The sequence below is a fragment of the Woeseia sp. D3-10 genome, from assembly GCF_055809415.1.
Map to the genome: position 1 here is coordinate 403,701 of NZ_JBVVTW010000007.1, position 461,373 is coordinate 865,073.

The following is a 461,373-nucleotide window of genomic DNA, read 5'->3' on the forward strand; positions in this document are numbered from 1 at the left end:
ACCCGCCTTCGTGTTTGCCCGCAGAACCCCGCTACTCGCTCCCAACTCCCATGTAAATCCGACAGCAGACAGGAAACTATTTGCAGCCGTCAGGCCCGCCAGAGTCAGACCATCAAAGACCGCGTAATAGGCTGCGAATGCGCATACATTAATTACTGCAACCATTATCGCAGTGATAATGATCGATTCTATAAAGCTGGCGCCGGCATTGCGAATGACAATATAGCTATAAAAGATGGGAAAGGTCAGGTATACGAAAAATCCGGCAGAATCTTTAAGGGCATAATCCAACCGGGCGCCCAAAATTAAAGAGCGCAGCGACCAAATCAGAAAAATAGCAATAAATACGCCAACCGCAAGGTAGACAGGTGAATACGGCAGACTGACACGCTCGATTCGATAAAGCACAACCCTGACCGTCAAGAGCAGAAACAGAGTAAGTATTACGTACTTTATGATATGAAACTGAATTGGCAGAAACGCGATTGACATTGTCAACGCAAGAAGCGAGACATCGTGCCGTTCGGTATTATGTGCAGCATTCTTGATCTGGGACAAAAGTCGAAAATCCTTACTCAGTATCAGTTGACGACTTACCGTCCAACAATGTAAACAAGGGATGCCACCATCGTTCCAGCAATGACTGGCTCAGGGGCGCCGCACCGGCTTTGGATTGCCATACGAAACACTCGGTCACAAACATGGCAAACAACCAGTCGCTGAGTTGAATATCCACCAATTCGGAGTTCGTCTTGCGAATTGCCGCGATTATCCGGTCAGCCAACTGACCGCAGGTGATCGAGTTCCATATGTCCAATCGCCCCGCCAAATACTCTTGATGCGCCAGGAAATACACATCAAAGAAGGCCGGCAGATCCGCGCAATCTTCAAGGTCAACAAGCACCCAGTCGTCCCCAGCTACAAGTATGTTGTAGCCACTAAGATCACCATGGGCTGGCGTAAATGGTATTGCTGCGGTCAGACGCGATAGTGGGCTTCGGAGCCGTTCAAGGTACTTGTTAAACGGTGCCGGCAGGGCCAATCGTTCTGCAAAATCAATAACCTGGCGCCACCGCATTGAATCAGCAGCCTGACCACACTGACCAAGAATTCGTTCAAACTGGCCGGCTAGCGCGTTCGAAATGCGAAGCCTTTCGGAACTGGACATTTGCGCAAACACAACTCCGGAAAAATAGGCTTCTCGGAGCCTATGCTTTCCGTAATCAACCTCAAGCGTCGGCAGCGGCAGAAAATCGGCCAGCTGTTGCCGGCGCGCTATCCAGTCTTTGCTCAGGTTCACCTGCTCACCAACATGTGTCACGGTCGAATTTTGGAAGTCGAACAAAATAAGCTTCTGCGACTTAGAACAAATGGCTATCGTGTTCATAGCACGTTCTTTACTATCGCCGATGTCCATCTGAACTCGCGAAACCCAGTGCGCAATAGGCGGAACTCCAGCCAGAAAAACGGAACGTAGCGCAGCAAATACTTTGTTTTCCGTCGACCTGTTGACCGATTTCGTGCTCAAAAGGCTGGCGGGTATGTTGTGTACAGATTTGTGCTTGGCAATGTTTGGCTCCGTCATTAACCAAAGCCCAGGCTTTAGGGTCTCGTTACATTCGGACAACAGTGAAACCAGTCGCTGTTTACGTTCCTTGATCGATTTGAATTTTGCGAAAAAGTCCATGGTTCAGAAAGTAACTCCAGTGAAGCAGCTACCGATGATTGTCAGACTGCACATCGAAAATCCTATTCAATGCGAAGCAGACGGGCTGCCTTAAACCGAACAGCCCAAGCCCAGAATCCCATTTTCTCACTTACTTGCATCAATGAGTTCTTTTTTATGCTGCTGTTGGCCGCAATCCAAATTTCTCTGCCTTTACGCACCTCACCAATTAATTCCACATGCGCATATCGTGCCTTTAGCGCCGCTATAAAATTGATCCGGGAATATTCTTCATGATGGAGTTCAGGATTTCTATTCAGATGATCAAAACTCTTCACAGCATCGCACTCCGGGCCAACCCACTCTACAAACATGACTTCACGACAGTGTTTGGCCAAGGATTCGATAATTCGATCGAGGCTACCGAACTCTTCTGTACAAGAATAAAGCCAATGGATTAACGCAAATACGAACATTACGTCTGCCGTTGACTGCACGTCTTGTACTTTGTTTTCTTCGATATCCGGTCCGTGGGCCTTCAGATGGCGAAGCCCTTCTTTGACCAAAGCCAAATACTCCGGGTCGTGATCAACAAATGTGGTATTTGAATAACCATCAAGATAGGCCTGAAAGCCCATTACGCCAGATGAACAGCCTAAATCGATTATTGACTTCGAATCATCAACCATCGCAGTTAGAAATGGGCGAATCATCGAGTATTTTTTCTTATGTTCGTATTTATGTAATTTTATTCGTCCTGGCGGCGCAAGACCGAACTTCTGGTAGCCATCAAAGAAAACAAACTCTCCGACTCGACGCGATGTGGGTTCTTCTGATTGACTTCCAGTTTTTCGCTCCGGGTCGATATACAGCTTGCTCATATTTTTACTCCCTACCACCAGAGTCTATCCAGCTACCTCTGGTCTTATTGAACGTACGCATAACTGCTGCGCGCTTCATAACACCTTTCGGTCTTTTCCCCATGAAAGCCGTAGCGGTCCCGGCACAACTCCCAACCGATGATAAACAGACAGCGACATCATAGCGTTCCAGACGATAGTAGAAAACATAGTGGCTATCGCTGCCCCGGTAATTCCGTAGGATGGAATCAAAAGTGCATTCAGTATGACATTTACAACTGCTGCCACAACAATGGCGCGTAGCGTATCACCCTCATATCCACTCATGCTCAAAAATGTACCTACCGAGCCTACACTGGCATTGGCCAATTGACCGCATCCCAAGATCAGCAGCGGTACATACCCACGACGAAACTCATCCGCAAATACCGCCGCTAACAGCTTGTCGCCGAAAACGGCCAAAACGGCCATGACAACCAAGCCAGTCAATAGCACGGCGGCGCAGCTAATAGTCATCAACCGTTGCAATTGTTTCACATCCCCGGTTGCCGAAAACCTGGCAATATTCGGGCTAATGACAGAATTCACGGCCGTAAATCCAAATGACACCAGCATGGATCCCTGAACAACAATCTGATAAATCCCGACATCCTCTGCCGAGGAAAAAAAGCCCAACATGACCAGGTCGGTCTTCTGAACGATAATATTCGCTGCGCCCAGCATAGTGAAAGGCAACAAGCTGCGTACCCACCCCGGCATTTCGGACCCGACTCGACTGGCGTCTTTCGCTTCGGCCGGCCAAAAGCGCTTGAGGAGAATCAACAAGGCCAGGATAGCCACCGCAGTGGATATCAAATTTGCGATCATGACTGTGGATGGCTCAATCTGCAGCGTAAAGATCATCGCAATAATCAGAAAGGCCGCCAAAAGACCTGGCTTGAGGGCGGCGACTGGCCACATTGCATGAACTACATTCCGAAGCCCACGCAACATGCCACTAATCAACTCCATCACGATCATCAATGGAAGTAGCGCCAGTGCGATCATAAAAGTCGTTGGTTCTATAGCAGGCGCGTTTGACGAGACTCCGAAAAACACAATCCCGAGGGCCAAACTTGCTACGATTCCTACCGACACATACTGAATAGCGCGTCGCTTTAAATCACGCATCGCAGCCCAGCGTTGCGTAGCGTGACTGTTGGCAAGTTCGCGAGTTAGCAGTTGCGGTAAGCCGAGTTGTCCAGGAACAGCCAGCAAACTGACAAGCCCAAGTGCAAATGCGTAATAGCCAAAATCGGTTGCGCCCAACAACTTTGCCAGCAAAATTGCGGTAAGCAAGCCAATAAGTTTATGGACGGCACCGAGCAGTCCAGAGCCTAGCGCGCCCCGAATTAGTTGGGCTTTCAACGATTCCGCAAGCAATTTGGCAATCCTTAGATGCGGCGAATACGATCAAAATGAAGACTAGACCTGGCGCCACACAGCACCACGGCAGTTTGCCTCATGAGAAACAATCCACATGCCTGAACATCAGCCCACGCTCATCCTTTGCTGATACAACGGGAAGTTCATCACCAGCAATGGGCCATAGAATGCCCAGATCTTTGTCACGCCAATGTATGCACCTTTCTGAATCCGGTGCATAGAAGTCTGTGCACTTGTATTGCACCTCAGCCGATTCCGAAACAACCAGGAACCCGTGTGCAAATCCCGGCGGAATCCACAGCATATGCATATTCGTTGAAGACAAATACTTGCCCACCCACAATCCGAAGGTAGCCGAGCTGCGCCGTAAGTCTACCGCCACATCAAATACTTCGCCGCTTGTAACCCTTACAAGTTTTCCCTGCGGGGACTCGACCTGAAAATGCAGCCCACGCAAAGTATTTCGTACTGAGCGGCTGTGATTATCCTGCACAAAGTCTACGTCGATACCGCCGGCTGCAAACTTGCGACGTTCCCATGATTCGACAAAAAACCCACGCGAATCTTCGTGAACTGTTGGTTTAACGAGGACCACATCCTCTATATCTGTGCGAACAAATTCCATAGACATCAGAAAACTGGATCGTCCAGAATATTGAGCAAGTACTGACCGTAACTTGACTTCGATAATGGCTCAGCCAGCTCCCTTAGTTGCTGCGCATTAATATAGCCCTGCCTAAATGCTGTTTCCTCTGGCGAACTGACCTTCAGTCCTTGCCGCTTCTCGATCGTTTCAATGAATGAAGCCGCCTCCAAAAGCGATTCATGAGTTCCTGTATCAAGCCACGCCATGCCACGCCCCATGAGTTCGACTCGTAGACTATTATTCTTCAAATAGATCATATTCAGATCGGTAATTTCGAGTTCGCCACGTTGCGACGGCCTTATTGTTTTCGCTATATCAACAACACCGGCATCATAAAAATACAAGCCCGTTACTGCATACCGAGAATTAGGCTTGTTTGGCTTTTCTTCCAAGCTAACGGCATTTCCATGTTCATCAAAAGCCACGACGCCATAGCGCTCCGGATCCGTTACAGGATAGGCAAATACGGTTGCGCCATCTCCACGTAAACTTGCCGCCTGAACCAGCGACTGCAAATTCTCTCCGTAAAATATATTGTCGCCGAGTACCAATGCGCTCGGGTGTCCGTCAATAAACTTTTCACCAATAAGGAACGCTTCTGCAAGGCCATTAGGATTCTCTTGCACCGCATAATCAAGATGTATTCCCCACTGCCGTCCATTCCCCAACAAGCCTTGAAACATTGGCGTATGTTCCGGCGTCGATATGATTAAGACTTCGCGAATACCGGCCAACATCAGTGTGCACAATGGGTAGTAAATCATCGGCTTGTCATACACAGGCAGTAACTGCTTGGAAACGGCTTGTGTAACAGGATATAACCGAGTCCCACTCCCCCCAGCCAGTATGATACCTTTCCGATCCATTAGAGCCGCCCTGATTGCTGCTGGAGAATTTCTGAGATCGTTCTTTGAACACCTTGCCGCCAATCAGGCAAGTGCAAATCAAACGTCGCTTTTAGTGCGCCCGTATTCAGACGGGAATTCGCAGGCCTGCGGGCCGGCACTGGATACTCCAAGCTGGTCACTGGGAGTATCGATGTGGTTTTGACGACTTCTTCTGATTCAACACGGGCAACGTTGTCAATCACAAACTTTGCATACTCATACCAATTCGTATAGCCGCCTGCCACGAGATGGTAGACACCTTCCTTTCCGTCCCCTCGCAACAGAGCGTTGATCACATAGCCCGTGACATCGGCAACCAGGTCGGCTCCGGTAGGCGAACCGATCTGGTCCGCTACAACACGCAAAACTTCAGTTGTACGACACAAACTCATCATTTTGCGTAAAAAGTTATTGCCGCGTGCCGAGTAAATCCAGCTCGTTCGGAATATCAAACATCGGCAACCACTTTCTACAACAGCCTTGTCTCCCGCCAGCTTGGATTTACCATAGACATTAATCGGGTCGCCATCGTCAGTCTCTATCCAAGGCCTATCGCCAGCCCCACTGTAGACGTAATCACTTGAAAAGTGGACCAATAACGAGCCGTGGTCTAATGCGAGGCGCGCAAGGTGCTGAGGAGCAACTGCGTTGACCGTCATTGCCGTTTCTGACAGAGATTCAGCCATATCGACATTAGTAAATGCCGCCGCGTTCACAATGACGTCTGGGCGCAGCGCATCTACTAGTCGCTTAACCTCCGCGTGATCTTCAAGGTTTCCAGATCCTGCCAGTGTCACCTGCCTGCCAAGTGGTACGAGATCACCTAATGGCGCGAGCGATCTTTGCAACTCCCAACCGAGCTGACCATTGCAACCAAACAGCAGAATCTTCACTGATTTTCATTCCGCATCTGGTAATTCGTCCTAATCCAATTCTTGTAATCGCCGGATTGCACCCGATTTACCCACATTGAATTGTCGATATACCATTGGATCGTCTTTTTGATTCCTGATTCAAACTTCGCGGACGGACGCCACCCAAGCTCGTGGGCGATGCGGCTGTCATCTATTGCATAACGGCGGTCATGGCCCGGCCTATCTTCTACAAACTCAATCAATCGATCATGAGGCCCTAACTTACTCGGTCGCAACTGATCAAGATTGGTACAGATTAGTCGGACAACATCCAGGTTGCTCATTTCGCTTCGACCACCAATATTGTAAGTCCGAGCTGGTCGCCCATACATGAAAACATGGCGCAGCGCGTACGCATGGTCGTCGACATACAACCAATCGCGAATGTTATCGCCTGTCCCGTACACCGGTAACGCTTTACCCGCAAGCGCATTGAGAATCACCAGTGGAATCAGCTTCTCGGGAAACTGGTAAGGGCCATAGTTGTTGGAGCAATTGGTTAGCAAAACTGGCAGTCGATAAGTACGCCCCCACGAGCGCACCAAATGGTCACTTGCTGCCTTGCTGGCCGCATATGGCGAGCTCGGCGCATACGGATGATCTTCTGTAAACGGAGAGTCGTCTGGACCAAGGTCTCCATACACTTCATCCGTTGAAACGTGCAGGAATTTAAATCGCTGCTGACGGCTTGATGGCTGCTTTCGCCAATACTCACGGGCCACTTCAAGTAATGTGCAGGTGCCTACGACATTGGTGCTTACGAATTCTGCGGGGCCTTGAATTGAGCGATCGACGTGCGATTCAGCTGCAAGGTGAATCACGCCATCGGGCTGATATTCGTCAAAAATACGTGCAATATCCGCACGATTACAAATGTCCGCTTGCTCGAAATAATGTCGTGGATTGTCGATGACCGACAGTAACGAGTCCATATTGCCTGCATACGTCAACTTATCAACATTAATAACGATATCATTCGTCTCGTTCACAAGTTGACGTATCAACGTGGATCCAATAAACCCTGCACCGCCTGTAACCAAAATCTTCATCAGCTACTGACTCCTAATGTCCACGCTGCTGCGACGAAACGCGCGCCTCATTTTTGACTACACGCCACTAATTAAACCTTGGGATGAAACAACGCTTTTTCCGGGATAGTTACCATCATGCAACCGATTCCGGCTGGGCAGCAGAGCAACCGTCGCTTTGCATCATTGATCGACGTCGTATGCCATACCGTATCAATGTAGCGAACAAAGAACACACGGTGCCAAAAATGAAAGCCAGCAACACAATCAATAGTTTTTTTGGCCTAATCGCTTGCTTTGGCGGTTGCGCACTATCGATCACCTTGTACGAAAATTCGTCCGCGCCGTTCGCCAACATTGCCTTCTGCAGTTCCGTTTCGATAAGGCTTCCGATTGCGTCACGCAATGATACAACATTGGCTGCCTCCATCTGCTCCTGCAAATAGACTATATTTCTTTGAGCATCCCGCAAGGCCTGGTCCCTAGTATATGAATTCAACCGAATAACAAGGTCGGTAGCCCACTCTGCGGCAACAGCCGGGTCCGTCCATTCAATACTCAGTGTTACCAAGCCCGTTTGACCATCCCGGGACAATCCATGTACTTCCTCCCTAAACAATTTGACGCCATCCTCTAAATCAGGGGCGTCCTCGGATTCATCGATAATCCAGGTACCACGTTCCGCATCCCAATTCTCCGCAAACAACACAGGCAACAGCGCATTGTCTGAAATAAATCCCCGAATAAAATCCCTCGAGCTGAGTACTGCAAATGCCTCAACGTCGTCGGATTTACCCAGATTAATTCCAGCGAGGCCCGCAAGACCACCTAAACTGCCTAGTCGGGCGGATATGCCCTGAGGAGCATTGTCGGTGACCGGCGACAATAATGTTTCTGCCCGATACCACTCGGCTGCCGTAATGGCATATAACACTGCCAGCAAAACGAAAATAAAATCAATCGCCACAATGAACCATTTGCCGCGCCAAATTAGTCGCCAAAGTTCAACAATATCAATTTCACTACCTCTACCTCCATCAGGCGAAACAACTAAAACCGGCCGTACGCCAGATTGGTCGCCAGGCGTTCGTACCTGTTTCGTATTTTCTTCCTGCTCAATTTTCATTTCTATTCGCCACGACTGAAATGTATTGACTCTTGGCCAACCCTATCTAACACGCATTCTTGGCCAAAATTACGATCGGCATTGAACGCAATCGCCTTCTTCTCTCATGACTGTATCAAGAGTTGGTCGAGTCAACTGATCAATTGCCAATGGCTTAGTATCACATCAAGCCGATTGACCCAAACGAAATAGTTTTCGCGAGCACGCTTCACCGTCAAATTGATCTGTTGTTCGTAAACCCTGAGCCAATGAACTGCCCGAACGCTTCGCTGGTCGTTCTTGCAACGATTAGACATTGCCCTCTCGATTTGCACTGCGAGACATCAAGGAGATCAACGCTCGTCGCCACCGACTGTGGAGTCGCGGCCAAATATACCGGTCGGGCAGCCTATCCTGAGTCTACCTAAATTCGCGCCGATCGTAGTTTATTGGCCACTCGCACGAGTGGCTGAAAAGCCAACTGGTACGTGCACCCTTCCCGCATACATGCCGACTCTATCTATCAAAAGTCCTAATTGCCGCTACCGCGATCGCTGACTGATAGAATATTTGGGACACATTTGTCCAGAATGTCAGCGGCCGGATTCTATCGGTTTCGACAGGAATTACTATAGTATCACCGGGCCGAATCTCCGTGCCAACATCACGCCTGAACCATTTCGATCGATTCGCGGACACGACTGCACCACTCGCCCTGACTACGTATATCAATTTTTTGTCGGCCTTCCGCGTCAGACCGCCACTAAACGAAATATAATCATCGCGAGTCAGACCTTCCTTGTATAGGTGCGATGTCGGATACTGTGCCTCTCCAATTACCGTCACTTCCTGTGATACTCCTGGCACGAGCAGCCTGTCTCCATCTCTTAATTCAACATCGATATCCGCCCTGGCCCCACGCTCGGTAAGTCTTGTCCGATTGAGGTCGATTACGAGCCGGCCAACTGCTTCAGTATCGCGCAGTTGCTTTAGTAGAGTCTGTCCCACCTGAAGAGCTTCAGTACCAGTGCTGTCTAAGGATTCAAGTGACATGCTTGCGATATCACTTTCGATCCGGCGGGCAAGCATATCCATTTGATCTTGCTCTCGCGTTCTCAAATCGTCGCGTAGAAAAATTGTGCCTTCTGCAAAAGCCTGCTCGGTCAACCCTCCCGCACGCTCGAGGACTTCACGCAGAGTTTCACCGCGAGAAATCTGATACTCACCAGGAAACTGAATTTCACCTTCAAGCGTAACGGACCAGTCAGAATCCCAGTTGGGAACCCTGTTGATCCTTAGATTGTCATATGGTGCCAGTAGTAAATTGGCACTGGACTCACCATTAAGCACTGCCCTGAGATCTACGTCGATAACTTCTTTCGCTCGACGTATGCCATCTTGCACGGCGAATCGAGTCAGCTCCGCTTCATCAAGATAGGCGCCTTCCGACAGGTTACCGCCAGCCCGGATCAGATCGCCAATCCTCATTTCCTCTTCCAACGGATACGCGCCAGGTGCACGAACAGAACCAGTCACTCGCACCTCTCGGTATGGCGTATTCGCATCCGCACGTATTCGTAATTCTTCAAGAATCGGCGCGATGGTGCGCTGCCGGCCAAACTCCAAGTCAAAGACATGCACTATGTCGCGCGGCTGCAGTAATAAATTGCTGCCGGATTGAGGGGCCGAGAGAGCAGCTGACAGATCAGCGGACAGTATTCGAATTCGTCGATCCGGCATATGCTCGCGTCGAATCAGTACATAGTTGGAATCTGCATTTAACTCAAGGTCTGATAACGTAGGCAGCAAATCCGTAAGTCGCATACCTGCATGCCATTCTCGCGGGCCGGGCCGCCGCACATGGCCATCCAGATTTACTGCTTGCGTCAAATCCGGAAGCACTTTTGGCACCATCAGCAAATCACCGGCTCGTATTCCGGCAGATCGACCTTCTAGGCTATCAAGATCGACACTTAGTACTGTACGCGTTTTATCGCTACCAATACGTTCGACAGTGCTGCTTCGCGGAAAAGAGTCCGGCATCAGGCCGCCGGCCAATTCCAGCGCTTTGGAAAAGGTGATTGTTTCCTTCGCTTCGTAAATCGCTGGCCGACGCACGGCCCCCCCTACCGTGAAGGTCACTCCCACAGGCGGCACGAAGATTACATCTCCTTGCTGTAGTCGTGCGTCATTCGACGTATCACCACTTAATAACAGATCGTATAAGTCGAAGTTCGCAACGGTTTCTCCTCGACGCTTTAGCTGGATCTTTCGCAGCGAACCCACCTTACTTATTCCGCCGCTGCGATAGAGCGAGCTACTGATAGTTGCCATGCTACTGACAATATACGAACCGGGGCGATTGACATCGCCCATCACGAATACTCGAATTTTGCGCAACGCGCCCATTGCGACGCTTGCTTGCGTACCGATCATGGCCTGCTGAATAAGCCGATCTAAACTAGCCCGTACCTCAGAAAAACGAAGACCAGCGACATTCATCGGGCCAATCTCTGGAATATTTATCATTCCGTCGCGGCTTACTTCCAGATCATAGTTGCTGTTAATGTTGCCAAACAGCTGCAACCGAACGTTGTCGCCGGGGCCAAGCACGTAGTCCGGGGGCACCGGACCGGACTGGTCTGGCTCGAAACTCCCATCTGCCGTTTCGAAGACACCATAACCGAACGGTTCCAGCGCGGCCGAGCCAACCGACTCCACCCCAAGAATACTTGCTTGAATAACGAATGGAGCCAATTCCTGCTCGGCAGCGAGGCGTTCTACAATTTTCTCTACTGTCAGCCCCAGAAGGGCGATATCGCCGAGCCCGGGCAACGTCAAAATTCCGGAATCATCTAGTTCATAGAAATGACTGCCAACAATGCGACTAAGTGCTGGGTCGTCGTCGATATCTTTGAGCTTATTCGTCGTAAGATCGTTTTTCGGTGTGAACGTAACTACCAGGCTACCTCCAGCCTCTGCACGGGGCATTGTGAACAACTCTTTGCGCACCCCGCTTGTCTGCAATTGCTTTTCAGTATTCGATGCACTCTGCTGGCTCCTGTCGCTATCGGTCTGAATCGACACGTTCGGTTGCTGAGACTGGAACTCACGCAATGCATCGAGTGCCTGCTGCCGTTGGGTTGGCGGCAATTGGTTGATCATTCGCATCTGTTCTGCCGATAGCTGCTTGCCTTGCGCCAATGTCGGCCCTGACCAACCAACAACCAGCAGAGCTGCTATAAACATAGTGGCAGCCAAGCTGGCCATAGTATTACCACTTACTATTCTTATTCGAGTCATTCTGTTGTCCACTGTACAAATCCACTCACATCTGTCGACGAACGGTCGCTGACCTTATCGTCAAGTTGGCTTAGTCCGAGTCCAAAGCGAAATCTGCCAAAGTGCGTCAGTCGATCATGGCTCATCTGAATATCAGTTAGTTCCTGAGGCGTGGCGGACAAAGTATGCCGGTCATTCGGTGCACCGACGCGGTTGATATCTATGTAACGAAAAGTGAAGCTCCAAAGATGACCGGCAGATTGTACCAATGTTGATCCAAGTGAGTAGGCCAAACCGTCACCATCCATGCCATGCCCTAGAGAACGGCCATTGTATCGAAATCCGGTCCGGTATATGCCGTGCTCATAGCCGCAGTTTGCTTGGATCTGGCTAAAGCCAAGCCCGCCGTCACGACAACTGGATTCAGAAACTTCGACATGAGTTCTATGTTGCAAGCTGTTCAATCTACCCCAATGCTCTATGCCAGCTTGTCGCAACCACGATCCGATTTCCGGACCTCCAGCACGCGTGTCCTCACCTATCATTTGTACGTAGACGGCAACAGGCACCTTACGTGGCAACGTCCATCGCAGATCGAAGCCTGCCAACTGATTGCCCGGTTCATCTTCATCATCGACATTGACGCCGCTATTGTCCCGGCCCAACAACAAATCTACAAAAGTGGAACCTGAACAAGGGCGCCCATCTCCACACCACTGCGCTGCACGCGACAGCCCGATTTCTAGTCCGCTCGAAGGTCGAAACGCTACACGCATTCCGAACAGAGACGTATCATTGATTGTTCGCTCATCATCCAATTGCCCCATGAAGGCACTAAATGTCCAGGGACCAACCCAGCTCAACCATCGCGACTTGAATGGCTTCGACGCATTTCGTTGCAGACCCACAGCAGGAACTGGCCGCGCATTACTGGAAGCGATTAGGCCGCCATCGCGCCCGGGCCCCCACCAACGCTCTGGCCATCCGGCAGAGATCATCCAATTGCCGAAAACCACGCCAGCGTAGGATCCGTCGGGCCGAAACTGCTCACCGTCAACCGGGCTCGAAACACCGGTCACGCGCAGATCGAACGAGAGCCGGTTTCCAGTCCAACGTATACCGGCCCCGACCTCACCATTTTCTCTGGGTTGATCCTCGAATGAGCGAATTTCGCGAGGCTTGCTCGCTGCGCCTAATGATAGGCGATATCCTACCTGCCCAGCCTCCGTTTCAACGCGTATCCATTCACGAACTCTTTGATAAGCTTCAATGTTACCCATAGTCAAAGTGCCTGGATCGGTCCGATCCAAAGCATCGACAATGTCGGCAACTGATACCGGCCATGTATTGAGTGGCACATCAGTGACACTGGTATCATTCAAGAGCTGCAGGTCATACCGCAACCGCAAGTCTCCTGGTGCGGCAAACGGCCCGGCCGCTGCTGCCCCACTTACGATGCTCACGAACAGCATTAATGTCGAGAAGAGCCGAACTTGATGCTGCACTGCTTTTCTCACTTTAATACGCGCTGCGCCACTGTAAGTATGCCCGCGCCTCGTCGCGGCTCTCGACGCCCGTACGACTGACTTGCTCGAATCCGACACCGATATCAAGTGCACCGTGAGAAAGTATGTGTACATAGCTCAAGTCCAGACTCAGAATATCCTCCGGTTCAGATGTAACGGTATTTCGAATATCAATTGCCGCTCCTCGATTCAATTCACCGAATCGTGCAAGAAGTCGCCACTGAGTATTCTCGGCATCAGCTAGCACAAGACCGGTGGCGATCAGTCGTGCGTCATTATCCGCCCCGTGACCGATCGCGCGGCCGCGATAACGGTAACCTGTTTGATAGATCGAGTGGTTATACGCGCAGTTGAAGATGCCACCCGATTCATAAAAGTTGCAACTGGTAATTGCCACTTCACCGAACCATCGATACGACCAATGCTCCCCCCACATACCGCTGCCATCAACGCCCAGTTGTCCAAGGTAGCGACTGGGGAAACCACCAGCTTCATCTTCTCCAATGAACTGGCCGTAGAAGGCCACGGGTAGTTCAGCAATAAGCGTCGACCAGCGAAAGTCAAGACCCGCCATTTGGTTGCCGGGTTCATTCTCGTCGTCAATACCTGCGTCACCAATATTGTCTCGTCCCGATAGCAGATCAAGGAAAGTGCCAGCATCACACGATCGACCGTCACCACACCACTGGGCTGCACGTGACAAACCGATCTCGAGAGAGCGCAACGGCCGAAAAGCCACTCGCATACCGAAGAACAGGGCATTAGGCACGTATCGATCACTTTCAAGTTGCCCCATCATCACGCTCAGATCCCACGGGCCAATCCATCTCAGCCAAGGCGATTGAAAGGCGTCCGTAAAATTTCGATCCACACTTATGGCCGGAATCGGGCGCGCATTGTTGGAAAGAATCAGGCTGCCGTCCCAACCCGGCCCCCACCAACGATCAAGCGTGTTGGCCGATATCAGGTAGTTGCCAATAGCAACGCCGAGGAAAGTGCCATCCATTCGCGTTTCGCCGCTACCGTAAGTTTGATCGACCGCCTGACCTTTGAGGGTTGCACTGAACCGGTCTCCAATCCATGAAACCCCAGCGCCAGCCTCCAGAAACTCACGCGGTGTATTTTCGAATGAACGAATCCGCTTCGGTTTATCTACCGCCCCGACTTCTGCCGAAAATTGCAATTCATGCGTGCGGGTTTCCCACGCCGCCCGCGAGCGAATTCTTGCCAGCGAAGCCGCCAAATCACTCGCCTCGAGCACGGCGGAGTCAGCCGCACTAATATCCGCCAGGATCGGACCCCAAGCCAATGGCCAACTAGTAACGGGCCCTGTAATGACCCCCCGATCAGCAAGTACCTGAATATCGTGCCGCAACAAGCTGTCGCCGGCCTGCATAACGGGGCCCGCTACGCCATTTCGCACACTGAACAGCACGATAGCTAACAGGCCGATCGCAATTTTAATGTTACTTTTCAATATATTACGACTTATCATGGTGCAGGACGACTATTCGTGCAATGCAGTACGAAAGAACGGTCGAAACCGACCATGGGGGCAGTGCGACATCGTAGTTGGCTACCCTGATGACCGCAAGACGATAGATGCAGCCGATCGCGTCTTACAATCCTATCGGCCCTACTCTTGCTCTTCAATGCGCGCTAGAAGTCGTGCTGTCGATTGATTTGTACCGCGATAGGGTTCGGAACCATTAACGGTGTCCGCCAAATTGCTTGCCAATCGCTTGCCAAGCTCAACACCGTATTGATCGAAAGAATTAATTCCCCAAACAACACTTTCAACGAAAACTTTGTGCTCGTATAGCGCAACTAGTTGCCCCAGTACTTCGGGGGTCAGTCTCGGGAACAATAAAGTGTTACTTGGGTGGTTGCCGGCATGCTCTTTGTGCCGCGCGATCCAAGTTGCTGCGCGGGCACGGCTGCCGGATACAATGAGCTCCTGTTTGATCGTTGATGCATCAACTCCATCCATCAGTGCTTCGCTCTGGGCTAGGCAATTGGCTATAGCGAGGTTCTGCTGACTCTGGTCGCCGCCCGAAGAAAATGTCGGCAAAAGGAAATCAACTGGAATGAGATGTGTGCCTTGATGCAACATCTGGTAGAACGAGTGTTGCGCGTTTGAACCGGACTCACCCCAGACAACCTGTCCGGTCGATACCTTTACCGGCTTACCATCCAGGCGAACGCTCTTGCCGTTACTCTCCATCTGCAGCTGCTGCAAATAAGCAGGAAAGCGATCTAGGCGATTGTCATAGGGCAATACTGCGTGCGACTCAGCCCCGTAGAAATTGTTGTACCAGACGGCAATCATTGCCATCTGTATGGGCATGTTCTCCTCAGGGGGCGCCTGACGAAAATGTAGATCCATGCGGCGGCCACCGGCAAGCAGCGCCCGGAAATTCTCCATACCAATAACCAACGCCAGCGACAGCCCCACTGCCGACCACAGCGAATAACGGCCGCCCACCCAGTCCCAGAAGCCGAAACGGAAATCTGGATTTATACCGAATGCGTCCATCGCTCCGTGATTGGTCGAGGCCGCTGCAAAGTGCGCTGATACCGCCTGCTCACCCAAGGTCGATTGAATCCATGCTCGCGCGGCATTGGCGTTGGTCATGGTTTCGAGCGTCGTAAATGTCTTCGAGCAAACGATGAACAGGGTGCGAGACGGGTCTAGCTCCTGCTTCAAATCGCTAAGCTGAGTGCCATCGACATTCGACACGCTGTGAAAGCGCATGCCGTCCTGCCAGTATTCACGCAATGCGCGTGAAGCCATTACCGGTCCCAGGTCGGAACCGCCGATACCGATATTGACGATATCGGTTAACCGTTCACCTGTGTCACCTCGGTGCCGCCCCCCAAGTACCGACTCAACAAACGCTTCCATTTCCGTCAACACGCGCCATACGTCGCGCACACCTGGAACTTCGAGTGCCACCTGGTCAGACATCTTGGATCGGAGCGCGACGTGCAGAACGGCACGTTCTTCCGTAACGTTCAGCTGTTCGCCATTAAACATCGATTCAATGGCTGTCGGTACACCCGCCTCTTTCGCCAGCGAGAACAGCAATTTCTGCGTGGTTGCCGTCAACAGGTTCTTTGAAAAATCCAAATATAGATCGCCGTCTTCTAGCGAGAATTTCTCAGCCCTGTTTCTATCGCAGGTAAATAATTGACGTATATCCGCGTGCCTCATCGAGGACTTATAGTGATCCTTTAGAAGTTGCCAAGCCGGTAAATCCAGCGGATAACGAGAGCTCAATATAGGTTGTGACACGTTATTTCATATCCACGTTGTAGTAATCCAGATACCACGCCACAAACCGACGTACACCTTCTGAAACCGGAGTTGCTGGTTTGTAGCCGACGTCTGTAGCAAGATCTGTCGCGTCCGCGTAGGTGTCAGGAACGTCGCCCGGCTGCAATGGAAGTAAATTCTTTTCTGCCTTGCGCCCGAGACAATCTTCGATGACTTCGATGTAGTGCATCAGTTCAACGGGCTGCTGATTACCAATATTATAGATTCGGTACGGTGCACTACTCGTCCCTGGATCCGGATCGGCTGCATTCCATTCTTCATTCGGCCCGGCGGTATGATCCATCGTTCGAACAACACCTTCGACAATATCATCGACGTAAGTGAAATCGCGGCGATGTTTGCCGTAGTTAAATACATCGATTGGCTCACCTGCAATTATCGCCCGAGTAAACAAGAACAAAGCCATGTCAGGCCGGCCGTATGGCCCGTAAACTGTAAAGAATCGCAGTCCAGTTGTCGGCAATCGGTACAAATTTGAGTACGTATGAGCCATCAACTCATTTGCTTTCTTCGTAGCGCCGTATAACGCCAGAGGATGGTCGACATTCTGGTGAATAGAAAATGGCATAGCCGTATTGGCGCCGTAGACTGAACTCGAAGAAGCATAAACCAGGTGTTGGACATCGTTGTGCCGACATCCTTCCAGAATGTGCAGCGTACCCACGATGTTACTCTCGATATACGAATGTGGATTCTCGATCGAATAACGTACGCCCGCCTGAGCTGCAAGGTGTACTACTTTGTCAAAGCGCTCATCACGAAACAATTCTTCAATGCCATCACGGTCGGCCAACTCCATTCGGACCATACGGAAGTTGTCGTGCTTATCCAGCATCCCGGCTCGCGACTCCTTCAATGACACATCGTAGTAGTTATTAAAATTATCCAGCCCGATGACTGTGTCACCTCGTTCCAACAACGTCTTCGATGTATGGAAGCCGATAAACCCGGCCGCGCCGGTCACAAGTATCTTCATGGTATTGCTCCGCGCGCCGAATTAGAGTCGGTCATCGCTTTCGGTCGCCGACAGTAAATACTTCACGTCGTAAATTACCGACGTTTCTTTACCAAATGCACGTACACCTGCCGCGCCCATTTCTTTAAACTGATTGTGTGCAACTGCGACAACGACAACATCGTATGCGCCGTGCCTAGGATGTTCTGTCATTTTCACGCCGTATTCAGCGTGTGCTTCACTTGAGTCTATCCAGGGATCGTGTACGTCAACCGCAGCACCATAGGATGAAAGCTCGCGCACAATATCTATTGCCTTGGTGTTTCTTACATCCGGGCAGTTTTCCTTGAACGCCAGCCCAAGCACTAGAATTCGGCTATCCAGTGGCTGTATACCCTTGGCGATCATGTTCTTTATGATTCGCGACGATACGTACAGTGCCATATTGTCATTGATACGACGCCCGGCCAAAATCATTTGCGGGTGGTAGCCAAGTTGTTGCGCCTTATAGGTGAGGTAATACGGATCAACACCTATACAGTGCCCACCTACTAAACCAGGTCGGAACGGCAGGAAGTTCCATTTCGTACCGGCTGCCAGCAATACTTCCTCGGTATCGATTTCCATCCGCTCAAAAATCATGGCCAACTCATTGACTAACGCAATATTCACATCACGTTGAGTGTTCTCGATTACCTTTGCAGCTTCGGCGACACGAATACTCGATGCCTTATAAGTACCGGCGGTGATAATCGATGCATAGACACTATCAATATAATCAGCTACCGCGGGAGTTGAGCCGGAAGTTACCTTCAAAATTGAGGGTAGGCGATGTTGCTTGTCACCAGGATTAATTCGTTCCGGGCTGTAACCTGCGAAGAAATCTTTATTGAGTTTCAATCCTGAATCACGTTCGAGGATAGGTACGCAAAACTCTTCTGTTGCGCCCGGAAACACGGTGGATTCGTAAACCACAATATCGTCAGGTGCCAAGACCTTACCTAATGTTTCGCTGGCAAGACGCAATGGCAACAGGAGTGGTCGATTGTCGTTGCTGACCGGTGTCGGCACAGTGACAATGTAGAAATTGCAGCTTTTCAGTGCTTCGATGTCGTCTGAGAAACTGAGGTGCGTAGCCGTCGCCAACTCATCTGAGTCAACTTCAAGCGTCGAATCTTTGCCCGATTTCAGCTCGGCAATGCGACCCGCTTTGACGTCAAAACCCAGAGTCGGGTACTTCCGTCCAAACTCAACCGCAAGCGGCAGGCCTACGTAACCAAGGCCGATGACGCCTATGCGGATCTTACTGATATCGAATGACATTTAGGGTGTCCGGAACGTGTTATTGGGCCGCCTTAAATAGCACGCCATGGCGTCAGGAACATGGATGCCGCGCACATTCCGGGACTTCCAGCGCTACTAGTGGCTACTTTCTGAAAAAAGGCTGCCCGCCGAAGCGGGCAGCCTGGTCTGTCTACAGATAAATCAGCGCCAGCATGCCAGCGGTGCTCATCGATATTGTGTACGGCAAAGCCTTGTAGACCATCCGGCCGTATGACAATCGAATTAGCGGTGCCAAAGCCGAGGTCAGCAGGAACAGGAACGCTGCCTGACCGTTCGGTGTTGCCACACTGGGGATATTGGTGCCGGTGTTAATCGCAATCGCCAGCGCGTCAAACTGCTCGCGACTGATAGCGCCGCTTTCATAGATGCCCGCCAACTCCGTGATGTACACGGTAGCCACGAAGACATTGTCGCTGATCATCGACAGCACACCGTTTGCGGCAAAGAACAACGCTTCCTGAGTCTTTCCTTCGTAAGTCATGACCCAGTTAATGATCGGCGAAAACAGCCCCTGATGATCGATAACCGCGACTATTGCAAAGAACACGACCAGCAGTGCAGTGAACGGCAGCGCTTCTTCAAACGCATGACCGATCCGATGCTCTTCTGTCACACCATTAAAGGCTGTCGCCAGAACGATAACCATCAGACCAACGATACCGGGTTCCGCCAGATGCAAGCCAAGCGCAATACACAGCAATAGCGCGACGACAGCCTGTACACCAATGGCCATTTTCTCTTCACGGGTGCGCTTCGCGCTCATTTCTTTGTCGTAGTCGCTCAGCACCTCGCGTACTCGGTCCGACAGCTTGGTTCCGTAGCCGAACGCTCCGGTCAGTTCCAGCAGGACGCACGTAGTCAGGCCAACGGCCAGAACCGGCATTGAGATATGCGCCATCATCAGGAAGAACGGCACGAATTCCCAGCCCATGATCTCACCGATCAGCAAATTCTGCGGTTCACCCACCAAGGTGGATACACCGCCCAGTGCTGTACCAACTGCACCGTGCATCATCAGGTCCCGCAGGAACGCCCGGAATTGTTCGAGATCAGCCCGGTGCAGGTCCCCAACATCGCTGTCGGTGCCCGCATCGTGACTGGTATCAAACGACTTGCCGGATGCCACCTTGTGGTAGACGCCGTAAAACCCGGCAGCCACGGTAATTATCACGGCCGTAACCGTCAACGCATCGAGAAACGCCGACAGCAATGCCGCCATGAACGAAAACATCAAGGACAGCAGAACTTTGGAGCGAACGCCCAACAATATCTTGGTGAACACGAACAACAGCATGTCACGCAAGAAGTAGATGCCGGCGACCATGAACATCAGCAACATGATTACCGTGAAGTTGAGTTCCGCTTCATGGAACACCATTTCTGGCGTCGCCAGACCGATTACTATGGCCTCAATCGCCAACAATCCGCCGGGCTGCAATGGGTAACACTTCAACGCCATGGCAAGCGTGAAAATAAACTGCAGGACGATAATCCAACCGGCAATGAACGGTCCGACCGTCAGTACCAGAATCGGGTTCAGGATCAAGAAGCCGATAATTGTCAGCTTGTACCAAACCGGTGATTGCCCAAGAAAATTCTTGCGGAACGCCTCCGCCATCGTATGTGTCATAGCCCTTCCAGGTATTTTGTCTTAAATGTTGCGGGCCTGAGCCCCCGATATGAAGCACTGCGCTGCCACCCCCCTGGTGGCGATTCGCGCCCGAGGATTCTAGCGGCTTTAGCGTTGCTTTGTCAGCGTCTGCGCGGACGGCCTAGTGAACTTTCGGCTCCAGTGAGCTCCACAGGCACTTTCCAGACTCCTTCATCCGCTCCAGCATAGCCTCGTGCTCGGCTATCTCGTCGATACTTGCGCACGTAACTACCAACTTGAGGCCCTCGTCTCGCTGAAATGAGCCAACGTCCGCTACAGAAGCGGTGTCATCCTCGTCTTCCTCTTCCTGGAACAACGCGGTTTGACCACCGGTCATGGCCAGGTACACCCGAGCCAGCAAATCAGCGTCAATCAATGCGCCGTGAACGTCGCGTCCCGACGCGTCCACTTCGTACCGTTTACATAGCGCGTCGAGACTGTTGCGTTGCCCCGGATGCATTTCCCTTGCCAGGGTCAGCGTGTCAAGTACGGTCGCATGCTGCTGGATAGCCGGTTGAGCGTGCCGCATCAGACGCAACTCGTGGTCGAGAAAACCGACGTCAAACGGTGCGTTGTGAATAACGAGCTCGCTACCGCGGATAAACTCGAGGAATTCGTCAACTACGTCGGTAAACCGCGGTTTGTCGGCCAGAAACGCCCGGCTGATGCCGTGGACGCGTTCCGCACCCTCGTCAATGTCCCGGTCAGGATTGAGAAAGCGGTGAAAATCCCGGCCGGTCAGTCGCCGGTTGACCATTTCCATGCACCCGATTTCGATAATCCTGTGGCCCTCAGCTGGCGTCAAGCCGGTTGTTTCGGTATCGAGAACAATCTGTCGCTTACTCATAGTTACCGGGGCTCCATAGTGACAGCCCGGCTCACTGGCCGAGCTCATCGATACCGCGATTCGCCAGTGCGTCCGCCGCTTCGTTGCCCTCGTTCCCCGCATGGCCTTTGACCCATTTCCAGGTCACGTCATGCTGCAACACGGCGGCATCCAGCGCCTGCCACAAATCCTGATTCTTAACCGGCTTTTTGCTTGCCGTTTTCCAGCCGCGTTTCTTCCAGTTCGGCATCCATTCGCGAATGCCGTCCATAACGTATTTCGAATCGGTGTGCAGCAATACCTGTCGTTTGCCGCGCAATGCGTTCAACGCCTCAATAGCAGCGGTCAGCTCCATGCGGTTGTTGGTGGTCTCTCGTTCACCACCATGCAAGGTCTTCCTGCGCCCGCCGCTGATCAGCAAAACACCCCAGCCACCAGGCCCAGGGTTCCCACGGCAAGCGCCATCGGTGTATATCTCAATTCGTTCGTCGGTCAATGTCTTTGGCTACTGTTAGCGCCGTAACGGCTCAGGTATCCCGGTCCGGCAGGTTACGTGTTGTCGGTTTTACCAGCCCGCCCACCACTTTCGGCTTGGCGCGCCATGGCATCCGCACGGTAGTCAGCGGTACTACCCGTTTCTGCGCGGAGAGCATATAGCACGCTGCCAGCTCCGGCCACCAGCGGCGCCCTCTCTGCTCCCAGAGCTGGGAGTCCAGCGTGCGGTTTCCCGGCAAGGGCCAGCGGAAAAAGTAACGGGTAACGCCGTGGATATGCAGGTCCAGCAATTTCAGCCAGTCACACAGTTGCCGGTCCGCAATCAGCGTGTCGATGGCCGGTGGCATGCCGGCGCTGGGAATGAGTCTCCGTAATCCCCATAGCCCGCCCGGTTTGAAGCCGAGAATGATCAAATGACCGTCAGCACGCAGCACCCGGTGTACCTCACGCAGTATGGCGTGAGGCCGACCACTGTATTCGAGGGTATGCGGCAAAATCACGGCGTCGACGGATTCGGTGCTGAGCGGCAAGCGGTGCAGCCGCCCAACAGCGCTGGGATCGGTTACCGCCAGGACGCTCGCGGGGTCTGAAACCACCATGGAACGCTGGGTTCGCGCGTAGCGCAGAAAGCCTGATCGCTCCCCCCACTGGCCGAGCTGCAGGCATTGCTCGCCAAAAACGCTGTCGAGCGCCCGCTCCATCAGCCGGGTTTCCTGCGCAAGCAGCGCCTGACCCAACGGCGTAGCCAACCAGCCGGCGATCTTGCGCTGTCGTTCAGGTGGGCATTCAGTCACAGGTTTTGCCTCCAACGGTAGAACTAAGGCCTGCCCTACGCGATGTGAATTACGTACTTGCATAGCGTAGCCCGGTCAGTAGGATAGCGCGATGCCTGACATAATGACGACGCTTAAACGCCATTGGCGAACCCTGGTTCTGGCCTGCCTCGCAGGTCCGATGGCGTTTGCGACCGACCTGACTATCGATGCCGATGAACTCGACCGCGAACGCCAGGTACCAGAGTTGCAGCTGGAGCTCGAAGGCTACCAGACAGCCGATGTAACGCCCGCTGCCGTTTGGAATGACCTGCTGGAGCATTTGCGGCAAAACTTCAGCATCCCGCCCGTCATGAATTCGCGGGTTGAGGCTGAACTCAACTGGTTCGTACGCCATCCCGAATACCTGGATCGCGTCTTCACCCGTGCGCAGCGCTATTTGCCGTACATTAGCCGCGAAATAGACAAGCGCGGCCTGCCTGCAGAACTTGCCTTGCTCCCGATCGTCGAAAGCGCCTACGACCCGTTTGCCTATTCGCACGGTCGCGCGTCCGGCCTGTGGCAGATAGTGCCCGGCACAGGTCGTCATTTCGGGATTCGCCAGAACTGGTGGTACGACGGTCGCCGCGATGTTGTCGACTCAACGGACGGCGCGCTGAAATACCTCGACCACCTGCATGGCCTCATGGATGGCGATTGGCTGCTCGCAGTGGCATCGTACAACACCGGCGAAGGCAACCTGCTGAAAGCCATCAAGCGCAATCGCGCGAAAGGCAAGCCTACCGATTTCTGGAATCTGAACGTGTCGCGGGAAACCAGCAGTTACGTGCCAAAACTCATGGCGCTGGTCGAGATCGTGCGCGACCCAGGCGCGTATGGGCTCACGCTACCGACGGTCGTCACAGATCAGCAGTTTGTGCCGGTCGACATTGGCGGACAACTTGATCTCGCGCTTGCGGCAGAGCTCGGCGGAATCGACCTCGATACGCTCTATTCCTGGAATGCCGGTTTCAATCGCTGGGCGACAGACCCGGCCGGTCCGCACCGGCTCCTGCTGCCAGTCGATGCCGCCGAGACATTTACCAACTCTCTGGCCGCCCTACCTGACGATGAACGTCTGCGCTGGCAACGTCATAAGATTGGCAATGGCGAAACACTCTCTGAGATTGCGGAGAAGTACCACACAACACTGGCATCAATTCGCGAAGCTAACAGTATTCGCGGCAATACCATTCGTGCCGGCCAGTACTTAATGATCCCGGTCGCCAGCAAGCCGCTTGGCACCTACAACCTCAGTGCCAGTGAACGCCGTGCTGCCAAACAGGAAAAGCCGCGCGCCGGAAATCGTGTCGAACACTTTGTGGCCTCAGGCGAAAGTTTCTGGTCGATCAGCCGCAAGTACGGCGTAGGGATGCGCAACCTTGCAAGCTGGAACGGCATGGCCCCGCGCGACACGTTGTCTATAGGTCAGAAGCTGGTCGTCTGGACGGACAAAGCCGCCGCGAGCGCGAACGTCGCCACCAGCAGCGTCTCCACCACGCGCAAACTGAACTACACTGTACGCAATGGCGATTCTCTCTATCTTATCGCCAACCGGTTCCGCATCACGGTTGCGGACCTGTTGCGCTGGAACAAGATCGACAAGAACAAGATTCTGCGTCCGGGCCAGCGACTGACGATGTACGTGGACGTCAGGTCACAGTCCAGTTAAAGAACGGCGGCACACCGGTCGTCTGACACGCATTGTGGCCGTCGCGCTGCGGCACTAGAATCACGACTTACTATTGCACTATCGGGGAATCAGTATGGGGTTCATGGCAGGTAAACGCGCTCTGATTGTAGGGCTCGCCAGCAAACGATCTATCGCCTGGGGTATTGCACAGGCATTTGCGCGCGAAGGCGCAGAACTGGCATTCACGTACCAGAACGAGAAGCTGAAGCCTCGCGTCGAAGACATGGCCAATGAACTCGGCTCGTCACTTGTCTATCCATTGGACGTGGCCCACGATTCAGAAATCGACGCGCTGATGGAAGCCATCAAGAAAGAGTGGGACGGCATCGAAGTGCTGGTTCACTCGGTTGGCTTTGCGCCCCGCGAGCAACTCGCCGGCACCTATATAGAGAGCGTGACCCGCGAAGGCTTCCAGATCGCTCATGACATCTCAAGCTACAGTCTGGCCGGCCTGGCCAAGGCTGCTCTGCCGCTGATGCAAAACCGCAATTCGGCCATTTTGACACTGTCTTACCTTGGCGCCGTTCGTGCCGTACCGAACTACAATGTCATGGGCCTTGCCAAAGCGAGTCTCGAAGCGAATGTCAGGTTCCTTGCAGCCGATCTTGGCCCGCGTGGCATACGCGTGAACGGCATTTCAGCAGGCCCAATCAAGACTCTGGCTGCCGCGGGTATCGCTGGTTTCCGGAAAATGCTGACGCATGTGGAACAGGTCTCGCCCATTCGCCGTAACGTAACGCCGGAAGATGTCGGCAATGCAGCCGCATTTCTTTGCTCTGATCTGGCGGCAGGCGTCGCCGGTGAAATCATGTACGTCGATGGCGGCTACAGCACAATCGGAATGCACCTCGACGAAGAGTAAGGCCACAGTCGCACGCTAGCGAATACGCAACAACTTTCGATACAGCACTTCGTATCGATCGGCCATCGCCACCGGGCTGAAGGCGTCCGCTTGATTCAGGTTTGCTACCCGCATCGACTCATACAGACTGTCGTCCTGCAATATTGTCAGGACGGCAGTCAGTAATTCCTCGGGCCGTTCCGGCTCTATCAACAAGCCATTGACCTTGTCGACCACAATGTCAGGAATGCCGCCGACTCGGCTTGCGACCAACGGCAGGCCGAAGCTCATGGCATCGAGCAGCGTGGAGCCCAAGCCCTCGTGCAACGAGGGGAACACGAACAGGTCAAACACCGACAGCCAGTCGTCAACATTGTCGACGAAGCCGGCGAACTCGAGGTTATTCAGTCCGGCAGCGGCTGCTTGAAACTTCGCCTCATCACGACCGTCGCCCACTAGTACGAAATGCAGTTCCGGGTGCTGCTGCTGCGCGAGCCGAGCCGCTTCGATGATCGTCCCCTGCCCTTTGTGGGAATGGTCCAAAGCCCCGACATGGCCGACCACGGTCTTGCCGGAAAACCGCGCTTTCAGAGAATCAGGCACGTGATGATTGCGGGTCAGGTTAGCGTGGGCATCTGCAACAACCGTGCACCGTTCTCCAGGGTAGTACATTTCAATTTGCTCGCAGATCGCTCGCGATACACCGACCAGAGCACTGGCTCGCCGATATACCCTGTCACGCAGCGGTGACGGCTTGAACGGGTTATCAACGCGTCTCGTCAATAGCCAGGGAATGCGAGGAAAGCGAGCAGCGAGCCAACAGGCATAGATCCCCCGAGCCTCGTGCGCGTGCAGCAGGTCACTGCCGCGCGCGGCCCAGGCGGCTGCCAGTGGCTGCGAGGCCGATTCAACTACGTCCAATCCGGGGACAGCAGCGCAACGGGCGGCAAGTTTTCCGCCGCGCCGGGCAACCAGCCGTTGGGAATAACCGCGTGCCGCGAACTCTTCAATGAGCAGCTGTGTTTGCCGCTCGCCACCGCGATAGTCGGCTGCAAGATTTACGTGGCAAAGCAACGAGTTCGTCGACAATGAGTTCGTCACTCGGGGTATTCGCCTGCTGTCATGCCACGACGATCAGTTATTCGCATCCAAAGCCAACTTGGTTTCCTCGCCGCTCATCCGCGCGACGATGACGGCACAACAGGAATCGCCGAAAATATTCAGGCTGGTTCGCATCATGTCGAGAATGCGATCGAATACAAGCAGTACGCCTACCGCTTCGAGCGGCAAACCGACAGCGCCAAGTATGATGGCAATGGCAACCAACGACGCGGACGGCACACCCGCGACACCGACGGACGTGAGCAACGCGATAATTACGATAGAAAACTGCACCGAGATAGTCAGGTCCAAGCCATAAGCCTGGGCCAGGAACATCGCGGCGGCACACTCGTACAGCGCAGTCCCGTTCATGTTGACAGTCGCGCCCAACGGCAGGACGAAGCTAGAAATTTTATTTGAGACGCCAGCGTTGTCTTCAACGCAGTTCATTGTGACAGGCAAGGTTGCCGACGATGACGCCGTAGAGAACGCCGTCAGCATTGCCGGCGCCATAGCAGGGAACATCCTGTAAGGCGAAACATTGCCGAGGTAGCGCAGGAATAGTGGCAATACAACGAGCGCGTGAACTGCCAGGGCAGCGACCACGGTCAGCGCAAATATCGCCAATGGGCCAACGCCTGAGAATCCGGCTTCCGCGACTACCTTGCCGACCAGACCGAAGACACCAATCGGCGCAAACTTCATTATCCACTCAGTCATGAGCATCATAATGTTGAACACGCCATCCCAGAACCTGTACATCGGTTCTGAGAGCGAATTGTCCATCTGCGTCATGAAATAGCCGAATAACAACGCGAAGAATATGATGCCGAGCATCTGACCTTGCGCGGCGGCCTGCACAACGTTCGGTGGCACCATATCCTTAAAAATTTGTGCTACGTCACCGGGACCGCGACTTTCAGCAGCGAGTGCAATCTGACCGCTATCTGCATCCAAGCCCAGCATATCGCCGACAGGCTGCCCGTCGATGTACCCAGGGCCGATCAGATTTACGAGTAGCAGCCCGACCAAGATAGCCGCGATTGTCGTCGCCAAATAGAACAGCAACGTCTTGCCACCTAGCGATCCCAGATTGCCGCCCGAACCTATGCCGGCGACACCGACCGTAATCGAAGAGAAAATCAGCGGCACGATGATCATCTTCAACGCATTGAGGAAGATGGTGCCTATGTAGTCGAGAACTGCGATGGCGCTAACGCCGAAGAACCCCGGGTTCTCAACACCGTGTGCCATCAGGTAATTGATCGTACCGCCGGCAATTCCGGCCAACACGATGGCAATCAGTATCTGCCAATGCAGTTCAAGCTTGGTCATACATTCTCCCCTGGTTGTCTGCATACGCTGTGCAGCCGAGCTTCGATGTCGACCCAAGTCAACGCAACATGCTGATCAGTTATTGACCAGCATGTTACACCACATACGTAACGCAGGAACTATTGCTAGAACATGCTTTGCTGGGCCAACGCCTCCAGATTACGTTCTACGTCAGCATTGCGCTCGAGCTCAAACACCACCGCCGTGTAGTCAGCTTGTCCTGCCTGTCCGGAGAGCGCTCGCTTGCCTTCGTCGCGCTGTGCCACCGGCATAGCTTCCGGTCGGCCCGGCGCAGTCCGCATCACGCTGAATACCGCCTCGTCCCCCGACGTGGTTTGAACAGTGCCAATACGCTGTTGCCCTGCTGGTGGCTTTTTCACTGCGAAGACCGCATCGCGGATGTTTGCATCCGTTTCAGAATCATCCCGGCGTATCACCGTCGTAGCTACGGCACTCGCCGCAACCGCTTCAGCTGCCGCGGTAAATGGTTGGCCATCACGCAGTGCCGCCTGCAGAGCTGACGCCTTTTCCGCCAGGATTGTGCGGGCGCGTTCGTTTCTGATGCTGGCGACAATCTGCTCGCGCACTTCGACCAATTGCTTGCGCTCTGCTTCATGATATTCGCTGACCTGAACCACTACCGAACGGTTCGCATCCAGCTCCACAATGTCGCTGACCTGTCGTTCGTTCAACACGCCATCGTCAAAAATCGTATCAATCGCTGCCTGGTTGTTGCCAAACGGCGCACCGCCGTTGCGGGTGTAACCCACGGCCTGCTGAACCTCGAGACCGACGGTACTGGCCAACGATTCAATACTATCGGCGTCAAACAGCGCATCTGCGATGTCACGCGATGCATCCCGCCACATCGCATCGACACGTCGCAGCCGCAACTCCTGCTCAAGTTCAGCGCGCACCTGTTCGAACGGCAACGGACCACCTGCCTGAATATCGTCGAGACGAACAACATGGAAACCAAAATCGCTTTGGACAGGCTCCGAGACTTCGCCTTCGCGCATCGCGAATACGGTATCAGCCAGCTCTTCCTGATACTGGGAATGCGGCAGCAAACCCAGATCACCACCACGCTCTGCTGTGCCGGAATCTGCGGAATATTGCCGCGCGAGATCGGCAAACGGTTCGCCTGCGCGAACCCGTGCGGCAATCGCCGTGGCTTGTTCCTTTGCAGCCGCCTCATCATCTCCAGACAAGATCAAAATGTGGCTGGCCTGCCGCTGCTCATCCTGCAGATAGCGATTACTTGCAGCTGCATACTCATCACGCAAGTCCTGCTCGCTAATATCGAGTGTCTGTTGCAACTCGTCACGGCGGAGCTCGATGTACTTTAGGTCGACCGTTTCTGACGACATGAAGTCGCCGGGTCGTTCATCATAGTAAGCCTGCACATCGCCATCGCTAATCTCAATGCTTTCGGCAATCGTATCAACATCAAAAGTAGCAATCGCCACTTCGCGTTGCTCACGGACAAGGTTCAGGTAACGACGGTATTCCGCCGGCGTTACGAATGCTGTTGCTGCGACACCTCGTTGCAACTGACCCTGCCGCAAACCAATGCGTTGACTCGCCTCGAACTGAACCGGCTCGAGGCCGCGTTCGGCAAGCCACGCGTAGTAGTTGTCTTTGGAAAACCGGCCGTCAACCCGAAATTCTGGCGCACTCTGGATAAACGTCGTAATTGTGTCGTCGCTGATGCGGAAACCGCTGTCACTCAGATACTGATCAACGACTTCATCCCAAATAAGGTTGTTCAACACGTTCTGTTTCAGAATTGAACGCAGCTGTTCGGGGAGCTGCCCGCCGAACTCGCCATAACTTGCCAGTTGTTGACGGTAGGCATCATCGAACTCGAACATAGAAATTTCTTCGCCATTGACCTTGGCTGCATAGCCCGCGCCAATGAAGTTGTAATTTATGCCGAAGAAAACGAATGGCACACATAGCAATGCAAGAATCGCGATGGCGAAGCCGCCGGTAAAACGGTCTCTGATATTTTGCAGCATAGTTTAAGGGTTCAGTTTGAGTAGGGATGGCCGGGCCCTGCAGAAGCGCTCCGGTAGAAGTCGGTCAATCGTGCCCACAAGCCAGTAAAATCAGGGCTCGGATGATACTTTACCGGTCCGATCAGGCCAAGCTTTACACGGAAATGCACCGCGAACGAGCATAAAAAAAAGGCCGTCCCTTGCGGGACGGCCTTTTCTTTCGTTGGCGGAGTGGACGGGACTCGAACCCGCGACCCCCGGCGTGACAGGCCGGTATTCTAACCAACTGAACTACCACTCCATAACTTGGTGGGTGCTGACGGGATCGAACCGCCGACCCTCGCCTTGTAAGGGCGATGCTCTACCAGCTGAGCTAAGCACCCGATAATCGCAGCGTCACTGCGATTTTAACTTCGTTGCTTTCAATCAGAAACGACACACCGTGCATGTGTTCTAACCGTCCGGCCCCGAAGCGCGCGCTAGTTTACGGCATCCTTCAGGGCTTTGCCAGCCTTGAAACCAGGAACTTTACTCGCCTTAATTTGGATCGTTTCGCCAGTACGTGGATTACGTCCCTGACGTGCTGCACGCGACTTAACAGCGAAGGTTCCGAATCCAACGAGGGATACGGTACCGCCATCCGCCAGTGTCTGGGTAACGCTATCGAGCACTGCGTCAACCGCTTTGGTTGCCTCGGACCGCGACAAATCCGCGCCACTGGCAACCGCCTCAATAAGTTCTCCCTTGTTCATGCATTCACCTTTGAAATTGATGTATGGAATTTATAATGCGGATCTTGAGGTTGGTAATTCCGCACCCCTGACTGTCATTCAAAAAAGCACACCAAGCGATGAATGACAATCTTTCCCTCTTTGCCGGCCAAGCTCACACAGAACTCAAATCCGACACACCAGACGCAGAACATTTGCTGGCGTAAACACGCGTAGCTTATACCAAGCGGCAAAAAGAGCGTCAACAAGTCATATCAACGACGATGTTGAAATCAATGCGGTCGAACGACGTCCTTGCTATCTGATTCGGCGTCGCTTTTTGACGACGATGTTTTCTTTTCGTTAGCCTTTGACTCAGGCACTGGCATGTGTTGCAGCGCATGCTCAAGCACCTGATCAATCCATTTCACCGGAACTATGCTCAGTTTCTCTTTGATGTTCTTCGGTATTTCGGCCAAATCCTTCTCGTTCTCATGAGGGATCAAGACCGTACTGATACCACCACGATGCGCGGCAAGCAGCTTCTCTTTCAGGCCACCAATCGGCAAGACTTCGCCTCGAAGGGTGATTTCGCCCGTCATAGCCACATCACTCTTGACTGCAATACCGGTCAGAGCTGAGACCAGCGCGGTGCACATACCAACGCCAGCGCTAGGTCCGTCCTTCGGAGTTGCGCCTTCTGGTACATGAACATGCACGTCATTTTTCTGGTGAAATTCACTATCCAGTCCTAGGACACCAGCGCGACTTCGAACTACTGTCATCGCCGCCTGAATTGACTCAGTCATCACGTCGCCAAGCTGGCCTGTATGATTCAACTTGCCCTTACCGGGAACAACGGCGGCTTCTATTGTCAACAATTCGCCACCAACCTCTGTCCAGGCCAGGCCGGTAACCTGCCCTACCTGATCGTTGTCTTCGGCCTTTCCGTAACGATAACGACGAACACCAAGGTACTTGTCGATGCCTTTCGGCAGAACGCGCACAGCCGACTTGCGTGGCTTTAGCAGCAGAGACTTAACGACCTTCCGGCAAATCTTGGAAATTTCACGCTCCAGATTTCGAACGCCGGATTCGCGCGTGTAATGCTGCACAATTTCGCGAACCGCTGACTCTGAAATGCTGAGCTCGTTTTCTTCAAGCCCGTTCTCGCGCATTTGCTTCGGCACCAGATAACGCTGCGCGATATTGAGCTTCTCGTCTTCGGTGTAACCCGGGATGCGAATTACTTCCATTCGATCGAGCAGCGGCGCAGGTATATTCAGACTGTTCGCCGTACATACAAACATGACATCGGACAAATCGAAGTCTACTTCGAGATAATGATCGTTGAACGTGGAGTTCTGTTCCGGATCGAGAACTTCCAGCAACGCGGAAGACGGATCGCCACGAAAATCCATTGCCATCTTGTCGATCTCGTCGAGCAGGAACAGCGGATTGCGAACACCGGTCTTGGACAGGTTCTGCACAATCTTGCCCGGCATTGAACCAATATAAGTCCGGCGGTGACCACGAATTTCCGCCTCATCGCGCACGCCGCCAAGAGACATTCGCACGAACTTGCGATTAGTCGCACGAGCAATACTTTGTCCGAGCGACGTTTTGCCTACACCCGGTGGGCCCACGAGACAAAGGATAGGTCCTTTAAGGCGCTTCACTCGCAGTTGAACCGCAAGGTATTCAAGAATTCTTTCTTTTACTTTCTCAAGACCGTAGTGATCTTCCTCGAGCACTTCTTCCGCCCGAGTCAGGTCACGCAATACTTTACTGCGTTTTTTCCACGGCGCTTTCACAAGCCAGTCAATATAATTTCGAACGACCGTTGCTTCCGCAGACATTGGCGACATCAACTTCAGCTTGTTCAACTCAGAAGTTGCTTTCTCCCTGGCTTCCTTCGGCATGCCGGCATTTTCGATCTTGCTCTCAAGGTCAGCGAGTTCATTTGGAACGTCGTCCATTTCCCCAAGTTCTTTCTGAATGGCCTTCATCTGCTCATTCAGGTAGTACTCGCGCTGACTTTTCTCCATTTGCTGCTTAACGCGGCCACGAATACGCTTTTCGATCTGCAAGACATCAATCTCGCCTTCGATAATGCCGAGGATTTGCTCAAGACGAACTTTGATATCGCAAATCTCGAGAATCCGTTGTTTCTCAGAAAGCTTCAACGCCATGTGCGCAGCAACTGTGTCAGCTAACCGACCCGGCTCATCAATCCCGCTCAACGAGGTCAGAATTTCAGGCGGCACCTTCTTATTGAGTTTTACGTATTGCTCGAACTGGGCAATGATCGAACGCACCAAGACATCTATTTCTCGCGCATCGTGGTCGCTGTCTTCCGGCAATGCTTCAATATTCGCCGCAAAGTGATCCGTCACTTCAACGTCCATGATTCTTGCGCGGTCACCACCTTCGACCAGCACTTTGACGGTGCCATCGGGCAGCTTCAGCAACTGAAGGATGCTGGCCAAGGTCCCAATGTCGTAGAGGTCGCCTGGCTTGGGATCGTCTTTGTCTGCCTTGCGCTGCGCGATGAGCAGAATCTTCTTGCCGGCATTCATGGCGCGGTCCAGCGCTACGATCGACTTGTCCCGTCCCACGAACAGCGGGATCACCATGTGCGGATAAACCACCACATCGCGCAATGGCAGCACCGGAATTCGCCCCGTTGTCTCTTGTTCAATCAAGGAGTTGTCACTATCTTCCGGTTTGATTTCGTCGGTCACAAAGACTGCCCTCGTTAGTTATTGCCAAGCTGCCGCTGTCTGCAAGTCAGACTATAGTACGGCACGGCCTGCGCTGCCTGCTGACGTAGGGACATAAGTCCGAATCCGGCAATATCAACAGGGTTAAAGTTCAGAATAGGTATCGGCACGCCGAGCGCCGGCTTGAGAGCCGGATTCGGGCAACTGCTTGCCTCACGCTCGACCAGCAATCCGGCAGAGAAAACTCCGGCACAGCTTGCCGATCGAAACTAGCGATCAGAACCGGTCGGTCGCGGCTGTTGCTCTATATTCACCGTCGACGGCTCGTCAGACTCGTAAATAATGTACGGCTTTGTCTCGCCCGCCACGACCGCTTCGTCCAGGACAACCTTCTTGGCCGACGTGGATGACGGCAAATCGTACATCGTATCCAACAGCACGCTCTCGAGAATAGTTCTCAGGCCGCGTGCCCCGGTTTTGCGTTTCATGGCTCGTTTTGCAACAGCCCGCAACGCGTCATCCCGGAACTCAAGTTCCACGCCTTCCATATCGAATAATTTCTTGTACTGTTTGGTAAGAGCATTGCGCGGTTCCAGCAGAATGCTGATCAATGCTTCCTCATCCAGTTCTTCCAGCGTTGCAACGACCGGCAGGCGACCGACGAATTCGGGAATCAACCCGAAACGAATCAGATCCTCTGGCTCAACCTCGTGCAACAGCTCGCCGATACTTGGCTCGTCTTCGCTGGTCTTGACCTCAGCAACGAAGCCAATGCCACTCTTCGACGAACGGTTCAGAATAATTTTTTCGAGCCCGGCGAAGGCGCCGCCACATATGAACAATATATTGCTGGTATCAACCTGCAGGAATTCCTGCTGGGGATGCTTGCGACCACCCTGCGGGGGTACGGACGCAATCGTGCCTTCGATGAGTTTCAGCAGTGCTTGCTGAACGCCCTCACCCGATACATCACGGGTAATGGAGGGGTTATCGGACTTGCGTGACACCTTGTCTATTTCGTCGATGTAGACGATGCCGGTTTGCGCCTTCTCAACATCATAGTCGCACTTTTGCAGCAACTTCTGAATGATGTTTTCGACGTCTTCACCGACATAGCCGGCTTCGGTCAACGTAGTTGCATCCGCGATCGTAAACGGCACGTTCAACAAGCGTGCAAGCGTCTCGGCCAGAAGCGTCTTGCCACAGCCGGTGGGTCCGATCAGGAGAATATTGCTCTTCGCGAGTTCGACGTCGTCCTTACCACGCTCTCCCGCCCGGTCTTCAAGGCGCTTGTAGTGGTTGTAGACAGCCACGGACAGCACTTTCTTGGCGCGCTGTTGCCCGATGACATACTCGTCAAGCACTTCCTTGATTTCATGTGGTTTTGGCAGGCTGTCGCGATTGCTGTCAGTGGCATCTTCGAGCTCCTCGCGAATGATGTCATTGCACAGCTCGACGCACTCGTCGCAGATAAATACAGAAGGCCCGGCGATGAGCTTGCGGACTTCGTGCTGGCTTTTGCCGCAAAAAGAACAGTAGAGGAGCTTGCCATCCTCGTTCTTGCCGCGGGTCTCGTCACTCATTATTAGCTTGCCTCTGTATCCAAAAATCAGTCTGTTACGACTGTTGTGTATATAACACGCGCTTCCTGAGCGTGCAAAGCGCCATGTCTCATTCGCTTAAGTAGAGCTGCAAGCGACTGAGATTCCTAATCTTTTCCTGCCACGGGTGTGCCGATTTCGGTGCGCGACGCAAGCACTGTATCAATGATGCCGTATTGCTTCGCGACCTCACCGCTCATGAAGTGGTCACGATCAGTGTCTTTTTCAATCTGATCAACGGACTTGCCGGTATGGCGAGCCATGATCTCATTAAGTCGGCGCTTCAGCTCCAGCACTTCTTTCGCATGAATGTCGATATCGGTGGCTTGACCGGAAAAACCGGCACTCGGCTGGTGAACCATGATGCGTGAGTGAGGCAATGCAAAACGCTTCTTGTTAGTTCCACCCGCAAGCAGTAACGCGCCCATGCTGGCCGCTTGCCCGACGCAGATTGTGCTGACATCACAGTTGATGAACTGCATCGTGTCGTAAATCGACAAGCCTGCCGTCACTGAGCCACCCGGAGAGTTGATATAAAGATGAATATCCTTGTCCGGGTTTTCCGACTCGAGGTACAGCAACTGCGCGACGACCAGATTGGCCATGTAGTCTTCTACCGGGCCAACGATGAACACCAGACGCTCTTTAAGGAGCCGGGAGTAAATGTCGTAGGCACGTTCGCCACGCGCCGTTTGTTCGACAACCATTGGCACAAGATTCAATGCTGTAGCGCTCATTAAGTAAGTCCTGTTCAGAAGTCCAGTGTTTTGACTGGCTTAGTCATTCATGTATTTCGAGAATGTGACTTTCTTTTCTTTCTCGGTTCCGCCCTTGACCAGCTGCTCTACGGCCTGCTCTTCAAGCACCAATGGCTCAAGTTGCTGCATGAGTTGGGGGTTGCTCAGGTAATTTGCAACCATCTCACTGGGATTCTCGTAGCTGGCGCAAATTTCTTCGATCCGTGACCGAACCCTGCTCGCGTCCACCGAGAGCTTCTGGTCCTGCAGATACTGACGCAGCAACAATCCGAGCCGTACACGGCGTTCCGCCGCAACCGTGAAATTCTCACGTGGTGCCAGAGAATGATCCTCAACGCCCATTCGGCGCATCGCCTCGTGCTGCATCGAATGAGCCTCCTGATCAACCAGCGCTTTCGGCACGTCAATCGGGTTTGCTTCAAGAAGTGCGTCCATAACCTGTTCTTTGACGTCATTGCGAACCTTGTCATCCGCTTCACGGCGCATGTTCTGCATTACGTCTTGCTTCAGGCGCTCCAGACCGCCCTCTTCGACGCCGTACATTTCCGCGAGACTGTCATCGAGAGGCGGTAATTCCTGCTCCTGCACCCGATGAACCTTGAGGGCAAAGTCCACTTTCTTGCCTTGCAATTCCTCGGCTTGATAGTCCTTCGGAAACTTAACCTGAATCGTCTTCTCGTCGCCCGCTTTGACGCCGGTCAAGCCTTTTTCGAAATCCGGCAGCATCTGACCCTTGCCGAGTTCCACAGGCACCTCGTCGCCTTTGCCGCCAGCAATCGATTCACCGTCGATGGTGCCATCGAAATCGACGATAACCCGATCGCCTTCGGCAGCCGCTCGCTCTACGGTTGCCCAGGTCGCCCGCTGTTTGCGCAGGTTCTCGAGCATTTCGTCACAATCCGCATCCCCGATATCTACGACCGGGCGTTCAATTTTAATCTTATCGAGACCCGTCAGAGTGACCTCCGGCAAGACTTCGAACGTTGCCACGTAAGCAAAGTTTTCGCCGTCGCCGCTCGATACGGGCTCGATCTGTGGCCCCCCGGCTGGCGACAGGTTTTCCTGCTGCACCGCGTCGCTGTAGCTCTTCTGCATCAGATCTGACAGGACTTCCTGGCGAACCTGCGCACCGTAGTTCTTGCGAACCACTTTCGCGGGAATTTTGCCGGGACGGAAACCTTTGATCTTCGCGGTACGAGCAACGCGCTGAAGTCGCGAATCGACCTCTTTTTCAATGCGCTCGGCAGGCAACTCAACGCGCATGCGCCGTTCCAGTGTTCCCGTCGATTCCACAGTGACTATCATCTTGCTTACCTTTTCTGTCAGCGTGCCGCCCCAGCGGGGCCACACAGGCTCGTCAACGAAAACCATCTCCAATACGCGCCTCAGCGGCCTTCGACCCGAAGCGCATTGAGATAGTTTCTACTTAATTTTCAATGAATTAATTACTTTCCAGAGGGTGTTGGTGCGAAAGGAGAGACTCGAACTCTCACGGGTTACCCCACTGGATCCTAAATCCAGCGCGTCTACCAATTCCGCCACTTTCGCTTTTCTGGCCCGTGGCGCTCACGCCTCACATCCAGCCGGCGAGTATAACGGATGATCCGTTGCTCGTGGGCACCAATCGAGCGGTTAATTAAGGCCTGACCCGGCTCTGCTTATGACTTGTATGACTCTCTGGCTGAGTGCGGGCCCATTGTAATGAGCCTGCTCGCGCAATCAAGAATCACTGGCAGGACTTGTCGGATTGGTGGGCCCTCGGGGGCTCGAACCCCGGACCAAGAGATTAAGAGTCTCCTGCTCTACCAACTGAGCTAAAGGCCCAATCCGTTGACAACTATGTCGCTCGCGCGCCGAATTGCGCGGTTTCCTTGCATCGCGGTCCGGAAAACTCGGCTTGCGCCCGTGGTTTTCACGATCGCGTCGCCCTCTGCCGCCCTGCGACAGCTGAGCTGTGCAATCGGTTTGGCGAAATGGGGTGGACGATGGGACTCGAACCCACGACGACCGGGATCACAACCCGGGGCTCTACCAACTGAGCTACGCCCACCACTGTTTCACGACTGACGCTGACCCGCCGCGGCAGCCTGTGCCCGTAATAATACTGGCGCGCCCGGCAGGACTCGAACCTGCAACCCTCGGCTTAGAAGGCCGATGCTCTATCCGGTTGAGCTACGGGCGCGGAGTTCCTCGGACGTACCAGCGGACGAATGGTCGGGGCAGAGAGATTCGAACTCCCGACCCTCTGCTCCCAAAGCAGATGCGCTACCAGGCTGCGCCATGCCCCGACATTCTCCGTTCCGACAGGGCCGGCCACTGTGGCCTGTCCCGACGGGGGGCAGATAATACGACCGCCTCCCGAGGAGGTCAATCAACGCGGGCAAGCAATTGCACGCGCGTCGCTTCTTAAGGCGGCCTCGCTTTGGTATCGTCGCGAACCTGCACTACTAACGGAAGCCGCGTCATGAAATCCAGCCTGCTCATTCTGCTAATGGCCGTATCCCTGTTTGCGCAGGCGGACAACACGGTACCCGCGCACCCACAGGTAATGCTCGAAACCACTGAAGGCAACATTTTGCTTGAACTCGACGGACGTCGTGCGCCGCTGACCGTTACCCAGGTCTTGAAGCTGGTTGAGGACGGTTACTACGACGGAACCATATTTCATCGCGTAATTCCTGACTTCATGATTCAGGGCGGTGGCTACAACCGGGACCTGAAAGCGCGCGAACCAGAGGGCGGAATTCCGAATGAATCAGGCAATGGTTTGCCACACCTGCGCGGTACGGTAGCAATGGCGCGCGAAGAAGCACCGCATACGGCCGTTGCGCAGTTCTTTATTAACGTCGCCGACAACAAGAGTCTGAACCCGCAGTCCAATCGCTGGGGCTACGCCGTGTTTGGCTACGTTATTGACGGCATGGACGTCGTCGACAAAATCTCGGAAATGCCTACGTCTCCGGCAGGCCCCTTCGAACAGGACGTTCCGGTGTCCCCGGTCATCATTACCAAAGCCTATCGACCCTAGCCGCAACCGGGACGCTGCCTGTGACTACCTTGTTTGTATCCGATCTTCATATCGATGCTGCCAGACCGGCAATCTCCGCTCAGTTCCAGCGATTTCTTGAAGGCGAAGCGCGCACAGCGGACGCCCTTTACATCCTCGGCGATTTATTTGAATCGTGGGTTGGCGATGACGATCCGAATCCGCACTACGCGCAAACCAAACTGCAATTGCGCGCATTGGTCGATGATGGCATTCCTGTGTACTTCATGCACGGCAACCGGGATTTCATGATCGGTGAGCGGTTCGCTGACGAAACTGGTTTGATCCTGCTCACTGATCCACTGGTAAAGACAATACACGGCAAAAACGTACTGCTAAGCCACGGTGATGCCTATTGCACCGACGACCACCAATACCAGGCAGTGCGCCGAATGACCCGCGATCCGGCATGGCAGGCAATGATGCTGGAAAAATCACTCACCGAGCGCCTCGCGTTTGCCGCGCAAGCTCGCGTCGACAGCAGTATGCATAGCGGTGGTCTGGATGAAAAAATCTCCGACGTGAACCCGCAGGCCATCAAGGAAGTCATGCAGCAACACAAGATTCAGCTCATGTTGCACGGCCATACTCACCGTCCCGCCCTGCACGCAATACACCTAGACGAACAAGCCGCCACACGAATAGTGCTCGGAGATTGGTACGAACAAGGCAGTGTTGTTCGCTGGGATGCAGACGGCCCTGTGCTCAGTGCAATTCCTAGAAACGACTAATCTTCAGTCGCCGGCACACCACTGTGAAAGCGGAACAACGTATCCGGCTCAATGACAATCTGACTCTCCACTGCACGCAGCTCGTCAATCCTGGACAATAATTCGGCTTCCGCGACGTCGCATTCTTCGCGAGCGAAGCCGATGTACTGTTCGAAATGCCGCGCCTCGGAAGCCAGTAACCCGCGGTAAAAGCGCGCAATATCTTCCGGCAAACGCGGTATCAGCGCGGCAAACCGTTCGCACGATCGTGCCTCGATAAAAGCCCCGACGATCAGTGTATCCAGCAGACGAGCGGGTTCCTCACGGCGTACGCATTCATGCAACCTGCTTGCGTAACGTGATGCTGACAGGCGTGCGTACACAATTTTTCTGGCAGCCAGCAGTTGCCGCACTTGTTCGAAATGCCGCAACTCTTCTCGTGCCAGTCGTGACATACGCCAGACCAGCTGATCGCGTTCCGGGTAGCGGTACACAATGCCGAGCGCGCTCGAAGCGGCTTTTAGTTCGCAATTGGCGTGGTCCAGTAACAGTTCGGGCAGTCGCTCACTCGCCTCGTCCAGCCAGGCCTCCGGAGTTGCTACTTGCAGAAAGCGGCTGATTTGATCCGGCACCAATGTATCTACAGCCATTCGGCAACCTCCGCCGCACTTTGTAAACGATCGCCCGGCTTTTTGGCGAGCATCATATTGAGGACTGACTGGAACTCAGCCAGCCGCGGTGGCAACAAAGGGATAGGCGCTTCGCTGTGCTTGAAAATAATGCCCATTGCATTGCCTGCGCGAAACGGTTTTTGACCGGTCAACATTTCGTAGAAAATCACGCCAAGGCTGTAAATGTCGCTGCGGTGATCAACCGCATTGCCACGCCCTTGTTCGGGGCTCATGTAATAAGGCGTGCCAAATATTTCACCGCTGTCAGTTATTTCCTGTTGCAGGCGCATGTGCTTGGCAAGCCCGAAGTCAATCAACGCAAGACTGCCGTCTGAGCGCAACATGATGTTACCCGGCTTCAGGTCCCGGTGAAGAATACCGACTTTGTGTATCTGCTCGAGAGCGCTGGCAATTTGGCGGGCGTAGTCGACAGCTTCGGGGATCGTGACGCCTTCTTCGATCCTCGCCTTGAGGTCGCCGCCAGAAACGTACTCCATCGCTATATGCGCATGATCATCACTCACACCAAGGTCGAAAATGCGCACGATGTTTGGATGCTGAATATCAGCTATCAGTTCGTACTCCTGCAAGAAGCGGTCGAACGCGCCAAGGCCCTCTTCACCGTCTGGATCATGGCGCAATACTTTCAGAACAACATCCTGTTGCGAGCTCTCTTTTCTGGCCAGATAAACGCCGGAATGAGCGCCAGATGCCAAACGACGTTGCAGCTGATAGCCTTTGATCAAAGGATTGATGCCGGTGCGCAGGTCACCGACAAACAGCGCCGAAGTCGACGACGATCGCTGGCGCGAACGCAGCAAATCGCTAATGGCGACTATGAAAGCATCGTGCCGGAGATTGCTTCGTTCAATGACAGCGTCGGCACCAGCTGCCAACGCAGCGGTTCGGCCGCCGGAACCAGTTTTGGTCAGGTAAAGCACTGGCGGGAAATTCCGAATCGCCTTGAACTGTCGAAGCAAATCAACACCATCGCAATCACCTTGTTGATCACCAACGATAACAAGGTCGTTACCGGCCCCGGAAAAAGTGGCCGGCAAGTGGCCGCTGGCAACCGGATCAAACTCGGAGATGATCGCTGCGGGCAAGTGTGTGCTGACGTGATGCATCAACAGCGTCCGAAACTCTGCGTGACAGTCGATGATCATGATTCGAGTGTTCATGCCGGCCGATTATCCACAAATATGATCCGTCGCAGACAGTCCTCCACTGTTCGGCCACTTGCGTCGCAAGGCACGCCCGACCAAGCGGAAAACGGTTGGCTTACATCCCGACAGCGGAGTCGGTAGTACCAGACGTCGAGACAGCGTCGCCCGACTCGAGACCCGCACTGTCGGCGCCAACCATCAGTGCCGCGGCGGCATGGGACTTTGCGGTATCGCTGCGTTGCGCTTCCAAAGCCCTGAGGTATTCCGGGCTAACGTCACCAGTTACGTACTCTCCGGAGAAACACGAGGTATCGAACTCAGTGATCTCCGAGTTGTCGTGACGTACAGAACGAATTAGTCCATCCAGGTTCTGGTATATCAATCGATCTGCGCCGATGAGATCACAGATTTCCTGATCGCTGCGACCGTTCGCGATCAGCTCGCTTGCCGCAGGCATATCAATGCCATAGACATTCGGATAGCGCACTGGTGGCGCGGCGGATGCAAAATACACTCGTCGCGCACCGGCATCTCGCGCCATACGAATTATTTGTCCCGACGTTGTGCCGCGGACGATTGAATCATCGACCAGCAAAACGTTCTTGCCGCGGAATTCCAGGTCGATCGCGTTCAGCTTCCGTCGCACAGACTGAGTCCGCTCAGCTTGCCCCGGCATAATGAAGGTCCGGCCCACGTAGCGGTTCTTGATAAAACCTTCGCGGTACTTTGCTCCCAGGTGATGGGCGACCTGCACGGCGGCGGTGCGGCTCGTATCGGGTATAGGTATTACTACATCAATGTCGTGATCCGGCCATTCACGGACGATCTGACCTGCAAGCTGCTCGCCCATGCGTAAACGGGCCTTGTACACTGAAAGTTCGTCAATAATGGAATCTGGCCGGGCAAAATACACAAACTCGAAAATGCACGGTGTGTGATGCACCTCACCAGCGTACTCGCGACTGTGCAGAATCCCGCCTTCTTCAATATAGACCGCCTCGCCCGGGCGCACATCGCGCACTCGTTCGAACGACAAAATATCGAAGGCCACACTTTCTGAGGCGACCATGTACTCGGTGCCACTGTCGGTTTCGCGCTTGCCTATGACCAGTGGTCGAATGCCATTCGGATCGCGAAACGCCACGATACCGTGACCGATGATCATAGCCACGACCGCATAGCCGCCCGAGCAACGCTCGTGCACAGCGGCGACAGCGTCGAATATCTGATCTGGCGAGGCACGCCCGGTGGTTCGCCCTTGCAACTCGTGAGCAAACACGTTCAGCAAGACTTCGGAATCCGAGCCGGTATTGAGATGCCGCCGATCTTCCCGGGTTAACAAGTCGGCAAGTTCTTTGTAGTTCGTCAAGTTGCCATTGTGAGCAAGGCAGATGCCATACGGCGAATTGACGTAAAACGGCTGCGCTTCCGCTGTCTGTGCACCACCCGCCGTCGGGTAACGTACGTGCCCCATGCCGACGTTGCCGGTCAAGTGCAACATGTGCCGCTGGTGAAAGACATCCCTGACCAGACCATTGCTCTTGCGTACCCGCAAGCCATCGGGCCCCGAGGTTGCAATACCAGCAGCGTCCTGACCCCGATGCTGCAAGACTGTCAGTGCATCATAGATACTTTGATTAACCGGCCGAGCAGCGACCATTCCTACAATTCCGCACATAGCCGTTACTCAGGCCTCTCTCTGGTCAGTGTTTGTGACATTTCAATGGGCAACGACTCCGGCAAGCCGGGTGGTTGTTGTAGTAACTCCATGCCTTTCGGCGCCATCACCCGCAGCCAGTCCGAAACCTGGCTTGCATAGGGAATAAATCGCGATTCGTGCCACCAGTTATCCTGATCGAAACTGGCGTATTGCCCACCAATTACGAACACAGCGACCAGCACTACGCCCCGGCAGAAGCCAAAACCCATGCCCAGCATCCGGTCCATGCCGCTCAGTACGGATAGTCGCACGAGCTTTGCGACACCCCAACCAACCAGGCCACCGATCACCAATACAACAATGAAAATAAGTGCTCGTCCGAACCAGAGTTGCATCGCACTGGAACTCAGCCAGTCTGCGCTTAGGGTCCCCGCGTGTGGGCCGATATTGAATGCTGCCCACACAGCGACCAGCAGTGACGCAACGGATATGGCTTCCTTGACGAATCCACGCGTAAATCCAACGAGGATCGAAATGACAACGGCGACGGCGATAACTATGTCGGCTACAGGCATCAGGTATGAGCGCTTTGGGCGTGGAGTGACGCGGTCAGGGGCGAACTGGCGACGATTCTAGCAGAACGGTCCCAGCGTGGGACGTTCGATTTCCGCGCATCACGGATGGGGCACGACCTGACCTTTCTGGCCTTCACCTGCCAGCCGTTTGGCAACTGCTTCTGCGCTCTCGCGGTCTTTTTGCGGGCCAATCCGTACCCGGTGCAACTGCGTACCCGAGCTGCTGAGCTGACTTAAAAAAGCGGCGTACCCCTGGCTGCGCAGCGATGCTGCCAGCCGCTCTGCATTGGCCTTATTAGAAAAACTGCCCAGTTGCACAGCCCACATTCCGGTACTGGATTGAACTGCAGGCGCCGGCGTACTGGGGCGCGTCTCGACAACAGGCTCCGGACGTTCTTCCGACTCTGGCTCTGGTTCGGCGACGACGGCGGCTGCCGGCTCCTGGCGTGGCGGCGGCTCAGCCGCTGGTTGCGAATCGGTAACCGGCGATGGCTCGGTAGTCGGCGGCGCCGCAACAACGACTTCCGGCGTGTTGGAGACTGCGCCGGGTACCGGCTCACTGCGATCACGCTCCAGCACGATAGTCTGGCGCTTGCGCTCCTGACCGCTTGTGCCATTTTGACCTGGCAGCAGAACAGTTTCACTAACGACCTCAGCATCGTCGACCGGACCGTCCAGAAACACAGGGACTACCAGCACGATAAAAACCACCAGAACGATGGCGCCGATTACGCGTTCTTTCAGTGCTCGATCCATTAATTCGTCAACATTTCTCTGTTTGCGTTGGTCGCGAGTATAGCCCAGCGTCAAGCAGTGGGCACGAGCGCCGCGGTCGCCGGCCCCACGGTAAAGAATGAACCGGTCACTACCACCAGGTCGTTGTCACCCGCGATGTGTTCGGCAATGCCAAGTCCCTCAGCAACAGTCGTGGCAATTCGACACGGCTTGTTAACGAATTCGGCGATTCGGGCCGCCAGCATTGGCGCTGGCAATGCCCGCGGGTTCTCTGGCGTCACGGCAATCCAGGCATCGGCCAACGCCGCAACCGGCTGCACAATGCCCGCCAGATCTTTATCGGCAAGTACCCCCATTACAAATATTAGGCGCCGATCAGGGTAGTCATCGCGCAATGTTGCTGCCAGTACTTCCGCTGCAGCTGGGTTGTGAGCAACATCAAGCAGCCAATGGCGGCTACTGTCGATACGTTGCATACGCCCTTGCAACCGCAAGCGGCCAAACGCCCGATCAATCGTTGCGGTATCACTGGCGCCTTCCATAAGAGTAAAGAGTGTCAGTGCACCAGCCGCATTATCGATCTGGAACCGGCCATGCAGTCCGGGCTTGCGCAGTCCCATGAATTTGAACTCTGCGCCGAAATAATTCCAGTAGCCCCCCTCCACTGTCACTTCGTAGTCACGACCGGCAACGTGCAGCCGGGCGGCCATTTCTGCAGCGATGCGAGTAATTGCCGTCGGCGGTTGCAGCGCGGCATACACAACCGGAATACCACTACGCATTACGCCTGCCTTTTCACGAGCAATTGATTCTGTATCCGGCCCCAGCCAATCACAATGATCAAGAGATATATTGGTGATGACGGCAGCGTCTGGATCCAGTGCGTTCACGGCATCAAGGCGCCCGCCGAGGCCGATCTCCAATACCCAGACTTCAGCGCGGCGCGCCGCAAACGCGACGAAAGCCGCCAACGTACCGAACTCGAAATACGTCAATGGAGTGCCGTCACGCACCGCTTCAACGCGACGCAAGCTGGCCACTATTTCAGCGTCGTCAAGCTCCTGACCCTGAACCCGCATCCGTTCGTTATAGCGCGAAACGTGCGGTGAGGTATAACACGCGACGGAATCACGACGCTCAAGGTAGAGAGCTTCAAGCATCGCAACCGTCGAGCCTTTGCCGTTGGTGCCGGCAACGTGCAGAACACGCTTAGGCCGAGGCAATTGGAGGCGCTGCAATACCGTTTGGACGCGTTCCAGCCCCAGCTCAATCTCGTGGGCTGACAATGTCTCCAGCCAGCGTAACCATACGGCCAGAGAGTCGGTGTCGGGAGCAGAGTTTTGTGTATTCGGCATGCCGCGATTTCAACTGGGGATACGGGTCGGCGCGAACGACCGCCTGACGGCAAACAGGTAATTCAGGTGACGGGGCTCGGTCGGTTCTGCAATTTAGCGAGCAGATCAGCGATCTCAACGCGCATGACGCGACGATCCATGATCATATCGAGCGCACCATGATCGAGAAGGAATTCACTGCGCTGGAACCCCTCGGGTAACGTTTGCCGTACCGTTTGCTCTATCACCCGCGCACCGGCGAAGCCAATTAACGCTTTAGGCTCCGCAATATTTATATCACCAAGCATCGCCAGGCTCGCTGACACACCACCGGTCGTTGGGTCCGTCAAGACGGAAATAAACGGAACGCCCTTTTCCCCTAACATCGTCAATGCGGCGGAAGTCTTGGCCATTTGCAGCAAAGAAAACAGCGCTTCCTGCATACGCGCACCGCCACTGGCCGAGAAGCAGATTAACGGTGCATTGCTGTCCATCGCGACCCTTGCTGCACGACTAAACCGCTCACCAACAACCGAGCCCATGGAGCCGCCCATGAAACTGAACTCGAAGGCGCAAGCAACAACAGGTTGACTAAAAAGGGTGCCGCTTGCTGCGATCAGCGCATCCTTTTCGCCAGTCTTCTTCTGAGCCTGACTGATACGATCCCGGTATTTCTTGCTGTCCCGAAACTTCAACGGATCCATTGGTTCGAGATTGCTGCCGATTTCCTTCAGCGAGTCCGGGTCCAGAAAGTACTCCAGCCGATCGCGCGCACCAATACGCATGTGATACTCGCACTTCGGACAGACCATGAGGTTGCGCTCAAGCTCGGTACGGTACAACTGTGCGTCACACTGCGGACATTTGATCCAGATACCCTGCGGCACCGAGCGTGTTCGCTTCTCGGTGCTGATCCGGGACGGCATTAATTTTTCAAACCAGCTCATGGCATCGCATCATAAACGAATTGAACGTCAAGGGAGAATTCCGTTTGCAGAATCTCTGACAATAAAGAAAGTGACGTAGCTCAACAAGCTAATCTGCGCCAGGAAACAAATCAGGCGTGGACGGCACCGGCAGTCTGAATTCGGCCGGGTATTCAACGCTGACCAGACTCAAGCCGTGTGCTGGAGCGGCTACCCCACCACGGGTTCTGTCCTTGCTTTCCAGTACATCTGCCGCCCAGGTGGGTTCACGCTCGCCCATGCCAATCTCAACCAGTAAACCACTGATATTGCGAACCATATGCTGCAAAAAGGCATTGGCCGCGATGTCGATCATGAGCCAGTCAGAATGCCTCTTAATCTGCAGACTGGTGACTTCACGGACGGCGGTCCGTGCCTGACAGCCGGCGGCGCGAAAAGCCGAAAAGTCATGCTCCCCGATCAAGTGCGAGGCTGCAGCAGACATTCGCGCGACATCAAGTGGCCGGTATACCCACCAGGCGCGGTGTCGGAACAACGAAGAGCGAACCAAGCGATTCAATATGAGGTAACGGTACTGGCGCCGCGTCGCCGAGTAGCGAGCATGGAAATCATCTTTGACGGATTGAACCCAAACGACATTCACATCGTCCGGCAAACTACTGTTAGCACCCAATAGCCAGCCGCGATTGTCGCGCTCAGCGGATGTATCAAAATGGACAACCTGCCCGGTCGCGTGCACGCCAGTATCCGTCCGGCCGGCGCAAATTGTCTCAATCGACTCATTCGCCACCTTGGTCAGTGCTTTTTCGAGTAACTCCTGGACGCCCAGACCGGTACGTTGGCGCTGCCAACCGTTGTAGGCTGTGCCGTCGTACTCAATGCCCATCGCAATACGCAAGATCAATAATCCCAGAGCCTGTTCATGCCAAAGCAGTGCAGACCTTGCGGTCCACACTGCCCAAAAAAAAACGCCAGGCATGCGTAGGCAAGACCTGGCGTCGTTGTATCGACCGTGTATTTAGCCGGGCAATGAGTCCAGCAATTGTTGCGCCTGCTGACGTTGTGATTCGTCACCTTCCTCCAGCACTTCATCAAGAATGTTGCGTGCACCGCTGGGGTCACCCATGTCGACATAGGCTCTTGCCAGATCAAGCTTGGTGCCGACCTCCGTCATGGTGCGCGCTTCTTGCAGCTCATCCGACACATCGTCCGGCCCCAGTGCCTGGGTAGGATCATCACCACCAAGACCCAGATCAAAATCAATATCCGCATCGAAGTCGCCACCGCCTATACGCGGTTGCTCGACCGTGGAGTCATCGCGGAGCTGCTCGACGGTGTCGCCTGCTTCGCTCAACTTCAGTGCAGCGGTCAGGTCGTCAAGATCCAGGTCCATGTCGGTGCTGCCTGCCAACCCCGGTGACTCGGCCGTTGCGTCCAGTGAGGAATCATCAAATGAATCGGACGGCAGAGCCTCTGTCTTGGCGAAGTCGAAGTCGGGTTCGTCATTGGAGCCAAGCCCCGGAGCCAGCAACGTTGCTTCGTCGTCATCCAGTTGCGCAGCAATATTGGTAGACGTTTCAATAGCGAAGTCATCCGGCAGCACCTGAGTTTCACCGGTGGCATCGAGCAAACTGTTTTCGACCGTTACATCAATATCCGAACCGGTCTCTTCACCGATATCGAGCATCGGATTACTGCCTGTCTCGGCGAGTTCGTCAGCGGCCAGCCGGCTTCCGGTCTCATCGTCGTCGTCACCGAAATCATCCGTAAGTCCGTCGAGATCCAGTCCGAGATCGTCGAGGTCAATTTCCGCAGTAGCATCGCCAGTCTGGCTACCAAAATCGAGGTCATCAAGATCATCGAGACCGGCAAGTGAAGGCAGACGTGACGTACCATCGGTTTCGCTCACTGCGGCTTGTTCAACAGTAGGGGATTCAAGCGTTGGCGATTCTACGGTTGCATCATCGTCACGCTCGGGCATGGCTTGCGTAATAGACGCGCCAGTATCGACTTCATCATCAAAACTAAAGTCCAGTGCACTGTCATCATCGTCAGATGAGCCAAACAGCCCGTCGTTATCACTGTCACCATCGTCGCCCAGGTCAATAACGTCACTGAACGCGCCGTCAGGGCCAGCGCCCGCAAAGTCTATGTCGAGCGCCGCATCGTCATCGCCGCTGGACTCGAAATCCAGATCGACTTCACGTGTAGCGCCCGCAGCGCTGGCGTTCGAAAACATGTCGTGATCAGGGGCAATCTGCTGCCCCATGATGACGATCTTGTCCCATACGCCACGATCTCCGTCGTCGCCCAGTGCCGCATCCAAACGGGACGAAGCGTCAACGAAGCCATCACGGTTGCCCCAGACGAAATAGATTTCGCCTAATTTCGCCAACAAGTCGGTACGGTTCGGCTCGATAGCCAACGCACCGTTAACCAGATCTGCGGCCTGGTCGTACAGACCGTAGGCCATGTGAAAATCGGCTTCCGCAACCGGATCAGACTGATCAAGATTAATGGCTGTTTCACTGGAGAACGTATCTTCAAGTGACACCGGCGCAATTGGATCAACAGCGGCGTGCAAACCGGTCGACTCAATGGTGTCGCCGGTCGGTTCGCCGGCAATCGTATCGCCGCCTTGCTGCTCAACGACGACTATCGAACTGTCATCGTCACGAGCCATAGCACGCAGCCGTTCCGTGGACGCCAGCGATTCGCTGTCAACTTCATCTTCAGCGTCCAGTGCATCCCAGACGCCCGTGGAATCACCGTCGTCGCCACCGCCACTCGCGCGGCGTGCGAACCAGATCAGAATGCCGAGGACAATCAGCAGTGCAACCCCGATCATTCCCCAGATGCCGGTCAAAGCGCCGATAATCTTATCGACCAGGCTCGGCTCCTGGCGGCTCGTCGTGCTGACTCGCGGTGCGGGTGCTGCCGGTTGCTCGGCCGCCGCGGGTTCATTTTCTACAGACGGTTCGTCTGCAGCAGGTTCATCTGTCGCGGTATCATCGACGAAGATTTCCGCGGCCGGCTCTTCAGTCGGCAGTTCCGGGTCTGCTGTTGGCTCAGCAACATCGCTTGCACCGCTTGCGGCAGCTCGTTCTGCTCGCAGGCGCGTCAATTCCGAGCGCAGTTCGGCAAGCTCGTTGTCGCGAACGTTGAGCAGCGACTCCTGCTGGCTGATCCGCCCTTCTAAGTCACGTATTCTTTGCTGGGCTGCCGCATTCATGCCGCCGGTCGCCGTGTCGCTGCCACTGGACGCGCCCTGGTACGGCTGCTGTTCACCGTCCGGTGGAACCAATGTCAGAGTGGTTTGCGGCGCGGCACTCGCCCCGTCGCCGTCCCACGCCTGATTCTGGCGCTGCACTTCACTGAGTGCATTGCCGCGGCTGATACGGAAAATTTCGTCGTTGCTCGGAATACGCAGCCGGGCATTTGCACGCAAGGCATTTATGTTGCCGGCGAACGCCTCAGGGTTCGCCTGATAAATCGCCAGCATCGTCTGGTTCATACTCAGGCGGTTGTCCGTTCGTACCTGCTCGGCGATTCGCCACAAGGTATCGCCACGACGTACCTGGTAGTCCTCACCCGCCGTGGTCGCGAAGTTGTTATCCCCACCGGATACGGTCGATGGAGCGGCCGACTGCCGGGGTGCCGGTGCGGCCGGTCGATCGATGCGACCGCGATCAGCCTGAGGCGCCTGACGCGGTGCCGAAACGGCCTCGGTGCTCGCGGACGTTGGCGCCGGTGCAAACGTCGGTGGATCAAGCAGTACCGTGTATTCACGAAGCAGCCGGCCCTGCGACCACTCGGCTTCAACAAGGAAGGTCACGAAGGGCTCGGTTACCGGATCAGCGGACGTGACCCGAACAATGTGGCCCGACGCATTCTGCTGCACGGTGAAGACCAGCCGCGACAAATACAACGGTCGATCGATACCGTAACGTTCAAAAGCCTCCGCAGAGGCCAGACTAATTTTGAGATTCTGGAGCTCTTCCGGCGTCGCTGACAGCAGCTGTATCTCTGCGCGAAGCGGTTCGTTGAGCGCTGAATTTAATCGTATGTCACCGAGGCCGAGGGCCCAGACCTCGCTCGTCAATAAACAGACAAGCAAGATCCATGAACGATTAAGTCGTCGTGACATAATAAATTTCTCCGGCTCCCAGAATATTTGCCCGATGTGCACGCTCGGGAGCCTCGTTTTTTGGTTTTCGGACGCTCACCCCAATTCGCTGGTGAACTATAGCTTATAAATACTTTTTCGCCAATATTTCAGCTATTTGGACACTATTTAGAGCCGCGCCCTTACGAATATTGTCAGCCACCACCCACAGATTAATACCGCGCGGATGACTGATGTCTTCACGCACCCGGCCTACGTATACCGGATCATTGCCCGAACTGTCTGTGACGGCGGTCGGATATGCCCCCAATTCACAGCCATCTCGCAATTCAACACCCGGCGCATTTCGCATCAATTCGCAGACTTCCTCGGCGCTGATTTTCTTTTCCGTTTCCAGATGGATGGCTTCTGAATGCCCGAAAAACACCGGGATTCGTACTGCGGTCGGATTCACAGCAATGCTTTCATCACCAAGAATCTTGCGAGTCTCCCAGACCATTTTCATCTCTTCCCGGGTGTAGCGGTTGTCCTGAAACTCGTCAATATGCGGAACAGCGTTGAAAGCAATCTGCTTTGCAGCCCCCTTGAGTTCCAGCGGGCGCCCGTTCAACAACTGGGTTGCCTGCCGTGCCAGCTCTTCCACAGCGCTACGCCCTGCACCGGACACCGCCTGGTAGGTCGCGACGTTGATGCGGGTAATTCGGGCCGCATCGTGAATCGGCTTTAGCGCCACAAGCATCTGAATAGTCGAACAATTGGGGTTCGCGATGATGCCGCGCGCCTTGTAGTCGGCGATTTTCGCCTCGTTAACCTCAGGAATCACCAGCGGAATATCGTCGTCACGCCGAAAATGCGAGGTATTGTCGACCACGATACAACCGGCGGCGGCCGCTCGCGGTGCGTGTTCGGCAGAAACAGACCCGCCAGCTGAGAACAACGCGATTTTTACTTTCGAGAAGTCGAACTCTGCCAGGTCTTCGACTATCAACTTGCGGTTGCCGAATGACACTTCCTTGCCAACGGAGCGTGCGCTGGCCAGCGCATGAACTTTGCGGGCGGGGAACTTGCGCTGCGACAACACCTGCAACATTGCCTCGCCGACAGCACCTGTGGCACCAACAACGGCGATTTCGAATGGCTCTGACATGATTCCTGATACTTCCTTGTGATGGGTTGGTTTACTGCGAGTTGCCGCTCAGCACCGCACTGACTCTCAGCGAATGCTCGCGGGAATAATCGGTGTACCGGCCACTACATCGGCGTTCTGTGCGCGGTGTCGGAGGTAGTGATCCATAAGTACCAAAGCAACCATCGCTTCAGCGATGGGCGTTGCCCGCAATCCGACACAGGGGTCGTGGCGACCCTTGGTCACTATCTCTGATGCCTGCCCTTTCTTGTCAATTGTCTGGCCCGCAACCGAAATACTGGACGTTGGTTTCAATGCAATGCTTGCAAGTATGTCCTGACCGGACGATATGCCACCAAGGGTACCGCCCGCGTCATTCTTTTTGAACCCGTCCGGAGAAATTTCATCGCGATGCTGACTGCCTTTTTGACTCACCGCCGCGAAGCCTGCGCCCAGCTCCACGCCTTTCACAGCATTGATACTCATCAGGCCATGGGCGAGATCGGCCTCAAGTTTGTCGAAGACCGGTTCACCGAGTCCGACCGGAACACCCTGGGCAAGGATGCTGATTTTGGCGCCAATGGAATCACCCGCTAAGCGCAGCTCATCCATATAGGCTTCAAGCTCCGCAAGCTTGCCTGCTTCGGCACAGAAAAACGGGTTCTCGTCGACAAAGTCGAGGTTCTCGGCCGACAGCCGTATCGGCCCCAGTTGCGCGAGATAGCCCTGAATCTTTACGCCCAGGCGTTCCGCCAGATATTTACGCGCAATCGCTCCGGCCGCGACCCGCATGGTGGTTTCGCGGGCCGACGAACGGCCACCGCCGCGGTAATCGCGAATGCCGTACTTCTGATGATACGTGTAGTCCGCATGACCTGGCCGAAACTTGTCCTTGATATCGCCGTAGTCGTGGGAGCGCTGATCCGTATTTTCGATCAGGAGACCGATTGGAGTACCGGTGGTCAGGCCCTCAAACACGCCGGACAGTATTTTGACTTTGTCCGGTTCCCGACGTTGCGTTGTATGCCGGGACTTGCCCGGGCGACGCCGCTCAAGGTCCGCCTGAATGTCGTCCTCCGTTAACGCCATGCCCGGCGGACAACCGTCAACCACGCAGCCCAGCGCCAAGCCGTGACTTTCACCAAAGGTGGTCACCGTAAACATGTGTCCAAATGTATTTCCGGGCATCTCTATTTCACCTCAGCGGCTCGCCTGAATTCTTCGCCGTGCCTGTCCAGGTCTTCCCGGGTCAACAGGAAAACGCCCTGACCGCCGAACGCGAATTCGAGCCAGACAAACGGCACTTGTGGAAAACGGTTTTCCAACGCTTCCTGACTGTTGCCGACCTCAACGACCAGCACGCCGTCAGGCGCGAGAAAGCGGCACGCATCATGCAGTATCACCGTCACTGAATCCAGACCGTCGGCACCGGCGCTCAGCCCCAAAGCAGGCTCGTGCGTGAATTCCGGTGCAAGTGAAACCATATCTTCTTCATCGACATAGGGCGGATTGCTCACAATCAGCTCGTACTGCCCGTCCAGCTCATCGAAAAACGACGAGCGGATCAGACGCACCCGCTCAGTGAGCTCGTGCCGCTCGACATTAATTGCGGCAACGGCCAGCGCCTCGGCCGAAATATCCACCGCATCAACTTGCGCATCCGGGAATTCATGAGCCATGGCTATCGCTATACAGCCACTGCCAGTTCCGAGGTCCACCGCCCGGCGAACCCGCTGCGGGTCCAGCCACGGCGTAAAGCGTTCATGAATCAGTTCCGCCAGTGGTGAGCGCGGCACGAGCACCCGCTCATCGACGTAAAATTCGTGCCCTGCAAACCAGGCACTGCGCAACAGATACGCCAATGGCACCCGTTCGGCGACCCGACGCTTGGCAAGCGACAACACCTCGCGACACTCACTTTCGCTGAGCAGTCGCTGGTAACCCGACTCGGCTGCTGCGAAATCAAGCTGCAATAACGAGAACACCAGCCACGCGGCTTCGTCGGCAGAATTGTCCGTACCGTGCCCGTAAGTCAGATTTGCCGCCGCAAACTGTTCCGTGACAACAGCAATTATGGCAGACACCGTCAATGGCGCCTGAGCGTTATTCGTCGGTATATTCGGCATATCTTGCAGCACGTCCGGCAGGCAGGGCCCTGTTATTGGCGATGCAATCTACCATGCACGCGGCGTAAATGCGCTGGCATAGCCGTTCATACCCGCACTTGCTCGGGGTTCTGAAAGTCGCTGCGGGATCAATTAAACTCCGCCTCTCCTTCTTGTCTGGCTGTTCGTACCAATGTCACATTTGCGCTACATCATTGCTGGCTCATTTATCGTTCTGGGCCTTGCCGGCGGCGCTTATTTCCTGAGCAAGGCTGTCCAACCGCAAACCCTGCAGGACGCGACGGTTCTCCCGGACTCGCGCGCATTGCCGCCTTTCGAGCTGATCGACGACAACGGCCAACTGTTTAACAATCAGCGACTCGCCGGCAACTGGACATTGCTGTTCTTCGGATTCACCCATTGCCCGGATATTTGCCCTGCCACCCTGCAACAGCTATCCATTGCCCGGCAGCGATTGGCCGAAAAGGGCGTCGAACCGCTACCGGAAATTGTGCTGATCAGCGTCGACCCTGAACGGGATACTACGGCGGCATTGTCTGCTTACGTACAAATTTTCGGTGACCACGTTACGGGTGTCAGCGGCGAAATTGATCAGCTACAAGAACTGACGACGAATCTCGGGATACACTTCAAAAAAGCTGACGCGAATGAAGCAAACTACTCGGTGGACCACTCGACCGCCGTCTTGCTGACGAACCCGGATGCCAAGCTGTCCGCCCTGTTCTCCGCGCCACACACGGTAGATGCTTTCGTCAACGACCTTGCCATCCTGGTTGCCCGATAGTGGCTCTGAATCGTTTGTGCATCGGTTTGTGTTGCGCGCTTCTAACCGCTTGCAGTCCCGTGCCGAACGAACTGCTCGTCTCCGACGCGTACAGCTTCGTGCCAACCGGTAACAGCAGAATGGCCGTTGCCTACTTCACGCTGCACAACAATACCAATCAGGATGTACACATTGAGAGCGTGCACAGCACGCTGTTCGAGAACGCAGCCATTCACGAAACCGTGTTGCAAGACGGGCGGGCGCGAATGCGTGCTTTACCGACCGTCAGTATCCGTGCAGGGGAAAAGCTCGCACTCGGACCTGGCGCTGTTCATCTCATGCTGATGCAGCCCCGTCAAACCATCGGCGCCGGTACTGTTGACACGTTGACGTTTAACTTTAAGACGCATGATGCCGTTGAGGCACGCGTGGAGTTTTTTGCCAGAAACGCGCCACCACCTATGCACGAGGAATCACATTGAGCAACAAGACAGGGCGATTGTTTGTCTACCTGCAACGACTGCTGCCGCGTTCCGGTATCACTGCCATGGTTTACCGACTGTCCCGCGTTCGGCATACGGGTATCAAGAATCTGCTAATCCGCAATTTTATTCGTGCGTTCAACGTTGATACTGCGGAAGTCGAAACCCCGGTACCTGACGGCTATGCCACGTTCAATGATTTCTTCATCCGACAACTTAAAAGCGACGCGCGACCAGTGGTCGAAGACGCCAACGTCTTGACCTCCCCGGTTGACGGAACGATTAGCGAGGCTGGCAAGATTTCGCACGGTCGACTATTTCAAGCGAAAGGTCACTACTACTCATTGCGGGACCTGCTTGCCACAGACCTTGGAGACGCGAGCCACTATAACGACGGCAAGTTTGCAACAATCTATCTGGCGCCTCACGACTACCATCGGGTGCACGCGCCGTTCGCCGGCCACCTGACCGCGGCACGCTACGTGCCCGGCGACCTGTTCAGCGTCAATCAGGCAACGGTGACGCATCTGCCCGGTTTGTTTGCACGCAATGAGCGATTGATTTGTCATTTTGATTCGGAGATTGGCCCGTTCGCCGTCATTTTTGTTGGCGCAATGAACGTCGGCTCCATCAGTACCCCGTGGAGTGGCGAAATCCGACCGCGTCGCAAAGGCATGGTCGAGCAACTCGACCTTGACAGCAGCCCGCTCGCCAGGCGAGTAGAAAAAGGTGACTTGCTCGGCTGGTTCAACATGGGCTCAACGGTGATTCTGCTGCTGCCGCGTGCCGTGAAGCTCGACGGCTCCCTGCAGGCGGGCAAAGCGATGCGAATGGGGGAAGAACTCGCCACGATCAGTGCAATCGCTCCGTGAGCAACGACGCACCCGCGTCGCCGGACTGGCGGCCAACAGCCTCGCTCGAAGCAGCACGGTGCCGGGCAAAGATGCTGAGTTCAGCGCGAGCATTTTTTAGCGAACACGGCGTTCTTGAAGTGGAAACTCCTGCCCTTTCGGCCGCTGCCGTTACCGACCCGCAAATAGAAAGCATCCGCGCACTGGTTAGCGCGCACGGTGATCAGTCGTATTTCCTGCACACATCGCCTGAGTTCGCTATGAAACGACTGCTGGCCGCCGGCTGGCCGGATATCTATCAGATCAGCAAAGTTTTTCGCGACGGCGAAGTCGGCCCGAGACACCAACCCGAATTCACTATGGTGGAATGGTATCGGCGTGACCTGACTTTTCAGGCAATGATGGAACATACGGTCGCCTTCATTGCCCGGGTATTGGACAAACATGCCGGTATCGGCGAAGCCGCATTTTTGTCGTACACCGATGCATTTCAGGAATATACCGGGATCGATCCTATCAATGGTTCGCTGGACGAACTGCGACTGGCGGCCGATGCCGACAATCAACTCCGGCAGGCACTTGGTGACGACCGCGACGCGTGGCTCGATCTGGTTCTGACGCAACGCGTGGCCCCGCGCTTTGATCGCAAAGCACTGACTGTTCTGCATCACTACCCGGCATCGCAAAGCGCTTTAGCGAGGCTTTGTCCTCTCGATGCGAGTACCGCCGACCGCTTCGAAATATTTTTCGGTGAACTGGAGTTGGCTAACGGTTACTACGAACTTAGCGACGCGCTCGAGCAAGAGTCTCGCTGCGCCGCCGATCAAACCGCGCGCGCAGTTGCTGGCAAGCCGATAAGGCCGCTGGACGAGGACTTTCTGGCTGCGTTACGCTCCGGACTACCCGCCTGTTGTGGCGTTGCAATTGGCTTTGACAGACTGGTCATGGTCAACATCGGCGCGACCGAGTTGCGTCAGGTGCAATCCATTACGGCCGTGAAGTGCGACTATGACTGACACAAACTACGAGCTGCTCTCGAAGCAGCTAAATGCACTGACCGCCGACGAACCGGACGCACTCGCAAACACGGCGAACTTCGTCGCCCTGCTTTGGCAATCGTTGCACGGTATCAACTGGCTGGGCACTTACATCGTGCGTGGCACGGACCTGGTGCTGGGTCCGTTTCAAGGCAACCCTGCCTGCGTGCGGATACCGATAGGCAAAGGTGTTTGTGGCACGGCCGTCGCCGAACGACGCGCGCTGCGCATCGAGAACGTAGACGAATTCCCTGGTCACATTGCTTGCGACTCGGCATCGCGCTCGGAACTGGTTGTTCCGCTGTTGATCAACGATACCGTGGTCGGAGTTCTCGACATCGACAGCCCGCACTTGTCCCGGTTTACGGCCGAAGACCAGGCGGGCGTCGAACGCTTGTGCCGGGATTACTGCGCACTATTGGAGAGCCGCGCTCAATCGACGTTTATTTGACGCGCGAGACGTAGTCGCCGGAGCGGGTGTCGACCCGTATGACTTCACCCTGCTCGACAAACAAAGGAACCCGTACAACTGCACCGGTAGACAGCTTTGCCGGCTTCACTCCGCCACTCGCAGTATCGCCGCGCACGCCCGGGTCGGTTTCAACAATCTCCAGCTCAACAAAATTGGGCGGCAAGACGATGAGCGGCACGTTATTCCATAAGGTGATCTGACACATATCCTGCTCTTTGAGCCACATCTTCGCATCCGCGACGGCTTTATCATCGGCCGCGTGTTGTTCGAACGTATCCGGCACCATGAAGTGCCAAAATTCACCGTCATTGTAGAGATACTGCATTTCGGTATCGACGACATCAGCGGCCTCAACGCTGTCTCCGGACTTGAAAGTCTTGTCGACTGTCTTACCGGTTTTTAGATTCTTGATGCGGACTCGATTGAACGCCTGACCTTTGCCCGGTTTGACGAATTCGTTCTCGACAATGATGCAAGGATCATTGTCCAGTATGAATCGCAGTCCCGATCGAAATTCGCTGGTGCTATAGCTTGCCATGTGTTTATTTCACCGGCCCCTTGCGGGTCGGCGCCTGATACGCCAAAAAACGAGGCCGCGATCACAGTGTCGCGGCCGGCAGTATGATACCTGTTCCGTCTGAGTGGCGAAACCAAGCGCATCAGGACCAAAATGCTTACCCGCCAGCCCCCAATAAGTGACTGTTTCACATAGCAGATCGTGATCCACGTCGCAGAATATGATGCCCATCACGGAATCTGACAGGCTACCGGGGCTACTCTGCCTCCCGGAGCGATTGATGCGACCCCTATTTTAATTAATCTGGCCGGGCAAGGTTCGCTTGTCGCCGGCAGGACTGAATTTTGAACCAGAATAACGGCATTTCCGTTGCTGTACTGACGCGCAACCAAGAAGACGTTGAATGCGTCAATGTCACGCTGCGCAGTTCGGGCCATGCGGCCCACTGCGAATGGGCGGCCGATCCGAGCCAACTCGACAAGATACTGAGCCGCAACAAGACCGAACTCATCATCTTGTTTAAGGACAGCTACCCGGATGAGGTTCGTCAGGTTGTCCGTCAGAAGGACAGCTACCACCCCGAGTTGCCGGTCATTGCCGTACAGGCGGACCCGGACGAAAGCGCCATTCAGGCCACGATGAAGGACGGCGCGCGCGATCTGGTCTCAACGAATCACCGGACCCGCTGGCTGGCGATTATGGAACGCGAGTTGCGCGCTTTGCGGCTGGAGAGAGCGCTGAACTCGACCGTGAATGCAGCCAATGAGTACAAACGTCAGCTTCACCATTATATGGAGCGCTCTGAAAGTGCGATCGCTTATGCTCAGGACGGCATCATCACCAGCGTCAACAGTGCCTGGGTAGAACTGTTCGAAGGTGCGAATGAGGACGATGTGGCAGGACTGCCATTGATGGATAGCTTCGAGGCCGAGAGCCACGCGGCAATCAAAGGCGCCCTCGTCGCGACGATGAAAGGCAAATGGCCTGCCGATGATCAGCTCGAAGCCAAAGCACACACTGTCAATGGCGAATCGAGCAAGGTTGCCTTGTGCTTTCAGTTAGTCGAATTCGAAGACGGCCCCCACGTACAGATTGAAATTGCACAACGTGCTGCCGAAGTCGAAGAGCCTACCAAACTGGTCCACGATGCACTGCAACGCGACCCAACAACACTATTCTACCATCGCCAGCAGTTTCTGGAACGCATGCAGAAACGCAGTGCAAATAAGCCGTCTTCCGGTATGTACGTGCTCGCGTGCATACAGCCTGACCACTTTTCAACTGTTCAAAACGACGTCGGCATCATTGCCTCGGAAGACATCCTCGCGCAGCTCGCCGAGCAAATCCGCCTGCGACTGCATCCGCGCGATTTCGCCGGGCGATTTGAAGGCACTACGCTGATGGTATTGCTGGAGCGCGGCAGTGAACAGGATGCTCAGGCCTGGGGCCAACAGCTTATCGACTACATACGTGAGTTCCCATTTGATATCGCGAATCAGAATGTTCATCTCACGTGCACAGTAGGCATATGTGCCATCAGCGGAATCTTTAACACCCTGGAAGAACAGATTGCGGCGGTAGTCGCGGCGAAAAGCGCTGGCCGGAGCTCGGGTGGCAACACGGTTCGACTGAGTGACACGGATAATGAGGATACTCGCCTGCGACGTTTCGATGCGATTTGGGTGAAACATATTCGATCGGCTCTCATGGAAAATCGCTTCAGAATTGCGCACTTGCCTATCGCAGGTTTGCGCAGTGAAGCGGGTCCGATGTTCGATATGCTCGTGCGCATGCTGGATGAACAAGGCAACTCGGTTTTGCCATCCGAATTCCTGCCTGCCGCAGAAAGAAACAACCTGATGAAGACTATCGATCGCTGGATCATTACAGCGTCTATGGATTTCTGCCTGGAAGAGAAGGCCGACCGGGTTTTTGTCCGACTGTCGCGGCAATCACTAAAGGATCCGTCGCTGGCCGAATGGGTCACCCAGGAATTGAAGAAACGAGACTTGCCGGCGAAACGCGTATGTCTGCAAATTTCTGAACGCGATGCCGCGCGGCATATCAAGCTTGCACAAAACCTGGCTCGCGACATCCAGGCTGCTGGCATAGGTTTCGCACTGGCACACTATGGTGTTGAGGAAAACAGACTGCAGATTCTCGATGTCCTCAAGCCCGACTTTATAAAAATCAACGGCGAACTGATGCATTCATTGACCAGCGATACTGAAATGCAGGAAAACGTTCGTCGGCTCGCGGCAGCTGCCGAAGAGCGAAATATTCTCACCATTGCGGAACGCGTAGAGAACGCCAATGCCATGGCGGTATTGTTCCAGCTCGGCGTACATTTCATGCAGGGCCACTACGTGCACGAGCCCGAGGTCGTTCTCGCCGAAGCCCCGCGGGTCGAAACCAGAAGCTATGACGCGCTGGTCAACGGCTAGCCCCTGCCACTCGCACCGGGTAGAGATAGAATGGCTGCCGGCCTGAAAATGTGAACTGGCTCACAGTTGCTACCCCGTGGCGACTCGCTCATTACCTGGCAAATTCCAAACTTTGACCGGGTCGATATTCCAAGAATAAATACTTGGCTAGACTGCGGATCAATAAGCCACAGTGTTTGAGCGATTCGTGCGTTGCCAAACGTGCGAAACAGAGAACCCAGCAAGTACGGAGCCACGCCGTGAAAAAAGCGCAAAGCCGAACCAGCAAGTCCGCTGCCAAGGCGAAACGATTTCCTGCCCGATCGGCAGTTGTATCCACCTTCACGGCCAGCAGTATATGTGTACTGTTATCCAGTCCGGGCATGGCGGTAGAGCTGGGAGAGATTCAACTGGAATCGGCGCTCGGTCAGCCCTTGCGAGCAAGCATCGCCTACGCGCTGGCGCCCAACGAACGCATCAACGAACAATGCATCTATTTGCGCTCCGGCGTACCAATGGCCGGCGTCCCCGAAATTTCCCGTGCGACCATCGCCTTGAATGGTCAACGCATCCTGCTAAGCGGTACTACCGCATTGCGCGAACCGATGATGAGCCTGCAACTTGCCATCGACTGCCCGTACACCGCCCGCCTGAGTCGGGAGTACGTACTACTGCTGAATCCGCCGGGCACTGTCGAACAGGCCACGATAAGTGCGCAGCCGATCACCGCGCCTGCAGCACGTGCTGCCGCGACGCCCGCAACCCGCCCGGCGACAGCCGCTCGCCGCAACCTGGCAGCCCCGATAAATACCCGCAATACAGCACCCGCTATTGTGGCTGGCGATTCGTACAACGTAATGCCCGGTGACACGTTGTCGGGCATCGTTGCGCGCATCGAAAATCGTAAACTTCGCCTGTGGGATTCTGTGGATGCCATTCATGCCGCCAATCCCGAGGCATTTCTTGACAACAACATTGATCGCCTGATTGCAGGCAGTACGCTGATCATCCCTACGTCAGTTGTAGACACTGCTGTAGCCGCGGCGGCTCCCGCCGTGCAAGTCGCAGCTACACAGCCGGCAACAACACGAGCTTATCGCGGCGTCGTTGAGGGAGCCGCGACGGCAACTCCAGCAACTGTCGCCCCGCAAACTACTGAGAGCGCGAGCACCCCAGCGCCAGTCTCGCAAGCCCTGGCCGAGCCGACATCGAACGCTGTCGTAGCAGCGCCAACGGCAAATTTGGGCGTTGCCACGACCGGAACGCAGGCCGACACCGCGCCGACAATAGCCAGTACGCAGGCAACCACCGCGCCCACGGTGAGCATACCGGATACCCGGATCGTTCAACGTCAACCCGTACCGGCATCGGTAGTAATCACACCCGCCGACGATTCCGCACGTTCCTGGCTGGTTTGGCTGGGCGTCGCGGGCGTCGGTATGTTCCTGGGACTGCTGCTCTTCGGTCGTCGCTTGCGTGAACGTTTCGGCCACAAACCGGACATGGAAGAAACGCAGATCAACGAATCCCTGCTGAACAGGCGGAGTGCTGATCGTGGCGAAGAAACTGTCAACGACGAGCTTGGCCTTACCGACGCTACGCCCAGATCCGCCGACTACCATCTGGATGCCGACCTGAGCGACGGCAAGGGTTTCGACAGCAATGACGATATTGACGTTGCACTGGATTACAACTTTGCCACTTCCGGTGACTACAGCAATGAGCTTGACCTGACGGTTGGCGAGAGCGACAGCAACAGCGATGAACTGCCCACCGATATCATGGAGAAGCAAAACAGTTCGACCGATCCGATGGAGTTCTCAGGCACTGGCTACGATATGTCGATGGTTGTCGATGTCTCGAAACAGAAGTTTGAATCCTCTGCAACCACGCGGGACTTACAGGCCATACAGGTCGAATCAGTTAGTGCATCTCAGATAAAAGCCGGCCCTCTCGACCTGACGACAGAGTTCGATCATCGAATTCTGGAACAGGATTACGAGGACGAGATGACCGCGACGCAAATACTCAACAATGAGATCGAACAGGCCGCGCGTGAGCTCCAGGCGCGCCTGAGCGAATTCAAGGAAGACCCGAATTCCGTATCCATGGCTGAAGACCTGGAGGGGACGGCGGAAATTACGGCCGAGATGCCTGCTCGTCGGACGGCTGACAATGACAGCCCGACCACCGCCGACAATCTCAGCGCCGACAATCTCAGCGCCGACGACTCGATGACCGCAGTGATGCCGAACAGGGATGGTGACGATTTCGACCTGGAAATCGACATGGATATGGATACGGCCGTACACAATCGAAAGAGCAATGCTGGCTGAGCCAGCGCGTTCGATTTACTCGACCGACAATCTCTCCACTTTGCGCCAGCCTTGCGGGAGCATACTGCCTCGCAAGGCTCGTTCGCCGTAGTAGTCATCCACATCGTTCCACTTGAGCGTCATCGTTCGTGTGGCTGTGTGCACCTGCAGATTGCCCTCTTCCGGAATAACCGCAACGGAAACCAGTTGCTCGTCACCCGACTGGTACTTCTTGGTCGGGATATTCAACAGCTTGTTACCTTTGCCTTTGGCGAGCTCCGGCAAGTCGTCCATCTCAAAAATCAGTAAGCGACCAATTGAACTGACAGCGGCAATCAGGCATTCCGCACCCGCAGGCACTGGAGCCGGAACAACTGCACGTCCTCCGGTTGGCACGCGCAATATTGCTTTACCGGCCTTGTTTCGCGACACGAGGTCTTCCAGTTTCGCTATGAAGCCGTAACCGGCGTCGCTGGCCAACACCCACTTGTCACTGGGCTCGCCAATCAATGTTCCACAGAAACCCGCACCGTCTGGCGGATTGAATCGCCCGGACAACGGTTCACCCTGCCCTCGCGCTGACGGCAATGTATGCGCATTGACGCTGTAGACGCGGCCACTACTGTCGATGAACATCGCCAGTTGATTGCTGCGTCCACGCGCAGCGGCAAGAAACTCATCGCCCGATTTGTAGTTCAGCGCGAATGGGTCTACCTCATGCCCTTTCGCCGCGCGTGCCCAACCTCGTTGTGACAACACTATCGTTACCGGTTCGCTGGCGACCAGCTGGGTTTCGTCCAGCGCTTTCGCTGTATCGCGTTCGACGATAACGGTACGTCGCGCATCACCGTAGGCTTCAGCATCTTCCAGCAATTCGTTCTTGATCAGGGTCTTGAGGCGCGCCGCACTGTTCAGAATCATCTCGATTTTCTTGCGTTCGGCGCTGAGCTCGTCCTGCTCGCCACGGATCTTCATTTCCTCAAGTTTTGCCAGATTGCGCAGTCGCAGATTAAGGATCGCTTCGGCCTGTATTTCAGAAAGACCAAAGCGCTCCATCAGCACGGGCTTCGGTTTGTCTTCCTGACGTATGATCGCGATGACTTCATCGATATTGAGGTAAGCCGCCAGCAAACCATCAAGTATGTGCAGACGATCTTCAACGATCTGCAAACGGTGATTCAGGCGGCGTGTGACAGTGTCACGACGGAATGTCAGCCATTCCGTCAGCAAGCCGTGCAAGTTGAAAGCGCGTGGTCGGCCATCAAGCGCAACTATGTTCATATTGGCGCGAACAGTACGTTCGAGAGAGGTCGTTGCGAACAAATGAGACATCAATTCTTCAACGTCGACCTTTCTGGACTTTGGCGTAATGACCAGGCGAATAGGATCTTCGTGATCCGATTCGTCACGCAGGTCTTCAACCAACGGCAGCTTTTTGTTGCGCATCTGCGCCGCAATTTGTTCCAGCACCTTCGATCCGGCGATCTGGTAGGGCAATGCCGTAATGACGATATCGCCATTCTCGACTTTGTAAGTGGCGCGCAGACGCAAGGTACCGTTGCCAGTTTCATAAATAGCGCGAATGTCGTCGCGCGGCGAAACCAGTTCACCGCCCGTCGGAAAATCCGGGCCCTTGATGTGCTTCATCAGGTCGGCGATCGTCGCCTTCGGGTTATCGATCAAGTGCACACAAGCACTGACCACTTCGCGCAGATTGTGCGGCGGTACGTCCGTCGACAGCCCTACGGCAATGCCGGTCGTGCCGTTGAGCAACAAATTAGGTAGTCGGGCAGGCAGGACCACAGGCTCATCCATCGTGCCGTCAAAATTAGGAACCCAGTCAACCGTGCCGTGAGCAAGTTCAGCCAACAGACTCTTTGCGTAAGGTTTCAGTCTCGACTCGGTATAACGCATGGCAGCAAACGACTTCGGGTCGTCCGTTGAGCCCCAGTTGCCTTGACCGTCAATAATGGAATACCGGTACGAAAACTCCTGCGCCATTAGCACCATTGCTTCGTAGCAGGCAGAGTCGCCGTGCGGATGGAACTTACCGATCACGTCGCCGACCGTGCGCGCCGATTTTTTCGGCTTTGAGCCAGCGGACAAACCCAGCTCACTCATCGCATAGATGATGCGCCTTTGTACCGGCTTCAGTCCGTCGCCGATCTGCGGCAGCGCACGATCCAGGATGACGTACATCGAGTAGTTGAGGTACGCCTTTTCGGTGTAGTCCTTCAGCGCCTGCTTTTCGACACCTTCAAGATTCAGTTGATTCTGCATGCCGGTTTTCCTCAGACCTCCGCCAGGTTGCCTTTCGTCTCAAGCCAGGTACGGCGATCTGCCGAGCGCTTTTTAGCCAGCAACATATCCATTAGCTGGTCTGTATTGTCTTTCGCATCAATCGTCAGTTGCACCAGTCTGCGCGTATCGCGGTGCATGGTCGTTTCCCGCAGTTGTCCCGGGCTCATCTCACCGAGGCCCTTGAAGCGGGTGACGCTTAGTTTGCCACGGCGTCCTTCAGCTTCGATGCGATCGAGTATGCCCTGACGCTCCGGCTCATCCAGTGCGTAGAAAACGTCTTTGCCAATGTCGATGCGGTACAACGGTGGCATTGCTACGTACACGTGCCCCGCCGTAACGAGTTCGCGAAAGTGGCGGAGGAACAGTGCACAGAGCAAGGTCGCAATGTGTAAACCATCAGAGTCAGCATCGGCCAGAATGCACACCTTGTGATAGCGCAGGCCGGAGATATCGGGAGTTGCAGGGTCAACGCCCAACGCAACGCTGATGTCGTGTACTTCCTGCGAACCAAGTATTTCAGCTGCGTCGACTTCCCAGGTATTCAGGATTTTGCCGCGTAACGGCATGATTGCCTGAGTATTGCGGTCACGTGCCTGCTTGGCCGAACCGCCGGCGGAATCGCCCTCCACCAGAAACAATTCACAAAGCTCCGGCTCCTGCGACGTGCAATCAGCCAACTTGCCGGGCAGTGCAGGTCCTGAAACGATTTTCTTGCGTACGACTTTCTTCGCCGCTTTCAGCCGCTTTTGCGCTTTGCTGATTGCCTGTTGGGCTATCAGATCGCCGCTTTCGGGGTGTTGATTCAACCACAATGAAAAGCTGTCTTTGATGATCCCGGCAACAAATGCGGCAGACTCACGTGACGACAAGCGTTCTTTGGTTTGCCCGGAAAACTGTGGGTCTTCAAGCTTCGTGCTGAGCACGAAGGACAAACCGTCCCATACGTCTTCCGGCGCCAAACTGACACCACGCGGCAACAAACCGCGAAACTCGCAGAAAGCGCGCAGTGCATTGGTCAAGCCAGTGCGAAGACCCGCGACATGGGTACCGCCCTGCGCTGTTGGAATCAGGTTTACGTAGCTTTCCGAGACCGGCTGACCGTCTCCGGTCAACCAGACGAGGGCCCAGTCCACGGCCTCGTGTTTGCCGGTCATGCTGCCGGAGAACGGCTCAGTCGGCAGGAACTCGCTGCTGTCTATTGCCTCCAGCAAATACTCTTCCAACCCACCGGAGTAGCACCATTCCAGTTTTTCTTCCGGCTTCTCGACGCTCAAGCGGACCATCAGCCCGGGGCAAAGTACAGCCTTGGCTTTCAACGCATGCTTGAGCTTGCTTACGGAAATCTTGGGGGAATCGAAATATTTCGGATCCGGCCAGAATCGCAACGTCGTACCGGTGTTCGCCTTGCCGACCGTTCCGACAACGTCCAGTTTGCCGCGCTTCTTGCCGTCCGCGAAGCTCAAGTTGTATTCCTTGCCGCCCCGTCGAATCCAGACTTCGAGGTTCTTCGACAATGCGTTGACGACGGAGACACCGACGCCGTGCAGCCCGCCAGAGTACTGGTAGTTGTCCTTGTTGAACTTGCCGCCGGCATGCAGTCGGGTAAGGATCAGCTCGACGCCCGGTATTTTCTCTTTGGGGTGAATATCCACCGGCATACCACGACCGTCGTCACTCACCTCCAGCGAGCCGTCCTCATGGAGAGTTACTTCTATTTTTTTGCAATGCCCTGCAAGCGCCTCGTCGACGCTGTTGTCTATGACTTCGTGGGCCAGGTGGTTGGGCCGCGAAGTATCGGTGTACATACCGGGCCGCCGACGTACTGGTTCGAGGCCGCTAAGGACCTCGATGTCCGCCGCATCGTATCGTTTACTCATTAGATCTGGAACGCCGCAAGGAAAAATCCGGGGACAGTTTACTGATTTATGGGAGGCTTGTCTGAGTGAATTGCGGCTGAAAAAACAACTTCAAAAGTCACTATCAGACAAATAGTTGCGGGCGTAGCGAAAATTCTCTCGTTTACCCGGCCACTCAATCCAGGTCGTTCAGCAATGACTGCCGAACGTTGGCGGGCACCGGCCGCAATTCGACCTGGTAGTTCTTGTGGTCTATACCGGCTGCCAGCTCCTTACCTGCTTTCAGGCCAGCAACATCGGCCGCCGACAACTCGAAACGCATGAAATGCACGGCCGAGGTTTTCTCGTCCGTTGAGCGCGGCAAGTCTTCGTTGGCAATTGGGCGGATCAGATCACCTTCGCCAACCTGCATCCAGACCCGATCCTCGATTCCGATCAATTGCTTTAACATTGCCCGGCGCTCATCCACGTCGGGGAACTCGATCATGAAGGTCGCTTTCCAGTTGCTGCCGTCCGGTATCAAAGGATTGTAGGCCGCCAGCTCTTCGTTGATTCCAGCCGCCTCAAATATTCGTTCGATCCGTAGCATCTCCTGCACTTGATATTGAACCGTGATGCGGTCTTCGAAATACAAGGTCGCATTGGTGCCAAGTTCCAGTCGCCGGTTGCGCTTGTGAGCCAGCACTTCGTTACGGAATTCGGGACGGACCTCGGCGTATTTTTCGAGTCCATACAGTTGGTCTTTACTTAGTTTGCGCATGAATCAGATTCCGTAGGCCTGGCGCAGCAACGCGAGCGGATGCTCGGCACCGTTGTCATCCAGGCTCTGTGCAATTTGGTCGGCCGCCATCGGGCAATCACTCGCAAAATGTTGCGGGGCTGCCTTCTTGACTTTATTGACGACTGGCCGGGCGATTTTTTTGGATATTTCGTGAAACTCTTTTTTAACTGCGTACGTGCCATCGTGGCCAGAACAGCGCTCTATAGCCTGCACCTGTGTATCCGGCGCCATGGCAAGTATGTCGCGAGTCTTGAGGCCAATGTTCTGTACCCGCAAATGGCAGGCAACCTGATAAGCAACCGTGCCCAGAGAGTTCTTGAATTCGGTGTTCAACTTGCCGTGCTTGTGGCGCAACATCAAGTATTCAAAAGGATCGTACATGGCATTGCGCACTTTGCTGACGGCAGCGTCATCCGGGAACATGAGCGGTAGTTCCTGTTTGAACATGAGCGTGCACGACGGAATCGGCGTAACAATATCCCAGCCTCGCTCGACCCACTCGGCCAGTACGGGAATGTTTTTGTCTTTCGCGCTGGCGACTGCCTGCAAATCACCCAGCTCCAGTTTGGGCATGCCGCAACAGACTTCCTGCTCGGCCAGGGCTACCGCTATACCGTTGTGTTCGAAAACCGCGACCAGGTCTTCGGCAAGTGCCGGCATATTCCGGTTGCCATAACAGGTTGTGAACAGCACCACCTTGCCGGTTGTCTCTCCGGCAACAACCGCTGAGTTCCCATTCTCATCACGATGTGATTTCAGACGTTTGCGGGCTGTACGGGAATGATAGGCCGGCAACGGCGCGGCATGATGCACGCCGAGCGTCTTTTCCAGCAATTTGCGCGCAGTCTTGTTGCGTGTACTGGCATTTACCGTCTGCACAACGACCGGAATTCCGGCAAAGCGCCCTACCTTGTCAGTGGAACTAAGAATGCGATCGCGTTTACTCGCACCCTGCTCGCGAAAACGCGTGGCCTTGGCGCGCAACATCAAGTGCGGGAAATCAACGTTCCATTCATGCGGCGGCACATACGGGCACTTGCTCATGTAGCACATGTCGCAGAGGTAGCAGTTATCAACAACGTCCCAATACACTTCCTTCGGTACGCCATCGACTTCCATGCTGTCAGACGCATCGATAGCGTCGAAGAGCGTCGGGAATGCGTTGCAAAGATTGAAACAGCGTCGGCATCCGTGACAGATATCGAAAACCCGTTCGAGCTCGGTATCCAGTGCCTTATGGTCGTAGAATTCGTCCGTTTGCCATGCAAGCGGATGCCGCGTCGGGGCTTCGAGACTGCCCTCGCGCCTGTCGCCGTTGTTGCTCATGAGAAGATTCCAGAACGGGCGGCCGCAAAAACCGGACTGCCCGGCTTTGCCGGGCAGTCACGGCCGGTTCATCAGTCGTCCAATGCGTCCAGCGCTTTCTGGAAGCGATTGGCGTGCGAGCGCTCTGCTTTTGCAAGCGTCTCGAACCAGTCTGCGATTTCGTCGAAATCTTCGTCACGAGCTGCTTTCGCCATGCCCGGGTACATGTCGGTGTATTCGTGCGTTTCACCGGCAATGGCCGATTTGAGGTTGTCGGCTGTTGCACCGATCGGCAGGCCCGTAGCCGGGTCGCCTACTTCCTCAAGGTATTCCAGGTGGCCGTGCGCGTGGCCGGTTTCACCTTCTGCCGTTGAACGGAATACGGCCGCAACATCGTTGTAGCCTTCGACGTCCGCTTTTGCCGCAAAATACAAATAACGGCGATTAGCCTGTGACTCGCCGGCAAACGCTTCTTTCAGGTTGCCCTCGGTTTTGCTGCCCTTCAAAGACATGATCGTTCCTCTCCAACGTACTCGTACCAAAACAATTTAGACTAAGTCTAATCGGAAACTCACTTTATGCGCGGTCACTGGTCTTGTCAACGCAGCCTGCGACCTCGTTGACGGTGCGCGCGCGCAAGGGTAGCGTACAGCCGAATCCGCACATCGCCCGACAGGAACTCCATGAGCGCCAAGAAAGAAATCGACCTCGAAAAGTCACTGGTACAGCTGGAAACGCTGGTTAAAGAGCTGGAAAGCGGCGACCTGCCGCTGGAAAAAGCCATGCAGAAATTCGAGCAGGGAGTGAAATTGACACGCAATTGTCAGTCAGCGCTCAAGGACGCGGAACAGCGGGTTGAGATACTAATGAAAAGCGCTGGCGGAGAGTCGGTTCTGCAGGACTTCGACAACGACGACTAACGGCGCGCCGAGAGCTCAGGAGGTTTCGGCACTTCCATCGCCCTGCAAACGGGTGATCAGGGAGCGCAAGAAGACCTTGTTGAAGCGCAACTGGCAGGATGATGACACCTGCTCCATCAGTGTTGAGCTTACCCGCAGTATCGTTACGGCGCCGGTGGCACGAATCGACGCAGTTCGCTTGGCGCCACGGACATAGCTCGTTTCGCCGAAACAATCGCCAGCTTCGAGCTCTCCCAGTTTCTTACCGTTGGCTTCGACTGACGCCTGCCCCGCCACGATGATATAGAAACGATCGTCCATCTCTCCTTCGCGGACGATATCTTCTTCATCCTTGTACTCGTGCCAATCACTAGCGCGCAGCACTTCCCAGATTTCAGCATGGGAAAACTCGTGGAAGAATGTCAACGCACGTAGCAGATCGAAGTGTTCTTGATTGTCCAGGCTGTCGTACTTGGCGCGTAGATCCTGATAAACACGGGTCAGATCGGCGGCTAATGCATTGCCACTCGCGCAACGTTTAGATGCCTCTTTATGCATCGTCATTGCCACGACATTTTCCAACTCTTCGGGCAGATCCTTGCGATAAGTGTGGATCGGCGGCGGCGTCGCATAGACAATCTGGTGCAGCAATTTCGACAAGTTGTCAGCGCGGAACGGGCGGAACCCGGTCAACAGTTCATAGAGAACAGCGCCGAGCGAATAGATATCAGAACGGGATGTCAGTTCTTCAGACTGCACTTGCTCCGGCGACATATAGCTGGGGGAGCCGGCAATGCCTTCAATGCGTGACACTTCCGAGTCGTTACAGATCGCGATTCCGAAATCGATGATGCGAACGTCATTGTCAATCGTCAACATGATGTTGCTTGGCTTGATATCACGATGGATAACGCCGCGTCCGTGCGCATAGTGCAAAGCTTTTGCGCATTTGTAGACTGTTTCAACAACGTCATCGACGCGCAGCAGGTTGTCTGGTCGGCAATAAGCCGCGAGCGTGCGTGCACCTTGAATGTGTTCGGTGACTACGTAGTATTTGCCGTCTTCTTCACCGGCATCATAGATCGGCAGAATGTTCGGGTGCTGCAACATGCCAACCATGTGGGCTTCGTTGAAGAACATCTTGCGTGAAACGCGCGCTCGATCGGCGTCTGCGTCTTCCTCGATGTTGTATACCTTGATCGCAACATCGCGGCGGTAATAAGGATCGTGCGAAAGGTAGACTACCCCAGTACTACCCTGCCCCACCTTGTTGATGATGACGTACTTGCCAATCTTCGCCGGCACATTGCTCGGGCGCTTTAGCGGGGTGACTTTGCCAGTCATAGAGGTCCGTCTTCGTCATGACATAAGCCAACCACTGAATACAAGCACTAGTGCGGCATACAGGGCAGCTGCGAGGTCATCAAGCATAATTCCGAGCCCACCATGTAGTCTGTGATCCAGGTCCCGAATCGGCCAGGGCTTCCAGATATCGAACAGCCGGAACAGGCCAAAAGCCGCCAGCCACCAAGCAATCTGGGCTGGTACGACCAGCAGCGTCAGGTAGATACCCGCGATCTCGTCCCAGACGATTCCAGGATGGTCGTGCACGCCTATCCGGCGCGCCGACTCGCCACATAACCAGATACCGATAAGCGTTATGAGAACGCCTGCTGCCACGCGCAAGGTCATTGGCAGCGGCAGAAACAACAATGCCACCAGAATCCCTGCCACCGTACCGGCAGTTCCTGGCGCCTTCGGCGCCAGACCTGAACCGAAACCGAATGCCAAAAAATGCACGGGATCCGTCATGACGGTGCGGGCCAGGGATTGCTGTTCAGTCATGTTCGGGTAAATCCTGATTGGCGAAATGCCGGTAGCCAGCACTGGAAAATTCAACAGCGCAACCAGCATCAGTCAGGCGTAAGCCCGGGGCATCGTCCGCTGATCCAATTCGGGTAACCGCTACACCGACCTTCGCAGCAACACGCCGGAATTCGGCATCGGCCGCCGGCGGGACGGTCAGACACAACTCGTAATCATCACCGCCTTCCAGCGCGAGTCGTCTTGCGGACTTATCGCCCGCGAATGCGAGCAGCGCCGAAGATACAGGCAACTGGTTGCGCTCTATCGTTGCGCCAACCCCGGATGCAACGAGAACACGTTGCAGGTCGGCGTACAAGCCGTCCGAGATATCAATACCTGCGCTGGCGATACCGTTGACCGCGCGCCCCAGTTGCACGCGGGCACTGGGTCGACGAAAACGTGCTGTCAGTTCATTTTCCGCCGCTGCTTGCTGAATCAGCGCCAACCCTGCCGCGGCGTCACCCAAAGTCCCGCTGACATAAATGCCATCGCCAGGCTGACATCCGCTGCGCAACAGTCCTGCTTTGTTCGCGAGCAAACCGAGCAGCTGGACGCTAATCACAGCCTGCTCGCCACGAGTTGTATCGCCACCGACCAGAGCCACGTCGTACTCATCGGCCGCAGCAAACAAACCGTTTGCAAACGCTTCCAGCCACGCGGCTTCCGAAGCCGGCAGCGTAAGTGCCAGTGTCATCCAGGCCGGTGTCGCGCCCATCGCTGCCAGGTCGGAGAGATTCACCGCGACCGCACGGTAGCCGATGTCAGCAGGATCGAGGTCAGTGGGAAAGTGAACGCCGGCAACACTGGTGTCGACAACCGCCACCAGTTGCTGGCCAGGCGGCACATCCAGCAGTGCACCGTCATCGCCAATGCCGAGCGCAACGCCTGCACCTGACTCGCGACGAAAGTACCGGTCTATCAGCTCGAACTCATCGATCGCCATGACGGCTACCCTGTTGGGGGGTCAGGATTTACGGGCTTCAGCGACGCGCAAATCCGGTGCTGCCCGATCGAGCAGCGCATTGATGAATTTATGGCCATCGACGGCGCCAAAGCGTTTGCTGAGATTGACGGATTCATTGATGACCACCCGGTACGGAATATCAATTCGCGAGGTCAGTTCGAAAATACCCAATAACAGTATCGCCCGCTCGACTGGGTCCAGTTGCACAACCGGGCGATCTGAATACCCCGAAATCGTTTCCTCGTACGCCACTTGTTGTTCACAAATAGTCAACACGGCTTCATCGAAATACTCGGCTTCAACCCGCGCATATTCCGGTCGCTCATGAAACTGGCGCAACAACTCGTTGCGGTCATGGCCACTGATTTGCATTTGGTAAAGGGCCTGCACAACCAGCTCGCGCGCGCGTCCCCGGCGACCTGGCGCCTTGCTCATGTTGCTATACCCATAAAGATTCGATTGCCGCGCAAATCAAGACAGCTTGCGCAATAAACTAACCATTTCGATGACGGCCAGTGTTGCTTCTTCGCCTTTGTTGCCGGCTTTGGTCCCGGCACGCTCGATAGCTTGCTCAATGCTGTCCACGGTCAAGACACCGAAACCAATCGGCATGGCGTGATTCTGACCAGCCCGCGCGATTCCGCTAATGCATTCTCCGGAGACATAGTCGAAGTGCGGCGTGCCGCCACGAATAACAGCACCCAGCGCAATGATCGCATCGCAACGCCGCGCTTTGGCCACCGCTTCAACGGCCAACGGCATTTCGAAGGCTCCGGGCACACGCACGATGTCGATATCCGTATCGGAAGCACCGTGCCTTCGCAAACAGGACAATGCACCTTTGATCAGGGATTCGACGATGAAGTCATTAAAGCGTGCAGCGACGATCGTAAAACGCATGTCGCGCGCCAACAAATCGCCTTCAGTTGATTTTATTTTGTCCATAATCGCTGTTCCGGGCCGTGCCGTGTTGGCCTGAGCCAATACGGCGACCAGCCACAATCCTTCTATTTTTCTACGTACTCAGTGATCTCGAGGTCGAAACCTGAAATCGCCTGCATTTGTTTTGGCGCTGACAGAACACGCATGCGGTTCACGCCCAGGTCGCGCAGAATCTGCGCGCCCACACCATAGGTGCGCAGCACGGCTTCACCTGTGCGCTTCCTGCGCAACTCATCATCCGGCTTGGCCAGTTCGCTGACCGTTTCCATCAATTCGCGAGATGATTCCTGCTCGCGCAACACGATGACCACGCCGGCGGGTTCCTTTGCGATACGTTCGATAGCGTCGTTGACCGGCCAGCCGAGACGCGGATTGACCACTCCCAGCACATCGCCCAGCGTGTCCTGTATCTGCACACGCACAAGCGGATCGCTGCTCTGACTCAGGTCGCCTTTGACCAATGCCAGGTGCACGGTGCGATTTACGCGGTCATCGTAACAGTACAATTTGAAATCACCGTGTGCCGTGGTCACGTTTTGCTCGGCAATCCGGTCAATGAACTGCTCTTTTTCAAGTCGGTAACGGATTAGGTCGGCAATGGTGCCAATTTTCACGTTGTGCTGACGCGCAAATGTCTCGAGATCCGGACGTCGCGCCATGCTGCCGTCTTCGTTCAGAATTTCCACTATGGCGGCCGCCGGCGCCAGCCCCGCAAGTCGAGCCAGATCGCAGCCGGCTTCGGTATGCCCGGCACGGGTCAACACGCCGCCGGGCTGCGCCATGACAGGAAAGATATGGCCAGGCTGACGCAAGTCTTCCGCTTTCGCCCCGGCGGCAACTGCGGCCCGTACGGTGCGAGCGCGATCGTGCGCGGAGATGCCGGTGGTAATACCTTCCGCCGCTTCAATAGAGATCGTGAAGTTGGTTGCGTGATGCAGGTCAGTGTCGTCCACCATCAATGGCAGACGTAATTGCTTGCAGCGCTCACGGGTCAACGTGAGGCAAATGAGGCCGCGACCGTAGCGCGCCATGTAGTTGATGTCTTCCGGCCGCACTTTTTCGGCAGCCATCAGGAGGTCGCCTTCGTTCTCGCGGTTTTCGTCATCCACCATGATGACCATCTTGCCGTCGCGAATATCAGCAATGATCTCGTCAATTGGTGAAAACGATATGCCGGCCGCTGCCGGGTGCGGAGTTGTGTTGTCAGCCATAGCCATGTGCCTTCAAAAACTCTTCGGAAATGTTGCCGTCAGTGCCCAGTAGACGCTCGAGATAACGCGCCATCATGTCCACTTCGATGTTTACCGTCGAACCGACGCGATAATCACCAATAATGGTCTCATCTATGGTGTGTGGAATGATAGTTACCGTGAACAATTCACCGCTGACGGAGTTGACCGTCAGGCTGACGCCATCAACGGCTACCGAGCCTTTTTGCGCAATATAGCGTCCAAGCTCCGGGGGTACCGCCACCTCGAAGCGCACGGCCCGCGCGTCGTTCGTGCGCGAATGAATCCTGCCAATACCGTCCACGTGCCCGCTGACCATGTGGCCGCCCAGTCGCTCGCCCAGGGCCAGTGCTGGCTCCAGGTTAACCCGGCTGCCACGCTGCAGCGCTGACAAGGTGGTCACCTTCAGCGTTTCATTCGATACGTCGGCCGCAAAGCCGTCAGAATCCAGCGTGACCGCCGTGAGGCAAACACCGTTGACCGCGATGCTGTCGCCGAGCGCGTACTCCTGCCACGGCAGGCCGGGCGCATTGACCCGCAGGCGCAGGTCGCCGCCACGTGGCTGCAGATCCGCAATCTGGCCAATGGCCTTGATGATGCCGGTAAACATTCAGTCAGCTTCCAGTGTGTGTCATTGGCCGGGCTGCCGGTACAGCCGTAATGCGTAAATCGGTACCGACTACCCGCCGATCAGTAACCCGGAGGGGCAAACGGTCCAGTAGTTTCGTCCAGTTTGGCGTTGCAACCAGACCTTTGGTTTGGCTCCCCATGATATGGGCCGCCTGATAGATAACAAGTTCATCCACCAGATTGGCCATCAACAAGCTGCCAGCCAGGGTTGGACCGGCCTCGACCAGCAAGTCGTTCACTTGCCGTTCCGCCAGCTCCTCCATCACCGCCTGCAATGACGGTTTTTGGTCGATTGCGACGACTTTCACAATTTCCGCATTCGTTGCAGCGAAGCGTTCGCTGTCGCTATCGTCAATGCAAAACACGAGAGTCGCCGTGTCGTCTTGCAGCATCCGGGCCCGGTGATCGCTGGTCAGGCGGCTATCAAGCAGCGCGCGCAATGGCTGCCGCCCGCCGGGGAATTGATCTCGCACATTGAGCAGCGGGTCGTCTGCCTTAACGGTTCCGCCCCCCGTCAATACGGCACCCGACAATGCGCGCAGTCGTTGCACATCATGACGCGCCGCCGCACCGGTGATCCACTGACTTTCCCCATTCGACATGGCCGTCGCGCCATCCAGGCTGGACGCCATTTTCAAACGCACGAAGGGGCGCAGGCGTTCAATGCGCGACAAAAAGCCGCGGTTCAAAGCACTTGCCGCGTCCTGCATCAAACCCACGTCTACCGTCACACCCGCGGCACGCAATTTCGCAAAACCCTGGCCGGCAACCGCCGAAAAAGGATCTTGCAAGGTCGCTACTACCCGGCTTACGCCGGCTGCAATCAACGCGTCAGTACACGGCCCGGTGCGCCCGGTGTGTGCGCACGGCTCCAGCGTCACGTACGCAGTAGCACCGCGCGCCCGACCGGCTGCGGCCAGCAACGCTGCCGCTTCAGCGTGCGGTCCACCGGCTACCTCATGCCAGCCTTCACCGACGATCTCGTCGCCAACCGCCAGTACACAACCAACCATGGGATTGGGGCGGGCTGTATATTCGCCACGCCGCGCGAGCTGCAAGGCACGCGCCATGCAACGGTAATCCTGTTGTGTGAAATCAGCCATGACAATGGTCGCTATGGATCAGCGCCTTTTCGGAGTTTCCGGCAGCTCCGGCAACAATGACATTTGCTCGCGGGCCGCGGTTGCGTCTGAAATCTCCTGCAAGCGTCGAATTTCTTCCTGGAATTCTGTCACGTCCTGAAAACTCCGGTAGACAGACGCAAACCGAACGTAAGCAACTTCATCCAGCTCGCGCAGTTCTTCCATGACGAGTTCGCCCACCAGCCGTGACGGCACCTCCCGTTCACCCATGGTCCGCAAACGATGCACGAGGCGGCCCACAGCCTGTTCGAAGTTATCAGAAGGTACCGGCCGCTTTTCCAGCGCACGGTGCATACTGCTGCGCATTTTCTCTTCGTCGAATGGCTCGCGACGACCGTCGGATTTCGCCAGCCGTGGCATGACAAGTTCCGCACTCTCAAACGTAGTGAAACGCTCGTTACAATCGAGGCACTGGCGCCGTCGCCGAATCTGACGACCGTCCGCAGCCAGTCGCGAATCTATCACCTTGGTCTCTTCGTGGCTGCAGAACGGACAGTACATGGCGCCTCAAGTGGAAGTGCTGATTCAGCCGTAAACCGGGAAACGCTTGCAAAGTTCGAGCACCTGCCCGCGCACACGATCGATCGTCGCGTCATTGCCAATATCGTCCAGCACATCGGCAATCCAGTTGCTGAGCTCGCGGGTTTCATCAGCGCCGAAGCCACGCGTGGTGATTGCCGGCGTACCCAGCCGCAAGCCGCTGGTAACAAACGGCGAGCGCGGGTCATTCGGAACGGTGTTCTTGTTGACAGTGATATTGGCGCGACCCAGCGCGGCATCCGCGTCTTTACCAGTGATGTCCTGCTTGATCAGACTGACCAGCATCAGGTGGTTGTCAGTACCGCCCGAAATGATCTCGTAGCCGCGCTCGGTCAGCGTTGCTGCCATGGTCCGTGCGTTATCGATAACCTGTTGCTGGTAGGTCTTAAAGTCGTCACCCATTGCTTCCAGCAACGCGACAGCTTTGCCGGCAATCACGTGCATCAACGGGCCACCCTGCGTGCCCGGAAAAACCAGCGAGTTGAATTTCTTGGTGATCTCGTCATTGCGCTTCGCGAGAATCAGGCCACCGCGTGGACCGCGCAGCGTCTTGTGGGTCGTTGTAGTTACAACATCGGCTAGCGGCACCGGATTCGGGTACAGACCCGCCGCAACCAGACCGGCGACGTGTGCCATATCGACCATCAGCCAGGCACCAACGCTATCCGCGATATCGCGAAAGCGCTGCCAGTCCATCACGCGCGAATAGGCGGAAAAGCCGGCGATGATCATCTTCGGCTTGTGTTCTTTGGCAAGTGCCTCGACCTGATCGTAATCCACCAGGCCTGTTTCAGCGACAACGCCGTATTGCACTGCATTGAACAATTTACCGGAATAATTAACCGGCGAGCCATGTGTCAGGTGACCACCGTCGGACAAGCTCATGCCCAGTATCGTGTCACCGGCGTTGAGCAGCGCCAGGCAAACCGCCGCGTTCGCTTGCGAGCCGGAATGCGGCTGCACGTTCGCGTAGTCAGCGCCGAACAGGGTCTTCGCCCGGTCGATCGCCAGCTGCTCCGCAACATCAACGTATTCACAACCACCGTAATAGCGCTTGCCAGGGTAACCTTCCGCGTATTTATTCGTCAGCACCGAGCCTTGCGCTTCCATCACCCTCGGGCTGGTGTAATTTTCCGAGGCTATCAGTTCAATGTGCTCTTCCTGTCGGCGAGCTTCAGCAACGATGGCGGCGTACAGATCAGCATCAAATTCCTCGATTGAGGCGGTCTCAACGAACATACAACGGATCTCCAGTAGAGCGAGCGGCAGAAACAATCACCGCGAGCCCGGCTATAGCGGCTGGGCCGACGGAAAAGAGCCGCAATTGTACACAATCCTTGCCCCCCGCCGGGCGCTGTTATGCTATTCCGTCTCGACCATCGCCTTGACCACCGCCGTCCAGGCTCGGCCCAGATTGCTGCGGTTATAGCCACCGCCGCCGGTGGCCAGCAAGCGGCCACTGGCATAACGATCAGCAATGCCACACAGGTCCGCTGTTGCTCGCCGATGCACGGCTTCGGTAAACCGAAGGTGAGTGATCGGGTCACCATCCAGCCCATCAGCACCGGCTTGCAAGATAATGAATTCCGGCTGAGTCTCGTGCAGCAGTGCTACGACCCGTTCCCAGGCCGTCAGAAATTCTTCGTCGCCAGCATTCATTGGCAGTGGGATATTGAGTTTGCGGCCGTCTGCCTCGCCTTTACCCGTTTCACAGGCCGCGCCGGTGCCGGGGTACAGGAAGCGGCCATCCTCATGGGTATCGGCAAATATTAGCTCCGGGTCGTCCTCGAAGCCGTAGTAAACGCCATCACCATGATGCGCATCGATATCCACGTAGGCAATACGATGGATGCCGTGGTCTCGCCGCAGGTACTCGATCGCTACGCCGCAATCATTGAAAACACAGAAACCGGCCGCCCCCAATCGTGACGCATGATGCAAGCCGGCTATAGGCACGAAAGCCCGGTTCGTTTCGCCAGCCATGATCGCGTCAGTCGCGGCGAGCGTCGTGCCAACGACGGTGAGTGCTGCTTCGTAAATCCCGGGCACCGCCGGCGTGTCACCGTGATCCAGATAGCCACTTCCCTGTTCGGACATCCGCTCGACCTGCCGAATGTATGCGTCGCTGTGAAACAACGCCAGTAGCTCAGGATTTGCCGACTCAGGCGTCGCGAAATGGACGCGACTGCCAAGTTGAGCTGCCGCCAACGCCCTGTGAAAGACATCATGGCGATCTGTACCGAATGGGTGATCGCTGCCAAATCCGTACGCGGCGAGCGACTGGCCTTTGTACACGTACACGGGCTTAGTACTCACGTGGCAGGCACTCATTCATGTCGGGTGTTTTCTATTGCTGCCGCTTACCGGATAATGCGGCAACTTTGTTTTCTGAAGAAATGGCATGGCGCAGTATATATACACAATGAACCGGGTGGCCAAAGTTGTGCCACCGAAACGTTTTATCATTCGTGATATCTCTCTCAGCTTTTACCCGGGAGCCAAGATCGGCGTACTCGGCCTGAACGGCTCCGGCAAATCCACCTTGCTGCGCATCATGGCGGGTATCGACAAAGAGTTTGAAGGCGAAGCCCGGCCGCAGCCCGGCATCAACATCGGCTACCTGCCGCAGGAACCGGAGCTCGACCCGTCAAAAGACGTGCGCGGCAACGTCGAAGAAGGAGTTGGGGAAGCAAAAGCGCTGCTCGACCGCTTTAACGAGATCAGCATGAAGTTTGCCGAACCGATGGGCGACGACGAGATGAACTCGCTGCTTGAAGAACAGGGCAAGCTGCAGGACCAGATTGAAGCGGCCGGCGGCTGGGAACTGGATCGAAAACTCGACGTCGCGGCCGATGCATTGCGTCTGCCACCGTGGGACGCCGACGTCACCACGTTGTCCGGCGGCGAGCGCCGTCGCGTCGCGCTGTGCCGCTTGCTGCTGTCCGAGCCAGACATGCTGTTGCTGGACGAGCCAACCAACCACCTGGACGCAGAATCGGTTGCCTGGCTTGAGCGCTTCCTCGAAGAATACCCCGGCACTGTCATTGCCGTGACCCATGATCGATACTTCCTGGACAATGTCGCCGGCTGGATACTTGAACTCGATCGGGGACATGGCATTCCCTGGGAAGGCAACTACTCATCCTGGCTGGAACAAAAAGAACAGCGACTCGCCAATGAAGAAGCTGGCGAAAAAGCCCGCCGCAAGGCCATGCAGTCCGAACTTGAATGGGTCCGCTCCAACCCTAAAGGCCGACAGGCCAAATCGAAAGCGCGTATGCGCCAGTTTGCCGAGTTGTCCTCCAGCAACTATCAACAACGCAATGAGACCAACGAAATCTACATTCCGCCGGGGCCGCGACTGGGTGACGTCGTCATAGACGCCGACAACGTACGCAAGGCGTTTGGTGAGAAACTGCTGATGGACGGTCTGAGTTTTTCACTGCCTGCGGGCGGTATTGCGGGCATTATCGGCCCGAACGGTGCCGGCAAGACAACGCTGTTTCGCATGATTGCCGGCACGCAGGAAGTGGATTCCGGCTCCATCCGCATTGGCGACAGCGTCACCGTCGCCAGCGTCGACCAGTCTCGTGACAGCCTCGACGACAACAAGACTGTCTGGGAAGAAATTTCCGAAGGTCAGGACATCATCCAGGTTGGCAAATACGAAACGCCGTCGCGAGCGTACGTCGGCCGATTCAATTTTCGAGGCGGCGATCAGCAAAAGAAGATTGGCTTGCTATCCGGCGGTGAACGCAATCGAGTACACCTCGCCAAGATGCTGAAGGCTGGCGGCAACCTGTTGTTGCTCGATGAACCGACCAATGATCTGGATGTAGAAACCTTGCGAGCGCTGGAAGAAGCCTTATTGGAATTCCCCGGCTCGGCAATCGTTATTTCGCATGATCGCTGGTTCCTTGATCGTATTGCCACGCACATACTCGCGTTCGAAGGTGACAGTCAGGTAACGTGGTACACAGGCAACTACACAGAGTACGAAGAAGATCGCAAGAAACGTCTCGGCTCTGACGCGGCACAACCGCACCGAATCAAATACCGTCGACTCGATACCTGATTAATCGGCGGCAGGAGACGCCATGAATGCCCTGCTCGCAACAACCGCTGTATCCACCTTGTTGGCGCTGTTGTTCTTTGGGCGAACGGTACGTTGCACGCGCCATGGTCGCTTCCTGCGCGCGGGCAGCTCCTGCGTAAGCTGCCTGCTTTCTGCGTCCATAGCTGCAGCGGCAATCTTGCTGACCTTCAGCTATTACAGCTATGAACGACTGACGGCCGAACAGATTATTTCGAGTATTGAGTTTCGGGCGACCGGGCCGGATACCTATCAGGCCCGGCTGTTGATACGAGGCGAGCAAGACCGCCTGTTTGAACTTCGGGGGGACGAATGGCAGATCGACGCGCGACTGATTAACTGGAAGCCGCCCGTTACCATTTTCGGCCTGGATCCGATTTATCGCCTCGAACGCCTCAGCGGTCGTTACACGGAAATTGACCGTGAGCGCAATGATCGCCGAACCGTGCATCAACTGTCAGACGAGAATCCGGCCGACTTGTGGCAACTCGCAAGGCGTTACCCCTTGCTACTCCCCGGTGTTGATGCCTACTACGGCACTGCCACTTACGTGCCGATGGCCGACGGCGCCCGCTATGACATCAGCCTGAGCCGGGATGCCTTGATCGCTCGCCCTGCCAATGCCGCGGCAGAACGATCGCTCGGTCGCTGGAGCGCACCGAAACAAACAGGCACTTGAGCGGATTATGTCCAAATGCTTGTCAGTAGAAGGCTGAACTGCCGCTATACTGAAGCCACTGCCGCGGCCCAGCCGGCGGCGCAAGCAGAATAAAAGCAATGAGCATAACCCTTGCGCGTGATCGTGGACTGCTACAGCAGTCCAGCGAACAGTTCGGACTTGAATGCCCCTACTGCAACGTGTACTCGCACATGTCGCCACAGTCTGTGCCCAACGTCGCCACCTTGCTGATCGAAAAGCCCAAACACGTGGGCCTCGTTTACCGCTGTGATGCCTGCAATGCACCGGTATTTCTCCGCTTCGCGGTGAAAGAGTACAACGACGACGATGTCGAATTGTTTCAGAACTTCGTCGAACTTGAGCGCCCGAAAGAGCGCTTTCCGTTTTCGTATTTGCCCAAACAAACAGAGGTCCTGTTTCGCGAAGCACTGTCTTGCTATACACACAACAACTTTAATGCGTTCGCCTCGATGTGCCGACGCGCCGGTGCCAGCGCATTCGAGACAATGGGCAAGGACGGCAAACTGCGGGCATTCGACGAAGTGATGGAAGCACAACGTATCGCCGAGATCGACGACGATTCGTTCGCCCCGATAAAGAAAACACTGTTCGCCGCCAGTTCGGAAGAAGAACTGCCGTTGTTAAACCGCGCTCAGGCCGGGGTATTGCTGGAAGTCATGAAAGACATGTTCTACCAGTGCTTCGTCAGACGCGGAAAACTCACACGCGCGATCAAAGTACGTCGGTTCTTTGTTCAGGAAAGTAACGGCGGTACTCTGGGGCCCACCTGATCCGGCGAACGACGCGACAATCGTCGTTATCCGAGCGTGCGCCTTGCCGTACGGAACATTCGCAACCACGGTCCGTCTTCGCCCCACTCTGCCGGGTGCCACGAATGCTGCACCGTACGAGCAACGCGTTCCGGGTGCGGCATCATGATCGTGACGCGCCCATCGGAATTGGAAAACCCGCAAACACCGCCCTCCGACCCATTGGGATTGGATGGATAGCGCTCAGCCGGAACGCCGTAGTTATCGACGTAACGCAGTGCTATATGCGGTCGTGCCGCGTGTTGCTGTGCCTGATCGGCAAACACCGCCCGACCTTCACCGTGGGACGTCACTATCGGCAGACGACTGCCTCGCATGTCCTGCAAGAACAATGACGAAGACTCACCGACCTCAACAAGATTCAGCCGCGCCTCGAACTGCTCGGAACGATTACCGAGGAAGAGAGGCCAATGTGCACTACCGGGGATGAGCTCGCGCAAATGCGACAGCATTTGACAGCCGTTGCAAACACCCAGTGCAAACGAATCTGTTCGCGCAAAAAATTCCGCAAACTGCTCGCGCAACACGGGCTGGTAAAGAATTGAACGTGCCCAGCCGCCACCTGCGCCGAGCACATCGCCGAACGAGAAGCCACCGCAAGCGACAGCCCCGTGGTAGTTGGCCAGGTTATCGCGGCCTTCCAGCAGGTCGCTCATGTGAACGTCAACGGCAACGAAACCCGCACGCAGAAACGCTGCGGCCATCTCGCCCTGACTATTGACGCCCTGTTCACGCAAGACAGCCACGCGCGGCTTGTTACCGCCGACAAATGGCGCTGCTACGTCGTCATTCGGGTCAAACGTCAGCTTCACGTTCAAGCCGGGATCGTCGCGGTCCAGCAAGCGATCGTATTCTTCGCGTGCGGTGTCCGGATTGTCGCGCAGCGCCTGCATGCGAAAACTGGTTTCAGACCAGGTCCGGTGCAGTTCAACCCGGTCTATGCGCAGCACGACTTCGTCATCAGCATAAATGGTCAGTTGCTGATCAGCCTCTACGCAACCAACGTCGACCCACGCAACACCGTGCCGTTCCAGTATCGCCATGACCTCGGCCAGCTTGCTGTCGGCGATTTGCAGGACAGCACCGAGCTCTTCGCTAAACAGTTGTCGCAAACGGTCCTGCTCAGAGCCGGGCAAATTCAGTGCAGCACCAAGGTGACCTGCGAACATCATTTCGCAGACTGCCGCTAACAGACCACCGTCTGAACGATCGTGGTAGGCCAGTATCAGGTCTTCCTCATTCAGCTGCTGTACTGCGGCGAAAAAGTTCTTAAGCAAAGACGGATGATCAAGATCGGGCGTTGCACCGCCGTGTCGGGTAAATACTTGTGCCAGACAGGAGCCGCCGAGGCGGTTCGCACCGTCGCCAAGGTCGAGCAGTAACAGACGACTTGGCTCATCGATGTCACGAAGTTGAGGTGTCAGCTGGCGCCGGATGTCGCCCACAGGCGCAAACGCGGTCACAATCAGTGAGACCGGCGCTACGACTTCGTGACTGCCATTTTCATCGTCCCACGCCGCCCGCATGGACAAGGAGTCCTTGCCGACCGGAATGGCTATGCCCAGCTCACGGCACAGTTCGTGACCGACGGCTTTTACGGTATCGAAAAGCCTTGCGTCCTCGCCCGGGTGTCCGGCAGCCGCCATCCAGTTTGCCGACAAGCGGATGTCTGAAATTTTGCCGATCGACGCTGCTGCAATGTTACAAACTGCTTCGCCGACGGCCATGCGCCCGGACGCCGGCGCGTTGAGTGAAGCCAGCGGAGTACGCTCACCCATGGCCATCGCCTCACCGGTCGTACTGTTAAAGCCGCTTGCCGTTATCGCAACATCGCTGACAGGAACCTGCCAAGGCCCAATCAGCTGGTCTCGTGCGCTAAGCCCTCCAACGGTTCTGTCCCCGATATGAATCAGGAACGACTTGTCAGCAACCGCAGGGAAGCGCAGCACACGGTCAATTGCGTCACGCAGCTCGATACCGTCGATATCCAGCGGGGCATCGAGCTCTGGCAGGTGTACAACGTCGCGCGTCATCTGCGGCGCTTTGCCAAGTAACATTTCCATGGGCATGTCGACTACGCTTTCGTCGAACTCGCTGTCGATAACCAGCAACCGCCCGTCGTCCGTCAGCTCGCCTATGTCTGCCATCAGGCAGCGTTCGCGCTCACACAATGCCGCAAATTCGCTCATGCGTTGTTCAGCGACAATCAGCACGTAGCGTTCTTGCGCCTCGTTGCACCAGATTGCCATCGGCGACAAGCCGGGCTCAGCATTTGGAATCTTGCGCAAGTCTATCCGCGCGCCGTGTTTGCTGTGATCGACAGCCTCCGGTACCGCGTTCGACAAACCGCCCGCGCCAACATCGTGAATCAGCAGTAACGGATTGTTGCTGCCCATCGACCAGCAGCGATCAATTACTTCCTGGGCTCGCCGTTGCATTTCCGGATTGCCGCGCTGGACTGAGGCGTAATCCAGGTCTTCCGAACTGGTACCGCTGGCGACACTCGATGCCGCACCACCGCCCAGACCAATCAGCATCGCCGGCCCGCCAATGACGACAACCCTCGCGCCGACCGGAACATCAATCTTCACCGCATGTTCGGCACGAACATTACCCAGCCCGCCGGCGATCATGATGGGTTTGTGGTAGCCATGCCGTTCGTACTCGGACATGCCCGGCATACGGGTTTCGTAGGTGCGGAAGTAACCCGCCAGATTCGGACGACCAAATTCGTTATTGAAGGCCGCACCACCAATCGGTCCTTCGAGCATGATCTGCAGGGGCGTCGCCATGCGCTCCGGGTGCGCGACGTCATCTTCCCACGGTTGTGAGTAACCGGGAATTCGCAAATGGGATACGCTGAATCCTGTCAGCCCGGCTTTGGGTTTGGCACCCAGACCGGTCGCACCTTCATCACGAATTTCGCCACCCGAACCCGTCGCGGCGCCCGGAAACGGTGAGATAGCTGTCGGGTGGTTGTGCGTTTCGACTTTCATGAGTACGTGAATGTCTTCGTCACAAAGAACGTACTCGCGGCTCGCGGGATCCGCCAGTAATCGCTGGCCGCGCCAGCCCTCTATGACGGCTGCATTGTCTGAATAGGCGGACAGAACGCCGGCAGGCGTACGTTCGGTCGTGCTGCGAATCATGTCGAACAGCTGTTCGCTACGTTCAGCACCGTCGATTACCCAGCTCGCCCGAAAAATCTTGTGCCTGCAATGCTCCGAGTTTGCCTGCGCAAACATCATCAGCTCGGCGTCGCTCGGTTCGCGATTGAGGCGCGTGTAGTTTTCATACAGGTAATCGATCTCGTCGTCGGACAGCGCAAGGCCCAGGTCAGTGTTTGCTGTCACCAACGCGGCGCGACCGTCGCTGGCTATTGGCACAGTGCCTCTGCGCCCCGGTTGACCAGCAACAAACAAAGCCGCCGCGTCATCCGCGGACAACAACAGGCCCTCGGTCATGCGATCGAGCAAAGCGATTCCCGCCTGCCGCACAGAATCAGCGGATAGCGGCGAGTTCGATTGCAGTGCGTAAGTCACACCGCGTTCTATGCGCTCGATGGCATCCATGCCGCAAGCTGTCGCAATGTCGGTTGCCTTGCTCGACCACGGCGATATCGTGCCCGCGCGCGGCGCAACGATCAGTGACTGTGCGTTGGCTGGCAACTCACCCAGCGGTTCGTCCGCCAGTAGCAATGCCTCCAGCCTGGATCTTTCGTTTGTGTCGAGCTCGCGGTGCAGGTTGACGAAGTAGCAGTAGCGAGAGGCCAGCGCCGTGACCGCAGGTACTCGCTCACGAACGGCTGCCAACGCTTTACGCAGACGGAAGTCGGACAGCGCTCTCTGGCCAGGCAACTGGAGCAGGCACTTGCCGCTCTCTGCCGCTGTATCAAACGGTATTGTTGCCAAACTGACTGGACTCTTGAAGTAGCGCGAAAGGAAGGTTGGCGATGATACCGGAGCGACCCGTATCGAACCAGTGACAGGAACTTACGGCTGTACCTAGCGCTTGTCGCCGCCTGGCGTGTAAACCGGCAACGGAAATTGCGCGACGTTGCTGCCCTCAAGTTTCGACACCTTGCTGGTGCCCTGTTTGTCCACCTCGTCAATGCGAATGATCGAGTGCATTGGCAAATAGGTTGATTTCACGCCGGCAAATTCCGACTTGATCTTTTCCTGACCCGGATCAACGACGACGGAGCTGCGCTCGTCGAAGGTCAGCTCAGAGACTTCCACAAAGCCGAATAACGCACCGTGCGCCACGCTGCGGGCGTAGATCTCAAAGACCTGCCCCTGATTCATGAACACTATCTTGAAAATTCTCTTTTTAGACATTGACTTAGGCCACACCCGGTAAATCTAGAGGACACACTTCCGGCGCTAGTGTACGCATATTCTAGCCGCTTGCCTGCCCACTTTCCCCGTCGCAAGCCAGGTCCGCCCCGACAACAGGGCTCCGTCCGCCGCCGGTTCCGCTCCGTTTTGTGTGAACTGCTCGGCAGCGCACATCGCCAGCTGTCGGCAGAATGTGCCGATATCGAGCACTGTGGCCGAATAACGCCTTTCGGACCTCACAACTGGGATCAACGCGAACGATGCCGTTACAACTCAAAATCACCAGTGAACACCAACGCCTGATGGCCGGCGACGCCGTACGACAGTTTAACGAAACTGGCGGGACGATAGGCCGTGGCCTGCAAAGCGACTGGATACTGCCGGATAACGATCGCTTCGTATCCAGCCGCCACGCTGCCATCGACTACCAGAACGGTGCCTATTACGTAGCAGATATCAGCACAAACGGGTTGTTCGTCAACGACTCCGATGAACCACTCGGTAAAGGCAATCCACGCCGCCTGTTCAACGGCGATCGTCTGCGTATGGGCGAGTTCGAGATGCTGGTTAGCATTGACGAAGGCGAGAGTCTCGTACTCGCGATGGAACCTGACCAACAGGTTGTTGCCGAGCACATAGACCAACTCGTACCCGAAGAGCCTATGCGTACGGGCATTCAACTGCTCGACGAAGAAGAAATTACCGGCGACGACGCATTCAAGTCGGCGCTCTTTGGCACCACACGCATGGAACGGGAACGTCCACGCGTAACTGCGTCACCAGCAAAACCTGCTGCAAGGAAAAAACCCGCCGCTGAAAAGGCAGTCGCAGATGACGATTTGTTCGCAGCATTCTTGCAAGGCGCCGGAATCGATAAAGACGATATACATGCTTCAATGGACCCGCGGGATATCATGCGCAACGCTGGTCAGGTCTTGCGCGAGTTTGTAAGTGGTACTTCGGAGTTGCTGGATAGTCGCGCGAACCTTAAGAGCATGTTCCGCCTCGACCAGACAACTGTGCTACCGCGGCACAACAATCCGTTGAAACTGGCCGAGAACTGCAACGACTCCGTGAAGCAATTGCTGGTCGGCAAAGAAGGCGAGTACCTTGGCCCGATCGACAGCGTTAAGGAAGTCTGCCGCGATCTGAAGTTCCACCAGGATGCCGTTATTGAGGCGATGGTGACTTCGTTCAAAGAATTTTCGGATCGCTTTGACCCGGACGAACTACAGGACAATTTTGATCGCACTCTTGGTCGCAAACCGCTGCTCGGCACGTTCGGCAAACCGAAGTATTGGCAGCTCTATTGCGAGCTCTACCCCATCATCACCAAGAGTGGCAGCGGGCCATTCCCGCAACACATCGCCGAAGAGTTTGTACGTTCGTATGAAAAGCACATCGGCGAGTACAAGCGCGTTGATCGCAAGGACGGCAAGGCCGCCTGATCGCGACCTCCAAGCAACGATAGCAGCGCACGAAGTCGTCGTGCACCGCTAACGGCGGCGCTAACCCGCAGGTCAGTCTGAGTGGCGATTCATCCGATTATCAATAAGGTCCTGCACAACCCCAGGATCCGCGAGCGTGGACGTGTCTCCGAGGTTGCCAAACTCGTCCTCTGCCACCTTGCGCAGAATGCGGCGCATGATTTTTCCAGAACGGGTCTTGGGCAGCGACGGCGCCCACTGTATAAGGTCGGGCGCTGCAATCGGTCCGATTTCCTTGCGTACCCATTTCACCAGCTCTGATCTCAGGTCATCACTGGAGGCGACGCCGTCCATTAGAGTGACGTAGGCGTATATACCCTGACCTTTGATGTCGTGTGGATAGCCGACGACTGCCGCCTCAGCAACCTTAGGGTGAGAAACGAGAGCGCTTTCAACTTCCGCAGTACCCATACGATGCCCTGACACATTCAGAACATCATCCACTCGTCCTGTGATCCAGTAGTCTCCGTCTGCATCGCGGCGCGCGCCGTCTCCGGTGAAATAGCGGCCAGGGAACGTCGAGAAGTAGGTATCGACAAACCGCTGATGATCGCCATACACGGTGCGCATCTGACCCGGCCAGGAATCATTGATGACGAGGTTACCCGCTGCGGCGCCTTCGAGTTCGGTACCTTCACTATCGACGATGGCCGGTTGAATGCCGAACAACGGTCGGGTCGCCGAACCAGGTTTTAGCGCCGTGGCACCCGGCAACGGACTGATCAGGATGCCGCCTGTCTCTGTCTGCCACCAGGTATCAACGATCGGGCAGCGCTCGTCGCCAACGACGTGGTAGTACCACTCCCAGGCTTCCGGGTTTATGGGCTCACCCACTGAGCCGAGCAAGCGCAGCGATGCCCGCGTAGTTTTCTTAACCGGCGCGTCGCCTTCACGCATCAATGCACGAATCGCCGTGGGCGCGGTATAACAAATGTTGACCTGGTGTTTGTCGCACACTTCCCAAAAGCGCGACGCACTGGGGTAATTCGGTACGCCTTCAAACATCAGCGTGATTGCCCCGTTGGCCAGCGGTCCGTAGACGATGTAACTATGTCCCGTGACCCAGCCAACGTCCGCCGTACACCAGTACACATCGCCAGGTTTGTAGTCGAACACGTACTTGTGAGTAAGTGCTACGTAGACCAGATAACCACCGGTGGTGTGCAGCACGCCTTTCGGCTTGCCCGTTGAGCCTGACGTATAAAGAATAAACAACGGGTCTTCAGCCGACATTTCCTCGCAGGGGCAGTCATCGTCGACTTCTGATTCCAGTTCGTGCAACCAATTGTCGCGATCGGCATCCCACTCGACATCCGCACCGGTATTACGAACAACCAGCACTTTCTCAAGGGTCGTAACGCTCTCGTGCGCTGCAGCAGCGTCAACGCTTGCTTTCAACGGTATTTTCTTGGCACCTCGCAGACCCTCGTCCGCGGTAATCACGATGTTCGATTCGCAATCGTGTATTCGGCCTGCCAATGCCTCCGGCGAAAAGCCACCGAATACAACCGAATGCACAGCGCCTATCCGGGCGCAGGCCAGCATTGCGACTGCCGCTTCCGGAATCATCGGCATATACAGCGTTATACGGTCGCCCTTCTTCGCGCCGAGTTTTTTCAGGGCATTGGCGAACCGGCAAACCCGTTTGTGCAACTCGCCGTAAGTGATTTTCAGGTCGCGTTGTGGATCGTCGCCTTCCCAAATTATGGCTACGTCGTCAGCTTTCGTTGCGAGATGACGATCGACACAGTTGTAACAAGCGTTCAATGTGCCATCTTCGTACCAGCGAATGTGCACGTCGTCGCGTGCGAACGAGACGTCCTTGACCTTGCTGAAAGGCTTTATCCAGTCAACGATTGTGGCTTGTTTTTTCCAGAAGCCTTCGTTGTCCGTAACGGAATCCCGATACATTGCCTCATACCCTGCCTTGTCCAGCAACGTACTGGCGGCAACTTCAGCTTTGACATCGTAAATCGTACTCATCTCTAGTTCCGTTTATGTTCGTTTCACAAAGAGTATCAGTCGAGCTTGCTCGCGACCCGCAGCAGACGCTCGGCCTGAAGCAAGTGCGGCCTGTCCAGCATCTCGCCGTCAAGACCCAGCACGCCGGCATCCGGGGACGCGGCAAACAATGCCACGATGCGCTTCGCTCGCTCGATGTCTTCACGGCTCGGCGTAAACGCTGAATTGATCGTGGTCACTTGCGCGGGATGAATCGCCAACATGCTGCTGAAGCCGTCACGGCGAGCGGCGGCGGCATAAGCGGCAAGCGCGGACTCATCACGAAAATTGGTAAACACGGTATCGACTGCGTCGATGCCTGCGGCTGCAGCCGCAAACAGGCACAAACTCCGCGCCAGCTCGTACGGTGCCAACCAATGCCCGTTTTCGTCACGATTCCGAGTTGCACCGAGCGCTGCACTGAGATCCTCGGCACCCCAACTCATAGCGGCGAGTCTATCGCTGGTCCCTGCGTATTCATGCAAACGAAACAACGCCTCCGGCCGTTCGGTGACCAGCGGCATTATTCTCGTCTGCCCCATCGGTATGCCGTGCTCTGCTTCGAAGCCGTTGAGCAATTCATCCAATCGAGCTATGTCTGACGCACCGTTCGCTTTCGGCAACACGATGCCGCACGGCGCTGCAGGGAATGCCGCGCGTAAGTCGAGCAACGCATCTTCGGTATCCAGCGGGTTGATTCGCAGCCACAATTCCGGCACCGCACCTTCGGCAAGAAACTCACCAACCAATCGACGCGCGGCAGGACGCTCGGCAATCGCGACAGAATCTTCAAGATCGACGATCAACGCATCAGCGCTGCTGTCACGTGCCTTAGCGAGCTTGCGCTCGCTGTCGCCCGGCACAAAAAGGTAGCTGCGGTTCACTACGGCTTCCGCAACATCAGCGCAGAACGTTTGCAGACTCCAACCAGCTCATCCTGCTGATTGAAAGCGCGATGCTCGAACACGACAATGCCATTGTTCGGGCGTGATTTGCTTTCCCGCAATTCAAGCACTTCGGTTTGAATATGGATGGTGTCGCCATGAAACAGCGGCTTCGGAAATTTGACGTCATCCCAGCCAAGATTCGCGACCGTCGTACCCAGCGTCGTGTCATTGACGGAGATGCCCACCATGAATGACAGGGTCAAACAGCTATTGACCAGCGGCCGACCGAACTCCGTGGCCTTGCAGAATTCTGCATCGATGTGCAGTGGCTGCGGATTATGCGTCAGCGCGCTGAACCAGACGTTGTCTGCTTCAGTAATCGTTCGGCGGATCGGGTGCTCGAAAACCCGACCAACCTCAAACTCTTCAAAATACAATCCCGGCATAGTATCGACCCCGGTAACCTGTTGTTAATTCAGGGCCCTGCATGATAGTAGCCTTTACCCGCGTTGCAAACGGCAGCAGCTGGCACGGCGGCCCAGTTCATCGCCTGGCTCAAAAAATCGACAGCGCCAGCTGGCCTGAATTCAGGCGTTTTGCAGCTGGATTCGCGTCGCAAGCCGGTCGGCATGACGGCCACTTCTGCCTCTTGTCGGCCTTTATCGTCCCGGTTCCACAGCGTCCCGCTCGTACTTTGCGCGCGACTGTGCAGTGCGTATTACGCTCGCTGACAATGGTTGTCGGGCGCGGTAAAAGGGGTACTACCCGCCTCATTCGTCGACGGCCGCGGCCGGTTCACGGTGTTCGGTCAGACGAACCGCATGACAGGACGAGCAAGGTCTGCGTTTACTGACAGTACCCGCGCAATGACCTTTGCCTGCGCTCGCCCCTCACTTACAACATTTCCTGAATGGCGAAGTAGCGCTGCGATATTGGTAACATAGACGCAGCCTTCGATTGCCCGCCTGCATTGGTGGTGCAAAAAAGCGCGAGGCGCGTTTCAATTCCCGTCAGGAAAAACTTATGAGCAGCGCACAGGAAGAATACAACGACAACGATCTTCGACGAATACTCGATGACACCGACACGATTGCCATGCTCGGTGCCAGCCCGCGCGGCAATCGCGACAGCCATCGCGTCATGCGCTATCTGCAACAAAAGGGCTACCGGGTCATTCCGGTAAACCCGACGCTGGAATCTGATCAAACCATCCTTGGTGAGCGCGTCTATGCAGCCCTTGCCGATATTCCCGACGAATTCCAGATGGTTGATGTTTTTCGCCGATCTGACGCGGTAGCCGAAATCGTCGACGAGATACTGGCATTGTCAAAGCCGCCGGCGTTCCTATGGTTGCAACTGGGTGTCAGCGACGTATACGCCGCGAGGAAGGCAGAGGATGCGGGTATAGAAGTGATCATGGACCGGTGTTTGAAAATTGAGCACGGTCGGTTGTTCGGCTGAGCAAGCCCGGCCGAACAACACCGTCCTGACCACTCAGCAACTCAGGCGGGTGTCGGACTCCATTCACGCGGTCGGCGATAAGACCGGCGTCGATAACGATCAAGACCCAGATCGTCAGAACGAATAGCTGGCCGTTTGCCAACAACAATATCCGACAGCAACTTTGCTGAACCGCAGGCCATCGTCCAGCCCAGCGTGCCATGACCGGTGTTCAGGTATACGCCGGGAACAGCCGTCGCGCCGATAACGGGAGTTGAATCGGGCGTCATTGGCCGCAGTCCGGTCCAGAACTCGCCCTGCGAAAAATCGCCGCAGCCGGGAAACAAGTCGTCCAGCACCATTTCCAGTGTTTCCCGCCGGCGCGGGTTCAATTGCATGCCGTAGCCTGCAAGCTCCGCCATACCGCCTACGCGCACACGGTTATTAAAACGGGTCACAGCAACCTTGTAAGTCTCATCCAGCACCGTTGAGACCGGCGCGGCATCAGCGTCCAGCAGCGGCACCGTCAGTGAATAGCCTTTGACCGGATAAACCGGAAGATCAAGTCCAACGCTTTTCGCAATGCTTCGCGACTGACTGCCCAATGCGATGACGTAACGGTCTGCATCGAGCTGCTCTTCCTGACCATCGATACTGACCCGCACACCTTTCACCTGACCGTCGTCGATCTGTAACCGGTCTATGTCGACACCGAACTTGAAATCGACTCCAGCAGCCCGGGCCTGCTCGGCAAGTTGAGTCGTGAAGCTATGGCAATCGCCGGTCTCGTCATTGGGCAAGCGCAAGCCACCGGCCAGCTTCTGCCCTGCCCGGCTCAACGCCGGTTCAGCAACCCCGAGCTTGTCGCCCTCCAGCAATTCGTACGCAATGCCACAGGCTTCCAGCACATCGATATCACGCACGGCCGCTTCGAACTGCGCTTCGCTGCGGAACAATTGTGTGAGCCCGCGACTACGCTGTTCGTAGTCCAGCCCCAGTGTCTCCCGCAGCTCGATCAGGCAATCGCGACTGAAGGCCGACACACGCAACATACGTTCCTTGTTCACTGCGTAGCGATCCGCATTGCAGTTCAACAGCATTTGCAACATCCACTGCAGCTGGAACAACGACCCGTCCGGGCGTATGGACAACGGCGCGTGCCGCTGCATGAGCCATTTCACTGCTTTCAGCGGAATACAGGGCGCCGCCCACGGCGTCGAATAGCCCGGCGATACCTGGCCCGCGTTAGCGAAGCTGGCACCCATGCCAGCCGCCGGTTTGCGATCAAGCACGGTCACTCGTGCGCCTTGTTCCGCTAAGTACCACGCGGTGGTCGTGCCGATAACACCGCTGCCAAGTACGATTACATGCATGTCGGGCAATCCACTACTATACTGTTGAAAACAGGCAGTTTATTCACTTCATAGCAGTGTTTTTCGTCTATTTGTGATAGCTTCCCAGTGAATTCTTTCGTCCAACCCCTGATTCTCGACTGCGAGTAGTGAAATGCGCGAACTGGACAGAACCGACCGCCGTATCCTCGATGTCCTCCAGCACGATGGCCGCATCACAATGACGGAGCTGGCTGACCGGATTGGCCTGTCGGCAACCCCTTGCACGGAGCGTGTACGGCGTCTGGAGCGTGACGGCGTCATTACCGGCTACTACGCTCGCGTTGACCCGCGCGCGCTCGGCAAACCGATGCTGGTGTTCGTAGAGTTCAAACTGGCTGCCAAGTCCGCGAATACATTTGACACAGTCGGCCGGAAGCTGGCCAACGTGCCGGAGGTCATGGAATGCCACCTGGTGTCGGGGGAGTTCGATTACCTGATCAAGGCCCGTATCACCGAAATGACCGACTACCGCCGCTTGTTGGGCGCTATCCTGAACGAACTACCTGCCGCCGCGGAGTCGCGCAGTTACGTCGTCATGGAAGAAGTGAAAGAGAGTTTGTACTTATCGCCGTTTGCTTGAACCAATAGCAATGCCTTAGTCGGTCGTGCCGCTTTGAACGCACCAAAGCTAAGCCGCTGCTACTATTCGATCAACAGATTTGTAGTCAGCAAGTTGCCATGGCAGGTAACGTAAAGAAGGCATGTGCAGGAAATGTCAACGTGCGCGACCGTACAGTTCACATGGAAGCAACCGCTGTCACCAACCCTGAAATTTGCAGGCTCGAACTGAATCAGCTTCACAGGAATTAAAGAACATGGATATCGACCGTTTTGTTGCAGACTGCATCGCCGCAAATGATGACGACGACGCTCAATCTGCGGTCAATGAAGTACTCGCCAAAGCGGTCTCTACTCCCCGTGACGTCCTTGCTGCGCTCGGCGAACCAACCGAGGCCGGACTGAATGTGCTGCTACGTTCCCCAACGTTGACGATATTCGCTGCCACATGGACTCCGCAAATGAATCTCATGCCGCACAATCACCTGATGTGGGCAAACATCGGTATCTACACTGGACGGGAAGACAACATTTTCTGGAAGCGAACTACTGACGGAATCAAGGCATGCGGCGCCGATGCCCTGTTCGCAAAAGACACCGCCATGCTGGCGCCCGACGCGATGCATTCGGTTACCAATCCACTGCAGCGCTTCACGGGCGGCATTCACATCTACGGTGGTGATTTCTTTGACACGAAACGAAGCCAGTGGAACCCGGAAACGCTGGAAGAAGAACCTTCCGATGGAGCCGTAATTCGTGAATTGTTTCAGCGTGAAAATACAAGGCTGAGGGTGGACCAGAAACCCCAGGAGAACGACTGAGTTCACGCCAAGTAATTCCAGTTTATCGTCGTAGAATAGTCCCCGAGCACCTACCCAAGAACCGCCGCTATCACCTGAGTCTTCAAACACAGGCTGACTCTGTTGTGAGGCTGCACAATTGCCGATTCACCGCGGCCGGCCACGGGTTACTCTCAATCGTCGCAGGCCCGCCAGCACGCTCAGTGCACAACGACTGTGAGGAACACCACGGTCGTCCCGGACCACACCCAGCATGCTGGGTGCGTTCCGGAGTACATCAAAGGCGCCGGCAGGACGACTTGGCGACACAGCGCTGAGCCAATGCGTTGCAGCAATCAGAACCGTTTGTGATACGAACCACGCCTCTGTCTGGACCAATTTGCCAATAAGCCTCGCAACCGAGGTTCTCAAACCGTGACAGGCCGAACCGCTATCTATACAGCAGCGCCGTCAGAACCAGAACCGCAAGCCCGCAACCAACGACGTAACCGACGTCTCCTCACCGGCAGCGCGCAGGATGTCAGCCGTGTTGCCGTAACTCTGCTTCCATTTCAGTCCCACGTAAGGCGCGAACTCACGACGCACCTCGTAACGCAACCGCAAACCGAGTTCGCTGCTGTTTACGCCGCTGGCAATTCCGGCTTCCGGTGCGTCACTCAGCGCGGCATCCACAGCAAGGCTGGGTTGCAGAACCCAGCGTTGGGTCAGTAACAGTTCGTATTCCGCTTCAAAGCGCAAGGAAATGTCACCGTCCTCACTGACAAACGTGGCTGCGTCAATTTCGAACTCGTACGGTGCAACGCCTTGAATACCCGCCACAAGGAAACTGCGACCATCGTTGGGTTTGAAATCGTGCCGTACGCCAAGTTGCCATTCCCAGTAAGGCGCGAACAAACGACTGAACAGCAGCTGCAATTCGGCGTGCTCCGGGGAACTGCCGGACACGCCTTCTCCTTCTGTTTTCCAGCGCAAACGATTGAAGTCATACCCGTACCAGCCCTGCGCTTCCCAGGCATAACTATCGTCGCCATCGGCAAAGCCGCTTTCCAGGCGGTCGCCTACTACCTTCCAGTACGGGCCTGGCGTATGCATCGGCGGGCCCCAGTGGTCGGGCGTTCCGGCGGTACGGTCAGCATGGGCGGCAGACGCCAGTAATAGTACGGTTACTGGCAACCATTGTCGGTTCTTCATCTTTATCACCTCAACTCACCCGTACAACACGAAACATGCCCATCTCCATGTGGTAGAGGAGATGACAGTGAAACGCCCAACGACCCTTCGCGTCGGCATTAATCAACATCGAAACCCGCGAAGCGGGCATCACGTTGATTGTGTGTTTGCGCGGAATCTCGCGGCCGTGACCGTTCTCAATTTCCAGCCACATGCCGTGCAGGTGTATGGGATGGTTCATCATCGTGTCGTTCACGAGTGTCAGCCGCAATCGTTCGCCGTAGTTGAACTCAATCGGTCCATCCACTTCGTGAAACTGCACACCGTCAAATGACCACATGTACCGTTCCATGTGTCCGGTAAGGTGCAGCTCCAGCTCACGATCCACCGGCCGGTCGTCGTAGTCATGGGCCAGACGCTTTAGATCGGTGTAGACGAGTACCCGGTGCTCGATGTCCGTTAATCCGGTGCCGCGCTCGCCGAGACGATTTCTTTGCACCGCGGCAACGCCCGCATTGCCAGCGCCGTGCTGATCTGGACCGTGTCGCGCTATGACGGGACCAGCGGCGCCGCCCATGTCATGACCATCATGTCCCATGCTGCTGTGATCCATGCCTGCCATACGGGCATCGCCCTGGGGCATGCTTCCGTGGTTCATCGCAACGTGATCCATCGTGCTGTGGTCCACGCCTGTCATACCGGCATCATCCTTGGGCATGTTTCCGTGGTTCATCGCACCGTGATCCATCGTGCTGTAATCCATGCCCGCCATACCGGCCTCACCCTTGGACATGCTTTCGTGGTTCATCGCACCGTGATCCATCGTGCTGTGATCCGGGCCATTTTTTTTGCTGTCGTCGCCGGTCGGTTCACCCATATCCATGTCGCCGTGATCCATGCCCATGTCAATCATTGACAGTTTCGGCGGTTTTCTCAGTGCTGGTATAGCCGCGCGAAGCCCTTGTCGGGGTGCCAGTGTGCCGGCAGCGAAACCGCTGCGGTCTATGGACTCGGCCATCACTGTGAATGCACGGTTTTCCGTTGGCGTGACAATCACGTCGTAGGTTTCCGCCGTGGATATTTGAAATTCGTCAGTTTCGACCGGCTGAATATTCTGCCCGTCGGCGGCTACGACCTGCATAGCCAAACCCGGGATACGAATATTGAATATGGACATTGCCGAACCGTTGATAAAACGCAGCCGTACTCGTTCACCCGGCCTAAACACGCCGGTCCAGTTACCGGCGGGGTGCAGGCCGTTCATCAAAAAGGTATAGGCGGTTGCGCCCACATCGGCGATATCAGACTGCATCATTCGCATTCGGTCCCACGCCAGTTTGGTCCGCAACGCATCCCGTCGAGTCCCGCTCGCCGGGTTGAGCACGTCTCCTAATGTCCGCTGTTGATAGTTGTAGTAGTCACCCATCTTTTTCAGGCGACCCATAACACGGTGCGGATCATCGAACGTCCAGTCCGAAAGCATCACGACATAGTCGCGGTCATACTGAACGGGGTCCGGATCCTGCGGATGAATCACCAGAGGGCCGTACACACCAACCTGCTCCTGCAATCCGGAGTGGCTGTGATACCAGTAACTGCCGTTCTGCCGCACCGGGAAACGGTACTGAAACGTCGTGTCCGGCTTGATGCCCTGAAAAGTAACACCGGGCACACCATCCATTTCGAACGGCAGAATGATGCCGTGCCAGTGTATGGACGTGTCATCGCGCAGCGCATTGCTGACGTTAAGCACAACGTCCTGTCCCTCGTACCATTCCAGCAACGGGCCGGGAATGCTGTTGTTGATGGTCATGGCATTGCCGGTACCGCCGGCAATCTCCATGCGCTGCGCGGCGATGCGCAGGTCGAAAACCAGCGGCTCGCTGCCGGGGCCGTCCTGCTGATGCAGAACATTCATATTGCGCGCCCAGACGGGGACCAGGGCGTCAAGCAAAGCTGTGCTGCCGGTGGCTGCCGCATAGCGGAGGAACCGGCGTCGCGTTGCGCCGATTGGTTTTGGGTCAATCATTGAAGTACTTCCTGCTGCTTGCGGGCCCGACATCAAGCCAGAGCGCCGGCAAATAGGTGCATACGCCCTGTCAGATCAAACAGAGCAACCGAGCGGCAACCCGAAGGTGCCGGATCAGCAAGAAGCGATTGGAGGTCGGAAGAGCGGTCCGGAGTACGGCGCTGGCGGCGCGCGTTTTACGAAGGGGTGAACGGTCACCTCAAGTCCGGCCGGCAGGGTCAGATTGGCCGCAATGCTGGGCGCCGTGGGAGTCACGGACGTGGCACATAAGGCAACGCATGATTCACAGCACGGGCTGTCATCCAGCGCTGGCGCATTTTGTTCGTGATCCATAGCGCCCATGTCATGCATGCTGTGATCCATGTTTCCCATCTGGGACGCAGACCACCCGTCCTCAACGGAAAAACATAAGCCTGCAACATCAGCGAGCCCTGCCGCAGGCACGCTGAGCAGAATCAACAACAGGACAACAGCGGCTGAAGGCTTCATAAAAACAGGGTAAGGAAAACTGCTGCAAGACACAACTGACTGGGACCAGTGCATAGACTGAACGTTCCGAATGTCGCGCGAGAGAACGAGATTCAGCAATCATGTAATCGGCCGCGCTTCTGTATTTACAAGAGACCTTATGAACATCCCGGGGTCTGGGCGATCATGAACGAGAGACTAACTGGCGGACCGGAGCTCACCGGTCCGCCAGTCATCAGAACACGCGGCGGATTCCTGCCGTAACATGCTCGTTGTCTGCCAATGGTGTTGCTATGTTTATACAGGTATGCAGCCTGCGTAAATGGCAACCTCAAGCACCCTATTTGGCGAACAATTCAGACTCGACATCCTTAAAAGCTTTGAACTCGAGAGCATTTCCCGACGGGTCGCAAAAAAACATGGTGCCCTGCTCCCCTGGCTCTCCCTCGAATCGAACATAGGGTTCGATAATGAATTCCTGTTTGGCGTCGCGCAATTTCTTCGCCAGCTCATGCCATTCAGGGAAGGGAAGGACTACGCCGCAATGCGGTACCGGTACGCCCTGACCGTCGACCGGATTCTTGATATTGCCCACGCTGCCGTCTTTACCCAACGATGTATTCAGGTGCACCACAAACTGATGGCCGTACATATTGAAGTCGATCCACGTCTCATCACTCCTGCCTTCCGGCAGTCCCATGTATACGCCGTAAAAATCCCGAGCTTCGGAAATGTCGCGGACCTGGATCGCTATATGAAAAGGGCTCAAAACAGCGTTCAATAAACCTTGATTGCGGCTAGCGCTCACAGACTACTCCTATTGTTCTTATTGCTTCCAAAAATGCCGCATCCTACCGAAAACTTTGCTGCCGCGGTAACTAAATACCTTGTTCACTGCAAACTGTTCGACACCCATGCAGCGTATGCTGCGGTCGGAGCTTCTCCCCCAGATCGAATAACAACAACCTGCCGTCGTTCTGCGAACCAGCCCCGGACTGGCGGAGCAGAATCAGCGATGGGGCGACATCCGGTGATGGACTCGCGGCCACGGTATAGGTAACCCGGGAGCGACACTCGACTGTTTGCGACCGTCGCCCCGCCCAATACTGCTAGGACCAGCCAATCTCGTTTTGCTAAGCTGACGATCTTTGTATTTCTGCCTAAGGAATTCGATGCCCGATTCTCGATCTGCCCCATCCGAAAAAGTCATGTCTGCCCTGCGTGAATTTATGCAGCTCGAGTCGGCAAGTGGTCTTCTGCTACTCGCTGCGGCGGTATTGGCCATGCTCATTGCCAACTCCCCCTTAGCAGCAACTTACGATTCCTTACTCAGCACCACGGTCGCCGTTCAGGTCGGCGCGCTGATCATCAACAAACCTCTCTTGCTCTGGATCAATGACGGCCTGATGGCCGTGTTCTTTTTCTTGATCGGCCTGGAGATCAAACGCGAAGTAGTGGAAGGCGAACTGTCGTCGGTGTCGCAGGTAGTGCTGCCCGCAATGGGTGCATTGGGTGGGATGCTGGTGCCAGCGGGCATTTACGTTGCTCTCAACTACAGCGACCCGGTAGCGCTCGGAGGGTGGGCCATACCGATGGCGACCGACATTGCATTCGCCCTCGCACTGCTGGGCACTTTCGGCAGTCGAGTCCCAACCGCACTCAAGGTATTCCTGCTGACGCTGGCCATCTTTGACGATCTTGCGGCGATTGTAGTCATTGCGCTGTTCTATTCCGGCGACTTATCCTTGTTCGCGTTGATCACCGGCGCAATCGCACTAACTGCCGCACTGGCAATGAACCGGCTCGGCGTCACACGTGTATCGGCCTACGTGCTGATTGGTGTCGTCTTGTGGGTGGCTGTGCTCAAGTCCGGCGTACACGCGACACTTGCCGGCGTACTGGTTGCACTCTGCGTACCGATGCGCGACAACTCGGGCGGCTCGCCACTGCGAGAACTGGAACACGATCTCCACGGGCCGGTTGCCTTCGCGATTCTGCCGATATTCGCGTTCGCCAATGCTGGCCTCTCACTGTCTGGCCTGTCGATCGACACCGTCCTTCACCCCGTAACTCTGGGCATAATTGCGGGACTGGTCCTGGGCAAGCCGCTGGGCATCATGTTTTTTGTCAGCCTGGCTGTCGCGTTACGAATAGTGCGCCTGCCGACTAACGTGAATTGGTGGCAGCTGCTTGGCATATCGTTTGCCTGTGGCATTGGTTTCACAATGAGCTTGTTTATTGCGGGACTGGCCTTCGAACACGGTGGTGGCCAGTACTATGGCGGCGACCGGTTGGGCATACTGCTGGGCTCGATCATTGCTGCCGGTGCTTGTTACATTCTGCTGCACCTCAGTTTGCCGGCAGCAAAGCTTAAATCGGAATGCCCGGATTGATAACTCAATGAACCGGGTAGCGGAATCTGCAACGAGGCGTTCGAATATCGTGGACTACAAACCAGAAAATGCTGATCAGTTTTTGCGCGGCAAACGCGTTGCAATTTCAGGCGCTGGTCGCGGCTTGGGCCGCGCGCTAGCCATCGTTACCGCAGATCACGGGGCGGATACCGTGCTCCTTGGCCGGGATAAGTTGGCCCTCGATGAGGTCGCAGCTACGATCAGTGCAAGAACCGAACGAAACCCTCTCGCCGTGGCGTGTGATCTGGCGAGTCCAGCGAGCGTTCACACCGCTAGCGAAGAAGTGCTCAATGGTAATGCGATTGTCGATGTGTTGATAAACAACGGAGCGCCGTGGTCGACTGGCAACCTGGTCGATCTGTCCGACGATGACATTGTCGCTACTGTGGCAGCCGCCGTAACCGGGACCATTCTGCTGACAAAAAAGTTGCTGCCCGCACTCCGACAATCAGCGGCCGCCGATATCATTACCATCGTTTCGACATCGGCAATTTTCGGCAATTACCACAGCGGTGGTTCGGCGCCTTTTTTTGCCGCCAAACACGGCCAGTCCGGATTCAGCGACAAACTGCGTCATGAGTTGCGAAACGACGAAATTCGCGTTTCGGCAATCTATCCCCCTGACTTCGATGACGCGGACCCGGCCGACCCCAGCTGGGCGGGCATACCCTGCCAAAGTACGATGATTTCGAACCGCGAGATTGTGTCAATCGTGCTGTTTATTTTGGCGTCTTCAAGAGCATGCAGTTTTCCCGCCGTTTTTGTCGCTGGAATGGCGTCGAACTGAGAACCTCACCCGGTCTTACACTGAGAGTAAGTGACCGCTCGTCTCAATCAAATTTACGCATTCCTGAAGATGGCGGAGAGGGTGGGATTCGAACCCACGGTACGGTACAACCGTACACCTGATTTCGAGTCAGGCACATTCGACCACTCTGCCACCTCTCCCGGTCTTCGCGGCTCTCGCATGGCGTTCACATCTGGCGGGCGACGCGTTGCTGGCGGCCGACCGTGCGAGGCGCGTATTCTAACCGTATGTGCGCGGCACTGCGACCCTCCCATTGACCCGCATTCGCAGACTATCGCTAGCTGATTAGCCCCGCTAAATCAAGGGTAGACGGCACTGCATTTTCGGTCCTGCTAGGGTAGCCTAGGCGGTCTGTTCCACCGCCAGACGGGGCTCAATCCCACCGGTGTCACTGCGCCACAGACGCCGCTCACGAAGGAATTCGTGAGCGCGTTTCCGGTCATATTACTAATCGAAACGGAGCGTCGTACTGTGGAATACAAGGAGTGGATTTGCGCCTGATTTCCTATGTACTTGTCGCGTTGCTGGTTGGGACCTGCTCATCCCCTCCGCCCCTGCTTGACCAGGTATTGCACCTGGGCGAGCTGCGCGTCGTGACTCGTAATGCGCCAACCACCTATTACATCGGCCAGGAAGGTCCGGCCGGTCCCGAATTTGATCTCGTGCAGGACTTCGCCGACGAGCTTGGTGTCGAGTTGCGGATCGACACCGTCGACAGTGTTGCCGAGGTCATGCCTTACCTGCTCGCCGGCAAAGCGCATATGGCGGCCGCCGGCTTGTCCGTAACTGACTCGCGACGGCGGTTCCTCGATTTCGGACACCCTTACAATACCGTCGACGTGCACCTGGTCTATCGTCTCGGCACAGTCAGGCCGCGCGAGATTCAGGACATAATCGGCCGCAAAGTCGAGGTCGTTGCTAACAGCAGTCACTCCGACTTGATGGCCTCGCTGGAAACGGTCTACCCGGATATAGACTGGGCTGAGAATGCCGATCTCGAAGTGCGTGACCTGCTGGAGAAAGTGGCTCTGGGAGAAATCGACCTGACCATCGCCGACAGCACCGCCTTTAATATTCAACGCCACTTCTACCCCGACTTGCGGGTTGCACTGGATCTTGAACTCGATGACCCGCTGGCGTGGGCGTACCGCAAGGACGACGGACACAGCCTCCTGAAACGCGCAGATGAATTTCTGATCGGCGCAGAACGCAGCGGCCGGCTCGCCCAGGTCAACGACCGTTATTACGGGCACGCCGAAAAATTCGACTACGTCGGCACTCGTGCCTTCATACGGCATTTCGAGAGCCGCCTGCCCCGCTACCGTCCTCTGTTCGAACAAGCGGCCGCTGAAACCGGTACCGACTGGCGCCTGTTGGCGGCCATTGGCTATCAGGAGTCGCACTGGCGCGCAAAGGCCGTCTCGCCCACCGGCGTGCGCGGCATCATGATGCTGACCCTGGCCACCGCGGATTACCTCGACATCGATGACCGGCTCGACCCAGAAAGCAGCATCGTCGGCGGCGCCCGTTATTTCGTGCGGCAATCAGAGCGCCTGCCGGACGAGATCGGCGAACCGGACAGAACCTGGCTCGCACTGGCTTCGTACAATGTCGGCTTTAATCACGTGAAAGACGCGCGACAGCTCGTGGAATGGCAAGGGGGCGACCCGAACACCTGGGTGGATGTCAGCAAGACCCTGCCATTGCTAGCGCGGAAGAAATGGTATTCGCTCGTTGACTACGGCTATGCGCGCGGTTGGGAGCCGGTGTTGTACGTGAACAATATTCGCCGCTACTACAACATCATTCGCTGGCTCACCGAAACTGAAGGCAACGAGGAATCACTGGATAACGATACCAACACCTTCGAAGTAGCGCAGAGCGGTGACAGTCCTGAATCAACGTCGGCTGACGAAGAAGCTCTGCAGTAAAGCCCGCGATTCATCGGCAAACAAACCGCCAGTCACTTCGATGCGGTGGTTAAGAGCCCGTTCGGAGCTGAGGTCCAGAACACTGCCCGCCGCCCCGGCTTTCTCATCGTAAGCGCCGAACAACAAACGGGAGACTCGCGCGTTAAGCATTGCACCCAAGCACATGACGCACGGCTCCAGCGTCACGACAAGATCACATCCGGTTAGCCGGTAATTGCCAATCGCGTTCGCCGCCTCGCGCAACGCCATGACTTCCGCGTGTGCCGTCGGGTCGTGATCAGCAATAGGGCGATTGTAGCCACGGCCAATGATCTCGCCTCGACGAACGACAACGGCACCGACCGGCACTTCGTTTTGCTCGGCAGCGAGTGCGGCGAGGCGCAATGCTTCCTGCATGTGCGCGACATCGCTGTCGGGCCAGCGCACCACTACACGCCCTCGATCATCAGCAGGGACTGTCGACTCTTAACTTTCATTCTAAAAACCACCGCATGTTTGTTGCTTTCATAATAGATACTGCGTGCGGAATCCTCACCGAGGAACACAAATTGCCGCCTTCGCAAAGGAGAAAGGCAGAACGAACGCGCTGCTCAAGAGTGCAAAAAAATCACCCTGCCACATGCCCTAACCATTCGATTAACTCGTGAGAGCCCGCTGTGAACAAGTAGATCAGAAGGACCCAGTTTATTGATAAATAGACGAAGGACTTCAGCCAGCTGCCAGCCGGGGCTTCGCCGCCGATTCGGCCGCGCTCCAGGGCGGTCAAGCGCGTAGCCGAGTCGTCACCATCAAAACCAAGGCGGCAGTCACTTCCTGCCATTGCCGTTCGAGACGACAACTCAGACAGTCGCCGAATTACGGCCGCCACCTGAGCTGCCCCGCCTGTCGAACGCGCCGCTACTTCATCACATGCCTGCTCTGCATCAGCGCGGCTGTCGCTGCTTATCCGTTGCCGCAATGGCGCCGGCCAGAAGAGAGTCAGCCAACGTAATGCGAAAGCCCGCAGATTATCCAATCTATCCGCGTGAGCGCGCTCATGGCTTAGAACTATCGCCAATTCTTCCGGCTGCAATTGCCTGACCAAGCCTCGGGTTAACAGTACTTTCGGTTTCCACAAACCGACACAACAGGCCATCAAGTCCTGGCTATCCAGAGTCTGATAGCCGTCTTCATTTCGACTGGTCATAGCCCGCAATACTCGATACTGACGATGCGCGCGACGCAACGTCCACAGTAAAGCCAGCAATAACAACAAGACAAGCAAACTACTAATGGCCGCCAATCCAAGGATAATGATTGAGTCATGCGCATAGACCGGCGCATGGGCACCGCATTGATCACCGTGGCAGTGCGCGGTGATGAACAGGCCGGAAAGTGCGGGCTGAGTCAGCAGCACAACTGACAGTATTGCGGCCGCAGGGGCCGAACCCGCGTATAACAAACGCACAAATGATCGCAACGACGCACCAAACCCGGAAATCCGGGACGAAACTATCGGGTAGAGGAGCGCGCTCAGTAAGCTCGCGCCGACTGAAATGGCCAGCCACCACCCCAGTACTTCGAATGACATTTCACTCATCGCTGACCTCGCAGCCACCCTCACCGCTACGTTCGAAATCTATTGACCTGGACAACTTCCCAACCTGCTCCGGCGCTTCAGCCGATACGTAATCGAGAAACCCGGAAATCATGGGGGCCAAATCCCCGCGCGCGACCTGGTTCGCCATATCACGTAACAAGCCGCTGATTAATTGCGATTTCGTCATGGTGGCGCGGTATCGGTAGGCCCTGCCCTGCTTGCTACGCTCAACCAATTGCTTGCGGTAGAGTCTTTCCAGCGTGCTTTGCACCGTGGACAAGGATATGTCGCCATCAGGCATGCGGCTCTTTATCGCCTGAGCCGTGGCATCGCCCCGGTCCCAAAGTACCCTCGAGCACCAATAGCTCACGCTCACCCAAATCGGGCAGTTGCTGATTTCGGTCTGATTCAACTCCGAACAGTAGTCTAGGAAGCTTGGGCACCATCCGGTAACGATAGCCTATCTGTATTGGCCTGCGCACCCTCTGGCGACACCGGCCGAAAACCGAGGCCTTATCGGTTTTCGCAGTAACTGATAAAACCGATGCTCACAGAATCTCATCAGCCATCGCGAGCCAAAATGCCGACGCACCTTACCTGCACGCCTTCTCGTAATCAGCCAGTCAGTTACTCCATCCCGGTTCTCATGTGCTGCATCCTGACAGCCGCCGGCAATCTTGCTTTAGCCAATGAACATGAGGCTATCGACGAAGTGATAGTTGAAGGACGACAGACGGTACTGCTGGGCGAGGCGCGCTCCGCATCCGAGGGTATTGTTGGTCAAATCGATCTGGCTTTGCGCCCGCTTCTGCGCCCCGGTGACGTACTTGAAGCAATTCCGGGAATGATCGTCACTCAGCACAGCGGCTCGGGTAAGTCTAACCAGATGTTCCTTCGCGGGTTCAATCTCGATCACGGCACCGACTTTGCGACCGTTGTGGATGGAATGCCAGTCAATATGCGCACCCACGCGCACGGTCAGGGTTACACGGACATAAATTTTCTGATCCCTGAAACTATTGAGACTCTGCGTTTCGTAAAGGGTCCGTATCATGCAGAACTGGGCGACTTCTCCTCTGCCGGTGGCACCCAGATCAGTACGTTTGCCAAGATGCCGGACAATCGTCTGAAATTTGGCGTTGGCGAGAACGGCTTTCGTCGCCTGCTGGCCATGGGCAACGTCGAATCTGCGGGGTTCAATCTGGCTGGCGCGCTGGAAGCGCAAGCGTACGACGGGCCGTGGTCAGACATTAACGAAGGAGTGCACAAGGTCAATGGCCTGCTGAAAATTGGTCAGGCGGATGATTCCGGCAACTGGGGAATCACGGCCATGTACTACGACAATGACTGGAATTCCGCTGACCAGATTCCGGCGCGTGCTGTATCCCAGGGTTTAATTGACGAGCTGGGATCACTCGATCAAACACTGGGCGGTGAATCGCGTCGTGCCAGCCTGTCGGGGCAGTTCAATCGGGTAAACGAAACCAGTGGTCTGAGTTTGAATGCTTATGTGATCGACTACCGCATGCAACTGTGGTCAGACTTCACCTATCAATTGGACGACCCGCTGCAGGGGGATCAGTTCGAGCAATTCGATGATCGAACGATCTGGGGCGGTTCAGGCACATATGATTGGCTATCTGGTAGGCATCAAGAGCTTTCGCCATAGAGTCGGCGCAGAGCTCCGCTATGACGACATCGGCACTGTCGGCCTCTACCGCACTCTGCAGCGCAACCGCCATGCCACCACGCGCGAAGATAGCGTCAAGGAAGCCAGCATCGGCCTGTTTTATGAGCTGGAATGGCAATTCAGCGAAGACTGGCGAACCGTTCTCGGGTTGCGCGGGGACTATTATCATTTCGATGTGAATGCGGACAATCCGGTAAATGCCGGCACAGAGTCCGACAACACCATCAGCCCGAAGGTGAGTTTGATTTATTCAGTCTCGGGTGTGACCGAGGCGTATCTGAGTATTGGGCAGGGTTTCCACTCCAATGACGCACGCGGCACGACTATCAGTATCGACCCTGTAAGCGGCGATTCCGTCAGACCGGTAGATCCCCTCGTAAAATCAACCGGAGCCGAAGTTGGATTGAAAACGGTTTGGCTGGAAAGCTGGAACAGCTCACTGGCACTATGGCACCTCGAACTGGATTCCGAACTGCTCTTTGTTGGTGATGCCGGTACTACCGAAGCTAGCCGCCCCAGCAACCGCTGGGGCCTGGAGTTCAATAATTACTGGAACATTAACCAAACATGGACGTTGGAGGCCGATCTCGCCTGGACAGACGCAGAGTTTGCAGACAGCGCTCCGGACGGCGACAAGATTCCCGGCGCCATTCCATTCGTGGCGACAGCCGCATTGACGGCCGACTTCCCGAGCGGATGGTTTGGCTCAATGCGGGTGCGCCACTTTCACCCTACCCGCTCATAGAGGACAACAGTGAAAAGTCCGACGGCTCGACGATAGCGAGCCTTGCACTGGGCTGGCAAAGTGATTCCTGGAGTGTCCAACTGGATGTTCTGAACATCTTTGATTCAGACGATCACGACATCGATTACTTCTACCCCTCGAGACTGTCAGGCGAACCGCCTGCAGGCATTGAGGACAATCACTACAAAATCTTTGAACCCCGGCAAGTGCGGGCGTACCTCGTCGTCAATTTCTAGAACGCCGCCGTCCGTATTGAAACTCTGGCGGCGCGGTAGCCTACCGGGCTGCCCCGCCCGGCATTCCGGCCAATGGCAGCCACCTAAAGCTGATAGCTGGCTCTGCAGCCGGTTGAGCTAGAAATTCGAACAGCACTATCGGCGAAAACATCCGGAACAAAAAAAAGCCGGAAAGCAGTTCCCAAACCTGTCGAAATCGAGCAACAGTCAGCGACTACTCGATGACACTTATATCCAGCCATACGTGATCAGCAGCCAATTGAACTTTTGTTTTCCATATTCAAATGGATGATATTTGCTGCGTTGTGACGGTGAAACACTGGAAAATAGTCTAACGGTTTGCAACTTTACGTCCCCAAGGAGGGCAGCATGTCCAATAAGCACGGCGAATTCATCTGGTACGAATTGTTAACCGACAACAGCGATGCCGCACTGGCCTTTTACAGTTCGATACTCGGCTGGCAATCCATTGATAGCGGTCATCCCGAAATGGACTACCGCATTCTCCTCGCCCGGGATAACGACAGCGGAGAATCACACGAAATTGCCGGCATGATGCAACTGACCCCGGGCATGCGCCAGGAAGGCGCCAGACCGGTATGGCTGGGTTATATCGGTGTCGATGATGTCGACCGCGCCGTCACCAATACAGTCGCCGCCGGCGGCGCGGTGCAAATGCCGGCCACCGACATTCCCGATGTCGGCCGTATTGCCATGGTCACCGACCCACAAGGCGTCCCGTTCTATGTAATGCGGGCTTCCAGCGACAAGACGAGTCTGGCTTTCGCCGCGGACAAACCCCGCGTTGGTCACTGCGCCTGGAATGAACTGCTCAGCTCCGATCCGCAGGCCGCAAAAGCCTTTTATTTCAAGGAATTTGGCTGGACTAAAGACGGCGAGATGGACATGGGACCGATGGGAACTTACGAATTCATCCGCCACAACGGCCTCATTGGTGCCGTGATGCCAAAGCCGGAGCCCATGCCGGTACCGCTGTGGAATTTTTACTTCCGATGTGCCGACATTGACCGCGCCTGCCAGGCCGTCACTGACAACGGCGGACAAGTGCTGTACGGACCCGACGAGATCCCCGGCGGCGACTACACCATCAAGGGTATCGATCCGCAGGGAGCACTGTTCGCACTGGTCGGCGCGCGAAAAACGTAACTAAATCACTCCCACTCGATTGTGGCGGGAGGTTTGCCGGAAATGTCGTAGGTCACGCGGGATATGCCATCAACTTCGTTGATGATGCGAAGGCTGACCAGTTCAAGAAACTCGTACGGCAAGCGGGCCCAGCGTGCCGTCATGAAATCGATCGTTTCAACGGCTCGGAGAGCAACGACGTAGTCATAGCGGCGACCGTCGCCCATGACACCCACCGATTTGACCGGCAGGAACACGGCGAACGCCTGGCTGGTCTTGTCATAGAGGCCATGCTTTCTGAGTTCGTCGATGAAGATGTCGTCCGCGAGCTGCAGCGTTTCAACGTACTCGCGTTTTACTTCGCCGAGGATACGCACGCCGAGACCGGGCCCCGGAAACGGGTGCCGATACACCATTGCCGGCGGCAAGCCCAACTGAACGCCGATCTTGCGAACTTCGTCTTTGAACAACTCGCGCAGCGGCTCCACGAGCTTCATGCGCATGTGCTCAGGCAAACCGCCTACGTTGTGGTGCGACTTGATGACGTGCGCTTTGCCAGTAGAAGCGCCTGCTGATTCGATAACATCAGGATAGATCGTGCCCTGCGCGAGCCAGTCGATACCCTCCAGCCGCGTTGCTTCCTCATCGAATACATCGATGAACAAGCCGCCTATGACTTTGCGCTTCTGCTCAGGGTCGCTGACGCCTTCCAATGCGTTGAAGAAGCGATCTGCCGCATTGACGCGAATGACATTCACGCCCAAATGCTGCGCGAAGGTTTCCATGACCTGGTCACCTTCGCGGTAACGCAACAGACCGTGGTCAACGAAGACACAAGTCAATTGATCGCCGATGGCCTCGTGCAATAACGCAGCAACCACCGACGAATCGACGCCGCCTGACAGACCAAGCAATACCTTGCCGCTGCCTACCTGCTCACGGACGCGAGCTATCGCATCGGCTACGATGTTGCCGGGCGTCCAGTCACCTGCACAACCGCAAATCTCGCGAACGAAGCGTTCCAGCATTCGATCACCTTGCAAGGTATGCGTAACTTCAGGATGAAACTGCACGCCGTAGTAGCGACGCTCCGGATCTTCCATCGCTGCAAGGGGAGAGTTCTTGCTGGTACCGGTTGCCACGAACCCTGCTGGCAGTGACTCGACGCGATCACCGTGACTCATCCAGACTTTAAGCAAGGCCGGTTCGTTGTCACCAGCGTCAGTCAGACCGTGCAACAACTCGGAATCCCGCGGAGCAATCTCAGCGTACCCAAACTCGCGGTGCGCAGAGGCTTCCACTTTCCCACCCAGCGCCTTGACCATTGCTTGCATGCCGTAGCAAATACCAAGGACAGGCACACCGAGATCGAATACAGCCTGTGCCACACTCGGCGGACTGTCCAGATTCACTGACTCGGGACTGCCCGACAAAATAATGCCCGCCGGTGCAAACCCGGTGATCTTCGATTCATCCACATCCCAGGGATAGATTTCGGAGTAGACACCGCACTCCCGCACGCGCCGCGCGATGAGCTGCGTGTACTGGCTGCCGAAATCGAGGATAAGAATGCGGTGCGCGTGTATGTCAGCCGATGCTGACGTCGCTGTGGATCCGGAAGTCATCGTACTCAGGTATTAGCGCGGTAGTTTGGCGCTTCTTTGGTGATCGAGACGTCGTGCACATGGCTCTCCCGCATGCCCGCCCCGGTGATACGCACGAACTTGGGCCGTGAACGCATTTGTTCGATATCGTGGCTGCCGGTATAGCCCATCGCCGCACGCAGCCCCCCCATTAATTGATGCACGATAGCAATGACGCTGCCTTTGTAGGCGACACGGCCTTCAACGCCTTCGGGTACCAGCTTCTCCAGCTCTTCGGTCGCATCCTGGAAATAACGGTCTTTAGAACCGTGCGCCTGACTCATCGCGCCGACAGAGCCCATGCCACGATACGACTTGTAGGAACGGCCCTGATACAACTCGACTTCGCCCGGCGATTCCTCGGTGCCGGCGAACAGACTGCCGATCATGATGGAGTGCGCGCCGGCAACAATCGCTTTGGCGATGTCCCCGGAGTACCGAATACCGCCATCCGAAATCAACGGAATACCGCTCTTCTTCAAAGCGCCTGCCACTTCGGCAATCGCTGATATCTGCGGAACACCGACGCCCGCGACGACACGTGTCGTGCAGATAGAACCAGGGCCTATGCCCACTTTAACCGCATCGGCACCTGCCTCGGTCAGCGCTAACGCCGCCTCGGCGGTAACGATATTGCCCGCGATGATCTGCAGTTCCGGATACGCCTGTTTGATGCGACGTACACGTTCGATTACGCCCTTTGAATGGCCGTGCGAAGTATCAACCACGATCACGTCGACACCCGCTTTCACCAGGCCGGCAACACGTTCGTCGGTTTCAGCACCGGTACCAACCGCGGCGCCGACGCGCAAGGCACCGTGCGAATCTTTGCAGGCACGCGGGAAGTCGGAAGCTTTCTGGAAATCTTTGGCGGTGATCATGCCGCGCAGCTCATACCGGTCGTTGACGACCAGCACTTTTTCAATTCGGTGGCGATGCAGGAGACTCAGCACTTCCTCAGAACCCGCGTCTTCGCCAACCGTTACGAGCTTTTCTTTCGGAGTCATCACGGTCGACACCGGCGCATCGAGCTGCGTTTCGAAGCGCAGGTCGCGGTGTGTGACGATGCCGAGGGTTTCCCGGTTCTCAACAACCGGCACACCGGAAATGCCCAGTGAACGGGTGAGCTCGATGACTTCTCGAATGGTCATGTTCGGCGGTACCGTAATCGGGTCCCGCACTATGCCGCTTTCGAATTTCTTGACCTGCAGCACCTGCCGCGCCTGTTCGTCCGGCGTCATGTTCTTGTGAATAATGCCCAGACCGCCTTCCTGCGCCAGGGCAATTGCCAGTCTGGATTCCGTCACGGTGTCCATAGCCGCCGACAGCAACGGAATATTCAGGCGAATTTCCCGGGTAAGCTGTGTGGTCATGTCGACCTCGCGAGGCAGCACGTCCGAAAAGGCCGGCTGCAGTAGGACATCGTCGAATGTCAGGGCTTCGCTGGCAATGCGCATAGAATTCCGGGTTGGCTGATGAAGGTTAGCCGGCGATTCTACGCGGCAGGCATATGACGGTAAACGCCAATCTCGAATTAATTTCCCGTAACGCCGCTGACCGCTGGCAGCAGAACTCGTTCTATACTGCCGCCATGAACGATTTGTTTGCAGCCTCAGGCGACTCGCCTGCCATCTCCGTTTCCGACCTGAACCGCCAGGCAAAAACCCTGCTGGAACGGGGCCTTGCCCGTGTTTGCGTGGAAGGCGAGCTATCCAATCTGGCACGCCCGGCGTCCGGACACCTGTATTTCACGCTGAAAGACTCGGGCGCACAGATTCGTTGCGCCTTTTTTCGCCAGCGCCAGCGTGGCCCCACCATCGGCTTCAGAGACGGCGATCAGATGCTCGCCTTCGGCCGGGTCAGCCTCTACGAGCCGCGCGGCGACTATCAGTTGATCGTTGATCGACTGGAAGCTGCCGGCGAAGGCGAATTGCGCCGACGATTTGAGCTTCTGAAGAAACGCCTGGCCGACGAAGGCCTGTTCGACGACTCGCTGAAACGCCCGCTGCCCGCGCTGCCGCGCCGAATCGGTGTTATCACCTCCCCGTCCGGTGCTGCTGTTCGCGACGTACTGAGCGTTCTCAAACGGCGTTTTCCGGCCGTTCCGGTAGTGGTCTACCCGGCCGCCGTGCAGGGCGATGGCGCACCGTTCGAGCTGATCGCAGCGTTGAACTCGGCGATCAAGCGTGCCGAATGCGACTTGCTGATTATCGGCCGCGGCGGTGGTTCGCTCGAGGATTTGTGGGCCTTCAACAACGAAGAACTTGCGCGCGCCATCCGCGCCTGCCCGATTCCCGTTATCAGCGCCGTTGGCCACGAAGTCGATTTTACGATCGCTGATTACGTCGCAGACCTGCGTGCACCGACCCCATCCGGTGCTGCTGAGCTTGCTGTGCCGGATCAGGCAGAATGGCTGCGCGGACTACAATCGACAGCGCAGCACCTCAGCAAGCTCATACAGCGCCGTCTCGACGACAAAGCGCAGTCCGTTGACTGGCTGGCGCGCCGACTGGCGCAGAGCAGTCCGGCAGCAACGGTCACGCGGCAAACTGAACGTCTGCAAAATGCCCGCCAACGGCTCATGCTCGCTGTTCGCCACAATCTCACTGTGCACGAACGTCGCATTGAACAATGGCAATCCCGTTTGTTGCGCTTTGACCCGAGCACCCGATTGGACAAAAACGCCTGGCAACTGCAGGCGTTACGCGAACGTCTTGAGCGCGCCGCCGTAGGGCGACTGAAAGACCTGCAACAATCGCTCGCCATTACGGCGCGAGCGCTGGATTCCGTGAGCCCGCTGGCCACTCTCGAACGCGGCTACGCCATCGTTACGGATAGTCAGAATGGAGCCGTTTTGCACGACGCCGATGAAGTTGAAATCGGCTCTTCAGTCCGCGCGAAACTTGCCAAGGGTGACTTGCTGGCGACAGTAACCGGACGTGTCACTGCCGCCAAGAGTAAAAAATGATGAGGCACCTGCTCGTATTGCTGTGCTTGCCCCTCTGTGTTTTCGCGCAGCCGATCCACGCGCCGCACCCTGGCGGTATCGCCATAGTAGCGCTGGGTAACAGTGCCAATGCGCCTGACGCAAGGTTCGATGGCAAACCTGTGCTGGTTACGCGTTCTGGTGATGAATGGCTTGCCATCGTAGGCATACCGCTGGATCAGGCGGCAGGAAAAGCGGATGTCGTTATTGCTGAACGTCGCGTGTCGTTCGACGTTGTGCCGCACGCCTATCGCGAGCAGCACCTTACTGTCGCCCCGAAATTCGTCAATCCAGACCCGTCAGCACAAGAACGCATCGCCGAAGAACAACGAAAAGTTGCCGCTGCGATGAATCACTACCGGCGCAGCCCGGTCCCGTTTCAGTCGTTGCAGGCCCCCATACCCGGCGCGCGCAGTGACAGTTTCGGGTCACGCCGGTTCTTCAACAAAGAACCACGCTCACCCCACCGTGGTATGGATATCGCTGGCAACACCGGTACAGAGATCAAAGCCCCGTTAGCCGGCACTGTGCTGCTAACGGGCGATTTCTATTTCACCGGCAACGCCGTGTTTGTTGATCACGGCCAGGGTTTGATCACCCTGTACGCGCATCTGGACAGTATTGATGTGCAGATGGGGGATCAGGTGAATACCGGCACGCGGCTGGGACGAGTCGGTGCAACCGGCCGGGTAACCGGCGCGCACCTGCATTTCGCGACCTATCTGAATGGCACGGCAGTGGACCCGGCACTACTGCTGGAGCCCCCTCGGTAGCAAACTAGTTGTCGTAGCCGAGCGGGCGCTGGGTACGCGTGTAACTGCCGTCGTCCTGACGATCGAAAACGCTGCATTGCTTCATTTCACCGCCGTAAATGTGCAATGAAATTGCCGATGTCTGGTCACAGGGATTGCCGATGCTGTGATATTCGTAGGGCGGAATCAGGCAGCCCGCGCTGCCTACGCCGGCCTCGTACGAGTTACGTGCTTCGAAATGGAAATTACCGTTCTCACGTGACACCAGTTCGTACTGCTGCACGTCGATGCTGCCGCCCCATACACCCTCAACACACCACATGCCGGAATGGTCATGAATAGGCGTGTTCTGCCCCGGCCCCCAGGTCATGACGACAATGGAGTAGCCCTTTTCTTCATTCTTGTGCAACAGACGTCGCGCATAGTGGCCATCAACCGGCGCAGTGAACTCAGTCGGCAAGTCTATTTGCGAGGAACGAATCAGTTTGCAAAGATCGGCCTTGATGGCCTCAACTGTCGCAGCGACACTGTCTTCGGCAACGGCTTCTTCAACAAGTCTTATTAATTCCGCTGTGCCCTGAGTGCTCATACTCGCCTACTCCACTGTGTGTGATGCCAGCATCATAACGCGGATAGCCGAAACCATACACCGTAGTCTTTTGGCGGCATCAGGTATCGAAGAAACTGCACATGACCGGGCGGAATGCGTCCATCTCAACGAGGAAAGAATCGTGCCCTTTCAGGCAGTCCAGCGACTCGAATTTCACGTCCGGAACCACGTTTTGCAGCCCTGCTGCCAGCTCGCGTTGCTGCTGCAGCGGGAACAGGATATCGGTAGTCACGCCCACCACCATCGCCCGCGTGAGTTGCAAACGTTCAAAGCCGGCCCGAAGCGAGCCGCCGTGCTCGGCCAGATCAAACAGGTCTGATGCGCGGGAAAGGTACAGATAGCAATTCGGATCGAACTGGCCGGTGAACTTGTTCGCTTGTGCCTCGAGGTACGACTCCACGGCGAAATCTCCGTGGAACGGACTGTCCGGATCACCTTCTCCGGTGATACGTTCGCGGCCGAAGCGCTGCTCCCATTCCGCGGCTGAACGGTAGGTAATCATGCCCAGCTTGCGGGCAAGTCGTTGCCCCAGCAACGGCGGATCGGAACGGTCGTAGTCGCCATCAAGCCACTTCGGATCTTTGACGATCATTTCGCGCTGCAACGAGCGTACCGCGATGGAAAACGGCAAAGCACGTGCCGCCGATGAAATCGATACAAAGCCGTCACTGATGCCCGGATGCCGAACACAGAACGCAAGTGCACTCATGCCACCCATGGAACAACCGATCACCGTGTGCAGACGTTGCAGACCCAGTTGACGTACAACTTCAAAACCGCCTTCAGCGACATCCTCTAGAGTGAGTATCGGAAAATTAAGTCCGTAGCGTTGCCCGGTTAGCGGGTCGATCGACGCAGGTCCGGTCGAACCGAAACAACTGCCGAGTGAATTGATGCAGATGACAAAGTAGCGGTCGGTATCGAGCGGCAAGCCGGAACCGATCATGTCCTCCCACCAACCGCTGGCACGATTCTCTTGCGACGAAGCGGCATGCGCCGAGGGCGACAAACCAGTGAACAACAGCAACGCATTGTCTTTCGCCGCGTTCAGCTCACCCCAGGTTTCGTACGCGACCACAGGTTCGCGCAAGCTGCCGCCGCGGTGCATGCGAAAATCGCCTGATACTTTTGCGATCCTGCTGGTCATTAGAATGCCCCGTCTGACGACACAACGATGCTAACGTTTTACGTGCTTCATCAACCGCTTGCGACGGTGATCCTGGCGCGGTGTTAACTTGTTGCGGCGACCTGCAAAAGGATTGTCGCTGGTCTTGAACGCCATTCTTACCGGCGTACCTTTGAGTTTGAACACTTTCCGGAAAAAGTTGATCAGGTAGCGCCGGTACGCTTCGGGCAATTTTTCTGTTTGGTTGCCATGAATAACTATTACCGGCGGATTGCGTCCACCCTGATGCGCGTAACGTAAACGGATACGCCGACCTCTGATCATTGGCGGTGGATGCGCTGTTATCGCATCAGCCAATGCCTTGTTCAAATCGACAGTGGACATGTCCCGCGTCGCCGCCCGATACGCCCGTTCCACCGCCGGCAACAAGTCACCAACGCCGGTGCCGTGCAAGGCGGAGATCGTCATGCGCTCCGCAAAATCGAGAAATGGCAAACGTCGCTCCAGTGCTTCGCGCACATGTCGACGTTGATCGCTGTCCAGCCCGTCCCATTTATTGGTTACCACAACGAGTGCGCGACCGCGCTCTGTGCACAGGCCCATCAAGCTCACGTCCTGTTCAGTCACGCCTTCTTGCGCGTCGATGACGGCAAGCACCACCTGCGCCTGCTCCATCGCCTGTAATGCTTTGACTATACTAAACTTTTCAACAGCCTCATGAACCCGTGACTTGCGCCGCACACCCGCGGTATCGATCAAGACATAGGGCCTGCCGTTGCGCTCGAACGGTATCGCGACGCTGTCGCGCGTCGTACCCGGCTGGTCGAAAACAACGACTCGTTCTTCGCCCAATAGGCGATTGACCAGCGTGGACTTGCCAACGTTGGGCCGACCAATAATGGCAATACGCATCGCCTTGTCATCGTCGTCATGGTCTTTGTCATTGTCGGCAGCTGCCGTGCCAACGAACGGCGCCAGCACTTCGTCCATCAACGCGCCGACACGATCACCGTGTGCTGCTGAAATCGATACCGGCTCACCGATACCCAGCGCGTGGAATTCGCTGCCTACAATATCCGGGTCCAGGCCTTCTGCCTTGTTGGCAACCAACCAGGTCTGTTTCGCGTGTTGGCGTGCAAGCGACGCTACGTATTCGTCAGCAGCCGTGCGCCCACTTCGACCGTCCACCATGACAATGGCAACGTCCGCTTCTTTAAGCGCAGTGATGGTTTGCTCGGCCATGAGCTCGCTGATGCCTTCCTCGCCGCCAGCGACACCGCCCGTGTCAATAATCAGGTAAGGAACAGGGCCTTGCTTGCCGAAACCGTACTGACGGTCGCGCGTCAAACCCGGGAAATCCGCAACCAGTGCATCGCGGGAGCGGGTCAGCCGATTAAATAACGTCGATTTCCCGACGTTGGGTCGACCAATGAGTGCTATTACAGGAAGCATGGTAATGACCGCCAGTCACGGCTCAGTTTGTCCCACCGCTTACCGCTTTGGTATCGCGGTCAGGCACGGCGAAGGCGGCCAGAACACCTGACTCGCTCTGTACGTAAAGCTTGCCACCAATTACAGCGGGTGCGCCGGATATCATGCCTTTGCCAACCCGCTTGCGCGCGACCGGCGTGCCATCCAGATTGCTGAAAAAATGCACGTAGCCATCGAAGTCACCGACGACCACGGTCGTATCAAACGGCACCGGTAAGGTCGGCTCGCGCCGCAATAAGGCATCGTTTCGCCAAACTTCACTGCCGTTGCGACGTCCGAGAGCAACAACCTCACCGGAATCGATCGCCGCGTAGAGGTTGTTCCAGTCGGCGCTGACTCCGGTGTAGGTCGAAATTTCCCGGGCCCACAAGACCTGACCGGACTCGGCGGCCAGTGATGCCAACCGGCCATTGTAGCCGCTCGCATAAATGTCCTGGCCGACCGCGGTAATGTTGCCATCGATATCGGCCAGGCGTTCAAGGTCGGACCGACCGCTCGGCGGTGACAACACCGCTTCCCATTCACCGTTGCCGGTGAGCAGATTCGATGCCACCAGCCGACCGTTGTCAAAGCCTGCAATAACCGTATTGCCAACAATCACGGGCGCTGCCGATCCCCGCAATGTCAGCGGCGGCAGGCTTTGTTCCATTGACCAGCGCTCGGCACCGTCAAAGGTGGACAGCACGCGCAACGTGCCGTCGATGGTGTAGACCGCAACAGAATCATCCTTAATAACCGGTGTCGCCAGAACTTCGCCATTGAGTTTGATTCTCCAACGCTCGCTGCCATCGCTCGCGGACAGGCAGATCAGCTCCCCGCCACTACTGCCGATCACCACCAGGTTGTTGCCTACGGCCGGCCCTGCCGACAGGCGCAACTTGGTTTCAATCCGCCAGATTCGCTTGCCCGATTCAGGATCAAACGCCGTGACATTGCCGTCATAACTCGCGGCGTAAATACGGCTGCCGTCGCCGGCGGGTTGCAGTGCGAGGCGCAACGCCTCGGAATCACCGCCCACCTTGGCATCCCACAGCTTGCGAACTTTCAGTGTTTCGTCGAAGTCGAGTAATTCAGCCGGTTGCAGTTCTTCGTCTTTGTCACCGCCGAAAATACTGCAGGCCGACAACAGAACGCTGACGGCAAGCAATGCGCTGATTCTTACCAACTTGCTCACTCCTGGACCTCGGCCTGGGAATCGGCATCGGTTTGTTCCGGCGTCACAGCCGTCGCCGGCAAACTAATGACATCCGCGTCATCACCGCCCGGCAGGTCACCCAGTTTCATGCGAACCAGCGCAACATCCACAGTCTGTTGGCCACGTTCATCAGCGAGCACCGCGTTGTAAGACTCAGCTGCTTTGTCAAAATCGCCCAGTGCGAAATGGGCATCACCAATGACTTCGTTGTAGCGCGCGGCAAATGCGCTGTCTTTAGGTACCTTGAGAAATTCGAGAACTTCGTCCGGCTTCTCCTGGTAAAGCAGGATGCGCGCGAGACGCAAGCGGGCAACGAGCTGCATGGGCTCATCGCCTCGGCCCATTGCGAGCGGTCGCAATACGTCCGCCGCGTCAGCGTCGCGCCCTCTGTCCATGTACAAGCGCGCCATCGCGAGTCGCGCCTGATCGGCATAGACAGTGTCTTGGTATTCGTCGAACAACGTATCGGCAATGGTGCGTGCCGGATCGGTTCGCTCGGCGGCAACTTCTTCGAGCAGCGCTTCGTACTGCGACGAGGCTTTGAGTGCGGTTTCCATTTCGTGACTTCCGCGCATCTTGATGCCCGCAATAATGGCAATACCCAGCGCGACGCCACCAATGACCATCCAGCGATTCTCGGCCCACCAGGCGCGCAGTTCGTCTAATTGTTCTTTTTCAGTTAGATCGTTCACAAATTCTGCCTTTCTGTTATCGGCCCGCTCTGCGGGACCCGTCGAAATTGGTCGTCAGCCTAATCGCTGCGCCAGAATGCCTGCCAATTGCGTCTGCGGAACCTTCGTTTGGTCCTCATCGCTGCGCAAAGGTTTCAACCCTGCTTCCCCGGCACCGACTTCGTCATCACCAAGGATTACCGCGTACGCCGCACCGCTCTTGTCCGCCCGCTTGAGTTGCGACTTGAAACTGCCGCCACCCATGTTGAGCTCAATACCGCACGCCGGCAGGGCATCACGCAAACCCTCAACCAGCTGAAAACCGGCTGTCGCCGCCTGTTCGCCAACCGTCACTACGTAAACGTCGGGCGCGGCTTCAGGGACCTCGCCACCGCACGCAGCGTACAACGCCACCAGGCGCTCAATGCCCATCGCCCAGCCAATCGCTGGCGTCGGCTTGCCACCCAGTTTTTCCACCAAACCGTCGTAACGGCCACCAGAGCAAACTGCGCCCTGCGAACCCAACGCGTCGGTAACCCACTCAAAAACCGTGCGATTGTAGTAATCCAGCCCACGAACCAGGCGCGGGTTTACCGTGAACTCAACACCAGCCGCCGCAATCAATGCCTTCAAGGTTGCGAAATGCTGCGCCGATTCATCGTCCAGGTAATCGACCATTACCGGCGCGCCAGCGACGATTTCCTGCATCTCCGGGTTCTTGCTGTCCAGTATTCGCAACGGATTCTGCTCAAGCCGGCGGATACTATCCTCATCCAGCCTGTTTTTCACGGCTGAAAAGTAGCTGACCAGCTCTTCGCGGTACAAAGCGCGTGACTCGGGATTGCCCAGCGAGTTGATTTCGAGGCGAATCTGCGAAATGCCCAACCGCTGCCACATTCGCGCGCACATGATGATCAATTCGGCGTCCACATCAGGCCCGGCGTAGCCCAACGCTTCAACGTCCATCTGGTGGAACTGCCGGTAGCGCCCTTTCTGCGGCTTTTCATAACGGAACATCGGTCCCGTCATCCACAATTTTTGCCGCTGGTTATGCAGCAGGCTGTTGGTAATGCCAGCGCGCACCATCCCGGCCGTGCCCTCGGGCCGCAATGTAAGGCTTTCACCATTGCGGTCCTCAAAGGTGTACATCTCTTTCTCGACGATATCGGTCACTTCGCCGATAGAGCGTTTGAACAGCTCGGTGAACTCGACGATGGGCAATCGAATCTCACGATAGCCATAAGATTCAACCAACTCGCGGACGATCGTCTCCAGATGCCGCCACAGAATGGCATCCTCTGGAAGTACATCATTCATGCCGCGAATAGCTTTGGTCTTCACTGTGTAATTCCGTAGTTCAGGAGTGTCGCAGACAACAGGTGCCGGCCGTGTGTAGTTAACGATTAATCGACATCCGTGCTGTGTCGCCGCGCCTGTCTGCTGCCGCAATCGTGTACGGCTCGCCGTTCACGCGAATACTGACATTGTCACTGTTGCCCAGCAGAACCCGGACCGGTGCGCTACCGCGCAAATTCACCGTGCGCCCTGATTTGCCGAGGTCGAAGAACAAGCGCTCGCCGTCACTGTCAGTCACTTCAGTCCAGCAATCACCACTAAACTGAAGCTGCAATGCCAGCTCGTCGCTGGCCAATACCGAGGGTGCAGCACGCGCGGCATTTTCCGCGACCGGCACGGCTACCGCAAGCGCCTCGTTCTGCTCTTCTTCAGCTGCCGCCGATTCCATCGGCGCAGGCGCAGACTCGTCGACGGGCTCTGTTGTTGCTGCTACCGTTTCTGCTAGTTCTGCTGATTCCGCCGGAGCCGTTGGTTCGCGTGTTGGCAACGACACGCTGGAACGACCTTGTGAACTCGCCGGTGCGAGCGTCGGTGACGGCGCACTTGCGGGGCGGTTTTGCCACCAGTAATAGCCTCCACCCATAATCAGTAACACCGGAATCAACAGCAACCACGGCAGCAAGTTCAGCTCGCGCTGTTGTTTGCGTGGCCGACCAACAATGGGCGGCGCGCCGGTCGCCTTGTTGAGCAAATAATAATCCGCGATTACATCATTGACCGGTACGCCTACAATATTGGCGTACTTGCGCAAATGGCCTTTAGCGAATACTGGCGCGCCAAGCATCTCAAAGCGATTTTCCTCCAGCGCCTGCACTTTCGATTCATCGATGTGCAGCTCGCGGGCAATATCCGGCAGTGGTATTTTTTTCAAACGGCGGGCTTCCGCCAAACGTTCGCCGGCAACCGGCCCTGTTACGGACTCGTCAGTCGAAGGTTGTTGTTCTTCGCTCATGATTGCCGTAATCGCCTAGCGGCTGGCCAAGACACGCTGCGCCTGCGGTGTGTTCGGAAACTCGCGCAACAGGCGTGTTTCGAACTCACTGCGGGCGCGCTCGTCACCGATGGTGCGTTCGATCTCTACACCCAGCCACAAAATATTCGGCGTTGCCGGATTGGTCGACAGGAAGCGCTGCAAGAAGGCACGGGATGCAAGGTCCTCACCTTGCGCTCGCTTCAGCAAAGTCATCTGTAACAAGGCTTCGCCATAGCCCGGCTTGAATTCCAGAGCATTGCGAAAATACGTTTCTGCCAGCTCATAGTCTGGCTTTTGTGCCATGCAGACTCCGCCGTTCGTCAGCATGACTTCAGGACGGTCGTTGATAGCGGCGCGTTTCAAACGCTGAAACTGTTCGTGCGCATCGTCGTAGCGCTTTTGCTGACAAAGAAACACGGCATAGGAATTACGCACATCGACATCGTCCGGCGCCAGGCGAACCGCACGATCAAAGTGCTGCTCTGCGAGCCGCGGGTTCTCAAGACCGACGTAAGTCAAAGCCAGCGTCGACTGCGCGACAGCCAGCCTGGGGTCGAGCTCAATGGCTCGCAACAAGCGATCGCGAGCGAGCTCGTAGGTACCGTTGCGGTAATAGCGTGCGCCGAGTTGATAGTACTGCGCTGCCGCTTCTGCTGAAGACTTAGGCTCAGCACGCGGTCTGCCCGTCGTGGTGGACACGCAGGCATTCAAAAGCATTACCAGCGCGAGAAGAACTCCAATCCGTATTGTCATGCAGTAGCCACCCTGATGTTTTTGTCGCCAAGCCGAACCCGGATTCGATCTTTGACCTTACCGGCGAGCTGGCCGCAGGCGGCATCGATATCGTCACCGCGAGTCTTGCGGGTAGTTGCCACGATGCCATGTTTTCGCAAACGATTCTGGAAAGCTTCAATGGCGTCCCGTCCCGACCGGCGAAACTCGCTGCCCTCGAACGGATTGAACGGAATCAAATTGACCTTGGCAGGTTTGCCGCGCAACAACGCCGCTAATTCTTCCGCATGCTGCACGCTGTCGTTGACGTCGCGCAGCATGACGTATTCGAAGGTAATAAAACGCCGCGAGTGCTTGTCCGCGTACCGCCAGCAGGCGTCCAGCAACTCGGCAATTGGGTGTACGCGATTGATCGGCACCAGTTTGTCGCGCAGCTCGTCATTCGGCGCGTGCAGCGAAACCGCCAATGCAACGTTGCAGTCATCCCCCAGTCGCTCGATATGCGGCACGATACCCGAGGTACTCAGAGTAACGCGGCGCCGAGACAAACCGTAAGCATTGTCTGACACCAGCAACTCAATGGCGGGCAGCACATTGCGATAATTCGCCAGCGGCTCGCCCATGCCCATGAAGACGACGTTGCTGACCGCCGGATCGCCATTGGGGCGTGGTGGCAACACACTGTTCGCGTGGCTGACCTGGCCGAGAATTTCTGCCGTCGTCAGATTGCGATTAAAGCCCTGCGCACCGGTTGCGCAAAACGCGCAATCCAGGGCACACCCAACCTGCGACGATATACACAATGTGCCGCGCGTCGGTTCAGGAATGAAAACTGTTTCGACGGCCTGCCCCGCTCCGGAGACAAACAGCCATTTGACGGTGCCATCGGACGACGCCTGCTCACTCATCACCGTCGGGCCTTCGATGACCGCGGTCAACTCAAGTCGCTCACGCAACTTTTTCGACAAGTCAGTCATGTCGGCAAAATTGCGCGCACCGCGCTGATACATCCACTGCATCAACTGGCGCGCGCGAAACGGCTTCTCGCCCATATCCGCGATGAACGCCTCAAGACTGCTTAGCGGCAGTCCGAGCAAATTGATTTTTTGCGGGTTGGCGTTCATCGCGAAACAGGCAAAACGCCCTAGCGGGTCCTCGGGCAGATTCCGTCGGAACCAAAGAAAAACCGAATCTCTGCTGCAGCGGTTTCGACAGCGTCCGAACCGTGCACAATATTCTCTTCAATACTGTCAGCGAAGTCGGAACGAATCGTTCCGTCGTCAGCATCAGCCGGATTGGTTGCACCCATGAGGTCGCGATTCACGTTGACGGCCAACTCACCTTCCAGGGCTTGCACCATTACCGGACCCGAAGTCATGTAACTGACGAGATCATTGAAGAACGGGCGTGCCTTGTGCACAGCGTAGAACTCGCCGGCTTGTTCTTTACTCAGATGCATCATCTTGGCGGCGACAATTTGCAGTCCAGCCTTCTCGAAACGTGAGTAAATTTCGCCGATCAGGTTTTTCTGAACACCATCGGGTTTGATAATCGAGAGCGTTTGCTCAACGGACATACTGAGATTCCTTACATGGCTGGGTAATTAGGGACGAATACGCGTGCCGCGCAAAAGCACGGCGAGCCGGTCTGGCTGCCGAGCGTAAGCCTTGAATTTTACTTGGATTAATGGTGGCAGGCAACGCGCCTTAGACGCTGAAGCTCTCACCGCAGCCACATTCGCCAGTGACATTGGGGTTTCGGAAGCGAAATGCCTCGTTGAGGCCGTCTTTGACGAAGTCGATTTCGGTACCGTCGATAAGCGCCAGGCTCTTGGGATCCACGACCAGCTTGACGCCCCGGTCCTCGAATACCTCGTCACCGTCGTCCGCTGCGTCGGCATAATTCACGATATAAGCGAATCCGTTACAGCCGGTCTTTTTCACGCCAACGCGCAAGCCAAAGCCCGTTCCGCGCTGATTGAGGTAATTTTTGACCCGCTCTGCAGCGGGTTGAGTCAGTGATAGTGCCATATGCCTTCTGTCAGTTTGCCTGTTCCGGCGGGCTCAGGAGCTTGTCCCGTAGCGCCGCAATTGCGTCTTCAAGTAGCAGAATTCGCCCGGTCTTTTCAAGCGGAATCCCCAACCGGGCAATTGCCTGGCTGGCCGAGTATTGTCGCAGATCATCGACCGTTCGGCCTTCGAATTCCTCACAAAACGCCTCAGTCGCCGCCAACAGGTGCGGGCAGGCGAAGGCCCGGAAGCGCAATACGCTCAGCTGACCACCACTTACTTCTGCACTGAGTTCGATATGCATGCCACCGCGGGAAAATTCAATGCGCGGGCCAGAAACAACGCCTGCATGGGCCAGGTGGCCGAATAGTGCCCGCACTGGCGCGCTGTAGTCGTTCGCGTCTGCCATCACAGCCGGCACCTCGCTGGGAGCAAGGCTCGCAGACGTTCGACCGCCTGCCGATAGGTCGTGCAGGCAAAATCAATGTCTGATTGTCGGGTTTCACGCCCGAAACTGAAGCGAACTGCGCTTTCGGCGAATTCGACCGATCGGCCAAGAGCGCGCAGCACGTAAGACGGTTCCGTACTTTGCGAGTTGCACGCCGAGCCACTGGCGACACACAACGGCTCGAGCAGCAGCCGCAAACTCTCGCCCTCCACGCCATCGGCGCTGATGTTCAGTATCCCCGGGTAATGACTGTGCGTATTGCCGTTCAGGTGCAGCCCCGACACGCTCTGCAGTTCAGACTGCATCCGTTCGTAGAGCGTTTGCACGTGACGCAAATCATCGTCCTGACGTTCCGCCGCCAGTTCAGCGGCAACCCCGCAGCCGACAATGAGCTGAATAGGCAAAGTTCCTGGTCGCAAGCGCCGTTGCTGACCGCCGCCGAACAGCAACGGCTGGACTCCACAACCACTGCGCGGCGCGACGTACAGCGCACCAATACCCGGCGGCCCGTGAAATTTGTGTGCCGTCATCGACAGTAAATCGATTGGCAGTTCCTTAAGGTCCAGCGGCAGCTTGCCAACCGATTGCGCCGCATCGCAATGAAACAGCACGTCGCGCTCGCGGCACAGCCGGCCAATTGCAGCAATATCCTGAACGACGCCGGTCTCATTGTTGACGTGCATCACCGAAACCAATTGCGTGTCTTCGCGGAACGCATTGGCAAGCTCAGCGAGATCCAGCATTCCGTCGGGACCGGGGGTCAGCCAGGTTACGTCAAACGCGTCTTTCTCCAGCGCCCGAAATGCATCGACTACGGCCTTGTGCTCCGTCCGCACAGTGATGAGATGCCGACCCCGGTGAGCGCGAAAGCGAGCGCCGCCAATGATTGCCAGGTTGTCCGACTCCGTAGCACCCGAGGTCCAGATAAGATCGCGCGGAGCAATATTCAGGAGACCGGCGACCGCCGCCCGGGCCTCGCGCTCACGAGTGGCCGCAGCCCTGCCGGCTATATGCAGCGACGACGGATTGGCAAACGCCAGTGGGTCGCGAAGGCAGTCACTCATGGCCGTTACAACCTCAGGCGCCACCGGCGTGGTCGCCGCGTGATCGAGGTAAACAGGCTCACCAATCACGATTTCCGGCCCGTCCTGCGCGGATCCAAAGACGCAAAAATACCTCGCAAGATATTGATTTCGTTACGGTCTGGTTCAGCACGTATGAACAGCCGTCGCAGCCGCCGCATCAGGTGGCGCGGATTGGCAGGGTCCATAAAACCGCTGTCGGTCAGTACCTGCTGCAGATGGCTGTAGAAATGCTCGAGGTCCTCACCGGAGGCGAGCGGCGCCTCAGGTTCATAGACGGGCGGCGGTCCATCCAACGTTGCCATGCGCAGCTCGTAAGTGAGAATTTGCACGGCCATCGCCAGGTTTAGCGAACTGAAGCCGGGGTCGGTTGGGATCGTCAACAACGCGTGGCAACGGTCGAGGTCTTCGTTGGTCAATCCGGATTTTTCCGGGCCAAAAACAGCAGCCACCTTCGCCGTCTGCCCTTCTTTCAACAGCCGCGCCGCACACTCGCGGGGCGTGAAGCTCGGCCAGTTAATCGTGCGCGAACGCGCGCTGGCCCCTGCAACGTAGACGCAATCGACCAGCGCATCGTCAAGATTTTCAACAACCCGCACTGACTCCAGAATGTCGTTCGCCCCGGACGCACGTGCGGTCGCGTCTTCGTGCGGGAAATGCCGTGGACGGACCAGCATGAGGTCCGACAAACCCATATTCTTCATGGCCCTGGCGCAAGCCCCAATGTTCCCCGGATGCGTTGTTCCAACCAAGATTATGCGCACGTCCATTGCTGATGCCTCTTCAAGTCCCTGACCGCAGGACAATTCCTGATATGGCCCGAGGCCGGTGTCTGTTATTCTATCGCGCCTCTGCCGGCGACTCGCCGGCAATGCAACGCTCTTTTTTAATCTGACGGAATCTTACGATGCACGCATTGCTTAATGTCGCCATTATGGCGGCACGTCGCGGCGGCGATACCCTGATACGCAGCCTCAACAAGCTCGACAAAATAAAGGTCGAACAAAAAGGCCGCAACGATTTCGTCAGTGAAGCCGATCGCACCGCTGAGCGGGCCGTGATCGAAACTATCCAAAAACACTACCCTGATCACGCCATACTCGCCGAAGAAAGCGGCCAACATGGCGAGTCCGAGTACGTGTGGGTTATCGATCCGCTCGACGGAACGACGAACTTCCTGCACGGCTTTCCTGTGTTTTGTGTCTCAATCGCGGTCCTGCACAACGGTCGCCCCGAGCATGCCGCGGTGTACGACCCCTTGCGCCAGGAGCTGTTCACCGCCTCTCGAGGCGCCGGCGCGCAACTAGACGGTCGGCGTATCCGGGTCAGCAAGCAAAGCAACATGGAGCGCGCATTGCTCGGCACCGGCTTTCCGTACCGCGATTCCAACCTGGCGGTTGAGCCATACCTGAAGATGCTACAAAAATCGCTGGAAACTACCTCAGGGGTCAGGCGCGCCGGCTCTGCCGCTCTCGACCTGTGTTACGTCGCCGCCGGGCGCCTGGACGGCTTCTGGGAAACTGGATTGAAGTCCTGGGACATCGCCGCCGGGGCTTTGCTCATTCGCGAAGCAGGCGGCATCATTTCCGGCCTCGATGGCAGCGAAGACTTTCTGGATACGGGCCATGTCCTGGCGGCCACACCGAAAATCTACAGCGGTATGGCGCGCCTGTTCAGCAACGACATCAAAGTGATGTTCGCCGCTGACTGACCCAATTCACCAATCGACGTGCGCCTAAGGCAAATCGTCGATCAGTTCGCCGCCGTCGTCCTGCGGTGGCATCAGATCCACCGCCGTTACGTTCAGCATCAACGCTGTAGCGCTTGCCATGTAAATTGACGAGTAGGTGCCGACAACGATACCGACGATCAGAGCCAGCGAGAACGGGCCTACCGATTCGCCGCCAAGAAAGAACAGCGCTGCCAGAACGACCAGGGTCGTGAGCCCGGTAATTACCGTTCGCGCCAGAGTTTCGTTGACCGAGATATTCATCACATCTTCAGACTCCGTGCCTCGCAGCCGGAAGAAGTTTTCCCGAATCCGATCAAAGACCACGACCGTGTCGTTCAGCGAATAGCCGACAACCGCCAGCACGGCCGCTACAACGGTGAGATCAAATGGCCAATGGAAAAACGAAAAGAAACCCAGAGTCACTATTATATCGTGGGCCAGCGCCGCGACGGCGCCGGCGGCGAACTTCCACTGAAAGCGGAACATGATGTACGCAAAAATCATCAACAAAGTGAAGATCATCGCGAGACCGCCCTGCTCCGTCAGCTCCTGACCAACCTGCGGCCCGACAAAATCAACTCGGCGCAAGTCGACATTGGGTTCATCGCTGGACAGCACGCTGCGCAAGGTTTCACGAATCTCGTTCGGGTTTTCGTTTTCCTGCGGTGGCAGACGAATCATCACATCCGTTGTTGCGCCGAACGTCTGCACCTGCGCCTCATCAAAACCGGAGTCCGTAATCAATGAGCGTATGCGATCGAGATCCGCGTCTTGCGGATAGCCGACCTCCAGCAAAACACCACCGGTAAAGTCGATGCCGAAATCCAGTCCGCGGGTCGCAAGGGACACGAGTGAAGCAAGAACGAGCAACACGGAGAACCCAACCGCAACTTTCCGCCGAGTTTCACTCAGGAAATCGATCTTCGTGTTTTCTTTTATAAGTCTCATGAGAATCCTAGACCGGCAGGCTGGTCAGTTTGCGACCGCCGAATACCAAATTGACAATCGCGCGCGTGCCAATGATCGCTGTGAACATCGAGGTAATGATGCCGAGCGACAACGTAATAGCAAAGCCTTTGATTGGCCCGGTACCAAGAGCAAACAGAACGATGGCCGCGATCAACGTGGTGACGTTGGCGTCCGCAATAGACGACAGCGCTTTTTCATAGCCGGCGTTAATTGCATTCTGCGGCGCCGAACCTGCCGATAACTCTTCACGTATTCGTTCGAAAATGAGCACGTTTGCGTCGACCGCCATACCCACTGTCAACACGATACCCGCGATGCCGGGCAACGTTAACGAAGCTTGCAGCAAGGACAGCAGGGAAACGATAAATACGAGGTTTGCCAGCAATGCAACGTTGGCGATCAGGCCAAAGCCGCGGTAGTAAATCGCCATGAAGATGACCACGGCAAGAAAACCAATTTTCACGGCGTTGAAACCGCGCTCGATGTTGTCGCGTCCAAGGCTTGGGCCAATGGTCCGCTCTTCTACTTTGTAAACCGGCGCTGCCAGCGCTCCGGCACGCAACAACAACGACAGGTCCCGCGCTTCACCCGGGGTCAGGCCGGTAATCTGGAAACGATCCTTGAAGATGCCTTGAATGGTCGCCGTGTTAATGATTTCTTCACTGCGTTCGGTACGGTAGACCGTCTCGCCATCACGTTCTTCCGCAATGCGTCGCGATTCGATGAATACCGTGGACATCGGCTTCTTCAGGTTCGCCTGCGTTGTCGCCAGCATTTTTTCGCCACCGGATGCATCGAGACCAATGAACACTGCCGGACTGCCTTCGCTGAAGCCCGCTTCGGCGTCGATAATCTGATCACCGGAAGCAATCACTTCACGTTTCAGAACCTGCGATGACTCGCCCGTGCGCCCGGCGTAACGGCGTGAGCCCGGGCTGTCGCCTGACGTATCGACCAGTCGGAATTCCAGCGTCGCAGTTGCCGTCAATATGTCATCAAGGCGGTTCGGATCCTGTACACCAGGAAGCTGCACAACAATGCGGTCGACACCCTGTCGCTGCACGAGGGGTTCCGATACTCCGAGTTGATTGACGCGGTTTCGCAGCGTCGTGATGTTCTGCTCGATGGCAAAGTCCTGACGCTCGCGAACCTGCTGATCGCTCATGCGCACGCGGAATGTGCGCGCGTCCGAGCCGTCCATCACCAGCAATTCCGGATCGGACTCACGAATCAAATCGCGGGCCCGCTCTGCATCGTCTTCATCCGTCAAACGAACAGTAATGGTCTCACCGCTCAGGTCCACGCGGTTACGCATCTCAGCATCGCGCAACAGGTCGCTCAATGATTCCCGATAGGACTCAAGTCGCGTGGTCAATGCCGCTTCCATGTCGACTTCCAACAGGAAGTGGACACCACCGCGCAGATCAAGACCGAGACTCATCGGCTGCAAACCGAACTCGCGCAGCCACGCCGGCAGTTTCGGCGCCAATGTCAGAGCAACACTGGCTTCGCGTTGCAGCCGTTCGCCAAGTATGACACTGGCTTTCTGCTGTTCTTCAACAGAGTGAAAACGCAGTACGGCGCGGCCGTCTTCTACGTACGACGCCTCCGGACCCAACTGATCGGATTCGAGGATCCGTACAATTTCGGGCAGACGCGATTCGTTGTAGCCACTGCCATCATTATTGGCAAGCTGCACCGCAGGCGCACTGCCGTAGAGGTTCGGCAGAGCCAATACGGACCCCAGCATCAGGATGCCGAGCAGCAGTAGGTTGAGCCAGACTGGGTATCGATTCATTACTTGCTCACTGGCTGGCAATTACGCCGCATCGATCGTGCCCTTCGGCACAATCGCTGACACCGTCGATTTTTGAACCTTGATTTCCACGTCATCCGCAATTTTCAACGTCGCGTAGTGGTCACTAACGCCGGTTACGAGGCCAAGTATGCCGCCAGCCGTCATTACTTCGTCGCCAGTCTTCAGCGCACCGATGAGCGCTGCGTGCGCTTTCTGGCGTTTTTGCTGTGGTCGGATAAGGAGAAAATAGAATGCGCCGAAAATAATCAACATCGGCAGCAGGAAACTAAACGCATCGCCTTGTTGCGCACCTTGCGCGTAGGCATTTGATATAAAAAATTCCATGATAATTCAGTACCTTCAGAGAACCTTCAGGCGGTCCGGGGTCAAAATTGCGCGCCATTATGGCATACGACGCGAGATGTTGGGCCGAAGCTCGCAGATTCAAGCTATAGCTGGCTTGCAGCCAGCCTGCGCGCTCAACCCGGTGACTTCTGGTAAATCGATTTCAAGCGGGCGACGACGGCCGGGAGCTCACCAGCGGCAATCGCCGCTCGCAGGTCGGTCATCAGCCGCTGGTAGTAGTGCAGATTGTGGATCGTGCAAAGGCGCGGACCGAGCATTTCTCCGCACTTTTCCAGGTGGCGCAGGTACGCGCGACTGTAGTTTTGACAGGTATAGCAATCGCAGGCCGGGTCCAGTGGGCCAGTGTCGCTCGTATGCCGCGCATTGCGGATGCGAATAACGCCTTCCGACGTGAACAGGTGGCCATTGCGCGCATGGCGAGTCGGCATCACGCAATCGAACATGTCCACGCCGCGACTGACTGCCTCGGCAATATCGAGCGGCGTGCCAACGCCCATCAGGTAGCGAGGCCGGTCATCCGGCAATGTCGGACAAAGCGCGTCCATGACGGCAAGCCGTTCCTCCTCCGGCTCGCCCACCGCCAGTCCGCCGATTGCGTAGCCATCAAAGCCGATTTCTTGCAGGCCGTGCAGCGACTCCTGCCGCAAATCGTCATAAATCCCACCTTGCACGATGCCAAACAACGCCTCACCACGCTCCGGGTTCACCTCGCGTAGCTCGTCGAATCTCTGGCGACTGCGTCTTGCCCAGTCCAGCGACAGGCGCATAGAGGTTGCCGCCTCGCGCTCAGTCGCCGGATAGGGTGTGCACTCGTCGAAAATCATGGTCACGTCGGCATTCAGGGCATGCTGAACGTCCATGGAACGTTCCGGAGTCAGGAACACTTCGTCGCCATTGACCGGCGAGCGGAAACTGACGCCTTCAGCCGATAATTTGCGCATGGCCGCCAATGAAAAAACCTGAAAGCCTCCTGAGTCCGTCAGGATAGGTCGATCCCAATGGATAAATTCGTGCAGGCCGCCGTGCGCACGGACGATGTCTGCGCCTGGTCGCAACATAAGGTGAAAGGTATTGCCGAGCAAAATATCAGCGCCGCTTTCGCGGACTTCTTCCGGCGTCACGCTTTTGACGCTGCCGTAAGTGCCGACCGGCATGAAAGCCGGCGTGCGTACAGCGCCGCGGCGAAATTCCAGCACGCCGGTGCGTGCATCCCCACAACGCGCATCAATCCGCAACTTCACTGGTCTTCTCCCCGCCCGGCTAGCAGCATGGCGTCACCGTAGCTGAAGAAGCGATAACGCTGTTCGATCGCGTGTTGGTACGCATTGAGTACTCGACGGGTGCCCGCGAATGCCGCCACCAGCATCAGCAACGACGACTGTGGCAAGTGGAAATTCGTCAGCATGGCATCGACAACCTGCCACCGGTAACCGGGGCGAATAAAAAGGTCCGTCTCGCCTGAACACGGTTGCAACTGCCCATCACGCGCCGCGAACTCCAGTGCACGGACTGACGTTGTACCGACTGCGATTACCCGGCCTTGCCGCGCACGGGCTTCCTGTACCGCACGCACCACCGGTTCACTAAGCTCTACGCGCTCGCTGTGCAGGCGGTTTTCTGCCACCTGTTCCGCTCGCAGATTCTGAAAAGTACCCGCGCCGACGTGCAAAGTAACGTAGGTTTGCTGCACACCTTTGGCAGCTGTTTCAGCGAGCATGGCCTGATCGAAATGCAATCCAGCCGTCGGTGCTGCAACCGCACCGGGCTCACGTGCATAGACGGTCTGGTAGCGTTCGGTATCGCTCGCCTCCGCGCTGCGTTCGAGGTAAGGCGGCAGCGGCATTTCGCCGAACGCATCAAGGTACGGTGCCACCGGTCGATCGAATCGCAACTGGAAAAGCGCGCCTTCCCGGCCAAGCACATCAGCCCGAGCATTGTCAGCGAACTCCAGTCGGCCACCGGCTTTCGGCGCCTTGCTGGCTCGAACGTGTGCCAAAACGTCTATTTCAGTCAGTTGGCGCTCAACCAGTATCTCAACACGGCCACCGCTGTCCTTATTGCCCACAAGGCGAGCTTTGATGACCCGTGTGTCATTGAACACCAGCAAGTCGTTCTCGCGCAGCAGCGTCGGCAACTCCGCGAACCGGCGATCAGCCAGGCTGTTCGACTGAGGGTCTACGAGCAACAAACGACTGGCGCGCCGCTCGGCCTCGGGGTACCGGGCGATCAGCGCGTCAGGTAGTTCGTAATGGAAGTCGGCCAGCTGCATGGGCGCGCATGTTAGCAGAGGCACACCGGCTGTATGAACGTATCTTCCGCGGCACCGCAGTTCAGGCCTGCCAGCTTATTTCCGTTCTTCCGGGTCCAATAAAACGTTGGCCCATGACCCCGGTTTGGCATTCCCGCTTTGCCGGTTGTCCGGAATATCCACGGTCAGGGTCTGTTTGCGTTTGTCCCGCATGATTTCAATGTTCAGCGTCTCGCCGGGCTGGTAGGAATCCAGTATGCGTACTACGTGTCCTATTGAGGTCGGCTCGCGACCGTCAATTGCGCGAATCACGTCGCCATCGCGCAGTTGCAGCGCCTTGTCACTTGGCGCACGAATCACCAGCAAGCCTTTGTCCGCGCCGAAATAACGCCCTAGATCAGCGCTCAACGGGACAACTTCCATGTCGCTCCAGCCACCGTCGCCGCGCCAGAACGCGAATTCCCGCAAATCAATGGCCGATGGTGGCCGCGGAGCTGCCGGAGCACGCGGAGCATTGCCGGCTGCTGGCATTTGAAAGGCAAACATCTGTTCGGTTGGTGGCTGAGGCTTGACCTCAACGTTGGCGAGTTTGTCGCCGCGCTTGTACTGAACATCCAGAACATCCCCCTCTTCGATTCCCTTCATGAAGTCGAGGAGCTTCTCGTTCGCCCGCTCATTGTTGGATGCCTGGAGAGATTCACCGTTGATAGAGGTAATAACGTCGCCTGCACGAATGCCTGCTGCAAACGCGGCGCCACCCGGAGATACCGCGCGTACCGCAACGCCGTCAACCGGGCCATCTTTTCCCGCCGAATCAATCGAAATCCCCAGCACAGGACGATTGCCGAAACTGAATTCCCAGGCATGAGCACCGAACGGAGGAAGCTGACGGGTACTGAGTTCGGCAATGTGACGCGCTGCTTCTTCAAGTCGCGCTTCTGCCGCTCGCATTTCTGCTTCCAGACTGCGCGCCTCCTTTACCGATTCTGCTTCACGTTGTTCGACCTCAGTTCTGCGTTCTCGCTCTTGCTCTGCAGTTGTTTGTGCGATGGCCGCGCTGTGCAGCGCCGTCGCCAGTACCAGCAACGCAAATGCATGTGTGTATTTCATGTGTCGCTCCTGATTCGCCGGCCCCAAAGCCCGCGATAAAAATCAGTGGTTTGTTAAATAGAACTGCGGCGCGCCTGCGCAAACCGCAACTGCAATAATGAATCCATCAAACGGACCCGCTCCCGCCAATAGGTTTCTATCTGCGCCGGACTGTGGCTTGCATCGGGCTCGCTCAGCACCTGATCGATCGCAGCGATCCGCTCTTCCAGCTCGCCGATCGTGGCGGCGGTGCCCACACGCATGATGCTCGGCTTATTCGGCAGTGCGCGCAGGTTTTGTTCCAGAATCTGGGAGCGCACCATGAGCGCATCCAGTACCGCCTCAGTGTTGTTCTCGACATAGGCCGGTTCGGTCGGAAACGGTCCGGATTCCGTGTCGACCGGTTGCCAGAGCGGCAAACGCAAGGCCGCCAGCAACACGGCTGCCGCCAAACCGGCACCCAAAAACCAGGACGTCCGCTGTGGCTTTCGTGCTGGCTGCAACAAACCTTCCGCCTCTGCCTGTTCCGCCAGACGCTGCCAAACTTCCCGTGGCGGGGGCGTATCCGCCAACTGATGCAAGCCACGCAGCAGCAAATCGCGTTCCGCCACGCCCAGTCCGCTGTTCACGGCGTCCTCCTGACCATCAGTGTTTCCATTCATGTCGCTGTCCTCACCCGCTGGCACTCAACAGAGTTCCGGCATCGTTGAATTCATCACGCCAGTCGTTTCGGCGACGCCCAGTTCGAGCATTGGCCGCAATCGCTGGTAGGCACGCGAGAGCTGGGATTTCGAAAAACTTTCCGTTTTACCCATCAACCCGGCAATTTCCTTGTGCGTAAAGCCCTCTACGTCATGCAGCCAGACCACCGCACGGCCTACGTCAGGCAGACTGGCCATGGCTGCATCGAGATCCATAGCCTGCTCCGGACTATCCGCCTGAGCGCGTCTGGCGTCCGGCGCCTGCAAATATTCTTCCCAGTCATCATCCAGGCTCTGACCGCGGCGCTGCCACGCAGACCGCAAAAACATCAGTGCTTTGCTGACTGCGACACGTCGGACCCAGCTGCCAAGCGGCGCATCACCGCGAAACGAGCCGATACTGCGCATGATTTCTATGAACGTGTCCTGAGTAAGGTCTTCTGCATGCGCCGGCACCCGAGTGAACCGCAGGCAAATCGAATACACCGGCGCGGAAAACGCGCGGTAGATGATCTCGTGAGCGCGCACGTCGCCCTGCGCGGCTCGCTTCACAATAGCGGCATCGATATCTATGTCGGTAAATCGGCTCATGTCTGACAGTCTAGATGCCCGAATGCAAAAGAAGGTCGCACAACGGTAGCGATCATTGAAACTCGCCCTTATACTTGGCGCCACCGCTGCCGGGGTGGCGGAACTGGTAGACGCGCCGGATTCAAAATCCGGTTCTGGAAACAGAGTGGGGGTTCGATTCCCCCCCCCGGCACCAACACACCTAAAGCTCGGTCCCAGCCAGGCGTATTGCGACGGATGCCATGAAGTACTGCTCGAGCTGTGGCGAACTCGTCACGCGAAAAACGCCTGATGGCGACAACCGGCAACGTTGGGTTTGCGAGTCCTGCAACACTGTTCATTACCAGAACCCGCGAATCGTGGTGGGTTGCGTTCCCGCAGTGGATGGCAAAATTCTATTGTGTCGACGGGCCATTGAGCCTCGCCGTGGCTATTGGACGGTGCCTGCCGGCTTCATGGAACTTGGCGAAACAGTCGCTGAGGGCGCTGCCCGGGAAACTCTGGAAGAAGCTTGTGCAGAAGTCCGGATTGGCCACCTGTTCGCCTCCGTGGATGTAGTCGAAGCAGGCCAGGTCCACCTGTTTTTCACCGCCGAGCTCATCGGCGGCTACGGTGTTGGTGAGGAAAGCCTCGAAGTTGCGCTGTTCAGTGAAGCGGAAATCCCCTGGGACGACATCGCCTTTCGCAGTGGAACCTTCGCGCTCGAAAAATATTTTGCTGACGGCGGAACGAATAATGGCGTGCATATGCACGCCATTACACGACACCGCGAGTAGCCGCTACAACTTAGCGATCAGCCGCATCCAGCCGCAGTGCGAGTTGTTCAGGCGGCAAGTAACCACTCACCAACGTGCCATCTTCAAAGACAATCGCGGGTGTACCGCGCAGGCCAACGTCCTGACCAATAGCGTAGTGATTGCTGACAATGCTGGCATCACAGCTGTGCGTCTCAAATTTCTGGTCCGCCTTCGCGGCCGTCAACGCGGTATTGCGGTTGTCCGCACACCAGACCTGCTCGGCCTTGGTCCATGCCGGTGACGCCGGCCCGTTACGCGGATAAAGGAAATAGCGAATCTCTATGCCTTTCGCCATGTAATCACTAATCTGGCTGTGCAGGCGTCTGCAGTAAGTGCAATCCACGTCGGTAAATACCGATACGCGGTGAGTTACCTTCTCCGGCGAAAAGATGATGGTATTGGCATCCGGCACGGCAGACATCATGTCCCGGCGAGCGTTGTCGCGTTCGTTCTCGGTCAGGTTTACCTGCTCGTCGAGATCGATCATATCGCCCTGCATCAGGTATCGGCCATCAGCCGAAATATAGGCCACGATGGCCCCTTTTCTGATCGTGTACCAGCCATCGATCGGGCCAGGAAATACATGTTCCGGCTGAATTTCAGCGAACAGGCCAGACACCTTTTCCCGGACAGCGGCCGCTTCGTCGCCCGTTTCGTCCGCGTGTACGGTCGCTGCCTGTAGCGCGAAAGCCAGGGTCAACTGCAGTAATAATAGTTTCATTCGATAGATCCAGAATCGGGTGCCAGCAGGCACGGGGGCGGAGTTGCTTTGCGTTTCGACACCGGCATCAGCCGGCGGTTCAATCTGCAAAGTGTATCAAAGAGCGCCGTCCAAGTAGCTAGTCGGGCAATCCTGCCTTCTGGTTCAACCGCGAGGGTGGTGGCGGCCGTGCAGATCTTTGAGTCGTTCCCGAGCTACGTGTGTGTAGATCTGGGTCGTGGACAGATCGCTATGACCGAGCAAGAGCTGCACAACGCGCAAATCCGCACCTCGGTTTAGCAGGTGGGTCGCAAAGGCGTGCCGCAAGCTGTGCGGTGACAACTTCTTTTCGACGCCAGCCTTCGTTGCGTAACGCTTGATGATGTGCCAAAACGCCTGCCGCGTCATACGATCGCCGCGACGGGTGGGAAACAGGTAGTCCGTCTGGCGTTCGAGCAAAATTTCCATGCGCGGGCCGTCAATGAAATCTCGCATCCAGCGCTGCGCTTCGTCGCCAAGCGGAATCAATCGCTCACGATCACCCTTACCGACTATTCTGATTACGCCCTGATTGAAATTCACTTCGGACTGTTTGAGGTTGATCAGTTCCGATACCCGCAAGCCCGTTGCGTAAAGCAGTTCGAGCATCGCCCGATCGCGGTGGCCCAACGGCTCGTCCGTGTTCGGCGCGTGCAACAAAGCATCAACTTCGTCTTCGGTCAGCGACTTCGGCAGAGATCGTCCAATACGCGGCATTTCTATATCCGCCGTTGGATCGGAGTCACGCATGCCCTCACGCATGATGTAGCGAAAGAAACGTCGAAAACTGGATAGCTGCCGAGCCGTCGAACGTGGCTTCGCGCCACTTTCGACACGCTGAGCGATGAACTCAAGCAAGTCGGCCTTCTGTGCTTCTTCGATTGAAATGTTGCGTTCCGAGAGCCTGCGCTCAAGCGTCATCAGGTCTGCCCGGTAAGCACCCAGCGTGTTCGACGACAGGCCGCGTTCCATCCAGATCGCATCCAGAAACCGATCAACCAGTTTCTCCGAGCGATCGTGGGTATCACCTGTGTTCTTGTCTTGCTGAGTACTGACCATGTTTACCATCGATTCCGGGAAGCAGCCGTATGTGCGGTAATTGCCCTTACATTCCTGACATCGCGGCTGTTAGCATAACTCGCGATCCACGAGGGATTCGGATCACTGCAGCTGGCCGGTAGTCGAATGTCGCCATCACCAAGCAACGGAAATTTCAAGCATTTGAGTATGGTGACGCTCCACTGAACACGGAGTGATGGCTGTCACAGATTGGTGACCGCGTTAACATAAGGTGACCTACGTCACATATGCTAGTGGGCAATAACGACCAGCACGCAACGGAATACTCAGACGCACCCCACCCTCCGTGAACATCAACGACAAAGCAACAGAAGCATTGGCCAGCTCAGAAACCTCCACATTACTCGGATCATTGATCACCCCGGTTTACGGTGTGTACGCGTGGTTCGTTTTCATCGTTTGCGCACTTGCAGCGTTGCTGTGTGCATGCTGCCTGCCCGATTTGCAGCGCCGCCGCCGCTGGGTAACGCGCTTTGCACGGCTGCCGTTTCGTCTTGCGTTTATCCCTACCGAAATCAACGGACTCGAAAGGTTACCCGAATCGCATAGCGTCGTTGTAGCCAACCACGCGAGCTATCTAGATGGGGTAATTCTGCAGGCCTTTTTGCCACCTCGCTTCTCCTACGTAATCAAAGGAGAAGTGCGTAAGGTTCCGGTTGTGCACTTCCTGTTACGACGCATAGGGGCCCATTTCGTCGATCGCTACACTGCCGGCGCGAGCGCACGCGATGCGCGCAGCTTGTTGCGCGCTGCCGGTAGCGGACAATCTCTCGCATTTTTCCCGGAAGGAACATTTTCGGCTAGACCGGGTCTCGCCGCGTTTCGTTCGGGGGCCTTTGCGGCCGCGATACGCGCGGAGGTACCGATAGTGCCCGTGGTTATTCAGGGCGCGCGGCAGATATTGCCGGCCGAACGATTGCTGCCAAGGCGGGCCGCACTTACGATCAATGTACTGGCAGCGCTGGAGCCGGAGTCGTACAGCAGCAGTAAGGCGCTCGCCGAAGCGGCGCGGCAACGGATTCTTAGCGTTCTCGACGAGCCTGACCTGCTGGTGGAAACACCGGCCGCATGATCAGCGTTCCCACCGGTTGCCCTACTTACTCTTATGTATTGCGTCCGGACAATCGTTGCGGGAAAGTACCGCCGCAACAACGACTGTGCGGCGCCAAGTAGCCGCTAACCCATTTGAGACTGGATAACATGAAACAGGAATCCATCGTAATCGTTGCCGCTCGTCGCACGCCGATCGGCACCTTCCAGGGTTCGATCAGCCCCGTCAAAGCCACCGATCTGTCCGCCGTCGCCAGCCGCGCAGCACTGGCCGACTGTGGTGTGGATATGGCTTCAATCGACGAAGTGTTGATGGGCTGCGTACTGCCAGCCGGACTCGGACAGGCGCCAGCACGGCAAGCAGCGCTTGCCGCAGGTCTACCGCTCGGCGTGCCGTGCACAACCGTCAACAAGGTCTGCGGTTCCGGCATGAAGGCCGTGATGATGGGGGCTGACCTGATCCGTGCTGATAGCGCCCGCGTCGTTCTTGCTGGCGGCATGGAATCCATGAGCAATGCACCGTACTTAATGCCCAAGGCACGTAGCGGCTATCGCATGGGCCATCAGGAAGTGCTTGATCATATGTTCTACGACGGACTGCAGAGCCCTTTCGATGGTCAGATGATGGGCCATTTTGCCGAACAGGCTGCCAAGAAATACGGGTTCAGCCGCGAGCAGCAGGATGCATTCGCGGTGGAGTCGGTAACTCGTGCGGTGAATGCTGCAGAGGCCGGCGCGTTCGCGAACGAGATCGCCCCGGTCACGGTCAAGTCTCGCAAGAGCGAGACCATTATCAGTAGCGACGAAGGTCCCGGGTCAATCAACGTGGACAAGATTCCAACATTGCGGCCAGCCTTTGCCGCCGACGGCACTGTAACTGCAGCCAGTTCGTCCTCGATCTCTGATGGTGCCGCAAGCCTGATATTGATGCGCGACAGCGACGCTAAGAAAAACGGCTTCAAACCGCTGGCGCGAATTGTCGGGCATTCATCCTATGCACAGGAACCCGAGTGGTTTACGACTTCGCCGGTGTACGCCATTAAGGCACTGCACAAGCAGCTCGGCTGGTCGCCAGAAACCGTTGATTTGTACGAAATCAACGAAGCGTTCGCCTGCGTTACCATGGCCGCGATGCATGACGTCGGCATCCCGCATGACAAAGTCAACGTGCACGGCGGTGCGTGCGCATTGGGCCATCCTATCGGCGCATCCGGTGCAAGGCTCATCGTAACCTTGATACACGCATTGCAGCGACGCGGCGGTGGCCGCGGCATTGCCTCACTGTGTATCGGTGGTGGCGAAGCCGTAGCCATCGGCATAGAAGCCTGATCACCAATTGTTGAATACTGAATAGAACGGAGCGAGCACATGGAATTATCGTCAGCAAAGGCCATCGTTTCAGGTGGTGCTTCCGGGCTTGGACTGGCCACGGCAGAGAAAGTGATTGCGGCCGGTGGCCAGGTCGTACTCCTGGACATCAATGACAAGCTGGGCCCCGATAGTGCTGCTGCGCTGGGCGAACGCGCTCATTTCATTCGCACAGACGTTGCCGACGAAGCGTCCGTGAAGAGCGCAATGGCCAAAGCAGCAGAACACATGGATGGAATAACGCTGGCAGTGAACTGTGCGGGCATCCTTTTGCCAGCGAGAGTCCTTGGGCGCGATGGGCCGATGCCTGCAGAAAACTTTGCCCGCTCGGTTACGATCAATTTGGTCGGCTCGTTCATTCTTGCCAAGGAAGCGGCCAACATCATGCAGCACAACCAACCAACCGCGGATGGCGAGCGCGGATTGATCGTCAATACAGCGTCGGTTGCTGCGTTCGAAGGGCAAATCGGGCAGGCAGGCTATTCTGCTTCAAAAGGAGGCGTGGTTGGCATGATGCTGCCGCTCGCCCGCGAGTTCGCGCGCTTCGGTATCCGCGTCAACACGATCGCGCCGGGCATCTTCCTGACGCCGATGATGGCCGGATTGCCGGAAGAAGTGCAGAAGTCACTGGGCGCGCAGGTACCGTTTCCGCCGCGCATGGGCCGGCCTGACGAATACGCCGACCTCGTGGTAGCAATCTACGGCAACACCATGATCAATGGTGAGACGATTCGGCTGGACGGTGCCATCAGGATGCAGCCGAAATAAAATCAGGCGGCGCAATCGCGCCGCCCGATTCACGATTCACGCTACATGCCCGGGTAGTTAGGCCCGCCACCGCCTTCCGGCACCGTCCACACGATGTTCTGAGTAGGGTCTTTGATGTCGCAGGTTTTGCAATGCACGCAGTTCTGCGCATTGATCTGAAAACGCGGCTTGCCATCTTCTTCAACCACTTCATATACGCCGGCTGGGCAATAGCGTTGGGCCGGCTCATCGAAATGCGGCAGGTTGTAGTTGATTGGCACATCCGGGTCTTTGAGCAAGAGATGCGAAGGCTGATCCTCCTCATGATTCGTACTCGACAGAAATACCGATGAAAGCCGGTCGAAACTAATCACGCCATCCGGCTTTGGATACTCGATTTTTTGGGCGACGCTGGCTTCCTGCAATGACTCATGGTCAGGCTCCCGGTTATGCAGCGTAAACGGCAATCGGCCGCGGAAAACATTCTGGTCCAACCACACGAATGCCGCACCGAAAAACGTGCCGAATTTGTGCAGCGCCGGGGAAAAATTTCTTGCCCGATGCAATTCGTCGTATATCCACGAAGAACGGACCGCATTTTCGTAGTCCTGCAGATCTTCCTGTCCGTCGGCGTTACGTGCCAGCGACTGCCAGACACTTTCGGCAGCCAAAATTCCGCTCTTGATGGCAGTATGTGCACCTTTGATTTTTGCACCGTTCAACAAACCCGCGTCGCAGCCAGTAAGAACACCGCCAGGAAAACTGAGCTTCGGTAAGGATTGCAGGCCACCCTTATTTACCGCGCGAGCGCCATAAGCAACCCGTTTGCCACCTTCGAGGTATTGCCGAATGCGGGGGTGCTGTTTCCAACGCTGGAATTCGTGAAACGGGGACAAATGGGGATTGCGGTAATTCAGGGCGATGATCATGCCAAGGAATACTTTGTTGTCCGCTGCATGATAAAGAAATCCACCGCCTTCAGTGTGATTGTCCAGCGGCCAACCCAGTGTATGCACAACCTTCCCTTGCTCGTGCAACGCCGGGTCAATTTCCCAGATTTCTTTTAGTCCGATTCCGTAATGCTGCGGATCCGCATCGCGACGCAAATCGAATTTATCGACCAACTGTTCACCCAAATTGCCGCGGCAACCCTCGGCAAATACCGTGTATTTTCCCAGCAGTTCGTAACCTGCTTGCCAGCTGCCTTTGCGCTGACCGTCCTTGCCGATTCCCATGTCACTGGTGGCAACGCCGCGTACCCGGCCCGCATCGTCATAAAGGACTTCGGCGGCGGCAAAGCCCGGAAACACGTTGACGCCCAGTGCTTCGGCCTGTTCACCCAGCCACTGGCAAACGCGTCCGAGGCTAACGATGTAGTTACCGTGATTGCGCATCGGCGCCGGGACGAGAAACCCCGGTACCTTTTGACCGCCTGTGGAACTCGTCAGGTAGTGAATATCATCGCCGGTTACCGCTGCCGATACAGGTGCGCCGCGTTCTTCCCAGTCCGGAAACAGCTCCGATAATCCGCGTGGATCGAATACGTTCCCGGACAGGATGTGAGCGCCAATCTCCGAGCCCTTCTCGACGACAACGACATTGAGTTCTTCACCCTTCTCACCTGCGAGTTGCATTAGTTTGCAGGCAGTTGCCAGTCCAGCGGGCCCGCCGCCGACGATGACAACATCAAATTCCATGGCTTCGCGTTCGGCCGATTCCGTCATTCCGAAAGATCCCAGGCTGGCAAAGACGGCAATTCTAACAGAGCTCGAAAACCGGGTCTGTTGCTGGCAGCGCCCGGCGCTGCACGGTAACCTTGCGGCGGCCCGTAGGCCCCCCAAGCAAAGCGAGACACATGACCGCTCCCACTCTCAAGCAGGCTTATCTGGATACCGCCGGACTTAGCCACGATCCTGGCCAGTTGGCGGTCGTTGCCCGCTTGTCGCAGCTTCAGCAAGAACTTCAGGCATCGCTCAGCACCTGGAACACCCTGCGCCAGCGATTCGCCTGGTCCCGTAAATCCGACGCCGTCCGGGGCCTTTATATATGGGGTGATGTCGGCCGTGGCAAAACCTTCCTGATGGACCTGTTCTTCGAACACCTTGATCATCCAGCCAAGAAACGCATCCATTTTCATCGCATGATGCAGGAGGTTCATCAGCGCCTGGCCCGTCTCAACAACGAACGAGACCCACTTGATATCGTTGCCGCCTCACTGGCAAAAGAAGCGACCGTGCTGTGTTTCGATGAATTCTTCGTCAGTGACATCGGCGACGCGATGATCCTCGGGCGCCTGCTCGATGGGCTGTTTCAGCGCGGAGTCACATTGGTCACCACCAGCAACGTGCCACCATCAGGCCTCTATGCCGATGGTCTCCAGCGCCAGCGGTTCTTGCCCGCGATCACATTGCTGGAAACCCACACTGAAACTTTGCAGCTCGACGGCGGCACGGACTATCGCTTCGAATTGCTCCACCAGGCCGGCACCTATCTGACACCCGCTGACGCCAGCGCGATGGACCGGCTGCAGCGCTTTTTCACCAGCGCCGCAGCCAGCCGTACCGAGGAAAGGCGGGTTCTGGACATCAACGGCCGGCCGCTGGAAACACTGCGTTGTGCCAAGGGCGTTGCCTGGTTTGACTTTGCGGAGCTCTGTCTCGGCCCCCGCAGCCAGGCCGACTATATTGAGATCGCCCGCTGGTACCACACGGTTATCGTGTCATCGATACCGCTGCTGGACCGACGCAACGACGATGCCGCCCGGCGATTCATAGCATTGGTCGACGAATTCTACGATCGCCGCGTAAAACTTGTGGTATCCGCGGCCCGCCCGGCGCTCGAACTCTATCAAGGTGAGCGCCTCGCCTTTGAATTTCAGCGGACCGTGAGTCGCCTGACGGAAATGCAATCGCAGGAATACCTGCACGCCGCCCACCGGGCCTGAATATTAACGCTTCTTAACACTTCATCCTGCGCGCCCGGTTGGAATTCGCGAGCCATCCGGTATGATTGATAATATACTTCCAGAACGTTATATCGAATGGATGGCGCCAGACGTGAACACACAAGCCCTGCAAGAGCCCGAATACGAGCGCGAATTGTCACTTGAGAAATTCCTTCCTTACCGGCTGTCGATTTTGTCGCACTCCGTCAGCAATTCCATTGCGACTGTTTACGACGACCGTTTCGGCCTGACCATCCCGGAATGGCGCGTGGTCGTAATTCTGGGCCGCAGCCCCGGCTTGTCGGCAGTGGAAGTCGCGGAACGCACGCTGATGGACAAGGTCGCGGTAAGCCGTGCGGTAACCAAGCTCATCAAGACCGGTCGTATCGACCGTCAGTTTGCCGATGCTGATCGTCGCCGTTCGATACTTAACCTTTCGGAAAAAGGTCTCGAAGTTCTCGAGCAAATTTCGCCGCTCGCCCTGGGCATTGAGGACAAATTGCTCGAGGGCCTGAGCGACGATGAGATCAGCACCCTGAACAAAATGATGGACCGGCTGCTGGAAAAAGCGCGCGACATCGGCGAAACCCAAAACTGAGCCGGCGGCTGGCCGACGACGGTCAGCTAACTACCAATCTCGGTGCGTACCTGGATCAGTTCGGCGAACAGTTCGATATCCAACGCCTTCTTCAGGAATGAAACCCCTGATGACCCGCCCGAGCCCGTCTTGTGGCCGATTATTCGTTCGACGGTTTTCATGTGGTGGAACCGCCAAAACTGAAAATTGTTCGCCATGTCCATCAGGGCTTCGCACATTTCGTAGCTCGCCCAGTCATCGCGCGGCTTCTCGTAAATATCACGCAGGACGGCAACAACGCCGGGATGGTCATTGCGGGCCTGGCTAAAATCGCGTTTAAGCACCGCTGCGGGAACTGCCCGACCCTGGCGGCTCAGGTACGCCAGAAACTCATCGAACAGCGCGGGCGCCTGCAAAGCGTCCTCAAGGCGCTCATGCCATTCCGGTTGCTGTTCATACACTTTGAGTATCGAGCGGCTCTTGTTCCCCATGAGAAACTCAAGCAAACGGTACTGGGGAGACTGAAATCCGGATGCACGACCAAATACATGGCGGAATTGCGCGTACTCACTTGGCGTTAGTGTGTCGAGCACGGTCCACTGGTTGTACATCTGATTCTGGATATGCTTCACACGTGCAAGCTTCTTAACCGCCAGCGGTAAATCATCAGCGCGCAAATCATCCATTGCCGCCTCAATTTCGTGTATCGCCAACTTGATCCAAAGCTCGGCAACCTGATGCTGAACAATAAACAGCATTTCGTCGTGGTGTGCTGGATCACTAAGCGGTATTTGCGCATCGAGCAATTTGTCGAGCTGTAAATACGCTGTGTAGTCGCTTTCGCGATCCAGGTTGGTATGGATCGAAGGTTCTAACTTTCGCCGTTTCATGACTGTACTCGCAAAAAGAGCACGCATTGTAGGCACTTTCAGCAGCAAAACCCACGCTTGATCTCGTAATTCTCCAGCACTGCTAGAACTGTGAGGCGTACATGTGGAAATCTGCCGCCAATCCGGTATAGAGTCACCCAAGATCGGATCCTTAATACCCCCTTAGCCTCTGTCCGGAGTGCCATAAAGTGTCCAATAGGCAGCAACGTCGAGTAAGTGATCTGACCGATCAGTTACTCGATCAAATTATTGCGTCAAAACCGAAATCCAAAGCTCTCACCGAACGCAAACAGATAAATGCCTGGTTGCGCCAATATTTTGGCAATGTACCAGTGGAGGACCTGCAGAACCGAACGGCAAGAATCGTCGCTCAGGCCGCCATGTCACATCTCGATTTTGCGATGCAGCGCAAACCGGGCAAACCGCTGTTGCGAATATTCAATCCGAACAGTGATGATCACGGCTACGATTCGGCATTCACCATCGTAGAAATGGTCAACGACAACATGCCGTTTCTGGTCGACTCCGTTTCAGCAGCAATATCGCGCTCCGATCTGACCATTCATATGACCGTCCACCCGGTCATGCGTATATCCCGAACCCGTGGTGGCCGGCTGAAATCCGTGCACGACCTGCATTCAGATGCCGGCGAAGAAGAGTCATTTATCCGTTTCGTCATTGACCGTGAACCTGATCCGCAACAATTGCGGATACTGGAACACGAAATCCTGCGGGTACTGGCCGACGTCCGTTCCGCCGTTCGAGACTGGCGGGCAATGCGCGAGAAAATGCGCCACGCACAATCATCACTGGACAACGGGCCGGCAGGTTTCGACGAACAAGTACGGCAAGAAAGCCGTGAACTGCTGGAATGGATGGCCGACGACCACTTTACGTTCCTCGGTTATCGCGAATACGAGTTGCAGGCGCGCGCCGGCAAGATGCACCTTAAGCCTGTCAAAGGCAGCGGCCTCGGTCTTCTTGCCAATGACGAACGCGGTGGACGCACCGTCGAACTAAGCAACGTGATGCGGCGCCACGCGAACTCAAAGAACTGGCTGATCATCACCAAAGCCAATTCCCGATCCACTGTCCACCGCTCGAGCTACCTTGACTATGTCGGCGTCAAGAAGTTTGACAAGAAAGGCAACCCCGTCGGCGAACTCCGCTTCATCGGTCTGTTCACGTCAGTCGCGTACAGCGAGAACCCGCGCAATATTCCGCTGCTCCGCCTGAAGGTGCAACGCGTCCTCGAACGCCTAAATGTCGATCCGTCCGGGCATCGCGGCAAATCAATACTGCATATTCTCGATACTTTCCCGCGCGATGAATTGTTCCAGGGAACTGTGCACGATCTGGTGCGCACAACCACCGGCATCCTTAATTTACAGGACCGCCACAGAGTTAAGTTCTTTTTGCGCCGTGACGCGTTTCGGCGCTTTTTCTCCTGCATTGTCTATGCACCTCGTGAAAAATACACGACTGCAGTACGACGACGCATGGAACAGATACTCCTTAAAGCATTTGACGGTCACTCGGTAGATACGAGTGTTCAGCTTTCAGACTCGCCGCTCGTTCGTGTGCACCTGATTGTTCGCACAAACGAGGGTGACCGACCGCGCATCAGCATCCGACGTATCGAAGATCAGATCGCCGATGCGGTCGTGACGTGGCGAGATCGCCTGCGCAATGAGTTGATTCTGAAATACAGCCAGGAAGAGGGCCCGATTCTGTTTCGCGAGTACGGTGAGAGCTTTCCTGCTGCTTACGAGGCTGACCTCGACCCTGCCACTGCGTGCCTGGATGTAAAACGCGTTGATGGTCTGCTGAAGGGTGAACACAACAATTACCTGTTGCTGTATCGACCGAAAGACGCGGAGGAAGGGCAGCTCAATTTCCGAACTTTCTGTCCGGATCAGCCCTTGCTACTGTCCAACGTACTGCCCATTCTGGAAGACATGGGCACCGAGGTTTACAGCGAGCGCCCGTACCGAATCAAACTCCGCAGCGGCCAGCACTTCTGGATACAGGAGTTTGCCCTGCACGTTCCGAACAGCGCGGAGATAAATCTTGACGAAGCCGCTTCACGTTTTCAGGACGGCTTCCATAAGGCACTGCAAGGCGAAACAGAGAATGACGGCTTCAATAAGTTGATTCTGTTCGCGGGACTTGACTGGCGGCAAACCTCGCTCGTTCGTTGTTACGCTAAATACCTGCAACAACTCGGAATGCCTTTCAGCCAGAATTACATGGAAGACGTGTTGGCGGACTACGCCGGTGTCGCACGCAGTTTGGTCGAACAGTTCGAGTTGCAGTTTGACCCGACCGTTAAACACTCCAGCCGCGACGACAAATTGAATGCAGTTACCGGCAGCATTCAAAGGGCCATTTCACGGGCACGAAACCTTGATGAGGACCGTATCCTGACCGCCTTTGCAGGCGCGATGAGTGCCACGCTTCGCACCAACTATTACCAACGCGATGCTGACGGTCAGATGAAAAAGTGCCTGTCTATCAAGTTGGATCCAAGCCAACTTCCCGAAGTGCCGTTGCCGAAACCGCGTTTCGAGATTTTTGTCTACTCGCCAGCGGTGGAAGGCGTCCATCTACGTGGTGGTGCCGTTGCCCGAGGTGGACTGCGCTGGTCGGACCGCCGCGAAGACTTCCGGACCGAAGTGCTCGGCCTCATGAAAGCGCAGGTGGTCAAGAATACCGTCATCGTACCCACCGGCGCTAAAGGTGGCTTCGTGCCGAAACGCTTGCCTGCCGGTGACCGTGACACGGTAATGAAAGAAGTCATTTCATGTTACCAGACCTTCATACGCGGCCTGCTGGACGTAACGGACAACGTGGTCGATGGCAAAGTGGTACCGCCTCCTGCTGTTGTACGCCGCGATGGCGATGACCCCTACCTTGTCGTTGCTGCAGATAAAGGCACTGCAACCTTCTCGGATATTGCCAATGCAATCTCTATTGAGTATGGCTTCTGGATGGATGACGCATTCGCATCCGGTGGTTCCGCGGGCTACGACCACAAGAAGATGGGCATTACAGCGCGTGGCGCCTGGGAAGCAGTAAAACGTCACTTCCGTGAAAAAGGCGTTAACACGCAGACCGACCCATTCACTGTTGCCGGCATCGGCGACATGAGCGGGGACGTATTCGGCAACGGCATGTTGTTGTCCCGCAAAATCAAACTGGTAGCGGCGTTCAATCACGAACACATATTCCTTGACCCGGCACCGGACATGGCGGCCAGTTACCGCGAGCGGCAGCGACTGTTCAAACTGCCGCGCTCGAGTTGGGCTGACTACAACGAAAAGCTGATATCCAAAGGCGGCGGTATATTTTCCCGCCAGGCGAAACAGATTCGGTTATCGCCAGAGATCCGCAAGCTTCTGGACACCAAGGCAACCAGCATGCAGCCGCTGGAATTGCTGCGCACAATATTGAAGATGCCCGTTGATTTGCTGTGGAACGGCGGTATCGGTACGTACGTTAAGGCAACCAGCGAAAGCCATTCGGACGTGGGTGATCGCAATAACGATTCTGTACGAGTCAATGCCGATCAATTGCGTTGCCGCGTCATTGGCGAAGGTGGCAATCTGGGCATGACGCAACGGGCCCGTATCGAATACAGCCTTAACGGCGGCAGGGTCAATACGGACTTTATCGACAACTCAGCCGGCGTCGACAGTTCTGATCGTGAAGTGAACATCAAAATTCTGCTGCGCGCCGCAGAGCAGGAAAAAGGTCTCACTCGCGCTGCGCGTAACAAGTTGCTCGTTGAAATGACCGATGATGTAGCTGCCTTCGTTCTGCGTAGCAACTACCTGCAGACACAGGCCATAAGCATGATGGAAGCACGCGCTCGGGAACGCCTGGACGAGTCAGCGCGGCTAATCAGTAACCTCGAGAAAACTGGCCTGCTTGACCGGGAACTTGAATTTCTGCCGAACGAAACTGAAATTGACGAACGCCGCCAACGCAAACAGGGACTCACGCGCCCCGAATTGGCCGTAGTGCTCAGCTACGCGAAAATCGATCTTTATAACGGATTGGTAGCCTCCACCTCGACACTGGAAGACTTCTTGACTACGGATCCGCAACGATACTTTCCCCCGCTGTTGCGCAGACGCTATAAAGACCTTATTCCAACCCACCGCCTCAGCCGCGAGATTCTCGCCACGCTGATTGCAAATAATATCGTCAACCGAATGGGTCCGGTGTTCGTCAAACGAGTGCAGCAGGACACGGGTGCCTCTGCTATGACCATCGCCAGAGCCTACATTGTGGCCAGGGAAATCTGTGCGGCAACAGTCCTCTGGCGCACGATCGAAAGCCTCGACAATCAGGTTTCTGCCACCGTGCAGCAGACGATGCTGTTCGATGTCAGTCGCACGCTGCGGCATGCCTGCTACTGGTTGATTGAGCGGTTCGGCGATGACCTCGATATCGTCGAATCCGTTGCACGACTCAAGGCACCGATGCAAACCGTGTACACGCGTGCCAACAGCATTGTCGTCGGCGCAGGCAAGAATCGGCAGAAAACGGCCGCTGCCGAACTTACCTCGATGGATGTGCCAGACAAGCTCGCCAAAAAGATGGCAGCGTTGCTGCTCACGCGCGGCGGTCTGGATATTGCAGACCTGTCGACAGAGATGAATACGGACGTCATGGCAACGGCAAGTATGTATGCCCGCCTGAGCGAGCATCTGGGTATCGTATGGCTGCATCGCCGGGTGGAGAATCTGACTGTCGAAGGCCGCTGGCAGGCGATGGCACGCAGCAACTTACGTGATGAGTTTTACCGGTGTCGCCGGGATCTTGCTCTACGCATTCTGCAAAACGCGGGCAAGAACACGCCGACGGAAGAATATGAAAACTGGCTGACGAACAATGCCAGCGGTGTGAAGCAATTTGAAGCCATCCTCGCAGAAATGAAACTGCGCGAAGAGATAGATTTCGCAACCCTGTCAGTCGCTGCTCAGGAATTGCGCAAACTCGTTACCGAATAAGTCAGCAAATACGCAAGAGAACACATTTCACTACGGAGTAGATATGCCCGGCAAACTTATATTGTGTCGCCACGGACAAAGCGACTGGAACCTCAAGAACCTGTTTACGGGTTGGACCGACGTTGACCTGACCGAACTGGGGAGCAGCGAAGCCAAAGCCGCGGGCGTAGCCGTCAGCGAGCTCGACTTTAAGATCGACGTTGCCTATACGTCGTTACTGAAACGCGCGATACGCACATTGTGGCTGATGCTGGATGAGATGGATCGCATGTGGATTCCCGTCATTCGCGACTGGCGCATGAATGAACGACACTACGGTGCTCTGCAAGGCCTCAACAAGGCAGAAACAGCCGCGAAATATGGCGATGAACAGGTTCACGTCTGGCGCAGAAGTTACGCGACACCGCCGCCGCCGCTGGAAGCTGACGACGACAGACACCCTGCGCACGATCCGCGTTATGCCGGTATCGATGGGCTTCCGGCCACGGAATCACTGGCAACGACGCTCGAGCGGGTCGAGCCATTCTGGAACGAGTGCATCGTGCCGGAATTAAAAGCGGGTCGGAATGTGCTGATCGCCGCGCACGGCAACAGCCTGCGCGCGCTCGTCAAGATGCTGGACAACGTATCGGAAGAAGAGATTACAGGATTCAACATTCCGACCGGAATTCCCATCCTGTATGAACTGGATGACAATCTGCAGCCGCTATCGCGGCGGTTCCTGGGCGACCCGGATGCCGTTGCGGCCGCTGCCGCGGCCGTTGCGAATCAGGCCAAAGGCTAATGATCTTTCGTCTTGGAGAATCGTCACCCGTCTTCGAGGGTGACGGTCACTTCGTGGCGCCGGATGCGAACGTGGTTGGCAATGTCCGTCTTGGGCCCCGCAGCAGTGTCTGGTTCGGCGCAACGGTCCGCGGCGACAATGACTGGATAAACATTGGTGCTGACAGCAATATCCAGGACGCATCCGTGGTCCACACCGATCCCGGCTTGCCCGTGCAGATCGGTAGCGGCGTTACCGTAGGCCATCGCGTCATGTTGCACGGCTGCACGGTAGGCGACGGCAGCCTGATCGGTATCGGCAGTTCGGTACTCAACCGGGCCAACATCGGCAAACGTTGTCTGGTCGGCGCACATTCGTTAGTCACTGAAGGTAAACAATTTCCGGATGGCGTCCTGATACTGGGTTCGCCCGCGCGCGTCATACGGGACCTGAATGACGACGAAATCGCGATGCTGATCGCCTCCGCCGCAAGTTACACGGCGAACAGCCGCCGCTTCCGAGAGCAGCTGGCCGAAGCGCCACGCCCCTCTGGCGGCTGACCGCAGCGCGACCTGAGATGCGCTATCAGCTGTTGTTGGCACTGCTCTTTCTCGCCGACGCCAGCCAGGCGGCTGAAGTGGATATTCTGCGTGCCGCACCACCGACGGGAATTTACATTGAGACGGATTACCGTCACTCCGAGAGCAATCGCTGCGATTGGTACTACACAGCGAAGGACTTTCTGCAGGAAACAATCCCTGTCAGCGCAACGCCCTGCCCGGTCATTGTCAGGCTCCGCGGTATCCTGAGCCGGCAGGGTGCGTTGCTGTTTTCACGAATAAGCCAACGTCTCGCCGACTGGCCTGCTGAAGTCACCCGGGTAGTACTGAACTCGCGCGGCGGTGATTCAACCGCCGCTTTCCAGATCGCGCGCATCATACGCAATCACGACGTGTATCGGCGCCATTCAATGGGCATCACAACGGCACTGGATGAATCGGAAACCGCAGTTTGTTTCAGCGCTTGCGTCATTGTGTTCGCAGCCGGCTTCGAACGCTACGCCCTGTTCGATGAATACAATGACCCCGCTTTGCCATCCAGGCTGGGCATACACCGTCCGGGACAATACAACTCTGCGCGTGGGCGTTACGACAGCAGCGATGACAACCGCTACATCCAGGTGGTTCGCAAGCAGCTCAACGATTATTTCGAAAGCGTTGGGGTCAGCGGTCAGCTGGTTGACGAGATGTTTGCTGTGCCATTCGATGACATTCGCTTGCTGACCGAGGCCGAAGCTCGCGACTTCAGACTCGTAACCCGCGATCAGCCGTAACGCTCGACTGGCCGTTAAACCTGCGAGCGCGGGTTCGACCGCTTGTTACCGGAGTCGTCGGTCACCACCCGGACCAGTCCCTCCTGCGCCGAGGAAGCCACCAGAATACCGTTCGTGTCAAAAAACTGGCCACGAGCATAGCCGCGTGCACCGGACGCGTTGGGACTGTCCATTGAATACAACAGCCATTCATCAACTCTAAACGGCCGGTGGAACCAGAGCGCGTGATCAAGGCTCGCCATCATCACGTTGCCGCGACCAAAACGCAGACCGTGCGGCAATGTCGAGGTACCCAGTAGTTCGTAGTCCGACACATAAGCCAACAGGTTTTGGTGCAAGGCCTGCTCATCCGGTAATGCACTCACTGCGCGAATCCAGACTTGCCGAACAGGGTCGAGCACTTCAGGGACATCAAACCGTACAGGCTGCACGGGGCGGAACTGAAATGGTCGTTGATCCGTCAAAAACCGCCGCATTTTCTGCGGCAACCTGGCGAGCATTTCCGGGGCAATATCGCTTAAATCCGGTAGCCCGTCCGGCGCCGGCACATCGGGCATGCTTGCCTGGTGCTCGAGACCGACCTCCGGCACCTGGAAAGAGGCGGCGAAATTGAATATCGGTCGTCCATGCTGAATAGCGACTACGCGCCGCACCGAAAAGCTGCCGCCATCCCGTGACCTGTCGACTTCGTAGATGATGGGCGCGTCAACATCGCCGCGTCGCAAGAAATAGGCATGCAATGAATGTGCTACCCGCCCTTCAACCGTGAATTGCGCGGCAGAAAGTGCCTGACCAAGAACCTGGCCACCGAATACCTGGGCACTGCCGATATCGCGACTCTCGCCGCGAAAAATATTGTCTTCTATACGCTCAAGCTGCAACAGGTGCAGCAAGTCTTTAAGTACTGAATGCATCGAATCTGGTCCGTTGTATGTACCGGAAAGTCTAGCGAACTCGAGTAGGCCCTATGCGACTATCTTGCAATCATTCTGCGCGCCCGCCATCAACGGCGATACCGCTGCCACTCACGAAAGTTGCGTCATCACTGGCCAGAAACAATACAACCTTGGCTACATCAAGTGCTTCGCCAAGACGCCGCGCGGCCGATCTTTGAATGCAAAAGTCCCGCAGTGACTTGTCCTCGCTGAAAATTCGACGGCTCTCAGGAGTCATCAGCGCACCCGGCTGAACATAGTTAACAGTAATTCCGAATGGCCCTGCGCGGAGAGCCAGTTCACTGAGCAGTTTTGCGAGCGACTCTTCAGCTTCTCTGACCAGAGTTTCTGCTTCACGTCCAAATGCGCTGCGCAACATGCCAACGACAATAAAACGCCCTGCCGGGCTGTGCTTCATGCGTGGTAATGCGGCATCAAACAACTGCCGTATTCCAGCCAGTCGGCTCTGCAACAATCCTGCGTGGGTATCGGCATCGAGTATTGGCGGCTGGACCTGGAGACCGGCGCTAATGACAACGGCGTCCAGCCCGCCCAACTGCTTCTCTGCGGCTGCTACGGCCGTCTTCGCGTTGTCGTCGCCGTCAAAGCGCGCCACCAAACCGCTGACACCACTGACATCCCGATAGCGGGATTCTATATCGCTGTCCGCCCGATCCAGTGCAACCACACTCGCGTCATGACGTACGAGCGTACGTGCAATGGCTTCGCCAATTCCATTGGCGCCACCGCACAGCATTGCGCGTACGCCAAATAGTCGACCACTATCTGCCATTGTTCGATCTCCTGATTCGTACAGTCCACATGAGCGGCTCAGAGGCTAGGTTGACGCGTTCGCGAAAGTAAATCCTGCGAACTGTTCACGAAGCTTGGTTTTCAGAATCTTGCCGGTCGCCGTGTGTGGAATTTCTTCCACAAACACAACATCGTCCGGTACCCACCAGTTGGCAATCTTGCCATCCAGGTATTTCAGTATCTCGTCGCGCTCGGGGTTGCGACCGTCCGCTTTTACCACAACCAACAATGGTCGTTCGGACCACTTGGGGTGCGTGATACCGATAACTGCGGCCTCGGCAATGTCCGGATGGCCGACAGCAACGTTTTCAATTTCTATTGAACTGATCCATTCGCCGCCCGACTTAATGACGTCTTTGGTCCTGTCGGTAATGTTCAGGTAACCCTCGGTATCGATGGTCGCGACATCGCCGGTGTTGAACCAGCCATCATCGGTGTGCGAGTCGCTGGTCTCATCCACCTTGAAATAACCACTGCAAATCCATGGTCCGCGCACCTGCAAGGCGCCGAACGCGACGCCATCCCATGGGAGCTCTGCCCCGGCATCGTCAACGATGCGCATTTCAACACCGAAAATGCCCCGGCCTGCCTTTGCCTTGAGCCTGACAAATTCTTCGCCCGCGAGGTCTTCCATGCCTGCTTTCAGCGTATTGACCGTCCCAAGCGGGCTCATCTCTGTCATTCCCCAGCCCTGGCAAGTGACGACATCGTGCTGGTCGCGAAATGCCCGAATCATCGAACGCGGCACAGCAGCGCCGCCAATGACGGTTCGTTGCAGGCTGTTCAGTTTTTTGCCGGCCTTCTCCGCATACTGCAACAATGCCGACCAAACCGTCGGCACACCCAGAGCGACCGAAACCGCTTCTGTTTCCATCAGGTTGTACAGCGTTTCCCCGTCGCCCATTTTTGGCCCCGGGAAAACGACCTTGGCACCAACCATCAACGCCGAATACGGAGTACCCCAGGCATTAACATGGAACAGAGGCACGACCGGTAGTATCGAATCGCGGTTTGAGAGCCCGAGAGCATCAGGGGCGATACTCGCGTACGCATGCAACACCGTCGAGCGCTGGCTGTAAAGGACCCCTTTCGGATCGCCGGTGGTACCGGAGGTGTAACAAAGGCCCACCGCATCGCGCTCATCAAGCAGGGGCCAATCGTAGTCCTCGTCACAATCCGCGATGAGTGCTTCATAGGAGACGGCGTTCGCCAGTGTCGTTTCCGGGAGGTGCGCGTCGTCCGTAAGGATGACATAGCCTTTCACGCCGGGTGTCTGAGCCGCAAGCTTTTCAAGCAATGGCACAAACATCGGATCGGTAAAGACCCACTGGTCGTCGGCATGATTAATAATGTAGACCAGTTGCTCCGGGAACAGGCGCGGATTAAGCGTATGACATACATAGCCCGCGCCGCCGATAGCGTAGTAGGCCTCCAGATGCCGGTAGTCGTTCCAGGCCAGAGTAGCAATTCGATCGCCTCTTGAGACACCCAGCTTATCCAGCGCATTGGCCAGTTGGCGGGTGCGGCGGCTGCAATCCCGGTAGGTATAACGATGACTGGGATCGTCAGCGGTAATCGACACAATTTCGCGATCAGGAAAATTGCGCTCCGCGTGGCGCAAAATCGAAGACACCAACAGCGGCGTGTCCATCATCAGACCGTGCATACCCACCCCTTTGTTTTCTATTCTGTGTGGCAACAATGACCATTTAACAGGCCAAAGTGCTGTGACTGCAAGCATTGTCGGATTCTGCGGATGCTATATTCGCCAGGCGCTCCCGATTCACTCAAACACCGTATAGGAGTATCAATGGTCGCCAAGAATAGCCACGAACTGACCGTCGGGCTGGCGCAGATCGCGCCATGCTGGCTGCGCCGGGACGCAACGCTCAATAAGCTATGCGACTGGACTGATCAGGCCGCGACGGCAGGCTGCGAGTTGGTCGTTTTCGGTGAGGCGCTGGTCCCCGGCTACCCTTTCTGGGTTGAACGCACCGACGGCGCGCGCTTCGATTCCCGGCTGCAAAAAGAACTGTTCGCCCATTACGTCAACGAGGCAGTCGACATTGCCGCAGGCCACCTCGAACCGCTGTCGACAATTGCCGCGAAGCGCGGAATTGCCGTCTACGTTGGCGTCATTGAGAAAACCGCGGACCGCGGACACAGTCTGTACTGCTCCATGGTGTACATCGATTCAAACGGCAGAATCGCTTCCGTGCATCGCAAGCTGATGCCCACCTACGAGGAGCGACTGGTCTGGTCCTGCGGTGACGGGCATGGCCTGCGAACTCACCCACTGGGCGCATTTACCGTTGGCGGCTTGAATTGCTGGGAGAACTGGCTGCCATTGGCACGCGCAGCCCTGTACGCGCAAGGCGAAGACCTGCACGTCGCAATCTGGCCCGGCAGTCAGCGCAACACTGAGAACATCACCCGTTTCATTGCGCAGGAAAGCCGGGCGTTCGTTGTCTCTGTCAGTGGTCTGATGCGTCCGGAAGACATCGACCCGGGGCTACCGCATTTCCACGCGCTCAGCGCAGTCTGCCGGGACAATCTTGCGAACGGTGGCTCCTGCATCGCGGGCCCGGACGGCGATTGGCTGCTGGCACCTGAAACGGACACCGAATCCCTGCGAATCGCGACACTCGATCACCGGCGGGTACTCGAAGAACGGCACAATATGGATCCTGCGGGCCACTATTCCCGGCCGGATGTTACCCGGCTGACAGTGAATCGGAAGCGCCAGACGACCGCAGAATTCAGTGACGACGAGACAAATTAGTCAGGGTTTCTTTGGCCCTGCCAGGTACCAGATCAGCAAACCCAGCATCGGCAACAAAATGACAACGGCAATCCAAAGAACTTTGCGGGTGTCACTGGCACCAGACTGCGCAATTTTCAGAACGGCGTAGATATCGGCGAGCAGAATCAGCAAGCCGAACAATGAAGAAATTTGAACCTGCATTAAGGACTCCTCAAGTACTCTGGCGTTGTCTATTCGCTCTCGGGTGAATTAAAAAAGTACATTCCCAAGGTCTCCGCAACACAAGCGGGCTTGCGTTCTCCCTCAACTTCAACGCGAACTTCAGACGACAGATGCAATGCGCCAGCGCGTTTACGAGCTTGCACAATTGTTGCTCTGGCACGCACCCGGCTGCCAACTGGAACCATTGTATAAAAACGCACCTTGTTACAACCAAAATTAATGGCCCGCGCGAGATTCTCAAAACTGACAAACTGCTGTGTCAATGCCGGAATTAACGACAGCGTAAGGTAGCCGTGAGCGATAGTCTTACCCTCTGGCAGTTCCCGTGCAGCGCGCTCCGCATCAACGTGTATCCATTGAAAATCACCGGTTGCCTCGGCGAACTGGTCAATGCACTTCTGATCGACCACCGACCAGTCCGACAAGCCGATCTCCTGACCTTCCAGTGCCTTGGCATCCTCAAATGATCTAATTGTATGCAAACTCAAATCCCCGGTTTGTCGCATGACGTTGCCGGTTACATCGGCAATCAGGTTGACAGGAATACACACATGCAGACAACAGGGCAAGTACCGAACAATCTGCCGACCCGTGTTGGCCGTGAATCCCGACACAACTATACTGGCCTGATGTGTCTTACGCAGCTTTCTCTGACATTCTGATGTACACGACTCCTGCGCATTTTCGGCGTCGGCAACCGCATGCGTGACGATTCGTTGTCGCTCTTCGCACTCGTACTCGCTGCGGGGCAGTCCCAGCGCTTTGGCGGCCTGAAACAACTTGCAACCATTGGCAAGCAAACACTGGTGCAACGTGCCGTTCGGGAAGCTGAAGCCGTGTGCGGCGAACGCACTGTCCTTGTGGTTGGCAATGCGGCTGAGGCAGTGCACGCGGCGGCCGCTCCGCTGGCCGGGTTCCTCATCTGCAACGATCGCTACCGCGACGGAATAGCGAGCTCGATTTCCATGGCTGTCGAGGCGGTGAAGGACGTAGCGGATGGCGTGTTGCTCATGCTCGCCGACCAACCCCTTGTTGACCGCCAGCACCTTGCGCACCTGCGGCAACAATGGTTGTTGCAGCCGGAGCGCATAGTGGCCAGCCGCTATGCCGGAATAGCCGGGGTGCCGGCTATCATACCGGCCGGCCATTTCCGCGGATTGCTGGCACTGCGCGGCGATCAGGGAGCTCGCGCGTTGATCTCAGCTCAAGGAGAGAATGTCATTGCTGTGGATTGTGCAGCCGCGGCCGTCGACATTGACATACCGTCTGACCTCATCAGCCTGGACGGCGACGACTACCGTTAATTCAGGCGTGTGCTGCGCAACGTTCGCAATTGACCCAACCGGTATCGCCGTTGGTGTAGTGCTCTTTTTTCCAGATCGGCAGTCGAACTTTGACCTGGTCAATGATGTAACGACACGCATCAAATGCGGCATCGCGATGCGCCGCTGAGACTCCAACCCACACAGCACAATCGCCAATCTCGAGTAAGCCTGTACGGTGCACACAGCGTGCGTGCAAGACATCGAACTTCGCCATTGCCTCGGCAATAACGCGCTCGCCCTCCTTAATGGCCAGCGGTGCATACGCCTCGTACTCCAGACGCAGCACGGACTGCCCTTCATTGTGATTGCGTATCCAGCCTTCAAAGCCTGCGTAAGCGCCCGCTGCCTGATCAAGTAAATCCTCTCGCAGGCGCTCCGGGTCAATTCCTGTTTCCACCATCTTCATCATGTCAGCCACCTGCAACCGGCGGGAACAACAAGACTGTATCGCCGTCTTTCAACTCGTCATCCCAGCTCGTCATTTCGTCGTTGATCGCCACTTTGCAGTGTGCCAGCGGTTCGGCTGAACCGTGCCTGTCCTGCAACTCGCGAAACAGGTCTGCCGCGGTTCCAGCGCTCGTCGTAACGCGCTCTTCAGTCTTGCCCGCGTACTCGCGGAACAGAGCAAAATAACGGACGGTGAGAACTTTACTCACTGTGCCACCTGCAGTGTGCTGCGTGCGAGGTCATCGGGTGTGTTCATATTATCCAGTGCATTGGCATTTGGCTGGTTCAACAGACAGGTATCGGAACGAAGCATGATCTTGCGTGGGCACACCATGCCCTGCGCGACGAAGTCATCCAGAATCGCGCGAGCTGACGGTTCGTAGATTGCACACAAAGGTTCCGGAAGATCATTGTGGCTGCTACGAAATGCGCTGAACGGGTGCGCAGGATTTCGCGATTCAACCAGAAACCCGAGAGTGCTGTCGTCGATATTCGGCAAATCCACCGCCAACACCAGCCATGCTGCGTGAGGATCCGAGTCCATGGCCGACAAGACGCCAGCAACAGGTCCGAGATCGTCATAGCGATCAACAATCTGCGGGAAGCTTGCTCGCTCCGGTTCGTCCTGCTGAGCCTTGCTCGTCGACACGTAGGCCGCCGACGTGAACTGACTTAACAGTGCCATCGTGTGAGCAAGCTGGCTGCGCCCGGCATGCACTAGTAAGGCTTTGTCGCTGCCCATCCGGCGGCTCTGCCCACCCGCCAGCACCAGCCCTTTGAGCACCGGCGCTTCATTCACTGTGATAGTCCTTTTTTCCACCGGTCTTTGCGATCAACCGGGTTTCTGTAATGCGGATATTATGCGACAGCGCCTTGCACATGTCGTAGACCGTCAAGGCAGCCACCGTCGCTCCGGTCAGCGCTTCCATTTCCACGCCCGTGCGGTGATTGACCTTGCAGCGGCAATCGATGACAGCGCGTTGCTGTTCGTCCAGCCGTATGTCGATAGCACAATTATCCAGACCCAAAGGATGACAAAACGGAATCAATTCGTGGGTACGCTTCGCGCCCATCACCCCCGCGACGATTGCCGTTGCGAACACTGGCCCTTTGGCAGTCTGGATATCACCGTCAGCGAACCGTGCGGCCACGTCCCTGGGGAATTCGACAACAGCGCGCGCGTGCGCTTCGCGGGCACTCGCGGTTTTGTGGCTGACATCAACCATAGTCGGCCGGTTGTGTTCATCAATATGGCTAAGCTTGTTCATCAACTACTCACTTTTCTCTGGCCCACCGCGTACGTATATCGTGACTACGGAATACAGTCCGTTGCTGGGGACGTCAGCCACCCATCCGGTACATTTCGATTTTCCGCAAGGGTGCTTCCGTGACAGTTTCGCGCCCACGCAATTCACTGTAGCGATCATTTCGCTGCAGCCAGACATTTTGCAACAACAAGCGGAGGTCTTCATCGCTGGCGCCGGTGCGCAGCAGCTCGCGGAGTGGCGTCCCTACGGTCGCAAACAGGCAGGTGTACAGAACCCCGTCGGCAGACAAGCGTGCGCGACTGCAGTTACCACAGAACGGCTCGGTGACAGAAGAAATAAAGCCGATTTCACCGCCACCGTCATCGTAGCGATAACGGCTGGCCACTTCTCCGGCATAGTTGCGCCCCACCGGCGTAACCGGCCAGCGCGCATTGATCGCGGCCAGCAAATCCCGTGACGGCACAACCTGATCCAGTCGCCAGCCGTTTCGATTGCCTACATCCATGAACTCGATCAGGCGCACGATATGGCCGCTGCCGCGAAATCGTTCGAGCAGGTCGAGGACCGTATGCTCGTTGACACCCCGTTGCACAACCGTGTTGATTTTGACCGGACTCAAACCCGCCGCAGCTGCCGCATCAATGCCTGCGAGAACGGTATCGAGATTGCCGCGACCGCCGCTCATGCTGTGAAAGAGCTCCGCATCCAGACTGTCGAGGCTGACAGTCACCCGATCAAGACCGGCATCAGCCAACGATTGCGCGTAGCGCTCAAGCAGCGTGCCATTGGTCGTCAATGCCAGATCTTCGACGTCGGGCAGCGCGCGCAGGCGTGCAACGAGTGCAGGCACGTTTTTTTCAAGCAGCGGTTCCCCGCCCGTCAGGCGCAGTTTGTTCACCCCCAAACTCACCGCGATACCAGCGACCCGCACAATCTCGTCATGGCTTAGCCGCTGCTGCCGTCGCAGGAACTGGTAGTCCTCGTTGTAGGTACTCTCCGGCATGCAGTACGGGCAACGAAAATTGCATTGATCAAGCAACGAGATACGCAAGTCGCGCATCGGCCGCTTGAGTTGATCCAGAGGGCCCGGCGATACCGGTGCCTCATTGGCAGGAGAATGGGAGTTCATGCGGCTATTCTGCACCATTCGTCCGAAGCTGATAAGCGCAGTGAACGTCAGTCATTGCGGGTGTGGGTGTTGCCGGGTCAGATCCCAACGAGCCGCAACCGTTCCCTCTCGTTGCCGCGCTAGCCCTCACTCTCAGCGTAGTCACTGTCTGCCGAAAAACCCGCGCCGGCCAAATTTATCCAACTAGCTCAATAGTTTGCCGCCCGCCCGGGGTCGGTTGTGCGCTGCAGCATTGGCCGATATACTGCCGCGCAGATCACGTCCTTGTTACCGTAAGACCTGAGGGTACCAGCAGGGCGCGCCGCACCACGCACGACCTGCCAGCATCCGCCATCGATAGCGGAATACCCGTCCGAACGGCTGCCTGGCAGCGTTCCGGCAATGCCGACAAACAGCGGAGTCAACCCATGCACGTAAACCTGACCGACGACGAACTGGCTTTCCAGGAAGAAGTTCGAACTTTCTTCCGCGAGCAATACCCGGCTGATATCCGCGCGAAGCAGGACAATGGCGTGCCACTGACACGCGACGATTACGTTCGCTGGCAAAAAATACTGCATCGGCAAGGCTGGGCTGCCATCAACTGGCCCGTCGAGTACGGCGGCACCGGCTGGACGCCGGTGCAGAAGTACCTGTTCGAAAATGAAATCGCCATGGCCAATGCACCGGACATGGTGCCGTTTGGCGTGAAGATGGTCGCGCCCATCATCTACACGTTTGGCACCGAAGAGCAGAAACAACGTTTCCTGCCCGACACTCTGGCCAGCAATATCTGGTGGTGTCAGGGCTATTCCGAGCCGGGTTCCGGCTCTGACCTCGCATCACTGAAGACCCGCGCCGACCGTGTGGGTGACCATTACGTTATCAACGGCACCAAGACATGGACGACGCTGGGCCATTTTGCCGACTGGATATTCTGCCTCGTCCGCACCAACAGTGACGTCGCCCGCCGCCAGGAAGGCATCAGCTTCGTGCTCGTCGACATGCAGACGCCTGGCGTCTCTGTGCGACCTATTATCACAATCGAGGGCGAACGGGAGGTCAACGAAGTCCACTTTGAAAACGTGGAAGTGCCCGTTGGCAACCTGGTCGGCGAAGAAGGCAAGGGCTGGACCTACGGCAAACTCCTGCTGCAGCACGAACGCACCAACATTGCCGGCGTTGCACGTTCCAAGTACCGCCTGAGCAAGTTGCGGGAAACGATGGCGAAAGCTGTGCACGGCGGCACGCCGTTGGATCAGGACAAGAACTTCGCCCGCAAGGTAGCGGCTGTGGAGATCGATCTGCGCGCCCTCGAATTTACAGAACTTAGAACGCTGGCAGCTGTTGCTGTTGGCAAGGCGCCGGGTCCGGAATCGTCAATACTCAAGATCAAGGGAACAGAAATACAGCAAGCGCTGGATACGTTGTTCATGGAAGCAGCCGGCTACTACGCACTGCCTTATCTGCCTGAGCAATACGCCGCCGACTTTCCGGCTGATGAGCGAACAGGGTTCGGTTCGGAAACGCTCTCATCCCTGCGTTACTTCAATAATCGCAAGGCGTCTATATATGGCGGCTCGAACGAGATACAGAAAAACATCGTTTCCAAGCACGTGCTTGGACTCTGAACTGACAGGACGTTCTTATGGATTTCTCAATCACCGAAGAACAATCGATGCTTGCGGACAGTATTGCCCGCTTTATCGACAACGATTACACCTTCGACAAACGCATGGCGATCGCGGAGAGCGACGAGGCTTTTAGTCAACAGGTTTGGCAGAACTGCGCGGAGCTTGGCTGGACAGCCATGTTATTCAGCGAAGCGGACGGCGGCTTCGATGGCGGCGCCGTCGAAATGATGCTGATGATGGAACAGTTTGGACGCGGGCTGGTGGTTGAACCGTTTCTTGCCAACGTTATCCTCGCCGGTGGCGTCCTCAAACGAGTGGCGAACGCGGAACAAAAAGCAGACTGGCTTGCAGGTATCGTTGCTGGCAGTCGCCAGGCAGCGCTGGCGTTTGCGGAGCCACAATCGCGATATGACATTGCCAATATCACAACGAGCGCGAAACGAGACGGCGACCAGTGGGTTCTTAATGGCACAAAAGCACTGGTTCTGAACGGCGGTGCTGCAGAATTAATTATCGTGCCAGCGCGCACCTCTGGCGGACAAACCGAGCAATCGGGTATTTCCCTGTTCGCTATAGATGCATCGGCACCCGGGATAACCCGGAACGCCTACAAGACAGTAGATGCACACGGTGCAGCAGAGATTGTGCTGCACGACGTTAAGGTCGACGACAGTGCGATACTCGGCAATCCGGATGAAGGCTATTCTGCCCTTGCTGACGCCGTTAATGACGGTATTCTCGCCGTTTGCGCAGAAGCAGTCGGTATCATGCGCACAATGCATGACAAGACGGTCGAATACACCAAGCAACGCGTGCAGTTCGGCGTTCCCATCGGCAGCTTTCAGGCATTGCAGCATCGCATGGTGGACACACTCATGGCCTGCGAACAAGCTCGTTCATTGTTGCTGCGCACTGTCATGCTCAGTGATGCCCGCAGTCCCGATGCAGGTACTGCGATCAGTGAGCTGAAATACCTGATTGGCACGTCCGGTCGCAAAGTTGCACAGGAATCGATACAGATACACGGCGGAATGGGTATGACCTGGGAAATGGACATCGCACATTACTTCAAGCGCATGACCGCCATTGAGATACTGTTCGGCGACAGCGACTTTCATCTGGATCGCGCAGCAAACACTAAATAACGCTGGCCTATAAGAGTGCTGGCCAGAAACCAGGCTGACTTCACATGTTCCCCGAATCGCTGGTCCGGTTTTTCTCTGCGCAGCAGGAACTGCTTTGGCTAACGACGTTGTTCGTCGATCTTGGCTGCACCGTGATTCTGTACCGACTGTTCGGCAAGGCCGGTCTGCAGGTTGCGATCGCGACCGCCATTATTCTCGCCAACTTAAGCGGCCCGAAGCTCACCGAAATATTTGGTCTGCAAACCAGTCTCGGGGTGATTTTCTATTCCACTATTTTCTTTGCGACTGACGTACTGAGCGAGAACTACGGCCGTGCCGAAGCTAACAAAGCGGTACGAATGGGTCTTGCCGTCAGCGTGATTGTATTGCTGATGCTGAGCATCTCACTGCTCTATCAGCCAACAACCGACCCGAAGTCAGCTGCGTTTTCGCTCAGCATTCACGAGTCCTTCGTTACGATAGTCAACTACACGCCGCGATTCGTGTTTGGCTCGTTGCTCGCTTACTACGTCAGTCAGAGTTTCGATGTCTGGGCGTTTCACCGAATTAAGAAAATCACAGGTGATCGTTGGCTGTGGCTGCGCAATAACCTGTCGACGATGAGCTCGCAGGCGCTCGACACCGTCATCTACTCGCTGGTCGCCTGGTGGGGTATCGTTGATCTGCAGACTGCACTCGCGCTCGGCGCTGCCAAGTACATCCTCAAGATGGGCATCGCCGTCATCGATACAGTCTTCATCTACTGGGCACGAGCCAGCTTCAGACGCCGCGAGAGCGCGCTGTCCTGACAAGGCAGCGTTCGCTATGATGCTGTTATCTCAATGGCATCGGGACGTTGTTCATGAGCCTGTTCAGGCCTGCCGGCGTAATTACGATTACAACTGACCTGGGTCACAAAGGCCCGTTCGTCGGTGTAATGAAAGGCGTCATCGCCACGCGGTACCCCGGCGCCACCGTCATCGATGTCACTCACGACATTCCTGCCCACTGGCCGCCGGAAGCAGGCTTCTGGATCAGCCGTGCATACCCGTATTTCCCAACCGGGAGTGTTCATCTTGGCATCGTCGATCCCGGCGTCGGTACTGAACGGGACATACTGGTCGCGGAAGTTGACGGACATTTGTTTATCGCGCCAGACAACGGTCTGCTCGCCACGTTGTTGCCGCGCGCAACTTCGATTCGCAAACTGGACCTGGAGCGCCTGGCTGGATTTAACCTGCCTGTACCCAGCAGTACCTTTCACGGCAGAGACATTATCGCCCCGGTTGCCGCTGAACTGGCTGCAGGCAAGCTACGGGTGGAAGATACCGGTTCAAAAACAAGCGACTGGACACCGGGCTGGCTGGACGAACCTGACGTCAGCCACAACCGGGTCAGCGGAGTCATAGTTACTATCGATGCGTTTGGCAACCTGATCAGCAATATCGATGCAACGCTGATTGACGGCTTCCGTTCTCCCGAGGTCAAGTTGTCCGGCCGACGTTTTCCAATGCAAGCGACCTACGGTCGTGCCGAACCCGGCAGCTACCTCGCACTCATCAATTCCTTCGGCGTTCTGGAGATAGCGCGGGTCGAGGGCAACGCCGCCGAGCACCTCGGCAGTGACCGTGGTGCACCCGTGGTTGTTACTGACCTCGGAACTGGCTAAGCAGCCGCATTACTCGCCGGGAGACGTCCCGCAATAAAACACGTCACCAGGCAAAGGTGTCAACGGGTAGCGGCAAACCTCGTCGACAGCCTGCGAAATACGGAGGCCGATCACGACATGGTATCTCGTGCCTTGCGCTTACTGCCCTGCCAAAGCCTGTTTTTCCAGCTTCGCCCAGCCATCACGCAAAGTGACGATTCGATTGAAGACGGGTGCTGCGGCTGTGTGGTCGACACTGTCCGGGCAAAAATAACCCAGCCGTTCGAACTGGAATGACGACCCGGCAGGCACGTCCGCCAGCGACGGTTCTAACTTCGCACTCACTGTCTCGAGTGATGCCGGATTCAGTACTGCGTGCAAATCTTCTGCGCTGCCCGGCTCCGCCACGGTAAAAAGGCGGTCATAGAGTCGGACTTCTGCAGTGACGGCATGTCGGGCCGATACCCAATGAATGGTCCCTTTGACTTTCCGATCGCTGCTACCGCTACCACTGCGCGTGTCCTCGTCGTAGCTGCAATGCAACTCCACAACGTTGCCGCTCGAGTCTTTAATAACCTCATCACATCGAATGATGTACGCGGAGCGCAAGCGAACCTCACCACCCGGTTTTAACCGGAAGAACTTGCGTGGTGCATCTTCCATGAAGTCGTCTTGTTCAATATAAATCTCGCGACAAAACGGTACCGTGCGTGTCCCCAGTTCCGGTCGATTCGGATGATTCATCGCTTCGAGATCTTCAACCCGATCTTCGGCGTAATTGGTCAGCACCAGTTTCAACGGCTTCATAACCGCCATTCGTCGTTCAGCCTCTTCACCCAGCTGCTCGCGAATACTGTTCTCAAGCAACGCCATTTCGATCAGGTTTTCTTTCTTGGTAACGCCCACGCGCTTGATAAAATCGCGTATGGCCTCCGGCGGATAGCCACGGCGCCGCATGCCCGCAAGACTCGCCACCCGCGGGTCGTTCCAACCCGTAACTATGTTTTCCTCAACCAGCTGATTGAGCTTTCGCTTGCTGGTCAGTGCATAGGCAAGATTGAGGCGTGAAAACTCTATCTGTTGCGGACGGCGTTCAGGCGCAAGCTTATCGAGAAACCAGTCGTACAGCGGCCGGTGATCTTCGAACTCAAGCGTGCACAGAGAATGGGTAATTCCTTCAAAGGCGTCCGACAAACCGTGCGCGAAATCGTACATTGGGTATATGCACCATTTGTCGCCGGTACGTTGATGGTTCAGGTGCCGGATACGGTACAAGGTTGGATCGCGCAAGTTGATGTTCGGTGAGGCCATATCGATTTTGGCGCGCAACACGTGCTCGCCATCGGCGAATTCGCCAGCCCGCATGCGACGAAACAGATCCAGATTCTCAGCGACACTGCGACTGCGGTGCGGACTGTCTTTGCCTGGCGACTTCAGCGTGCCGCGGTATTCTCGAATTTCATCAGCCGTCAGGCTGTCAACGTAGGCATCGCCACTCGTAATCAGCGCCTCTGCGACCTCGTACAGGCGCTCAAAATGATCCGAGGCATGCGATAAGTTGTCGCCCCACTCGAAGCCCAGCCAGCGCACGTCGTCCATGATCGCCTGCACGTACTCTTCGCGCTCTTTGCCTGGATTGGTGTCGTCAAACCGCAGAAAGGTCGAACCGTTATTCTCTGCGGCAACGCCGAAATTCAGGCAAACCGACTTGGCATGCCCGATGTGCAGAAAGCCATTGGGCTCAGGAGGGAATCGGGTAACGACGTTGCCATCGTGTTTGCCACTGGCCTGATCGTTGGCAATAAGTTGCCGGATAAAATCTTTTGGCGTTTCGCTGGTCATGGGAGTCTATTGGCTTGCAGTCATAAAGCACGGGATTGTACGTCAATCATTTACCCAGACGGGACTATTCTGCGGCGATCAGCAACCCGGCTCAGTTGTGGCCCGCATTCCTGCACTGGCGACAAAGGCCCTGAATTTCGAGCATCTGGTGTACGGCCGAGAAGCCGAGGTCGCCTGCCTTCCGCTGTACCAGGCAATTGATGTCGTCGTCATCAAGTTCAGCAACAGAGCGGCAACTACGGCAGATCAGGAACTGGCCAGTGTGCGAACTCGACGGATCAGGGCAGCCGACGAAGGCATTCAGCGAATCCAGGCGGTGAACGAGATCCGCCTCGATCAGAAACTCCAATGCCCGGTATACGGTCGGTGGAGCCGCCTTCTTACCGCTTTGGTTGAGCGCGTCGAGAATGTCATAGGCGCCGATGGGCTTGTGGCTGCCCCAAACCAGCTCGAGAACCTGGCGACGAGTCGCCGTGAAACGCAACCCGCGCTCGCGGCACAGCGTCTCAGCGGTATCGATGGCGTCCGATACGCAGTGCTCGTGGTTGTGTGGCGGCGGTGGAATGCGCGGCATGCTCATAGGTCGGTCCGAACAACAGAATGGCAGGATTGTACCTGATCAGGCTGGCTTCCGGATTAGCCAGCCCCGGCGATTCGGGTACAATAGCCCGCTTTGAATTCCGCGCGAACGACAGGCCCCACCGATGCTCACAATTGAATTGCCCGACGGTTCCCGGCGCGAATACCCGACCCCGGTGAACGGTGTCGATATCGCGTCCTCTATATCCCGAAACCTTGCGCGCGATGCTGTCGCTATCCGGGTCAACGGCGAGCTCCGCGACCTCAGTCGCAAGGTCGAAGCCGATGCGAAAGTTGAAATCGTCACACGTGAGACCGAAGCCGGGCTGGAGTTGCTGCGCCACGATGCAGCACATGTGCTGGCAGAAGCGGTGAAAGAGCTCTGGCCAGATACCCAGGTCACTATTGGCCCGGCAATCGAAAATGGCTTCTATTACGATTTCGCCCGCGAAGAGCCGTTTACTACAGAGGACCTCGAAACCATCGAGGCCCGTATGCACGACATCGTTAAGCGCGATGAGAAAATCGAGCGCGAGGTGTGGCAGCGTGACGATGCCGTAGCGTTTTTCCGGGACATGGGCGAGGAATACAAAGCCCAGATTATCGAAGACATTCCGGCCAACGACACACTGACGCTTTATCGGCAAGGTGAGTTTGTCGATCTGTGTCGCGGTCCTCACCTGCCATCGACCGGACGTCTCGGCAAAGCGTTCCGGCTGTTGCGGGTATCAGGCGCTTATTGGCGCGGCGATGCCAAGAACGCAATGTTGCAACGAATCTACGGCACAGCCTGGGCCGACCCGAAACAGTTACGGGTTTACCTCACCCAGCTGGAAGAAGCCGAAAAACGCGATCATCGCAGGCTCGGCAAGATCATGGACCTGTTCCACTTCCAGGAAGAAGCGCCAGGGGCGGTATTCTGGCACCCGAAAGGCTGGCGCCTGTTCCAGAACCTGATCGACTTCATGCGGCAACGCCAAACGGTAGCCGGCTACGAAGAGATCAACACACCGGAACTGATGGACCGCAGCCTGTGGGAAACCTCAGGTCACTGGGAAACATTCGGCGATCACATGTACACGAGCGAAACGGAAGATGGCCGCAACTACGCCATCAAGCCGATGAACTGCCCTGGACACGTGCAGGTTTTCAAACAAGGCATCACGAGCTACCGCGATCTGCCGTACCGGCTTGCTGAATTCGGCAAGGTACATCGTTACGAACCGTCGGGCGCTCTGCACGGCATGATGCGCGTGCGCGCATTCACTCAGGATGACGCGCACATATTCTGCACGACAGAGCAGATCACAGAAGAATCGGTCGCCGTCTGCGAATTGATACTCGGCATCTACGCCGACCTCGGCTTCGACAATGTCATCGTGAAATTTGCTGACCGGCCGGAAGTCCGTGTTGGTGAGGACAAGGTTTGGGATGCCGCCGAAAACGCGCTGAAGAAAGCACTGGAACAGTCCGGACTTGAGTACAGTTACAACCCGGGTGAAGGCGCTTTCTACGGCCCGAAACTGGAGTTTGTCCTGCGCGATGCCATTGGCCGTGATTGGCAGTGCGGTACGCTGCAGGTTGACCTCAACATGCCATCGCGGCTATCGGCGACGTACATCGGCGAAGATGGCCAGAAACATACGCCGGTCATGTTGCATCGGGCCATTTTTGGTTCGCTGGAACGTTTCATCGGCATCCTGATAGAACACTACGCTGGCAACCTGCCTTTGTGGCTCGCGCCGACGCAGGTCAAGGTCCTGACCATTACCTCTGATGCCGATGACTACGCCCGCGAAGTGGTCCAGCGTCTGCGTGCCGCCGGCATTAGCGCCGAGGCAGATCTCCGCAACGAAAAGATATCCTACAAAGTTCGCGAGCACAGTGTCACCAAGACCCCGGTCTTGATGGCTGTCGGCCAACGCGAAGTTGAAGAGCAATCAGTTGCTGTGCGCCGACTGGGCTCCAAACACCAAAAGGTGGCTGGACTGGAGGACGCGGTTGAGGCATTGCTGGCCGAAATCGCCAGCAGGGGCCGCCCGGGCTGAAGTCGCTCAAGCGCCGCCGGCTTTGCCGGCGGCGTCAGACTGCGCACCGTGACGCTCCCTGACAGCGGCGCCGTTGCCCGTGCCACGCCCATCGATCCACGAAATGTGAACTGGCTACAGTGTCATTGTGCTGCGTGTCACAGAATCGGCACCCGGACCGCTTCATGTCGCAAATGCTGGCATTTCCGTGACTATACTCAACGCTCGGAAACAAACGTTTCCTCATTAAACATAACTCCCCCGGAGGTCTGTCGTGGCGTTGGAGCAATTCAGAACACAGGTGCTGTTGCTGCACAGTGAACAAGGCACCCTGGACGTACTCGGCGCCAGCTTCAACGACCGTTATTCCGTGCATACCGCGACCAGTGGTTCCGAAGCTCTGACCACACTGGGCGAAACGCCCATCCATATCATCGTCTCCGCGCAGGACCTGCCGGGCATGAGTGGATTGGAAGCACTGCGAGAAGCCAAGAAACGTTCGCCAGATACCGTCGGTATTTTGCTCGCCGGCAGCGACAGCACAGACGGACTGGAAGCACTGGTCGGTGATCAGGAAGTCTTTCAGATTGTGCGTGGAGCTGTTGACCCCAACGCTTTGCTCAAGGTTGTGGAGAACGCGACGCGGCGGGTAAGAATGTTGACCCTTGCGAAATCGGCCAATGACACAGCCGCCAATGTCGATATCTCCGCGCGGCTGGACGTTTCGTCCAGGCTGGATGTCTCGGCAAAGCAGGAAATTTCGTCTAAGCTGGACGTTTCATCGAAGCTGGATGTTTCATCAATGGAGCCCGAAGGCGAACACATCGTCATGGAAACCGCTGAGAACGGGACGACGATTATCAGCGATGGTACCGGGCGCATGCCTGCGTTGAAACCGGAAAAGATCCAGCTCAATCCGCAATCGCGAGGGCGCAATGTTGACGTCCTCGTACTCACCAAAGACGCTGAATTCCTCGATACGATTCGTGAGTCTTCAAGCGGACAGCACAAAGTCCATCATGCAGTTACGGCGCAACAGGCACTGGATGCACTCGCCGCACACCCGGTCGGCGTGCTGGTAACCGACGCAGCCATCACTGGCGGCAAGATCGAACTCCTTACGCAAAAGCTGCGGCTCAGTCAGCCACGGCTCGTCGCTATCGTTGCCGGCCGTCGGGACGACGGCGAAATGCTGATGGACCTGATCAATCGCGGCCAAGTCTATCGATTCCTTTTGAAGCCTGTTTCACCGGGGCGCGCCCGCCTCGCAGTAGAGGCATCGGTTAAACACCACCTGGAAGCGGCCGACGCCACTTTCAAAGGTGCCGCAGCACAACCCGGCGCCAGCGCTAAAGTCGCGCCGGCAACTCGCCCGATAACACCGCCATTGGCGCCCGCACCCACAGCAGCGACCACCGCACCGCCTGCTCCTGCAGCAGCTAGCGCGCCCGCTCAGGCACCGGCAGCCGCTGAGCCGCCGGCAGCCATCGAAGACAGCGCAGATGATGACGCGATGTTCGCTGATGTTGAAAGCGCTCTTACGCAAACCGGCAGTCTGAAAGCGACTGTCGCGGAAATGACGGCGACGATTGGTCGAGCGAATACTAAGTCGAACGGGGAAAGTCGACGCAACCTGCCCATTATCGCGGCGGCAGTCGCCGTTGCCCTGATAGGCATTGTGGGCTGGTTTTTTGCCGGTGGTGACGACGCTCCGGCCGTTATCGATGAACCGCAACTCGAAGCGGTCGTGCCGTCCGTAACGGAATCGGACGTGCCCGCCGCACCCGCGCAGCCAGCACCAGCTCCTGTCAGTGAGCCACAAGTCGCGCCGACACCCGAGTACGTAGCACTGCTGGACAATGCACGGTTTGCCCGCGATTCAGGACGGTTGCTTGCTCCCGCAGGTGACAACGCAATCGAATGGTACGTTGCTGCGCGCGAATCAGCTCCCAATAACGCCATGGTCAGTGACGAACTCGCCCAACTGGTCGAGCAGGTCATCGGTATGGCCGAAGCGGCATTGCTGGAGAACAGGGTGGCTGACGCCGAGAACGCATTGGCGAAAATTGCACTTGCAAGCCCGAATAATTCGCGGCTCGCCTTCTTGAATGCACAACTGGCACAGACACAACTTCGAACCACACTGGACGATGCTCGAGTAGCTATTCGCGACTCTCGATTTGAGGATGCGAGTCGACATCTGGCACGTGCCGAAACACTGCCTGGCGCCGATGCTGCACAAATTCAGCAACTGGCCTCAGACCTGGCTTCGGCGCGCAGCGCAGAGCGTGTTGATGACACGTTAGAGCAAGCAGCTCAACGTCTCGCCAACGATGTCTTAACCACTCCACCCAATGACAATGCCCGGTATTTTTACGAACTGGCACTGTCGAATGACCCGGGCAACGCTACGGCACAGCAGGGCCTGGTCGTTGTTGCCAGCAAGCTCGTGTTGAAAGCCCGCGCGGCAATTGATACCGGAGCGCTGGATGCTGCAGACAGTTATCTGAACGACGCACGGGCACTGGCACCGAACAGTGAAGAACTGCAGGCATCGGAAGCGGCCCTCCAGAATGCTATCGACCAGCGAGCCGAGACGGAGCGTCTGGCCGCAGAAGCACGCCAGGCCGCCGCCAGCGAGGAAGAAGCCCAACGAGCCGCGGAACTGCGCCGCCGAGTGGCTAGCTCAGCAACACTGAGCACTACAGGAACACCGAGTGAGCCGACTGCTGAAGCCGCGCCGGCCGAAACGTCTGCGCCGGACCTTAGCGAGCGCAGCGCAGCAACGTCGACCCTACCCAGCGGCAGCACAAATTCTCGTACCGCAAGCCCAAAGCCGGAAGCCGCAACAAATACCGGCACACCTGACGCTGTTGCAGTCAGTCAGTTGACCCGTATTAACTATGTTGCGCCGAAATACCCTCGGAGTGCACAGCGTAGAAACGTAAACGGCTGGGTTGATGTCGGCTTTACGGTTACAACAACTGGCAGCGTTACCGATCTCGAAATCATCGATTCCACGCCGGGCTCGATTTTTGATGAAGCGGCTGCCGAGGCAGTGGAACAATGGCGCTTCGAACCAGTGGTTGAAAATGGCCGCACGGTTCCGAAACGGGTCGCTGTAAGGATGTCATTCACCATCGAATAAGTCATTGCCGGCATTGCGGGCGGCCACATTCGTGGCACCGACAACCGGCGAAGACCAATTGGACCACCGCTACACTTCCTTATACCCTAGGGATCCGGTTCAACGGTCAGAGTGATTATCGGTGAATGCAGAGAACAACAAGGTGCAGCCCAGGCGGCCGCGTCGCCAGCAAACGCGCAGTCTGCTGACCAAACAGAAACTGCTCGACGCTGCGTTGCAGGCTTTCGCCGAGAATGGTTTCAAAGGTACGTCCACGCGTGACATCGCGGAACGCGCTGGTGTTCATCACCCGCTGATCACGTACCACTTCAAGAACAAAGAAGAACTATGGCGTGCAGCGGCCGATCGCGTGTTTGCCGGCTTTATCCGGATTCTCGAGGAAGCCCAGGCGGAGGCTGCAGCAGAGCCCCCTCGGGAACGCATGGCTCTGCTGATTCGTGCCTACGTCCACTATGCGGCCGACCACCCAACCCTGCACAAAGTATTGTTCCAGGAATCGAGCCATAGCAATCCGCGCCTGGATTGGCTGATCGAGACCTATATGCGGCCACTCTTTGAAGTAGCCTCCAGCGATCTGAAAAAATTGCAGGAACAAGGTTTGGCTCCGGCCGGTAATCCGGCACTGCTATTCAACATGATTCGCGTGTCGGCGGGCGCGGTGCTGGCACTCAATGTGGAGTTGAAAGAATCCAGCGGCGTGGATCTCGATGACCCTGCAAACGTGGACATGCTTGCTGAGATGATCGTCAATATTTTTCTGCCGCCCGGCAATCCACGCGCGACCTGACTCAGTCGTCGTCCTGCAGCAGCACCTGGTGCATCTCCGCAACAATCGATAACGCGATTGACGCTGGGCCACGTCCGCCGATATTGAGTCCCGCCGGCCCATGGACGCGACCTGTCAACTTAGCCCCCGCATCACCGAGGTCATGCAGCAGACGCCGCCGCCGTTCGCGCGGCCCCAGCAATCCGATATACGCCAGTGTCGAGTCCGCCAGAATCTCGAGATAGCAGCGATCCGTCTGCAGATGATGGCTCATGACAATCGCCGCATCGTAACTTGAGATATCCAGCTTACTAAGTAGCTCACTTGCTGCACTGTTCAATACTCTGTCCGCGCTCTGGAAGTTGCCTTTCCCGATATACGCCGGCCGATGATCCTGAACGGTGACTCTCCAACCGAGGTCACTGATTAGCCGTACTACCGGTTCGGCGTCCAGTCCCGCTCCTAATACCAGCACGTTCGGTGGTGGCCGCAAACAGGCGAACAGTACGTCAACTGTGTTGCCGCCAAGGTCGAGCGTCTGGCAATAGGAGCGGCGGGTTCGAAGAACGTTGCGAATGCCTGTTTGCAACCACACTGGCTGCTGTACTTCGCCGCTATTGTCGAGTGTATTCTCGGCGGAAACCACGATCGCCATACCGGGCTGAAAATCCGCAGTGGTTGAACGGAGCACAGTGGCCGACGCTCCGAGGTGCATACTTTCGTACACCTCTGCCATCGCAGCAAATGGCTGGTAACCGTCTTCACTGGTCAGCGGTTGCAGAAATATTCGCATCAATCCGTCACAGCCAACACCCAGCCCCCAAAGCTCTTCGTCATTGCTGCCGAGATCGTAGCTGACCTGCTGCGGGGTACCGGTCGCCAACACTTCTGCGGCACGTTCTGCCAGGTCGCCTTCAAGGCACCCGCCCGACAACATGCCCTGAAAATTCCCCTCTGAATCGATCAGCATTTGGGCGCCGGCTTTGCTGTACGTTGAACCTGCCGTTTCATAAACAGTGGCCAACACCAGATCGGTATTCGCAATCCGCCAGCGCTCAAACGCACTTAGCAATTGCCGCGGACTCACTGAACGACCTTGTAAGGCAGCTTGCTAAGATCAGAAATTCGCGTAGCGTCCATCTCAGTTCCTGACAGCTGCAGCGACCGCTCGCGTGGCCATGACCTTGAGCAGATGAGCGCGGTACTCAGCACTCGCGTGTATATCACTATTGAATGTACTCGAATCCACTTCGATGCCCTCGAGTGCTGCCGGTACAAAATCCTTCGACAATGCCTGCTCCATATCGAAATTCCGAAACGCATAGCCCGCAGCCCCGGTAACAGCGACCCGTACGCTATTGCGGTACTGCGCCACCATGACACCAACAACAGCGTATCGCGATGCAGGGCTTGGGAACTTCAGATACGCGGCGCGCTTGGGAATTTGAAAACGGACGGCAACCACGATCTCGTCCGGCTGCAACGCCGTTTCAAACATTTCCACAAAAAACTTGTCCGCACCTATCTCGCGCCGATCAGTTACGACGATTGCATCGAGTGCAAGCAATGCCGCCGGGTAATCCGCAGCTGGGTCGCTGTTCGCTATCGACCCACCCAAAGTTCCCCGATTACGCACTTGCGGGTCGCCGATGCTGGCCGCAAGGGTGGCGAGCGCTGGTATCTTGCCTCGCAGCGAATTGTCGCGAGCGACAGTCGCATGAGTCGTCATCGCACCGATTTCCACGCCGTCGTTGTGATCTCGTACGCCGCTGAGACCTGCAATGCCCGCCATATCGACAAGCTTCGATGGCTCCGCCAGACGCATTTTAAGCGTCGGCAACAACGTCATGCCGCCTGCGAGCAAGGTAGCGTCGTGATCGGCCGCCAGTAGTTGCTTTGCTTCGGCCAGCGAGCGTGGCCGGTAGTACCCAAATTCGTGCATACCCTCAGCTAACTCCCGCCGCCATGTCGCGCGCCGCGCTGCGAACCGCGCGCACAATGTTCTGGTAACCGGTGCAGCGGCAGAGATTGCCTTCCAGCCAACCGCGAATCTCAGCATCGCTGGGTTCCGGGTTATTGCGAATCAGGTCCAGTGCGCTCATGATCATGCCCGGCGTACAAAACCCGCACTGCAAGCCGTGCTGTTCGTGAAACGCTTTCTGCAACGGGTGCAGCTCGCCGCCCTTCGCCAATCCTTCGATCGTCAATACGTCAGAACCGTGCACCTGTATTGCTAGCATTGTGCAGCTCTTTACCGACTGACCGTCAACGAGCACGACGCACGCGCCGCATTGACTTGTATCACAACCGATGTGAGTTCCGGTCAGCTTCAGGTGCGAGCGCAGCAAGTCCACCAGCAGCGTTCGCGGTTCAATCGAAGCACTGACCGACTCACCGTTCACTGTGCATTCAACTGTCTTGTTCATGGCAAAACTCTGTTCTCGACCAGGCATTTATCCGAGTACGAGATACAACATCAACAACACCGCTATCACCGCGATGACCGTCACGTAGTACGGCCGCGCTGTCCGTGTATTCGTTACTTCAGTATTCGGTACCTGTTCAATGTCACCCAACCGGGCTGTCAGGTTGCCGAAGAATTCATCCGCAGTCTTGCGCGTCGCCCCTGCGACCAACCTTGAGCCGACTTGTGCCAGCTTTCCACCGACTTTAAAGTCGGCGGAGTATTTCAGCTTAGTTTGAGCATCGCCCACCTCTGCCAGTGTCACGTCCGCACTACCGCGACCGAACCCTGTTGCTCCGGCCTTTGCATCGCCAGTCAGTGTGTAACTTACAGGGGGATTCAGGTTTTGCAGTTCGATACGGGTCTTGAACCTGGCTTTCACCGGGCCGATGGCCGCCGTCACTACAGCCTGCATTTCGGTCGCTGAAATTTTCTCAATGGCCTCACAACCCGGAATACAGGATTGCAAGATTTCCGGATCATTAAGTGCAGCCCACACGCGCTCGCGACTCGCATCGATCCGGTACTCGCCTGATATGTCCATGAGCAACTCATGCCACTGGTTGGGCTGCCAATATACCACCGCATCGGCGGTTGCCGAACCCGGGTGATACGGGCCTGCCTCCTGAGTGCTGTCAGGCCGTGCGGATAGTCCTTACCCCAACAGATACTTTCTACAAGCTCGTCTCACGACGGCATAAAGCTGGCGAGCAGAGCCTGAGCGGTTGCTTCATTGCAAGCGGAGCCGACTGCCGCGGGCTTGCCTGAGCATCCGCCTCACCGGCAGGGTCGTGAATCGGAGTGACCAGGAAGGCGCGACCCAATGCGGTAGGCGACCAGTACAAAAAAAACGGGCCCCTGACCCGGGCCCGTCTACCGCAGCACAATGCGTGTTCGGCGCCGCGCAAATTTCCGTTCGCAGCGGCGCCGTGGCGTTACATGGTGGGCATCGAAAAGTCCGCGCCGGCGCGAATCCCGGCAGGCCAGCGCGAGGTCACCGTTTTCAACCGCGAATAGAATCGCACGCCTTCCATTCCGTAAACCGCCGTATCGCCGAACAACGAGCGCTTCCAGCCGCCGAAACTGTGGAATGCCAGTGGCACCGGAATCGGTACATTGATGCCGACCATGCCCACGAGGATGTTATTCGCGAATTCGCGAGCGGCATCACCATCCCGTGTGAATATTGAAGTGCCGTTGCCAAATTCATGATCGTTAATAATCTGGATCGCCTCATCAAAAGTCTCGACCCGGGTCATCGTCAAGAACGGACCGAAGACCTCTTCCTTATAGATACGCATGTCTGTGGTCGTGTTGTCGAACAGAGTTGGTCCGAGGAAGTAGCCTTCAGACTTGGTAATGTCGTGAGTCCGGCCGTCCACCAACAATGTGGCACCCTCTTCCACGCCAAGATCAATGTAAGAACGCACTTTATCCCGATGCTCCGCCGTAATCAGCGGGCCCATATCATTGCTGTTGTCAGAGCCAGGGCCAATTCGCAATGCTTCAATGCGTGGCAAGAGCTCTTTCAGCAGCGGTTCGGCCGCATCACCGACAGTGACAACGGCTGAAATGGCCATGCAACGTTCGCCGGCAGAACCGTACGCTGCGCCCAGCAATGCATCTGCCGTCTTAGCCATATCCGCATCTGGCAACACAACCAGGTGATTCTTGGCGCCACCAAGCGCCTGCACTCTCTTGCCATGTTCAGATGCAGTACGGTAGACGTGCTCTGCAACCGGCGTTGATCCAACGAAGCTGACCGCTGCAACATCCGGTGATTCGAGTAACGCATTGACGGCGACGTGGTCGCCCTGAACAACGTTAAACACGCCATCGGGCAGACCCGCCTCCTTAAGCAACTCCGCCCATTTCAACGAACAGCTCGGGTCCTTCTCGGACGGCTTGAGAACGAAGGTATTGCCGCAGGCAATCGCTAACGGGAACATCCACATCGGCACCATCGCGGGGAAATTGAATGGCGTAATTCCGGCACATACGCCTAACGGCTGCCGCAGCGAATAGGTGTCCACGCCGGTACCAACCTGTGGAGAAAATTCCCCTTTGATCAGGTGCGGGATACCGCAAGCAAACTCGACAACTTCAAGGCCTCGCTGTACTGAGCCGAGTGCGTCATGCAATACCTTGCCGTGCTCCTGAGTAATCAGCGCGGCCAATTCATGCTTGTCGCGTTCAATCAGCTCCTGAAGCCGAAACATAACGCGGGCTCGCCGCAATACCGGCGTCACCGACCAGGTTTCAAAAGCGCGTTTGGCAGACGCAACGGCTTCGGCCACTTCATCCACACTCGACATTGCCACGGTTGCGCATCGCTGCCCGGTAGCTGAGTCAAAAACGTCTGATGTTCGCCCGGTCGTGGACTCAACCACCTTGCCATCGATCCAGTTTTGAACGTGACGTAGAGTATTCAGTTTGGATGCTTTCTGTGCCATGTTTCTTGCCCTGCCTTTAGTCTCAAATCAGTTAAGTGCGCGCAGTGAGCTGCGCACTGTTTCAACCACCGTTTCCAGATGCTCATCAGACACTATCAACGGCGGTGAGAACGCGATGATGTCACCGGTCGTACGAATAATTACGCCTTTATCATAGCAGTCACGGAAGACCTGCATCGCACGTGCGGTCGGCTGGCCGGCAATGGGTTCGAGCTCCACTGCACCGATCAAACCGAAATTGCGTACGTCGATAACTTTGGGCTCACCCTTCAGACTGTGCAGCGCATCTTCGAACTTGCCCTCCATGCTGCGTGCTCGTTCGATAAGACCTTCGTCCTTATACACATCGAGCGTCGCGCACCCGGCCGCCGCAGCCAGCGGATGGCCGGAGTAGGTATAGCCGTGGAAGAACTCTATCGCGCCTTCTGGCCCCGTCATGAACGTGTCGTAGACATCGCTCTTGGCCAGTACGGCACCCATCGGGACCGTGCCACTGGTCAGGCCTTTCGCCGTCGTAATCAGATCCGGAGTTACTCCAAAGCGGTTCGAGGCGAAGTTATCGCCGACCCGTCCAAATGCGGTAATCACCTCGTCGAATATCAGCAAGATGCCGTGTTTGTCGCAAATATCTCGCAGGCGTTGTAAGTAGCCTTCCGGTGGCAACAAGACGCCAGTGGAGCCGGCTATAGGCTCAACAATGACGGCAGCTATTGTGGACGCATCGTGCAACGCCACAATATTCTCCAGATCGTCGGCAAGGTGCGCTCCCGATGTTGGCAGGCCTCTGGAATACGCGTTCTGCAATAAATTATGGGTATGTGGCAGGTGATCAACACCAGGCAGCATCGTTCCGAACATCTTGCGGTTCGGCGATATTCCACCAACCGAAATACCGCCAAAACCAACACCATGGTAACCGCGCTCACGACCAATGAGCCGGGTGCGCGACGCGTCGCCACGAATACGGTGGTAGGCCAATGCCATCTTCAATGCTGTATCGACGGCCTCCGAACCGGAGTTTACAAAGAACGCGTAGTCGATTCCTTCTGGCGCCATCGCCGTAACTTTGTTTGCGAGTTCGAACACTGTCGGGTGGCTGAGCTGGAATGCCATCGAATAGTCGAGTGTTTCCGCCTGCGCTTTAATAGCTTCGACGATTTTCGGGTGGCAATGGCCTGCATTGCAACACCACAATCCGGCAACCGCATCGATCAATTCACGGCCATCATGCGTGTAGCAGTGCATTCCCTTTGCACTCGTGATCAAACGCGGGTTCTCTTTGAAGTAGCGGTTACCTGTGAACGGCATCCAGTACGATTGAAGGTCTGGCAGTTCAGTGGCCAGTTTTTCAGCAGCGTTGTTCGACATTTCCAGTTCTCCGCAAGCAAGTCACGCGAACTATTTGCGTGACGAGTACGATCAAGACTACGGTTAGAGAATTTCTTTTAAGCGGTAATAAAGCATGCCTAATGCCAGCGCGGGATTGGCAAACCACTTTCCACCAGGCAAACGCATATGACGAATTCGCGCGAATACATCGAACTGCTCCATCTCTCCGCCAATGGCATCCGCCAACACTTTGCCGGCGAGATGCGATGGCGCGAGTCCGTGCCCTGAGTAACCCTGTGCATACCAGGTGTTGTCTTCGATGCGCCCGAGCTGCGGAATTCGGTTAATACTGATGGCAATGTTGCCGCCCCATTGGAAATCGATTTTGGCATCGGCCAGCTGCGGGAACACTTTGAGCATGTTTGGACGCAAAGTCGCACCAATATCGCGTGGATCGCGTCCCGAATAATTGCACAGGCCACCAAACAATAAACGCTTGTCAGCAGAGAGGCGAAAGTAGTCCAGCCCTACGCGCTGGTCGCACGCTGCCATATCTTCAGGTAACAACGTAGCCGCTTGCTCGTCACCTAACGCTTCGGTGGCGATAATGTAACTACCGGATGGAATGACGGAGCCGAATAATCGTCGTTCGCTGCGCCCAAGATAAGCATTACCAGCCAGCACCACCTTGTCGGCTGTGACCGTGCCAAACGGCGTTACAACACGGGGCTTGGCACCGTGCAGCACACGGCTAACCGGGGTCTGTTCGTGTATGCGCACACCCAATTGCTCAGCCGCACGGGCTTCGCCAATGCACAGGTTCAGCGGGTGCAGATGCCCATTGCCGCGATTAACAAGGCCGCCGATGTAGCGCTTGGAACCGATATAGCGTGACATGTCTGCTTGCTCAACAAGGGTCATGGCATGCGGGTATGCCAGTTTTTCCTTGCGTTCGATCTCAGAGCGGAAATACGCCATGTCGCCATCGTTCAGCGCCAGATCGAGGTAGCCGAATTTGAGATCACACTCGATGTTGTAGCGCTCGATTCGTTCCAGCACCAGGTCTCTGCATTCGAGTCCCATTTCGTAGGCAATATCGGCTGCTCGTTGTCCGAGGCGCTTCTCGATTTTCTCGACTTCGACGAAGCCATCAATCAACTGCCCGCCGTTGCGTCCGGATGCTCCCCAACCCACGCGGTGCGACTCGAGCAGAATGACGTTATAGCCACGCTCGGCGAGACTGAGTGCCGCCGAAACGCCGGTAAAGCCAGCGCCAACGACAGCAACGTCACAACTCGCATCGCCATCAAGACGCGCGTAGTCGGTTTGCCAATGGCTCGTCGCCGCGTAGTACGAGGCGGTATGGGATTCAGAGTGCTGCATGGTGGCTCAGGGTACTCCTGCAAATAGGAGTTAACAATATTTAAACGATTGATTTTAACTTATTGTTTTATATAGAATGCATGCTACTTTCGTTTAGTATTCTTAACGACTCAACAAGAGGCACGTACGCATGGATGAAATCGGGCTGCGCCTTAAGAAACTCCGCCACTCTCATCACCTGTCGCAACGCCGACTCGCCGCAATGGCCGGGGTCTCCAATGCGACCATCTCCCTGATCGAATCGGGGCAAAGCGATCCGTCGATGGGTTTGCTAAAACGCATTCTCGTTGCCATGGGCGTGTCGTTTTCGGAGTTTTTCGCCGAAGACACCAACACCCGGGAGCAGGTCTTTTTTCGTGCCCACGACCTGAGCGAAATCAGCAGCGGCCCTATCAGTTTTCGCCAGGTCGGTAGTGACCTGAGTGGCAGCCAGTTGCAGATACTCTATGAACGCTACCAGCCAGGTGCGGATACCGGTAAGTCGATGTTGAGTCACGATGCCGAAGAAGGCGGCATCATCCTCGCGGGTCGTCTTGAGGTTACTGTCGGCGACGAAGTGCAGACACTGGGAGTCGGCGACGCCTATCGATTCAACAGTCGCATGCCGCATCGTTTTCGCAATACCGGCAGTGCCGAATGTGTGCTCGTCTCCGCGTGCACCCCACCCAGTTTCTAGTGCCAGGCTTTAGCTATTGGCCGCAGCATAAATACCGATAATTTCCATTGCGACATGGGCAGCGGCCAATGCGGTGATTTCACCAACATCGTAAGCCGGCGCAACTTCAACGACGTCGCCGCCTATCAGATTGATGCCGTGCATGCCGCGCAGGATGCTGATTGCCTGATACGTACTGAGACCGCCGCAAACCGGCGTGCCGGTTCCGGGCACAAATGCCGGGTCAAGACAGTCGATATCAAACGTCAGGTATACCGGGCGCTCGCCGAGTATCGCGTGGGCCGCATCAATCACCGCATCAATACCGTTGTCCTGTACCCAGGGACCGTCGAGAATCTGGAAACCCAGTGTGTCGGCATTGCGCGTACGCAGCCCGATCTGCACAGAGTGCTCGGGATCGACCAACCCCTCCTGCACCGCGTGATAAAACATCGTGCCGTGGTCGATCCGACCTTCATCGTCTTCCCACGTGTCACTGTGGGCATCAAAATGCAGCAATGACAACGGCGCACCGAACTTTTCGGCATGCGCCCGCAATAAGGGGTAGGAGACAAAATGATCACCGCCGAGAGATAACAAGCCAGGTCCTTGTGAAATGATCTCAAGCGCGTGCTTCTCGATCACCTCCGGTACAGCCTCCGGACGACCGTGATCAAAAAAACAGTCGCCGTAGTCAACGACCGCCAGCACATCGAAGGGGTCGAACTCCATGCCGTAGGGCCGTTCCCAGGCCATGATGGACGAGGCCGCCCTGATCGCTCGGGGCCCGAATCGGGCACCCGGCCTGTTGGTCGTCGCGGTATCGAGCGGCACACCCGTCACGACGAGGTCTACGCCCTCCAGATCACGGGTGTACTTGCGACGCATGAATGACAGTGCGCCAGCATACGTAGGCTCCGGTGTAGTCCCGTATAGATCGCTGCGCAAGATAGCGTGGTCACTGGCCCGTTTGTCCATGCATGAACTCCGTTGCGATTCCGCTAGGCAGCGATTGCCTTTTGCGTCAGGTCGAGGCACTTCCAGGCTTTGCCTATCAGTTCGTCTGCCTCGTCGTGACTCAATGTCAGTGGCGGGGCTACGACGATGGTATCGCCAACCGCACGCATGACAAGTCCGTTGTTAACCAGAAAGTCGCGGCAAATTGTTCCCGCGCCAATCTTTTCGTCAAAGCGAGCAAGACTGGATTTGTCCGCCACCAGTTCCAACGCGCCCATCAAGCCAACCATCCGGGTTTCACCGACGATCGGATGCTCCGCGAGTGAGTGCCAACCTTCTGCGAGATAGGGACCGATATCGTCGCGTACGCGTTCCACCAGTTTCTCGCGCTGCAGGATGCGGATATTTTCTATCGCAACAGCACATGCTGCCGGGTGCCCCGAGTAAGTGTAGCCATGATAAAACTCGCCGCCTTTGTCGATCAGCGCGTCCGCAACGCGGTCACCGACCATGACGCCGCCCAGTGGCAGATAGCCAGAGGTAACGCCTTTGGCGAAGGTCATCAGGTCGGGTTTGATACCGAAGTAGTCCGCGCCAAACCATCGGCCGAGGCGACCAAAGCCACAAATCACTTCGTCGGTTACCAGCAAAATGCCGTACTCGTCACAAATTTTCTGAACTTCGGGCCAGTAGCTGTTCGGCGGAACGATCACACCGCCCGCCCCTTGTATCGGCTCACCCACAAAAGCCGCAACCTGATCCGGACCCACCTCCTCAATCTTCTGACGCAACAACTGTGCTGCCTGAAGTCCGAATTCATCCGGAGACAATGAACGGTCGCTGCCAAACCAGTACGGCTGATCGATATGCTCTATGCGCGGCACCATTGGCCCACCTTGCGAATGCATGGGCTTCATGCCACCCAGACTCGCGCCGCCGATTGTTGAACCGTGGTACGCGTTCTTCCTTGCGATCAGGGTTTTGCGCTGTGGTTCACCCTTCAAGTCCCAGTAGTGGCGGACCATACGAATCATTGTGTCAATCGATTCGGAACCGGAGCCCGTATAAAATACCCGATTGAACTGCGGCTGAGTGACTTCCTTCAGCATACGCGACAACTCGATTGACGGCGGATGCGCACACTGGAAGAAGCTGTTGTAGTACGGCAGTTCACGCATCTGATTTGCAGCAGCATCGACCAGTTCGTCACGGCCGTAGCCTGCGTTTACGCACCAGAGTCCCGACATACCATCGAGTATCTTGTTGCCGTCGGCATCATAGATATAGACACCGTCAGCATGGGTGACGATGCGACTTCCGGTCTTCGCCAGTGACTTGTGATCGGTGAAGGGGTGCAGGTAGTGGCGACCGTCCAGGTCTTTCCATTCACTGCCTTGACGGCTATCGGCAATCGCCATAGTCCGGATCCTCGATTGGGTAGGTGGTAAGGCAAATCATGTTAGCCAATAGTGAAACCGTTCGGCAGTGCAATTTCACATCCTGACGGTCTCACTAAAGGCTGGGCGTATTCGTCGATCAGACGTTGAACATCAATACCTCGCGTTCCCACGGAGTAACGATCTGTTCAAATTCCGTCACTTCTTCGTACTTGAGTGCGGTGTACAACGAAACGAACGAATCGCCTAACGTAGCCCGCAATGCATCACTGCTTTCAAAGGCCTCAATCGCCGAGAACATGTGCCTGTGCAAACCAAACGGCTTGTCATAAGCACTGCCTGTGGTTTCTTCAGTCGGTGTTAGTCCTTCGGTCATACCGAGATAACCGCAGGCCAATGTAGCCGCGATTGCCAGGTACGGATTGACGTCCGCGCCGGCCAGGCGGTTCTCAACCCGGCGCGCCTCCGGAGCAGAATCCGGTACTCGCAAACCGACGGTTCTGTTGTCGATGGCCCAATCCAGATTGATCGGCGACGCCCAATAACTGAGGAAACGCCGATAGGAATTCGGGTAAGGCGCAAACATCAGCAACGCTTCCGGTACGTATTTCTGCAAACCTGCGATGTAGGAGTAGAACAAATCGCTGGCTGAGCCGTCGGCGTTCGAAAAAATATTCTTGCCATCCTTATCGACGACACTCTGATGGATGTGCAACGCACTGCCCGCTTCTTCCGACATCGGTCGTGCCAGGAACGTTGCGTGCATTTCGTGCTTGATAGCCGCTTCGCGAATGGTTCGCTTGAACAGAAATACCTGATCGGCAAGCGTGATCGGGTCGCCGTGCAAGAAGTTGATCTCGAACTGCGCCGGCCCCATTTCCTGGGAGAGCGTATCAATCGAAATACCCTGTTCTTCGCAATAGAGATAGACGTCGTTAATGAACGGATCGAAGTCGTTCATCGTATCGATACTGTACGGCTGCTTTGCTGTTTCAGTACGTCCCAGCCTGCCTTCCGGCGGCTCAACTTCAGCATTCGCATCAGAGTGGGGGTTCAGCAGATAGAACTCCACCTCGGGTGCGACCACCGGCGTCCAGCCTTTGTCACTGTACAATTTGACGATGTTCTTCAAGACCTGCCGCGGAGACGTATTCACGGGCGAGCCGTCTTTGCGCTGACAATCCATAAATACGGATGCAGCCGGGTCACTGGCCCATGGCACCGGTCGCAAGGTTGCGAAATCAGGTACTAACAGCATGTCCCGGTCTTCGATATTGGACTTGTTGACGACGTAGTTGCCAGATACGGTCTGCGCGAAAATGCCTTCCGGCAATTTCATCTCACCTCTGCCAAATTTGTCCGCGGGCAATAACTTGCCTCTTGCGGCACCCGCCATGTCCGGCACGAAGGCTTCTAAGTCCTCCGTATTGTGTTCCCGGAACCAGTTTTGAAATAACTCCTTGTCATCCACTTTACACCTTCATGTGCCGCTTTCCGGGCACCTTGGATTAATTGCTTTGTTGTTTTAAAAACGTCGTTGCTATTACACAGATTATCGATGGCGCTGCGAAAAATCGCGGCACGCATCACCGAATGCGGAAAACATTGCCATGGAAAATTCATTTTCTGTCACGCGCCATTCCGGGTGCCATTGGACCGCGAGCGCGAAACTGTTGTGCTGATCCACGCTAAACGCCTCAACCAGACCGTCGTCCGCCAGCGCCTCAATCCGTACATCGCGGGCCAGCTTTGCTATGCCCTGACTGTGCAGAGAGTTCACCGTCACAGTCCCCTGACCTGCCAGTGAGTGCAACAAACCGCCCTCTACAAGGTTTACGGGGTGAGCTGGCCCGTACTGAATGTCGAGCGGGTCTGCCGGGTTTTCTTTGTGAACGTGATAGCCCGACACTTCGTGCACAAACGGGTGCAATGTTCCACCAAGCACGACGTTCAACTCCTGAAAGCCGCGACATACGGCAAAGACAGGCATGCCCGCAGCAAGCGCAGCCTCTATTAATGGGAACGTCGTGGCATCCCGCGCCGGATCGTGCAAAGTACCTGATCGGCTGGGAGCACCACCGTAGTGATGAGGCTCAACATTCGACGGGCTGCCGGTCAGAAACAGGCCGTCCAATCCGGCGAGCAATTCTTCGGCGGGCAGACGATCACCCAGTGAGGGCAACAAGACAGGCAGGCTATGCGCGCCGTCAACGATCGCTGAGATGTACTTTTCGCCCACCATATGGAACGGGTGTGGCTCGACGATACGTCGATCCGACGGAATTCCGATTACGGGTTTTGCACACATAAAGGGCCAAAACGGCCTGAACCTGGTCGCGTCAGGCATTTTTGCCCGGGAGGTCTAGGATACGTCAGACCCGACGTTCCTGTACACCACCTGACGGCGGGCAGGGCTCGCGACGCCCTGCCCGCGCGCAGTTTCAGGGTTTCTTGAACAACAAGGTAAAGCGATCCGTATTGCCGGTTACCGTCTTACGGCCAACTTCGTAGCGCAACTCGTCATCCGGACGGAAATGCAGATCACTGTAGTCGACCAGCTCAAAGCCGGCTGCCTGCACTTCCTTGATGATTTCAACGACGTCCGCACGGCGGCGCGTTTCCATGGACAGGGGTTCCATGTGCCGACGGCTGTGATCAATCACGCCGTAGAGTCCGCCACGCGCAAGTGACTTGAAAACAGCATCATTAATATTAGCCCGACCTTCCGGCGTGAAATTATGCATATTGCGGAACGTTACGACCAGATCCAGACCTTTAACACCAAAATCAAATGACCCAATGTTATTGGTACCAAACGGACCTGTGCGCTCCATGGCGGCGTCAATATCCAGCACTTTGATGTGATCGAATCCATTCTGAGTCATCAGATTGCTGCTAACACCGTTCGTGCCGATCGACACGTACAGCTCACCTTTGTCACGCAACACAGGCGCCAGCAATTTTGTGTACCAGCCGCCTCCGGGTAACAATTCAAGCACGCGCATGTCGTCTTTCAAACCGAAGAACGCCAATGTCTCGACCGGTTTGCGATTGGCATCACGGACAATTTCCGCTTCAGTCCTGATGGATGATGTCATGGCATCACGGACTTTCTGTTCAGTCTGTTCGTCGGCAATTGACGGCAACGCCATCAGCAATACAATGAATGAAACAAGGCTACGCATTGTGTGTCCTCAAGTTTGGTTTTTTTGGAATAATCTGGATACAACAGTTTAGCTTATTTATCGCTCAGACGCCGCGCTCCTGAAGCGTTAGACTATCCGCCGGCGTCGACCGCTTTACCATCACTCAGAGAGACTTGAATTTTCCGATGAAACTGTATGGGTATTACCGTAGTAGCGCGAGCTACCGTATTAGAATTCTGTTGAACCTGAAGAAAATCAGCTGGGAATTCGAACCCGTCATGCTGAACCTCGGCGAGCAAACCAAGGTTGACTTTCTCGAGCGCAATCCGACGGGCTTGGTGCCGGTTCTGGAAACCGGCAGTTTGTCACTTGGTCAATCACTGGCCATCGCCGAATACCTTGAAGAACGCTACCCCGAGCCTGCTTTGCTACCCAGCGACCCCGATGGCCGTGCACGTGTTCGTGAAATGGCTGCACTAATAGCGTGCGATACACACCCGTTGCAGAACTTGCGCGTGCTCAATCACCTGCGCAGTAACTTCGGCGCCGACGACGATGCTGTCACCGAATGGACGCGACACTGGATTGGCCGTAATTTTGCAGCGCTGGAAAAACTTGTTGCCCGATCTGGCAGCAATGGCAAGTTCTGTTACGGAGAGACGGCGACGATGGCGGATGCCTGGCTGGTTCCGCAAATGTACAACGCACGGCGTTTCAACGTTGACCTTGCACCGTACCCGCTATTGACTTCGATTGACGCGCATTGCCTGCAATTACCGGCGTTCGGCGAGTCGGTGCCTGAACGTCAACCTGACGCGCCCGCCGCCGGTTCCTGACCGGCGACGCGACCGAAGTAACGCAGGATACCAACCAACAGCAACACGCCGATCGGCAATGAAATAAGCGGCGACATGCCGTAACCGCCGGGAATCGTGCCCGCCGCCATCGCCACTCCGCCAACCAGCAACGCATAGGGCATCTGCGTGCGAATGTGCTCGATGTGATCGCAACTGCTCGCCATTGATGACAGCACTGTGGTGTCGGAAATCGGTGAACAATGATCACCCCAGACGGCACCGGCAAGATTACAGGCTATGGCGGAATACAGCAGGTGCATGTGCTCGGGGTCCTGCATACCGGATACGCCCATCACGGCCCAGGTCAACGGCACGACCAGTGGCATCAGAATACCCATCGTGCCCCAGCTGGTACCGGTAGTGAACGCGGTTACCGCCGACAATATGAACACGGTAGCGGGGACCAGTGGCGCCGGTAGTGAATCAGCCAATACCGAAACCAGGTAGTCCGCCGTGTGCAAGGCCTCGGTCACGCTCGACAACGCCCATGCCAGTACAAGAACGATCATCGCGAATAACATTGCGCGGACGCCACCGTACCAGGCGTCCACTGTTTCCTGAGCGCTCAATATGCGTTGTGCAACAGTCATTACAGCCGCCGTTAACGCGCCCAGCAGCGATGCCCACAGCATTGCCTTGTACGAGTCGGCAGAGCCTATAATTTCCATCAACGTATCACCGCTACCGGTTGCATAAAGCCCGATCAACAATGACGCAATCATTACCAGTAATGGGACAAACGCATTCCACGCGCGAAACGGCACATCCGGCTTGGCTTCCAGATTGTCGCCCTGCATGGCAGGCAATTCTTCGCTGCTAACTGGCGCCACCTGGCCAGCGCGGGCGCGCTGTTCGGCGCGATACATCGGCCCGAAATCCCTGCCGCTTATCGAAACAGCAAAGACAAATACGATGGCAAGAATCGGGTAGAAGCTGTAGGGGATAGATTTCAGGAACACGGTGTACGCCTGCGCTTCGATGGCGGGTATCTGCTCGAGGGCGGTGCCTATAAGACCCACCTCGTAACCAATCCAGGTGGTAATCAACGCAATGCAAACTACCGGTGCCGCCGTCGAATCAACGATATAAGCAAGCTTTTCGCGGGATATAAACAAGCGATCCGTCAGCGGCCTGGCGGTATTGCCGACGACCAGCGTATTGCTGTAATCGTCAAAGAAAATCATCAGGCCCATCAGCCAGACCGATACCTGACCACTAACAGCGGTCTTGGCACGGCTAACAAACATTTCGACAATGCGGGCCATACCTCCGTTGCGGGTAATGATTCCGACCATGCCACCGATCATCATCGAAAACAGGATGATTGCCGCATGATCTGCGTCAGCCAACGCGCCAACCACAAACACCTGAAAGCTGTCGAGCAGTCCACCGAATACACCTTGCGGAGTAAACGAGCGTAACGCCGCCGCCCCTAGCCAGATACCAACCAGCAATGCCGGGATTACGTTGCGCAGCAACAACGCCATCAGGATGGCAACCAGCGGTGGAGTAACCGACACCCAACCGGGCAGTACTCGCACCGATTGCAATATCGGGGACTGTCCAGCCACTTGCACAGAGACTTCAGCGTCACCCGATTGGCTGACAAGGACGTCCTCAAAAAGCACAGTACCTTCTGCCGTACTTTGGTTCGTTGCCTGATAATTTCCGACCCGTAATGTCACCGGTGCCGACGACGCAATACCATTGACCGAGACAGTAAACTCGACATCCGATAGCGCAAGATCAGGCGCATCAATACTTGGGCCTTCCGCCTGCGCGGTGGCAAAGAGAAAAAGCAAGAGTAGAGCTGCGGTTATTCGGTTGATGTTGTTCTTCTTATTCGTTTAACCGCGGCCAATACTAGCATGCTGCTTCGCAGAACTAATACTCTGGACTGAGGCGAATCGCCGCCTTGCACAACGATGCACCAATTTCCGCGCACCGTGCAGGACCAAGTCGCTGTGTGGGCCCACCAATCGACAGTGCGCCCTGCACTTCGCCCAGCGCACTGCGAATTACTGTGGCAATCGCCGTGAATCCTTCTTCAAGTTCATCAACGGTGACGGCATATCCGCAGCGCCGTATTCGAGTCAATTCCGGTTGAAACGCCGCTTTCTGAGTGAGGGTGCGTTGCGTCAGCGACGGCAAACTGTCACTCAAGCGCGCCAACCCATCATTATCGAAAGCCAGCCAGGCTTTGCCAGTGCTCGTCGCGTGCAGGGGCCAACGTGTGCCGATATTACCGGCCGCCGAAATGACGTGACCACCCGCCACTTCGTCGAGTATCAGCATGCTGTTTTCCACCGGGACTTCCAGTGTTGCCGTTTCACCGATATCCCTTGCCAGAACCCGCAACAACGGTCGGACCCGACGTCGCAGGTCACTGCTTGCGAGTGCCTGGACACCCAATGCCATAAGACCGGGACCGAGACTGTAAGCGCTGTTCGCGGCATTTCGCTCGATCAATGACTCGCTCTGCAACGCCTGCAGCAAACGGTGTGTGGTGGTTTTGTTCAGGCCGGCAGCAGAACTAAGTTCAGCCAGGGTCATTTCGGCCCGCTCCGGCGTAAACAACTTCAGCAATCGTATTGCTCGGAGTGCTGACTGGGCTCCCTGCGGGGGACGCGGATCACGCATAAGAATGACACCATATTATGGGCTCGTATTTCATATTATGGCATTGCGGGCATCCTGTGCAAGCGACGCTGGCATGCCATTCCGCTTGCCTAAGCATCAGGACAGCGGTAGAACCTGAACCACGGGACAGCAAGAGACCTTCAGCGCATGAGCAAATCCACCGCCGCGTCGGCTACAAGAGAACTGCGAGATTTCCTGAAACGCCAGCCCAATTCGACGAGCATCGAACTCCTGATTACCGACATCAACGGTGTCCCGCGCAGCAAACGAATAAAGCAAAAGGAATTCTCCAAGACTTTTAGCGACGGTTTTTGCATGCCCGGCGGCACCCTATTGCTCGACACATTGGGCAACACCATTCCAGGTATTCACTACTCGGCCGACGATGGCGATCCGGACGTTGCGGCCGAAATCGTCGCAGGCAGTCTGGCGCCCTTGCCGTGGTCGAGAAGGCCCAGTGGACAAGCGCTGTTTCGTTTCCGACTGGCGGACGGCACACCGTTTTTCGCGGACCCTCGCAGTGTTCTGGAGCGCGCTTTGCAACCGCTGCAACGTATGAAGTTGAAAGTGGTCATGGCGACCGAACTGGAGTTTTACCTGCTGGATGCGAAGGCTGATCGACCAACTGCAAGCGTTTCCAGGGTACCCGGCATTGGCCGTCCGCAACCCGGCCCGCAGGTTTATCATCCTGACGACCTGCACGACATCGAACAGTTTCTCGACGACCTTCACGATGTCTGCGAACTGCAGAACATCCCGGCGGGCACAACCACGTCAGAATTTGCACCAGGGCAATTCGAGATCAACCTGCAGCATGTCGACAACCCTGTCCTGGCCTGCGATCACGCCGTATTGCTGAAACGTGCCGTCAAAGCCGTCGCCCGAAAACACGGTTACGTCGCCTGCTTCATGGCCAAACCGTTTGCAGACGACTCCGGCTCCGGGCTGCACGTCCACATGAGCATCGTCGACAGCAAAGGTCGAAATTATTTTTCACGCGGCAAAGAATCCATGGCGACACCGCCCTACTCGGCCCAACTCCGGCACGCGGTGGGAGGACTGCGGGCAACCATGGCGGAAGCGACCGCAATTTTTGCGCCCAACGCCAATTCCTATCGCCGCCTGCGGCCGGAAATGTTTGCACCGGTAGAACCGAACTGGGGCAGTAATCACCGCAACGTGGCTATTCGAATTCCAGTGTCAGATGAAATGAATCTGCGTTTTGAACACCGTACATCCGGCGCCGACGCCAATCCCTATCTTGTTACCGCAGCGATTCTGGCCGGTGTGCACCACGGTCTGAAAGAGAAAGTAGATCCCGGAACCATGGTGGAGCCGGGCGCGGTTATCAGTCTGAAACGCAAATTGCCAGGACGGTGGGATGCCGCGCTGGACAAGTTCTCCCGCGCCAAGGTGCTACCCGATTATCTCGGCGAGGAGTTCTGCGATTATTTTCTGCGCAATCGGCGCGAAGAAGCGCGGTTGTTTCATAACGTCGTGAGCAACGTCGATTTTGACTGGTACATGCGAGCCGTCTGATAGCAGGATTGCGGGCACGGTGTCAGCTAAACAGTCGTCCCAATTGCATTGCCTTGCCGAGGTCACCTTCAACCTGCACGCGCCCCACCATGAACGCCTTCAACGGCGATAGTTGCCCGTCAAGCAGATCTTCCAGATCCGCGCCGCTGAGCTTCAACGTCGCGGCGGCATCCCCGTCGGTATTGCTAACGGTTATCGGGTAGCTCGATCCGTCCACGTAAATGCAGCCGAGATTCTTAACCACCAGTTTCACGCAAAAGCCGAACGCGTCTTCGCAATCCACGCGTTGCCGCACACGGGCCGTCAATCGGTCCAGCATGTCTCGTTCCCTTATGCTGCGTAGACCCGGTACCGCCGCCGTCAACGACGTGCAGCCCGGGCTGCGCTATCTGACTATCAGGTAAAGCACCAATACCGAAACTGCGCACAGTCCCGCCAGCCATACGCCCGAATTTCGAAAATTGCCGGCGCCCAGTTCGTGATCATCAACCCTCGCTAGGTCACCTTCAAGGTAACAGCCTGCTTTATAGTAGTGAAAAGCAGACCAGGGCCCTACTACTGCAGCGACTGTTAGCAAACTGTAACGCATCGATTCCTGGCCGAATGCCGGCGCGTACAGGTCGCTAAGAATTCCGGTCACCTCGAGGCCCCATTCCAAGACCGATAATATTCAGGATAAACAGCATGAGCCCCGCCGCGACACCGCGCATCCGCAGTCCAACTAGGTTTTGCGCCTGCGCCAGCGTCGTCGCCAGATAAAAATTGGAAAGCATGGCGGGCAACAGAAACCACAACAATGCGGCATTGGCTGAATCACTCAGGTAGACCGGAAACAGGCAAACCCAAGCAGCAATCAATGCGGCAGCCACACCCCACATTGACCAGCGTCGACCGTAGCGTCCAAGGCGATCCGCCATCCAGCCACCGCCCGCGAATCCCGCGCCACCGGCGATACCCAGTATCACCCCGAGGTAAATACCAATCAGCGACGGACTCATGCCGTGACTGCGCACAAGGAAACTCGGAAAGAAACTGGCAATCGCATACCCGCCAAACGCGGCCAGACCAGAGCCCACTGCCATGTGTGCGAAGGAACGGCGCAGAAACAGAAACCGCGCCACATAAGTAATTCCCGGCGGCGGGGAATTGTCGACGCGAGCATCCGCATTGCCGCGGGCGGGCTCGGTAACCGTGAACCTGACCAGCAACGCAAGCGCGAGGCCCGGCAGGCCGACGATCAAGAATGCTTCCCGCCAGCCAATATGCTCAACGACCCAGCCGCCAGCCAGGTACGCGATCATAATGCCGATGGAGATACCGAGCGTGAAAATCCCCAAAGCAGTTGAGCGCTGTTCCGGAGGGTAGTAATCAGAAATCATTGAATGCGCGGGGGGACTGCAACCGGCTTCGCCGATGCCCACGCCGATGCGGGCCAGCGTCAATTGCAGTACGCTGCCAGCGGCGGCTGACAACGCCGTCATGCCACTCCAGATTGCAAGCGACAAAGCGATCAGGTTGCGACGATTGTAACGATCAGCCAGCAGCGCAATTGGCACACCGAGCGTCGCATAGAACAGTGCGAACGCGGAGCCAGCGAGAAAGCCCAACACCCAGTCGTCCACAAGGAATTCGGCTTTGATCGCCGGAAGCAGGATCGCCAGAATCTGCCGATCGATGAAATTGAACGTATAAACAGCAACCAATATGCCCAGTGCATATCGACGAGCGCCCAAACTGACATCACCAACACGGGAATGTCCGGGCGCCGAGTTATTCACTGCAGCGCAACGTCCACTGACAATCGCCTGCGCCTGCGTGGATGCCCAACACGGTTTCTGTTCATTGCGTCGCCGTATTCATTGCAGGGCCAACACTCCCGGCTTGCGGACGACGCGGGTCGGATGCGCCTTGAAACAAGTCCCCTTCTCGCATCACTGACTGCAGACTGCCCATCGCGTCCGTGCTCTCTATGTTATGGCCGCGTCGCTGCAGTTCGCGGACCGTATCAGCACTGAACCCGGATTCCAGCTCGAGCTGATCGGGCAGCCACTGGTGATGGATACGCGGCACCGCCGTCGCATCCGCGATGTTCATGCCATGATCGATGACGTTCACAATCATCTGCAGCACTGTCGAGATAATCCGGCTGCCGCCCGGACTGCCCGTTACCAGCCACGGCTGACCGTTTTTCAATACCATTGTCGGTGTCATCGAACTGAGTGGTCGTTTGCCAGGCTCAATGGCATTGGCGTCGCCACCGGTCAGTCCGAAGCCATTGGGCACTCCCGGCTTGGCGGCGAAATCATCCATTTCATTGTTCAGCAGAAAGCCCGCGCCGGCGACACTGATGCCTGAGCCATAACTGAAGTTGAGCGTGTAGGTGTTCGCGACCGCGTTGCCATCACTATCCATCACCGAGAAGTGGGTAGTGTCCCGGCTCTCCACACGAGGCGCTACGCCTGGTGCAATCTCGCTGGAGCGGCCGGGCCTGCTGCATATCGATTCCGTCGGCCAGTTCCTTCGCGTAGGACTCACTGGTCAACCACGCAATTGGAACGTCGTAGTAGTCCGTATCACCAAGGTGTTCACTGCGATCCGCGAAGGCCAGCTTCATCACTTCAGTCAGCAGATCGAATACTGTCCGCACTGCCAGCGCCCATGTCCCGCAGCGGGAATTGCTCGAGAACATTGAGCATTTGAATGACGTGCACACCGCCGGAACTCGACGGTGGCATGGAAACAATATCAAACCCACGGTAGGACCCTTTGACGGCTTGGCGAAACACCGGCTTGTACGATGCCAGTGCTTCAGCGTCGATAAGTCCGCCGTTGGCTTCCATCTCGCGGATGATCAGCTTGGCAATGTCGCCCTTGTAAAATGCATCAGGTCCCTGCCGGGCGATGAGCCGAAGGCTGCGCGCAAGATCCCGCTGCCGCAGACGTTCGCCCGCTTCATAGGGCACGCCGCCTTTCTTATAGAAGTAAGCAAGACTGGCCGGGTTGGCACCCAGCCGTTGACGGCGGAATTTGAGCAGATTCGAAAGATCGTAGCTGACAATAATGCCGTCACTGGCCAGCTTTATCGCCGGCGCCAAGAGTTCACGCCAGGGTAAACGCCCGTAACGTTCGTGGGCGGCGTACAGCCCGGCGACAGTACCCGGTACGCCTGACGACAAGTGATTGAACTTGGACAGTGTCGAATCAACATCGCCGTTCTCATCAAGGTACATATCGCGACTGGCGCCGGGCGGCGCCATTTCGCGATAATCGACGGCAATGGTTTCTCCGGTCTCTGCCAGATAGATCAGCATAAAACCGCCGCCACCAATGTTGCCTGCGCGGGGAAGCGTTACCGCCAGCGAGAACCCGACCGCAACAGCCGCGTCTATCGCATTGCCACCGCGAGCAAGTATGTCAGCACCGATTTTGCTAGCAATCGCATTTTGTGACGCCACCATGCCGTTAGTGTCATAGACCGGGTGATGCCGTGCGGCATACCGAATGATTGCCGCGTCTTCACTCTGTGCAAACAAAGCTACCGGTTGCAACAACAGGACACATAAGAAACCAGCGATAGTGCGTTTCATCATTACCTCTGAAAGATCAAACAGCGACGGCGTCCGCTTAAGGCAGGACCGCTTTGAGAATGTAGAAGAACACAATAGCGAGCAATGCGCCGGCCGGTATGGTGACAGCCCACGACACGAAAATGCGCCCGACCACCCGGAGGTCGATTGCGTCAATGCCTCGCGCCAACCCAACGCCTAATACGGCACCAACGAGAGTGTGGGTGGTGGAAATCGGAATTCCGGTACCTGAAGCGATTACGATCGTTGTGGCTGCTGCCAGTTCTGCGGCAAAGCCGCGACTTGGTGTCAGCTGGGTAATTTTTTCACCGACCGTTGCGATCACATGCCGGCCGTAAGTTGCAAGACCAATAACAATACCTGCGCCGCCAAGCATGAGTACCCAAAGCGGAATCGATGACTTCGCACCGATCACACCGCTTTGCGCAATGCTGATGACCGCGGCCAACGGCCCGATCGCGTTGGCAACGTCGTTAGAACCGTGCGCAAAGGCCATCGAACAGGCGGTAACCACCATCAAGATGGCGAAGACCCGCTCTACGGTATGGAAGTGCTGCTTTTTCTCGGCTTTCGGATCCGGCTGAATGCGGTTGATCGCCACCTTGCCAATGACCGCAACAATGATCGCAATTGCGATGGCAAGCAAATAGCTGTGGCCCATGCTGATTTCAAGACCGACGTGCGTGAGCCCCTTAAGGATCGTCACAAGAGTGATTGTGAAGGCCGCGAAGAAAATATAGACCGGCACGTACCGCCGTGCTTTTTCCAGTGGATCCGGCTGGGTCAGAATGAGTCTTTGCACACTGCCGAAAATCAGGTAGGCGATAAACCCGGCGGTAACCGGGGACACCACCCAACTCATTACGATGGTGCCAACTTTACCCCATTGCACGGCATCCATGCCGATGCCAACCGCCGCAAAACCGACGATCGCGCCAACGATGGAATGCGTGGTCGATACCGGCCAGCCGTTGCGCGACGCAATCAACAACCAGATCGCTGCGGCCAGCAACGACGCCAGCATGCCGTATACCAATAGTTCCGGCGTTTCGCTAAGCAAGCTCGCATCGACGATACCTTTGCGTATCGTCGACGTGACAGCGCCACCCGCAAGAACCGCACCCAGAAACTCAAATACGGCAGCGACAAGAATCGCCTGCTTGATAGTGAGCGCCTTGGATCCCACCGACGTCGCCATTGCATTGGCAACGTCATTGGCACCGATTCCCCAGGCCATGAATATGCCGAATACCGCCGCCAGTGCGATATAGACAAATTGTGCTTCCATCCGTTAGTTCCCCGCTGATGCTGTCGGATTAATGACTCTTCTAATGAGACAGCAGCAGCTCAAGGCGCCGCCCTACCCGTTCAGCCATATCGGCTATTTCGCCGGTCAACTCGATAACCCGATACAAAAAGATCACAGTTACCGGCTCCAATTCGTTTTCGATTTTGAACAATGCGGCGCGCAAATTGGCTTGCCGCTCATCGGTATCGCTCTCGATTCGGTCCAGCTCTTCAATCAATGACTCAACCAGTTTGACTTCGGCACCTTTGAATCCGCTGGTGAACAATTCGTCGAGTTCACGAACGCTCTTCCGAGCCTGTTTTGCCGCGTCGACGTTGCGGCGGACAAACTCCAGAAAGTCATCAGAAATCTGCGTCGGAATCTTCATCCGACGCCCCAGCACGAGACCTGAAACGTCTTTGGCGCGATTGGCCATTTTGTCCTGTACCAGCAGCAACTCCAGCAGGTCCTCTCGTGGAACCGGCATGAACAAGCTCTTCGGCAAGTGCAGGCGAATTTCTTTTTGACATCGTCCGCCTGGTTTTCCAGGTCCTCGACCAGCTTCCGGGCAGCTGCGGCACCTTCCCAATCACCCTTGACGGCGCAGGCGAAGAAACTGTTGAGCTGTTTGGTGCACTGGTAAGCAATGTCACAGTGCTTTTCGAGCGGTTGAACAGGTGAGGTACCAAAAATATTGGCAAGCATATTGGCCAAAATCGAATCTCCCGAAAGCGGCGACAGATACAGGTTTTGTTGGAAAGGAACGCCGGCGACATCGCCGGATGGCTAATCGCGACATACTAGCACAGGATAATTTCCGTCCGCCGCCCGACAGCGGCCGCCGTGCTAGACTCCCGCCCATTGTGACCAGCCAAGTGAAGTGGAGGCATTACGGTGGCGTACTGGCTAATGAAATCCGAACCCGATTCCTACAGCATCGACGATCTGGAACGTGACGGAACGGAACCCTGGGACGGCATTCGCAACTACCAGGCCCGCAACATGATGCGGGATGATATGAAGGTGGGCGATAAGGTCTTTTTCTACCATTCCAGTTGCAAACAACCTGCGGTCGTCGGCCTTGCCCGCATCGCCAGCAAAGCGTACCCGGATGCGACGCAATTCGATCCTGACAGCAAATACCACGACCCGAAGAGCTCGCCCGATGAGCCGCGCTGGGTATTGGTCGACGTCAATTCGAACGTCAGCTAAAGCGACCGATTTCTTTGACAGAATTGAAACAACACCCGGCGCTCGACGATTTCCAGCTCAACAAGCGCGGCAACCGTTTGTCGATTTTCCCGGTCAGCAAGCAACACTGGGACCTGATTCTGAGCCTTGAGTAAGTGCCGCACTGGCGACTAATCGCCAAAATTGTTGCCGTCGCACTGCCGGCGGTGGTGTTGCTCACGGCACTTCGCAACTGGCCGGAGTCGCTGGGACCTGTGCCAGGCCTGCCAGACATTGCAGAACCGCCGGACGCGTGGCTCGCCAGCGCGGAAAATCTCGTCAATGCTGAATCCGGGATCGTGGCCGGCGCCGAGAAACGCATACGCTGGTATGCGGATCGGCCGGCAACCCGTACGGAATTCGCGCTCGTCTATTTGCACGGCTTTTCAGCGACCCGGCAGGAAATTGCTCCGGTATGCGCCCTGCTGGCAGATGCTTTGCAAGCCAACCTGTTTGAAACCCGCCTGGCGGGCCATGGGCTGATCAATAACAGACTCGCCGCTGTATCAGCTGAAGACTGGCTCGACGATGCCGCCGAGGCGCTGGCTGTAGGTCAGAAAATCGGCCGACGTACGATCCTGATCGGAACCTCGACCGGCGCCACCCTGGCACTCGCAATGCGCGACCGTCTTGCGGCGGCAGGCGTCGACGCGTTAGTTCTCTTGTCGCCGAACTTCGCGCCAGTTGATGCCTCAGCGGACATTCTCACCTGGCCGGGCGGGCCGCTGTTGGCCGAAGCTGTGGTCGGCGCTGAACGCAGCTGGACCGCCGCCAATGAACTGCAGGAGCGCTACTGGACAACCCGTTACCCGTTAGCCGCCGCCGTCGAAGTCATGCGACTGGTCAAAGCCGTGCGCTCGGACTTGCCCATGCAGATCCAGCAACCACTGCTCACATTACTGTCTCCGCAGGACGAGGTCGTTGACGTCCAGCGTGCTCGAACGGCATTGCGGCAAATTTCCGCACCGACCAATGAAGTCGTGGATGTCAATGCCCGAGGTGCCAACGGCCACGTATTTGCCGGCGACATACTCTCGCCGGTCAACAACGAGCTGGTAGTACAGAAAATATCAGACTTCGTGGACCGGCAACTCGGTCGGACAGGTCTATAATTACGGCACAACCACCAGACTTGCTGCTGTTGTATCCAATCGCACCACAGTGACCACCGGTCTGTATAAGGGGAGCACTATGAGCAATCGTCGCACCAACCGGTACGCGCTTGTCTTGCTGGCGTTCATTGTCAGCGCCTGCAGCGACAAGCAACCATCCGACTCAGGCGAGATCGACCTCGCTGCCTTGGCCACACGTGCAGGCGCACCCTTGTTTGAGGGCATGGGGGACCATCATCACGCCATTACAACTAAGGACCCGTACGCACAACGTTATTTTGATCAGGGCCTGACGATCGATTTTGCATTCAATCATGCAGAGTCCGTGCGTTCATTTCGCGCCGCGCAAAACCTCGATCCGGAGTGCGCCATGTGCTACTGGGGCGAAGCCCTGGCGCTTGGGCCAAACATCAACGTCACCAGCGATGGCAAAGTCGTGATGTCCGATGATGAACGACGAACCGCGTACGCCGCGATCCAGCAGGCAATCGCCCTGCAGGACAACGCAAGCCCGAAGGAACGCGATTACATCGAAGCTTTGGCCGTGCGTTACAACGGCGATCCCACGACCCAGCGCGAGCCGCTTGATCTCGCATATGCCGACGCGATGCGCGCATTGTCAGAGAAATACCCTGACGATGACGACGCGGCCGCGCTGTTCGCCGAGTCCTTGATGAACACGATGCCCTGGGATTACTGGCTGGACCCGGAGAATCCGAAACCGCACACGGTCGAAGTGCTCAATGCGCTGGAAACGGTGCTGGCCCGTTCGCCGCGCCACCCAATGGCCATTCACCTCTACATACACGCAGTCGAAGCATCGTCCCAGCCCGAACGGGCGGAACCGCACGCCGACACATTGCAAACCCTGGTGCCGGGCGCCGGGCATCTCGTGCACATGCCATCGCATATCTACTGGCGAGTCGGTCGCTACGACGATGCATCGACAGCCAACGAGAAAGCCGCAGCAGTCGACGAAGCGTATATTGCCGCATGCAACGCGCAGGGCTTCTACCCCGCCGCCTATTACCCGCACAACATTCACTTCCTGTGGGCCGCGTCCAGCATGCAGGGGCGCAGCGCCGTAGCGCTGGAAGCGGCGCAGAAAGTAGCCGACAACGTACGGATCGAAATGATCGAGGAGTTTCCCGGCGTCGAATTCTTCAAGACCATACCGTTACTGGCGATGACTCAGTTTGGCCGCTGGGACGACGTACTCGCAGCTCCTCAACCGCCAGCGAACCTCGAGTACTCGACGGCGATCTGGCACTACGCGCGGGCAACGGCATTTGCTCGCCGCAACGACCTGGCGGCGGCTCGCGCCGAGCACGAACAACTCGTGCCACTCCGCGAAAGTGCGGACGTGCAGTTCCTGGACAAGATTCAGTACCCCGCATCCATGCTGCTCGAAATTGCCGACGAACTGGTGCAAGGCGAAATGGCGATGTCCGCGGGTGATTTTGACAGCGCTATAGAGCACTTCGAGATAGCGGTCGACACACAAGACCGACTGCCTTACACCGAACCGCCGTTCTGGTATTACCCTACGCGCCATTCGCTGGGACAGGCCTTGCTTGAAGCCGGCGACGCCGAAGCCGCTGAAGCGGTGTACCGCCGTGATTTGGAACTCTACCCGCACAACGGCTGGTCAATGTTCGGCCTCATGCAGAGCCTCGACCGCCAGGAAAAGGATTCCACTGACATTCGCCAGCACTTTGAAACCGTCTGGCGCCAGGCGGACGTCACGCTAACAGGCTCGCGCCTGTAACAGCGACGGGCGGTGGTCACGCCGAATACCGGCGTGACCACCGCCCGCTTGAATTCCCACCATGAGCAGATATCTGCCCCACTGACCAGCGGCAGATGCAGCCGCTCGCTGCCATGACTACACTAGTCACCTTGTTAACCGGGCACTACCTGATGAAAGACACGATTCTCGGGCGAAGCAGCGATTACCCCGACACCCTCACACCGGATTTGCTCTACCCGGTTGCGCGCGCGGACGGCCGTGCGGCGCTCGATCTGGGCGACACTTTACCGTTTAGCGGCGTTGACTTGTGGACAGCGTGGGAAATGAGCTGGCTCGACACAGCAGGTCGCCCGGTGGTCGCCGTGTTGTCGCTGGCTGTTCCGGCTGAATCGCCAGCATTAATCGAATCGAAGTCGCTCAAGCTCTATCTTAATTCTTACGCGATGACTCGGTTCGCATCGATAGATGAGGTCGCTGACCAACTAAGCACTGACCTCGGTCGATGCGCGCAGAGCCCTGTGCGTGTGCAACTTCGGCTGAATAACGGCAAGGCCGGCATCAGCGTATTGCCAGGCGTATGTATCGACAAGGAGAACGTCCGCTGCGACAGTTATGAGCTCGATGCGACGTTGTTACGCAGTGGCGGCGACACCGTCAGCGAAACATTGCACTCCCACGTGTTGCGCAGCCTGTGCCCGGTGACCGGCCAACCTGATACCGGCAGCGTCATGCTCCGCTACCGCGGTCCGCGTATCGATCGAGGCGCATTGCTTGCCTACATAGTCAGTTTTCGGCGGCACTCCGACTTCCATGAACTGTGCGTCGAACGCATTTTCATGGATATACAGTCGCGCTGCGGCGCGGAGGAATTAACGGTGTACGCGCGTTATAACCGTCGCGGCGGGATCGATATAAACCCTTTTCGTTCGAACGTGGAGCGCGAGGCGCCCGACCTGCGCCTATGGACACAGTAACTTTGCCGACCGCGCAACCTTAGTCGCTGAGGTCTTCGGCAGACAATTCGTGTCCCCAGTCGCGCTTGGCAGCCAGATAGCGCCGATTGGTCGCGTTGATTCCGCTGACGTGCTTGACGCGGGTAATGTCCGACAGGCCTTCTGCACGCAGGTCCGCCACTTTCTTCGGGTTGTTGGTCAGCAATCGAAACGGGCGGTCACCCTGAAAGTATTTCAGCAGCGTTGCCGCGTCACTGAAATCCCGCGAGTCGTCGGGCAAGCCAAGACTTCGATTTGCCTCATAAGTGTTTTCCCCGGAGTCCTGTAGCAAATACGTTGCCGCTTTTGCCCACAAGCCAATGCCGCGACCTTCGTGCCCGGACATGTAGATCAACATGCCACCCGCCGGATCGGCCGAGATACGTTCAACGGCACTGGCCAATTGCGGACCGCATTCGCAACGTTGCGAACCGAATACATCCCCGGTAAGGCAACTCGAATGCACGCGCACCAGCGGATTGCTCCAGCTCGCCGGGTCACCGAATACCAGCACGCTGTTCACGGCCATGGAGGACGACATAACGGCGAACGACTGCTGACCCTGCCGTTCGCGTAACTCATCCGCAAGCTCCTGAACCTGACTTAGCTCGGTATGCCGAACGCTTGCGTACCAGTCCGCCTGATAGTGCTTGCCCTCCAGCTGTAACGGCAACGGGATCGGGCCAAGAATGCTGAGACTGCGGGTGCCAGGCACGATCTCGTGATCGCTGCTGACCAGTTTGCCATCGGCATCCACGCGCTTCAGTTTGCCGTCGTCGGCGAGGCGCTGGCGGATGCCGGGATCGATATAAGTGAACATGGGCGTGAAGCCTACCATCTCTGCGGCGCGGCGGAAGTGCCCGCGATTGTGGCTGTACGCCGCGCCGGCCGGCAATTTCGCTTGCTGACCAAGCGGTCATTAACTATGATAACTGACCTGGCAGTCAGTAAGGGCTCGCGCATGAGCAAGGTACGCAACCGGCGCCGCAAGGAAGACCGACCCGCCGAAATAACCGCCGCCGCCATGGATGAGTTTGCTGAGCGCGGCTACGACGCCACGCCGGTCGAAGCCGTCGCCCGTCGCGCCGGCGTCAGCAAGGGTCTCCTGTACCTGTACTTCAAAACCAAAGAAGAATTGTTCAAGGCAGTCGTGCGCAGCTTTATCTCGCCGCGCGTAAATGCCTTACGGTCGGCGATCATTGACAGCGACATCGGTGTTGAGGAATTCCTGCGCGGGCCGTTCCTAGAGTTCGCTGCCGCGTTGCCGGCATCGAAAGCACGGCACCTGCTCCGCCTTATGATCGCCGAAGGCCACAAACACCCGGACCTGACGCGCTGGTACTGGGAGAACGTCGTCTCCGAAGGTTTACAGGCATTGACCGTGCTGATCGAACGTGGCGTCGCACGCGGTGAACTTCAACCGTCGGCATTGGATCGCTTCCCCCACTTGCTGCTCTCGCCGGTTGTTTTCTCCGTCATCTGGACGCTCGTGATGCAGAAGCACTCGAAACTCGACACTGCAGCAATGATAGAAGCGCACATTGATGTCCTGCTCTCAAGCGTTAAAGCAAAGCCGGGCTTGCGAGGTAATGACGCATGAACAAACTTACCGGGCTGCTGTTACTGACCATTATCTTGTGCGGCTGCGACGCAGACACTGAGCAGCCTCTGGTTGGCCAGCTTGCGTCTGATCGCATAGAACTGACGGCCGAGTTCGCCGAACCGGTCACGGCGCGGCACATTGTTGAAGGTGCTCGCGTTAATGCTGGCGACCTGCTGATTACACAAGACACGGCTCGTATCGATGCGCAGCTGCGTGAACTGCGTGCCCTGGCAGGACAGCAACAGGCGCGATTGGATGAACTCACCCGCGGACCTCGCAGCGAGCAGATTGCCGCGGCGCGAGCAAGTACCGACGGCACACGGCGAGATGTCGATTTTCTCACGCTCGAATACGAGCGCACCCTGGACGTTCATAAGAAAAAACTGGCGTCCTCCGAAAATCTGGACCGCGCCCGGGCTGCGCTGGATTCCGCCCGTGCGCAACTCGCAGTCAATGAAGCGAAGCTACTGGAACTGCTGGCTGGCACAACCGTAGAGGAGCTGCGTCAAGCCGAACAATTGCTGGAACAGACCCGCGCACGAACCGACCGCATGCTCGTGGATCTGCAACGACATCAACTTGCAGCACCTGTCTCCGGCCAGATCGACTCCCTGCTGATAGAAGAAGGCGAGCGACCACAACCCGGGCAGCCCCTGGTGATCATGCTGGGCGGCGAGCAACCTTACGCCCGCGTCTATATTCCCGAAGCAGTACGGGTGCGCGTCGTACCCGGCACGCCGGTCACGGTCAGTATTGATGGCAAAGACGAAACGGTTAACGGCACCGTCCGCTGGGTCGCAAGCGAACCGGCCTTTACGCCGTATTTCGCTCTCACAGAGCATGACCGCGGCCGCCTGAGCTTCGTTGCAAAGATCGACCTCGATTACCGCGGCACGCGGTTGCCCGATGGCGTACCGGTACAGGTCACCCTTCCGGCCGCCGGCAGCGGCCAGCGCCAATGACAACAGCCAGCGACATTGCTATTGATGCTCGCGGGCTCAGCAAGTCCTTCGGCGAGCTTGTTGCCGTCGACAAACTCGATCTCGCCGTACCGCGCGCCAGAATTTACGGCTTCCTCGGTCCCAACGGTTCCGGAAAATCCACGACCATACGCATGCTCTGCGGTTTGCTCGAGCCTACCGGCGGTACCGCACGCGTCTTAGGCGTAGATTTGCCGGCTGACGCTCGTCAGCTGAAACCGCGCATCGGCTACATGACCCAGAAGTTCTCTCTGTACAGCGATCTGACCGTACTGGAGAACCTCGAATTCATTGCCGATATCTACGCGATCGCGCGCACTGAACGCAAAGCACGAATCGATGATCTCCTGGAACGATACGACCTGACCGATCGCCGCAAGCAATTCGCCGGCACCATGAGTGGCGGCCAGAAGCAGCGACTCGCATTGGCCTGCGCCGTGCTGCACAAGCCGGAACTGCTGCTGCTGGATGAACCTACCAGCGCAGTAGACCCAAAGAGCCGACGTGACTTCTGGGCCAAACTGTTTGCACTTGCTGATGCCGGTACAACCATTTTGGTATCCACGCACTATATGGACGAAGCCGAACGTTGCCATCGGCTCGCCATCCTGGATCGCGGCGTGAAAGTTGCGGACGGTTCCCCGGCCGAGCTGCAACGTAACACCGGTATGTCCATCGTTGAAGTACTGGCTGACGATCCATTTCGCGCACAGGAACACCTTGCCAACTGTCCGGACATCGCCAGCGTTACGCAACTCGGTGTGCGGTTGCGCGTGCTGGTTCCTGTCGCTATCAACGACCCACTCGCACGGGTTACCAGCCTGCTCGAAAAATACAACATTAGTGCCGACTGCCAGTTAACCCAGCCTTCGCTGGAAGATGTGTTTGTCGCCGTAACGCTCAAATCACCGCGCGCCGGAGGATGACCTTGAACTGGCTTATTCGCCTGCTGGCCGTCATGCGCAAGGAGTTTCGCCAACTGCGTCGCGATCGCATTACCTTCGCTATGATCGTTGGTATCCCGATCGGGCAAATTCTGCTGTTCGGCTACGCAATCAACTTCGATGTTCGCAACATCAAAGCGGCGGTAGCCAATCAGGCCGACACCCACTTGTCGCGCGATTTCATTGACCGACTACAGCAATCGCAAGTGGTCCGAATCACAAACTACGTCGCGACTCCGGAAGACCTCGAAGATCAGTTGCGGCGCGGTGAAATATCCATCGGCATTTATATTCCGGCTGATTTTGATCGGCGCTTGCTGGACCCGAATCGCGCCGCCGCCCATTTGCTGGTGGACGGAGCAGATCCGACAATACTGGGGATCGTCAACCGGCTCAGCAGCATGCCGCTGGTCGGAGATGGCACCTCGCCTCCGCGGTCAATTGAAATACGGCCCTATTACAATCCTGAAGGACGCACAGCCGTCAATGTGGTCCCCGGGTTGATCGGCATAATCCTGACCCTGACGATGATGTTGTTTACTGCCGTTGCCATCGTTCGTGAACGCGAACAAGGCAACCTCGAGTTGTTAATCAATACGCCGGTCAGTACCGCGGAGTTAATGACCGGCAAACTCATCCCGTACATTCTTATCGGTTTGCTGCAACTTGGCTTGATTGTCGGCGTAGGCAAGTTGCTGTTCAATGTGCCCGTTCGCGGCAGTATTGCGGACCTTTACCTAGCGGCAGCTGCATTCATCGCTGCCAATCTCGCACTGGGATTGTTTGTCTCAACCGTCGCCAGGACTCAGTTTCAGGCGATGCAGGTTACATTCTTTATCCTGCTGCCTTCCATACTGCTGTCGGGTTTCGTCTTCCCTTTCGACGGCATGCCGCGCGTTGCGCAATGGCTTGGCGAATTGCTGCCGAATACGCACTTCATCCGCCTGACCCGCGGCATCATGCTGCGTGATGCAACCCTTATGGAGCTGTACCCCGAAGTATTGGCATTACTGGTATTCGCACTCGTTGCGATGACAGCCGCCGTGTTGCGTTTTTCGCGCCGGCTTGATTGATAAACTCAGTCAATTCCGCCGCGCAACCAACGACGCGCATCCTCTTTCTCGTCCAGTTCAAAATGCCGCACGTCAATCGCTAGCAGTGGCTGCATGACGTCCACGATCTTCTCAACCCAGTCCTTGTCGCAGACCACCGCAACCCGGCCGATTTTCTTCCAATGTGAAACGGCCCAACGCAGATCTGCCCACATGACTGAAGGCGGAATGTTGCCGATACTGCGAATTTCCTCCAGAAGATCGACGCTACCGTAATCCTCGATTTTGCTTTCCACTTCGGTAATCAGCGCCGCAAACTGCTTGCGCGTTATAGCTCCGTCAATGGTGAACTCGACAATATTGGATTCGGGTATCCAGTGGTATTCAAGCATTGTGCTCTCTCTATTGAATTCATGTCCGCCGTCAATAATTGCGACGGTAAGCGAGCGCGATCTACTACGGTACTGCGGAAACCGCGTATACCCTACCAGCCCCCTGCGTGGTACCAATGTTCAGTGGAATGTATCCGTTACCGAACAGGAGGAACCATCATGTCAAGAGCCTGGCTTGCCCCATTACTGGCCTCACTGCTGCTCAGTGCCTGCGATCGCGACCCGATGTCCGAAGTCGGCTTCCGCCTGCCCGAAGGGGATGCAGTAGCCGGTCGCGATTCATTCTTGTACATGCAATGTAATCAGTGCCACACCGTTTACGGTGAAGACTTGCCTGCCATCCCTTTTGAAGACCCGCCCTATGTCACTCTGGGTGGCCCGGTTACAAAAGTTAAAACGTACGGCGAGCTACTCACAGCGATCATCAATCCGTCACATAAACTGGCCGAGGGCTATGCCGAGGAACTCGTCTCCGAGAACGGCGAATCAAACATGTACGTGTACAACAGTTACATGACCGTGCAAGAACTGATCGATATCGTCATGTTCCTGCAGCCGCACTACGACGTCGTCGTTCCGGAGTACCACTACCGGGTCTATCCGAAACGTTAGTGGCTGCCATGCTGATGCATGGCTGCGTGTGGCGACCCCGGTTCGACGTGATCGCCGGCAAGGTGAGCAAGCGGCAAGTACAGTGCGATAGCACCGCTCACCAGCATCACAATGCCGGCGAGACGTCGGGTATGCGGTTGCTGACGCAGCGCGCCTAAGCTCGCCGCCGCACGGCCCGCAAGTAGCAGTGCCGGCAGCGTACCGCCCCAGAAGCCGGTCATGATCGCAACCCCACCGGCAGCAGAGCCGCTACTTGCAGCCAGTGCCAGCGCGCTGTAAACCAGGCCGCACGGCAATGCTCCCCAGAGCATCCCGGCGAAGTACGCTCGCGGCACAGTGGTTGCCGGCAGCACCGCACGAGTCAGCGGTGCGATACGCTGCCACAAGCGACCACCCAGCCTTTCCAGGAGTCGCAATGGCTGCCAGCGTGTCAACAATTGCAGCCCCATGGCGACGACCAAAACCGCGGCGATACAGCGCAATAACACGCCACCCATCGGCAAATGCGCCAGCAAACTGCCGCCCGTCCCTGCAATCGCACCAAGGCCTGCATAGAAAGACCAGCGACCGAGGTTGTAGACGATACGACGCAGCCATCGTTCGCCATTCCCGCCGTTCGATTCCAGCACCAGCACAAAGGGGCCACACATGCCGAGACAGTGCGCACTGCCAAGAACACCGGCTGCGACTGCCGTCAGTAGCAGCATCAAGGTCATGGTTTGTCGTCCTGCAGGTGCGCCGACTCGGATGAATGCGGTGGCGAGCTGTCATCATCCAGTACGACGCTCCACGCGGGTGAATCCATGTCGTCGAACTGACCACTGCCAGTCGCCCAGAAAAATGCCCACACAGCGCCGCTTAGCAATGCGATCCCAAGCGGAATGAGCAGAAACAAACTGTTCATGTGCATACCCCCGCAACAACAGGGCGAGACTCAGCAACAATTGCCCCGGTACGTTTCACACGGAAACGCTGCACGCGCAATGCATTGCTAATGACCAGCAGCGAACTTAACGACATCCCCAGCGCAGCCATCCATGGGGAGAGCATCCCGCTGGCGGCTAGAGGCACGGCCGAAATGTTGTAGGTCGCTGCCCAGATGAGGTTCTGCCTGATTGTGCGGCGGGTCGCTGCAGCAATCTCTGTCGCTGACACTACGGACGTCAGCCGCTGGCTTACGACAATTGCATCGGCGCTGGCACGAGCGAGTGCGGTTCCTGCGTCGACCGCGATTGAGGCGTCGGCCGCCGCCATCACCGGTGCGTCATTGATGCCATCGCCAACCATGATGACTTTTTCTCCGCCGCGTTGCAGCTCGTGGACGAACGCGAGCTTGGCTTGTGGCGACATGCCCGCGTGCCAATCGTCGACCCCCAGTCGTTCAGCAACTGCAGCAACGGCTGCCGCCCGATCGCCACTGGCGATGACCACCCGAAAACGCGCTGCGCGTAACGCATCAATGGTATCGCCAACATCGGCACGCAATTCATCCTCAACAGTGAATACCGCCAGCAAGCCCTGTTCGTTCGCCAGGTACACCAACGTACCCGTGCCGCTCCCGGCAGTCTGAACTCCGTGTTCAACAGCGCCCGAAAGTTCAGAGACAAACTTCGCAGAGCCAAGGCGATGTAGCCGGCTGCCTATCCGGGCTTCGACGCCCAATCCGGTCATCGGTACTACATCGTCCAATACAAACTGTTGGCTTGAAGGATTCCCGAATGCCCGCGCCAGTACATGCTCCGACGCGGCCTCCATTGCGGACGCGATAGCAAGGCAGGCTGCCTCGTCCAGACCATTGGCATTCTCAAAGACACGTGTGGTAGTCACCGTCGGCTTGCCACGGGTCAGCGTGCCGGTCTTGTCCATGACTATCGTCGTGCCTGGCCGTAACACGTCGAGCAAGCGGGAGTTAACGAGAAAGCAACCGTCGCGAACCAAGCGGGCCGTGGCCGCCGCCAGCACAGCCGGCGTTGCCAGCGCCAGCGCACACGGACAAGTTACGACCAGTGTCGCCAACATCACCTCAAAAGCCCTGGGCGCATCCACTACCAGCCAAACCCCGCCAGTCACAGCTGCGAGCAGCAGCGCGGCCACGACGAAATACGACGCGATCCGATCCGCCAGCTGCACGATATGCGGCCGTCCGGCGGCCGCCCGATCGAGCAGGCGTCCAATCTCAGCAACACTGCTGGCGGCACCAGTGCGAATCACCGCAACAATGGCCGAGCCGGAACGCACTGTCGCGCCAGCGAATACCTCACTACCGGCATCCCGACTTACCGGCCGCGACTCGCCAGACAGGATCGACTCATCCAGTGACAGTGCACCGGTTTCTATGCGCGCATCCGCGGGCACGACATCGCCAGGCAAGACCTGCACCCTGTCGCCGACCGATAGCTCGTCGACAGCCACGGTCTCGGTTTCGCCTGAGGCAGTGAATCGACGGACTGCTTCCGGCAGCAGTTGCGCCAGGGCCTGAGCGAGATCGCCGCTGTTATGCCGCGCACGCATTTCCAGAAAGCGCGTTGCACTGAGAAACAGCACGAACATCGCTACGGAATCGAAGTAGACCGCCCCCTGCCCGCGCCAGACAGCGACTACTGACGCTATGAACGCAATAGAAATCGCCAGCGCCACCGGCAAGTCCATACCCGGCGACCGCGAGCGCACTCCACGCCATGCGCCGGCGAAGAACGGCCGCGCTGCGAAAAAGACGATCGGCAAACAAACCAGCATGCTGATCGCGCGTAGAAACGTTTCGATGTTTCCCGCGATACCGAAACGTTCACCCGCGTACAACGCGAAGGCGAACATCATGACCTGCATACCGGCTGCAGCTGCGACAATCAGTCGCTTAAGGGCACTGCGGTATTCCTCCCCGGCACTGCCGGGCGCCGTGGTCGTGCCAACCGGACGCGGCTGAAAACCAACGGCCGCAATACTTGCGAGGACGTTGGCGAAACTGAGCTCGTCACTGCGCCATTGCACGATCGAGCGCTTGGTCACCGGATTGACGTCGACGGACAATACGGCAGCGTGTCGCCGTAAAGTACGCTCGAGTAACCACGCGCAGGCGCCGCAATACATGCCGCCTATGTCGATGCTTGCTTCGCTGCAATCTCCGCGCTCAACGACGTAACGCGCACGAACACCTGCCACATCGAATCGCTCGTAATCCGCCGACTCGGCTGGCTGGCTAGCGACGCCGGGCAGAGTATCCCGGTAGGTGTAGAAGGCTTGCATACCACCGGCATGAATAAATTCAGCAACCGCCTTGCAGCCTATGCAACAAACAGCCTGTTGACCATCGCCAACACGCGCCATAACAGGACCGCCCGGCGGTATTGCGTCACCGCAATGGAAGCAGGCAGCAGGCATGTTCAAGGCAAGGCATCACGAGGAGTCCGCGTAGTCTGCGACTGGTCAAGCAGCGGATCCTGTACGATGATTTCCGGATTACTGATGGCGAGCCAGATCGTCAGCATGCAGCCGAGGACCGTGCACGACGGAATCGCAATAATCAGCCATACCCAGTGATTCCTGTACCAGCAGTTGTCCTCAGGACGATCTGTGTTCATCTCGTATCCTCATTCGGGCCGCGAAACCGGCTTTCTTCCGTGACACTGATGCCCGGGTCATCAACACTGTCCAAGTGAAACTCGATTCGGTTGCCACTAACGGCAACACCGTGCGGCGCGACCAGCGATACCGGCACGGTTTGTACCGACTCCCCTGCAACATCAATCAGCGTAGCACCGCGCAAGTCGAGCCCGGTCATGCCGGTAACACTAAGACGGTAGCTCTGTGCCTCGTTCCGCTTGTTGACGATGCGCACCGTGTAACTGTTCTCGATGCCATCGCGGCCGATATCCCGGTACAGGGCATTGCGATCTCGTATTACGTCGAGAATGACAGGCGGCCGGAACACCAGCAGCGACACCATACTGGTGACCAAAAGCAGCAAAATGCCGCTATACACTAGGGTGCGTGGCCGCCACAGGCGATACGGCTCATTGTGCAGACTGTGTTCTGTTGAATAGCGGATGAGGCCCCTGGGGTAGTCCATCTTGTCCATCACGCTGTCACAAGCATCGATACACGCGGCGCAGGCTATGCACTCGTATTGCAGGCCTTTGCGAATATCGATGCCGGTTGGACAAACCTGCACGCACAGCGTGCAGTCGATGCAATCACCCAACCCCTGCAATGCGGGTTCCGTTCCGCGGCGGCGAGCACCGCGCGGTTCGCCGCGTTGTTCGTCGTAGGTAATGATCAATGTGTCCTTATCGAACATGGCGCTTTGGAAGCGCGCATAAGGACACATGTACTTGCAGACTTGTTCGCGCATGAAGCCGGCGTTGCCGTAGGTGGCAAAGCCATAGAACAAGACCCAGAACCATTCCCACGGCCCGGCAGTAAATGTCGCAAGATGAACCGCCAGCTCGCGTATATCGACGAAATAGCCCACGAATGCGAAACCGGTGAACAGTGCAAGCAATATCCACAGGAACTGCTTGGTCGTTTTTCGCCAGACTTTATTCAACGACCACGGCCGCTTGTCGAGCTTCATGCGTTGGCTGCGATTGCCTTCAATCGCTTGCTCAATCCAGATGAAAGCTTCGGTCCATACTGTTTGCGGACATGCGAAACCACACCACAGGCGACCCGCCAGCGCTGTAAAAAAGAACAGGCTGACTGCAAGAATGATGAGCAACAAAGCGAGGTAAACGAAGTCCTGAGGCCAGAGCGTCAAGCTGAAAATGTGAAACTTGCGTGCCGGAAGATCAAACAGCACCGCCTGACGGCCATTCCAGGTCAGCCAGGGTACGGTGTAGAACAAGCCCAGCAATACAAAGACCGCCAGGCGCCGCAAGCGCTGAAAGCGACCGTCAATTTCGCGCGGGTAAATTTTGTCCTCGCTACGATAAAGCTTGCCGTATTCGTACTGTTTGGCAGACGTCCCGCCTGGCTTATTGCCCATTTCGCCGCCCGTCCCGATCGGTCGGCCGCCATGCGGTAGGCCCGCGCCGCTTGCGACGAATCAGCCGCACCGTAAACCAGCACGCACTCCAGGCTTGTGCCCACAGAAAGAAAAAGCCCAGCGCATAGCCTGCGCTGCGGCTTTCGATCCAATCGACGTTAATCGCATCAACAATCACCAGCGGATCGATGTAGGCAAACAACAAGACGGAGAATGCCGCTGCCGTCAGGAACGATATCCACGACAGCACGGCGATCTTTTGTGTATCGCGGTCCCAGTCGTGTGGGCTGTTCTCGTCCGGCGCAGCCATGATCAGTTCTGGTTTGACAGGCTATAGACGTAGGCCGCAAGTATTCGCAACCGGTCGTCGCCGAGCAGTTTTTGGTGTGCCGGCATGACGCCGTTGCGCCCTTCAACAATCGTTTTGCGAATGGCTGCAGGGGAACTGCCGTATAGCCAGTTGTCGTCATTGAGCGCCGGCGCGCCGAGTACCTGCATACCGCCACCGGTCGGGCCGTGGCAGCCGATGCATAGCGACATGTAGCGTGGATGTGCCGGTGATTCGGTATCCATGCCGTCCTGCATCGCTCGGACGTAATCGACCATCTCATCAATGGCGTCATCGCTCTGCAGAACCATGCCCAGCGCAGGCATGATTCCGTTCCGACCGTTGCGTAACGTCTGTTCAATGGCAGCAGGTGTGCCACCCCAGTTCCACACGGTGTCGGTCAGATTCGGAAAACCCGGTGCGCCTAATGCGTTCGCGCCGTGGCATTGGGAACAATAGTTCGCGTACAGACTGCCGCCAATCGCAAGGGCTTTCTCGTCTTTGGCTATTTCTTCAATGGGCATGTCCGTGTAGCGGGCAAAGATCGGCGCATAGCGCGCCTCCGCTGCAACCATTTGGTCCGCGTACTGTTGTTCCTGACTCCAGCCAAGCATGCCGTCGTAGACCACCAGCGACGGGTACATCAGCAGGTAGCCGGCGCCCCAGATCAACGTCAGAAAGAACAAACCCAACCACCACATTGGCAGTGGGTTGTTCAGTTCTCGTATGTCCTCATCCCAGACGTGCGCCTCAGAAGCTGCTATTTCTTCGTCGCTGGCACGTTGCCGATTGGTCCAGAAGATCAACCAGAAGCATGCAAGCATGCTCGCGACCGTGCCGATGGCGACATACCATGCCCATGCGTTACTCATTGAGGTCGCCTCTTGTTGTTATTGGTTGCCGCGGCGGCCGGGTCCTGATCATCGTCCAGCGGCACTCGTGCTGCTGCAGCGAAATCGTCACTGCGGCGGCGACTAAAGGCCCACACGACAACGCCGACAAACAGCAGCAGCAATGCCACAGTCAACAAGCCACGAATTGTTCCCATATCCATTGATCTGTTCTCCGTTAACGAGCGCTACGCGCCGTCCCCAGGTTCTGCAGGTATGCCACCAGCGCGTCGAGCTCCGATTTGCCGGCGACTGCCGCCGCCGCACCAGCAACCTGCTCGTCGGTGTACGGATCGCCGAGCATCCTCAGCGCCCGCAATTTGCGAGTGATGAGTTCACCGTCCACTTCCGCTTCTGCCAGCCACGGGTAGGCGGGCATGTTCGAATCCGGCACAAGATCCTGAGGCTTCAGCAAATGTATGCGGTGCCAGTCATCGCTATAGCGTCCACCAACCCGTGCAAGGTCGGGGCCTGTGCGCTTGGAGCCAAACTGGAACGGTCGGTCGTAAACGAACTCTCCGGCGACGGAATACGGGCCGTAGCGTTCCGTCTCACTGCGAAATGGCCGTATTTGTTGCGAGTGACAGCCGTAGCAACCCTCGCGAACGTAGATATCCCGGCCCGCCAGTTGTAAAGGCGGATAAGGCTCAATCCCTTCCATCGGTTCGGTCGCTGAACTGCTCGCCATCAGCGGCAGTATTTCGATCAGACCGCCAATACTGATCACCGCAACAATCAGTACCGACATGACCGTGATGTTCTTCTCGATTTTCTCGTGGCTCATGTCGATTCCTCAGGCAGGCTGTACGACGGCAACAGCGCGCGGCTTCACATCCGCAATCGTTTTCCAGACGTTCCAGACCATGACCAACATGCCGGAGAAGAAAACAAGGCCGCCGAGGAGTCGTATGCCGTAGTACGGATAGGTGAATTTGATGCTTTCGATAAACGAGTAGGTCAAGGTGCCGTCCTCGTTCAATGCACGCCACATCAGCCCCTGGGTAATTCCGGCGATCCACATCGATACCGCGTACAGAACCACGCCAATAGTCGAGGTCCAGAAATGCACATCAATCAATCGCGTCGAGTACATGGCTGACTTGTTGAAGATGCGGGGAATCAAACAGTACAGAGAGCCGATGGTCATCATTGCCACCCAGCCGAGCGCCCCCGAATGCACATGGCCGATGGTCCAGTCCGTGTAGTGCGAGAGCGCATTCACGGTCTTGATGGACATCATCGGACCTTCGAATGTGGACATGCCGTAGAACGACAGCGCAACGATCATGAATTTCAGTATCGGGTCGGTACGCAACTTATGCCAGGCACCTGACAAGGTCATCATGCCGTTGATCATGCCGCCCCAGGACGGCGCCAGCAGGATCAACGAGAACACCATGCCGATTGACTGCGCCCAGTTCGGCAAGGAGGTGTAGTGCAGATGATGCGGCCCTGCCCACATGTAGATCGCAATCAATGCCCAGAAATGCACGACTGACAGGCGGTACGAATACACCGGTCGCTCCGCCTGCTTCGGCACGAAGTAATACATCATGCCGAGGAAGCCGGCGGTCAGGAAAAAGCCTACGGCATTGTGCCCGTACCACCATTGCATCATTGCATCGACGACGCCGGAATAAATCGGGTACGACTTCCACATCGATACCGGAATAACGAGGTTGTTAAAGATGTGCAACACAGCCACAGTGATGATGTAGGCCGCATAGAACCAGTTGGCAACGTAGATATGCTTGACCCGACGACGGCCGATCGTGCCCAGGAAAACCGCGCCGAATGCTATCCAGACTATCGCGATCAACAGATCAATGGGCCACTCCAGTTCAGCATATTCCTTGCTCTGGGTGATCCCCAAGGGAAGCGTGATAGCGGCAAGGACGATGACAAGTTGCCAGCCCCAAAACGTGAACGCGGCCAATTTGTCGAAGGCCAGGCGGACATGGCAGGTGCGTTGCACGACGTAATAGGCCGTAGCGAACAGACCACAACCCCCAAACGCAAATATCACCGCGTTGGTGTGCAACGGACGCAACCGGCTGTAGGTCAGGTAAGGTAGATCGAAACTGAGGCCGGGCCAGATCAGCTCAGCGGCGATATACAGCCCCACGAGCATGCCGACAACACCCCAAACCACGGTCATGATGGCGAACTGGCGTACCACTTTGTCGTTGTACGTTGCTTGAGAATCCATGAAATCAGGCACCCGTTTAGCGTTGGAAGGACATTCTTCTTGCCAGGCGCGACGATAGGCAGGGAGCATTGTCCGGGCTATACGGGATTACCCTGATGGCTGTCCGGGATAGGCGCAGTCGATCAGGGTTCGGGCACTCGTGGCTCTGCCGTTACACCGATACGGTGACGGGGAAAAGCGCTGGCATCGATGGTTTCGAGATAACCATGCCAGGCGGCGTAGCCGATCAGCGGCAGTATGAACACCAAACCAACGAACGCGGTTGCGACGCCGATTACCACTCCGCCAACCACCAGTAACAACCAGATTGACAGCGCAAGCTTGTTGCGCAAGACCGCGTTGACCGACGTCACTACCGCCGTGACCGTATCCACATCGCGATGCACGATCATCGGCAAGGAAAACGCACTCACAGCAAACGTGACCGCCGCGAAAAACGCGCCGACCGCGCTGCCGACGCTGAGGTACGCCACCAGCTCGCTCGCCAGCGGGTGCCCCGACTCCGGGAAGAACACGCTCACCATGGCGCCCGCGCGCGCCCATACAAGGAAAATGACGAGCAAAATAATGGCGAATACCATTTCGTTGCCAAGGTGCCGCCGAAATGCAGCCCGCAAACTTCGGCTGATCTGCGGTGGCGTGCTGCGTTCGAGCTGCGCGCTGATTGCGTACAGCCCAACACACGCCAGCGGCGCCAGAAACACGAAGCCGCCCAGCATCGCGATCATGAGCCAGACACTGCCGTAGGCGAGCGCGAGCAACGACACCAACGCCATAATTGCGGTCATTGCAAAACCATACGCCAGGCTCGCTCGCGGCGCTTGCCGCCAGTCACGCATGCCTGCCCGCAGCCAGCCGAACGCAGCCAATGCTGGCAGGCGACGGCACGGGGCAACAAACGGCATCTCGGCCCGACTGTATGTACCGTCGTTCTCTGGCATCATGTGTGCTCCCGGTGCAGAACTCCGACTGGTGCAGTCTGCACTGTTACCACAATCGCGAAATTATCGCAGACTGTGGAATATACGTACGGCGCGACGGTACCGGTGCAAGCAAAACGCGGCGAGCGAACGCCGCAACGGATCGATTTACGGAATAAATGCAGTGAACACAGCAGACAACAGTAGCCCAGCGGTATACATCGTCGATGACGATCCGGCGATACGGCAGGCTATGGAGTTCCTGATGAAATCCGTCGGACAACCTTGTCAGTTGTTTGCCTCCGGCAATGATTTCCTGGAGGCCTACACGTCCGACTGGACTGGCTGCCTGATTCTGGACATTCGTATGCCGGGCATTGGCGGCCTTGAGTTGCAGAACGAACTGCAGAAGCGAAATTGTGGCTTACCGATCATTTTCATAACCGGCTTCGGCGATGTACCCATGGCCGTAGAAGCCATCAAGAAAGGTGCATTCGATTTTATCGAGAAGCCGTTTCGCGACCAGGAGTTGCTCGACCGGGTAACGGCCGCCATCGAAGCTGACGGTCGGCAGCGCACCGCGCAGTTCGAAGCCACCCTGGTTAAAGAGCGGCTGCAACGGCTTACCAGCCGTGAGCGGGAAGTCATGGAACTCGTGGTTACCGGCAAAGCCAACAAGGTAATAGCCCACGAACTGGGTGTCAGTCAGCGCACCGTCGAAATTCATCGCGCCCGCGTCATGGAAAAAATGGAAGCCAGATCCCTGCCCGAACTGGTGCGCATGCACCTGCTCGACCAGACACCCGGATCAGCCTGACAGATCGCCCCTCCTCTGACTCCGCCACGCCACAGCGATATACAAGTCGCCTGCGAACTCTGTAGACCTGCCGGCGATACCGGCAATCACCGCAAATAAGTAGTTTCCACGGCCAACTAGGCAGGATGCCGTATTGGGCGATGCCTGGCCGCGCGGTAGTTTGAGTAGAAGCCCGAAACGGGTTCTGACCAATTTGCTGTCTGGAGGCTAACGCATGAAGACTATATCGCGGGTCCTGTGTGTCATTGACCCAACGAGCACAGAACAACCGGCCCTGGAACGTGCGGCATGGCTTGCCGCTTGCAATCAGGCTGAGATCGAGTTGTTCGTTTGCTACTACAACGAATACCTCAGCGGTGATCGTTTTTTCGATTCCCGATCATTGCGTAAGGCACGCAAAGAAGTGATCGACGACCAAAAGGCACGACTGGAAAAGCTGGCCAAGCCACTACTAAACAAAGGATTGACGGTTACAGTCAGTGCCAGCTGGGATCACCCGTTGCACGAAGGTATTGTGCGGCACGCGGAGGAAAGCCACGCCGATATCATTGTGAAAGACACTCACTATCATTCCCTCGCACAACGTTTCTTGCTGAGCAACACCGATTGGCAACTCATGCGCCTGTGCAAAGCGCCGTTATGGCTGGTCAAACCGCGACCGTTTGCGGACAAACCCGTCATTATCGCCGCCATCGACCCGATGAATGAGAACGACAAGCCCGCAGCTCTTGACGACGAAATCATAGTCATCAGCCGTCTGATTGCTGACCGCTGCAATGGCGAGGTTCGCGCCTTCCACGCCTACGACCCACGCATTGCGGTTGCCACGGCAACAGCGAACTCCTATTTGCCGGTGTCACTCCCCATGGACGAAATCGACAAACAAATGCGCGAGCAGCATGGCAAGCGTTTTCAGGAAGTCACTAAATACCATGGCATCGACGAGGACCATGCGCACCTGGTACGAGGCAGGACTCACGAGGAACTGCCAGCATTGGCCGCCGAACAAAACGCCGATGTGATCGTGATGGGTGCGGTCGCACGAAACCGCTGGAAGCGTCTGTTCATCGGCGCCACGGCCGAGCGCACGATGGATCACCTGCCGTGCGATTTGCTGGTGATTAAACCCGACTGGTTTCATACGCCAAGCGACATTCTTGGGGAGAAAAACCAAGCGGCGTAACGCAACTACCGGCGATTGCGAAACTTACCGGCGGCACGGCACAGCCGCGCCGCCGGTCAACCTTGCATACACCGAACGGCCAACGCTGCTTTACCAGTTGCGCATGATTGACCAGTACATTTTGCGTTCCAGTTTGACGAGCGCGTGCGATGCCTAGTTCGTATCGACTTGCCCGCTGGCTATAACTTTGTGCGCGAGGGCGAGTAATTCGTCGGAATCTACCGGCTTGCTGAGAACCACGCAATTGTGGATACCGCGTGCGTCATCCGTAACCTTCGAAGTATCGCCGCTCACGATAAAGGCAGGTAAATCAGTGTCAAAGTGGCGACGTATCGCTGCAACGGCCTGCACACCCGTGGATGCATCCAGCAGGTGATAGTCGGACACAATCAGATCGGGTGGCTGGCCTAGCTCTATCGCAACTTGTTCCGCGCTGTCTGCACTATCTGCCAAGGCAACCCGGTAGCCCTCCGCGCGCAACAAGAGCGTCCACGCCGCGGCGACCCGGCGATCGTCCTCTACCAACAGTATGGTCGCGCGTTTACGCAGGTCTTCCTGACTTGCCACCACGATTTCCGCATCGGCGGCGGAAACTGCAGGACTACTAACCAGTGGTACGTTCACCGAGAAACAGGATCCTTCGCCCGGAGTCGATTCCACAGTGACCTGATGACCAAGTAGGTCAGCCAGTCGCCGAACGATCGCAAGACCTAGTCCAAAACCTTCGTTGGATGGTGCATCGGATTTCAGCTGATGAAATTCCCGAAAAATACTTTCAAAATGTTCCCGCGATATACCTATGCCCGTATCGGTGACGTCGATACTCAATGTATTGTCAACAACACGACATAGCAGCTGCACTTCACCGTGATTCGTATAGCGAACGGCATTCGATACCAGGTTCTGAATTATCTCGCTTAACAAATTGGGATCGCTGCGCACTATTGCGTCGCTCGCCTTGACCACGAAATCCAGACCCTTCTGCCGCGCCTGCCGAGTAAACTCTGCGGTCAGGCGATCGATGAGCCTTTGCACCGGAAACTCTTCTGTCGCCGGCGTGATCGCACCGGAATCAAGGCGACTGATGTCGAGCAACGAATTCAACAGATTCGTCATCGCATCCAGCGAATGCTGCTGGCTTTCAATCATCTCGAGAGCAAGCTCATCTTTGACGGTACGTCTTAAGGCGCCGGCCAACAGGCCAAGTGCCTGGACAGGCTGGCGCAGATCGTGACTTGCTGCAGCAAGAAATGCCGTGTTCGCCTTGTGCGCGCGTTCTGCAGACTTGCGTGCCTCGATGAGATCGCGCTCCATTTCGCGTCGTTCGGTTACGTCACGGATTACACTCGATACAAACATGCCACTGGCGACTGTTATCGGACTCAGACTTATCTCAACGGGAAACTCGGAACCATCCGCGCGTCTGGCGTATAGCTCCATGCCACTGCCCATAGGCCGCAGGCGCGGATCCTCCGCGAACCGACGTCGATGCCCCACATGTCGATCTCTGGCATTCGTTGGCAACAAGGTCTCAATCGGCTGACCAATCAGCTCATCGTGACTATAGCCAAACATGTTCTCGGACTGGTCGTTAGCGATGGCTATCCGGCCGTTCGCGTCAACGATCACCATCGCGTCAGGCGCCGCTTTCAGCAGGTGCCGGAAATACGCTTCGGAATCATCGCCGGCACTGATATCCCGAACCGTACTCGCAATCAGGGTTTCGCCGTCGTTCTCGACAGGCGTCAGCGAAATTTCGGCAGCAAACGTTTCCCCGTTCTTGCGTTGTCCTTGCAGGCTCAGGCCCGAGACCAGCGGGCGGGCGTGTGGCGCACCGCGATAGCGTTGCCTGTGTCGCACGTGCCGCTCCCGAGCCTCGGTCGGAATCAGTACTTCAATCTTTTCCCCAAGCAGCTCATCGGCACCGTAACCGAACAATTTTCCAGCCACGGAATTCACAAAGACAACGGCACCCTGACTGTCGATGATCAACAGTGCTTCAGTGCTCGTCTCCAGAAACTTTGCTGCAACGCTGGGGATAGTGTTCATGCAACTGCCCTACTGTTGATGCCATGCCTGTCAATGTATATCGAACCATCCCACAGTTGGGCCAAGCCATACGTATTTTTGCATACGCCGATCACAACTTTCGCCGCTGCTGCATGCGCCCAATGTTCGCTTATAGATACCAGCACCTGACGTGTCGCCATTGCGCGCCTGTCCAACACCATAGGCATATCCTCAAAAAGCGCGACTCAACATGCGGACTGATACGAGTAACAGGAAGGCCCCGAACATCAGGCTGAGCTGACGTTGCGACAAACAGTGTGCCAGCGCTGCGCCGACCGGCGCCAGCAACACTGTCGTAGGCGCAATCAATGCAAAGCCAATGACGTTGACGAAACCCAGACTGCCGACCGGCAAACGCGGATCACCGAATCCGGTTACAACAAAGCCCAAGGTTCCCGGCAAGCTGATGACGAGACCAAACAATGCGGCTGTCCCTACCGCGCGATGAATAGGCTGATTGAGCAAGGTCAGCGCAGCAACGCTTAGCGTACCGCCACCAATACCCATCATGCTGGATACGCCGCCTATGGCGAACGGTACCGCTGTGATAGCAGCATTGCGTGGTACGTCATTCGCCAGTGTTTTGCCGTCCAATGGCAGCAGCATTTTTATCGCAATCAGCAACGCAAAAACCGCGAATACAGCAGCGAGTACGTTGCTGTGCAAGCGGGACGCCAGCCACGCACCGGCAATAGCGCCCAGCAAGACGAACACAGCCCAGCGCCGAACCAAATCAAGGTCCACGGATTGGCGTCGGTGATGCGCACGCGAAGATGCAATAGACGTTGGAATAATGGTCGCCAGCGAGGTTGCGACAGCGACGTGCATGCGGATGGCCGGGTCAGTGCCAACGGCCGACAGAGCAGCATCCAGTGCGGGCACGATCACAATGCCTCCACCGATGCCGAACAGTCCCGCGAGTACACCGCCGACCGCACCTGTCGCAAGCATTGCCAGCGCCAGCAGCAGCAAATCGTTCATCGACGACGGCGCCGTATCAGGCGCTCAGTATCCGTGCGTGATGCCGCAAGTGATCTTCCATGAACGTGGAAATGAAGTAGTAGCCGTGATCAAAACCCTCGTGGCGGCGCATCGTTAAGTGCACACCGCGAGCCGCGCACGCCGCTTCAAACAAATCCGGATTCAGCTGTTGGGCCAGAAACTGATCGGCCATGCCCTGATCGACAAGCACGGCATGCTCCGGAACTTCGTGCAGGTTTTTGACCACCTCGGTTGCGTCATAGTCACGCCAGGTATCCCGGTCTTCGCCAAGGTAATAAGCAAGCGCCTTATGTCCCCAAGGGCAGTTCATCGGGCTGCAGATCGGCGCGAAGGCAGAAATCGAACGGTAAATCCCCGGGTTCCGGAGGCCGATGGTCAACGCGCCATGACCACCCATCGAGTGACCGAAAATTCCTTGCCGCGCAGGGTCTCCGCGAAATTCATTGAACAGTAATTCTGGCAGTTCGCGGCTTACGTAGTCGTACATGTGGTAATGATGATTCCACGGCGTCTGCGTCGCGTTCAGGTAAAAGCCCGCGCCCAGCCCCATGTCATACCCCTGCTGTGCATCATCGGGAACGCCATCGCCACGCGGACTGGTGTCTACGGCGACCAGCATCAGACCCAGTTCATCAGCGACCCGTTGTGCGCCGCCTTTGGCCATGAACGTTTCTTCCGTGCAGGTCAGACCGGCAAGGTAAGTGATGACCGGCACTGGCGCTTTTTTCGCTTGCGCAGGCGTGAAAACGGAGAACTGCATGCTGCAGTTATTGACCCGGGAGTCGTGACGGTAAAATCCCACTTTGCCGTCATAGCAGGCGTGTTCGCTGATCGTTTCCATAGTGCTCGCCGTTAGCAACGCTGGTTGCGCCGCATCGTCATTCGGACTCAGTATGTCCTGTTGTTAGCGCCGCTTATTTTCGTTGCATTACCAGCGTTGCATTGGTTCCGCCGAAACCGAAACTGTTCGACATCGCTGTCTTGATGCCCGCATTCTCAACGCACTCCGTTACCAGCGGCATATCACCGAGTTCGGGATCGCGATTAACGACGTTAATGGATGGCGCGATGAAATCGTTCTTGAGCATCAGCAGGCAATGGATCGCCTCCTGTACACCGGTCGCACCCAGCGAATGCCCACACATCGATTTGCTGGAAGAGAACCGCGGAATTTGCTCCCCGAAAATTTCACGAATGGCCTTCAGCTCGGTGGTATCACCTACCGGCGTACTGGTGCCATGCGTATTAATGTAGTCAATCGGGGCATCGACGGTATCGCTCGCCAGTCGCATGCAACGAACCGCGCCCTCGCCTGAGGGAGCAACCATGTCATAACCATCCGAGGTTGCACCGTAGCCCACGATCTCTGCATAAATATCAGCGCCTCGGGCTTCCGCGTGTTCCAGTGACTCGACCACCACCATGCCAGCGCCCGCCGCGATCACGAAGCCATCGCGGGTTTCGTCATAAGGGCGCGATGCCGTGGCCGGCGCATCGTTGTATTTTGTGGACAGAGCGCCCATCGCATCGAACAGACTCGCCAGTGTCCAGTCTTCCTCTTCGCCACCGCCAGCAAACACAACATCCTGCTTGCCAAGTTGAATCTGCTCCATCGCGGCACCAATGCAATGCGCGCTCGTTGCGCAGGCAGAGGTGATGGAATAGTTCACGCCCTTGATCTTGAACGGTGTTGCAAGGCAGGCGGAAACCGTACTGCCCATAGTGCGTGGCACCATGTAAGGACCAATTCTCCGTACACCCTTTGCCCGCAGTGTGTCTGCGCTCGCAACGATGTTGGCACTCGAAGCGCCACCGGACGCGGCAATCAAGCCAGTGCGCGGGTTGGATACCTGCGAATCACTAAGACCGGAATCGTCAATGGCTTGCTGCATCGCAATGTACGAATACGCCGCGGCATCGCCCATGAAGCGACGCACCTTGCGATCGATATGGTCTTCGATATTCAGATCAACGCTTCCGGCAATCTGGCTACGCAATCCCATTTCCTTGTATTTCTCGTTTGCGCTGATACCAGAGCGGCCAGCACGCAACGACTCCAGCACTGCTTCACGTGTGCTGCCGAGGCAGGAAACGACACCCAGTCCGGTGATTACTACTCGCCGCATTCTTGAATCCTAAAAATCGTCAGTGGAGATGAACAGGCCAACACGCAAGTCTTCAGCCGTATAAATTTCGCGACCATCAACGTCAACCGTGCCATCGGCAATTGCCAGCACCAGTTTGCGAGTGATCAGCCGTTTGATATTGAGCCGGAAAGTCACCTTCTTCGCAGTCGGCAAAACCTGACCAGAGAATTTGACCTTGCCAACACCGAGTGCCCGACCTTTGCCTTTGTGCCCGGACCAAACCAGGAAAAAGCCAACGAGTTGCCACAACGCATCAAGACCGAGGCAGCCAGGCATTACCGGGTCGCCTTCGAAATGGCATTTGAAAAACCACATGTCGGGATTGATATCCAACTCGGCGATGATCTCACCCTTACCGTACAAGCCACCGTCATTGCGAATGACCTTGATCCGATCGGTCATCAACATATCCGGCAATGGCAAGCGGCCGCTGTCCGCTTCGAACAGTTCCCCCCGCCCGCAGGCAATCAGTTCGTCGTAGTCGTAAGCCGTCTTGCGGCCTTCAGGGCAACCTTCGGTGCCACTGGTTGTTTTCTGGTCGGTCATTAGCGCTCCGGCGCGGTAAGTCTGCGGTTGGTCCGTCCGCCGTGGCGGCGAAGGGGCGTATCTTACCCAACCACAACCGCAACTTCCTTACAAATTCGCGAGTTGCAGTGCAGCACCGGCAGACCCATGACGCGTTGCAGCATGAGAACGCGCTTCGAAATCAAGTGCCGCGGCAACCACCACGGGGACCAACGCACTCACCGAAACGGCAGAGCACTGTCCGCTTTAATTTCTTTCAGAACGATATTTGAACGCACCTGCGAGACACCCGGCAGCTTGAAAATGAAGTCGTCAAGAAAGCGGTTATAAGCGTCCATGTCCTCCACAACCACGCGCAGGTGAAAGTCGGCCTCACCACTGGTAGCAAAGCACTCCAGAACTTCAGGGTGCCGCAGAATCTCCGTCACGAAGTCGTCGACGTGGTGCCTCTCGTGCCGTTCCAGCGATACCAGCGTCATCGACGACAACATGAAGCCAGCTTTGCGGGCATTCACCTGTACCGCATAGCGCTCGATTACGCCGGCCTCTTCTAGTGCCCGCACGCGGCGCCAGCAGGCCGACGCCGACAAACCCACGTGGGCAGCAAGCTGCTGCATGGTTACCCGACTGTCCTGCTGCAACTCACGGAGGATGGCGCGATCTTTCTCATTCAACATGCGAATTTTGCCTTTTCTGAGCAATTACGCAAAATTATCTCAATTTTTTAATAAAAACGAAACTGTATATCTATTTTCCCTCATTTTACAGCAAATTTGGCATCCGCTTGCGCGGGGATTCTGCCATTATATTGCGCTGATCCACGCGTCCGTTTCCGGGGGAAACCGCAATGCCCAGTGCTGCAAACTCACTTCGCTACCCACTCGACAACTACGAGCTCAATGATCGCTATCGGCGTGAGTCCGGCCGGGTCTTCCTGACCGGAACCCAGGCACTGGTACGCATTGCGCTGATGCAGCGCGCTATGGACCAGGCCCGTGGCCTTAACACGGCCGGCTTTGTCAGTGGCTACCGCGGTTCGCCGCTGGGTGGCGTGGACATGGAAATGTGGCGCGCGAAAGCCTTTTTGGAAGAGAGCAACGTTCGCTTCCTGGCAGCCGTCAACGAAGACCTCGCTGCAACGGCCATGCTGGGCACACAACAAGTCGAAGCAGACCCGAAACGCGAAGTCGATGGCGTGTTTGGCATGTGGTACGGCAAGGGCCCCGGCATTGATCGCTCGGGCGATGCGTTGAAACACGGCAACGCGTACGGCAGCTCGCCGCACGGTGGCGTGCTGGTAATTGCTGGCGACGATCACGGCTGCGTATCCTCATCGATGCCGCATCAATCGGATGTCGCCTTTCTCTCCTGGTTCATGCCAAATCTGGCGCCGGCCAATATCGCCGAATACCTTGAGTACGGCTTGTACGGCATTGCCTTGTCACGCTATTCCGGCATGTGGGTCGGCTTCAAGGCGGTTTCCGAAACCGTCGAGTCCGGCATGTCGATCGAACTCCCCCCTTACCCGCAATTTGTTACCCCAACGGATTTCGTGCCTCCCCCCGGCGGACTACACATCCGCTGGCCCGATTTCCCAGGCCCGCAAATTGAAGAACGAATGGAGTGGAAAAAAGCCGCCACCCTGGCGTTCGCCAAAGCAAACCCGATTGATCGCACAATCTGGAAATCGGACAAGGCTCGCTACGGCATCGTCACCACCGGTAAGGCGCACCACGACCTGATGGAAGCGCTGCGCCTGCTCGGGATTGACCAAAGCGAAGCACGCCGACTCGGTATCGAAGTTTACAAAGTCGGTATGGTCTGGCCGCTAGCCCACGATTCCGCACTTAATTTCGTACAGGACAAGCACGAAGTGCTGGTGATCGAAGAAAAGCGCGGCATTATCGAAAGCCAGTTTAAAGAATATTTCTACGACTACCCGGGCCGCAAACCACAACGGATGGTTGGCAAGGAAGACGAGAACGGCGAACGCCTGGTTCCCTGGATCGGCGAGCTGGCACCGATCCAGCTTGCCGAGATCGTCGCAAAGCGGCTCGATGCCGCGATGCCCGGACTCAACCTGCGGGCGCGCGCCGATGCACTGGTGAACCGCAATCAGTTGCCTGTGGAAATCAGTGGCGCAAAGCGCACGCCCTATTTCTGCTCCGGCTGCCCGCACAATACCTCCACCAAAGTACCGGAAGGCTCCCAGTCACTCGCTGGCATCGGTTGTCATTTCATGGCCTCGTGGATGGATCGCGATACCAACGGACTCATTCAGATGGGCGGCGAAGGCATCAACTGGATCCCGCGCTCGATGTTCTCCGGAGAGCCGCATACCTTCCAGAACCTGGGTGACGGCACTTTCTATCATTCAGGCTCCATGGCCATACGTCAGGCCATCGCCGCGAAAACCAATATCACTTACAAAGTGCTGTTTAACGACGCCGTTGCGATGACCGGTGGTCAGCCGGTTGACGGTCCGTTGACCATCGAAGCGGTGGCTCATTCCGTGCGTGCTGAGGGCGTGCAACGAATCGCACTGGTATCCGACGAACCGGAACGGTTCAGTCGCGACGATTTTCCGGCTGGCACCACGATTTCTCACCGACGTGAAATGGATTCCATCCAGCGCGAGTTGCGTGAAATCAAGGGCGTTACCGTGCTGATTTATGCACAAACCTGTGCAACCGAAAAACGCCGCCTGCGCAAACGCGGCAAGATGGAAAACCCGCGCAAGATCGCGGTCATCAATGACCTCGTCTGCGAGGGTTGTGGCGATTGCTCAGTCGAATCGAACTGCTTGTCGGTCGTGCCGAAAGACACACCGTTTGGCCGCAAACGGCAGATTGACCAGAACACCTGCAACAAAGACTTTTCCTGCGTGAACGGGTTTTGCCCCAGCTTTGTCACCGTGCACGGTGCGGATCCAGCGAAGAACAACACCGCCCGCACGCTGCCCGACTTCCCGCACGATCACCTGGCCCGGCTACCATTGCCATCGAGCAGTACTAATCTGGAAAGCTATGACCTGCTGGTTACCGGCGTTGGCGGCACCGGCGTTATCACCGTCGGCGCTTTGATTACCATGGCCGCGCATCTGGAAGGCAAAGGCGCCAGCGTGCTGGACTTTACCGGCTTCGCGCAGAAGTTTGGCCCGGTACTGAGCTATATCCGAATTGCCGATAACCCGGACAAGCTGAACCAGGTTCGTATCGACGAGCAGCGTGCTGACGCACTGATTGGCTGCGATCTTGTTGTGAGTTCCTCGCCACAGGCATCAAAGACCTACAAGGCCGACCACACCCGCGTGGTATTGAATGCAACCGAGATGCCGACGGCCGATTTCGTTCGTCACCGTGACGCCAATCTGCGCGCATCCGACCGCGTCAGTGCCATCCGCAACATCGTAGGCGATGAGCAATTGTCGCTTGTGGGCGCTAACCAACTCTCGGAAAAACTGCTCGGCAACACCATTTACGCGAACGTCCTGTTGCTTGGCTTTGCGTGGCAGTCCGGCCTGGTCCCTGTTTCGTTAGAGGCCATGCTGCGCGCCATCGAACTGAACGGCGTCGATCTGGAAAACAACACCAAGGCATTCGCGTACGGGCGTCTTGCCTCCGCAGCCCCGGCGATACTGGAAAAGGAATTGCTGGCACCGTTGCTGGCTCCGGTTCGCGATGAAACTCTGGAAGAGATGGTGGAGCGACGCAAAGCGTTTCTCACCGACTATCAGGACGAGAAACTCGGCTCGCGTTTTGAAGCACTCATCAACCGTGTACGCGATGCGGAAACGGCGGTTGGCAACAGTTCCATGAAACTGACCGATGCAACGGTACGCGCCTACTTCAAGACTCTGGCGTACAAAGACGAGTACGAAGTCGCACGCCTGCACACCAGCACAGGCTTTATAGACGCACTCCGTAAAGAACACGGTCCGCAGGCGAAATTGCGCTTTCATCTCGCGCCGCCGACGCTAGGTGGCAAACTCGATGCACGCGGTCGGCCGTTCAAGAAAGAATTCGGCAGCTGGATTGTCCCGGTATTCCGAACCCTTGCCCGACTCAAAGGGTTGCGTGGCGGGCCGTTCGACATATTCGGCTACACCGCTGAACGGCGCATGGAACGCGCGCTGATCGTTGAGTTCGAACAGACGGTCGATGCCGTGCTCAATAACCTCGACAAGAACAATTGCGACGATGCGGCAGATATCGTTTCGTTGTTCATGGAAATTCGCGGTTACGGACCGGTGAAAGACGAGGCGGTTGCATCCGTACGTCAGCGGCTGGAAGATGCACTACGCAATTACACCTCTGGCCAGCAACAGGCCGCCTGACCATGTTAGTGAACGGAACTACCTATGGTGGCTCGCACGCCCGGGATTGAATACGAGTTCGCAAGCACCCCGGCCACTGGCACGGCGACGCCAGTAGCCGGGGGCGTGCACTGGCTGCGTATGCCACTGCCGTTCGCGTTGTCGCATATCAATTTGTGGTTGCTTGAGGATGATGACGAATGGGTCATCGTCGATACCGGGCTGCATTCCGAAGAGTCCAAGGCCGTCTGGGAATCCACCTTAGCCGGCTACATGCACGGCCGTGCAGTGAACCGCGTCATCGCGACCCACCTGCACCCGGACCATGTCGGCAATGCGGGCTGGCTTTGTCGCCGCTGCGACACCGACCTGCACATGACCCGCGGCGAATACCTGCTGTGCCGACAACTGACCAGCAAGACCGAGCGGCCGGATAACGATGCTGGCGTGCGCTTCTACCGTGCCGCTGGCTTTCCCGCCGAGGCAACCGACAAGTACCAGAAGATGTTCAATCTGTTCGGCCGGGCCATGTCGCGACTTCCGGGGTCATACTCACGCCTGCGAGACGGCGACATACTCACACTCGGTGGCCGACAATGGGAAATCATTGTTGGCAATGGCCACTCGCCGGAGCATGCCTGCCTGTACTGCGCCGAGCTGAATGTATTGATATCCGGCGACCAGATTCTGCCAAGCATCTCATCCAACGTCAGTGTGTTCCCAACCGATCCACTGGCAGACCCGCTGCATGACTGGCTAACGTCCATAGACCGCCTGGCAGCAAGACTACCTGACGACGTACTCGTCTTGCCGGCGCACGGCAAACCGTTTCGCGGCGTAAAGTCGCGGCTCGCCGCACTGCGTGCCGAGCACGAAGCAGGTCTCGATAAAACGGCCGCGCTGTGCCAGACACCGCAACGTGCGATTGACGTCTTTCCCGCCCTGTTTCGCCGGGAGATTGCCAGCAGCCAGCTGATCATGGCCACCGGCGAGGCCATCGCGCACCTCAACTGGTTACTCATACGCGAGCGCATCACGCGCTTCACGGACGCTGAGGGCGTGCATTGGTACGAAGCGGCATCCGGGGAAAATAACGCCTCTTAGCTGTCCTGACCGTTCACGTTCGTGCCAGAATGCCGCCTATCCCGAGTGCCTTTGGAGTGGATATGCGACGCCTGCAACTGAACCTGACCCTGTTACTCAGCCTGCTGTTAATCGCCTGCTCGCCCGGCGAACCCCCGCAAAACAGCTCGACAACGGCACCCGCGAAAGCCGCGCCGACGACCGGCAGCGCGGCGGTGGCCATGCCTGATCAATACGGCGCACAAGTGGCCGAAGACATCCTGCGAGCGGGCGGTAACGCGGTCGATGCCGCCGTCGCCGCCGGCTTTGCCCTCGCCGTTACCTACCCCGAAGCAGGCAATATCGGCGGCGGTGGCTTCATGCTTATTCAGATGGAAGGCAAAGCCAGCTTCGTTGATTACCGCGAAACAGCACCGCTGGCCGCGCATCGCGATATGTACCTTGACGAGAACGGTGACGTTATTGAAGGCGCAAGCCTCGTCGGTCATCGCGCCGTCGGTGTCCCTGGCACCGTTGCCGGCATGTGGGAAGCGCACAAGCGCTACGGCACCTTGCCCTGGAAAGACCTGATCATGCCCGCCGTGGCACTGGCCGAAGACGGATTTGTTGTTGCCGAATCGCTGGGCAGCGGCATGAAAACCATGGACGGCTGGTTTGGTGACAAGACCAACTTCAGCAAGTACTTCGGCAAGATGGTGGCAGGCGAAACGTTCCGCCAGCCGGAACTCGCGGCTACTTTGCAACGAATAGCAGAACAGGGCCCCGACGATTTCTATCGCGGTAAGACCGCCGAACTGCTGGTTGCCGAAATGGCACGGGGCGATGGCCTTATCACGATGGCCGATCTTGATCGTTACAAAGCTGTTTGGCGAGAGCCTTTGCGATCCAACTGGCGCGGTTACGAATTGTTGTCAGCACCACCACCCAGCTCGGGTGGTTTCGCCGTGATCCAGCTGCTGAAAATCAAGGACTACCTTGCCGACCAGTTCAACGGTCTTGGACACAACTCACCCAAGTACATACACCTGGTCGCTGAAATCGAGAAACGGGTATTTGCCGATCGCGCCGAGTACCTTGGCGACCCTGACTACGTCGACAATCGCATGGACGAGCTGCTGTCAGACGAGTACATCGCGATGCGCGCGCAACAGGTTAATCCACACACCATTTCAACCGTCGATGCAGCAGGGCCAGGCCTTGAGTCACCGGACACCACGCACTACTCGGTGCTCGATCAATGGGGCAATGCCGTTTCAAATACCTACACGCTGAACATCGGCTTCGGCAGCGGTGTCGTCGTAGAAGGTGCGGGCTTCCTGCTCAATGACGAGATGGATGACTTCAGTGTGAAAGCCGGTGTGCCCAATACCTACGGCGTTATGGGAAACACCGCAAACGAAATTCAACCGGGCAAACGCATGCTCTCGTCGATGTCGCCAACGCTGCTCCTCAAAGACGGCAACGTAGAAATGGTTGTCGGCACACCCGGAGGAACAACAATCTTCACATCGGTGTTCCAGACTATCGTCAATATCGTCGACTTCGGGATGACACCCGATCAGGCCATCGGCGCAACCCGTTTCCATCACCAGTTGCTGCCCGCTGACGAAATCACCTTCAGCCCCGGTCGGCCGTTATCGAACGAAACTGTCTCCGCCCTCGGCGATATCGGTTACAAAGCCGTTCCGCATCAATGGGAATTTGGCGACATGCAGGTAATCTGGCGCGACAATGGAAAGCTGCTTCCGGCGTCCGACCCGCGCAATCGCGGACAGTCCCGCGTTGTTGCCGACTTGCCGCTCAGCCGGAACTAGACGACCGCCAGACCGGCATCCCACGTAGTGCCTCACGACGGTCCCGGAGCCTTGCTCCGGGACTTTTTTTTGCCACGCCCGGCAAACCGCTTGCCCGATTCACGACGAAGAACTTCTACTTGGCCGCGCGGTCGGACGAAATGCGTGAATCGCCGCCACGTTGGCGGGAGCGTTCAACAACCGCGTTCGACCGCTACATCCGGGACTTAACCAGCCCTCAAACCGGCGGTTCGACGACACGGTCATTGGCCGCTCCAGACATCTTGATGATGCATTTTCTTTTTGCTAAAAAGTGCAGCGAAATTTGCCATGGGGAGTCAATTCTGCAGCGATGATTGAGATTGGACATCTGAGCAAGTACTACGGTCAACGCGCCGTCGTTGATGACCTTAGTTTCACCTGCGAGCCCGGCGAGGTGCTCGGTTTTCTCGGTCCGAACGGTGCCGGCAAATCGACCACCATGAAAATGATCACGGGCTTCGTCGCGCCCAGCGGCGGGCGGGCGTCCGTGTGTGGTCATGACGTCGAACGTGATGCTATTCAGGCCCGACAGAAGCTCGGTTACCTCCCCGAAGGCGCTCCGAGTTATCCGGAGATGACGCCAGCGTCCTTTCTCCAATTCATAGCCGACATGCGTGGCTTGCGCGGAGAGCACCGGGAGTCACGCATAGCTGAAGTAATAGCCGACCTGCACCTCGACGACGTCTTGCACCAGTCGATTGATACCTTGTCAAAAGGCTTCAAGCGCCGTGTCGGACTCGCCCAGGCAATCCTGCACGATCCGGAAGTTCTGATACTTGATGAACCCACCGACGGACTGGACCCCAATCAAAAACACGAAGTGCGCTCGCTGATTGAATCCATGGCACGCAACAAGCTGATTGTCATCTCGACCCACATACTCGAAGAAGTTGAAGCTGTCTGCAGTCGGGCAATCATCATTGCGCAAGGAAAGATTCTCGCTGACGATACACCGGCCGAACTTGCCGCCCGTTCCAAATATCACAACGCCGTGCACTTGACGCTGACGCGTGAGCAAGACGTCGAGTCAATAGCGGCTGCCATCAGAAAACTCGACAGCGTTGCGAGCGTAGAAAGTCACGCCAAACGAAAAGCCATCACCGCTCTGACCGTCGCAGGCAATGACGGCTCTGTCAGCCTGCGCGCCATCGCCAGCATGGTTGAACAACAGGACTGGCCGGTTGCCAGCCTGCAACTGGAAGCGGGACGACTTGACGATGTCTTTCGCCAGATTACGGGAGGTGCCGAAGCGTGAGTCAACAAATCGATCTTATTCGCGCGTTGCTGCGCCGCGAACTGAACGCCTATTTCGCAACGCCCGTAGCCTACGTTTTCATTGTCATTTTTCTGGTGCTGATGGGCGCGTTCACGTTTTACCTCGGCGGTTTTTACGAACGGGGACAAGCGGATCTGGCGCCCTTTTTTAACTACCATCCGTGGCTGTACCTGTTTCTGGTACCGGCTATTTCCATGCGCTTGTGGGCCGAAGAGCGGAAGTCCGGAAGCATCGAACTGCTCATGACGTTGCCGCTGACTCCCTGGCAGGCTGTTCTTGGAAAATTCCTTGCAGCATGGCTGTTTGCCGGCATCGCTCTCGTCCTGACGTTTCCCGTCTGGCTGACAGTCAACTACCTGGGCGACCCGGACAACGGCGCGATACTCGCCGCTTATCTGGGCAGCCTGCTGATGGCAGGGGGCTTCCTCGCCATTGGTGCCTGCATCTCTGCAACCACCCGCAACCAGGTCATCGCCTTCATCATTACTGTGGTTGTCTGCTTCGGCTTCCTGTTGTCAGGATTCCCGCTGGTACTCGATCTGTTCTCAGGCTGGGCGCCACAGGCGGTTGTCGATGCAATTGCGAGCCTCAGTTTCCTGACACATTTTGCCAGCATCAGCAAAGGCGTTATTGATATTCGCGATCTCAGCTATTTCGCGCTGCTGATCGGCACATTTCTGTATGCCAACACAATCATCCTGCAATGGAAGCAGGCAGACTGACCATGACTACGACATCACAACGACGTATTAACGCTTCAAGCCTGGTCTTGCTCGCAGTCGCGTTTATAGCGGCAGTCATCCTCAGCAATGAGCTGTTTCGCGGCTGGCGCATAGACCTGACCGAAAACAACCTTTACACACTTTCCGATGGGACGCGCAGCATCGTCGACAAGATCGATGAACCGATCAACCTGTATTTTTATTACTCCGACAGCGCGACCGAAGACATTCCTGCATTGCGCAGCTACGCGCAGCGGGTTCGCGAGATGCTCACAGAAATTGCGAGCATCGCTGGCGACAAGGTTCGATTGCAGGTGATAGATCCTCAGCCGTTCTCTGAAGAGGAAGACCGTGCCGCGCAATTCGGACTACAAGCCGTTCAGTTACCGAATACAGCGGATGCCGTCTACTTTGGCCTGGCCGGAACCAACAGTGTTGATGACCAGGAAACTATCGGGTTCTTCCAGCCGGATAAAGAAGAGTTTCTGGAATACGACATTGCGCGCTTGCTGAGCACGCTGGCTGAACCGGAACGACCGGTCATCGGGCTGGTTTCCGGCATACCCATGACCGGCGGTTTCGATCCGGAGAGCGGGCAGATGGCCCGGCCGTGGATGGTCTGGCAGCAAGCCGGACAGTTGTTCGAAACCCGCAATCTCGGCACCTCGTTCGACAGTATCGACGAGGACGTTGGCGTCTTATGGATCGTGCAACCGAAGTCTCTCGACGAGCAAACCCAATACGCCATTGACCAGTTCGTACTCGCCGGCGGCAAAGCGTTGATCTTTGTCGATCCGGTGGCTGAACTGGACCAGCCGGATACACCTTCCGGGATGCCAGCCGGCATGCCCATGCAGGGGCAGAGCTCTGACCTGCCGACGTTGTTCAAGGGCTGGGGAATCAACTATTCCAGCAATGATGTCGTCACTGATGCACAACTGGCGTTGCAGTTGTCGGGCGGCCCGGGTGGCGCACCGGTTCGACACTTTGCCTACCTTGGCATTGCCGATGCGCAACTGAACAACAATGACATAACCGTCGCAGACATTGGCACACTTAATCTCGCGCTCGCAGGACAGCTGACTGTCAGCGAGGATAGCGAGCTGAAAATGGAACCACTGATCTCCAGCAGCCGTAACTCCTCAACCGCGAGCTCGGCACGGTTCAGCTACCTGCCCGACCCGGCAGTCTTGCAGGACGGTTTTACGGCCGATGGCAACACCCGCGTCATCGGCGCGCGCCTGAGCGGAAAACTGAGAACGGCGTTTCCCGATGGACCTCCGCACACGGACAACGAAGAAGAGACGGGGTCTTCTGAAAACCAGTTGCTGGAGTCCAGCGAAGACGCGAATCTGATCATCGTTGCCGATGTGGACATGCTGAGTGACCGGCTGTGGGTTCAGGTTCAGAGTTTCTTCGGCCAGCAGATCGCCAACGCGTTTGCCGGCAACGGAGCATTCGTTGTGAATGCCCTGGAAAGCCTTAGTGGCAGTTCCGACCTCATCGCGGTACGCAGTCGTGGCACGTTCGCACGGCCATTCACCCGCGTTGACGAATTGCGAGTGCAAGCGGATGCCCGCTACCGGGAAACCGAACAACGTCTGCAAAGCGAATTGTCGGAAACGGAAAGGCGTCTGGGTGAGCTGCAGGCAAGCCGGGAGGATAGTAGCAATCTGTTGTTAAGTGATGAACAACAGCTGGAGATTGATCGTTTCATTGACCAGCGCAGTCAGATTCGTCGTGACTTGCGTGCCGTCCGACGCGACCTTGATCGCAGCATCGAACGGCTGGGTACCACATTGAAAGTCATCAATATTGGCCTGGTGCCACTCCTGATCACCCTGCTTGCGCTGCTGGGAGTTGCACGTCGCAAAGGGAGAACACGCTAATGCGCACGGGGACGACCAAGAAACTGGCTATTGCGGCAGTGCTCCTTGTTGTTGCCGCTGTCATACTGAAAACCGGCATGTCCACATCGAACAACAGTGCATCGACACTGATGTTGCCGGACCTCAAATCGCAGCTCAACGACTTACGCCGCGTCACTGTCCGGCAAGGGAGCGACGCTGTCACCATCGAACGGGTTGACGAGAACTGGGTGGTCGTTGAGAAAGACAATTACCCCGCGGATGCGGTCAAATTGCGTACTGCTCTGCTGGACCTTGCTGAGGCACACCAGCTTGAAGCCAAAACCGCAAACCCGGAACGTCACGGACAGCTTGGCCTTGCAGTTGATGGCACAACGCTGGAGTTGCAGGGGGCGTCCGACGAAACGTTCACGCCAGTGTCCCTGATTGCTGGCAATCCGGTGCAGTCCGACTATCGCTACGTGCGAATGACGAACGACAACCAGTCATGGCTCATCGACCGCGACCCTGACTTTCCCGCAACGGCTGCCGAGTGGCTTGACGACAGGCTTGTCGATATCCGCTCTGTCGATATTCAATCGGTACGTATCGAACACGCTGACGGCGAACAACTGTTGTTCAGCCGTGTCGACGGTACTTTGACTCCGGACAATTTGCCGGAAGGCCGGGAACTCACTTCCCCGTCCGCCGCGAACAGCATCGGCAACGCACTACAGGGCCTGCGACTGGACGATGTCAAAACCGTGCCGACTGATATCGAAGCAAACGCGATCACTACGGTGACCACCAGAACAGGGCTTGCCATTACAGCGCGGCATTACCGGCTCAACGACGAAGACTGGTTCGCATTCTCTGCCAGCGTTGTCGAACCCGCGGCCAATGGCGGCGAGACAGGTGGCGACAGCGATGCAGAGAAAGCGGCCGCTGCCGACGAGGATCTCGAAGCGGCTGACGAAAGCGCGTCCGCCGAAGCAGCGGCCGTCGAGACCAACAACCGCGTGCAAGGCTGGGTCTACAAGCTGCCTTCGTACAAGAGCGAAGCGTTGATCAAGCACTGGACCGACCTGCTAAAGAGCGAGAGCGACGCATAAGAATGGCCGCCAGCCTGATGGCCGGCGGCCTCTTTGTAGCTGCCGCAATCAGTTGCGTCGATTAACTCGCTGACCACGACGATCCAGTCGACCGTCGATACGGCTGCCCCGGTTGTCCAGCTTCCGATCGATCCGGTCACCCCGGTTGTCCAGCTTGCGGTCAACCCGGTCACCCCGCCGGTCCAGCTTGCCGTCAATGCGATTGCCGCGTCGATCCAGGTGACGCGCCGCCTTGTCATTGCCATTTGCGGCAGCCCTCTCTGAGGCTCGATCAAGACGAGAGTCTATCCGGTCACCTTTCTGGTCCAGACGGTTGTCAATGCGGTCGCCCTTGTTGTCCAGGCGCTTATCGACACGATCACCTTTCTTATCGAGACGCCGCTCTATTCTGTCGCCGCGATTATCAAGCCGATTCTCCACCTGATCACCGGTATCTGCCGAGGCGGTCCCGGCTGCAAGCAGGAAGCTTGCAGACACCAATAGCGTGATTGCCCCTGCTACCAGTGATCGCCGGGATTTGAGTTCAGTTCTGTTCATGATTGTGCTCCCTGTTGAGACCGGTTTATTGGCCTGTTGCAGGGAATAACGCACGCACGCCACATTCGTTGACACGACCTTGGCGTGACAAAGCCAAACCGAGGGCCAAGCTCCTCGCTACGACAATTAAGTTCAGTGACACTTCGTCATGAGCCGGTCCACGGTCGCAGTCGTCGCAGGGCTAATCCGGATCAGTGCCTTTTACGATGACGGAAAACCCATCGAAGAAATACTCACGATTGCCATCAGTGATTGTGAACTCATCCACCGCACCTGACTGAATACCGCGAAATGCGGCGTCCATCGCCGTCAGGTAAGCGCCGTCAACGACCGGCACGTTGTGCGCGGTGTAAGCCCGGTCGTAGGCATCGGCCAGTGACGCAAGCTTCGCTGCACTCTTCGCGTAAGCATCGAAATCGGACCCCTCGAGGTGCGTGTACAACGAAGCGAGGTAGAAGGTGTCGCCGGTGAAGACGATTCGGTTCTCGCGGTCGAGCAGGCACAGCGCATCCGGTGCATGCCCCGGCACCATCACCACTTCCAGTGTGCGGCCACCGAGTTCTATCAGCTCACCGTCGGCGACCGTCTTGCTGATCGTGAACGGTTCGGATCGAAACGCCGTCACGTCCAGGCCCTCCGGCAACGGCTTCCATACCCAGCCCTCGGTAAAAAAACCGGCCACGTCGGCCGGCGTGCTGCCCGCCGAACGCCGCCGCGAATAATCGGTAGCCGTGGCATACACGGTATCAAACTGATGATTGCCGCCAATATGGTCGTAGTGCGTGTGGGAATTGAGCACAACGATATCGAGGTCCGTCAGTCCTTCCGCCACCTTGCGCATATCGCCGATACCAAGACCGGTGTCGAACAACAACGCGCGCTGCTCCCCGACGATCAGGAACGAAATAACTTCTTCAAACTGCCCCGGTTCGTAAATGGCGTAGACACCGTCGGACACGTTGTACACCTCGAACCAGGGCTGATCCTGCGGTACAGCTTCAAACGCCGCCCATTCCTTGCGCGGCAGCGCATCCCACCAGTTGTCTTTGTTAGCCCCGCGGTTCTGCACCTGCGTGTTGTCGACGGTCGTCGTGCCCTGCGGCACTTCGCTGCCACACGCGGCCAGCAATAGTAGTAGCAAACTGATTGATGCAATTCGCATGCTTTCTCCCCCCGGAGTTCGGACCCGAACAATCTGCTGACTCTAGCAGATTGGCTACTCACTGTTCGCTGCACGGTCATTTCCTGCTTGACAGCCGTCGATAATTAGGTAACCTTTTGGTTACCTATGAAGCCCGAATCAATGGACACCGTTTTTCAGGCACTGGCCTCAAGCGCACGGCGCGAGATGCTCGATATCGTGCGTGACCAGCCAGGCTGCAGCGTGGTCGATGTCTGTCAGCACTTTGACGTCAGCCGTATCGCCGTGATGAAACACCTCAATATTCTGGAGGCGGCGGGCTTGCTGATCTCAGAGAAACAAGGCCGGCAGCGTTGCCTGTACTTCAACACTGTACCTATCCAAATGATTCACGAGCGCTGGACCAGCGAATTCAGCTCGCTGTGGGCCGGTAAATTAACCGCCTTCAAGTACCGTCTTGAAGAAGCATCCTGACCCGGGGGTAGACCATGCCTAAATCACCCGAAGAAATGGCTCAATCGATGATCGACAACATGCCGGAGAAAACCGGCAAACCGCTGGCCGAGTGGTTGAAAATTGTGAACAAGAGTTCGTTGGAGAAACACGGTCAGATCGTCTCGCACCTCAAGAAGGAGTTCGGGATTGGTCATGGCTTCGCCAACCTCATCGCGCACAAACACCTGGCGAAAGGGGCCAGCAGTGACGGGGATGATCTGATCAGCGCGCAATACGCCGGACCAAAAGCCGACTTGAGGGCTATCTATGACGCCGTCACCGCAATGGTCAACAAGCTCGGCAAAGACGTCGAAATCTCACCGAAGAAAACCTACGTCAGTTACCGGCGCAAAAAACAGTTCGCACTGATACAGGCATCGACCCGGGACCGCATTGACGTTGGCATCAACCTGAAAGGTGAACCAGCGAGCGGTCGCCTCGAAAACTCCGGCAGCTTCAACGCCATGGTCAGTCACCGCGTGCGCCTGAGCAAAAAGAGTGAAGTGAATGCAGAACTGAAAGCCTGGCTGAAGAAAGCCTACGAGAAGGCCTGACTAAAAAGCAGCAGGGGGAGCCAACATGAACGAATCATCCAGCCCAAAAGCCTCTCCGGCCATACCGGAAGGTACTGAAACGAAAGCCGACCAGACTGTATTCCGCGTCGTAATACGCGCGCCCGTAGAAAAAGTCTGGGCCGAGTTAACCCGCACTGACGCGATCCTGCCGTTTTTTTTCAACTCTGTGTGCAAAACCACCGGTTTACAGGAAGGCGCATCAATCCGCATGCGCTCAAAAGACGGGCGGTATACATCGGTCGTCGGCGAAGTGCTGGAGTTCGAACCGCCCTACCGCTATGCGCACACGTTCAAATTCACGACCCTCGACGATCCGCCGTGCATCGTTCGCTACCGACTGAAAGAAGTCGACGGTGGTACGGAATTCACCTTGATCAATGAAAATGTACCGGCGGGCAGCAAGTCCGAGAAGTACATGACGCAGGGTGGCACGTTCATCACGGCCAATCTCAAAGCGCTGGTGGAAACAGGCAAACCCACACTGGGTGGGCGTATCGCGCTGTTCATGATGGGATTGTTCGCACCGTTCACCCCGAAACGATGCCGCAGCGAAAACTGGCCGCTGTAAGCACGCATACTTAGCAAGGCGTCACGATTACTGGTACCGCTACGCGGGCCGGCGTCGCGAACTGTGAGCCGATCCTTTGCGTAACCGGTCGACTGGCATTACGCTCAGTCATTCACAGACGCTGACTCGCACCGCGTCGCTTATCACGATGAGTAATACCGATGATGCAACGCCTGGCAAAGGCCGTGTTGAGAGTGTCTGGCTGGACCCTGGTCGGCGAGATTCCGGAAACAAAGAAAGCCGTCCTGATTGCCGCACCCCATACGTCCAACTGGGACGGCTTCTGGCTGATTGTTTGCAAGATTGCACTCGGCATCCGGTTGCGTTTTTTCGCGAAGCACACTTTATTCTGGTGGCCACTGGGCACAATCCTCAGCAAACTGGGCGCCATTCCCGTTGAGCGCGGCAAGCAAGGTGCAAACGTCGACCGACTCGTTGCGGTGTTTGCCGAGAACGACGAGTTACTGTTGGCACTCGCACCCGAAGGTACCCGCAAGTGGCGGCCGTACTGGCGCACCGGATTTCTGCGCATCGCTAGAGCGGCCGATGTGCCCATCATCATGACCTTCGTTGACTACGACAGAAAACGCGCCGGCATCGGGCCACAAATCGGGTCTACGGGGTCCACAGAAGAAATCATGACTGAGATTCGCGCGTTCTACGCTGACTGCAGCGCGGCTATACCGGCCAACAAAGGTCCGATTGTCTTTCGTGACCCGGACGTCTGAATGAATCGCACCGAGTCACCGGCGCTCACACACTACCAAACTGCATTCGCGTTCAGAAAGACATTGATGCCCGGCGCGTCGATACCGGAGCCGTGCACCCGGTAACGCTCGTCCAGAACGTTCTCGAAGCCGGCATCTACCGTCCAGGTACTGTCACTGCGCCAGGTGATCGCCACGCCGGCTGTGCTCCAGCCATCAGTACCCAGCGGATTAATCCGGGTATCGCCCACATCGCGAGGACTCAGTCGACGCTGAGCGTCGGCAAAAATAAGCGAACTCTTCAGCGTAAAGGCATCGTCGATTTCCCAATACACGGTGGCGCGACCGTTCAATGGCGGCATTCGATCACCCGATACGACACCGCCGTCACTTTCGCGTTGCTCGCCACGCGTGTGATTCAGCAGGAACTCTGCCGATACCGAACCGGCTGGATGCCAGTTCACTCCCGCTTCGAAACCGTACACTTCAGCGCGACCGATATTGCGGCTTTGCACAATCTCCCGGCCGTCACCGGTGACATCACCGGTCAGCATGGATTGGATGCGGTCCTTGTAATCGAGCTGGTAAACCACAAACTCGGCTGACCAGTTGTCTGTTTGCCGGCGCAGACCGATGTCGTATTGCAACACACGCTCTGACTCCAGTGCCGGGTTCGGAATATTGAAGCGATTGCCCGGCCTTTCCCCCAGCGTTCCGAGGTCGAAGACATTGGGCGCGCGAAAGCCGTAGCCCAGGTTCGCGGCGATCCGGGTACTGTCGTTCAGCGCGAACACCCAGCCGGTATCAGCACTGAAGTCGCTGATACCGATTGCCGCAGCCGGAGAAATTGTGGTCGCAGGAAGATCGATGTCCACGTGACTGAAGCGCAGCCCGCCCGACAGTGTGTGGCGCGTACCTGCCTCTTGAGCAATGTTTGCGAATACCGCAGCCTGCGCAACTTCTGCACCATCCGGAAAGCGGGACTGCAGGAGCGTCACTTCACCCGTATTGATGTTCCGCTCCTCGCGGGAACTGCGCACTTCGTCATGATAGATCTCGGCACCGTATACCCACGACGCGTTGCCGGTCTCGCGGGTAGCATTGACGGACAAGCCGAACAAGTCGCTGCTGTTTTCTTCAAAGCGCCGCTGGTCTGCGCCGAAGTCTCGCGTTCGCCGATCGTCATCGATACGTTGCCAGCCCAGGTCGATGGTCCAGTCAGACGACCACAAGCCGCTGTCCCGCGTATGCCGCAGGTGAACGAAATGCCGTGCATTCGGTTCGAAATAAAATTCGGCCGAAGACGGTTCGGTTTGCCCGAAACCGGTCACCATCTCATCAACCCGTGGTGTTTGCGGCTGCCGGGTGAACTGCGCGTCGAACACCCAGCTGCGATCCTCCACCGGGCGTAACTGCAGTGCGCCACGCAGACTGTAAGACTCGAAACCGCTGGGTGCTATGCGCTCCCCGCCACCAATGCGTCGATTGCCCGCCTCTTGCCACGCGACGCTGACCAGGCCGGCGGCCTGGCGCGTACCGCCGTCCACGGTAAGTCGCGCCGAGCGGCTTTGCTCGGCAGTATCGGCGGCGGCACTAAACTCGCGACGCCATTCCATGCCATCACTCTCGAACTGCGGCAAACGCGATATCACCTGAATCACACCGCCGACTGCATCACTGCCGTACAAGGACGTCGGCGAGCCACGCACGACCTCCATACGCTCGATAGAACCCGGCGCAACCAATGCCAGGTACTGGGTCGGAGCGTTGCGGAATATAGCGTTATTGAGTCGCAGGCCATCTACCAGGTGCAGAACTTCCGAGCCTTTCATACCGCGAATGATCGGCGCGCCCTGCCCTACGGTGGTTTGCTGCAGGAACACGCCAAGCTGCGATGCAAGCGCGTCAGTGGCGAGTTTCTGCATTGCTATGTCCCGCGTGGCAACGACGGTCACGGCCGCAGACACTTTACTGGTGGCCAGCGGCCGGCGTGTCGCGGTGACCTGAATCTCTTCAATCGCTTCCGCTTGCTGAGCCACCGATTCAGCCAATGGCATGGCACTCATCAGAACTGTCGCGACAATCAGCTCCTGCTGGTACCTCTTCTTCCCTGACGGCATTGGCATCCTCAATTCAAACTGTCTTGGTTGTGTTTGCAGCGAACAGCCACTGTCGGACCGCATCCATGCATTGCGATTGCCGTATTCTCCAAACCGCCACCGGGAATACAAGCCCGCTGCGTGCCCTGATGCTTTTGACTATCGCGAAAATCGAAGATCCCTGCCAGTAGCCGCCAGTTCGCAGTAGTATGGTGATGAACTCATGACAGGATGTGCCCATGAAAGCCTCGGACTTGCTGGTTAAATGCCTGGAAGAAGAAGGTATCGAATACGTGTTCGGCGTGCCCGGCGAAGAAAACGCCGACTTCATGATGTCACTCGAACAGTCAGAAAAAATCCACTTTATTCTTACCCGGCATGAACAGGGCGCGGCCTTCATGGCCGAAGTCTACGGTCGATTGACCGGCAATCCGGCGGGCGCACTCAGTACCCTCGGCCCGGGTGCGACGAACCTGATCACCGGAGTAGCCGATGCCAATATGGACCGGGCGCCATTGCTCGCGCTCACTGGTCAGGGCTCCACGAAACGATTGCACAAAGAATCGCATCAGATCATGGACGTCGTGAGCCTGTTCGAACCCGTAACAAAGTGGGCAACCAGTATTCTGCACCCGGATACTATTCCGGAAATCGTGCGTAAGGCAGTGCGGCTTGCACGTACCGAAAAGCCTGGCGCCGTGCACATCGAACTGCCGGAAGACATCGCCAAGGAACAGTCGAGTCAGCCACCGATGAAACCGCGACGTTTCCGCCGATCGGTACCGGATGACAAAATCATCAATCGCGCATTCGACATGCTCAAGAAGGCCAGGCGGCCCATTATTATTGCCGGCAACGGCTGCATACGGCGACGGGCCAGCAAACAATTGCGCTTGTTCTGCGAGCAAACCGGCATCGGCGTAATCAGCACGTTCATGGCCAAGGGCTGCGTCGACATGGACGCCGACTACTGCCTGTACACGATCGGTCTGGGTAGCAAAGACCGGGTTTCGCTTGCCGTCGATGACGCCGATCTGGTCATCACGCTTGGCTTCGACATGGTTGAGTACCACCCGCAGCTCTGGAACCCGAACGGTGACAAGCCGATCGTTCACGCCGATTTCCTCGCTGCCGAAATCGACGCGCACTACAACCCGCAGGTCGAAGTAATCGGTGATCTGGCGCACGCGCTGTGGATGCTGAACGAACGAGTGGCGAGCGAAAAAGGACTCAGCTTTGATCTTGCGGCACAGGCGCGCTGCCGTACGGCTATGGCCGCTGATTTTGCCGAGCACAAAGACGACGTCACGGAGGGTTCGATTCGCCCGCAAAAGGCGCTGTGGGACGCCCGCAATGCAATGGGCCCGCACGACATACTGTTATCCGACGTTGGCGCGCACAAAATGTGGATAGCACGGCATTACCAGTGTCACGAACCCAACACCTGCTTGATACCGAACGGCTTTTGTTCGATGGGCTTTGCGTTGCCTGGCGCCATCGCCGCACACATTGTTCAACCGGAACGGAAAGTGCTCGCCATCTGCGGCGACGCCGGGTTCCTGATGAACGTGCAGGAAATGGAAACGGCGAAGCGCCTCAACAGCAATATTGTCGTGATGGTTTGGGCCGACGGTGGTTACGGGCTTATTTCCTGGAAGCAGGAAACGGAATTCGGCAAGCACACGGACCTGTCATTCGGCAATCCCGACTGGCTGACGCTCGCCTCCTCATTCGGCTGGCACGGTCACTATGTCAGCAACAGTGCCGACCTTGCAGGGACGCTGCGTACTGCGCTGGATGAACAAGGGCCCAGTCTGCTGGTGATTCCCATCGACTACCGGGAAAACCCGATCCTGACCCGCAAGCTCGGCGAGATAACCTCAACAATCTAAGTGCCGGAATACAAAAGTGGCGCTGCGCTCGCCGCTCACGCAGCGGTCACAGCGCCACGGTATCCAGTCGTCGAGAAACGTCGCTACGGCCGCGTTGACTCGACACGCCTGACCGGCAGCGGCACGTTGCACAGTTCGATCTTTCCCGCCGGATCAACAAACCATTCTTCATTGCGATGCCGACGGGATTCCACCAGCGCTGCAAACGTGTCGGTATCCGTGCGCAACGCCTGCCACGCCGCATCGTAGTCGCTACCGAAACGCATACTGCGTATCGGTACGTTTTCCGTTTCTTTTTCGTAGAAGCCCAGCGGTCCTGTGCCGCGCGGCAACGACGACAGATGCTCGATGCCAAAAATTACCCGGCCCATAAGCGTGACGTTACGATCAAGGTGGCGCGGTGCATGGCCCGTTACTACATAGAGTTCGGCGGCATTGCCGCTGTCAGCCTCGTTAGCCCGGCCTGCGCCCAACATGCCATAGCAGTGTGCCAACCAGGCGCGCCCGCCAGCGCTGTCGCGGCCAACCGGAAAGCCATCAACGAAGCCTACTTCCGCTGCGTACGCATCGTTGCTCTCCAGCGGCGTAAATGCGAGCCCCTCTGCATCCCGGTAGAACTCCGGCTTGAGTGATTCAGCTGCCTCGCCTAACGGTCCGGCAGCGCTCCACTGCACGACGTAGTTATCCTGGGAGCGAACAATCGCTGCGTCCCGAAAATGTCCTGCCGCAATCAACTTGCGCAAATTGTCGATGTGCCGCGGCGCAAACTGAGGCGCAAGCTCCAGAACGACGGTGCCGTGATTCAGCTCAACGTAGAGCGTATTGCCCGGCTCTATATCGCGCCAATCACTGACAGCGCTAGCTTCCAGTACCTCGCCCATGCCCAGCCATGCCACTTCGTCGCTGTACGCCGACGTTGCCAGCACGCATAGCGCGAACCAGACAGCGGTGTTACGTGTAACCAATTGCAGCATATTCATACCTACCCTCAGCAATGCAGAACCCGGTATAGCAGATCGCCAGTCCGCCAACCAGACAGCGGCCGTCAATTTGTTTCGCTCACGCTCCACCCATAGAATGCCTGATTGAAGTACGACACCAAGCACTGGAGCATTGCATGAAACGATTCCTGATAGCGGCTGCCGGTCTGGCCTTGACCATCGTCAACGCGCAGGCCGATACCCTGATACACGCCGGGCGCCTTATCGATGGCGATTCCGATCGCGCTATGACTGAAATGACCGTGCGCATCAACGGCGGTTCCATTACCGGTATCGATCGCGGGTATACGCCTGCCGGCAGCAGTGACACGGTTATAGACCTCAAGAACTACACTGTGATGCCGGGCCTCATGGACATGCACGTGCATCTGACCGGTGAATACAGTGCGGACAGCCGCTTGCGTGGTTTCGTCACCAATGAAGCCGACTACGCTTACATGGCCACGACCTACGCGAAACGAACTCTGGAAGCTGGTTTCACCACCGTCCGCAATGTCGGCGATGCCTTCAATGTGACGATCGCCCTGAAAAAAGCGATCCAGCGCGGTGATGTTGTTGGGCCGACTATTTTCACAGCGGCCAAGGGCCTTGCTTCCACCGGTGGTCACGGTGACCCAACCAATGGCTGGGCCAGCCACATTATGGGTGACCCGGGCCCTTACCAGGGCGTTGTGAACAGTCCTGCCGACGCCCGCAAAGCCGTTCGCCAGCGGTACAAAGACGGCGCTGACTGGATCAAGATCACCGCGACCGGCGGCGTACTGAGTGTCGCCAAGAGTGGTCAGAATCCACAGTTCACCGACGAAGAGCTGAAAGAGATTGTCGACACGGCGCGCGACTACGGCATGCGGGTAGCCGCACACGCACACGGCACTGAAGGCATGCGGCGCGCGGTCGTTGCCGGTGTTGCGTCTATCGAACACGGCACGTACATGGACGACGAAGTACGGCGTCTCATGAAAAAGAACGGCACCTACTTTGTACCGACCATCATGGCTGGCGCGTGGGTCGCCGAGAAATCCAGGATCGACGGTTTCTTCCCGGAGCTGGTTCGCCCCAAGGCCGCCGCCATTGGTCCGCTCATGCTGGATACCTTCGCGAAGGCCTACAAAGCAGGCGTACCCATTGTCTTCGGCACGGACACCGGCGTTTCACCGCACGGCGACAATGCCCAGGAGTTCGGCTTGATGGTTAAAGGCGGTATGCCGGCAATGGAAGCCATTCAGTCCGCCACCAGCGTTGCTGCGGATTTTCTCGGCATAGGCGAGACTCATGGCCGCTTGTTGGATGGCAAGGTGGCTGACATCGTTGCTGTTCCGGGCAACCCGCTCGATGACATCAGCAACATGGAACGCGTCAACTTCGTAATGAAGAGCGGCGTGGTTTACAAACAGCCCTGAAATCGGGATAGCCGTGCGCGGTTGGCGGACACGTGTTCGCCAGCCGCCAATGGCTAGCTGATCATCGCTCGCGCGAGTTTCTTTTTCGCGGCAACCAGATCCGCTTTCGGCGCGGACTTGTCTTTCTCGATGACGCGCAACTCTTGCAATGCCGTTTCAACGTCCGTGCCGATCAGCCACTCAACCACGGTCGCAACCTCCTCGGCATTGTCGCTGGTCAAGCCTTTGGGCTTCCCGTCCAGCAGACCAATTCGGTGTTTGCAGAAATTGCCATGTTCGCCCGCCGGGCAATTGCAAATAGCGGTCAGGCTGTTGCCGTCTTTGATAAAAACCAGTTCATAGGGCTGAGGCGCCGACCCTTTTACCAGAAATTTCAATTCCTTCACTTCAGCTCCTCTCGCACACGTCGGAATTCAAACGAACGCCAGTGTCGCAAACGGCGCCGCAAGATGACAGCCGCGAAACACCCTGCTCTACGCGACTTACCCGTCGTCAGAGCTTCGCCATTCGGGTTGACCCGCCTTTGCAAGCGAATAGACCTTGCGGTCGGCGCTGGATAGTATGCAGGCAATGCGGATGACAAGAGCACTGCCACAATTCATCACCGCCTCGCCACCGTCATTACCCATTGCACGGTTACTGTCGCGACTGACACAGCCTGACGAGAGCCCTATGAACCTGACTGCCCTGCGCTATGCCCAATGTACTTTTTTAGTGTCGTTGTTGCTGTTGTTCACGCTGTCCGCGTGTGGCAATGACCAGAATTATCAAAGCAAGAGTTTCGACGATCTGTTGCTGACGCTGGAACAGGAGCTGGGCGGAACCATCGGCGTTTTCGCCATGGATACCACCACCGGTAGTGAGCTGTCCTACCGCGCGGACGAACGCTTTGCGATGGCATCCACGTTCAAGCCTTTGCTGGTCGCCGCCGTGCTGGCACAAGTCGATGCCGGCACACTCAATCTGGAAGAACGCTACGGGATTGAGGGCGTGGAAATGCTGTCTTATGCGCCGGTAGTCGGCAAGCTGGGGGCAGACGAAACCATCTCCTTGAGTGAACTGTGTGCTGCCATCATCACGCTTAGCGACAACACGGCTACCAACATGCTGCTGGAACTGATTGGCGGGCCGGAAGCGCTGACCCGGTTCCTGCGGCAGTCCGGCGATGATGTGACCCGGCTGGATCGCAACGAGGGTGCGTTGAACAGCAATATCAAAGGGGACGAGCGCGATACCAGCACGCCACGCGCCATGACCCATAGCCTGTATCGCTTACTTAATTCGGACACCCTTAGCAGCGCGTCGAAACGGCGGATCACCGAATGGCTGATCGCCAGTGAGACGGGCTACTCGCGGTTGCGCGCTGGTCTTCCACCGGGATGGACCGTTGGCGACAAAACCGGCATGGGAGCGAACGGCGCTGCAAATAATGTTGCTATTGCATGGCCGCCCGGCCGCAAACCGGTTGTCATGACCGTGTTTATGTCCTGGTCGGAAGCTGATGTCGACACGCTGAATGCCGCGCACGCCAGAATCGCTGCACGCATCGCTGAATCGTTCGAGTAAAGCCGCTGTAGGTCAGACGAGGTATCGTCGAGCGAGTTGCACCAAGACTGTCACTTGGGGCGGAACAACAACAGCGCAATAACAGCGATTATCGCGATCACCAGCGATACCGGTAAAAACCAGCTCACAGCCGTATCGAAGACAACGTCCCAGTGACTGCCGGCGGCGTCATGAAACAGCTCAGCTGGGTTCAGGTACCAGTCATAGGCCGTTGCGACAGCCGCGACCAGCGCCCCTGCGCCTGCACCTGTGAACACGCCACGAATGAGGTAGCGAATGACTGTTGCCGCACCTGGCTTACTGACGTTGATGGCCATAGAAGTGCATTTTAGTTTCGCGTGTTTAGCGCAACAAGACGTCGTTGCTGCAAGGGTCGCCGCCACGTTTGCGACAACGGTGGCAATAGCCGACCGCTGTTAAACAGGTGCGGCCCGGGAGAATGACTCATCCAAGAATTACTTATCGACAAGAACTGCGCTCAAACCGGGTAAGTAAGCATACTCATTTCTTACCTCAGGTACGCCGGGCTCTATGCGGATACACTGGCTGAAATCCGGACTATCAAGCACGACGGTGTGGTACTCGCCGTTCTCGCCAGCGAGGTCCATGCCGTTCTTTAACCGAACTTCACGCAATTCCTCAATCGCCTGACCATCGAGCAGCCGTCCGGCCCAGACCGGCGCCAACGAGCGGATATTAACGCACGAGACCATAATTCTGAAACCACCGCCCAGCAATTCCTGCAGCAGAAATTCACGCTCGACTCCCCACAACGGCATGAACGCCTTCATGCCAGTCGCGCAACACCGTTCACGGATCCAGTTCGGTTGGCTGTCTACTGGGGCGATGTCCCCGGTGACTACGGTGCTCACGTCGTACTGATCACGCAATGTTTCCAAACTGCGTTCGTAACCACGCTCGTACGGTGCGGACACCGGCAGGACGACGTGCGGCAGGTTCAATGCGGACGCCTGCAGTTGCATCACGCTAAGCGGGTGAGCCAGAAAGTTGGCAGCAGCAGGCGCAAAGGTTGCGAGACATACAACCTGCGCACCCGATGCTATCGTTCGGGACAATGCCAGTGCCGAGTCTTTGCCACCCGTCCACAGTATCGCGACGCGTTGCTGTGCAGCGTCGCCGGAATGCTTATTCAAAATCATTGGCCCTGATCAAGCAGGTGAACAGGCGTCGATTTCTACGGGAATTAAGTCGGACAGAACAATTGATGGGCGGCACACAAAAGCCCCGACAGCGAATCGCTCACCAGTAAACAACACAGACTTCGATGTCAGCGTGCATGCATTCATTGCGTATCGACGGGCAAGCCCGCGTCGCATTTCTTGCAGTTGAGTTGGAAACCGAGCATGGACGTACGGCCATCATCGGACAGAACCCAGGGCCTGCTCACCAACGGAGGATTATGCCGAACATGCTGGTAATGACCACAGGCAAGCTGCGCCACCCAGTGATCCTCATCATCCTTGTGATAACCGGTGATTGGCTGCTGCACAAAAGTTACCGCCTTGGCGCGCCCGCCGCGATCAAGGCTTGTAGTGCGCGTCTGGCCAGAGCTCATTGATCTCATCGGCCTGCTGTTGCGCACTGAACCGTTCCCAGACGATGCCATTCACGTCCGATTTCTGGGTGAATGCTGTCGCTTGCGCGTCTTCCCAGCCAAGATGCCGCAACGATCCCGGGCTGCACCTGTCGTCCTGCCGTACTGAGAAATTCATGACTTCGGTACGCCAGAGTGCGTACTCGCCGGGCACCGAAGAACAGGGTGCTACGCCAAAGCGTGCTGTGTAGTCAGCAATCGATTCTTCGATGCTGTTGCTTGATATCGCGATGTGAACTTTCTTCAATGTACCCTCATTTGACAACACTGGTTAGCCGGCCTGCCGCAGGACGCGATGTTGCGCACTTGTTTCAGTCCACGTGTTTCATTTCGTAGATCGTGATCTTCAGTTCCGTGTCCTTCGTGGCTTTCAGGAATGCGGCGATGTGGGGAGCCTTTACATGATGCTCCCACAATGCCCGGGTTTCCCAGGTCTCATAGAGCAGAAAGTGCCCCGCATCCTTCAGGTCTTCATGCAGATCGTACTGAATACAGCCGTTTTCCTTACGCGAAACAGGCAGCAGCTTGCCGAGTTCTGTCCGCACCAGATCCACTGTCTCAGGCTGTGCCCGAAAATTAGCGACTATAGTTAGCAATGCCATACAAAGCCTCCCTTATCTGGTCAACTGATTAAAGCACGCCGGGCAGCATTGATAATACTTGCCTTGTACGAATTATTCGAATCCGTCGAGTACCGTTTTGCCAATTGCCGTGCCACTCTCCTGCAACTCGTGTGCGCGTCGCAAGTTCTCGACGTTCAAAACGCCAGCACGCGTTGTTACCGTGGACTTAACTGAACCGTTATCCAGAAAATCGGCGAGCCTGTTCAATAACTTGTGTTGCGCGTCAATGTCTTCTGTCTGAAACATGGAGCGGGTGAACATGAATTCCCAGCTAATGCTCAGTGCTTTCATCTTCAGCGGCAGTATGTCTAAAGACTGTGGATCATCAATCAATGCGATATGCCCGCGCGGTTTGATCAACTCAACAATCGCGCCGAAGTGCTGATCCGTGTTGGTGAGTGCCGCGACATAGCGCGGTGTTATCCCCAGCGCCCTGATCTCTTCATCGAGCGGCTCGCGATGGTTCACTACGTGATGCGCACCCATCTTTTCGACCCATGCGCGAGTATCCGGCCTTGATGCCGTTGCAATGACGGTCAGCCCGGTAAGTTGCCGGGCGAGCTGAATCAGTATCGAACCCACCCCGCCTGCTCCACCAATAACCAGCAGCGCGTCGCCCTCACCTTCACCTTCTTTGAGACCGAAACTGTCGAACAGCATTTCCCACGCCGTAATCGTGGTCAACGGCAGGCCCGCCGCTTCGGCGAAGTCCAGTGATGCCGGCTTCCGGCCGACGATGCGTTCATCAACAACGTGCAGGGCGGCGTTCGTTCCCGGTCGGGTGATGTCACCCGCGTAGAAAACTTCGTCACCTACTTTGAATCGCGACGTTGCGGAACCGACTTCCTTAACAACTCCAGCGGCATCAAAACCGAGAACCCGGTGACCTGCTTCCGGCTGGGCGTTAGCGCGCACTTTGACGTCAACCGGATTGACCGAAATCCCACGCACATCTACCAGCAAATCGTTCGGGCCAGGCGATGGAACCTCCATTTCGAATTCGACCAGAGCATTTTCTTCGGTGATCGGACCGGCATCCTTGTATCCAATAGCTTTCATTGCACTTGTTCCTCGTAATGGGCATTTGCGGTACAGCCACGCGAACCGTGATTGACCGCCTGCAAGTCACTCAGTCTAATCGTTAATCAGGAATCGATAATCCAGCTTGTTCCTAATTGATCTTTCGTCTATTTTTGATAAATGGATACCCTTTCCCTGCGCCTTTTCCTGCGAATTGCGGAGCGTGGAGCCGTCTCGGCCGCAGCGCGCGACCTGTCGCTGTCGCCGGCCAGCGCCAGCGCGCGCCTGGTCAAGCTCGAAGACCTGGTGGGCTTTCGCCTGTTCAACCGGACCACGCGGGCCGTCTCACTGACCACTGATGGCGCGGCATTCCGGCCCTACGCCCAACACGCGCTGGAAACGCTGGAAAGCGGGCTCAGCTCGGTCAGCGGCCAGGAAGCCGAGGCCAAGGGCTTGCTGCGCATGACGTTGCCCGGCTCGTTTGGCCGCATGCACATCATTCCGCGACTGGCGGAATTTCACGCGCGCCACCCGCTCGTGCAGCTGGACTTGCGGCTGTCCGATGAAGTGCTCGACGTTGTGGAAGGGGCCTACGATCTGATCATCCGCAACGCGCCACTCAGTGACAGCAGCATCATTGCCAGAAAGCTGGCCGCTGATAAACGAATACTCTGCGCCTCACCCGCCTATCTCACCAAACACGGTTCGCCAGCTACGCCCGATGACCTCGCCGACCACCAATGCGTTATTCTGGCCGACAGCAACAAGTGGCGATTCGCGAACGGGCAAGTTATCAATGTCCCACGTTCGTTTGTCATCAACGATGGCGAAGCCATGCGGCTTATGCTTGAAGCCGGCATGGGTATCAGCGTCAAATCCTTGTGGAATGCCAGCAAGAGCCTGCAAGCCGGGCAATTGGTGGAAGTGCTGCCCGACTTCCCGTTAGTCACCGATTCTTCGATATGGGCGCTGTACCCCAGCAACCGGATCGTCGCGCCGAAAGTCAGGGCGATGATCGATTTTCTGCTTGACCAGTTCCAGCCGGTGCCACCCTGGGAACAATAGGGACTACTGCACGTTCACTGCCGCGGTCTGCCAATATCCGGGCTCTAACGATTCTTCTGCAGCTTTGCCGCGGCAGACCGAAGCAACGCCATCGAATAGAGCTTGTGGAAGCCCAGCAACGCTTTGTACACCAAGCCCAAGCTGCGCTCTCCCGTTTGTTTGTCCACAACAGGGACAACGGCAGAGCCGAAATACAAACGGGTTTGGCGGCTGTCACCTGTCGTTGAGTGCTCCGTTCGCAACCATGATTTTGTACGGCCCTGATAGTCCGACAACAACAGCTGATTCTCTGTCCGATCCTCTACCGACCATGCGGCGAATTCATCCGCCTCACCGGCAGCCAGGGCAGCCAGCTGCTGGTCGGTTGACGGCCTTGATACGACCCACTTCAGAATGAAGCGTTCCAGCCGGAACAGGGCCGTCGAATAAAACGCCAGCACGAACTGCTCTTGAGAGACTTGCGCCGGGATATCCACAAAGTAGCAATCGGTATGAAAGCCGGGCTTCTGGTAGCGCCGGAGCAAAGCATCGCTTGGTAGCGGGCACGCATTCACACTGGACACGACTGGCTCGCTCTCTGTGTTGTCTGTTGACCGAAATCGGCGGCGGTTGCTGTCAATTTGTATAGCCGCAGCCAAGCTGTGATCAACTTACCGCTGCCGTGTGGATTGTACCGATGCCGGCCAGTGTACGGGCAGCATCCGATTTCCATTTACCCTGGAGCCGGCAAGCGTCTGCCAATGCCGCAGTGGTGAATACGCAAACGAGCACAATCCCCAATAACGACTTCACGCCGCACCTCGTCCAACATTGTTCGATGAAATAGCGGCAGGTCATATCAATTCACCGTACGCCAGGGCACGTTCTCTGCAGCGGGTTCAATGCCAATGGTATTCAGGAAAAAGTACAGGCTGCTGATCTCTTCTTCCGTCAGATCCGGAAAACGGTCTCGGGCAATCATCGACATCAAATTGAGATTGTCGCGACCACCGATAGCCGTGCCGGTCGTCAGCAGCGTTCGGAAGTCCGCTTCCGAATAGGCCGCCAGTATGGCGAGATCAGGCGCCCGGCCATCGGGGTTCATCGCTCCGCGGAGATCGAGCCCGTGGCATTCATTGCACATCGTCATTGCGAGGTACTCGCCTTGCCGCATCGCCGGCAACTGATGATTCTGAAACTGAAGGTCCGGCACCAGGTTTACCCACTCGGCCATGTGCATGGTCGAACCGCTGGCAATCTCCCAGCGGGCGCTCCAGCCAAGCTTTGGTTTTGGATAGGACGACGGCTGCACTTCGGCGCTTTGCAAAAACGCGATGAGCGCAACGAGGTCGGTATCCGACAGATTGGCCCAGTTGTAAGACGGCATGGACCACAGCGCTCGGCCATCAACGCCGATGCCGTGACGGATCGCCGCTTCCAGTGTGGCCGGCGAATGTTGTCGCGCGTAGGCAGCCAGGTTAGGAGCAACAGCGCGTTCAACCCACGGCCATTGATCGGTAAATACCTCCCCTTCCAGGGACTGGCCATGACAGCCGAAACAACCGCGGATGCGGGCAACGTGCCTGCCGTGTTCTATCGAAGCCGCATCCGTTGGAATTGTGGCAACGAACGGATCAGGCAACTCGACATTCCGAAGCCGATACTCACTCGCCAGAAACACCCCTGCAGCCATCAAACAGGGTATTGAGAAAACTGCAATCGCTATCCAACCGTTTCGGTTCAAGCTGAGTCCTCCCCACACTAAATGCGTTCGACTGACTTAAAGGCTATCGCTCAGAATTTTATTTTTCCAGTCAGCATCTGAAAGAACATTACCCAATCACCCTGAAGGCTGTAGAAGGGGTAGGTAAACGTTGCCGGCCTGTTCTTCTCGAACCCGAAGTGGCCTACCCAGGCAAAGCCGTAGCCAACCACCGGTATCGCAAGCAACCAGAGATAATTCCCGGTGAGCAGGGACGAGAACAGAATGATCAGGACCGACAGCGAGCCGACGAAGTGCATTCGCCGGCAGGTTCTATCGGCGTGCTGGCTCAAATAGAACGGATAGAATTCCGCAAAGGATTGGTATCTGGCATCCGAAGAAAAGTCGCGCTCTGTCATTTGCATGCTCCCAAGCCATGTGACTTTTTGTTGCGATTCTACAATTCGGTACGCGTCAGAGTACCTGACTTTTGCGCAGCAGCAGCGGTCCGGCAGTACCTTGCACAATGTTTTCTAGGTTCTACTACCTTCAATACAGCCCCGCATCAGTAGCTCAAGCTTCTCGCGTCCAAGGCTATTCATTCGTTCGATATTACGGGCGGGAATCTCATCGACATCCCGATAAGCATCGATGCTCTTTTCCAGACTGGCTTCCCTGAGTATATGCAGTAACGGATAAGGTGAGCGGTTTGTGTAGTTTTCCGCATCATCTGCCGCGGTATCCGCAAACTGGTAGTCCGGGTGAAAGCTCGCAATCTGATAAACGCCTTCCAGTTCCATTTCCACCAGTAAGCGGTCTGCAGTATCGAGAAACTGGTTGTAATCGAGAAAGTTCTGAAGCACCTCGGAATGAATAAGCAGCGTGGTTTCTACTGTGTCGTCACCGTTAAGCACCAACAGTTCTGCCTCCAGTGCTTCGAGCAACTGCACCTCGGTCGTTGCTTCGCTGACAACGAAACGAACCCGATCCTGGGTTAATTCCCGGCCAGCGAACGGGCACAGATTCAGTCCAACGACCAACTCCTCTACCCAGCGTCGAACAACATCTGCTTTCGTATTTACTTCCATTGGTTCCTTTAAGCCCTGACTGCCGGCACTTTGCCGATTCTTCCTATTCGTCCCAGTTCAGGGTAGGCGCCACTGGCGCCACTACGACGATTTTCTCATTTGAGCATGCCTGCATCCTGATTAGTACGTTCGATCAGAAAACACGACGAAATTCTTGTGTGCGGATAACGGACTGGCATTGCGCTAACGATCAGTGGCCTTTGGACCAAGTGATAGCTCAACTCACCTGTTACGGCGGAAGCTACGACTCCATCTTCTTCGCGACGAACGGGTAGATCACACCGCAGATGACTCCGCACATAATCGCCACAGCCATGTCATTCTCACTGGTCCAGTCGCTAAAGAGACTTCTTGCGGCTAAGCCTAGCGTGATCATGAGGACGATAACGATCATCGTAGTGACGGCAAGGGCTTTCATGTTGATCATAGGCTGACCTCGTTCTGTGCGGACATGTCATTCTAACAGTCAGATGTCGCCAAATATCAGCAGAAACTGATCTGCCAGAAATACACGTTCAGGCGTTTGTTACTTCGTCCCGCGGCATAGACTGCCATTCCCTGAAGAGATTATCCGGGCTTAGCAGCGGTGCTTGCTCGATCAACTCATCAACATGCTTAACAAAGGCCAGCGAAAACGCATCCCGGCTTTGCTGCCACCAAACCCGAAAGCCGGGGAATGACAGCAACTGTTGCGACATTGAACGTTCGTAACCGCGGTAGGTTTCACGATCCAGCGCACCCTGACGGTATTGGTAGTACTGATTCTCAAACGCCACAAACAAACACCGGCAGATGAGAAAAAACTGGGTGTACTGCATAGGCTTGATGTCCGACTTGCCGGACATCCCGACGGCATACGCCTTCACGAGTTCCGGCTCGGACAAACTGACCAGCACTGAACTCCAAAGCGCGGTGTTGGCCTGCAGTGTGGAGTTGCGTATTGATTTTGTATTCTGCCGAACCTGAACGGCCAGATAGATCAGCGAGACTACAACCGCAATGCCTCCGACGATTTCTGCAATGTCGGCGAGATCTGACAATGTCATAGGTCTGTTTCCATCCCTGTTGGCCGAAAACTTACTGTTCGGCTTGATGAACCTTTGCACGATCAAGGAGCGTCTGGCACCGCGCAATACTCTCGGCTGACCAGTGCTCTGACCGCCGGTAATATTCCGGGACCGACGGTGCGTCGTCGGGAAGCACAACCCACGGTTGCTTGGAGGCCGTGAAAATATGAATATCCGGCGGCAGTAAGTACGGGTTATCCAGTGTACCCACCCGGACAAACTTAACGAGCGGCCCTGCGCCACTATAGATGCTCCAGACAGCAACTTTACACTCGGGGCATCGGGCTATCTGCTGGCCACGGCCACTGTTCGTTGGCGTATCGATGAGTTCCGGCGCTTTCCCCCGCTCAATCACCCGATCCGCCTCGATCATCGCGTTTAATACGAAGGCCGTGCCGGTCTCGCGTTGGCACCAGCGGCAATGACAGCAATGAACAATTAGCGGCGAAGTCTCTACCTGGTAACGCACCGCTCCGCAGGCGCAGCCGCCTTCTGCCGGGAAATCATTGGCGTCGTTCATTGAAATCCTTTCATCTACTAAGGGTTACAGGCACTCACCGGTCAGGCCGAAGGCGCAGGTTCCGACGCGCAGAGCTACCATAGTGAATGCTGCGTTTAGCGGTTTTTCTCCTAATGTAAACGATGTCTACATTCCGCAGTACACTGCTGTCGTTCGCAGTGTACTGCGCTAGACGTCATACCCCATCTCTTTCAGCTTGGTTACAACACCGCCACTTCCGCCAAGCAGACTTGAGATTCGGATCTTTGTGCCGTTTCTGAAGGTAAGGACGTACCAGCTCATCTGCGAACTGAATGTTGCGGATACCAGGTCTTCCCATTTCTCGCGCTTTCGACCTGTCCACGGTGTATGAATATCAATTCCTTCCTCGTTGTACGTACCGCGCACCTTGAAATATTCCGCGAATGAGGCGCCGGCACCTAAGCCGAACCCAAGAAGCAGTACAATCGCTGCCAGCATTTCTCCGCGATCTTCCTGCACCTGCCCACTAAAAAACAGCAACCAAAAAGCGAGGGCGGCAACGGCCAGACAACACACGCCAAGAAGGGCAATGAACCAGCCATACCTGAGCTGCCCTGTAGCAGGCGCAGCTCTAACTCGAGAACTCAGGTATGAAACCAGGGCAACAGCGATCGCCCCACCGATTAAGCCGGATATAACGCTTGAGTCCATCTTCAGCCTCCGAGGGTAAGCTGATCAAGGGAGAACTACTGTTTTGTACCGAGTCTTAATAACTGATTGTCTACTTCCTGAGCGGCAGATCAGTTACTTTCCAAGAGCTTCTTCTTTTCCTCAGCAAACTCTTGCTCAGTTATGATGCCTCGCTCCTTGAGATCGTTGAGTTTTTCGAGGCGCGAATAAACATCGTCGGATTCTTCAGCGTTTCCAGCGCCTTCAACGGCTCCAGATCGGGGTGGAACTGGAATCATGACATTGCCTTGATAAGTTCGGTGCTTATCAGTGATTGCATCCGTAATACCGAGATCCCAGAATATGACGCTTGCCGCCACCTTCTCGCCTTCAACTTCACTCCGGATCGATCCTGTTGCTTCTCGCCCATCCTCGGTAGAGCAATCGTAAATCAACGCGTCGTCTGACCTTCGAATCATAACGCTCGTTGTTGGTATATCCGATTGCCAGGAACCACGCTTGTTTTTGAACTCGCATTGCCCGGCAGATCCATCTGAAAAATTCACCGCAAGAGGAATCATTGGATCATTGACGATTGTCGCGCAGCCAGCTAGCGAGAACAGGGCGGCGGCGATGGCGGTATTAAGGGACGTTCTTAACCTAGTCATTGTTATGTCTCCTTATTGTTATGGATCGAACTTGACCTTTTGTGGCGTATTTAGACCTTCCCTACATTCGGTGGGCTCAGCTCAATAGAGTATCTCCCCATAGATTCTGGCTGGTTATACCGTATTGGCAGCCAAGAGAAAGCAGCTGCGGCTGTACAGCTAATCTTAAGCGTACTTAGCTCAGACTCGTTCAAACGGCTGCCGCAAGGCAATTTGAAATAACTGACGGGTGGAGCGCATTGTTAGGCGTCACCTGGGACATCACTATGGGCGTCCTCCAACTCACAAAATAGTGTTAACCCCTTTCCCATTGATATAAGCCAATGACCAAGCGCAGTGAGGCATGCCACGAATAGGCCAAGAAAGGTTGAAATAAATAAGCCAAGTAATGGCCCACCAATCAAAGCGCCCCAACCGCCAATAGGTTCGTTATTCCAAGAAAGTATCTCTACACCAAAGGCCGCTAGTACACCCAGGAAAAAGAAGACCGGAATAGAGCCCGCCCACGAACCGAAAAAGATGAGCTTGAAGATACTGCCGGTGGTAAGTCTGCGTACTCGAATCTCTCGCATAAAGGCTCCTCTGACGCCTAACGTCTAAGCTCACCTGCACTTGACGCAGGTCGCCTGGAGCGGCAGCGCAAGGCGGACTGAGTCAAGTGACGGGTGCAGGGCATTGTTATGTGTCATGTCCTTCGATCAGTACTTATACTCATTCGGATTAAGCTCGTCTAAGATTTCAGTTATCTGTGGATTTCTTGAATCCGTATTCATACGAATGAGAAAACACTTGTTGCGGCTTAGTCCCTGATTGAAATGGACGAAATCTACGTCTTTGTAGTATTTATCCTTTGAATCAATAACTTCGTACCGATACTCGTAGCTTTTGGCGTGTTTCTTATACTCTCTTGAAATGACCCTTATCTTTAATTCCTGACCTACTACCGGGATGCAGCCTCGTTTCGTTTTTCGATCCGACCACTTCCTCGTCGTTTCACTTACTGAAAGTGGCCGATTGAAAGGCATTGATGCTGATTCCTTCGCTAAATTATCGGCAGCGCGATTATGGATGTTCGATTTGTGAGCTTTAACCCACTTTACATCGACCTTTATTGGGCATACGTTTACTTCTCTCCTAAGCCTCTTCCAAAGCTCGATATTATCGACTGGGATACCATTGGCTCCTCGCCATGCCCTATTCGGCCAGATATTCATTGCCGACACAAAATTAGAAGTCACATATCTTGCATCCGAAAATAAAAGCACTCTCGAGAATCTTAGTAAATCGGGGAAGAGTCGCTTCGCCTCTTTCAATGCCACAGTACAAGCCTCTATTTCCATCTCGTCGATTGTCGCCTTTTCCCACCCTATTGGCGCGTAGTCGGAAACTTCTTCATCGCCATGTTCATTGACCCATACGTATCGAACACCGACGCCTGCGGCGCGTTTCTTATTCGGATAGGAGGAGCCGTCGGTGTAAATATTCAAAGCGTCCTCGTCGGGAATTCCTAGACCGCTTGCCACTTAAGGTATCCGTCTCCGCAAATGCGTCTATGACACATAACTAGGATTCGTATGTCTAAAAACAATTTGTAGAATTGCGATTAGGCAAATCGACCCAAAGCTCAACTTCCGAGCACGTGGGATACAGAACAATCAACTTTCGGTTAGTACGGGAACTGGCTTGTTACTATCCATCGCAGCTTTCACCGCTGTTGTTATTTTTTGACCTTCTACAGTGGAATATACACCGAAACGCGTATTCTGGGAGTCATGCTCGTAATTCTTTTCTGTCCCGAGTAGGACGTACTATCCGTCTGAGCCTCTCCCCCGCTCTCTCGACCGCGCCATTGCTCAGGAACTTGGTCCCATAGGCGTTATTCCGCAGATAGTCGGTCTGATCTGCTCGTCGATGGTGACCTGACTTATTGTTAAAGCAACGACTCGGCCTGGTTCCAATAAGTCGGTACGACTAGCGAAAGTCTGTAAGGGCGCGATGCGATTAGCCTTGCGCTACTTTCTAGTGATTGACCCCGAGCGCGTGGTACCCGGTACATAAAACCTCTGCGTCCAAAAACGACTGCTACTTCCTCTTACCCTTCTTCCTTCGCCCCGCTTTCGATGCCGCCACATCCAACAAACGCCGAAACTTCGGGCATTCCATGTGGCTGGGTGCAGGACAGGCCGCTGCATGTTGCAGGCCGTCACGCATGGCACGTAACCGGCGTATGGTTGTATCCAGTTCATTGGCTTTGTCGGACAGCAACTGTTTGTCTATCTGCAGTTTGCCATTCGGTGCGAACATCTCGCGGATCTCATCCAGCGAGAAACCAGCCGATTGCCCCAGTGCAATTAGCGCCAGTTGATCCAGGATGCCTGGCGAAAACACACGCCGCAGACCTTGTCGGCCGACGGACCTGATCAAGCCTTTCTCTTCGTAATACCGCAGCGCGGAGGCCGGTACGCCCGATTGCCGGGCCACTTCAGAAATATCCATTTCCCCTCTTGACCTCAAGTTGACTTGAAGTAGTACGCTATCACCATTCTGGTTTTGGAGGCTATAACTCGTGGACGAAATGACGAACTACCTTGTCGCCGCACTGGTCGTCGGGGTCGGTGCAACCGCTGTCACGGATCTCTGGAGCGTGGCACGTAAATCTCTATCGGGAATCGCTCCGCCCAACTTCGGGCTCGTCGGCCGCTGGATGTCGTACATACCGCGAGGGCAATTCCGGCACGATTCCATCGCAGCTTCGCCGCCTGTACAGGCGGAACGTTTGATCGGCTGGTTGGCGCACTACCTGATCGGTATCGCGTTCGCCGGAGTGCTCATTGTGTTCTGGGGTCTCGAGTGGATTGCACGGCCGACGCTTATGCCTGCATTGATCGTTGGCATCATTACCGTGGCCGCGCCGTTCCTGCTGATGCAACCCGGTATGGGTGCCGGCATTGCCGCGTCACGAACGCCAAAGCCGAATTCAGCCCGGCTGCAAAGCCTTATCACGCACGTGATCTTTGGAGTCGGCATGTACCTGGCGGGTTGGGTTGCCCATCTGCTCGGCCTTCCGCAGTAAAGCTCTCTGACAATTCTCTTAAACGTTATTCACACTCGCAGGTTATCAAAATGCGTATTCCATCCCGCTATGCACCGGTACTGTTCAGCGCCCTGCTGTCGGCCATCATGGTCGCTATCGTCTCGGCTTTTGTGCTCGTCATCTCGCAAGGACTGCACGCCGGGTTTGCAGCCCAGTGGCTAAGAAGCTGTTTAACCACATGGCCTGTTGCTTTTCCCACCGTTGCTGTCGTTGCACCGTTGGTCCGAAACCTTGTCGGCCGAATGACCGCATAAGTCGGCTGTGGCTGTCGTTTACCGTTCAAATGCCGACAGCCTCACTCCGCGTCCGCACCTTGCAAATGTTCTTCAAAGTAATCGGTCATTGTCGAGTACATGTGCAGCTCGGTGCCCTCGCCTTTCTTGATCGCGTGTTGGCGATTCGGGTAAGACATGAAATCAAAGCGCCGATTGTGTTTGATCAACTCATTGATCAAACGCTCGGAACCCTGATAGTGCACGTTGTCGTCACCCGTACCGTGCATTAGCAGCAGTTTGCCGCGCAACTGAGATGCATAGGTAATGGGTGACGCCAGTCGGTAACCTTCTTCGTAGTCCGGCAACAAACCAGAGTAACGCTCCTGGTATATGGAATCGTACAAGCGCTGATCAGCCACCGGCGCTCGCGAAATACCAACATGGTATTGCTCCGGATAACGGAACATCAGGTTCAGGGTCATTGAGCCGCCGCCGGAATGCCCCCAAACGCCAACCCGGTCGCAATCAATAAAACTCCAACGCTCGCAGATCGCCTTCAGAGAATCCGCCTGGTCGCGCGAACCGAGCACACCAACGGCGCCGTAAACGGATCGCCGCCAGTCGTGACCGCGCGGTGCTTGCGTGCCGCGATTGTCGACCGAGGAAATGACAAAGCCTCGCTGCGACATCAACATGTGCCAGTTGCTACGGGCTTCATCCCATACATCCCGCACCGTCTGGCCCGCCGGTTCACCGTAAACGTAATTGATGATCGGATACTTGCGACTGGCATCGAAATTCCAGGGGCGCAGCAAAGTAACCGTTCAGTCGCAGCCCATCACGCGCCGCTACCTCGTAGAACTCGACCTCGCTCAGAGACAGATCGGCGACCTTCCTCGCCAGTGCCGCATTGTCCTCCAGCACGTGGTGTACCGTGTGATCCGGCAGTGACACGAGGCTGTACACGGGCGGCTGCAAAAAGCGCGAATGCTTGTGTATCGCCCAGCGTGAATCCTCGGAAACCTGGTACGAGTTGGTGCCGGCCAGGCCTGCGGGCGTAACGCGACTGACCTGACCGCTACCGTCAAGCCGACTGCGGTACAGATAGCGCTGTGCGACATCCTCCGGCGAGGCGATGAAATACAACCAGCCGTTCGCCTCGTCGATGGAGATAAGATTAATGACATCGAATTCGCCCGGCGTCAGATCCGTAAAGGTCTTGCCGTCGCGGGACACGAGGTAGATGTGCCGCCAGCCACTGCGTTCGCTGGTCCAGGTGAATGCATCGACGCTCTCCAGCCACTCCGGATCAATGACGTCCTCGATGAACGTTTCCTCCCGCTCGACGAACGCCTCGCGAACATCACCCGTGTGCACGTCTGCGTAGAAGACCCGGTTCGTGTCCTGTTTGCGGTTCATTTGCTGCACGAGAAGCTCGTCGGAGTTGTTGGCCCAGTCCATCCGCGGCACGTACATGTCTTTGGCAACGCCGGGCAGTTTGACCCAGACGGTGCTGGGGTTATCGACCCGAGACACACCAATGCGAGCCGCGGAGTTTTCCTGGCCCACCTTTGGGTACGGAATCCTGGATACCGTTGGGTACAACTCGTCCGTGTTGTTGATAATCAGAAAGTCCCGCGCAGCGTGGGTATCGAGCTGCCAGTAGGCAATACGCTGGCTATCAGGGCTCCAGCGAAAGCCGTCCAGAATGCTGAACTCTTCTTCATAGGCCCAATCGAAATGACCGTTGATAACAGTGTCGGATGCATCGGTCGTCAGCGCGACAATCTCCATCGTCGACAGATCCTGCACATAGATATTGTCACGCCACACGTACGCAAACCTCGTCGCGTCCGGAGACAGCTTGCCGAACATCATCTGGCTTGGTTCCCGCTGCTCGCCGCCCAGCTGCCGGAGTTCGCCAGTCGCGATGTTCAGAATCCAATAGTCGCCACGGCTGCGCTTTCGCCAGACTTTTCGTGCATCTGAAAACAGCAACAACTGGCTCTTGTCTTCTGACCATTGATAATCATCAATTGCCAACGCCTGACCCGCGCCTGCCGGCGTCAGTCGCGCCAAGGAGAACAGCACCGTGCGTTCCAGAGTGGCCGGATCGTAGTGCACAATCTCGCGGTAAGGGTTTATGTCTTCGCCCAACTCGTCCAGCTCAAGCTGCACATCTTTGTAGGCATCAACGGTTTCCAGCGCGGTGTATCCCGAACCATCCTCCAGCCAGCGTACCGTGCCCGGCACTTTGGCTTTGTAGACGCGATCCCTGTACAAGGCTTCGTTCAGTGAGCAGACACTCCTGGCAATTGTTGTGGAGCAACGTTACTTGCGGTCTGCGGAGCGCACGCTGAGAAAACCATCAGGCAGAAGCCAGTGACGAACAGTCGACGGAGTAGAGTCGATCAATCATTGCTGAGGCCCTATTGCGATTCACGTATTGGCAAGTAAACGTCGGTGATCATGTCGTCCTCACGAACATCCTGGCCAACGTTGACATAGTGAAAAAATACCGGGAAATCCCCGGGAATGAAACCGCTGCCCGGCAGCCACTCCCGAAACAAGTACACGGCCGCTTGCGTTTTTTATCGAGCACGCGAGCCGAGGTGCCTCGCTACTGCACACCGGTTTGCCGGTATCAGTTTGCTAGTAATATTCTGCGGATTTGTTTCGATATCCCGATCGTACGAAACGCAGAAGTCCACTCTGTGATCTTCCGGCGCCGTCGAGAACGGATCCGTGTAATGAATGCCGTAAGTTTGATGGCGATCAACGGAGACACCATTCTCTTTGCGCCATGCAATGAGTTTTCGGGAGGTTTCGTACTCTTGCTCGGGTGGGCCATGATGTTCGGCTACTGCCACTCTTGTGCGCGGAAAATCGACGACAGCTACTTTCATTCGTTTCTCCGATTGGCGGAGTTATCGTAAGCACCAGGATGAACGGCAAGCGGTTGTTCTGTATCAGACTGACCCGTCCGGGCCGACCTTAGTGCATATCTGCACGCGACCGTTCACTGTTTGCTACCACACGCAACACTCAAGCCGGTTTCGGCCGAAGGTCTGCCTTAACGGTCCTGACTGTAACAGCACCGCGAATGACTACAATTCCTCACCACTGATACTGATCCGCTCGTACTCTTCATTGACAATTTGTTTGCTGTACTTTCGTTCGAGGTTGCGAACAACAAAGTGACCGGTCGCGACGTCCTGAAAGTGCGTGATGAACAAAGTGTTAATGAACGCGCCACCAACCCCACCGATAATCGGTACCACCTGCGCGGCTGCTTTCGTGGTGACGGAGTATACTGAAGCGCGCAGCAATCTGCGTGACCAGCCTGACGAGGTGCGGCGCGCTCTCCGAGGTAGCCGCACTTCTGGCCAGATAGCTCGCCGCATCCGAAACCAGCTTGGCGAGGCCACCACGAACCGCGTAGTAACCGCTTTCGGCAGCGTCGTCATTCTCGATTTCGACCGCCAAGAGCGAAGACCTCCAGGCAGGCGAGTTGCGAATCGATCGCTTCCGGGGATTCTTCGCCTTGGTGTCTGGCGATATCGGCAACAGAGCGCAGCATGATCGTCGTCGACACGGGCAACTCGATTGCGAGTGCAGGCAGTCCGAAGACGCCGCCCGCCGCACCGGACGTCGCCGCTCCGATCCGGTGCAATACGTTCGACGCAGGCCGCGACTCTTTGCTCAGCGTTTTCAGGGCAACCTTCAACGAAGCCCGGATCGCTTTCTCGGACGCATCGAGAATAAGGCTGCTCGAACCCGCTGGAAGCAGACGTATCAATTTGTCGATGGGCTCGCCAACGTAGTTCGACACGCGGGCGGCCAGACTGACCTTCTCCCAGGAGAACCTTGGCGCGAACAAGGTCTGCCTGGTCGTCGGCGTTCAATCGGCTCTTTTGCAGTTCATCCATAACCTTACTCTCGCGATGCCCTATTTATCGAGATCCTCGAACATCGCTGCCATCGTCGGATTGCGCCGGGTCAATTTCTTGATGGTGACATCCTGCGCTTTGTCATTGGCAAGCCTAAGGTTGCGATCCGTACCAAGCAACGCATCTTTGGTCTTCTGCAGATGGGCGATCGATTTATCGATCTCATCAATGGCCGTTTTGAAGCGCCTTGAGGCCAGCTCGTAGTTTTTCCCGAATGCCGTCTTGAATGTATCAAGCTCGTTCTCAAAGTTGGTGATATCAACGTTCTGTGCCTTAACAAGCGCCAGCTCTGACTTGTACTCCAGCGAGTTCATCGCCGCATTGCGCAGTATCGTGATAATGGGCAGGAAGAACTGCGGGCGAACAACATACATCTTTGGGTAACGGTGAAACACGTCCACGATCCCGGTGTTGTACAGCTCACTGTCAGGCTCGAGCAATGAAACCAGCACCGCATACTCACAGCCTTTCGTCACACGATCCTTGTCCAGCTCTTTGAAAAAGTCTTCGTTCTTTTTCTTGGTTGCCGTCGTATCGCTCTCATTCTTCATCTCGAACATAATCGAGACGATCTCGGTACCTCGACTCGTCCGAGTCTTTGAAGATGTAGTCGCCCTTGCTGCCGGATCGTGCGTCGTTGTCTTTCTCGAAATAGGCTCGCGGAAACGCCGTCGAGCGAATGCGGTTGAACTCGGTCTCGCAGTGCTGTTCGAGAGTTTCGCCCACCATCTTGGTTGACAGGCGCGCTTTCATATCCCGGAGGCGCTCGATCGCATCGTCGCGATCCTTGAGCTGCGTCTCGTACTTGTCCTTCAGGGATGTCTCGGCCAGCTTCTTCTCAAGCTCTGCACGCTCCAGGCTGTTACGCAGTTTGTCGCGCTCCATTTCAACAGCGCCAACGGCTTCGGCAATCGCGAGTTTCTTCGCTGCTTCGGTCGCGTGCAGCTGGGCCTTCAGCTCCTGGATATCCGCGTCTTTCTTCGCAGCGGTTTCCTGCAGTTCTTTCGAGAGCCGTACTTCAGCCAGGTTCGATGCGGCCTGGTTATCGTGCTTCGCCCGCTCCAGTTCGTTTTGCCAGCGCATCACGCTCTTTTCTTCCAGCGCCTTCAGGGCCTCGGTCACGGCAAGCTTACGTTCTACCTCGCCGGCATCCAGTTTGGCCCGCAAGCTCTGGATCTCCGTGTCGCCGGCAGCTGCTGCCTTCTGCAGCTCGCTGCTGACCTGGTTCCTGGCTATTTCAACGGCATTTCGCTTGTCCTGCTCGGCCAGTTCGAGCCGCTCATGCAGCTGTTTATCAAACTCGCTGTCGCGAACCTGTTTCAAAATGTCCGCATACCCGGCTTCATCAACTTTGAACGCTTTGCTGCAGTGTGGGCAAACTGATGTCACGCATTAAGCGCTACTTCTCCTGGATGCCGAAGCTCTGATAGAGGCCATCTTACCCTGCTCCATTGTCGGTGAGGGCCCTGAGGCAACGGATATTAGTGATCGTTGCATGGTGCCCCGCGCGTAAATGCATCGAAACCTGCTGCTGGACGACAGCATCTGCGCCGTTCCGTCAGATCTCGTTGTCGGCAAGCTATCCGAATTGTCGCGAATACAGCGCCGACCCCACCCATCTCAGCCACCTGATCATACCCTGGCAGATTACAACCAAAGTCAGCGCGAAACCGACTGCCCAATACTTGCCCAATTTGACCAGCTCCTCCCATTAAGCGCCTTATCGGACAGACACGGAGCCATTAACGTGTGAGACTGCGAGCCCGGGTTCGGACAAAAACCTCAATGACGTACGGGCGCCGCGTTCTAGTGGCGGATCCGATTTCACGTATAAAGAGAAGTAAATGAGCACGTTAACCTTTGGGGTTATCGGATCGTCCAAGAAAGAAGGTGAGCAACGAGTCCCTCTTCACCCGAACCATTTGCCCCGTATACCGGAACAATACCGACGACAGTTGATATTCGAAGAAGGCTACGGCGCACCCTTCGACATTACTGACTCTGACCTCGCGTCCCAGTCGGGTGGCATCGCATCGCGACAAGACATACTGGCAGACCTTGGCAATGTGATTCTCACGAAGCCGGTATTATCGGATCTGGAAGACCTTCGTGAAGAAGGGATACTCTGGGGCTACCCGCATTGCGCCCAGCAACGCGCCATTACCCAGGCAGCCGTAGACCGCAAGCAAACGCTCATCGCCTTTGAAGACATGTTCGTCTGGTCGCCATCCGGGCACATTGGTCGTCACACGTTTTACAAGAACAATGAAATGGCCGGTTATTGCGCCATCCTGCACGCCTTGCGCCTCAAAGGGATAGACGGCCACTACGGCAATCAGCGTAAGACAATCATCTTTGGTTTCGGCGCTGTGAGTCGTGGGGCGATTTACGCGTTGAAGGCACATGGCTTTCGCGACATTACGATTTGCATACAGCGCCCTGATCACGAAGTTCGCGAAGAGGTGCTTGATTGCCACTATGTGCGCCTGCGGGAAGGCGGAGAAGGCGAAGCACGCATGCTGGTCGTGCAGCATGACGGCAGCGAAACGCCGTTGTCAGAGCTGATCAGCGAGTCCGACATCATTGTAAACGGCACGTTACAGGAACCCGACCGGCCGTTGAACTTCATTACCGAAGACGAGAAAGACTGCCTGAAGCCCGGCAGCCTTATTGTGGATGTCAGTTGCGACGAGGGTATGGGCTTTTATTTCGCCAAGCCCACCACGTTCAAAGCACCAATGCTCAAATTCGGCAAGACTGATTACTACGCGGTCGATCACACACCCAGTTACCTGTGGGAAAGTGCGTCTCGTTCGATCTCTGCTGCGCTCGTTGTGCACTTGCCGACAGTGATTGAAGGACGCGCCAGCTGGCACAAGAATGAAACCATTCGCCGGGCTATAAATATTGATGCTGGCGTTATTCTGAAACCGGGCGTTCTTTCCTTTCAAAACCGCCAGTCGGAATACCCGCACGCAGCGGTGGCCTGAGCACCTGCAACCGGGTTAGTGACACTCCCGTTGCGATCGCAGGCTGGCGAGCGATTCGCCATCGAGAACCGTGCCGTTCAGAATCACCATGGCGATGTCCCGTGTATTGCGGATATCGTCCAACGGGTTGCTATTGAGCAGCAACAGATCGGCGGCGGCACCGGGTCTAATGTGCCCCCTGTCGGTGAGGTTCAGAAAGTCTGTCGCTCGCCCGGTTGCCGCGTGCAGTGCGACCATTTCGTCCATGCCCGCGTTGACGAGCAGTTCCAGCTCCTCGTGCAATGACGAACCGGGTGGCACCAGGAAATCCCCGGCATCTGTGCCTGTAAGTAACAAGGCGTCGCTGGCGATGGCGATTTCCGTTAACCGTTGCTCACGCCGGTATTGTTCCGCCTTGTCTGCAAAGTACTCTTCAGGCCTGTTACGCAAGCTCCGGTCCAGACCTGCGGACCACTCACTGACAACGATGTCGGGCATAGCCGCAATGCGGCTCTGCTCGGCAATTGTCGGTTCTCTGACCATGGCGGGACGCTTTCGCACCACCAGCGTGGGCGTCAAATAAACACCCGCACGTCTTAACTGCGTCATCGTTTGCGTGCACGCCACTTCATTACTGGCATCGCACAGACCGCCGATTTCGACCGCCATGTGTTCGATCCCTGCCATGCCGGCCTCAACCGCTTCGGACAACGTGATACCCATTGGAAGATGACCGACGACTTTCAAACCTCGCTTGTCCGCTTCGTCAAACACTGCGACAACAGCAGCTTTCGGGAGTGTTGTATAGACCTTGACGAAATCCGCTCCCATCGCATCAACTGCAGCGACCGCCTGCCTTCCGTCCTCGGCGGAGCGCACCGCAATCGCGATTTCCGGATGAACTGGCGTCGGGCCATCGAGAATCTTGCCCGCGGCAACCAGGTACGGGCCGATGTTCCGGTCCTGATCCAGATAGGCTCGCGCTTCCGCAAGCACGTTTTCATCACCGCCCATATCGCGAATGCCCACGACGCCGTAAGCGACGAAACCGGAAAAGAACGGGCAGTAGGCTGACTTGTCCCAGAGCGCGTGTACGTGCATGTCCCAAAGACCGGGAACGACCCAGCTGCCGTAGGCGTCAATGACCTGCGCCGCCGTTTCGTTCGGCATGCAAGGCTCAACACTATCGATCCGCTGTTCGGATATCCGGATACAGTGATTGGTCAGAACCGTTCCTGCCGACGGGTCGATTACCGTCGCGCCCTTAACAAGCAGCGTTTGATCATTGGCTGAGATGGCGCAGGCCGAAGTGAGCAGAAGAATTGTCGACGCGAGAAAAAGATCCCGGAGCAACATGCGGGATTCCTGCAACCTGATGCGCCCGACTTTCATAGCATCAGTCGAGAACATGAATGCTCAACACGCTTTCGTAGCGGTCTGGCATGGCACTCATTGCCCCTCTGTTGACCGTAAACAGACGCTATTCACACTGTGTCTGACGACGGGAGTCGATGAGGAGTTCAAATCCGCGGATAGTGAATCAGTAGGTTTCCTCGCACCGTTTGTCTTCAACGTACTTGGGGTGTTGAATCAGTTTCGTCGCGCGCCGTATCGACGCATCAAGCTTGTCCGTCGGAACGCCTTCCCCTTTTCGCTTCTCAACAAGCGCTACTATCCGTTCATAATCGGCAGCCGGAAGTATTGCCGTTCCGGCAGACGTACGCATCCAGTGGTCCCCGAGATACAGAGTACTGTTGCCCGCCTTGCCAATCAGCCGGACCTCGAACAACGGCTCTTTCGAGCGATCAATCGCACCGCTCGCCGCACTTTCGTTCCGGGCCAGAATCGCGCGCAACTCGTAAAACGCACAGCCTCGCTCGAAATGGATGCCTTCGTCGCCGGTGATAACAATCATTCGTATCGCATCGCGAACTGGCGGTGCATCTGCCGCGATCAGCAACGGGCTCGCTGCCAGCAGCATCGCTGCTAAGAAAATCGATTGATATCTGGTGGTCATAGTCCTTCCTACGGTCCGAATTCTATAGACAATCGCCAGTGCGCAAACAGCGGCAGGAACCCGCTGTTCCCGTTGCGCTGCTGGCTCGCGAAAGTATAACGGACATAAGGACGCCGATGGCTACCGCTTGCCAGCAAATGTAGCTGCCCGGGTAGCGCTCAGTTCGCCGGTTGCGGAGGCAGCGATCGCAAGTACACGATCAGTGCGTCCAGGTCCGCATCCGTGATGTTCTTGTAGTAGTTGTAACCCATCATTGGCTGCAATGGCCGACCATCGCGGCTGATACCCTGCGTGATCGCTCGTTTTATCTCCGCATCCGTCCAGCCGCCGAGTCCTTGTTTCACATGCGGTGTGATGTTCGCAGCCACAACGGCAAAATCCAGACCATAGGGCTTGTGAAAGACCATACCGCCTGCGCCGGTTCGACTGAAGTCGAACATGCCCGCTTCCATCGGCGTATGACACTCCATGCAATGCCCCAAGGCATTGCCAAGGTAAGTGCCGTAGGCGAGAGCATCGTCACGGGCGACGTCAGGCACTGCACCCAAGGGTGGGCCCCACGATTCTGGCAAAGGAATTCTGAATACGGAGCGCGGCACTTCATTCCGTACCGGCTTGATCGTTCGCAAATACGTAACGATAGATCGAACGTCGAAATCTGACATGCCGCGGTAGGAGGGAATCGGCATGGGCGGGCCGATGAGCGTGCCATCGCGCCGCACACCCTCACGGATAGCCCGCACGATGTCTTCGTCACTCCAGGCGCCGATCCCGGTTTCGTGGTCCTGTGTGATGTTCGGGGAATAAACCGTGAACTCCGGTTCTTCGATCAAAAAACCACCCGCCAGACGCATGCTGTCATTCGTTGTGGCGTCGGCGTTCCTCGGCGTGTGGCAATTGCCGCATCCAACTATGCCATTCACGAGGTACGCACCCCGGGCAAGCATATCTTCCTGCGCTTGTACTCCTGAATAAACTGAAAACAAAAAGGGCGTTGCCAACACAATCATTAATCGACGCATTTCCAGTCCTCCCCGCCCCTGTCCGGTCCGGGTTAAAAGTAGACGCCAATATCTAATTCGTGACTGAGCCTAGCGGCGGAATTATAGCTGAGAATCGGAGAAACGAATCTGCCTGCACCATGCCAAAGCTTGCATTTTCCGGGTCACAAACGGTTGGCCAGGAATAGTCGCGGGAGAGCACGATGGCCTGGTGCAGAGTTCGTCAGGTTGAACGCCCTAAGAGGAAACGCTTATCCAGCATTGTTGCCGGATGACTGCACGAGCGACCGAAATCCGCCGTACAGCATTCGTTCGGCGTCAAAACCGGCATCCGAGGATTCAACCAGTTCCGCCATTCTTGGGTCAGCGGCGACCTTTTCATTTGCCAAATCACGTGCTGAGCGTGATTCAAATGCGACCCAGCCGAACACTATGACTTCACCTTCTGCTGCAGCCGTGGCATCGGTGAATGAACGCGTGCCCTCACGTACCAGGTCGTCGCCAACGAATTCACTGTACTCCAGCGCGCCGTGTTCCTGCCAAATCACTGCCGCTGCTTCAACCAGACGCCTGTATTCGTCCAGACGATCGCGTGCCACAGTCAGCACATATCCGTCGATGTAGTTAGCCATGCTTACTCCGATAGTAGATTTCCGTTCTTACCTGTTTTCCTGATGAACGGCAAAAGACTCGCCTCATTCATATGAAATCGGTCCGCCCCCCTGCTCTGCTGCCCCACTATCGACCACAAACGACCAGCGATGTTACCGAACCAGCGCATCAAGCTGTTTCACGTCGAGACCCGCCTCACGATAGTAGCTTCGACAAAGGTTAAGAGCCGAAAACCCGTCTTCATAGGCGGCGAACTGACCGTCAACGGGCTTGTCCAGATAGATCAGACCACCCTCGACCATGAACATGATAATAGCCGACTCCGGTGAATCATCTGTCACCACCAGGGTATGTGCTTCGCCTGCGGGTTCATAAATAAACGTGCCGGGCTTTGCGACCCAGTCATGCTCCAGATAACGCCAGTGACCTTGCACTGTATAGCCGCGCACCGTACCAACGTGATAATGAACACCCAATTGCGCCCCGGGCAAACCCTTCAACAAGACGCTGAACCCTCCTGACGTAACATTGAAGCAACATGGCTGAATCCACACTCCATCGGCATACGGCACCCATAGTTGTTCATTATCGATATCCGTGTTTGCAATGAAATGACCGCGACTGCGAGCGCCTGACTCCAGACCGTCGTCAACACTGCTGAATGATTGGATTGGCATTTCGTCACCTCTTTGTAGTTATCGGTTTTGTGCGTCTGCTTACGACCTCGACTTTCTTTGCCCGGCCAGGTGCGACCGTTTGTGACGTTACGAACTGGAACGACTGCTACCCACTACAGCGTGGTCTCGCAGGATCTGACATTGCTCTGATGCCGCCTGATACTTGATCACGTACATTTGACACAGGTCGCATGGAGCTGCAGTGCGAAGTGGGTTGGAACAAGTGACAGATGCCCCGCATGATTCGCCTTCACCCGGCAACCATCCGAATGGCTCCTAAAACTTTGGAACAATATCCGGCCGTGATTTCGTCACGGCCTATTCTTTTTCCGCCTACCGGTTACTCATGTTGCCTAGTTTAGTGTTCTTTCTTCTGCGAAGGCTTCCGTCCGGTTGATGCCATGGTGCTCAAGAATCTGGCTACGAAATTCAACAAACTGATCTTCTGAGATCGCTTCTCTGTCCAACAGCCATTGAAACTTGCCTATTTCTTTTTGTGGATCATTGCCGTAGTCAACTGTTCCATACCAGCGAAACCACTGCTTCTTACGCCGTGTCTCGATCTCGCTCTTAATCTGGTCATGCAGTGAATCTTTGATAATGAAAATTCTTCCCTTATCACTGTCCAGCGTCGTATACGACGTTCTGGCAATCCAGTAAATAGCGAAGCAAATGAGTCCGAGTGGCAGCCAGATGGAGCCCCTCAGTTCACCGGTACCCGCATAGTGGGAAAAAATTACGAATGATCCAATCAACACCCAAAAGAAACCGACGTTCCTGTACCAGGCGTTTCGCTCTTCGATTTCGCCGCTGCCGGACGCGATGGTCCCGTACTCTACGGTAAAGGTTTGGCTTCCCCCCTTGTCCTTAACGGTGTACTCGAGCGAGTCATCCCCGAACCTGAAGTTCGTGTGATTTGTAAACTTCTTTTGCGTCAGGTTCATTGCAAGTCTCGCCAGTTTGACAGAACCAATACCAAAGGTACTCTTGAGTATCACTCTTCCCGGCCTGATACGCTCGTGGAAAAGGGGGGATTCCATCCATTGCAAACGGTTGACTCGATAGCTGCTGGACGGTTTTCTGCAGCTAGGTGCATAGAAGTGTAGAAAAAGGTGTCAGGTTTATCTAGCTAGCAACCAAAATAAACCTGACACCTTTGTCGCGCCCATGTCCGGTATGCGGCGTCGTTCACAGAACGACTCAGCCCAGCAATGCCGGAACCACATGCAGCATGAGATCTATGGAAAAGTGTGCCGCTATTGCGGAAATGATTCCGTATTTCCAGTACTGCCAGCCGCACGCGATGCCTACCAACGTATTGCCCAACATCGTCGCCGCAATTCCAATGGGTGTGGCCGCGCCCGCTGCCGCAAGTTGCGGCAAGTGAATGGCTCCGAATGCAAGTGCCGAGAGCACGATAGCGACATACGCAGTTTGTGGTTTCAAGCTCTGCTGTCGGAGAGCCCGACAAAGTATCCAGGCAAGGATTGTCATTACGCCCAGCCTCAGCCAGACCTCCTCCCCAATTGCCGCGCTCAAGGACACCAGTAGACCGCCAATCGGTCCGCGGTGACCTAGCTCAGGCAACTCCGGGGGCAGCGAATCCACCGTTGCAAGGCGTAGTAACCACAGGAACAGCCCCAACGGCAGCCCGATGCCAGCGGCCTTGGCAACAACGTTGGCCATCTGCTTCAAGGCACCCTTGCTTTGAATCAATACTGCGGTAAGCAAAGGCGTGCCGAGTCCAATTCCCGGGCCCAGGCACAAACCCAGTGCTGCCAGTGGCGCAGTAACCAGTACGCAAAGAAACAGTGCTTGGCAAGACAATGTTCGCGAAACTCTTGTCCGACGTAAAGGCAACGGCAACAAGTTGCGTCACAAGCGTTAGTGATACCAGGATGATGAGCGGCAACCAAAAGGTGTGGACACTTTTCGCACCGTGATCTATCGGGTTAATTCTTCTGTCTCCAGTGCAGAACAATAGACGCACGCCAACGGGCAAGCATGATATTTGCCTGGCGGTGTTTGCTTGTCTGCTTCGAGTCGCAATCCGTCGGTTGTTCGAAATACTACTTAAAGCTCTATTTTAGGTACACAGCCAACCCACGAAAGCCGCTGTCTTCGTCGTCCGTCGCACGCCAAGACATCAATCCATAAACTGGCAGCCTAACGTCTACGCCCGTCCGTGTGCTCAAGAACTCTGATTGGCGTCAGAGCTTCATCGCCATTCCCACTGACGCAGGCGCAGTATATTCAAAGCCAAACCGCCGATAGAGTTCAGGCGCGCCTTCATCGGCGATAAGACTAACGTAGGCAGACGTAGGCGCATGCTCGCGCAGTTAGTTCATTATCGATGCCATTATCTGGCTACCCAATCCCTGTCGCTGGAAATCCGGGTGTACCGCAATATCAACAATCTCGAAGTTGCAACCGCCGTCACCGACCACACGTCCCATCCCCACCAGTTCCTCCCCGTTGCGAACGCATACGGCGAACAGTGAGTTTGGCAAACCACGGGCGGCGGCTTCGACTGTTTTCGGACTGAGTCCGGCGGCAAGCCTCAACGCAATGTATTCGGTAGACGACGGGCAGTGCTCTTCAAGCCGGTAAGGTTTCGAGGTCATAGAAATCCGGGTCCAATGATTCAGCGCAGACGTACGTGGGTGGCCGTGTTGAGCCGCGTACACGACGGCACGTCTTGCCGGGGTCGCGCATGAGCCAACGCCTCCGTTGCGATACAGCGACCGAAAGCAGCTCGGAGCGACGGTCCACCGTTGCAAAGCGGGAATTGGCGCGCCTCGAAGCGATTAATGGAAACCAAAGTGCCCATCTCTATAGTGACAGAATGAGTTAGTGCGCTGTGCGCTTATGTTTCTCGCGAATGATTTTCTTGTTCAGTATTCTTACCTCACCCACCATCAGTAATCGCATGTCTTCGACTATGTAATCTGCCAGCCTTTCATCGTCGATATCATCGCCCTCGATATCCAATCTAAACCCCTGACCTTGCAAACCGCCTCCGTTCGAGAAATCGATCTCGAAATCAAATATCACACGTCTGTCGTCGGTTCCCGCCATCAGGTTCATCTCTCGGGTTACATTCTCAGTTAACGACCGTTTACGCCTGCACACACCTGATCCAGGACACCTTAATCAAGTGACGGGGCAATGCATGGTTATACTGCCTCGCTCATTTCGCTGCCAACCTGTCGTTCCGCATCAAAGTAGTCATTGTTGCCTTCATCTTTGTATCTGCCTACCAATCGGAACCCCGATTCCTGCAATGTCGATTCATACCTTTCCCGCCCGAGAGATCGGCACTCCTGTCCGGTCGTTAGATCTGACCACACATGAGTTTCAGCGGGCGCCGTGAAAAGGAATCGGCCTCCAGGGCTGACAAGACCCGAAACTCGGCGTATCAGGGCCAACTGATCTTCCTCACTCAAGAGAAACAGCAGACCAATTGACACCACGCCGCCAAACTTGCGCCCAAAGTAGTTGCTCTCTTGAACTCGTGCGCATTGCACTGGGATACCCGGAAATCGGGCCTTGAACTCCGCCACCAGCGTCGGCGAAGAATCGACAGCCCACACCTGCAAACCCTGATCGATAAGCACTTGCGTAACTGGCATTCCGCCACCGCAGGCGATCTCGAGGACATCGGTTCCGGTACCCAGCGAATGCGCCCACCGTTCGGCAACCTTAATACCAACGTCGGACTTGTCGCGGATCGCGAGATATTCTCTGGCATGAATTTCGTATGCACTGGCGGAGTCAGTACTCACGTGTGCGGCACCGCGTTGTTCTCGTTCATGAAGCAAGTGATCAGGGCGAGGTGGGGATTTCGCATGCAGCATGTCTCGGTCCGGCTGGAAGCTGCCGATCAAACAAGTGCTGCGGCCAGCATTTGAGGTGTATGAACGACTGCATCGGCGCCGGCATTTTCCAATTCTTGTTGGCTACCGTAACCGTAGGTCACGCCGATCGACCGAATCTGATTGGCTTTTGCACCGATAACATCGTGCTCTCTGTCCCCGACCATCACTGCCTGTTTCGTTGAACCGGTTTCAGAAAGTGCATACTCTAGCAGCTCACCCTTGTTAGACCGTGTGCCGTCTAATTCGGAGCCAAAGATTCGTAAGAAATACTTGTCCAGTCCAAAATGCTTGATGATTCGATCGGCAAACACGAACGGCTTACTTGTTGCAACGAAAAGCGGCCTCTCAGATGCTTCAAGAACTTGTAAGACCTCCTCAATGCCGGGGTAGAGGTTGTTCTCTTTCCAGCCAACCTCGGAGAACCTTTCGCGGTAGTACTCTATAGCTCTCGGTGCCAGCTCGGTACCGACTAACTTGCTGAAGCTATCCAGCAATGGAGGGCCAATGCACCAGGTGAGTTCGTCGTCATTGGGGCAATCCAGAGCTAGACGATTCAGGGCGTAACGAATGGATCCAACAATGCCTGTCTTTGGATCGCTGAGCGTACCGTCTAGGTCAAAAAATACTGCAGCTTTCATAGTTTCCTTTGAATAGCCACTTGGATCGAATAGCCGTCAGACCAGGTGAATTGTAGCGACCGTCTGGTTTCGAGTACACAGCGGACAATCTCAGGCGAAAGCATTGTTGTTGCCGCCTGACAATTAAGCTCAGCTGCACTTACTCTCAGGCGCCTCGAGCGAATGCACGACGTAGTGAAGGTGAAGTGGCGGGCGTCGTACATTGTGGCCGTACCGTGCGGCGTTCTAAATGGCAGTCTTTTTCGAGCACTGGCCGCTCAAGTAGCCAGACTATAGTCGAGCTTCGCGCCTCCTTTCGGCCTGAAGCGGAAGAGGGGCAACCGGTGCCAGAAAGACGTGGTGATTGGTCGAACTGAGCCTGACAGCTTGGCCGCACGCAGGCGACGGTTCGCGTACTGCCAGGCTGGATCAGTCACCTTTCATGCCGCAGTCGAGATAGTAGTGCACCGCGTTCTGAACATGCCTGAATCGATCGCCACCAAGGTGCTTGCCACCGTACCAGCGAGTAACAACGACAATGTGATTTAGAATGCCTTCCCGTTCCAGCATACGGGCAATCACCATGCCCGCACCTGCTTCGCCGTCATCATTCTTGACTGCGCCTGCACTTCCCACGAATGCCCACGTATTGTGGGTCGCTTTCAGGAACTTCTTCTTGCGACAAAGGGCCTTAACAAAGTCCTTTGCCTCTTCTGGAGAGTTACAGGCGCCCCCTGACACCGCATACTTCGAACCGCGATCCGAGATGATTCCTTCATATATTCGCATAGAGTCCATAGATTGAAGAATCAAATATGCCTGACACGTATTCTGCGTTTTTTCGTACCGCGGCCCCTGATCGGCCACATAGAGCGGTTCGCCCGATGATCAAAATTGCTCATTGCGATCGCCTTTCAGTACGTCGCTGACTTCTTTGTCAGTTAGTGGCCGACCATAGTACAGATAGACCTGTCTGGCTCCGGCGCCTTCCACCATTTCTCGTAGAGCACGCGCTTCAATCTGTGTCAGGCCACCTTCCAAATCAAGATCCGGGTGTACAAGTACGATTGGAGCCGGCCGAATCACACGACTGCCAGACAGCTTTTGAAAAACGTATTCGATCAGCTTTTCACCAGCAGTGAAGTCATTGATGAGAATCCGCGGGTGCTCAAAGGGCGCTAATACGCGAACCGCAAATGGATCTGTCGGATCGCCAACTGAGAGAATCTTGTCGGCGCTGTCCAACCCCAATTTCGGCGTTACTTCAACAACGTCACCAGTGGATACATTGCGAACGGATACTCTCTCCCTGTTGACCCGCAGATAGTAGGGCCCGCCAGTAAAAAGTCCGCAAACAAACTTCGATATCACAGAAGTGCTTCCACGTTCGGCATCAATTGTGCAAACGCCTGAAGATGAGTCGCAATATTCGGGCCGCTGCATTGAGGCGGAAACGGTGGTTTTATGCCGCCCAAAATCACCGCTTCCTGCTCAGAATACCGTCAATAGACCCTTCAAATTCCGGATTGAATACAAAGCGCTTACTGTTCCAGGCGCATCGCTCGTGCCGCTCTCTTCTTTCGTCAGAGTAATCGAAATCAACCTCGCTGGTCGGCAATCCAGTTGTTAACCCGTGTTTCAAGCAACGGCATGGGCAAAGCACCCCCGCCCAGTACGACGTCGTGGAAGCCGCGAATATCAAACCGGTCACCCAGCTCCGTTTCCGCATGTCGGCGAAGCTCCTCAATTTTCAGCATGCCGACTTTGTAAGAAGTTGCCTGCCCAGGAAACGTGAGATAGCGGCGCACTTCTGAGCGCACAGCGCTCGCCGGGATGGCCGAGTTATCAAAAAAGAACTGCTCAGCCTGTTCCTGGGTCCAGCCTTTCGCATGCAGCCCGGTGTCGACCACCAGGCGGATGGCCCGCCACATCTCGGCGGTCAGACGGCCAAAGTTCCGGTACGGATCTTTAAACTGCCCCATTTCCCTGGACAGCTTTTCCGAATAGAGCCCCCAGCCTTCGGAGTAAACCGAGAAAAAGGCTTGCGTGCGAAATGTTGGCAGATCAGTGAGTTCCTGAGCGATGGAAATTTGCATATGGTGGCCGGGGCTGCCCTCGTGGTACGCGGTGGTTTCCATATCGGTTTTTGAATAGCCGCTCATGTCCGACATGTGTACGTAGTACACGCCCGGCCGGGAGCCATCCGGTGTGCCGGGAGAATAGTGCTGCGCCCCGCCGTCCACTTCGCGAAACGCTTCAACGCGCTTAACTTCCAGTTTCGCTTTCGGCAAGGTGCCGAAGTACTCGGGCAGCTTCTGTTCGATTTCAGCGAGAAACGCCCGCGTATCTTCAAGATAAGCTTCGCGCCCCTCATCGGTATTGGGGTAATAGAACTGGGAATCGGTACGTATGAATGCAAAGAAGTCCTTAAGGTCACCGTCGAAACCCACTTCGTCGCGAATGTCATCCATTTCCGCCAGGATGCGTTGCACTTCCGACAGGCCCAGCTGATGCACGTCGTCAGCAGTCATCGGTAGCGTGGTATACGTTGCGAGCTGGTGGTTATAAAAGGCCTCGCCGTCCGGCAATGCCGACACACCGCGGGCCTGTTCATCCGCGTTGGGCATGTCGGCGTTCAGCCAATCGATAAACCGGTTGTAGGCTGGGTAGAGTTGTTCGGTCAGCGCCGTGGTCACGTCATCAAGAAGGGCACTGGCGGTGTCTTCGTCAATCAGCTTGGCAGCCGCCAGCGCGTCAATTTTGCTCCTGGCATCACCGAACAGCGCTGAATCGGGCCCATCACCGAACGGCTGTCCCGTGGTCACTTTCGCCGCCCGTTCTATTGCTGTCGCATAGGCAAAACGCGGTGGCCGCACACCGTCGGCCGCCTTGCTCTTGGCCATCATCGTGACCTGGTCCATGGCGCGAGACGCACCGCCGATACGGGCGATGTAGGCACGCATGTCCGCTTCATCGTCCACCTTGTGAAAATTGATCAGGAAAGAGGGCAACGAGTCTTCCCAGCCACCCAGCTCACCGAACAAATAACCCTGGCGCATGAACTCCAGATCCTTGACCGCCTTCTCCGCCTGGAAGACCCACAAATCGAACGACTCCTTGCCCAATGCGGTCAGAGCATTGCGGTCAAACTGCGCCTTCATTTGCTGAACCGTGTCCATGCCCCACGCCGCTTGATCGCGCGCCGCCTGCTCACTCAGTTCGTCTATCTCGCTGTAAAGGTCTTTGCGGCCCAGACTGGTAAGTTTCATGGGGCTGAACTGAAGTTGCTCTTCGTAGCGTTCGTCGAGCCACCGATTGAGGCGTACTGTTTCTGCGTCGTCAGAAGCCGTCATGCCGGCGTCACCGGTTATCTGATTGTCCGCTGAAGCGCGGGCATGTTCACCCACCGGATCCGATTTACCGCATGCCGTCAGCAATGCGGCCAGCGTCAGTGCTGCAACCAGGCCTTGCATTTTGAAAGTATTCATCAAGGACTATCTCCGAGAATGGCGAGTATCAGCCTCAAATCGTGACACGAATCGCAAACGCTGTCGAAAATAGAAGTGTCTGACGTTCGCCGCGATCGATTGCTATTGGCAGATTGCGGGCTTCGGCGTAGAGTAGCGCACCGCCGCCAGATTGAGCCCTCTTGGACGCAGTTTTCGTTCTCCCGCCCGCTCCGCCGCCCTCTCTTGAAACCCTGAGCAGCGGCCTCGAGCGATACGGTTTTGTCGTGCTGCCTGACGGTCTACCGCCGGACGTCACGCAGGCGCTCGCCGATTATGCGGCCCGGCTGGGCACCGACGGCTACCACACAGCCGCCGTCGGCAGGGGGCACGAACAACAGCGGAACCCCTTCGTCCGGCGCAACCGAGTCCACTGGCTGGATGAGCGTCACCCGGCCCTCGCGCCCTGGCGCGACTGGTCGGAGTCGCTGCGAGTTCATCTCAACCGCAAGTCGTTCATGGGCTTGTTCTCGTTTGAAAGTCACCTGGCGCACTACCGCCCGGGCGATTTCTATCGTACCCACGTCGATGCTTTCCGCGGTGAAGCCAACCGGATGGTCTCCCTCGTTTGCTACCTTAACGCGGACTGGAAAGACGGCGACGGCGGCGAGTTGATCCTGTACACCGACCAGGGGACGGTAACCGTACTTCCAAAGCTGGGTACTGTGGCCCTGTTCCTGTCCGAGGAAATTCCCCACGAGGTGAAGCCGGCGGGACGCGACCGCTATAGCGTTGCGGGCTGGTACCGCCTGAACGGCTCCTCGCCGGATCGCGTCGACCCGCCGCGATAGTCAAGTAAGGGGCTGTGAAGTGACCCTGATTAATCACTAAATCACGGGAAGCCCCGGGGTCAATAGCAGTCGCTCACTCCCTGAATTCAATGTTCTTCAGTTCTGGAAATCTCAAAGCAATTGAGCGGCATTCATTCCAATGCTCATCGAGGAACTTCGAATTGACTGGCAGATACTGGCTTTCATCTTTTGGGTACATAGCAGACGCGCGGCTACGTGCACTTTCTGCTGCAGCCTAACGTTTAAGCTCACTCGCAGGCATAAAAAAATCCCGCACTCGGCGGGATTTTATTCTAGCTAGTGTAATGACTATTTGGTCAGGCTTTCTTGTTATGCCTTGCCAAGCGCAAACCGAAAAGGCCAAGGCCTAACAGAGCGAGAGTGCCGGGTTCGGGAACGCTGTTCACGTGCGTTCTGAACGCAAGGTCATAGGGGCCATCAAAGTAGTGGCTGTTATTGAATACCGCAATTCCTCCGGCGTAGGATCCGGCATTAGAGCTGCTCCCACCCAAAAATCGGTTATCGCCGTTGGAAGACCAAGTGAACATATCTCCAGCGTTGAAGAACAGCCCAGCTCCACTCAGGTCGATCAGGTTCCACCCGACAACCAAGTCCGCGGCAGCGTCCGCCAGGGAAGGACCACTTTGCCACGGTGCCCCACCAAAAATACTCAAAACGGCGCTGCCGACGCCACCCGAATATATCTCTATTCCCACCAACTCACCGGATACACCAACCGTCACACCTTGTTGCCAGTTTGTTGCATCGTAGCCAGTGATTCCCAGGTCCAGCGATTCCTGATCAACTATCACGACCGCATTCGCTGCCATCGGTGACAACAGGACCGCAACCAAGGCCAGACATACATTTCTTGTTCTTGTCATTAGTATTTCTCTGATTAGGTAAATGGTGAGTGCGCAATTTAAGGTGCAACATCCGTGCCGGACTAAACATGTAAACCATTTCAGAGGGTTAGCAGCGCACGATTATGGGGCCGGCAAGATATGCAAAGAATACCGACGGTTTTCTCTCTTATTCGGGCTATGACCGCTTTGGGTCATCACCGGTCGGCCAGACTTAATTTTAACGACAGCCTGATTTCGGGTACGCAGCAGACACTCGGTTGCGACATTATCTCTGGTGCGGCCGTGCGACCAAAAGTTCACTCGCACCTGACGAAGTCCAGCCGAAGCAACAGCGCAAGGCGGGCTGAGTCACGTGTCGCCCGCGGCATCCGTCAAAGTCGGTTTCGTCGTCTAGTTGATATACGTCTCGTCGCCAAAATCCGGACAGGCCTGAACCGGCTTCGGCGCCTGAAGATCCTCGCGGCTGTCTGCAAGCCAGCACTCGTCGAAGATTGAGCAGTAGCAGAAGCTGAGCGAACCCCTGGGTTTTCTGATGGCGCCAAAGAGCTTCCGCGCCAAGTCAGCGTCCATTGTACTGAACACCGCGACCGTTTCTTCGGGCCGCAGGATTCGATCACTGATGAAGTTCCGGTTGACCCCGGCACCCGTGTCTCCGCCCACACTGGCAACTAACTCGGACCAGTTTCGGACGACGTTGCCGTCGATGGTGACGCGCACATCCTGCATCTTCGCGGGACCGACGCCGACATTCGTAAATGCAAACGAGAAGCCTGCAGTGTCACCGGTATCGTAGTCTTCAATCATCAACTGCACGAACGGCCAGACGGCCGCCGCGGTCTGCTGGCGAACCGCCGCCGATTCGGTCAGCGCCGCGTAGAGAGCGAGGACGGCGATCACGACACCGACGACTGAGAGGATGGTTTGCCAGAACGTCAGGCGGACGATGTTGCGTTCTGTGCGTATCAGGGACTGGGTTTCGGCTGATTCACTATCGGTAGCTACAGTCTTTTCATCAGTCATGCAAACTCTCTCCAGCGCATTGATTAACCACGACCCTACCAACAACATTGGCAATAGAGAGTACGAACGTGACCGTCCGGAATGGGTCAGTTGCGGCCGGTCGGGCCAAACTCTACCGAGCGACCGCTTTCGTGTACACAGCAGACATTTGGATACGACATTGTTTCTGCTGCCGCCTAACGCTCAATCTCAGTTGCGTTTGAGGCGGTCGCAAGCATTACGGTAGCAAAGCGCAAGGCAAGCAGGGGCAAGTGACCAGTGCAGCGCATTGTTAACCTGCTTTACCAGCAAGGCCGTGACCTCCAACCGGTTCGGTCTCGAATCTTTCTCCAAAACCGGCAATCATTGGCCGGGCTAGCGAGATAGCCTCTTTTACAGACGCAAGAGACAAGGAGGCCTCATGGCTGGCTTGACTGTCCCACACTTCCGTCACCCAAATTGCGTCCGGATCAGTAGGATCTTTCGCAACAATGTAACTTAAACATCCCGGCATCGCGCTGAGTCCGCTAAGGAGTATCTCAATCAGATCGTCTCGCTTGCCAGGTACAGTAATCATCTTGCCAATCAGACCGTACAAATTCTGTTCTCCTTTGTCGGTGTTACAACTGCCTAATACAGTAACCAGAGATGCTGCGCAGACACCCGCAACGAATTCTCGGCGAACGATCATGTTGAGAGCAGCCTAACGACTATGCTGACACGCACTTGACGCAGGTCGCCTGGAGCGACAGCGCAAGGCGGGCTGAATCAAGTGACGGGTAAATCGCACGGCCAGCACGCACAGTGCAGCACGGCTAACGCCTATTTCCCTGCAAAGCGATTTCTCAACAAGCAAAACCCGAACCAATTTCGATGCCTCCTTTTGTCCAGAAGTGGACGCTTGCTCTATGACAAAGCAATTAATTCACCGCATCCAGCTCTTCCCAAAATTCAATGTACGGCGCTTTCTTCATCATCTCTTCGACTACCTCTGCAAAGTCCGGATTGAAGAATGGGCTGCACATATTCCAGAGAGCTCTCGCTCGCTCGGTTCCAAGAATAAAGAAAATGACGCCCCGGTAGCTCAACCATGTTTCTTCGTCCATTGCTCCACTTCTGTGCTGGAGCCACTCGTGCTCGCGGGCGCGCATTTGACCGATAATCCAGAATTGCAGTTTTACCTTTTCGTCAAAACTGGGTGTTTCCTCTTGCGAAAACAGGCGCCCAAGCTCCGGATTCTCGACAATTTTGTAAACACCGTTCTGATCATTCGCAACCTGCGCCTGTCGCGACTCTGAACGCAATAGTTCCGCACCCTGTCGAACCTGAACGGTCAGGTAAATCAGTGTTACGACGACTACAACGACACCGACGATTTCGGCCATATATGCGTATTGCTCGAGCGTCATGGTTACCCCTTGCGTACGTCAGATAGTTGGGAAGACGGTGATTCTACCGATCGAAACTCAATGCCTGCTCCAGGTCAATAGCGGCCGTTCACCACTTGACTAATGTGCGGTGACTGTCGACTAACAAGTGGCGCATTAGCTGAAATGGTTATTCAACCTCGCTCGACGAGAAGTCAATGTGAATGTGATTGCCATCGGGGTCCCATATATTGACCTGAGTGATATCAACCCCGGGCAATGGCGACGTGTCGTAGCGCTCGCCGGCGGCTTCCAGGCGCGCAATCATTTGCTCGAACCCACGCGCCCGAAATGCAAAGTGCTCGAGTTTCAGAGCGCTCTCTGAGCCAGTGCCGGCATCACCTTCAACCGCAATTAGATGAACCATAGCCTGCTCGCCTGCGTATAGCCACGCTCCGGGAAACGGGAAATTGGGCCGTCTGCCGCTGACCATACCAAGCATTGTCTCGTACCAAATCACCATTTGATCGAGATTCGTGGTGCGAATATTGACGTGGTCAAGACGTCCGATTTCCATCATGCTGACTTCCTGCTTGAGGCAAGTTCGTTTCGAATGCTAGCGTTCGTGCTCATCGTCTTCAACAAGATCAGGTTTGCTGTAGTTGATCTCGAGAACGTGCCAGCTCTATATACGCCGCTAAGCAGAAGCAATGGGATTCCGCTCTCGGCCAGAGGCGGCCCGTCGCTACTTTCCAGACCTAAGCTGGTAAGGAGTGCTAAGACCCGAATGACCATTTTGGGTCAGTAGCGGCCCGTCGAACCGAATGCTACGGAGGGGCCGCTTATGGGTGCAAAACGGACTTTCGGATACGACATTGTTTCAGCTGCAGCCTAACGTCTAAGCTCACCCGCACTTGACGCAGGCCGCCTGGAGCGGCAGCGCGCGGTGGGCTGGGTCAAGCGACGGGTGGCGTCGACTGAATTCCAGTACGTCCCGATTCTGACCGCCTGTTCCCGGGTCCGGCCAAAGACCGGCACTATGAATGGGACAGGTATTTGCCCCGACGCAGCGTGCTCAGGATGCCAACAGCGATCGCGAGTATCACGTAACCGCGAACAGCAGTATTCAATAAGAGCACTTTCCTGCCAGCGACCATTCTCGTCTGGGTCACCGTTTCTCCGCGCCGTACCGATTGGACAGGATTACCGAGTATCTGCAACAGGATCGGAAGTTCGACAATGCTGACGTGCAAGGACTCCAGTACGACGTCAAATCATGCGCAGCACGATCACAAGACCGGCTGAACCTAATGCCAATCACGCATAATCGTATGCATCGAACTTAGGATATTGCAGGGCGAGTTTCCGACAGCAGCAGATTATCGCGATTCATATCAGGCTAATTTCGCTTAGATCAGACGTCAGCGCAGCGTCATCCAGCCACAACTGCAGAATGCAGAAATACTTACAGCCACTATGCGGCTTGTTTGATGCCTTCCCGATTCGCGTACCATAAGACCCAGACAAGAAGAAAGATAAGTACCCGCAGGAGAACAATCATGCGAACAATCATCGCCTACGTCATAGCCCTGACAATGGTCGCTTGCGGTTCCGCGGAACCGCCGCCGGAAACCGATGGAGGGGGCAAGGTATTCGACATCGTGCTGTCCGGCGGCACCATCGTCGACGGCCTCGGCAAACCGCGCTTTGATGCCGATGTCGGCGTCAAGGACGGCCGCATCGTTGCGGTGTCCGGCACCGCGCTTAATGCCGACGACGCCGAGGTCTTTGTCGATATCAGCGGCAAGGTGCTCGCGCCCGGTTTCATCGACAACCATGCTCACGTGCAGACGACAATTCACGAGCACCCGCTGGCCGAGAACTTTACGCGCCAGGGCATCACGACGCTGATTGCCAGCCTGCACAGTGGCGACCAGCCATGGCCTCTCGACGACTATGCGAACTCTCTCGACGTTGCGGTGAACGTTGGCTTTTTTGCCGGGCACACATGGACCCGGCAGCAAGTACTGGGTATGGCCAACCGGGCACCGGATCATGATGAACTGCAGGCCATGCGCGACCTCGTCGAACAATCGATGCAGCAGGGGGCACTCGGCCTGTCAACAGGATTGCTATACGTGCCCGCTAACTTTGCCGAAACGGAAGAAGTCATCGAACTCGCGAAAGTGGCGGCTGGCTACGGCGGCATCTACGTGACGCACATGCGCAACGAGGGGTCCGGGCTGCTCGACTCCGTTAATGAAACGATTCGCATCGCACGCGAGGCGAATATCCCGGCGCAAATCAATCATCACAAAGCCACCGGCGTTGCGCAGTGGGGGCAGTCGGAGCAAAGCCTCGCGTTGATTGATGAGGCGCGCGAGGAAGGCATCGATATCGTGCACGACCTGTATCCGTACACTGCTTCCAGCACTTCGTCAGCGGTTCTGTTTCCGCAATGGGTATTCGCCGGCGGCCGTGAAGAACTGGAGAAGCGCCTGACCAACCCGGAGCTGCTGCCACAGATTCGCGAGGAGATACGGCGCGTATTTATGGTCGAGCGCACGGGCAACGACCTCAGTCGCCTGCAGATTCGCGTCATGCCGTCTGATCCGTCATACAACGGCAAGACGCTGGCTGACATTGCTACAGATCGCGGACTGCCGAACAATGTCGAGACCGGCATTGATCTTGCCATCGAATTTCAGTTGAAGGGTGGGTTCTCGGCGATCTACCACGCGATGCACGAACAGGACGTGATCCGCATCATGCAACACCCGCTGGCCATGATCCAAACGGATGGCGACCCGGTGAGCTACGGCCAGGGCTTCCCGCATCCCCGCAGTTACGGCGCATTTCCACGCGTCCTGGGCCGTTACGTGCGTGAGCTCGGCGTACTAACGCTGGAAGAAGCGATCCGGAAAATGACTTCAATGCCAGCGGACCAGTACAACCAGACCGAGCGCGGCCGTGTCGTCGAGGGCACTTATGCCGATCTAGTTGTCTTCGACCCCGAAACGGTTCGCGACACTGCGACCTTCATCGATCCGCACCGCTATCCGACCGGTATCGACCACGTCATCGTCAACGGGCGCTTCGTTATTCGCGCTGGTGCACTGACCGGCGAGCGGCCGGGTGCCTGGATCAAGGGACCCGCGCGGCCAGAGCGCGCCGCAGCAGAGAAATCGTCGCAATGATACCTGGCCCGGGTGCCTTGCTGGTCCGATCGATGGTTACACTGGCGCCAGCGTAGAAACCGCAAGCAACCCCGGCCAGTAATGCATCAACGCGATACAGAAGACGCTCAATAGCGCAAACGACGGAGACTGACCGGGCACAGGCGGAGGTGGTAACAAGACACCCATACTGGCCTGAAGGGCGCTCTTTCAGGACACCCAAGATTGTATGCCGGAGGAACCGTTATTCGTTCATTGGTGCTCATAGCAGCTTCTGGATGGCTATCGTATAAAAGTTCGTCGCACCCGCTGCGAGGACTAACAACAGCGCGCCTGTGTACGAGAATGAGTAGCCAAAAACAGGGGCCTGGAGGACGTTCGACACAAGGAGAACCCCAGAGATGCCGACAAAGGTCCATGCAATGAGCAGATTCCAGATTGGAATATTCTTCCGCGCCGAGTCAGGTAGCCCGAAATGCCTTATCGCGATGTACCCGGATCCAGAACCAACCAGCACGATAAACGCAGCGCTACTGATGATCCAAATTTCGTCGACCGGAAAGCCTCCGCGTGAAATAGCGATTGGCAGTAGCGACATAAAAATGCCGGTAAACCCGATTAGTATCAGCGCGCGAATACGTATCGCATCTTCGGGTGGGAATTTTTCTTCTCTCCTTACGAGCACAAGAAAAATGGCGACGAACCCGACGATCGCCGCGCTTACTTCGGCAAAGACTGTGAGGTGATCGAACGAGGATTCCATGTGCCGCCTAACGCCTAGGCGCACACGCACATGACGCAGGTCGCCTGGAGCGACAGCGCAAAGCGGACTGAGTCATGTGACAGGTGCTGCGCATTGTTAGGCTGCACCGTGCGCCGCCACAATCGGCTGGTTCCCCGAAAGGCGGCTTTTCGACTGGCAAGGGTTCGATCATTCTGTGAGTCTCCAATCGGTTAGAAGCCAACGGGTGGCCCGGTAAAAAAAACGAACCATTCTGCGAATATTCATTCAGCCACGACGGTTTATTTTAGGCTGAGCAAATTATTGTGAGCACTATGCATAGAAAAGGAATCCAGATAATCGGGCGCACCCTAAGATATGCGTCAAAGAACGACCGATCTCGTGAATCCTCGTCAACGTCGTCCTCGATCGCAATGACGATGCCGTTCACTGTAATCGCAACTGCAGGAATGAGCACCGCGGCCAGCCATGACATTTCAGCCATGAAGCGAAGCGCCAACATTGGCGCCACAAACAGAACAAGGATTAGCGCTGTGACAATGACAATGGTGATTACACGACTCATTGCTACCCGACTGTGATTTTTCTTCAATATCAGAACTTCTATTTAAGTTCTCGACCGCCTGTCGTGGGTCAGTAGCCACCGATCATGGCTAATATACTTGACCGACAGCTACTGAGTGTATAGCGCACTGTCAGATTCTTCGATCTCGCTGCTGCGGCCTAACGTCTAAGCTCACCCGCACTTGACGCAGATCGCCTGGAGCGACAGCGCAAGGCGGGCTGAGTCAAGTGAAGGGAGAAGCGATTGTTGGGCTGCTCCTCTACGCAGCTTCAAACTGAATTCTCTGAACATCGGAAAGGTCAGCAGACTTTCTCGCCACCCACAAATCATAATTATGCTGCATAGCAAGCCAGCTTTCCGGAGAACGCCCAAGCGCTTTGGATAGTCGCAAAGCCATCTCAGGACTTACCGCACTACGCATTGCCACGATACGAGCGAGCGTCGACGGAGAAACGTTAAGGCTCTCCGCAAGCGAACGGATGCTGATATCGAAAGGCGAAATATAGGTATCCCGGATAAACTCTCCAGGATGAGGCGGATTACGCATAGTCATTTGTGATAGTCCTCGTAATCCAAAATATGAACATTTCCATCAACAAACTCAATGGTCAGCCGCGATTGCCAGGTGCAAGCGCTTGTTAGGCGTTCACCCCCTGTCTGTTCCAAACACGCATTCAGCTTCCCTCTGTACCCTCTACGATACTCGCCCGGTGGAACACCGTGTTGCTCGGCCACGCGAAATACGCGAGAACACCCAGCACCACTATGGTAACGATTACAGCTACCCACCAGAATACCGCCGAAGCGAACGGTACACCCGCCAACGCCAGCGTTACATTTAGAGAGAGGTGCCCCAGGATCGTTGCTAGCACATGCCCCGTTCGCGCGAACACAAATGCCAGAAAAACACCAAACAGAGCGATAAGAATGAGGAATGGCACGATTGGCGCGATCTGTAGCGCAGTGCCAGGGAAGAAAGCGCCAGCCACATGCCAGCCGCTCCAGAGCACACCACCCAGGAGTGCCGCTCTAGTGAAACCGAACCGCCTACTAAGTCTTGGAATTAGAAATGCCCGCCAGCCGAGTTCCTCGCCGGTGGCACCCGTCACGACTTGCATACCTACGATCAGGAGCCACGCCGAAAACGGGGGCGAAGCGGAGACATCCCCATGCATGCGCGCCGCCAGAACAGCCAATAAGATGGTGGCGAAGGGAACAACGGCAGCAACAGCGAACCAGCCAGCATGTCTGGGAACAGTCAGGACTCGGCTACGTAGATCCGCGATGTTCAGTCGGCCGCCGACAAGCACAGTCAGCAGCACAGCGATAATAGTTGGGGCCCAGACAGTACCAAAGAGGAAGCCATAGACTGCTTGAGCAGATCCTGCTTCGGCAGCGGACCGGAGTGTCCGCTGCAAGGCCCATGTGCTGCCGTATACACCTAGAATGAAGAGAATAATGCCCGCCATTGTGTTCCTTCCACAAGAGATGAATGTGCACGCCTAACAACAAGCTCACCGGAACATTTGTCCGAGTGCAGCGCCTCGTTAGGCCGCACCGTGCGATGAGCCCAACGCCTGCATTCTCAAAAGTAGTCGCTCAAATAGCGAGGACTTCAACATATTGTGCGTCTCCTTTCGGCCAGAAGCAGCCGTTACATTCGCCGAATCGCCTCAATTGGTGGCCAGGTTTCGACGTCGCCACCGTCTACCGACCATGCCTCAAGCTCTGTAGGCATCCCGTCCTTTGTGAATATTCCTATTCCGATCAACGCGCCATTCTCCGCTCGCCCTGACCAGTCCTTGACGGCGTGTGAGTCAGAACTTGTTATCGGTTCATCATCCGTTGATTTGCCAAACAGAATAGTTGGACACTCGCCACAGCCGCAACGCGCAACGCGCAACGACTTTTAGCTCGCTGGCTTCTACGGTCACGCCACCTACTTGCTTCAGTAGGAAATCCAATAGCGCAAACTCCGCAGCGGTCAATTCCCTCTTGTCTGGAATGCAGTACGGAAAGCCTTTTTCCTTCATGAAGAAAGCACCAAAAAATTACCAGATTGTGACCGTCCGCTTTGGGTCAATAGTGATCAGCCAAGTCTAATCCTAGCGAACGTCCACTTTCGGGTACATAGCAGACACTCGGACGCGACACTGTCGCTGTTGCGGCCTAACCTTTGAGCTCACACGCGCCGGCATCTGGCGCGGCGGTCGCGAGTGCAAGCGCTGTGACAGATGCGTCGGGCGGCGGGTGCAGCGATTTGTTAGACGCCCCAGTCGTATGATTCAACAGACAGTGCATCGATCCACTCGTAAATTTTAAAGTTTCGCTGTTCGAGTTCGATTATGAATTCCCGAAAGCTCCTGGCAACCGGCGCGTACTCCGGAGCGGAACGACATATGAAATGAATATCGCCAGTATCAGGGCCAAACGAGTATAAATTGCCGAGCCCATCCTGACCGAAAACGACGTGACCCTTTAGCTCGCCACGGTCCAATACATTTAGCCATTCTGCACGGATAGCAAGTTCGTCGTCTAGGTCGCCGAAGCCAAGAGTTTCGAGCCAAGCCTTTAAGTCTGCCGGAAATCGGAACCCGTGCTTTTGCTCGAGAACTGTGAGGTCAATCCCAGCCTCAGGCTCGTGCGCCTTAAATATTGGCCGCGATCCAAACAACTTCTTCCTACTGGCACTACGCACACGTGTAGCGATATCGTCCATGGGCGTCTAACGACTAAGCTCACCCGCACTTGACGCAGTGCGCCTGGAGCGACAGCGCAAGGCGGGCTGGGTCAAGTGACGGGTGCAGCGAATTGTTAGATGGCATTTATACATTTGCTGATCGCCCTTTAGTTCTCACCCTGCGAGAGCGAGCACCCTGAGCGATCCAGAAAACAGCCGTCGCAAGGGGAAAAACTCCAACTAGAGCAGGATAAGCTGACGCATCTCGCTTTATCGCTGCCACTACGGCAGGGCCAACTATAGGAGCCAATGCGATTACCCCTCCGAACAGGCCAGCAAATATGAAGTTGCTTTGTTTTGAGAATACAACCAGCCACAACGAAATTGCACCCCACAATCCGAGCATACCCCACATCACAAAAATGACACCAAGACCGAAGGCTCCGCTAACCGCAATATGTGCGCCGAAATACACGCCAACTACTGCCAACCATGACAAGAACGTGGCAGGGAGAGCTCCGAATAACAAGGTCAACGCGGCTTTCTTTGTTGCCATCTAACGACTAAGCTCACACGCACTTGACGCAGGTCGCCTGAAGCGACAGCGCAAGGCGGGCTGAGTCAAGTGACGGGTGCAGCGCAATGTTAGGGTTCTCATTCGCATAAGTCGAAGAACTCGTCGATAAGAGCAATTGAACCTCCGGCCGCCATAATATAGTTCACTGACGCTCGTAATAGCATGGCCGCTGCAGTTTCTTTAGCATCGAACTCCATGTCCTCTCCAGACTGATAATGTTTCAGCCAGTCTCTAACACGATTCAGCCTTGAAATTACCTCTTTTCGGCTAGCAGGCGGATGTGATTCGGAGTGCCTAATTGCATCAGCAAACACCTCAACAGTGCTAAGAGAGGGCGGTTCCTTGCGCCTCATCTTGCCCAAAGGTTCCTCCGCGGCGCCGGCGAGTGAAATACAACTCAGGTAGTCAGAGCCATTCAGGTAAAGTTTTATCGCTGTCTCAAGTTGCTGCCGAGCTGCATCTAGCTTGCTGAATTTCTGAACTGACATGAGACGGTAAGAGAAGCCTAACGCTTGAGCTCACTCGCGCCAGCATCTGGCGCGGCGGTTGCGAACGCAAGCGCCGTGACAGATTCGTCCGGCGGCGAGTGCAGCGATTTGTTAGGCGGCAGTGCTCCAATTTGAAGGGGTTTCATCTCAATGGTGTACCGTCTGGGTTTACCGCTTCCTCGTCTCGAAGCGTTGGGTAATACACTCGCTTATGCTCCATGCCATAGAATAGAACGCCATGAATTCCTTTTACTTGCGACTTCTTGATTCGTCTCTTATACAACCGAGTAAGGGCTGCGTCGACTTCATCCCTATTCGGGAGATTCAAAAAGTCCTCCGCGAAGGCGACATCCGTACCTTCTTGAAACAAGAGATTGAAGTCCTGTTCTGACGCGGAAAAAATGTCGTACACACTGTTTTCAGCGCCATCGATTACCTGGACGAAAAAATCCTTCACAAATTCGGCCCCACCGCACGTAGACGCTTAAGAATTGTCATTGCCGCCTAACGTCTAAGCTCACTGGCGCCTAGGCCAGTAAACAGAAAACTTGTTGAAGGTCGGAGCGGCCAGTGCAGCGCAATGTTAGGTGGAAAGCCCTTCAGGCTATCGCGTTCGTTGGGATGAGGAAGGGCCGACTTAACTAACGAAGCTACAGCAGGGCTTGGCGAAGCTGCTTGAACCTCAGCGCGTCCACTATTGCCGTGCAAATACAACGGACCCAAACCCGCTGACACGTGCCCCACCCTGCTTCTTATTGTTTGGTGTTGGTAATGCACGTCCGCTAACCCCTCGGTTCGCAGTACGACTTGTTGACAGAATTTACTGCCTTTCGGATGCTGACACCAGCCTCGGCGCTAGTTGCGTTCCTTCTTCTCTTCCCAGCAGCATTGCGAACCGTCCGGTTCATGCAGTGCATTAAAACCTTTTACAATTTCTCGCTTTGCCGCCTAACGACTAAGCTCACACGCACTTGACGCAGTTCGCCTGGAGCAGCAGCGCAAGGCGGGCTGGGTCAAGTGGCGGGTGCAGCGCATTGTTAGGAGGCACCCGTGCCAGCGTAACGAACCCGCGAAAACACTGAAGCCAATCCATTTTTGCCTAGCATCAGGCCCATTCCCAATAAAATCTGAAGCACGTACGACGCTCGTGACCGCAGGCCTTCAATCCAAGCGGTGTCCGTAGGAAACCGTGTGCTTCGACTCACCGCTTCCTGAGCCCAAAGGCTAATCTCCACCGAAACGGCACTAATTACTCCAAACAAAAGGGCGTACAGGCCTACGAGAAATGTACCAACAGCAATTAGATCCGTCTCGTTTTCAGTCTTCGCCAGGGTGGGGTCGGAGTCTTCACTCTCGAAGGCGCAAATTATCGGAGCAAGGCGCCAGACCGAAAGTGCGGCGGCTATGGGGACAACCACAGCAATGATGGATGAGAATGATGCTTGCCACGAATCGGTCATTGGAGAGGAGGATACAGAAAGCGCAAAGCCTAGATGCTCGATCCCGCGCACGAGCAAGAAAACCGCGGCAAGCCTGCAAAGCACGATTCCCGATCCGCTCACGGCCATGTTTCGTGCCTCCTAACGACTAAGCTCACACGCACTTGACGCAGATCGCCTGGAGCGGCAGCGCAAGGCGGGCTGGGTCAAGTGACGGGTGCAGCGCATTGTATGTTCCCTTCCGGGTACTCACCGGGATAAGTTGAGACCCATAAGCCTGTTTGGCTTATCGGTGTACCAGCTCGATGCAGCGCAGGTTCCAGCTAGCACTGAGACCGTTAACAAGCGTGCAGCGGTACATCGTTTCATCAACCAGCTCGGACAGTCGAATGGGCCTCAAGAGCCCGAATGTAGCAAGGGTGAGCAACGATGACCAAACGAAACAAGGCAGTAAACGTAGGGATCGATGTCGGCAAGCAACAGCTTGATGTGTATCTGCTTGAACGACAAAGGGCATTTCAATGTGGCAACGACGAGCTGGCCATTCAGCAGCTACTCGCAAAGCTTAGGCGCTTCAACGTTCAGCGCATCGTGGTCGAGGCTACAGGACGCCTGGAACAACCGTTTGTTCGAGCGGCCCTGGCTCTAGACTTGCCCGTGGTCGTGGTCTCGCCACTGCGGGTACGGCGCTACGCCGCCGCCATCGGCCAGCTGGCCAAGACCGATGCCATTGATGCGCAACTGATCGCCCGCTTCGGCGCCGACTTAAAGCCCGCAATCAACCCGCCGGTTGACGCAGAAACACTGATAATCAAGGACCTGATGGTACGACGCCGGCAACTCATCGAGATGCGGACAATGGAAAAGAACCGTCGGCAGATCATGCCAGCGGTCCTGCAGGACAGTATCGATCAGCTCATTAACACAATCGATGAACAGCTTAAGTCGCTCGACCAACAACTCGACCAGGCCGTCGATGCACACACTGAATGGCGCCACAAACGAGACCGACTCATGAGCATGCCGGGTATCGGCAAGACCGTGGCCTACACGTTGCTCGGCGACATGCCTGAACTGGGGAACCTGAGTCGACGCCAGATCGCTGCATTGACCGGTGTTGCACCGTACAACCACGACAGCGGTCGAATGCGCGGCAGGCGCCGCATCCGCGGTGGCAGAAGTTCATCGCGCACTGTGCTGTTTCTCAGTGCCATGTCCGCCATCCGATTTAACCCGGACATCAAGACGTTTTACGAACGTCTCGTGGCCAACGGAAAACACAAGAAAGTGGCACTCACCGCCTGCATCCGAAAAATCGTTACAGCGCTAAATGCCATGCTACGGGATGACAAAAACTGGAGCCCGGCATGAATTAATACTTGACGGGACAACACAGTCGCTTGTTAGGCATCCGATTCCAATTCGACATCAGAAAAGGCTGCGTCGCTCTTCAAAGCACTCAGTATCGCAGCAACCAGGGAATCATCGGATTGCATTTTGTTACGGCCGAGGAGCTTCTCCTTAACCGATCTCTGCTTCTCGATCTGAATCATCCAGTTCAAATCGACATTCGCAAAATCCTCCCCACCCTCAAATTGGCCCGAAGCGCCAACGAGGTATTCCGACTCCCCAGCACCAACCTCCGTGTACCAGCCCCAGTCCTCTACATCCGGCTCCGTTGACGTGTATTGCGAAGCAAATACATTGTCCCGAAGCCAGATCAATACACTCTCACCAGCAATCGGGTTGATTGGATTTGGTTGCTCTTTGCTTGGATCGAATAGCGACGTTTTAAAAGAAATCAGCTGTGCCATGGGGATGCCTAACGTCTAAGCTCACACGCACTTGACGCAGACCGCCTGGAGCGGCAGCGCAAGGCGGGCTGAGTCAAGTGACGGGTGCAGCGCAATGTTAGGTGGCACCTTCTTCATAGGGAAAGATTACTAAATCCCGCATAGACAATCATAATCGCAAGTGCAATGAGGAAAAGCGGTGACAACGGCTCCAATAAATCCCACATTCGACGCGCTATTTTTTCTGTCTTTGTAGGAGCAACCAGCGAATCTGCAACGTGCAGCAGATCATCCGGAATATCACGCCCCTGAATCAGAGCAAAATAGACGCGACATCGAGGGGAAAGATACATCCAGAAAATGACGCCGACAAGAATGGTAGCCAAGACAGTTAGCCTTAAATCCGATATGGCCGGCGATCCTGTAATTCGGGCATTGGTTAGATATGCCAGAATTGCCGCGAATAGGGCAACCAAAACTACCCGGCTCGCGGAATGGTTGGTCACCAGCGCGTACACAACAACAAACGGTGCGAGAAAAAATACGGCAACCGCAATTATGACGCCCGACGGAGCACCCTCCCCAAAAGAGGAATAGCCCATAATTCCGAAGACACCAAACAATATTGTTGCGACAGACATGAGGAGAAGACCGAACATAATCAGACGCAGAAAAAGCGGCGGAGTAACGCCTGGCCGATTGATGTAGCCGCCAGTCCAGAACTTGAGTTTTCCTGCCCCCCTCATTTGTGCCACCTATTCATTGATACTGGTAAAGGTAAGTCCGTGACGTACGAATGATGTTCGTCAGCATGTCGTTGGTGAGTGCAACCTAACGTCTAAGCTCACACGCACTTGACGCAGACCGCCTGGAGCGGCAGCGCAAGGCGGGCTGAGTCAAGTGACGGGTGCAGCGCAATGTTAGGCTGCATTGGCAACACTCTCTATCTCCCTCATATAGAACCACCTGCCTAATACTGCTCCGCCTAATGCCGCTATACCAATTAGAGCTAGCCCAATCCACTGCTCCACCGCAACTTCAACGAAGCTTACCGGCCCTGCAACCCGCGCAATATCATAAACAAGATAAGTGACCGCCAGCCAAGCTGACACACTTAAAAAGAGTGATGGACCAATGAAGGATCTTCGAGCGATCAATGCACCGATTCCGACCGCGATGAACCAACTGATTGCCGATTCGATTTGAAGCGGAGTGATGCTCGCAACGACTGGCTCGGCCAGCGAAGCATCTGTTGAAGCGATTGGGCCCAGGATAAGACCGATTGCTAAGGTAACTGTCAAAGCAACAACTGTTCGCATTTCAGTTCTCCTCGGAAGTTATTCTGCTGCCTAACTATAAGTAGTGAGCAAAAATGCGTGATGTAAATGCATGAAAAACTCAATTTGTCGGGCTGAAGGGACGGGCAACTTCCTGATTAGCTTACAAGTGCGGTTTGATATGTTGCGTATAAAAGGGATGAAGAAATTGCGCGCATGTTGATAATCTCTGACCGGTTCGCGGGCGTCAATCAAACCTTTAACACTTACTGGCCCTAAGGCATTCAGCCCCTTCCTCAATTCCCCGGCGACATCTCCCGATCCCAGTTCAACACACCGTGCTTCTTCAGCACCCGCATCAAGTCATCCAGCGGAATTGCTTCGCGTTTGCCACGCGAACTCTCAACCGTTGTTGCTTTGAAGATGGCGTTGTAAATCGCTTCCTCGGTTGCTTCCACTGTTGCTGCGAACAGCGGTGACATCGCTTCATTGGTTAACGATGGCGCAACAAACGGCTCCATCCCTTCGCGGGGGCGACGAACGTCCGGGTGCGTCGAGAAGGCAATGACGTAATCGCCGGAACCGTTGCTCGCGAACGAACCGGTTCGTGCCAGCCCCATCATCGCGCGTTTGGCGACGCGGTCCAGGGCACGTGCTGTCAGTGGGGCATCAGTCGCGACTACCATCATGATCGAACCGTCTTCCTGGCGATCATCAACACCCTTCTTTTCGAGCTGGGCTCGGTAGGAATACTGGCCCAACTCGCGGCCAACCGGCGCGCCGTTCATGGTCAGCACGCCACCAAAGTTTGTTTGTACCAGCACGCCAACGGTGTAACCGCCCAGCGATTGGGGCAATAAGCGAGAGCTGGTTCCTATACCGCCTTTCCAGGCGAACGCTTGCGTTCCCACACCGGCACCGACACTGCCCTCCGCTACCGGGCCGCTGCTCGCGTTGTTGAGTGCTTCGTAAACTTCATCATGGCCTATCACGTCAGCCCACATGTTGTTGACGGCACCGTCGTTGGTTTCACCCACCACCGGATTTACCGTGTGCTCGCCCATACCCGGTTGTTCGTAGACCCATTCTTTCAGCGCGTTGGCGGCACTCCATACGCACAAGGTGCAGGTCAGCAACACCGGCGTTTCAAGCTCACCGAACTCATGAATTTGCGTTGCACCCACGAGCTTGCCGTAGCCATTGCCAACGTACAGCCACGCCGGTACCGGGTGTGTATACAGATTGCCGGGGCCGGGAATGATCGCGGTGACACCCGTTCGTATGTCGTCACCTTCGATCTTGGTTGAGTGACCAACCCGGACGCCTTCAACATCGGTGATTGCATTCAGCGGACCGGTAGGCAGTACGCCCACCACCAGACCCGCTTCCCGCGCGCGGGGTCGTTCCTCGGCAACCGCAAGCGATGCCGTGCAAACAGCGACCGTAACAACGACCGCGAGCTTCAGAAATTGAGTTGGGCGCATGAGATCCCCGTTAGCAAGGTAAAAATGCACCTTAGGGTCTCGTGCGAGGGCTGGCAAGCCCGAAGACCCGGCTGCCGGGTGGCAGCCGGGGTTTAGTCGATCAGTTAAAGACGTCGAAAATGTGGCTGTACTTGAGAATGAACTCACGGCCCGCTGGCGGTGCACCGACACCACGGTCATCAACCTCGTTGTACACAAGGTACAAACCGGAGTTGGCCGACTGCAGCCACGAGAAACGCAGGTTGGTGCCGACTACGTCCGTGCTGTCGTTGTGCTGTACCAGCGCCTGCAACAGCATCTTCGGCGTAAACGAATACGACAAGCGCAGGCGAGTCAGGTTGACTTTAAAGTCGCCGTTCGCCACCGGTAAGTCGAAATCGTTGTACTGCATTGACAACTCGGAGCTGAAGCGCTCACCCACGCGGTACTTCAACGTCGGCTCCAGCGTCACCCGGTCGCCGCCGAAACGGCCGCCGATAAAGGTCCGGAGGTTCGCACTGAACGGCGCACTCTGATCCGTGGTGAGATAAAATTGTGCTTCACGGTGATCATAGGTTCCCGGCATTACGGTAACGCCCGGCACGATGTCGAACGCTTCTTTAACGCCAGACTTCGTAAAGTTCATGCCGGTGTGCACTTCGAAACCAGTCTTCCATTCCCAGTGCGAATCAACGTGTACGTAGCCGGTTTCCTGGAAGCCATCAAAATCCCAGTAACCGTTCCATGAGACGTGCGGCCGTATCTCCAGCAAGCCCCACAAATCGTCAGGGCGGATCCGGCGCATGATATTCGCGTTGCCTTTACGGTATTCACTGCGCGACAAAAAGCCCACTTCCGGGTTGAAGCCTTCTCTCACTTCCGTGTACCCCAGGCCCATACTGTACTCGGCGGAATCGTAGGCACCGTTCACGGAATAAGCCGTTTCGCGGCCTTCCATTTCCGGTGTCGCGGTCGCTGCGGCCCACGCTTGCAGCAGCAGGTTGTCACCGATACCCCAACGGCCATCGATGGCATAAGTCTGGTTTTCATCGGTACTGCTGTCGCCGGTAATACTGCCATCCCCATCGCGATTCACGATCAAGAAGCCCACTGATGAACGGTTGGCCAATTCCTGATTCACGCGCGCAACCGTGAAATTGTTGGCAGGCGCAACACCGTCCAGGCCATCGGCGGCCATGTGCAGGAAGCCGACGTTGGTGCTGCTGCCAACCTTGCCCGACAAGCGAACGCCACCATCGATCGGCAACGGTATGCCGCCCGGACCCACACCAATGCGGCGACTGAAGAACAACTCGACCTGCTCGGAATTGCCCACCGAGAACTGGCCGGCATTCTCGAGGAAGAACGGACGCTTCTCCGGGAAGAACAAACTGAAACGGTCCAGGTTGACCTGTTGCTCGTCCGCTTCCACCTGCGCGAAGTCAGTGTTGTACGTAGCATCAAGCGTCAGGCTGGGTGTAATCGAGTACTTGAGATCGAAGCCGAACTCCTGGTCTGTCTCGGTGCCCGACAACATTCCGCCACGTGCGGCTTTACCCAGAATGTAAGGCGTAATTTTCAGGTTGCGCTGCGGCGGCGGATCAATGCCGCTGATCGTGCCCGCTTCTGACACGCGATAGAGCGTGCGCTGTCGCGACAATGGTGCCCAGAACGCCACTTCATTGTTGCGGCGAATATTGCGTTGGAAGTTAAAGCCCCAGTCCTGAGCATCACCCGCGGAATAGCGCAATGTTCGGAACGGAATTTCAAACTCCGCACTCCAGCCGATGTCCGAAATCTTTGCACTGACTTTCCAGCTCGCATCCCAGTTCAGATTGAAACCGCCACCACCGGTCGACGTCTGGCTCGAACCCTCTTTCGTGACCTGACCGTCGTATTCCAGGCCGGCCGGGTTGGTACCAAACACGAAACCGTTCTGTCGGTCACGCATGCCGTCGATCAGAATCTGGAAGCTGTCCGTATTGTTTAGCTCGGAGTCGCGCCGACTGTCGGACACGATAATGCCGTCCGGATTGTCGTCGTAAGCCACCATGCCGATGTACAGAGAATCGTCGGTGAAGCCGATGAACACTTCCGTCTTCTGGCTGGCAGGTTGCCCCTCGGCCGGCTGAATCTGCCAGAAGTCGCCGGTCGGAACCACGTTGCTCCAGGCCGGATCATTCAGCACGTCGCCATCGAGTTCCGGCATCGTGGTCAGCGGGTACGCCTGGCTGTTCGGCCGCGGCGATGAAGGCCCGGCGGTTTGTGCGCTGCTCACACCTGCTGCAACTACCAACACGGCACCCAGCCAACTCCCTCGCAACCGGGCGCGCTTCTCAAAATTCTTCACTATTACCCCCATGATGCTTGCGCCGGGGACGGCGCAAGCCACTCTATCCACCACTAATTAGTCAGAAAACCGCCCGGACAGACACCCGGCGACCCGCACTGTTCGTGCAGATCCGACAGGATACATGACGTTCGGTTCGCAAAAACCCGAAATATTCAGTTTCAAACGAACGAATTGCGTCGCTGTGGTCAATCCGTCTTCAACATTTCGCTATAACCGAACAGACCCGCGGAACCGCCGGTATGCACGAAAACCACGTGCTTGGCATCGGCCAGTAAACCGTTCTTGATTTGATCGATCATCCCGGCGAGCCCCTTGCCGCTGTACACAGGATCAACCAGCAAGCCTTCAAGTCGGGCGATCAGCAGCACTGCCTCGTTCATCGCCTCAGTGGGTACGCCGTAGCCCGGCCCGACGTAATCGCAGTTTGCGATCACATCGGCGCGCTTCACAACGCCCGGCGCACCGACAAATTCGGCTGTCTCCATAGCCAGCTTGTAAACCTTCTCTTCCTGCAGTTCTTGTGGCGCGTTTACGCCGATGCCGAGTAAAGGAATGCCGCTGTGAGTTGCCTTGAGACCGACGATCAGACCCGCCTGCGTGCCGGCGCTGCCGGTTGCATGCACGATGTGATCGATCGGCAAACTGGCGCTGTTCGCCTGCGACATGATCTCCAGCGCACAATCAATGTAGCCCAGCGCGCCGATCACGTTCGAGCCACCGCCAGGAATGATGTACGGTGTTTCGCCTCGCGCTCGCAGTTTTTCAGCAACGGCTTCCATTTCGGCATTCATGTCGCTGCCTTTCTCGACTTCGCGAATGCGCGCGCCATAAATCCGGTCCAGCAGAACGTTGCCCGAGCTCTTGTAGGATTCCGGCGCATCACCGACGCGCTTTTCGAATACGAGGTCGCAGCTCAAGCCAAGTTTGCAAGCCGCTGCTGCCGTCTGCCGTGCGTGATTCGACTGCACTGCGCCCTGCGTGATGATCGCCGTGGCTTTCTTGTTAAGCGCGTCGGCCATCAGGAATTCGAGTTTGCGGGTCTTGTTGCCACCGGTACCCAAACCCGTGCAGTCGTCGCGTTTTACGTAGATGTCCGGGCCACCCAGGTGTTTACTCAGACGTGGCAAATGCTCCAGCGGAGTCGGCAAGTGGGCCAGGGAAACGCGGGGGAAACGGGATAAGAGCACAGATAGATCCTCTGTTGATGTCTGTTAATGCGTGAGTTGAGCACGCAGCGACGTCTCGCCCAGCGCCAGACTGACTGTCCGGCGTGCGAGTTCGTCAGTGGATGAAATAAGCGGCACGGTCACGTGCTCTTGCTTCAGGACCAGCGGAATCTCGGTGCAACCCGCGATGATTGCATCTGCGCCCTGTTCAACGAGGCGACGAGCGACCTCCGCCATGCCCGCTGAAACGGCGCTGCTCTGATCGCCGGCTTTGACCCGGTCAATAAGTGCCATCAGCTCCGCACGCATGTCGCCTTCGACCGGCAGCGGGACCAGACCTGCGCTCTCCAGCGCGTCCTGGTACAACGCCGCCTCCAGACACGCCGGTGTTGCCATGATGCCCACCTTGCGAACCTTGCCTGTACTTTCGGCAACGGTCTGCACGGTTACATCGATGATGTTAATAAAAGGAATCGTAATGCGCTGCAGTGCACGATCCAGCCAGCCGTGCGCCGTGTTGCACACCAGCACCAGAAAATCGGCGCCGGCCGCTTCCAGCCGTTCCGCCATTTGTGCAAGGTTTTCGCGAATGCGCGCGTCATCTTCAACTGACGCGTTCTGCCGACTCGGCACTTTCGGGTCATGATCGACAAGCATGCGGATGTGGTCCTGATCGCGTTCAGCGGGCGTCAGTGCAATGACCTTCTGCATGAAATCGAGCGTGGCATCCGGACCCATTCCTCCGAGTACACCGACGGTTTTTTGCTTGCTCAATGGCTTTCCTTCCTAATCGCGCTTCGTCGTGGTCGCAGACAACGTTCTCAATTAAATCATCGCAAACAATGAGCACGTCGATGCAGCTTGCAGACCGGCTGCCCGGTCAGGATCGGCATTGTCGCTCGCCATGCGGCCAACGGCCAGCGCTTCTGCAACATTTCGGCGTCAACCGGGTTGCACGTTGTGCACGAAATTACGCACACGGCTGGCAATTCACAGCCTGAAAAAGCCGTGTTATTGGCGGACAGATCGTATAGCATTTTTGTCGACCTGCTGCGGCCAGACTGGCTTCGGCATCGCCACCAAAGGCTGTCATCATGATTACAAGAGCAACGATCTTCGCCGTGTGCCTGCTGGTTTGCGCCAGCAACCCGGTTGCAGCGCAAGAGAACATCGACCAGCGCTCTTACAATCTGGGCATCATCGGCGGCTTCGCCGAAGTGGTGAGACTCGGTGTCAAAAAACTCGCGCTCAGCGAAGTGCTGGCTCCCGATGAAATGGACGCCATGCTGGACGATGCGAAGATTGTCGCGCGACGCAACAAAGTGCGCCTGTACCGCGAACCCGAGCTCATCGTCACTGACCTTTATCCTGCCGATGTCGCAGAAGGCAAAGATGTACTGCTCATCTACACCGGCAGCACCTTGCAGGAATACCTCGACCTGAAAGCGGACAAAGACCTGCTCATCGCCAGTGACAGTTACAGAGGTGAGGCGCGCCGGGAAATTGCCGTCCGGTTTGGCAAGTTGCTGAGTTACCCGCAGGCCGTTATTGACGAGCTGATCGCGCAACAAACCGGTGGCAATGCCCTGTGACGTCGCGCCGCGCACTGCTGCAATCGCTCGCTGCCCTGCCGCTCGTTGGCGCGTGTGCAGGGCCGCGTTTTTCGGGCCAGCAGAATTACACGCCATCGGGACTGCCCTTGCGCCGGGTGCGGGTATCGCCTGACCGCGTCGTGCGCGTCGTAACCGGCCTGCGGCCCTACCGTCCGTCGGGTTTCGTCGTGCGTCCCGACAAGCTGGACGACAAGACCATCATTCATAACTACGGCCACGGTGGCGGTGGAATCACGCTGTCGTGGGGCACGTCGCACATGGCACTCGAACTCGCGATGCAAAGTGAACATCGTCGTTGCGCGGTACTCGGTTGCGGCGCCGTCGGCCTCGCCAGCGCACGTCTGCTGCAACGGCACGGCTGGGATGTCACCATCTACGCGAAAGACCTGCCACCGAACACGACCTCGAATATCGCGGGCGCGCAATGGTCTCCCGCGTCGTTGTATGACGATGGCTACGATGATCCGCGGTTCTTTAACGACCTCGGCATTGCCATGCGGCATTCCTACCGCGAATTTCAGCACCTGGTTGGCGCACACTACGGCGTTAGCTGGATCAGCAACTACGTGCTGTCTGATCGACAGCAACCGGACGGCGAAGTACACGCGCGCTACCCGGACATGTTCCCGGAACGGCATGCAATGTCAGCGTCGCAACACCCTTTTCCGGCAAAGCACGCACTGCACTTTGACACCATGTTCATCGAGCCGCCGGTATACCTTCCGGCGATCATGAACGACTACCACGCGGCTGGCGGCAAAATCGTCATCCGCAATTTCCGAAACAGACAAGCGCTGTTAACGCTGGACGAGCCGGTCATCATCAACTGTACCGGGCTGGGCTCACGCAGCCTGTTCGATGATCAGGAACTGATACCGGTCAAAGGCCAGTTGGTGGTGCTGAAACCGCAGGCCGACATCAACTACCTGATGATCAAGCGCGGCATTTACATGTTTCCGCGGAAGGACGGCGTATTACTGGGTGGCACATTCGAGAAAAACCAATGGTCGCTTGAACCGGACACGGCCGCGACCGAGCGGATACTCCGTGAACACGCCGCATTTTTCCGCGAGATGGACGATCCGTGGGCCTCGCCCTGGGATATCGCCGCTGCATAGCGCCGCAACCTTTTGATCACTGACGAGCCGCATAAACCTCATTGGTGCAAACACGTTTGAATACTCGATCTGCGAATCGAACTGACCGGGGAATACGATGAGAAAATACCTGCTACTGACCTTGTTCATACTTGGCGGCTGCGCGAGCTCTATGGATCACGGGGGGCATGCCGGCATGAACATGGGCGGCAGCGACGAGCCCAGCGCATTTCTCGATCCCATCCAGTTGTACCCGGAAATGCTGGGGGAATTCTCGCGACCCATCTCCAGCAAGAACGCCACTGCGCAGGCGTACTTTGATCAGGGTATGCAACTGCGTTACGCCTACGCTGTCGACGCGGCAGCCCGTTCGTTTCGTGCTGCATGGGCGGCTGACCCGAACTGTGCCATTTGCTACTGGGGAGAAGCCTGGTCGCTTGGCTCGTATTTGAACGGCGCGAAGTCCGCGGCGAAAGCACCGCACGCTCTCACCGCTGCGAAAAAAGCCGCTGAATTGCGCGGCTATGCCAGCCCCGTTGAGCGCGCGTTGATCGACGCGATCCAGGTTTGGCATATCGACAACTACGACCCCGCGACACGCCGAAACGAAGATCAGAAATTCGCTGACGCCATGGGCAAAGTCCATGAGCAATACCCGAGCGACCTCGACGTTACCGCGGTTTACGGCGCGGCGCTGTTTCTGCTCGAGCCACGTCGCGGCATGCGTGCTATGGACGACCCCAGCGTGATGCACCTGCACAAAGTCTTGGAAGGCGCCCTGGCACAGGACGTTACTCATCCGGGCGCCTGCCATCTGTACATCCATGCAACGGAGTCCACGGTTCAACCCGATCTCGCCCTGCCGTGCGCTGCGCACCTTGGCAACGCCATACCCGGCGCCAGCCACATTAATCACATGCCATCGCATACCTGGAATGAGATCGGCATGTGGGGCGACTCAGTACGTGCCAACACGCAAGCCTGGCATTCCGACCTGAAAGCCGCCGCCGGCAAGGGCGTCGCGATTTACGAATCACACAATCTGCACATGTTGCTGTTCGCGGCGTCGTTCGATGGCCAGGGTGCGGTAGCGACTCAGGCTGGCAAGGACTACGCGAAGATCACCGACAACACGATGTACCAGGTGCTGACTCTAATTCGCTTTGGCCGCTTCGATGAAGTCCCGGGCATCTCCAACCGGCCACAGGAAACAGTTGCTGCCTCACTGTGGGACTTCGCACAGGGTTACGCGGCGTTGCGCAATGGCGATACAAAAAAAGCGAAAGCATTGCACAGCAAAGTTCAACGCTACGTGGAAACCACGGATGACACGTTCCGCTTCCACCCGGCCAGCCAGGTAGTCGGCACAGTCGCTCACATACTGGAAGGCGAGATACTCCGCGCCGAAGGCGATCTTGATGGCGCCATCATCGCGTTCCAGGCTTCGGCGAATGTCGAGGATTCGATGGAGTACGACGAACCCGAGCCGCTGCCCTTCGCCGCCAGGCACTGGCTCGGCGCGGCGTTGCTGGAAGCTGGCCGGAATGCTGAAGCCGAAAGCGCCTACCGCGAAGAACTCGCGGACCATCCACACAATGGCTGGTCACTGTTCGGACTGAAACAAGCGCTGGCGGCACAAGGCAAGCACGATGCGGATGTGGACGCCGACTTCGAAGAAAGCTGGGCGCGTTCCGACGTCTGGATACAAAGCTCGCGTTTCTAAGTAAAAAAGGCCGACGCTCCAGCTGGGGCGTCGGCCTCATTACCAACAGCAGTCTCAGAAACGTCTTGGCTGAATCTGGGCCAATGGCCCGTCCTGTATCAGCCACCGCTCCCGGCCATGCGCTTTATTCGCTGGGCATGACCCACTTCAGGCGCTCGTATTTTCGCAATTGTTTCGGGCCCACTTCGGCGCCGTAAATATTGCCGTCCTTGTCCACTGCAACGCCTTCTGCAGCGGTCGTGCCACCGGTCTGCGGATCGGGCTGCAACGGATCAGGGATGAAGTAACGCACCCACGCATCGTGCACGCTGCCAATGCGGATGCCACGCTTCCAACCCCAGTTGCCGGACCAGATCACGTGCGATTCCGAATCAGCGGAATACAGCATGTCGTCCTTGTCGATATACAAACCGCTCGGTCGGCCGAACTGCGTCCAGGTCGCGAGGTGCTTGCCATCCTGATCAAATATCTGGGTTCGGCTGTTGCCTCGATCACCAACAAACAAGCGACCCAGTGAGTCCATCGCCAGCGCATGCGGGTCGCGGAATTCGCCCGCTTCAGCGCCGGTTGTGCCCCAGGTTTTGATGAAGCGGCCACGCGAGTCGAATTTTACAATTCGATTATTTCCGCCAGAACCGTGCCCATCGGCCACAAAAATATCCCCATTTGGGGCTACCAGCACGTCAGAGGGCTGATTGAACTCGTCGGGGCCGTCACCCGCGACGCCTGCTTTCCCCAGACGCATCAGTTCACGACCGTTCTTGTCGAACTTGATGACCTGGTGTCCGCGATTGCCCTCGCCACGCGCATCCGTGATCCAGACGTTGCTGTCCTTGTCGACGAAAATGCCGTGTGGCCAAACGATCATGCCGGCGCCGAAGGTTTTGATGAGGTTGCCATCGCGGTCGTAGTGCAATACCGGATCAACATCGTCTTTGCCCACGCAACTGTTCTGGCCGCAGCGCTCAGCAACCCAGATCGTGTCATCAGGACCGACAAAAACGGCGCTGGTCGAGCCCCATTCACGGCCGTCCGGAAGTTTTGCCCAGCCATCGACCGGTCGGTACGGGTGTTCCTGCGCCCAACTACTGACTGGCAAGCTACACGCGGCTAGTAACAACAGTGTGCTCAATTTCTTGTACATGGTTTCTCCTGCGGAGCGGTGATTGCTGATCGTGGCCAAACCACACCAGCGTCAATTGCGGGCGCTGATAACCTCGATCGATGCCAGTGCATCGAGGTATTCGCGAACTATGTCGAGCGGTACCGGCCCGAGTTCGGCGGTGAGCCAATTGCGAATTTCACTGACACTGCGTCTGCCATCAACAAGATTCAGTGCCTCGTACGCGTACTCGCCGCCACTGCCATTGCTGCCCGAATAGCGCGGCAGGCGTAGCTGACTGTAGCGTTCGCTGCCCAGTTCATCGCTGATGTAGGAATAGCCGAATGCGTGCATCGGGCCTCGAACATCCGGGCTGCGAACAAAAACGGTCGCGTCCAGTATGTCGGGCGTGGCCTCCGGCACATCCAGCAGCGCTTGCAGGCTCGCCAGAAACGCCAGCGTGCTGTAACGGTCCACGTCGTCAACGGCGGCGAATGAGGAAATACTCCCCAGCTTCGCGCGCTCGACGTCGAAGTGAATATGCGCGACTGCGGCAGCGTCAGACGGGCTGAGTGGCTCCAGCCGTTGCAGAAATTCCGCGCTGCGTGCCAGGGCATTACGGCGCAACAATGCCGTCAGTTCCGGTGTGTCGTCGGCGTCGAGATCGGCGAGTATCAATGCGCTAACTGCGCCGATAAAGGCAGCGCGTTTTAATTTGGTCGGGTCGATGTTGGCGGCCAAATCAAAGTTGGTGTGTATGTAGCGATCAGGCCAGTCGTGCAAATACAGGCCAGGAATTCGGAAGCTGCCCTCACGAAACACGTCGTGGTCACTGCCCATATCGAGGCCTTCCATCAACGCCAGCAGCGGCTCTTTACCACCTTCCGCTGCAATCAGCGGAAACTGAACCGTCTCGCCGCTTGCATAGGCCTCGGTCTCTTCGTTGACGAAACGGCCGATCTCGAAACCGATATCGCTGATGATGGTCGGCAAGCTGATCGGCCCACCGGAAATCCGGAACACGGATTTTGTGACGGGACCGCCGCCAACCATGTCCATGTGTATGTTGGCTTTGATGCGGGACGGATCATCGTGCTCGCTAAGGAACATGATGCTGCCTTCGATTTCGGCCGGCCACAGGAATCGAATCGTACGTGCTGGACGAGGCACGATGTCAGCGTCAATCAACGCCTGCAACGTCCGCGCTACTTCAAGAATCGAAACACAACCGGATGCATTGTCGTTCGCGCCCGGTCGCGGGTGATCGAGATGGCAGGTGAACAGTATTTCTTCTTTGCCAAGAATGTCATCGGCGCCGTCAATCGCGGCTTCCGCGAAGCGGTACTTGCCGCTCGTATGGCGAGCCTCTACCTTGGCGTGCAAGCGAATGTCTTCGCCCGCTTCCAGCCGCGTGAGCAAAGCACGGGCCTCGCCGAGGCTGATCATGAAACCGAACGAACGGGTTACCGGAAAGCTGCTCAGATGTCCCCAGCGCACCAGCCGCTCATCTTCGCGCCACCATGCCGAGCGCTGATTGGGCGCGTACGACACAATGCCCGCTGCACCGAGTTCACCGACGGCACGTTCGACGACTGTGCCTGGCTGGCTCGAAGTCAGTACCAGTTTGCCGCGCAGATCTTTGCCGGCGTAATCCGCATCCGTGGTGCCAGCACCGATATCGATGAGGGATGCCGTCGCTTCGCCGGACAAACTGTCCTGCGCCAAACCCAGCGGTACTGCCTCCCAGTTGGCAAGGCGGCGCACGCGTACGTCAGCATCACCGTCTTTAGCCAGCTCCCACAATTCGGCGAATTGCACGTCCCAGATGGGTCGGGAGCGTTGCGTGCCGTACATCGTGCGACCATCGGCGGAAAATTCGGCAGTGCGAACTTCGTCCAGCCCGTAGAATTTCAGTCGTTGCAGCACATGGTCGGTGGCTTCGCTGAACTGATGACCGGAACGCATGCGGTGTTTCAGCGTTATGAAGTCGAGATTCCGTTTCGCTTCTTCACCTGAGACCTCGGCCGCTACCGCGGCCAGAGTCTGCTCGTCCAGCAGCAGGCGCAAATCAGCCTGTGCGGAGAAAGAAGCAAGGCTTAACGCGACGAGCAGTAGGCGCGGCATAAAGGGCTCCAGTTATTGTTTCGCCGGGTCTCGCGGTATGAGATGCAGTGACGTTTGCCGACCGTCGATGTACCAGGTCTTGCTGCCGTCAAAGAAGGCGTCTTCTTCAAGCTTGATACGCACGGCCTTACCCCAGGACGGCACGTCAGACTCGGCGTACAACTCTATCGAGTAAGCCGTGTTCGGGTACATCGGATAATCACCACCACCGGGCACACCGCCTTGCTGGTCCCACATGCCAATCGTGGTTCCCGCCGCATGGCCGTGGTAACCAATCGGGTGAGTGTAGATCGATGGTGTGATGCCTTCGCGTTTTGCCTGTGCGAGCGAGCGGGCGAGTATATCGTTGCCGCTGCGGCCAGCCGTGAAGTTGCCGGTCAGGATATCCTGCAATCGGTTGCCGTTCTTAAGCGCATCACGCAACTCTTGCGGCGCTTCAGATTCGCCGGGTCGCAGTACGTAGGCATGTTGCTGGGTATCGGTGTTCAAGCGCAAATAAGTAATGCCAAAATCGACGTGCAGCAGATCGCCCGGCTGGATGACATCGTCATTGTGGCGCGCCAGGATCTCGCTCTTGGCATCAACCACCGGCTGCTCGGCGCGTTGTATCGATACGGACGGGTGAAACCAGGTCGTGAGTTTTAGTTCACGAATGCGATCGCGGTACCACCACGACACATCGTTCGTCGTGGTTACACCCGGTGTGATAACCGAGTCCGACAAACCTTCAGCGAGAATCTCATGCGCGATGCGAACGATGTGCGGGTAGATGGCCATCTCCGCGGCACTGCGGGTTTCCAGCCAGCCAACCGCCAGGTTCTCGGCGGAGACGATGCGCGACCGCAGACGTTCCGGCAGTGCGTCGCTGAACAATTGATACTCGGTGTGGGTGATACCGTCAGCCAACGCGAAGGTATTGGAATAGTTGAGGCCGATTTTTTTCGGGTTGCGTTCTTCGACCAACTCGGCGAGACGCTTCCATTGATCACCGTGCAGCTCTTTGTCCCAGGCTGCCTTGAACCGGTCACCCACTGCGTAGCGGGCAACGGCCAGCGTCTCCAGCGGCTCACCCTCACCTTTGTCCTGCACTAGCAGGATCGTGCGCCGGCGTGCCGACTGCCAGGTAGACGGCAGGAATGTACGTAGCACCGGGTCTTCGTTGTACTCACGGGAAATGATGATCCACATGTCGATACCGGAGCGCCGCATCAGGCCAGGCAATACCGTTTGAATTCGGTCGTCCAGCAGCCGATCGATCACGGCCGCACGCTCACGCATGGGTAAAATCTGTGCATCCGCTAACGCCGTGGAACTGGCGGCAAGCAACACGAGAAGACTCAAAGCGATGGTTCTCATTATGATTTCCTGACGATGGAGTTAGTCGGTCTGCGCTGTAATTGTGCCGCCGTGCTCCGCAATGAGCAAAAACTTACCGTCGCGCCTGAAACCATTTGCGTGCCGGAAGCAGTTGATTATGGCTGGCGGAACGCCGACAGTGATGTGGGCATTGTCGCTATCAATGGCGCAGGGGGAGGATACGATGAAATGGTGGACAGTTCTTGCCGGACTCTTTGCACTGGCCAGCAGTGTGCATGCGGCCGGCATCGATGGTGCCTACGCGCGGGTGTCATTGATCAATGTGCGCACTGGTGACTCACCCGAGGCGGCAAATCGGGTCGGTTTGCTGATCTTCGGTCAGGGGCACTACTCGATGATGACCATGAATCCCGAGCGCCGCGTACTGTCGCGGGATGAGGCGAAAGCGTTGCCCGCTGACGAGAAAATAAGTTACCTGGAAGATTGGCTGGACATCAATGCGCACAGCGGGCGCTACGAAATCGACGGCGACACATTGCTATGGCACCGCGAATTTTCCGAAGACCCGCGCGAAGTCGGCAGCACAACGTTGTTGCGCTGGCGTACCGATGGCGAGTTGCTAATCCTGTCGTTCACATTGGGCAACGGTGATCGCTACGACTGGACCTGGCAACGGCGGCCAACCGCCGAAGTTCCAGCTGAAAGCGGCTCAAACTAACGGATCGTTTTCCGCGGCCTGGCCAGCAAACCATTGCCGCCGTATTGCTTGAACGACGTTGCGCAGCCATAAGCAGGTCCCTGCCACAGGTCGAGCAAAAGGCAAGCGTCCGTCGCCGTTGGAAAGGCACCGGCCTCTCAACGCTTGCGCTTTAGAGCGATGCTCTGCTGCACTACTCTGGCGAACTTTTTGTCACGGTGGCGCTGATCAGCCAACGATGTTGTGTGTCGCGCTTCCTCGCGCAACAGTTTGCGATAGTTTCGCAATCGTCGCTCATCCAGAGCGTTATTCTCGATCGCTGCCCGCACGGCGCAACCCGGTTCATCGTTGTGCTCACAGTCGCGAAACCGGCAATTTTCCGCGAGCGAGGCAACGTCAGCAAAAACAGCACTTAGTGCATCGTCCAATTGCGCTACTTTCAGTTCGCGCATGCCCGGCACATCCAGTAGCAAACCGCCGCCCGGTAAGCGGTGCAAAGAACGATAACTTGTAGTGTGCCGACCTTTGGCATCGTGCTCGCGAATCGCAGCGGTTTCGAGCACCACCTGGCCTGACAGTGAATTGACGATTGTCGATTTTCCCACGCCCGATGAACCCACCAGCGCGACCGTCATTCCTTTGCCAACCCAGGCGAGTACGCCTTGCAGTGACTCTGCATCGTGCGAGTTGACGATTTCCACCGGCAAATGCGCACCAATTGCCCGAACCCGGTCGCGGTAATTGTCGGCATCGTCGACGAGGTCGGCTTTGCTTAGCACCAGGACCGGCTCAACTCCCGCTTCCGCCGCGAGCGCCAGATAACGTTCAAGTCGCGACTCGTTGAAGTCGTCATTGCACGACGTCACGATAAACAGAGTATCGATGTTAGCGGCAATCAGTTGCACATCGATCTTGCTACCCACCGCGACCCGCTTGAAAACGCTCTTGCGTTTCAGCAAGCGTTCGATCTTGTCGTGAGCGTTATTGAGCACAACCCAATCGCCGACAGTCGGCCGTTCTTCTGCCGGCACGTTGAACCACGAGCCACCGAGCGTGTAGCTACGTTCGTCGCGCCCATCGTGGGCAATAACTCCGGACCGCTGAACTTCAGTGATTCGCGCGAGCGCACCGCGAGCGAGTTCCTGCTCATTGAGCTGCTGGGTAAAAAACGGGGCGAGCCCGAGGTCGGCAAGTTCAGGATTCACAACACTACATCCCTAGGAACAAGACCCGATTATGACGGCTCTGCCGTTACCGTGCGCTTCGATTTGGCTTCATCGCCCGCCAATAAAACGATTGACGAGAACTAACATGTCCATTAGTCTAGACATATGGACATTAAAAATGCACTGACTGTTTTCGACGCGCTCGCTCAAGAAACGCGACTGCAGGCAACACGACTCCTGGTTCAGGCAGGACCGGACGGCGCATCGGCAGGCGCACTGAGTGATTCACTCGGCATACCGCACAACACGCTTTCCTTTCACCTGAACCATTTATCCAACGCCGGCATCGTGACCTCGCGTAAGAACGGACGCTCGATCATCTACAGCGCCAACTTCGAGGTGACGCGCGACCTGATCAGCTTTCTGGTATCCGATTGTTGCAGCGCCGACACGGCCAGCATGCGTCTCGACAAGAAGTCCGGCTGCTCCGTCATAGAACTGGCCGGGTGTTGCTAGGCGACGCTGCAAATTTTGAATTCAAGTGGAGAGACCGACATGAAACGACTGCACCTGCACATAGGCGTAAGTGACCTCGAGCAAGGGATACGCTTTTACAGCACGCTGTTTGGCACCGAACCCGTCAAGGTAAAAGAGGACTACGCAAAGTGGATGCCGGATGACCCCTGTGTTTCTCTGGCGATTTCGACGCGCGCCAGTCGCCGCGGCGTCGATCACCTTGGTGTTCAGGCTGAAACAGAACAGGAAATGGAGGAACTGCGAGCGCGCCTGCAAAGTGCCGATATGGCGGCCTACGACGAAGGCGACGCCGTTTGCTGCTATGCGCGCTCTGACAAATCATGGATCGACGACCCTGCCGGCGTGCCGTGGGAGGTTTATCGCACGATGGAAGACGCTCAACTATTTAATGGCAAGCAAGAGGCTGACGGGGCGTGCTGCACGCCGGAAACCAAAGGCCAGCCCGGTTGCTGCACACCATCGCCGCAAACGGCCGGGTGCTGCAACTAGTCACCCGCATCACAGGGAACAGCAAACCAGCTGCCGCAGCGCTTCCGGGTTCTCGTTCATTCAATTCCACGAGACCTAAGGAGCGGTCCGCAGACCGGCGCGTTGGCGCAACGCCAACGCGCTACTCTTTCGTGATATTCCCCTCGCTGCCCGCCGTATCAGCCAGCAATCCGCAAAAATCATCGGAGTGCGCGCTTGGCTGGGCTATGATTGCCGCATATACATAAGGGGGAAACAATGACACGAGTAACTCTTCTGGTAGCCCTTGCCGCTCTGTTAGCGGCCTGTTCATCTGATGAACCGCAACAACCTGCTGTTGCATCACCCGCCAACGATACAGCCCCGGCAGCGGCACCGATCGCCGCCGTCGACGATGCTGAGACCGAAACCGCAAGCGTCCCGCCGCTCACAGGGCTCAAAGCCGAGCTCGCCGCACACGTGGATGGCAACGCGAAACTCACCCAGGAGATCGTCGACAGCTTGTTCTCGTTCTCGGAACTCGGTTTCCAGGAATTTGAAACGCAGCGCTATCTGAAAAAACTTCTTGAAGACAACGGCTTTACCGTAGAGACCAATGTCTCCGGACTACCGAGCTCCTGGTGGGCCACCTGGGGCAGCGGCAGCCCGGTGATTGCACTCGGCTCCGATGTCGATGGCATTCCGAAGTCATCGCAGATGCCCGGCGTCGCCTATCGCGAACCAATGATCGAAGGCGCTCCCGGTCATGGCGAGGGTCACAACTCCGGCCAGGCCGTCAACATCACGGCAGCACTCGCCGTCAAAGAAATAATGGAACGCGAAGGCATGCCGGGCACAATAGTGCTGTGGCCAGGCATCGCGGAGGAAGTACTGGGTTCGAAGGCCTGGTTCGCACGGGATGGCCGTTTCAATGGTATCGACGCTGTGTTGTTCTCTCATGTTTCGAGCAATATGCGGGTCGGCTGGGGTCAGACTACCGGCACAGGTCTCGTTTCCGTCGAATACACGTTTGATGGGGTCGCAGCGCACGGTGCCGGCGACCCGTGGCGCGGACGCAGCGCACTGGACGCCGTAGAGTTAACGAACATCGGCTGGAATTTTCGGCGCGAACACCTGCACCCGCTCGGGCGTTCGCATTACGTGATTGTTGACGGCGGAGACCAGCCGAACGTCGTGCCATCCAAAGCAACCGTGTGGTATTTCGTACGCGAAATTACCGCGGAAAAAATTCGCGACAATTTTGCGACACTGCAGCGTATTGCAGAGGGTGCGGCGATGATGACGGATACGACTGTCAGCCGGCGCATTGTCGGCGCGGCGTACCCACGGCACTTCAATCGGCCCATTGCCGAAGCCATGGACAAGAACATTCAGGCCGTCGGTTTGCCGGAATGGACCGAAGACGATCAAACCTATGCACGCGCCTTGCAGAAATTGATGGAGGCAGACGAAATAACCGGACTGCCGACGGAACTGTCGGGCATAGCCACACCGCGCAAGAATCCGCGGTCAGGCGGCTCCGATGACATCGGGGACGTATCCTGGAACGTGCCTACAGTCACTCTGCGATTCCCTTCCAATGTCGACAACCTGCAGTTCCATCACTGGTCAAGCTCCATGGCCATGGCCACACCCATTGCCCACAAAGGCGCCACAGCCGGCGCCAAAGTCATGGCGGCAACAATGCTCGACCTGTTGCAGCAACCAGAATTGGTCAGCGACTCCTGGCGCTACTTCAGGGAAGAACAATCGGCCGGTGAAGTTTATGAGTCCTTTGTTGGGCCAAATGACGATCCACCCATCGAGAAAAATGCAGCGATCATGAACGAGTATCGCGACCGCCTGCAGGAGTTCTATTACGATCCCGAACGCTACGACACGTACCTTGAACAGCTGGGCATTAACTATCCGCAGCTCGTGAAACCCGCCCAGCCCTGAGCGGGTTTCCGCTGAAACGGTGGCCCCGGCAGTCCGAATACGTAATATCGGCAAGCGGGCCATACTTTTCATCGGGGGGAACGGAACATGAAACGCATACTTGGCGCAGTATTGGCTGGCCTGATCTTCGCTACGCCGGCATTGGCCGACACCGTGAAACTGGATGTCATCAAGCAACCGTACAGCGGTTCGCGCAACGTGCCGGAGCTGTCCATCAACCCGGACTACATTCATGCCGCCGGTCTTGAGCGGCTGATTTCAGGCTGGGGTGGTGAGCTGGTGCGACCGGTGCAGGATATCCGCCTGACGGCCGAGCAGGACCGCCAGTACGGCGAATGGAACCGACTGGCGCTGGCGAATTCGAACTTCGCCGAACGCGTGCGTGAGACCCGTGGCGACGACGTATTGACCGTCGGTCTGGAAGCCAATTGCAACGGCCTGCTCGGCATGCTGGCCGGATTGAAATACGACGGTAACGGCAATGAGCAGCGGGTCGGACTCGTGTTCATCGATGCGCACGGTGATTTCAACGTTCCGGAAACGACGCTCTCGGGCATGCTGGGCGGTATGCCTGTCGCCATTGCGGCCGGCCACGCGTTGCACAACGTGCGCAAGACCTCAGGCCTGACCGACGGTCTGCCGATGGAGCACATCCTCTGGGGCGGTGTTCGTGATCTTGACGCGCTGGAAGCGGACCGTTTTCGCGAATACGAAGTCGCACAATTCTCTGTCGACGACGTTCGCCAACTGTCCTCCACGCTGCGCCAGCGCATGGATGAACTTGCGGCTCGGGTTGATGTCATATACGTGCACATCGACATGGACGTGCTTGATCCGGACGAAGTCCCCGGCCATGGCCTGCGAGTTGCCGACGGACCCACCAGCAAGGAATTGGCGGGAGCCATGACGCTCATGTTCGAATACCCCAAATCAGTTGCACTGGGCATCGCATCGACACCAGCCGGTCCGCTGGACCCGCACGGCGTCAGCCGGCAGGCCGCTCTTAACCTTATCGAAGGTGCCATCAAAGGCGTGCAGGCACGCTAGACAAACGGAACAGATCTTATGAAATATTTGCTCGCCACATTGCTCGTCGCTCCAGTATTCGCCATTGCCGGAAACCCCGGCGCGGCGGACGCCTGGACGCTGGAAACACTGCAGGATAAAGCGACTTACCAGACGGTAGCGGTACTGCACCAGGAATCGACCAACACGATTGGCGACGAGTACGCGATGAAGCAAGTGCATCCGCGACTGGAGTTCCGTTGCGTTCCCAATACCGATCCGGCGATTAAAGTCCGAATCGATTGGCGGCGTTTTATCTCTTCATTCAACACCGAAGTGCAGTTTGCGGCGGATGACAATGACCCCATCACCGTAAAACTGGGCGTTGATCGTTCGAACAAGATTACCCATACCAGCGACACCGCCGATAACGCCGCGCTCATCGACTACCTCAGTGGACAGTCGTCACTCAAAGTCACCGTAACGCCGTACTCCGAAGTACCGGTGAGCGTGAATTACGCCCTGGATGGACTCGCTGAACAGCTCGCGGCGCTCGGTGAGAGCTGCGGCGGTTAATCCTCCACGCCCAGCCGTTCGTGCATGATCGGACTCGTCGTCGTGTATTGCACGTGCACTTTCCGGTCCGGCTCGAGCCGTTGCTTGATTGCGAAGGCCGCCAGTGCTGCCTCGTGGAAACCGCACAGAATCAGCTTCTTCTTGCCCGGGTACTGATTGATATCACCAACCGCGTAGACGCCCGGTATGGAAGTTTCAAATTTCTCGGTATCGACATTGATCGTCTTGCGGTTGATGTCGAGCCCCCACTCGGCAATCGGCCCGAGTTTCGGAGCCAGGCCGAAGAAGACCAGTGCGTTTTGCACGGCAACGGTTTGTGCCTCGCCACCTTTGACCTGCACGGTCAGTGAGCTCATCGCGCCATTGTCTTCATCGATCGCGGTGACTTTCGCATTCTCGATAACGTCAACCTGCCCGGCCGCCTGCAACTCACGCAATCGTGCCACTGATGCCGGCATGGCCCGGTACTCGTCGCGACGATGGATCAGCGTGATGTGCCGCGCGACACCTTGCAAAGCCAGCACCCAGTCCAGCGCGGAATCGCCGCCACCAAGAACAGCGATATCGCGATCCTTGTATTGCTGGGGATCCTTGACGCTGTAGTGCAGGGAGATGCCGGCACAGGCTTCCGCGCCCTCAGCACGTAACGCGCGTGGTTGAAACGAGCCGACACCGCCAGCGATCACGACCGCTTTGGCAGCAAATTGTTTACCTTTGCTCGTGGCCAGCAGGAAGCTGCCGTCATCCTGTACCTCAAGCTCGGTCACTTCTTCGCCAAAATGCATGCCGCAGCCAAACGGCTCGATCTGCTTCAGCAGGCTTTGCGTCAGCTCTTCACCGGTACACACAGGGATTGCGGGAATGTCATAGATGGGTTTGTCCGGGTACAGCTCGCTGCACTGCCCGCCCGGTCGCGGAATGGAATCGATGATTTCGGCTTTCAGCCCGAGCAGACCGAGCTCGAAGACCTGAAACAGGCCACACGGGCCTGCGCCAACAATAACTACGTCCGTACTGATCACCCACCGCTCCTGAAACAATCGCGCGAACCGGGTGCCCGCGCCGTGAATTGCAGGGCGGGATGATAAGCCACCAGAGCCGGGCTGTCTCGCCCGGCTCTGGTCGCCTGTCAGGGAATCGTACGACTGACGGGATTCGAGTAGCCGCTTTCCGTGCCGGCCGCGTTGAGCGCCGTGCTGACGAACTCGTAGGTTCCCGGTGCCAGGTTCTCAACGACGTAGGTCGTCAGTCCCGGATTGTCGATGGTCACGGAATTGGTGTAGTTGCCTGAGCTTGTGCCCCAGTAAATACGGTAACCGCTCAGATCAACCAGTGGCGTGCCGTCGGTATTCAGACTCGGCGCAGACCAGGTCAACGTTGCAGAACCCAGCGTAATCGCATTGACGGTAACCGTGAACGGACCAAGCGTGGCGCTGTCTTCGCCGTCGCTTACCGTGATTCGAATGCCAGAATAAACACCAACGTCGGCGGCTGACGGTGTTCCGCTCAGGCTTCCGTTGCTCGTGTTGAAGTTGGCCCAGCCCGGCGCACCGCTGACACTGAACGTCAGGCTGTCGCCGTCGGCATCACTCGCAGTTGGCTGGAAACTAAAGGACGAATCAACAAGCACCGAGGCGGCCGGACTCCCTGAGATTACCGGCGCGTTGTTCTCGGCAACCGCTTCAACCGTGATCGCAAAGCTCGGCAGGCTGACAGTGGCCTCACCATCGCTGACAGAAATCGCGATCCCGGCGTAGTTGCCCGCGTTACCCGCGTTCGGTGTACCCGTCAACGCACCGGTCGACTGGTTAAACGATGCCCAGGACGGGCGTCCGTTGATGCTGAAGGTCAGCGCATCGCCGTCGGCATCGCTGGCTGTCGGCTGGAAGTTATAGCTCGAACCCGCCTGAACGGTCGCAGCCGGAGTACCTGAAATCAGCGGTGCATTGTTCGCAGGCGCTGCTTCCACTGTGATGGTAAAGCCCGGCAGGCTGGCAGTGAACTCGCCGTCGGTTACAGAAATCGTGATCCCGGCGTAGCTACCCGCGTCACCCTCATCCGGTGTACCCGCCAACGCACCCGTCGACGAACTGAACGAAGCCCATGCCGGTCGACCGCTGATGCTGAAGGTCAGTGCATCGCCGTCGGCATCGCTGGCCGTTGGCTGGAAGGTATAGGCCGAGCCGGCTTGCACGGTTGTTGCCGGATTACCGCTGATCTGCGGCGCCCGGTTTGGCACTGTGGCTTCTTCCACGGTGATACTGAATGCGGCGAGACTCGCTGAGGCGGTACCGTCACTGACAGTAATCGTAATACCCGAGTAGATACCTACATCGGAATCCGACGGCGTTCCTGTCAACCGACCGGTTTGTGCATTGAAGCTGGTCCACGCCGGCAGGTTGTTAACGCTGAAGGTCAACGCATCGCCATCGGCGTCGGCGGCATTCGGCGTAAAGTCGTAGGTATTGCCCGCCACCAGGCTGCTGGACGGCGTACCGGATATGGTGGGTGCCGAATTGCTGATGCCTGCTTCGACGGTGATCGTAAATGCGGGCAGACTGCTAACGGCCTCGCCGTCCGATACGCTGATCGAAACGCCTGGCGTACTGCCGATATCGCTTTGAGAAGGCGTTCCACTCAAGCGGCCCGTCGAACTGTCGAAGGTCGCCCAGGTCGGTCGCCCGGAGATTGTAAACGTCAGGGTATCGCCATCACTGTCACTGGCGGTTGGAACGAAGTTGTAGACAGCACCTGCTCCAATCCGCGTCCGCGGCTCGCCACTTATCACTGGCGCCGAATTATCACTCGCGACGTTACCGGTTCTCAGTATCAGATTGAGGGCGTCCAACTCACTTGCCGACGCGCCGGCAACCGCTATCAGGCCGGCGTCGATATCCGCCTGCGCCGTACCCGACAACGCTGCCCGAACCTGTGCGCCATTCATGAGCGGGCGCAATTCGGCTACTTCGTTGCGCAATGTCGCAATAGCTGCTGACGGCTGCATGACTTCCGCAACCATCAAGCCAATTCGCATGGACTCCAACATGCCCGAGGTCAGCGGCAGATCGGCCAGTGCCGGGTTGGGCGTGCCATCAAAAACCTGGTTGATGGCATCCTGAATGCGGCCCATCGCATCGCTGCCGAATACCCTTAACTGGTTACGCCCTGACTCCAGCGACACCTGCGCCAACGCCACTGCAAACACAACGGAAACGCGATTGTCAGTGCGCGAACCACCGCGACCATCAAGCACACCATCAATAAGATCCGAGCCCACACTTGTAACAACTGAATTGCCGTTGGCGGAACGGCCGGTGGCCACTAATGCGTCACGGGTACGACGCACAGCTTCGCCCAGAGTCTCGGAAGCACGAACTATCTCCGCAACGTTTGTTTCGTCGAAAGCTGCTTCCATTGTTGTCGAGTTGCCAAGCGTACTCAGCCCGCTGTTCAGCTTAAGGTGCACAGTCCGCAGCGCGGCGTCCATGTTCGCCGCGTTAACACCACCGCTCATGTCAGTGGCCGCTTCGAAGGCGATCGTAGTAAACGGATTGAGGTTTGCAACGGACGCAGTCGTCGACGAACGGACCATGCTCTTCAAGTCAAAATCCGGGCTCGTCAATGTGACGAGATCGGTACCGCCCAGGCCCAGCAAGGAAAGCGGGTAATCGCTTGCGGCAGTTGTAACTTCCACATCGAAGTCCGCATTGGAGTCGCTCATGACCACACCGAGACTCGTGCCATCGTTCGCGATTACTCGAATCTCTGCGTTGGTTACGGGGCCATCGCCGACACTGCCGCTGATGCGGTGCGAACTCGTAATTTCGCCACTGCTGTTGCCATTGTCCGTGGTTTGATCGACTTCACCGGTCGGCAGACAACCAGTCATAGCAAGCAACGCTGTGATCGCAATTGCGTAGCGTTGAGTGGGTCGCACAAGGTGCTTCGGGTACATTCGTTCGCTCCTGCCAGACTGACAGGCAAACCGAATTATGTTGAAACGCTGGCTCGTGAGAATCACGAGACCGGTAGGTGCGAGGTCTAAACGCCTCTAAAGCTGGATACGCGCCCTTCCGAGCACTGCGCATCGTGTCCTACTGGCAACCCCGCTGTCATAGGTAAAAACCTTTAGACCGGTGGCTTTGCGTCCCAACTTTTCAGTTGGTTTGCCCTTATCAGTGACTGGCTAAATTTAGTTACTGAATTTTAAGAAACAGACTTTACCGACTATTACTTCGTTCTGATGTCGGCCAACCTACCAGAAGACTTTAGAAAAAAAACCTGTCTCAAAATCGCGACGCATGAATTATGTGACAATGCGTTGCCTACGATATGTTTAATAACCGTCGCATTCTGCGGACACATCGCAAACTGTCTGCACAACGTGAAACCGCACTAAGTTCAATAGGAACGGTGGCTTGCAATTGCTTTCAAGAATTCACGAAAACAACGCCAAATCGCCTTTCATCGTGCATTATGCAAAACCACGTTGCGGGATTATTTTTCTATGAATAAAAAATTTCCTGCCTATCAGAGCAGCTGCGGTTGGAATGCGCTGCTCGCTGCGCAATCCGAGGTAACAACCCTCAATGGTGAACTCGAAAGCGATCTCATCATTATAGGCGCCGGCTATACCGGAGTTGCGGCTGCACGGCGTTACGCTGAATTATCACCTTCGTCGAACATCACTTTATTGGATGCCAGTCGAATTGGTGAAGGTAACCCAGGGCGCAACTCAGGGTTTCTGCTCGAAATATCGCTGGCCAATGACGTCGATACCGCAAACATGGATCGCTTGCAGCGCTGCAATGAACTGCTTGGCGAAACGATGCGACAGCTAGCGCGAGATGCCGCGTCCGCAGCAATAGATTGCCAGCTGGAACGCGCCGGGACCTACCGCGCGGCCGCCGGAAAATTGGGCAGCGCTGCCTTACGCAAGTATCGAACATTTCTCGAAACGGCCGGCCTCCCCGTCGAAACTCTGTCGCGAGAACAATTGCAGGAACGCATCGGCACGCGCTTCTACCGCGAGGGACTTTACTCCCCACATTGTTACCTCGTGCAACCGGCCGCGCTGATTCGCTCACTGGTGGCCAAACTTCCCACAACCGTTTCCGTATTCGAGGAATCTCCCGCAATCAAAATTGACGCGATTCGGGATGCCTGGCGTGTAACAACGCCAAACGGCCACGTAACTGCACGCAAGCTATTTCTCGCCAACAATGCGTTCTGCAAATACCTAGGTGTTGGCGCTTCACGAATCACCGCGATGTACACCTACGCCGGACTCACCGCGCCGTTGTCAGATGCTCAACGGGAACATTGTGGCAACGATCTCCAATGGGGCTTGTTGCCGGCTCACCGACTGGGTAGCACGTTGCGCAAGACGTCGGACGGTCGCTTATTGGTAAGAAGTCTTTACGGCTACGAACGCGAATCAGACAACAACCTGGTCGCCACTAAACTTCGCGCCACTCTGTCGCGACGCTATCCCGGGCTGGTCGATGTGCCGTTCGAATCGGTCTGGGCTGGAGCGACCGGCTTCACCTACAACGGGGCGCCGCTATGGGGGCAGCTTAAGCGCGGTTTGTTTGTCTCGGCCGGTTGCAATGGCGGCGGCGTGGTCAAAGGCAGCTTGTTTGGCAAGCTGCTGGCCGACCATGCACTGGGAATGGATATACCGGACATGCCCGCTCTGTTTGGCAATGCGAGCTGGATGCCACCGGAACCGTTACGAGCACTAGGCTTCTCGATTATTGCCGGAATAGAGCGGCGGCGCGCCCGGGACGAAGTGTAAGCAAGGCACTTTTGGTGTAACGTCTTTCGTAATAACAACGTTCCGGGGGGAAGTCGTGGAAGAAACCGTCGCCGTTGGCGCGTGGTCGCTGTTGCCCGCCGCCGTTGCTATCGTTCTTGCCTTCGTTACCCGCAATACCGTTTTCTCACTCGCCGTTGCCTGCCTTGTCGGCGTGTTCATTGCCGGTGAAGGGCTGATGGGCTTCCCCAATCTGCTGAAGAATGCGCTGGGCACCACGGCGTTTTCGTGGATTTTTCTGCTCGAACTATTCATTGGCGTAACAATCGCGTTTTTCCAGCGCACCGGTGCTATCCGAAATTTCTCCGCCTGGGTCGAAAGCTGCAACATGACGCGCGTGCGCGTTCAGCTCGCCGCCTGGGTAATGGGCATGTTTGTATTTTTCAGTGATTACTTCAGTCCGCTGTTCGTCGGCTCAACGATGCGCACCCTGTCCGATCGCTTTAAGATTTCTCGTGAGAAGCTCGCTTACATCGCCGATTCAACGTCCGCTCCGGTCAGTGTCATCGTGCCGATAACCGGATGGGCCGTATTCATTGCCGGCCTGATGATTGGCATGGGACCGATTGCCGACGATGCGGATGCAATGCGGGTCTTCATATACGCCATTCCGTATAACGTCTACGCGATCCTCGCCGTCTTCATGGTGGGCGCAATCGCGGCCCGCATCATTCCCGAGTTCGGCCCTATGAAAGCGGCCGAAGCCCGCGCCGAAAATGAAGGCAAAGTGCTACGGGATGGTGCTCAGCCACTCATGAGTCGTGAGCTGACCGACATCGAACCGTTCGAAGGCATACGCACCAGCCTGTTCTGGAATTTCATTCTGCCGGTCTTGATTGTTATCGGCGTCGGCGTAGGTTCGTTCATCGTGACTAAATCGGCTCTGACAATGGAAGCGTTTCTGCTGTCGTCAGTGGTCGCTGCCACCGTCATGCGGATTCAGGGCGTACCGCTCGCTGACATCATGGAAACAGCGATGAACGGTATCAAGGGAGTGATGCCCGCCATTATTATTCTGGCCTTTGCGTACGCGTTGAATGAGTTGTCGGCAAACCTGCACACCGCAGAATTCATCGTCGCGCAGACGGAAGGCTGGCTGACTCCCGGTTTGTTGCCTGCGCTCACGTTTCTGATCGCCGCCCTCATCGCGTTTTCAACAGGCACATCGTGGGGAACGTTCGCGATCATGATGCCGATTGCCGTTCCACTCGCGTTCACCTTCAGCGGTCAGGAACTGTCGCCGGTCGTCTATGCCACGGTGGCTGCTATCGCTGGTGGCGGTGTATTCGGCGATCATTGCTCACCGCTTTCGGACACGTCCATTCTCGCCTCAACCGGCGCGGCCTCCGATCACATTGACCACATCAAGACCCAAATGCCGTATGCGATGGTCGTTGGCGGCATCAGCGTTGCCGCTTATCTTGTGCTCGGCGCGATGTTTTAACCGCGATTCGGGCTTCAGGTACGGAACAGGTCAATATCTTCATCACGGCTGTGCTGGGTAAGCAGTGACACAATAATCAGGGTCGGCAAACCGACCAGCCAACCCATGTATGACGCTGCAATCTCGAACGGCTCGCCGCCATTCGCGACGACGACGGACTCGTAGATCGCCCACAATACTGCAGATCCCCCGCCAGCCAGCATGCTCCAGAACGCACCTTTTGCCGTCGTGCCACGCCAGAACAACAAACCCAACATCGGGAAGAACAGGCCCGCAGCGCCGAACGTATAGGCGTAAAGAATCAGTTCCAGAACATTCGGCACCAGATAGGCGATGCCGATGGCAAGCACGCCGAGCACCAACGTCGCGGCGCGTGCGACTTTTACCAGTTGCGCACCACTCGCCTGCGGATTGAATTGCTTCTTGTAAATGTCATTGGTGAAGATGGCGACCGGTCCAATCAACGCGGAATCCGCCGACGACATGACAGCCGCTATGTACGCCGCAATAACAATGCCGGCGATACCTACCGGCAACAACTGCATGATGACTGTGGGCGTGGCCAGTTCCGCGTCCTGCAAATCAGGGAACAACATTCGCGCGATCATGCCGATCAAGGTGCTGCCAACCGCGAATAACGGCCATTCGATAGGTATACCGGTGAGAAAAAATGCACGTCTTGCCGTGCGCACGTCACGCGCCGCAACAATACGTTGCATGGCAGCTATCGAAATAAACCACACAGGGAATATCGCGAAAAACCAACCCAGCGCCTGCTTCCAGCTCACGGCCGTCCAGTCGATCATCGACGCGGTTTCCGGGCTGGATTCAAAATGTTCGACCATCGCGTTCCAGCCGCCCACTTCGTACAGGCCGATGGGCACCGCGATGAACACAATGCCGACCAGCAAAATCAGCATCTGGAAAACGTCTGTGTAAATCACAGCCTTTAGACCGCCCAATGCCGTGTAAGCGAGAATGATCGTGCCTGACAGCACAACGGACAGGGTCAGGTTCAGGTTCATCGTTACCTGCAGCAACTTGCCGCCCGCAATGATCTGGCCGCCAACAAACGTGAACCAGGCCAGTCCGACCACCACCGCCGCCAGCATGCCGGTTCGACGATCAAATCGCGCTTCAAACAAATCACCGGTTGTAAGACCGCTAACCCGATCTGCCCAGCGTTTGACTTTCGGCACCATCAGAAACGACACCATGACAACGCTGAGACCCGATATCGCAATGAGCCAGGAGCCGGAGATGCCGAGCGTAAAGCCGAGCCCGCCCATCGCGATACTGAAACCGCCACCAAGATCAGTCGCCGCCGTTGTCGAAGTCGATTGCAGCAGATTCATGTTTCTATCGGCCGCCAGGAATGACTCCGCTTCGCCCTCACCCTTTTCCGTATTCGCAACGCGAATACCAATCCAGACCAGGATCAAAAAATAGATGCCAATGGCGATGTAGTCGATCAGGTGCAGTGTAGCCATGCGTAGTCCCCCAGCGTCGCAACCCGATTCAGTTACGCGCTCTTATTGTTTTTTGCGACCATCAAGTGCGGCCGCTGACACCGCCGGAAAAAAACACGCCGGGTTTGGTGACAAGCTGAGCCAGTAGGCCTGTTCACTGGCGCACGCCACTCCTGGAAAGTCTTTGCCCCGATCCAGCAAGTCCAGTATCAATTGAAAATGCAGATGCGGCGGCCAGTTGCCATTACCCGGCGGTGCGCCGACAGTGGCAATCGACTGGCCTGCAGCAACAGTCTGGCCAGGCGCGCAGGTGGACAGGCACTCTGGACCCAGATGACCGTACAGCGTGAAGAACGGTTCGCCGTCCGGCGTTGCATGTCGAATCACCAGCAGCGGCCCATAATCGAGTTCATCGGTATTGTTGGCGACAATTTCAACGACACCGTCGAGCGGTGTACTAACGGGCGTACCCGCCGAACAAAAGACATCGATACCCATGTGTATTGTGCGCCGCTCGGCGCCATTGCCGGCAAAGTTATCGTTGTCGTACAGCGCACGGTGTTCACCCCAACGCCCGTAGGCACGCGTAGCGTTATGGCTTTGCATGTGGGCATCGACCAGTTCGCTAAAGCCCTGTACGTCGAGTTCGTCCAATGGCTGCCCCAACGCCAGGCTGCCCGCGCTGAGATCGAGCACTATCGATGAACCCGAATCGCTGATGACCGCGGCCGCACCCAGTTGATCACTGTTGAGCCAGTGATCAATCGTCCAGGCTTCGGCGCGGGCATTCGTCATCGGTTTGTGGGCTGCAAAACCCGGCCGGCGCGAACATCGGCGAGCCTGCCGTTTTCCCGCGCAATAACGCCATTGACCAGCACGAGGTCGAAGCCTTCCGCGAGTTGCAGTGGCTCCGGATACGTCGCACGGGCATGCACGTTCTGCGGGTCAAACAGGATCAGGTCGGCGCGCATGCCATCGGCAATCAGCCCGCGGTCCGCAATTTTTAGCAAGCGAGCGGGAAACGAGGTCATTTTTGCCACCGCTTCCTCAAGTGTCAGAACCTCGTTTTTGACGACGTAGTCCTCAATGATTTTCGCGAAGGTGCCATGGCCGCGCGGATGAAACCCTGTTGGACTGCCATCTGAACAGACACCCACCCACGGACTGTCCAGCAAGCTGGTTTGCAACTCTTCGTTCATTACGAAGTAAGCGCCCGAGGCGCCGCCCGGTCCGATGATATCGATCAGCACGTCTTCAAACGGCATCTCCAGTTCGAACGACAACTCGGCCAGTGTCTTACCAGTCCATGGGTCGGTGCCCAGCAGCGTTGACTCAGGCCCGTTCCTTGCGGCCACCCGGTTTCGCAGGTACTCCTCAAGCTCCTCGCGACGCTCGACCTTCGCGAACTCGAACTGCTCGCGACTTTTGGCCCATACCGGGAAGACGATGCCAATGCCGGTATAGCTGGCCGTGTACGGGTACATGTCGGCGGTGACATCAATGCCGTCCGCACGCGCAGCGTCGATGATGCCGAGAATCTCGGCACCGCGCGCACTGCCTTTCCCGTAGACAGACTTCAGGTGCGATATATGCACCCGCGCGTGACGTCCCTGGTCCAGTAATTCCGCAATGGAGTTCTCCAGTTGATCGTCATCCTCGTTACGCATATGGCTCATGATCAGACGGTCGTACTTGCCGACAACCTGCGCCAACACCACCAGCTCTTCCTCGCCTGCATTCAGACCGGGGTTGTATTCCAGGCCCGTGGTCATGCCGAACGTATGCGACATGGCGGCTTCCAGCATCTTGAGCATACTTGCCATCTGCTCCGGTTCCGGCCACGGGTTGCGGCCGACGCCGGCGCGGTCGCGCAGCGTACCGTGACCAATGAACATCGCGAGGTTGGTGCCCATGCGTTTCTGGTCTACTTCCGTGAGCCAGACGCCAAGCTCCTCAACGTCTGGGCTACTGCCATCCTGTCCCAGCGAGATAGTGGTGACGCCCATAGCGAGAAAGTTTTCCATCTCGGGTGTCTCAAGCGGATTACCGTGCGAATGCAGGTCGATGAACCCCGGGGCCAGCACGCGGCCGCCGGCGTCTACGCGACGCACGATACGCGGATCGTCAGCAGCGAACGTTGTGTCACCGACGAAAACGATAGTGTTGCCAACAACGACAACATCGGCCTTCACGGCAGCAGCGCCGCTGCCATCGATGACTTGCGCGTCTTCAATAACAACGTCGATGACCTCGTACTGAGGCAAAAAGGGTTCTGCAGCAGGCTGGCAGCTCGCCAGCAACACGACGCCAGCCAGGCTCACGCAGAAAGCACGCACCGTTCTCGAAAGGTTCAACATGACTATCGGGTACTCCCATTTCTGTCACTGCGGTAGCGTTCAAACCAGGCCAGTATGTTGTCGACTTTTGCGATCAACCGCGACGGCTTGCCGGCGATACCGTGCGGCGAGCCCGGTACGCGAATCATCATTGCATCCACTTTTCTCAGTTTGAGTGCCTGATAAAACTGCTCTGTTTCGGAAATCGGTGTTCGTTGATCTTCCTCGCCAGTCAGGAGCAGTGTCGGCGTACTCACATTGCCGACCAGTGACAGCGGCGATCGCTCCCAGTAATGCTCCGGTTCCTCCCAGGGCATGCCGGGAAACTGGTATTGAATCTGATAGATGGACGAATCAGCCGTGAGGGTTTTGGAAACCCAGTTGATCACCGGTTTAGCAACCGCGGCCGCGCGAAAACGATCGGTAAGCCCGATAGCGTAGGCACTGGCAATACCACCTGCAGAGCCACCCGTAATGAACAGGTTGTCGGCATCAACAAAACCTCGCTCGATCAGCGCATCGATACCCGACATGTGATCGGCAAAGTCCTCATCGCTCGAGTATTTGTACTGCAACAGCAAACCGAAATCTTCGCCGTAAGACGAGCTGCCGCGGTGATTGTCGTAGAAAACCACGTAACCTTCTGCCGCAAAGCGCTGCATCTCAGCCGAAAAGTGTGGTCCGTAAGCGAGATGCGGGCCGCCGTGAATTTCGAGTATGAGTGGGTATTTTATTGCCGGGTCGAAATCTGGCGGCGTCAAATACCAACCCTGAATCGACTGACCATCAAAGGATGACTCGTACTCTATTTCGTGCAGCTCAGCCAGATTGCGGTTGGCAAGCAGGTCGTCATTCAGTGCGGTCAATGTTCGCGAACCGCGGCGCGTCGCCACGGCCACATCGGCGGGTCGGTACGCTGTACCGCGGGTGTAGACGATCGTGCCATTGTCTGACATCGAATAACCGCCGCTGGTGTAAGGCCTGCCTAGCGTCGTACCTCCCAGATCGTCGGCGATGGCAGTCACTTCACCATCAAGTGACACCCGCGCCAGTATTCTTGCGCCCCGATCGTCATAGCTGATAACGAGGCTGCGTCCGTTAGCTGCCCACACCGCACTGTTGACGGAACGATCGAGCGTGCCTGTTACTGCCCGATCGTTGCGGCCATCAGCATCCATAACATGCAATACCGCGTTGCGATAAGGCACACGCTCGCTGTGCTGATACAGATAGGCAATACGGCGACCATCGGGCGACAACTGCGGTTCGGATTCATCACCGGCCCGATCAGTGACTCTTTGCAGTTCGCCGTTGGCAAGCGTGACTGACCAGAGGTCGCTTTCCATTGGCTCGAATTCCCAATCAGGATTGCGATTGGCAGAAAAATAGATGCGTTCACTGCCGAGCGACCATGACAGCGGCCCATTGTGGTTGAAATCGCCACTGCTTAATTGCCGTGGTGTGCCGCCGTCAGATGGAATGACAAAGACGTGTTGGTGAGCAGGCTCGATGAAGCCCGCACCGTCACGCCGGTAAGTCACGCTGTCGATGGCTCTAACGGGCTCGGACCACACAGCGCCTTCTGGTTTGGCGGGCGGTTTGGCGAGCGGCATTGTGTCCTTCATGACCGGCATGACGAAAGCCAGTGTCCGGCCGTCCGGCGACCAGCTCAGTGCCGACGGGCTTTCGCGTAATGTCGTCAGCAGCGCCGTGCGGTTGCTCTCCAGCCAATGCACGTAGATACCAGTGCCTTGTTTGGTACCCCGCAACCACGCTATTCGGCGCCCGTCCGGTGACCACAAGGGTGAGTTGGCGCTTTCGAGCCCGGACAGGAGTGGTCGTTGCTCGCCACTGTCGATGTCGATCAGCCAGAGACTCGAGCGCGTCGAGTCCGACATGATGTCGTTCGAGCGACGCTCATACACCAGTTGCTTGCCATCGGGCGAAATTCGGGGATTGTTCGCGTACTCAAGTTCAAAGACATCTTCAGAGGTGAAGTGGCCTGGTGCCGCATTCGCGATACCCAGCGTCAAGACAAACGTTACGCAGATAAAAATCAGTTTAGTCATGCACGAACCCCGGAGTAGTAAACCAGCGGGTTGATCGATTGCTCACGTACGCAGATCCACCCGACGAACAGCTGTTCAGCCTCGCAAATAATCGTCGCTCTCTTGTTCAGCCAGTCATCGCGCCGAGGTGCCCACATATCGATCTCTTCGACATCGCCGATGCACAAAGCTTCGTGCGGAAGATTGGCGGGGATGACGACGACTTCTCCGGGTCCGACGTCGCGCACGTCGTCGCCTTCAGCACCAAAGCTGAAGCGCATGACACCGGAAACGACCTGGGTGATTTGTTCGTTGTGGTGGCTATGGCGTGGCACAAGAAACCCGTCCTTGAACCAGATACGAGCAACGGTCATCAGTTCGCCGGTGATGATGCGCCGTTGCATCATTGGACTAACGGTTTCCAGCGGAACAGTATCCCACCTCAACAATTCGGCCGTTGCCATGTTCTTCGCCCCCCAGCAGAAATACGAACGTTGCTCGACGCGACTAGACTGACATTCTGGCCGCTGAACGGCAACCGCCTATTCGGCGGGCAGTCGCAAGCCGATCAACAACGGATCGTGATCGGCGGCACGCCACGGCATATCCGGATCGAACAGCTCAGGGTCGCGAGCAAACTCGAGGTTGTAGTCGTACAGCGGTGCTTCATCGGCATTGATGTGCCATTCGGCCGCACCGCTGATGTACTCGGCAAGTGACGACGTCGCGAAGGCATGGTCCAGTGCCCCTGATTCGCCACGGTAAACCAGCGACCAGGCACCGTCGCCAACGTGTTCCCGCAGAAGGTTCGTTAGCCCGCCAGCTTCCATCGCCAGAATCGGATCCTCGTTCATGTAGGCATTGAAATCCCCGATCGCCAACGCGAGCTGATTGCCGTTGCGGGTCGGGTCAGACGCCAGCCAGTTGACCAACGCGTTGGCGGCCAGAGTACGGCTCTTATTGCAATTTGCCTGGCCGTCACCTCGATCCGGATCGTCATCCGCATCGCAAGGTGAGCCCTTTGACTTTAAGTGTGCGACCGCTACAGCAAACGCCGCGCCGCCTTCTTTCGCACGGAAACTTTGCGCTACAACAGGCCTGTTACGGTTATCGTCGAAGTCCGGATTGACGCTGCTATCAAGCACTGCGAATTCGCCGACGGTTTCCACCGTATCCGCTCTGTAGATCAGCGCGACCTGAATGGCGTCGTCTCCAACTGTGCCTGTGCGTACCGCAGCCCAGCCTGGCTTGCGTTCATTCAATGCGCTCAGCAAGTCGTCCACCGAAACGTTGGCCGAATTCTCCAGCTCCATCAGCCCGACGATGTCCGCGTCGAGTGCGTTGATGGCTGCCGACGTCTTGGCCCGTTGCCGATCAAGCTCCGCGGCCGAATCCGCCCCACGGCAACCGTCTTTTTGCAGAGGCCCACAGACAGCATTGCCGCCGTCAATTTCGGCGAAGTAATTCAACACGTTGAAGCTCGCAATCAGCAGGTCGCCGCCGACATCGGGTTTCGCCGGGCGTGGGTTTCGATTGGTAAACAGGGGCGTCGAAGTCGGCAACAGGCGCCACGTCTGCGTGCCATTGCCGCCACTACCCCGGCTGAACCGAAGCACACCGGACAAGGGCTGAAGTTCGTCACCCACCCGCAACGGAAAATCCGGGGCGAATTCGCCATTGACGTACTGCGTCGGTTTGGCGTTCTGCACAGCACTGCCGTCATCAAGAAACAGCGAACGCGCAGCACGTTGCAGCTTATGGGCCTCGTAGCCCGCAATATCGGGGCGGTTTCCGGACGTAAACTGCCTCTCTCTGGGCTGTGTCGACAATGTAAGCTCGCCGTAACGTTCCAGTCCGTGCAGGTCTTGCACGTACATCGGATGGCTTAGCGTTACCGGCATGCCTTCGTACGCTTCCAGGTCGGCGATGGCTTCGCCGTCAATGTTGGCAACTGTGGCTGCCGCAGGCAATTTGAGCGGCGTAAACCGTACTTCTCCACGACCGACAGTCCGCACAAGTTGTGCCGCAATTTGCGTCTCACCGAAATGCTCGGTCACTTTACCGGTCACTTGAACGCGATCGCCGACCGTCACGTCAACGCGCTCGGCGTTCCGATCGAAAATGAATATGCCATCGGATGACAACGGATCGCCATCGGGTTCGGCATTCAAAAGGTAAAAACCACCCAGCGACCTCACAGCATCGTCGTCGTCATCCTGAAAATCGCCGCTGACGATGCCACTCACAGTAACCCGTTGCCCGTCATAGGGGCTGTCAGTGCCGGTACCCTGCACGGCTGACGGCGGCAAGGTTTCACTGTCCGCCTCGTCCGGCGTGCAGCCCACGATTAAAACAGTGAGTAGCAACAATTCGACGTACAAACGCATGATGGCACCTCATCGACCCGCATCAGGGTCCGGGGCTGCTCTTATACCATGTGCAGATGATGAACCAACCTTGCCTTGCGGCGCATGGACCGTCCTGTATAGAGTGGTCGGCGTGTGGGCACGGTTTTTTTCTGTGCAAAATGCACAACGCACCAGCAGCGGGCCAGCCAACCGGTAGTTCGCGTTGCGCAACCAGTTGCGTCCTTCGGCATTACTGGCTGCAGATTGATCAGTCGCGCCGAATTGCCGTCTTACAGGAAGAACAGCATGTCGAAATTCCAGTTCCAGAATCGCAACGGGCAAAATTTGACCGCAAACCTTGAACTGCCCCCAGGCGGTCAGTGGCAGACCACCGCGCTGTTCGCGCATTGCTTCACCTGCTCGCGCAATATCAAAGCAGCTCGCAATATTTCGCGCGCTCTCGCCGAGGTCGGATTTGCTGTATTGCGTTTTGATTTCACCGGTTTGGGGGAAAGCGACGGCGACTTTGCGGACACCACTTTTTCGAGCAATCTCGACGACCTTGAAGATGCCGCCAAATGGTTGTCCAGCAATCTGGCGGCGCCGCAACTGCTCGTTGGGCATTCACTGGGCGGCGCTGCGGTGCTCGCTGTCGCGGAACGGCTAGATAGTGTGAAGGCTGTCGCAACGTTGGCAGCACCGGCCAACGCAGCGCACGTACTGAAGCAGCTGGGCGATAACCTCGACGCCATTGAGCGCGACGGGTCGGCGGAAGTTCAGCTTGCCGGTCGTCCATTCCGTATTCGCAGGGATTTCGTCGACGATGCCCGCCAGCATTCGCTGGATGAACGTTTGCACAATTTGCGTCGAGCGTTGCTGGTGATGCACTCCCCTACCGACCAAACCGTCTCAGTCGACAATGCACAGAAAATATTCACGACCGCACTGCACCCGAAAAGCTTTGTCAGTTTGGACAATGCCGACCACCTGCTGGCAGACGAAGCGGATTCGCAGTACGCCGGCGCGGTGATTGCAACCTGGTCGCGTCGTTTTCTGCAGGTCGCTGAACCGGCCGCGACTGAGCAAACGATTGTCTACGGCCGCACTGACGACCAGTTCCTCTGCCGCGTACAAGCGGGCCGGCACAGCCTGCTGGCAGACGAGCCGCAAACAATGGGCGGCTCCGATCTGGGTCCTGACCCGTACAAGTTTCTGGCCGCCGCGCTCGGCACCTGCACGGTAATGACACTCAACATGTATGCGCGCCACAAAAAACTCCCGGTTGAACGCGTCAGTTGCGAGGTATCACACGACCGCATTCACGCCGAAGACTGCGATGATTGCGAAACGACCAGCGGCAAGGTTGATCAGCTTACGCGCGTGATAACGCTGGAAGGAGACCTCAATGATGAGCAGCGTCAACGCATGCTGGAAATAGCGGATCGCTGCCCGGTACACCGAACCCTGGAAAATGAAATTCGCATCGAGAGTCGCCTCGACTAGCAACCCGGCGCCCCGTGGTAAACCCGCTTGGCTAAGCCTGAGTTCGCAAGTCTGCGCATGCTCTACGCTCACAAACCGGGAACTGTGGCTGCTCTGTTTGGTAGTTAGCTCTAGCAGGGCTGAGGTTTGTACGGTGGCGGGCAGTTGTATGTGCACGCTGAACAACAGTTTTGTTCAAAGAGCACTTGCTCATTCTCTAATCGGGCATTGAGCCCCCAAGAATAAAGCAAAGCGAGTTTTGCCAGTTATGGGGAACCTAGTATAGCGGCCGGCCGAATCGCATCAGTCAGGTACGCGGTCAGCGCGAAACCTCGACGAACGAGGAAAGAAACTCCAGACCCTTGCGCAATTGTTTCCGGTCCATGGACTCAGGAGACGTCTGGTGAAAATCAGCGACGACCCAGCGCACCTCGTGCAGGTCGCAATAGGCCCATAACAGCCGTCCGATACGGTACACATCACTCCGGCTACCGCAATGCGGGCAGCTGCGCAGCTCGCGGCGGCGACTCAGCGGAAATGGCACGATGTTATCGACGTAGAGCGTCATGCGGGGTCCTGATTACTGACATGCTGGTATGATCGGATGCCTGTCCGCTACAACACCGTGATGTGGCTCTCAGCCAGCGCTGCCGACTGCTACTTTTTGCCCGTTATGAGAACTGTGTCGCGCACGGTAAACAGCATAAACAGGACCTGACCGACACTGACGCCGCACGCGAAACCCCTTACTGTTCAAGCATCAGGAGCACCACCATGATTCACCGAATCCCCGCCGTACTGGCCGCTGGCATGCTACTGGCAGCCAACGTCGCAGCGCAGGACGAAATTCAGTTCAAATCCACGCAACTCGGCACCGGCCTCTACATGCTGGAAGGCGTTGGCGGTTTCAGTGGCGGCAACCTCGGCTTACTGATCGGTGACGACGGCGTTGTGCTGATCGACGACGGCCTCGAGCCGCTCGCCGGCAAAACGCTCGCGGCGGTCCAAAAAGTGAGTGGCGCACCGGTTGATTTTGTCATCAACACACACGTGCATTTCGATCATCTGGGTGGCAATGCCGCATTGCATCAGCATGGCGCGACCATTGTCGCGCACGACAGCATCCGCCAGCGCCTGCTTGACTCTGACGCCGCAAGAGACGCGTTGCCCGAACTCACCTTCGCGGAAGAAGTCACCTTTCACCTGAACAACCACAAAGCACGAGTGCTCCACGTAGAGCACGCCCATACGGACGGCGACTCGATCATTCATTTCGCCGAGGCCAACGTCATTCACACCGGTGATGCGATGTTTAATGGCCTGTTCCCGTTTATTGATCTGGATTCCGGTGGCAGCGTGGACGGATACATTGCCGCACAGAATCTCTTACTCGGCATGTCGGATGCGGAAACCCGCATTATTCCGGGCCATGGTCCGCTCGCCAACCGCGGCGACCTCATCCGGGCGCGCGATATGCTGGCTGATGCCCGCGATCGTATCCAGGCACTGCTCGACGATGGCGCCACGGCCGAGGAAATTCTTAGCCAAAACCCGCTCGCGGACTATGCCGAGTGGAGCTGGGATTTCATCACGACTGAGCGCATGACAGAGCAGCTGGTGCGTGGACTCTCAGAAGGGCATTAGACGCTTCGACAGGACCAGACAGGACGATGGCAGCTTAATTGGGTAGACTTTCGCAAAACAACTGCGGGGGCAATGTCCAATGGGTGATTCGAAACTAGTCAAGGCCAGCCTGGTCCAGCGAGCGCTCGGCGCCGTAGAACGTGTCGGCAACAAGCTTCCCGACCCTGCCGTTTTATTCATTGCCCTGCTGTTTATAGTCTGGGTGCTGTCGTGGCTGTTGTCCGGCATCAACTTCGATCTCGTCGACCCGCGTAGCGGCGAGCCGTTGCGGGTTATCAACCAGCTGTCGGGCAACGCGCTAACCACCTTCTTCAGTGTGATGGTCACCAACTTCACACACTTTCATCCGGTAGGCGTTGTGCTCGTTGCCATGCTCGGTATTGGCGTCGCAGAGCACACCGGGTTCATCAACGCGGGGCTGCGCGCGATGATGGCGGTAACGGCACGTTGGCTGTTAACGCCGATGGTCATACTGGTCGGCATCGTCAGTCACACAGCCGTGGATGCGGGCTACGTACTCGTGATCCCACTGGGCGGCATCATCTTCTACGCAGCGGGTCGTCACCCGCTCGCCGGCATAGCGGCCGCGTTCGCCGGCGTTTCCGGCGGCTTTTCCGCCAACTTCGTGCCGTCCGCGCTCGATCCCATGCTGCAGGGTATTTCGCAGGCCGGCGCCCAGATTCTTGACCCAGCCGTCGTCCTGAACCCTCTCAACAACTATTTCTTCACAACCGCATCATCACTGCTGATCGTGAGCCTTGGCTGGTTCTTGACCGACAAAGTCGTTGAGCCTCGTCTGCAATCCACCGCCGTCGATGGCGACGTCTCCGATCTGCCAACCATGGAACCACTGGCCGACCACGAACGTCGCGGCTTACGCATTGCAGTGATCGCCATGCTGCTCGGCATTGCACTCCTGATCGCCACGTCCTTACCGTCCGGCTCAGCATGGCGCGCGCCCGATGGTGAACTGACCTCCGGCGCCGCACCGTTAATGAAGTCCATCGTGCCGCTGATTTTTCTGTTGTTCCTGCTCCCAGGCATCGTCTATGGCGTGTCATCCGGCAGCATCAAGAGTTCACGCGACATGATTGCGGGCATGACGAAAGCCATGACCGGGATGGGCTACTACCTCGTCATCATGTTTTTTATTGCGCAATTCATTTACGCGTTCGGCCAGTCCAACCTCGGCGTATTGCTGGCACTGGAAGGTGCGGAAATACTGAAGAAACTGGCGCTGCCGGGTGGCATCACGATTGCTGGCATCGTCTTGTTAACGGGCATAATCAATCTGTTCGTTGGCTCGGCGTCAGCCAAGTGGGCATTGCTCGCTCCCATTTTCATTCCGATGTTAATGCAGCTCGGAATTTCGCCGGACCTCGCGCAGGCCGCGTACCGGATCGGTGATTCCAGTACGAATATCATCACGCCACTGATGCCGTACTTCCCGCTGGTCGTCGTGTTTTGCCAGCGTTACGTGAAGTCAACCGGGATCGGCACAGTGACCGCCATGATGTTGCCGTACTCCGTGGCCTTCCTCGTACTGTGGACGATCTTCCTGCTGCTCTACTGGGCGCTAGGCTTGCCACTTGGTCTGCAAGCCACTTACGGTTATCCGGCCTGAAAAAAATCGCCCGGCACACCGCGTGTGCCGGGCGGTTGTCGTTTTAGCCCATAGCCAGACTGTACAAAACTCAGCTCTTCAACGCTTCCGTTACGGCACGATGACCCTGGGTGATGGCCGAGTTGGTGGTCGCCTGCACGCCGGCATCGGAATTCGCTATCGTGATACGACCGTGCGGCTGACGCGCCTTGTACCAGGGCGTCTGCTTCGGATCAGGCCATTCCGGTTCCCACAACAAGTCATTGCTGTACGAATAACCGTGTGCCCAGCGATTGACCGTAATCGCGTGAATGTCGCGCTCGGCATCGAAGCCCGCACCTGACAGCGCCTGGTCCAGCTGATCGCGGACGTGTCCTTCGTAGACCGAGAACGGCGTCCCCAGCAAGTGACGGCGTCCTGCCCGCCATTGTTCCGGTCCCTGAATGTCAGGGAAGTGCTTCACATGGCACATGTGCAAGACCATCGGATCGTCCGGCGTCTTGCCGAATTCGTAGTTACCTATGGACACCGGGTAGTCCAGTTCAACCTGCTTGAAAAAGTCGTTCGTGTAGTACACGAAATCAAGGCCGAGTTCGGCGAACGGCCGCCAGTTTGGTATCAGAACTTTCGTGTACACCAGCGGCACTTTGACGTTGTACGCAAGACCCTCTTTCTGCTCGGCCGGTAATTCGGGGCAGATGTAAGGCACCACACTGTTGTAGCACGCCATGATGCAACGCTCGGCACGGACGGTGTATACGTCATTGCCGTGTGCATAGGTGACATCCACGTTGTCGTTGCGACCCGTGTGCCGGACGTTGACGACCGTACTGTTCAGACGAATACGCGTACCTTGCGATTCGCGATCGAGTTGAGAATAGTCAACCCGCGCGGTAACGACATCTTCCATCGTGCTGCCGGGCACCGCATCCGGAATTAACTTGCGTACCAGCAGTCGCGCGACCGAAGCATTGCCATCAGGGAAGTGAAAAATATACGGCTCATCACCGCGATAGCCAACGCGCGGCAAGGTGTGCGTCAAGCCCGGCATACCACCGTCGTACGATTGCACGGAGGTCGCTGGAATCTCGTCGATACCGACACACCAGAAACTCATGCCCCAGCGACGGTACATTTCCAGTACCTGTTGATCGACCTTTACCAGATCACGCAGGAATGCGTAGTAGCTCATTTTGCTGAGCTTCGCGATTTTCTCGTCGCGACTAAGACCCGGCAGGTAATCCCGTTCATCCGTCCACACGCGTATAAGATCTGCACGCGCTTTGTCATTCATCGGCGTCTGCGCGGCAAACTCCTGCCACGGAATCCGGTTGTAGCCACCAACGAGCTTTTGCTCGCCATAGGTTTCCTTGTCGAAAAGAATACCTTTGCCGAGCCCCATGGATGAATACAGCTCCTGATGATAGAGCTTGTAGAACTTCTGCGTGTCGATGCCAACATCGACCAGCATGTCTTTGGCAACCTGGCTGTAGGACGACGGTGTATCGATTGACTCGGTGCCGCCATAACCGATGCGAGTCTCGCCATTGATGGAAAACTCATTGCGTTTGGCGTGACCGCCGAAGTCATCGTGATTATCTATAATCAGAATCCGGGCATCGGGCTTTTCCTTGCGATAAAAATGCGCGGCAGACAATCCGCTGATGCCAGCCCCGACTACAACCAGATCGAATTTCTCGTCGGGGCGAGGTGCTTTGAAATCACGACCCGCTACTCGTGCGTGCATGGTTTCCCACGCGCCATCGTGGCTACCGCGCAACCCGGTTTTTGCGGGTGGATAGTAGTCACTGGAAAGATCAAACGGCGAACCACTCGCAGCCAACAACTCAGACCACGGCCCGACCATCGATGCGCCAATCGCTATTTGTGTACCGTTCAGAAAATCGCGTCGCGTTACCTTGTCACTCATTGTCTCCCCCCCATGCACAACCTGCGCATGCCTGCCCTTCACTGTACGAAATCGGCGGAAGCAAAAAAAGCTCTCAATTCCCAAGTAAAACCCAACTCAATGGTTTCATTCGAATCCTATGCGTCGTCACCTGATATCCGGTCCGCTGCTATAGTGAGTGGCCGTATGTCCTGCAAAGGTCAGGTCGAATCATGAGCAGAAACTTTTTCTGGGTTGTCATTTGCGGCTTCGGCGCGCTGCTGTCGGCCTGCAATGGCGAACCCACTGTGAGCGCCGATGAGACAGCCGATCTCGTTCTCACCAATGCGCGCGTCTACACACTCAACTGGGACGATCCGGATCCGCAAGGCAAGCCGGCGGCCAATGCACCGTTTGCCAACGGTCAATGGCAACCGGATGCCGATGCTATCGCGGTAAAGAACGGACTGGTGCAACGGGTTGGCAACACCGCCGACATCGTCAAGCTGGCTGGCACGGAAACAACGGTAATTGATCTCGCCGGCGCCACGGTTATTCCGGGGCTCATCGAAAGTCACGGCCATTTCAACGAACTGGGAGAGATGGCTGTACGGGTCGACCTGAACGGCGTCACGACCATAGAAGACATGGCAAGCCGCGTCCGCGCGAGAGCGATGCAAACACCCGCGGGTGAATGGGTTGTCGGTGGCGGCTGGGACGAAGGCGCGTGGGCCGATCAACTGCCAAGCAAGGCGGCGCTGGATCGGGCTGCACCAGATCACCCTGTCATGCTCAAGGGAAGGCGTGGTTTCGCGATCGTCGTTAATCAACGTGCACTGGACATTGCCGGCATAACTGCAGAAACCGAATCGCCCTCGGGTGGCGACATCGTCAAAGACAGTGACGGGGAGCCGACCGGTGCGTTTCTCAATCGCGCACAGACGATGATTTACGACGCGATGCCAGAAGCGACCCTGGATCAGCAGAAGCGCATGTTGTTGCATGGCCTCAATGAAATTGCCGAAGCCGGCTACGTCAATGGTCATCATGCTGGCATCTACGCCGACTACATGCCCGCGTACGTCGCACTTGCCGAGGCTGGCGAGTTGCCGATACGCGTTGAAGGCATGATAGCCGCGCGTCCGGAAAACATGCCCTTACTCGAGCAATGGATTAGCACAGGCCCAACGCAAGATCGCGAAGCGTTTTTTCAGGTACGCGGCGTAAAAGCATATTACGACGGCTCACTGGGTTCGCGTGGTGCGAGCATGCTGGACGACTACTCTGATATGCCCGGGCACAAGGGTATCGCCGGTTCTGCTTATGGCTTTCCCGAAGAGGCGGTTACCGAAGCCATTGCTGCCGGATTCCAGGCCGGTGTTCATGCCATTGGTGACGGCGGCAACCGCGCCGTTCTGGATTTCTACGAGCGGGTCATTGGCAACGATCCCGCTGCTCGCGGGCTCCGGCATCGGGTGGAACACGCACAAATTGTTCATCCCGATGATTTTGCGCGCTTCGGCGAATTGAACCTGGTTGCTTCGATGGAACCCGGCCACGCCGTCGAAGACAGTCCGTGGGCCGAAGAACGGGTCGGCCCGCGACGCATACTGGGCGGCTACGCCTGGCGCACGATGCGCGAGAACGGCGCGGGCCTGATATTCAATTCCGACCTGAGCGGCACTGACTTCGATATTTTCTATGGACTGCACTCGGCCGTGACCCGCACGAACCTCGACGGCGAACCACCAGGAGGGTGGTATCCGGCACAAAACATGTCTATCGAAGAAGCCGTACGTGCTTACACAAGCTGGCCTGCCTGGTCTTCCATGCGGGAGGATCTGACTGGAACGTTAGCTGCCGGCAAATGGGCGGATATTACTGTGCTGTCCATCGATCCGTTTCAAACGGCGGCGGAAGACCCGCACCGTCTCCTGGATGGCAAAGCACTGATGACCATCGTTGCCGGCAAGCTTGTCTACGATGGCCGCAAGTAATCACTAGTCGTCGCTAATCGCCGAAACGGTAGCGCAGATCGAACAGGTTGAAGCGCAAGCCGTGGTGCAAAGCCACCAGCCGCTCCGGATAACGCTGCCGGCAACTGGCGCGCGCGTCCTCGCGGTGCATGGAAATAAATTCGCGTTGCACGTCCGGGTTGTCGATAGTGCCAAACGCCTGCTCGTGTATGGTCGCGTCTTCGGCAGCAAAACATTGCTCGTACAATTGTTCCTGTGCCGGGTCTGCCACGTTGACCTCACCCGGCAAGGCAAACTCCGGATTAAACGATACGTCAAACAACAACAGGAACAAGCCGATGGGCACGGCCAGCAAGACGACTTTCGCTATACCGTTCATAGTGGCGCTGCGCGATACCTGTTGCCTGAACCGAAACACATCATGGTGACGGCATTTTGCCATTCAGGCCGAGCCTTTGCCGCGCGAATACGCTTTCAGATGATATGGACGCGGCCCCAAGCGCCACTATCTCGAGGCGAGACGGCTGCACTGGCACATCGACCGAGCAGGTTTCTCCCTTGCTGCAGGGCTGAACTCCGCTGCCTGGTCTGTCACAATCAGCGCCTGTCGGCCCCGCGCCACCCTAATTTTGCCTAAGGACACGACCTTATGGACCGCGAAAAAACCAGCCAGTTTGTCAATGCGATGTGGGACGACTCCATCATTCCGCAACTGAGTCGTTACATTGAAGTGCCCAATAAATCGCCGGGCTTCGACCCCGACTGGGAAAAACACGGCTACATGGACGACGCGATCGCGATGCTGGAAGCCTGGTGTCGCGAGCAGCCGATCAAGGGCATGCAGGTTGAGGTCGTGCGTATCAAGGGGCGCACACCACTGTTGTTCATCGAAGTGCCGGGCGATATCGACGACGACGTCCTGCTCTATGGCCACTACGACAAGCAGCCGGAATTCAGCGGCTGGAAAGACGGTCTGGAACCGTGGAAAGCCGTCATTCGCGATGGCAAGTTGTACGGTCGCGGCGGCGCTGACGATGGCTACGCCGTGTTCGGCTCGCTAACCGCCATCCGCGCTTTGCAGGAGCAAGGTATTCCGCATGCGCGCTGCGTCATCGTCATTGAGGGCTGCGAAGAAAGCGGCAGCTTCGATTTGCCACACTACATCGAAAAACTGGAAAGCCGTATCGGCAAACCCAGTCTTGTTGTGTGTCTCGACGCCGAATGCGGCAACTACGATCAGTTCTGGTGCACCACGTCGCTACGCGGAAATCTGGTTGGCACGCTGAAGGTCGATGTACTGACAGAAGGCGTCCACTCAGGCGGCGCCAGCGGCATCGTACCGTCCAGCTTTCGCGTACTGCGCAAGTTGCTCAGCCGTATCGAAGACGAAGACAGCGGCAAAGTGGTGGTTGATGAATTGTACAGCGACATACCCGCTGCCCGCCTTGAGCAGGCGCAATTGGCCGCCGAAGTATTGCAGGATTCCGTCTATCGCAAGTTCCCGTGGGTTGACGATTCCGCTACGCCGGCCGAATCGCCCTACGAACTGCTGTTGAACAACACATGGCGGCCTACGCTCAGTATCACGGGCGCTGATGGCCTGCCAAGCATTGGCAACGCTGGCAACGTACTGCTGCCGGGAACGACACTGAAACTGTCGTTCCGTCTGCCGCCTACCTGCGAACCGGACAAGGCCGCGGAAGCGGTCAAAAAAGTGCTCGACGCGGACCCACCGCCGTTCAGCAAGACCCATTTCAAAATCGAGTCCGCCATGGGCGGCTGGAACGCACCACCCGTTGCCGACTGGCTGGCCAGCTCCATGCAACGTGCATCGAACGACTATTTCAACAAGCCGTCGATGTACATGGGAACCGGCGGCAGCATTCCGTTCATGGGTATGCTCGGCGAGAAATTTCCCGACGCACAGTTTCTGGTCACCGGCTTGCTGGGACCCAACTCAAATGCGCACGGGCCGAACGAGTTCCTGCACATAGCAACCGGCAAGCGCCTGACTTGTTGCGTTGCCCAGGTCCTGGAAGACCACTGTCAGCGCGGTTGAGCAATAGCGCTATCAATACCGTTGCCCGCCCAAGTTCGGCCAGCAGCCTGCTGATTGCTGCTTGCCTGCTGCTCGCGACTCCGGTCCATGCCACGGCGTTGCCCGATGCCGACCTTTCGCCACTGATCGTCACGACCGGTCTCGCGAACGCCGAGGAAAGTGCCTGGCTGGCGCAACGCGGACGAGCGGAATGGCATTGGTCAGCAGCGACAGCAAGTCACTCCAGTCAAAGTGCCGCCGGTCAGGAGATTCTGCAGTTCGATGGTGAAACCACGCGGCTGTCACTGAAAGCGGAGTTCGGCATTACTGACAGGCTCAGTCTCGGCATGGAATTGCCTTATCTGCTGCACGAGTCCGGCGGCCTCGACAACTTCATAGAACGCTGGCACAGCTGGTTTGGCTTTCCGAATAACTTTCGCGATTTGGTTGCACAGGATCAAATCGATTTTCGCTATTCCGACCATGGAACCCTGCTGCTCGACAATCAGCAAAACCTGCGCGGGGTCGGCGACCTGCGGCTGTTGGCTGGCTGGCAACTGAACCGCGGTGAGAGCAGCGCAACGGCACTCCGCGTTGCACTCAAGGTACCGACCGGCAGCAGCGAACGTTTGACCGGCAGCGGCAATTTTGATCTGGCGATAGGCTACGTCAATGACAGGAGTATGCTGTTCGGCAATGCACGATGGTCTTCGTTTTACCGCTTGTACGCCATTCTGGTTGGCGAGCCAGATCATCTGGCCGCACGCGCAAGACCGTTTATCGGTCAGGCGGCTGCAGGACTCAGCGTGCAGGCGCTGCCTCGTTTGTCGCTGTCAGTGCAAGCCACAATGCGCAGTGCCGCTTACGATTCTGAACTCAAGATGCTGGGCGACCCTGCTGTATTACTGAACGTCGGCGGCACACTTAAACTGACCGAGAACTTGCAGCTGGCGATAAACGTGGGCGAAGATATTCGGGTGGATACCGCGCCCGACGTCACGTTTGGCCTGTCATTGAAATACCTGCCGCGTGCAAACCGGTAGCTCACCGAAGATAGCAACACCACGGAGTCCGTAATGGCCGACAAGAACAACGACAAATCATCGCGCTCATCAGACCTGACGATTGCCGGCTTCGGCCTGCGCTTCATTGCTGCACTCGTGCTGGTCATGGCCACTTACAATCCCACGCGCTACTCCGTGTTCGCCTGGATCAGGGAAGCGCTGGCAGCGAGCACCCTCGGTGCCCCGCACGTGTTCGTACTGGTATTGCTGGTCATTGGCTGGACGATATACCTTGTCGCCAGTTTCCGATCTCTGGGCACACTGGGCATGGTACTCGGCAGCGCGTTCTTCGCAGCATTGATCTGGCTGTTAACCGACTTCGGCCTGCTGGCGGCCAACTCCGTAACGTCGCTTACCTGGATTATCCTCGTATGCCTCGCGGCCTTGTTAACGATAGGTGTCTCCGGCTCACATATGTGGCGCCGACTTACCGGCCAGCTCGAAGTCGACGAGGACTGAACGCGTTTCGCGTAGGCTACTAAAGGCTTATTGCGCGCCGGCCAGCGAGCTAGTGTGGAATGCGTGACATGCCTGAGAACTTGCCGTTCTCGGCAAACTCGATTCGAAAGCGACCGTGCACGCCGTCATGGCGGACATGCTCCCGCAATATGTTGGCCGGAAATCGCACGGTCTGGCCGTTCTCCGCGACGACAACCACGACACGAGCACTGCCCTGATACAAGCGCAGTAGTCGCTCACTGTCGATGGCGAGCTGTACGACGACGAAATTCACTGGCTGTGTGCACTCTGCAACGGCAAACCCCGCCACGCAGTCTACGACTTTCGGTAGCGCTCAGCGACAAACGGTGCCGCCGTGTTGTAAGGATCGGTGCCGAAGTCGTCTTCGTCGCTGACTTGCCAGTCAGCGGGCTGCTCTGCCGCTGACGAAGACGGTGCGGCGCCGACCGGTTTTAGTTGCGGCGGCCTTAGCGGCCGGAACTGGGGCTTGTTTGAGTCTGACATGACAACTCCACGAACGTGTTACGAGCGGTCAGTCTATGCGAACACCTGGCGGCGGCCGCTGTCGTTCGTCATGCCGAAAGCGCCGTTCGTCGATTCTCAGCCGCTGGTCGGGCGGCTACTACCGCTGGTCCGCGATCCGCGCCAAACCAGCTCAGCTTCCCGGACAACGCCACAGACTCGCCAACGAACAAAATCGCCGGCGAAGGCACGCCGCCCGCGAGCCCGGCGATCGTCGCCACGGTTCCGCGCACCACCCGTTGCTGCGGTGTCGTACCTTCCGAAACCAGCGCAACCGGCGTCGACGCTGGCAGTCCATGGCGAAGCAGTGCCGCGCTGCAATGCTGCAGGCGCTGCAGACTCATGTAGAGAGCCAGGGTTTGGCCGGGCCGCGCCAGAACCGCCCAGTCCGGGTCATCGTCCGTCTGCAAACTCGCCGTTGCGAACGTAACGCTCGCACTAACGCCACGTAACGTGAGTGGAATACCGCTGTAGGCCGCACAACCGAGAGCGGCAGAGATACCCGGAACAATTTCGAACGGCAGCCCCGCATCGGCGAGTGCTACCGCTTCTTCACCGCCGCGCCCAAACACGAACGGATCGCCGCCTTTGAGTCGGCAGACCCGTTTACCCTCACGCACGTGCTGCAAAAGCAAATCCGTGATGACTTCCTGCGGAACGCTCGGCCCACCACCCTCTTTGCCCACTGAGATCAGCACCGCTTCCTTGCGAGCCATATCCAGTATCAACGGCGATACGAGGCGGTCGTACAAGACGACGTCCGCATTGCTGAGCAGTTGTTGTGCTCGCAACGTCATAAGCCCCGGATCACCCGGACCGGCGCCCACAATCGACGCACTGCCGGAAACCGGTTCTGGTTTACCGCTGATCAGTTCCTTACGCATTGTCCGCTCGGCCTTGCTGTCACGACCCGCCAACAGATCAGCAGCAATCGGGCCGTCGAAGAAGCGCTGCCAGAAACGTCGTCGCGCATCGATAGTCGGGAAGCGTTTCTTGACGAGGCCGCGCCACTGCCCGGCCCGGCGCGCCAGCGTGCCTATCCGTGCAGGCAACCAGGCTTCGAGCTGGCTTTTCAGGCGCTGCGCCAGCACCGGTGCGTCGCCACCCGTACTAAAGGCAAGCAGCACCGGATCACGGTCAACAATCGCCGGCAAGATGAAGTCGCAATGCTCTTGATCGTCAACGGCATTGCACAGTACATCGGCATGCTGGGCCGCATCGAATACCTCGCGGTTCAGCTCTGGGTTATCGGTAGCGGCAATGACCAGGCGCTGGCCAGCAAGTTGCGACGGTCGAAAGATTGATTTTTCATATTTCAGCTGGCCATTTTGGTGCAGCCGTTGAATCTCGGAACACGCTGCTGGCGCCACTACCCGCAATTGAGCACCCGCGCGCAGCAACAGGGCGGCCTTGCGCGCGGCAACCTCGCCGGCGCCAACGATCAGGCAAGGGCGATTCTTCAGATCGACAAACAGCGGCAGGTAATTCATGACGGCATTCCGGTAACTTCGGTGCACCCTAGCCTCCGCTTCGGCGCAACTGAAATAGCATTCAGGACTGCCGCTATAACGCACCGGCATACCGCATAGTTTGACAGCACCAGTTCCGGGTGTTTATATCCCGGCATGCGACCAACCACCGCCCTCCGCCCGACTCCATTGATGTGTTGCTGCCAGAATATTCAGGCGGCGATCCGGCGCGCACACTAGTCGTAATTCGGATTTGGTAATGGGCCGCTCAACCGACTTGGATGAGCGGCCTTTTTTTTGCAGCTACAAACCGGCCCCAGCGGCCAGGAGAAAGGCATGACCCTTAAGCAGCTCAAGTATTTGCTGGGAGTCGTCGACAACGGGCTCAATATCACGGCGGCGGCCGAACACCTGTTCACCAGCCAGCCGGGCATCAGCAAACAATTGCGGCAGCTTGAGCAGGAGGTCGGCGTGCAGCTCTTCTCCCGCAAAGGCAAAGTCCTCAGTGCGCTGACCCCGGCAGGCCGCACTGTCGTCGAGTACGCACGCAAGATCACCCGTGACGTGGACAATATCCGCAGTCTCGGCCGCGATCTGGTGGCGGAGCAGGAAGGCACTCTGTCGATTGCCACTACCCATACGCAGGCTCGTTATGTGCTCCCCGACGTAATTCGCGAATTTCACGAACGCTTCCCGAAGGTCAATCTCGAGTTGCACCAGGGTACGTCGGAACAAATTGCAGCGTTAATCGCCGAAGGCCGTGCGGACTTCGCCATTGCCACCGAGTCACGCGAACTGTTCCCGGAAATGAACATGCTGCCGTGCTTCCGCTGGGACCGCATCGTGCTGACACCGAAAGACCACCCCCTGGTCAAAGAAGCCGCCGATATGACCTTGCCGAAACTCGCCGATCACCCGCTGATCACCTACGTTTTCAGTTCAACCCGCGAGTCGTCGTTCCTGCGCGCGTTCAAGGACGAGGGTCTCGAACCGACCGTCGTCTTCACGGCCCGCGACGCCGACGTGATCAAGACCTACGTCAGAATGGGCATGGGTGTGGGCGTAATCGCACCGATGGCACTGCAATGCGATGACACCAAAGACCTCAACGCCATTTCCGCCAGTGGTTTGTTTCCACAAGTGACTACCTGGCTTGGCATTCCACGCGACCGGGTGTTGCGCGGCTACATGCGTGAATTCATTGCCTTGTTCGCACCGCACTGGCCCGTGCACGACATCGAGCTGGCAGCAACGGCAGGCTCACAGCAGGAAGTCGACGAACTGGCCGCAAACATTCCATTGCCGCTGAACAATGGTTGCACGAAGGGGCTTTCAGTCGCGGCCTGAGCGGGCTTGGTCAGACCGAATTCAGGTCAATTTCGTGCAGGCCACACTCTCTTTTCAGCCCGAAGAAGCGGGTTTCTTCTGTGCTGCCCGCTTCGCCGAGTGGCCGGGTTGTATGATGGTCGCCGATGCTGACATAGCCTTTTTCCCATAGCGGGTGATACGGCAAGTCATGCGCTTGCAGGTACTGATAAACATCGCGATCAGTCCAGTCGGCAATTGGATGCACTTTCACACGTTCGCCCGCCCATTCGATAAATGCCTGCTCAGTGCGACTGCTCGATTGTGAACGGCGCAAACCTGCGTACCAGGTACCGACTGACAAATCCCGCAATGCACGCTTCATCGGTTCGACTTTCACTTCGTTGTTGTAGGCTTCTATCCCAGCGCGGCCTTGCAGCCAGCGTTCGCCGTGCCGCGCTTCCTGCCACGCCGGTGATACCGATGCCCGGTAGACGCGCAAATTCAGGTTAAGACGCGCCTGCATATCGTCGATGAACCGGTAGGTTTCCGGAAACAGGTAACCCGTATCGACAACCACGACCGGAATATCCGGCATTTCCTGCGTTAGCAAGTGCAGCATCACTGCTGACTGAGCGCCAAAGCTGGACGAGATCACGTGATTCGCTGGCAGGTGTTCCAAAGACCAGCGAACCCGTTCTGCCGCCGTCATTCCAGCGAACTTGCGATTGCAAAATTCGCGCGATGCGGCGCGAGTTGCCTGTGGCCCGAACGCCTCGTAGCGCTCCGTTGCCGAATCCGCGGAATCCACCACCTGATTTTTGAGCGCGGAAACTGACATCAGGCAGAGCCCCCGGCTGGCAGCAGGCGATGTACAAAATCTCCAAACGGCTCTGCATTCTGGCGCTCCCGCGCGAAACGGTCGAACCAGTGATTCAGGGTATCGAGCAACGTTGTCTCATCTGCATTCTCGTGCACCAGCCGATTGAGTCGGTAGCCGAACGGATCGCCGCCGAGAAACAGACTGTAGTGTCCGGGCGCGCGACCGACTAACGCAATCTCCGCCAGATAAGGACGCGCGCAGCCGTTCGGGCAGCCCGTGATACGCAGCGAGATCGGCTCGTTCGCCAGACCGTTTTTCTCCAGCAATGCATCAGTCTGACTGACGAAGTCATTGAGATAACGTTCCGCTTCGGCCATAGCCAGTCCACAGGTAGGCAAAGCGACACAGGCCAGCGCCTGTTGCCGCAGCGGTGTGATGTGCTGCAGCTTGTCGATACCGTGCTCCGCGAGCAGTTTCTCAATCAGTGCTTTGTCGTCTGCCTTGATGTTGCTGATGATCAGGTTCTGATTGGCGGTAACCCGGAACTCCACACGATCAGTTGCGGCAACAGCCCTGAGACCCGAACGCACGCTCGCGTGCTCGTTATCCAGAACCCTGCCCTCAGGAATGAACAGGCACAAATGCCAAAGCCCGCGTAAATCCTGCTGCCAGCCAAAACGATCACCGCGGCTGGTAAAACGAAATTCAGCTGCCGGCGCGAGCGCGAAACCCAGGCGTCGCGATAACTCTTCCGTGAACCAGTCCAGACCACGATCATCGATCGTGTACTTCAGGCGCGCGTGCTTGCGATTGGTACGATCACCAAAGTCGCGTTGCAACGCGACGACGTGCTCAGCGACGGTAACCGCCTGTTCCGGTGTGCAAAAGCCGATGACATCGGCAACCCGAGGGTAGGTTTCCGGCTCGCCGTGCGACATACCCAGACCGCCACCGACAGTGACGTTGAAACCGATCAGCTTGCCGTCTTTCTCAATGGCAATGAACCCGAGGTCTTGCGAAAAAATATCGATATCGTTCGACGGCGGGATCACCACACCTATCTTGAACTTGCGCGGCAGGTAGGTGGTGCCATAAACCGGCTCGTAATCTTCGCCACCTTCGACCCGTTTTCCGTCGAGCCATATCTCGTGATACGCACGGGTCTTTGGCAACAGGTGTTCGCTGATCTCTTTTGCTTTGGCGTAGGCCGTCGCATGGAATGGGCTCTGCTCCGGGAGCGAGGTGCACATTACGTTGCGATTGACGTCGCCGCAGGCTGCAATGGTGTCCAGCAATGCGTCGTTGATGCTGCGCATCGTCGGTTTCAGGTCGCGTTTGATAACGGCGTGAAACTGGAAGGTCTGACGGGTTGTCAAACGCAGGGTGTTGTTGGAGTACGCACCGGCAATATCATCAAGCTGCAACCATTGCTTTGCCGTCGCGACCCCACCAGCCATGCGAATGCGAATCATGAAGCTATACAGCGGTTCGAGTTTGCGGCGCTGGCGTTCGGCGCGCAGGTCACGGTCGTCCTGCTGATAAAAGCCGTGGTACTTGGTCAGCTGGATGTCATCCTCGGACAATGCGCCAGTCGCATCATCGGCAAGACCTTCAACAATTGTGCCGCGCAAGTAGTTACTGCGCTGCTTGATGCCCTCGACCGGGCTCAGTTTTTCTGTCGTTGCTTTGCTCATCAAAGTCACTCAGTACACGTCACGTTGATAGCGGCCGGCTGTTTTCAATTCAGCCACTGATTCGATTGCTTGCTCCGGCGTCAATCCGCCCTGCGTTTCAAATACGTTCAACAATGCGAGATGTACGTCATTCGCCATGTAGTCGGCATCACCGCAAACGTAGACGTGTGCACCGCGCTGCAGCCAGGCCCACAATGTCCCGGCCTGCTCGGCGATACGGTGTTGCACGTAGATCTTGTCTGCCTGATCGCGGGAGAACGCGACATCAAGGCGCGACAGAATTCCGTCCTTCCGGTAGCGCAACCACTCCAGTTGATACAGGAAATCACTGGCGAAGTGTCGGTCACCGTAGATCAGCCAGTTATCGCCACTGTGGCCCAGTTCCCGACGGTGCTCGACGAAGGCACGATAAGGGGCAACGCCCGTGCCGGCACCGATCATGATGATCGGCGTACTGGAATCCTGCGGCAGACGGAAATGATCATTGCGCTCAACGTAGACCGGTGCCGACTCGTGTCCGGCGGTCAAGAAGTTTGATGCAGCCCCCCAGTGATCGCGGCCATACAGCTGGTAACGAACCTGTGCCACCGTGAGGTGAACTTCACCCGGGTTCGCATCCGGACTCGATGCGATGGAGTACAACCGTGGGGTTAAACTCCGCAGCTGATCGACAAACTCCTGCGCCTCCCACTGCAACGGGTAGTCGCTGACTGCATCAATTACCTGGCGGGTTTTGAACCAACGGTTGAGCGTATCCCGGTCGTCGAGTACGCCGGCAATCTCGGCGTGGTCGTTGGCGAGATGCGTCAACAACGGCTTGCTAAGCACACTGATTTCCTTGTGCGCGCTCAGTACTTCGGACAATGGCAGATCTGCACCGCCCAGATTGACCGCCGCATCGGCTGACAGGCCGGTGGCTTTCAGCACCGCATCAACCAGCGGCGGTGGGTTCTTCGCGATAATGCCGAGCGAATCACCGGGCGCGTAACTGACGCCAGCCTCTTCAATGTCGAGTTCAATGTGATGCACCGCTTTGCTGGAACCCGGGCCGGTAATGATCTGGTCGGTGAGAATGTCGGCCTGATACGGCCGCTCACGGGAAACGCGCGGCTTGTTTTCTACAGCGCGCAAACGCGTTGCCGCGACCGGAGGCGTTTCCGCCGCGGCTTTGTCGATGACGGAACGCGTCCAATTGGCCGCTGGCGCGTCGTAATCCAGATCGCAATCAACTCGGCCGGCGATGGCCTTGGCACCGAGTTCCGCCAAGCGTTCATCGAAGCGCTGACCCATCAGGCAAAAGTCAGCGTAACTTGAATCGCCAAGTGCGAGCACTGAATAACTCAGTCCGGACAGCGACGGTGCCCGCTTGCCAAACCAGTATTCGAAGAACAGTTCCGAACCGTCCGGCGGCTCACCCACACCGTGCGTTGCCACGACGAACAACGCGCGACTCACCCGTGCGAGCGACTTGGGCTTCACGTCGCGCAAATCCAGCACCTCAACCGCCAGCCCGGCGTCACGCGCATTTTCCGCCAGCGACTCCGCCACACGACGGCTGTTGCCGGTTTCCGTGGCGTAGTAAATATTCCAGACATCCGCGACTGCGGTAGCCTCCGGTACGTCCTGTGGCAATGCCGTACCACCCGCAAGTCCGGCCAGATAGCCGCTGGACCACAGCAACTGGTCGCGGTCGAAACCGGCGATCGCCGTTTGCAATTGCTGCTGTTCGTTGGCCGCCAATGGCGGATTGATCAAGGCCTGTTGCGCTGAACTCATGGTGCTTTCCCGGAGCGGATTTCAGAGGCGACGCTATAGGCTGCAGCGGTCCAGGTGAATAACCGAGTTCTTATCGCGACATAACTGCGAGCTATACGCGTGCTTGCAAGCGCCTCCCGCGTCATTGCTGGCTGCGACGCCGGGGCCAGCATGGGTCGACGACACCGCAGCGCAACCCGCCGACCACCCACATTCCGGCGCTCGCCAGCCGGCGGTCAGACTGCTGTCGGATATCTTTACAAAGTGCTGCAAGAGCACCCGAATTGCGCCTTTATCCGCTGCTCAAAGGATGACCAGCAACCGTCGTCGGTTGGCGACAGACACAGACTGTGAAGCCGGTCACATTACGCCTCGCCGGGACTGTCGGCAGGCTTTACGCCAGCCCCATCGGTGATACTTAACTAATTGATTTTATTAATCTATTCAAGGTGGCACAGCCCTTGCTTTATAGACCGCATGACTACTAAAAACACCGCCATTACCGCCGCCCTCGTCGCCTTGTTGCTCAGCGTCCTGAGTCAGCCAGCCCTCGCAGGAAACTTCGACATTGTCATCAATGGCAAGTCTCACCACATCAACGCTGACTACGACTGGAACGAAGAGAATCTGGGTCTTGGCTTTGAGTATGAATTCCAGCCGACCTCGCGCTGGATCAAGACGATCAACGCGAATTATTTTGTCGACAGCCTCAACAACATGTCGTACATGGCCGGCGCGGGCATCAAGCGCCGCCTGCTGGCCACTGACCGCTTTGGCGGCATGTACTTCGATGCGGGTGTCGTTGGCTTCCTGATGGCGCGCAAAGACATTAACGACTACCAACCGTTTCCGGGCATATTGCCAGCGGTCTCTATTGGCAATCGCTACGCCGGCATCAACCTGACGTACCTGCCAAAGAAAGCGGTGCACGACATGGCGCATGCCAACGTGGTGGACCCGAACATCGGCGGTGTCATTTTCATGCAGTTCAAATTCAGCATGGACGCGTTCACGTTCTGAACGCGCAGAAGTGGCTGCGGGTTCGTCGAAAACGGCCCGATATGCGGACGATGATCCGGGTGCGTTGCCCTCAGTAAATTTCCCGAGTGTAAATACGCCGGTCCTCGCCGCGGTATATGCCGAAAGTCGCCGTTCCAGCGGGATTCTCAAGGCCAGGGAGCCCCGCGTTCCAGTCGAAGCGCAACCACGCCGGGACATCCGCTGTCACTGTCGTACTCCCGTCGTTGCCACTGCCCGGCGCTAACAGGTTCAGATTGAAATCGCCGGCTAGCGGCGGTTCGCGGTAACGCAAGCCCGCCGGTCCCGCCGCTGCACAAGCGATACCGCTGTCGCCGGGACTGCCGTTCTCAATAGCGCAGGTTTCGTTGGCCGTCAAATTGCCGCTGAAGCCGCCGAGACTGAGGGTAACATCGCTCGTGCAACTGTCCTCGGTATTCGCAACGAACCCGGTCGCCGTGTCCGCGAAGTATTCCGCGAGCATTGGCACCTGCAAATTGACCAGCTCCGAGCCGACCGCGTTCAGCAGCCGAACACGTCCATAACGCATTTCGTTGCCCGCATTGAACCCCATATTCGGAAACGTGACCGCATTGGTCTGTGCCGCGACACCGTCTGTATCCAGAACATTAATCGACAAAGAGATGTCGGCATTGAACGGCGCTTCCGGCATAGCTTTTACAAACGACAACCCCGCGCCGGCCCCGAACGTCAGAGTTGCCTGACCGCCAACGCCCGCCGCAATAAGCGGATCAACCGCCATGTCCGGCAGGTTCCCGGTATCGAGATTGCCCGCGGCAGCAATGTAGTTGCGGTTGTCCAGACTGCTGTTTTGCAGGCGAAAGTACGCGCCCGTGTAGTTAACCGTCGGCGTGTCGTCAGCCGCAACCGCAGTGACCGTAATCACAGGCGGTGTCGCGTAGACGAAATTCTGGCCGATGTAGCTGAATGCGCCGCTCGTACAAGCCGTCGCAAACTCGGGCACATTGGTCGTTGCATTGAAGTGGTCCGGAATGAAACGACCCACGTTGGCCGAGGGCGTACCGACGACATTGCCTGCGCCCAGGTAATCGCCATCACCGACTTGCGGCGTCAACGAAATAATGCCCACCTCCGGCCAACTGAAATCCGTGCCTGTCGCGGTCCCGGCGATGAATGCGCCGAATCCAATGCCAGAATTGACTGCCGGGTTGTTGCCACCTGCCGGGCTCACGAGCGTCGTCGCGAGCGAGACGGTTTCTGCGATGCTTTCTTGCCCGTAGTTCGGCGTTGCATCACCGTCCGCATCGAGTGCGGTGACAGAGGCAGTGAATGGTGTGCCTGCCGCAACGAACGGCGCACCGCTCGCATCCGCAGCCGCCGGATTCGGATTGCCACCCGGGTCCTGTATGCCAGTCAGCACGAAGGTGTACGGGCGGACGACGAAAGCACCGGTAGCGCCGCGTATGCCGTTCGGCAGATTCGGATCGGCGATATTGTCGTCATTGAAGTTCAGTCTGATCTGGCCCGCATCCTTGTAACGCGCACTCACCACCGCCTGACCGTTGTTGAATACAACAGATTGCGTTCCGGCCGACGCTTCCGATGTCGCCGCCGCCAAACCATCAACCGATGGCGCGATACTGCCCGCAACCGGGTTTATGTAGTCATACCAAACCTGCAGGTTGCGGGTGCCATCGTATGACTCGATGACCCCGCACACCGGATCCGTCGGCGTTTGCCCATACGCAGTCAGGTAGACCGGAAAATCAATGGCCGCTGTTTGCGCTGCCGTGAACGGCGCGATGGTCGCTGGCGGCGGATTGGACAAAGGCCCGGCGGTAACACTGAAACCACTCGCCGAAAACGTCATGAGCCCTTCCGCATCCGTATCACGGATACCCGAGTCGGACGACTGGTAGACATCGATATCGAACACCGGCGCACCCTGCGGGTAGCTCAGTGCAAAAACAACATTCGGGTCGTTGAGCGCCCATTGGTAGGTGGCAATACCGTCATCGGGTGTTCCATCGGTCAATACACCAGCGCCACTCAGCAGTGTCCAGGTGCCGTTACCGGTTTGTGTATCCAGCGTCACTTCAGCCATGTAATCCAGGCGCGGTAACCCGGCGATGCCGTCCACCACACCGACCTCAATCGTTTCCGCAACGCAATGCAGGCCGTTGTTGTCATGATTGATGACGAACTCCGCCGATGCGCAGGAAACGCAAGGTCGCGTTCGGTTCATATGAGCGGCTACTTCCGTTGCTGAAATAGCGCCGTCCCAGAAAGTAAGCTCGTCTATGTCGCCGTTCCAGTAGCGACCGCGATTCTGCGAGTTCTCGCCAATAAACAGGTCGTAGCTGCTGTTGTTGATCGCCACTGAGTGATTGGCAGAATTGACGAGATTGCCATTGATGTAAATGCGCATGACGGATCGGTCGTAAGTCGCTGCCACGTGATACCAGACGCCGGGCGTCGGTACGACATTACTGTTCAGATCGGCACCGGCGCAGCCACCGTTCAGGCCCAACGTAATTCCGTAGCGCGTATTGCCGGGCAGGTTGTCCGAAATTTCGCAGCCGCCGTTCAGATGCAAACGGTAGCTGTTATCGCCCTTTGCCAGGATCGCCTGCCAGTCGCTCAAGCCGCCGTTGTGTCGCACCCAAACGGCCAGACTCATCGCGTCAGAAAAATCCAGCGCCGCTGTATCCGGCACCCGCACGTAAGCAGAGCTACCGTTCAATCCTGCCGCACTGCACAGCTGCCCATTGGCTTCGACATCGACGCCACCTTGCGTTGTACCGTTCAAACCATTAGGGCCGACATCGACGACGGTGCTGCCGTTGAAACCCAGTGTGCAATCGTCCATGGGCCAATCGGCGACGATGTTTGGCTGCACAACCGCACAGCGAGTGATCTCGGCGTTATCACCGCCGTAGTAGGCCGTGCCGTTTGGCGATACCCAGACGTCATAGATGTCGCTGCTTGCCTCGGTGGATTGATTCCAGCTGCTGCCGTCGAAATACAGCGCCTGACCGTTGGCACCGCCTGCATTGATCTGGCTGTCATTGCCGTACAGTCCGCTCATGAACTGGCTGCTGGAGGCAATGACCTGGCAACTGCTGCCGTTAAAACGGTAAATATCCTGACGCCGGACAAGGTATACATTGCCCGCGTCATCACCCCAGACGTCGGTAAAATTATTGCCACTGCGGCACGAATCCTCGCGCCCGGCCCAGATGCCCGTCGTCCGGTTGTAGATATACAGTTCACCGCGATCACTCATCGCGTAGACGAAGTTGGCATCACCCCAGACATCTTCAATGTCACGGTTGCCGGTTCCTGCCGCACCACTCAGGTCAGACCAACTCAGGCCGTTGTAGCGCCAGATTTCGCCACGGTCACCGACAGCGTAAGCCTCCGACGCAGACGCCGCCCAGACACCGAACAAGTCCCGGGACGTGAAACCACTCCGATCGACCCATGTGCCACCAACGAGCTGCAATGCCGTGCCGTCGTCGCCTACCGCAAATGCCGTTGCTGCATTAACGACTTCCACGTCGTTAAGGTCATCGTTCGTTCCACTGTTCATCGCGGCCCAGATCGAACCGTTATATCGGTAGATGTTGCCGTTATCGCCAACACCGATAACATTGCTGTCCGTGCTGCCGGATATCCCGAAGAATTCCTCAGTGCCGACGGTAGTCGTGGTACACACCGGTGCCGACTGAGCGTAGACATCGTCCGAAGTAAACAGCACGAGACCAACCAACACTTGTGCAGCGAAAAGTCGAATGACATGAGAGCTACGCATCACATGGCATCCGTTACGGTCGTGCGAATCCGCCGCGATACGTAGTCCGGTGTTCCATAGGCGCCTGCTCGTGCAAATGCATCTATGGTGTAAACCGTATTACTTGCAGCGCCCTCACTATGGGCCGTACTGCTGCACGATGTATCAACGTCGAAGCCCGCCAACCCGCCTTCTGTCAGCGTCACACTCTGACTACCACAGTTGCCGTTGACGAGTGCATCGTAGATTGACGCTTCAACGCCGGCACGGGCGGCGGAAAAGGCCCGCGCACCCTGTATTGCCAGGACCGTGGTTTGTTGCGATACCGCTGTCAGTCGCACCGCAACCGCGCCCAGTGCGGCCAGTACGATCAGCAGGAACAAGGCCGGCACCAACGAGAAGCCGCGCTGCGCATGCACCCAATTGCGGGACCGGTCAGGGCACATTGTCGACATGCACCTGGTGAAGAAGTGCAACCTGTTCGTTGCTGTCGGCAACGGACATGGCGAGAGTTACGAGACCGGCCCGCTGTGCGGTACCGGGCGCGTAAGCAATGTTGCAGGCAGCCACCCGGTCGGTCACCAGCACTCGGGTTGCACCCGCAGCCAGCAGTTCCGCATCACTGTCCCGCTCGTCCTGACCAGTGGCTATCGCATAGCCCGCGTAACGACGCAACGTTCCGGTTGCGGTATCGCACAAATAACTGACAGGTCCATCCAGCAGGAACAGGCGTTGTCCGGGAGAACCGTAGGCAAAACGGAATGCCGGGCTGATGCGCACGTTGTCCTCACCCGGCATGGCATCAGTGTCAATATCAATCTGTGTACCCGGCGGCGTAATGACGTTAGCCAACTCATAGGCGTTAGCGCCAGGCACCCCAACGTTGTAGATAGAGAGGTAGTGCGAGGTGGACGAGAACGGCAGCGATATCTGCGTGAACTGGCCTACACTGTTGAAGGCGTTGTCGGGGCTTGCAAAATCCAGTTGATTGTCTGCGTCACCGGGTGGCTGTTCGCGGTAGCGTACGCCGTCGACTGAGTTCAGCATTTCAACAGCAACCACCGCACCGTTGCTGGTCACGCGAACACTGTTCGGCAAGGCGCGACGTATATCGCGAGCAATGCGGCGCAACGCGTTCTCGGACATGTCGACAAGTTCGGCGCGGCGCGTTTGATCCGCGAAGCCCGCAACCGGACCCGCGATAAACATCGCCATGAACGACACAACAATGCCACTGATCGCAATCGTGACGACAAGTTCAACGAGCGTGAATGCCTTTTGTTTGCGCTTCATGGCATCAGTGAGCGGGTTCGGTAGCCGCTTAGAATCAGATTTATGTCGGGTCCGCGACTGACGAGGACATCGACCCGCAGCGCGTCGCCTGACGGCACGCCTGGCAATGCGGACGTCGGAGTGACCGAAACATTGACTGTGTAATCCGCGAGCGCGGCTATCGGGTTATCGAATTGATCCCGGGCACCTGCGTCAAACAAGCCGTCGTAGTCATCCATGTCATCAAAAGCTGACCGGGCCCCCTCGCCATCCACACCGTCCGGGTCCGAGTAAGCGCGCAACATGATCTCTTCGAGATACGCCTCGGCAATGGCTGACGCCTGATGACGCAACATTGGGTCCGCACTCGCGCTGGTTGTCGTTGCCAGCAGGCCCAGTACGGTACCCGCGGCGATACCAACGATAACAATGGACACCAGTAACTCGACCATAGTCACGCCACGTTGACGTTTGAAGTTCATTGCGGCCCCCGCACGAGGCCGCTGCCGGCGCGCAGATCCAGGCTGTGCGTGCCGACACTGATGAGCAAGTCACCGGCCAGGTTGGTGCTACCGGTCGCATCAAAAACAAATGTTGCCGCAGGACTGGCTGTCACACCGGACGGCGCATTCCCCGCAGCCGCCTGCCCGGTGGGCAAGGCAACACTGAGCGGAAACGTCGCATCGGCAGGATTGCAGTGCCCCCCTTGAGCCGCTTGTTGCGCGAGCGTGTAGTTGCTCGCACTGAGCGAGACCTGAACCCGGCAGCCACTGCCCACCGCGACCTTCTGCGCATAGCGCAATGCCGATGCCAGTTCTTCGGCATAAGCGCGTTCAGCAAAGGTCTGGTTATTGAAAAAGCGCGGACCCGCAAGCGCGCCAAGCACGCCAATGATGACGATGACCAGTATCAGCTCAACGATTGTTAAGCCTTGCTGCAGCCCACGGTGACGCGGCGGACGCTGTCCGTTCCTGACGGAAGTACGCAACGGCGTCCGCATGTCCTAGCACCCGCTGAGATCAGTCGTAATATTCGGTGAAAAATTCACCACCGCGTCTTCGTACACGACAACGCAAGTCGCCGGATTAGGTGCACCCAGACGGCTGAAAGTAGCCTGATCGCCACCGCCGTTCACAGTTACGTTGTAGCCCGAGGTATCCGCGAGCGTCAAAGCCACATCACTGGCATCCGGGTAACCGTTGGTCAGGTTGATGGCAACCCCTTCCATCGCGACCGGGGTTACGCCCTGGGCTATCCACAAGCTATGAGCGAGTGCGGCGGCACCGCGGACACTGCCGGCAAGCCCCTGCGTCGTCGCAATCCGTGCCTCACGCTCCAGCGATGCAAAGCGCGGGATAGCGAAAGCTGCGAGTATCCCCAACAAGGCGATAACCACCACCAGTTCGATCAGTGTAAAACCGGCCGAACGAACGTTCGTTTTGTCGTACATGCAGTTCATGGGTGCCTCCTGTACTCGTACTGATTGAAGCCGGGCCGTACCGACCCGGACGCCGGGAACACTTTGCAGTGCCCGGGCCCGGATCGCCCGGCAGACATCAGCAACCGGCGGTTGACGGAGTGATTGTCGGCGCAGCGTTGGCTGCCGCTTCCGCATAGGTCACCTGACAGGTAGCAGGAGTCGCAGCGCCCGTTTTCGTAAAGGTCGTTGTCGTGCCTGCAACACTGGTTGTGAACCCACTGATGTCAGCCAACGTATCTTCGATGGTCGCGGCATCGGGATAGCCGTTGGCCATGTCGATGCTGTTGCCTTCCATCAGCACCGGGGTTGCACCGGTTGCCAGAAACAGGCCGTGCGACATAGCCGCTGCACTGCGCAGGCTGCCCGACAAGCCCTGTACCGTCGCTGCGCGTGCTTCCCGTTCCAGTGATGCAAATCGCGGGATCGCGAAAGCAGCCAGAATGCCAAGCAGTGCGATAACGACGACCAATTCGATCAACGTAAAACCGCGTGTTTTTAGACTGTTCATTTCTAGTTCCTTTTCCATGGTTTGAAAGAGTTTGCCGATCCATCGACCAGCGGTACTGCGGTACTGCGGTACTGCTTACTCACCGTTACAATCGCGCGCCGGAGGCCAGCCATTCGCTGCCCGCCATACGCAACAATCGAACGCCGTATAGTTCATCGCGTGCCGCATTGAAAATGCCATCGGCATCGCGGTCGTCAAAAATCACCCGCACTTCGAACTCCGGGTCCTGCCAGTGTCGATCTCGATCTGTCAGTGTGTAAGGTTCGCCAATCCGGTAAACAAGACGCTTCTTGTCCGGGTCGAAATACCAGCGCTTCTGCGGGACGCTGTCCGAACCGCTGCGCTGTTCCCCTATGTAGTTGTCCGGAGCCTGTAACAACAAAGTCATCGGATTGGCTTGTTCGAGCTCACCAATGCTCGCGGAATCTCCGCGTACGATTCGTTGCGCCGCTTCCATTACGAGTGTGTTCTTCAGTTGGCTCTCAATGTTGAGCACCGACACTCGTTCTGCTTCGTCCAGATAGGGCAACAAGCGGGTTACCGCGGTGACCAGCAGAGTTCCGATAATGACGATAACCACTACCAGCTCCAGCAGCGTGAAGCCTGCACCGTACTTGTGGCTGGCGTGGCCGCTCATCAGCCCGCCCTCGTCTTGGCGACCATGTCCCACATGGGCAGGAACACACCGAGCGCCAGAACCAGCACCATCGCGCCGACCGTGATGATCAGTATCGGCTCCAACGCAGCGCTTAGATTCTCAAGATCGTAGTCCACTTCGCGTTTGTAAAAGTCGGCCGACTCACTGAGCAGTTCAGGCAGTGCCCCGGTTTCTTCACCCAGCGCGATCATCTGCAGGATCAATGGCGTGAACAACTCAGTGTTGCGTGCGGTCACTGACAGTGACTCGCCGCGCTCAACGCCAGCCAGCAATTCATCCAGTTTGCCTGCCAAAAACACATTCCCAACTGAGCCGGCAATTGAACGCAGGGTCTGGTTGATCGGCAACCCCGCCTCAAGCGCAACGGACAGCGAGCGTGTAACACGTGCCAATGCCGCATTGCGCATGATCATGCCAACAACCGGTAGCCGGAGCTTGTAACGATCCCAGGTCATCCGGCCCGATCGGGTGTTTACCCAGCGCGCAACAGCAGCGCCAAGCATCGTTATGCTTGTCAGCAACAATGGCCATTGATTAGCGGCGAAACTGGAAACGCCGGTGATGATGCGGGTCGGCAGTGGAATGTCGTCACCAAGTTGGCGGAAGATGGGCTCGAACGCCGGAATGACAAACAAGGTAATGATCCCCATCGCTACACCGATCGCCGCCATGACAATCAACGGGTAGCGAATCGCAGAACGAACACGTTTGCGGATGTCTTCGTCCGTGCTCAGGTATTCGTACAGTCGCAGGAATGCGGTATCCATCGTTCCCGTCGATTCGCCGATCTCGACAATGCTGATGAACAGCGCAGAAAATATCTTTGGGTGCCGCGACAATGACTGGGAAAGGGATCGGCCCGATTCCAGGCTACCAATGACTTCCACCAACGTGCCCTTGAGCACTTCGTTGTGGGTCGTGTCCATCAGCCCGTGTATGCCCTTCAGCAATGGCAAACCCGTGCGGGTTATCGTGTGCATCTGCCGACAAAACAACACCATGTCTTTGGTCGTCGGCCGGCCGCCACCGAGCCGCCGCCACAATTCGCCGACCGTCATACCGGTCTTCTGATCGGCATTTCGGATTTCTACCGGAGTAACACCCGTATTGATCAGGCGCACAGCAACCGCATCAGCAGAACTGCCGGACAGTCTGCCAGTCACCGGTTCACCGCGAGATGAACGACCTTTGTAGACAAAATCACCCATTTAGAGGACCGTTTCCTCGCGTGCCGACGGCCGTACGACGTTGACGTCGATATCAACGCCTCCACTGATTCGGATCGCTTCCTCCAGTGAGGTAATGCCACTCATCGCATACTCGACCGCACAGTTACTGAGCGGCACGTAGCTATCCTTCTCCGTACAGGCTTTGAGAAATCCATCAAGGTCCTCGCGACGAATGCTCTCAGTCAGTCGCGAATCGATCTCGAGCAGTTCGTAAACGCCGATCCGCCCCCGATACCCGGTGAGGTAGCAATAGTTGCAGCCGCGGCCATGGAAGAACTCGGACTTGGCTGCCATTTCTTCGCCCAGTTGTTCAGCCAGCCATGCTTCCTGGCTTGCCGTCGGCGTCAATGGCTCCTTGCAGCTGTCACAAATTCTGCGTACCAGGCGTTGCGCGACAATTCCCTGTAACGCTGCCGCAATCAGATAACCCGGCGCACCCATGTCCAGCAATCGGTTCACTGTTGCTGCCGCGCTGACTGTGTGTAGTGTCGAAAAGACGAGGTGACCTGTCGTTGCAGACCCGCAAACCGATATCGACGGTTTCTTTGTCGCGCATTTCGCCGACCAGCATGATGTCCGGGTCCTGCCGCAAGGCGGTGCGCAATATACGGCCGAAATCCAGACCGATACGCGGGTTGACCTGCACCTGATTAATTCGGGCGAGGCGGTATTCAACCGGGTCCTCAATCGTGATGATCTTGGTTTCAGGGCGGTTAATGTGATTGAGTGCCGAGTACAGTGTTGTGGTCTTGCCGCTGCCTGTCGGCCCCGTAACCAGCACCATGCCACCCGGTCGCTCGATCAATCGGGTAAAGCGTTGCAGGATATTCTGCGGCATACCCAGCTTACTCAATGTCAGCAGGTTCGCAGATTGATCCAGCAGGCGCAGGACTACTGACTCGCCGTGTTGCACCGGCAATGTCGATACACGCACATCAATGTTTTGGGTATTGATGCGCATGGAGAAACGACCATCCTGTGGCAGACGTTTCTCCGAAATATCCAGACCGCTCATCAATTTCAGACGAGTAACTACGGCAGAGGCAACGCCACGCCCTTCAATCTGATGTTCCTGCAGCACACCATCGACGCGCTGGCGAATTCGCAATACGTGCTCGCCCGGCTCGATATGGATGTCCGATGCTTTCACTTGCACCGCATCTTTGAACATTGATTGCAGCAACTTGATAACCGGCGCATCGTCCGCGTCTTCATCGGCTGTCAGTTCGTCAATATCGATGCCGTCGTCACTCAGGTCTTCCGTGACCGCAACTGCCAGCTTGTCGATTTCATCGGTATGCCGGTAGACGATATCTATCGTTCGCAGCAGGTCCGACTCCTTGACCAGGCACAAACGTATTTTCTTCTTGAGCAAGCGTTGCAGCTCGTCGTAGCCCAGCAGATCCGTCGGATCAGCCATGCCCACCAGCAATCCGCGAGGATCAGCCTGCAACACCAATGATCGATGCCGGCGTGCGTGCACTTCCGGCAGCAACTGCACCGTGTCGTGATCCAGCTTCAACGACATGATGTCAATGAACTCTATATCGAGGCGCCGCGACAGAAAGCTGTGCAGCTCGTTCTCGCTGATCGCACCACTTTCCATGAGGGCGCGACCGAGCTTGTAGCCACTGCGCTTCTGCAATGCCAGTGCCGCTTGCAACTCGTCATTGCTAATGACCCCGGCCTCCAACAGCATCTCGCCAAGACGCATCTTTTTACGTCGTAGCGAGCCCGTTGTCGTTCCCATCGGATCAATCATTGTCATCTCCGATTTGCCGCCGCTGCGAGATCAAAGGCCGTCAGACAATTGCATGCGGGACATCGAGTCACGCGCTGCAGCGGCCCATACCGAGTCGTTGTCGACAACAATCGGTTTGAGAAGAATGACCAGCTCTGTCTTGCTCTCGACGTCACGCTGACTTCGGAACAAGCCGCCGACACCCGGTATTCGGCCCAATACCGGTGTTGCGAATGACTGCTTGCGGCTGGAATTTCGCATCAACCCGCCAATGACAATGATCTGGCCACTGCGCGCTTTGACGATGCTGTCGGATTCGCGAATTTCGCTGAACGCCAGCGGCAACGTGTCGGTCTCACCCGATACGGTCAAGGCCTTCTGTTGATCAATGACTTCGCTGACGGTCGGGTGGATGTGCAATATGACTTCGCCGCTGGCGCTGATTTGTGGCGTCACGTCGAGCGCGATGCCACTGAAGAACGGTGTCAACTCGACATCCCGTGAGGTCGTAGACGATGTGCCGGTAACAGTATTGCTACTGACGCTGGTGACGAAGAATTCGTCGGAGCCGGCTTTTATGACAGCTTTTTGATTGTTTAGCGTTGAAACCCGCGGGCTTGACAGCACGCGCGTGTCACCCTGTGATTCAAGCAGTTCGATGAAAGCATTAAAGTCGCCAACATCAAATGCCATGGTGAATGCACCGCCAAGCGTTTCCTTGATGAAACCATCTACAGTCGATCCCGGCGAGACTACAACCGAATCACCACCGAGTTCATCCAGGCTCCCCGAAAAATCGCCCGGAGGTGCCAGCTGTCCAAAGGTGTAATCTGTCGCCCCGGCTGTTCTGCGCCACAGCTACCCAGTTGATGCCGGCCTGGTAGCCTTCGCTCAACTGGACTTCGACGATCTTGGCTTCAAGTATGACCTGACGTTGTGCGATTGATTGAATGGTCTGCAGGTACGTTTCGACATCGCGCAACTTGTCCGGCATCGCACTGACTACAACAACGCCGGCTTGTGCGTTAACAACAACGCTGTGGCCGTTCACGCTACCGACTATTGATTCAACGGTGTCCTGCAACTCAGCCCAGAAGTCCGCTTCATAGTTGGTTTCGATTCGTGAACCGCTCACCTGCTGCTGGGAATTTTCACTTCCGCCGGGGTAGCCTGAACCACCCGACAACGGGTCTTGCAGGCCGCCGAGACCGCCACGGTTGCGGCCTGAGCGTGACGATTCGGTCACCTGTCCGGAGCTGACGCGGGTACGGGATGAACCACTGCGTTGCAGATTCAAATAGTCGATTTGAAAAATTCGGCTCTGCACGCTTGCCGGCAAAACGATGAAACCCGCGCCGCTGCGTCGGTAGGCGTAGCCGTACACATCGCTAACGACGTCGAGCACTTCGTTGACGTTAACGTTCTTCAATGTCAGTGAAACGTTGCCGGTAACCTCGGGGTGGACAACGATGTTGTGCCGGGTGCCGTCAACCAGCGCCATAAAAAATTCGCCTGCCGGTGTGTTGCTCGAGTTAACGTCGAAACGTTCTTCATCGAACTGCGGAAGACTGGGTCCGGCAGCAACCGGATCCGGCTTGGCGGCAACGGCTTGTGCCGGTGCCGGTGCCCTGGCCTCTTCCATGGCTGCCTGAATGCTGCGCTCGGTGGTCTCGCCGCGCGGAACCCCGGTGGCGCAGGACGCCGTCAACAGGGTTATGGCGATAGCCGTTGCTATAGTCTTGATCATCAGGTGGTGCTCCAGTAGTCGCTCACTGTCTGCTCTGCGCGCTAAGCAAGGGGACGCTAAAGGCTCGGTCACCTCGTACAAAACTGACTTTGTTACTCAAGATTTCACTAATAATGGCACCGCCTACCGATTCACCTACCCGGAGACGCTGGCCGTTGATCACAGCGATACGACGATCGCCGGATATAAACACTGCACTCACCCGCAAAGCTGCTGTCGCAACAGCGCCGTCGCCGGCCGGTGATATGTAGCTGGGACGGGTCGGATCGCCAAGCTCAGCGTGCGCCGCTGACACTATGAGCAAGCAAAGTGAAACGAATGTTTGTAATGTCCTATGCACCGATCCACTCCTCGTCGAGACTCAACGTACTCACTTCAATCCGTACCCGGTTCTGCGGATACTCGACTACGTCGAGCTCAAGGAACTGCCAATAAAAACGCCACGGCAACGCTTCGATTTTTTCGAGATAGGCAAGGCAATCCAGGTAACTGCCTTCAACTTCGATCTCAAGTCCGTGCCGGTAAAGCACGACCGCGGCATTCTGGTCGTCGGCTGTCAGCGCTTCGGCACCGAGGTTTCGAATACGCTTCAAGCGCAGGTTTGACTGGCCTTTCAGCACACTCTCCAGGACGAAAGCCATTTCACCCGGGTCTATGAGTTTCCCGGAGTATTCAGACAGTTCGCTATCCAGCGCATCAATACGTCGCTTTATCAACGCGAAGCGGGACTGATTGGTTGAATCGATCTGCGACAGTTGCAACACCTGGTCCTGCAAACTTTCGTTAGCGAGTTCAATTCGTGCTTGCGTTTCCGTAATGTCCTGACGGGCTTTGGCAGCCTGCTGCAGCAATGGCTGCATCAGCATCAGATGCCAGGCCGTGCCACACAACGCCAGAACTGTGATAAAGACCAACACGCGTTCTCGCACTGACAAGGCATCAACGCGCGCCAACAATTCGATCCATTTTTCTTTGATCGGGTAATCGGTGCTCATTGAAAAAGCACCTCATTGGCTTTCAGCGTTGCGTCACTGGTAACCACAAAACTGACCGTCTGCGCTGTCTCGTCGTCAGCGCGGTCAATTTCCAGACGGTGGAAACGTTGCGCCGCAAACGGCTCTTCATCGGCCAGGTACTGCAAATAGCTGGGTACCAGGTCGGCACGTAGCGCTTCGCCCTGCAGCCAGATCCGTTCGCCTTTTGCGGATAGCGCGATATTGGTTAACCAGAGACCCGGCATGGTTTGTCGGGCTAACGATCGAAGGTGGCGAGCAAATCCATTTGCATCGCCGAGTTCAGTGCCACTGATGAGCCGCAGACTGGCTTCTTTCTCAGACAGTTCACCGCTGGCCTGATCAAGGCGATCAGCCCAGCTGGTTTCGCCAACCACAGCCTCAATGGTAGTGCGCAAACTACCGAGCCGTTCAACCGCCGCCGATTCCTGAGCGGCGATCACCGCCAGCTCCTTGTCGACACCGGCAATGCGGTAGCTGGCATATGTAGAAAGCAAGAACAGCGTGACAATGACGCTGGCCGCCACCTGCAACAACAATACCGCCGGAAAACGCGCCGAGCGTTCACGAAATCGGGTCTGGTAAAAATTAACTTCCTGTTGCATGGGTCATTCCCAGGCTGTCGCGGAGTCCGGCCGCAAAGCCGCTCCGACAGCGAATAGACAGGCTTTCTGATCGTCAACGCTGAGTGGCTCGTCAAGTTCGAACATGGTGTTCAAATCGAGATCGAACACGTTCAGGCCAAGCTGTTCAGTGATGGCCGTTCTGAGTGGTGCCATACCGGTTCCCGGCCCAAGGACCAAGGTGTTCACGGACGGCAGGTCGTAGTGCGCTTCGTAGTAATCCAGCGATCGTTGCAGCTCCAGGCAAATCGACGGGATCAATGCGGTACTCAACTGGGTGTTCGGTGAATCGTCCAACTGCAGCTGGCCGATATCGATATGCCGTATCAGGTACAGCACGCGCTGGCGGGTGATCGTCAGCAGCCCTGCGTTGTCGGTAAAGTGGAGAAATGCGACCCCTTCCTGATCCTGGCGCAATCGTGCAGCCAGGTTGCGCATGCAGAGTTCAGGGAGGTCCAGCACATCCAGTTTCAGTCCAGCGGCTTTCAACTGCGCGACTTGTGCGGCCACCTGTTCGCGTCTGGCGATAATCGCGTAAGCAGACTGGTTCATGCCGCCACGTGCCTTTGCCGGCATTTCCAGCAATTCGATCACGGCGTCGTCCAGCGCCATCTCAATGCGATCTTTAATGCGCCAACCGACAGCGCTGCGCATTTCTGCGCGTGGCGCGTTCGGCAGCTCTTCAAGCAGGAGTTGGTAGCTGCCATCCGGCAATACAGAACTGATGGCCGAACGATGCACAGAGGGTCCGTCAAGGTGCAGACCGGACAAATTGGTAAGCCCCTGCTCATCGGTTGCAACGTCAATCAGCGACGTTTCCAACCGCGGCACGTGTTGATCACGGTGCGAGGCTCTGACCAACGCAGCTCGGCCGCCATGCCAGGTTACTGCGGCACGACCCCGGGAGACCGATACATTCTTGAGTCCTTGCAACACGGATCATTCCAGTTGATTTGACAGAACGCCGCGAGTATAGGCAGGGGCGTTATGTATAAGTCGTGAGCTTCGTCACAGCTACCGGCAGGAACCGCAAATACTTGAGGTACAAGATGAATATCTGTGACAGCACGCACGTTTTGCCCGCCAGAACGGCTTGCAAAACGAGGCTGAAAAGGGCTGGAACTGCCTCAGTGGCGCTGGTAACCACTCACTGCAGCGGTGAAAACGACGTCGGTAGAGCTGTTCAGCGCCGTTTCCGCCGAGTCTTGCAGGATGCTGATAACAAAGCCGACGGCAACCACCTGCATCGCCACTTCATTCGGTATTCCAAAGAGACTGCAGCTCAGTGGGATGAGCAACAACGAGCCTCCGGCAACACCTGACGCGCCACAGGCCGACAACGCCGCCACAACGCTCAACAGCATCGCGGTCGCAAAATCGACACTGATTCCCAACGTGTTCGCCGCTGCCAAGGTCAGCACGGTGATGGTGATTGCGGCGCCGCCCATGTTGATGGTCGCGCCGAGTGGGATAGACACCGCGTACGTGTCCTTCTCGAGACCCAGCCGCTCACTCAGTGCGAGATTCACCGGAATGTTGGCCGCGGAGCTGCGGGTAAAAAAAGCCGTTACGCCACTCTCCCGCAGACAAGTCCACACCAGTGGGTACGGGTTACTGCGTATTCTGACCCAGACAATGAGTGGGTTAACGACCAGGGCCATGATCAACATCGCGCCCAGCAGTACGGTAAGTATGCGCGCGTAGCCACCCAGCGCCGACAGACCCGCTTCTGCCAGATTGCCGGCAACCAGGCCAAAGATACCGACAGGCGCCAGACGTATGACAATGCGCACGATCATGGTGATGGCCGCGGCAACATCGGCGAACGCCGTCTTGGTGGTCGCTGAAGAATGGCGCAAGCTCACGCCCAAAGCGACGCCCCAAACCAGAATGCCGATGAAGTTGCCGTTCATAATGGCGCTGACCGGGTTATCGACCATCTTGAACAACAGGTTGTTCAATACCTGGCCAATACCCTGCGGCGGCTGCATCGCAATGTCCGTGACATTGAGCGTCAGAACCGTCGGGAACAGCGTACTGAGGAGCACGGCAACGAACGCGGCGCTTAACGTGCCGACCAGGTACAGGATAACTATGGGCCGCATGTTCGGCTGATGACCGGCGCCCTGATTCGCCAACGCGGCGGCGACCAATACCAGTACCAGTACCGGCGCGACCGCTTTCAATGCCTGCACAAAGAGGCTGCCCAACAACATGACGCTTTGCGCCGCTTCCTGGGAGATCAGGGCGAGCAACACACCGCAAACGATACCGACGGCAATTTGCAGCACGAGGCTACCCGAGGCAATTCTTTGCAAGACGGTCTGGTTAGCCATAATCCCCACTCTTGTTGCGGCAGGCTTCCGGCCCGCACGGTGTTGTGGCGGCATTATCAGTGAAAGCGGCGGCTGTGGCGACCGCAAATGCCCGGGGCAGCGTTGCTCGCCGGGGCGCCCTGACGATCAGCGGGCGTCTTTACGCCTGCAGCGAACCGGTGTTCGCCGCAGGCCAATCACGGGCTCAAGCTTTGCGTTTAGCCCGTTCAATTGCTTCGACGATCAGCTCGCGGGCCTTGTCGGCGCCAAACCAGTCGCCAATCTTCACCCACTTGCCGGGTTCGAGATCCTTGTAGTGCTCGAAGAAGTGCTCCACCTGCTGCAGGGTGATGGGCGGCAAGTCCGAATAATTGGTAACAGCTTCCCAGCGCTGGGTCAGATGCGGCGACGGTACAGCAAGGATTTTTTCGTCCTGGCCCGCATTGTCTTCCATGATCAGTACGCCGATCGGACGCACATTGATGAGACAGCCCGGCATTAACGCGCGGGTATTACAAATGAGCACGTCGATCGGATCACCGTCATCAGACAAGGTGTGCGGCACGAAACCGTAGTTGCCCGGGTAGGCCATGGGCGTGTACAGGAAGCGATCCACAACCAGCATGCCGGCATCCTTGTCCATCTCGTACTTGATCGGCTGGCCGCCAAGTGGAACTTCAACTATAACGTTAACGTCGTTCGGGGGATTGTCCCCGATCGATATGGCATCGATACGCATGTTCTGAACCTGTGTTTGATTGGGTCGAGCGGCCCTGATCTCGGCGGCAATCAGTCTAGCAGACGGTGCTGTCACGCCGCTCCAGGTCCAGCGGAGGCGGCAATGTACACGTTTTTGTCAAAAAAATCCGCTGCTCTGTCGACATCCCTGGACTCGGATAGAAAATCGATGACCGGGATGTTCCGGCCGGGCTGCACTTCCGGCAGATCACTCCGTATTTCGAGTGTTATTCCGTAGCCTATTGTTCCTATAGACTATTTTGCGCCCATGGTGAGAATGACCCGAACATTGGCAGCGTAATCCTGCAAGCTCCCGGCACGCCCATAAACGGACGCATGGATGAAATCCTGGACGTTAACCTTGAGCATTGGAACGTGTGGGAAGGGCACATGCAGTGGCCGGCGGTTTATTACCAAGCCGACCCGTTATGGTGCGCACAGTGGAGCAATTCCATTAACGACCCGGACCTGAACCGGGGCAAGCCCACATCACTAACGAAGCACGGGAAAACCAGCAAGAAATTGGTATGGCGCTAATGGCCACTGTATTCGCAATTTCGCGCATCGATTTTTGACGCGACTTGGTCTCTTAGGTTATCGACGAGAAATAGCATTGTGTTTCGTGATTGTATGGTTTTGGGATTTTTCGAGTTCATAAAGGCGACGCCCTTAACCCCGCTTCCTAACAAGGACACGCTTGAATATGTTTCCCCAAATTCTTTGCAGTCATTTTGCACTTCGAATGCGCCTGCCAGGCTTTCATATTCTTCAAAGTACAATCCTAAACGCCGTATTTCTTTAGCATCTAATTCTTTGGCGGCGTTCTCCTCATCGATTTTCTCCTTTGCAAGTTGCCGCGCGTCCGCCTTGGCACCATTCCAGGGAATGAGTGCGTCGTCTCGCATGGGCCTCAAATTGAACTCCGGATAGCCATCGTTAGGTTTAACTCCAAATGACATTCTGAATTCAGCGTGGCCATCGCGGCACGGCGGCAGGAACTTATCTTGTACGGCGCCAAGTCCACCACTGTAGTCAATAACCTCACCAATCTTTACGCAGATAGCGCTGGGAGCCCATTCGTATTTCCCCGCTGCTGCAGCATCGGAACTAGTATAGACGGGGTTTCCGGTTGTGCCTTGGTCATTCCTTTGCAGAAATCCTAATGCCACACTGTCATGTCTTTCATAATTTACATCCGGACATTCCCCGGGTTTAATTGTGTACCACCCGGCAACTAATCCGTTTTCACCTGTGAATAACGTACCGCTGTTTGTCGAAAATTTTACGTATATCAGATCTGCATTCCCCTTATTGCAGACCCGTACAATGTTTGAGTAGTTTTGTGCATGAGCAATCGGAACCCAGATCGCCGAGCAGATTAACAATATTGCGTATAACTGTATTCTTCCCAAAACTCTCAAATGCATCATTGTTCTCTGCGTCGTCGTTAAAAGCTGAAAAGCTATACTACCGAAAATGAAGATAGCGAATTCGGACAAATGATTTACCCCTGATTTTGTAAATACGTCATTTAGTGAAACCGGGTATGGAAAAATCGGGAGCAAGTTGCCTGATCGCTCGTTCAGCCTTCATTTTGCACCCGCACTCGTACGAAGTCGGCAGGTCCTACCCGCTTTTCCCGGCAAACGAGCCCGCTCTGAGTTGCCCACCGCAGTTAGATTGGCGGAAATCCCGTTCTTGTTCGTCTGTTAATAACTTGTCAATAGACGAATGAACTGCGGCACGTGCAGCGAATACCGCAGTGTGAAACGGCTATTGGCCTGGCATAACCCCTGACTACCCTTTTTGTCGTTGCACGGTACCGTGTCCGATCTCATGCGTAGTCTGAACCGTCGCTGCCTTGACCAAATAAGCGACATTCCGAGGCCCAGATAATGACTCGCACCAACACTATATTGCTCGCAACTCTTGCTTGCCTGGTTACGGCCTGCGCCGATGACGCAGCACAACCAGAAACCCCGACTGAACAAGCATACGACCTGCTAATCACCGACGGGCGCATCGTTGACGGCTCAGGTGCACCCTGGTACCGCGCTGACATCGCAATTAGCAATGGCAAGATCGTCGAAATTGGCGATCTGGCAGAGCGTCCCGCACAGCGAACAATTGATGCCGCGGATCGTGTAGTCAGCCCCGGCTTCATTGACATGATGGGCGGCAGCACACTGCCGTTGCTGGTCGATCCCGACAGCGCACTAAGCAAACTTCACCAGGGCGTAACCACACTGCTGGTTGGCGAACTGACGACAGAGGCACCGCACAACGATGAGACCTTTCCTGTCGGGCTCAAAATCGATGGAGTCGAGGTCAAATGGCAAACGTACAAAGAGTATTTTGCGTTACTCGAAAAACACAAAATTCCGCTCAACGCGGTCCACAACATTGGCGCCGCCCAAGTACGGTTGGTCGTTCTCGGCAACGAAGACCGTCCGCCGAACGCGGCCGAACTGGAACAGATGAAAGCCATCGTCGCCGAAGCCATGGAGGACGGGGTCTTTGGTTTGGCAACATCGCTCATATACCCGCCGGCCACCTATGCCAGCAAACAAGAGCTTGTTGAACTTGCCAAAGTCGCCGCTCGCTACAACGGCATCTACCTGACGCACATGCGCAACGAAAGTTTTCGCGTACTTGAAGCGTTGGAAGAAGCCATAGAAATCGGCGCAGAAGCCGGCCTACCTGTACACATCTATCACCTAAAAGCCGCTGGTCAGGAGAACTGGCCATTGATGCAGAAGTCGCTGGATCGCATCGCGCTGGCACGACGAAACGGATCGGACGTGACAGCAGACGTCTACCCGTATATCCGCAACGGCATATTCCTAGGCTCGTTTTTTCATCCCCGCCACTATGCACAAGGTGAAGACGCCTTCGTCGCCACTTTGTCAGATCCCGCCGTTCGAGCCAGTTTACGCGCGGAAACCGAATCAACCAGCGACTGGGAAAACTGGTACCGCCACATTGGAAGTAACTGGGACAACGCGCTGATTACCAAAGCGGTCCCGAAAAAGAACGAGATCTATGTCGGCATGTCCGTTCAGGAAGCCGCTGACGTGGCCGGTGTCGATCCGTGGGAACTGGTTTTCGACTTACTGCAAGTGTCGAATTCGCTGTGGGATGTCGGGGTGTCGCCGAAGAGTATGAACGAAGAACAAAAAATTCAGGCCTTGCGCGCGCCGTTCATGTCCATCGACAGTGATGCATCGCCTGTGAATCCGGCTTCCGTATCCTCGGCCCACCCACGTGCATTCGGCACTTTCCCGCGGGTACTCGCCAAGTACGTACGCGACGAGGGTGTACTCACGCTGGAAGAAGGGGTGCGCAAAATGACTTCGCTGCCAGCAAACCGTCTGCGCCTGTTTAACCGAGGCCGAATCAGCCCCGGAATGGCCGCCGACATCGTGATATTCGACCCCGAGAAAATTCAGGACAAAGCGACGTTCACCGAACCGCTGCTTTACGCGGAAGGCATAGACTATTCGATCGTCAATGGGGTTGCTGTAATAGCAGAAGGCAGCTACACCGGATCGGAACCCGGCCTGGTCTTGCGTTCAAAACGCAACTAGCGGCGTTGCGGCGAGATTGCTGGTCACGCGGTTCGAAGCTTGCCGCCTAATCCCGGCAAGTCCAGCGAATCTCAATACCGTTGCAACGGCAAGTACGCGACAACAACACCATCGTTGGCGAGTGCTTGCCGCGCACCAGCGGGTCGGAGCAAACGGCGTACTGCACGCTGTTGTGTTGCCGGGGATTGCACTGACGCTGCAAGAACGGGTATGTGTGGCGGGGAAATACCGTGAATCGCCACACGGTTATCGCGCGCTCCTTGCTACCCCGTCTATACAATAACGATCTGACCCTGCATCCAAGTTATTGTCGATAAAAAAACAGGCCGCGTGCTGCGGCCTGCTTTTTTTTGTTCACCCTGCTCTACCGTCAACGGTACCTGTTAAGTGCGACGGCCCGTATTCTCGTCACGACCGCTAACGGCCGGCACTCAGTTTCGGTAATCGAGAGCAGGTGGCCGATCGCCGAGCATTGCTTCATAGACGAAATCATTGCCGCGCCATTCGTCAAACTCCGCTTTCGCGTCCTTCAGCAATTGCTCGTTCTGGAACATCTCAATCGTCGCCAGTGACATCGCTTTGGCGGCGACCTGCGCACCCTTGAAGCCGATAGTCATTCCACTCGCTGCCGTTGATTGCCAACTGTGCGCCGAGGTTCCCGGCACCCAGGTCGCAGTATTGAGTCCGACTGTCGGCACGACCATGGACACATCACCCACGTCAGTCGAACCGTAGCCGAGGCTCTTCTCGAACGGCTGCACTTCTTCCTGACTACCGAGTGACAGGCCTGGTTTGTTCAATGTCGCGTAGATCTGTTCCGCAAAAGCCTGTTCCGAACTGTTGTATTCCACACCACCCACCTGCCGCAGTTTTTCATCCATCATCCTGGCGAGCACGTCATTGACGAGCACCGGGTGGTTGCCGTGAATGATTTCCCAGTCAACTTGAGTGCCCGTGCCCAGTGCAGCGCCCTTCGCCGCCTCTTCAAGACGCGTCCATATCTCGCGAACTGTCGCTGCCTCAGGATGCCGCACGTAGTAAAAAACTTCCGCGAAATCCGGGACGACGTTCGGCGCAACACCGCCGGCCGTAATGACGTAATGAATCCGGGTTTGCTGTGGCACGTGTTCGCGCATCAGGTTGATCATATGATTGAATGCTTCAACTCCATCCAGTGCCGAACGTGCCTTTTCCGGTGCGCCGGCCGCATGCGCCGACACACCGCGAAATCGGAACTTGGCAGAACGATTTGCCAGCGTCGTGCTGGCTTCGGCGGAGTTCTGGTCACTGGGATGCCAGTGAACTACGGCGTCCACGTCATCAAACAGGCCGGCACGCACCATGTAGACCTTGCCGCTGCCGCCCTCTTCTGCCGGCGTACCGTACAGTCGCACTGTTCCGGGGTGGCCACTTTGTTCGAGCCAGTGTGCCACTGCTATGGCAGCGCCGATTGATCCTGCACCGAACAGGTTGTGCCCGCAGGCGTGGCCGGCTCCTTTGCCCGGTATCGGCGAGCGCTGCGGCACAGCGTCCTGATTGATGCCCGGCAACGCATCAAACTCAGCGAGAATACCGATGACCGGCCCGCCTGAGCCGAAACTGGCCTGAAAGGCCGTCGGAATGTCGGCAACGCCCGTCTCTACGGTAAAGCCGGCCGCGCGCAATTCGGCCTGCAGCAATTCGCTGCTACGGGTTTCCTGATAGCCAACCTCGGCCAGCTCCCAGAGGTTCTGTGCAAGATCCGCCGTTTGCTCGTAACGCCCGTCGATGAATGACATCAATTCGTCCCGATCATCAGCCATTACGTTCGTCGTTATCACTGCAATCGACAACACAAGGTATTTTCGCCATACAATTCGCAACACCAGCTTTCTCCTCAATCGCTTCACAGCATTGCAAAGCGGGTAAAGTCTTCGTCAGCAAGCTATGCAGTGTTGCAAGTATTGCCGCTGGCGGCAACCGGGTGATTGCCTTAAGCTCAGAACCGCTCCCGGCATACCGCAGGCCCTAATTCGGCGCGATAATCGGCGCCGGATTCAACGACCTTCGGGTTCAACTACAGGATTATCAATGACACATCAGACCCGTTACTTGCGCAGTTTCTGGGCGCTCGCTGTCACTCTCATTTCACTCGGAACTAACGCCGCGACCACCGAAGTCCAGCCACGCTACAGCGACGAAATGACTGCGCTTAAGACCAACCCGGCCGTCGCCGCTGCTCTGGCGCATGTCGTTGACATAGAACCACGCTCGCACGCGGATCTCATTGAGCTGACTGAAATTCCGGCGCCACCGTTTAAAGAACAACGCCGTGCGGAACGCTTCGCCGAGTTACTCCGCGAAGCAGGATTAACTGATGTTTCTATTGATACAGCAGGCAATGTTATCGGGCTGCGCCCCGGTCGGAGTGGCGACAAAGTTGTTGCTTACAGTGGTCATCTGGATACGGTTTTCCCGGAAGATACTGACGTTACTGTTCGCTTTGATGGCAAGCGCATGTACGCGCCTGGCATTGGCGACAACACCCGCGGGTTGGTCGTCGTCCTCGGTGTATTGCGCGCTCTGCAACACGCGAACATAGAAACTGATGCCGACATTCTGTTTATCGGCAACGTTGGCGAAGAGGGCCTTGGCGATTTACGCGGAGTTAAACACCTGTTCCGCGAAGGCGCGCGCAAGATAGATGCGTTGATTGCCGTTGACGGTGGCGAAACCGATCGAATTGTTTATGGCGGCGTCGGTTCACACCGTTACAGAGTGACCTTCAAAGGTCCTGGCGGGCATTCCTGGGGCGCTTTCGGTACCGCCAATCCGCACCACGCACTCGGCCGCGCCATTGCCTTGTTCGATGAGAACGCGCCGGCGGTGACAGAGACAGGCGAGAAGACCAGCTACAACATTGGTCGCATCGGTGGCGGTACCTCCATCAACTCCGTGCCGTTCGAATCCTGGATGGAAGTCGACATGCGGTCGGGCAATCAAGACAAACTCGATGATATCGATGCCGTACTGCAAGAGGCTGTACAGCAAGCGCTGCAGGAAGAAAACGAGGGAAGGTCAAGAGATGCAGCGCTGACGGTAGACGTAGAGCGAGTTGGCACCCGCCCGGCGGCTATGGGCGACCCGCAATCGGAATTGGTACAACGGGCGATGGCGGCGACCAAAGCGTACGACATTGAACCTGAGCTGCGTATATCATCGACGGATGCCAACCTGCCCATTTCCATCGGCGTGCCGGCTGTAACAATGAGCCGTGGCGGCAAAGGTGGCGATGCTCACGCTCCGGATGAATGGTGGGAAAACGATCAGGGTTACCTGGCAATGCAGATCGGTATCCTGACCTTATTGGCTACCGCGGGTATTGCCAACTAGCTGCGTGATCCTGTCGCCCGTTCAGAGTCCTTCGTCGGCCGTTCACGGACGGCCGGCGAAGGTTGCTGTTTTCAATAATGCGAATATTTCCGCGCCGACTGTCAGTTGCATTGCCTGCAATGCATGGCGCGTGATCTCTGCCCGCAAACTAACACTCCCGACCTGCAACGTAACCAGTGCGAAAGCACCGTTTCGTTGCTCGACAATGTCCTGAACGGTACCTGCAAAAACATTGCGCATACTCAATCCCAAAGGTCGATCGCTTGCCAGTGCAACATCGCTCGCTCGTACCCGCAACACCACGTGTTGACCCGGCTCGCGAGCAGCTAAGGAAGGGACAAACAGCGGTTGATCACAGAACGCCAGTTCCGTGAGATGCAGATCCGCAATGTGCTTAACAACCTGCGCACCGAACACTGTTGCTGCGCCGGCATCCATACCAGCACTACCGACTGGCAAAGCATCGAGCACTGCGGCTGTTTCACCTGCAGCGGCAATCGTGCCGTCTTGCAACACGATAACGCGATCGGCGAGTCGCACAATTTCGTCCACGGCATGACTGACGTAGACAGTGGGAATGCCGAAACGTGCTCGCAATGTTTCAAGGTACGGCAGAATTTCCTGCTTCCGTGCTGAGTCCAGCGCCGCGAGCGGCTCGTCGAGCAACAACAAGCCGGGTCGACATAATAACGTACGACCCAGTGCAACACGTTGACGTTCACCGCCCGACAATTTGCCGACTGCTCTTGCCAGCAAGGATTGCAAATCCAGTGCAGCCACAACTTCGGCAAAGTCAGGGCCGACACCGCTGGCGCGACTCTCCGCAAAACGCAGGTTGCCCGCAACGTCCAGATGTTCGAACAGACGCGCGTCCTGAAACACATACCCAACCTGGCGTTGGAACGCCGGCACGAATTCACCGTTCTTGCTATCGAGCCATACCCTGTCCGCCATTTGCACAGTGCCCGCAACATCTTTTTCAAAGCCGGCAATGACCCGCAACAACGTGCTCTTGCCACTGCCACTCGCTCCGAACAGGCCCGTGACACCATCCAGTGCGATGTCGCTCCTGACGGACAACGCGAAGTCTGCGAACGACTTGCGCACGTCGAGCCTCAGCACAGCATTTGATTCAGCCGGCATGTACGACACCTCGACCGTTCCACGCGTAAACGAACAACAGAACAGAGAAAGAGAACAGCAGCATGATGGCCGAAAGTACGTGGGCGTCGGTGTAGTTCAGTGTTTCCACGTGTTCGTAAATCTGGATCGAGATCAGGCGGGTCTTACCCGGAATATTACCGCCCACCATCAACACAACACCGAACTCGCCTATCGTATGCGCGAATGAAAGTATGGCACCGGACAAAAAACCACGGCGTGCGAGCGGCATGACGACCGACGTAAATGCATCCAGCGGCGAGGCGCGCAGGCTTTGTGCGGCTTCCAGTGGGGCGACGCCAACCGACTCGAACGCCCTTTGCAGGGGTTGCACCATGAACGGTAGTGAATAAACAATCGATGCAATCAGCAAGCCGCTGAAAGAAAAGCTCAACGAATCGCCGCTTAGTTGCAGCCAAAAACGACCCAGTGGCGAGCTCGGATTCATCAACAGCAGAAAGTAGAAACCAAGTACCGTCGGTGGTAAGACCAGCGGCAAAGCGGTGACCGCTTCAATCGCCGGTCGCAGTCGCGAACGCGTCGTCGCCAGCCACCACGCCAGTGGCGTGCCCAGCAACAAGAGACAAACGGTCGTGGCCGACGCTAAGGCAACAGTCAGCCACAAAGGGCTGAAATCAGGCATGCTCATCGTTCAACACCGTAACCTTGTCGCGCTATGACCGCCTGTGCTGCAGAACTCTTTAGAAAGGCAATAAAGGCAGTGGCAGCGGGATTGCCGGCCGCACGTGACAACAGCACCGCGTCCTGACGCAACGGCGTGTGCAAACCGGCAGGCACCTCCCAACAACTCGCCGGATTGCGTGCGCGATCGCCGACCACACTGGCACTAGCTACAAAGCCGTAGTCAACGCTTCCCGTCGCGACAAATGTGTAGGCCTGGATGACGCTCTCCCCTTTTACGATTCGCTGCGGGAAATCGGCTGGCAGCTCCAGGGTTGCCAGCACCTGCTCAGCGGCCTGACCGTACGGCGCGACAGCCGGATTGGCAATGGCAAGTCGGCCGTCGAAGTTATTGCTGAGCACGGCGAAATCATCGCGCATGATGTGTTCGTTGTCAGCGCTGCAGAAACTGAGCGCGCCCACAGCATAAACAAAGCGCGAGCCTGCAAGCGCATAGCCTGCGCTCTCCAATTGCTGCGGACTGTTCTGATCGGCTGCCAGCAATACGTCGAACGGTGCTCCGTTGACAATCTGGGCGTACAGCGCGCCTGTAGAAGCACTCACGAGCTTTGCACGTGACGAGTTCGAGGTTTCGAACATCGCTACAAGCTCTTGCGCTGTCGACAGAAAGTTAGCCGCAACTGCAATCGTCACCGTGTCACTGTCTTGTTCTGTGTCGCAGCCCGCGGCCGCCAGTAACAGCAGCAGCAACACCGCTCTCCAAACCGGCAGTACCGTGTGGACAAACTGCGCACACTGCGCGGAATTGTGAATGTCACGGCCGATAATCATCGGCAAATCCTACACCAGCCACTCGCCGCCATGCAGACTTGTTACGCGGCCGTCTTGCCAGCTGCAGCAACGAGTCTGTCTGCAGCGGCAAGATATGCCGGTCAACTTAGAACGCAATTGTTAGCGGTCGGCAGGTCCACGCGCCGGCTTGCCGGATTTTCCAGGTTTGCTGAGAGTGCCGGATTTACCGGATCTCGCGAACTTGCCAGGCTTGCTCGGCTTGCTAAGCGTACCGGACTTGCCGGGCTTGCTGAACGTGCCGGATTTACCGGGTTTGCCTGGCTTGGCGAATTTGCCCGGCTTACCGGGCTTGCTGCCAGCCGCTCCGGCCGGCTTGCCACCCGGCTTCGGTTTCGCACGCTTCTTGTCAGAACTATGGCTGCCCTTGCTATCCAGTTTGTGGCTACGCGGCTTCTTGTCGAAGTGCCGTGGCTTACCCGGCTTGCCGGCTGGTTTCGCAGCTGCCCCGTCCTCGCTGAGCCGAGTGATGCGTATTGCCTGACCGCACACACGCGCTTTCTTGAGTTCATTGAAAATATCGGCGGGCATGCCAGTCGGCAGGTCGAGAACACTGTGTTCGTCATGAATCTCGATCTGACCGATGTTGTCACCGTCCAGCCCTGCTTCATTGGCAATGGCCCCGACAATATTGCCCGGCTTGACGCCGTGCACGTAACCGACTTCGATACGAAACAACTCCCGGTCCTTGCCCAGCGGCCCACGCGGTTTACCGCGTTTCGGTTTGTCGCGGCTGCCACGCTTATCGGAATCGTGTGCACGCGGAGTCGGCCGGTCGGTTTCCGGCTTCATCAGCAGTTGCCGGTCGCCGAGCGATATCTGCGCCAGAGCGGCCGCAATGTCCCGCGCTGGTATATCGTGTTCCTGCTGGTATTGCTCGATCAGCCCTTGCATAAAGCCCAGTTCACCGGCCGCCAAGGTATCGCTGATCTTCTGTTTGAAATCAGCAATGCGCTTGTTGTTAACGGTTTCGGTCGTCGGCAGATCAAGCCGTTCGATTTTTTGCCGGGTCGCTTTTTCTATCGCATACAGCATGCGCCTTTCCCGCGGCGCAACAAACAGGATCGCATCACCCTGCCGGCCAGCACGACCGGTGCGCCCAATGCGGTGAATGTACGCTTCCGTATCGTAGGGAATATCGTAGTTGATCACGTGACTGATACGGTCGACGTCAAGACCACGTGCGGCGACGTCAGTTGCGACCAGTATGTCGAGGCTACCTTTCTTGAGGCGCTCGACCATTTGTTCGCGCTGGTTCTGCGCCATGTCACCGTTCATCGCCGCTGCCGCGTAGCCGCGCGCTTCCAGCCGTTCGGCAAGTTCGCTCGTCGCGGTCTTGGTGCGCACAAACATCAGGATGGCGTCGAACGGTTCGACTTCGAGAATTCGGGTGAGCGCGTCCAGCTTGTGCAATCCGCTAACCATCCAGTAACGCTGGCGAATCGTTTCCGCGGTGGCCGTACGTTGCTTGATCGACACTTCCTGCGGATTTCGCAGATGGCGGCGTGCAATGCGTTCCACTTCGCGCGGCATCGTGGCCGAGAACAATGCCATCTGCCGTTCGGCCGGAGTCTGCTCGAGTATCCATTCCACATCATCAATGAAACCCATACGCAGCATTTCATCCGCTTCATCGAGCACCAGCGCTTGCAGCTTGTCGAGCTTCAATGTGCCCTTGCGCATATGATCCATAACCCGGCCTGGCGTACCGACGACAACGGTGACACCGCGTTTGAGCTGGCGCAGCTGCCCGCTGTACTCCTGCCCGCCGTAAATTGGCAATACCCGAAAGCCGCCCATGTGCGCCGCGTAGCGCTGAAACGCTTCAGCAACCTGGATGGCCAGCTCGCGGGTCGGCGTCAAGGTCAGTATCTGAACGCTGTTGCTGTTCGGATCAATACGCGCCAGCAACGGCAAAGCAAATGCCGCGGTCTTGCCGGTACCCGTCGGCGCGTGGCCCAGCAAATCAAGCCCGGCCAGCAGATGCGGGATAGCCTCTGCCTGAATCGGCGACGGCATCTCATAGCCCACATCATCGAGGGCCGCCTGAATCGGAGCGGGCAGTTTGAGATCACGAAAAGTGACTAATGGTTTTTTAGCTTCTGACATCGAGGGTCCTGACGGGGCGGCTGGCCGGTCAGGGTCCTGACCGGGAGCGGGATCATACCCTGCTCACGCGCCCGGTACCGGCAAAATGCGGCATTTTTGAGTGGAAAACGCCGAATTTGATGATCATTCTGCCTTAAGTGTCCGCCAGTCTGGCCGATAACCTCCCAACGGCCCCGAACCCGACAGGCAAGACCCATGGCAAAACCGGACCACTACACCCTTTCGACGCTGGAAAAGGCACTTGAGATCAACCTCGATGATGGGCGTTATGGCACCTTCGCCGAGATCGGCGCCGGTCAGGAAGTGGTGCGCTGGTTCTTTCAGGCAGGCGGGGCCGCGGGCACCATTTCGAAAAGCATCTCCGCCTATGACATGCAGGTCAGTGATGCGATTTACGGCGACTGCAATCGTTACGTCAGCCGCGAGCGACTGGACTCGATGCTCGCCTATGAGCAAGACCTGACCCGTGCGCGGCTGCAGGAATCGCGCGGCTCAGCCGCCCGCTTTTTCACTTTCGCCGACACCGTATCCGCCCGCAACTATCACGGCACAAACGAATGCCATGGCTGGATGGGGTTCCGCTTTCAGGCAGAACCCGGGGCCGAGGACAGCAGTATTGTTATCCACGTACGCATGCTTGATGACAACAATGCCGCGCAGCAGGAAGCCATCGGTGTAATTGGCGTAAACCTGATCCACAGTGCTGCGTTTCTGCACGACGACCCGGCCGGCCTGGTCAACGCTCTGACCGACAACTTGTCGCGTGACCGCGTGGAAATAGACATGATTGACGTCTCCGGACCGGCGTTTGCCGGTGTCGACAATCGGGTTATGACCCTGCGACTGGTCGAGCTCGGCCTGACCGGCGCAGCCATGTTTGCCGCTAACGGTGACGTTCTGCAACCGTCCGAGGCACTACGCAAACGACCGCTGCTGGTCCAGCGCGGCCGCTTCCGCCCGGTCACTCACGTGAACCTCGACATGCTGCAATGCTCTTTGCAGAAATTTTCGGTGGTCAGTGGCGTGGCGATCGACGAGATACTCCCTATTCTCGAAATTTCGATGCACAACCTGAAAGAAGACGGCAACGTTTCACTGGAAGACTTCGTCAGTCGGGCTGAAGTTGCCGCAGCAACCGGCTGCACCGTCATGATCTCGGATTTCCGCCAATACCATCGGCTCGCCGCTTATCTGGCACGTTACACAAAGGCACCAATAGGGCTCCCGCTCGGTCTGGCTACCTTGCGCAGTCTTTTCGACGAGAAATACTATGCTGACCTTGACGGCGGCATACTCGAAGGTTTCGGCCGACTGTTCCGACAACAACTCAAGTTACTGATCTACCCGCTGAAGAATGCCGACAGCGGGGCAATTGAAGACCTTAGTAGTTTGAATCCCGCCAGCGAGCTCCGACATCTCCTTGACTACCTGCAGACCCGCGGTGATCTGGTGCCGCTGGACACCGTGATGCACCAGTATCTCGACATACATTCGCCCGAAGTCCTGAGCCTGATCGCTCGCGGCGACGACGCGTGGAAGACGATGGTCCCGGCCGCTGTGGCAACAAAAATTGTGGAGCAAAACCTGTTCGGCTACCCCGGCTGAAGAGCCGCAGGCACTGAGATACCCTTGCCGTCGGGCGAGCCACTGACAATCGTCGCATTGACCCACCGCTTCTGACAGTTACTATAGTCGGACTCTCGCGAATCAAAGTGGCGCCAATGAACTCAACTCTCCGCCTGTTGCCATTCCTGCTACTGTTGACTGCCTGCGCAGTTGCGCAAACAACAGACGCCGTACGCGGCGTCAATCCGGAACGGCTGGACCGAATCGACGCCGCTATCAACAAGGAAATATCGGCTGGAAAGATTCCCGGCGCGGTTGCGTTGATTGCCAGGAATGGTGAAGTTGTCTACCACAAGGCGTTCGGCAATGCAGATATCCGAACCCGTACACCAATGACGACAGACTCCGTTTTTCGAATCGCGTCGATGACCAAGGCAATCACGACAGTCGGCGTCATGATTCTTTACGAGCACGGTCACTTCAGACTCAATGACCCGATAGGTGAGTACCTGCCTGAATTCCGTAGTATGCAGGTGGTTAGTGAATACACGGCAGAGGGCACGATTGCCGCTACGGTGCCGGCGCAAAAGCCAATCCGGATTATCGATTTGCTGACGCACACATCCGGACTGGCCTACCCATTCAGACCCGGCCCATTGCAACAGCGCTATCGGGATGCAGGCATTATTGATGGTGTGACTGGCAGAGACCTTGAGCTCGCTGATCAGATGGCCTTACTCGCACAGCAGCCACTGCTCTTTGAGCCGGGCAGCCGCTACAATTACGGCTTGAGCACTGACGTACTCGGCTACTTAATTGAAGTCGTTTCTGGTCAGTCGCTGAGCGATTTTTTCGCTGAACACATTTTCGCTCCACTTGCGATGCCGGACACCCACTTTTATTTGCCGGAAGACAAGGCCGCGCGACTCGTTAACATCTACGCCAACGACCCGGAACTCGGCTTGCTTGAAGCCAGCGAAATTGCCAGTGACCTACCAATTGATGACCCCAATTACCCGATCAATGGCGCCCGCCAATATTACTCGGGCGGCGCAGGCCTTTCGTCTACCGCGCGCGACTACGGTCGTTTCCTACAAATGTTGCTCAACGAGGGCGAACTCGATGGTACTCGCCTCCTTAGCAGAAAGTCGGTTGAATTAATGCGCGCGCCACGGGTAGCCAGGCAAGGTGATGGCAAATTCAATCAAAGCATTGCGTTCGACGTCGTTACCGACCTCGGTGTGCTGGGTGAACTAGGTACCACTGGAACCTACTCCTGGGGCGGCGCGTTCTACACGTCTTATGCAATCGATCCGAACGAGCAGATGCTGTACGTTTTCATGTCGCAGGGCCGACCTATCGATTCAACCATAAACCAGCGCTTCGACACTCTCGTCTACCAAGCGCTGGAATAGTCGGGCAGTGACTCACGTTTCGTTGCGCGCCAGCCTATCCTGCCGCAGTGCCGGCATCACACCGGCGACCATGCTCGCCACAAGCACCGCGATACCAACATTGATTAATAAACTGTAATTCTCGTCCGGCCCTAGCAACATACCAGCGACCAACGGCCCACTGGCCAGCCCCATCTTTGAGGCGAAGCCGCCGAGAGCCGCCATTTGCCCGGTCAGATCAAATTCCGCCGCGAGCCCCAGCAGGTAGGGAATTACGAACGCCCAGGTAATGCCCATAGCGCCGTTCGCTATCAGAAACACCGTTTCATTTGCGCTGAAATGCATCGCCCAAAAGCCGATCACTGTCACGACGAGAGCAATTGCCAGTGGCCCTGTTCTCCCCAGGCGTGTGTGCAAACCAACCACCATCAGTGCACCGACAATACCTATCCAACCTGACAACGCCAGAGTCCAGGTTATGAAGCCAAGCTCCAGCGTCGCTTGCCGTGCCAAACCGATGATGAACGCGAACAGCCCCATGTTCGCTGCCTGAAACAGGAAAATAGCCAATAAGGTTAGCGCCAGTGGAACTATGGCGATGCCCTTGCCATCGATCGTCGATGCCGCGTTCGCATCGCGCGGTCGGTACTCCGCAAGAAACGGCACCATGGCAAGGGTGACGAGGCTGAACGCAATCAGGGCGAGAAATAACGCGTCCGTTCCAAACACGGGAACGAGGCGCGGCAGATACAAATTACCGAGTCCACCCAGTCCGAACTGCACGACCAGCAACACGCCGAAGGTTCGGTCCGGTTTGCTCGCACGGGCAATCACGGCAAAGGCGATTCCCACCAGCGCACCGCCAATCATGCCGTGCAAGAACCGCGTCGGTATCATGACTTCGGGAACCGCCACCAGCATCGACAACAGGTCCATCGAAATCAAGCCGGCCAGCAACACGTAGGCGGTCGGTCGCCACTGTATGCGCCTGATCATGAACACGACGATCAGCGCTCCACACGCAGCACCGTAGACGTTCGCCGAACCCACAAAACCTGCCTCGCGTGGGGTAAAGCCAAGACCACCAATCAGGCCGTCAACAATAGCGGGCATGATGTTGGCGTAGAATAAACCCGCCGTTGCCAGAAAGGACAAAAAGATGCGTGCCGCCGCGCCGTCAGCGCTGACTCGTATTCCGCCGGTCGAGCTCGAGGTTTCATTCACAGGCACATGTTCCTTATTTTGTTGGACTCAACGGCGGCTTCGCGCCAACGATAAACGTAGCCATCGGCAAAGTGGTAGTAGACGGTATTGTTCGGAAACAGGACGACTGAAATGCCACCATGTCCCGACATGAAAGGAACCCAAACCGGCTTTTCACAGCCGATGAATTCCGCGATATTGAGTCCCCAGAAACCGTTGTTGTAACGGGTAACAGCGCTGCCCGCTGGCAGGCCACGGTCATCCGGATTGCGTTGCATGGCGGCATCAAGCAATACCGGGTCAATCGATACGTCGCCGGGCAACGGCGCGCCCGCCTGCAACCAGACACCGATGCGGGCGATGTCATCAGAGTGGTATGACAAGCCCCAACCAAACAACGGTTGTGCATAATCATCGTAGGTAGTACGGCTTGAACGAATGGCTGCACTCAATGACAGCGTATCCCACAACGGCTCGACCAGCAGTTTCCGGTAGATATCGACGCGGTTATGTTGCTTGCGTTCCAGCAGCGCTCGCATTGCCGCACCGGCCACGTAGGTATCCGAGCTGTGGTAGGCCCAGACTTTTCCCCGCTGCGCCTTGCGCGGAAAAAAACCGCAAGCGAAATCAATTTTCTCTCTGTGTGTTAACGCATAGAGAAAGGTGACGTGCGCGGGCAACGACTCGTCGGCTTCCAGGGCGGTATCGAGGTAACGCCCGGTCGCCAGATCAAGTGCGTTCTCAATGGTGATGTCCTGCCAGCCCGCTTGCGCACATTCCGGCAGCAGCGCAGCCACACGGGTTTGCGCAGCTCCAGGCGTGATGGCTTCCAGTCGCATTAGCCCAAGCCCGGCGACAATGGATTTCGCGATTGAAAAAGAAGGCAGAAGCAGTTCGTCGCAATACGGATAATCGCCGTGCCGGGTCGCACAGGCGCTGCGGTAATGCTGGCCATCCACTACCAGCCCGTAGACCGTGCTGTCACCCGGATCCATATTGGCAACGGCCGCGAACTTCGTCGGATCTATGCCGCGCTTCTGTTCAGCCAAGTCCGCCATGGTCCGCACTGGCAACTGGCGTTGCCGGTTTTCACGGAACGCCGCACGCAGTGAGGGTCGGGTATCGTCGTTGTCAAACGTCATCCGACCTTGCAACATGCCCCACATATCGAACTTGAAATACGCGCAGGTCTCGCTGGCAATCTGGTAAGCAACCCGCGATGCATGACCTTCGGCGTCGACCATCCAGGTCAGCACACCATTGTGTGTGCAGTTGGCATTGCGTTCGACGAGTGCGAACGGCAACGCGTACTGGCGTTCGGACGACTCTGCCGACAGCTTCCAGACCCGGCCGGTCTGAAAGGCAATCTCCCACGCCGGGTGCGCAAGCCGTTGCACAGACTGATCAACAGGAATAACGAAACCGTCCGCCTGCGTCCATTCCAGGACCGCCGCCGGAAACATCGACAAGGCAGGACCTGTGTCAGTAACGTAGCTGAATCGGTCCAGCAACACGTCGAAGCCGTCCGCATTGGCAGAAGTCAGTTGTAGTCTGCCGCTACCCTGCTGGACGACGGGGATACTCTGAGGCGGACTTGCAAACTCCTCCATCAACAACGGTCGTTGCAGCACCTCAGTTCCGTACAGAAATTCTGAATGCAGTCGGGTGCTGCCAGCCGTCGAACGGTAGCCGGTGATTCGAACATTGTCCGCCCAGCAAAAATCGTTGTTGTCTTTACCACTGGCACGGAATCGGAGTCTCAACGAATCATTGTTTGACAATGCATCGTCAGAGCGTTGCCCGGCGTACAGCGTTACTCCGTCGGCCTGATCGGCCCCTACGTCGAGCACGCGAAACCAATCATCGCCAGCATTGAACGACACTTCTGCGTGGCAGGAATCCGTTCTCTCGAGGCTGTCTGCCGCCAGTTGCATGCTAACCGAGACGTTTTCATAACCGGCCGTCGACAAACTGAGACTCACGGCTTTCTTGCGCGTCAGGCGCAACGAGGTGTTGCCAGCGTAGCTTGTGAGCTGCAGCGTTCCACGACCGGACTCACGCCAGCCGGGAATACTGTCGCCTTCGAAGTCCTCTACGAGCAGAACATCGGCGGTTGCGTTCGCCGTGAACAGCAGCAGCAGGCAGTAACTAAAGCGCAATGCCGGCGTCCTTCAGCTTGCGAACCAAGGGGTCGAGTTGCTGCTCATAGCGCCGCCAGCGCGCAACCGCGTCGCGGTAGATCGGTCGCCGCACTTGTGCCGCACTCGCTGTCGCTACGGGTGACTGGTTTTTCTCGAACTGCAAGCATGCCGGTTCGAAGGTCAGGTTGCAGTGCTCGATAATGCGGCGAGTCACGACTTCTTGCTGCTCGACCAGTTCCTCGTAAGACACATCCAACATGAGGCCGGGATAAACGCTGTGCCAGTGCTTCATCAGACGATCGTAAGCGATGTAGTAGTCCGCGAGATCGTCAAGGTCGTAAGAAAACGGGTAGCCCATACGGAACAGCGTCCGGTACATCGCCAGACAGCTGTCCACCGGATGGCGACGGACATGCAGCACCGGCACGCCGGGTAAGGCGCGTGCAATCAATCCGAGGTACAGAAAATTGGCTGGCGTCTTGTCAATAAAGTACGGGCTGCTGTTGCCGTAATTTCCAACGCTATTGACGTAGGCCGCGCCCAATAGCTCGGGATCGACGGTTACCGATGCCCGCAACAACGCTGTCTTGTCCGCGGCCTTGCCGAGCCGGGTTAGCGACAGAGCAAAATCGTTGATCTCGCCCATACTCTCAACCTGGCTGTGGCTGCTGACGATTCGGTCGACGAGCGTTGTGCCACTACGCGGTAAACCCAGTACGAATATTGGTCCTTTCCGGCGCACTATTGACGGTGATTGCTCGGCATAACGACTATCGAACAGCGTGCAGATCGTGTCCATCGCCGTCACGTCGTTACGGACATCGTAGGCCATGCGTCGTCGCCTGGCCGCTGCACCCCGGCTTAGTGCGGCAAAGCTGGCCTCGTACTCGCCAAGGTCTTCGAGCTCTTTCGCCAGCGCGTAGTTAAGCGGCACGATACCCGGCTCGTTATCTGACAACGTTGCCAGACGGGCCTTGATCGCTGCAACATGATTGTCGTCTTTGCGATGTTTACGCAGCGTGGACCGATTCTGCCAGGCATCGTGGTCGCCCGGATTCAGTTGGATAACGCGCGTGAACAAACGTTCCGCCTCGTCGATATCACCTACCGCTATGCAGGACGATGCAAGGTTATACAGAGTAGCCGGATCATCCGGCGCGAGCTCTGCTGCACGCGAATAGCAGCGATGAGCGTCTTCGTGTTTGCCGGAGTGCGCAAGAAACCCGGCAACGTGCTGCAGCAGGACGGGGTCGTCAGCCGCATCTTTTTCGAGTGATGAGAGTTGCGCGTATGCCGCTCCGTGCTCGCCGCAGAAAATACAGGCTTCCGCAAATTGCAATCGCGCACCACGATGCGACTCATCACGTGCCAGGGCATTCCGCGCCAGCACAAGCATTTCATCGAAACGTCCTTGTTGCTGCCGGGCTTTGCCCAACAGCAACAAGGGTTCAATCGAATCGCGAAATGACGCCGCCAGCGTGGTACTTGCCAGCGCTGCTTCGTCGGCTCGCCGCAGGCTCAGCAGCTTGCGAATATCCCGAAGTGCTGACCTGTAACCTTGTTCCCGATCGCTGTTCGAATTCACACTAGAAGCGGTAGTTCACCGAAACGCCGATGGTTCGCGGCTGCGAAAGGAACTGCTTGTTGCCATTGCCGTAGTAGCCGCTGGCAGGTGCTGTCCCCATATAGGCCTCAGTGAACAAACCGGTTACACCTCTTTCGTTGCCGACGTTACGGATAAACAGCGTAGCATCCCAGTTCGACAACATCAGGGTTGTTGAAATATCAACGAGCGTAAAGGCGTCCAGCTCAACGTTGAACGTCGGCGTGTCATTGATCGCGTTACGGGTTTCTGACTGGTAGTAAGCATGAACCCGGGTGATCCACTGCCTGTCCGCAGACAGTTCTTTGGTGAAAATGCCGGTTGCGTTCAATGCATGCTCCGGCGTTCCTGGCAGCGGTGCACCGGCCAGCGCACGTGGCACCGTCGAGTTATCCGGCGCGAACAAAGGATCGTCGAGCTCGGCGTTCACGTAGGCGTAACCCAGTCGGTACTCGAAGTAGTCGGTGACTACACCATCCAGCTCCAGCTCGAGACCGCTGCTGCTTGCTGACTCGCCGTTCTGAACCGAGAAAAAGCCCCAGTTCGTTGTCGCGGTGTTGACCTGCGGGTTATCCCAGTCGACGAAAAATACGGCGGCTGACAAACGGGTGCGCTCAAACGTACTTTTGATGCCCAGCTCATAGTTGATAACCGAGTCCGGGTCGTACCGTAGCCAGCCCGGGTCCTCAGCAAACGTACCAGAGGTAGGCACGGCATTGGCCCCACCACGTCGGTATCCTTCGGATACGGTGCCGTAGACGGTCGATTGTTCAGAGACATTCCATGACGCGTTGAGCTTGAACAGTACATCATCGTCCTTCACTTGAAACGAACTGGTCTCTGGCACGAACAGCCCGGCATACAGAGGCAGATCAACATACGTTGTATTGGTGAAGTCATTGTCGAAGTAACGGAAACCGACGGTCGTCTGGAAGTCATCCGTGAAGTTGTAAGTCAGCTCGCCGAACACTGACAGATCCTGATAATTTTCCGCCCGCCGGTAGTCGAAATCTTTATCGCCGGTCACAACATCTTCCAGTCCTGGCAGGAACGCATCCCACCAGGTCTTGAAACCGCGCACGTAACTTTCCTGCGTCGAGGCCAGATCCTGATCCTGATAAAACGCGCCGACGACGTACTGCAAGGGATCGTCGGTTGTCGATACCAGCCGGATTTCCTGCACCAGCGCCTTGTCACCGTAAGTTCTTACGGCGGAGGCCATCGGTCGCGGGTAGTTGTAATAAAACGCGAGAAAACCAGCCTGCGCATAGAAGCCCGTGTTCTCGCTGATGCTTTCACCGTCATGGTCATAAGCCGAGGTGCTGGAGGTCAGCGTTGCGAAGCCCAGATCGAATTCCATTTCCAGCGAGCCCATGGTCACGTCACGTGACGATGGCTCGAGCTGAATCGCACCGTTTTCATAGCTCTGGTAATTCCTGCCATAGCCATCAACGCCGACTGTCTCCTGGCGACGGCCACCGATTTCATCGCTTTGCCCCTGCAAGGCCGCGCGCAATTTAAAACGGTCGTTCGGCTCAAACAGGAAGGACACGCGCCCGTAATCGATATCGACGGTATCGGCATCCTTCACACTGCGGTAACTCGCAGCAGGATCAAGCACCCCGTTCGGGGCAACCGGAATTCCGTTGGCATCGAGCTCATAAACGTTGACGTAGTCGGTCAAGCCAGGGTAATCCATGTGGCCTATGTTGACGCGCAATGCGACCACGTCACTGAAGCCGAAGTTGCCGATGGCATCCGCGCTCCAGCCAGTGCCATCAGAGCCTTCCACGCTGCTACCAACCACATTAATCTGGCCGGAGAATTCGCTGAACTGCGGATCGCGGGTAATGTACCGAACTGTGCCGCCCAGTGAACCGGAACCGTACAAGGTGCCTTGCGGCCCACGCAGTACTTCGACCCGTTCGATATCACGCAGGACGAAATTCGCGTAGAGCGGCGTGTCATTGACGTAAGTAGACACCGTCGGCACAGCCGACAGGGAATAGTCACCCAATGCAGCACCGTCCACATTGACGCCGCGAATCATGATGCCGTTGATAACACCAGAGTTCCGGTAACCGCGATCAACCACCGCCACACCCGGCATGGCGCGCATGAGGTCCACTTGATCAGTGATCAGTGCCGCTTCCATCGCATCGCCGCTGAATGCCGAAATGTTGTAAGGCACATCCTGCACCGATGACGCCCGACGGGTTGCCGTTACAATAATTTCTTCGAGGCGAACGTCGGAGTCCTGTGCCATGGTCGGTGCAGCTGCTCCGGCGACTATCGAGCCAATAGCCAGCGCCAGCGGCGTTCTGCGAAATACGAGTTTCGTTGACATGTCACTTATCCCTCTTCGGAAAATCGGTATTGGATTGAGTAAGCCGGGTCGGCATTTGCAGCGAACCCAGCGAGTTCAAGAAATCAGTTGCGGCGCCATTGTTGTAGTCGGCGAAAGGAACCTTGCTGTCGCGGAAGGCTTTCAGGTTCTGACTGAGACCGTTCCAGCCGTTCTCGCGCACGTCCCTGACGTAGTCGAGATCAAGGCGCAAGGGAATAACTTCACGACCACGCCCGGCGCTGTACAGCACTTCTCCGCCAGGCCCTGCCATCATTGACTGGCCGCAACCAACGCTTGGTCCGAGGTTGACGTCGAACACGTAGCACTGGTGCATCGCCGCTGTCGCACAAATGATGTTGTGCTCCACCTGGCGGTCAATCGTGCTGGTAAGGCTCGGGTGCAGGATGACTTCCGCGCCGAGACTCGATAACGCCCGGGCTGTCTCCGGGAACCAGATGTCGTAACAGTTGGAAATCCCGAAGCGACCTACACCGGGCACGTCGAAGACCACTGGAGTATTGCCGGGTGTTGTATCCGCTTCGTAAGGCATCCACGGGAACATTTTTCGGTATCTGGCGATGACCTCGCCCTTCGGCGAGATGACCGGCACGGTGTTGTACACCACGCCATCGGCAGCTTCGAACATGGAGCCCGGTACCAGCCAGATGCTGTGTCGCCGCGCGATCTCGCAGAACCGCTGTTCGCGCGGCCCCGGCATCGGCTCGGCATTGCGGATATCGGTGCCACAGGCGTTAAGCTCCGACGCGACCAGCATGTCCAGCCACGGAAATCGACGCATGGCGGAATCGATCTCAGCCTCCATATGCGCCGTGTTGTCGCCATTCGGACCTTCCAGTTGCAGCCCGGCGATCGCTATCCTGCTCATAGTCTCCCCTTTTGATGCGGAGACAGTACGCAGGCAGGTCCGGACTGCATAGGTCCAGTTGATAACTACCAATGAGGCCAGTTTCGGCGCAGTTAGCGCCACGCCCTGGCCGTGGACCGCCCGGCCTGATGCGAGCGACCGGTAAATCCGACAGGCCGAAATGCCGCGCGACTGGCCGCGAACAGCCACGCGACACCACCGGGCAAGGCTCAAAGCAATCTCACCGTGACTCAGCGTGTCATTTGATTCTCAAACGATTTTTCCGCAACACGAGGGTCGCAAAGCATTGCTTTTCATCGGGCGATGCTTTTGGCAAAGTTCCGGTTCCCTGAGCTGCCTGGTTGATGCCCGCTGTGCCACTTGTTGCCCATTCAACGTTGCCGACCTTCGCCCAACTCGGCGAACAGGGGCATGATTTACTCTCCAAAGAACGGGCTGAGCGCCAGGACATCCGCGAACTGCACATTGGGTTGCTGAACATGATGCCGGACGCCGCATTGCAGGCGACCGAGCGGCAATTCATCCGCCTGATCGGCAGCAGCAACCGAATTGCCCAGTTCTTTGTCTATCCCTTCTCGCTGCCGGAATTGAACCGCAGTGCCGCGACCCGCGATTACATAGACCAACACTACAGCCGCTACGCCGACCTTCAGGATCAGGGGCTCGATGCTCTGATCATTACCGGCGCGAACGTCGCGACACCGGCGCTGGATACAGAGCCGTTCTGGAACCCATTGATGAATATCGTCCAGTGGGCTGACAAAAACGTCGCGTCCATCCTGTGTTCGTGCCTCGCGACGCACGCGCTGCTGAAATTCCATCACGATATTGATCGTAATCCCATGCGTGAGAAACGCTGGGGCGTTTACAGTCATCAGGTGCATGCCGCCGACCACCCGTTGGTTCGCGAGGTCAATACCCGATTTGATGCACCGCACTCACGCTACAACGACATTTCCCGGGCGCAGCTCGAAGCCGCCGGCTTGCGCATACTGGCCGAGAGTAACGATGGCGGGGTGCACATGGCGGTCAGCCCGGATCAGGCCCGCGTCGTCTACTTCCAGGGTCACCCCGAGTACGACCGCAACAGCCTGTTAAAAGAATACAAACGCGAAGTGCGCCGCTTTCAAGCGGGTGAACTGAGCGCAATGCCGCCCTTCCCCGAAAACTATTTTTCACCCGAAGCGCAACAATTGATTGCCGCCGCGCAGCTCGAACGCAATGCCTTTTCAGACGAACTGGAATCCGCATTGGAGCGAGCCGTCGATAACACCTGGGGCGACACGGCCAAAGCTATCGTGAACAACTGGCTTGGTCTCGTTTACCAACTTACCAATCTTGATCGTAAGAAACAGTTCATGGCGGGTGTGAACCCGGACGCCCCGCTCGATTTCTTGCGACAGCCCTGACACTTCAATCTGCTCAATAGGATTAGCCATGAAAGACCAAACCTTAGCCATCCACGCCGGTTTCAAATCGGACCCGACAACGAAATCCTTGGCGGTACCGGTGTATCAGACCGTTGCCTACGAATTTGAGAGCGCACAACACGGTGCCGACCTGTTCAATCTCGCGGTCGAGGGCAATATTTACTCGCGAATCATGAACCCGACCGTCGATGTACTTGAGAAACGTTGCGCCGAGCTTGAAGGCGGTATCGCAGGCCTCTGCCTCAGCGCCGGCAGTGCGGCCGTTAACTACGCGATCCTGAATATCGCGGAAAGCGGCAATAACATCGTTTCCGTACCTATGCTGTACGGCGGTACGTACACCTTGTTCAAACACATGCTGCCTAAGCTCGGCATCGAAGTACGCTTTGCCGCCGACGACTCTGCCGAAGCCATGAGCAAGCTGATTGACGACAAAACGACAGCAGTTTTCTGTGAGTCAATTGGCAACCCGGCTGGCAATATCGTGGACATCGAGGCGCTGGCAAAGATGGCGCATGAACGCGGCGTACCCTTGATCGTCGACAACACCGTTGCTTCTCCGGCATTGATCAAACCCATCCAATGGGGTGCCGACATCGTCGTCGAAGCACTTACCAAGTACATGGGTGGGCACGGTAACTCGCTGGGCGGCGTCATTGTCGATTCAGGTCAGTTCCCGTGGGCCGATCACCCGAAGAAATTCCACATGCTGACCGAACCGGAAACGTCATACCACGGCGTGGTCTACACCGAAGCACTCGGCCCCGCAGCCTATATCGGCCGCGCCCGCACCGTGCCATTACGCAACAGCGGCTCGGCACTGAGTGCAATGAACGCGTTTCTGATCCTGCAGGGTCTGGCTACGCTGCCGTTGCGTATGGAACGACACTGCGACAATGCACTCGCTGTTGCGAAGCACCTTGAACAACACCCACGGGTGGACTGGGTCAGCTACGCCGGACTGCCGGACTCGCCCTACCACGACCTCGCGCAGAAATACACGAACGGCAAGCCATCGGCTTTGCTGACCTTTGGTATCAAGGGTGGCTTTGATGCTGGCGTCAAGTTCTACGATGCGTTGCAGATGTTTGTGCGTTGCGTGAACATCGGTGACGTGAAATCACTCGCTGCGCACCCGGCATCAACGACCCATCGCCAGTTGTCGGACGACGAACTGAAGAACGCCGGTGTTACGCCCGACATGATTCGCCTCTGCGTGGGCATCGAGCATATCGACGACATCCTCGCCGATCTGGATCAGGCTCTCGCGGCAGCCGCCTGATAGCCCGCCTTCTCCGCGTTCACTGCGTAGCAGGACCTGGCATCCCACCGACCAGCACGGCTGGTCCGGTGGGTTCACGACAACGTCCAGTGTGGTCGCCTAACGGCGGCCACACTCCACGGTCAACAACGCAAAGTCCTGTGTGTAGGCCGGCGCTACTGACGCCTGTCTGCCAATTAATTCCTTGCTGTAGGTCACCAGAGGCGCAGCAGCGAGACCGCGCACGCGAGCGGATTCCTCATCCGGTTCCGGGTCCGAGGGCAGGTCACCTGCAAATCGCATCCACTCACCAAACCGAACCTGACCGTCAATCCGGTAGGACGGGCGCACTGACCAACGGTACGTTTTGCACGGCTCAAGGCCGTAGCCCACGGCATGTTGCGCATCCGGCAATTGCTCTTCTTCATAGACGAGGCGCTGCGCATCGAAGATCGCAATATCGTAGTACGTGTTGTCCTCGTTAATCTTGTCGACCCAACTGCCGTAAGGATCGCCACCCGTCAGACTCATTTCCCATGCAAGCGTGGGTGTCGCGGTCTCGCTGACAAACTCCCGTTTGTTCTTCCGGTGCGGTACAGCACTATCCGTCGCGACCGGTTGAAGCTCGTGACTCAGCTCTACGCGATTAAACACTTCGGCAGCGGCTTCACGGCCGAGGTAGTAACGCGCGTAGTTCGCATAGTTCTGCCACAACGCATTGTTGTTCGCCGTCCAGTTACGCAAGGTATCGCGATCCTGATATCGAATTTGTGTCTCGTACAGTTTTTCCCCGTTGCTGAAACGCCGTAATGTGACTTCAGCCGCGGTAGTAATAATCGCTTCCTTGCCCTGCACATCGATACCGACTTCGTGGAAACTGACGTAAAGCACGGCATCCGTGTCTTCGGGAATCTCCACAGCCGGAGCGAACAGCTTGGATTCCAGGTGCGGCAACTGCCGGAGTCGCCAGAACACGTCCAGCGCCAGTCCGTCGTCTGTCAGCGGCTGGTTCTCGGCATTGGCGAGCTCCTCGGTCAGGTCGTCACGGAACTCCTGGATTTCACGCTTCACTGCACCGGACAATCCGCCAAAAATAGCGCCGGGAATAGTAAGTATTGGTATGGGAATATTGATGGGCACGCCACCGATTTCCTTGGAGATACGGCCCAGCTGGGAACCCTTGCTCATCCCTCCGGCCATTCCCAGTGTTGCTTTGTCGTAGGTGCCGCCGATCGCTTCATCGGCCGGGCTCTCGCCCGCAACCAGCACTACCTTTTTTATCGACTCGCGCAGCGCTTCCGGCATGTGCGTTCGGGTATCGGCAGCCGCTTCCTGTGCTTCTGCAGCGGTCGCGACCAAACCAGGCAGCGATACACAGCCAAGCAACAACATCACTGCATAACAGACTGCCGAAGGCGTCAATCCAATCGTCTTTTGTTGTTGCTCCATAGCGAACCCATGTAGATCCAGCCGGGCATGCATCATAGTGCCCGCAATGAACTGGCCGCAACTGGCCCGACTGCACTGGCCTAACGACCGGCCTTAACGGAGGACAAGCTTGTCGCCAGCGCCAGAACAAGGCGGCGCCCGACCGCCACTCTAAGTCACGATACCGGGCACTTCCGGGTCATCCCGCTGGCTAGTTGAACCGCGCACGCAGCGCTGCCGGCAACAATGCCTCGATAGCAAGTACCGTCAGCAGAGATAGACCAACCAACGGGAAGATGATTCCAACGACCATGGGTATCACCAGTACGCCGCGCGGAATACGGTAGCCATTAACGTGGCTGGGCGCACCCAAGCGTCCTTCCGGTCGGCGTTGCCACCACATAATCATGGCCGCCACCGACATCAACAGTATCGCGACACAGGTCAACAGCATCAGCCACTGATTGAGTCGGCCGAACTGCTGACCGGTGTGCACGCTGATGCCCCATTCAATAGCACGCGCCGCCGTACCCATATCCGAATAGCGAGCGTCATACAACAGCTCGCCACTGTACTGATCGAGATGCATGGTTCGGCTCTGCTGCACTTTGTCCGGAATGACCGATGCAGACCACACACCACCGCTACCGCGCGGCATATTGACCGCGTAGCCTGGCGGCATGCCCTTGCGGTCGAAAAGTTCAATAGCAGTATCGAGGTCAATCGCGACGTTGCCGTCATTGCCTGACGACGGCAACGGCATGTGCTCTGTCGTCCACGGTGTCGGAACGACCGTGTCGTGCATATGCACCGTCGACTCCACGACCGGAAACCAGTACCCCGGCGGATAACCCAGCCCGGCATCGTTTATGACCCGCTTGAGATTGTCTCCCCATACGCCCGACCATGGCAGGCCGGTCAGGGCCAGGAACACAATCAGCAACGAAGCGAACACACCAGTTACCGCGTGCAGATCGCGCCAAAAGGAGCGCCGGCCGGCGTTCCGCCTGACACTCACTACGCCACCCCGGCGACCGCGCGGCCACCACAGGTAGACACCGGTCAATACCAGTATCAATGCCCAGCCAGCTACGATCTCGATCAAGCGATTGCCCAGCCAACCGACCTGCTCAAGGCTGTGGAGTCGCCGGATCAAATTCATCAATGGCAGATTGCCGAACTGGCCGCGCGCTACCTCGCCGAGCACCGATCCCTGGTACGGGTCAACAAACACGAACCTGGAACTGCCGGCACCGTCGTCAACGATAACCCGCGCCGAACTATCCTCAGTCCACGGCGGCATATAGCCGACAATGTCACCATCGGAGTCAGCGGAAACCGCCCGCACCAGCGAAGTTGCGGGCAGCCTCGCCGAACCCGGTTCGACGTGCAGCAGGTCGTCGTACAAGCGGCTGTTTATCTCATCCTTGAACAGGTACAAACCGCCGGTTACTGACAGCAGTATCAGGAATGGCAAGACGAAAATTCCGGCATAAAAATGCCAGCGCCAGACTGCGCGGTAGAGATTGCTACGCGTCATCGCAGGGCTCCTAGCGTAGCAACCAGCGAACGCCAACATAGGCGGACACCGGTGTACCAGGATTCAGGATTGCATCACTCTCCGCCGCGATATTACGCACGCTGTGATTCGCCACGTAATTCTCATCGAACACGTTGTTCACCGTCGCGTTCACGCTGAAGCGTTCACCCGACCAGGCGGCGCGAAGCCCCATAAGCGTATAGCTGTCTATCGTGTAGGTATTGGCGAAGTCCGCATAGCGCTTGCCTACCCGCTCGAACGTAGGACCGACTTGAAAGCCACGATCGTTGCGATACATCATTTCGCCACGCAGCACATAATCGGGCGCTGCGGGCAACTGATTGTCGCCGTACACCGCGTCCTCATCGAAACTGAATTCGTTGACCGTCAGGCTAAAGAGCGGCGCAAGATAGTGTCGACCCGATTCACCGAGGCCAAATTCGCCAGCAACCATCGCTTCAAGCCCGGCATGCAAGGTCTTGTCGATATTGGTCGCGAGGCTGGTTCCCGGAGCCGCAGGATCTTCGACGGATAGAATTTCGTCATCAATCTTTGCGTGATAGATCGATACATCCCAGTTCCAGCGATTGTCGCTGCCAAATTCGCGGGTCCCGCGGGTACCGACTTCCACGGCTGCGCCCTTCATTGCCTTCAGCGTTGCATCGCCACCGCTTACATTGTCCTGTAGCTGGTAGTTGGTCGGTGGCTCGAACAAGCGACTGACATTGGCGTACAAGGAAACGCCGTCACTGACAGTGTAGACGATGCCTATACGCGGATTGATCCCGTCGTAGCTGTCCTGCGGATTGGTCAGCACGGCGGATGCAACATCCGTATTGCGAACTTCTCTGTCCGCCGACACCGCCTGTGCAGCGAGCACCAAAGTCAGTTGCTCACTCAGCTTCCAGCGATCCATGACAAACGCCTCGAGTAACGTCGCACTGTTATCGACGACCGTACTCAGGCCATTGATCTGACCGCCCAGATTACGGTAGTTGCCGCCCTCGACACTGCTCCGCGCATAGTTGACGCCGGCAACGATGTCATGCCGGTCACCCGTATATTTGTAACGCAACGCGGTCCCGTGATCACGCTGCTCAGTTGCGATCAGCAAGCTGAATACTTCAACCGGTTCGGCGGGCCCGGGACCGTCGAAATCCACCATAACGCGGTCAACGATCGGATGAAACAGTGATTGCTCTTCCACAGAAAAGCCGACGTCCAGGCGCTGCCATTCGTCGATTTTCCAGCTGGTCTTGCTGGCCAGCCGCCAGGTTTCGACGTTCACTTGAAAGTTACCACTGACAGCTGAGGCAGCGGCCTGTTCGGGGTCCGCGAGCATTTGTGCGCGGGTCAGACCGCCTGGTAATTCCTGATCATTGTCTATCCAGGTTGCGTAAACCCGCGTTGCCACGTCAGGCGAAATTTGCCAGCCCGCATTTGCGTACAAGCCCAACCGCTCCTGCTCATTGTGGTCGCGGTAGCCTTCCCATTGCCTCGCCTCAATGGTCAGTAATCCGTCCAGACCGTTGTCGAAGTTATCTGCCAACGTCAGACGTGTTTGTAATTGACCGAAACTGCCGCCGTTCAAGGACAGGTCTGCGCCGGTGCCGTCCCGCGCGGTGACCGACTCAAAGTTGATTGCGCCACCGAGTGTGCTGGCGCCATATTTCATGGCATTCGCGCCACGGGCGACCACGGCATGACGAGCGCTCAACGGATCAATAATGCGATTGTGGTTATTGCCATCGGCCGATGTGACCGACAAGCCATCCTGCAACAATTTGATGCCATTCATGTCGTAGTCGGTCGAGTCGAGATTGGAGCCACGACTGGAAAAGAAGATGGCTTCACTGCCATTGTCACTGGTAGACCAAATCCCCGGTGCATGCCGAAGCACGTCCGCCAGGCTGGATACGTTGCGTTCACGGAACTCATCCATGTCAATCAGCTCAACCCCACCGGGCGTCAATGCGGCTTCCGCGCCGGCGGACGCCAGATTGCTCTGGGTGCCGAACACAGTGATGGCATCAATAACCTGATTGTCATCGTCGCTTTTCTTGTCTTGCGCAAGTGCGAGTTGGGTGCACAGTTGCACCACGACTAGCGACGTCACGTACACCGCAGTACGAATATTGGTATTCATACGGTTAAAACCTCTATGGAATAGCTACACACCCGAACATTGCACGGCGGAAGTCCGCGTAGCAGCGATCGGTCAATTCGGCAGCGAGTCGCTGCTTCAGGTATAGAGAGGTTTTGCTTGTGGAGGCGCGCGTGCGCGATAGGTTCGAACAATTGTAGATGCAAAGACATCGTTTGATACGTCTGCCAGGTAGCCTGACGCATCAAGGAGAACCGGTGCTGCAATATCCGCAGTCAGCCCGGATGAGCCAAAGACGGCTCCAAAGGGACAGAACTCCCAGGTACTTGCCTCGTGCCCGCTATGCTGATCGTCGTCGTGTGCGCTCTGACCATGATCAGCGTGGCCGCTGTGGATACTTTGACTATCTGCACCAACGTCGACGAGCAAGGTTTGGCCGTGAACGCCTGGTTGTCCCTGCGTACTTTGTGTATGAGCATCATGCGCGCCGTCGGCGGCACGGTCAGGCGGCAGAAAATACGCAGCTCCCGACAGCCCGCCCGGACACAACACAAAAGGACCACCTTCTGCCAACGACGCCGGCATGTATCCCGCGGGCGTCAGCACACGTACTGCTAAGCCAAGAAAAATCAGGCTTATTAGTCGAAGTCGTGAGCGATTGGTAAAAGTATTTGTCATTTTATGAGTCCAAGCCGCCCCAGTATAAGCACGGATATCCAACGCCGTCGACCTATTCTGCTATGGCCGTTCGACACCGCGGACAGGGCTGAATCAACACTTAATCCAGCGGCGTTGCCGGTATTAACAATCCGGAAAATTGTGCGATATAGCTATGGCCACAACAGAATGAGACCGACACCCAATGCAATAGTGGCTGCAAACACCGTACCAACTACAGCGAAGAGCTTCCTGCCACCCAACACCCCAGCCGCGCCGGCCTTGAACGCAAGGTTCGACAGCGTCGCGATAAGAATTGCGCGCCAGGCCATGCCGTCTTCAATTCGCTGTTGGTTATAAAGCTCGGCAACCGACAAAGTAAGCGCATCAACGTCAGTCAATCCGGAAATCGTCGCGGCTACGTAGATGGCTTTATGGCCAAACTGGTCGTCCACGAAAGCCACCACGAACAAGACTACGGCGTACAGCAAACCGAAGAAAATTGCGGGCTTCAGCTGTGATGGATTGCCGTGCGCCGGTGGCTCGGTGTGGGCCTGTTGCATTCGGTAATAGAGCCAGGCACTTGCACTGAGCATGAAGACAAAAAGCATTATCAAAGGCGGCAACAGACTCTTCAGCAAGCCGCCCGCAACCGCAGCGATTTCAATGGCAACCCTCACCATAACTATCGTCGATGCAATGACAATCACCATGGCCGCCGTACCAATCGCCTTCGGGTGTTCCGCGCACTGGCGGGCATAACTCACGGTGGTCGCAGTACTTGAAATAAAGCCGCCCAGAACGCCGGCAAGCAAAGCCCCGCCACGAACACCTACAAACCGATAGGCTAAATAGCCGCAAAGGCTGATCGCAACGATCAATACGACCATCAACCAGACCTTGAACGGATTGAGGACCGCGTAGGGCCCATACTCTTTGTCGGGTAACAGCGGCAGAATAACCAGCGCGATCAGTACGAACTGAAATATCGCCCGTGCATCGCTTGCGCTGAGACGAACGATCGCCGATTGCAGCCGCTCCTTGAGGTGCAGCAGCACAGCGGTGGCCCCACCCAGAACAACTGCCGGCAGCGTATAGCCGGACATCAACATGGCGCCAACAGCGAACATCACGAGCGCCGCAATCTCCGTCGTCTGTCCGGACTCGGCGTCCTGATTGCCATTCTCCGCCATCCAGTTACCGGTTATCAGAAGGGCGACGACCGCAATCAGACTGGCAGCGACCAGCAGGCCGCCATAGTCTCGGGCCAGCAGTGCGCTGGCTGCGCCGAACACCGTAATCAGCGTAAAGGTGCGAATACCGGCTAGCGGATGCTTATCCCATTCCCGCTGTAAACCAACGAGCAGCCCCAGCAATAATGCGATACCGAATGCGTTGAATATTTGCTGGTCCAATTGAGCCCTCGCGGCAACAGGAAACGTCGCTGGCTATGCTACCGTCATTCGCGGTACTCGGACCACTGTTGGCAACCGTTCTGGCGGTGGCTTGAACCGAATGCTCGGGTATCCGGCAACGAGCTAATACGCAACCCCGCGCCGGCTACTGCACAGTACAAGTATCGTCATCGCATGCTGTTGCGGATTCCCGGTCGTCATCGTCCGACGTTTGGGTGTATGCAGCGCCATCGCCGGCCTCCCGCAACAGGGACATGATTTCCGCGCCGAGGCGCATATCATCAACGGCACCGAAGTACTGCTGCCTGAGCATGCCTGCACGATCGATCATGAGTAGCGTCGGCGTTCCCCGCATCCCGTAGGCCGACATTGTTTCCGGTAAGCGCCCGTTCTCGCCAGGCGCGTCGATAGCAACGGGAAACGGTATACGGTACTCGTGCATAAATGCGGCCAGTGCACTGTGGGTACCCTGCACCTCCAGATGCTCGAAAACCGTGTGCAAGCCCAGCACCACCACGTCCTCATCCCTGAACGTCTCAGCCACGCGCTTGGCCTGCGGCAAGCCATGTGAGACGCAGCCAGGACACAACATCTGAAAGGCCTCAATAACCACGACCGAGCCACGCAATGCCGCGAGGCTGAGCGGTGCGTCGGTATTGAGCCAATCGCTTACTGTTAACTCCGGAGCTTCGTACATCGTCTGCTCTCATCTCGAATAGGTCATTGGCGACCGTGATTCCAAAATTGACTTGAGTGACCGCCGGGCAATTGCACTTCGGCGCGCTGGTCTGCCTGCCGACCTGAGGCAATCCTGTACCCGGACAGACAGCTCACGTGCGCCAGTGCCAGCGGCTAGCCAGCAGGTCCTGATGCCCACCGTTGCTCCGCTCAGAACGTTGATAAGAACGTCGTGCCGGGGCTCTGGGAAACATCGCAACAGTGGCGCCGACCGTGGCCGGCGCCACTTCTGGCCGGCTTATTTCAGGTCTGCGAGACTGGCGCCGAAATTGATGTGGTACGTCGCGCCTCCGATAACGAACGCAGGAACCGATTTTACGCCCGCTCTCTCGGCATCTGCGAGACGCTCCGGTGCTGTACCGAGATGGACGATCTCAACGTCAAACTTGTCCGGATTCAGGCTTTCGGCAAACTGCTGTTCGGCGTCAACGCATACCGGGCAGCCGGCATGGAAAAAAGTCGCTTTGGTAGTCATGGTATTGATCCTTTGTAGAAATTCGGAATAACTGGGGCTGTTGTTTTTCGTATCGACTCGATACCTTATGAATACTAATCAGCAACGACACTGATTGCAAGCCTCGTATTGAGTCGATACTATTTGCCCATGAAAACAAATCCTGCAGACCGCGTGGCCGCGCTCATCGAGCGTGTTGGTCGTTTGATCACAACGGAAGCGCACGCCGAAGGTCTGCTGCCCGTGCACTGGGAAGCCCTGCGCTACCTGGATCGTGCCAACCGTTTTTCGCGAACCGCCGTCGCACTCACTGCGTACCTCGGCATTACCAAAGGCACTGTTTCGCAAACTCTTAACAGCCTGGAAAACAAAGGCTACGTCCGAAAGCGCACGGACCCACAGGACAAGCGGAGCAAGTTACTGTCGATAACCAGCAAAGGTCAGGCACTGTTGCGACACGATCCGCTGCGCGCCACGGTCGATGCTGTGCAGGCTTTGGATTCAACGACGCAGCCCGGTCTCGCTCTCGGCCTGGAAGCATTACTGGCGGCCCGGCTAAGCGCGCAGGATCGGCAGCCATTTGGTCAATGCAGGGACTGCCAATACTTTGCGAAGAAACACCCCGAAGGAGGTCCGCACTACTGTCTGCTACTGGAAGCGAAGCTCGCGGAACCAGAAGCGCAGGCAATTTGTTATGAACAGCTCCCCGCTGCGCAGGAACCGCGTACAGCTCTGTAGGACCGCAAGCATCGACCTGATCGGATGAGCAAAGGGTCGGCCAACCTCAACGAATACCAGCGTCCTGCAATACCCACTCCAGCACGCTATCCTGACCACTTCGCCAGTCGTCGACGGAAACGTTGATCGTGACATCCGGCTTGACCGTATCCTGTCCATGATCTTCAAAGCAGTAACGCCGTTTCGAATAGGTAACCACCAATCCGGTATTTGCCAGTTTGAACTGCCCCAGATCCTGATAACCGCATGGGTTCGCGCCCGTCGGCTGACCAATCAACCGGGCATTCAGCAGTTGCCGAAACTGGACAGCATTGCTCATGGCCGCTGAAAACGTTTTCTCACCTATGAGGCCGTAAACGCCTTTACGCCAGTCGACAGAATCAGCCAGTACGAGGTAGCTTGCGAGGTGCAGGCCAATGAAGAAGTCACCACCAAAATTCTCGCGCAGATCAATGATGAGGTTGCGCGTTTGGTTCTGCTCTATGAAACCCAGAATTTCTTCACCGAACTCTGCGATCGCTGAGTTGGGAGGGTAGCTGTCCATCCTGACATACACTGATTTCTTGTCGGCAGAAGCACCGAACCAAAACTTATCGTTGTAACGGTATACCGGATCAAACGGCTTGCTCGCCCGATAGTCCAGGGTTCGGATAACGGCGGTACCGTAGTCAGACTTATCCAACGACAGGACCCTAACAACGCGCATTTCCGCGCCTGCCAGGAAAGTCAGGTCCGTCGCCGCAGTGTCGCTGATCACACCCAGGCCATGCAGCAGGCGGGTGTTCATCAGGAGTGCCCCCGTGCGGACCCTTGCGGACTGCACGTTCTCCACAAAAGGCACGATCCCGGCCAGCCGATTCATGACATCGCGCGCCGGCATGCCGTTGATGGCCGTCAGTTCCGCACCAAGCAGGGCCGCGTGGCCGTCATCGGTTGCGGTGACCAACGGCACACCCTCCACGATCGAAATACCGAAAGGGAATTGCGTGTACGGCATATCCCACAAAGGTATCGCCGTATGTCCGTCACCGATCCTGCGAATCAGCCGCATCACCGCTACCAGCGCCTCGTCTTCATTTACATCGTCGAGACGGCCTTTGATTTCGGCCAGCTCCCCCACGAATTCCTCTTCGGAAACGCGGTGATAGAGATCTATATGCCGTTCCTGCAAAGTATCTGACAACATGTCGAGGTCCGAGCGCCATGCATCCGCCTTGTCGAAGGGCATGGCAAGTACGCCACTCGGTATCAACGCAAGCAGCGTCAGAATTCGAGTACAAGTGCTTTTGATTGTTACAACCTCCGTCGATTTCCTCTGCAGCACATCGACTTGCTGCGTTCTGCACTTACGGCAGCAATGACAGTTGCTCTGAAGTATGGGGCGTCTCGCCCGCCAACTCTCCGGCAACCCCAACCCGTCATGGCAGAAGCGTCTCGGCAACATGAGATCGCAATAGCCGTTGCGTGCGAATCTGGTCGGTGTGGCCGGATGCGGAATCAGTAGCCAGCAACAAATTTATCAACTGTTATGCAACGACTCCAAACAAACTGCCTACCAGTGCGGTCAGCAGCATGGCAAGACTCCCCCAGAATACGACTCGTATTACACCGGTCAGTATGCGCGCCCCGCCCGCATGCGCGGCGACGCCACCCAGCATCGCCAGAAATATTAGCGACGACGTGGCAACAAAGGCGATTTGACCTGGCCCCGCCGCTGCCCATGCAACCAGCAACGGTAAAACGGCACCCACTGAAAAAGCCGCCGCCGATGAATAGGCCGCCTGGAAAGGCCTGGCGACGATGCTTTCTGATATCCCGATGTCGTCTCGGGCATGCGCGCCGAGTGCGTCGTGTTCCATTAATTGCTGCGCGACCTGACGGGCGAGTCCCGGCTCCAGACCACGGCCTTCGTAAATTTCGGCCAGCTCCTGCTGTTCGAACTCGAAATTCTGCTCCAGTGACTCCTGCTCTATAGCGAGGTCCGCTTTTTCGGTGTCCGATTGCGAACTGACCGAGACGTATTCGCCGGCCGCCATCGACATCGCACCTGCGATCAGTCCTGCTACACCAGCCAGAAGAATACTTTCCTGCGAGGAACCTGCAGCCGCGATGCCGATAATGAGGCTGGCGGTGGAAACAATTCCGTCGTTGGCACCGAGTACCGCTGCACGTAACCACCCAACCCGATTGACCTTGTGTTCATGCCCTTCAACGGCCATACATCGTACCCCGTACTTACAGTTGCCACGCCTGACGCAATCGTCGCCGGCGTCAATTCATGGGATTGGACCTGATGAACCACGCAGCGCCGCCGCGACCAACCGTGCGGCAGACTAAAGCCGTCGACCGCGATGAAGCGACGCCCAACAATCTATTCCTTGGCCGCACCTGCCTATCGAGACTCGCCGTTGATAAACAGCAACAACGCCGCCGCAAGCACTGAACCACTGGCCATGACCGTTGCCACTACCGGCAGCCCCGCACCGGCGGCAAACAAGAAACCGGCCAGCATGGGCCCGAGCACGGAACCGGCACGCCCAACGCCAATCGCAAAGCCAGTGCCGCCCGCACGAACGTCGGTAGGAAACTTGTGCGCGAACATCGCATACATACCGACCACGCCAGCATTGGTAAAGAATCCTGCAAACGCCGCCACCATCGACAGCCCCGTCAGGTCCGACTGACCGAAGCCAAACCAGACCACGCCCGCAGCACCACACAGGAGCGCGGCAACAACCAGTCCTTGTATCCGGTAACGCAAGCTCAGCAAGCCGATCAGCAACGCACCTGCAAGTCCGCCGACATTGGCCCAAACGAGAACGCCACCGGCCATCGATGCATCAAAGCCCATGTCGACCACGATCTTGGGAATCCATTTGAGAATAAAGTAGAACGTCGTGATGTGAAAAAAGTACGCGCCCGTTAGCAACACGGTTGTACGCCGTAATCGCGGTGTAAACAGTTCTTTTACGCTCAACGCAGCACGTCGCGGGCGCGATTCTGGTAGCACCTCGATTGGCGGATGACCGATTCGGCTCAGCGTCTTGTTAATTTTTTGCAGAGCGCCGGACGGTTGTCGTTCGGCCAGATAGGCCACTGACTCCGGGAGGAAAAACCACACTATTGGAAAGAACGCTGCAGTCCCGCCGGCACCCAGCAAAAAGACCGAACGCCAACCATAGTCAGCCAGCAATGATGTAGCAACTACGCCACCAATGATCACCCCAACCGGATAGCCCCCTGCCATCAAGACAACGGCAAGATTGCGTCGACGAACGTTGGAAAACTCCGCGGTCAGCGCACTGGCCGTTGCCAGCATGGCACCAATACCCAGCCCGGTCAGCAAGCGGTACAACGAGAGAATCTCGACGCTGTTTGCTGTACTGGCGAGGTACATGCCGAAGGTCATCAAAGACAATGCAATGAAGACGGTGGGTCGGCGACCAATACTGTCAGCAATACTGCCAAAAATCATCGAGCCTATGGCCATGCCAATAAGCTCCATGGAAAGAACGATGCCCAGGGCCGCACGATTGATACCCCATTCATCAGCAATGCCCGGCGAGGCGAAACTGATCGACAGCACATCGAAGCCGTCCAGTGCGGTCAACAAAATACAGACGGTGACGATAAGCCACTGCATCGGCTTCATCGGTGCAGTAGCCAGGATATCTCTAGAGTCGGACCTCATACTGCTTTCCCTGCGGGTGTACCTTTCTGGAATGGGTAGATGCCCCGGCACATTACATCATGCGAGCCGCTTCGATAAGCCGCTTAACGGTCTACGTCAATGATTGCAGGAAAACGATCATCTTCTGTCGTCATAAGACCGTTATCAGGTCAATGCCAACTCAGCAGAGAAGCTGCTGGAAAGGCCCTGTCTGTAATGCTGCAAAAACCCTGGCGCTGAGACGATGCGTAACAACCCACTCCCGAATAGCCGCTTACTTCGCTGGAAAGCCTGCTCATAGCCGGATACTCTCGTAGCTCGTCGTCAATTTCAGAAGGAAACGTACCTCAATGACAATTACAATCAGGCGCGCATCACTCGATCACGTTGCTGGAATTGCGAAACTGTTCGATGCTTATCGCGTCTTCTACCAACAGAAAAGCGACCCGGACCTTGCACTCTGCTTTCTGACTGACCGCCTTAGCGCCGACGAATCTGTCATCTTTTTTGCCGAAGATGAGTCTGGCAACTACCTGGGGTTTACGCAGCTGTTTGCGACGTTTTCTTCAGTATCGGCGGAGTCGATGTGGATACTCAATGATCTGTACGTAGACCGCGCTGCTCGTGGCCACGGAGTCGGGACTCGGCTAATGAATGCGGCCAGGGATTACTCTGTTGAAACGGGCGCAAAGGGCCTGACCTTGAGCACAGCAACGGACAATACGACCGCTCAGTCGCTCTACGAAACACTGGGTTATGAGCGGGACACAGAGTATTACTCGTACTACCTCGCAACGCCGCCTAAAACCGATTAAACACTATCGCCCAGTACAACAGCTGGGTGGCGCGCTTTCCGCTGGCAATGGCCAGCGCCGGTGCTTTATTGGCGAGGAACCTGCGCGACACTCAAGACCGACCGGCTGAACCGCCAATGTGTGGACGTTATTTCCTACTGCTCGCAGAACGGTTCAGTCTGTCGCTGTGTCGTCAGGTGGTTTGCCAAGGTGCCATTCGTAGAGCAGAAACGGCTGTGGTGGCTCGACACCGGCAACAGACTGGAAACACGCTTGTGCGGCCTTGTTGTCCGCGTCAGTGCCGAGCCAGGCGAAGACGCAACCCCGCTCGGTCGCAATTTGCAGCAAAGTTTCGAGCAATCGTCGACCCAGGCCTTGCCGCCGATACTCAGGCGTAACGCCGATCTCGTTCACCCACATTTGCGGCTTTTTGTCGGGGTGAAAATACTCAACAGCGGAAGCCATACCAACGACAATGTCACCGTTCATGGCGACAACCATCACGTGACGAGGATCATTAAGGAAGGCCTGAAGCTGGTGAGGGTCGATGGGGAAATCGAACACATCTGGTGCGATTGAATTCAATAATTCGGTGTCGTCACTGCTCAGGCAACGAATGCTTGTCTCCATGCAAGTCTCCCTGTGGCCGTGCTCATTAACGGCTAATTGAAGGGAGTGACATTAACACCAAACGTATTCGTCGCAGCAAATACAGACCCAGGTTGCGCACCGGTCGATACGCAAGACGGCGGCACACCATGCGCCGCCGCCGTTAATCGCCATCAGAAGCCGCCAAATCGGCCGCTCTGACTATGTCGCCACTATCGACTGGCGTAGTTATAGCCCGAGACTGGCCGGGTGAGGTCGTATCGATCCAGAGTCATGACTTTTGTCCATGCGGCAACAAAGTCGTCTATGAACAGACGCTCGGCACCCCGCTCGGCATAAACCTCGGCAACCGCTCTAAGTTCTGCGTGCGATCCAAAGACCAGATCAACCGGGGTCGCAGTCCAGTTCAGCTTGGAACTAACACGATCTCGACCTTCATAGACGCCCTCTGTTGCCAGCGATTTTGACCATTGGGTGGACATTGACAATAAATTGACGAAAAAGTCATTGCTGAGGGTACCTGGATGATCGGTGAAAACGCCATGTTTGATCGAGCCGGTGTTCGCATCCAATACGCGCAGCCCACCGATCAACACCGTCATCTCGGGTATCGACAAATTCAGCAGACTAGCCTTGTCGACCAGCATTCTGGCAGGCGACATACGGCTTTCTTGGCTGTAGTAGTTGCGGAAGGCATCAGCGGTTGGCTCCAGAACGGCGAACGATTCCACATCGGTTTGCGCCTGTGTTGCGTCGCTACGCCCTGGCGAAAACGGAACCTGAACGTCGTGACCCGCCGCCCTTGCTGCTTCCTCAACGGCCGCCGCGCCAGCCAGCACAATTAAATCGGCCAGCGAGACCTTCTTGTCGCCAGACTGCTGCCGATTGAAAGCCACCTGAATTGACGACAAGCGCTTCAGCACCTTCGCCAATTCCGCCGGATTGTTTGCTTCCCAGTCCTTTTGAGGAGCCAGTCGAATGCGCGCACCGTTAGCACCACCCCGCATATCCGTTCCACGGAAGCTCGCCGCGGAAGCCCATGCGGTACGGACAAGCTCAGGTACGGTCAACCCCGAATCCAGGATCTTCGTCTTAAGCGCAGCAACATCACTTTCGTCCACAAGTTGGTGATCAACCGCAGGCACAGGATCCTGCCACAACAGCAGTTCAGCCGGCACATCATCGCCGAGGTAGCGTTCGCGTGGCCCCATGTCTCGATGAGTCAACTTGAACCAGGCTTTCGCAAACGCCAGCTCGAACTCCCGTGGATCTTCCTGGAAGCGCTTCGCAATCTGCCTGTAACTGGGGTCAAATTTCAGCGACAAGTCTGTCGTGAACATGATGGGTGCATGCCGCTTGCTGGCATCGAATGCATCAGGGACCAGATTGGCCGCAGACTCTGTATCAGGCACCCATTGAGTCGCACCTGCAGGACTCTTAGACATCACCCAATCGAAGCCAAACAAGTTATCGAGGTACTGCGTAGTCCATGCCGTAGGATTCGCCGACCACGCGCCTTCAAGGCCACTGGTTATCGTGTCGCCAGCGTTGCCACTGCCACACTTGTTTTTCCAGCCCATGCCTTGCATTTCCGTTCCCGCCGCTGCGGGTTCAACATCAACGCAATCCGCCGGGGCTGCTGCACCGTGTGCTTTGCCGAAAGTATGACCGCCCGCGATCAGTGCCACAGTCTCCTCGTCATTCATTGCCATGCGACCGAATGTCTCGCGAATATCTTGCGCAGCTAACAACGGGTCTGGCTTGCCGTTCGGACCTTCCGGGTTTACGTAAATCAGGCCCATCTGAACTGCACCAAGGGGTTTTTGCAGTTTCCGGTCGCCGCTGTAACGTTCATCGCCAAGGAACTCATTTTCCGGTCCCCAATAAACCAGATCAGCCTCCCAGTCATCCTGTCGTCCGCCCGCAAAACCGAAGGTCTTGAAGCCCATCGATTCCAGAGCAACATTGCCGGTAAGTACCATCAAATCCGCCCAGGAAATACTACGACCGTATTTCTGTTTCACGGGCCAAAGTAATCTACGGGCCTTGTCGAGGTTAGCGTTGTCGGGCCAGCTGTTCAGTGGTTCAAATCGCTGCTGCCCTCCACCGGCGCCGCCACGGCCGTCAATGACCCGATAGGTACCAGCGCTGTGCCACGCCATACGAATGAAAAACGGGCCGTAGTGGCCATAATCTGCCGGCCACCAATCCTGCGACGTGGTCATCAACGCTTCGATGTCTGCTTTGACGGCATCGAGATCTAAGCTGGTAAACGCGTCTGCGTAGTCGAAGTCGTCACCCAACGGATTAGAAGCAATACCGTGTTGCCGCAGTGGCGCGAGGTCAAGGTTATCTGGCCACCAGAATTGATTCGACTTTGGTCCCTCCTCTGCGGACGCAGAGTTGGCCACTGCCAGCGGCGTAATAGCCACCGCCAACGAAACCAGAAAATTCAGAGTTTGTTTGCGCATCGGACTCTCCCTGTTTGCTAAGCAAAATTGCTGAGCGACTTCGATTTGAGCGCAACATAAATGTTCGATAAATACGTTTATTTCTCTCGTACTATCCTATTTTTCCGATCTTCTGTCTGACACCACCACTAGCACCATTTTCGTCGTCGGATGCGGGTGCAGGCACTGCAACCAGCACCCCTCTGATAGTCAATAATTTCGTCCGGCCGGCAGGCATTTTTCTTAGTCGGCGCGCAGGCCTTGCTGGCGTCATTCCTGGTCAAGTTTCTATGGCGGAAAAGCCCGTCTCGATCGTCAGTACCCATTCGACGTGAGAACCACAACTGGCAACGTCCAGGTTGTTTTATATTGTCTCTACAGAACAATAAGACACTAACCAAGGGGAACAAATGAAGAACTCACTTACCAAGGGCATATTGCTGAGTCTCGTGCTGATTGGCAGCGCAGGTGCGCAATCGCGGGATGGCCTCAAGGTGTTCATCTCGGTCGATATGGAAGGCATCACGGGTGCGGTGAATGTCGACGATGTTCGCCGGACCGGGAAGGACTACGACTACTTCCGGCAAACGATGACACGTGAAGCCAATGCCGCAATTGAGGGCGCATTAGCCGCAGGCGCGACTGAAATCGTAGTGCGGGATTCCCACGGATCGGCACTGAACTTGTTGCCTGAAATGTTGAACCGCAACTCCAGGCTGCTGCGCGATTGGTCGGATGGCCACATGGTGATGATGGAGGGTATCGACGCCAGTTACGACGCCGCTGTCTATATCGGCTATCACGCTAGTGCCGGAACTCCAAACAGCGTGCTCGGCCACACCTCGTCAGGCGATGTCACCAATGTAGCGGTCAATGGCATCCGCATGCCTGAGGCAGGCTACAACGCCCTGATGGCTGGCCACTACGACGTTCCGGTCGTATTCATTGCCGGCGACAAAGCTATTTGCGATGAGGCCAGGGCGCTGCTGGGTAACGTGGAAACTGTGGCAGTCAAAGAAGGCATCGGTCAGGCCGCTCTTAACCTGCACCCTGAAGTCGCGCGCGAGCAGATTCGCGCAGGCGTTGAACGAGCTCTGCGTAACCTAGACGACTACAAACCTTACAAGCTACGAGCGCCCTACACCCTTACTTTGACACTGAAGACAGAAAGGAATGTCAACAAAGGCGCGTTGTACCCGGGTGCAAAAAGAACCGGCGACTGGGAGCTGACCTATGTCGGCAAAGACGTGCTTGAAATCATGAGCGCGTACAAGGGAATGCGCCGCTGACCACAGAGCAGAGATATTGCGAATCATCGAAAGGCTCCGCAGGGAGCCTTTTTTTGTGAGTAGACTATTCGAACAGGCCCGGCATGATCCGCCACCGACAGCGGCAATCAAACGTTCTGCTCACAAAAAAGCCGACCCAACGACATCAAGGATGACATTGCCGGGTCGGCCCTTTCTACTACGAGACCCTTCTCGTGCACGGCATTCTCAAGCCGCCACGAGATAGCTCAGGTAGGCAAACCGTATCGCTAGCGTTGCTCCGCAATCTGCTCCGCGGTAACCGCGCCGGCCTTGTGCCCCCACGAACTACGAACAAAGCTCAACAGCGCTGCCGCCTGCTCATCGGTTAACTTGCCATCAAAGCGTTCCATTCGCTGCCACTCCCGCGACTGCCACTCAGGCGACGGCGAGGTTTTAGGTGTCTGGGCACCGTACAGAGTGATGTTAATAAGCGAAGTAGGATCTGCATCCATGACTACGGGGCTGCCAAGCAACGGTGGTCCGGTCTCTGACGAACCTTCGCCGGTTGGCAAATGGCACGTTCCGCAATGAATGTCGTACTGCAACGAGCCCGTTCGCAAGACATCTTCTTTGGCGGGCTTATCCTGATCCTGCGCATTGGCGGGCAGACTCTTCAAATAGACTGTCATTGCCTGCACATCTTCAACAGACATGTGGCGGGTACTGTTCACTACTACCTTGTTCATCGGCCCGAATACACCCGCACGATGACTGAAGCCCAGCTTGAGATAGTCCTGAATATCTTCGTTGGCCCACATCGCCAGGCCGCTAGCATCGGAAGTGAGGTTAGGTGCTGACCACGCTGAAAGCTTGCCCTCAACGCGTTCCATGTAGCGGCCGCCGGTCATTGCGAGATCGGTATCTACAGCGCCCATGAAGTTTCGCGGTGAATGACACATGCCACAGTGGCCGAGCCCTTCTACCAGATAAGCGCCGCGATTCCATTCAGCCGACTGGTCCTGCTGCGGCTCAAACCGCTCCTCGTCGAAGTACAAGGCCTTCCAGATGCCCAGAGCCCAACGCTGGTTGTAAGGGAAGCCAAGATCATTCTCCGGCGGAGTCGATTTCACAGGAGCCAAGGTCTTCAGGTACGCAAATATCGCGGCGATATCTTCATCGCTGACTTTCGTAAAAGAGGTATAGGGAAAAACCGGGTACAGGTGTTCGCCTTCCCGGCCGACGCCTTCCCGCATGGCCGCCGTGAACTCTTCAAGGCTCCATTGGCCGAGACCGGTTTCAGGGTCCGGGGTGATATTCGTCGAGTAAATCGTGCCGAACGGAGTTTCAAAATCAAGACCGCCCACGAACGCCTTGCCATTATCGCTCGTATGGCAACTCACGCAATTGCCAGCGGTAGCCAGGTACTCACCGCGTTTTTCAATATCGGTAAGTTCAGCTGCATTGGCCGTGTTCGCAACATTCGCAAAGCCCACGAAAAGGACAACTGACAATACCGCACTCCGGAAAAATCCGGAGGCGCGTGCACCCGCGAGCTTGGTCGGCCTGCTGCAACCGAATTCGAACGTAATCATTTTTACTCCGATCTTTTTCACGATTATTTACCCAAAATAATGAATACCATCAGGGTTGGCGCCCCGATGGTTCTTACTCGCGACTGATGAAGGTCGCGGTCAAGGCGTCAACTTAAGAGTCCACGCTCCACGAGTCGCAGTGGCCAGCCGGATTCACCGGTTTGCCACCGAACATTTCGCACGATCCACAGCCACCGGTTTCCTTAGGTGCGTGGAAGAATGCGCAGCCCGCACATACCTTTGCCGGATCGGCCGAGGTTTCAGTGTACTTGAGTGTACGGCGGACACTTTCCTCAGCGGAGGTCATTTGATTCGGGTCAGCGCAGACTTGAGTACCGCCGTCGCTGCCGCAGGCTCCCAACCCCAAAAGGACACTGCCACCAATGGGAATCTGAAGACCGCGCAAGAGAACCGTACGGCGTGATATTTTCTTATTCATTTTGACTCCTGTCTTTCATCTGCCAACGAACATAGCATCCTGCGGAACGCCGGGACAAAACTTTCGTTGGCAGTATCATGAACTAACGACCAGCTGCAGCTCTGCCCAGGCGAACGGTTTCATCCGCTTGTGGCCCATACACCAGTAATCCAAGGAAGCCCTGGTTCACACGCATTGCCACCGACGCCGGGTTGGCGGTAATAACGTCAGCCATGCCGACCCGCTGGCTATGTGCCAACACTTCAAGATTGAGTGCTTCAGCAGCTTCTTTGTCGCCACCCAATGCATTGGTGAGGCTACCGATACCGCAGGCCAGGACACTGTAGCCTGGCATATCGGCAATTTCTTCAAGTTCGGCGAACACATCCGGGTCTTCGACCATTAGCATCGCAACGACATCGCCGTTCGGGTTGGACGGAGACCACACGTTGTAACCCTCAAAGAAAGATATAGCCGTGCGAGCTTCCTCGGCGCTGCGAACGTGAGGCAGCACCACACCATCTGCACCCAAAGCAAGCAATTCTTTAACCCGTGCCCGCGAGGTTTCCACGCCATCCTCTGAGATCGGCGGAATACGGACAATCAGGGCCATCGCTTCATTCGGACCACCGCTGCCAAGACCTTTGGCGACATTGCGCGCTGAGTCCAGGTCGTAATGCTGCTCCAGGTTTAAGAACGCGTAGTCCAACAATGGATTCGCTGCCAGATTAAGCCCTGTCTGAACAGTGTACCGAGGCGGCTCGTCGGAGCGCGGTTCACCCGGTTTACGCATCTGCGTGACATACTCTCCAAAAGCCGCTTTGCCCGATGCCCACAGGTCTATCAGATTGGACCGGCCAGACACGGCATTCGCGTCGAGCGTTCCTTCAATTTCCTGGTAGACCCGCTTGATCACGTACGGTGCCTGGTTGCTGCTCGCAGTCCACGATGCATATTGCCCCCAATCGGCTTCGGCCACGGCCGCGCAATCTTTGGTAGAGACGCAAGGATAACCGGCGGCATGCAAGCGCTTGGATTCTTTGATTACAGCGGCAATGGATTGCCTATAGGTTTCAAGATCGCGCTTCATGGTCGCCGCATCGTCGACGAAGCCGTGTCCGGTAACGTACCAGGACACATCCATTGCCTGAGCTTTTTCGATCGTAGCAACCCACTCACTCGGGTATGCCGAACGCATCGCCGGAAACAGGCCGCGCATGTAAATCTCACCGAGGAACATTACTTTGCTCTTCGGCAGATAGACCGCGAGATCGCCGCCGGTATGAGCGCGGCCCAGATTCAGAATCTGTATCTCGGTACGACCCAGTTTCAGGGTTCTTTCGTCATCAACGATTTCCGTGGGACGATAAGCCGTGTTCGAGAGCTTGTTTTGCGAAGCTGTCGTGGAAATAAACCGGACGCCAGGATACGCCGCTTTGAAGGCAGCATTGCCACCGACATGATCCGGGTGGTCGGAAGCGACGACCACGTACTTAACGGGCTTCGATGTCAGCTTTTTGATGCTTTCGATCATCAATTTGGTCTGCCATACATCGCCCTGTCCGTCAGCGACCAGCACACCGTCCGACGTAACAACAATCAGGCTTACACTGTTAAATACAACGCCGTTAGGCAGCGGAGAATGCAATCCCTCGTAGGCATAGACATCCTTCGCGAGCTCTTGCATTCGTGGGAAATCGACATCCTGCAAGTCGCGCGCAGCTATGTCAGCAAACGGAAATTCGTCGGCGCTACGCGCCAGTGATGTCAAAGAAAACAGAGCGCACGCCAGCGCTGCAAGAAAATAATGCCGACCTTTCATACCGTACTCCAAACTGGCACAGAGCTCTTTTAATGAGCCCAGCAAAAATCGTTACGTACATGCCCGAGATCTTCAGCAAGAAAGTCGGGAACGGTGAACGCTGCAAACAATGGTCGACGAAATCGACCGGCAAAAAGACTCGCCTGTCGCTTGGCATTCATTCAGGTACGAGACTACCTGATCACAATTAAAAAAACCCGCGGCCTCGGTTGGAGGCCGCGGGTTCCGTATTACGAGGCTATTGTTGCTACACGACGTACTGAATACGACATGTTTATCAGCCTCATCGAACTAAACAGTCGCTATGAATCTATTACTTGAATTCATATTTGATGCCAGCCCGAAGAATCCGGCCAGACCGCTCATAGAACTGCATGTTGCCTGCACCTGACCAGAAGCTCGTGGTAGCCACACGTGGTGGGTCCGTATCGAATACGTTCTGAGCAGAGAAGAAGACCGTACCGTCGCCAACTTCATAGTTGAAGCCAAGGTCAAAGTACGTAATGGCATCAATATGATTGTCGTTGACTGTCGGATTGGCATCTGTAGCAACCGGGCAGGATCCTGGAACACACTCAATGTACGAGTTGTTGTAGACGCCAGAGTCCATGCCACGAGCGGTCAATGTGACATCAAGCGGACCGTTCATGTAGGTGAGCATCGTCAGGTAACGAACCTTGGACGATTCCAGACCGAAGCCTGGGCCACCAATACTGCTGGCCGTAACGCCGACACCATCAACAACCGTGGTCTGATCAATCGTATCCAGCTTGTCTACGACGGTGACCATGGCGCGGAGAGACAGATCGCCTTCCCATTCAGCGTTGAAGGTCGACAGCGGAAACAGGTAGCTTGCTTCCAGGTCGTAGCCCCGTGCGTTCTGCGCAAGGAGGTTCTGCGGCTGGGTCAGGATCCGATCGATAAGTCCGTCAGTTCCACGAATAACGCTGTTACACAGAATCGCGTCGCCAGCGAAGCAGCGATCCAACACTTCCTGAGAACCAACCGTCAAGATCGCCTGGCTGACTTCGATGTTGTAGTAATCGAGCGAGATTGAGAACTCGGGCAACCAGGACGGCTGATATACAACACCGATACCCGTCGTGTCGCCTTCCTCAGGTTTAACATCGGGATTACCACGGCCTTGGCTGATCATCTGAGTTTCGACGTTCAGGAACGGATCGGTGACAGTGCCTGTACCGGACGAACCAGCGTCAAACAGGTTGCCCAGCGTCGGAGCACGGATATCGCGTGAACGGGTTACGCGGAAACGCAGGTCGTCAGTTGGACGCCAACTGGCACCCACTTTCCAGGTCGTAACCTGACCGGACGTGCTGTAATCCGTCCAGCGCGCTGCAGCATTGAGGTCCAGCTGCTTGGCAAACGCAACATCGTTGGCCAACGGAATGACGGTTTCAATATTACCTTCGGTCACGTCGTACTTGCCGAACGATGGATTGTAGTTACCGCCGAGGAACGCCGCCTGTTGGTCAAGCTCACTGGAGGCACCGCTGACTTCTTCAGTGCGGTGTGCAGCACCAAATGCCAGAGATACCGGGCCGGCCCAACTTTCAAACGGTTCACCCGAAACACTTGCAGATACCACTTGCTGCTCGAGAAGGATTTCCGCCCAACCGGTGCCGAATGCATATTCCTTGGCCGCCGGAGAGAGAACACCTGTACCCATATTGTTGTAGGCAACACAATCCGGATCGTCGTTAGACGGATCGGCATCAGCATTGATTCGGCAAACAATCTGACCAGCGCCGTTTACAACGGCATCAACTGCATTGTTGTAATACGGTGTGATTTTGTTGTTTGGCGTTGTGGTGAGAATGTCCGACTGGTTGTTGACGTAAGAAGCTTCCCAGGTCCAGGCACTGCCCACTGCGTCAAATTCGCCTTCAATACCCAAAACGAGACGCGACATTTCGCGTTCGCCAGTGAACATGGCGTTACCGGCGTCGCCGTTTACAGTACCCATTGTGAAAGAAGTGATTCCTTCAGCCGTCATCTGAGCCTGTACTGACGGTGGAATGAACGGGTTACCTGATTGAATGGTCACGTTGCCAAGGTTGAAAGGCAGGGCGGTACCCGGGTTAACCGACTGGGAACGACCCCAAAGCAACTCACCGTAGACGGTGGTCGAATCGGTAACGTCGTAGCTGGCGCGAGTGAACACGTTGTCACGAGTCTGCTGCAAGGCCAAACCGGTTTCGCGGTCAATCCTCGACGTCTGCCAATCGCCGCCTGACATCCAGACACCACTTACAATGTCTCCGAACTCAAACGGCAGCGGCGTACCGTTGGCCTGGAATTGCGTACCACGCAGTGGGCATGCGCCACCACCCGGGACCGAGCATCCAACGATCAAGCCGCCGCGCGTAGCAACTGAGAGTCCAGCTTCTTCGATCGTGGTGTAGAACGGCTGGGTGTTGTCTGAAGCGTATGCCGGGTTACGGATGAGGGCATAAGGCTCCTCAGTCCAGTCGCGTGGCTTGCCTTCGATGCCGGCGTCATAACCGTGTTCAAGATCGAACAGGAAGTGACCGCGACCACCGGCAAACGGCAGTCCGCCCGTGAAGGACGCCAGGAATGTTTCGCCGTCACCGTGGGTTGTCGTTCCTGCCTGGAGGCTGGTTTTGAAGCCAGTGTAATCCTTGTCCAGAATGAAGTTGACGACACCCGCCATTGCGTCAGAACCGTAAACGGCAGATGCACCGCCGGTTACCACTTCAACGCGCTGTACCAATCCCGTAGGAAAGTTGCTGATGTCGACCGCCATACCACGGCTATCGGTGCCGCCGCCAAGGGCTGCACCAACGACACGTTTGCCGTCGAGCAGAACCAGTGTGCGGTTGTTACCCAGACCGCGCAGGTTCAGCAGGTTCGTGCCGGCCGTGCCGTCACTGACGCTGACGTTATTGCGGGCATTCTGAGAACCTTGGAAAACCGGCAGCCGTTCGACAGCTTCACCGATTTGTGTCACGGGCATCTTGCCCAGCGCTTCTTCTCCAAGCACGGAGACCGGCGTTGAGGTTTCGTAACCGTCACGGCGAATCATGGTGCCGGTTACTGTAACTTCTTCGATTCTTTCTTCGGTATCGGACGCGTTCTGCTGCGCTACAGCCGACCCTGCGGCAAGCAATGCCGTAAGAGTGGCGTAACGCACGACGCTACCGGCCTTGGAGACTGTCGATCTCCACGGCACGCACGGTGCGCAATTGTTAACTTTCTTCATCTTCTTTCATCCCCCCCTAATTGGGCGCTATCGGTGTACATAAATTTGTAAAATGTCTTGGCTATTCTTCCATCCAGACAGGGCATTGCTGCCACTACTGGGCGGCCGTGTCAGGTATCGAACAAGAGTAATGGTGTCGTTCAAGGCGGCGGTTAGGAACTCTCAGTCTGCAGAGAATTTACGGCTCGTATTCGGCCTGGCTGCCCGGAATTCGACGCGTTACATGTCGATGTAAATCAGAATTTCATAACAATCTTTCGCTGGCGCGAGGTCAGAGACCTGGCATGAACACCTGTTAATCATTGCTTGCCACTTGATTCCAGGCCTGCGTCTCTTCGCTCGGATGCACTATGTACACCTGAGTGAGTGTCATGTTTACAGACGAAGAAATGGCCGTATTGGCGCCGGTTTCCGGATCGGGATACGCGTCAGCCAGCTTTCTCAGCGCGCGGTATTCCGACGGTGAAGAGAGTTGCCCATAGCTCTGGTGGTGAGTCGCCCAGTTGGTATTAAGCCGATGCGTAAATTGAGCGACATCGACGTAGCCAGCCATTTGACCTTCTGCCGCTTGCGGCGTCAACTTTAGTTCAAGCTGGAGATCGCGAATAAGGTGGTAACCACCACTCACGCCCGGTTGTGACCACGGAATCTGGGCCACCTCAATTGGCTGTGTGGTCAATACACCATCGACAATCTTGCCTTTCACTTCATTGACAAAGCTCTTACCCCAGCGCGCATCGACTCGTTGCGTACCGCCTGAAACAAATCCCTGGCCCGATGCATCGGTAACCAACTCGTCGAGGCCACGATAGGTGGTCACCGTGACGTCGTCGTCGTTTTCGAGGCTATCGACGTCAGTTAACTCGATCATCCATCGCGTGTAACCGTTGCCAGCCATGAAGAAGTTTTCGAAGAACCAGACCGCACCATCGGTGCGGTAACTCGCAATACAACCAATTGCGCGGTAAAGCTGGTTATCGATTCCCGCCTCGCCATCCGGACTCTGGAAATCATCGGCATCGACTTTACCGTCGAGATTCATGCCGTATGAAATTTGCCCTTGCACCTCTTTGAATTCGAAAGGTTCGGGAGCCGTTGTCGGATGGAACTGTCGACCCTCACGCATAAGCCGCGTGTCCATTACGGTGCGCTCTACTTTGCTGTCTTCAGGGAACAGTTCGTCAAACTGCTCGCGCGGTCCACCGTTGAAGCCGTTCGGGCATTCTGTCTTGCTGTCCTCAGTTTCGTAGACAGCCCAATGCCTTTCCGTCAGGACGTAGCCAATTCGAGCACCATCAAGCGGCTCGGCACCTGCTACCCCACCCAATCCCAGCATGGTTAGAAAAATCGCGGAAGAAAGCACTTTGGGTGCGGCGAAAATTGTCCGCTCAGTTGTATCAGCCCGAAAATGTGCCATGAAAAGCCCCTCCATAGTGAATAACCGGATCGCCGTAATCATCGGCGGAACGCGGCACCCTGAAAATCATCTCTCAAAACGAACGCTTTGAAGCCGTTCCGTCGCCCTGTGAACTCGCCGAAGCCGTCACCTCGTGTGACGCCGGGTCCGGTATCTCCTGCGTAGGTGTAAACCGGCCGACCACGGTAAGCCCAAACGTTCATAGCGCCCCCTTGGCCCTCAGTGGCGCGATGTCCGGTATTCGGGTCAATTGCCAGCACGCTCCACAACGGGCTCTCGCTCTTGGCACCCGCCGAGGCGACGACGTAAGGAAACGTCTTGTTACAGAGTGCCGCGTCACCGTTACCGCAAATGGCCAAACGGTATGCCTGAGTGGCGTCGGGGTGATCGCAGGCGAGCTGCGCGTAGGAATCGTCGCGACAGTTGTAGAGATAAATGGAATTGCCGTTTGCATCGGCCAACACCTGACCGCCGAACGCCGCGTCCTGGACGGTGAATTCGGCAGGCGGCAACGTTGCCCGTTGCGTATACACGTTGTGCCAATTCGGTACGTCGCTGCCAGCAAAACTCCGGCTACGAGTATCTTTGCTGTAGGTGTACAGCGGTTTGCCCCGATAAGCCCACTGGTTAAACCCAGTCGACTGCTTGACGACTGTCCAGTCACCGCTGTCTACGGCAATTTCGGGCGCGGGTACGGGCGTCCAGTCTTTCAAACAGTCTTTGTTGCAATTCGACTTATTAGGTTCGTCGCCATCCCACGTGTATACCGAAAACTCGTCGTCATTCACGAGCAGACGTCCGGTGGTACTGGAAACAACTTTGAATCCGGAAGGAACATCCGGTGGCGGTCCAACTGGCTCACGAACAACGCCACCATCACCGCCGGATCTGATTTTCGAACCGCCAAGCACGTCACCGCGCTTCTTATCCAGATGCGAGGTATACAAAGGGAAACCGTCATAAGCCCATTGACCAGCACCGTCCGGGCGCGGGGCGAAAGTCCACTTGCCGATTTCTTCAGCGCCGTCAGCCGCCAGTACCGGCGGCCAGGACTCCGCGCAGCTCAAACGATTCTCGCTATCCGGCAGGAGCAGGCCAGCCGGGTACGGACTCATTAAACCAGCACTATGGCGAAGCACCTCATCCGTGCAGGAGGAAGGTCCATCTTTTCTGTCACCGGTTGAGCCATTGCGTAACGCCCCCAAAGGCCACTTGTACAGCGTACGTCCATGCTCATCCGCATAGACCGGGCCGTCCAGTGCCGTGATAACCACCTGGAAACCCGGTGGCATTTTCTCGTCGAGGTAGCCTTCTTTCTCGGCGCCATCGGCCGACTGCCAATACATAGTATCTTTGGGCGATCCGGTGGCTGCATCCGCATCAGGCATAAGCGACGAGCCTGCAACAAGCAGAGCAACCGTCAGTAAATTAATCACGCGCATAAAAATGACACTCCTCGTACAGCCGGACCAGCCTGCTCAGACTACGATCTCACCGATAACTTCAGTGGACTTGTTGCTGAGAGTGCCCCAAGAAGGCGTGTCTATACCCAAGAGTCTCAACGCTGTGTAACCGACCTGGCTCACCGAGCCACCCTTCATGTCGATGTGCATGCCACTCTTGGCCTTGCCTCCGGCGCGTCCAGCCAGGAATGTCGGCATGCCATCAATCGCATGCGTTCTGGCGTATCCAACGTCCGTCGTACCGAGGATCAGGACGTTATCGAGTAACGTGCCGTCGCCCTCCTGCACCGTCGTAAATGCCTGGACGAAATCCGCCCATGACTCCATCGCGCGACGCGTAAACCAGGACGCATGTGGCTGGTAGCCGAGTTCACCATCCACCGGCTCTTCGTGAGTACAGGTGTGATGCGGCTTCGGATAGCCCGGCTTGATGATGGAAGAAAATGCCGCCGAATAGGTCATGTTGAATACACGGGTCTGGTCGCAAGCAATCGCCATCACCATCAGTTCGGTCATCATTTGATGACGTAGTTTTACGGCATCCGCTGACTTATCCATGAGTGGATTAACCGGGGCTTCACCCGGAGCAACGCATGCTTCAATCGGCTCTGGCTTGGTGAGACGGTGTTCAAACTGCTTCTCGAGCTGACGCAAACCAGTAAAGTACTGGTCGATGCGGGCGCGATCCGCTGCACCGACGGTCTGCAGCATTGAACGCGACTGCTCCATAACGCTCGACAAAATACTGCGGCGAGCAATTACTCGCGGATCGGGCTTGAACGTTGGAGCATTAGGGTCCTGGAAGTCCGGCCCGAACAAACGGGTGTAGAACTGCAATGGCGACCATTCCGGTGAGTTGGGCGTCGTCGCATTCAGGTAGCTGTACGTGTCGCGGGCGTCGGCGGTTGCCGTCGCAGTCAGTGAATTGAAGCGGGTGGCGCTGCCTATCTGCTTAGCGACAGTAACGTCGATAGTCTCGGTCGGTACGCCATCCGATTCGGGCGCAACACCCGTCCGTGAAACAACCCAACCCGTGTAGTGATTGCGGTTGGGAGAAGAATCAGGAAACGCATTACCGTTTGTGAACAGATTGATGTGATCACGAACAGGCGCCCACGAAGCAATTTCTTCGGGCAGGTCGTAGTTACTACCTGTTTTCTTGGGAACGAAAATATCCGACGTGCCGCCGAGCCCGTAACCCCAGGTACCAAAACGCACAGGCATCGGCTTTCCTGAAGCGAGCGCAGTTCCGTTGCCATTCAGAAAGTAATCAAGGAAGGGAAGTGTGACTGTGACTGCCCCACCGCTCATCATACCTTTTAGTACACGACGCCTGTCCCACTTACTCATTCCAACTCTCCTGAAATCTTCGTTCTACTGGACTCGCTCATTTGCGCGTCCAAACCCACCCCATCTGTCGGCGCGACCGTCTACAGCCGACCAAATACCAACTTTAATCTGTACTTGCGCTAGCCGTAGTCAACGCACCGGCGTCAGCCGGTGCCTCAGCCGGGCCTTCCTGGATTCGCGAGAAGGCGTCGCTGAGTGCTACCGCTCTCAGCAACTCTGGCAGTTTGTAGCCCTGCCCTTCAAAACTCTGGTTGAAATAGTCCAGAACTTCGCGAGCCTCAATAGCGGGCGGCCCACCAGTACCGTAGCTGTAGATTCGCTGTACAAGGCATCGCGGCAACTCCGGGTTGTCACGCAGTGCGTAACCCAGACCAACGGCACCATCAAAATTCACACCATCTAGACCGCCGCTCGCATCAATAGTTGCGCCGTTCTCGGTCAAGCGGTAACCGCCTGCACCGTCGAATTGCTCCAGTGACAAGCCGATCGGATCCGTGATTCTATGGCAGCCGGCGCACGACGGTGTCTCGAGATGCGCAGCCACGCGTTCACGCTGCGTGGGATAGTGCGAATCGGGATTGGCGACGACAGAGAAGTCAATCCCCGGCGGAGGCTCTGGCACCGTCTGGCACAAGAAAAGTTCACGCAAAGCCTGACCGCGCAGCGTCACTGAACTTCGCCCAGGGTGCGCGTGTAATGAGAGAAAACTGACTTGCGTAAGGAGGCCAGCCCGTGGACTGTCTTCCGGGAAAGTATATTGCGACCAACCCGGCTGTGCCGGTACGCGGTACACGATCGCCAAAGCTGGCGACATAAACGTCGACCGCGTTGTAAACAGATCGCGATAATCACCGTTGTTAACGAGCAAATGATCGATGACGGTGCGTAGCGTTTCTTCCCTTGCATCTTCGGCCGTCACACCCGTGAACTCCGGGTAGATAGTCGCATCTTTGGCAAGAGTCTTTACTTCTTCGAACGCGAACATGTCGTCGAAGAAAGCTCTCATGCCATCAGCGAGACGCGGACTCGCCAACATTCTGTCAACGCTCGTCTCAAGCCCTTTATCAGTCAGCAACTCACCGCTTTCAGCAGCCGCCAGCAATTGATCGTCCGGACCTGCATTCCAGAGGAAAAAGCTGAGTCGTGAAGCGAGCGAGTACGCATCCAGACGAAGCTTGCCTGAACTCGACGGATCGGGTTCGGCCGTTTCTACGACGAACAGCCCTTCGGGGCTGATCAGCATGCCTTCGAGCGCGATTTCGAGGCCTGCGTAAAAATCTTCCAACTGCGTGGCCGCCGAACCGGCTTGCTCCACGTACATCGCAACTTCGTCATCGGCCAACGCGCGCCGGAATAACAAACGACCGGTCTTCGCCAAGAACTGCGTTGCACACTCGGCATCCGGCCCCTCAAGGGACTCAGGCTTACAGGGAATCAGATAGTTGCGGTTGCTGGGATCAACCACCTGGCTGGCAACGCTAGCGGCGACACCCTGTATTTCCTGAAGTTGCGCGCTGCTGACGCCTGCGATAGCAGCACTGTTCGCGAGCAGCCCTTCCAGACGCGCCACTGGCGAAAATTCGACGCTTAAGTCAACGCCCGGGCCAAACACATAGCCCAGCGAATTGCGGTATTGCTCCGCCGTAATGAGGCTGGTCAGCGCATGCGTACCGGGACTTTCGGGCTCGGGCGTCGAACAGCCAACAAGAGCGTACAAGGCCAGCAGGCCCATTGCGCCACCGCGAATCGAGTTGGCGAAACGTCGCTTGTACTTTGGAGTTGATCGTTCTGTAACCAAACTCATTTTACTACTTCCCCCCCGGTCGCCCGGAATTGCGCTGATCTGGTAATCGGTTTCCACTGTAATTTTAAAGGGTGAAATCGATATTGGTGATTCGTGACGGATCTCGCGACCACGGCAGGAATTCCGTCGTCAACCGGAATGTGTCACGGTTTACACCACATTTCAACTATTTACTGTATCACAAACTTGTGATGGCCGCGGGCCCGACAACGGCGATTCGAAGACTGCATATTATGTACCGGTTCGAGCGCAAAAACATGGCACGAAATACGCCTCGCCTCCTTGCGACATAGGCTAAACGGTTGTGGCCGCGCAATCACGAAAAAGGGCAACTGAGTGTCAGAACGAAGGAGCGTTGCTTACGCCGGCAGCGGTACAAGCCAGATCCAGTTGCGCCTGATCGCAACGGCTATCGAGTGCTCGCGAACGGAAGCGCGAGTGCCACTTCGCCGCCTTCCGCTAAACCCCGTTACGGAGAATCCGCAGCGATATCAGTTAAGTGCGAATACTCCTGTGCAGTACGGGCTCTGGCCGACATCACCGATGACTTCCCTGTTGAGCTCATCGATCAAGGCCACCGAACCGCTCGTAGAATTCCGGCATCGGCGGTGGCAGCGGGCTATCGGCGGTTTCCATCGTCGTGCTCAGGTACTCGTCTGCTGCAGCATGCACTCTTAAGTACAGCTCCCGGCAGAGTTGGTATGCCTGCAGCCCATGCCAGCGTTTTGGTAATAGCTCGGCCGGCAAGATCGGATCCCGCAGCAATAACTTGCGGTATTCCTGCAGCAGCAGTGTCCGAATCTGAAATGCGATGCACGGTTCCACGACACTCGCTTCGCGCACCGCCGCCAACACCGGCAGAAAGCGTTCCGAGAACACTTCGTATCGCGCCTCTATGTCGGCGAGATTCCAGCTATTGCGCACAAAGTTGATCAAGACATCGTTGCGCTGCGACTCCGTCGCTCGTGCGCACATGACGACGACTTCATCGGCCACACCTACCCGCGCGAGCATCGTTTCCAGGTCTTCGATATCTGGTGCAGGTCGTGCCATGACATCAACCGATACAGGACCGAAGCCTAGCCAGGACAATTCTTTGCGAACAGCGTCACGCTGTTCGGACGACACAGCCCCGGTCAGCACCAGGCACCATTCGCCGGACCAGCTTTGGCGAGGTTCGCCGTAAATCCGTTGCGTCGCTTCATGGAAGCGCTCCGCACCTTCTTCCGTTAATTGGTAGTAACTGCGCCGACCGACCTGATCTGCCACCAACCAGCCGTCTTTCGCGAGCCGGTACATCGAAGTCCGTACCAGTCGCTCACTGATCCCGAAGTCGGCCAGCACGCGGATCAAACTGCCGATCCAGACAGTGCCGCCGCGTGGCGCTATGGCATCCCCATAGAGTGTGATGATGAGCGAGCCGGCACGCTGCACCGGTCGGGAACGGAACTCGTCGATGAGTGCTCGTGCGGCGACGGTTAGCGACATGGGAACATTCGCATTGAATGCGTGTGACCGCAAAATTGTGACATTCGAATTCTCCACGTGTGATCCAGTTTCGCCCAGCGGGGCCTTGCAATGGCCAGCCCAAGGAGAACGCGTTTGTTCTTCAAGTTGCTGATTGAGCCAAAGTAATGAAAGTCCGGATCGGAAGGAAATGCCCTAGAGAGGCCCTTAGTGAACGTGCCTTCTGATATCTGCTTGCAGACCATAGCCGCACGGTATTAAGCGCGGATCCTATGGCCAATGCAGACGCGCCACGATTCAGCCTGAAGCTCCCCTAACCTGATGTCATGCCACTGGGCAAGCTAACAACTACGGCCCAAGGCGTTTTTCGACGATTTTATTATCGAGCAAATATACCAGCATAGGCCCCACGGTACGAGCAATAGCAGTGCTCGCGCAATCGCTACGTCCGGCCCCACACGGCGTGAACGATAGCCGCAATGGGAGCAGCAAACCGCTCGCCATAGTCGCCTGTCTGGTGAGGGACCTTACGAACCGACAAGAGAAAACTTGTACGCCGTGCTCAATAGTTATTCGCGAAGGCTGATCGATGAATGCACCGGAGCCCCCCCCTGACACTCACTCAGCAATTTCAGCGACGTGTCATTCCCGATTGCTGATTCAGCGCAGCCACCTGGACCGCTTGCCGAATGGGCTCGGTTGACAGCGAGTTCTGGACATAACGTTGTTCGACTGAATTTGCATGCCATGGCTGGTTTCCGGAATTCACTGCGCGCCAGACAGTCAATTGATAAGCACCCGATCGTAGCCTGCCTATGTTCAATCACTCGAGTTGCGATAATCCGTGAAAACAGTACCAGCAGAATCTCGATTACTTCCGATTCGAAACACAACCGCGCATCGGCATCCGATCATAAAATCCATTGACCGAGGGTGCCTGCTCAGCCTGTAGCATGCACCGCTGCCGGCCTGCTTCTCGGGGACAACAGAAGCGTTAGCGCTTAGCCGAAGAGAATTCCCAAGAAACCGAATACCACCCCAATGTCCGTCGATAGAGACGAATAAAACTGATAGAGTCCCGCTCCAAACTTCACCCGCTGAACAACAGTTCCGACAACAATCAAGGTGTATTTCAGTATGCAAGCGAGCAAAAACGACGATCGAGGAAATTTCTGGCAAGCATTTGGGCCCGGAATTTTGTTCGCCGGGGCTGCCATAGGTACCTCGCATCTTGTGCAATCCACGCGCGCTGGAGCGGTGTTCGGGCTGGGCCTGTTAGGCATTATTATTTTCGCAAACTTTATCAAGTATCCCGCGTTTCGCTTTGGACCGCAGTACGCAGCGGCAACCGGGAAATCACTTGTCGAAGGCTATTTCCAGATGGGTCGGTGGGTCCTGGTACTCTACCTGCTCGGTGAAATTGCCGTGATGGCAATCATCATTGCAGCCACAGCGACCGTCACTGCCGCGATCTTAATGGCTAACGTCGGCGTCAGCGCCGATATCCGCTACATGAGTATCGGCCTGATTATCTTTGGCGTATTCGTCCTCAGCTTCGGCGGGTACAAACTGCTCGATCGACTGACGAAAATCTTCGTTGCCATACTCACGGTTGCAACAGTCATCGCCGCGATCATCTCTTTACCGAGCGTTGAATGGGAGTTTGGCCAAATACTGTTCCCCTTGTCGGATCTGCAAACGCTCGGCTTCATTATTGCTCTGATGGGTTTTATGCCCTCGGCGCTGGACCTGGCCGTCATGCAATCGCTATGGTCGGTAGCCAAGCAAAAGGCCAGCGGCGTAAGACCTTCTTTGAAGCACGCGATGACGGACTTCAACATAGGCTATTTTGCATCCGCTGTATTGGCGATCTGCTTCCTCATCATGGGTGCCGGCGTGATGCACTCGACCGGAGAAACACCAGCTCCGGGTGCGGCCGCATTTGCCGAACAGGTCATTAATCTGTACACAACCAACCTAGGCCGGGGCACTGGCGCGATCGTCGGCATTTCCGCGATGCTGGTCATGTTTACAACCTTGATCGCGGTGCTTGATGGATTCCCACGACTGCTCGCAACGTGTTTGGCGCTGTTGAAACGTGCTCCGGGCGACACCGAACTCAATATCGAGAAATCAGCACTGTTACGCGGCAGCACATTGTTTCTCGTGATCGCTGCATCGTTGGCCCTTTTGTTCCTGATGAGCTCGTTCCAGACCTTCGTCGATTTCGTAACCATTACGGCGTTTGTGGTCAGCCCAATTACCGCCGTTCTAAATCATCTGGCAATGTTCTCTCCAAGCGTACCTGCCGAGTATCGACCCAGTGCACTGCTTAGAAACTGGAGCCTGCTCGGCATCGTCGCGCTTTCCGGTCTTGCATTGATGTTTGTGTACGTGCGTTTCTTCTGAGTACAGCAGTCGCAACTATTACACTGAGTGGATATCAAACCATCAGAACGAGAGCCTTCCGGCGGTTGACCACGACCGCAGGAAGGCTTGAGACGGAACTACCGCATCAGTTTTTCTGCGGCCATTGATTTCCAGTTACTACTTACTGCTTATTGGACAGCAGTGCCTGTATGAGCATGAATTGCTACTTTCTTAGTGGAAGTTTCGTCTGTCGGGTCGGTGTCGAATCAGAGAGTTTCGAAACAACCCAAGAGTATCCTTACTCTCTTGTCATACAACCAACTCTCGCACTACTTGATGTAAGTGCAATAGCAGAATCTATTTCAAGACTTCTTAACGGAACACATACACGGCGCCGGAACTCGGTGCGCTATTGTCTCCCTGAACACCCCCTGTACCGGTAGCAATACTCGCTTCGCCAGGCGCGCCAATAGCGATGCTATCGCCGTCCAGCGAGATCGATTCACCGAAACGGTCAAACTCATTCGTGTTAGAAGCTTTTAAGTAAGTTTGTTGCGACCACGTACCAACACCGTCTCGCGTGAATACATATGCGGCGCCAGCTTGTTGCGCGCTCGTATCCGTTTCGTCGCCATTAACTCCGGTAGCCGCACTTGCTTCGTACGGCGCGCCGACCAGCAAAGTGTCGCCGAAGAGTGCGACGCTGTAACCAAACTGACCACCGCTTGCGCCAGCGGGCGCGCTGGTTGATGACTTGATATAGGCTCGCTGACTCCATACCCCACCAGTATCGCGACCGAACACATAAACCGCCCCGGCAGATGCCACGCTGTTATTGGCCTCGTCGCCACCTATGCCGGTAGCATTGCTGTCCTCCAGATTTGCACCCACCACCAGCGTGTCGCCACTTAAGTCCAGGCTATGACCGAAGCGATCCCCGGCGCCGGTCGCATCGTTTGTCGACGCTTTGACGTAGGCCTGCTGCGTCCAAATTCCGCTGCCATCGCGAGTATAGACATACACAGCGCCCGAGCCTGATGCTGTCTCATCGCCCTGATTGCCGTTGATGCCGGTCGCATTGCTGTCTTCGTCTATCGCGGCTACTGCCAGCGTGTCACCGTCGATTACGACATCCCAGCCAAAACGATCGCCTGCGTCGCTGTTTGATGCCTTGATATACGCCTGCTGACTCCAGCTTCCGGTACCGTCACGAACGTACACGTAGGCCGCGCCCGCGCCCTCCTCCGTCGTATCCGACTGATCGCCGTTCACGCCGTTCGCCGCACTCGCTTCGCCGGCCGCGCCCACGACGAGTGTGTCGCCGTCTATGGAAATACTGTCGCCGAAATTATCCCCCGGAAAAATACTGCTGGTATTCGATGCCTTAATGTATGCCTGCTGCGACCACAGACCTGCCATGTCTCTCGTATAAACATAAACGGCACCGGCGGCGGTCGCGCTGTTGCTGCCCTGATCGCCGTCAATGCCGGTGGCAGCGCTGCGCTCTGCCGGGGAGCTAACCACCAGCGTGTCGCCACTGATGGCAACGCGACGGCCGAACTGGTCCCCGGTCTCGGTATTGGATGCTTTCAGGTAAGCCTGCTGACTCCACAAACCACTACCGTCGCGGACATAGACGTACGCCGCGCCTGAACTGTTCGCGAGATCATTAGCCTGATCCTGGTCAATGCCACTGGCATTGCTGTCTTCGAGATAAGCACCTACCACCATCGTGTCGCCATCAATGGCAACGTCGTGGCCAAATGAATCGCCGCCCGCCGTATTCGATGCCTTGATGTAAGCCGTCTGCGCGAAACTGCTCGCGGCATCACGGGTTACAGTAATGCTGTAATCCTGTGCGGCTATACCGTTCTCCGCAACGACGCGCACCGATATCAACGTGGTTCCTGTGGCAAGACTTAGCGGATCGCTCGCCACACCCGACGCATTGGCCACGCCGTTCACGGTGATCGTGGCATTTGCATCTTCCGACGCTGGCGTCACCGTGCTGCTACCAACGGCAAACGGCACACCGCCTGTGTAATCGAACAAAGTCGACTGGAATATCTGATCAAAGTCGAACTCAGCGGCAGTCAGACTGGCGAGGTAGGCATTCGCCGACGCTTCGTAACTGCGCCACGGATTAATGCCCGTGTCGACGGCACGCACGATGGCGACGTCGAAGTCGTAGTCAGGCGTCGCATCCGGACCGAATTCCACGCGTAAGACGTAATCTTCGGTACAGTCCGGGCGTACGCGCATGCCACGGTTCGCCCCGTTCATCTCGTGCGTATGTGCAATGCGAATGCCGTTGCTATCGACGATCGATGCAGTGAGCGCGTTCTCCAAGCCGCTGAACAAAAACTCGATGCGGTCGCTATCCTCGGCTGGTGGCCGCGAGGTATCCGGCGGGCACAGGAGTATCGGTATATCGACAAAAGCACCTGGAGTAGCGTCTTGTACCGACACTGAAAGGTTATCGCCCACCTCCCCGGGGTTCGCAGGATTAGGCGGGCCATTGCCGATGCTGACCAACGTCGTGTTGCCATTCGGTATTTCATCGCAGGCATCGGGCAGACCATCGCCATCGGTGTCCGGCTGCAAAGGAACCGGATTGATACCTAGTTCTGGAATACCCGTGGTGTAGGCGTTGCTGTTATCAGCCGTATTGGGACACAGGTCGCAGGCATCACCGATGCCGTCGCCGTCGGTATCCGGCTGCAAACCGTCACGGCCCGCCGGGTTGGCAACGAAGTTGCAATTGTCGACATCGGAGTACAGGCCATCACCGTCGTAGTCCGGATCACAGGCATCGCCCCAACCGTTGTTATTGCCATCGAACTGATCGGTGTTCGGATCGCCGGGACAGTTGTCTTCGGTATCGGGCACCGAGTCGTTATCGTCATCTGGATCACAAGCATCGCCGGCGGCGTCGCCATCGTTATTCTGTTGTCCGGGGTTGTAGGTCAGCTCACAGTTGTCGACGCTGTTCTCGATGCCATCGTTGTCATTGTCATCGTCACACGCGCTGCCGATGCCATCCTGATCGAAATCAAGCTGTGCCGGATTCGAGACGTTCGGGCAGTTGTCGACATTGCTGTTGATGAAATCGCCGTCGGGATCGTCGACGCCATCATCAACACCGTCGCAATCGAAATCGCCGAAGCCAATTTCAGCAACCGCAAACCCATTGCGCACGGAGCAGACATTCTCATTCGTAAAGCTGTACCAGCCCGCATTGACAAAGAACTCCGCATAACCAATATCGGCTTCCCGCGCATCCACGAAACCGGCCCACTTCGGCAGGTGTCGCATCGACCAGTACAGTAATCTCTGTGCTTTCGGCACCCCCATACCGACGGTCGGGTTTGACGTATTGAACTGCTGGATATCGGTGATGTGGAAATGGGCCTTGTTCATGATCCCGCTGTTGCTGTGGACTCCACCGTTGTCGCTTTCAGTGATCACCCAGTCACTGATCTTGTCGGGCTGGCCGCAAGCTTGATCGCCATTAGGGCCGCAACTGGACCCGGCCGGATTACGCAGTGAGCGGAATGCACCGGCCCCGTTTAGTCGATCCTCGCCAATCACCCAGTCTCTGGTCGGGTCGGCGAACGCAGCCATCGTGTCCGCATAGCTCTCATTTAATGCACCAGACTGGTACTTGTAGATGAGGTTGGAGGAATTCCTGATAACCCCGTGCGTGAACTCGTGCGTCAGCAGATCGGTCGACGGGTTGCCGGTAACAATTTCGATTCCGCAGCCCGGTGTGTAAGCGCCCTGCGTGGCCGCGGCAATACCCGAATGGATGTACACCTCCAGTTGCGCGTCGTCGTCGTCAATACTGCGCTGACCCAACTCATCGAAATACCAGTTGGCCGTATTAAGTGACCACAGGCGAGTCCAGATCGCATCTTGATCGTTACTGTACGCACTGACCAAGCCGTCTTCATCGCCTGCTGTGTCGTCAAGGGTCGTTGGATTGAAACAATTGGTACCCGCGATGGTGCCGCCGTTGGCATCTTCCAGATCGAGATCAAAGTCATCGTAGACTTCGTTGAACAGAGGATTCGCGAGCAAGACACTGTTGTCATGTGCATCAATCAACATTTCGTACGGCGCGCTGCCAGCAATGGGCACCAGCCAGGCGAGTCGCGGTGCACCCTCGTTACGGCCGAGCGACGGATCAAACACGACCCGCTCTATTGGCCTGCTGGCAGTGGCCGCCGGAGACGCAAGGTATGCGCGGGCGGCATCGAGCGCAGCCTGTTCCGAAATGGCGGGAATCAGGTCGATCGGCGTTCGCGGTGCGCCCATGAAACGACCGCTCATGGTCACGATGCGACCGTTGCCACTGTCGGCCCGCAACACACCCACGATAGCCTCGGCGCCAAACACCGGTACACCGTCATAGCTTTGCGCAAAGCGCACGAAATCAAAGGTATCCGGCGCCGCCTCGCGAGTCGTATAGCGCGTAGCAAAACTCAGGCGCCGGCGTTCGGTTTCTTCGATCAGACTTTCTTGTCCGAGCAGATCCCGGTAGTTATCCAGAAAATGGCGTGCGCCCTCTTCAGCGCTGGCACCGCTCATTGGGATGTCGAGACTTATCCAACGAGGCACGCCCTGCTCATAGGCCACCCTGATCGGGATTTGCGAGGCCGCCCGCAAGCGATTAAGCCCGATCGTCTCCGGTGACTGGTAGGAGGATACCGGCGGCGGCAGCGGTGGCGGCGGTGTCGTGCCACTTCCCGAACTGCCGCCTCCGCAGCCTTGCACCACCAGCATGACCAACAGGCCTGGAATTCTGAGGAATACTTTTAAGTGCAATGGCATAGCAGACTCCTGTCGGCGGCCTGTTGTTGGCTCCGTTATCTGAACAAACGCAGCCAGAGCACGAAGCGCACAGGAATTCCTGCAGAATCTGCCGACCGCCGGTTCGCGGGCACGAATTTCGCGGCGCCGGTTACGACTTTATTGATACTGCGTGCAGGAACGCTTTGGCCGGGCGGCCGCCGGCCAGACCGCCGTACGGCGCGAGACGGACCGGTCGCAGCGGCAGTGGCACGGGCCTGTATTGCAACGGCGCGAGCTGGCAAATCCCGTGTAAACTGGCCTTCCGGGGAGACGCGATGAGCCAGAAAGAGCTTACGACCACCACGCAGCTGGTACGGAACTACAGGGACGGCGACCAGGACGCGCTGGATACCCTGTATCGCCGCTACATGCCCATGCTCCGCCGCTGGGCGTCGGGGCGGCTGCCCATCTACGGTCGCGACGTGTCCGAAACCGAAGACCTTGTGCAGGTCGCCTTCATGCGTGCGTTTAAGCAACTGGAGAAGTTTGAAGCGGAGCGGCCTGGTGCGTTTCTGGCTTATTTGCGGTCTATCCTCATGAACCTGATTCGGGACGAATTGCGCCGGACCAAGGTACGGCCCAAGTTATCGAGCATGACCCAGTCTTTTCAGGATCCCGCTTCATCCATAGTGGAAGCGGCGGTCGGCGCGGAGACCCTCGCCCAATACGAACGGGCGCTGATGCGACTTCCGGAGGAGAAACGATTTGCCGTGGTACTGCGTGTGGAGTTCGACCTCAACTACGAAGAGATTGCTCAGGAACTTCATCTGCCATCAGCCAATGCAACGCGCATGATGATATCGCGTGCATTGGTCGACCTCGCCGAACAGATGCGCAAATGAATCCTGGCGATAAACTCCTGAAGCTCGCGGAAGCGTTAGCCGATGATCGCCTCATCGACAGTGACCTTGACGACGCCGATGCCGGCACGTTCCTGTCTCTGCAACGCATTGCCCAGGCATTTCGCAGTGCAGGCAGTGGTGACGTTCCGCCCGATGAAGAGTTTGAATTCAAGTGGCGACATTTGCTGGTGAAGGAAAAAATCGGCCAGGGCGGATTCGGCAATGTCTATCGTGCCTACGATCCGATACTTCGCAGGCACGTAGCACTGAAACTGTCGCGACGTTCTCATTCCGCCGCTGAGGGCGCGATCATTGCCGAAGCTCGGCTGATGGCACGATTGCGGCACCCCAGCATCCTCGCCGTGCACGGCGCCGACACTGACAACGAGACCGCAGGCATCTGGTGCGACCTGCTCAACGGCGAGACACTCGACAGCATTTTGGAACGACAACCGCAGTGGTCGGCGGACGATATGCTGGCGGTAGCCACACCACTTGCATCAGCTATTGATGCCATACACAGCAGTGGGCTGACGCACGGCGATATCAAACCCGCCAACATCATGATCACCCCTGCCGGTGCGCCGGTTCTGATGGACTTTGGTGCGGGTCGCGAATTAAGCCGTTCCTGGAAAAGCGGTGCCGGCTCACCGTTGTTGATGGCACCGGAACAGTTCGACACATTACAAACCTCACCTGCCAGTGATATCTACGCGTTCGGTGCGTTGTTGTACCGCGTACTGAGCGGCCGCTATCCGGTGGTAGCCGCCAACCTCGAATCGCTGGAGGAAATGCACAGAGCGGCTATAGGTCCGGACTGGTCACTGGTGAACAGGCGGTTCCGGCCATTGCTAAAACGAATGTTGCGACGAGCTCCCGACGAGCGGCCAGGGGCGGCCGAGGTCAGCAAGTCAATTGCGGCACTGGTGTCCGCGCCGCAGCGCCGTCGCCGCCACTATGCGGTAGCTACCATTATCGCCAGCCTTGCAATTGGTTTGATACTGGCAACGGATGGGACGCGCCGGGCACTGGAGGCAGAGCGTCAGGCGCTGGAGGAAAAGACCGGCGCACAGGCATCACTGGATTTCCTGCAGCAACTGTTGCTGTCGCCAACTGGCATTAATCAGGGCGCCAATGTACGCATGCTGGACGCGGTAAACATGGCGCATTCCCGCTTGCAGGCCAATCCTCCGCAGTCCGCGTTTGTGCGGGCAAAAGTGGAACAGACACTCGGCCTCACCTATCAGAATCTCGATGAATACCAAAAAGCCGACGAACTACTGAAGACTGCGCTGGACTGGTACAGCGATGGTTCCGTCGAATGCTGCGAGGACGAGGTTACAACCCGTATCGCACTTGCTGAGAACGGTCTCTCACGCGGCGATGTAGATAGTGCAATGATGCAACTCGAGCACGCCGAAGCAGCGCTCGACAATGCGAGTATCGATGCACCGGCGCTACGAATCGCGGTATTGAAAGTTCGCGCCGACGCACTGTTTGGCAAAGGCGAATCGGCTCAGGCTCTCGAATTGCAACAGCGAGCGCTCGCTCTGGCCGAAGACAATGCCGATGTGAGTGACGAAGTAAGCGCCGACCTAAGAGCGGAATTGTCAGCCACTCTGCGACAGATTGGCGATATCGATGCGTCGGAATTGACTGCAAGAGAGTCACTCCAATGGTTCGAAGACAATCTCGGCGGAGAGAACTTCAAGACCGTGAAGGCGCGGCACGCTGCGAGCACCGCAGTATTGTTGCGTGGAGATTTTGTCGAGTCGGAACGACTCTCGCGTATCAACCTCAAGATACTCGATGCGGTGGAGCCGGAAGCAAGTACCGATCGCTTCAGCGTCCTCGTCAACATACTCGATGTCCTGAACCAGACCGGCCGGCTCGAAGAAGCGTTGGCTCTGGCCACCGAATTGCATTCGCTTTCAGCACAGCTACACGGTCCGACGCACCACAGAACACTCCAGGCGCAGGGCAACGTCGGAGTAACACTGACGATGCTGGGACGCTACGCCGAGGCGGCGGACGTATTTCGCGAGAACTGGCGCGCGCAACAGGTCGTCCTCGGTGAATATGCACTCGACACGCTGGTCAGCCGTGGCAATTTCGCTGAAGCCTTGCTGCATTCCGGCCAACTTCGCGAAGCCGAACGCGTGGCAATGGGTTCGCATGATGCCAACGTCGAAGCACTGGGTGCCGACCATTTCGCCACGTTGTATTTTGCGGACATTCTTGCGCTGGCGAAATTGCGCCTTGGCGAAACAAAAACGGCAATTAGCTCGTTCCAAGAAAACCTGGCAAACAAACAACGCGTACTCGGTGATGACAACCGCATGACCTGGGATACGCGCGGCTACCTGGTCGAAGCATTACTGAGTGATGATCAGCAGGACCGCGCAATGCCGCTTGCCGAAAGCCTGCTCGATTACCGACGGGCACAACACGGTGAGGAGCACCCCATCACCATGGAAGCGAGGGCGCTCCTGACCAAAGCCGGTAAGACAGCCTCTCACTAGCCCGCCCGCCAGACCTATAGACCGCTCTCACCGGGTTGCGCCGGCGATCCCACGATACTTACTGCGCGAATAAGGCTGTGCGCTTTCCAGCCCGTCAACGTTTACCTGTTGTAGACATCAAACGGGAGACGGAAATGCGGACACGATTCTCAAGAGCAGCTTTCTTGCCGTTGCTGTCGCTACTGATAGTGGCGTGCGGCGGCGGTGGTGGTGGCAACGCCGGTGGAAGTGGCGGCGGCGGTGGCGGCGGCGGTGGCGGCGGCGGTGGTGGTAGCGGAGGAGGCGGAACGACCTTACCAACCAGCCCTATCGTCTACCTTGCCGCGGAGACCAACCTCAACGAGGTTAACTTATACCTTGCTGATGCCGACGCACCGGGTACATCGGTGCAGCTCAATCCGACCATAGCGATGCCAAGCTTTATCGACTTGTTCGCGATGTCACCGAACAATGATTACGTCGTCTTTGTCGCCGACCTCAATACGGTCGGCCACTTTCAGCTTTACATGGTCGACTTCGCGACTCCCGGTACCGCGGTAGGATTGACACAAACACTGCCAGCAGACGCCGACGTCATAGAATTCCAGATCAGCCCGGATGGCACCCAGGTCATCTACCGGGCGGATCAGGATACTGACGGTGTCAATGAACTCTATATCGTTGATGTCAGCACGCCTGCAACATCGACGAAACTCAATGCTCCGCTGGTAACGAATGGCGACGTGAGTAGCGAGATAGTCTTTAGTCCTGACGGCACACAGGTGATGTACGCGGCAGACCAGAATATCAACGGATTGTTTGAACTGTTCCTGGTCGACCCGGCTGTGCCCGGTGTCACCACCAGAGTCAACGGAACATTTCCCGCGGCCACGACTTTGCGCCTGGGGGCCAAGTTCAGTCCCGACAGCAACTGGATCGCCTACTCGGCCGACCCGGATGTTCAGGGCGTCTCGGAACTCTACGTCGTGTCGACGTCCACCCCGGGCATGGCGACCAAAGTGAACCCGCCGTATTCGGGTAACAGCGACGTGTGCCGCTGGGAGTTCAGCCCGGATTCTTCACGCATAGTGTATTGCGCCGACCAGGACACCGCCGACGTCGAAGAACTATACCTTGTCGAAATGAGTGCGCTGGGTATCGCAGCCAAACTAAACTCGGCACTGGTTAACGGCGGCGATGTCCAGCCTGACTTCAAGATCAGCGCTGATAGCAGTTTTGTCGCTTACCGGGCAGACCAGGACGTCGATGAAGTTCATGAACTCTATTGGGTGGACCTCTCGGCACCCGCTGTAGCTTTGAAGCTCAACAGTCCAATGCCCGACTTCGGCGGCGGTGCATCGGGTGACGTCTTCGCTTTTCGGATACGTCCTGATGATATTGCTGTCATTTACAGCGCGGACCAGATAACAAATGGTGTGATCGAATTGTTCGAGGTGTCTGCGGGCAGTGTGGGCGTGTCCACCAGAGTTCATCCGGGCCTTGCCGGGAACACCGTGTACCCTTTCGAGTACACGGCCGACAGCAGCAAGATCATTTACGCTGCTGACCAGGATACGGCAGCCGCCAACGACCTTTATGCCGTCGACGTCGCGAGTCTCGGTACGTCAGAAAGAGTGAATCCGACGCTCGCAAGTGGCGGTAGCGTGCAGGATTTTGTGATCCCCCAATAGCTCTGGGCTGAGACCAGTAAACGGTGGCAGACAGACTCAATGTCTGCCACCCACTCCTTGGCGAACTCGCGTAAGAATAGCGGGTATTGACCTGACGGCGTATGACGTTGCCAGCCGAAGCTCTGCTCCGGACAGATCAACCGCAACGGCGGTAGAACTGCAAATGTGGCAACTTTGAATGCACTGAAGTATGTTCAGGTGCACTCAATTGAACCGCCGCCAACATGCAAGGAACCGCGCGTGATCCGTACCGAAACTGACCTGCAGGAATGCCGCAAGCTCTGGGCGATGTTCTCGCCTCAGCTGGATGCATGGGATGACTGGGACCTGATGTACGCGTTTCATGATCCGGACAAACATCGCTTGAATTTCCTTGTGCATTACTCTAACGGCGAAAGCCCCGATGGCTTGCTTCCGCTCGTTCACGACACCGGCCTGAACCGTTACATGTTGATGGGCGGCAGCTACCCCGATGGCCGAGTTCTGTGGCTGCGGTATGAGGATTTTCCGGAATTCTTCCAGCAGTTTCCCGAAAGAACGGTTTTGTTCGATCTCAAGCAAAGCTGGGTCGACGGCCTATTGCAACTCTATCCGGAGTTCAACCCACACTTTGCCGAACCGGATCTGCGTTACTTCCTGGCTCCGCCGGAGTTCGAGTTCGACTTCGACAGACATCTCAACAAACTGCCCGCCGATAAGAAACCGAAGTTTCTTTACGATCTGCGTAACATTCGCAAACGTGAGCTAACCCTGCAATGGAGCGAGAAGGACGAAGCAGACCTGTTTGTCGACCTGGTGAACCGAAATTTCGGCGCTGAATCAGACTACGCCAATCCGGAAGATGCCAGGGAAGTACACAGGGTCGTTCACGAGTTGGAGCGTAGCGACCGCCTTAGAACGATGACCATTGAAGTAGATGGCGTCCGCCAGGCCGTTTCGTTGTCATTGCTACACAACAACAAGATGGTTGCGCTCTACGCCTCAAGCAACAATGACTACAACAATCTGGGCAAACTGCTCAATGTCGAAACTATTAATGAAGCCTGCCGACTACGTGTGGACGAAATCAGCTTTATGGTTGGCATGCAATGGAAGGCAAACTGGAAAATGAACAGCGAGTCTTGTAACACGATGCGTAAGCCAATTGCGCCATGGCCTGCATCGTAGTATCCGGTTTGCGGTAGCAACTTCAGGTTATGCCATGGCATATGCACCTCGCCGTAAGACAAATCATTGCGGCCAGCCGAAGAAACGAGTTCATATCACTGCTAAGTCGTATTGAATCAGGCATAAGGATTCGACGTGTATTGCTGCGGGTTTGGCGCTCGGCAAAATTTAGGCAACCGATACCGAAAAAAATGAGCAATGAATCGTGGCGGTACTGATTGCAGGCGGCGGTATCGCCGGACTAACCCTGGGTCTGACACTCCATCAGATCGGCGTGCCATTTCGCATCTACGAACGCAGCGCACGTTTCAGCCCGCTAGGCGTCGGTATCAATTTGCAGCCCAACGCCGTTCGCGAGCTGTATGACCTTGGTTTGAAACCAATGCTTGAGCGCGTCGGGATTCGCACGCGCGAATATGGGTTCTTCTCAAAATCCGGGCGTCAAATCTGGGTTGAGGAACGTGGCAAATGGGCCGGCTACCGGTGGCCACAATATTCCATTCATCGCGGCAAACTACAGATGGCGCTACTAGAGGCGCTTGTTGATAGAGCTGGGCCAACCTGCATCGTACCGGGACACCGGGCCAGTGCATTCAGAAACAACGACTCTGCAGCGGAACTCCAGCTCGAAACAACGGCCGGCACCAAAGTCGTGGAAGGTGAACTGATCATCGGAGCGGATGGCATCCATTCGGCCATCAGGTCACAAATGTACCCGGACGAAGGCCCGCCGATCTGGAATGGGGCATTGCTCTGGCGCGGCACCACGATGGCAAAACCGTTTCGTACTGGCGCATCGATGGCACTCGCAGGCCACGACAATCAGCGAATAGTGCTGTATCCGATCAGCCCACCCGATGAAAGTACCGGTCTGGCTACGATCAACTGGATAGCCGAACTTCGGGTTGACCCGGCCCAAACATGGCGCAAGGAAGACTGGAATCGTCCGGCCGATCTGAACGAGTTCCTGCCTGCTTTTCTACACTGGCAGTTTGACTGGCTCGATGTACCGGCGCTCATTCGAGGCGCCGAAAAAGTGTACGAATACCCGATGGTGGATCGCGACCCTGTGGATCGCTGGTCCGATGGCCGCGTGACGCTGATGGGCGATGCCGCACACCCTACTTATCCGGTCGGTTCTAACGGTGCAAGCCAGGCCATTGTTGATGCCCGGGTTATCGGCGCCGAGTTTCTCGCTCACGGAGTTAACCCGGATGCGTTGCTCGCGTACGAGGAAAAAAACCGACCACACACCCGCAACGTCATTCTTGCCAACCGAGGAAGCGGTCCGGACAAGGTTATGCAAACAGTCGAGGATCGTTGCGGCGGTGTCTTCAATTGTATCGAAGATATCATCACCAACGATGAACTGGCCGCACACGCCGCCGCCTACAAATCAATAGCAGGATTCGGAATTGACGCATTGAATTCGAGCCCACCGACAATCGATACCAGTCGCCTACGTTAGTGACCTGGACCCGACCCAGCGTTGCGATACGCGAAACCGCGTAGAGCCGAAGCCCTTGGATCGCCGGGTATTAGGACTCTGCGCAATGCCTTCTCAGTGACACAGCCCGGCGATGTTGTTCTCACCAAATAAGAATTCCAAGACGCCAGGAATATCTGGCTCCGCATCGTACTGCTTTCGTGCCCTTGCCATTATGCCGTTGAAGAGTTGCTGACTACGAAGGTCGTTCAGCTGATCTGCATTCAGTCTCACCTTCAGAGATCTGGTTGAATACGTAACCTCCTGCAAACCGGCGTAATATCGGCCCCGTAGTGCTGACGTTACACATTTTCGTTATACTGCCGCGCTCTATACAACAACAAGACTCCACAAGGGAACGACCATGCGCTTGCGACACCTTCTGATTGGCCTGCTTGCCGTGACAGCTGCTTCCTGGGCGACTGCCCAGCCGAAATACGACCGCCTTGAACTGGAGATCACAGTGAATAAGCCTGCTGCAGAAGTCTGGTCAAAGATCGGTGGCTACTGCGACATCAGCGAATGGTTGGGCCTGGAATGCGAAATCACCCAAGGCGACGGTGGAATTGGTACCGTTCGGGTTCTGAATGGAACCATTGTGGAGCCCATGGTTGCCCAGACCGAATTGTCCTACGGCTATACCCAGCCTGTGACCGAGGGTGAGTATTACACCCTTTATCATGGCTTCATCGAAGCACGACCAATCAACGCAACCACGTCCAAACTTCTTTACACCGTGATGTGGGATACGTCCCAGCAGAGTAAGGACGAAATGGAGGCCGGCTTCGACCGACGCCGGAACCTTTTTACGGCGGGATTAGCGAAAATGAAGGAAATCGCCGAGACGGAATAGCGCGATATCTACTTCACAAATCAGGCTGGCCGCAATGAACTGTGGCGAAGCCTTGGGAACGGACGTTTTGAGGACATCACCGAGAAATCCGGACTGGGCGTCGATGACCGAATCGGTGTTGCTGCATCATTTGCAGATATCGACAACGACGGTGACCCGGACCTCTTTTTGACGAACGTTCGAGTGGGCAACTTGCTATTTGAGAATGATGGCAAGGGTCGCTTCAAAGACGTAACCAATCATTCCGGAACAGGTCTTACGGCGCATTCGTCCGGCCCGGTATTCTTCGACTATGATCGCGATGGCTTGCTGGATCTCTTCGATTCCAATGTCGGTCGATACACCACAGATACACTCTCGAACGTAACTCTTTACACGGATAAAGGACAGGCGGAAAGCCGTTAAGCACCTCAGCCAATCCGATGCTGGCGACATTGGTCGTCCACCGCGACCCGGTGATTCTCACAGAGTACTCAACAGCCTGCGACCAGCCAAACGCCATCACTTCATCAGTGTGGCATCGCGACAAAGTCGTTGCAGGTACCGTTGATTTCTTCACAGCCGTGCAACCAATGGTCGGTCACTTCCCTCGTGATGTGCCGGGCGACCTCTGCACTTGCCGCCACAGCGGCGCTGCAATCGTCTCGGAGTTCCGGCCGGTGTTGGAGACGATTCGATGACCCACTGACGATTTATCAGGAACAAAGAGAGGTCTTTGACCGCAGACGGTTCGCGGCCTTCCATCAGCCTGAAAGCAAAAGTCGGGTCACGAAAAGCTGGACTTCATATTGATCAGACGGCAGTCTGATGCGGCGCCACAACTACGACAATAAAAAAGAGGGATGTAATTGTGACTCAGCAAAATCCGGAGAATGCCCACACGTCTTACATCATCCTTATCAGCTGTATAGCGACACTGGGAGGCTTTCTGTTCGGCTTCGACAGTGGCGTGATAAACGGGACGGTCGACGGATTGCAAACAGCATTCAATTCGGACAGTGTCGGTACCGGCTTTAATGTTGCCTCAATGCTTCTTGGTTGTGCTGTTGGCGCCTATTTTGCGGGTCGCCTGGCTGACCGCTTCGGTCGCCGTGCAATCATGCGGGTCGCTGCAGTGTTGTTCGTGATCAGTGCGTGGGGATCGGGCATTGCAACCGGTTCGCTTGAGTTTGTTGTCTATCGAGTACTCGGCGGCCTCGCAGTTGGTGCAGCCAGCGTTCTTGCGCCGGCTTACATCAGCGAGGTTTCACCTGCGCGATACCGCGGTTCACTGGCCACAGTCCAACAGATCGCAATCATCTCCGGCCTGTTCATCGCGTTTTTCAGCAACTATCTGCTGGCAAACGCGGCCGGTTCGTCAATGACCGAGTTCTGGCTGGGTTACGCGGCCTGGCGCTGGATGTACTGGGTCGAAATTCTGCCGGCATCCGCCTTCTTCATCGCATTGTTTTTCATTCCGGAAAGTCCGCGCTACCTCGTACTGCGTCGCAAGAAAATCGAAGCTGAGCAGGTACTGACCAAGTTGCTTGGCGCCGTCGCGGCAAAGACCAAGGTCGAGGAAATTGATGCGTCTCTCGCCTCGGACCATCACGTTCCGAAACTCAGGGACCTGCTGGATCCGAAGACGAAGCGCTTACGCACACTCGCCTGGGTTGGTATCGGCTTGGCAACCTTCCAGCAATTGGTTGGCATCAACGTCGTCTTTTATTACGGTGCAGTGCTGTGGCAATCGGTTGGCTTCACGGAGGGTGACGCGTTGCTTATCAATGTCCTCAGTGGCGCCCTGAGCATCGGAGCGGTGGTTGTTGCGCTGCTGTTGGTCGACAGAATCGGCAGGAAGCCCTTGCTGCTTGTTGGTTCCATCGGCATGGCAGTATCACTCGGAACGCTTGTCATCGCGTTTCTGAATGCGACAACGGCAGCGGACGGCTCTCTGACACTCGAAGGCATTTACGGACCACTGGCGCTGATCGCTGCAAATGTTTACGTGATGTTTTTCAACGGCTCCTGGGGTCCGGTGATGTGGGTCATGCTCGGTGAAATGTTCCCTAACCAGATTCGAGGCACCGGTCTTGCAGTGAGCGGCCTGGTGCAATGGTTGGCGAATTTCGGCATAACACTGACGTTCCCGATCATGCTAACGACTATCGGGCTCGCAGGGGCTTACGGTTTCTACACGGTTTGTGCGGCGATTTCGATTGTGTTCGTAGCGAAGATGGTGCACGAAACCCGTGGCGTCGAACTCGAGGACATGAAAGGCTAGTCGGCCATTGGATTAGACAACGTCCCAATACGGTCAGTGGCTATCTCTCCGATCCGCCAGTCATCTTGCGCTCGCTCGTTGACTCATCGGAGAATCGAGCCAACCCCATTTCGCACTCAGGCGGAGGTTACAGGGACTTCAATCCGTCCCGCCGCGCAACGAAACTTTCCTCTGGAGCTAGTTTCCCCTGTCACAAACTCAATAGTTGCACCTAAACAAGTGGAGAGCCCAACGTGATCGCACCAAGAATATTGATAACCGTCCTGCTGAGCATTCTGTCGACCGCCAGCATTGCACAACAATCAAGCATTAATAGTCTTTTCCAGACAGATTTGCCCGATATCGAAGGTCGAGAGGCGGTTGTTCTCGAAGTCTCCTATCCGCCAGGCGTGGCATCGGCGAGTCACCGCCACAATGCACATACGTTCGTCTATGTCCTTGAGGGAACGGTCGAAATGCAGGTGGCCGGTGGTGAGCTGCAAAGACTGACTGTTGGGCAAACGTTTTACGAAACACCGAACGATATCCACACTGTGTCGCGTAACGCCAGTGAGACCGAACCGGCGAAGGTTCTGGTGTTTTTCATCAAGATGAAAAACGCACCCGCTGTGGAGCCTGCCGGCGATTAACCGGCCCCTTAGTACGTTCGCGACCGGGCTCGTTTCTGCGAGTTTCAGTGGAATAAGCTTGTAGAAGCGACTTCGGTCGCGGATAGCTATGGCAATGGTTCAATGACCTGCTTAATCAAGTAGTCATTCCTCTAACCGATTACCACACTCTGAAGATGCTTCTGACCGCGACCTGGTTACGGCAACAAGTTTCCGCTGAATTCGTCGATAAGGTCGGTTTGTACGTGCTCTCGAGAGTCGCGTTGCCGTAACCCTGACTCCGGTGACGACCTCTTCTGAAAAATGGCTCAGTAATACACCATTTTTCATGAGACACCCGATACAAACAATCTTCATAGCCGCCCTACTAAGCCCGACAGATACCGTAAGCAGCGCACGATAGTTTAGATAGCGATACTGCTGCGAATACGCTCTAGCGAATAGACTTCGGGACTCAACTGTTTTCAGCAGGCATTGCGGCACTTGTCCTTGATTGGACAGTCCAGGCAGATTGACTAGGCCGCATCATAAGTAGATGATATGAAATCCATTAAAAGGATGGCTGGAAATCACAAACGTACCTCAAACATCGTCGTTTAATCGATAGATTGTTAGTCAATGGTCGTACAATAAAAATCTTTGTGATTACTCATTAAATCAAAACACAGAAACCTACATAATGAACATTATATTTAGCAAAAGTTACTTGTTGTTAGTATTAGTCATCGCTTCTGTACCGGCTTATGCAGATACTTCAGTTAGCGCTGGCGAAGAACACACATGCGTACTGAAATCGAACGGAAAGGCTTATTGTTGGGGGGATAATGCAGTAGGCCAACTGGGCAACGGTTCCACTAAGTCCAGCATGACTCCCGTCGCCGTTGCCGGTGGAATTGAATTTAAGTCCATTAGTGCTGGCTGGGATCACACCTGCGGTGTATCAGTGGACAACGAGGCTTATTGTTGGGGACGTGGCCGCTATGGACGACTCGGCAACAATTCTTCGGAAAACAGCCTGGTTCCAACAGCGGTCTCCGGTGGACTGTCTTTCGAATCAGTCAATTCCGGGTTAGCGCACACCTGTGGAATAACCACAGACGGCAACGCCTTCTGCTGGGGACGAGGTGAAGATGGAATACTTGGGCGTGACTCAGTCGAAAGTTCCCTGGTACCCGTACCTGTTTCTGGTGGACTTACTTTTGGCTCAATAAACGCCGGATCAGCTACGACATGTGGCATTACAACGAATGGCGACGCCTATTGCTGGGGCGCAAGTGATTTCGGCAATTTGTTGGGGCTGGGGCCAAACGATCGTGACAGAAAGCTCGTTCCAGGACGCGTGGCAGGTAACTTTGAATTCAAACCAAACTCAATAAGTGTTGGACTTGATCATGTTTGCGCCATTAGTACGGCAGATAAAGCTGTCTGCTGGGGACGCGGCCGGTATGGCAAGTTAGGTATTGGAACTTCAGGTGCATTGGGCGTTATCGAGAATTTGATGGTGCCAAGAGAAGTGAAAGGCAATTCCTCATTTGTTTCGCTGGCAACCGGGGTATTTCAAACCTGCGGCATTGCGACTGATGGCAAAGCCTTTTGTTGGGGAAGAAATGCATTTGGGCAGCTGGGCGATGGTACAACGACTATGCAAGTCGAACCTGTAGCTGTATCAACTGACTTAACTTTTGAAGGCATTACCATTGGTGATGATCATACCTGCGGAGTTTCTTCTAGTGATGACGTTTATTGCTGGGGAGATGGCAACGCCGGAAAACTTGGAACACGTTCGACTGACAATAAACTGACTCCTACTAAAGTAAAATTATGATGATTCAAAAACAATTAATCGAAAAAGTCATGTCTAAGAAGCTAATAGTTATTCTGCTTGGATTACTTACATTAGTTAGTGCCAATTCACATGCACAACGCCTGCAGCAGAATCAGGAGCAGTTCCAGGTTCTTTTGTTTACGAAATCTCTGGACTATCAGCACCTTTCTGTTCCGAGTGGCGTGCAGATGTTCAAAGAGTTGAGCCAGGACAATCACTTTGGCCTCACCTGGACTGAACAATCTGACGCCTTTGACGATCAGGCACAGCTGAATAAGATGGATGTGGTTGTATTCATGAATACATCCGGAGATATTCTAAATGACAACCAACGAAAGGCACTTCAGAATTACATCCATCAGGGCGGAAATTTTGTAGCGATACACTCTGCCTCATTCACCATGATGGAATGGCCTTGGTATGTGAAACTCGTTGGTGGTGTGTGGAACCGCCATCCAAATCCAGGTATTTGGACCGCAGTTGCTAATAATGAAATGCCGGATCACCCATCAACCGCACATTTACCGAAGAAATGGGTAGTGACTGAAGAGTGGTACAACTATTTGGAACTGTCGGACAATATTGAAGTTGTTTTGACTGTAGATGAAACCACCTTTCCTGGGGGCAAGATGCCGGACTACCATCCGATGGCTTGGTACCAGGAAGATTTTGAAGGCGGAAGATCGTTTCATACAGGTTTAGGCCATCCGGAAGGCATTTATGAAGAGCCGTGGTTCAGACAACATATTTTGGGCGCAGTGTGGTGGGCTGCAACTGGCGGCAAAGCGTTCGAATAGTCAATTGAGCATATGCCGTCAAATTACATAGTTGACTAACCATTAAAAATTAAATGTTTCTTTGGTTGGCGCCATGTATTCGATGAGTGCGTAAGCTTCCGCGTCAATGACACAGTTCAGGATTAAAGTTTCTGGCGTTCTCGATCTGCCGTCGGAACATAGCAGGAAATTTTTTTCCTGGGCTGTCGTTCTTCGTTGTTTTCAATAATCCAGACCCGCTTGATTTCCCGGACTTGCCGTAACGTTTCCTGCACGATTGCATTCTGGTTTGAATTTCCTGGTCGCGTGTAGTTCAGCCCGAAGCCTCGCGTTTCGCACCATTCGTGCGTCAGCAGCTCCTGATCAATGCGAGCAACTACCTGGTCGTCTTGTACGTTCGCGTTGGGCACGCTCATTCCGGACATACTCGGAAAGCAAGCTCCAGGACCCGTGCAAACACCGTACACCGCCATTATTGTCTACCCCGCCGCTGGCACCAATTCAGCTGGTGCGCCAGCTCAGCTAGTCCGCAGAGGCCGATTACACGCCCGGCTGCCCCGGGTTATCCGACGTGAAGGCTCTCCATAGGGTGAGGATTCGAGTTCGTTCGGATTGTCGTGACGCCAACTCAGACCACCCAGGGTGCCATAGACCCGCAGCGTCAGATTGCTCTCATTTCCAGGCGCAATCTCTAGCCCAAAGTACACCTTTGGCCCCGCCCTTGAATCGCATCAGGATATTGACGTAATCGTCCAACTGGCGGCCGCTCACATGGGAAAAGGACGTTATTCGGCGTAACAATTGAGACCACTTCAACGCCATCGTCACGGGCGGCTTCCGCAGCTATCATCGGTGCGACATCTTTGTAGGCTCAATCTACTGGCAAGCCAATTTCCAGCGCCGATGCCAGTGCGCGCTGCGGGTCAGACGACAACGCGCCAGCGCAAAAGTCGTACTCGTCATCGATACGCGCCGCGATTCGGTGCACCGCACCGATGAAAGCGCCCTGACCACCGCCGACCATTCCCAGTCGCACGCGATTCGGGCCGGAATTTGATAACTGCGGCTAGCTCATGCGTCGTTCCTCACTCTATTCCCAGCGCGCGTCGATTGGCAGCATCGTCAACTCCAGCGTCAGCAAAGTCGTCAAATGCCTTCTCAGTAATACGGATGATGTGCTCTCTGATAAATTGCGCACCTTCGCGGGCACCGTCTTCAGGATGCTTCAGGCAACATTCCCACTCAAGCACGGCCCAACCCGCAAAATCATACTGCGCGAGTTTGGAAAATATTGCGGGGAAATCTACCTGTCCATCGCCAAGTGACCGGAAGCGCCCGGCCCTTTCCACCCAACTCTGATAGCCACCATAGACGCCCTGCCGGCCGGTCGGATTCAATTCGGCGTCTTTAACATGAAACATCTTGATCCGGTCGTGATAGATATCGATGTGTTCAAGGTAATCGAGCGCCTGCAGAACGTAATGACTCGGGTCGTACAACATCTGACAGCGCGGATGATTTTTCACGCGCTCAAGAAACATCTCGAAGGTCACGCCGTCATGCAGGTCCTCACCTGGATGAATCTCATAGCAGCAATTGACGCCCGCATCGTCAAACGCATCCAGAATCGGCTGCCAGCGTTTTGCCAGCTCATCGAACGCCGTCTCGATCAGGCCAGCCGGCCTTTGTGGCCATGGATACAAGTAGGGCCAGGCCAGCGCGCCTGAGAAGGTTGCATGGTTCTCCAGACCGAGGTTTTCTGACGCCTTGGCGGCTTGCAGTAGCTGGTCAACGGCCCAGGCCTGACGCGCCGACGGATTGCCGCGCACGGACTCCACTGCGAAGCCATCAAACATCTGGTCGTATGCCGGGTGCACCGCGACCAACTGGCCCTGCAAGTGGGTCGACAATTCCGTCAGCTCCAATCCATGCTTTTCCAGCGTACCCAGGACCTCGTCACAATAGGTCTTGCTCCCAGCGGCTTTCTCGAGATCGAATAAACGTGCATCCCAGCTGGGAATCTGCACGCCGACGAATCCGAGGCTCGCCACCCATTGGGCGATACTGTCCAGCGAATTAAACGGCGCTTCGTCGCCCGCGAACTGCGCGAGAAATATCGCCGGTCCCTTCATCGTTTTCATTGGCGTTTCGTCCTAAGTTTTCGATCCCAAATGCGATGTCCAAAGCGACTGGACCGCGTCGAAGTTGTGTTGCAATGAATATTTGATGTCTTTCGAGTTATCACGCTCTATGAAGCCGTGTTTGACGCCTGCGGTCGCGAGATATTCGAATATCGACGCAAACGGGACGTCGCCTTCACCGATATCCGCCTCGTTGCCACCGGCATCCAAGTCCTTTATATGCAACATCGGGAACCGTCCCGGCCATGCTTTGAAATAAGCGACCGAATCGGCGTTGCCGGCACGTGCCCACGCGAGGTCAAGTTCGAATTGCACCAGTGACGGATCCGTTTCAGCCAGCAGTAGGTCAAACGGCAGCATTCCTTCGGTTTCTTCAAATTCAAACTGATGGTTGTGATACGCGAACTGAATGCCCGCGCCCGCGCAATGCTCAGCCCAGCGGTTGAAGTTTTCCGCATGCTTGCGATAGTGATCGAGACTTCGAGAATCGGTATCCACCCAGGGAACTACGACAAACTGGTGCCCCATCGCTGTCGCGTGCTCCAAAACCTTCTCCGGGCTTTCAATGAACGCACTGTAAGGCAGGTGCGCCGACGGCGCCTGCAGGCCGACGGCATTCAGTATCCCTTTGAGATCTTTCGGGCTGTGGTCGAAATAACCAGCAAATTCGACTTCCCTATAGCCCGCACTTGCAATCAGTTCCAGCGTCGCGGCAACGTCGGCCGCCATGAGATCGCGGACTGTATACAACTGAATCCCCAGAGGTGCGGTACCTGTCATTCCACTCAGGCCTGTCTCGGCCGTTCTTGAGCAGCTGGCAACCATCGCCGCGGCTGCCATTAGAAATGTGCGTCGATCCATAATTCGAATCCTTATATTCTGCTACGTGCTGGTTCTGGTTTGAAAGGCGCGTTTGGTGACCCTGCGACAGAATCGATTTCACGAGAATACCAGCACAACTTACCTCCAGGTAGCCAGGATATAACGACACCCCAGCGGGCCTGAAATACCGAAAAAGGCGCAGTCGGCATGGAAAGTACCAGCCATGAATGCCCGGGCAGTGACCCGAATAGCCATTGCCCGTAGACGAACTTCGGGCTTGAGCAAAAATTCCGACCGCCAGCAACAACGGAATGTATCTCGCTCTTGCCAATTAGAAGACAATATCGACCGCTCTTTAGCAGGCTTCGAAATACAGGTGCTAAGCCACAATGAGCAACCCTAGATCCGAAACCAAACTCCCGTCCGGCTGACTCACATGATCGCTACTTGGCCAGCGACAACGACGCCCAGCCTGTCGGCGAATACAAACGGGTCGACTCGTTGTAGACCAAGGGAGGATTGAACACCAGCGCATCTGTACGATCGGGATGCACCGCTCCCCACGGCAGCACGAAATGGGGAATTCCGGCGCTGCATTGTTATCCTTAAATGCCGTAGCGCCTCTTCGTCGCTACGGTGCATACGCCAGTCTTTCTGATGCGTCGTCGCTCGGGTCGATTCGGCTATTGCATGCCACTGTTCGGACGCGAGGCTTTACCAACTGGTAGCACACGCGACGTCCATCACGGCGACGACGCCATTGTCGAGCACTTGAACAATACCGAAATGACCATCAGCATGGCCTGATTCTGCGAAGAGGCACCACGCGGCATGTCCATTGCCCAGGCGCCTGAGCAACAGGCGGCGCGACGCTCTTGCTACCTCGTCGCCTCAGGGGGGGGTGCCATCGAAATACCCGCAATGGCTACCAAGGATTACGCGTGCGATTTTTCTCCGGCGACTCCGCAGCGGCCGCACCGCCACCATGCTCTGCAGCATAGACGCCGGATTTGCCCTTTCGGAAAACGCAGCGTTCGGCCTAAGTGCTACTCACCACTCGCTGCCGCAACAGATCTTCCAGTTTGATTTGGTCGGCGATGAAGCCACGGATGCCTTCTGCGAGCTTTTCGGTAGCCATCGCACTGGCGTTTAGCTGCAGCCTAAAGTCGGCCTCATCCGCAAAATCATAGTCAACGAAGTCCAATGTCTGGTTCGGCTCGAGCACTCGCCGAAGCTCACCATTGTCGTCCTCGAGTTCCTGCAGGAAATTTGGCCCAATTGTCAGGCGATCGCAACCGGCCAAAGCTTCGATTTCTCCGACGTTTCTGAAGCTCGCGCCCATGACTATCGTTGTGAAACCGCGACTCTTGAATAACTGGTAGATATTGCGAACGGACAGAACACCAGGATCTTGGTTTGGCGCATAGCTGTCAACGCCCTCTGCTTTTTTGTACCAATCAAGAATTCGGCCCACGAAAGGTGAGATCAGGAACGCGCCCGCTTTGGCAGCTGCGACAGCCTGAATATCGCAGAACAACAATGTCAGATTGCAGTTAATGCCCTCGCTTTCGAGCTGACGTGCCGCCTCGATGCCCTCCCAGGTCGATGCCAACTTGATCAACACGCGCTCACGGCCGATCCCCTTTGAAGCATAAAGGTCGATAAGTTTCTTAGCCCGGACTACGGCCGCTTCGCGGTCGAATGACAGTCGCGCATCGACTTCGGTCGATATTCGACCCGGTACAATCTTCAGAATTTCGCATCCAATTGCAACAGCATAACGGTCCGCCAGTTCATCGATTAGATCTTTATCGGCGACGTTGTCGGCCTTGACCGCTGCGACCGTTTCGTCAATAAGATCTGAGTACTGCGGCAATGCCGCGGCTTTCAGCAACAATGACGGATTTGTCGTCGCGTCGACCGGTTTGTACTTGGCTATAGCTTCAATGTCGCCTGTGTCAGCAACAACATCGGTTATTTGTCGCAATTGTTCGAGTTTGTTCATTTATTCAGTCCGCAGAAATCAATGCATCAATGATAGTCGCCTTTTCATTCGCTGTCAGCTCCAGCATCGGAGCTCAAACGCGACTGCCAACATGTTCAAGTCGTTTCTTCCGCTACTGACCAGATGCCTGCAGCTTGTCAGTTCGACTGGATCGTTTCAGCGCTTCGTGTATTGGGACAATGCTATCGCGAACGCGCTGTAGTCTTGCCGTGGTAAGCGGGATCGAGACTGTCGTACGCACATTGGCAAATACAATCAATCATTGCTTGTCGTCGACCACGGCAAGATTCAACAGGTCTCAGACCGTTGCGAGCGCCTTTTCGAATTCCTCAATAATATCGCCAGCGTCTTCGCAACCGACCGAAATCCGAATGAGGTTGTCGCGCCAGGGCTGCGGATAGACCAGCGTGAACACGTCGCCCAAACTCACTCCTTTGCCGAAAAGTTTGTGGCTATTCGCAAACCGGTTCATTTCGTTTACTCCACCCTTTATCCGGAAACTGATAATTCCACCACAGCCATTGGGAAAAGAGGATTTAGCGAGCGAATACTGCGGATGGGACTTTAGTCCGGGGTATTTCACCCATTCCACGAGCTCGTGACCTTCCAAATACTCAGCCAGGGCTTGAGCGTTCTCGGAATGCTGGCGCATTCGCAGTGGCAGCGTACGTACGCCACGCATTACTAGCCAAGATGCAATCGGACTAAGGCATTGACCGTATGAATCCAGTTTCAATCGCGCTTTGTCCATGCTCTCCTTCGAACCCGCCAAAACGCCAGCAACAGTGTCACCGTGTCCGCTAATGTATTTAGTTGCTGAATGCAGCACGATATCGGCGCCCTGCTCAACAGGTCTGGACAGATACGGACTCAAGAACGTGTTGTCGGCAATCAATACCAGGTTGTGCTTGTCCGCAATCGAGCAAATCGCCGCAATATCGCAAATATAGATATTTGGATTAGTAACTGTCTCGACGAACAACGCTTTGGTGTTGGGGCGAATAGCGTTCTCGACGTCTGTCAAATCCCGAACGTCAACCATCGATACTTCTATGCCCATTGCCGGACAATCTTGTTCAAAAAACTGGCGGCTTATGACAAAAAGGTCATTCGTAACAATGACGTGATCGCCCGATTTCGCCGATATGAGAATGGCAATTGCAACTGCAGCCATTCCTGATGACGTAACTAATGCTGCCTCTGTCCCTTCCAGCGATGCCATCTTTTTCTCAAGCGCCGCAGTCGTTGGATTAGCCGTTCTTGAATAGAAGAAGCTTTCTAATGGATCCATAATGGCCGCGGCCATTTCCTCGGCAGTCTCGAACGAGAATGTGGCAGTTTGGTAAATAGGGGTGTTGTGAGCGCCATTCGATTTATCCCACCCTTCTCCATCGTGTATTGCACGAGTTGAAAACTTACGAGCCATAGTTCTTCCTAATTATTGACCTAACACTAGATGTTGCTCGCAACATAACCACCGAGTACGACCAACATCACTCCTGGGACTGCCCATTTCAACCAAAAGAAATATTTCGAGTGCAAATCAAGACCCGTTGCACCGAATATTTGTAATTTGGTCTTAACCTGCCCCATTCCCCATGCCACCGTAATGACGGCTATTACGCTGCCCAGCATCTGCATGCCCGAACCGAAAATCAGATCGAGTGTTCCGACAATGCTTGGATCGAGAGAGCTCGGCAACATGACCGCGGCTTCCACGAATAATACGGCGACGATCATCCGTGTTCGTCCGGAACGGATGCGAAGCTCCTCACTGATACTGCCGACAATAGCTTCGATCGCCCCCATAGCTGATAAGAAAGCAATCAGCGTCAATGCGAGAAGGAAACAGCTACCGAGAATTCGCCCACCCGGCATCACGCTGAACAGTTTAGGCAACGTGGTGAAAACCAGAGTTGGTCCTTGCGACAGGTCTAAGTCAAATACCAGAATGGTCGGCACGATAAACAGCGATGCCAGAAATGCCGCGCCAACATCGCCGAGTGCGGTAAAAGCGGCGATTCTCGGAATATTCTGGTCGTCGCTCATGTACGAGCCGTAAATGACCATTATCGTACCTGCAAGCCCCAGGGAGAAAAATGCCTGGCCGAGTGCCGCGAATATGTGCTCTGCCTCCAGAACTGAGAAGTCGGGCTTTAGAAACTCGACAAACTTTGCTGGTGCGCCGGGCAGAAAGAATGCGTTTACAACGAGGTAAAAAATAACGAGCGCAAAAAATGGTACGAAAATTCGGCTGACGGCTTCAATACCTTTATTCAATCCTCGATACAAAACGAACATTATTAAGCACAAGACACCAACGCTAAACCCGTATTGCAACCAACCGTTTGAGAACTGCTGGTCGAATCGTGTAAACGTGGAATCCGTAAATCCATTCAGGATTGAAAACGAGGCCGTAAATGCGATATTGCCGATGACGACGATATAGTAGGACGTCGAAACAACCATCGTAAAGACGATTAGCGCACCAATCCGCTTCCCCCATTTCGCGCCCCAAACACTTGAGAGCGCGCCGATTGGCCCTTTTTTTGTTTCGCGACCCAAGGCCCATTCCGCTGTCATTGCAGGAATAGCGAGCAAGAGCGTGAACGCCAAATAGACAATGAGAAATGCTGAGCCGCCGTACTCGCCCATCATGTACGGAAATCGCCAAACATTACCAAGACCGACAGCGACGCCGATCATGGTCAGAATGGTGGAAAATCGTGAGGTGAACGTCTCTCTTGCAGCCATCGAGATACCTTTTATTATTCTATGTCTCGATCAGCACGAGAGTAGCGAATTAAACGCCGACCACCAAGGCGGGTGACTGCGGCGCATAGCGTATTGTAACTAACAAGTCCGACAGACAACGCAGCCTCTAAGCTCATAAAGTGTCCGCAATCTCTGCAACTTCTTCAGAAAATTCTTTAATGGATGCTCTGCTGATTTCTTCATCATAAGTCAGCAGGGTTTTGTCAGACACAACTAACTTTCCATTTACAATTACGGTATCTACATTCGATGCGTTGGCTGAATAAACCAATACAGAATAGGGGTCGAAGATGGGTTGCATATTGGTCGATTTCGTTTCAACAATTACTATATCGGCCAGCTTGCCACGTTCCAGAGAACCCAATTCCTCTTCCCTGTGAATGGCTCTCGCTCCGCCCATCGTAGCCATTTCCACCACTTTGTAAGGCGGCATCGCTGATCTATCCTTATTAACCAGCTTATGTAACTTTGCGACATATCCCATTTGGCCAATAATATCCAAGGTGTTGCCACTCATAGGACCGTCCGTACCAAGCCCGATATTGAGGCCATCATCAAACATTTTGAGCGCTGGCGAGACCCCCTTCGCAGACTTTATATTGGCCACCATATTGTGAGCAATTCCTACATCCCGCAGTT

At 56.3% G+C, this 461,373-nt stretch carries 411 protein-coding genes, 9 tRNA genes, 7 pseudogenes and 1 riboswitch (2 of these 428 running past the window's edge); of the genes and pseudogenes, 126 read left to right on the plus strand and 301 right to left on the minus strand.

Going from position 1 to position 461,373, the window contains the following annotated elements:
- From AC0L8N_RS02555 to AC0L8N_RS02645, 19 genes are all read right to left on the minus strand, one after another.
- A protein-coding gene (locus AC0L8N_RS02555; RefSeq protein WP_473666013.1) for an O-antigen ligase family protein crosses the window boundary here: on the minus strand, positions 1–558 show its 5' end (the start). Its footprint begins 708 nt before the window's first position; the window shows 558 of its 1,266 coding nt (coding positions 1–558); it begins with the start codon at positions 556–558; the stop codon falls past the left edge of the window.
- Between the two features lie 13 nt (positions 559–571).
- Positions 572–1,387 carry a phosphotransferase gene (locus tag AC0L8N_RS02560; RefSeq protein ID WP_473666014.1) on the minus strand — a complete coding sequence of 272 codons (816 nt, stop codon included), beginning with the start codon at positions 1,385–1,387 and terminating at the stop codon, positions 572–574.
- Positions 1,388–1,749: 362 nt separating this feature from the next.
- A complete protein-coding gene (locus AC0L8N_RS02565; protein ID WP_473666015.1) occupies positions 1,750–2,547 on the minus strand; it encodes a class I SAM-dependent methyltransferase in 798 nt (265 codons plus the stop codon).
- Between the two features lie 75 nt (positions 2,548–2,622).
- Positions 2,623–3,948 (minus strand): oligosaccharide flippase family protein, encoded by a 1,326-nt coding sequence (locus tag AC0L8N_RS02570; protein WP_473666016.1) that lies wholly within the window; start codon positions 3,946–3,948, stop codon positions 2,623–2,625.
- A 79-nt stretch (positions 3,949–4,027) separates the two neighbouring features.
- Positions 4,028–4,576 carry a dTDP-4-dehydrorhamnose 3,5-epimerase gene (gene rfbC, locus AC0L8N_RS02575; protein WP_473666017.1) on the minus strand — a complete coding sequence of 183 codons (549 nt, stop codon included), beginning with the start codon at positions 4,574–4,576 and terminating at the stop codon, positions 4,028–4,030.
- Positions 4,577–4,581: 5 nt separating this feature from the next.
- Positions 4,582–5,463 carry a glucose-1-phosphate thymidylyltransferase RfbA gene (gene rfbA, locus AC0L8N_RS02580; protein WP_473666018.1) on the minus strand — a complete coding sequence of 294 codons (882 nt, stop codon included), beginning with the start codon at positions 5,461–5,463 and terminating at the stop codon, positions 4,582–4,584.
- Positions 5,463–6,377 carry a dTDP-4-dehydrorhamnose reductase gene (gene rfbD / locus AC0L8N_RS02585; RefSeq protein ID WP_473666019.1) on the minus strand — a complete coding sequence of 305 codons (915 nt, stop codon included), beginning with the start codon at positions 6,375–6,377 and terminating at the stop codon, positions 5,463–5,465. The genes rfbA and rfbD overlap by 1 nt, the downstream gene beginning before the upstream one ends.
- Positions 6,374–7,447: a dTDP-glucose 4,6-dehydratase gene (rfbB, locus tag AC0L8N_RS02590; RefSeq protein ID WP_473666020.1), complete on the minus strand. Its 1,074-nt coding sequence runs from the start codon at positions 7,445–7,447 to the stop codon at positions 6,374–6,376. The genes rfbD and rfbB overlap by 4 nt, the downstream gene beginning before the upstream one ends.
- 115 nt (positions 7,448–7,562) lie before the next feature.
- On the minus strand, positions 7,563–8,552 hold the full coding sequence (locus AC0L8N_RS02595) for a Wzz/FepE/Etk N-terminal domain-containing protein (RefSeq protein WP_473666021.1): 990 nt from the start codon (positions 8,550–8,552) through the stop codon (positions 7,563–7,565).
- Between the two features lie 495 nt (positions 8,553–9,047).
- Positions 9,048–11,801, minus strand: a complete 2,754-nt coding sequence (locus tag AC0L8N_RS02600) for an SLBB domain-containing protein (protein WP_473666022.1) — start codon at positions 11,799–11,801, stop codon at positions 9,048–9,050.
- Between the two features lie 29 nt (positions 11,802–11,830).
- Entirely contained in the window at positions 11,831–13,216 is a 1,386-nt protein-coding gene (locus tag AC0L8N_RS02605) for a capsule assembly Wzi family protein (protein WP_473666023.1), read from the minus strand.
- A 115-nt stretch (positions 13,217–13,331) separates the two neighbouring features.
- Complete coding sequence (locus AC0L8N_RS02610; RefSeq protein WP_473666024.1) at positions 13,332–14,816, minus strand: capsule assembly Wzi family protein; 1,485 nt, start codon at positions 14,814–14,816, stop codon at positions 13,332–13,334.
- Between the two features lie 159 nt (positions 14,817–14,975).
- Positions 14,976–16,634: a glucose-6-phosphate isomerase gene (gene pgi, locus AC0L8N_RS02615; protein ID WP_473666025.1), complete on the minus strand. Its 1,659-nt coding sequence runs from the start codon at positions 16,632–16,634 to the stop codon at positions 14,976–14,978.
- A 1-nt stretch (position 16,635) separates the two neighbouring features.
- Positions 16,636–17,652, minus strand: coding sequence for an NAD-dependent epimerase (locus tag AC0L8N_RS02620; RefSeq protein WP_473666026.1), 1,017 nt, complete (start codon positions 17,650–17,652; stop codon positions 16,636–16,638).
- 21 nt (positions 17,653–17,673) lie between these two features.
- The gene (gene tviB, locus AC0L8N_RS02625) at positions 17,674–18,954 is read right to left on the minus strand and encodes a Vi polysaccharide biosynthesis UDP-N-acetylglucosamine C-6 dehydrogenase TviB (RefSeq protein ID WP_473666027.1); all 1,281 of its coding nucleotides are present in this window, start codon (positions 18,952–18,954) and stop codon (positions 17,674–17,676) included.
- A 151-nt stretch (positions 18,955–19,105) separates the two neighbouring features.
- Positions 19,106–20,605, minus strand: a complete 1,500-nt coding sequence (nhaB, locus tag AC0L8N_RS02630; protein WP_473666028.1) for a sodium/proton antiporter NhaB — start codon at positions 20,603–20,605, stop codon at positions 19,106–19,108.
- 142 nt (positions 20,606–20,747) lie between these two features.
- Entirely contained in the window at positions 20,748–21,473 is a 726-nt protein-coding gene (dnaQ, locus tag AC0L8N_RS02635) for a DNA polymerase III subunit epsilon (protein WP_473666029.1), read from the minus strand.
- Positions 21,474–21,504: 31 nt separating this feature from the next.
- A complete protein-coding gene (gene rnhA / locus AC0L8N_RS02640; RefSeq protein WP_473666030.1) occupies positions 21,505–21,948 on the minus strand; it encodes a ribonuclease HI in 444 nt (147 codons plus the stop codon).
- A 31-nt stretch (positions 21,949–21,979) separates the two neighbouring features.
- A complete protein-coding gene (locus AC0L8N_RS02645) occupies positions 21,980–22,741 on the minus strand; it encodes a class I SAM-dependent methyltransferase (RefSeq protein WP_473666031.1) in 762 nt (253 codons plus the stop codon).
- Between the two features lie 91 nt (positions 22,742–22,832).
- On the opposite strand from AC0L8N_RS02645, the gene AC0L8N_RS02650 reads away from it, so the two are divergent.
- Together AC0L8N_RS02650 and AC0L8N_RS02655 are read left to right on the plus strand one after the other, a co-directional pair.
- Complete coding sequence (locus AC0L8N_RS02650) at positions 22,833–24,431, plus strand: LysM peptidoglycan-binding domain-containing protein (RefSeq protein ID WP_473666032.1); 1,599 nt, start codon at positions 22,833–22,835, stop codon at positions 24,429–24,431.
- Positions 24,432–24,525: 94 nt separating this feature from the next.
- Positions 24,526–25,314, plus strand: coding sequence for an enoyl-ACP reductase FabI (locus tag AC0L8N_RS02655; protein ID WP_473666033.1), 789 nt, complete (start codon positions 24,526–24,528; stop codon positions 25,312–25,314).
- Positions 25,315–25,329: 15 nt separating this feature from the next.
- On the opposite strand, the gene AC0L8N_RS02660 is transcribed toward AC0L8N_RS02655, so the two are convergent.
- The 15 genes from AC0L8N_RS02660 to AC0L8N_RS02730 all read right to left on the minus strand — a co-directional run bounded on the left by AC0L8N_RS02660 (position 25,330) and on the right by AC0L8N_RS02730 (position 37,809).
- Entirely contained in the window at positions 25,330–26,394 is a 1,065-nt protein-coding gene (locus AC0L8N_RS02660) for a glycosyltransferase family 4 protein (RefSeq protein WP_473666034.1), read from the minus strand.
- Positions 26,395–26,427: 33 nt separating this feature from the next.
- Positions 26,428–27,729 carry a dicarboxylate/amino acid:cation symporter gene (locus AC0L8N_RS02665; protein WP_473666035.1) on the minus strand — a complete coding sequence of 434 codons (1,302 nt, stop codon included), beginning with the start codon at positions 27,727–27,729 and terminating at the stop codon, positions 26,428–26,430.
- Between the two features lie 125 nt (positions 27,730–27,854).
- Positions 27,855–29,750, minus strand: a complete 1,896-nt coding sequence (locus tag AC0L8N_RS02670; protein ID WP_473666036.1) for a SurA N-terminal domain-containing protein — start codon at positions 29,748–29,750, stop codon at positions 27,855–27,857.
- Between the two features lie 203 nt (positions 29,751–29,953).
- A tRNA-Asp gene (locus tag AC0L8N_RS02675) sits at positions 29,954–30,030 on the minus strand.
- Between the two features lie 6 nt (positions 30,031–30,036).
- Positions 30,037–30,112, minus strand: a tRNA-Val gene (locus tag AC0L8N_RS02680).
- Between the two features lie 96 nt (positions 30,113–30,208).
- Positions 30,209–30,481 carry an HU family DNA-binding protein gene (locus AC0L8N_RS02685; RefSeq protein WP_068614418.1) on the minus strand — a complete coding sequence of 91 codons (273 nt, stop codon included), beginning with the start codon at positions 30,479–30,481 and terminating at the stop codon, positions 30,209–30,211.
- A gap of 251 nt (positions 30,482–30,732) precedes the next feature.
- On the minus strand, positions 30,733–33,144 hold the full coding sequence (gene lon / locus AC0L8N_RS02690) for an endopeptidase La (protein WP_473670001.1): 2,412 nt from the start codon (positions 33,142–33,144) through the stop codon (positions 30,733–30,735).
- A gap of 287 nt (positions 33,145–33,431) precedes the next feature.
- Positions 33,432–34,745, minus strand: coding sequence for an ATP-dependent Clp protease ATP-binding subunit ClpX (clpX, locus tag AC0L8N_RS02695; protein ID WP_473666037.1), 1,314 nt, complete (start codon positions 34,743–34,745; stop codon positions 33,432–33,434).
- A gap of 125 nt (positions 34,746–34,870) precedes the next feature.
- Positions 34,871–35,500 (minus strand): ATP-dependent Clp endopeptidase proteolytic subunit ClpP, encoded by a 630-nt coding sequence (gene clpP, locus AC0L8N_RS02700; RefSeq protein WP_473666038.1) that lies wholly within the window; start codon positions 35,498–35,500, stop codon positions 34,871–34,873.
- A gap of 39 nt (positions 35,501–35,539) precedes the next feature.
- The gene (gene tig / locus AC0L8N_RS02705; protein ID WP_473666039.1) at positions 35,540–36,826 is read right to left on the minus strand and encodes a trigger factor; all 1,287 of its coding nucleotides are present in this window, start codon (positions 36,824–36,826) and stop codon (positions 35,540–35,542) included.
- A gap of 158 nt (positions 36,827–36,984) precedes the next feature.
- A tRNA-Leu gene (locus AC0L8N_RS02710) sits at positions 36,985–37,069 on the minus strand.
- A 200-nt stretch (positions 37,070–37,269) separates the two neighbouring features.
- A tRNA-Lys gene (locus AC0L8N_RS02715) sits at positions 37,270–37,345 on the minus strand.
- A 150-nt stretch (positions 37,346–37,495) separates the two neighbouring features.
- A tRNA-His gene (locus AC0L8N_RS02720) sits at positions 37,496–37,571 on the minus strand.
- A gap of 55 nt (positions 37,572–37,626) precedes the next feature.
- Positions 37,627–37,703: transfer RNA gene (locus AC0L8N_RS02725), tRNA-Arg, on the minus strand.
- Positions 37,704–37,732: 29 nt separating this feature from the next.
- Positions 37,733–37,809: transfer RNA gene (locus tag AC0L8N_RS02730), tRNA-Pro, on the minus strand.
- Between the two features lie 176 nt (positions 37,810–37,985).
- Here AC0L8N_RS02730 and AC0L8N_RS02735 point away from each other — a divergent pair.
- Positions 37,986–38,549, plus strand: coding sequence for a peptidylprolyl isomerase (locus AC0L8N_RS02735; RefSeq protein WP_473666040.1), 564 nt, complete (start codon positions 37,986–37,988; stop codon positions 38,547–38,549).
- A 20-nt stretch (positions 38,550–38,569) separates the two neighbouring features.
- Complete coding sequence (locus AC0L8N_RS02740) at positions 38,570–39,298, plus strand: UDP-2,3-diacylglucosamine diphosphatase (protein ID WP_473666041.1); 729 nt, start codon at positions 38,570–38,572, stop codon at positions 39,296–39,298.
- Here the strand turns inward: AC0L8N_RS02740 and AC0L8N_RS02745 are convergent.
- The 12 genes from AC0L8N_RS02745 to prmB form a co-directional block, all read right to left on the minus strand.
- Positions 39,295–39,927, minus strand: a complete 633-nt coding sequence (locus tag AC0L8N_RS02745; RefSeq protein WP_473666042.1) for a MiaE family protein — start codon at positions 39,925–39,927, stop codon at positions 39,295–39,297. The genes AC0L8N_RS02740 and AC0L8N_RS02745 overlap by 4 nt on opposite strands.
- Positions 39,918–41,129, minus strand: a complete 1,212-nt coding sequence (locus tag AC0L8N_RS02750; protein WP_473666043.1) for a serine/threonine protein kinase — start codon at positions 41,127–41,129, stop codon at positions 39,918–39,920. Before AC0L8N_RS02750 ends, AC0L8N_RS02745 begins: the two co-directional genes overlap by 10 nt.
- A 100-nt stretch (positions 41,130–41,229) precedes the next feature.
- On the minus strand, positions 41,230–42,792 hold the full coding sequence (gene purF, locus AC0L8N_RS02755) for an amidophosphoribosyltransferase (protein ID WP_473666044.1): 1,563 nt from the start codon (positions 42,790–42,792) through the stop codon (positions 41,230–41,232).
- Positions 42,793–42,797: 5 nt separating this feature from the next.
- Positions 42,798–43,349 carry a CvpA family protein gene (locus AC0L8N_RS02760; protein WP_473666045.1) on the minus strand — a complete coding sequence of 184 codons (552 nt, stop codon included), beginning with the start codon at positions 43,347–43,349 and terminating at the stop codon, positions 42,798–42,800.
- 99 nt (positions 43,350–43,448) lie between these two features.
- Positions 43,449–44,105, minus strand: coding sequence for an SPOR domain-containing protein (locus AC0L8N_RS02765; RefSeq protein ID WP_473666046.1), 657 nt, complete (start codon positions 44,103–44,105; stop codon positions 43,449–43,451).
- 50 nt (positions 44,106–44,155) lie between these two features.
- Positions 44,156–45,439: a bifunctional folylpolyglutamate synthase/dihydrofolate synthase gene (locus AC0L8N_RS02770; RefSeq protein ID WP_473666047.1), complete on the minus strand. Its 1,284-nt coding sequence runs from the start codon at positions 45,437–45,439 to the stop codon at positions 44,156–44,158.
- A gap of 62 nt (positions 45,440–45,501) precedes the next feature.
- Complete coding sequence (gene accD, locus AC0L8N_RS02775) at positions 45,502–46,365, minus strand: acetyl-CoA carboxylase, carboxyltransferase subunit beta (RefSeq protein WP_473666048.1); 864 nt, start codon at positions 46,363–46,365, stop codon at positions 45,502–45,504.
- Between the two features lie 88 nt (positions 46,366–46,453).
- On the minus strand, positions 46,454–47,245 hold the full coding sequence (truA, locus tag AC0L8N_RS02780) for a tRNA pseudouridine(38-40) synthase TruA (RefSeq protein ID WP_473670003.1): 792 nt from the start codon (positions 47,243–47,245) through the stop codon (positions 46,454–46,456).
- 117 nt (positions 47,246–47,362) lie between these two features.
- Positions 47,363–50,491 carry a FimV/HubP family polar landmark protein gene (locus AC0L8N_RS02785; protein ID WP_473666049.1) on the minus strand — a complete coding sequence of 1,043 codons (3,129 nt, stop codon included), beginning with the start codon at positions 50,489–50,491 and terminating at the stop codon, positions 47,363–47,365.
- A 103-nt stretch (positions 50,492–50,594) separates the two neighbouring features.
- On the minus strand, positions 50,595–51,617 hold the full coding sequence (locus AC0L8N_RS02790) for an aspartate-semialdehyde dehydrogenase (RefSeq protein WP_473666050.1): 1,023 nt from the start codon (positions 51,615–51,617) through the stop codon (positions 50,595–50,597).
- Between the two features lie 66 nt (positions 51,618–51,683).
- On the minus strand, positions 51,684–52,784 hold the full coding sequence (aroC, locus tag AC0L8N_RS02795) for a chorismate synthase (protein WP_473666051.1): 1,101 nt from the start codon (positions 52,782–52,784) through the stop codon (positions 51,684–51,686).
- Between the two features lie 2 nt (positions 52,785–52,786).
- Positions 52,787–53,722: a 50S ribosomal protein L3 N(5)-glutamine methyltransferase gene (gene prmB / locus AC0L8N_RS02800; protein WP_473666052.1), complete on the minus strand. Its 936-nt coding sequence runs from the start codon at positions 53,720–53,722 to the stop codon at positions 52,787–52,789.
- A 172-nt stretch (positions 53,723–53,894) separates the two neighbouring features.
- Between prmB and AC0L8N_RS02805 the strand changes: the two genes are divergently transcribed.
- The 5 genes from AC0L8N_RS02805 to AC0L8N_RS02825 are packed head-to-tail and all read left to right on the plus strand — an operon-like array spanning position 53,895 to position 57,306.
- Positions 53,895–54,506 (plus strand): SCO family protein, encoded by a 612-nt coding sequence (locus tag AC0L8N_RS02805; protein ID WP_473666053.1) that lies wholly within the window; start codon positions 53,895–53,897, stop codon positions 54,504–54,506.
- Positions 54,507–54,565: 59 nt separating this feature from the next.
- On the plus strand, positions 54,566–54,967 hold the full coding sequence (locus AC0L8N_RS02810) for a copper chaperone PCu(A)C (protein WP_473666054.1): 402 nt from the start codon (positions 54,566–54,568) through the stop codon (positions 54,965–54,967).
- Positions 54,964–55,839 (plus strand): archaetidylserine decarboxylase, encoded by an 876-nt coding sequence (gene asd, locus AC0L8N_RS02815; protein WP_473666055.1) that lies wholly within the window; start codon positions 54,964–54,966, stop codon positions 55,837–55,839. Before AC0L8N_RS02810 ends, asd begins: the two co-directional genes overlap by 4 nt.
- A complete protein-coding gene (gene epmA, locus AC0L8N_RS02820) occupies positions 55,836–56,834 on the plus strand; it encodes an EF-P lysine aminoacylase EpmA (RefSeq protein ID WP_473666056.1) in 999 nt (332 codons plus the stop codon). The genes asd and epmA overlap by 4 nt, the downstream gene beginning before the upstream one ends.
- Complete coding sequence (locus AC0L8N_RS02825) at positions 56,827–57,306, plus strand: GAF domain-containing protein (RefSeq protein WP_473666057.1); 480 nt, start codon at positions 56,827–56,829, stop codon at positions 57,304–57,306. Before epmA ends, AC0L8N_RS02825 begins: the two co-directional genes overlap by 8 nt.
- Here the strand turns inward: AC0L8N_RS02825 and efp are convergent.
- The gene (efp, locus tag AC0L8N_RS02830; RefSeq protein WP_473666058.1) at positions 57,299–57,865 is read right to left on the minus strand and encodes an elongation factor P; all 567 of its coding nucleotides are present in this window, start codon (positions 57,863–57,865) and stop codon (positions 57,299–57,301) included. The genes AC0L8N_RS02825 and efp overlap by 8 nt on opposite strands.
- Before the next feature lie 323 nt (positions 57,866–58,188).
- Between efp and AC0L8N_RS02835 the strand changes: the two genes are divergently transcribed.
- Together AC0L8N_RS02835 and AC0L8N_RS02840 are read left to right on the plus strand one after the other, a co-directional pair.
- Positions 58,189–60,288 (plus strand): EAL domain-containing protein, encoded by a 2,100-nt coding sequence (locus AC0L8N_RS02835; RefSeq protein WP_473666059.1) that lies wholly within the window; start codon positions 58,189–58,191, stop codon positions 60,286–60,288.
- Positions 60,289–60,527: 239 nt separating this feature from the next.
- A complete protein-coding gene (locus AC0L8N_RS02840) occupies positions 60,528–62,603 on the plus strand; it encodes a type IV pilus assembly protein FimV (protein ID WP_473666060.1) in 2,076 nt (691 codons plus the stop codon).
- Between the two features lie 15 nt (positions 62,604–62,618).
- On the opposite strand, the gene parC is transcribed toward AC0L8N_RS02840, so the two are convergent.
- The 5 genes from parC to AC0L8N_RS02865 all read right to left on the minus strand — a co-directional run bounded on the left by parC (position 62,619) and on the right by AC0L8N_RS02865 (position 69,337).
- The gene (gene parC, locus AC0L8N_RS02845; RefSeq protein WP_473666061.1) at positions 62,619–64,862 is read right to left on the minus strand and encodes a DNA topoisomerase IV subunit A; all 2,244 of its coding nucleotides are present in this window, start codon (positions 64,860–64,862) and stop codon (positions 62,619–62,621) included.
- An 11-nt stretch (positions 64,863–64,873) separates the two neighbouring features.
- Complete coding sequence (gene parE / locus AC0L8N_RS02850; RefSeq protein ID WP_473666062.1) at positions 64,874–66,760, minus strand: DNA topoisomerase IV subunit B; 1,887 nt, start codon at positions 66,758–66,760, stop codon at positions 64,874–64,876.
- Positions 66,761–66,914: 154 nt separating this feature from the next.
- Positions 66,915–67,499: a DUF3501 family protein gene (locus tag AC0L8N_RS02855; protein ID WP_473666063.1), complete on the minus strand. Its 585-nt coding sequence runs from the start codon at positions 67,497–67,499 to the stop codon at positions 66,915–66,917.
- 3 nt (positions 67,500–67,502) lie between these two features.
- Complete coding sequence (locus tag AC0L8N_RS02860) at positions 67,503–68,846, minus strand: heterodisulfide reductase-related iron-sulfur binding cluster (protein WP_473666064.1); 1,344 nt, start codon at positions 68,844–68,846, stop codon at positions 67,503–67,505.
- 71 nt (positions 68,847–68,917) lie between these two features.
- Positions 68,918–69,337: a rubrerythrin family protein gene (locus AC0L8N_RS02865; protein ID WP_473666065.1), complete on the minus strand. Its 420-nt coding sequence runs from the start codon at positions 69,335–69,337 to the stop codon at positions 68,918–68,920.
- A 171-nt stretch (positions 69,338–69,508) separates the two neighbouring features.
- Between AC0L8N_RS02865 and AC0L8N_RS02870 the strand changes: the two genes are divergently transcribed.
- Entirely contained in the window at positions 69,509–69,745 is a 237-nt protein-coding gene (locus AC0L8N_RS02870) for an exodeoxyribonuclease VII small subunit (protein WP_473666066.1), read from the plus strand.
- A gap of 15 nt (positions 69,746–69,760) precedes the next feature.
- Here AC0L8N_RS02870 and AC0L8N_RS02875 read toward each other — a convergent pair whose 3' ends face one another.
- From AC0L8N_RS02875 to AC0L8N_RS02925, 11 genes are all read right to left on the minus strand, one after another.
- A complete protein-coding gene (locus AC0L8N_RS02875) occupies positions 69,761–71,068 on the minus strand; it encodes a protein kinase domain-containing protein (protein WP_473666067.1) in 1,308 nt (435 codons plus the stop codon).
- A gap of 15 nt (positions 71,069–71,083) precedes the next feature.
- On the minus strand, positions 71,084–71,569 hold the full coding sequence (locus AC0L8N_RS02880) for a phosphatidylglycerophosphatase A family protein (RefSeq protein WP_473666069.1): 486 nt from the start codon (positions 71,567–71,569) through the stop codon (positions 71,084–71,086).
- Positions 71,562–72,533 carry a thiamine-phosphate kinase gene (gene thiL, locus AC0L8N_RS02885; protein ID WP_473666070.1) on the minus strand — a complete coding sequence of 324 codons (972 nt, stop codon included), beginning with the start codon at positions 72,531–72,533 and terminating at the stop codon, positions 71,562–71,564. The genes AC0L8N_RS02880 and thiL overlap by 8 nt, the downstream gene beginning before the upstream one ends.
- Before the next feature lie 21 nt (positions 72,534–72,554).
- Positions 72,555–72,989 (minus strand): transcription antitermination factor NusB, encoded by a 435-nt coding sequence (gene nusB / locus AC0L8N_RS02890; RefSeq protein WP_473666071.1) that lies wholly within the window; start codon positions 72,987–72,989, stop codon positions 72,555–72,557.
- 36 nt (positions 72,990–73,025) lie between these two features.
- Positions 73,026–73,499, minus strand: a complete 474-nt coding sequence (gene ribH, locus AC0L8N_RS02895; RefSeq protein WP_473666072.1) for a 6,7-dimethyl-8-ribityllumazine synthase — start codon at positions 73,497–73,499, stop codon at positions 73,026–73,028.
- Between the two features lie 62 nt (positions 73,500–73,561).
- Positions 73,562–74,668: a bifunctional 3,4-dihydroxy-2-butanone-4-phosphate synthase/GTP cyclohydrolase II gene (ribBA, locus tag AC0L8N_RS02900; RefSeq protein ID WP_473670005.1), complete on the minus strand. Its 1,107-nt coding sequence runs from the start codon at positions 74,666–74,668 to the stop codon at positions 73,562–73,564.
- Positions 74,669–74,699: 31 nt separating this feature from the next.
- The gene (locus AC0L8N_RS02905; RefSeq protein ID WP_473666074.1) at positions 74,700–75,335 is read right to left on the minus strand and encodes a riboflavin synthase; all 636 of its coding nucleotides are present in this window, start codon (positions 75,333–75,335) and stop codon (positions 74,700–74,702) included.
- A gap of 4 nt (positions 75,336–75,339) precedes the next feature.
- Positions 75,340–76,458, minus strand: a complete 1,119-nt coding sequence (gene ribD, locus AC0L8N_RS02910; protein ID WP_473666075.1) for a bifunctional diaminohydroxyphosphoribosylaminopyrimidine deaminase/5-amino-6-(5-phosphoribosylamino)uracil reductase RibD — start codon at positions 76,456–76,458, stop codon at positions 75,340–75,342.
- A gap of 18 nt (positions 76,459–76,476) precedes the next feature.
- Positions 76,477–76,998 (minus strand): transcriptional regulator NrdR, encoded by a 522-nt coding sequence (nrdR, locus tag AC0L8N_RS02915; RefSeq protein WP_473666076.1) that lies wholly within the window; start codon positions 76,996–76,998, stop codon positions 76,477–76,479.
- Between the two features lie 24 nt (positions 76,999–77,022).
- A complete protein-coding gene (glyA, locus tag AC0L8N_RS02920; RefSeq protein WP_473666077.1) occupies positions 77,023–78,276 on the minus strand; it encodes a serine hydroxymethyltransferase in 1,254 nt (417 codons plus the stop codon).
- Positions 78,277–78,399: 123 nt separating this feature from the next.
- Positions 78,400–79,353 carry an acetoin utilization protein AcuC gene (locus AC0L8N_RS02925; RefSeq protein ID WP_473666078.1) on the minus strand — a complete coding sequence of 318 codons (954 nt, stop codon included), beginning with the start codon at positions 79,351–79,353 and terminating at the stop codon, positions 78,400–78,402.
- 85 nt (positions 79,354–79,438) lie between these two features.
- Between AC0L8N_RS02925 and ettA the strand changes: the two genes are divergently transcribed.
- The 3 genes from ettA to AC0L8N_RS02940 all read left to right on the plus strand — a co-directional run bounded on the left by ettA (position 79,439) and on the right by AC0L8N_RS02940 (position 82,600).
- Positions 79,439–81,112 (plus strand): energy-dependent translational throttle protein EttA, encoded by a 1,674-nt coding sequence (gene ettA, locus AC0L8N_RS02930; RefSeq protein ID WP_473666079.1) that lies wholly within the window; start codon positions 79,439–79,441, stop codon positions 81,110–81,112.
- Positions 81,113–81,134: 22 nt separating this feature from the next.
- The gene (locus AC0L8N_RS02935; protein ID WP_473666080.1) at positions 81,135–81,809 is read left to right on the plus strand and encodes a hypothetical protein; all 675 of its coding nucleotides are present in this window, start codon (positions 81,135–81,137) and stop codon (positions 81,807–81,809) included.
- A 98-nt stretch (positions 81,810–81,907) separates the two neighbouring features.
- Positions 81,908–82,600: a hypothetical protein gene (locus AC0L8N_RS02940; RefSeq protein ID WP_473666081.1), complete on the plus strand. Its 693-nt coding sequence runs from the start codon at positions 81,908–81,910 to the stop codon at positions 82,598–82,600.
- Positions 82,601–82,626: 26 nt separating this feature from the next.
- On the opposite strand, the gene purL is transcribed toward AC0L8N_RS02940, so the two are convergent.
- Positions 82,627–86,550: a phosphoribosylformylglycinamidine synthase gene (purL, locus tag AC0L8N_RS02945; RefSeq protein ID WP_473666082.1), complete on the minus strand. Its 3,924-nt coding sequence runs from the start codon at positions 86,548–86,550 to the stop codon at positions 82,627–82,629.
- 93 nt (positions 86,551–86,643) lie between these two features.
- The gene (locus AC0L8N_RS02950) at positions 86,644–86,976 is read right to left on the minus strand and encodes a DUF1820 family protein (protein ID WP_473666083.1); all 333 of its coding nucleotides are present in this window, start codon (positions 86,974–86,976) and stop codon (positions 86,644–86,646) included.
- 260 nt (positions 86,977–87,236) lie between these two features.
- Between AC0L8N_RS02950 and tagH the strand changes: the two genes are divergently transcribed.
- A complete protein-coding gene (gene tagH, locus AC0L8N_RS02955) occupies positions 87,237–88,424 on the plus strand; it encodes a type VI secretion system-associated FHA domain protein TagH (protein ID WP_473666084.1) in 1,188 nt (395 codons plus the stop codon).
- Positions 88,425–88,496: 72 nt separating this feature from the next.
- On the opposite strand, the gene acs is transcribed toward tagH, so the two are convergent.
- The 3 genes from acs to AC0L8N_RS02970 are packed head-to-tail and all read right to left on the minus strand — an operon-like array spanning position 88,497 to position 91,797.
- Positions 88,497–90,446: an acetate--CoA ligase gene (gene acs / locus AC0L8N_RS02960; protein ID WP_473666085.1), complete on the minus strand. Its 1,950-nt coding sequence runs from the start codon at positions 90,444–90,446 to the stop codon at positions 88,497–88,499.
- A 35-nt stretch (positions 90,447–90,481) separates the two neighbouring features.
- Entirely contained in the window at positions 90,482–91,348 is an 867-nt protein-coding gene (locus tag AC0L8N_RS02965; protein WP_473666086.1) for an HpcH/HpaI aldolase/citrate lyase family protein, read from the minus strand.
- The gene (locus AC0L8N_RS02970) at positions 91,348–91,797 is read right to left on the minus strand and encodes a MaoC family dehydratase (RefSeq protein ID WP_473666087.1); all 450 of its coding nucleotides are present in this window, start codon (positions 91,795–91,797) and stop codon (positions 91,348–91,350) included. Before AC0L8N_RS02970 ends, AC0L8N_RS02965 begins: the two co-directional genes overlap by 1 nt.
- 577 nt (positions 91,798–92,374) lie before the next feature.
- On the opposite strand from AC0L8N_RS02970, the gene AC0L8N_RS02975 reads away from it, so the two are divergent.
- A complete protein-coding gene (locus AC0L8N_RS02975; protein WP_473666088.1) occupies positions 92,375–92,812 on the plus strand; it encodes a CoA-binding protein in 438 nt (145 codons plus the stop codon).
- Between the two features lie 41 nt (positions 92,813–92,853).
- Here the strand turns inward: AC0L8N_RS02975 and AC0L8N_RS02980 are convergent, their stop codons facing one another.
- The gene (locus AC0L8N_RS02980; RefSeq protein WP_473666089.1) at positions 92,854–94,164 is read right to left on the minus strand and encodes a D-amino acid dehydrogenase; all 1,311 of its coding nucleotides are present in this window, start codon (positions 94,162–94,164) and stop codon (positions 92,854–92,856) included.
- Positions 94,165–94,297: 133 nt separating this feature from the next.
- On the opposite strand from AC0L8N_RS02980, the gene AC0L8N_RS02985 reads away from it, so the two are divergent.
- Positions 94,298–94,765 carry a winged helix-turn-helix transcriptional regulator gene (locus AC0L8N_RS02985; RefSeq protein WP_473666090.1) on the plus strand — a complete coding sequence of 156 codons (468 nt, stop codon included), beginning with the start codon at positions 94,298–94,300 and terminating at the stop codon, positions 94,763–94,765.
- Between the two features lie 235 nt (positions 94,766–95,000).
- A complete protein-coding gene (locus tag AC0L8N_RS02990; RefSeq protein ID WP_473666091.1) occupies positions 95,001–95,564 on the plus strand; it encodes a hypothetical protein in 564 nt (187 codons plus the stop codon).
- 429 nt (positions 95,565–95,993) lie between these two features.
- On the opposite strand, the gene AC0L8N_RS02995 is transcribed toward AC0L8N_RS02990, so the two are convergent.
- The 3 genes from AC0L8N_RS02995 to AC0L8N_RS03005 all read right to left on the minus strand — a co-directional run bounded on the left by AC0L8N_RS02995 (position 95,994) and on the right by AC0L8N_RS03005 (position 100,018).
- On the minus strand, positions 95,994–96,734 hold the full coding sequence (locus AC0L8N_RS02995; RefSeq protein WP_473666093.1) for a copper resistance protein B: 741 nt from the start codon (positions 96,732–96,734) through the stop codon (positions 95,994–95,996).
- A gap of 10 nt (positions 96,735–96,744) precedes the next feature.
- The gene (locus AC0L8N_RS03000; protein WP_473666094.1) at positions 96,745–98,742 is read right to left on the minus strand and encodes a copper resistance system multicopper oxidase; all 1,998 of its coding nucleotides are present in this window, start codon (positions 98,740–98,742) and stop codon (positions 96,745–96,747) included.
- Between the two features lie 808 nt (positions 98,743–99,550).
- Positions 99,551–100,018 (minus strand): VOC family protein, encoded by a 468-nt coding sequence (locus tag AC0L8N_RS03005; protein ID WP_473666095.1) that lies wholly within the window; start codon positions 100,016–100,018, stop codon positions 99,551–99,553.
- Between the two features lie 364 nt (positions 100,019–100,382).
- On the opposite strand from AC0L8N_RS03005, the gene nhaA reads away from it, so the two are divergent.
- Positions 100,383–101,603 (plus strand): Na+/H+ antiporter NhaA, encoded by a 1,221-nt coding sequence (gene nhaA, locus AC0L8N_RS03010; protein ID WP_473666096.1) that lies wholly within the window; start codon positions 100,383–100,385, stop codon positions 101,601–101,603.
- 49 nt (positions 101,604–101,652) lie between these two features.
- On the plus strand, positions 101,653–102,411 hold the full coding sequence (locus AC0L8N_RS03015) for an SDR family NAD(P)-dependent oxidoreductase (RefSeq protein ID WP_473666097.1): 759 nt from the start codon (positions 101,653–101,655) through the stop codon (positions 102,409–102,411).
- Between the two features lie 70 nt (positions 102,412–102,481).
- On the opposite strand, the gene AC0L8N_RS03020 is transcribed toward AC0L8N_RS03015, so the two are convergent.
- Positions 102,482–102,572: transfer RNA gene (locus AC0L8N_RS03020), tRNA-Ser, on the minus strand.
- Between the two features lie 345 nt (positions 102,573–102,917).
- Here AC0L8N_RS03020 and mltF point away from each other — a divergent pair.
- Complete coding sequence (gene mltF, locus AC0L8N_RS03025; protein ID WP_473666098.1) at positions 102,918–104,363, plus strand: membrane-bound lytic murein transglycosylase MltF; 1,446 nt, start codon at positions 102,918–102,920, stop codon at positions 104,361–104,363.
- On the opposite strand, the gene tadA is transcribed toward mltF, so the two are convergent.
- From tadA to AC0L8N_RS03040, 3 genes are all read right to left on the minus strand, one after another.
- Positions 104,331–104,789 (minus strand): tRNA adenosine(34) deaminase TadA, encoded by a 459-nt coding sequence (gene tadA / locus AC0L8N_RS03030; protein ID WP_473666099.1) that lies wholly within the window; start codon positions 104,787–104,789, stop codon positions 104,331–104,333. The two genes, mltF and tadA, sit on opposite strands and share 33 nt — an antisense overlap.
- A 181-nt stretch (positions 104,790–104,970) precedes the next feature.
- Positions 104,971–105,942, minus strand: a complete 972-nt coding sequence (locus tag AC0L8N_RS03035) for a M56 family metallopeptidase (protein ID WP_473666100.1) — start codon at positions 105,940–105,942, stop codon at positions 104,971–104,973.
- A complete protein-coding gene (locus AC0L8N_RS03040) occupies positions 105,935–106,318 on the minus strand; it encodes a BlaI/MecI/CopY family transcriptional regulator (protein WP_473670007.1) in 384 nt (127 codons plus the stop codon). Before AC0L8N_RS03040 ends, AC0L8N_RS03035 begins: the two co-directional genes overlap by 8 nt.
- A 204-nt stretch (positions 106,319–106,522) precedes the next feature.
- Here AC0L8N_RS03040 and AC0L8N_RS03045 point away from each other — a divergent pair, with 204 nt between their 5' ends.
- From AC0L8N_RS03045 to AC0L8N_RS03060, 4 genes are all read left to right on the plus strand, one after another.
- On the plus strand, positions 106,523–107,611 hold the full coding sequence (locus AC0L8N_RS03045; protein ID WP_473666101.1) for a TonB-dependent receptor plug domain-containing protein: 1,089 nt from the start codon (positions 106,523–106,525) through the stop codon (positions 107,609–107,611).
- Positions 107,538–108,377 carry a TonB-dependent receptor domain-containing protein gene (locus tag AC0L8N_RS03050; RefSeq protein ID WP_473666102.1) on the plus strand — a complete coding sequence of 280 codons (840 nt, stop codon included), beginning with the start codon at positions 107,538–107,540 and terminating at the stop codon, positions 108,375–108,377. Before AC0L8N_RS03045 ends, AC0L8N_RS03050 begins: the two co-directional genes overlap by 74 nt.
- Complete coding sequence (locus tag AC0L8N_RS03055) at positions 108,329–108,613, plus strand: hypothetical protein (RefSeq protein ID WP_473666103.1); 285 nt, start codon at positions 108,329–108,331, stop codon at positions 108,611–108,613. The genes AC0L8N_RS03050 and AC0L8N_RS03055 overlap by 49 nt, the downstream gene beginning before the upstream one ends.
- Positions 108,614–108,982: 369 nt before the next feature.
- A complete protein-coding gene (locus AC0L8N_RS03060) occupies positions 108,983–109,780 on the plus strand; it encodes a VOC family protein (protein WP_473666104.1) in 798 nt (265 codons plus the stop codon).
- Positions 109,781–109,785: 5 nt separating this feature from the next.
- Here the strand turns inward: AC0L8N_RS03060 and guaA are convergent, their stop codons facing one another.
- Together guaA and guaB are read right to left on the minus strand one after the other, a co-directional pair.
- Positions 109,786–111,384: a glutamine-hydrolyzing GMP synthase gene (gene guaA / locus AC0L8N_RS03065; protein WP_473666105.1), complete on the minus strand. Its 1,599-nt coding sequence runs from the start codon at positions 111,382–111,384 to the stop codon at positions 109,786–109,788.
- 5 nt (positions 111,385–111,389) lie between these two features.
- Positions 111,390–112,859: an IMP dehydrogenase gene (gene guaB, locus AC0L8N_RS03070; RefSeq protein WP_473666106.1), complete on the minus strand. Its 1,470-nt coding sequence runs from the start codon at positions 112,857–112,859 to the stop codon at positions 111,390–111,392.
- 134 nt (positions 112,860–112,993) lie between these two features.
- On the opposite strand from guaB, the gene xseA reads away from it, so the two are divergent.
- Together xseA and AC0L8N_RS03080 are read left to right on the plus strand one after the other, a co-directional pair.
- Positions 112,994–114,370, plus strand: a complete 1,377-nt coding sequence (gene xseA, locus AC0L8N_RS03075; RefSeq protein WP_473670009.1) for an exodeoxyribonuclease VII large subunit — start codon at positions 112,994–112,996, stop codon at positions 114,368–114,370.
- Positions 114,367–115,161: a peptidoglycan DD-metalloendopeptidase family protein gene (locus AC0L8N_RS03080; protein ID WP_473666108.1), complete on the plus strand. Its 795-nt coding sequence runs from the start codon at positions 114,367–114,369 to the stop codon at positions 115,159–115,161. Before xseA ends, AC0L8N_RS03080 begins: the two co-directional genes overlap by 4 nt.
- A 4-nt stretch (positions 115,162–115,165) precedes the next feature.
- Here AC0L8N_RS03080 and AC0L8N_RS03085 read toward each other — a convergent pair whose 3' ends face one another.
- The 14 genes from AC0L8N_RS03085 to AC0L8N_RS03150 form a co-directional block, all read right to left on the minus strand.
- A complete protein-coding gene (locus tag AC0L8N_RS03085; protein ID WP_473666109.1) occupies positions 115,166–115,729 on the minus strand; it encodes a cysteine dioxygenase family protein in 564 nt (187 codons plus the stop codon).
- Positions 115,730–115,808: 79 nt separating this feature from the next.
- A complete protein-coding gene (metX, locus tag AC0L8N_RS03090; RefSeq protein WP_473666110.1) occupies positions 115,809–116,897 on the minus strand; it encodes a homoserine O-acetyltransferase MetX in 1,089 nt (362 codons plus the stop codon).
- A 30-nt stretch (positions 116,898–116,927) separates the two neighbouring features.
- On the minus strand, positions 116,928–118,328 hold the full coding sequence (gene der, locus AC0L8N_RS03095) for a ribosome biogenesis GTPase Der (RefSeq protein ID WP_473666111.1): 1,401 nt from the start codon (positions 118,326–118,328) through the stop codon (positions 116,928–116,930).
- Positions 118,329–118,350: 22 nt separating this feature from the next.
- Positions 118,351–119,541: an outer membrane protein assembly factor BamB gene (bamB, locus tag AC0L8N_RS03100; RefSeq protein ID WP_473666112.1), complete on the minus strand. Its 1,191-nt coding sequence runs from the start codon at positions 119,539–119,541 to the stop codon at positions 118,351–118,353.
- The gene (locus tag AC0L8N_RS03105) at positions 119,538–120,254 is read right to left on the minus strand and encodes a YfgM family protein (RefSeq protein WP_473666113.1); all 717 of its coding nucleotides are present in this window, start codon (positions 120,252–120,254) and stop codon (positions 119,538–119,540) included. Before AC0L8N_RS03105 ends, bamB begins: the two co-directional genes overlap by 4 nt.
- A 54-nt stretch (positions 120,255–120,308) precedes the next feature.
- Complete coding sequence (hisS, locus tag AC0L8N_RS03110) at positions 120,309–121,550, minus strand: histidine--tRNA ligase (protein WP_473670011.1); 1,242 nt, start codon at positions 121,548–121,550, stop codon at positions 120,309–120,311.
- 79 nt (positions 121,551–121,629) lie between these two features.
- Complete coding sequence (locus tag AC0L8N_RS03115) at positions 121,630–122,541, minus strand: RodZ domain-containing protein (RefSeq protein ID WP_473666114.1); 912 nt, start codon at positions 122,539–122,541, stop codon at positions 121,630–121,632.
- A gap of 15 nt (positions 122,542–122,556) precedes the next feature.
- Positions 122,557–123,315: a type IV pilus biogenesis/stability protein PilW gene (gene pilW / locus AC0L8N_RS03120; protein WP_473666115.1), complete on the minus strand. Its 759-nt coding sequence runs from the start codon at positions 123,313–123,315 to the stop codon at positions 122,557–122,559.
- Entirely contained in the window at positions 123,312–124,418 is a 1,107-nt protein-coding gene (gene rlmN, locus AC0L8N_RS03125) for a dual-specificity RNA methyltransferase RlmN (RefSeq protein WP_473666116.1), read from the minus strand. The genes pilW and rlmN overlap by 4 nt, the downstream gene beginning before the upstream one ends.
- Positions 124,419–124,438: 20 nt before the next feature.
- Complete coding sequence (gene ndk / locus AC0L8N_RS03130) at positions 124,439–124,870, minus strand: nucleoside-diphosphate kinase (RefSeq protein ID WP_473666117.1); 432 nt, start codon at positions 124,868–124,870, stop codon at positions 124,439–124,441.
- A gap of 130 nt (positions 124,871–125,000) precedes the next feature.
- A complete protein-coding gene (locus AC0L8N_RS03135) occupies positions 125,001–125,324 on the minus strand; it encodes a HesB/IscA family protein (protein ID WP_473666118.1) in 324 nt (107 codons plus the stop codon).
- Positions 125,325–125,334: 10 nt separating this feature from the next.
- Positions 125,335–125,712, minus strand: a complete 378-nt coding sequence (locus tag AC0L8N_RS03140; RefSeq protein ID WP_473666119.1) for a hypothetical protein — start codon at positions 125,710–125,712, stop codon at positions 125,335–125,337.
- Positions 125,712–126,884, minus strand: a complete 1,173-nt coding sequence (locus AC0L8N_RS03145) for a cysteine desulfurase family protein (protein ID WP_473666120.1) — start codon at positions 126,882–126,884, stop codon at positions 125,712–125,714. The genes AC0L8N_RS03140 and AC0L8N_RS03145 overlap by 1 nt, the downstream gene beginning before the upstream one ends.
- Positions 126,881–127,603, minus strand: coding sequence for an RNA methyltransferase (locus AC0L8N_RS03150; protein ID WP_473666121.1), 723 nt, complete (start codon positions 127,601–127,603; stop codon positions 126,881–126,883). The genes AC0L8N_RS03145 and AC0L8N_RS03150 overlap by 4 nt, the downstream gene beginning before the upstream one ends.
- Before the next feature lie 137 nt (positions 127,604–127,740).
- On the opposite strand from AC0L8N_RS03150, the gene AC0L8N_RS03155 reads away from it, so the two are divergent.
- Positions 127,741–128,544 carry an inositol monophosphatase family protein gene (locus AC0L8N_RS03155; protein ID WP_473666122.1) on the plus strand — a complete coding sequence of 268 codons (804 nt, stop codon included), beginning with the start codon at positions 127,741–127,743 and terminating at the stop codon, positions 128,542–128,544.
- Between the two features lie 24 nt (positions 128,545–128,568).
- On the opposite strand, the gene secF is transcribed toward AC0L8N_RS03155, so the two are convergent.
- The 8 genes from secF to AC0L8N_RS03195 form a co-directional block, all read right to left on the minus strand.
- The gene (gene secF, locus AC0L8N_RS03160; protein ID WP_473666123.1) at positions 128,569–129,513 is read right to left on the minus strand and encodes a protein translocase subunit SecF; all 945 of its coding nucleotides are present in this window, start codon (positions 129,511–129,513) and stop codon (positions 128,569–128,571) included.
- Between the two features lie 7 nt (positions 129,514–129,520).
- Positions 129,521–131,332, minus strand: coding sequence for a protein translocase subunit SecD (gene secD / locus AC0L8N_RS03165; RefSeq protein ID WP_473666124.1), 1,812 nt, complete (start codon positions 131,330–131,332; stop codon positions 129,521–129,523).
- Positions 131,333–131,353: 21 nt separating this feature from the next.
- A complete protein-coding gene (yajC, locus tag AC0L8N_RS03170) occupies positions 131,354–131,677 on the minus strand; it encodes a preprotein translocase subunit YajC (protein WP_473666125.1) in 324 nt (107 codons plus the stop codon).
- Positions 131,678–131,811: 134 nt separating this feature from the next.
- Positions 131,812–132,939: a tRNA guanosine(34) transglycosylase Tgt gene (tgt, locus tag AC0L8N_RS03175; protein ID WP_473666126.1), complete on the minus strand. Its 1,128-nt coding sequence runs from the start codon at positions 132,937–132,939 to the stop codon at positions 131,812–131,814.
- On the minus strand, positions 132,936–133,967 hold the full coding sequence (gene queA / locus AC0L8N_RS03180; protein WP_473670013.1) for a tRNA preQ1(34) S-adenosylmethionine ribosyltransferase-isomerase QueA: 1,032 nt from the start codon (positions 133,965–133,967) through the stop codon (positions 132,936–132,938). The genes tgt and queA overlap by 4 nt, the downstream gene beginning before the upstream one ends.
- 75 nt (positions 133,968–134,042) lie before the next feature.
- On the minus strand, positions 134,043–135,056 hold the full coding sequence (locus AC0L8N_RS03185; protein ID WP_473666127.1) for a PDZ domain-containing protein: 1,014 nt from the start codon (positions 135,054–135,056) through the stop codon (positions 134,043–134,045).
- Between the two features lie 53 nt (positions 135,057–135,109).
- Entirely contained in the window at positions 135,110–135,697 is a 588-nt protein-coding gene (locus AC0L8N_RS03190) for a hypothetical protein (protein ID WP_473666128.1), read from the minus strand.
- Between the two features lie 24 nt (positions 135,698–135,721).
- Positions 135,722–136,327, minus strand: a complete 606-nt coding sequence (locus AC0L8N_RS03195; RefSeq protein ID WP_473666129.1) for an RNA polymerase sigma factor — start codon at positions 136,325–136,327, stop codon at positions 135,722–135,724.
- Positions 136,328–136,415: 88 nt separating this feature from the next.
- Here AC0L8N_RS03195 and AC0L8N_RS03200 point away from each other — a divergent pair.
- Together AC0L8N_RS03200 and AC0L8N_RS03205 are read left to right on the plus strand one after the other, a co-directional pair.
- Positions 136,416–136,502, plus strand: a tRNA-Leu gene (locus AC0L8N_RS03200).
- Between the two features lie 46 nt (positions 136,503–136,548).
- A complete protein-coding gene (locus AC0L8N_RS03205; RefSeq protein WP_473666130.1) occupies positions 136,549–137,082 on the plus strand; it encodes an NUDIX hydrolase in 534 nt (177 codons plus the stop codon).
- Between the two features lie 10 nt (positions 137,083–137,092).
- On the opposite strand, the gene AC0L8N_RS03210 is transcribed toward AC0L8N_RS03205, so the two are convergent.
- Entirely contained in the window at positions 137,093–137,824 is a 732-nt protein-coding gene (locus AC0L8N_RS03210; RefSeq protein WP_473666131.1) for a DsbC family protein, read from the minus strand.
- Positions 137,825–137,968: 144 nt separating this feature from the next.
- A complete protein-coding gene (gene xerD, locus AC0L8N_RS03215; protein WP_473666132.1) occupies positions 137,969–138,901 on the minus strand; it encodes a site-specific tyrosine recombinase XerD in 933 nt (310 codons plus the stop codon).
- Positions 138,902–139,208: 307 nt separating this feature from the next.
- Between xerD and AC0L8N_RS03220 the strand changes: the two genes are divergently transcribed.
- The 3 genes from AC0L8N_RS03220 to AC0L8N_RS03230 all read left to right on the plus strand — a co-directional run bounded on the left by AC0L8N_RS03220 (position 139,209) and on the right by AC0L8N_RS03230 (position 142,108).
- Positions 139,209–139,994 (plus strand): lysophospholipid acyltransferase family protein, encoded by a 786-nt coding sequence (locus AC0L8N_RS03220; RefSeq protein WP_473666133.1) that lies wholly within the window; start codon positions 139,209–139,211, stop codon positions 139,992–139,994.
- 128 nt (positions 139,995–140,122) lie between these two features.
- Complete coding sequence (locus AC0L8N_RS03225; RefSeq protein ID WP_473666134.1) at positions 140,123–141,301, plus strand: acetyl-CoA C-acyltransferase; 1,179 nt, start codon at positions 140,123–140,125, stop codon at positions 141,299–141,301.
- 39 nt (positions 141,302–141,340) lie between these two features.
- Complete coding sequence (locus AC0L8N_RS03230; protein WP_473666135.1) at positions 141,341–142,108, plus strand: SDR family NAD(P)-dependent oxidoreductase; 768 nt, start codon at positions 141,341–141,343, stop codon at positions 142,106–142,108.
- A gap of 41 nt (positions 142,109–142,149) precedes the next feature.
- Here AC0L8N_RS03230 and AC0L8N_RS03235 read toward each other — a convergent pair whose 3' ends face one another.
- Positions 142,150–143,811, minus strand: coding sequence for an electron transfer flavoprotein-ubiquinone oxidoreductase (locus AC0L8N_RS03235; protein ID WP_473666136.1), 1,662 nt, complete (start codon positions 143,809–143,811; stop codon positions 142,150–142,152).
- A 131-nt stretch (positions 143,812–143,942) separates the two neighbouring features.
- On the opposite strand from AC0L8N_RS03235, the gene zapE reads away from it, so the two are divergent.
- Complete coding sequence (gene zapE, locus AC0L8N_RS03240) at positions 143,943–145,031, plus strand: cell division protein ZapE (protein ID WP_473666137.1); 1,089 nt, start codon at positions 143,943–143,945, stop codon at positions 145,029–145,031.
- Between the two features lie 100 nt (positions 145,032–145,131).
- The gene (locus AC0L8N_RS03245; RefSeq protein ID WP_473670015.1) at positions 145,132–145,629 is read left to right on the plus strand and encodes a MarR family winged helix-turn-helix transcriptional regulator; all 498 of its coding nucleotides are present in this window, start codon (positions 145,132–145,134) and stop codon (positions 145,627–145,629) included.
- Positions 145,630–145,655: 26 nt separating this feature from the next.
- On the opposite strand, the gene AC0L8N_RS03250 is transcribed toward AC0L8N_RS03245, so the two are convergent.
- Complete coding sequence (locus tag AC0L8N_RS03250; protein ID WP_473666138.1) at positions 145,656–146,498, minus strand: tryptophan 2,3-dioxygenase; 843 nt, start codon at positions 146,496–146,498, stop codon at positions 145,656–145,658.
- Between the two features lie 188 nt (positions 146,499–146,686).
- Here AC0L8N_RS03250 and AC0L8N_RS03255 point away from each other — a divergent pair, with 188 nt between their 5' ends.
- Genes AC0L8N_RS03255 through AC0L8N_RS03270 form a run of 4 tightly spaced genes read left to right on the plus strand, consistent with a single transcriptional unit; the run spans position 146,687 to position 153,612 of the window.
- The gene (locus AC0L8N_RS03255; protein ID WP_473666139.1) at positions 146,687–151,516 is read left to right on the plus strand and encodes an NAD-glutamate dehydrogenase; all 4,830 of its coding nucleotides are present in this window, start codon (positions 146,687–146,689) and stop codon (positions 151,514–151,516) included.
- A gap of 43 nt (positions 151,517–151,559) precedes the next feature.
- Positions 151,560–152,300 carry a 2,3-diphosphoglycerate-dependent phosphoglycerate mutase gene (gpmA, locus tag AC0L8N_RS03260; protein ID WP_473666140.1) on the plus strand — a complete coding sequence of 247 codons (741 nt, stop codon included), beginning with the start codon at positions 151,560–151,562 and terminating at the stop codon, positions 152,298–152,300.
- Positions 152,300–152,839: a gamma carbonic anhydrase family protein gene (locus AC0L8N_RS03265; RefSeq protein ID WP_473666141.1), complete on the plus strand. Its 540-nt coding sequence runs from the start codon at positions 152,300–152,302 to the stop codon at positions 152,837–152,839. The genes gpmA and AC0L8N_RS03265 overlap by 1 nt, the downstream gene beginning before the upstream one ends.
- Positions 152,840–152,856: 17 nt before the next feature.
- Complete coding sequence (locus AC0L8N_RS03270) at positions 152,857–153,612, plus strand: COG3904 family protein (RefSeq protein ID WP_473666142.1); 756 nt, start codon at positions 152,857–152,859, stop codon at positions 153,610–153,612.
- A gap of 14 nt (positions 153,613–153,626) precedes the next feature.
- Here the strand turns inward: AC0L8N_RS03270 and AC0L8N_RS03275 are convergent, their stop codons facing one another.
- The 3 genes from AC0L8N_RS03275 to AC0L8N_RS03285 form a co-directional block, all read right to left on the minus strand.
- On the minus strand, positions 153,627–154,526 hold the full coding sequence (locus AC0L8N_RS03275) for an acyl-CoA thioesterase domain-containing protein (protein ID WP_473666143.1): 900 nt from the start codon (positions 154,524–154,526) through the stop codon (positions 153,627–153,629).
- 70 nt (positions 154,527–154,596) lie between these two features.
- Positions 154,597–155,340 carry an SDR family NAD(P)-dependent oxidoreductase gene (locus AC0L8N_RS03280; protein ID WP_473666144.1) on the minus strand — a complete coding sequence of 248 codons (744 nt, stop codon included), beginning with the start codon at positions 155,338–155,340 and terminating at the stop codon, positions 154,597–154,599.
- A gap of 45 nt (positions 155,341–155,385) precedes the next feature.
- Positions 155,386–157,026, minus strand: coding sequence for a 3-(methylthio)propionyl-CoA ligase (locus AC0L8N_RS03285; RefSeq protein WP_473670017.1), 1,641 nt, complete (start codon positions 157,024–157,026; stop codon positions 155,386–155,388).
- Between the two features lie 144 nt (positions 157,027–157,170).
- Here AC0L8N_RS03285 and AC0L8N_RS03290 point away from each other — a divergent pair, with 144 nt between their 5' ends.
- Entirely contained in the window at positions 157,171–158,142 is a 972-nt protein-coding gene (locus tag AC0L8N_RS03290; protein WP_473666145.1) for a carbon-nitrogen hydrolase family protein, read from the plus strand.
- Here AC0L8N_RS03290 and AC0L8N_RS03295 read toward each other — a convergent pair whose 3' ends face one another.
- Positions 158,143–158,325: a PLD nuclease N-terminal domain-containing protein gene (locus AC0L8N_RS03295; protein ID WP_473666146.1), complete on the minus strand. Its 183-nt coding sequence runs from the start codon at positions 158,323–158,325 to the stop codon at positions 158,143–158,145.
- A gap of 29 nt (positions 158,326–158,354) precedes the next feature.
- Positions 158,355–158,960, minus strand: a complete 606-nt coding sequence (locus tag AC0L8N_RS03300; RefSeq protein WP_473666147.1) for a MaoC family dehydratase — start codon at positions 158,958–158,960, stop codon at positions 158,355–158,357.
- An 87-nt stretch (positions 158,961–159,047) separates the two neighbouring features.
- Between AC0L8N_RS03300 and AC0L8N_RS03305 the strand changes: the two genes are divergently transcribed.
- The gene (locus AC0L8N_RS03305) at positions 159,048–159,650 is read left to right on the plus strand and encodes a nucleotidyltransferase family protein (protein ID WP_473666148.1); all 603 of its coding nucleotides are present in this window, start codon (positions 159,048–159,050) and stop codon (positions 159,648–159,650) included.
- Between the two features lies 1 nt (position 159,651).
- Here AC0L8N_RS03305 and AC0L8N_RS03310 read toward each other — a convergent pair whose 3' ends face one another.
- From AC0L8N_RS03310 to moaA, 5 genes are all read right to left on the minus strand, one after another.
- Positions 159,652–160,077, minus strand: coding sequence for a molybdenum cofactor biosynthesis protein MoaE (locus tag AC0L8N_RS03310; protein WP_473670019.1), 426 nt, complete (start codon positions 160,075–160,077; stop codon positions 159,652–159,654).
- Positions 160,078–160,081: 4 nt separating this feature from the next.
- Positions 160,082–160,327: a MoaD/ThiS family protein gene (locus AC0L8N_RS03315; RefSeq protein WP_473666149.1), complete on the minus strand. Its 246-nt coding sequence runs from the start codon at positions 160,325–160,327 to the stop codon at positions 160,082–160,084.
- Positions 160,324–160,917 (minus strand): NTP transferase domain-containing protein, encoded by a 594-nt coding sequence (locus AC0L8N_RS03320; protein ID WP_473666150.1) that lies wholly within the window; start codon positions 160,915–160,917, stop codon positions 160,324–160,326. Before AC0L8N_RS03320 ends, AC0L8N_RS03315 begins: the two co-directional genes overlap by 4 nt.
- Positions 160,910–161,386: a cyclic pyranopterin monophosphate synthase MoaC gene (moaC, locus tag AC0L8N_RS03325; protein WP_473666151.1), complete on the minus strand. Its 477-nt coding sequence runs from the start codon at positions 161,384–161,386 to the stop codon at positions 160,910–160,912. The genes AC0L8N_RS03320 and moaC overlap by 8 nt, the downstream gene beginning before the upstream one ends.
- A 73-nt stretch (positions 161,387–161,459) precedes the next feature.
- Positions 161,460–162,515 (minus strand): GTP 3',8-cyclase MoaA, encoded by a 1,056-nt coding sequence (moaA, locus tag AC0L8N_RS03330; protein WP_473666152.1) that lies wholly within the window; start codon positions 162,513–162,515, stop codon positions 161,460–161,462.
- Positions 162,516–162,922: 407 nt separating this feature from the next.
- Between moaA and AC0L8N_RS03335 the strand changes: the two genes are divergently transcribed.
- Genes AC0L8N_RS03335 through AC0L8N_RS03350 form a run of 4 tightly spaced genes read left to right on the plus strand, consistent with a single transcriptional unit; the run spans position 162,923 to position 166,921 of the window.
- The gene (locus AC0L8N_RS03335) at positions 162,923–164,125 is read left to right on the plus strand and encodes an acyl-CoA dehydrogenase family protein (protein WP_473666153.1); all 1,203 of its coding nucleotides are present in this window, start codon (positions 162,923–162,925) and stop codon (positions 164,123–164,125) included.
- A gap of 17 nt (positions 164,126–164,142) precedes the next feature.
- The gene (locus AC0L8N_RS03340; protein ID WP_473666154.1) at positions 164,143–165,273 is read left to right on the plus strand and encodes an acyl-CoA dehydrogenase family protein; all 1,131 of its coding nucleotides are present in this window, start codon (positions 164,143–164,145) and stop codon (positions 165,271–165,273) included.
- 44 nt (positions 165,274–165,317) lie between these two features.
- Positions 165,318–166,061 (plus strand): queuosine precursor transporter, encoded by a 744-nt coding sequence (locus tag AC0L8N_RS03345; RefSeq protein WP_473666156.1) that lies wholly within the window; start codon positions 165,318–165,320, stop codon positions 166,059–166,061.
- 53 nt (positions 166,062–166,114) lie between these two features.
- Positions 166,115–166,921: an SAM hydrolase/SAM-dependent halogenase family protein gene (locus AC0L8N_RS03350; protein ID WP_473666157.1), complete on the plus strand. Its 807-nt coding sequence runs from the start codon at positions 166,115–166,117 to the stop codon at positions 166,919–166,921.
- Positions 166,922–167,059: 138 nt separating this feature from the next.
- Here AC0L8N_RS03350 and AC0L8N_RS03355 read toward each other — a convergent pair whose 3' ends face one another.
- Positions 167,060–168,742: a glutamine--tRNA ligase/YqeY domain fusion protein gene (locus AC0L8N_RS03355; RefSeq protein WP_473666158.1), complete on the minus strand. Its 1,683-nt coding sequence runs from the start codon at positions 168,740–168,742 to the stop codon at positions 167,060–167,062.
- Positions 168,743–168,833: 91 nt separating this feature from the next.
- Positions 168,834–169,316, minus strand: coding sequence for a Fur family transcriptional regulator (locus tag AC0L8N_RS03360; protein ID WP_473670021.1), 483 nt, complete (start codon positions 169,314–169,316; stop codon positions 168,834–168,836).
- Positions 169,317–169,446: 130 nt separating this feature from the next.
- On the opposite strand from AC0L8N_RS03360, the gene thrS reads away from it, so the two are divergent.
- The 3 genes from thrS to AC0L8N_RS03375 all read left to right on the plus strand — a co-directional run bounded on the left by thrS (position 169,447) and on the right by AC0L8N_RS03375 (position 175,283).
- Entirely contained in the window at positions 169,447–171,369 is a 1,923-nt protein-coding gene (thrS, locus tag AC0L8N_RS03365) for a threonine--tRNA ligase (protein WP_473666159.1), read from the plus strand.
- 253 nt (positions 171,370–171,622) lie between these two features.
- Positions 171,623–174,496, plus strand: coding sequence for a TonB family protein (locus AC0L8N_RS03370; RefSeq protein WP_473666160.1), 2,874 nt, complete (start codon positions 171,623–171,625; stop codon positions 174,494–174,496).
- Positions 174,497–174,617: 121 nt separating this feature from the next.
- Complete coding sequence (locus AC0L8N_RS03375; protein WP_473666161.1) at positions 174,618–175,283, plus strand: TetR/AcrR family transcriptional regulator; 666 nt, start codon at positions 174,618–174,620, stop codon at positions 175,281–175,283.
- Position 175,284: 1 nt separating this feature from the next.
- Here AC0L8N_RS03375 and AC0L8N_RS03380 read toward each other — a convergent pair whose 3' ends face one another.
- The 7 genes from AC0L8N_RS03380 to AC0L8N_RS03410 all read right to left on the minus strand — a co-directional run bounded on the left by AC0L8N_RS03380 (position 175,285) and on the right by AC0L8N_RS03410 (position 182,891).
- Entirely contained in the window at positions 175,285–176,349 is a 1,065-nt protein-coding gene (locus AC0L8N_RS03380; protein ID WP_473666162.1) for an XdhC family protein, read from the minus strand.
- 54 nt (positions 176,350–176,403) lie between these two features.
- Entirely contained in the window at positions 176,404–177,204 is an 801-nt protein-coding gene (locus tag AC0L8N_RS03385) for an FAD binding domain-containing protein (protein WP_473666163.1), read from the minus strand.
- A gap of 4 nt (positions 177,205–177,208) precedes the next feature.
- On the minus strand, positions 177,209–177,688 hold the full coding sequence (locus tag AC0L8N_RS03390; RefSeq protein WP_473666164.1) for a (2Fe-2S)-binding protein: 480 nt from the start codon (positions 177,686–177,688) through the stop codon (positions 177,209–177,211).
- Between the two features lie 27 nt (positions 177,689–177,715).
- Entirely contained in the window at positions 177,716–178,270 is a 555-nt protein-coding gene (locus AC0L8N_RS03395; RefSeq protein WP_473666165.1) for an SRPBCC family protein, read from the minus strand.
- 391 nt (positions 178,271–178,661) lie between these two features.
- Positions 178,662–180,179 carry a CoA-acylating methylmalonate-semialdehyde dehydrogenase gene (locus tag AC0L8N_RS03400; protein WP_473666166.1) on the minus strand — a complete coding sequence of 506 codons (1,518 nt, stop codon included), beginning with the start codon at positions 180,177–180,179 and terminating at the stop codon, positions 178,662–178,664.
- A 27-nt stretch (positions 180,180–180,206) separates the two neighbouring features.
- Entirely contained in the window at positions 180,207–181,547 is a 1,341-nt protein-coding gene (gene aptA / locus AC0L8N_RS03405; protein ID WP_473666167.1) for an omega-aminotransferase AptA, read from the minus strand.
- A gap of 63 nt (positions 181,548–181,610) precedes the next feature.
- Positions 181,611–182,891, minus strand: coding sequence for an NAD(P)/FAD-dependent oxidoreductase (locus AC0L8N_RS03410; RefSeq protein WP_473666169.1), 1,281 nt, complete (start codon positions 182,889–182,891; stop codon positions 181,611–181,613).
- A gap of 130 nt (positions 182,892–183,021) precedes the next feature.
- Between AC0L8N_RS03410 and AC0L8N_RS03415 the strand changes: the two genes are divergently transcribed.
- The gene (locus tag AC0L8N_RS03415) at positions 183,022–183,567 is read left to right on the plus strand and encodes a cupin domain-containing protein (RefSeq protein ID WP_473666170.1); all 546 of its coding nucleotides are present in this window, start codon (positions 183,022–183,024) and stop codon (positions 183,565–183,567) included.
- A gap of 9 nt (positions 183,568–183,576) precedes the next feature.
- On the opposite strand, the gene speB is transcribed toward AC0L8N_RS03415, so the two are convergent.
- The 5 genes from speB to AC0L8N_RS03440 form a co-directional block, all read right to left on the minus strand.
- Positions 183,577–184,524 carry an agmatinase gene (speB, locus tag AC0L8N_RS03420; RefSeq protein WP_473666172.1) on the minus strand — a complete coding sequence of 316 codons (948 nt, stop codon included), beginning with the start codon at positions 184,522–184,524 and terminating at the stop codon, positions 183,577–183,579.
- Between the two features lie 23 nt (positions 184,525–184,547).
- Positions 184,548–185,921, minus strand: a complete 1,374-nt coding sequence (locus AC0L8N_RS03425; protein ID WP_473666174.1) for an aspartate aminotransferase family protein — start codon at positions 185,919–185,921, stop codon at positions 184,548–184,550.
- A 118-nt stretch (positions 185,922–186,039) separates the two neighbouring features.
- Positions 186,040–187,296 carry a glutamine synthetase family protein gene (locus AC0L8N_RS03430; protein WP_473670023.1) on the minus strand — a complete coding sequence of 419 codons (1,257 nt, stop codon included), beginning with the start codon at positions 187,294–187,296 and terminating at the stop codon, positions 186,040–186,042.
- Between the two features lie 156 nt (positions 187,297–187,452).
- Positions 187,453–188,208 (minus strand): gamma-glutamyl-gamma-aminobutyrate hydrolase family protein, encoded by a 756-nt coding sequence (locus tag AC0L8N_RS03435; RefSeq protein WP_473666175.1) that lies wholly within the window; start codon positions 188,206–188,208, stop codon positions 187,453–187,455.
- A 133-nt stretch (positions 188,209–188,341) separates the two neighbouring features.
- On the minus strand, positions 188,342–189,085 hold the full coding sequence (locus tag AC0L8N_RS03440) for a class I SAM-dependent methyltransferase (RefSeq protein WP_473666176.1): 744 nt from the start codon (positions 189,083–189,085) through the stop codon (positions 188,342–188,344).
- A 146-nt stretch (positions 189,086–189,231) separates the two neighbouring features.
- Here AC0L8N_RS03440 and maiA point away from each other — a divergent pair, with 146 nt between their 5' ends.
- Positions 189,232–189,882: a maleylacetoacetate isomerase gene (gene maiA, locus AC0L8N_RS03445; RefSeq protein WP_473666177.1), complete on the plus strand. Its 651-nt coding sequence runs from the start codon at positions 189,232–189,234 to the stop codon at positions 189,880–189,882.
- Here maiA and AC0L8N_RS03450 read toward each other — a convergent pair.
- The gene (locus AC0L8N_RS03450; protein ID WP_473666178.1) at positions 189,852–191,705 is read right to left on the minus strand and encodes a Na+/H+ antiporter NhaC family protein; all 1,854 of its coding nucleotides are present in this window, start codon (positions 191,703–191,705) and stop codon (positions 189,852–189,854) included. The genes maiA and AC0L8N_RS03450 overlap by 31 nt on opposite strands.
- 82 nt (positions 191,706–191,787) lie before the next feature.
- Positions 191,788–192,543, minus strand: a complete 756-nt coding sequence (locus AC0L8N_RS03455; protein ID WP_473666179.1) for an IclR family transcriptional regulator — start codon at positions 192,541–192,543, stop codon at positions 191,788–191,790.
- Between the two features lie 147 nt (positions 192,544–192,690).
- Here AC0L8N_RS03455 and AC0L8N_RS03460 point away from each other — a divergent pair, with 147 nt between their 5' ends.
- Positions 192,691–194,082 (plus strand): glutamine synthetase family protein, encoded by a 1,392-nt coding sequence (locus AC0L8N_RS03460; protein WP_473666180.1) that lies wholly within the window; start codon positions 192,691–192,693, stop codon positions 194,080–194,082.
- Between the two features lie 22 nt (positions 194,083–194,104).
- Here AC0L8N_RS03460 and AC0L8N_RS03465 read toward each other — a convergent pair whose 3' ends face one another.
- The 8 genes and pseudogenes from AC0L8N_RS03465 to AC0L8N_RS03500 all read right to left on the minus strand — a co-directional run bounded on the left by AC0L8N_RS03465 (position 194,105) and on the right by AC0L8N_RS03500 (position 199,674).
- Positions 194,105–194,401 (minus strand): SCP2 sterol-binding domain-containing protein, encoded by a 297-nt coding sequence (locus tag AC0L8N_RS03465; protein WP_473666181.1) that lies wholly within the window; start codon positions 194,399–194,401, stop codon positions 194,105–194,107.
- Positions 194,402–194,467: 66 nt separating this feature from the next.
- Positions 194,468–194,722 carry a hypothetical protein gene (locus tag AC0L8N_RS03470; protein ID WP_473666182.1) on the minus strand — a complete coding sequence of 85 codons (255 nt, stop codon included), beginning with the start codon at positions 194,720–194,722 and terminating at the stop codon, positions 194,468–194,470.
- Positions 194,706–195,860: a spinster family MFS transporter gene (locus AC0L8N_RS03475; protein WP_473666183.1), complete on the minus strand. Its 1,155-nt coding sequence runs from the start codon at positions 195,858–195,860 to the stop codon at positions 194,706–194,708. Before AC0L8N_RS03475 ends, AC0L8N_RS03470 begins: the two co-directional genes overlap by 17 nt.
- Before the next feature lie 61 nt (positions 195,861–195,921).
- Complete coding sequence (locus AC0L8N_RS03480) at positions 195,922–196,527, minus strand: gamma-glutamyltransferase (RefSeq protein ID WP_473666184.1); 606 nt, start codon at positions 196,525–196,527, stop codon at positions 195,922–195,924.
- Positions 196,487–196,729 carry a gamma-glutamyltransferase gene (locus AC0L8N_RS03485; RefSeq protein ID WP_473666185.1) on the minus strand — a complete coding sequence of 81 codons (243 nt, stop codon included), beginning with the start codon at positions 196,727–196,729 and terminating at the stop codon, positions 196,487–196,489. Before AC0L8N_RS03485 ends, AC0L8N_RS03480 begins: the two co-directional genes overlap by 41 nt.
- A complete protein-coding gene (locus tag AC0L8N_RS03490) occupies positions 196,701–197,672 on the minus strand; it encodes a gamma-glutamyltransferase family protein (protein WP_473666186.1) in 972 nt (323 codons plus the stop codon). Before AC0L8N_RS03490 ends, AC0L8N_RS03485 begins: the two co-directional genes overlap by 29 nt.
- Positions 197,673–197,706: 34 nt before the next feature.
- Entirely contained in the window at positions 197,707–198,957 is a 1,251-nt protein-coding gene (locus AC0L8N_RS03495; protein ID WP_473666187.1) for an inorganic phosphate transporter, read from the minus strand.
- A 40-nt stretch (positions 198,958–198,997) separates the two neighbouring features.
- Positions 198,998–199,674, minus strand: a pseudogene (locus AC0L8N_RS03500) (TIGR00153 family protein).
- Positions 199,675–199,866: 192 nt separating this feature from the next.
- On the opposite strand from AC0L8N_RS03500, the pseudogene AC0L8N_RS03505 reads away from it, so the two are divergent.
- From AC0L8N_RS03505 to queF, 4 genes and pseudogenes are all read left to right on the plus strand, one after another.
- Positions 199,867–200,303 (plus strand): annotated as a pseudogene (locus tag AC0L8N_RS03505) (EVE domain-containing protein).
- Positions 200,304–201,299, plus strand: a complete 996-nt coding sequence (locus AC0L8N_RS03510) for an alpha/beta hydrolase (RefSeq protein ID WP_473666188.1) — start codon at positions 200,304–200,306, stop codon at positions 201,297–201,299.
- Positions 201,300–201,378: 79 nt separating this feature from the next.
- A complete protein-coding gene (locus AC0L8N_RS03515) occupies positions 201,379–203,067 on the plus strand; it encodes a hypothetical protein (protein WP_473666189.1) in 1,689 nt (562 codons plus the stop codon).
- A 113-nt stretch (positions 203,068–203,180) separates the two neighbouring features.
- The gene (queF, locus tag AC0L8N_RS03520) at positions 203,181–204,023 is read left to right on the plus strand and encodes an NADPH-dependent 7-cyano-7-deazaguanine reductase QueF (RefSeq protein ID WP_473666190.1); all 843 of its coding nucleotides are present in this window, start codon (positions 203,181–203,183) and stop codon (positions 204,021–204,023) included.
- Positions 204,024–204,042: 19 nt separating this feature from the next.
- Here the strand turns inward: queF and AC0L8N_RS03525 are convergent, their stop codons facing one another.
- Positions 204,043–204,861: a GTP cyclohydrolase II gene (locus tag AC0L8N_RS03525; protein WP_473666191.1), complete on the minus strand. Its 819-nt coding sequence runs from the start codon at positions 204,859–204,861 to the stop codon at positions 204,043–204,045.
- A 105-nt stretch (positions 204,862–204,966) separates the two neighbouring features.
- Between AC0L8N_RS03525 and AC0L8N_RS03530 the strand changes: the two genes are divergently transcribed.
- From AC0L8N_RS03530 to AC0L8N_RS03545, 4 genes are read left to right on the plus strand one after another with little or no spacing between them, the layout of a single operon-like run.
- The gene (locus AC0L8N_RS03530; RefSeq protein WP_473666192.1) at positions 204,967–205,641 is read left to right on the plus strand and encodes a TetR/AcrR family transcriptional regulator; all 675 of its coding nucleotides are present in this window, start codon (positions 204,967–204,969) and stop codon (positions 205,639–205,641) included.
- A complete protein-coding gene (locus AC0L8N_RS03535) occupies positions 205,638–206,606 on the plus strand; it encodes an HlyD family secretion protein (RefSeq protein WP_473666193.1) in 969 nt (322 codons plus the stop codon). The genes AC0L8N_RS03530 and AC0L8N_RS03535 overlap by 4 nt, the downstream gene beginning before the upstream one ends.
- Positions 206,603–207,550, plus strand: coding sequence for an ABC transporter ATP-binding protein (locus tag AC0L8N_RS03540; RefSeq protein ID WP_473666194.1), 948 nt, complete (start codon positions 206,603–206,605; stop codon positions 207,548–207,550). The genes AC0L8N_RS03535 and AC0L8N_RS03540 overlap by 4 nt, the downstream gene beginning before the upstream one ends.
- Complete coding sequence (locus AC0L8N_RS03545) at positions 207,547–208,641, plus strand: ABC transporter permease (protein WP_473666195.1); 1,095 nt, start codon at positions 207,547–207,549, stop codon at positions 208,639–208,641. The genes AC0L8N_RS03540 and AC0L8N_RS03545 overlap by 4 nt, the downstream gene beginning before the upstream one ends.
- A 5-nt stretch (positions 208,642–208,646) precedes the next feature.
- Here AC0L8N_RS03545 and AC0L8N_RS03550 read toward each other — a convergent pair whose 3' ends face one another.
- Positions 208,647–209,012 carry a SpoIIAA family protein gene (locus tag AC0L8N_RS03550; protein ID WP_473666196.1) on the minus strand — a complete coding sequence of 122 codons (366 nt, stop codon included), beginning with the start codon at positions 209,010–209,012 and terminating at the stop codon, positions 208,647–208,649.
- A gap of 159 nt (positions 209,013–209,171) precedes the next feature.
- On the opposite strand from AC0L8N_RS03550, the gene AC0L8N_RS03555 reads away from it, so the two are divergent.
- Positions 209,172–209,624 (plus strand): cytochrome C, encoded by a 453-nt coding sequence (locus AC0L8N_RS03555; protein ID WP_473666197.1) that lies wholly within the window; start codon positions 209,172–209,174, stop codon positions 209,622–209,624.
- Here AC0L8N_RS03555 and AC0L8N_RS03560 read toward each other — a convergent pair.
- The 11 genes from AC0L8N_RS03560 to AC0L8N_RS03610 form a co-directional block, all read right to left on the minus strand.
- Entirely contained in the window at positions 209,621–210,340 is a 720-nt protein-coding gene (locus AC0L8N_RS03560) for a sulfite exporter TauE/SafE family protein (RefSeq protein ID WP_473666198.1), read from the minus strand. The two genes, AC0L8N_RS03555 and AC0L8N_RS03560, sit on opposite strands and share 4 nt — an antisense overlap.
- On the minus strand, positions 210,337–210,528 hold the full coding sequence (gene ccoS, locus AC0L8N_RS03565; protein ID WP_473666199.1) for a cbb3-type cytochrome oxidase assembly protein CcoS: 192 nt from the start codon (positions 210,526–210,528) through the stop codon (positions 210,337–210,339). The genes AC0L8N_RS03560 and ccoS overlap by 4 nt, the downstream gene beginning before the upstream one ends.
- Positions 210,525–213,002, minus strand: coding sequence for a heavy metal translocating P-type ATPase (locus AC0L8N_RS03570; RefSeq protein ID WP_473670025.1), 2,478 nt, complete (start codon positions 213,000–213,002; stop codon positions 210,525–210,527). The genes ccoS and AC0L8N_RS03570 overlap by 4 nt, the downstream gene beginning before the upstream one ends.
- A 2-nt stretch (positions 213,003–213,004) precedes the next feature.
- Positions 213,005–213,202, minus strand: a complete 198-nt coding sequence (locus AC0L8N_RS03575; protein ID WP_473666200.1) for a hypothetical protein — start codon at positions 213,200–213,202, stop codon at positions 213,005–213,007.
- Positions 213,199–214,605 carry a cytochrome c oxidase accessory protein CcoG gene (gene ccoG / locus AC0L8N_RS03580; RefSeq protein ID WP_473666201.1) on the minus strand — a complete coding sequence of 469 codons (1,407 nt, stop codon included), beginning with the start codon at positions 214,603–214,605 and terminating at the stop codon, positions 213,199–213,201. The genes AC0L8N_RS03575 and ccoG overlap by 4 nt, the downstream gene beginning before the upstream one ends.
- A complete protein-coding gene (locus tag AC0L8N_RS03585) occupies positions 214,595–214,915 on the minus strand; it encodes a hypothetical protein (protein ID WP_473666202.1) in 321 nt (106 codons plus the stop codon). Before AC0L8N_RS03585 ends, ccoG begins: the two co-directional genes overlap by 11 nt.
- A gap of 2 nt (positions 214,916–214,917) precedes the next feature.
- Positions 214,918–215,805: a cytochrome-c oxidase, cbb3-type subunit III gene (gene ccoP / locus AC0L8N_RS03590; RefSeq protein ID WP_473666203.1), complete on the minus strand. Its 888-nt coding sequence runs from the start codon at positions 215,803–215,805 to the stop codon at positions 214,918–214,920.
- Positions 215,802–215,987, minus strand: coding sequence for a CcoQ/FixQ family Cbb3-type cytochrome c oxidase assembly chaperone (locus AC0L8N_RS03595; RefSeq protein WP_473666204.1), 186 nt, complete (start codon positions 215,985–215,987; stop codon positions 215,802–215,804). The genes ccoP and AC0L8N_RS03595 overlap by 4 nt, the downstream gene beginning before the upstream one ends.
- A gap of 14 nt (positions 215,988–216,001) precedes the next feature.
- Positions 216,002–216,607, minus strand: a complete 606-nt coding sequence (gene ccoO / locus AC0L8N_RS03600; RefSeq protein ID WP_473666205.1) for a cytochrome-c oxidase, cbb3-type subunit II — start codon at positions 216,605–216,607, stop codon at positions 216,002–216,004.
- Between the two features lie 9 nt (positions 216,608–216,616).
- Positions 216,617–218,032, minus strand: coding sequence for a cytochrome-c oxidase, cbb3-type subunit I (gene ccoN, locus AC0L8N_RS03605; RefSeq protein WP_473666206.1), 1,416 nt, complete (start codon positions 218,030–218,032; stop codon positions 216,617–216,619).
- 122 nt (positions 218,033–218,154) lie between these two features.
- Positions 218,155–218,976, minus strand: a complete 822-nt coding sequence (locus AC0L8N_RS03610; RefSeq protein ID WP_473666207.1) for a DUF2189 domain-containing protein — start codon at positions 218,974–218,976, stop codon at positions 218,155–218,157.
- A 160-nt stretch (positions 218,977–219,136) separates the two neighbouring features.
- On the opposite strand from AC0L8N_RS03610, the gene AC0L8N_RS03615 reads away from it, so the two are divergent.
- On the plus strand, positions 219,137–219,769 hold the full coding sequence (locus AC0L8N_RS03615) for a response regulator transcription factor (RefSeq protein WP_473666208.1): 633 nt from the start codon (positions 219,137–219,139) through the stop codon (positions 219,767–219,769).
- A 214-nt stretch (positions 219,770–219,983) separates the two neighbouring features.
- Positions 219,984–220,952, plus strand: coding sequence for a universal stress protein (locus AC0L8N_RS03620; protein WP_473666209.1), 969 nt, complete (start codon positions 219,984–219,986; stop codon positions 220,950–220,952).
- Between the two features lie 153 nt (positions 220,953–221,105).
- Here AC0L8N_RS03620 and AC0L8N_RS03625 read toward each other — a convergent pair whose 3' ends face one another.
- From AC0L8N_RS03625 to AC0L8N_RS03650, 6 genes are all read right to left on the minus strand, one after another.
- On the minus strand, positions 221,106–223,001 hold the full coding sequence (locus tag AC0L8N_RS03625) for a PAS domain-containing hybrid sensor histidine kinase/response regulator (protein WP_473666210.1): 1,896 nt from the start codon (positions 222,999–223,001) through the stop codon (positions 221,106–221,108).
- A gap of 192 nt (positions 223,002–223,193) precedes the next feature.
- Entirely contained in the window at positions 223,194–224,003 is an 810-nt protein-coding gene (locus AC0L8N_RS03630; RefSeq protein ID WP_473666211.1) for a sulfite exporter TauE/SafE family protein, read from the minus strand.
- Between the two features lie 16 nt (positions 224,004–224,019).
- Positions 224,020–224,865: an S-formylglutathione hydrolase gene (gene fghA / locus AC0L8N_RS03635; protein WP_473666212.1), complete on the minus strand. Its 846-nt coding sequence runs from the start codon at positions 224,863–224,865 to the stop codon at positions 224,020–224,022.
- 73 nt (positions 224,866–224,938) lie between these two features.
- Positions 224,939–226,150 carry a beta-ketoacyl-ACP synthase I gene (gene fabB, locus AC0L8N_RS03640; RefSeq protein ID WP_473666213.1) on the minus strand — a complete coding sequence of 404 codons (1,212 nt, stop codon included), beginning with the start codon at positions 226,148–226,150 and terminating at the stop codon, positions 224,939–224,941.
- A 9-nt stretch (positions 226,151–226,159) separates the two neighbouring features.
- On the minus strand, positions 226,160–226,717 hold the full coding sequence (gene fabA / locus AC0L8N_RS03645) for a 3-hydroxyacyl-[acyl-carrier-protein] dehydratase FabA (protein ID WP_473666214.1): 558 nt from the start codon (positions 226,715–226,717) through the stop codon (positions 226,160–226,162).
- A gap of 197 nt (positions 226,718–226,914) precedes the next feature.
- Positions 226,915–227,373 carry an Lrp/AsnC family transcriptional regulator gene (locus tag AC0L8N_RS03650; protein WP_473666215.1) on the minus strand — a complete coding sequence of 153 codons (459 nt, stop codon included), beginning with the start codon at positions 227,371–227,373 and terminating at the stop codon, positions 226,915–226,917.
- Between the two features lie 170 nt (positions 227,374–227,543).
- Here AC0L8N_RS03650 and AC0L8N_RS03655 point away from each other — a divergent pair, with 170 nt between their 5' ends.
- The 7 genes from AC0L8N_RS03655 (at position 227,544) to AC0L8N_RS03685 (ending at position 238,886) form a co-directional block, all read left to right on the plus strand.
- On the plus strand, positions 227,544–231,032 hold the full coding sequence (locus AC0L8N_RS03655; protein ID WP_473666216.1) for an indolepyruvate ferredoxin oxidoreductase family protein: 3,489 nt from the start codon (positions 227,544–227,546) through the stop codon (positions 231,030–231,032).
- 24 nt (positions 231,033–231,056) lie between these two features.
- A complete protein-coding gene (locus AC0L8N_RS03660; protein WP_473666217.1) occupies positions 231,057–232,115 on the plus strand; it encodes an MBL fold metallo-hydrolase in 1,059 nt (352 codons plus the stop codon).
- Positions 232,116–232,177: 62 nt separating this feature from the next.
- On the plus strand, positions 232,178–233,908 hold the full coding sequence (ggt, locus tag AC0L8N_RS03665) for a gamma-glutamyltransferase (RefSeq protein WP_473666218.1): 1,731 nt from the start codon (positions 232,178–232,180) through the stop codon (positions 233,906–233,908).
- 331 nt (positions 233,909–234,239) lie between these two features.
- Positions 234,240–235,184, plus strand: a complete 945-nt coding sequence (locus tag AC0L8N_RS03670) for an ABC transporter ATP-binding protein (RefSeq protein ID WP_473666219.1) — start codon at positions 234,240–234,242, stop codon at positions 235,182–235,184.
- 8 nt (positions 235,185–235,192) lie between these two features.
- Positions 235,193–235,927 (plus strand): ABC transporter permease, encoded by a 735-nt coding sequence (locus tag AC0L8N_RS03675; protein ID WP_473670027.1) that lies wholly within the window; start codon positions 235,193–235,195, stop codon positions 235,925–235,927.
- A gap of 2 nt (positions 235,928–235,929) precedes the next feature.
- A complete protein-coding gene (locus tag AC0L8N_RS03680) occupies positions 235,930–237,816 on the plus strand; it encodes a GldG family protein (protein WP_473666220.1) in 1,887 nt (628 codons plus the stop codon).
- On the plus strand, positions 237,816–238,886 hold the full coding sequence (locus tag AC0L8N_RS03685; RefSeq protein WP_473666221.1) for a DUF4340 domain-containing protein: 1,071 nt from the start codon (positions 237,816–237,818) through the stop codon (positions 238,884–238,886). Before AC0L8N_RS03680 ends, AC0L8N_RS03685 begins: the two co-directional genes overlap by 1 nt.
- 48 nt (positions 238,887–238,934) lie before the next feature.
- Here AC0L8N_RS03685 and AC0L8N_RS03690 read toward each other — a convergent pair whose 3' ends face one another.
- Both AC0L8N_RS03690 and AC0L8N_RS03695 read right to left on the minus strand, forming a co-directional pair.
- Entirely contained in the window at positions 238,935–239,423 is a 489-nt protein-coding gene (locus AC0L8N_RS03690; protein ID WP_473666222.1) for a hypothetical protein, read from the minus strand.
- A gap of 181 nt (positions 239,424–239,604) precedes the next feature.
- Complete coding sequence (locus AC0L8N_RS03695; protein ID WP_473666223.1) at positions 239,605–240,585, minus strand: MBL fold metallo-hydrolase; 981 nt, start codon at positions 240,583–240,585, stop codon at positions 239,605–239,607.
- A 126-nt stretch (positions 240,586–240,711) separates the two neighbouring features.
- Between AC0L8N_RS03695 and AC0L8N_RS03700 the strand changes: the two genes are divergently transcribed.
- The 4 genes from AC0L8N_RS03700 to AC0L8N_RS03715 all read left to right on the plus strand — a co-directional run bounded on the left by AC0L8N_RS03700 (position 240,712) and on the right by AC0L8N_RS03715 (position 242,930).
- Positions 240,712–241,038 carry an ArsR/SmtB family transcription factor gene (locus tag AC0L8N_RS03700; RefSeq protein ID WP_473666224.1) on the plus strand — a complete coding sequence of 109 codons (327 nt, stop codon included), beginning with the start codon at positions 240,712–240,714 and terminating at the stop codon, positions 241,036–241,038.
- A gap of 14 nt (positions 241,039–241,052) precedes the next feature.
- Positions 241,053–241,613, plus strand: a complete 561-nt coding sequence (locus AC0L8N_RS03705) for a DUF5655 domain-containing protein (protein ID WP_473666225.1) — start codon at positions 241,053–241,055, stop codon at positions 241,611–241,613.
- A 25-nt stretch (positions 241,614–241,638) separates the two neighbouring features.
- Positions 241,639–242,202, plus strand: a complete 564-nt coding sequence (locus AC0L8N_RS03710; RefSeq protein ID WP_473666226.1) for an SRPBCC domain-containing protein — start codon at positions 241,639–241,641, stop codon at positions 242,200–242,202.
- 161 nt (positions 242,203–242,363) lie between these two features.
- Positions 242,364–242,930 carry a 1-acyl-sn-glycerol-3-phosphate acyltransferase gene (locus AC0L8N_RS03715; protein WP_473666227.1) on the plus strand — a complete coding sequence of 189 codons (567 nt, stop codon included), beginning with the start codon at positions 242,364–242,366 and terminating at the stop codon, positions 242,928–242,930.
- A gap of 32 nt (positions 242,931–242,962) precedes the next feature.
- On the opposite strand, the gene AC0L8N_RS03720 is transcribed toward AC0L8N_RS03715, so the two are convergent.
- Positions 242,963–245,029 (minus strand): TonB-dependent receptor, encoded by a 2,067-nt coding sequence (locus AC0L8N_RS03720; protein WP_473666228.1) that lies wholly within the window; start codon positions 245,027–245,029, stop codon positions 242,963–242,965.
- Between the two features lie 218 nt (positions 245,030–245,247).
- Here AC0L8N_RS03720 and AC0L8N_RS03725 point away from each other — a divergent pair, with 218 nt between their 5' ends.
- Entirely contained in the window at positions 245,248–246,900 is a 1,653-nt protein-coding gene (locus AC0L8N_RS03725; RefSeq protein WP_473666229.1) for an acetolactate synthase large subunit, read from the plus strand.
- A gap of 83 nt (positions 246,901–246,983) precedes the next feature.
- On the opposite strand, the gene AC0L8N_RS03730 is transcribed toward AC0L8N_RS03725, so the two are convergent.
- Positions 246,984–247,880, minus strand: coding sequence for a peptidylprolyl isomerase (locus AC0L8N_RS03730; RefSeq protein WP_473666230.1), 897 nt, complete (start codon positions 247,878–247,880; stop codon positions 246,984–246,986).
- 137 nt (positions 247,881–248,017) lie between these two features.
- Between AC0L8N_RS03730 and AC0L8N_RS03735 the strand changes: the two genes are divergently transcribed.
- Entirely contained in the window at positions 248,018–249,301 is a 1,284-nt protein-coding gene (locus AC0L8N_RS03735) for a metal-dependent hydrolase family protein (protein ID WP_473666231.1), read from the plus strand.
- Between the two features lie 53 nt (positions 249,302–249,354).
- Here AC0L8N_RS03735 and AC0L8N_RS03740 read toward each other — a convergent pair whose 3' ends face one another.
- Positions 249,355–249,687: an SWIM zinc finger family protein gene (locus AC0L8N_RS03740; RefSeq protein ID WP_473666232.1), complete on the minus strand. Its 333-nt coding sequence runs from the start codon at positions 249,685–249,687 to the stop codon at positions 249,355–249,357.
- 190 nt (positions 249,688–249,877) lie between these two features.
- On the opposite strand from AC0L8N_RS03740, the gene bla reads away from it, so the two are divergent.
- Complete coding sequence (bla, locus tag AC0L8N_RS03745) at positions 249,878–250,867, plus strand: class A beta-lactamase (protein ID WP_473666233.1); 990 nt, start codon at positions 249,878–249,880, stop codon at positions 250,865–250,867.
- 50 nt (positions 250,868–250,917) lie between these two features.
- On the opposite strand, the gene AC0L8N_RS03750 is transcribed toward bla, so the two are convergent.
- From AC0L8N_RS03750 to AC0L8N_RS03775, 6 genes are all read right to left on the minus strand, one after another.
- Positions 250,918–251,184, minus strand: coding sequence for a hypothetical protein (locus AC0L8N_RS03750; RefSeq protein WP_473666234.1), 267 nt, complete (start codon positions 251,182–251,184; stop codon positions 250,918–250,920).
- Positions 251,185–251,322: 138 nt separating this feature from the next.
- Positions 251,323–252,021: a Dph6-related ATP pyrophosphatase gene (locus AC0L8N_RS03755; RefSeq protein ID WP_473666235.1), complete on the minus strand. Its 699-nt coding sequence runs from the start codon at positions 252,019–252,021 to the stop codon at positions 251,323–251,325.
- Between the two features lie 149 nt (positions 252,022–252,170).
- Entirely contained in the window at positions 252,171–252,377 is a 207-nt protein-coding gene (locus AC0L8N_RS03760) for a DUF3565 domain-containing protein (protein WP_473666236.1), read from the minus strand.
- 31 nt (positions 252,378–252,408) lie between these two features.
- On the minus strand, positions 252,409–252,729 hold the full coding sequence (locus tag AC0L8N_RS03765) for a VOC family protein (RefSeq protein WP_473666237.1): 321 nt from the start codon (positions 252,727–252,729) through the stop codon (positions 252,409–252,411).
- 64 nt (positions 252,730–252,793) lie between these two features.
- On the minus strand, positions 252,794–253,084 hold the full coding sequence (locus tag AC0L8N_RS03770) for a putative quinol monooxygenase (RefSeq protein ID WP_473666238.1): 291 nt from the start codon (positions 253,082–253,084) through the stop codon (positions 252,794–252,796).
- Between the two features lie 72 nt (positions 253,085–253,156).
- The gene (locus tag AC0L8N_RS03775; RefSeq protein WP_473666239.1) at positions 253,157–254,164 is read right to left on the minus strand and encodes a zinc-binding alcohol dehydrogenase family protein; all 1,008 of its coding nucleotides are present in this window, start codon (positions 254,162–254,164) and stop codon (positions 253,157–253,159) included.
- 141 nt (positions 254,165–254,305) lie between these two features.
- Between AC0L8N_RS03775 and AC0L8N_RS03780 the strand changes: the two genes are divergently transcribed.
- A complete protein-coding gene (locus tag AC0L8N_RS03780) occupies positions 254,306–255,190 on the plus strand; it encodes a LysR family transcriptional regulator (protein ID WP_473666240.1) in 885 nt (294 codons plus the stop codon).
- A 44-nt stretch (positions 255,191–255,234) separates the two neighbouring features.
- Here AC0L8N_RS03780 and AC0L8N_RS03785 read toward each other — a convergent pair whose 3' ends face one another.
- The 12 genes from AC0L8N_RS03785 to AC0L8N_RS03840 all read right to left on the minus strand — a co-directional run bounded on the left by AC0L8N_RS03785 (position 255,235) and on the right by AC0L8N_RS03840 (position 263,340).
- A complete protein-coding gene (locus tag AC0L8N_RS03785) occupies positions 255,235–255,753 on the minus strand; it encodes a hypothetical protein (protein ID WP_473666241.1) in 519 nt (172 codons plus the stop codon).
- A 275-nt stretch (positions 255,754–256,028) separates the two neighbouring features.
- Positions 256,029–256,913 carry a c-type cytochrome gene (locus AC0L8N_RS03790; protein ID WP_473666242.1) on the minus strand — a complete coding sequence of 295 codons (885 nt, stop codon included), beginning with the start codon at positions 256,911–256,913 and terminating at the stop codon, positions 256,029–256,031.
- Between the two features lie 50 nt (positions 256,914–256,963).
- Positions 256,964–257,290 carry an Mpo1-like protein gene (locus AC0L8N_RS03795; RefSeq protein WP_473666243.1) on the minus strand — a complete coding sequence of 109 codons (327 nt, stop codon included), beginning with the start codon at positions 257,288–257,290 and terminating at the stop codon, positions 256,964–256,966.
- Between the two features lie 114 nt (positions 257,291–257,404).
- Positions 257,405–257,959: a DUF1415 domain-containing protein gene (locus tag AC0L8N_RS03800; protein WP_473666244.1), complete on the minus strand. Its 555-nt coding sequence runs from the start codon at positions 257,957–257,959 to the stop codon at positions 257,405–257,407.
- A 241-nt stretch (positions 257,960–258,200) separates the two neighbouring features.
- A complete protein-coding gene (locus tag AC0L8N_RS03805; RefSeq protein WP_473666245.1) occupies positions 258,201–258,386 on the minus strand; it encodes a hypothetical protein in 186 nt (61 codons plus the stop codon).
- Positions 258,387–258,474: 88 nt separating this feature from the next.
- The gene (locus AC0L8N_RS03810; protein WP_473666246.1) at positions 258,475–259,005 is read right to left on the minus strand and encodes a hypothetical protein; all 531 of its coding nucleotides are present in this window, start codon (positions 259,003–259,005) and stop codon (positions 258,475–258,477) included.
- A 31-nt stretch (positions 259,006–259,036) separates the two neighbouring features.
- Positions 259,037–259,546: a GFA family protein gene (locus AC0L8N_RS03815; RefSeq protein ID WP_473666247.1), complete on the minus strand. Its 510-nt coding sequence runs from the start codon at positions 259,544–259,546 to the stop codon at positions 259,037–259,039.
- A 168-nt stretch (positions 259,547–259,714) separates the two neighbouring features.
- Complete coding sequence (locus AC0L8N_RS03820; protein ID WP_473666248.1) at positions 259,715–260,218, minus strand: hypothetical protein; 504 nt, start codon at positions 260,216–260,218, stop codon at positions 259,715–259,717.
- An 89-nt stretch (positions 260,219–260,307) separates the two neighbouring features.
- The gene (locus tag AC0L8N_RS03825; protein WP_473666249.1) at positions 260,308–260,844 is read right to left on the minus strand and encodes an SHOCT domain-containing protein; all 537 of its coding nucleotides are present in this window, start codon (positions 260,842–260,844) and stop codon (positions 260,308–260,310) included.
- A gap of 242 nt (positions 260,845–261,086) precedes the next feature.
- Positions 261,087–261,416, minus strand: coding sequence for a hypothetical protein (locus AC0L8N_RS03830; RefSeq protein ID WP_473666250.1), 330 nt, complete (start codon positions 261,414–261,416; stop codon positions 261,087–261,089).
- A 126-nt stretch (positions 261,417–261,542) separates the two neighbouring features.
- A complete protein-coding gene (locus AC0L8N_RS03835) occupies positions 261,543–262,367 on the minus strand; it encodes an RNase H family protein (RefSeq protein WP_473666251.1) in 825 nt (274 codons plus the stop codon).
- 559 nt (positions 262,368–262,926) lie between these two features.
- Entirely contained in the window at positions 262,927–263,340 is a 414-nt protein-coding gene (locus AC0L8N_RS03840) for a helix-turn-helix domain-containing protein (RefSeq protein ID WP_473666252.1), read from the minus strand.
- Between the two features lie 79 nt (positions 263,341–263,419).
- Between AC0L8N_RS03840 and AC0L8N_RS03845 the strand changes: the two genes are divergently transcribed.
- Positions 263,420–263,917: a DUF2938 domain-containing protein gene (locus AC0L8N_RS03845; protein WP_473666253.1), complete on the plus strand. Its 498-nt coding sequence runs from the start codon at positions 263,420–263,422 to the stop codon at positions 263,915–263,917.
- 50 nt (positions 263,918–263,967) lie between these two features.
- On the plus strand, positions 263,968–264,192 hold the full coding sequence (locus AC0L8N_RS03850) for a DUF2798 domain-containing protein (RefSeq protein ID WP_473666254.1): 225 nt from the start codon (positions 263,968–263,970) through the stop codon (positions 264,190–264,192).
- 41 nt (positions 264,193–264,233) lie between these two features.
- Here the strand turns inward: AC0L8N_RS03850 and AC0L8N_RS03855 are convergent, their stop codons facing one another.
- The 6 genes and pseudogenes from AC0L8N_RS03855 to AC0L8N_RS03880 all read right to left on the minus strand — a co-directional run bounded on the left by AC0L8N_RS03855 (position 264,234) and on the right by AC0L8N_RS03880 (position 269,492).
- Positions 264,234–264,968, minus strand: a complete 735-nt coding sequence (locus AC0L8N_RS03855) for an alpha/beta hydrolase family protein (RefSeq protein ID WP_473666255.1) — start codon at positions 264,966–264,968, stop codon at positions 264,234–264,236.
- The gene (locus AC0L8N_RS03860; protein ID WP_473666256.1) at positions 264,904–266,436 is read right to left on the minus strand and encodes a DPP IV N-terminal domain-containing protein; all 1,533 of its coding nucleotides are present in this window, start codon (positions 266,434–266,436) and stop codon (positions 264,904–264,906) included. Before AC0L8N_RS03860 ends, AC0L8N_RS03855 begins: the two co-directional genes overlap by 65 nt.
- Before the next feature lie 146 nt (positions 266,437–266,582).
- Positions 266,583–267,059, minus strand: a pseudogene (locus AC0L8N_RS03865) (AraC family transcriptional regulator).
- A gap of 201 nt (positions 267,060–267,260) precedes the next feature.
- Positions 267,261–267,434 carry a hypothetical protein gene (locus AC0L8N_RS03870; protein WP_473666257.1) on the minus strand — a complete coding sequence of 58 codons (174 nt, stop codon included), beginning with the start codon at positions 267,432–267,434 and terminating at the stop codon, positions 267,261–267,263.
- Between the two features lie 182 nt (positions 267,435–267,616).
- The gene (locus AC0L8N_RS03875) at positions 267,617–268,033 is read right to left on the minus strand and encodes an EcsC family protein (protein ID WP_473666258.1); all 417 of its coding nucleotides are present in this window, start codon (positions 268,031–268,033) and stop codon (positions 267,617–267,619) included.
- A gap of 69 nt (positions 268,034–268,102) precedes the next feature.
- Positions 268,103–269,492: pseudogene (locus tag AC0L8N_RS03880) on the minus strand (DUF2130 domain-containing protein).
- 455 nt (positions 269,493–269,947) lie between these two features.
- On the opposite strand from AC0L8N_RS03880, the gene AC0L8N_RS03885 reads away from it, so the two are divergent.
- Positions 269,948–271,093 (plus strand): N(5)-(carboxyethyl)ornithine synthase, encoded by a 1,146-nt coding sequence (locus AC0L8N_RS03885; RefSeq protein ID WP_473666259.1) that lies wholly within the window; start codon positions 269,948–269,950, stop codon positions 271,091–271,093.
- 15 nt (positions 271,094–271,108) lie between these two features.
- Here the strand turns inward: AC0L8N_RS03885 and AC0L8N_RS03890 are convergent, their stop codons facing one another.
- From AC0L8N_RS03890 to AC0L8N_RS03955, 14 genes are all read right to left on the minus strand, one after another.
- On the minus strand, positions 271,109–272,428 hold the full coding sequence (locus AC0L8N_RS03890) for an amidohydrolase family protein (RefSeq protein WP_473666260.1): 1,320 nt from the start codon (positions 272,426–272,428) through the stop codon (positions 271,109–271,111).
- Between the two features lie 184 nt (positions 272,429–272,612).
- Positions 272,613–273,089, minus strand: coding sequence for a hypothetical protein (locus AC0L8N_RS03895; RefSeq protein ID WP_473666261.1), 477 nt, complete (start codon positions 273,087–273,089; stop codon positions 272,613–272,615).
- A gap of 158 nt (positions 273,090–273,247) precedes the next feature.
- Positions 273,248–274,111: a c-type cytochrome gene (locus AC0L8N_RS03900; protein ID WP_473666262.1), complete on the minus strand. Its 864-nt coding sequence runs from the start codon at positions 274,109–274,111 to the stop codon at positions 273,248–273,250.
- A gap of 230 nt (positions 274,112–274,341) precedes the next feature.
- Entirely contained in the window at positions 274,342–274,722 is a 381-nt protein-coding gene (locus AC0L8N_RS03905) for a DUF1428 domain-containing protein (protein ID WP_473666263.1), read from the minus strand.
- A 132-nt stretch (positions 274,723–274,854) separates the two neighbouring features.
- Complete coding sequence (locus AC0L8N_RS03910) at positions 274,855–275,379, minus strand: 2,4'-dihydroxyacetophenone dioxygenase family protein (protein ID WP_473666264.1); 525 nt, start codon at positions 275,377–275,379, stop codon at positions 274,855–274,857.
- A 353-nt stretch (positions 275,380–275,732) separates the two neighbouring features.
- Positions 275,733–276,323: a hypothetical protein gene (locus tag AC0L8N_RS03915; protein ID WP_473666265.1), complete on the minus strand. Its 591-nt coding sequence runs from the start codon at positions 276,321–276,323 to the stop codon at positions 275,733–275,735.
- A 256-nt stretch (positions 276,324–276,579) separates the two neighbouring features.
- Positions 276,580–277,206, minus strand: coding sequence for a CPBP family intramembrane glutamic endopeptidase (locus AC0L8N_RS03920; protein ID WP_473666266.1), 627 nt, complete (start codon positions 277,204–277,206; stop codon positions 276,580–276,582).
- Between the two features lie 512 nt (positions 277,207–277,718).
- The gene (locus tag AC0L8N_RS03925) at positions 277,719–278,003 is read right to left on the minus strand and encodes a GNAT family N-acetyltransferase (protein WP_473666267.1); all 285 of its coding nucleotides are present in this window, start codon (positions 278,001–278,003) and stop codon (positions 277,719–277,721) included.
- A gap of 226 nt (positions 278,004–278,229) precedes the next feature.
- Positions 278,230–278,457, minus strand: coding sequence for a cyclase (locus tag AC0L8N_RS03930; RefSeq protein ID WP_473666268.1), 228 nt, complete (start codon positions 278,455–278,457; stop codon positions 278,230–278,232).
- Between the two features lie 98 nt (positions 278,458–278,555).
- Complete coding sequence (locus tag AC0L8N_RS03935; protein ID WP_473666269.1) at positions 278,556–279,164, minus strand: class I SAM-dependent methyltransferase; 609 nt, start codon at positions 279,162–279,164, stop codon at positions 278,556–278,558.
- A gap of 98 nt (positions 279,165–279,262) precedes the next feature.
- Entirely contained in the window at positions 279,263–279,895 is a 633-nt protein-coding gene (locus AC0L8N_RS03940) for an HAD family hydrolase (RefSeq protein WP_473666270.1), read from the minus strand.
- A 408-nt stretch (positions 279,896–280,303) separates the two neighbouring features.
- Positions 280,304–280,663: a YigZ family protein gene (locus AC0L8N_RS03945; protein WP_473666271.1), complete on the minus strand. Its 360-nt coding sequence runs from the start codon at positions 280,661–280,663 to the stop codon at positions 280,304–280,306.
- A gap of 99 nt (positions 280,664–280,762) precedes the next feature.
- On the minus strand, positions 280,763–281,245 hold the full coding sequence (locus tag AC0L8N_RS03950; protein ID WP_473666272.1) for a rod shape-determining protein: 483 nt from the start codon (positions 281,243–281,245) through the stop codon (positions 280,763–280,765).
- 227 nt (positions 281,246–281,472) lie between these two features.
- Positions 281,473–283,362: a DUF885 domain-containing protein gene (locus AC0L8N_RS03955; protein WP_473666273.1), complete on the minus strand. Its 1,890-nt coding sequence runs from the start codon at positions 283,360–283,362 to the stop codon at positions 281,473–281,475.
- A gap of 161 nt (positions 283,363–283,523) precedes the next feature.
- On the opposite strand from AC0L8N_RS03955, the gene AC0L8N_RS03960 reads away from it, so the two are divergent.
- Positions 283,524–284,171 carry a 2OG-Fe(II) oxygenase gene (locus AC0L8N_RS03960; RefSeq protein WP_473666274.1) on the plus strand — a complete coding sequence of 216 codons (648 nt, stop codon included), beginning with the start codon at positions 283,524–283,526 and terminating at the stop codon, positions 284,169–284,171.
- Positions 284,172–284,488: 317 nt separating this feature from the next.
- Here AC0L8N_RS03960 and AC0L8N_RS03965 read toward each other — a convergent pair whose 3' ends face one another.
- The 6 genes from AC0L8N_RS03965 to AC0L8N_RS03990 all read right to left on the minus strand — a co-directional run bounded on the left by AC0L8N_RS03965 (position 284,489) and on the right by AC0L8N_RS03990 (position 288,575).
- Entirely contained in the window at positions 284,489–285,055 is a 567-nt protein-coding gene (locus AC0L8N_RS03965; RefSeq protein ID WP_473666275.1) for a PEP-CTERM sorting domain-containing protein, read from the minus strand.
- Between the two features lie 372 nt (positions 285,056–285,427).
- Positions 285,428–286,057 (minus strand): hypothetical protein, encoded by a 630-nt coding sequence (locus AC0L8N_RS03970; protein ID WP_473666276.1) that lies wholly within the window; start codon positions 286,055–286,057, stop codon positions 285,428–285,430.
- Positions 286,058–286,328: 271 nt separating this feature from the next.
- Positions 286,329–286,634 (minus strand): putative quinol monooxygenase, encoded by a 306-nt coding sequence (locus AC0L8N_RS03975; protein ID WP_473666277.1) that lies wholly within the window; start codon positions 286,632–286,634, stop codon positions 286,329–286,331.
- A gap of 322 nt (positions 286,635–286,956) precedes the next feature.
- Complete coding sequence (locus AC0L8N_RS03980; protein ID WP_473666278.1) at positions 286,957–287,445, minus strand: hypothetical protein; 489 nt, start codon at positions 287,443–287,445, stop codon at positions 286,957–286,959.
- Between the two features lie 148 nt (positions 287,446–287,593).
- On the minus strand, positions 287,594–287,983 hold the full coding sequence (locus AC0L8N_RS03985; RefSeq protein WP_473666279.1) for a VOC family protein: 390 nt from the start codon (positions 287,981–287,983) through the stop codon (positions 287,594–287,596).
- A 457-nt stretch (positions 287,984–288,440) separates the two neighbouring features.
- Complete coding sequence (locus tag AC0L8N_RS03990; RefSeq protein ID WP_473666280.1) at positions 288,441–288,575, minus strand: hypothetical protein; 135 nt, start codon at positions 288,573–288,575, stop codon at positions 288,441–288,443.
- Between the two features lie 21 nt (positions 288,576–288,596).
- Between AC0L8N_RS03990 and AC0L8N_RS03995 the strand changes: the two genes are divergently transcribed.
- Both AC0L8N_RS03995 and AC0L8N_RS04000 read left to right on the plus strand, forming a co-directional pair.
- Complete coding sequence (locus AC0L8N_RS03995; protein WP_473666281.1) at positions 288,597–288,749, plus strand: hypothetical protein; 153 nt, start codon at positions 288,597–288,599, stop codon at positions 288,747–288,749.
- Positions 288,750–288,962: 213 nt separating this feature from the next.
- On the plus strand, positions 288,963–290,600 hold the full coding sequence (locus AC0L8N_RS04000) for an N-acyl-D-amino-acid deacylase family protein (RefSeq protein WP_473666282.1): 1,638 nt from the start codon (positions 288,963–288,965) through the stop codon (positions 290,598–290,600).
- A gap of 241 nt (positions 290,601–290,841) precedes the next feature.
- Here the strand turns inward: AC0L8N_RS04000 and AC0L8N_RS04005 are convergent, their stop codons facing one another.
- The 8 genes from AC0L8N_RS04005 to AC0L8N_RS04040 all read right to left on the minus strand — a co-directional run bounded on the left by AC0L8N_RS04005 (position 290,842) and on the right by AC0L8N_RS04040 (position 297,199).
- On the minus strand, positions 290,842–291,342 hold the full coding sequence (locus AC0L8N_RS04005) for a hypothetical protein (RefSeq protein ID WP_473666283.1): 501 nt from the start codon (positions 291,340–291,342) through the stop codon (positions 290,842–290,844).
- Between the two features lie 265 nt (positions 291,343–291,607).
- Complete coding sequence (locus tag AC0L8N_RS04010; protein ID WP_473666284.1) at positions 291,608–291,886, minus strand: hypothetical protein; 279 nt, start codon at positions 291,884–291,886, stop codon at positions 291,608–291,610.
- A 259-nt stretch (positions 291,887–292,145) separates the two neighbouring features.
- Positions 292,146–292,439: a HigA family addiction module antitoxin gene (locus AC0L8N_RS04015; RefSeq protein ID WP_473666285.1), complete on the minus strand. Its 294-nt coding sequence runs from the start codon at positions 292,437–292,439 to the stop codon at positions 292,146–292,148.
- Positions 292,440–292,560: 121 nt separating this feature from the next.
- The gene (locus AC0L8N_RS04020) at positions 292,561–293,355 is read right to left on the minus strand and encodes a CPBP family intramembrane glutamic endopeptidase (protein ID WP_473666286.1); all 795 of its coding nucleotides are present in this window, start codon (positions 293,353–293,355) and stop codon (positions 292,561–292,563) included.
- 369 nt (positions 293,356–293,724) lie between these two features.
- Positions 293,725–293,919, minus strand: coding sequence for a hypothetical protein (locus AC0L8N_RS04025; protein ID WP_473666287.1), 195 nt, complete (start codon positions 293,917–293,919; stop codon positions 293,725–293,727).
- 230 nt (positions 293,920–294,149) lie between these two features.
- Positions 294,150–294,605 (minus strand): SMI1/KNR4 family protein, encoded by a 456-nt coding sequence (locus AC0L8N_RS04030; RefSeq protein ID WP_473666288.1) that lies wholly within the window; start codon positions 294,603–294,605, stop codon positions 294,150–294,152.
- A 615-nt stretch (positions 294,606–295,220) separates the two neighbouring features.
- Complete coding sequence (locus AC0L8N_RS04035; protein WP_473666289.1) at positions 295,221–295,631, minus strand: hypothetical protein; 411 nt, start codon at positions 295,629–295,631, stop codon at positions 295,221–295,223.
- Between the two features lie 1,037 nt (positions 295,632–296,668).
- A complete protein-coding gene (locus tag AC0L8N_RS04040) occupies positions 296,669–297,199 on the minus strand; it encodes a hypothetical protein (RefSeq protein WP_473666290.1) in 531 nt (176 codons plus the stop codon).
- A 300-nt stretch (positions 297,200–297,499) separates the two neighbouring features.
- Between AC0L8N_RS04040 and AC0L8N_RS04045 the strand changes: the two genes are divergently transcribed.
- A complete protein-coding gene (locus AC0L8N_RS04045; RefSeq protein ID WP_473666291.1) occupies positions 297,500–298,441 on the plus strand; it encodes an IS110 family RNA-guided transposase in 942 nt (313 codons plus the stop codon).
- A gap of 32 nt (positions 298,442–298,473) precedes the next feature.
- Here the strand turns inward: AC0L8N_RS04045 and AC0L8N_RS04050 are convergent, their stop codons facing one another.
- The 7 genes from AC0L8N_RS04050 to cuyB form a co-directional block, all read right to left on the minus strand.
- A complete protein-coding gene (locus AC0L8N_RS04050) occupies positions 298,474–298,884 on the minus strand; it encodes a hypothetical protein (protein WP_473666292.1) in 411 nt (136 codons plus the stop codon).
- A 113-nt stretch (positions 298,885–298,997) separates the two neighbouring features.
- Positions 298,998–299,618 carry a hypothetical protein gene (locus tag AC0L8N_RS04055; protein WP_473666293.1) on the minus strand — a complete coding sequence of 207 codons (621 nt, stop codon included), beginning with the start codon at positions 299,616–299,618 and terminating at the stop codon, positions 298,998–299,000.
- A 165-nt stretch (positions 299,619–299,783) separates the two neighbouring features.
- Positions 299,784–300,182 carry a hypothetical protein gene (locus AC0L8N_RS04060; RefSeq protein WP_473666294.1) on the minus strand — a complete coding sequence of 133 codons (399 nt, stop codon included), beginning with the start codon at positions 300,180–300,182 and terminating at the stop codon, positions 299,784–299,786.
- Between the two features lie 254 nt (positions 300,183–300,436).
- A complete protein-coding gene (locus AC0L8N_RS04065; RefSeq protein WP_473666295.1) occupies positions 300,437–301,624 on the minus strand; it encodes a P1 family peptidase in 1,188 nt (395 codons plus the stop codon).
- A 100-nt stretch (positions 301,625–301,724) separates the two neighbouring features.
- Complete coding sequence (locus tag AC0L8N_RS04070; RefSeq protein WP_473666296.1) at positions 301,725–303,965, minus strand: DUF5916 domain-containing protein; 2,241 nt, start codon at positions 303,963–303,965, stop codon at positions 301,725–301,727.
- A gap of 176 nt (positions 303,966–304,141) precedes the next feature.
- Positions 304,142–305,143 carry a D-cysteate sulfo-lyase gene (gene cuyA, locus AC0L8N_RS04075; protein ID WP_473666297.1) on the minus strand — a complete coding sequence of 334 codons (1,002 nt, stop codon included), beginning with the start codon at positions 305,141–305,143 and terminating at the stop codon, positions 304,142–304,144.
- Between the two features lie 24 nt (positions 305,144–305,167).
- On the minus strand, positions 305,168–305,896 hold the full coding sequence (gene cuyB, locus AC0L8N_RS04080) for a cysteate racemase (protein ID WP_473666298.1): 729 nt from the start codon (positions 305,894–305,896) through the stop codon (positions 305,168–305,170).
- 320 nt (positions 305,897–306,216) lie between these two features.
- Between cuyB and AC0L8N_RS04085 the strand changes: the two genes are divergently transcribed.
- The 3 genes from AC0L8N_RS04085 to AC0L8N_RS04095 all read left to right on the plus strand — a co-directional run bounded on the left by AC0L8N_RS04085 (position 306,217) and on the right by AC0L8N_RS04095 (position 309,555).
- On the plus strand, positions 306,217–306,714 hold the full coding sequence (locus AC0L8N_RS04085; protein ID WP_473666299.1) for a hypothetical protein: 498 nt from the start codon (positions 306,217–306,219) through the stop codon (positions 306,712–306,714).
- Positions 306,711–307,853 (plus strand): FAD-dependent oxidoreductase, encoded by a 1,143-nt coding sequence (locus tag AC0L8N_RS04090; protein ID WP_473666300.1) that lies wholly within the window; start codon positions 306,711–306,713, stop codon positions 307,851–307,853. Before AC0L8N_RS04085 ends, AC0L8N_RS04090 begins: the two co-directional genes overlap by 4 nt.
- A 97-nt stretch (positions 307,854–307,950) precedes the next feature.
- A complete protein-coding gene (locus AC0L8N_RS04095) occupies positions 307,951–309,555 on the plus strand; it encodes a tetratricopeptide repeat protein (RefSeq protein ID WP_473666301.1) in 1,605 nt (534 codons plus the stop codon).
- A 124-nt stretch (positions 309,556–309,679) separates the two neighbouring features.
- Here AC0L8N_RS04095 and AC0L8N_RS04100 read toward each other — a convergent pair whose 3' ends face one another.
- Genes AC0L8N_RS04100 through AC0L8N_RS04110 form a run of 3 tightly spaced genes read right to left on the minus strand, consistent with a single transcriptional unit; the run spans position 309,680 to position 314,137 of the window.
- A complete protein-coding gene (locus AC0L8N_RS04100) occupies positions 309,680–310,699 on the minus strand; it encodes a peptidyl-alpha-hydroxyglycine alpha-amidating lyase family protein (protein WP_473666302.1) in 1,020 nt (339 codons plus the stop codon).
- A gap of 51 nt (positions 310,700–310,750) precedes the next feature.
- Positions 310,751–312,781, minus strand: coding sequence for a DUF4910 domain-containing protein (locus AC0L8N_RS04105; protein ID WP_473666303.1), 2,031 nt, complete (start codon positions 312,779–312,781; stop codon positions 310,751–310,753).
- A gap of 12 nt (positions 312,782–312,793) precedes the next feature.
- Positions 312,794–314,137, minus strand: a complete 1,344-nt coding sequence (locus AC0L8N_RS04110; protein WP_473666304.1) for a M24 family metallopeptidase — start codon at positions 314,135–314,137, stop codon at positions 312,794–312,796.
- Between the two features lie 184 nt (positions 314,138–314,321).
- On the opposite strand from AC0L8N_RS04110, the gene AC0L8N_RS04115 reads away from it, so the two are divergent.
- Positions 314,322–314,816, plus strand: coding sequence for a lipocalin-like domain-containing protein (locus AC0L8N_RS04115; protein WP_473666305.1), 495 nt, complete (start codon positions 314,322–314,324; stop codon positions 314,814–314,816).
- Between the two features lie 137 nt (positions 314,817–314,953).
- Here the strand turns inward: AC0L8N_RS04115 and rsgA are convergent, their stop codons facing one another.
- On the minus strand, positions 314,954–316,000 hold the full coding sequence (gene rsgA / locus AC0L8N_RS04120; RefSeq protein WP_473666306.1) for a ribosome small subunit-dependent GTPase A: 1,047 nt from the start codon (positions 315,998–316,000) through the stop codon (positions 314,954–314,956).
- Positions 316,001–316,126: 126 nt separating this feature from the next.
- On the opposite strand from rsgA, the gene AC0L8N_RS04125 reads away from it, so the two are divergent.
- The 5 genes from AC0L8N_RS04125 to AC0L8N_RS04145 all read left to right on the plus strand — a co-directional run bounded on the left by AC0L8N_RS04125 (position 316,127) and on the right by AC0L8N_RS04145 (position 320,485).
- Positions 316,127–316,477, plus strand: a complete 351-nt coding sequence (locus tag AC0L8N_RS04125; RefSeq protein ID WP_473666307.1) for an ArsR/SmtB family transcription factor — start codon at positions 316,127–316,129, stop codon at positions 316,475–316,477.
- A 39-nt stretch (positions 316,478–316,516) separates the two neighbouring features.
- Positions 316,517–316,987 carry an ArsI/CadI family heavy metal resistance metalloenzyme gene (locus AC0L8N_RS04130; protein ID WP_473666308.1) on the plus strand — a complete coding sequence of 157 codons (471 nt, stop codon included), beginning with the start codon at positions 316,517–316,519 and terminating at the stop codon, positions 316,985–316,987.
- A 237-nt stretch (positions 316,988–317,224) separates the two neighbouring features.
- Entirely contained in the window at positions 317,225–318,904 is a 1,680-nt protein-coding gene (locus AC0L8N_RS04135; protein WP_473666309.1) for an amidohydrolase, read from the plus strand.
- A gap of 87 nt (positions 318,905–318,991) precedes the next feature.
- Positions 318,992–319,951, plus strand: coding sequence for an arginase family protein (locus tag AC0L8N_RS04140; protein WP_473666310.1), 960 nt, complete (start codon positions 318,992–318,994; stop codon positions 319,949–319,951).
- An 18-nt stretch (positions 319,952–319,969) separates the two neighbouring features.
- Complete coding sequence (locus AC0L8N_RS04145; protein WP_473666311.1) at positions 319,970–320,485, plus strand: hypothetical protein; 516 nt, start codon at positions 319,970–319,972, stop codon at positions 320,483–320,485.
- Here AC0L8N_RS04145 and AC0L8N_RS04150 read toward each other — a convergent pair.
- Together AC0L8N_RS04150 and AC0L8N_RS04155 are read right to left on the minus strand one after the other, a co-directional pair.
- Positions 320,482–321,555: an NAD(P)/FAD-dependent oxidoreductase gene (locus tag AC0L8N_RS04150; RefSeq protein WP_473670029.1), complete on the minus strand. Its 1,074-nt coding sequence runs from the start codon at positions 321,553–321,555 to the stop codon at positions 320,482–320,484. The genes AC0L8N_RS04145 and AC0L8N_RS04150 overlap by 4 nt on opposite strands.
- 59 nt (positions 321,556–321,614) lie before the next feature.
- Entirely contained in the window at positions 321,615–324,440 is a 2,826-nt protein-coding gene (locus AC0L8N_RS04155) for a beta strand repeat-containing protein (protein ID WP_473666312.1), read from the minus strand.
- Between the two features lie 141 nt (positions 324,441–324,581).
- A riboswitch (cyclic di-GMP riboswitch) is annotated at positions 324,582–324,666 on the minus strand.
- A 326-nt stretch (positions 324,667–324,992) separates the two neighbouring features.
- Here AC0L8N_RS04155 and AC0L8N_RS04160 point away from each other — a divergent pair.
- Both AC0L8N_RS04160 and AC0L8N_RS04165 read left to right on the plus strand, forming a co-directional pair.
- Entirely contained in the window at positions 324,993–326,282 is a 1,290-nt protein-coding gene (locus tag AC0L8N_RS04160; RefSeq protein WP_473666313.1) for an NAD(P)/FAD-dependent oxidoreductase, read from the plus strand.
- A gap of 55 nt (positions 326,283–326,337) precedes the next feature.
- Positions 326,338–327,744, plus strand: a complete 1,407-nt coding sequence (locus tag AC0L8N_RS04165) for a Na+/H+ antiporter NhaC family protein (RefSeq protein ID WP_473666314.1) — start codon at positions 326,338–326,340, stop codon at positions 327,742–327,744.
- Positions 327,745–327,758: 14 nt separating this feature from the next.
- On the opposite strand, the gene AC0L8N_RS04170 is transcribed toward AC0L8N_RS04165, so the two are convergent.
- The 6 genes from AC0L8N_RS04170 to AC0L8N_RS04195 all read right to left on the minus strand — a co-directional run bounded on the left by AC0L8N_RS04170 (position 327,759) and on the right by AC0L8N_RS04195 (position 335,984).
- Entirely contained in the window at positions 327,759–329,234 is a 1,476-nt protein-coding gene (locus AC0L8N_RS04170) for a sodium:solute symporter family protein (protein WP_473666315.1), read from the minus strand.
- A gap of 42 nt (positions 329,235–329,276) precedes the next feature.
- Positions 329,277–330,008: a peptidoglycan DD-metalloendopeptidase family protein gene (locus tag AC0L8N_RS04175; RefSeq protein ID WP_473666316.1), complete on the minus strand. Its 732-nt coding sequence runs from the start codon at positions 330,006–330,008 to the stop codon at positions 329,277–329,279.
- Positions 330,005–331,549 carry an N-acyl-D-amino-acid deacylase family protein gene (locus tag AC0L8N_RS04180; protein ID WP_473666317.1) on the minus strand — a complete coding sequence of 515 codons (1,545 nt, stop codon included), beginning with the start codon at positions 331,547–331,549 and terminating at the stop codon, positions 330,005–330,007. Before AC0L8N_RS04180 ends, AC0L8N_RS04175 begins: the two co-directional genes overlap by 4 nt.
- A 23-nt stretch (positions 331,550–331,572) precedes the next feature.
- Positions 331,573–333,618, minus strand: a complete 2,046-nt coding sequence (locus AC0L8N_RS04185; protein WP_473666318.1) for a prolyl oligopeptidase family serine peptidase — start codon at positions 333,616–333,618, stop codon at positions 331,573–331,575.
- The gene (locus AC0L8N_RS04190; protein WP_473666319.1) at positions 333,615–334,061 is read right to left on the minus strand and encodes a cupin domain-containing protein; all 447 of its coding nucleotides are present in this window, start codon (positions 334,059–334,061) and stop codon (positions 333,615–333,617) included. Before AC0L8N_RS04190 ends, AC0L8N_RS04185 begins: the two co-directional genes overlap by 4 nt.
- A gap of 78 nt (positions 334,062–334,139) precedes the next feature.
- Positions 334,140–335,984: an ExeM/NucH family extracellular endonuclease gene (locus tag AC0L8N_RS04195; RefSeq protein ID WP_473666320.1), complete on the minus strand. Its 1,845-nt coding sequence runs from the start codon at positions 335,982–335,984 to the stop codon at positions 334,140–334,142.
- Positions 335,985–336,251: 267 nt separating this feature from the next.
- Here AC0L8N_RS04195 and AC0L8N_RS04200 point away from each other — a divergent pair, with 267 nt between their 5' ends.
- Positions 336,252–337,448, plus strand: coding sequence for a bifunctional alpha/beta hydrolase/OsmC family protein (locus AC0L8N_RS04200; RefSeq protein WP_473666321.1), 1,197 nt, complete (start codon positions 336,252–336,254; stop codon positions 337,446–337,448).
- Between the two features lie 298 nt (positions 337,449–337,746).
- Here AC0L8N_RS04200 and AC0L8N_RS04205 read toward each other — a convergent pair whose 3' ends face one another.
- Positions 337,747–337,995, minus strand: a complete 249-nt coding sequence (locus tag AC0L8N_RS04205) for a hypothetical protein (RefSeq protein ID WP_473666322.1) — start codon at positions 337,993–337,995, stop codon at positions 337,747–337,749.
- Between the two features lie 206 nt (positions 337,996–338,201).
- Here AC0L8N_RS04205 and AC0L8N_RS04210 point away from each other — a divergent pair, with 206 nt between their 5' ends.
- Both AC0L8N_RS04210 and AC0L8N_RS04215 read left to right on the plus strand, forming a co-directional pair.
- A complete protein-coding gene (locus AC0L8N_RS04210; RefSeq protein ID WP_473666323.1) occupies positions 338,202–339,071 on the plus strand; it encodes an MBL fold metallo-hydrolase in 870 nt (289 codons plus the stop codon).
- A 79-nt stretch (positions 339,072–339,150) separates the two neighbouring features.
- Positions 339,151–340,695, plus strand: coding sequence for an AbgT family transporter (locus tag AC0L8N_RS04215; protein WP_473666324.1), 1,545 nt, complete (start codon positions 339,151–339,153; stop codon positions 340,693–340,695).
- A 70-nt stretch (positions 340,696–340,765) separates the two neighbouring features.
- Here the strand turns inward: AC0L8N_RS04215 and AC0L8N_RS04220 are convergent, their stop codons facing one another.
- Positions 340,766–342,604 (minus strand): NAD(P)-binding protein, encoded by a 1,839-nt coding sequence (locus tag AC0L8N_RS04220; protein WP_473666325.1) that lies wholly within the window; start codon positions 342,602–342,604, stop codon positions 340,766–340,768.
- A gap of 191 nt (positions 342,605–342,795) precedes the next feature.
- On the opposite strand from AC0L8N_RS04220, the gene AC0L8N_RS04225 reads away from it, so the two are divergent.
- The gene (locus AC0L8N_RS04225; RefSeq protein WP_473666326.1) at positions 342,796–344,559 is read left to right on the plus strand and encodes an amidohydrolase; all 1,764 of its coding nucleotides are present in this window, start codon (positions 342,796–342,798) and stop codon (positions 344,557–344,559) included.
- A gap of 13 nt (positions 344,560–344,572) precedes the next feature.
- On the opposite strand, the gene AC0L8N_RS04230 is transcribed toward AC0L8N_RS04225, so the two are convergent.
- Positions 344,573–344,980, minus strand: coding sequence for a hypothetical protein (locus tag AC0L8N_RS04230; protein WP_473666327.1), 408 nt, complete (start codon positions 344,978–344,980; stop codon positions 344,573–344,575).
- A gap of 207 nt (positions 344,981–345,187) precedes the next feature.
- Between AC0L8N_RS04230 and AC0L8N_RS04235 the strand changes: the two genes are divergently transcribed.
- From AC0L8N_RS04235 to AC0L8N_RS04245, 3 genes are read left to right on the plus strand one after another with little or no spacing between them, the layout of a single operon-like run.
- Positions 345,188–346,597, plus strand: a complete 1,410-nt coding sequence (locus AC0L8N_RS04235) for a M20 family metallopeptidase (protein WP_473666328.1) — start codon at positions 345,188–345,190, stop codon at positions 346,595–346,597.
- Positions 346,594–347,619 (plus strand): DUF3187 family protein, encoded by a 1,026-nt coding sequence (locus AC0L8N_RS04240; protein WP_473666329.1) that lies wholly within the window; start codon positions 346,594–346,596, stop codon positions 347,617–347,619. Before AC0L8N_RS04235 ends, AC0L8N_RS04240 begins: the two co-directional genes overlap by 4 nt.
- A 33-nt stretch (positions 347,620–347,652) precedes the next feature.
- Complete coding sequence (locus tag AC0L8N_RS04245; RefSeq protein WP_473666330.1) at positions 347,653–348,099, plus strand: DUF6524 family protein; 447 nt, start codon at positions 347,653–347,655, stop codon at positions 348,097–348,099.
- A 49-nt stretch (positions 348,100–348,148) separates the two neighbouring features.
- On the opposite strand, the gene AC0L8N_RS04250 is transcribed toward AC0L8N_RS04245, so the two are convergent.
- The 3 genes from AC0L8N_RS04250 to cysG form a co-directional block, all read right to left on the minus strand.
- Positions 348,149–348,373 (minus strand): DUF2835 domain-containing protein, encoded by a 225-nt coding sequence (locus AC0L8N_RS04250; protein ID WP_473666331.1) that lies wholly within the window; start codon positions 348,371–348,373, stop codon positions 348,149–348,151.
- Between the two features lie 41 nt (positions 348,374–348,414).
- Entirely contained in the window at positions 348,415–348,603 is a 189-nt protein-coding gene (locus AC0L8N_RS04255) for a hypothetical protein (RefSeq protein WP_473666332.1), read from the minus strand.
- A gap of 68 nt (positions 348,604–348,671) precedes the next feature.
- Entirely contained in the window at positions 348,672–350,111 is a 1,440-nt protein-coding gene (gene cysG / locus AC0L8N_RS04260; protein ID WP_473666333.1) for a siroheme synthase CysG, read from the minus strand.
- 315 nt (positions 350,112–350,426) lie between these two features.
- On the opposite strand from cysG, the gene AC0L8N_RS04265 reads away from it, so the two are divergent.
- The gene (locus tag AC0L8N_RS04265; protein WP_473666334.1) at positions 350,427–351,437 is read left to right on the plus strand and encodes a LysR substrate-binding domain-containing protein; all 1,011 of its coding nucleotides are present in this window, start codon (positions 350,427–350,429) and stop codon (positions 351,435–351,437) included.
- A gap of 10 nt (positions 351,438–351,447) precedes the next feature.
- Here AC0L8N_RS04265 and AC0L8N_RS04270 read toward each other — a convergent pair whose 3' ends face one another.
- Genes AC0L8N_RS04270 through AC0L8N_RS04280 form a run of 3 tightly spaced genes read right to left on the minus strand, consistent with a single transcriptional unit; the run spans position 351,448 to position 355,688 of the window.
- The gene (locus tag AC0L8N_RS04270) at positions 351,448–352,236 is read right to left on the minus strand and encodes a phosphoadenylyl-sulfate reductase (RefSeq protein WP_473666335.1); all 789 of its coding nucleotides are present in this window, start codon (positions 352,234–352,236) and stop codon (positions 351,448–351,450) included.
- Positions 352,236–353,912, minus strand: a complete 1,677-nt coding sequence (cysI, locus tag AC0L8N_RS04275; protein ID WP_473666336.1) for an assimilatory sulfite reductase (NADPH) hemoprotein subunit — start codon at positions 353,910–353,912, stop codon at positions 352,236–352,238. The genes AC0L8N_RS04270 and cysI overlap by 1 nt, the downstream gene beginning before the upstream one ends.
- 9 nt (positions 353,913–353,921) lie before the next feature.
- Complete coding sequence (locus AC0L8N_RS04280) at positions 353,922–355,688, minus strand: diflavin oxidoreductase (protein ID WP_473666337.1); 1,767 nt, start codon at positions 355,686–355,688, stop codon at positions 353,922–353,924.
- Positions 355,689–356,144: 456 nt separating this feature from the next.
- Between AC0L8N_RS04280 and AC0L8N_RS04285 the strand changes: the two genes are divergently transcribed.
- Positions 356,145–356,687, plus strand: coding sequence for a hypothetical protein (locus tag AC0L8N_RS04285; protein WP_473666338.1), 543 nt, complete (start codon positions 356,145–356,147; stop codon positions 356,685–356,687).
- A 70-nt stretch (positions 356,688–356,757) separates the two neighbouring features.
- Here the strand turns inward: AC0L8N_RS04285 and AC0L8N_RS04290 are convergent, their stop codons facing one another.
- From AC0L8N_RS04290 to AC0L8N_RS04380, 19 genes and pseudogenes are all read right to left on the minus strand, one after another.
- The gene (locus tag AC0L8N_RS04290; protein ID WP_473666339.1) at positions 356,758–360,480 is read right to left on the minus strand and encodes a DUF6701 domain-containing protein; all 3,723 of its coding nucleotides are present in this window, start codon (positions 360,478–360,480) and stop codon (positions 356,758–356,760) included.
- Entirely contained in the window at positions 360,480–360,878 is a 399-nt protein-coding gene (locus tag AC0L8N_RS04295) for a pilus assembly PilX family protein (RefSeq protein WP_473666340.1), read from the minus strand. Before AC0L8N_RS04295 ends, AC0L8N_RS04290 begins: the two co-directional genes overlap by 1 nt.
- 16 nt (positions 360,879–360,894) lie before the next feature.
- Positions 360,895–361,752, minus strand: a complete 858-nt coding sequence (locus tag AC0L8N_RS04300; RefSeq protein WP_473666341.1) for a type II secretion system protein — start codon at positions 361,750–361,752, stop codon at positions 360,895–360,897.
- Positions 361,749–362,213 (minus strand): prepilin-type N-terminal cleavage/methylation domain-containing protein, encoded by a 465-nt coding sequence (locus AC0L8N_RS04305; protein WP_473666342.1) that lies wholly within the window; start codon positions 362,211–362,213, stop codon positions 361,749–361,751. The genes AC0L8N_RS04300 and AC0L8N_RS04305 overlap by 4 nt, the downstream gene beginning before the upstream one ends.
- Positions 362,210–362,731 (minus strand): GspH/FimT family pseudopilin, encoded by a 522-nt coding sequence (locus AC0L8N_RS04310; RefSeq protein WP_473666343.1) that lies wholly within the window; start codon positions 362,729–362,731, stop codon positions 362,210–362,212. Before AC0L8N_RS04310 ends, AC0L8N_RS04305 begins: the two co-directional genes overlap by 4 nt.
- Positions 362,732–362,734: 3 nt before the next feature.
- Positions 362,735–363,190 carry a type II secretion system protein gene (locus tag AC0L8N_RS04315; RefSeq protein ID WP_473666344.1) on the minus strand — a complete coding sequence of 152 codons (456 nt, stop codon included), beginning with the start codon at positions 363,188–363,190 and terminating at the stop codon, positions 362,735–362,737.
- A gap of 97 nt (positions 363,191–363,287) precedes the next feature.
- Complete coding sequence (locus AC0L8N_RS04320; protein WP_473666345.1) at positions 363,288–363,719, minus strand: type II secretion system protein; 432 nt, start codon at positions 363,717–363,719, stop codon at positions 363,288–363,290.
- Positions 363,720–363,804: 85 nt separating this feature from the next.
- Positions 363,805–364,356: a type II secretion system protein gene (locus tag AC0L8N_RS04325; RefSeq protein ID WP_473666346.1), complete on the minus strand. Its 552-nt coding sequence runs from the start codon at positions 364,354–364,356 to the stop codon at positions 363,805–363,807.
- Positions 364,356–365,585: a type II secretion system F family protein gene (locus tag AC0L8N_RS04330; protein ID WP_473666347.1), complete on the minus strand. Its 1,230-nt coding sequence runs from the start codon at positions 365,583–365,585 to the stop codon at positions 364,356–364,358. The genes AC0L8N_RS04325 and AC0L8N_RS04330 overlap by 1 nt, the downstream gene beginning before the upstream one ends.
- Positions 365,586–367,356, minus strand: a pseudogene (locus AC0L8N_RS04335) (GspE/PulE family protein).
- Between the two features lie 42 nt (positions 367,357–367,398).
- A complete protein-coding gene (locus AC0L8N_RS04340; protein WP_473666348.1) occupies positions 367,399–368,040 on the minus strand; it encodes a type II secretion system protein GspD in 642 nt (213 codons plus the stop codon).
- A gap of 82 nt (positions 368,041–368,122) precedes the next feature.
- The gene (locus AC0L8N_RS04345) at positions 368,123–369,094 is read right to left on the minus strand and encodes a secretin N-terminal domain-containing protein (protein WP_473666349.1); all 972 of its coding nucleotides are present in this window, start codon (positions 369,092–369,094) and stop codon (positions 368,123–368,125) included.
- 22 nt (positions 369,095–369,116) lie between these two features.
- The gene (locus tag AC0L8N_RS04350) at positions 369,117–369,434 is read right to left on the minus strand and encodes a hypothetical protein (protein ID WP_473666350.1); all 318 of its coding nucleotides are present in this window, start codon (positions 369,432–369,434) and stop codon (positions 369,117–369,119) included.
- Positions 369,427–370,089 carry a hypothetical protein gene (locus AC0L8N_RS04355; RefSeq protein ID WP_473666351.1) on the minus strand — a complete coding sequence of 221 codons (663 nt, stop codon included), beginning with the start codon at positions 370,087–370,089 and terminating at the stop codon, positions 369,427–369,429. The genes AC0L8N_RS04350 and AC0L8N_RS04355 overlap by 8 nt, the downstream gene beginning before the upstream one ends.
- The gene (locus tag AC0L8N_RS04360) at positions 370,086–370,712 is read right to left on the minus strand and encodes a PilN domain-containing protein (RefSeq protein ID WP_473666352.1); all 627 of its coding nucleotides are present in this window, start codon (positions 370,710–370,712) and stop codon (positions 370,086–370,088) included. The genes AC0L8N_RS04355 and AC0L8N_RS04360 overlap by 4 nt, the downstream gene beginning before the upstream one ends.
- 3 nt (positions 370,713–370,715) lie before the next feature.
- Complete coding sequence (gene pilM / locus AC0L8N_RS04365) at positions 370,716–371,666, minus strand: type IV pilus biogenesis protein PilM (RefSeq protein WP_473666353.1); 951 nt, start codon at positions 371,664–371,666, stop codon at positions 370,716–370,718.
- 191 nt (positions 371,667–371,857) lie between these two features.
- Positions 371,858–373,066 (minus strand): serine/threonine transporter SstT, encoded by a 1,209-nt coding sequence (gene sstT / locus AC0L8N_RS04370; protein ID WP_473666354.1) that lies wholly within the window; start codon positions 373,064–373,066, stop codon positions 371,858–371,860.
- Positions 373,067–373,250: 184 nt separating this feature from the next.
- On the minus strand, positions 373,251–373,784 hold the full coding sequence (gene ppa, locus AC0L8N_RS04375; protein ID WP_473666355.1) for an inorganic diphosphatase: 534 nt from the start codon (positions 373,782–373,784) through the stop codon (positions 373,251–373,253).
- Between the two features lie 532 nt (positions 373,785–374,316).
- Positions 374,317–375,213 (minus strand): hypothetical protein, encoded by an 897-nt coding sequence (locus AC0L8N_RS04380; protein ID WP_473666356.1) that lies wholly within the window; start codon positions 375,211–375,213, stop codon positions 374,317–374,319.
- A gap of 465 nt (positions 375,214–375,678) precedes the next feature.
- Between AC0L8N_RS04380 and AC0L8N_RS04385 the strand changes: the two genes are divergently transcribed.
- A complete protein-coding gene (locus AC0L8N_RS04385) occupies positions 375,679–377,370 on the plus strand; it encodes an N-acyl-D-amino-acid deacylase family protein (RefSeq protein WP_473666357.1) in 1,692 nt (563 codons plus the stop codon).
- 431 nt (positions 377,371–377,801) lie between these two features.
- On the opposite strand, the gene AC0L8N_RS04390 is transcribed toward AC0L8N_RS04385, so the two are convergent.
- Complete coding sequence (locus tag AC0L8N_RS04390; RefSeq protein WP_473670031.1) at positions 377,802–379,172, minus strand: amidohydrolase; 1,371 nt, start codon at positions 379,170–379,172, stop codon at positions 377,802–377,804.
- Between the two features lie 268 nt (positions 379,173–379,440).
- Here AC0L8N_RS04390 and AC0L8N_RS04395 point away from each other — a divergent pair, with 268 nt between their 5' ends.
- Positions 379,441–380,742 carry a M20/M25/M40 family metallo-hydrolase gene (locus tag AC0L8N_RS04395; RefSeq protein WP_473666358.1) on the plus strand — a complete coding sequence of 434 codons (1,302 nt, stop codon included), beginning with the start codon at positions 379,441–379,443 and terminating at the stop codon, positions 380,740–380,742.
- 42 nt (positions 380,743–380,784) lie between these two features.
- Here the strand turns inward: AC0L8N_RS04395 and modC are convergent, their stop codons facing one another.
- The 4 genes from modC to AC0L8N_RS04415 form a co-directional block, all read right to left on the minus strand.
- A complete protein-coding gene (gene modC, locus AC0L8N_RS04400) occupies positions 380,785–381,885 on the minus strand; it encodes a molybdenum ABC transporter ATP-binding protein (RefSeq protein ID WP_473666359.1) in 1,101 nt (366 codons plus the stop codon).
- On the minus strand, positions 381,875–382,552 hold the full coding sequence (gene modB / locus AC0L8N_RS04405) for a molybdate ABC transporter permease subunit (RefSeq protein WP_473666360.1): 678 nt from the start codon (positions 382,550–382,552) through the stop codon (positions 381,875–381,877). Before modB ends, modC begins: the two co-directional genes overlap by 11 nt.
- On the minus strand, positions 382,549–383,376 hold the full coding sequence (gene modA, locus AC0L8N_RS04410) for a molybdate ABC transporter substrate-binding protein (protein WP_473666361.1): 828 nt from the start codon (positions 383,374–383,376) through the stop codon (positions 382,549–382,551). The genes modB and modA overlap by 4 nt, the downstream gene beginning before the upstream one ends.
- A gap of 120 nt (positions 383,377–383,496) precedes the next feature.
- Complete coding sequence (locus AC0L8N_RS04415) at positions 383,497–385,503, minus strand: DEAD/DEAH box helicase (protein WP_473666362.1); 2,007 nt, start codon at positions 385,501–385,503, stop codon at positions 383,497–383,499.
- A 195-nt stretch (positions 385,504–385,698) separates the two neighbouring features.
- Between AC0L8N_RS04415 and AC0L8N_RS04420 the strand changes: the two genes are divergently transcribed.
- Both AC0L8N_RS04420 and AC0L8N_RS04425 read left to right on the plus strand, forming a co-directional pair.
- Positions 385,699–387,108 carry a TonB-dependent receptor gene (locus tag AC0L8N_RS04420; protein WP_473666363.1) on the plus strand — a complete coding sequence of 470 codons (1,410 nt, stop codon included), beginning with the start codon at positions 385,699–385,701 and terminating at the stop codon, positions 387,106–387,108.
- Positions 387,109–387,224: 116 nt separating this feature from the next.
- Complete coding sequence (locus AC0L8N_RS04425) at positions 387,225–388,484, plus strand: serine hydrolase domain-containing protein (RefSeq protein WP_473666365.1); 1,260 nt, start codon at positions 387,225–387,227, stop codon at positions 388,482–388,484.
- 12 nt (positions 388,485–388,496) lie between these two features.
- On the opposite strand, the gene AC0L8N_RS04430 is transcribed toward AC0L8N_RS04425, so the two are convergent.
- The 5 genes from AC0L8N_RS04430 to AC0L8N_RS04450 are packed head-to-tail and all read right to left on the minus strand — an operon-like array spanning position 388,497 to position 396,643.
- Entirely contained in the window at positions 388,497–389,687 is a 1,191-nt protein-coding gene (locus AC0L8N_RS04430) for an MFS transporter (protein ID WP_473666366.1), read from the minus strand.
- Positions 389,684–391,825, minus strand: a complete 2,142-nt coding sequence (locus tag AC0L8N_RS04435) for a hypothetical protein (protein WP_473666368.1) — start codon at positions 391,823–391,825, stop codon at positions 389,684–389,686. The genes AC0L8N_RS04430 and AC0L8N_RS04435 overlap by 4 nt, the downstream gene beginning before the upstream one ends.
- Positions 391,815–393,392, minus strand: a complete 1,578-nt coding sequence (locus AC0L8N_RS04440) for a sulfotransferase family protein (RefSeq protein ID WP_473666369.1) — start codon at positions 393,390–393,392, stop codon at positions 391,815–391,817. Before AC0L8N_RS04440 ends, AC0L8N_RS04435 begins: the two co-directional genes overlap by 11 nt.
- A 1-nt stretch (position 393,393) precedes the next feature.
- Positions 393,394–395,757 carry a TonB-dependent receptor gene (locus AC0L8N_RS04445; RefSeq protein ID WP_473666370.1) on the minus strand — a complete coding sequence of 788 codons (2,364 nt, stop codon included), beginning with the start codon at positions 395,755–395,757 and terminating at the stop codon, positions 393,394–393,396.
- Between the two features lies 1 nt (position 395,758).
- Positions 395,759–396,643: a carbon-nitrogen hydrolase family protein gene (locus tag AC0L8N_RS04450; RefSeq protein ID WP_473666371.1), complete on the minus strand. Its 885-nt coding sequence runs from the start codon at positions 396,641–396,643 to the stop codon at positions 395,759–395,761.
- Positions 396,644–396,996: 353 nt separating this feature from the next.
- On the opposite strand from AC0L8N_RS04450, the gene metA reads away from it, so the two are divergent.
- Together metA and AC0L8N_RS04460 are read left to right on the plus strand one after the other, a co-directional pair.
- Entirely contained in the window at positions 396,997–398,052 is a 1,056-nt protein-coding gene (metA, locus tag AC0L8N_RS04455; RefSeq protein WP_473670033.1) for a homoserine O-succinyltransferase MetA, read from the plus strand.
- 28 nt (positions 398,053–398,080) lie between these two features.
- Positions 398,081–399,355: an O-acetylhomoserine aminocarboxypropyltransferase/cysteine synthase family protein gene (locus AC0L8N_RS04460; RefSeq protein ID WP_473666372.1), complete on the plus strand. Its 1,275-nt coding sequence runs from the start codon at positions 398,081–398,083 to the stop codon at positions 399,353–399,355.
- Positions 399,356–399,454: 99 nt separating this feature from the next.
- On the opposite strand, the gene AC0L8N_RS04465 is transcribed toward AC0L8N_RS04460, so the two are convergent.
- The 7 genes from AC0L8N_RS04465 to AC0L8N_RS04495 form a co-directional block, all read right to left on the minus strand.
- The gene (locus tag AC0L8N_RS04465) at positions 399,455–400,783 is read right to left on the minus strand and encodes a hypothetical protein (RefSeq protein WP_473666373.1); all 1,329 of its coding nucleotides are present in this window, start codon (positions 400,781–400,783) and stop codon (positions 399,455–399,457) included.
- Positions 400,784–400,973: 190 nt separating this feature from the next.
- Entirely contained in the window at positions 400,974–402,302 is a 1,329-nt protein-coding gene (locus AC0L8N_RS04470) for a PepSY-associated TM helix domain-containing protein (protein WP_473666374.1), read from the minus strand.
- 10 nt (positions 402,303–402,312) lie between these two features.
- Entirely contained in the window at positions 402,313–404,448 is a 2,136-nt protein-coding gene (locus AC0L8N_RS04475) for a TonB-dependent receptor family protein (protein WP_473666375.1), read from the minus strand.
- A 96-nt stretch (positions 404,449–404,544) separates the two neighbouring features.
- On the minus strand, positions 404,545–405,084 hold the full coding sequence (locus tag AC0L8N_RS04480; RefSeq protein ID WP_473666376.1) for a hypothetical protein: 540 nt from the start codon (positions 405,082–405,084) through the stop codon (positions 404,545–404,547).
- Positions 405,085–405,236: 152 nt separating this feature from the next.
- Positions 405,237–406,478: an MgtC/SapB family protein gene (locus AC0L8N_RS04485; protein ID WP_473666377.1), complete on the minus strand. Its 1,242-nt coding sequence runs from the start codon at positions 406,476–406,478 to the stop codon at positions 405,237–405,239.
- Between the two features lie 145 nt (positions 406,479–406,623).
- Positions 406,624–407,175, minus strand: coding sequence for a redoxin domain-containing protein (locus AC0L8N_RS04490; RefSeq protein WP_473666378.1), 552 nt, complete (start codon positions 407,173–407,175; stop codon positions 406,624–406,626).
- A 279-nt stretch (positions 407,176–407,454) separates the two neighbouring features.
- On the minus strand, positions 407,455–407,691 hold the full coding sequence (locus AC0L8N_RS04495; RefSeq protein ID WP_473666379.1) for a thioredoxin: 237 nt from the start codon (positions 407,689–407,691) through the stop codon (positions 407,455–407,457).
- A gap of 129 nt (positions 407,692–407,820) precedes the next feature.
- On the opposite strand from AC0L8N_RS04495, the gene AC0L8N_RS04500 reads away from it, so the two are divergent.
- Positions 407,821–408,408 carry a MarR family winged helix-turn-helix transcriptional regulator gene (locus AC0L8N_RS04500; protein ID WP_473666380.1) on the plus strand — a complete coding sequence of 196 codons (588 nt, stop codon included), beginning with the start codon at positions 407,821–407,823 and terminating at the stop codon, positions 408,406–408,408.
- Positions 408,409–408,454: 46 nt separating this feature from the next.
- Here AC0L8N_RS04500 and AC0L8N_RS04505 read toward each other — a convergent pair whose 3' ends face one another.
- The 3 genes from AC0L8N_RS04505 to AC0L8N_RS04515 all read right to left on the minus strand — a co-directional run bounded on the left by AC0L8N_RS04505 (position 408,455) and on the right by AC0L8N_RS04515 (position 412,099).
- Entirely contained in the window at positions 408,455–409,636 is a 1,182-nt protein-coding gene (locus AC0L8N_RS04505; RefSeq protein WP_473666381.1) for a S41 family peptidase, read from the minus strand.
- A gap of 298 nt (positions 409,637–409,934) precedes the next feature.
- Entirely contained in the window at positions 409,935–410,627 is a 693-nt protein-coding gene (locus AC0L8N_RS04510) for a VIT1/CCC1 transporter family protein (protein WP_473666382.1), read from the minus strand.
- A gap of 173 nt (positions 410,628–410,800) precedes the next feature.
- Positions 410,801–412,099 (minus strand): MFS transporter, encoded by a 1,299-nt coding sequence (locus tag AC0L8N_RS04515; RefSeq protein ID WP_473666383.1) that lies wholly within the window; start codon positions 412,097–412,099, stop codon positions 410,801–410,803.
- A 329-nt stretch (positions 412,100–412,428) separates the two neighbouring features.
- On the opposite strand from AC0L8N_RS04515, the gene AC0L8N_RS04520 reads away from it, so the two are divergent.
- Positions 412,429–412,893: a GNAT family N-acetyltransferase gene (locus AC0L8N_RS04520; RefSeq protein WP_473666384.1), complete on the plus strand. Its 465-nt coding sequence runs from the start codon at positions 412,429–412,431 to the stop codon at positions 412,891–412,893.
- A 153-nt stretch (positions 412,894–413,046) separates the two neighbouring features.
- Here AC0L8N_RS04520 and AC0L8N_RS04525 read toward each other — a convergent pair whose 3' ends face one another.
- Together AC0L8N_RS04525 and katG are read right to left on the minus strand one after the other, a co-directional pair.
- Positions 413,047–413,502: a GNAT family N-acetyltransferase gene (locus tag AC0L8N_RS04525; RefSeq protein ID WP_473666385.1), complete on the minus strand. Its 456-nt coding sequence runs from the start codon at positions 413,500–413,502 to the stop codon at positions 413,047–413,049.
- A gap of 191 nt (positions 413,503–413,693) precedes the next feature.
- A complete protein-coding gene (katG, locus tag AC0L8N_RS04530) occupies positions 413,694–415,952 on the minus strand; it encodes a catalase/peroxidase HPI (RefSeq protein WP_473666386.1) in 2,259 nt (752 codons plus the stop codon).
- A 389-nt stretch (positions 415,953–416,341) separates the two neighbouring features.
- On the opposite strand from katG, the gene AC0L8N_RS04535 reads away from it, so the two are divergent.
- Positions 416,342–417,220: a M55 family metallopeptidase gene (locus AC0L8N_RS04535; RefSeq protein ID WP_473666387.1), complete on the plus strand. Its 879-nt coding sequence runs from the start codon at positions 416,342–416,344 to the stop codon at positions 417,218–417,220.
- A gap of 248 nt (positions 417,221–417,468) precedes the next feature.
- Here AC0L8N_RS04535 and AC0L8N_RS04540 read toward each other — a convergent pair whose 3' ends face one another.
- The 9 genes from AC0L8N_RS04540 to paaX all read right to left on the minus strand — a co-directional run bounded on the left by AC0L8N_RS04540 (position 417,469) and on the right by paaX (position 431,776).
- Complete coding sequence (locus tag AC0L8N_RS04540; protein WP_473666388.1) at positions 417,469–418,794, minus strand: cytochrome c; 1,326 nt, start codon at positions 418,792–418,794, stop codon at positions 417,469–417,471.
- 91 nt (positions 418,795–418,885) lie between these two features.
- Positions 418,886–419,212 carry a high-potential iron-sulfur protein gene (locus AC0L8N_RS04545; protein WP_473666389.1) on the minus strand — a complete coding sequence of 109 codons (327 nt, stop codon included), beginning with the start codon at positions 419,210–419,212 and terminating at the stop codon, positions 418,886–418,888.
- A gap of 82 nt (positions 419,213–419,294) precedes the next feature.
- Positions 419,295–421,013, minus strand: coding sequence for an aldolase/citrate lyase family protein (locus tag AC0L8N_RS04550; protein ID WP_473666390.1), 1,719 nt, complete (start codon positions 421,011–421,013; stop codon positions 419,295–419,297).
- A 313-nt stretch (positions 421,014–421,326) separates the two neighbouring features.
- Entirely contained in the window at positions 421,327–424,254 is a 2,928-nt protein-coding gene (locus AC0L8N_RS04555; protein ID WP_473666391.1) for a TonB-dependent receptor domain-containing protein, read from the minus strand.
- Positions 424,255–424,549: 295 nt separating this feature from the next.
- Positions 424,550–425,671 (minus strand): hypothetical protein, encoded by a 1,122-nt coding sequence (locus tag AC0L8N_RS04560; RefSeq protein ID WP_473666392.1) that lies wholly within the window; start codon positions 425,669–425,671, stop codon positions 424,550–424,552.
- Between the two features lie 38 nt (positions 425,672–425,709).
- Positions 425,710–427,113, minus strand: coding sequence for a hypothetical protein (locus AC0L8N_RS04565; RefSeq protein ID WP_473666393.1), 1,404 nt, complete (start codon positions 427,111–427,113; stop codon positions 425,710–425,712).
- Positions 427,114–427,149: 36 nt separating this feature from the next.
- Complete coding sequence (locus tag AC0L8N_RS04570; protein WP_473666394.1) at positions 427,150–428,484, minus strand: DUF1552 domain-containing protein; 1,335 nt, start codon at positions 428,482–428,484, stop codon at positions 427,150–427,152.
- 103 nt (positions 428,485–428,587) lie between these two features.
- Positions 428,588–430,288: a DUF1592 domain-containing protein gene (locus AC0L8N_RS04575; protein WP_473666395.1), complete on the minus strand. Its 1,701-nt coding sequence runs from the start codon at positions 430,286–430,288 to the stop codon at positions 428,588–428,590.
- Between the two features lie 561 nt (positions 430,289–430,849).
- On the minus strand, positions 430,850–431,776 hold the full coding sequence (gene paaX / locus AC0L8N_RS04580) for a phenylacetic acid degradation operon negative regulatory protein PaaX (protein ID WP_473666396.1): 927 nt from the start codon (positions 431,774–431,776) through the stop codon (positions 430,850–430,852).
- Between the two features lie 1,116 nt (positions 431,777–432,892).
- Here paaX and AC0L8N_RS04585 point away from each other — a divergent pair.
- Positions 432,893–434,164 (plus strand): Nramp family divalent metal transporter, encoded by a 1,272-nt coding sequence (locus AC0L8N_RS04585; RefSeq protein ID WP_473666397.1) that lies wholly within the window; start codon positions 432,893–432,895, stop codon positions 434,162–434,164.
- A gap of 333 nt (positions 434,165–434,497) precedes the next feature.
- On the opposite strand, the gene AC0L8N_RS04590 is transcribed toward AC0L8N_RS04585, so the two are convergent.
- A complete protein-coding gene (locus tag AC0L8N_RS04590; RefSeq protein WP_473666398.1) occupies positions 434,498–438,958 on the minus strand; it encodes a thrombospondin type 3 repeat-containing protein in 4,461 nt (1,486 codons plus the stop codon).
- A 296-nt stretch (positions 438,959–439,254) separates the two neighbouring features.
- Between AC0L8N_RS04590 and AC0L8N_RS04595 the strand changes: the two genes are divergently transcribed.
- The 11 genes from AC0L8N_RS04595 to AC0L8N_RS04645 all read left to right on the plus strand — a co-directional run bounded on the left by AC0L8N_RS04595 (position 439,255) and on the right by AC0L8N_RS04645 (position 453,012).
- Positions 439,255–439,821, plus strand: coding sequence for an RNA polymerase sigma factor (locus AC0L8N_RS04595; protein WP_473666399.1), 567 nt, complete (start codon positions 439,255–439,257; stop codon positions 439,819–439,821).
- Positions 439,818–442,343 (plus strand): serine/threonine-protein kinase, encoded by a 2,526-nt coding sequence (locus AC0L8N_RS04600; protein ID WP_473666400.1) that lies wholly within the window; start codon positions 439,818–439,820, stop codon positions 442,341–442,343. Before AC0L8N_RS04595 ends, AC0L8N_RS04600 begins: the two co-directional genes overlap by 4 nt.
- Positions 442,344–442,477: 134 nt before the next feature.
- A complete protein-coding gene (locus AC0L8N_RS04605) occupies positions 442,478–444,013 on the plus strand; it encodes a TolB family protein (RefSeq protein WP_473666401.1) in 1,536 nt (511 codons plus the stop codon).
- Between the two features lie 240 nt (positions 444,014–444,253).
- Positions 444,254–445,180: a GNAT family N-acetyltransferase gene (locus AC0L8N_RS04610; protein ID WP_473666402.1), complete on the plus strand. Its 927-nt coding sequence runs from the start codon at positions 444,254–444,256 to the stop codon at positions 445,178–445,180.
- Between the two features lie 205 nt (positions 445,181–445,385).
- On the plus strand, positions 445,386–446,648 hold the full coding sequence (locus AC0L8N_RS04615) for a flavin-dependent oxidoreductase (RefSeq protein WP_473666403.1): 1,263 nt from the start codon (positions 445,386–445,388) through the stop codon (positions 446,646–446,648).
- A 382-nt stretch (positions 446,649–447,030) separates the two neighbouring features.
- Entirely contained in the window at positions 447,031–447,519 is a 489-nt protein-coding gene (locus tag AC0L8N_RS04620; protein ID WP_473666404.1) for an SRPBCC family protein, read from the plus strand.
- Positions 447,520–447,525: 6 nt separating this feature from the next.
- Complete coding sequence (locus AC0L8N_RS04625) at positions 447,526–447,924, plus strand: FG-GAP repeat domain-containing protein (RefSeq protein WP_473670035.1); 399 nt, start codon at positions 447,526–447,528, stop codon at positions 447,922–447,924.
- 424 nt (positions 447,925–448,348) lie between these two features.
- The gene (locus AC0L8N_RS04630) at positions 448,349–449,782 is read left to right on the plus strand and encodes a sugar porter family MFS transporter (RefSeq protein WP_473670037.1); all 1,434 of its coding nucleotides are present in this window, start codon (positions 448,349–448,351) and stop codon (positions 449,780–449,782) included.
- A 233-nt stretch (positions 449,783–450,015) separates the two neighbouring features.
- Positions 450,016–450,411 carry a cupin domain-containing protein gene (locus AC0L8N_RS04635; RefSeq protein ID WP_473666405.1) on the plus strand — a complete coding sequence of 132 codons (396 nt, stop codon included), beginning with the start codon at positions 450,016–450,018 and terminating at the stop codon, positions 450,409–450,411.
- Positions 450,412–451,069: 658 nt separating this feature from the next.
- On the plus strand, positions 451,070–452,215 hold the full coding sequence (locus tag AC0L8N_RS04640) for an RCC1 domain-containing protein (protein WP_473666407.1): 1,146 nt from the start codon (positions 451,070–451,072) through the stop codon (positions 452,213–452,215).
- Positions 452,215–453,012, plus strand: coding sequence for a ThuA domain-containing protein (locus AC0L8N_RS04645; protein WP_473666408.1), 798 nt, complete (start codon positions 452,215–452,217; stop codon positions 453,010–453,012). The genes AC0L8N_RS04640 and AC0L8N_RS04645 overlap by 1 nt, the downstream gene beginning before the upstream one ends.
- 103 nt (positions 453,013–453,115) lie before the next feature.
- Here AC0L8N_RS04645 and AC0L8N_RS04650 read toward each other — a convergent pair.
- The 8 genes and pseudogenes from AC0L8N_RS04650 to AC0L8N_RS04685 all read right to left on the minus strand — a co-directional run.
- Positions 453,116–453,335, minus strand: a pseudogene (locus AC0L8N_RS04650) (IS3 family transposase); the annotation flags it as partial.
- A 210-nt stretch (positions 453,336–453,545) separates the two neighbouring features.
- Positions 453,546–454,015: pseudogene (locus AC0L8N_RS04655) on the minus strand (Gfo/Idh/MocA family protein); the annotation flags it as partial.
- A 61-nt stretch (positions 454,016–454,076) separates the two neighbouring features.
- Positions 454,077–455,132, minus strand: coding sequence for a sugar phosphate isomerase/epimerase family protein (locus tag AC0L8N_RS04660; protein WP_473666409.1), 1,056 nt, complete (start codon positions 455,130–455,132; stop codon positions 454,077–454,079).
- 12 nt (positions 455,133–455,144) lie between these two features.
- A complete protein-coding gene (locus AC0L8N_RS04665; protein WP_473666410.1) occupies positions 455,145–455,993 on the minus strand; it encodes a sugar phosphate isomerase/epimerase family protein in 849 nt (282 codons plus the stop codon).
- Between the two features lie 1,000 nt (positions 455,994–456,993).
- Positions 456,994–457,959, minus strand: coding sequence for a transaldolase (gene tal / locus AC0L8N_RS04670; RefSeq protein WP_473666411.1), 966 nt, complete (start codon positions 457,957–457,959; stop codon positions 456,994–456,996).
- Between the two features lie 298 nt (positions 457,960–458,257).
- Complete coding sequence (locus AC0L8N_RS04675; protein WP_473666412.1) at positions 458,258–459,385, minus strand: trans-sulfuration enzyme family protein; 1,128 nt, start codon at positions 459,383–459,385, stop codon at positions 458,258–458,260.
- Between the two features lie 26 nt (positions 459,386–459,411).
- Positions 459,412–460,713, minus strand: coding sequence for a sodium-dependent transporter (locus AC0L8N_RS04680; RefSeq protein ID WP_473666413.1), 1,302 nt, complete (start codon positions 460,711–460,713; stop codon positions 459,412–459,414).
- Between the two features lie 133 nt (positions 460,714–460,846).
- Positions 460,847–461,373, minus strand: the end of a protein-coding gene (locus tag AC0L8N_RS04685) for an amidohydrolase (RefSeq protein WP_473666414.1). Its footprint extends 862 nt past the window's final position; 527 of the gene's 1,389 nt are visible here — the last part of the coding sequence; its start codon lies beyond the right edge, outside the window — the gene reads right to left on this strand; its stop codon occupies positions 460,847–460,849.

Excerpts from the sequence above, each read along its gene's own strand:
- AC0L8N_RS04305 (WP_473666342.1), bottom strand. The coding sequence starts at position 362,213 with ATGAACTTCAAACGTCAACGTGGCGTGACTATGGTCGAGTTACTGGTG.
- AC0L8N_RS04570 (WP_473666394.1), bottom strand. The coding sequence starts at position 428,484 with ATGAGTAAGTGGGACAGGCGTCGTGTACTAAAAGGTATGATGAGCGGT.
- rfbA (WP_473666018.1), bottom strand. The coding sequence starts at position 5,463 with ATGGATCGGAAAGGTATCATACTGGCTGGGGGGAGTGGGACTCGGTTA.
- AC0L8N_RS02990 (WP_473666091.1), top strand. The coding sequence starts at position 95,001 with ATGGATATCGACCGTTTTGTTGCAGACTGCATCGCCGCAAATGATGAC.
- AC0L8N_RS03795 (WP_473666243.1), bottom strand. The coding sequence starts at position 257,290 with ATGACAGAGCGCGACTTTTCTTCGGATGCCAGATACCAATCCTTTGCG.
- AC0L8N_RS04130 (WP_473666308.1), top strand. The coding sequence starts at position 316,517 with ATGAAACGACTGCACCTGCACATAGGCGTAAGTGACCTCGAGCAAGGG.
- AC0L8N_RS03915 (WP_473666265.1), bottom strand. The coding sequence starts at position 276,323 with ATGAACCTGACGCAAAAGAAGTTTACAAATCACACGAACTTCAGGTTC.
- AC0L8N_RS02880 (WP_473666069.1), bottom strand. The coding sequence starts at position 71,569 with ATGACTGAACAGCAATCCCTGGCCCGCACCGTCATGACGGATCCCGTG.
- AC0L8N_RS03830 (WP_473666250.1), bottom strand. The coding sequence starts at position 261,416 with ATGCGAGAGATTCGAGTACGCAGACTTACCACCGGCAGTATCTTCAAG.
- AC0L8N_RS03625 (WP_473666210.1), bottom strand. The coding sequence starts at position 223,001 with ATGAACACTATCCCCAGCGTTGCAGCAAAGTTTCTGGAGACGAGCACT.
- AC0L8N_RS04665 (WP_473666410.1), bottom strand. The coding sequence starts at position 455,993 with ATGGATCGACGCACATTTCTAATGGCAGCCGCGGCGATGGTTGCCAGC.
- AC0L8N_RS02860 (WP_473666064.1), bottom strand. The coding sequence starts at position 68,846 with ATGAGCAACAACGGCGACAGGCGCGAGGGCAGTCTCGAAGCCCCGACG.
- AC0L8N_RS04605 (WP_473666401.1), top strand. The coding sequence starts at position 442,478 with ATGCGGACACGATTCTCAAGAGCAGCTTTCTTGCCGTTGCTGTCGCTA.
- speB (WP_473666172.1), bottom strand. The coding sequence starts at position 184,524 with ATGGACAAACGGGCCAGTGACCACGCTATCTTGCGCAGCGATCTATAC.
- AC0L8N_RS04320 (WP_473666345.1), bottom strand. The coding sequence starts at position 363,719 with ATGAACAGTCTAAAAACACGCGGTTTTACGTTGATCGAATTGGTCGTC.
- AC0L8N_RS03905 (WP_473666263.1), bottom strand. The coding sequence starts at position 274,722 with ATGGCTAACTACATCGACGGATATGTGCTGACTGTGGCACGCGATCGT.
- AC0L8N_RS04660 (WP_473666409.1), bottom strand. The coding sequence starts at position 455,132 with ATGAAAACGATGAAGGGACCGGCGATATTTCTCGCGCAGTTCGCGGGC.
- fabB (WP_473666213.1), bottom strand. The coding sequence starts at position 226,150 with ATGCGGCGAGTAGTAATCACCGGACTGGGTGTCGTTTCCTGCCTCGGC.
- AC0L8N_RS04215 (WP_473666324.1), top strand. The coding sequence starts at position 339,151 with ATGGGTGATTCGAAACTAGTCAAGGCCAGCCTGGTCCAGCGAGCGCTC.
- AC0L8N_RS03730 (WP_473666230.1), bottom strand. The coding sequence starts at position 247,880 with ATGAATATGCTGCAATTGGTTACACGTAACACCGCTGTCTGGTTCGCG.
- AC0L8N_RS03560 (WP_473666198.1), bottom strand. The coding sequence starts at position 210,340 with ATGACCTTGATGCTGCTACTGACGGCAGTCGCAGCCGGTGTTCTTGGC.
- AC0L8N_RS03680 (WP_473666220.1), top strand. The coding sequence starts at position 235,930 with ATGACTACGACATCACAACGACGTATTAACGCTTCAAGCCTGGTCTTG.
- AC0L8N_RS04340 (WP_473666348.1), bottom strand. The coding sequence starts at position 368,040 with ATGGCATTTGATGTTGGCGACTTTAATGCTTTCATCGAACTGCTTGAA.
- AC0L8N_RS04020 (WP_473666286.1), bottom strand. The coding sequence starts at position 293,355 with ATGGCGGGCATTATTCTCTTCATTCTAGGTGTATACGGCAGCACATGG.
- AC0L8N_RS03890 (WP_473666260.1), bottom strand. The coding sequence starts at position 272,428 with ATGTTGCTCCGGGATCTTTTTCTCGCGTCGACAATTCTTCTGCTCACT.
- AC0L8N_RS04210 (WP_473666323.1), top strand. The coding sequence starts at position 338,202 with ATGATTCACCGAATCCCCGCCGTACTGGCCGCTGGCATGCTACTGGCA.
- modC (WP_473666359.1), bottom strand. The coding sequence starts at position 381,885 with ATGCCGGCTGAATCAAATGCTGTGCTGAGGCTCGACGTGCGCAAGTCG.
- AC0L8N_RS04620 (WP_473666404.1), top strand. The coding sequence starts at position 447,031 with ATGCGCTTGCGACACCTTCTGATTGGCCTGCTTGCCGTGACAGCTGCT.
- AC0L8N_RS03820 (WP_473666248.1), bottom strand. The coding sequence starts at position 260,218 with ATGGACTCAAGCGTTATATCCGGCTTAATCGGTGGGGCGATCGCTGTT.
- AC0L8N_RS04510 (WP_473666382.1), bottom strand. The coding sequence starts at position 410,627 with ATGGCCGTTGAAGGGCATGAACACAAGGTCAATCGGGTTGGGTGGTTA.
- AC0L8N_RS03385 (WP_473666163.1), bottom strand. The coding sequence starts at position 177,204 with ATGCACGAATTTGGGTACTACCGGCCACGCTCGCTGGCCGAAGCAAAG.
- AC0L8N_RS04560 (WP_473666392.1), bottom strand. The coding sequence starts at position 425,671 with ATGGCACATTTTCGGGCTGATACAACTGAGCGGACAATTTTCGCCGCA.
- fabA (WP_473666214.1), bottom strand. The coding sequence starts at position 226,717 with ATGACCGACCAGAAAACAACCAGTGGCACCGAAGGTTGCCCTGAAGGC.
- AC0L8N_RS03805 (WP_473666245.1), bottom strand. The coding sequence starts at position 258,386 with ATGATCAACATGAAAGCCCTTGCCGTCACTACGATGATCGTTATCGTC.
- AC0L8N_RS04190 (WP_473666319.1), bottom strand. The coding sequence starts at position 334,061 with ATGGCAACGGCCGAATTGTTGAGGTGGGATACTGTTCCGCTGGAAACC.
- clpP (WP_473666038.1), bottom strand. The coding sequence starts at position 35,500 with ATGAGCGCTACAGCATTGAATCTTGTGCCAATGGTTGTCGAACAAACG.
- AC0L8N_RS03770 (WP_473666238.1), bottom strand. The coding sequence starts at position 253,084 with ATGGCATTGCTAACTATAGTCGCTAATTTTCGGGCACAGCCTGAGACA.
- AC0L8N_RS03695 (WP_473666223.1), bottom strand. The coding sequence starts at position 240,585 with ATGCGAATTGCATCAATCAGTTTGCTACTACTATTGCTGGCCGCGTGT.
- AC0L8N_RS03515 (WP_473666189.1), top strand. The coding sequence starts at position 201,379 with ATGAGCAATCGTCGCACCAACCGGTACGCGCTTGTCTTGCTGGCGTTC.
- AC0L8N_RS02785 (WP_473666049.1), bottom strand. The coding sequence starts at position 50,491 with ATGTCACGACGACTTAATCGTTCATGGATCTTGCTTGTCTGTTTATTG.
- clpX (WP_473666037.1), bottom strand. The coding sequence starts at position 34,745 with ATGAGTGACGAGACCCGCGGCAAGAACGAGGATGGCAAGCTCCTCTAC.
- AC0L8N_RS03725 (WP_473666229.1), top strand. The coding sequence starts at position 245,248 with ATGAAAGCCTCGGACTTGCTGGTTAAATGCCTGGAAGAAGAAGGTATC.
- AC0L8N_RS04475 (WP_473666375.1), bottom strand. The coding sequence starts at position 404,448 with ATGAATACCAATATTCGTACTGCGGTGTACGTGACGTCGCTAGTCGTG.
- nhaA (WP_473666096.1), top strand. The coding sequence starts at position 100,383 with ATGCCCGATTCTCGATCTGCCCCATCCGAAAAAGTCATGTCTGCCCTG.
- AC0L8N_RS03810 (WP_473666246.1), bottom strand. The coding sequence starts at position 259,005 with ATGACATTGTCAGATCTCGCCGACATTGCAGAAATCGTCGGAGGCATT.
- AC0L8N_RS04065 (WP_473666295.1), bottom strand. The coding sequence starts at position 301,624 with ATGCGCCCAACTCAATTTCTGAAGCTCGCGGTCGTTGTTACGGTCGCT.
- AC0L8N_RS03550 (WP_473666196.1), bottom strand. The coding sequence starts at position 209,012 with ATGCTTGAATACCACTGGATACCCGAATCCAATATTGTCGAGTTCACC.
- AC0L8N_RS03055 (WP_473666103.1), top strand. The coding sequence starts at position 108,329 with ATGGTTTGGCTCAATGCGGGTGCGCCACTTTCACCCTACCCGCTCATA.
- ppa (WP_473666355.1), bottom strand. The coding sequence starts at position 373,784 with ATGCGTATCGATGCCATATCGATCGGGGACAATCCCCCGAACGACGTT.
- AC0L8N_RS04645 (WP_473666408.1), top strand. The coding sequence starts at position 452,215 with ATGATTCAAAAACAATTAATCGAAAAAGTCATGTCTAAGAAGCTAATA.
- AC0L8N_RS04675 (WP_473666412.1), bottom strand. The coding sequence starts at position 459,385 with ATGGCTCGTAAGTTTTCAACTCGTGCAATACACGATGGAGAAGGGTGG.
- AC0L8N_RS03850 (WP_473666254.1), top strand. The coding sequence starts at position 263,968 with ATGCGTATTCCATCCCGCTATGCACCGGTACTGTTCAGCGCCCTGCTG.
- AC0L8N_RS03690 (WP_473666222.1), bottom strand. The coding sequence starts at position 239,423 with ATGAACAGAACTGAACTCAAATCCCGGCGATCACTGGTAGCAGGGGCA.
- AC0L8N_RS03295 (WP_473666146.1), bottom strand. The coding sequence starts at position 158,325 with ATGCAGGTTCAAATTTCTTCATTGTTCGGCTTGCTGATTCTGCTCGCC.
- AC0L8N_RS03235 (WP_473666136.1), bottom strand. The coding sequence starts at position 143,811 with ATGACGGAATCGGCCGAACGCGAAGCCATGGAATTTGATGTTGTCATC.
- AC0L8N_RS03395 (WP_473666165.1), bottom strand. The coding sequence starts at position 178,270 with ATGGACATATCAGGCGAGTACCGGATCGATGCGAGTCGCGAGCGCGTG.
- ccoG (WP_473666201.1), bottom strand. The coding sequence starts at position 214,605 with ATGGGCAATAAGCCAGGCGGGACGTCTGCCAAACAGTACGAATACGGC.
- AC0L8N_RS02620 (WP_473666026.1), bottom strand. The coding sequence starts at position 17,652 with ATGAAGATACTTGTGACCGGCGCGGCCGGGTTTATCGGCTTCCATACA.
- pilW (WP_473666115.1), bottom strand. The coding sequence starts at position 123,315 with ATGACAATACGGATTGGAGTTCTTCTCGCGCTGGTAATGCTTTTGAAT.
- AC0L8N_RS04095 (WP_473666301.1), top strand. The coding sequence starts at position 307,951 with ATGAGAAAATACCTGCTACTGACCTTGTTCATACTTGGCGGCTGCGCG.
- AC0L8N_RS04040 (WP_473666290.1), bottom strand. The coding sequence starts at position 297,199 with ATGGCCGTGAGCGGATCGGGAATCGTGCTTTGCAGGCTTGCCGCGGTT.
- AC0L8N_RS04310 (WP_473666343.1), bottom strand. The coding sequence starts at position 362,731 with ATGCGGACGCCGTTGCGTACTTCCGTCAGGAACGGACAGCGTCCGCCG.
- aptA (WP_473666167.1), bottom strand. The coding sequence starts at position 181,547 with ATGTCGAACAACGCTGCTGAAAAACTGGCCACTGAACTGCCAGACCTT.
- AC0L8N_RS04575 (WP_473666395.1), bottom strand. The coding sequence starts at position 430,288 with ATGAGTTTGGTTACAGAACGATCAACTCCAAAGTACAAGCGACGTTTC.
- AC0L8N_RS03410 (WP_473666169.1), bottom strand. The coding sequence starts at position 182,891 with ATGCAGCACTCTGAATCCCATACCGCCTCGTACTACGCGGCGACGAGC.
- tig (WP_473666039.1), bottom strand. The coding sequence starts at position 36,826 with ATGATAGTCACTGTGGAATCGACGGGAACACTGGAACGGCGCATGCGC.
- AC0L8N_RS04395 (WP_473666358.1), top strand. The coding sequence starts at position 379,441 with ATGACACATCAGACCCGTTACTTGCGCAGTTTCTGGGCGCTCGCTGTC.
- AC0L8N_RS04225 (WP_473666326.1), top strand. The coding sequence starts at position 342,796 with ATGAGCAGAAACTTTTTCTGGGTTGTCATTTGCGGCTTCGGCGCGCTG.
- AC0L8N_RS03670 (WP_473666219.1), top strand. The coding sequence starts at position 234,240 with ATGATTGAGATTGGACATCTGAGCAAGTACTACGGTCAACGCGCCGTC.
- AC0L8N_RS02935 (WP_473666080.1), top strand. The coding sequence starts at position 81,135 with ATGAATGCCCTGCTCGCAACAACCGCTGTATCCACCTTGTTGGCGCTG.
- AC0L8N_RS02985 (WP_473666090.1), top strand. The coding sequence starts at position 94,298 with ATGCGCGAACTGGACAGAACCGACCGCCGTATCCTCGATGTCCTCCAG.
- AC0L8N_RS02765 (WP_473666046.1), bottom strand. The coding sequence starts at position 44,105 with ATGGATCGAGCACTGAAAGAACGCGTAATCGGCGCCATCGTTCTGGTG.
- efp (WP_473666058.1), bottom strand. The coding sequence starts at position 57,865 with ATGGCAAGCTATAGCACCAGCGAATTTCGATCGGGACTGCGATTCATA.
- AC0L8N_RS04390 (WP_473670031.1), bottom strand. The coding sequence starts at position 379,172 with ATGGCTGATGATCGGGACGAATTGATGTCATTCATCGACGGGCGTTAC.
- AC0L8N_RS02870 (WP_473666066.1), top strand. The coding sequence starts at position 69,509 with ATGAGCGCCAAGAAAGAAATCGACCTCGAAAAGTCACTGGTACAGCTG.
- AC0L8N_RS02970 (WP_473666087.1), bottom strand. The coding sequence starts at position 91,797 with ATGCCGGGATTGTATTTTGAAGAGTTTGAGGTTGGTCGGGTTTTCGAG.
- AC0L8N_RS04140 (WP_473666310.1), top strand. The coding sequence starts at position 318,992 with ATGAAACGCATACTTGGCGCAGTATTGGCTGGCCTGATCTTCGCTACG.
- AC0L8N_RS02735 (WP_473666040.1), top strand. The coding sequence starts at position 37,986 with ATGAAATCCAGCCTGCTCATTCTGCTAATGGCCGTATCCCTGTTTGCG.
- AC0L8N_RS04415 (WP_473666362.1), bottom strand. The coding sequence starts at position 385,503 with ATGTCAGAAGCTAAAAAACCATTAGTCACTTTTCGTGATCTCAAACTG.
- guaA (WP_473666105.1), bottom strand. The coding sequence starts at position 111,384 with ATGACTTCCGGATCCACAGCGACGTCAGCATCGGCTGACATACACGCG.
- guaB (WP_473666106.1), bottom strand. The coding sequence starts at position 112,859 with ATGCGCATTGCCAGCGAAGCCCTGACATTCGACGATGTCCTACTGCAG.
- AC0L8N_RS03225 (WP_473666134.1), top strand. The coding sequence starts at position 140,123 with ATGAAACAGGAATCCATCGTAATCGTTGCCGCTCGTCGCACGCCGATC.
- AC0L8N_RS04245 (WP_473666330.1), top strand. The coding sequence starts at position 347,653 with ATGGCCGACAAGAACAACGACAAATCATCGCGCTCATCAGACCTGACG.
- AC0L8N_RS04185 (WP_473666318.1), bottom strand. The coding sequence starts at position 333,618 with ATGACTAAACTGATTTTTATCTGCGTAACGTTTGTCTTGACGCTGGGT.
- AC0L8N_RS04035 (WP_473666289.1), bottom strand. The coding sequence starts at position 295,631 with ATGTCAGTTCAGAAATTCAGCAAGCTAGATGCAGCTCGGCAGCAACTT.
- AC0L8N_RS04000 (WP_473666282.1), top strand. The coding sequence starts at position 288,963 with ATGCGAACAATCATCGCCTACGTCATAGCCCTGACAATGGTCGCTTGC.
- AC0L8N_RS04555 (WP_473666391.1), bottom strand. The coding sequence starts at position 424,254 with ATGAAGAAAGTTAACAATTGCGCACCGTGCGTGCCGTGGAGATCGACA.
- yajC (WP_473666125.1), bottom strand. The coding sequence starts at position 131,677 with ATGGAATTTTTTATATCAAATGCCTACGCGCAAGGTGCGCAACAAGGC.
- AC0L8N_RS02595 (WP_473666021.1), bottom strand. The coding sequence starts at position 8,552 with ATGAAAATTGAGCAGGAAGAAAATACGAAACAGGTACGAACGCCTGGC.
- AC0L8N_RS04450 (WP_473666371.1), bottom strand. The coding sequence starts at position 396,643 with ATGAGCAGGATAGCGATCGCCGGGCTGCAACTGGAAGGTCCGAATGGC.
- AC0L8N_RS03655 (WP_473666216.1), top strand. The coding sequence starts at position 227,544 with ATGCCCAGTGCTGCAAACTCACTTCGCTACCCACTCGACAACTACGAG.
- ccoS (WP_473666199.1), bottom strand. The coding sequence starts at position 210,528 with ATGAACAGTTTGTTTCTGCTCATTCCGCTTGGGATCGCATTGCTAAGC.
- bla (WP_473666233.1), top strand. The coding sequence starts at position 249,878 with ATGACAAGAGCACTGCCACAATTCATCACCGCCTCGCCACCGTCATTA.
- AC0L8N_RS04360 (WP_473666352.1), bottom strand. The coding sequence starts at position 370,712 with ATGCAACAGGAAGTTAATTTTTACCAGACCCGATTTCGTGAACGCTCG.
- AC0L8N_RS04205 (WP_473666322.1), bottom strand. The coding sequence starts at position 337,995 with ATGACGCTCTACGTCGATAACATCGTGCCATTTCCGCTGAGTCGCCGC.
- AC0L8N_RS04590 (WP_473666398.1), bottom strand. The coding sequence starts at position 438,958 with ATGCCATTGCACTTAAAAGTATTCCTCAGAATTCCAGGCCTGTTGGTC.
- AC0L8N_RS03980 (WP_473666278.1), bottom strand. The coding sequence starts at position 287,445 with ATGACGCTCGAGCAATACGCATATATGGCCGAAATCGTCGGTGTCGTT.
- AC0L8N_RS03940 (WP_473666270.1), bottom strand. The coding sequence starts at position 279,895 with ATGAAAGCTGCAGTATTTTTTGACCTAGACGGTACGCTCAGCGATCCA.
- AC0L8N_RS04145 (WP_473666311.1), top strand. The coding sequence starts at position 319,970 with ATGAAATATTTGCTCGCCACATTGCTCGTCGCTCCAGTATTCGCCATT.
- AC0L8N_RS04155 (WP_473666312.1), bottom strand. The coding sequence starts at position 324,440 with ATGTACCCGAAGCACCTTGTGCGACCCACTCAACGCTACGCAATTGCG.
- AC0L8N_RS04500 (WP_473666380.1), top strand. The coding sequence starts at position 407,821 with ATGAAAACAAATCCTGCAGACCGCGTGGCCGCGCTCATCGAGCGTGTT.
- AC0L8N_RS03275 (WP_473666143.1), bottom strand. The coding sequence starts at position 154,526 with ATGCATTCAGTACTTAAAGACTTGCTGCACCTGTTGCAGCTTGAGCGT.
- AC0L8N_RS03495 (WP_473666187.1), bottom strand. The coding sequence starts at position 198,957 with ATGGAAGCACAATTTGTCTATATCGCACTGGCGGCGGTATTCGGCATA.
- AC0L8N_RS03355 (WP_473666158.1), bottom strand. The coding sequence starts at position 168,742 with ATGACCAGCGAAACGCCAAAAGATTTTATCCGGCAACTTATTGCCAAC.
- prmB (WP_473666052.1), bottom strand. The coding sequence starts at position 53,722 with ATGCCGAATATACCGACGAATAACGCTCAGGCGCCATTGACGGTGTCT.
- AC0L8N_RS03185 (WP_473666127.1), bottom strand. The coding sequence starts at position 135,056 with ATGAAATACACACATGCATTTGCGTTGCTGGTACTGGCGACGGCGCTG.
- AC0L8N_RS03720 (WP_473666228.1), bottom strand. The coding sequence starts at position 245,029 with ATGCCGTCAGGGAAGAAGAGGTACCAGCAGGAGCTGATTGTCGCGACA.
- xerD (WP_473666132.1), bottom strand. The coding sequence starts at position 138,901 with ATGGTCAGTACTCAGCAAGACAAGAACACAGGTGATACCCACGATCGC.
- AC0L8N_RS03775 (WP_473666239.1), bottom strand. The coding sequence starts at position 254,164 with ATGAAAGCTATTGGATACAAGGATGCCGGTCCGATCACCGAAGAAAAT.
- AC0L8N_RS04060 (WP_473666294.1), bottom strand. The coding sequence starts at position 300,182 with ATGCGAACAGTTGTTGCTTTGACAGTTACCTTAGCAATCGGTCTTATC.
- AC0L8N_RS04105 (WP_473666303.1), bottom strand. The coding sequence starts at position 312,781 with ATGCCGCGCCTACTGCTCGTCGCGTTAAGCCTTGCTTCTTTCTCCGCA.
- AC0L8N_RS04220 (WP_473666325.1), bottom strand. The coding sequence starts at position 342,604 with ATGAGTGACAAGGTAACGCGACGCGATTTTCTGAACGGTACACAAATA.
- AC0L8N_RS04525 (WP_473666385.1), bottom strand. The coding sequence starts at position 413,502 with ATGGAGACAAGCATTCGTTGCCTGAGCAGTGACGACACCGAATTATTG.
- AC0L8N_RS02655 (WP_473666033.1), top strand. The coding sequence starts at position 24,526 with ATGGGGTTCATGGCAGGTAAACGCGCTCTGATTGTAGGGCTCGCCAGC.
- xseA (WP_473670009.1), top strand. The coding sequence starts at position 112,994 with ATGAACGATTTGTTTGCAGCCTCAGGCGACTCGCCTGCCATCTCCGTT.
- AC0L8N_RS04230 (WP_473666327.1), bottom strand. The coding sequence starts at position 344,980 with ATGGCAAAATGCCGTCACCATGATGTGTTTCGGTTCAGGCAACAGGTA.
- AC0L8N_RS04195 (WP_473666320.1), bottom strand. The coding sequence starts at position 335,984 with ATGCGTTTGTACGTCGAATTGTTGCTACTCACTGTTTTAATCGTGGGC.
- AC0L8N_RS04280 (WP_473666337.1), bottom strand. The coding sequence starts at position 355,688 with ATGAGTTCAGCGCAACAGGCCTTGATCAATCCGCCATTGGCGGCCAAC.
- AC0L8N_RS02665 (WP_473666035.1), bottom strand. The coding sequence starts at position 27,729 with ATGACCAAGCTTGAACTGCATTGGCAGATACTGATTGCCATCGTGTTG.
- AC0L8N_RS03050 (WP_473666102.1), top strand. The coding sequence starts at position 107,538 with ATGATCGAACGATCTGGGGCGGTTCAGGCACATATGATTGGCTATCTG.
- AC0L8N_RS04235 (WP_473666328.1), top strand. The coding sequence starts at position 345,188 with ATGGACCGCGAAAAAACCAGCCAGTTTGTCAATGCGATGTGGGACGAC.
- AC0L8N_RS04680 (WP_473666413.1), bottom strand. The coding sequence starts at position 460,713 with ATGGCTGCAAGAGAGACGTTCACCTCACGATTTTCCACCATTCTGACC.
- AC0L8N_RS04050 (WP_473666292.1), bottom strand. The coding sequence starts at position 298,884 with ATGGCACAGCTGATTTCTTTTAAAACGTCGCTATTCGATCCAAGCAAA.
- AC0L8N_RS03585 (WP_473666202.1), bottom strand. The coding sequence starts at position 214,915 with ATGGCTGCGCCGGACGAGAACAGCCCACACGACTGGGACCGCGATACA.
- AC0L8N_RS03060 (WP_473666104.1), top strand. The coding sequence starts at position 108,983 with ATGTCCAATAAGCACGGCGAATTCATCTGGTACGAATTGTTAACCGAC.
- dnaQ (WP_473666029.1), bottom strand. The coding sequence starts at position 21,473 with ATGAGTAAGCGACAGATTGTTCTCGATACCGAAACAACCGGCTTGACG.
- AC0L8N_RS03250 (WP_473666138.1), bottom strand. The coding sequence starts at position 146,498 with ATGAAACGGCGAAAGTTAGAACCTTCGATCCATACCAACCTGGATCGC.
- AC0L8N_RS03815 (WP_473666247.1), bottom strand. The coding sequence starts at position 259,546 with ATGAACGACGCCAATGATTTCCCGGCAGAAGGCGGCTGCGCCTGCGGA.
- AC0L8N_RS04255 (WP_473666332.1), bottom strand. The coding sequence starts at position 348,603 with ATGTCAGACTCAAACAAGCCCCAGTTCCGGCCGCTAAGGCCGCCGCAA.
- AC0L8N_RS03270 (WP_473666142.1), top strand. The coding sequence starts at position 152,857 with ATGCGCTATCAGCTGTTGTTGGCACTGCTCTTTCTCGCCGACGCCAGC.
- AC0L8N_RS04285 (WP_473666338.1), top strand. The coding sequence starts at position 356,145 with ATGACTACTAAAAACACCGCCATTACCGCCGCCCTCGTCGCCTTGTTG.
- AC0L8N_RS04425 (WP_473666365.1), top strand. The coding sequence starts at position 387,225 with ATGAACTCAACTCTCCGCCTGTTGCCATTCCTGCTACTGTTGACTGCC.
- AC0L8N_RS02560 (WP_473666014.1), bottom strand. The coding sequence starts at position 1,387 with ATGAACACGATAGCCATTTGTTCTAAGTCGCAGAAGCTTATTTTGTTC.
- AC0L8N_RS02905 (WP_473666074.1), bottom strand. The coding sequence starts at position 75,335 with ATGTTTACCGGCATCATCAAGGCCATTGGCCAGATTGCGGATCTGCAG.
- AC0L8N_RS04515 (WP_473666383.1), bottom strand. The coding sequence starts at position 412,099 with ATGAGGTCCGACTCTAGAGATATCCTGGCTACTGCACCGATGAAGCCG.
- AC0L8N_RS04030 (WP_473666288.1), bottom strand. The coding sequence starts at position 294,605 with ATGGACGATATCGCTACACGTGTGCGTAGTGCCAGTAGGAAGAAGTTG.
- aroC (WP_473666051.1), bottom strand. The coding sequence starts at position 52,784 with ATGCCCGGAAATACATTTGGACACATGTTTACGGTGACCACCTTTGGT.
- moaA (WP_473666152.1), bottom strand. The coding sequence starts at position 162,515 with ATGAACTCCCATTCTCCTGCCAATGAGGCACCGGTATCGCCGGGCCCT.
- ggt (WP_473666218.1), top strand. The coding sequence starts at position 232,178 with ATGCGACGCCTGCAACTGAACCTGACCCTGTTACTCAGCCTGCTGTTA.
- AC0L8N_RS04470 (WP_473666374.1), bottom strand. The coding sequence starts at position 402,302 with ATGACGCGTAGCAATCTCTACCGCGCAGTCTGGCGCTGGCATTTTTAT.
- AC0L8N_RS04170 (WP_473666315.1), bottom strand. The coding sequence starts at position 329,234 with ATGGCTACACTGCACCTGATCGACTACATCGCCATTGGCATCTATTTT.
- parE (WP_473666062.1), bottom strand. The coding sequence starts at position 66,760 with ATGAGTAAACGATACGATGCGGCGGACATCGAGGTCCTTAGCGGCCTC.
- AC0L8N_RS03710 (WP_473666226.1), top strand. The coding sequence starts at position 241,639 with ATGAACGAATCATCCAGCCCAAAAGCCTCTCCGGCCATACCGGAAGGT.
- AC0L8N_RS04520 (WP_473666384.1), top strand. The coding sequence starts at position 412,429 with ATGACAATTACAATCAGGCGCGCATCACTCGATCACGTTGCTGGAATT.
- AC0L8N_RS02805 (WP_473666053.1), top strand. The coding sequence starts at position 53,895 with ATGTCACATTTGCGCTACATCATTGCTGGCTCATTTATCGTTCTGGGC.
- AC0L8N_RS02565 (WP_473666015.1), bottom strand. The coding sequence starts at position 2,547 with ATGAGCAAGCTGTATATCGACCCGGAGCGAAAAACTGGAAGTCAATCA.
- AC0L8N_RS02750 (WP_473666043.1), bottom strand. The coding sequence starts at position 41,129 with ATGAACACTCGAATCATGATCATCGACTGTCACGCAGAGTTTCGGACG.
- AC0L8N_RS02670 (WP_473666036.1), bottom strand. The coding sequence starts at position 29,750 with ATGCTGCAAAATATCAGAGACCGTTTTACCGGCGGCTTCGCCATCGCG.
- AC0L8N_RS03540 (WP_473666194.1), top strand. The coding sequence starts at position 206,603 with ATGACAACAGCCAGCGACATTGCTATTGATGCTCGCGGGCTCAGCAAG.
- AC0L8N_RS03280 (WP_473666144.1), bottom strand. The coding sequence starts at position 155,340 with ATGGCAGATAGTGGTCGACTATTTGGCGTACGCGCAATGCTGTGCGGT.
- AC0L8N_RS03735 (WP_473666231.1), top strand. The coding sequence starts at position 248,018 with ATGAAACGATTCCTGATAGCGGCTGCCGGTCTGGCCTTGACCATCGTC.
- AC0L8N_RS03340 (WP_473666154.1), top strand. The coding sequence starts at position 164,143 with ATGGATTTCTCAATCACCGAAGAACAATCGATGCTTGCGGACAGTATT.
- AC0L8N_RS04110 (WP_473666304.1), bottom strand. The coding sequence starts at position 314,137 with ATGAGAACCATCGCTTTGAGTCTTCTCGTGTTGCTTGCCGCCAGTTCC.
- AC0L8N_RS02865 (WP_473666065.1), bottom strand. The coding sequence starts at position 69,337 with ATGTCTTTGAAGGGCAGCAAAACCGAGGGCAACCTGAAAGAAGCGTTT.
- AC0L8N_RS04005 (WP_473666283.1), bottom strand. The coding sequence starts at position 291,342 with ATGGAATCCTCGTTCGATCACCTCACAGTCTTTGCCGAAGTAAGCGCG.
- AC0L8N_RS03135 (WP_473666118.1), bottom strand. The coding sequence starts at position 125,324 with ATGGCACTATCACTGACTCAACCCGCTGCAGAGCGGGTCAAAAATTAC.
- AC0L8N_RS03310 (WP_473670019.1), bottom strand. The coding sequence starts at position 160,077 with ATGAAGATGGTGGAAACAGGAATTGACCCGGAGCGCCTGCGAGAGGAT.
- AC0L8N_RS03545 (WP_473666195.1), top strand. The coding sequence starts at position 207,547 with ATGACCTTGAACTGGCTTATTCGCCTGCTGGCCGTCATGCGCAAGGAG.
- sstT (WP_473666354.1), bottom strand. The coding sequence starts at position 373,066 with ATGGCTAACCAGACCGTCTTGCAAAGAATTGCCTCGGGTAGCCTCGTG.
- AC0L8N_RS04640 (WP_473666407.1), top strand. The coding sequence starts at position 451,070 with ATGAACATTATATTTAGCAAAAGTTACTTGTTGTTAGTATTAGTCATC.
- cysG (WP_473666333.1), bottom strand. The coding sequence starts at position 350,111 with ATGAATTACCTGCCGCTGTTTGTCGATCTGAAGAATCGCCCTTGCCTG.
- ccoO (WP_473666205.1), bottom strand. The coding sequence starts at position 216,607 with ATGAGCCACGAGAAAATCGAGAAGAACATCACGGTCATGTCGGTACTG.
- AC0L8N_RS03285 (WP_473670017.1), bottom strand. The coding sequence starts at position 157,026 with ATGCACGGTCTGATGATGGACACGCCGCTGTTGGTGTCTTCGATTTTG.
- AC0L8N_RS04600 (WP_473666400.1), top strand. The coding sequence starts at position 439,818 with ATGAATCCTGGCGATAAACTCCTGAAGCTCGCGGAAGCGTTAGCCGAT.
- AC0L8N_RS03440 (WP_473666176.1), bottom strand. The coding sequence starts at position 189,085 with ATGCGTAGCCTTGTTTCATTCATTGTATTGCTGATGGCGTTGCCGTCA.
- nhaB (WP_473666028.1), bottom strand. The coding sequence starts at position 20,605 with ATGACACATACGATGGCGGAGGCGTTCCGCAAGAATTTTCTTGGGCAA.
- AC0L8N_RS03205 (WP_473666130.1), top strand. The coding sequence starts at position 136,549 with ATGAAGTACTGCTCGAGCTGTGGCGAACTCGTCACGCGAAAAACGCCT.
- AC0L8N_RS04480 (WP_473666376.1), bottom strand. The coding sequence starts at position 405,084 with ATGACAAATACTTTTACCAATCGCTCACGACTTCGACTAATAAGCCTG.
- metX (WP_473666110.1), bottom strand. The coding sequence starts at position 116,897 with ATGACCAGCAGGATCGCAAAAGTATCAGGCGATTTTCGCATGCACCGC.
- AC0L8N_RS03885 (WP_473666259.1), top strand. The coding sequence starts at position 269,948 with ATGAGCACGTTAACCTTTGGGGTTATCGGATCGTCCAAGAAAGAAGGT.
- AC0L8N_RS03465 (WP_473666181.1), bottom strand. The coding sequence starts at position 194,401 with ATGCTGGACCGATTGACGGCCCGTGTGCGGCAACGCGTGGATTGCGAA.
- rfbB (WP_473666020.1), bottom strand. The coding sequence starts at position 7,447 with ATGAAGATTTTGGTTACAGGCGGTGCAGGGTTTATTGGATCCACGTTG.
- AC0L8N_RS04265 (WP_473666334.1), top strand. The coding sequence starts at position 350,427 with ATGACCCTTAAGCAGCTCAAGTATTTGCTGGGAGTCGTCGACAACGGG.
- ndk (WP_473666117.1), bottom strand. The coding sequence starts at position 124,870 with ATGTCCGTTGAGCAAACGCTCTCGATTATCAAACCCGATGGTGTTCAG.
- AC0L8N_RS04495 (WP_473666379.1), bottom strand. The coding sequence starts at position 407,691 with ATGACTACCAAAGCGACTTTTTTCCATGCCGGCTGCCCGGTATGCGTT.
- parC (WP_473666061.1), bottom strand. The coding sequence starts at position 64,862 with ATGCAGAATCAACTGAATCTTGAAGGTGTCGAAAAGCAGGCGCTGAAG.
- AC0L8N_RS03650 (WP_473666215.1), bottom strand. The coding sequence starts at position 227,373 with ATGTTGAATGAGAAAGATCGCGCCATCCTCCGTGAGTTGCAGCAGGAC.
- fghA (WP_473666212.1), bottom strand. The coding sequence starts at position 224,865 with ATGGAAACGATCAGCGAACACGCCTGCTATGACGGCAAAGTGGGATTT.
- AC0L8N_RS03035 (WP_473666100.1), bottom strand. The coding sequence starts at position 105,942 with ATGAGTGAAATGTCATTCGAAGTACTGGGGTGGTGGCTGGCCATTTCA.
- AC0L8N_RS03575 (WP_473666200.1), bottom strand. The coding sequence starts at position 213,202 with ATGAACACAGATCGTCCTGAGGACAACTGCTGGTACAGGAATCACTGG.
- tagH (WP_473666084.1), top strand. The coding sequence starts at position 87,237 with ATGCCGTTACAACTCAAAATCACCAGTGAACACCAACGCCTGATGGCC.
- thiL (WP_473666070.1), bottom strand. The coding sequence starts at position 72,533 with ATGGCGATCGATGAGTTCGAGCTGATAGACCGGTACTTTCGTCGCGAG.
- AC0L8N_RS04085 (WP_473666299.1), top strand. The coding sequence starts at position 306,217 with ATGATTACAAGAGCAACGATCTTCGCCGTGTGCCTGCTGGTTTGCGCC.
- katG (WP_473666386.1), bottom strand. The coding sequence starts at position 415,952 with ATGCGCAAACAAACTCTGAATTTTCTGGTTTCGTTGGCGGTGGCTATT.
- AC0L8N_RS03000 (WP_473666094.1), bottom strand. The coding sequence starts at position 98,742 with ATGATTGACCCAAAACCAATCGGCGCAACGCGACGCCGGTTCCTCCGC.
- AC0L8N_RS04505 (WP_473666381.1), bottom strand. The coding sequence starts at position 409,636 with ATGCCCTTCGACAAGGCGGATGCATGGCGCTCGGACCTCGACATGTTG.
- AC0L8N_RS04160 (WP_473666313.1), top strand. The coding sequence starts at position 324,993 with ATGAATAAAAAATTTCCTGCCTATCAGAGCAGCTGCGGTTGGAATGCG.
- AC0L8N_RS03840 (WP_473666252.1), bottom strand. The coding sequence starts at position 263,340 with ATGGATATTTCTGAAGTGGCCCGGCAATCGGGCGTACCGGCCTCCGCG.
- AC0L8N_RS03825 (WP_473666249.1), bottom strand. The coding sequence starts at position 260,844 with ATGACTAGGTTAAGAACGTCCCTTAATACCGCCATCGCCGCCGCCCTG.
- AC0L8N_RS03845 (WP_473666253.1), top strand. The coding sequence starts at position 263,420 with ATGACGAACTACCTTGTCGCCGCACTGGTCGTCGGGGTCGGTGCAACC.
- AC0L8N_RS02650 (WP_473666032.1), top strand. The coding sequence starts at position 22,833 with ATGCCTGACATAATGACGACGCTTAAACGCCATTGGCGAACCCTGGTT.
- AC0L8N_RS03150 (WP_473666121.1), bottom strand. The coding sequence starts at position 127,603 with ATGGACGTGCGCATAATCTTGGTTGGAACAACGCATCCGGGGAACATT.
- rlmN (WP_473666116.1), bottom strand. The coding sequence starts at position 124,418 with ATGAACGCCAACCCGCAAAAAATCAATTTGCTCGGACTGCCGCTAAGC.
- AC0L8N_RS03595 (WP_473666204.1), bottom strand. The coding sequence starts at position 215,987 with ATGGATATGGGAACAATTCGTGGCTTGTTGACTGTGGCATTGCTGCTG.
- ribH (WP_473666072.1), bottom strand. The coding sequence starts at position 73,499 with ATGGACAAAATAAAATCAACTGAAGGCGATTTGTTGGCGCGCGACATG.
- AC0L8N_RS03460 (WP_473666180.1), top strand. The coding sequence starts at position 192,691 with ATGAGCAAATCCACCGCCGCGTCGGCTACAAGAGAACTGCGAGATTTC.
- AC0L8N_RS03800 (WP_473666244.1), bottom strand. The coding sequence starts at position 257,959 with ATGGAAGTAAATACGAAAGCAGATGTTGTTCGACGCTGGGTAGAGGAG.
- AC0L8N_RS03780 (WP_473666240.1), top strand. The coding sequence starts at position 254,306 with ATGGATACCCTTTCCCTGCGCCTTTTCCTGCGAATTGCGGAGCGTGGA.
- AC0L8N_RS03140 (WP_473666119.1), bottom strand. The coding sequence starts at position 125,712 with ATGGCAGACGCGAACGACTACAGCGCGCCAGTGCGGGCACTATTCGGC.
- AC0L8N_RS04550 (WP_473666390.1), bottom strand. The coding sequence starts at position 421,013 with ATGAAAGGTCGGCATTATTTTCTTGCAGCGCTGGCGTGCGCTCTGTTT.
- AC0L8N_RS03195 (WP_473666129.1), bottom strand. The coding sequence starts at position 136,327 with ATGAGCCGATTTACCGACATAGATATCGATGCCGCTATTGTGAAGCGA.
- AC0L8N_RS02950 (WP_473666083.1), bottom strand. The coding sequence starts at position 86,976 with ATGTCTAAAAAGAGAATTTTCAAGATAGTGTTCATGAATCAGGGGCAG.
- AC0L8N_RS03715 (WP_473666227.1), top strand. The coding sequence starts at position 242,364 with ATGATGCAACGCCTGGCAAAGGCCGTGTTGAGAGTGTCTGGCTGGACC.
- AC0L8N_RS03210 (WP_473666131.1), bottom strand. The coding sequence starts at position 137,824 with ATGAAACTATTATTACTGCAGTTGACCCTGGCTTTCGCGCTACAGGCA.
- nusB (WP_473666071.1), bottom strand. The coding sequence starts at position 72,989 with ATGAGCAAGGCGCCAGGTCGCCGGGGACGCGCGCGCGAGCTGGTTGTG.
- AC0L8N_RS03630 (WP_473666211.1), bottom strand. The coding sequence starts at position 224,003 with ATGAACGATTTGCTGCTGCTGGCGCTGGCAATGCTTGCGACAGGTGCG.
- AC0L8N_RS02875 (WP_473666067.1), bottom strand. The coding sequence starts at position 71,068 with ATGACTGGCAAAGTCACCCCGCTAAAGCGCCCGAGCAATGTGCCGGCG.
- AC0L8N_RS04330 (WP_473666347.1), bottom strand. The coding sequence starts at position 365,585 with ATGGGTGATTTTGTCTACAAAGGTCGTTCATCTCGCGGTGAACCGGTG.
- AC0L8N_RS03230 (WP_473666135.1), top strand. The coding sequence starts at position 141,341 with ATGGAATTATCGTCAGCAAAGGCCATCGTTTCAGGTGGTGCTTCCGGG.
- ccoP (WP_473666203.1), bottom strand. The coding sequence starts at position 215,805 with ATGAGTAACGCATGGGCATGGTATGTCGCCATCGGCACGGTCGCGAGC.
- acs (WP_473666085.1), bottom strand. The coding sequence starts at position 90,446 with ATGAGTACGATTTACGATGTCAAAGCTGAAGTTGCCGCCAGTACGTTG.
- tal (WP_473666411.1), bottom strand. The coding sequence starts at position 457,959 with ATGAACAAACTCGAACAATTGCGACAAATAACCGATGTTGTTGCTGAC.
- AC0L8N_RS03080 (WP_473666108.1), top strand. The coding sequence starts at position 114,367 with ATGATGAGGCACCTGCTCGTATTGCTGTGCTTGCCCCTCTGTGTTTTC.
- AC0L8N_RS04290 (WP_473666339.1), bottom strand. The coding sequence starts at position 360,480 with ATGCGTAGCTCTCATGTCATTCGACTTTTCGCTGCACAAGTGTTGGTT.
- secF (WP_473666123.1), bottom strand. The coding sequence starts at position 129,513 with ATGAGACTTATAAAAGAAAACACGAAGATCGATTTCCTGAGTGAAACT.
- moaC (WP_473666151.1), bottom strand. The coding sequence starts at position 161,386 with ATGAACAAGCTTAGCCATATTGATGAACACAACCGGCCGACTATGGTT.
- AC0L8N_RS02940 (WP_473666081.1), top strand. The coding sequence starts at position 81,908 with ATGAGCATAACCCTTGCGCGTGATCGTGGACTGCTACAGCAGTCCAGC.
- AC0L8N_RS03430 (WP_473670023.1), bottom strand. The coding sequence starts at position 187,296 with ATGGCGGGTGCCGCAAGAGGCAAGTTATTGCCCGCGGACAAATTTGGC.
- AC0L8N_RS03265 (WP_473666141.1), top strand. The coding sequence starts at position 152,300 with ATGATCTTTCGTCTTGGAGAATCGTCACCCGTCTTCGAGGGTGACGGT.
- AC0L8N_RS02685 (WP_068614418.1), bottom strand. The coding sequence starts at position 30,481 with ATGAACAAGGGAGAACTTATTGAGGCGGTTGCCAGTGGCGCGGATTTG.
- zapE (WP_473666137.1), top strand. The coding sequence starts at position 143,943 with ATGACCGCTCCCACTCTCAAGCAGGCTTATCTGGATACCGCCGGACTT.
- AC0L8N_RS04315 (WP_473666344.1), bottom strand. The coding sequence starts at position 363,190 with ATGAACTGCATGTACGACAAAACGAACGTTCGTTCGGCCGGTTTTACA.
- hisS (WP_473670011.1), bottom strand. The coding sequence starts at position 121,550 with ATGAATGATGTACTTCCAGAGGATGCCATTCTGTGGCGGCATCTGGAG.
- AC0L8N_RS03155 (WP_473666122.1), top strand. The coding sequence starts at position 127,741 with ATGCACGCATTGCTTAATGTCGCCATTATGGCGGCACGTCGCGGCGGC.
- AC0L8N_RS04545 (WP_473666389.1), bottom strand. The coding sequence starts at position 419,212 with ATGAATAAGAAAATATCACGCCGTACGGTTCTCTTGCGCGGTCTTCAG.
- AC0L8N_RS03945 (WP_473666271.1), bottom strand. The coding sequence starts at position 280,663 with ATGCGAATATATGAAGGAATCATCTCGGATCGCGGTTCGAAGTATGCG.
- AC0L8N_RS03620 (WP_473666209.1), top strand. The coding sequence starts at position 219,984 with ATGAAGACTATATCGCGGGTCCTGTGTGTCATTGACCCAACGAGCACA.
- AC0L8N_RS04270 (WP_473666335.1), bottom strand. The coding sequence starts at position 352,236 with ATGTCAGTTTCCGCGCTCAAAAATCAGGTGGTGGATTCCGCGGATTCG.
- AC0L8N_RS04175 (WP_473666316.1), bottom strand. The coding sequence starts at position 330,008 with ATGACGAATGCCCGCGCCGAAGCCTGGACGATTGATCACTGGCTCAAC.
- AC0L8N_RS03335 (WP_473666153.1), top strand. The coding sequence starts at position 162,923 with ATGCACGTAAACCTGACCGACGACGAACTGGCTTTCCAGGAAGAAGTT.
- AC0L8N_RS02980 (WP_473666089.1), bottom strand. The coding sequence starts at position 94,164 with ATGCATGTAATCGTACTTGGCAGCGGTGTTATCGGCACGACCACCGCG.
- accD (WP_473666048.1), bottom strand. The coding sequence starts at position 46,365 with ATGAGCTGGTTTGAAAAATTAATGCCGTCCCGGATCAGCACCGAGAAG.
- AC0L8N_RS03085 (WP_473666109.1), bottom strand. The coding sequence starts at position 115,729 with ATGAGCACTCAGGGCACAGCGGAATTAATAAGACTTGTTGAAGAAGCC.
- AC0L8N_RS03245 (WP_473670015.1), top strand. The coding sequence starts at position 145,132 with ATGGCGCCAGACGTGAACACACAAGCCCTGCAAGAGCCCGAATACGAG.
- AC0L8N_RS04010 (WP_473666284.1), bottom strand. The coding sequence starts at position 291,886 with ATGAGTCGTGTAATCACCATTGTCATTGTCACAGCGCTAATCCTTGTT.
- ribD (WP_473666075.1), bottom strand. The coding sequence starts at position 76,458 with ATGGCTGATTTCACACAACAGGATTACCGTTGCATGGCGCGTGCCTTG.
- AC0L8N_RS04535 (WP_473666387.1), top strand. The coding sequence starts at position 416,342 with ATGAAGAACTCACTTACCAAGGGCATATTGCTGAGTCTCGTGCTGATT.
- AC0L8N_RS03895 (WP_473666261.1), bottom strand. The coding sequence starts at position 273,089 with ATGACCACCAGATATCAATCGATTTTCTTAGCAGCGATGCTGCTGGCA.
- rfbC (WP_473666017.1), bottom strand. The coding sequence starts at position 4,576 with ATGGAATTTGTTCGCACAGATATAGAGGATGTGGTCCTCGTTAAACCA.
- AC0L8N_RS04325 (WP_473666346.1), bottom strand. The coding sequence starts at position 364,356 with ATGAGCGGCCACGCCAGCCACAAGTACGGTGCAGGCTTCACGCTGCTG.
- ettA (WP_473666079.1), top strand. The coding sequence starts at position 79,439 with ATGGCGCAGTATATATACACAATGAACCGGGTGGCCAAAGTTGTGCCA.
- AC0L8N_RS04135 (WP_473666309.1), top strand. The coding sequence starts at position 317,225 with ATGACACGAGTAACTCTTCTGGTAGCCCTTGCCGCTCTGTTAGCGGCC.
- AC0L8N_RS03190 (WP_473666128.1), bottom strand. The coding sequence starts at position 135,697 with ATGAATGGAAACACTGATGGTCAGGAGGACGCCGTGAACAGCGGACTG.
- AC0L8N_RS03490 (WP_473666186.1), bottom strand. The coding sequence starts at position 197,672 with ATGATGAAACGCACTATCGCTGGTTTCTTATGTGTCCTGTTGTTGCAA.
- AC0L8N_RS04385 (WP_473666357.1), top strand. The coding sequence starts at position 375,679 with ATGACTCGCACCAACACTATATTGCTCGCAACTCTTGCTTGCCTGGTT.
- AC0L8N_RS03305 (WP_473666148.1), top strand. The coding sequence starts at position 159,048 with ATGCGTGACGATTCGTTGTCGCTCTTCGCACTCGTACTCGCTGCGGGG.
- AC0L8N_RS03705 (WP_473666225.1), top strand. The coding sequence starts at position 241,053 with ATGCCTAAATCACCCGAAGAAATGGCTCAATCGATGATCGACAACATG.
- AC0L8N_RS04025 (WP_473666287.1), bottom strand. The coding sequence starts at position 293,919 with ATGAAGGAAAAAGGCTTTCCGTACTGCATTCCAGACAAGAGGGAATTG.
- modA (WP_473666361.1), bottom strand. The coding sequence starts at position 383,376 with ATGATTATCGGCCGTGACATTCACAATTCCGCGCAGTGTGCGCAGTTT.
- AC0L8N_RS04595 (WP_473666399.1), top strand. The coding sequence starts at position 439,255 with ATGAGCCAGAAAGAGCTTACGACCACCACGCAGCTGGTACGGAACTAC.
- AC0L8N_RS04300 (WP_473666341.1), bottom strand. The coding sequence starts at position 361,752 with ATGAAGCGCAAACAAAAGGCATTCACGCTCGTTGAACTTGTCGTCACG.
- AC0L8N_RS04460 (WP_473666372.1), top strand. The coding sequence starts at position 398,081 with ATGAAAGACCAAACCTTAGCCATCCACGCCGGTTTCAAATCGGACCCG.
- AC0L8N_RS03610 (WP_473666207.1), bottom strand. The coding sequence starts at position 218,976 with ATGATGCCAGAGAACGACGGTACATACAGTCGGGCCGAGATGCCGTTT.
- AC0L8N_RS02770 (WP_473666047.1), bottom strand. The coding sequence starts at position 45,439 with ATGCCGAATACACAAAACTCTGCTCCCGACACCGACTCTCTGGCCGTA.
- AC0L8N_RS04465 (WP_473666373.1), bottom strand. The coding sequence starts at position 400,783 with ATGGAGCAACAACAAAAGACGATTGGATTGACGCCTTCGGCAGTCTGT.
- AC0L8N_RS04585 (WP_473666397.1), top strand. The coding sequence starts at position 432,893 with ATGCAAGCGAGCAAAAACGACGATCGAGGAAATTTCTGGCAAGCATTT.
- queA (WP_473670013.1), bottom strand. The coding sequence starts at position 133,967 with ATGCAGCTGGCCGACTTCCATTACGAACTACCTGACGCGCTGATCGCC.
- AC0L8N_RS04490 (WP_473666378.1), bottom strand. The coding sequence starts at position 407,175 with ATGTACGAAGCTCCGGAGTTAACAGTAAGCGATTGGCTCAATACCGAC.
- AC0L8N_RS04380 (WP_473666356.1), bottom strand. The coding sequence starts at position 375,213 with ATGATGCATTTGAGAGTTTTGGGAAGAATACAGTTATACGCAATATTG.
- AC0L8N_RS04015 (WP_473666285.1), bottom strand. The coding sequence starts at position 292,439 with ATGACTATGCGTAATCCGCCTCATCCTGGAGAGTTTATCCGGGATACC.
- AC0L8N_RS03525 (WP_473666191.1), bottom strand. The coding sequence starts at position 204,861 with ATGTTCACTTATATCGATCCCGGCATCCGCCAGCGCCTCGCCGACGAC.
- AC0L8N_RS03900 (WP_473666262.1), bottom strand. The coding sequence starts at position 274,111 with ATGCGTCGATTAATGATTGTGTTGGCAACGCCCTTTTTGTTTTCAGTT.
- AC0L8N_RS03660 (WP_473666217.1), top strand. The coding sequence starts at position 231,057 with ATGGTGGCTCGCACGCCCGGGATTGAATACGAGTTCGCAAGCACCCCG.
- AC0L8N_RS03360 (WP_473670021.1), bottom strand. The coding sequence starts at position 169,316 with ATGCCGCGCATTCCACCGCCGCCACACAACCACGAGCACTGCGTATCG.
- purF (WP_473666044.1), bottom strand. The coding sequence starts at position 42,792 with ATGTGCGGAATTGTAGGAATGGTCGCTGCTCGGCCGGTTAATCAAAGT.
- AC0L8N_RS03530 (WP_473666192.1), top strand. The coding sequence starts at position 204,967 with ATGATAACTGACCTGGCAGTCAGTAAGGGCTCGCGCATGAGCAAGGTA.
- AC0L8N_RS03570 (WP_473670025.1), bottom strand. The coding sequence starts at position 213,002 with ATGCCTGCTGCCTGCTTCCATTGCGGTGACGCAATACCGCCGGGCGGT.
- AC0L8N_RS03455 (WP_473666179.1), bottom strand. The coding sequence starts at position 192,543 with ATGCGTGATCCGCGTCCCCCGCAGGGAGCCCAGTCAGCACTCCGAGCA.
- AC0L8N_RS03350 (WP_473666157.1), top strand. The coding sequence starts at position 166,115 with ATGAGCCTGTTCAGGCCTGCCGGCGTAATTACGATTACAACTGACCTG.
- AC0L8N_RS03535 (WP_473666193.1), top strand. The coding sequence starts at position 205,638 with ATGAACAAACTTACCGGGCTGCTGTTACTGACCATTATCTTGTGCGGC.
- AC0L8N_RS04115 (WP_473666305.1), top strand. The coding sequence starts at position 314,322 with ATGAAATGGTGGACAGTTCTTGCCGGACTCTTTGCACTGGCCAGCAGT.
- AC0L8N_RS02600 (WP_473666022.1), bottom strand. The coding sequence starts at position 11,801 with ATGGCCAGCTTGGCTGCCACTATGTTTATAGCAGCTCTGCTGGTTGTT.
- AC0L8N_RS03345 (WP_473666156.1), top strand. The coding sequence starts at position 165,318 with ATGTTCCCCGAATCGCTGGTCCGGTTTTTCTCTGCGCAGCAGGAACTG.
- gpmA (WP_473666140.1), top strand. The coding sequence starts at position 151,560 with ATGCCCGGCAAACTTATATTGTGTCGCCACGGACAAAGCGACTGGAAC.
- AC0L8N_RS04420 (WP_473666363.1), top strand. The coding sequence starts at position 385,699 with ATGGCAAAACCGGACCACTACACCCTTTCGACGCTGGAAAAGGCACTT.
- AC0L8N_RS04100 (WP_473666302.1), bottom strand. The coding sequence starts at position 310,699 with ATGTACAAGAAATTGAGCACACTGTTGTTACTAGCCGCGTGTAGCTTG.
- AC0L8N_RS03045 (WP_473666101.1), top strand. The coding sequence starts at position 106,523 with ATGCCGACGCACCTTACCTGCACGCCTTCTCGTAATCAGCCAGTCAGT.
- AC0L8N_RS03700 (WP_473666224.1), top strand. The coding sequence starts at position 240,712 with ATGAAGCCCGAATCAATGGACACCGTTTTTCAGGCACTGGCCTCAAGC.
- der (WP_473666111.1), bottom strand. The coding sequence starts at position 118,328 with ATGCTTCCTGTAATAGCACTCATTGGTCGACCCAACGTCGGGAAATCG.
- AC0L8N_RS02975 (WP_473666088.1), top strand. The coding sequence starts at position 92,375 with ATGAGCAGCGCACAGGAAGAATACAACGACAACGATCTTCGACGAATA.
- AC0L8N_RS04125 (WP_473666307.1), top strand. The coding sequence starts at position 316,127 with ATGGACATTAAAAATGCACTGACTGTTTTCGACGCGCTCGCTCAAGAA.
- AC0L8N_RS04200 (WP_473666321.1), top strand. The coding sequence starts at position 336,252 with ATGTCGAAATTCCAGTTCCAGAATCGCAACGGGCAAAATTTGACCGCA.
- modB (WP_473666360.1), bottom strand. The coding sequence starts at position 382,552 with ATGAGCATGCCTGATTTCAGCCCTTTGTGGCTGACTGTTGCCTTAGCG.
- AC0L8N_RS03750 (WP_473666234.1), bottom strand. The coding sequence starts at position 251,184 with ATGGCCATCAACGTCAGTAAGCCAGGTGCGGCAACAGTCATTCGCTAC.
- AC0L8N_RS03970 (WP_473666276.1), bottom strand. The coding sequence starts at position 286,057 with ATGACTGATGAAAAGACTGTAGCTACCGATAGTGAATCAGCCGAAACC.
- AC0L8N_RS03985 (WP_473666279.1), bottom strand. The coding sequence starts at position 287,983 with ATGATGGAAATCGGACGTCTTGACCACGTCAATATTCGCACCACGAAT.
- AC0L8N_RS03115 (WP_473666114.1), bottom strand. The coding sequence starts at position 122,541 with ATGAGCGAAGAACAACAACCTTCGACTGACGAGTCCGTAACAGGGCCG.
- AC0L8N_RS03415 (WP_473666170.1), top strand. The coding sequence starts at position 183,022 with ATGGATGAAATCGGGCTGCGCCTTAAGAAACTCCGCCACTCTCATCAC.
- AC0L8N_RS03425 (WP_473666174.1), bottom strand. The coding sequence starts at position 185,921 with ATGGCGATTGCCGATAGCCGTCAAGGCAGTGAATGGAAAGACCTGGAC.
- AC0L8N_RS03965 (WP_473666275.1), bottom strand. The coding sequence starts at position 285,055 with ATGACAAGAACAAGAAATGTATGTCTGGCCTTGGTTGCGGTCCTGTTG.
- secD (WP_473666124.1), bottom strand. The coding sequence starts at position 131,332 with ATGAATCGATACCCAGTCTGGCTCAACCTACTGCTGCTCGGCATCCTG.
- thrS (WP_473666159.1), top strand. The coding sequence starts at position 169,447 with ATGCTCACAATTGAATTGCCCGACGGTTCCCGGCGCGAATACCCGACC.
- AC0L8N_RS04070 (WP_473666296.1), bottom strand. The coding sequence starts at position 303,965 with ATGGGGGTAATAGTGAAGAATTTTGAGAAGCGCGCCCGGTTGCGAGGG.
- AC0L8N_RS03390 (WP_473666164.1), bottom strand. The coding sequence starts at position 177,688 with ATGAACAAGACAGTTGAATGCACAGTGAACGGTGAGTCGGTCAGTGCT.
- queF (WP_473666190.1), top strand. The coding sequence starts at position 203,181 with ATGACTACACTAGTCACCTTGTTAACCGGGCACTACCTGATGAAAGAC.
- AC0L8N_RS02825 (WP_473666057.1), top strand. The coding sequence starts at position 56,827 with ATGACTGACACAAACTACGAGCTGCTCTCGAAGCAGCTAAATGCACTG.
- AC0L8N_RS04345 (WP_473666349.1), bottom strand. The coding sequence starts at position 369,094 with ATGATCAAGACTATAGCAACGGCTATCGCCATAACCCTGTTGACGGCG.
- AC0L8N_RS02995 (WP_473666093.1), bottom strand. The coding sequence starts at position 96,734 with ATGAAGAACCGACAATGGTTGCCAGTAACCGTACTATTACTGGCGTCT.
- cysI (WP_473666336.1), bottom strand. The coding sequence starts at position 353,912 with ATGAGCAAAGCAACGACAGAAAAACTGAGCCCGGTCGAGGGCATCAAG.
- AC0L8N_RS03290 (WP_473666145.1), top strand. The coding sequence starts at position 157,171 with ATGGTCGCCAAGAATAGCCACGAACTGACCGTCGGGCTGGCGCAGATC.
- AC0L8N_RS02745 (WP_473666042.1), bottom strand. The coding sequence starts at position 39,927 with ATGGCTGTAGATACATTGGTGCCGGATCAAATCAGCCGCTTTCTGCAA.
- AC0L8N_RS03910 (WP_473666264.1), bottom strand. The coding sequence starts at position 275,379 with ATGCCAATCCAATCATTCAGCAGTGTTGACGACGGTCTGGAGTCAGGC.
- AC0L8N_RS02760 (WP_473666045.1), bottom strand. The coding sequence starts at position 43,349 with ATGCCTGTAGCCGACATAGTTATCGCCGTCGCCGTTGTCATTTCGATC.
- ccoN (WP_473666206.1), bottom strand. The coding sequence starts at position 218,032 with ATGGATTCTCAAGCAACGTACAACGACAAAGTGGTACGCCAGTTCGCC.
- AC0L8N_RS04445 (WP_473666370.1), bottom strand. The coding sequence starts at position 395,757 with ATGTCAACGAAACTCGTATTTCGCAGAACGCCGCTGGCGCTGGCTATT.
- AC0L8N_RS03925 (WP_473666267.1), bottom strand. The coding sequence starts at position 278,003 with ATGACCTCGAAACCTTACCGGCTTGAAGAGCACTGCCCGTCGTCTACC.
- tviB (WP_473666027.1), bottom strand. The coding sequence starts at position 18,954 with ATGTCATTCGATATCAGTAAGATCCGCATAGGCGTCATCGGCCTTGGT.
- AC0L8N_RS02855 (WP_473666063.1), bottom strand. The coding sequence starts at position 67,499 with ATGCGCAAACTAAGTAAAGACCAACTGTATGGACTCGAAAAATACGCC.
- glyA (WP_473666077.1), bottom strand. The coding sequence starts at position 78,276 with ATGTTCGTTGAGACCGCCTCAATCGAGGAATTTGATGCTGATCTGTAC.
- AC0L8N_RS03955 (WP_473666273.1), bottom strand. The coding sequence starts at position 283,362 with ATGAATACTTTCAAAATGCAAGGCCTGGTTGCAGCACTGACGCTGGCC.
- paaX (WP_473666396.1), bottom strand. The coding sequence starts at position 431,776 with ATGTCGCTAACCGTCGCCGCACGAGCACTCATCGACGAGTTCCGTTCC.
- AC0L8N_RS03685 (WP_473666221.1), top strand. The coding sequence starts at position 237,816 with ATGCGCACGGGGACGACCAAGAAACTGGCTATTGCGGCAGTGCTCCTT.
- nrdR (WP_473666076.1), bottom strand. The coding sequence starts at position 76,998 with ATGTACTGTCCGTTCTGCAGCCACGAAGAGACCAAGGTGATAGATTCG.
- AC0L8N_RS03555 (WP_473666197.1), top strand. The coding sequence starts at position 209,172 with ATGTCAAGAGCCTGGCTTGCCCCATTACTGGCCTCACTGCTGCTCAGT.
- AC0L8N_RS04565 (WP_473666393.1), bottom strand. The coding sequence starts at position 427,113 with ATGCGCGTGATTAATTTACTGACGGTTGCTCTGCTTGTTGCAGGCTCG.
- AC0L8N_RS03930 (WP_473666268.1), bottom strand. The coding sequence starts at position 278,457 with ATGGCGGGAACCGACGACAGACGTGTGATATTTGATTTCGAGATCGAT.
- AC0L8N_RS03435 (WP_473666175.1), bottom strand. The coding sequence starts at position 188,208 with ATGTGTGCAAAACCCGTAATCGGAATTCCGTCGGATCGACGTATCGTC.
- AC0L8N_RS04045 (WP_473666291.1), top strand. The coding sequence starts at position 297,500 with ATGACCAAACGAAACAAGGCAGTAAACGTAGGGATCGATGTCGGCAAG.
- AC0L8N_RS02790 (WP_473666050.1), bottom strand. The coding sequence starts at position 51,617 with ATGTCAGAGCCATTCGAAATCGCCGTTGTTGGTGCCACAGGTGCTGTC.
- AC0L8N_RS04355 (WP_473666351.1), bottom strand. The coding sequence starts at position 370,089 with ATGAGCACCGATTACCCGATCAAAGAAAAATGGATCGAATTGTTGGCG.
- AC0L8N_RS03400 (WP_473666166.1), bottom strand. The coding sequence starts at position 180,179 with ATGGCACAGAAAGCATCCAAACTGAATACTCTACGTCACGTTCAAAAC.
- maiA (WP_473666177.1), top strand. The coding sequence starts at position 189,232 with ATGAAACTGTATGGGTATTACCGTAGTAGCGCGAGCTACCGTATTAGA.